We start from the raw sequence: 344,008 nt of genomic DNA, 5'->3' as shown, positions 1-344,008 counted from the left end.
GCCCAGTCAAGCTGGGCGGCGCCGTTTTGCGTTCGTGTCAAACCCTAAACCTAGGCTTTGAGCCGGTCCACAATGCTATGCGCCGTGACCGTCCCGATCTGCGCGCCGTCTTCCATGACCTCAATCGCCGCATCGGCCCCGCGCAGACGGTCCATCAATTCACGCACCGGCGTCTCGGCTGAGGTTTCGCCTTGAGTGGGGGCACCATCGACAATGCCCATCACGTCACGCGCGGTCAGAACCTCAAGCGGGTTCATATTCGCCACGAACTCCGCCACATAATCCGACGCCGGGTTCGAGAAAATTTCGCGCGGGGTGCCGATCTGCACGATGCGGCCGCCCTCCATGATGGCGATGCGCCCGCCAAGCTTGAATGCTTCGTCAAGGTCATGACTAACAAAGATAATCGTACGGTTGAGTTCACGTTGCAAATCCAGCAGTTCATCTTGCAGCCGCGTGCGGATCAACGGGTCGAGCGCCGAAAAAGGCTCATCCATCAGCAAAATCGGCGCTTCGGTGGCAAAGGCGCGGGCAAGGCCCACACGCTGTTGCATCCCGCCCGAAAGCTCGCCAACTTTGCGGTCGGCCCAATCGCTCAGGCCCACCAGTTTCAACTGCCGCTCGGCACGCTCCAACCGCTCGGCCTTGGGCACATTCGACAGCTCTAACCCAAGCGCCACATTGTCGCGCACCGTGCGCCATGGCAGCAGGCCGAACTGCTGAAACACCATGGACACGCCCTCGCGGCGCACCCGGCGCAGCTCAGCTGGGTTGCTGCCATGAATGTCACAAGACCACCCTTCGGCATGCACATGCACCGTGCCGCGCACCATGGGGTTGAGCCCGTTTACCGCGCGCAAAAGCGTCGACTTGCCCGAGCCTGACAGGCCCATCAGCACAAGAATTTCACCATTCTCGACGCTCAACGAGCAGTCATGCACACCCAACACCTGCCCCGTCGCCGATTCAATCTCGGCGCGGCTCTGACCTTCGTCCATCAGCGGCAGGGCCTTCTCCGGCTTGTCGCCAAAGACGATGGATACGTTTTCGAATTCTACTGCTTTACTCATTTCCGTCCCACCCGCAGGATACGGTCGAGCATGATCGCCACGACGACGATCACCAACCCGGATTCAAATCCCAAGCCTGTGTTCACTTGGTTCAAGGCACGCACCACCGGCACACCTAAGCCATCTGCGCCGACTAGTGCTGCGATCACCACCATCGACAGCGACAGCATGATGGTCTGGTTCAGACCCGTCATGATCTGCGGCAAAGCATAGGGCAGCTCGATCTTCCACAGCGTCTGGCGCGGCTTGGCACCAAAGGCCTGCGCCGCCTCAAGCAACGCTTTGGGGGTCGAGGAAATGCCAAGCTGGGTCAACCGTATCGGCGCGGGCAGAACAAAGATTACTGTGGCGATCAAGCCGGGCACCATGCCGATGCCGAAAAAGACAATCGCAGGGATCAGGTAGACGAAGGTCGGCAGCGTTTGCATGAGATCAAGCACAGGGGCCACCCAAGCGTAAAGCCTAGGCCGGTGCGCCACGGCGATGCCGATCGGCACACCCACACCCATACAGACCACACAGGCTGAGAGCACCAGTGTCAGGCTCTCCATCGTCTCTTCCCAGTAGTCTTGGTTGAGGATGAACAGGAAACCCAACACCACAAAGGCCACGATTTTCCAATTGCGCTGAATGCCCCAAGTAATCGCCGCAAACACGGCAATCAGGATCAGTGGATGCGGCGTTTGCAGCACCCAAAGAATTGCGTCAATCAACCGTTCCATCAGGTCCGCCAGCCCATCAAAGAACCACGCCCCGTTGGTTTGCAGCCACTCCAGCGCAGTTTCGGCCACATCGGCCACGGGGATCTTGTTTTCTGTCAGCCAGTCCATGTCAGTCCTTCAGGCTTGGAGAATTGCGCATGAAAATGACCCGCCCCATCGCTTTGGGGCGGGTCTTTTCATCATCTCGCGAAAATCACTTCAGCGAAGCGACAGCTTCCATCGCGTCGCCACCGTCCACGGTTGTCACACCGTCAAGCCAAGTGCTGAGCACGTCCGAGTTCGCTTTGATCCACGCGGCTGCGGCCTCTTCGGCCTCTTCGCCGTCATCAAGGATCGCGCCCATGATCTCGTTTTCCATCTCAAGCGTGAACTCGAGGTTGTTCAGGAATTTGCCAAGGTTCGGGCATTCTTCAACAAAACCAGCACGGGTGTTGGTATAGACCGTCGCACCGCCCAGATCGGGGCCGAAAAAGTCATCGCCACCTTCCAGATAGGTCAACTCAAAGTTGGCGTTCATCGGGTGCGGTTCCCAGCCGAGGAAGACAACAGGCTCTTCCTTGCGGGTGGCGCGCTGGACTTGAGCCAACATGCCCTGCTCTGAAGATTCAACGACCTCAAACTCGCCCAGGTCAAAGGCGTTGTCGTCGATCATTGACTGGATCAGGCGGTTGCCGTCATTGCCCGGCTCAATGCCGTAAATCTTGCCTTCGAGCGCGTCCATATTGGCCGCGATATCGGCGAAAGTCTTGATGCCCATGTCGGCGGCGGCCTTGTTGACGGCCAGCGTGTATTTGGCACCCTCAAGGTTGGCCCGCACGGTGTCGACGCTGCCTTCCTCACGGTACTTCGCGATGTCGCCTTCCATGGTTGGCATCCAGTTGCCCAAGAACACGTCGATGTCGCCCGCGGCCATGGAGGTGTAGGTCACCGGCACGGCGAGAATTTTCGTCTCGGTGTCATATCCGAGCGCATCAAGCACGACCGAAGCGGCGGCGGTGGTCGCTGTGATATCGGTCCAGCCCACGTCGGAGAAGGTGACCTCGTTGCATTCAGCAGCAGCCAGCGAGGTCGCCGCTGTCATCGCCAAAACGGAAGTCGTAAGCAGTTTTTTCATTGGTGTTCTCCCTAGAGAAGTTTTTATTGACTGATGCGCCAATCAAAAGCCATCGGCCCTGATATTGCAACCGGATTAATTTTGCCAACTTAATTCAGGGCGAAAATCAATACTACTTGTTTCAAAGCTCACTCCCGTTCGGCCTGTTTTGGGCGCAAAACCGGCGTCACGTCGTCATCGGCGCCGGGCTCGGGTTTGGCGTTCACTTTCAGCGCCTCCGCAGGGCGTTCTTCGGCGGGCGTATCCTCGGGCGACGAAACCGCAGGCGTGGGCGTCTCTCCAACGGGGTCAGGAAGCTCTGTTTCTGTATTGTTTTCAGTAGCTTGACCCTGCATCTCTAATGCCTCCAAACCGAATGCCGCACGGATTGCAGCTTGGGTTCCGGCCCCGTAAAGACCGTCAATCGGGCCGTCGTAAAACCCGAAATCCGAAAGCTTGCGCTGCAGCGCCTTACGGGTGTCGCTGTTGAAAAGCTGAGGCTCATCTTGCATCAGGCCAAGCAACGTGCCGTCTCCGGCCCGCAGCGCGCGATAGAGATACAATGCAGCGTCTGCGGCCCCGCGACCGGGCACTTTACCGTCGTCGATCATCGCGGCAAAGTTGAACATGGCCGCAGGATGTCGCCTATCGGCTGCACGGCGAAAGTAATCAAGCGCGGCCTCGGGGTCGGGTTCTTGGCCAAGTTCACCCTGTAAATGAATGAACCCCAGGTCGTTCAGCGCCCCGGCATGGCCCCGCGCCGCAGCCGCTTGATAAAGCGCTAGGGCGCGCGCCTGATCCTGCGCCACGCCCCGCCCCTGCTCGTAAAGCTGTGCCAGCTGAAACCGCGCCTCGGGCGATCCGGTCGCTACTGCGCGTTGCAGGTTTTGCGCGGCGGTTTCAGGGTCATATCGCGGGTTATCGGGATCACTGAGCATAGCGGCCAAGCCTAATTGAGACCGGGTATCCCCGTTGCCCGCCAATTCAACCAAGTGCTCGCTTTGTGTGTCATCCAAGTCTGACCATTCGAGGCGCGGATCCTCCGCCCCTTTTACCGCCTCATACCCACCGATGAAGGTCGGCGTGGGGTTAAGCCGCCCAAAGCGGCGCGCGGAAAGGGTGCCACCGCTGCGGCTGCGCAGCGCGGCACGGAACCCATCCAGCATGGCACCGATCTCGACCTCCGGTTCGGCCAAGGCATCTGCCAGTGTCGCGGCAAAAATTCCGGGGCTTTCACCGCTATCGCCACAGGCGCCGACTTCTCCGGAGGTGATGACCAATGTCCCTTGGCGTGGTTCTGGCGGAGGCAACGGGCCTGTCATCTGAAGCGGGGCAGCGTGGCAATTGTCGAGCACAACCAGCCGTATCTCCCGCGCCTTGCCCGCCGCGCGCAACACCGCAGGCAGCGGCACTCCTTCCTTACGGAGCGCCGAAGCGGGGGCCAAAGGCGCGTCTATCGGGATCAGATAGCTTTCCCCGCCCGAAGCGATGCGGTGACCTGCATAGTAAATCAAAGCGATGTCCGCCGTTTCAGCCTGAAAGGCAAAATTGGAAAGGCCTTGTTTAAGGGCAGCACTTTCAACATCGATCAGCGTGGTGACATCAAACCCCTGCCCGCTGAGCGCCTCGGTCAACGCTTCGGCATCTGCGCGTGGGCCATCAGTTGCGGCCGCGCCCTCATAGGCGGACATGCCGATCACCATCGCCACGCGATCTTGGGCCGCGGCCGCGATGGGCAGGATCAGCATCAGTAGGATCGTGGTCAGACGCATAAAGCAGGCTCCTTTCGGGCAGCATCGGATTGGGCAGCACCGCCCATTAACCTATGCTGTCACGAAAAGGTTTCCACCATTGTAACAGTTTGAAGTGAATTCTATTGCTGGGCCGAAACCTCAAGCCTTCGGCGGCGTTTTTTCAGTCTCGCGGTCTTCTTCCGGTACGTTCAGCGTGGCCCATGTATCGCCATCGGGCAGTTCCGGCGGATTGAGCATACAGTCGCGACGGTGGATGTTCGCCTTGGCCATGAAATTGGCCGACACGGGCGCGGTGACAAAGACGAACGCCATGATCAAGAGCTCATGAAGTGAGCCTGTGCCCGACAGGAACGAGCTGACCATAGCGGCCAACAGATAGGCGCCGATCCCCAACGTGGCGGCCTTGGTCGGCGCATGCAATCGGGTCATCGGATCGTTCAACTTTAGCAAACCGATCCCAGCGACGACGACAAAGAAACTGCCGATGATTAACAAAACGGCGACGGCATAGGTGGCGATGATGTCGAGGCTCATTCGATGATATCTCCGCGCAGGACGAAACGGGCATAGGCCACTGTCGAGACAAAACCCAGCATGGCGATGATCAGCGCCGCTTCGAAGTAAATCTGTGTGCCTTGCAGGATGCCCAGCAATACGATGATGCCGATGGCATTGATGAACATCGTATCCAGCGCCAGAATGCGGTCCCCGGTGCCGGGGCCAATCCACAGTCGGATCATTGCCATGAACTGCGCGATGGCCACCAATACAAGCGCGCCATAGAGCGTGAGAGTGAGAAAATCACTTGCTTGGGTCACAGGAAAATCTCCTTCAGGCGGCGTTCATAACGGTCTTTGATTTCATCGCGGACCGCGTCAGGATCGGGTGCGTCCAGCGCATGGACCAAAAGGTAGCGCCCATTGTCCGACAGATCAGCCGAGACGGTGCCGGGCGTCAAGGTGATGGTGCCAGCCAGAATGCTGATCGCTTCGGGCTCTTTAAGGTCCAACGGAATGACAACCCAAGCGGGCGACATGCTGGCGTTAGATTTGGTCAGGATAATCCATGCCACTTGGATATTGGCGATGATGATGTCCCACAGGACCAAGATCACATAGGCGATCATGCGCAGTGGCCGGATGCCTTGGGGCCGGTCGGTCCACCAACGCGCGGTCAGAACCGGGATCACGATGCCAAGGATCAGGCCAAAGACGAGCATGCCCGCGCTGAATTTGTTTTGCAGCAGGACCCAGACCACTGTCAGCAGCAGGGTCAGAAACGGGTGCGGCAAGAGCCAACGGATAGGTCGCATCATATCAATGGGCCTCCTCTTTGCCGTCCGGCAGCTTGCCGGGGGTCTCTAGCACGGTGCTCAGATAGCGCTCCGGGCCGAACAATTGTTTTGAGATCGCCGTGGCATATTGCGTGGCCGGGCCCGCCAGCAGCGTATGCGCGACCAGCAGCGCCAGCAGGCCGCCCACTGCGACATAGCTCAGCGCCGATGGCGCCTCGGCCGGGGTGGCTCCCTCTTCCGGCACAATGCTGCGGGATTTCCAAAAGACCATGCTGCCCGCGCGGCCAAAACCGACAAGGCTCAAAAGGCTCGCGCCCAAGATCACGGCCCAGATCCAGACCCAATAATCATTCTCGGCAGCGGCATCCATGATCAGCAATTTGCCCAGAAAGCCCGAAAGTGGCGGCACACCGACCATGGCGATGGCGGCAACGAAGAACAGCGCCGAGGTCAGCTTGGCCCCCGCCACCTGCGGCTGCGCTGTCAGATCAAGGTTGCTTCGCCCCGCCCGCGCCAGATCGGCAATCAGGAACAGCGCGCCCGCCGCCAGCGTCGAGTGCACGATATAGTAGAGCGCCGCGGCGATCCCTTCGGGGGTGAACAGCGCGATAGAGATCATAACCATCCCCATGGAGCCGATCACCGAAAAGGCAACCATACGGTCCAGCTGCTTGGCCGCCAACACACCGATCATGCCAAGCGCTAGAGAGACCAGCGCGGCAGGCAGCAGCCAAGTGGTGTGCAAGTCCGCCGTGGCGGCAAGGTCCGGCGGGAAGATCAGCGTATAGACGCGGATGATCGCATAGGCGCCGACCTTGGTCATGATCGCGAACAGCGCCGCCACCGGGCCGGGTGCTTCGGCATAGCTGGAGGGCAGCCAGAAGTGCAGCGGCACCACGGCCGCTTTGACTGCAAAGACCATCAAGAGCAGCACCGCCGCGATGCGAATACCCACCGTCTCGCCTGCGTCGATCAGGGCCACACGCTGCGCCAAATCGGCCATATTGAGCGTGCCCGTCTCGGCATAGATCGCGCCAAGGGCAAAGAGAAACAGCGTCGAGCCAAGCAGGTTATAAAGCACATATTGCACCCCTGCCCGCAGCCGGAGCGTGCCCCCGCCGTGGATCATCAGCCCGTAGGATGCGATCAGCAGCACTTCGAAAAAGACGAAAAGGTTGAAAAGGTCGCCCGTCAGGAACGCCCCCATGATCCCCATCAATTGGAACTGAAACAGCGCATGAAAATGCCGCCCGCGTTCGTCCCATTTCGAGCCGATCACATAGAGCAGCACAAACAGCGCCAGCACCGCCGTCAGCGTCACCATCAGCGTCGACAGACGGTCGCCGACCAGCACGATCCCAAAGGGCGCGGCCCAATCGCTCAGTTGATAGAGCATCACATTGCCGCTCGACGCTTCAACCGAGAGGCCCAGCCCCACGGCGACCAGCGCCAGCGCCCCAAACAACGATAACACCCGCTGGATGGTGATGTGATACCGCGCAGCCAACACGATGAAAGGTGCCAAAAAGGCGGGCAGCACGATGGGCAGGATCAGCCAATGGGTCATGTGCGGTCCTCCGCCTTTGTATCAATCAGCGGATCATCGACATGATCGTCATTGCCCCCGAGATAAGCGCCGAGCGCGATCATCACCACCACGGCAGTCATGCCGAAAGAGATGACGATGGCCGTCAGCACCAAAGCCTGCGGCAACGGATCGGTATAGCGCGCAGCATCCGTCAGGATCGGCGGCGCGCCGACGGTCAGACGGCCTGAGGCGAACAGGAATACGTTCACCGCATAGGTCAGCAGCGATGTGCCCATGATGACCGGAAAGCTCCGCAAACGCAGCACAAGATAGAGGCCAGAAGCCGTCAGGATGCCGATGGCAGAAGCGACGAGAAGTTCCATATTATGCCTCCGCCTTGGTGGTGTCTTCGCGGGATGGGTCAATGTCCATCGGGTGATCCGCCTCTGGCACATGGGCACGGCGTGCAAGCCGTGAGAAGCTTTCAAGCGTCAGCATCACGGCGCCCACGACCGCGAGGAAAACGCCAAGATCAAAGAGCGCCGCCGTGGCCAGTTCGAACTTTTCGAAAGGTGGAATGCGCACATAGGTGAAATCCGAGGTCAGGAAGGGTTTGCCAAAGAACCATGACCCAATGCCCGTGAGCCCCGCGATCAGCACGCCGGTGCCGATGATCCCATGGTAAGGATAGCGCAGTCGCGCCGAGGCCCATGCAAAGCCACTGGCCATATATTGCATCACCACGGCGATCGAGACGATCAGACCAGCGATAAACCCGCCACCCGGCTCGTTATGGCCGCGCAGGAAGATGTAGAAACCCACCATCAGCACCACTGGCATGATGACGCGGGTCATGACCACCATCATCATCGGGTGCCGGTCCCCTGCCCGCGGCTGGTCTGGCTTGCGGTTAAGCAAGCGCGCCCGAACGGGGCCCGACAGCAGCGTTTCGGTCAGCGCGTAGATCAGCAGGGCCGCGATGCCCAAGACGATGATCTCGCCATAGGTGTCAAAGCCCCGGAAATCGACGAGGATCACGTTGACCACATTTGTGCCGCCGCCGCCTTTGTAGGCGTTGGCGAGGTGGAACTCGGAAATGCTCGGCGCCACGGTGTCGCGCAGGAGGTAGTGATAGGACAGCGCCATGGTCGCCAGACCAGCACCGACCGACACAACCACATCACGGCTGCGGCGCAGCACGCTGCTTTCAATGGGTGTGTGATTGGGCAGGAAGTTCAGCGCCAACAGCAGCAAGATGATCGTGACCACCTCAACCGTCAGCTGGGTCATCGCCAAGTCAGGTGCGCTGAAGAAGACGAAACCAGCCGAGACGATCAAGCCGACGATGCCGATCAGGATCAGCGACAGCAGGCGGTTGCGGTGCAGGAACACAAGGCCACCTGCCGCCGCGACCAACATCAGCCAGCCCGCGATCTGCACCGCGTTGGTCGGCTGCACCGCACGGGTTGCCACCCCGACGGTGCCGGTGGCCCAAGCGTAATAGCCCACTGCCACGACCGTTACCGCCATAATCGCGGCATAGCGCGAGAACGCCCCATTGTGCAGCCGCAGCGAAATCGCCTGCGACAGGCCGACGAACGCTGCGATGATACGGTCAAAGATCGACTTGGCCTCGGGCCGCGGCGTTGCATCCCAAAGACGCAGAAGCGGGGTGAAGAGCGCCAGCAGGATCAGGCCACCGACAACGGCGATGATCGACATGTAAAGCGCCGGGCCCAACCCGTGCCAAATCTTGAAATGCGCCGAAGGCATCTCGGCTGCGCCGCCGAGGACCGACGCGGTCACCAGCTTGACGAACGGCTCGGCCAAGAAAGGTGCGAAGCCGATCACCACCACGGGAATGATCAGCAGCGCGGGCGGCAGCCACAGACCGGGTTTGGGATCATGCGGATGGTCGGGATAGTCGTCACGCTCTTTGCCCAAGAAGACATGGCCGATCAGACGGAAGCTATAGGCCGCCGAGAAAAGCGCGCCGAAGGTCGCAAGCCCCGGCACCAGCCACGGCATGTCAAACAGCGTGGTGTGCAGGGTTTCCTCCAGCATCATTTCTTTCGACAGGAAGCCGTTGAGCAACGGAATACCCGCCATCGACAGCGCCGCCAGCGTGGCAATCACAAAGGTCACCGGCATCAAATGCCGCAGCCCGCCCAACCGGCGGATATCGCGCGTATGCACCGCGTGATCGACGATCCCCGCCGACATAAAGAGCGCCGCCTTAAAGGTCGCGTGGTTTAGGATATGAAATACCGCCGCCATCGCACCAAAGGCCGTGCCGGTGCCCAAAAGCATGGTGATCAGACCAAGGTGGCTGACGGTCGAAAAGGCCAACAGCGCCTTCAGGTCATGTTTAAACAGCGCAATCACCGCGCCCAGCACCATGGTGATCAGCCCCGCCGTCGTGACGATGACAAACCATTCAGGCGTGCCCGAAAGCACCGGCCACATGCGCGCCATCAGGAAAATGCCCGCCTTCACCATCGTGGCGGAGTGCAGATAGGCCGACACGGGCGTCGGCGCGGCCATGGCGTGGGGCAACCAGAAGTGAAACGGGAATTGCGCGGATTTAGTGAAACAGCCCAGCAGGATGAGGATCAGCGCGGGCAGATAGAGCGGCGAGGCTTGGATCAGCTCGCGGTTTTCCAAGATCACGCTCAGGTCATAGCTGCCGACGACCTGACCCAGCAGCAACATGCCACCGATCATCGCAAGGCCGCCCATGCCGGTCACGGTCAGCGCCATACGCGCGCCTTGGCGACCTTCGGACAGGTGCTTCCAATAGCCGATCAGCAGGAAAGATGACAGCGAGGTCAGCTCCCAGAAGATCAGTAGGATCAATACGTTATCGCTTAGAACAATACCCACCATCGCGCCTTGGAACAGCAGCAGATAGGTAAAGAATTCACCCATATGATCGTCGCGCGACAGGTAAGACCGCGCATAGGCGATGATCAACAGACCGATGCCGAGGATCAGGCAGGCAAAGAAAAAGCCCAAACTGTCGAGCATCAAGGTCATGTTCAGACCAAGCTGCGGGATCCAATCGACCCGCGCGGTGACCAACTCTCCGGCCAGCACGGCGGGCAGATGTGTGAGCAAGCCAATCAATGCCACCAGCGTCACCATGAAGGTCACCCCGGCACAGGCCTGACGTCCTGCGGAATTCATCAGTCCGGGCAACAATGCACCAAGGAAAGGCAAAGCAACGATAAGGAAGAGGGACACGCGAACTCCTGATCTGGCGGACTGAAAGGTCATCACCTTCTGGAGAAATTTGCCCGGCACCTCAAGCGAAACCGGGCATTAACGGCCAGTTTGTCGCAGGTTACGGCTCCGCGGCGGGCGCGTGGCGCTCAGGTAAGCGCCAATTCCACGCAAGGCCAAACGCCGTCCAGGTGTCAGCCCCCTCCCCGCCCATGCCCGTTAACCCATGCCCCTTAACTTGTCTGAAACAAATCCCGATAGGTTTCGCGCAGGACGTTCTTTTGCACCTTCCCCATCGTATTGCGGGGCAGCTCTGGCAGGACGATCAATTTGCGCGGCTGTTTGAACTTGGCCAGCGATGCAGCCACATCCGTTGCGATCCGATCAAGGTCCAGTTCCGCTCCTTTGCGCGCCACCAATACGGCCACCACGCTTTCGCCAAAATCGGGATGCGGCACGCCGATCACCGCGCTTTCCAGCACACCGCGCTGGTCGTCGAGCAGCAGTTCGACCTCTTTGGGGTAGATGTTGTAACCGCCCGAGATGATCAGGTCTTTGTCGCGCCCAACGATGCTCACGTAGCCATCCGCATCGCGCCGCCCCAGATCGCCGGTGATAAAGAACCCGTCTTCGCGCAGTTCTTGGGCAGTTTTTTCGGGCATCTGCCAATAGCCTTTGAACACATTCGGGCCACGCACTTCGATGCTGCCGATCTCTCCGTCCGGGAGGGTCGCGCCGGTCTTGGGGTCGGTGATCTTGAGTTCGACATCCGGCAGCGGGAAACCAACGGTGCCCGCGCGGCGCTCGCCTTCATAGGGGTTCGAGGTGTTCATATTGGTCTCGGTCATGCCGTAACGTTCGAGGATGCGGTGGCCGGTGCGTTCCTCAAAATCGACATGGGTTTCGGCCAAAAGCGGTGCCGAACCAGAGATGAACAGCCGCATGTTCGCCGTCGTCTCACGGGTGAAAATCGCATCGTCCAAAAGCCGGGTGTAGAAGGTCGGCACGCCCATCATCGCGGTGGCGTGGGGCATCCGTTCTATCAGCCGGTCAATGTCGAGCTTGGGCAGGAAGATCATCGCGCCCCCCGCTACCAGCGTCACATTCGTCGCTACGAACAGACCATGGGTGTGAAAAATTGGCAGCGCGTGCAGCAGCACGTCACTTGCGGTAAAGCGCCACAGATCGGCCAACGTCTGCGCGTTCGACAAAAGGTTTGCCTGCGTCAGCATCGCCCCCTTCGAGCGCCCCGTGGTGCCCGAGGTATAGAGGAAGGCTGCAAGGTCATCGGCGTCCCGTGCCACAGTCTCAAAGTTATCGGAGGCCGAGGTCGCACGATCCGCAAAGCTGCCGTCGTTATCCGCCCCCAACGTCTCAAGCTGACAACCCGCCGCCTTGGCCACCGGAGCCATCTCATTGCGGCGCGCAGGCTGGCAGACAAAGGCTGCCGCCCCGCTGTCGGTCACGAAATAGCGTACCTCATCCGCGGTATAGGCGGTATTGAGCGGCAAAAAGATCACCCCGGCCTGCACGCAAGCAGCATAGAGCGCCAATGCGTCGGCGGATTTATCGATCTGCACCGCGAGCCGGTCACCCGGCTTTAGGCCAAGATCGGTCAGCACATGGGCAAACCGCGCAGCGCGCCCAAGGAAGCCCGCGTGGGTCAGCACGACCCCGCCTTCGAGATGCAGAAAGGCCGTCGTCTTTCCGGCGTGACGGCCGAACAATGCGTCATAAAGGGGGTTTGGCATCACGGTACTCCTCGCGTTCTTCGTTAAGAAGATGACAAGCGCATTACACCGGGCAATGCAAGCGTTTGACGCGAAGCCCGCCAGCCGAAGATCGGGAAAACGCGATGCGGGCCAATGTCTTGCGGGGCGGCGTTCACGCGCCGCCCCGTTTTAGGTATTAGCGGCCCATCAGGCTCGGCAGCCAAGTCGCAATCTCTGGCAGCCAAACAATCAGCGCCAAAACGAAGAGTTTGATCAGCAGGAACGGCATGACCGACGCATAGATCTGCGGCATCCGGATTTCAGGCGGCGCCACGCCCCGCATGACGAATAGCAGCAGGCCAAAGGGCGGTGTCAGCAAGCCGATCTCCATGGTCAGCAGATAGACCACGCCAAGGGTCAGCTCATTGATCTCCATCGCCCCTGCCAGCGGCACGAAGACCGGTACGGTGACCATCAGCATTGAAACCTGATCAATGAAACAGCCCAGAAAGAGCAGGATCGCGATCATCCCCAAAAGCACCATCAGCGGCGTCGGATCGACAGCGTTGATCGCGTTGATCAAGCCATTGGTAGCGCCCGAGAATGACAACACCTGCGCGAAGGTCTGGCTGGCCGCAATGATGAACAGGATCATCACCGAAAGCTTTAGCGTCTCCATCAGCGCGCGGCCCATCTTCTCCCAACTCAGCGCGCGGTAAGCCGCACCGATGATCACGGCGGTGATGCTGCCGAGAGCCGCACTTTCCGTGGGTGTGGCGATGCCCGCCAGCAAGGATCCGATCACCACAGCAAAGAGAACCGACAGCGGCAGCACATAAATCGCGAAAGGCGTCCAGCGCTCACGGAGGGTCATTTCCTCGTAGACATCTGGCGGCGCCACCTTCGGGTCCAGCACACTGCGCCCCACCACATAAACCACAAAGAGCACCGCCAGCAGCAGCGCAGGCAGCACACCCGCAATCAGCAGCCCGGCGATGGAAATCCCCGCGAGCGAGCCCACCAGAACCGCCAGCGCCGAAGGCGGGATCAGCATGGCAATCGCGCCGGAGGCCATGATCGGCCCCATCGCCATCGACGGGTGATAGCCGCGTTTCAGCATCCCCGGCAGCAGCGTGCCGCCCAGCATCGCGGTATTGGCGATGGTCGAGCCGGAGAGGGCTGCAAAAATAGTGCCACCAAAGATCGTCACGACCGACATGCGGCCCGGAATGCGCGTCACCACCCGCTCGATCGCGTCAATGGCGCGATGCGCGACCCCGGTTTGAAACAGGATCTCTCCCATCAGAATAAACAGCGGTATCGGCGCGAGCTGGAAGTTCGCGACCGACTGCGCCGAGTTGCGCGCCAGTTGCAGGATGCCGCGGTCTCCGCCCAGCACGAAATACGCCCCCACGGTCGTCACGGCGATAAAGGCAAAGGCGACCGGCAAGCCGATCAGCAGCAAAACCGCCAATCCGCCCAGCATCAAGGTAAGTGTCAGGCCCCAATCCATGTCAAAGACCACTCAAGCTACGCTCGGCCGTTTCCGGATAGAGCAGACGACGGATAAAGATAATCGTGCAAAGTGCCAGCGACAGCGGCACAAAGGCCAGCATCCACCACTCAGGGATCACGAAAGACGTGCGGATCATCGACCCGCGCGCGGCAGAGGCCAGCACAGCTTGCAACCCGTACCAGCCCAGCACCCCTGCCGTCACCGCGCCAATGGCGCTGGTCAGGCGGGTCAAAGCATAGGCAGTGCGTTGCGACAGGTTGCTGGTGATCAGATCAACCTTCACATGCCCGCCGATTGACAGCACCCAAGGCGCGCCCAGAAAGGTGGCAATCATCAACGCATATTGGATAGCATCCAGCGCGCCATAGACCACCGGCAGCCCCAGATTGCGCAGCACCACGTTGATCGCGATAAACACCGCGATCACCCCGAGGATACCGGCCGAAAAAACGGCCAGCCCCCGGAGTGTCCGGTCAAACAGTGTTGAGATCATCGGGCGATCACTTGGTCATGCAGGCGCGCATCTGCTGCGCAAGTTCGGCATCGACCTCTTCGACCGCAGCCCAACCGGCATCGCGCGCGGCATTGGTCCAGGTTTCGGCATCGGCATCGCTGAAGGTGATCGTTTCAATCCCGGCTTCGGCCTGTGCCGCGTATTCCGAAGCGTTGCGGTCGGCGTTGTCGTTGTTAAGCTCTTCCATCCAAGCCGCACCTTCTTCCAGCTTGGCGCGCTGTTCGTCCGTCAGGGAGTTCCATGTGTCGAGGTTCACCAGAGTGTTCACGTCGACATTGTAAAAGCTCGGATCGACACGGTATTTCGTCTGCTCGTCCCAACCCAAATCCAGTACGCCTTGGCTCGGCCAGCCGTAACCGTCAATCGCCCCGCGCTCCAGCGCGCTATAGACTTCGCCCGGCGCGGTGCGCACCAGATTGGCGCCCAGTTGCGTGAACATCGCCTGATAGACCGGCGTGGTGCGGATGGTCAGACCGCTGAGGTCCGGCCCCTCGACCGGTTTGGTCAGATAGAGGTGATAGCCGATCCCGTCGCCGCCGTGGCCGAGGTATTTGACGTTCATCTGCTCTTGGTGGATGCGGTCGACCAATTCGTAGCAGCCATTCTCGCGCTGCTCTTGAATGGTGTTTTCCGCCAGATGCAGCGCGTCGCCCGTGGGCAGCAGGTTGGGGTAATAGGCCGTGGTGTTGTTGGCGATATCGACAACGCCAGATTGCACCGCATTGCCTAATTCAAAGGGCGGCACAGCTTCGGGGCCGCCGACCATATTGATCTGAACGACGCCTTTGCCATTCTCGTTAATCCAATCAACAAAGGATTCAAACTCGCGGCTGAAGGCGGTGCCACGGGTAAAGGCCGACACGGCGCGCAGGGTCACTTCTTCGGCGCTGGCGGTGCTGGTGGTGGCGATGGTGCTCACGGCAAAGAGTGCCGCGCTGAGCGTGGTTGTTGTTTTCATGATCGTCTCCCAGTTGTGATCAAAGGCCCGCGATCTTTGCCCCGGTGCCCTCGTATGCATATGCATAATATGTATCTGCATGTAATTCGTAGCGACAAGAATTCGCCACGTCAATTTAAACTCTCGTCCTCCTGCTCCCGCGCTCACATTGGCGGTCCTTTGCGCAAATTGTCGCGGCATTAAGATAGATTAATGACGGCGCCGCGTTGAGAACATATATAGAACACATGGCAAAACAGACACTCGATCAAAAACTGGCGATTCTCAGCGATGCGGCGAAATACGACGCCTCCTGCGCCTCCTCCGGCTCGACCAAACGCGACTCGCGCGATGGCAAAGGGCTGGGCTCAAACGAAGGCAGCGGCATCTGCCACGCATACGCCCCCGACGGGCGGTGCATCAGTCTGCTCAAGATCCTGATGACCAATTTCTGCATCTACGATTGTAGCTATTGCATCAACCGCGTGTCCTCGAATGTCGACCGGGCGCGGTTCAGCGTGGATGAGGTGGTGAAGCTCACCATCGAATTCTACCGCCGCAACTATATCGAGGGGCTGTTCCTGTCCTCCGGCGTGATCCGCTCGCCCGATGCGACCATGTCCGACATGGTGCAGATCGCGCGCAAGCTCCGGCACGAGGAGAACTTTCGTGGCTATATCCACCTCAAGACCATCCCCGACGCCTCGCCCGAGTTGATCGAAGAAGCTGGTCTTCTGGCGGACCGCCTATCGATCAACGTCGAACTGCCGACTGATAGCGCGGTCGAGCAATATGCGCCGGAAAAGAAGCCCGAGCAGATCCGCCGGGCCATGGCGAATGTGCGGATGGTCAAGGACGCCAGCAAAGAGAAATCCTTCACCGGCAAGCGCCCGCCCCGCTTTGCTCCTGCGGGCCAGTCCACCCAGATGATCATCGGCGCAGATGGGTCAAACGACGCGACCGTGTTGGGCCAATCGACGCGGCTTTACTCCAGCTACAAGCTGAAACGCGTCTATTACTCCGCCTTTTCGCCCATTCCCGACAGTTCTGCCAAGCTGCCACTGATCCGCCCGCCTTTGCAACGCGAGCATCGGCTCTATCAGGCCGATTGGCTGCTGCGCTTCTATGATTTTCAACTGGACGAGATCACCTCCGTCACCCGCGACGGCAACCTTGATCTTGAGATCGACCCTAAACTCGCGTGGGCGCTGGTCCACCGCGAACACTTCCCGCTCGACGTAAACCGCGCCAGCCGCGAGATGCTGCTGCGGGTGCCGGGTTTTGGCGTGAAAACGGTGAACCGTATCCTCGCCACACGGCGGCACCGTAGCTTGCGCTACGAAGACCTGACCCGCATGGGCGCGTCGATGAAAAAGGCCCGTGCGTTCATCACTGCCGGAGGCTGGACACCGGGCGGGCTGACCGACAGCGCCAACCTGCGCGCGCGCTTTGCCCCGCCGCCCGAACAGTTGACCTTGTTCTGATGCACCGCGTTTCCTTGCCCCCCATCGGCACCGCGAAAGCGTGGCGCGAGGCTGCGCGCGGTTTTCTGGCCGCTGGCGTGCCGCCCGAGCAAATCCTTTGGGGGGATCACGCCGCGGCTCCTGATCTGTTCGGCGGGGAAAGCCAGCCCCCCTCAGGCGGGAAGGTCTCGGTCCCGCGCAGCTTTATCTCTATGGCCGAGACCGCCGTCTGGCATAGCGACCCTGAGCGTTTTGCCCGGCTCTATGCTTTTTTATGGCGGGTGAAAGACGCGCCGCATCTGATGTCGGACCGGGGCGATGCCGACCTAGCGGTGCTGCGGCAGATGGAAAAAAACGTGCGCCGCTGTCAGCACAAGATGAAAGCCTTCGTCCGCTTCCGAGAGATCGGCGCGCCCGATGCCCCGCGCCGCAGTTTCGCGGCATGGTTCGAGCCCACGCATCACACGGTGGAGCCGACGGCGGATTTCTTCGTGCGGCGGTTTTCGGACATGGACTGGCGTATCCTGACGCCCGATGTCTCGGCGATTTTCGAGAATGGCACGCTGAGTTTTCAAGAAGGCCACAGCAAGCCCGATCTGCCCGAAGACGCGGGCGAGCAGCTTTGGATCACCTACTTCCAGAACATCTTTAACCCCGCCCGCCTGATGGTGAAGGCGATGCAGTCCGAGATGCCCAAGAAATACTGGAAGAACATGCCCGAAGCCGCCTTCATCCCCCAGATGATTGCCGAAGCCCCCGCCCGCGCCCGCGCCATGGCCGAAGCGGCGCCAACCCTTCCCCCGGTGCGCATGAACCGGGTGCAAGCGCAGCTTTCGGCCTTCGATTCCGCATGGGATGGCCCGATGGAGGAACTGCCCACCGCCATCCGCGCCTGCACCCGCTGCCCGCTGCATTGCCACGCCACCCAAGCCGTGCCGGGCGAAGGGCCGCGCGAGGCCGATCTGATGGTGGTCGGCGAGCAGCCGGGCGATCAGGAGGATCTTGCGGGTCGTCCCTTTATCGGCCCCGCTGGACAGATGTTCAACCGTATCGCCGGAGAGGCTGGGCTGGATCGCGAGGCGGCTTTCGTCACCAATGCGGTCAAACACTTCAAATTCACTGCCCGTGGCAAGCGCCGCATTCACCAGCGACCTGATACGCCCGAGATTGACCAGTGCCGCTGGTGGATGAACGCCGAAGTGGCGCAAGTGCAGCCCAAGCTGATCCTTGCTATGGGCGCCACGGCGGCGCAGAGCCTTACCGGCAAGGGCGCGGGCATCCTGAAACGGCGCGGCACGATCGAGGCGGGGCCAGAAGGCATCCCTGTGTTGATCACCCTGCATCCCTCCTACCTCTTGCGCGTGCCGGACCCGACGCTGCGCGAGGAGGCCACGGCGCAATTCCGTTCTGATCTGGCGATGGCCGCGCGAATGATGGCCGAGGCGGCTTAATCCTCGGGGTCGATGACCTGTAACGTCCCATCCGGCAGGGGTTGTTGCAGCGTCCCCAAATCGGCGGTCTCGACGCTGAGCCATGTCCGCACCGCTTCGGGTGTGGTCAGGATCACCGGCATCGCCTTGGGATGCACCGCGCCGACCTCGGCATTGGCCTCGGTGGTCAGAAAACCATAGAGATTGTCGGTGGTCTCGCCGTCTTTAAGCTTGCGCACGGAGGTCCACTGCGTCCAAATCCCGGCGAAAAACGCCAGCGGGCGGTCTTCGTCCAGCGCGAACCAAACCGGGCGCGAGGGCTGGCCGGGGCGGTTATGCGGCTCTGAAAAACTGGTGAAAGGCACAACGCAGCGATGCTCTGCCCCCAGCCAACGCCGCCAGTGGGGCGAGCCGATGTTGCGCACGTTGGTGACGCCGCGATCGGTCTTCTTGCCCTTAAGCGCAAAGGCAGGCGACGGCAGCCCCCACCGCATCATGCTGAGCACCAGCCCCTCTGCACCGCCGCGCACCACAGGAGCGCTGTAATCTGGATAAATGCCGGGCATCGGCGGCAGGTTGCCCGCTTGGTCGTCGATACCGTCGAACCAGCCGCGGATCGCGTCTTGGCCCTTGGTCAGGGAATAGAGATTGCACATGGATCAGGCCCCTTTGCCGCCGTGGTTGCGCTCAGTAGATGCGATCTTATGCGGCCCCGGCAAGGGCCACATGATCTTTGACAGGACCGCAGTTCGTGATTTATAAATAGAACAAAATGTGAACATATGGATTCGTGCATGACAACCGATTCTTCATATGGGCAGGTCCTTACCCTGCCGCGGCGCACGCCGTCGACGCCCCCCGAGCCGGGGGTTCTGACCACGCATGCGCCGCTGACGGATGTCTTTCCGACCGGTTTTGCCGCCCCCTCGGCCACCGGTTTTGTGCTCTCGCTGCTGCCCCAAAGCGCGGGGCCGGTGCTATGGGTGCAAGACTTCCTGTCGCGGCGCGAGAATGGTGCACCCTATACGCCCAGCCTGCGCGGTTTCGGGCTGGAGCAACCGGTGCTGCTGGTCACGGTCAGCCATCCGCGCGATGTGCTTTGGACGATGGAGGAAGGGGCGGCCTGCGCGGGTCTCTCGGCCGTGATCGGCGAGGTGCATGGCGGGCCGGAGGTGCTGGATTTCACCGCCACCAAACGGCTTTCGCTCAGGGCCGAAGCGTCGGGCGTGCCGCTTTATCTGATCCGCAGCGGCGATCCGGGCGGCCTGAGTGCGGCACGGATGCGTTGGCGCATCTCTGCCCTGCCGTCACAGGCCCATCCGCAGGACGCGCAGGCGCCGGGCGCGGCCCGTTGGGAGCTCGACCTGTTTCGCTCCCGCGGGCATCCGCCGGGGCGTTGGGTGGCCAGCCATGACCCCGAGAAACGCCAAAGCCCCCGCGCCGCAGATCGTCTCCGTCTGGTTCCCTATGCTGACGATGGAACGGTGGCGCCGGGTGATCGCCCAATACCGCAGCGTGCCGGGGAATGAGGTGCCGGTCGTCCTGTCACGCGACGGGACGCATGGTCCGGTGGTCCATGGGCTGAGTGCTGCGGCACAGGCGCGGGGGATCGAGGCAGGCGTACGGGTGGTCGATGTGCAGGCCATCCACCCCGACCTGCACGTCGAGCCCGCCGATCTGGAAGGCGACGAGGCGCTGATCCAACGGCTGGTGCATTGGGCGCGGCGCTGGTGCCCTTGGACGGCGCGCGACGTGGACCACGGGTTGCTGCTGGACGTCACCGGCTGCACCCATCTGTTTGGCGGCGAGGCGGCGATGCTGCGCGACATCCGGGCGCGTTTCGCGTTGCAGGGGCTGACGGCACGGGTCGCCATGGCCCCCACCCCCGGCGCGGCGCAGGCGCTGGCGCGATATGGCAATGGAGCGCAGATTTGCGAGGGCGAGGACGTGGCCACCGCCCTCGCCCCCCTGCCCGTCGTCGCCCTGCGGCTGGATGCCCAGACCACGCGGCTCTTGGACCGTCTTGGCCTCAAGACCATCGGCGCGCTGAGCGATCTGCCCCGCGCCGCGCTGATGCGCCGCTTCGCCAGCCTCAAACCTGCACGCAACCCGCTGATCTTGCTGGACAAGGCGCTTGGCACCGCGCCCGACCCGCTCAACGCCCCGCCCGATCACCGCCACTTTATGACCCGCAGCCGCCTGCCTGAGCCGGTGATCGACCCCGCACCGCATCTGCCCGCGCTGGTGGATGACCTCTGCACCCTTCTGGCCCGCGCCGAACTGGGCGCACGGCGGCTGAGGCTCACCATCTACCGCATCGACGGCGACTGGCGCGCCCTTGGGGTGGCGACAGCGCGGGCCAGCCGCGACCCATCCCACCTGCGCCGCCTCTTCGACGGCAAGCTGGAAAACATCGACAGCGGTTTCGGCTTTGACCTGCTGACGCTGGAGGCGCTGACCAGCGAACCGCTGCCGCTGATCCAAGACCACCTCGACGGCAAACGCGACCCTTCGGCGGATGTGGCCGGCCTGCTCGACCGGCTTGCCGCCAAACTGGGCGCGGACAAGGTCAGCTGGCCTCAGTGGCGCGAGACCCATAAGCCCGAACGGGTGGAACAACGGGTCGACGCCCTGCACGGCACCCCCGCCGCCGCGCCGACGCTGCTGCGCGACCGTCCCCTGCGCCTGCTCACCCCCGCCGAAGAGGTGCGCGTGATATATGCCGTGCCCGAAGGCCCGCCCTCGCAGTTCAACTGGCGGCGCGTCACCTATAAAACCACGCGCCACACCGGCCCCGAACGCATCGCGCCCGAATGGTGGCGCGACCGCCCCGGCACGCGTCTGCGCGACTATTACAAGGTCGAAGTCGAAGGTGGCCAACGCTTCTGGCTCTACCGCGAGGGGGTGATCCACGACGGGCGCGGGGCCGAGCCGCGCTGGTTTTTGCATGGGCTCTTCGCCTGATGCCCGAGCAGGAGGGACATAAGCGCCGCACGCTTGGCGAAGATGGGTTCAGTGCCCCGCCCCGTGCGGACTACGTGGAGTTTGGGCTGGCGAGTTGCTTTTCCTTCCTGCGCGCCGCCTCGGACGCCGTGGACCTGATCGAGATGGCCTATCACCACGGCTATGACAGCCTCGGCATCGCCGACCACAACACGCTGGCGGGCGTGGTGCGCCTGCATGTGGAGGCGGAAAAGGCCCATATCCGCCCGCTGATCGGCGCACGGCTGGTGCTGCTCTGCGGGACCGAGATCCTCGCCTATCCGCAAGACCGCGCCGCCTATGCGCGGCTCTCGACGCTGCTCTCGGCGGGCAAGATGCAATCGGTGGACGGCGAATGGCAGCAAAAGGGCGAGACCCATTTAACGCTGGAAATGCTGAGCCAGCACGCCGAAGGGCTGCATCTGATCGTGATGCCGCCCGAAAACCTCAACGTCTTTGCCGCGGGCCTGCCGCGCTTGGTCAAGGCGTTGCCGGAGATGCGCCATATCGGGGCGAGCTTCCTTTACCGGGGCGATGACCGGGCGCGGATCAACCGGCTGGATGCGCTGGCCCGTGCGCAGGGGCTGTCGATCATGGCCACCAATGATGTGCTCTATCACGCGCGCCACCGGCGGCCCTTGCAGGATGTGATGGTAGCGATCCGCGAGGGCGTGATCGTGCCCAAGGCGGGCTATCTCTTGGCCGCCAATGCCGAGCGGCATCTGAAATCCCCCGAGGCGATGATCCGCCTCTTTGCCGACTGGCCCCATGCCATTGCCGAAACGCGCCGTCTGGCGGATCGGATCACCTTCCAACTCACTGATCTTGCTTATGAATACCCGCATGAGATCGTACCCGAGGGCCGCACGCCGATGGAGGAACTGGCCCGCCTCACATGGGAAGGCGCGACAGGCCGCTACCCCGAAGGCGTGCCCGAGGCGGTGAAAAAGACCATCGAGAAGGAATTCGCCCTGATCGAGTCCAAAAAAATCGCGCGCTATTTTCTGACCATCTACGACATCGTGCGCTTTGCGCGCTACGAAGCCGAGCCGCCGATCCTCTGCCAAGGGCGCGGCTCGGCGGCCAACTCCGCCGTCTGTTTCTGCCTTGGCATCACCTCGGTCGACCCCGCCGTGCACAACCTGCTGTTCGAGCGGTTCCTCTCGGAGGAACGCGACGAGCCGCCCGACATCGACGTGGATTTCGAACATGAGCGGCGCGAAGAAGTCATCCAATACATGTACGGCAAATACGGCCGCCACCGCGCCGGGCTTTGCGCCACGGTGATCCACTACCGCCCACGCTCGGCCATTCGCGAGGTTGGCAAAGCGATGGGGCTGTCGGAGGACGTCACCTCGAAACTCGCGGGCACGATCTGGGGCAGTTTCGAAGGCCAGATGGACGACGAGCGCACCCGCGAGGCGGGGTTGGACCTGTCGGACCCCTATCTGCGCATGGTGCTGACGCTGGCCAAACAGATGATCGGCATGCCGCGCCACCTCAGCCAACACGTCGGCGGCTTCATCCTGACTGAGCGCCCCCTGACCGAGATCGTCCCCATCGGCAACGGCGCCATGCCCGAGCGCAGTTTCATCGAATGGGACAAGGACGACATCGATGCGTTGCAAATCTTCAAGGTCGACATCCTCGCCCTTGGCATGCTCACCTGTATCGCCAAATGTTTTGATCTGATCGAGGCGCATTACGACTGCCCGCTGGAACTGGCCACCGTCCCGGTGGAGGACCATGAGGACGACGCCACGGGGCGGCCCACCTATGACATGCTCTGCCGCGGCGACAGCCTCGGGGTGTTTCAGGTTGAAAGCCGTGCGCAGATGGCGATGCTGCCGAAACTGCGGCCCCGCGTGTTCTATGATCTGGTGATCGAGGTCGCCATCGTCCGCCCCGGCCCCATTCAGGGCGACATGGTGCACCCCTATCTGCGCCGCCGTCAGGGGATGGAAAGCGTCGTCTACCCCGCCCCCGGCCCGGCCTATCCGCAGGACGAATTGTTCAGCATCCTCAGCCGCACCTTGGGCGTGCCGATCTTTCAGGAACAGGCAATGAAGATCTCCATCGACGCGGCACAGTTTTCACCGACCGAGGCCAATGAGCTGCGCAAGGCCATGGCCACCTTCCGCTCGCGCGGGACGATCGAAAAGCTGCAGGACAAGATGGTGGGCCGGATGACCAAGCGCGGCTATGACCCGGTCTTTGCGCAGCGCTGTTTTGATCAGATCAAGGGGTTTGGCGAATACGGCTTCCCCGAAAGCCATGCGGCGAGTTTTGCCAAGCTGGTCTATGTCTCAAGCTGGATGAAATGCCACTACCCGGCGGCCTTTGCCTGCGCGCTGCTGAACTCACAACCGATGGGGTTTTACGCGCCTGCGCAGATCGTGCGCGATGCGCGGGAACATCAGGTCGAGGTGCGCGGCGTGGATGTGAACCTCTCCGATTGGAACTGCACGCTGGAGCCTTGTGGCGAGGGCTTTGCCCTGCGGCTGGGGCTGCGCATGGTGGATGGGTTGCAGGAGAAAGCCGGTGCGCGGATCATGGATAGGCGCGAGATGCCTTTTGTCGATGTCGAAGACCTCAAGACCCGCGCTGGCCTCGACGTCAAGGCGATCCGCCAGTTGTCCGCTGCCGACACGATGCGCAGCATGGGGATCGACCGGCGCCAAGCGCTTTGGCAGGCCCAAGGGCTGCGCGACGCGCCCGCCCTGCCGATCTTTGACCATGCCGAGGCGGCGTCTCAGGGGCCGGAGCCTGAGGTGACGCTACCGGTGATGCCAAAGGCCGAACAGGTGGTCGCCGATTACCAGACGCTGCGATTGTCACTCAAAGCGCATCCAATGTCCTTTTACCGCTCCAGCCTCGCCGCGCAGGGCTTTTCTTCGGCCCGCGATTTGGGGCGGATGGGGCATGGACGGCGGGTGAAGCTCGCTGGGCTGGTGCTGGTGCGCCAAAAACCGGGCAGCGCCAAGGGGGTCTGCTTCATCACGTTGGAGGACGAATGCGGCGTCGCGAACCTTGTGATATGGCCGAATATGTTCAAGCTCTACCGCCCCACGATCATGGCGGCGCGGCTGCTGGTCGTGGAGGGGCGCGTGCAGACCGATGGGCGGGTGATCCATGTGGTGGCCGACCGGTTGGAGGACCGCTCTGACCGGCTCGCCGCACTCTCGGATGCGCCGATGCCCGGCATCACCACGCGCGGCGATCACCCGACCCATCCGCTGCCCGGTCAGGTTGCGATGCATAGCCATCCGCGCGACGCGCGTGTGATCCCGAAATCGCGCGACTTTCATTAACGAATCTTCATGTGTTGCGTGAGCTTTGATCCGTAGGCCACTGAAATACATGTGTAACACATAAATTAACCATCGCCAGTTGACCCTTTGATCGCGCCTCGCTAGCCTGCCGGCAATCCGTTGGGGTGCCGCAAGGCTGAGAGGTGAAAACCGACCCATCGAACCTGATCCGGGTCGTACCGGCGTAGGGAACGGAACCAAACATCGGCCCCATGCGGCCCGTCGTTTATCCCCGTATCCCCATGCCCTTGGCCCATCTGACGAATGGGGGCCATATGGCGTTTCAAGCATTGACGATTGCGGGCTCTGACAGCGGCGGCGGGGCGGGCATTCAGGCTGGCCTGAAGACCTTCAGCGCGCTTGGCGTCTATGGGGCCAGCGTGCTCACCGCCGTGACGGCGCAGAACACCCGCGCGGTAACCGGGGTCGAGATGATCTCTCCCGCGATGATCCGGGCGCAGATGGCGGCGGTATTCGATGATCTGGCGATTGGCGCGGTCAAGGTGGGCATGCTGGGCGACCCTGAGACGATCATCGCCGTGGCCGAAGGCTTGGCGGACTGCCCTGCACCGGTAGTGCTTGACCCGGTGATGGTGGCGAAATCCGGCGATGCGTTGCTTTCCCCCGAGGCGGTGGCGACCCTGCGCGACCGGATGCTGCCCCTCGCCCATCTGCTGACCCCGAACTTGCCCGAGGCCGCTCGGTTGCTCGATACGCAGGAAGCCACCGATGAAGCCGCCATGCTGGAACAGGGTCGTGCTCTGCTCTCGGTCGGTCCCGGCGCGGTGCTGATGAAGGGGGGGCATGGCACGGGGGAGACCTGCGTTGATTTGCTCATAACGACAGACGAAACCCTGCGCCTCAGCGCGCCCCGTCAGCACACCACGAATACCCACGGCACCGGCTGCACCCTCTCTGCCGCCATTGCCGCAGGGCTTGCACGCGGGCAAACACTGCCGCACGCCGTGCAGGCTGCGCACACCTATCTGCAACGCGCCATCACGGCTGCTAACACGCTTCAAATCGGCAGCGGCCACGGCCCAGTGCATCATTTCCACGCGGTCTGGCCGCATGAGTGACATCACCATCATTGGCGGAGGCGTTGCGGGGCTTTGGGCCGCGCGGGCCTGTTTGGCGCAGGGGCTGCGCCCTCGGTTGGTCGACCGCAAAGGCACGCCCGGGCCCCATGGCTGTTCGTGGTGGGCGGGCGGTATGCTCGCGCCCTTTTGCGAAGGCGCGCTGAGCGAGCCTGCGGTGGTGACCCATGGGAAGCGCGCCGCTGACATGTGGTCTGAAGTAACCGATGTGACCCGACGCGGCACCTTGGTCCTTGCCCCCGAACGCGACCGCGCCGAAATCCAGCGTTTCGCAGCCCGGACCGAGAGCCACAGCGCTTGCGATGCCGAAGCCATCGCGGCCCTAGAGCCTGACCTCGCAGCGCGTCACCGGCGCGGCCTGTTCTTTGCCGACGAAGCGCATCTAGACCCGCGCCAAGCGCTGCATGATCTGTCCCAAACGCTCGCCGCCCAAGGGGTAAAAGTCGAGACCACGCCCCTCACCCCATCGGAGGTCGCAGGCCCGGTGATTGACTGTCGTGGCATGGCCGCCAGCGCGGACCTGCCCAATCTGCGCGCCGTGCGTGGCGAGATGATCTTGCTGCGCGCCCCTGATGTCACCCTCACCCGCCCGATCCGCCTGCTGCACCCGCGCCATCCGCTCTATGTGGTGCCGCGTGGGAACGGGATATTCATGCTGGGCGCGACCCAGATCGAGAGCGCCAGCCGCGCCCGAATGACCGCACGATCTGCGCTGGAACTGCTCTCGGCGGCCTATGCGCTCGACCCGCGCTTTGCCGAAGGGGAGATCATCGAGATGGGCGCAGACCTGCGCCCCGCATTCACCGACAATCTTCCCGGCATCGTGCAACGCGGTGCGGTGCTGCACCTTAACGGATTGTTTCGGCACGGGTTTCTCATGGCACCGGCCTTGGCCGAACAGGCTGCGGCCTTTCTTGCAACAGCGACAACGGGGGATTTATTCCGTGAAAATTGAAGTGAACGGCGAGGCGCGTGAGGTCGCGGCTTCTCAGCTTGATGCGGTCTTGGCGGAGCTTGGCTGGGCCGAAGTCAAAGTCGCCACAGCGCTCAACGGCACCTTCGTCCCCGCAGGCACGCGGGGCGAGACTGCGCTTTGCGACGGCGACCGGCTTGAAGTGCTCAGCGCCATGCAGGGGGGCTGAGCGATGCGCGACTTTTACGGCACTACCCTGCCCCTGCCGCTGATGCTGGGCACCGCGCGCTATCCGTCGCCCGCGGTGATGGAGGCCGCCTTTCGCCAAAGCGCCGCACCGGTCGCGACCGTTTCACTGCGCCGCGAACAGAGCGCGGGACAGGCGTTTTGGGACATGGTGCGGGGCTTGGGCGTACATCTTTTGCCCAACACCGCTGGCTGCCATTCGGCGCGCGAGGCAATCACCACGGCGCAGATGGCGCGGGAGTATTTCCAGACCAATTGGATCAAGCTGGAAGTCATCGGTCACGCCGACACGCTGCAACCTGATCCTTTTGGGCTTGTCGAGGCCGCCGAGGCGCTCTGCGCCGATGGGTTCGAGGTCTTCCCCTACACCACCGAGGATCAGGTGCTGGCCGCGCGGCTGGTCGATGCGGGCTGCCGGGTGCTGATGCCATGGGGTGCTCCAATCGGCTCCGGGCTGGGGCTGAACAATCTCTACGGGCTGCGCAGCCTGCGGGCGGCATTTCCCGATGTGGCAATGGTGATTGACGCAGGTCTCGGCCTGCCCAGCCATGCCGCGCAGGCGTTAGAGATGGGGTTTGACGCCGTGCTCCTCAACACCGCCGTGGCCGAAGCCGAAGACCCCGCCGCAATGGCCGAAGCCTTTGCGCTGGCCTGCCGCGCCGGTGCGCTCGCCGCCGCCTCTGGCCCCATGGGTGAGCGCGACATGGCTGTGCCCTCAACCCCTGTAATCGGAAAGGCTTGGCTATGACCCTGCCGCGTTTTTATCCTGTTTTTGACAGTGCCGCATGGGTCGCGCGGGCGGTACCGCTGGGCGTGAAACTGGTGCAACTTCGCATTAAAGACGCGCCTGAAGAGGTGCTACGGAACGAGATCTCCACCGCGCTTGACCTTTGCGGTCAGCACGGCGCGCAGCTGGTGATAAATGATCATTGGCAGCTCGCGATTGAGCTGGGAGCCGACTGGCTGCATCTGGGCCAAGAGGATTTGGATACCGCCGACATCCCCGCGATCCGCCGGGCGGGGCTGAAGCTGGGCCTGTCGACCCATGACCATGCCGAGCTTGACCGCGCGCTGGCTCTTGCCCCCGACTACATCGCGCTCGGCCCCGTTTATCCGACGATCCTGAAAAAGATGAAATGGACCGAACAGGGTCTCGACCGGCTGACGGAATGGAAGGCACGGATCGGGGATATCCCGCTGTGTGCCATCGGCGGGATGAGCGTCGCCCGCGCGCCGGGGGCCTTTGCCGCTGGGGCCGATACGGTGGCGGCGGTCACGGATATCACCCTGAACGCCGACCCCGAAGCGCGGATGCGCGAATGGCTCAAGGTGACGGCATGAGCCGCTATGCCCGCCAGACGATCTTGCCAGAGGTCGGCGCAGAAGGCCAAGCGCAGCTGGCTGCGGCGCATGTGCTGGTCGTCGGCGCCGGAGCGCTGGCGGTGCCGGTGCTGCAATATCTCGTCGGGGCCGGTGTCGGGCAAATCACGCTGGTTGATGGCGATGTGGTGGCCGAGAGCAACCTGCACCGCCAGCCACTCTACCGGATGGGCGATATTGGCAGGTCCAAGGTCATCGCTGCCGCCGAGGCGATGGCGGCGCTGAACCCCGAGGTGACGATCACGCCCCGCGACGAATGGCTCACCCCCGCCAATGCGCCCGGGTTGGTGGCAGAATGCGATATCGCCCTAGATTGCGCGGATACTTTCGCCGCCAGTCTGACGCTCTCGGATGAGGCCTTGGCACAGGGCAAACCTCTGATCTCGGCCTCCGCTCTTGGACTGTCGGGCTATGTTGGCGGCTTCTGTGGGCCGACCCCCTCTCTGCGTGCGGTCTTCCCTGACCTGCCACAGACAGCGGCCACCTGCGCCACGGCGGGCGTCATGGGGCCGGTCGTGGGGCTGATCGGCGCAGCACAGGCGCAGATGGCTTTGTCGGTGCTGCTGGGGCTGCCGCCCTCCCCGCTCGGGCAGCTGATGATCTGGGATGCCGCGAACTGGCGCATGTCGGGCTTTCGTTTCGACGCCGCGCCCGAGCCTGAAACGCTGACGCCTTTCATAGCTGAAAGCCAGATTACCCCCCGCGATATGGTCATCGACCTGCGCACCGAAGCGCCCGCCCCCTTCTCAGCCCAAGCACGCCATCTCCCGCCCGAGGCGCTGCCGGACCTACCGCTACCGCCCGATACATCGCGCATCGTGCTCGCCTGCCGCACCGGCCTGCGCGCGCATCATGCGGCCAACACCCTTCGCGCCCGCTGGCCGGGCAAGATTGCTCTGCTGGCCCTGCCCGGCGCCTAACCCTTTCTTGAATAAACACTATATTGGAGCCTTTCCCATGAAAAATATCCTTGCCCCCCTCGCCTTCACACTGATTGCCGCCCCTGCTCTGGCTCAAGATAAAATGACCGTCATGCTGGATTGGTTCATCAACCCCGACCACGGGCCGATCATTCTGGCCGAAGAAAATGGCTATTTCGCCGATGCAGGGCTTGAGGTTGAACTTATCTCCCCTGCCGACCCAAATGAGCCTCCGCGCATGGTGGCGGCAGGGCGGGTCGATCTGGCGGTTTCCTACCAGCCGGAACTGCATCTGGCCCAGCGCGAAGGGCTGGACCTGCGCCGTGTCGGCACGCTGATTGAGACCCCGCTGACCTGCCTTGTCGTGCGCGCCGATGGCCCAGTGCAGGAGATGGCAGACCTTAAGGGCCGCAAGGTCGGCTTTGCCGTGGCGGGCGTACAAGAGATGCTGCTGGATGCGATGCTCAGCAACAATGGCTTGGAACCTTCTGAGGTCGAGCAGATCAACATCGGTTGGTCGATCTCGCCCGCGCTGATGTCGGGCCAAGTCGACGGGGTGATCGGTGCGTTCCGCAATTTTGAGCTGAACCAGATGGCGATCGAAGGACATGAAGGCCGCTGCTTTTACCCCGAAGCCGAAGGCGTGCCCGCTTATGACGAGCTGATCTACGTCGCTCATGCTGACGACATGAACCGCGATATGATTGCGCGTTTCCTGAGCGCCACCGAACGGGCCGCTGCCGATATCGTGAATGATCCGACCGCCAGCGGAGAGGTCTTCTTTGCCTCCGACGCCGAGCTGCGCAATGATCTGAACGCCCGCGCATGGCAAGACACATGGCCCCGCTTCGCCACCCGTCCTGCCGCCGTGGACCATGGACGGTATGACCGGTTTGAGACCTTTATGCTGGAAAGCGGTGTGGTTGAGACAATGATCCCCGCCGCCGATCTGGTGGTAGATGTAACCGCGAAGGTCGGGCAATGACCGCCCTTGATTACGGTACAGCTTTCGCCGCGTGGCGTGGTGCTGCGGGGCAGAATTGGCAACGCTACACCCGACACGCCTTTGTCGAAGGGCTGCGCGACGGCACCCTGCCACAGGCAAGCTACCTACATTATCTGCGGCAAGATTACGTCTTTCTGATCCACTTCGCCCGCGCTTGGGCGCTGGCCGCAGCCAAGGCGGAGACATTAGATGAGATGGCCGCCGCGAGCGCCACTGTGCATGCGCTGGTCCATGTGGAAATGCCGCTCCATGTGCAGACCTGCGCAAGCCACGGCATTGACCGCACGGCACTTGAGGCCACAACAGAAGCACCCGGCAACCTCGCATATACCCGCTATGTGCTGGAGGCGGGGTATTCCGGGGATTTCCTTGATCTGATGGCCGCCCTCGCGCCCTGCGTGTTGGGCTATGGGGAGATTGGGCTGAGCCTGCGGGGCAATGGCGGCCCCTATGCCGATTGGTGCGCCGTCTATGGGGGGAAGGAATACCAATCCCTGTGCCGGGATGTGGGGGCATTGGTCGATGGTGCCGTAGAGCGGCGTTTGGGGCCGGATTGGCAGACCTTGCCGCGCACGACGACGCTACAGACGCGGTTTGATACCGCCACGCGGCTTGAAGTGGGCTTCTGGGATATGGCGCGTTCGCCCATATCCACATGACCGCCCCCGCGATCCATCTTGCGGGTGTTTTGCAAGGGGCCAAGGCAACTTTGATTGAGCCCTTTGACATTACCCTGCCCGGCGGCCAATGGAGCGTGCTGCTCGGCCCCTCAGGCGTAGGGAAAACCTCGCTTTTGCGTTTGCTGGCTGGGCTGCCCTGTGCGGCACAGCTGCAAGGGCAGATCATCGCAGAGGACGGTGCGCCCCTTGCGCCGCGCGTGACAATGATGGCGCAGGACGACCAACTGCTGCCATGGGTTGGCGCATTAAAGAATGTCACAATCGCTGCCCGCCTGCGGGGAGAACGCCCCGACCCTAACCGCGCTGGGATGCTTTTGACCGAGGTTGGATTGGGCGCAGAGATGGATCGCAAACCGGCCGAACTCTCTGCAGGTCAGCGCCAGCGCGTCGCCTTAGCCCGCACACTCTATGAAGGGCGCGACATTGTCCTGCTGGATGAGCCCTTTTCTGCGCTTGATGTGGTCACCCGCCATCAGATGCAGGGTTTGGCCGCGCGGCTGCTGGCGGGACGGACCGTTATTTTGATAACCCATGACCCTGCCGAAGCCCTGCGGCTGGCCGATCACGCATGGATCGTAGCGCGCGGCGGGATTTTGCCCTGCGCCCTGCCCTCTGCGCCGCCCCCCCGCCGTATCGACGCGCCCGAAACCCTCGCCGCGCAGGCGGATTTACTGCGCCGGATGGGCCTCGCCTCTCCTGACAAGGCCGCCTGATGCCATTTGCCGGACATAGAGTATGGCGCGGCGCGGTCAGCTTTGCGCTCGCGATGGCGATTTGGCAGTTGGTTGTCACGCTCACCGGTGTGCCCCGTTTTATCTTGCCGGGACCGTGGCTGGTTCTGCAAGCACTGGGCGCGAATGCTGCGCTGCTGTGGCAAAACGCCCTTTGGTCAGCGGGCAACCTCGCGCTCGGCCTTGGAGTGGGGATTTTTCTAGGGGTCGAGACAGCGGTGTTACTAACCCTATCCCGCCGTGCGCGCTGGCTGCTGCGCCCGATGCTGGTTGTCGCTCAAGCCGTGCCAGTTTTCGCCCTCGCCCCTGTCATTACCCTCTGGCTTGGCTACGGCATGCCGTCCAAAATCGTCACTATCGCTCTTGTTACCTATTTCCCCATCGCCTCGGCTTTGTTCGACCGACTGATGGCGCTCCCCCCGGGCCTGAGCGATCAGTCACGCCTTGCCGGGGCCAGCCGCTGGCGCGAAACGCTGCTGCTACGCCTGCCCCACGCCGTGCCTGGCCTGATCTCTGGTCTGCGCCTTGCTGTGGTCTATGGGCCGCTGGCGGTACTGATCGGCGAATGGGTCGGGTCATCGCGTGGGTTGGGGCACCTGATGCTGATGGCCAATGGCCGTGGCCAGACGGCGCTGATGTTTGCGGCGTTGGTTGTGCTGGCGGCGCTGTCGTTGGTGTTGTGGGTGGTGGTGGAGGCGCTCGCCCGCTGGGCGGCGCGGCGATCTTATATCTAGCTGGCACAAAACCAGACAGGTTCGGCGGGACCAAGGGGCGGTGCCGAATAGCGCTTGGGTAATCGTCTCGCACTGCCCGCAAGCTAAGCGCCAGTCCGCGCAGCGGCCGGCCGTCCAAGCGCAGCGATAGAGGTCTTCAAAGCTCCGCGAGCACCTTATCGATGGCAGTTGCGAGCATATCAACGAGACCCGAAAGTTCCGCCTCAGAGGCGATAAACGGCGGCGCTAACAGGATATGATCGCCAACACGGCCATCGCGTGCACCGGGCATGGGGTAACAGATCAAACCCTCGGCAAAGGCTGCTTTTTTAACCTTTGCCGCCACACCATATTTCGGATCAAACGGCGTTTTGCTGCCGCGATCCGCCACAAGCTCAACCCCCCGAAACAAGCCGCGCCCACGGATATCGCCAACATGGGGATGCTGCCCCAAGCGGGCTTCAAGCTGCTGTTGCAGATAGGTGCCGCGCGCCGTGACCTGAGGGATCAGATCATTCTCTAAAATCTCTTGCACCACAGCAAGGCCCGCAGCGGCGGCGACAGGGTGGCCAATGTAAGTATGACCGTGTTGGAAAAAGCCGGTGCCCTGCGCGATCGTGTTGTAGATTTGCGAGGTGCAGAGCATTGCCCCAATCGGCTGATACCCTGCGCCCAACCCTTTGGCGATGGTCAGAATATCGGGGGCAATCCCATCCGCCTCGCAGGCATACAGGTGGCCTGTGCGCCCCATGCCACACATCACCTCATCCAAGATCAACAGCACGCCATACTGATCACAGATTTCACGAATGCGTCTGAGGTACCCCGGCACCGCGGGCACTGCGCCCAATGTGGCGCCGACAACTGGCTCGGCGATAAATGCCATAACGGTTTCAGGCCCAAGTCTTAGGATTTCGGCCTCTAGCTCATTCGCGGTACGTAGGCCGTAATCTTCAGGGCTCTCGTCCTCTGGCCGCTCTGCATATTCGTAGCACGGGGCGATATGGCTCATTTCGACGAGCAATGGCGCAAACTGCTGACGCCGCCACGCATTGCCGCCAGCGGACAGGGCCCCGATGGTGTTGCCATGGTAGCTTTGGCGCCGGGCGATCAGGTGTTTGCGCGCGGGCTCTCCGTTTTCCAAATGGAACTGACGGGCCAATTTGATAGCGCTCTCAACAGCTTCTGAGCCGCCAGATACGAAATACACACGATCCAGATCGCCCGGCGCATGCTCAATCAACAGATCGGCAAGCTGCTCGGCAGGATCAGAGGTGAAAAAGCTCGTATGGGCGAACGCCATTTGATCCACCTGCGCCTTCACCGCGTCGCGCACGCGGGCGTTTGAGTGGCCAAGGCAAGAGACGGCCGCACCGCCGGAGCCGTCAAAATACCGTTTTCCGTCTTGGTCGATCAAGAAACACCCATCTCCGGCAATGGCTGTTGGCAGGGTTGTATTGCAGTGGCGAGGAAAAACATGGCTCACGCGGGGTTTCCTTGAAGCAGTTCGCGCAGCGCTGCGACGGAACTGGCGTTGGTTTCGTGCATGATATCTTGGGCGTTGCAAAGACTGTTTTCAAAGCCAACACGCAGATCACCGCCCCGTTGCGCGGCAGCGGCCAAACAGGCGTGTTCCTGTGGCCCGAAAGCGCAGATCATCCACCGAGACGCGTCCGGCAGTGCTGCCAGAAACGGGTCTAGGTCCGAAGGTTCAGAAATCTGACCATCACTGTAGCGGCCGAGCACAAACAGCACAGACCCCTGTCTTGCCTCAGGCGCGGTGTGAATAATTCCACGCGATTGCCAGTCGCGCAGCAACGCGATGTCCTCAGTGTTATAGAGGATATGTTGCACCTCCGTGCCCTGCTCGGCGCAAGTGCCATATAGCTTTTGTGCCATCTCAGGCGCGCGGGCGATCTCGCGGACAGAGATCGATGCCCAATCGGGACGCACCTTTGCGAGGCATTCAAACTGCGCGGCCACATCAAAGATACCTGCAGCTTCGGTTGTGATTTGCACGCGCATTGCGGGTACTTGTACCGCCAATTCGGCCAAAGCTTCCAAATAGCGCCCGGCATCAAGGGAATGCCCGCCCTTCGCATCTCGAACATGCAGGTGTAGCGCTTGCGCCCCCGCGATCTGACAGGATTTTGCCGTTTCAACGGTGTCTTGCAGGGTGACGGGCAAAGCAGGATGGTCCGCCTTGCCGCGCCGCGCCCCGTTTGGCGCGACCATAATATAGCTGTGGTCCATGGGTTAACCTTTCATGCGAGAACCGTCAGGACCATACACCGGCCGTTCGATTACAGTTGTACCAAGCTCTAGCATGTTTTCGGCATCCAACTCGGTTGCGATACATGCACTTTCTGGCCCCATATTACGTTCAAACAGAACAGCGTCAGCGACGCCCATTTTCGCGAGGTGATACAACGTAGAACACCCCTTTATACCGCCACCGATAACGACGGCATGAGATGCAAGAGAGCTGGCCATATGCTGCTCCTGAAGAGAGTCTGTGACTGCCGCGTAGGCCCGGATGGGCAAACATTTATTACATCCTGTCTGGCCACAAAAACAGTTTCAGTCAATGCTGCGGGACCGACCGGGGCGAACCGCCAAGCTTTGGCCATGGCCCATCATCTGCACACTTTTCTTCGAGGGCGAAGCGACGGAACTACGCTGCGTGACCGTATAACGCTGACAATCGACCATTCTTGCAAAAGATTTGATCTTACAGCGCTCTAGCCTACCTCGTTACTAAAATCTTACAGCGCTCTAGCTTACCTCGTTACTAAAATCTTACAGCGCTCTAGCCTACCTCGTTACTAAAAAGGGATATCCAAACCATGTCGAACAAAGCTCTTTTCAGGACGGCCACCGCCTCCTTTCTAATTGCCACTGCCGCGCTGGCCCCTGCGCCCTTGTCTGCACAGGATGCGACGACTGCCCCGGTTGACACCTCTGCCGCGGTAGAGGCCGCAGGCTGGGCGGACAACGTCACTATCACCATGGATGCCGATGCCAACACGTTCCGCTACCAATCCAATGGCATTCCCAGCCATGGGTTCGCAGAAAAATACTTGATCCCCAGTGACCCAACCGATCAGCCTTTCAAGGACAAGCCAGCCGAATTCTTCGATGTCGTCAATTCCGCAGAGTATTTCACAGAAACCGAGGTCGACACCACCATCACCACGCGGCCAGTCCTTGTCGAGAAAACGACGGAGACTTCACTGGGACGCATCGGTGTGGCACTCAGCGGCGCGCAGCTTTTTAATGATTACGAAGACATGGAACGCGCTGTCGTGGCACAGGAAGACCAGGTCATTCATGATCATGTGCCGTTTCTGGACGAATGCAACGGGCACACACTCGTTAACGGGTCCGACTATCACTACCATGGCATTCCGGTCTGCATCTCCGAAGCAACCGGCCAGCCGGGTAAACATTCCGTCATGATCGGCGTGCTGGAAGATGGCTTTCCAGTATATAGCAATCAGGGCGAAGGTGGCGTCATCGTGACGAACGCCGATCTGGACGCCTGCAGTGGCCACGTTGGCGAGACGCCAGAGTTTCCCGAAGGCATCTACCACTACCATCTGACCGCAGACGAGGCCCCTTACATGATCGATTGCTACCATGGTGAGATCGAAGTGGTCGCCAGAGGGCCCGGCGCCGGAGGCCGCCCTGACTTTGCAGCGGTGGCCGTGCAGCTGGGCGTCACCGAAGCCGATTTAATGAACGCCCTCGGCACATCGATGCCGCCCGATTTCGCAGCTGCGGCTCAGGCGCTGGAGGTCAGCGAAGACGATCTGCGCGCTGCCATGCCTGGCCCAGGTCAGTAAGGCTTGCGCCCGGCGGATAACGTTGCCTTCTTCGTATCCGAGGGAAATCGCCATGCTCCTCAGCGTGCCGTGTCCTTCACGAAGGACACGGCACGCTTGGTGAATGAGGTTCACTCATTGATCAACTGATGGGTTGGCAATCGCTTTTGCCACCCAGATAATCGCGCAGTCAGGACTCCGTCCGCATTGCGGACCTCTGTACAAAGCGCAGTGAAAGTCCAGTTTCCGCCCCGGAACGCCAATTGGCTCGAACGGCCCACAGCTGTCGTTCACCGGTCTTCTTTGACGCTGCGGTGCGGCGCGTTAGACCGGACCTCCGTGTATCTTGCAGCATCATGTGCCCTCAGTGGGCGAAAAAATCGAAAGAAAAACTGTCGGCGATTTCAAACCGCCAACGGCAGCTATCTCCATTTCACCGACGACCGGAATATCTGTCTGGCTGCTAAATATGCTGGCCAATCGTGAGATGACTATCAGGTCAGTTTCCTTTCACCTGCCGCGGGCTAAATCATCTGAAGAGCGCGCCTCAAATTCGAAGCCGCGCAGGTGCTTTTGGCACCGGAGAAGAGAGATCAGATGACAGTTTCCAAAACCCTTCAAGAACCCTCAAAGCGCGAGACGATCGCCGAACGCACCAGTGCTGCAGCTACCGAAATCATCGATAAGCAAACCAGCGCGCGATTGGAAAAGACCGCTCGGCTGCGTAAAGCCCGGCTAAAGCAGGAGCAGGCTCTGGAAATACCTAGCTAATACAGCGGTCGTGACGGCATCCCGAAGAAAGGGCGGAATTAAATCGTCACAGGGGTTACGCCAGAAAGTTCTCGAATGCGCCTCTTTACGGCGCGCCGGACCGTTTAATGGCCTGCACCGTCCTTGAGATCAACTCCTAAAGATGCCATGGGACGCTCCTGCGTAATCGACTATGCACGAAGATGGTGAGCGCGGGCCACACCGCCTACATCCGCTACAAGATGATCGGCGATGGCGCGCACATCAAAGCCACGCGGCGCGCCTTCCGACAGGATATGCCCGCTCTCGCGCACGACAGACCAGGCCGAGCGCAAGATAGGTGCGGATACTGGACAGATCACGAACCGGTCAATCGAGCGCAAGAGGTGATCCTGCGAGACATGATCCTCGCGCGAGAACTTGTAGTACAGCGCCTACTGCGCCTCCTGCCGTGATCCCATCATTACCAATCCTCCAACCCATTGGCAGAATTGAATTTACCACGGCAATGGTGCTCTCGTTATTCGATTTCTGAAAAAGCTCAACTCAGAGCTTGGCAGCGCTGCTCCGATGGGATTGGCAGTCTTAAGCCCCGCAGGTGCGGACGCGGTGATCGAATTACTGGACGGACCGAATGATGTGCTACTCGAAGAGGCATCCGGCCCGGTCTGAGAATGCTTGGTAGCACGCCACTCACCAGATCAAAGGCATACCATCTGGCGACCTACTGATCTTTCAGCAAGTCAAAGATCGCCCCGCGATCCGCCAAAACCAACAACAGAGCCAAGTCACCGGATTGCAGATTGTCGAGGATCTGCTTGGCACCAATCGCCGGAGAGCCAGCGCTTAGGATCTGCTCAGGGGGGAATTTGGCCGCGCTCAAGTTGGCTTTCAGTACCGCGGAGGTCTCGCCAAGACTACGACCGCGCAAATAATCTTCGATTTCGGCGGTAACGATCACGTCAGGCCCGAACTGTAGCGCCGCCTGGGCCACGTTCGCGATATCCTGATCGCTGTGGTCTCCGGGCTGGCTTAGCATGATGAAACGGCGCTTAGAGGGGACCGCTGATAGGGCATCGCAGACGGCTGAGATCGAATGAGCATTATGCGCAAAATCGACGAAGACCCGCGCGCCCTTGTGGTGAAATTCATTGAACCGGCCCGGGTTGTCTTTGTGATCGGAGGCAAATCCTGTGAGCCCGGTTCGGATCGCGGCTTCCGGGATGCCGAGCGCGCTGCAGACGCAAACCGCCGCCAGAACATTGCGCACGTTATGCGTTGCAGCCCCTTGAAGCGTGATGGGCATCTGTGAAAGGGGGATCGAGAATGTCTTTTTGCGCCCGTCAAAAAAGACCAGATACCCATTTTCGACAGTACCGCAGGGCATGCCGCGGTCTCGCGCTTGGACGATTTGGGGCGTCGTCGCATCGATCGAGAACCACCAGATCGGCTGCGTGGTTTCCGCTGCGGCCGCGACGACCTGCGGGTCATCGGCATTCAGCACCACGACGCCATCTGCCGATAGGGCGCGGGTGACGGCAAATTTGGCTTCAGCCAGATCCGCCAATGTCATGACACCATATTCGCCAAGATGATCCCTAGCGACGTTTGTCACCAAAGCCACACGGGCACGACGGGTCGGCAGGCCGCGCCGCAGGATGCCGCCGCGCGCGACCTCAAGGCAGGCGATTTCGAGCCGCGGATCGCGCAGGGCCATCCGCCCGCCCCCCGGCCCCGAATAATCCCCGTGGTCGAGAATATCGTCGCCAACCTGGACCAAGTCCGTGGATGTCAGCCCGACGATCTTGCCAGCCGCCGTAGCTATTGCTGCGCAAAGACGGGTCGTTGTGGTTTTGCCGTTGGTGCCCGTTATCAAGGCTATGGGCACATCTTGGATAGCCGACCAATTTACCTGATCTGGGGCTGGCAATCGGTCTACGGGCCAGATCTGTGCGCCCACGCCATGCCCGATTGACACCTGTTCATCGTCACATAGAAAATCGACATCATGAGCCGCGGCCGCCGACATCAAGGCAATCAGCGGCGGATTTGCTTCCTGCCCCATTACCCGCAGCAGATCTCTGATCATATCCTGAAACGGCAGGCTTGCGGTATGAGACAGATCCGCCGCGCAGTAGTGCCATGCCGTCTTGGCCAAAAAGGTGGCTGAGTACAGCTGATCCATCGGGGCTGAAAGTGCGAGACTGACACCCCCCTGAAAAACGCGACAGATCAGCGTTTGATCAGCCCAACCGACCGCATCAAGGGCCCGTCGCGCGTATTTTTCCCACAGAAGACGCACAGCATCTGAATCACAATCTTCGGCCAAGACATCGATTACCGCGCCGGGGGCCTCCCACAATAGGCCCGGCCCGGTTAAACGGCGCGGCGGCGCGACATGAAGCCCGTCGACCGTAGCCCAGCGGATATCAAGGGCAGCTTCCAGTTGCTCGATGCGGTTGATATGGCGGTCTGGATCAGTCCCCATCTTCAACGCGTTCCCGGGCCAATCGGACACCACGCCCATCGCGCACGATTGGTAGATCGTGGTCCAGAAACTCTTCGAACACAGCGCCAATTGGCGCGCCCTCTGAATGCGCTGTGCCATTCTCTTCGTCTTCATCGACATTGAAGTAGATGATCTGTTTCCAGCATCGCGCGCTGTTGTCGCCAAAGATCACCAGAAGATCCTCGGGCTGTGCCATCTCGAGGCTGGCAGCCACGGCCTCTTCCTCATTCGGGATCACCGATATCTGATCTTCAGCAATGCCGAGCTTTAGGAACTCTGCCTTGAACATCTGCGGAATCTCATCCTCTCCGCGGTGGCGGCGATCATCGTCGGCTTTGCAGATATAATGGTCGAATTTCCCAGCCAGAACCTGCGCCGCCTCAACCACATCCAAATCGCGGCGGTCGCCCGGCACCGAGAGCACGACAATCCGCCGCCCCTTAACGTCCAGCCGCTCAGCAAGTCCCGCCATCGCGCCCAAGGCAGCGGGGTTATGACCATAGTCCAGGATCACCTTGAACGGGTGTTCATCAAAGACGTTCATTCGCCCCGGTGCTTGGAAATAGCTGGTGTCGAAGGTGCGCAACCCGTGTCGGATATTATCCAGATCGACACCAAAACTATAGGCCATCGCGGCAGCAAACATGGCGTTCTGCACGTTGTGAACGGCTTTGCCTTCAAGCGTGGCCGGGATCACATGGGACCACAAAACCGGCATGTGCAGACCATTGTCGTAGATCGTCAGCATGTCGCCACTCATGCCTTTTTCAAGAACAATCGCCTGACCGCCAGCCTTGATATGTGCCTTTACCAGAGTGTGGTTTGGGTTGATGGTCACATAGAAAATCGAACGAACATCTGCATAGTCAGCCATCTTAAGACAGTTAATGTCGTCGGCGTTCAGCACAGCCGTCTGTGTCGCACTTTCGATGACAACACGTTTGACGGCTGCCAGTTGCTCGACCGTTTCGATACCGCCCAGCCCCAGATGGTCGCCGGTCACGTTCAAACAGGCCGCAACATCGGAGCGCTGAAACCCGAGCCCGCTGCGCACCAGCCCGCCGCGGGCCGTTTCCATCACCGCAAAATCGACCTTGGGATCGCGCAGGACCATTTGGGCAGATTTCGGCCCGGTCATGTCGCCTTTGACGCTGAGCTTACCATCCACATAGACGCCGTCGGTCGAAGTCATGCCCACGATCTTGCCGCTGGCCTTCATGATATGGCCCAACATACGCGAGGTGGTTGTCTTGCCGTTGGTGCCGGTGATGGCCGCTATTGGGATGCGGCATTCCTGTCCCAGCGGGAACAGCATGTCGATGACCGCGCCGGCCACATCGCGCGGCTTTCCTTCAGACGGGGCGACGTGCATGCGAAAACCCGGGGCCGCGTTCACCTCGACAATCGCGCCGCCGATCTCCTTGTAGGACCGGGTAATGTCCTCAATGAGGAAATCGACACCTCCGACGTCCAACCCGACGGCCTTGATCGCGCGTTCGGCCATGTCGCGGTTGTCTGGATGGACGACATCGGTCAGATCAATTGCCGTCCCGCCGGTCGAAAGGTTTGCGGTGGCGCGCAGATAGAACAGCTCACCTGCAGGCAGCACCGTCTCAATGCTATGCCCGGCATCGGCGATCAGACGTTTGGCCTGAGGGTCGATCTCTAGCATGGTCAGCACCTTCTGGTGGCCAATGCCGCGGCGCGGGTCTTGATTGACCGTCTCAACCAACTCGCTGATTGTATGGACGCCGTCGCCCACCACATGGCCGGGCACCCGTTTGGCGACCGCCACAAGTTTGTCGTTCACAACCAGCATCCGGTGATCGAAACCCGTGACAAAACTCTCGACCAGAATGGCAGCACTTTTCGACTGTTGTTCCGCCTCGGCAAATCCTGCGGTGACTTCAGCGTCTTTTGTCAGATTGATTGACACGCCGCGCCCATGATTGGCATCAAGCGGTTTGACCACAACGGGAAAGCCGATCTTGTGGGCGGCGCGAACGGCCTCGTCGGCACTATAGACGATGCTCTGCACCGGCACCGGTAGCCCCAGATCGCTGAGCAGGTTGTGGGTGTCTTCCTTGTCGCAGGAAATTTCGACAGCGATGTGGCGGGTCTCGGAGGTGATGGTTGCCTGAATCCGTTGCTGGTATTTACCATGCCCAAACTGCACCAAAGATCCTTCGTTCAACCTGATCCATGGAATGTCGCGATCTTGTGCCGCACGCACCAGCGACCCGGTCGATGGCCCAAGCTCCTTTCGTTGGGCGTGCAGCACGAAGCTGCGCAATTCCATCGACCAGTCAAAATCAGAATCGAATGGAAAATCTACCTGAGCGCGAAGTGACGGCGGCAAAAGATGCATCAACAGAGTCAGCGCCAACTCTCCTGCGGCCAATCCGACGTCGCGTTGGCGGTAGGCATAGACCATGTTGTATTGGCCCGGCACGCCGATGCCCCGGGTGCGCCCGAATGTGACATCGGTCCCGGCGACATTCTGCACCTCGATGGCGCAGTGCTCAAGAATATGGCCCATCCATGTGCCGCCGTCTTCCCGTAGACGGCGCAGAAACCCGCCGGCCACGCCGTAGGAGCAGCCATGATCGGCCAATCCGGGCAAGGCCTCGACCAGTCCTTCGACAAAGTCGGTCCCAATCTTTCCGGAAGGCCAGTCTTCCAACACCCCCAGATCAACGATGTGCCGGATGACAGGGAACCCCGCCCAGACGTTGGGGCCGACAAACACATTGGTAGAGAGTATCTTCACAGGTTCACCTCATTGATTGTTGATGCTCCGCGCTACGCGGAAACTTCCCCGGTGGCATTGGATAGGATGCCTGTTCCCGATGCGTCACCGGGAGGATATCCGACACGGGCATTCAGATCATACCGACACCCCTCGCCCAGCACGTCCAGCCGCAGACCCAATAGACTCAGCGCCTCGCCGGGTTTTGCATCCCAAATGGACGAATGGGTCATTTGGCTCGCGTCCACGACGGTAACCGTGCCGCTGCCGACGACTTCCAAAACATCATCTGGTCCTATGAAGGCTGCCGTATCTTCATCGATGCCCAGTCCGATCAGGAAAGGATTGTAAGACGACGCGGTCAGCAGGCGCCCCAAACGGTTCCGCTGAGTGAAATGCTGGTCAATAATTACACTGTTGGTGAGACCGATCCCCGGCGCCAAGGACACCCTGCCCTCTGCTGGCGGTTCGTTACCCGCGCCCCCGGCCACCATATGCTCTGACATGATCGACGCACCGGCAGAGGTGCCCGCCACGGGAATGCCCTCTGCATTCCGCCGTCTGATCTTTTGTGCAACGCGCGTGCCCCCGAGGATCGCGGACAGACGCAGCTGATTGCCGCCGGTCATGAAGATGCCGGTCGCATTGTCCAGCAGTACGGCAAAGTCGTCATTGTCGCAATCGGACCGACGGTTGATCTGCAAAAAATCGACCTTGCCGGCCCCAAGTTCAGAGAAGATGCGATGATAATCCTGGCCCGTCTCATGCAGCATTGATGCTGTAGGTATGACCACGATGGATGCATCTGCTCCCCCCGAAAGCTCCACAAACCGGCGGTGAATTTGCATCTCTTTGATGCGATCTTCGCCGCCGCCGATTGGGATGATGAACCCGCGCTCGGCTCCGTTGGCCACTGATGCTGGGCACATATTTATTAAATTTCCTTAGGAATTCGAGGTCGGCCGTGTCTTCGCGTCCGCTGTTTTTTCATATGACGCTAAAAGCACCCCAGATGCCATGCAAAAGCCGGGATGACTTTAGAAACATCAGCGGGCATGGGTGATTTGGTCATCATCGTATCGATAGCCGTGCTGAAATGACTTGGTCATGGTGGTGCGCGCTTCGGATTCTGCCCCGACACGCACCGCTCCCGGTCCTCAGCGCGCGTCAGTGACACCAAGGAACCTATGGTGCAGCCTCTTCCGAGCCGAGATTACCTTTAATGCTGAACTTCTACGAAACGCCCTCATGCCCCTCGTTCATCAAACAAGGTGCGGTGTTTTTTCTTGAAGTAGGTCCAAGCAATAAAGCGACTTGTTTTTTGCCCCTGTGCCATTTCGACGACCTTATAATCAGCAACCCTCGCTTTGCCCAAAATTCGATGGAGCGGCTGAAGATTGTCCTTTTTTGACACCAACGAAGTAAACCACAGGCACTGTTTGGCGAAGTCCATGCTCTCGGCAACCATGCGTGCGATGAACTTTATCTCGCCACCCGGGTACCAAAGTTCAGCGTCTCGGCCACCAAAGTTGAGTTTGGTCGAGCGTCCTTTGCCAAGGCTCGCCCACTTGCGTTGGGTGCCCTTGTTCGCCTGCTCTAATGAGCCATGAAACGGTGGATTACACATCGTGACGTGAAAGGCATCGTCGGGCTGGATCACGCCGCGAAAGATGTTCTCAGAGTTATTCTGTAGCCTAAGGTCAATGTCCAACTTGTTGACGTCCCGGATCTGACGTGCCGATTTAACCGCGTTCGCGTCAACATCGACGCCCGTAAAACGCCAGCCATAAGCGCTCTGGCCGATCAGGGGGTACACCAAGCTTGCACCGGTGCCGATATCCAACGCCTTGATATGGTTTCCCCGCGGGGCTTCTTGGACTTTAGTATCTTCAGCAAGCAGGTCCGCGAGATGGTGAATGTAATCCACACGGCCGGGTATCGGAGGGCAAAGATACCCAGCCGGGATATCCCAAAATTCGATATCGTGATGCGTTCTCAGCAAGGCCCGATTAAGCATGCGAACAGCCCTCGGATCTTGAAAATCAACCGTCGACTGACCAACGGGATTTTTGATCATAAAGGCCTCAAGCTCAGGTGTCTGGGCAACCAACCGCTCAAAATCATAGCCGTCTAAGTGCAGATTGCGGGGGTGAAGCTTTGTCTTGCTGGCCATGGGGCCCCTTTGTTCGAGTTTGGAGGGCGTCACTGGCCAGAGGGCTTCTGAAGTTTAAGCTTTCAGGGACAAAGTGTAAAACTATCGTTGTGGCAGATCTTCAGGCGCCGCGTCGGTACGACCTCATTTACGTGATGCAATATCACGCATTTAGGTCGCGAAGCTGACTAAGGCCATCCCCAAAATTCCGGTAATCCGGTAGCTTCACTACGGCCCTGAGCCGACATTTTTCGCAACCGTTTACTGTGAGGGGCCCAGACCAGACCTAATTCGACCATTCAACTGCCATAGTTCAATTCCATTTGAGGCCGCATCCGTGGGCATAAGCAGTTCAACTGGGATTGCCGTAGTGTGCAGTCCAACTCAGGGCATCAGTCCGCAAGTAAAGCTTCCTGAACACCGTCATCCCAACCCAAAAAGTACCTGTCGTTGTCACGAATTACTGGGCGGGCCATTACCTTGGGTTGGGCCGCGATCTGCGCCTCGGCCTCCGAATTCTTTAACCAGTCATTAAGCCCGCGGTAGTCATTTGATTTGCGGTCCACGAGCCGGTCCCCAAATTCTACGATCAGTTTCGACAGTTTCGCCTCGCTTAACGGCTCCGACCGGACATCACGAAAGGTGACGTCAATTCCCTTCGCTTCTAATGTTTTGCGGGCCCTCTGACAGATTGCGCAAGTCTGTAAGCCGTAGATCATCATGGCGTAATTCCCTTTAAGCATCGATCCCGTAGCCTCATGCATTGATGTGTCCAACACAACCATTCAGGCAGCTATATGCGCCAGTTAACGCGCCTGTTCGACCGGTTCTGTCGCGTGGTAGCTCTTGCGCTGGCTTAAAGGAAAGCTTGCAACAAGGTGTTTCCACCGCCATTCAGTCGGGAATGACCCATTCATCAGCTCCTTACGCAGTTTCATTAGCCACCCTCGGTTGGTCAACGTTTTTTGACGAACAAGTGGAGCCCGGCGAAGCAGAGCTTGCCCCTATGCGCATCGCAACCGTCCACCGGGACCTGATGACTGCGATGTCGGAACTTGGCCCGATGAGGCTGAAACTTTCCGCTCAGACGAATACGACGGATTTCGCCGTGGGCGACTGGGTCTTGGTGGCGCGCGACACCCGGCTGCTGGTTCGGCGTCTCACGAGACGGATGCAGTTACAGCGCAAAGCCGAAGGCCGGCGACAAGCGCAGCTTATTGCGGCAAATGTCGACACTCTTTTTATAGTCACATCGTGCAATGATGACTTCAATCCAGCACGATTGGAGCGGTATCTGGCGTTGGCAAACGAGGCTGGTGCGGTCCCTGTGATCGTCCTGACCAAGATCGATCAGACCGCAGAACCCGCACGGTATCTTCGGCAGGCGCAAGCCCTTCAAACCGGTCTGGATGCCGTCATGCTGAACGCAAAATCACCCGATGCGGCACTTACATTGGCGCGCTGGTGTGGCCCCGGGCAGACCGTTGCCCTTGTCGGGTCGTCCGGGGTCGGTAAGTCGACTTTGCTTAATACGCTGTCGGAGAAGTCTTCCGAGGATGCACAGCCAACAGGCGCCATTCGCGCGGCAGATGCGAAAGGGCGGCATACAACCACCTCGCGTTCGCTCCATGCCATCGCCGGTGGCGGCTGGGTGATCGACACGCCGGGAATGCGAACACTGCATCTCAGCGATGTCTCAGCCGGGCTGAACACTCTGTTTGCAGAGATCGTCGAGCTTGCGTCCCAGTGTCGCTTCCGCGATTGCACACATGCTCATGAACCCGGTTGCGCGGTTCAGGGCGCGGCCGCCGATGGGACGCTCGATCCGGCCCGCCTTGACCGATGGCGCAAGCTTACGGAAGAAAACTCAACCAATACGGTCATCCAGACCGGACCCCGCGGTAACAAAGTTACGAAGACCCCTGGCAAACGCCGCTGACGCGCTTTCGGCCCTGACCTGCCGTTCGCCCCGTCGCCGAGCGCTGGTGCTGCTTCACCAGATCGGCCTTCTTCCATCTTGCAGCATTTTCGGCGGGTGAAGGTCGGCAGAGTGGACCAAGCGGCCATTAGCTGCGCCTGCGCCAACGTCTGCTTTAGAAAATTACCAGATGCCCTTTACGGCATTTTCGATAATTGCCTTGGGGCGATGCATGGCAAGTTGCCTACGCGCTTCGTGATGACGCCCCAGCCGCAGCAGAACACCGACTGACGCATATTCTATCAAATCCCGCTGCGCGCGACTGCCACCAAGCCGCGCGTGATCCCAAAGCGCCTTTGTCAAAAAGTCATTCGCCTCCGACCAGTTCTGAGCAGCGATGGCACCGAATGCCTCTGCCAGATATCGCACAAGGTCGGCTGCCGGTCCCCTGGCACCTACAATGATCCGTTGAAGTGCCTCGGATCTTCCTGCCATCGCATATCCAAGTGCTGCATGTGCATCCGCAAAGCCCAAGCCGGGGTTTGGAAACTTCTCCGCGGCATAGTCGCAAACGATCTGCCACCGTTCTTGAGGGACCTTTACGCCCGAAAGCTCCGCCCGATATAGAACCGCCGCCAGATCAACCATGACATTTAGCGGAGGCCCCCATGCCCCGCGCGGATCAATATCCCGGTCAACAATGCGCCACATCTCGTCGGTATCACCGCGTGCCAAAGCCCAAAGCGCGATATGCCAGGCTATATGGCAATGCATCTGCCCTTCTTTTTGATAGGAGCTTTGCCAATCCGTGATGAAAGCATAACCCTCCTCTGTCTGGCCTGTTTCGTAATAGAGATGTGATCGAAAATGCGCACCATGCGCATTTCGCGGATTGGCCGTCAGTGATTTATCAATGTTCTTTTCAGCACGGCGGAATTGGCCGACTTCGACTTGCGCAAAGCCCAACAGACCTTGGAGCCACCAGTCATCGCCATAATGGGGTTCAAGAATCTCAGCCAGTGCAAGGTTCTCAGCTTCGCGTCCCGGCTCGCCACTGAATCCGATCAGACTCAGGACGCCCAGGCAGGCTTGCGCGATAAGCACATCACGGGGATATTCTTGCAATTGATCCCGCGCGGCCTGATATCCAGCGGCGCTCTTGCCGTCGATCAAAAGGCCGATGATCTTGATCTGCCGCGCTTCCCGTTCTGTCAGCGGCCCGTCGCACTCTTTGGCGAGATGAATTGATTGTTGCGCACCAGCCCTATCTCCGACAAGCTGCCGGTAACGTGCCAACACGACATGTGGGAGGGCGAAGCCTTCGTCTTCTTGGGTCGCCAGCTTGAGCGCGGCTTCAACGCCAATCTCGGCACCGAGAAACCGATCAAGGCCAAGAACATAAGCGTCTCTGGCCTTTTGCGAGTTCGTAGAAAGCGAATATCCGTATCTGTCTTTCATACCCAGCACCATATTTGGGCCGATGTTACAACAAATCGCACGCAAAGTCTGTGACTTCGCCAGAGCGGTCACTGATCAGTCTCCCAGCATTCAGAGCAATGGGCTCGGAGCGGACGTCCGCTGCGGCAGAGACGGATGACTGGTTTACGGTGGGCGTTCTTTCCCTACGCCATATCTGAGCTTGTAAGGCGGCAAACCAGCCGTTCGCTTAGCCACACTGGCTCAAACAGGTCAGCTTTCCTCCACCGCTTGAAACGCTTTTTTCGCCGCCGCCATCGCATTCATGCAGGCGGGAACGCCCGCATAGACGGAAACCTGAAGGACGATCCCGACAATTTTCTCTTGTGCCACGCCCGTGTTCATCGCCGCCCGCATGTGAAACTCCAGCTGGCCCGGCGCGGTGCCCATCGCGACCAGCATCGCCACGCTCAACATCTCGTGGGTGCGCAGGTCGATGCCATCGCGCCCCACGATGTGCGCAAAAGCGTATCCCAGCACCAGTTCGGCCGCGCCCGGAGAAAAGGCGTCGAGATCGGTTTGTACTTTGGCGGGCGCGCCCGGTTCCAGCCTGTCCAGCAGAGCCATCGCCTGCGACAACGGTTCAGCAGTCCGGCTCATGCATCCACTCCCTTCGTGCCTTCTTCGGTATAGCGGGCACCGGCGACCTGTCGCGCTTTTATGCCGCTTCTTTGATAGCATTTACTGCAACAAAGGAGACTAACTATGGGACTGAAACGCACAGATGAATTCCGCGCTGATGCGGTGCGTATCGCGCTAACCAGTGGACTGACGCGCAAACAGGTGGCTGACGATCTGGGCGTCGACATGTCGACGCTGAACAAATGGGTCACTGCACATCGAGACACAGATGTGGTGTTAAGAAAGGCCACGGTGTTCTTTGCGAGCCAAAAGCCGTGAGGTTTAAGTTCATTGAAGACCACCGAACAACATTTTCCATCAATCTGATGTGCCGGGTTATGGCAGTCAGCCCGCGTGGTTTGCGGGCGCATCGTAGCCGTCCAGCCAGCCGCAGGCAGCGGTCTGATTTGGTCACGCTGGCCCATATCAAAGAACAATCCCGTCTCAGTTTGGGCAGTTATGGTAGGCCGCGCATGACCGAAGAGCTGAAGGAAATTGGTCTGAATGTAGGGCACCGCTGCGTAGGCAGGCTGATGCGTCAGAACGGCATATCAGTCGTAAGAACTCTCAAATATAAGGCGGCAACCATTGCCCGACAGGCGATTGCAGCGCAATCTGCCGAGAGGGGGACAGCAGTCATAAGTTCGATATCGCGCCAAACCTGCTGGATCGTGACTTCAACGCTGATGCGCCCAACCAAAAGTGGGCAGGCGATATCAGTTATATCTGGACGCGCGAGGGGTGGCTGTACTTGGCTGTGATCTTGGACTTGCATTCACGGCGTGTAGTTGGCTGGGCGGTCTCGAACCGGATGAAACGCGACCTTGCGATCAGGGCTTTGAAGATGGCCATCGCATTCCGTCAGCCGCCCAAGGACTGCATCCATCACACGGATCGTGGGCCGCGATATTGTTCGCACGACTACCAGAAGATCCTGCGCCCGCACGGGTTCAAGGTGTCCCCTCTCATGCATGTAAACATGCACTGCCGGGCAGTGGATGTCTGGGAAGGGCAATTGCTATGATAATGCCGCCGTCGAGACCTTCTTCAAAACCATCAAAGCCAAGATGATATGGCGGCAGTCACGGGAAACGCGCAGGCAAGCTGAGATAGCGATCTTTGAGTACATCAACGGGTTCTACAATCCACGCCGCCGTCACTCAGCACTGGGTTGGAAAAGCCCCGTCGCTTTCGAACGGGAAGTGGCTTAAACGAGCACTTGGAGCGGCATAAAAGCGCGACAGGTCCAGACAGAGCCATCATCACAGCCAAGCGGATGATCTCGGGGCTCGTCTAGAAAAAACCAAAGAGGGAACGTATTGTCTTACACAGAAGCTAGGTGCTCGCCCTGCACGCCTCAACAAGTTTTCTTTCGACAGCGCCGATGCCACCAATACCGGATCGTTTCGTGGCAGACATTTCAATTATTTTTCTATTGGATCGAAAGGATGATAGAATTCTCTTCTGGAGAATGCGCAAACGGGCGGTAAACAAATGGATTTCGGTATTTCTGGCGGCACAAAAAAGCTGCTCAGAAACGGGCTGCACCGCATTTGCACGGCCCAGCAAACCCTCGATCGAATTCTGCCGATCAAGCATAAATTTGGGATTACCCGCATTGCGAATGTTACAGGTTTGGATCATGTCGGGTTACCGGTTGTATTGGCCATCAGACCCAATGCACGCTCCATTTCGGTATCTCAGGGAAAAGGTTCGACGCTTGTTCTTGCCAAGGTCTCCGCTTTAATGGAGGCGATCGAAATCTGGCATGCAGAGCATTTTGACCGGCCAGTTTTCTTTGCGCGTTTTGACGATCTGTCTGAGCAACATGATTTTATTGACCTGACACGACTGCCGGAAGTTCGTGGGCGCACCCGCGACAGCGCAGAACGCCTACACTGGGTCTACGCACAGGAATTGATGAGCGGTAGAAAGGTGCTTGTTCCCGTAGAAATGGTGCAAACTGATTACACCCACCCGCTCTTTCCCGGCACAGGTTGTTTTCCCTCAAGTACCAACGGTCTGGCCTCGGGGAACAGTGAGCTTGAGGCGACATGCCATGCGATATGCGAAGTGATCGAACGTGATGCTTTGGCTTTGTGGCATCATGGCTCTCCCAACGCGCAGAAGTCGTCGCAGCTTGACCTAAACACCGTCGATGATCCAATTTGTTTGGAGGCCTTACGGAAATTCGCGGAAGCTGGTCTGGAGTGTTTTGTATGGAATGTGACGTCCGATGTCGCAGTGGCCACATTTATGTGCGTGATCTTTGACCGCCAGTCAGAAACGGACCATCTCGGGCTAGGATCAGGAACCCATCCGGACCGCTCGGTCGCGCTGCAAAGAGCGCTAAACGAAGCGGCGCAGACGCGGTTGAACTATATCTCCGGTGCCCGAGAGGACCTGTCATTTGAAGAATACAGCGCGTCCGGCCGAGCGCAGAAAACGACGGAATTTGCGGTTGCTCTTAGCGGACCGATGCCTTTGCTGAAATTCTGCGATGTCCCTTCATCTTTCAACGTTGATCTAGAAGGCGATCTCGAGTTTCTCAAGAAGTGCTTGTGGAGTGCTGGAATCAAAGAGGTTGCTGTTGTCGGTCTTGGGCGTGAAGAATTCCAAATTTCAGTTGTACGGGTGATCGTGCCGGGGCTTGAAGCTCCGCATGACGATGAAGGGTATGTCGCGGGCACCCGCGCCCGCCGTCTCAGTGGAGAAGGAACTATGGGGTGATCGTCTTTGCCGGGCCATCTCTTTGCGATACCGATTTCTTGCAGGGTTCCGCACTCGAAATCCGGCCCCCCGTGCGTCAGGGCGATGTTTATTTGGCAACGCTCGAAAAACCGAAGGCGATCGGCATTATCGATGGGTATTTCGACGGAACTCCCTCAGTCTGGCATAAGGAAATCCTATGGGCGATGTCACAAGGCATTACAGTGCTTGGCGCGTCCAGCATGGGTGCCTTGCGCGCTGCTGAGCTTGATACATTTGGCATGATTGGTGTTGGGGCGATCTATGTCGACTACCGCGACGGAATATTGGAAGGCGATGATGAAGTCGCACTAGCACACGGACCGGCTGAACTTGGTTTCACGCGGCTGAGCGTTGCAATGGTTAACGTCCGGGCAACTCTCAAGGCAGCGGTTCTCGCAAACGTACTTTCCCGGCCCGAAGCCGGTGAGTTAGCTGTCCGGGCCAGGAATATCTTTTTTAAAGACAGAACATGGGAGAGCGTTCTGTCTGAAACAGATACGGGGCCAAACGATCGCGAAGACCTAAAGGCTTGGATTGCAGTGAACGAGGTCGATCAGAAACGCATTGATGCCGGATTTCTTCTGGAGCGCATGATCACGGTTGGGTTGGAAACACCTGACATCGACTTTCATTTTGAGCGTACCGATCTTTGGGTCCACGCCACCCGGACTTGGAAAAGTCGCCAATCGAAGAGCAATAATGAGGACAGCGGCACTTACAACCTATTGGGGAAGAACAACTTTCTCAGCTAATTTCAGTCGGCATGTGGTAAGCTGCGTCTCAGAAAGTAAGGCGCACGTAGCGAGAGGGAAGCAAATCCATGCAGGGCACGCGGTTCCGACTGTTCCCTCAACCCCAATTTCTGAAAGATTTTTCAGAGCCAGAAATTGTTCTTGTCTCATCCGTCGCAGGGAGCCTTGGGCCGGGCCCCTCGGATGATCGCATGTATGCAATATTTCCCATCGGTAAGACCGATCCCTATGGCATTGCGCCCGACGGTTCTGCGGTTTTGACACCTGCATGGCAGGGACAAGTTGAGGATCCTGCATATCCTGACGAATACGGCAATTTCGACTACCTCGAACCTGGCACTCCACAATTCGAAACTGCGCACCTATTCGGAACTGTTCGATTTGTGATGGATATTTGGGAGGGATATTTCGGGCGGGAGATTCCTTGGCAGAGCGATGGCACTTATGACCGCGTCGAACTGACCATCCTGCCCTCGCTTGAAAACGCCTATTCCGGCTTTGGATTTCTTGAGATGGGCGGCGACCGTAGCGATGGGGGATATACACCCTTCAGTCTCAACTTTGATGTTATTGCCCATGAATTGGGTCACGCGATAATCTATTCTGAAGTCGGCGTCCCCGATCCAGAAAACGTGACCGGGGAGTATTTCGGGTTTCACGAAAGCGCTGCCGATCTTGTTGCGCTCCTCTCGTCGCTGCACTTTAACTCGCTGGTAGATAAACTGCTCGAACAAACGCGCGGTAATCTGTACACGCTTAACGCGGCAAGTCGGATCGCCGAACTGTCCGAAAACAAGCAGATCCGAGTGGCCGCCAACGACTCGCGGCTGAGTGATTTTGCTAAGGGCTGGGTCAAGGAACACCACCTAGCCCAGCCGCTTACCGGTGCATTCTTCGATATCTTCGTGGATATCTTTCATGAGATGCTGCTCGACTACGGTGTGATTTCACCTGAGCTTGAAGAGTTGTCCGACAAATTGTTGGCGACGCCTGAATATGCGACTGTCATGCAGGCTATGTTCGACGAAGCGTTTGCCGCCAATCCGGCAGCGTTTAAACTGGCCCTGGTTGATGCGCGTGACATCTTGGGGACCTATCTGGCGGACACCTGGAAAGAGTTGAAAAATGTTCAACTCGATTTTGTCGAAGTGGCTGATTTATTCGTGGAAATTGACCGCCGGCATACGGGAGGCCGATTTGCACGGCTGATCCGCGGCAACTTTGATATGCGCGACATCGGCTATGTGAAAGTCGGGCCACAACTCCAGCCGCTCGACAAGGGCAGCCACGCAAATTCCGTGCGGACTATGGTGCCGATGGACTAAAACGGAATACTGCGCTACCATTTCAATGCTTTAGGTTGAATTTTCTTCCAGAATTCTCATTTAAGGAATGTCGCTATGAAAGAGTCAATCCACTCCTCAGCAACGATCGTTATATTTGGTCGCGTGGTTGATGATTTGCAGGTGAGCATTTCTGCGGAAGACAAAAAGGCAAAGAGAGACCCGAAATTTGCGCGGGCATATGGCTTTACTTTTGACGGCACGTATCTCGAACTGACGTCTCCTGTACTCTTTCTAGTAGATGGAAATGGCGAAGAGGCGGACGATATCGAGCTTCCGGGTCCCAATCCGCGCGATAAGAAGTTTTATGAAAACCTGCGCGCTTGGACGGTCAAGCGCACGGATGAGACGATCCGATTGGATGTTGATTCTGGTAGGTTCGAAAACCTTCTGCCCGATACCGGCGGCGATGGCGGGGCTGGCGTGTCGGGTGCGCGCGTATCAGGCGCTCGGGTTTCAGGAGCGCGCGTATCAGGCGCTCGGGTATCGGGTGCGCGGGTCTCGGGTGCTCGGATCAGCGGTGCACGCGGAGATGCCAGCGACTGATTCAATTAACGTTTGCTGGCCTTACTATTCTTTATAGTCCAGCACGTTTTAAGCCTTCCAAAAAGTGCTCAACGTCTTCTGGGTATTTGTCCGGTTGGACATCGGCCCAACGTTCGGCCGCAAAGTCCGGATGCGCTCTGCGTACCCGATCCGCTTCGGACTGGGCTTCGTCTTTTCGCCCAAGGTACGCATAGGAGGCAGCTAATATCCGTCTTCCTTCGGTCGGATTTTGCATCTTTTGGATTGTTTTGATTGCTTCATCATAGCGCTTAAGGTTGAAATATGCCCCCCCGAGGTGCCAGACATATTGATCAGGGTAAAATGGGTTGAGCCGCATAGCTTTCTGTAAAAGATCGATGGACTCTTCTGACCGACCTGAATGCGCTAATGCGTCAGCCATGTCGGACATCACATTGGCATCGTTGGGGTTCAATTTCAGAGCACGGTCATAGGCATTGAGCGCCGCGTCATGCTCCTTCCGGTAAAGATGTGCAAAGCCCAACTCGCCGAACCCGCGCGCATCGCTTCCATCCATTTCAATGGCGCGCTGCGCAAATACTAGGGCTTCGTCAAGCGAGTTCGCGGTGTCCTCAGACCAGTCGTAGCGCCAGATTAAATTGGACGTCCGCGAACTTGCGGCGTAGGCTCGTGAGTACGAACTGTCACTCTCCAAAGCGGCCTCAAACAGCGAGCGGGCGTTTTGCACGTCTTTTTGGGTGTACCGTGACAAATACCTTTCACCCTTGAGCACTATCCCATAGGCCAGCAAATTTGCGGGCGGCAGCAGGCGCGTTCGTTCTTGTTCAGTAACCTCGATTTGGGCCGCTGTCGCCGACACGATGACTTGATTGATTTCGTCCTGCAAATCAAAGAGGTCTTCGATATTGCGATTGTATTGCTCGCCCCAAATCGTGCGGTTCAGCAGCGCGTCCAGTAGCTGGATGGTAATCCTCAGCCGGGCTCCGGATTTTCGGACGGACCCCTCTACAACGTAGCGCACCCTCAGTTCGCTTGCCACTTGCTTTGGCGCTTTGAGCCGGTCGCGATACATGTAAGCGGAATCGCGAGAGATAACGAAGAGATTGTGAAAGCGCGACAGGCTGGTGGTTACGTCCTCCGTCAGGCCCTCAGCAAACCATCTGTCGTCCTCGCTGTTGCCCTGAAACTCGAAGGGCAGCACAACAATGGACTGATTTGGAATAGCCCTTTCCCGGTAGTCGACAGACTTGTTGATATCGCGCCTCAATCCCGGCGTCATTGCCGCGGAGGCCGGGTTTTCATGAACCTGAAAGACATCGACTGTTTTGCCGATATTTTTGAAATCCTGGCCGCCAAGATATTCGTACCCATATTGAAGGTTGTTGCTGACATGATCGTAGGTCGCGCCCGAAATGCAAATTCGTCCGGGATTTGAAAACGCCTCAATCCGGGCAGCGATATTGATGCTTTCACCCGAAATATCGTCTCCCTGAACAAGAACTTCGCCGAGATTGATGCCGAAGCGAAACCATATCTGTTCGTCTGCGGACAGGCTCTGGTTCATCTCGCTGCAGATCTTCTGCATCTCGACGGCGAAGGTGACGGCATCAACGGCGCTTTCAAAAATCATGAGCGCGTTGTCACCCGCCGACCCCTTAAATTCCCCAGAGAACGGAGCGATCTCGCTCCGAAAAATATCTAGCCGCTCTCGCACTGCGTCTGCGGTTCCCTCTTCGTCGAAGCTCATCATTCGGCTAAAGTTCGCAACGTCTGCGAATACTATTGCAACCAGCCTCCTCTTCTTTCTGGAGGTCGAACGCGCTGATGCTTTGAGCTTACTCACCTGCGTTCGTCCAGCATGTGGGCTTGAACACGACCTTGGAATTCTGCGTTAATGCTTCAAAAACCGACTTCCGTGTTTGCTCCCACTCAGAACTAAGCAACCCGGCAATAATGACATCACGCCTTTTGCCGTCCGAGAACCACCCCCCTCGAAACCGCCCCTCTTCCTGAAATCCTAGCGAGGTGAGAGCGGACCGGGTCGCTGAATTGTCTTCTCTGTAATAGGTCGACACCCGGTATAGCCGGAGCTGCCTGAACGCGAGTTCCAGCAGGCTGATCGACATGGCCGTCGCAAGGCCTTTCCGGCGAAACTGCCGCCCCACAAATGCGGGAACGATGGCATCACCGTGGATGTAATTGATGGCCTCCAGTCCCGCGATGCCCGCTGGCCGCCCATCAGCGCTGATCGCGATGAACCAAAAGGCTGTCGGGTTGGTCGCGTACTCCAACGACTTTTTCCAGCTGCCTTTCATAGCGTCCAGATTTGTTGGAATGGGATTGCTTCGCTCAAACAGCGCTACATCTTTGAAGTCCCAAAACCATTCGGAAAACGTCGATATATCGTCCAAAGACATCGGGCGGAATGTAAAGCAATCAACACTTGGTTTAGCAGCCATACGGTTTCGCCCCAGTCTTTCCGGCCAATCGAAGGGAAACCAATCAAGCAGTCGGAAAAGTTTGGTATGACACCCGCGTGGCACTCACTAACACAGTTTTCTGATGTAACTCCAACTGTACCTGTTTTTGCGTCCTGATGCCAACTTTCATCGCCTGTCGACCGCGGCTCGAACGCAAAGGATCGGTTTTGGGGCGACCTGAGCCCCGGCCTCACGAATGGTTTAGTGAGATGTACGACTGCATCCCACGGTACCGCGGCTAGACGTAGCCAGCTACGACCTGCAAAAGCTTGTAGGCGGTAGGCGCGTCGTTTTTGACCACCGCAAAGAAATCTTCCGCGCTGATGCGCAGGCATGTTAGATCGGTTGTTGCGCGCATATCGAGGGCCCGTGGCACGCCGCGGATTAAACCAAGTTCCCCCACGAGATCGCCCGGTGACGAAACAGTGACAATTTGGTTGTCGCCATCTTGTCGGGGGTCCAGCAACTCCGCCGTCCCTTCCAATATCAGAAATGCGCCAATCGACGGGTCGTCGCCCTGACGAAAGACGTAGTCGCCGGCGGCGGCATGATACCAGCGTGCCCCAAATGCAAGCAGTTGCAACTGCTTGCGCGCGAGACCTGAAAGCAATTCGGCGCGTTGCAGCGCGCGCAGTTTCCGCGCCATATCTGCGCTGAACGTCTGATGTTTCTCCCCCTCCCCATCGCTGACCATGCCAGACAACCGCCCTTGCTGCATGAGGAAATGATGGTCGAATCTTTCGGGTAGCGCGATATCAGAGCCTAAACAGATGATTATGGTTTGGGGTAAAAGATTGCGGAGCTGAACGTGCAAGTTTTTGCTAATTTCCGCATCGAAACTCGCAAGCGGTTGGTCAAGTATCAAAACATCTGGCCGCTTGACAGTCGCCCGGCCCAGAGCGACCGTTTCGGAAAGCATTGCTGACAAATTCCTCCCCCCCAAGGAGACTGGGAGATAGAATAATTGTCCTAGAATAGCCCCCTGCAGCCCAGCAGAGCGCAGCCGTTTCCCGACGAGCGACAACAGAGCTTTGGCGTTTACGCCATCTTTGATTTTGCCGAACAAGGCGTTCTCAAGAACGGAGAGCCCTTCAACCGGTGCATCGGTGCTCAGCGGTACAAATATGTCTTGGGTTGTTTCTTGTAGGGTGGCGGAATGTGCGCGACGCATTTGCAAGACCCGCGTCATAATATCAGCAGGAAATGCCGGGCCGATTTTCTCCGCGGGGATTACAAGAGGAACAGCAAGCAACTGTGCTTTCTGACTTAATGACAGAGGGGCGCCCCGGCGGTAGACGGGCAAGAGTTCCAGCGCCGCTTCAAAAGACGATGGTTGCAGGCCGAGCTTGCGAAACAGAGGGTGATCGGTACCGTCTACTCCAAAGATTTTATCCAAGAGATCAACGATATCTGCGGCCAGCTGAAGTAGATCGTCCTCTAGGTCCAGCTTGTCCAAAAGCAACGCAAAGGATGGGTGGTCAATCAGGACCTGCGCTGTGACGGGGACCAACGGCATCGCAAAAATCAGGTTTTCTGCCACCGGCAATGCGGGGTTGTATGTCGTTTCGTCGAAAAAGGCGACCTGATCCGCCAGTCCGGCACCGCGCACTTCTGTGGCAATTTCCGCGCGCAGATCGGTGAGTTTGCGAGCAAGTTCGGGATGCCGCTTTGGGAGCAACTTTTGCTCAATGGCACGATCTAACAAGAAATCATTCAATCCGATACTGGTAATCAGTTCGATCCACCAATCTTGCAAGGCTTCGATGTCGGTTACTTTCGCGGCAGCAGCGTCAAGCCATGGCACATCCAGCGGATCGGTGCTGTTACCAGTGCGCTCACTCTCCACAATAACTGCCATATCAGGTGGCGGAACCTGTGGCCCGGTGAGCAGCGCCATGTTGAAGTTGTCGCCCAACAGGCCCTCAAACAGGACGGGTGCAGTGCCAACGTAGCCGATCCGGCTAGCGATTGTTATTTGATGGAGCGCGCTGAGGTTTTGGCCCGCGATGTGGACCTGGCCGTGCGATGGCAGAAGTTCGCGTGTTAGTAACATCGACAAAGCGCGACGGTCTTGCTCATCCGGCACGGTGATGGCGATAGAGCTGGCAGCTGGGAAAGTGGCATTCAGATCGTTTAGAACGGTTGCCCCTTCCGCATCCACTACGCTAACGCCACGCAATTCGATGTCACCAACCAACTGCGGATTGTCCAACGCTGCGCCCTCAAATAGTGATGTATCTATCATCTGCTGCGGCGCGAAACGCTCAATAATCGTTTCCCATCGCATCGCCATATCCTGCGATTGGTTGTAGTAGATTAGAAGCTCTCTCCAAGGGCTAGAGAGATCTTTGTACGCTGCCAGGGCGGCCACCAAAGCGCCCACCGTGATTTCGCCCCTAATCGCCAGAAAGCCGCCAATCGTATAGAAAAGGAATGGCGTGAGTTGACCGATGAAGTTGTTCACGAACTTCATGAAATACTTTTTTCGATAGATCTGGAAACGAACGTGATAGAGGCGCCCCAGACGGGCTGAAATCATCGCCAGACGGTGGCGCCAGCCGCGGTTCAGACGCAGTGTCAGGGCACCTGCCGCGCTCTCCCCAATTTCGCTGGCGAGCGCGCGCACTTCAATGACGCGGGCCTTGTTCAGCACATTGATCTGGCGCTGCATCCTTGGAATAATCCATGCCTGTAAAGGGATCATGGCGCAGGCGGCGATGCCAAAGGCAAAGCTCTGGACAAATAGAAAGCCCAAAATCGTAAGCATCTGCCCCGCCTGAAGGATAGGCTGGGAAACCGCGTTCCCCATGAGCCCGCCCATCGGTTCAACCTCCGATGTGACCATGCTGACCAACTCACCCTGACTGGTGCGCTCAAAGTAGGGGGACGGAAACCGCAAAATCCGCGCAATAAGCGTATAGCGCAGCCGCCGTAGCATGCGCTCGGATAGCACACCGGTCATTGTGTTGATCCGCATTTTCATCGCGCCGTGGACCAGCACCGACGCTAAAAACAGGCCACACAACATCATTAGAAACGTGATCTGCCCGAACTCAACGCCCTGAACCGTAACGGTTCCGCCCTCCGCACCGATGGCATCGTTAATAATGCGCTTGGGTAGTTCGAGGGTCAGATACAGCAAAGGAAAGAGGACCAGCGTTGCCGTAAGCAAGATTAGCTGTTCGCGCTTCGAGAACTTCCAGATGAAAGCAAAGAGTGAGCGTTCGATACTCTATCCTTCCAGAGAAGTTCTGAACAAGCGTAGGTTTCACTCTACGGCACCCCTCGTTGTATTCCAAGAAAATGCGCCAGCGTGCCTATGTCGGACACCCCTCAAACCGAGCCGGCACTGTGCGGCAAGGGAAACGCTGCGGCGGATGCCGCAACAGTCTACTGCCTGCGCTCGCTGCATCGTTGACAGCACACCATCGACATAATCGGTCTGGTCTTGCATTGTGTTACTGAAGTGGTCCGGCAAATTCAGACAGCGTGCTAAGGTGTATCCAACCTTGAAGACAGGATACACAAATGACGAAGAGACGCAGTTTTTCTGACAAGTTCAAAGCTACTGTGGCGCTCGAGGCGCTCCGTGGTGACAAAACCGCGCAAAAGATTGCAGCGAAGCACAAGGTTCATCCAACGCAGGTGACTGCGTGGAAGCGACAGGCCATTGATGGGCTGACCGGGGTATTTTCCGATAAGGTCCGGCGGGCCGAAGATAACGAAGCTGAGGTCAAAGAGCTTCACGCCAAGATCGGAAAGCTGGCGGTCGAAAATGATTTTTTGTCACAAGGGCTGAAGTGATGAGCCCGACCGATCGCAAGGCGCTGATCAACGCAGACTGCACAGACCTGAGCTTGACGAAGCAGTGCAAGTTACTGAAGATTAGCCGGTCGTCGCTGTATTATACGCCGGTTGGTGTGAATGCTGAGACACTGGAACTAATGAATGAGATTGATCGGGTGTTCACTAAATACCCGTTCTTCGGCAGCCGCCAGATTGCAGCCTACCTGCCCAGAAACGGGTTCCACGCTGGCCGTCATCGTGTGCGTCGACTGATGGGCATCATGGGGCTACAGGCCATCTACAAAGGCCCTAATACCAGCAAGAAGCACCCACAGCATCGCATTTACCCCTACCTACTGAGAAAGCTGCCGATCACGCGACCCAATCATGTTTGGTGCAGTGACATTACGTACATCCCCGTGCGACGTGGCTTCTTATATCTAGTGGCGATCATGGATTGGGCCACGCGCGAGGTGCTGCACATTTGGAAAACGCGATAGCGCCTTGAGATTCAGCGTCCGAAACTGACAAGCCTCGAAAATTACTACCCCCTTACTTGAGAGATGCTCCGGAACCACAAAACTTCCTCAACCGTGGTCTTGTGACCAGTCTGCAGCCGGGCCCAATAAGGGGTCTAATATGACCACCACCACGCAGCTTAAGTGCCTGAAATTAATGATGTATCAAGCTGGCGGAGGAGGTGGGATTCGAACCCACGGTACGCTCTCACGCACGCCGGTTTTCAAGACCGGTGCATTCGACCACTCTGCCACTCCTCCGCAGCACGCTCCTCCTAGAGCGCTCGGATTGATTCGGCAAATGCACAATTTAGCCCACTAACCTTAATCACAACCTTGGGGAAATTCGCCGATCTACTGTCGGCGGTCTTTTCACAGCCGCTTGGGCGGGTTACTGTGCACCAAAGCCCCTCTCAAAGGGGCGCAGGGCGTGCCGATCCAACGGCGCGACATTCTCGCGGGACATTGGTCGCGGCGCGCGACGACAGCAGGCAAGGACATCAAAGGCATGAGCAGGGACAATCAACCGCTGCGCACTAAGAAACGCCGCGCAGCGGGCTTGGGTGTAAGCATTCTCGCACTCGGTTTGCTGGCAGGCTGTGAGGGCGGCGATTTCAGCTTGCCCTTCGGCGCAAAAGACGGCGCCAGCGCCCCGCGTAGCACATCGACCAAGCTGGTTGAACGCGACGTGGAAGCGCCTGAAGTATTCTCTGCCACCGACGAAGGGCTCTGGGACGGGCGGCCTTCGCTCGGCGGGGTCTGGGTGGCGCATCCGGACGTGACCGAGCCTGAGCGCGTGATCGTGCGCAACGAGGCCAACGGTAAATTCGTGATCGGCGCGTTGTTCCGGCGTGAGCGGGAACTGCCCGGGCCGAAGCTGCAAATCTCTTCTGATGCAGCGGCAGCGCTTGGCATTTTGGCGGGCGCTCCGGCGCCGCTGAATGTGACCGCGCTGCGCCGCGAAGAAAGTGATGCGCCCGAAGAGAGTTTTGAGGCGGAAAATACAGGTGATGCTTCGAGTGCCATCGCCGCCCCGGCGCCTGTGACAGCCACGGCGTTGGAGCCTGCCGCGACAGCCTCGGCGGGTGCGTCAGCCGAGCTTGCGACCAATACCACCCCGGTCGCTACTCCATCTGAGGCTGCAGCACCGAAACCGGCCCGCCCTGCGTCCAGCGCCAAGCTATCGAAACCCTACGTGCAGCTTGGCATCTTTAGCGTAGAAGCCAACGCCACCCGCACCGCCAAACAGATGCGTGGCGCGGGTATGGTGCCCACTGTCAAAGAAAGCTCTATCAACAATAAACCCTTCTGGCGCGTGGTGATCGGCCCCGCCACAAGCCAATCCGAACTCGACAGCCTTCTCAAGAAGGTCAAAGCTGAGGGCTTTACCGACGCCTACGCCGTGTCGAACTGACAAACCGGAGGAAATGCTTCCTATGATCCGTCTTTTTGCCGCCGCCGTGGCACTGGTGTTAACGCTCCAGCCTGCCGCCGCCTTCGACACCCGCGCCACCGCCGCCTATGTGCTGGACCAGACGACCGGCACCGTATTGCTGGCCAAGAACGCGGACGAGCCGCTGCCGCCTGCGTCGATGTCCAAGCTGATGACGCTTTATATGGCGTTTGAGGCCGTCGAGCGCGGCAAGCAAAACGGCGGGCTTGATCTGGTTGAGGAATTGCCCGTGTCAGAACACGCCATGTCCTATGGCGGCTCGACCATGTTTCTGGATACCACCGACCGCGTTTCCGTCGAAGATCTTATCCGCGGCGTCATCGTCCTATCTGGCAACGACGCCAGCGCCGTGATCGCTGAGGCACTCAGCCCCGATGGCACGGAATACGGTTTCGCCCGGTTGATGACGCAGCGCGCGCAGCAGATGGGGATGACCAATTCTACCTTCGCCAATTCCAACGGTTGGCCGCAGGCAGGGCATTTGATGTCGGTCCGTGACCTTGGGTTGCTGGCGAACCGGATCATTTCTGACTATCCGCAATTCTACCCGCTCTTTGCCGAACGTGAGTTCGCGTTTGATGGCCGCGCGCCGCAGAACAAATCAAACCGCAACCCTTTGCTGGGCCTTGGCATCGGCGCGGATGGGCTAAAAACAGGTCACACAAACGAAGCGGGCTATGGACTTGTTGGGTCTGCCAAACAAGGTGATCGCCGCGTGATTTTTGTACTGTCGGGTCTCGACAGCGCTGCCGCCCGCGCTCAAGAGGCTGAATCCGTGGTCAATTGGGCTTTCCGTCAGTTCACTCAGCGCGATTTGGGCCAAGCAGGCAAGCAGATCGCCAATGCCCCTGTGGCACTGGGCACGACACAATCCGTAGGGCTGGAGCTCAAGGACGATCTGTCAATGCTGGTGCCTGTTACTGGTGGTGATGAGATCGCTGCTGAAGTGATCTATACGGGCCCCTTCCAAGCGCCAATTACCAAGGGCGATGAATTGGGTGAGTTGGTGGTGGACCGCGGCGAACTGCCTGCCCTGCGCGTGCCGCTGGTGGCCTCTGCCTCCATCGCGCCGGGCGGGTTCATGGTAAAGATGACTGCCGCGGCGCAGCACCTAATGAACCGCCTCAACGCGGGTCCGCAGGCGGTACCTGCGGTAGAAGCAGAAGCTTCGTGACGCAGGCAGAAAAGGCCCGCAGATCGGGCCTGTTTGTTACGTTCGAAGGCATCGACGGCTCCGGCAAATCCACTCAGGCGCGGCTTTTGGCCGACCACCTCAGAGCACAGGGGCATGACGTGGTCTTGACCCGCGAGCCGGGCGGCAGCCCCGGGGCCGAGGAAATACGCGCGCTTGTGTTGCAAGGTGATCCGGATCGCTGGTCGGCACAGACGGAAATCCTGCTCTTCACCGCCGCACGGCGTGATCATCTGGAACGGACCATTCGCCCGGCGCTTGACGCTGGCAAGATCGTGATATGCGACCGTTTTGCCGACAGCACCCGGATGTACCAAGGCCTGTCGCGTGGGGATCTGCGACAGATGGTCGATGATCTGCACGCCCTGATGATCGGGGTAGAGCCTGACCTGACCATTCTGATCGATATGGACCCGGCGAATGGTCTCGAACGCGCCCTGTCGCGACAGACAGCCGAGGAGCGTTTCGAGGATTTCGGGGTCGAGCTGCAGGCGAAAATGCGCGCCGGTTTTTTAAATCTTGCCAAAGAATTCAGCGCCCGTTTTCACGTGATCGATGGCGGCCGCGGGATCGACAGCGTGGCGCGCGATGTGACCGCAACCGTTGCCGCGCGATTGGGCTGATCCAACCGCCCTGCCCGCTTCCCTCTGCGGCGAAACATGCTAGACCGATGCCATGACAGATGACGCCCCCCAACCAGACCGCGTGGAAGGTGCCCGCCACCCGCGCGACACGCCGAAATTGATCGGCCAAGGCGCAGCGGAGGCGGCATTTCTTGACGCGTTCAACAGCGGCAAACTGCACCATGCGTGGATGCTGACCGGCCCGCGCGGTGTGGGAAAGGCGACGCTCGCTTGGCGTATCGCGCGGTTTCTTTTGGCCACGCCCGACCCGAATGGCGGCATGTTTGACCTTCCCCCGGCTGAAACGCTGGACATTGACCCCGAACACCCCGTCGCCCGCCGCGTGGCAGCTGGGGCCGAAGCGGGGCTGAAATCCGTGACCCGCACCATCAACCCCGACACCAAGCGGATGCGCAAGCAAATCGTGGTGGACGACATCCGCGCGCTGAACGGGTTTTTCCAAATGTCCGCCGCCGATGGAGGCCGCCGCGTGGTCATCATCGACGACGCCGATGAGATGAACCCTAACGCTGCCAACGCGCTGCTCAAAATGCTCGAAGAGCCGCCGGAGCGCGCCATTTTGCTGCTGCTCAGCCACCAACCCTCTAGCCTTCTGCCGACCATCCGTTCGCGCTGCCGCACCTTGCGGCTCGGCACCCTGGACGCGGATCAGATGGCCGAGGCGCTGGCCGGGTCCGGCGTGGAGGTCGAAGGCGATCCTGCAGCATTGGCGGAACTCTCCGGCGGCTCCGTCGGCGGGGCGCTGCGCCTGTCGCTGATGGGCGGCGTGAGAACTTATGCCGATCTCGTCGGACTAATCTCCTCCCTCCCTCAGATGGACCGAGGCCGCGCCATCAAATTGGCCGAAGCTGCCGCGCAACGCGGAGCCGAGACCAAGCTTGACCTGCTCTTTACCCTGCTCGACCTGCTATTGGTGCGTCTGGCCCGCACTGGTGCCACCGGTGCGCCGCCTGCGCAACCCGCCTGCCCTGATGAAATTGCCGTGCTGCAACGCCTCTCGCCCAGCCCCGCTCAGGGGCGCGCATGGGCCGATGCCGCGCAGCAGATATCTAAGCGCGCCCGCCACGGGCTGGCGGTGAACCTTGACCCTGCCGCGCTGGTCCTAGATACCCTGCGGCAAATAGGCCAGACGGCACCAAGATAGCCGAAAGGACAGCATGACCGACACGCCCCCCATCACCGACAGCCACTGCCACCTCGATTTTGAGAGCCTTGCCGCTGACCTGCCCGCCGTCATCGCCCGCGCGTCTGAGGCTGGCGTGACGCGCATGGTCACCATCTGCACACGGCTCAAGAATGAGCCGAGCGTACGTGCAATTGCCGAGGCGCATGATCCGGTGTTCTACGCCGCCGGCACCCACCCGATGTCCGCAGCCGAAGAGCCGCTGACTTCGGTTGATGAGCTGCTCGCTCTCACCCGTCACCCCAAGATGGTCGGCATCGGCGAGACGGGCCTTGATTACCACTACACCGCCGAAAGTGCCGAGGTGCAAAAGACCTCCCTGCGCATCCATATCGCGGCGGCCCGCGAAAGCGGCTTGCCGCTAATTATCCACGCCCGAGACGCGGATGACGATATGGCCCGCATCCTGCGCGAAGAACACGCGCAGGGCGCCTACTCTTGCTTGATGCATTGCTTCTCATCCTCGGCTGATCTGGCCCGTGCTGCGCTCGATCTGGGGTTCTATCTGTCGATGTCCGGCATCACCGCCTTTCCCAAGTCGCAAGAGCTGCGCGATATCTTTGCCGCCGCTCCGCTGGACCGTATCCTCGTGGAAACAGACGCCCCCTACCTCGCCCCGCCGCCGCATCGTGGCAAATCGAATGAGCCTGCTTTTACAGCCCATACCGCCCGCCGCGCAGCGGAAACCTTCGGTCTCGATTACCCTGAGTTTGCCGTCCGCACGCAGGAGAATTTCGAGCGTCTATTCACCAAAGCCGCAGCGTGGGAGCCGACACGCTGATGGCTGAACTGCGCGTTACCATCTTGGGCTGCGGCTCCTCGGGTGGCGTGCCCCGGATCGGGGGCCACTGGGGGGCCTGCGACCCAAATGAACCCAAAAACGCCCGCCGCCGCTGCTCGATTCTCGTGGAGCGCGTGACCGAAAGCGGCACCACGACGGTGCTGATCGACACCTCTCCCGATATGCGCAGCCAGTTGCTGGATGCGGGCGTTGGGCGGCTTGATGCGGTCGTCTATACCCATGCCCACGCGGACCATGTGCACGGGCTGGACGATCTGCGCATGGTGGTAATGAACATGCGCGCGCGCCTGCCCGTTTGGGCCGATGGGCCAACACGCGACGCGTTGATTGAGCGGTTCGGCTATGCCTTCGTGCAGCCTGAATGGTCCAGCTACCCACCGATCCTCGACATGCATGACATTACCGGAGAGGTCAGCATTGATGGCCCCGGCGGCACGCTGAAATTCACGCCCTTCACCGTGGCCCATGGCAATATCGACGCGCTCGGCTTTCGCTTTGACGATATCGTCTATCTGCCCGATGTCTCGGCCATTCCCGATGAATGCTGGCCGATGATGGACAACCTACGCTGCTGGATCGTCGACGCGCTGCGCCGCGACCCACATCCAACCCATAGCCATCTGGCGCAGACGCTGGAGTGGATCGACCGGGTTCAGCCTGAAACGGCGGTGCTGACTAATTTACATAACGATCTTGATTACCATACCCTCGCCGCTGAGACGGCGGATCATATCCAACCTGCCTATGACGGGCTGACCTTACATTTCCCCCTACCCCATTCTGACTAGGCAGCGCCGGGCGCGGGCCACAGGGTCAGCGCTTTGGCGAGCCCCTCAAAGGCCCATTTAAGTGCAAACTCTTATAGACGTCATCTTGCCGGTATTTCTGGTCATTGGCTTTGGATATGTGGCCGTTTGGCGCGGGCTCTTCCCCGTTTCAGGCATCGACGGGGTGATGAAATTCACCCAGAACTTCGCCATCCCCTGTCTGCTGTTTCAAGCGATCGCCCGCCTTGATCTGTCCAGCAGCTATGACCCGCGCCTGTTGGGCAGTTTCTATGGTGGTGCGGCGATTTGTTTCGCACTTGGGATCCTCGGCGCGCGGGTGCTGTTTCGCCGGGACTGGGAAGACAGTGTCGCCATTGGGTTCTGCTGCCTCTTCTCCAACTCAATCTTGCTCGGCCTGCCGATCACAGAACGCGCCTATGGCCCTGATGCGCTGGCCGGAAACTATGCGATTCTATCGTTCCATGCGCCCTTCTGTTACGGTCTGGGCATCACGGTCATGGAGTTTGTGCGCAACCGGGGTCAGTCGAGCCTGTCGCTGCTGCGCAATGTTAGCCGCGCGATGTTCCGCAACGCGCTGGTCATCGCCATCATCGGGGGTTTTGCGGTTAACCTCAGCGGTTTGCCGATCCCCGGCGTGGTCGATGACGCCCTTTCGCTGATCGTCCGCGCCGCATTACCTGCTGCCCTTTTTGCGCTTGGCGGCGTGTTGCTTCAGTACAAGCCCGAAGGCGATATGAAGGCTATTTTGATGGTCTGCGCCATCGCTTTGCTGGTGCATCCTGCGCTGGTCTGGACCTTTGGCACAGCCCTTAACCTGCCCGAAGCGGGCTTCCGGTCAGGTGTGCTGACAGCAGCCATGGCACCGGGGTTCAACGCCTATATCTTCGCCAATATGTACGGCCGCGCGCGGCGTGTAGCAGCCAGTTCGGTGCTGATCGCCACCGGCAGTTCGATCCTGACAGTTTGGCTGTGGCTGACCGTGCTGGGCTGAGGATGCAGTCACCCTCGGCTCACCGCTGGACGCCATGATGAATTCGACAATTTGGGGAGTAAGTGGTGCGGGTGAAGGGACTCGAACCCCCACGCCATAGGCGCCAGAACCTAAATCTGGTGCGTCTACCAATTCCGCCACACCCGCACTGCACCAACCGGTGCCCGCGCTGATTAGCAAACCCGTGCGACATATGCGAGAGCAAAAAACACAAGACATTAACTAGATGTTTGCATATGGTCGAACATACCTGAGGCAGGTACAACAGAAAGAGACGCCCATGAAACCGAATACGGTCGGGTGCGTTAGCGGCGAAGATCGCCGTGCGGGCCAATTTTCCCCGTATGCTGCGCTAGACACGGGTCTTGTGCAGGGCGCCCTTATTTTGACATTGGATGGTGAGATCCCGGTTGAGTATATCTCTGTCGGGGATCGGGTCATTACACGCGACAGCGGTTTTGCGAAAATCATGCATATTCAGCGCTCTACCCGGAAAGTGCGACGCATTGCGCTCGCGGCTGGGTCATTAGGCCATACGCGGCCCGAACGTGATGTGCAGCTTGCCGGGGATCAAATGGTCCTTATTCGGGATTGGCGGGCACGCGCGCTTTTCAACGCCGAACGCGCATTGGTCGCGGCGCGAACCTTGGTAGACGATGAATTCATCACCGATTTGGGTGAAGCAGAAACAACGTTGATCCAGATTTTCTGTGACGGGCCGCATATTATCTACGCCGACGGGCTTGAACTTGGCACCGCCGATGCCGCCCGTGCCCGTGGCGCAGTGCTTCACGCCGCTTAAACGTTTAATTGCCGCAGCACCTGCGGCAACAGATCTGGTAAGTCTTCTGCGATCAGCCCCGGCCCGTGGGTCAAAGCCGCTTTGGCGTGCAACCAGGTGGCCAGTGACGCGGCCTCAACCGGTGCAACCCCGCGCGCGATAAGCCCTGTGATGAACCCCGCCAACACGTCACCTGCTCCGGCGGTGGCCAGCCACGGGGTCGCGCGGTCATGGGGGGCGCGGTGGCGCCTTACCTCTCCTTCGGGCGTGGCGATGATTGTTTCCGGCCCTTTCAGCAAAACCACGCAGCCAAAACGCGCGGCTGCCTGTCGGGTCGCCTGCGCTTTGGCGTCCTGCCCCTCACCCTGAGCGGCATCTGCCAGATCAGGGGCCAGCCGCGCGAATTCCCCCATATGCGGCGTTAAGATACACCCCCTGTGAAGCCCTGCGCGCAGGTCTGTATCCTGCGCCAATAGGCTTAGCGCATCAGCGTCCAATACCACCTTGGGCGCGGCAAGGGCGGCCTTTACCAATTCGGCAGCGCGCGCCCCCAGTCCCAATCCGGGCCCGAGGCAAAGCGCGTTTATTCGGCTGTCTTTCAGTGCATCTATCAACGCCGCACCATCGGTAATGCGCTGCAGCATTATCGCCGTGACTTGCATTGCCACTTCAAGCTGCGCGGCAGGCGACACGCCTATGGTCACCGCCCCTGCGCCGATCCTGAGCGCCCCCCGCGCCGCCAACCGCGCGGCTCCGGTCCTGCCCGGACCACCAGACAAAACTAGCACATGGCCGTGCTCATATTTATGCCCCGGCTTTTTGCACAGCAGGGTGACATCAAGGGTCTCGCGGGTGATCTCTGAAATTCTCATGAAAAGGGATCTAGCAAGTGCTGCGCAAAGGTACAGCCCGAGGCCGTTTCACAACCGCCTAATTTTTAATCAATCTGCGCAAATTCTAATCGCCCCTTGGCAAATGCATCCCCTGCGCCATGTAACCCCCTGCCCGGCGCTGGACGTTACGCGGGCGGGATGCTCTGTCAAAAACCAGAGCATAATTGCGCGGGAATTGTCAGGGGAATACCATGAAAAAGATCGAAGCCATCATCAAGCCATTCAAACTCGACGAAGTCAAAGAAGCCCTTCAAGATGTGGGCGTTCAGGGTCTTAGCGTCATTGAAGTCAAAGGCTTTGGCCGTCAAAAAGGCCACACCGAACTCTATCGCGGTGCAGAATATGTCGTAGATTTCCTTCCCAAAGTGAAGGTTGAAGTGGTACTAGATGACGATCAGGTGGACGCAGCTATCGAAGCCATCGTCGACGCCGCCAAAACGGAGAAAATCGGTGACGGTAAAATTTTCGTCTCCCCTGTTGAACAGACAATCCGCATCCGTACCGGCGAATCCGGTTCAGACGCGCTTTAAAATCGGCCCCTTGGCCTAGACTACAAAATACCAAAAGGACCTACTCGATGGATACCCAGGAATTCCTGAGCAAAATCAAAGATGAAGGCATTGAATATGTCGACATCCGCTTCACTGACACCCGCGGCGCTTTGCAGCACGTTACCATCGTGAGCGATCTGGTCGACGAAGACTTCCTCGAAGAAGGCTTTATGTTCGACGGCTCCTCCATCGCTGGCTGGAAAAGCATCGAAGCCTCCGATATGAAGCTGATGCCCGATGTCAGCACCGCTTATATCGACCCCTTCTATGCCGAAACCACCATCTGCGTGCACTGCTCGATCGCTGAGCCAGACACCGGCGAAAGCTATGAGCGCGACCCGCGTGGCACCGCCGAAAAGGCCGAAGCCTACCTCAAGTCTTCCGGCATCGGTGACAACGCTTACTTTGGCCCTGAGGCCGAGTTCTTCCTTTTCGACGATGTGAAGTTCTCCAACAAAATCAACAAAGTATCCTACGAAGTTGACGCTTCCGACGGCTCGTGGAACTCCGACACCGACTATGAGATGGGCAACATGGGCCACCGCCCGGGCCTTAAGGGCGGCTACTTCCCTGTAAACCCAGTGGACGAAGCGCAAGACCTGCGGGCAGAGATGCTGTCGACCATGAAGCGCCTTGGTATGAAGGTCGACAAGCACCACCACGAGGTTGCGTCCTGCCAGCATGAGCTGGGTCTGATCTTTGGTGAGTTGACCAAGCAAGCTGACGAAATCCAGAAGTACAAATACGTGGTTCACAACGTGGCCCACGCCTATGGCAAGTCGGCCACCTTCATGCCCAAGCCAATCTTTGGCGATAACGGCTCTGGCATGCACGTCAACATGTCGATCTGGAAAGACGGCAAGCCCCTGTTCGCAGGCGACAAATACGCCGACCTCAGCCAAGAAGCGCTGTGGTTCATCGGCGGCATCTTGAGCCACGCCAAATCGCTTAACGCCTTCACCAACCCGACGACCAACAGCTACAAGCGTTTGATCCCCGGTTTCGAAGCCCCCGTTCTGCGTGCCTATTCCGCGCGTAACCGTTCGGGCTGTGTCCGTATCCCATGGACTGAAAGCCCCAAAGCCAAGCGCGTCGAGGCCCGTTTCCCCGATCCGGCGGCGAACCCCTATCTGGCATTCGCGGCCCTGTTGATGGCCGGCCTTGACGGCATCAAGAACAAGATCGATCCCGGCGAGGCGATGGACAAGAACCTCTATGACCTGCCCGCAGAAGAGCTGGCAGACATCCCAACAGTGGCGGGTTCGCTGCGCGAAGCGCTGGACGAGTTGTCCAAGGACATGGACTACCTGCTGGCCGGTGACGTGTTCACCCGCGACCAGATTGATGGCTATATCGCGCTGAAGACGGAAGAGGTTCTGAAATTCGAACAGACCCCGCACCCGGTTGAATTTGGCATGTACTACAGCTGCTAATTTTTTCGCCCCACTGGGGCAGTTAGCTGGAATTTGAAAGGGCGCGGGTCACACCGCGCCCTTTTGCATTTACGAACGTGGAACACAGGGTGCCCCACCGCGTTACCTTGGCAGTGCAGCGCGATAAGGGGTGCGTATTATGGCTGACGACTCAACGGCCCTTACGGATGTTGTTGAAGAGCTCGAAGACGCCTCCCAAGGAACAGATACCGTCAAGGTCGGTCATCTGATCGACGCGCTGGACCAGCGTGGATACGGCGCGGCCCTTGCTGTGCTTCCGCTGATGGAGCTGACCCCGCTCGGCGGTATCCCCGGTTTTCCTACCATGCTGGCACTTTTGGTGGCGATTCTCGTTCTACGCATGTTCATGGGCTATGAGCATTTTTGGGCCCCTGATTGGCTGCGAAACCGAAGCCTGAAATCCAAAAAGGTTTTGAAATCGGTTGAGTGGCTAAAGCCCATCTCAGAATGGATCGACGAAAAGCTGCACACCCGACTTGCCCCCCTTACCGGCCCCACGGGCCGAAAAGCGGCCAGCATCTTGATCCTTTGCCTGTGCATTGCGGTGCTCCCACTTGAGGTCGTGCCCTTCGCAACATCCGTGCCGATGGTCACCATCTCAATCTTCGGACTGGCGCTGCTTTATCATGATGGTTTGCTGATGCTGTTGGGTTTTACCGCCACTGGCATTGCGGGTTTTGCAGGGGCGACCCTGCTTCTTGGCGGCTAATCCTCTCGCGCGCCCTATCTTCGCCATAAATCAGCCACAGCGTTTAACCAATATCTAACAAAACCCTGCAGAGGACGCAGTTACGATGGCGATTTCCACGACCACATTTAACGAGCGGCTAATACGGCTCGAAGACCGCGCCAAGAAAGATCACAGCAAGCGACGCGGTGCAAAGCGCGGGCGCAACAGTTTGGTGGTATTGGTCGCGATCGGTGTGCTGGTGGCAGGGGCAAGCATCGCACAGGAAAGCATGCCGCAGTTTCGCGTATGGGCCGGGGCTGCCCTTGAACATGTCAGCGCGCTGTTGCCCAGATAACGGAAAAAGATTTTCATCCTCATCGATCAACTCAGTTGAACCGGTGTCCAATTGGGCTAACCTTTGCCTCGTACACAGACGCAGAGGGTCAAACTCATGATTAAATCACTTTTCACCACCACCGCGGCCATCTGCACGTTCATGGCAGCTCCTACCTTGGCCGCGCAGTGCGGGAACACGGCCAATGGCTTTGATGCATGGAAGGGCGCCTTTGCCCAAGAGGCCCGCGCCGCCGGCGTTGGCCAATCCGGCCTGAATGCATTGGCAAGCGCGCGCTATGCCAACGGAACCATTGCCGCAGACCGCAATCAGAAGTCCTTTAAATACTCATTGTCCAGGTTCATGCAGGTGCGTGGCGCGGATACGATTGTATCCCAAGGCCGCAAGCGCAAAGCCCGCAACGCTGGCTTTTACAACGCGCTCGAGCAGCGCTACGGCGTCCCTGCCGGCGTTCTTCTGGCGATCCATGGCATGGAAACGGGCTTTGGTGGATTCATGGGCGACAGCGCGGTTGTCTCGGCCATCACGACCCTGGCCTATGACTGCCGCCGTTCCGACTTTTTCGTGCCCCATGCCATTGGCGCTTTGAAATTGGTTGATCAAGGCGCCATCACGCCCAGCACCAAGGGCGCGAAACACGGCGAGCTTGGCCATACGCAGTTTCTGCCCGGTAACGCGCTGAGCTACGGCGTTGACGGCAATGGGGATGGGCGTGTGGACTTTTACAGCGAAACCGATGCACTCGCCTCCACCGCCAACTTTCTGCGCCAGAAAGGCTGGCAGCCCGGTGCTGGTTATCAAGAAGGTCAACCAAATTTCCGTGTCATTCAGGCGTGGAACGCAGCGGGCGTCTACCAAAAGGCCATCGCGATCATGGCAGGCCGCATCGACGGCTGAACGACTTAATCTTTGTTAAACGGCGGCGCGTCCCACGGGGCGCGCCGTTTGCGTTTGTCCACCCCGCTATGCCCTTAGGTGCATTTAATCGCCGCAGACCAAGAGGTTCCCGGCATTCTTTTGAGTTTCGGGGGGAACCGCCAGCAGCGTCAGCCGTTGGGCTGTAGATGATATATTTGGCGAAGACGAATGGAGGGACCCATGCACGGAATTTTCTACCTTATCGGCCTGATCGTGGTCGTTCTCGCGATCCTGAATCTCGTATTTTAATGGAGGTCACCATGCCCGAAGACAAGAATACACAGACACAAAGCAGCACCGCTAAACAGCAAGCGACAGCCGCAAAAGACAAAGCCGCCGCCGCTGCAAGCAGTGCGACCGAAACAGCCAAAGCGCAGGCCCGTGACTTGGCCGACACTGTTTCGACCGAAGCCACCAACTATGCGTATCAAGCGCGCGACACGGCTGCGGATGAAGTTAAAGGCGTGGCCTCTGCTCTGCGCACAGCCGCAGACGAGTTGCGCAGCGGCTCCCCTCAGGAGCGTAGCTTTAGCCAACTCGCCGATGGTTTGGCCGATGTGTCAGAAACCATGCGCGATAAAGACCTCGGCGAAGTGGTGGGTGACCTGAACGGGTTCGCCAAGCGCAATCCACTGGTCTTCCTGGGCGGTGCAGCCCTTCTGGGCTTTGTGGCTACCCGTTTTGCCAAAGCCTCAAGCGATCGGCCAGCTGGTGGATACGGCGGGTCCGGCGTTGAGTATGACGATGACGACCGTATTGACCGGCCCATGCCCGGCACGCCGCCGACTGGTGCCGCAAGCACCGTTCCTAGCCGTGCAACCGCCCAACCTGCCGCGCCTACAGTCGTAACAGGAGATAAGGTATGACCACCGATAGCAATAAATCTGCCGGGAGCCTGCTGACTGAAGCGCTCTCACACGTAAGCTCGCTGATGCGCAAAGAGGTCGATTTGGCCCGCGCAGAAGTGAACGAAAATCTGCGGCACGCAGGCGTTGCCATTGGTTTGATCGTCGGCGCAGTCGTCGTCGCTCTGACAGCGTTGAATGTGCTGAGTGCCGCCCTCGTCGCCGCGCTGACCGAGGCTGGCATCCCCGCTGGCTGGTCCGCTGTGATTGTCGGCGTGCTGCTTGCGATCGTTGCTTATGTGATGGTCCAGAAAGGCACAAGCGACCTGAAACTGAGCAGCCTTGCGCCTACCCGTACAGCCAAAAACGTCAAGCGTGACGCACAGACCATGAAGGAGGTTTACGATGACAAATGACTCCAGAGATCCCGAAGAAATTGAACGCGAAATCGAACGGGAGCGCGCCGGTTTGGCCAATACGCTGGACGATCTGCAAGACCGCTTTTCGGTCGAAGGCATCGCGCGCCAGTTCTCGGACCAGTTCCGCGAGCACGGTGGCGACTGGGGCCGTTCGGTCTCTGACGCGGCCAAACGCAACCCGGTGGCTCTGGCCCTGACTGGCGCTGGCCTTGCATGGTTGGTCTTTGGCAGCGGCAACACCCGCGACAACCGTGGCTATGAGGGTCTTGATCGTGAGCGCGCGCACCCCGTGCCGGTTCCCGTGACAAACACCGACAACCGCCCCGCCGTGCGCGACGCCCGCCGTTCTTCTGCCCCTGCAAGCGCCTATGCATCCAGCTATGGCTCTGAGCGCAACGCAACTGACAACGTGCCCGCATGGGCCCGCGACGTACACCACGATGATGATGACGATGGTCGGGGCTTGGGTGATCGTGCCCGCTCTGCCGCTGGTAGCGTCAAAGGCGCTGCAGGCTCTGCGGCAAGTGGTGTCTCGGGTGCTGCAAGCTCTGCCGCTGGTGGCGTGAAGGGTGCTGCAAGTTCGGTTTCGGATCGTGCCCGCTCTGCCGGGTCCTCCGTTGCGAGCGGCGCGCGCTATGCACGTGATCGCGCATCTTACGGTGCAAGCTCTGCTGTCGACAGTGTGCGCAGCACAGCCAGCGGTGCCGCGAACAGCGTCCGCGACGGTGCCAGCGCTGCCAATGAGCGTGCACATGCGCTGCGGGATCGCCTGTCCGAAGGCACTGAGCAGATGAGCGCAGAAGCCCGTGAGCGGATCGTTATGGCCCGTGCCCGTGCAGTAGACGCTTGGGACGCTGGTGGTCGCTATGCCCGTCAGGGTCGCGAGCGCGCCTCCGACATGTTTGAAGAGCATCCCTTGGTCGCTGGTGCATTGGCGCTGGCTGTTGGTGCCGCCTTCGGCGCCGCCCTGCCCCGCAGCCGCACCGAAGACAACTATATGGGCGAACATAGCGACGCCCTCTTTAGCGAAGCCGAGCGTATCTACGCGGATGAGCGCGAAAAGCTTGGTAAAGTGGCCAAGGCCGCGACAGATGAAGCTGGCAAAGTTTTGAAAGAGACCAAAGCCAACGCCGATGCCGCAGCCGACGAAGAAACCGCCGCGGATGCCGCGGTGAAAAAGGCCAAAGAAAGCGGCCAACGCGTGGCCGATGCAGCGAAAGACGAAGCTGATAAGCAAAAGCTGGGCGACGTGAAAAGCTAATCCACTCACAGCCCGTCCCCTACTTTGGGGGCGGGCACTTTTTTTGATAAATTCTAAAAAGACAGAGGTACACCTATGGCGCGCGGACGTGGAGCGGAGACGCCGATTGAGATACCGGCCCCCGGATGGAAAGATATTTTATTCCGGGTTAAGGACGAGATCGCGACCGACCATGTGTCATTGGTTGCCGCTGGCGTGGCGTTTTACGCGCTCTTGGCGATTTTTCCCGCCGTTACCGCGCTTATGGCACTTGCTGGTTTGGTGATGGAGCCCGCGCAGGTTACCGAACAGCTAGAAGCGATTACCCGGCTTATCCCCGAAGAAGCCGCTACAATCATCCTGGATCAGGCCATCGCCGTGACAGGGTCCGAAGAAACCGGTCTCGGCTGGGCCTTTCTGATTGGTGTCGGGCTTGCGCTCTACTCAGCTTCGAAAGGTGTGGGTAGTCTGATGGAAGGTCTCAACGTCGCCTACGACGAGGATGAGACCCGCGGCTTCGTTACCAAATTGATCTGGACCCTTGGCCTTACCCTCATGCTTGTTGGCGTGCTGCTCCTAGGCCTCGGCGCGACATTGGCTGTACCTGCCGTCGTTAGCTTTCTCGCGCTGCCTGACTGGTTCGAAACTCTTTTGACCTACGGCAGCTGGGTGCTTTTGGCTGCCCTCACGGTCCTCGCTCTGGCCGTCCTTTACCGCTACGGTCCGGCGCGCGACAATGCCGAGTGGAAATGGCTGACCCCCGGCTCTGTCATCGCCTGCGTACTTTGGATCGTCGCGTCGGTCGGGTTCTCGATCTATGTTAGCAACTTCGGCAGCTATAACGAAAGTTTTGGCAGCATGGCCGGGGCGATCATTCTGCTGATGTGGCTTTGGATCTCGGCCTTTATCGTTCTCTTGGGCGCAGAGTTTAACTCTGAGATGGAGGCCCAGACCCGTAAAGACAGCACCACCGGACCGGATGAGCCGATGGGTGAGCGCGACGCGGTCAAGGCCGACAAACTAGGGCGCGCGAAGGGTAAATAGGAGAGAGATACCATGGCACCGCGCGCACTCTGGAAAGGACAGCTTCGCCTTTCGCTTGTATCGATCCCGGTCGAGATATTCTCGGCCACAAAAACCAGTTCAAAGGTCTCTTTCCGCCAAATTCATAAACCCTCGGGCAAACGCATCCGTTATGAGAAATCAGTTCCCGGCATCGGGCCGATAAAGGCCGAAGACATCGTGAAGGGGTACGAAGTTGGCAGTGACGAATATATCCTGCTAGACCCCGATGAAGTGGATCAGATCAAGCTTGAGACGAAGAAGACGTTCGAATTGGTACAATTCGTCGATGCCTGCGAGATTTCCCCACTCTACTTCGACAAGCCCTATTACATCACCGCCTCAGATGATTTGGCCCAAGACGCTTACCGCGTTGTGCGCGACGCGCTGCGCCAAGCAAACAAGGTGGGGTTGGGCCAGGTTACCATGCGCGGCAAAGAATACCTCGCTTGCGTTAAACCCTGCGGTGACGGCCTGTTGATGGAGACGCTGCACTACGCTGATGAGCTGCGCGAAGCGGATGAGATTTTTACCGATATTGAGGATGACAAGACCGACAAGGAACTGCTCGAAGTTGCCACCTCGCTCATCGACAAGAAGTCCGCGCCCTTCGACGCTTCCGCCTATACCGACAAATACGCCGAAGCGATGCAAAAGCTTTTGGACGCCAAGGTGAAAAACAAAAAAACACCGCGCGTGCAGACCGGCGATGATGGCCCCGCTGAGGGCGAGAACGTCATCGACCTGATGAGCGCGCTGAAAGAGAGCCTGAAAGACGCGGGCGGCGCGAAGTCTGGGTCCAAGAAGAAGGCACCGCGCAAAAAGGCCTCGTGATGGCAAAACCTGCAGACAAGCTCGCCAGTTACAACGCCAAACGTGATTTCGAGGCGACCGCCGAACCACGTGGCCAGATTGGCGCGGGCGCAGGGCAAAGTTTTGTCGTCCAAAAGCATGACGCCACTCGGCTACATTACGACTTTCGCCTTGAGTGGGAGGGGGTGCTGCTCAGTTGGGCGGTCACGAAAGGCCCCTCCCTCGACCCGCAGCAAAAGCGCCTTGCCGTGCGGACAGAGGATCATCCGCTTGACTATGGCGGGTTCGAGGGGACCATTCCGAAGGGCCAATATGGCGGCGGCACGGTGATGCTGTGGGACCATGGCACTTGGATGCCCCAAGGTGATGTCACCAAAGGATTGAACGACGGCAAGCTAAAGTTCACGCTGCAAGGCCAGCATATGCAGGGCGGCTGGACGTTGGTGCGTATGCGCGGCCGTGAAAAGCGCGAAAACTGGTTATTGGTCAAAGAACGCGACGACTACGCGACCGATCAGCCCGACGGACTAACTAAGGGCACCGCGCGGTCGATCACGACGGGCCGCACGATGTCCGAGATCGCCAAAGATGCACCCGCGAAGAAGGTTACTGATGCGCGTCCTACGCGGAAAGGCAAAAATCCTGCTTTCGTTAAACCGCAACTTGCCACTCTGGTCAGTGACGCGCCTGAGGGCGAGGGTTGGATGCATGAGACGAAGTTTGACGGCTATCGCTGTCTGGTTTCCCTCGGCAAGACAGGTGCGCGGCTCTATACCCGCACGGGCAAGGATTGGACCGACAAGTTCGGTGCACTTGGCCGTGCCTTCGACGTGCTGCCCTGTGACAGCGCGCTGCTGGATGGCGAAGTCATGGCGGCCAAGATTAAAGGTTCGGCTTTTTCCTCGCTGCAACGCGCATTGAAGGAAGGGCATCCGTTGGTGTTTTATGCATTCGATCTGTTGTCGCTCGATCGCGAAGATTTCCGCGACACCCCACAAGAAGACCGCCGCGCACGACTGGCAAAACTGCTCTCTGGCGTGCCCGCAGGTGGGGCGCTGCGCCTGAGCGAACATGTGGTCGGCCACGGCCCCGAAGTTTTCAAACGCGCCTGCGAGGCCGGGGCCGAGGGGATCATCAGCAAGCGCATCGACGCGCCCTATTCCGGCAGACGCAGCAAAAACTGGCTCAAGGTCAAATGCACCAGGCGGCAGGAATTCGTCATCATCGGTTATTCCCCTTCCGACAAGAAGGGCCGCGCCTTTGCCTCGCTGTTGCTTGGCAGCCATGAAGGGGGCGAATTGCGCTATAAGGGTCGCGTCGGCACTGGGTTCTCGGCAGAGGCAATGGACGACCTCTCTCGCGCCATGACCGCCCGCAAAACCCCGCCCGCGAGTGACGTTCCGCCCGAGGTCGCCCGCGATGCCAAATGGGTCCGCGCCGATCTGGTGGCGGAGGTGGATTTCACCGAATTCACCGACGATGGTGTGATCCGGCACGGCAGTTTTTTGGGGCTGCGTCACGACAAGGAGGCAGCCCAAGTGACTGTGGAAGAACCGCTAGAGGAGCCTGAGATGGGTGACGACAGCAAGGTCGGCGGCGTTCAAATCAGCAACGCCGACCGCAAAGTTTTCCCCGATGCGGGCTGCACCAAGGGCGATGTGGCACGGCATTACGAGCGCGTTGGCCCCCGCATGATCGAACTGATCGGCCACCGCCCACTGTCGCTGTTCCGCTGCCCTTCGGGGATCGACGGGCAATGTTTCTTTCAAAAGCACGACAGCGGCGGGATGCCCGATGCGCTGTCACGGGTCTCGATCGAAGAAAGTGACGGCGACGCAGCGGATTACCTCTATGCCACGCGGCCGGACAGCCTGATTGCCGCGGCGCAGATGGGCAGTTTGGAGTATCACATCTGGGGCGCCCGGGTGGACCGGTTGGACCGCCCCGACCGGCTAGTCTTTGACCTTGATCCAGATGAGGGGTTGGACTGGCCCGATGTGAGCGCCGCGGCTTTTGAGCTGCGCGATGCGCTGGCCGCGCTCGGCTTGCAATCGGGGGCTATCGTGACTGGGGGCAAGGGTGTGCACGTCTGGCTGTCTTTGCGCCGTACACGCGGCTGGGACACGGTCAAGCTCTTCTCCAAGACCTTCGCTCATGTCATGGCCGCGCAAAATCCTGAACGTTATGTCGCGACCATGTCCAAGGCCAAGCGCAAGGGCCGCATCTTCATCGACTGGCTGCGCAACGAACGCGGGGCCACGGCCATCGCGCCCTATTCCCTCCGCGCCCGCCTCGGTGCGCCGGTGGCCGTACCGGTGACTTGGGAGGAGTTAGAGAAACTCGACAGCGCCAATGGCTTCCGCATGGGCGATATGGCCGCGCGGCTGGATCAGCCCTGCCCGGCACTGGCGGTGCAAAACGATTTGCAATCGCTGACCGATGGGGTGATCGAGAAGTTGCAGACTTGGTCTGAGGGCTAAGGGCTACTCAGCCGGAAGCCCCGCGAAATAGTCCGCCAAGGCTGCGATATCCGCATCACTCAAATCCTGCGCGGCCTTGCGCATCAAATGCGCCCGCGCCCCACCACCGCGATGCCCGTCGCGCCAAAGTTTGAGTTGTGCCGCCAGATAGTCGCGGCTTTGCCCAGTCAGCAGTGGTGCGATGGGCGCATCGGCCTGCCGTCCCGGACCGTGACAGACGGTGCAGGCAGGCACATGGCCAGTGCCACGTTGCGCCAGCAGCGCGCCGGGGGTTGTGGCCTCGGGCGCAGGTTCAGACTGCTGCCGTGGACCTTTGGAAGAACCGAACGTCTGCGCCAAGGTGGCGATCTCGCTGTCGCTCAGCGCCATCGCCGCCTCTCGCATGATCCCGCTGGGCCGCTGACCGCTACGGTACTGACGCAGCGCCTCTGCAATTTGGCCGGGGGTCAGCAGGTCAAGCCGGGGGATGTAGCTGTTGCCGCTCTCACCACTTTCGCCATGACACTCTGCGCAACTTGCCCGGCCACGCCCTTCACCCGCCAGCGCCACCTGCCCCGCCGCGTCAGGCAGCGCGTTCAGGTAGGCCACGACCGACCAAACTTCATCGTCGCGATCCTTGGCGGGCCAATGCGGCATGCCAGTCATTTTCACGCCTTCGTCGATGATCCAAAACATCTCACCGGGCGTCCAATCGGTGATGGTGCTGATATGCGGCGGCGTCGGTTCCATCGCCTGAGCCGTGGCGCTTTGCGGCTGGCCGGGGAGCGCATGGCAGAAGGCGCAGCCGGATTTGAAATGCAGCGCCCCAAGTGTCACGCGATCCGGCGCGCTAAGGTCATCTGGCACCTCCTTTGGCCCCGGCGCGCGCAGTTTGACCGACTGCTTGAAGGTCGTGTGCATTAGCCAGGTCACCCCCCACATATGCCCCTCACGAGCCGAGACGTTGTAGAGCCCGATTGTCACGATCAAGACCGCCACCATGGACCCGCCAGCCGCCACTGCGGCGAGGGTTTGAACCACCCGCTTCATGCCGTTTCCCTTTTGTCTTCCAGCGCCCTAGCGACCAACGCCAATCCTGCGACCAGATAAATTGGCGTGCCGATCCCCAACATCAAAAGCCCCCCCAACTGCTGCGCGTCCAAATCCGGCGCACGGCCACAGATCGCAGCATAGAGGTCACGCGGGGCAAGGATAATCAGCGCGCCCAGCAGCGTCATATGCATGGAGGTCAGCAGCAGCCCGCCTGCCCCCGCCAGCGGCTCGCCGCGCAGGCACCCGGCCCAGACCAGCAACCCGGCCAAAGCGAAACTTAGCTGTTCAAGCACCAACCCCGGCCATCCGCCATCGGCCCAGCCGTGCAACGCGGGCAGATGCCATCCCCAGACCACGACAAACTCAGCCACCGCGCCCAAAAGCGGCGACAGGGCGAATACCGCAGTTACCTTGGGAAAGCCCAACACCAGCAGCGGCGCCACCACAGCCACCAGCCCCATATGCCGCAGCATGTGATGCGGGAAATCCGCGCCAAGCCATTGCCCCAGCGGCAAAAGCCAGAGCACCGCCAGCAGAGCAAGCCCGGCATATCCCAGCCCCACCCTCATCCACAGCCGCCGATCAGCAGCACCGGCAGGGAGACATAGACCACCCCGATGAAAGAGATCACCGCCAACAAAAACGCCGCATGGCCGAGGAACTGGTGGCGGTCTTCGCTTGTGCCCGCGTCATTCTCCCATTCCCGGTCGCGCCGCAAATCCCATTGCCGCCATGCCCCCCACGCCAGCCAGAGGATCAGCGTCAATGCAAAAACCGTGCCGATGCCGATGCCCAGCCGGAGCAGCGCCACCGCCCCGGTCCCGCCCTTGGCACAGACCAGCGCGGTCGCCCCGTAAGAAGTCACGAAATGCACCGCCCAGATCAGCGGGCTGAAGGTGATCCGCCACAGGCTCAGCGCCTCGGCGCGGAACTCATGGGCGTCTTCTTCGTCGCGGATGTCGCTCATGTCAGCCACCCCGGCGCGAGGCCCAAGATCGCGGCGGTCACCAGCGCTTTGACAGCCATGAAATGCCAATAAAGGGTGACATTGCGCAGGTCCGCGTCGTGGCGCGGGGTCAGCTTGCCAAAGACGCTCCCGGCCAAGCAATACCCCTGCATCAACACGCCCGCGCTCAGATGCGCCACCAGCCAGACCATCAGCGCCCAAAGGATCGCGGGGTAGACATGGGAAGTCGGGTCCAGTTCGCGCACGGCGGCCCAAGCGGCCACGCCTGCCACCACAGCGGCCAAGGGCGCCAAGACCAGCGCCACGCGGGCAAGCGCGACGTTCCCGCGCACATTCGCCTCGCGCGCCGCAAGCGTCAGCGCCCAAGCGGCCACGCCCGCCAGCGCTGCCAACACGACCCAATGGCCCATGGGATGCAGCGCCCCCTCGGGCGGGAAATCAGGCCGTGCGGTCCAGTAGAAAAAGAACCCGAAAACCACGCTGGCAAAGGCCGTGGCATCGCCCAACATGGTGATCCACATAGCCCACCAGCCTACGGAGTCGGGCCCAGAAGCATAGGTCGGCAGGCGCAGGCCAAGCCCCGCATCGCGCATCTCTTCCTTCGGAGGGCGAGCGGTACTGGTCCATAGCCAATACATGATGCAGACGACGGCGAAGGCCCCGCAGATGATGGCGGGTGTGTAGATGTGGAAGGTCGGAAAGATGAACGCGCCGCCGGTGAAACCCGCAGCGAGAATTGTGATCCACGCAGGTCCGGTGACACGCTGCACATGCAAGGGCTTGGCGTCGATCACGCTGGTCACGATGGTCTCACGCTGGTGATCAGGCGCATCGGGCAGATAGTAGCGGCCCGCGTCCATCCGCTCGACCAATTGCGGCTGATCCCACAGCGGATAGCGCGAGGTCACATGCGGGACCGAGCGCACGCCCCATGCTTCCTCTGGCACTTCATGGGAGAACTCAAGCGTGCCCGCGCCCCACGGATTGCGCGGGATCTCACCTTGTGCCCTTTTTGGGCGCAGCAGGTCGTAAAGGAACACGGCAAAGCCCGCCGCGATGATGAAAGCCCCCAGCGTCGAGATCAGGTTAAGCCAGCCCCAGCCGGAACTTTCGGGGTACGTAAACACCCGCCGCGGCATGCCCATCAACCCGGTTAGGTGCATCGGCAGAAAGGTAATGTTGAAGCCCGAGAAGATCAGCCAGAACGCCCAGAGGCCCAAGCGTTCGCTGAGCAGTTTCTTGGCGATGAAAGGATAGAAATAATAGACCCCCGCGATCACTGGGAAGACCATACCGCCGAAAAGCGTGTAATGCAGATGTGCCACGATGAAATAGGTGTCATGCACCTGCCAATTGAACGGCACGATGGCCAGCATCACGCCCGTTAGCCCGCCTGCTACAAATATTGCCAGAGCGCCGGCGATCCAAAGCATCGGCAGTGTCAGCTTCACCCGTCCCACCATCAGTGTGGCGACAAAGGCGAAGATCTGGATGCCTGTGGGGATCACCACCGCCTCAGACGCCGCCGAGAAGAAGCCCAGGCTAATCTGCGGCAGCCCAGTGGTGAACATGTGGTGCACCCAAAGACCGAAGCTAAGAAACCCGGTGCCGACAGCACTGAGCACGATCCAAGAATAGCCCACGATGGGCCGCTGCGCGACGGTGGGCACGATCATCGCGGCGATGGCAATGGAGGGCAGGAAGACGATATAAACCTCCGGATGCCCGAAGATCCAAAAGAGGTGCTGCCACAGGATCGGATCACCGCCGCGCGTGGGGTCAAAGAACGGCCAATCAAAGGAACGCTCCAGCTCGAAGAGGAAATCCCCAGCGATAAGCGGCGGGAAGGCGAACAGGATCATGCCCCCCACCACCAGCACATACCACGCGTAGAGCGGCATGATGTTGACCCGCATCCCCGGCGGACGACATTTTAAAGCGCCGACGATCAACTCAACCGCCGCGGCGATGGAGGCGACTTCGATGAAGCTCAGCCCCAAAAGCCATACATCGGGGCCGATCCCCTCTTCTTTGGTGGCAAGCGGCGGGTACATGAACCAGCCCGCCTTGGGCGCGGCATCAAACAGCAATGAGCCCAAAACGAAACAGCCGCCAATCAGGAAACACCAATACCCATACGCAGATAGCCGGGGAAACGGCATGTCTCGCGCGCCGAGGAAGGCGGGCAGCAACAGGATCGAGATTGCCTCGAACATCGGCACGGCGAAAAGAAACATCATCGCCGAGCCGTGCATGGTGAAGAACTGGTTAAACCGATCCGCGTCCAAAAAGGTCAAGTCTGGAAAGGCCAGTTGCACCCGCATCAAGAGCGCCAGAACGCCTGCGATCAGCATGAAGGCCAGCGCCGTCAGCGCATACCATTTGCCCACTTCGGAGTTATTGACGGCAGTGACATAGCGCCAGCCTTCCGGCGTCTTCCACACCGCGCGCAACTCCTCGGCGCCGCGCTGTTGCTCGGCTTCTGATACCGGTTTGGCCAGCGCCTCTTCGCTTGGCGGATACGGCCCTTCGGCCACGGGGAGCGTTGCGGGTTTTATCATGTCAGCCCCTTGAGATAAGCAACCAGCGCGCGCAGGTCCTCGGGCGCGATGTGGTCATAGCTTGGCATGGCGACCTCGGGTTTCAGGCTTTCAGTATGGGCGATGAACCGGGCGAAGTCCTCTTCGCTGCCGTTCAGAATGCCAGCGCCGATGCTTTTTCGGCTGCCAACATGGGTCAGATCCGGCCCTACCTGCCCCACCGCCCGCGTGCCGCGCACGCTATGGCAAGCGCCGCAGCCCTCGCGGGCAAAGACCTGCGCCCCACGAACGGCCTCTCCACTGGCGGGCGCGGCGGCTGCCTCGGCCTCAGCAGTCAACCACTCGGCAAAGTCTTCGGGTGTCATCACCACCGTCTCGAATGCCATCAATGCATGGGACGCGCCGCAGAATTCGGCGCATTGCCCCCGGTAAACGCCCGGCTCTTCGGGCAGGAACGACAGATAGGTTTCGCGCCCCGGTATCATATCAACTTTGCCGCCAAGGGCGGGCACCCAAAAGGCATGGATCACCTTATGCGCGTTCAGCACCAGCCCGGTGCGCCGTCCCGTAGGCAGCCGCAACTCATTGGCCGAGGTCACGCGGCTGCCGTCGGGCAGTTCGTAGTCCACGCGCCACCACCATTGCTCGGCGGTGATATGGACTTTGAGGCCCTCTTCCGCGTCGCGTTGGGGTTCCATCATCGGCAGGCTGTAGGTCAGCAAGGCGCCCAGTAGGATCACCGGGAAAATCACCCCGCCGCCGACGATCAGCATCTCCCCCCAGCGGCGCGGCATCTCGCGCGGCTCCACGCGGGTCACATAGACAAAGATCGCCCCCAGCGTGAACCAAAGCAGCACCGCCCCGCCGAACATCACCCAGATGAGCGACAGCACATCCTGCGCGTCGCGCCCGGCGGGGTTTAGAACAGATTGCCGCCCTTCGCAGGCCGAAAGCGCCAGCAGGCTCAGACAGATCAGCATCAGGCGCATGGTGTTGGTTCCGTCATCCTGTTCAAGCGTAACGCAGAATTCGCGTCAGAGTGGCACAGACAGCCGCGGTAGAATAGGGCCGCCATAGGCAAAACTGGCCGCAGAAACCCGCGGCCAGAAGATTTTTACTGGCCGAGGGCCTGACCCAGATCAGCACCGAGGTCTTCGACATCCTCGATCCCGACCGACAGCCGCAGCAGCCCTTCGGGGATGCCGGTGTGCGGCTCAATCGTGTGGCGATGCTCGACAAGGCTTTCGACCCCGCCGAGCGAGGTGGCGCGGTGGAAAAGCTGCAACCGCCCCGCCGCTTTCAGCGCCGCTTCGGCCCCGCCTTTGACGACAAAGGACAACAGCCCGCCAAACCCGCCGCTCATTTGCTGCGCGGCTAGGGCATGGCCGGGATGGACCGGCAGGCCGGGGTACATAACCTGTTCCACCTGCGGGTGGTCCACTAAAAACTCTGCCAAGATCATAGCGTTACGCGACATTTCGCGCATCCTGAGCGGAAGGGTGCGCATCCCGCGGGCCAGCAACCATGCCTCCATCGGGCCGATTACAGCGCCCGCCTCGTTGCGGTCATCGCGGATCATCTGCCAGCGCGCCGCGCCCGCGTTATTGGTGGCCAAAGACCCGGCCAAAACGTCGGAATGGCCGTTAATCCCTTTGGTCGCCGAATGCATGACAATATCCGCGCCATGCTCCAGCGGGTGGCTCAGCACCGGAGAGGCCGCGGTGCTGTCGACGACCAGCGTCGCACCCACCTCATGCGCGGCGGCGGCGGCCCCGGCGATATCGGTGATCCGCAGCCATGGGTTCGAGGGGGTTTCGATCAAGCACAGGTCAGGCTTCTCGGCACGGCAAAGCGCGTCGAAGGCGTCAAGGTCGCTCGCATCCACCTCATGCAGCGCAATTTGCCGACGGGTGCAGAAATCACGGATCCATTTGGTTGTGCCCCAATAAATTTGGCTCTGCACCACCACACTCGCGCCATTGGGCACGGTGCGAAACACCGCCGCGATGGCCGCCATGCCCGAGGGGAAGATCAGCGTCTCTTCGGCCCCTTCGAGCGCGTTCAAGATACGCTCGGCCACGCGGGTGTTCTCGTTATGCGAGCGTAGGTAGACATTGGCGGGGTTCACCAGATCGTAATTCTCGTCCCGCAGATAGGTGGTGGCGAATTGCACCGGCGGCACAACCCCACCGGAAGCTGGATCGACGGCCCCGGCGGCCTGGGCCGCGATGGTGGCAGGGTGCAGGTTTGGTTTGGGGGGCTGGGCCAAGGTTGTTCTCCGACAGGTGTTTCGCTCAAGTCGTATACAAAGCAACAAGGCGGGGCAAATGCGATCACGCAGAATGCTTTCCCGTCACGCTTGGGTGAGCGTGCCGCCTCGCCCCTTGATCAGACCGCTGAACATGTCACCTTTACGGCAAGCAAATTGGAGAGCCACATGGCCATCGAACGCATTACCTTCCCCGGCCCAGATGGCACGGAACTGTCCGCACGGCTGGACATGCCCGAGGGGCCGCATCTGGCGACTGCCCTTTTCGCGCATTGTTTTACCTGCGGCAAAGACATCCCCGCCGCGCGGCGCATCGCGGGGCGTCTGGCGGCGATGGGGATCGCGGTGCTGCGGTTTGATTTCACCGGGCTGGGGCATTCGGGCGGCGAGTTTGAGAACACGTCGTTTTCTTCCAATGTTGATGACCTGATCGCCGCTTGCAGCTACCTTTCCAGCCGCGACATGGCCCCGGCGCTGCTGATCGGTCATTCACTCGGCGGGGCGGCGGTGCTGAAAGCGGCCGCGCAACTGTCGCATGTCAAAGCAGTCGCCACGCTCGGCGCGCCCTTTGATCCGGCCCATGTGACCCATAATTTCGCCGAAAGCCTGCCTGAGATTTCGGCCGAGGGCAGCGCCGAGGTGAACCTTGGCGGGCGGCCCTTTACCATCAGCCAGGGCTTTATCGAGGACGTCCAAGGGGCCACCCTGGCCCCGGATATTGCCAAGCTGAAAGCCGCGTTGCTGGTGCTCCACGCCCCACGCGATGAGATCGTCAGCATCGACAACGCGAGCCAGATTTTCTTGGCCGCGAAACACCCCAAAAGCTTTGTTACGCTGGACGATGCCGACCACCTCATCACCCGCGCAGGCGACGCGGAATATGCAGCCGAGATCATCGCCACTTGGGCCGACCGTTATATGGCGCTGAAATCGCCCGCCCCGCCCCCCGGTGCGCCCGAAGGGATCGTGCGGGTAAGCGAAGCCGACCCCGATGGCTTCTTGCAGGATGTGAATGCGGGGCCGCATCACCACGCGCTGGCGGATGAGCCGCTGGCCTATGGCGGCACCAATCGCGGCATGTCGCCCTATGGATTTTTGTCGGCGGGGCTTGGCGCCTGCACGTCGATGACGATCCGCATGTATGCGCGGCGCAAGGGTTGGCCGCTGACGGGCGTGCGCGTGGATGTCTGCCACGACAAGGTCCACGCGCAGGATGCGGGGGCTGGTGCGGCGGAGAAGATCGACACATGGCGGCGGCGTATCCGGCTGGAAGGGGATTTAAGCGAGGAACAGCGGCAGCGGTTGCTGGAGATTGCGGATAAATGCCCAGTGCACCGAACGTTAGAGAGGAGTTCGACGGTACTAACCGAACTCCTCTAGGTACGGTGACTTTATCAACCCAACCCGGAATCAAGCCGCAGGCGCCGGGCCATCGCCTGCCCGCCCGGACGGGTAGGCGATTTGGTAAGGCTGGGTGCATGTCTGCTAAGTCATCCCAAGGCTGCACCGTAAAGTGGCACGAGGCCACGTTTGGATCGCCAACCCACGGGCAGGCGCTGGCCCTCACCACCCCATAACCCCCTCACACTTGTCCTTAACCCCAAGTCAGTCTATGCCGCCCCTGACCCTTCCCCTGTCCCGAAAAGGTGCGCGCATGATCTCCCGCTACTCCCGTCCCGATATGGTTGCCGTCTGGTCGCCGGAAACGAAATTCCGCATCTGGTTCGAGATCGAGGCCCACGCCTGCGACGCGATGGCCGATCTGGGTACGATCCCGCGCGAGAATGCCGAAGCCGTGTGGAAAGCCAAGGACGTGGAATTTGACGTGGCGCGCATTGATGAGATCGAAGCCGTCACCAAACATGACGTTATCGCCTTCCTGACCCACTTGGCCGAACATGTCGGCAGCGACGAGGCCCGCTTTGTGCATCAGGGCATGACCTCCTCGGATGTGCTAGACACCTGCTTTAACGTGCAACTCGTCCGTGCCTCCGATCTGCTGCTCGTCGGTCTGGACAAGCTGCTCGAAGCGCTGAAGAAACGCGCGCTTGAGCATAAAGACACCGTGCGTGTTGGCCGCAGCCACGGCATTCACGCCGAGCCGACCACCATGGGCCTGACCTTCGCCCGTTTCTATGCCGAGATGGACCGCAACCGCGCCCGCCTCGTCGCGGCGCGGGAAGAAATCGCCACTGGCGCGATCTCGGGCGCTGTTGGCACTTTCGCCAATATCGACCCGCGCGTCGAAGAGCATGTCTGCGAGAAACTGGGCCTTACCCCTGAGCCGATCTCGACCCAAGTCATCCCGCGCGACCGCCATGCGATGTTCTTTGCCACGCTCGGCGTCATCGCCAGCAGCATCGAAAACGTCGCGATTGAGATCCGCCACATGCAGCGCACCGAGGTGCTGGAAGGGGCGGAGTTCTTCTCGATGGGCCAAAAAGGCTCCTCCGCCATGCCGCATAAGAAAAACCCGGTGCTAACCGAAAACCTCACTGGTCTTGCCCGTTTGGTGCGCATGTCGGTGATCCCGGCGATGGAGAACGTGGCCCTTTGGCATGAGCGCGACATCTCGCACTCCTCGGTTGAGCGCGGCATCGGCCCCGATGCCACCGTCACGCTGGACTTCGCACTGCACCGTCTGGCGGGCGTCATCGACAAAATGCTCGTTTTCCCGCAGAACATGCTGGACAACATGAACAAATTCCCCGGTCTGGTGATGAGCCAGCGGGTGCTTTTGGCGCTGACACAAGCGGGCGTAAGCCGCGAGGACGCCTATTCTATGGTGCAGCGCAACGCACTCAAAGTCTGGGAAGAACGCCTCGATTTCCGCGAGTTGCTACTGGCCGATAAAGAGGTCGTCGCGGCCTTGGGCGAAGATGGCGTGAACGAAAAATTCGACATGGACTATCACACCAAACATGTCGACACGATCTTCAAGCGCGTCTTCGGCGCATGATAGGTCAATCGTAACGCTTTGAGATTGGCGCAGATGGGTGTACCCTGTCTGCGCCTGTCAAAGGAGCAATACAATGAGACTCGCACTGACACTCGGCGCCCTCATGGCGCTCACGGCCCCCTCCCTCGCCCTCGCATCGGGCTGCGAACATGACAAACAGGTCATGACCTGTGCCGAGGGGATGAAACTCGACACCAGCAGCGGCACCTGTGTGCCGGACGCCACCGCTTAAGGCGACAACCTTGCAACAGCGCCAGCGCGCGCGGTCTGAATTGATCGACGCGTGAGCGATCCCTGCTGCCCTGCGTTAACCACTCCCGGATGGGCAGGGGCCGGCTTCGGACACGGGGAACGCTAGGGCCGACAGCGGCTGACCCCGGCTGATGACTTGCGCCATGACTTGTTGCGCCCGTCTGTGCAGGCTATGTCGAGAAAACTTCAACTGCCTGTCAGAGCCCCATGTCAGACCAACCCAAGCGCAAGAAAAAATCCCCCGACCGCTTTGGCCGCCGTGCGCGGCATTACCTGAGCAATCTGCTGATCGTCGGGATCATCCGCACGGCTTTGGCCCTGCCCTATAAGGCGCGGCTCAGCTTTGTTGGCGCTTTGGTACAACATGTAATCGCCCCGCTCGCGGGTTACCGTCGCCGCGCGCTCGACAATCTTGAGCATGTCTGGCCCGAGATGCCGCTGGCCCGCCGCAAGGAAATCGCCACGCGTTGTCTGAACAACCTCGGCCGGTCTTTTATCGAAAACTACTCGGCCAATGATTTTCCCAAACGCATGGCCGAGGCCACACCGCGCGGCGACGGCATGGCAGCGCTGGAAGAGGCCAACCTAAAGGGCCAGCCCGTGATCCTCGTGACCGGGCATTACGGCAATTACGAAGCGGCGCGGGCGGCCCTCGTGGCGCGCGGCTATGACATCGGCGGGCTCTACCGCGAGATGAAGAACCCCTATTTCAACGCGCATTACGTCAAAACGCTTGAGGCCTTCGGCGGCCCGGTGTTCCCACAAGGGCGGCGCGGCACGGCGGGTTTCGTGCGGCATCTGAAACAGGGCGGACGGCTGGTGCTGCTGTTTGACCAACACGTCATCCGCGCGCCGATCCTCGACTTTATCGGCCAACCTGCCCGCACGGCGATCTCGGCGGCGGAACTGGCGCTGCGTTATGACGCGCTGTTGATCCCGTTTTACGGCATCCGCCAAGACGATGGGGTGAGCTTTGACGTGGTGCTTGAGGCCCCCGTACCGCATAGCGATCCGATGACCATGACGCAGGCGCTGAACGACAGCCTGACCGCGCAGGTGACCAAGACACCTGAGCAGTGGTTCTGGGTTCACCGCCGCTGGCGTCCGCACGAGAAGTAACGGCTGCCGCGGCTCATTTGCTGCGCGCTGCCGCCAGAATAGCGCCCGGCCCGCCCTTCTCTTGGCGTTGAATGATCACGACAACAGGCAGATCGCCCTCGGCCTTCGCGCGCAGCGACAGGGGTGCCGACCCGTCCCAATCTGCCAAGACCTGCCAGTCTTGGACGACATTGCTGTGCTCCATGACATGGCCTGCATTCTCACCGCGGGTGACCTTGGTCCGCTCCATCGGAGAGTAGCGCAGCATATGCACATGCATCGGCTCTGATGCCGCGGCCAACGGCTCCGCTTCAATTTGAACGGCATCGCCTGAGCGGCTGATCGCCAGCGCTACGCGCGGCGTGGCCTCAGCGTGTTTCTCGACCGCGTCCATCAGCTTCATCGGTTTGGCGCCGACGATGTCGGTCTGCCCCTGCACGATCAGCTCAGGCGTATAGACGCTGCGCCGCCCGCCCACGGCGGCATAGCCGCGCTGACGCTCTGCATGGGCCGGATCGCCAAACGGGTCTTTCCAGCCGATATAGTCCCAATAGTCCACATGCAGCGCCAGCGCGATGATATCCTCCCGCTCGGCCAGTTCGGCCAGCATTTCATCGGCGGCGGGACAAGAGGAACAGCCCTGAGAGGTAAAGAGTTCGACCACCACAGGCTGATCCTGCTCGGCCTGCAACGGGGCAGCCAGCAGGATCAACGCGGTGAGAACGGGATAAATCAGGGGCTTCATAAAATTCCAGACGGACAAATATTATTATGGGCCCCGGTTTAGCTGTCCGACGGGTAAATTACCAATCAACCTTTGTTGAAACGCCCGTTAGCGCCCCCATGCCGCTCTCAGTATGCTTCCCCCTTCAAATTCGGTACACAATGGTATACAAAATCGCGCGAACCCGCTTGATAACAGTTGAACCGCCGCGCCTCTAGTGGCATTGAGACGTCAATCTAGCCACCCATCAGACCCCGAAGGGAGCCCGCCATGACAATCCAAGTCGGTCACGACAGTGCCAAAACACGCAAGACCCTCTCCGTTGGTAGCCAGAAAGTCGCCTACTATTCCATTCCTGCCGCCGAGGCTGCGGGCTTGGGCGATTTTTCAAAACTGCCAGCGGCGCTGAAAGTCGTTTTGGAAAACATGCTGCGTTTCGAGGACGGCAAGACCGTCACTCAGGACGACATCAAGGCTTTCGCCGAATGGGCGACCAAGGGCGGCAAGAACCCCCGCGAAATCGCCTACCGTCCGGCCCGCGTGCTGATGCAGGACTTCACCGGTGTTCCAGCCGTTGTTGACCTTGCCGCGATGCGCGATGGTCTGGTGGCCTTGGGCGGCGACGCCGACAAGATCAACCCGTTGAACCCCGTTGATCTGGTCATCGACCACTCCGTCATGATCGACGAATTTGGCAACCCGCGCGCGTTCCAGATGAACGTCGACCGCGAGTATGAGCGCAACATCGAGCGCTATACCTTCCTCAAGTGGGGCCAAAAGGCGTTTAACAACTTCCGCGTTGTGCCCCCCGGCACCGGCATCTGCCACCAGGTGAACCTTGAGTATCTCAGCCAGACCGTCTGGACCGACAAGGACCAAAACGGTGAAGAGGTGGCCTATCCCGACACGCTCGTCGGCACCGACAGCCACACCACGATGGTCAACGGCGCTGCTGTTCTGGGCTGGGGCGTTGGTGGGATCGAAGCCGAAGCTGCGATGCTGGGGCAGCCGATCTCCATGCTGATCCCCGAAGTCATCGGCTTTGAGCTGACAGGCCGCATGATGGAAGGCACAACCGGCACCGACCTCGTGCTGAAAGTCGTGGAAATGCTGCGCGAAAAAGGCGTGGTGAGCAAATTCGTCGAGTTCTACGGCGAAGGTCTGGATCACCTGCCGTTGGCAGACCGCGCGACCATCGCCAACATGGCACCGGAATATGGCGCGACCTGTGGCTTCTTCCCGATCGACGACGAGACCCTGCGTTACCTGACCAACACAGGCCGCGACAAGGATCGTGTGGCGCTGGTCAAAGCCTATGCCCAAGAGAACGGCATGTGGCGCGATGCGGATTACGCACCGGTCTACACCGACACGCTGAGCCTTGATATGGGCACCATCGTACCTGCGATTTCCGGCCCGAAGCGTCCGCAGGACTACATCGCCCTGACCTCCGCGCACACGGCCTTTGCCGATTACGTCAAAGGCGTCCGCGAAGGCAAAGACACCTCGGCGAACTCGGAAATCCGCTGGGAAGGCGAAGGCGGCCAGCCCGAGCCGCGCGACATCCCCGGTGACGAAGGTCATCACAATCGCGGTTTTGTCTCCACGGATGACGGCCACTACCAGCTGCACGACGGCTCCATCGTGATCGCGTCGATCACTTCCTGCACCAACACATCCAACCCCTATGTGATGATCGGTGCGGGTCTTGTGGCGCGCAAAGCCCGCGCATTGGGTCTGACACGCAAGCCTTGGGTCAAGACATCGTTGGCCCCCGGCTCGCAGGTCGTGTCGCACTATCTTGAAGCCGCTGGCCTGCAAGAAGACCTTGATGCGATCGGCTTCAACCTCGTGGGCTACGGCTGCACCACCTGCATCGGCAACTCCGGCCCGCTGGAAGCGCCGATCAGCAAGGCGATCAACGATTATGATCTGATCGGCACCTCGGTCCTGTCAGGCAACCGTAACTTCGAAGGCCGCATCAGCCCCGACGTGCGCGCCAACTACCTCGCCTCCCCGCCCCTCGTGGTGGCCTATGCGCTGGTGGGTGACATGAACCACGATCTGGCCAACAGCCCGCTGGGTCAGGACAAAGATGGCAACGACGTTTATCTGAAAGATATCTGGCCCTCCACGAAAGAGATCGCCGATCTGGTCGAACAGACCGTGACGCGCGAAGCCTTCCAAGACAAATACGCAGATGTCTTCAAGGGCGACGAAAAGTGGCAGGCGGTTGAGACCACGGACAGCAAGACTTACGACTGGCCGCCGGCCTCGACCTACGTACAAAACCCGCCCTATTTCCAAGGCATGTCGCCAGAGCCGGGCGTGATCTCCAACATCGAAGGCGCGAAAGTGCTGGCGGTGCTGGGTGACATGATCACCACCGACCACATCTCGCCGGCTGGTTCTTTCAAAGAAACCACCCCTGCGGGTCAGTACCTGACCGAGCGTCAGGTGCCAGTGCGGGAGTTCAACTCCTACGGCTCCCGTCGTGGTAACCACGAGGTCATGATGCGCGGCACATTCGCCAACATCCGCATCAAGAACGAGATGCTGGACGGCGTTGAGGGCGGCTATACCAAAGGCCCTGATGGCGCGCAGACCTCGATCTTTGAAGCTGCCATGGCGCATCAGGAAAGCGGCACACCGCTGGTTATCTTTGGTGGTGAGCAGTATGGCGCGGGCTCCTCGCGTGACTGGGCAGCAAAGGGCACGGCGCTTCTGGGCGTCAAAGCCGTGGTTGCCGAGAGCTTTGAGCGTATCCACCGTTCCAACCTCGTCGGCATGGGCGTCATCCCGTTCGAGTTTACCGGCGGCGACACCCGCAAATCGCTGGGCCTGACCGGCGAAGAAACCGTGTCGATCAGCGGGTTGGACACGATCAAGCCACTGCAGGAAGTGCCCTGCACGATCACAATGGCCGATGGCAGCACCAAAGAGATCACGCTGAAGTGCCGCATCGATACCGCGATTGAGATCGAGTACATCGAACACGGTGGCGTGCTGCACTACGTGCTGCGCAACTTGGCGAAATCGGCCTAAGCGCCAGTCGCCACCTCGGAACAATTCAAGGAGCGGCCCCCAACGGGCCGCTTCTTTTCTTTGCCCCCGCCTCTGCGCGGGAACCTGCCAGCCGATCACGGGTTGCGTCTGTAAGACGGTGACGTTTGGGAAGGCAAAGCAATGATAGCAGGCTACGCACTCGGCGCTTTGGGCGCGGTGATCCTTGTTATCGTCCTGCTGGATTTTCTTTATACCGCCATCGGGGCCGCTCCTGTCGCACCCCTGTCGGAACGGGTTGCACGGGCGGCGTTCTTTATCTTCTCCAAGATCATGCCAGAGGGCAACGCCCGCCATCGCCTCTCCGGTCCGGTGGTAATGACAGCCATTGCGGTGACGTGGATCGTGCTCGTCTCCCTCGGCTGGACCTTGGTCTTTCAGATGAGCCGCGAAGCCGTGGTGCTGACAGAAAGCGACCGCCCTGCTGACTTTGTGAGAGACTTTGCCTATGTGGGCCATTTGCTTTCCACCCTTGGGGGCGGGCCTTTTCAGACCGAGAGCCCCTTTTGGCTGGTGCTGTCCGTCCTTGCCGGGGTCAATGGTATGGTGATCCTTACCCTGTCGGTCAGTTTCGTGCTGTCAACGACCACCACTGTTGCCCGGGCACGCGGTCTGCTGACCAAAGCGTCGATGTTCGCGGCAGATAGCGAAGAAATGAATACCATCATCCTGCCGGAGTTGGCCGATCTGGTGTCGAACCTTAACGCGACCCAATTCGCGCTCTATTACAGTGCCGAACACCCCGCCCGCCGGGTTCCTGTCGCGATGGTCCAGATGGCGCAGCGGGTCGCGCCCTTTCCCGAACAGATGCGCCGCCTGCGCATCGCATTGGAACCGCTGCCGGGCTTCACCGCGCCCGAGGGTACTTTGGACCAGTTGACCGATGCGCAATTCATCGCCCGCCTGCGGGGCTGGTCGGCCCAGTATTCGCTTCAAACCTAAGGAACAGAAACCCAAGCGGGCCGTTGATCCAGATGCACTCAAGCGGAAGGACACCTCATGAGCCCGAAAATTACCGTTCTCTTTTATTCCACCTACGGCACCAATCACGCCATCGCCCAAGAGGCCGCGCGCGCCGCGGAAGAAGCTGGCGCCGAGGTTCGACTGCGCCGCTGTGCAGAAACCGCCCCGCAGGCTGTCGTAGATGGGCAGGATGCTTGGCGTGAGCAGCTGGACAAGATGCAGGATATCCCCGAAGCCAAGCCCGAAGACATGGAATGGGCCGACGGCTATTTCATCTCTGCCCCGACGCGCTTTGGCGTCGCCGCCAGTCAGTTCCGTGCGTTTATCGACACGCTGGGGCCGCAGTGGCAATCAGGCGCGCTGGCAAACAAAGCAGTCACGGCGACAACCTCTGCCCAGAACCCGCATGGGGGCCAAGAAACCACGATCCAATCGATCTATGTCACAGCGATGCACTGGGGCGCGATCATCGTGCCGCCGGGCTATGCCGATGGGGTGAAGTTCGAAGACGGCGGCAACCCTTACGGCTATTCCTGCGAGCCCGGCCCGCTAGATGAAACGGGCAAGAAATCCGTCGCCTTTCAGGCCAAACGTCTGGTCGAATTTGCAAGCAAGATCAGCGGCTAAGCGCGTCTTGCAATGCCGGGAGGAACCGCTGCTCGTAATCGCTGCCGACCAGCGGCCCGGCAAAGCGGAACAGCACCGTCCCGTCCCCGCCAACGATGAACGTCTCAGGCGGGGCGGTCACCCCCCAGTCAATCGCCACCCGCCCTTGGGGGTCGAAACCAACCCCGGCAAAGGGGCTTTTTTCGTCTTCTAGGTAGGCGGTGGCGTTCTTTTCGGTGTCCTTGAAATTCACGCCAATGATGTTCATCCCATCGGCCTGCATTTCCAGCAGTTTTGGATGTTCCGCCCGGCAAGGCGGGCACCAGCTGGCCCAAAAGTTCACAAGGCTCACCTCCCCCCCGCGCAGCATGTCGTCGGTGGCCTGCGGATAGCCGGGCAGCGCGGCCTCGGGCATGGCGGGCGCCTGTTGGCCAACCAGCGTAGAGGGCAGCCCCTCAGGGTCATCGCGGTACATGCCCACCGCCGCCAGCGCCACGAAGGCCGCGAAAATCAGCGGTGGGGCGATCATCATGGGAGAGAGTTTAGCCACGGCGTCCGGCCTCCGCTTCGGTTTCTTCAAGCGCGCGGCGCGCAGCACGGCCCCGTAGCAGGGTCACTGCAACCAAGGCCCCCAGCAACACCAGCGACACGCCATAGGCCGAAAGCACCTCGGCTGCATATTTTCCAAGTTCTGGCATCATGCCCCCCTGTTCATCCGCGCCCGCAGTGCCGCCGTGCGGCGCAGACGGATTTCGGTACCCGTGCGGTAAACCACCAGCGCCAGAAACAGCAGGCCGAAGCCGATCATCGCCAGCACGAGTGGATAGAAAAACACATCCGCCACGCTTCGGTTACCGGTGGCGACGGGGATCGAGGTGCCCTGATGCAGCCCTTGGTTCCAGAACTGCACCGCATAGCGCGACAGCACCGCAAAGACCGAGCCGACGAGGCACAGCACCGAGGTCAGATCAGCGGCGGTGTCGGGATCCTCAACCGCCTGCCACAGGGCAATATAGCTGAGGTAGAACAGGAACAGGATCAGAAACGATGTCAGCCGTGGATCCCAAGCCCACCACGTGCCCCACATCGGCTGGCCCCAGATTGCCCCAGTCACCAGCGCGATCAGCGTCATGACCAGCCCCACCGGCGCTGCAGCCTTGGCCGCCAAGGCGCTGACGTGGTGCCGACGGATCAGCCAGATCAGTGAGGCGACCAGCATCATGAACCATGCGTTGATCGCCATCAGCGCGGCGGGCACATGCAGATAGATGATTTTGACCGTGCTGCCTTGGCGCGCGTCATCGGGCGTGCCGAAGAACCCCCAGAGCAGGCCAGCGCTCACAAAGACCGCTGCTAAGGCCCAGAGCACAGGCTGCACACGCTCGGAAAGCGCTAGAAACTTGACGGGGTTTGCGTATTGCCAAAGGGACATGCAGTTTACCTATCGCGCGGGTGGGTGGTGCTCAATGCACGATTTCTTGGGGTCATCGCAACCCCATCCGAAGCACCGCCGCTGCGGCAAATGGCATCAAGGCCACCACGGCCAGCGTCAGCCCTGCGAGCATCAAGAGCGGTGTGCTGGGATCCAGCCCCGCCGCCCCGCGCCGCGCGACCTCGGCCCCGAAAATAAGCGTGGGGATATAAAGCGGCAGCACCAGCAGTGACAGCAGCAAGCCTCCGCGTCTGATCCCAACCGTCAGCGCCGCGCCGAACATGCCGATAACCGACAGCGCCGGGGTGCCAAGCGCGAGCGACGCGAAGAGCCACAGATGACCGGGAGCCGCGAGTTGCAGCATCACGCCAAAGAATGGGGCCGCCAGCACCAGCGGCAACCCTGTGGTCAGCCAATGCGCCAAAGCCTTGATCGCCAGCGCGCCTTCCAACGGCAAAGGCGCGGTGAGCAGCAGTTCGAGAGAGCCGTCCTCTAGGTCCAGCGCCAAAAGCCGATCAAGCGACAGCAAGCAGGCCAACAGCGCGCCGAGCCAGAGCACACCAGGGGCAATGACCTTGAGCAGCGCCCCCTCTGGTCCGACGCTGAAGGGCACCAGCATCGTCACAATCAGGAAGAACGCCAGCCCAAGGCCAAAGCCCCCGCCCGCGCGCAGAGCCAGCCGAAGATCACGAAGCAGCAGCGCCTTCATAGGAATGCCGCGTCGCTGGCGCCGAGGTCGGCATCGGGCGCGGCGCGGTAGGCGCTGACATCCAGCACCCGTGCGTCAATCCCCAGGTCAATATGCGTAGCCATCAGCGCCGAACCGCCCGCCGCCAGATGCCCACGCAGAACGGTGCCGAACATTGCAACTGCATCCGCATCGAGCGAGACCGTCGGCTCATCCAACACCCAGATCGGACGGCCGGTCACCAAAAGTCGTGCCAGCCCCAAACGACGCTTCTGCCCGGCCGAAAGCGTGCCTGCAAGACGGTCGGACAAGGGACGCAGATCATAGCCATCAAGCGCCGATAAAATATCATTGTTCCCAAATACTTGCGACCAGAAGCTAAGGTTTTCCCGCACCGTCAGCATGGATTTCAGCCCGTCCGCATGGGCGGCATAGGCCACGCGGTCCTCCGCCCCTTCGATCCGCCCCGACAACGGCGCTTGCAGACCCGCAATACAGCGCAGCAGCGTCGTCTTGCCCGCCCCATTGGGGCCGCGCAGCACCAGTGCCTCGCCCGGCGCCAGCACGAATGATACGCCCGAGAGCACAGGCACCCCGCCGCGCGCCACGCTGAGATCGCTTACTTGCACCGGGGAAGCCGCTCCGCTTTCAGACCGGCAATAGGGCCAGCGCGATGCGCCGCCCCTCGCTCAGCAGGATGTTATAGGTGCGGCAGGCGGCGGGAGAGGACATGACCTCAATCCCCAGACCAGCCTCTTCTAGCGTCTCGCGCAGGTCATCGGGGATATGTGCCACATCCGCCCCGGTGCCGAGGAAAACCACATCGACCTTGCCCGCCAGCGCCAGCACCGGCGCCGCGTCGGCCAGACCGCCCCAGCCGGTGATGCCGTCGGGGCCGATGACCTGCGGGCCTTGCACGACCTCTCCGCCAATGCGGAAAAAGCCGGGGCCGTAGCCGTCGATCGGTTTGGCGTCGGTATAGGTGATCTCATTCAATCGCATGTCATGTCCCTCTCAGGCTCAGATATTCCACAGCGGCAGACCAAGGATAGCCGATGCGGCGATGACGATATAGGCCACTGCGCGAAAAAGCCGCTCTCGGCCCGGATCAAACAGCCGCGCCCCGATGATATTGGCGATAATATTCGGCACCCCGGCGAGCAACCCGAGGATGAGCACTGACCAGACCACCTGCCCCGTCGCAGCCAGCATAGCAAAAAGCAGCAGATCGATCCCCAGCAGGTAGAGCAGGAAATTCGCTCGGATTACTGCAGCGGGCCTTCGGCTGGCCATATAGAGCAAAATTACAGGCGGCCCGGCGATCCCGGCAAAGCCCGTCATGAAGCCCCCCAAAGCGCCTGTCCCCACAACCAATCGCGCCCCCAGTGGGCCATGATACCGCCAGCCCGCCAGCAGCAGCACCAGAAGCGTCAGCACCACGCCGGAGACGATCCAACCGAACCCTTCGGGTGACATCATCGACAGCCCCCAAAGGCCCAGTGGCATGCCGATCAGCACCCCCAGCAATAAGCGCCCCACTTCTCGCGGCGCGCCTTGGCGCAGGGCATCTGGCAGATTGGGAAGGGGGCCGATCAATTCGGCAGCGGTCATAAATAGGATCGCTTCGACCGGGGAAAGCACAGAGGCCGCAACCGGCATGATGATCATGGCAGAGCCGAAGCCCGCAAAGCCCCGGACCAGTCCCGCAATGACCACGGCCAGCGCAAGCCATGCCACCCCGGAGGTGGCGATGGCCTGCGCCAGCAGGTCAGGCATCAATATTGGCGAATTGCGTGCCCGCGCCCGCGTCGGGCTTGGACCAGTCGCGTTTCACGCCAAGGAACAGGACGACGTTCTTCGCGACATAGACAGACGAATAGGTGCCCACGATCACGCCCCATGTGATGGCGAAGACAAAGGCCCGGATCACGTCACCGCCCAAGATCAGCAGTGCGATCAGTGCCAGCAGCGTGGTGCCTGAGGTCATCAGCGTCCGGCTCAGCGTTTCGTTGACGGATAGGTTCATCACCTCACGCAGGGGACGCTTTTTGTATTTGCGCAGGTTCTCCCGCAGGCGGTCAAAGATCACCACCGTATCGTTGATGGAATAGCCAATGATCGTCAGGATCGCGGCCACCACCGGCAGGTCAAAGCGGATTTGCAAGAGTGAGAACAAACCGATGGTCAGCACCACGTCATGGAACAATGCCACAACTGCTCCGACCGAAAACTGCCATTCGAACCGCAGCCAAATGTAGATCAAGATCGCCGCCAGCGCGCCCCCCACGGCAAGAAACGCCGTCTGGATCAACTCGCCCGAGACCTTTGGCCCAACAGACTCGACAGAGGTGAACTTGATATCTGGGGATACCTCCTGCAACGCCGCCTGAATTGTCTGGATCGTGTCGGTGGTCGCAGCTTCCTGCCCCTCTTGGGCCTGAACCCGGATCATCGCCACATGCTGATCGTCGCGAAAGCCGGGGTCAAAGACCTCAGAGATGGTCACGTCGCCCAGCTCAAGCGCGCTCAGCGCGTCACGGTAAGCGCCCACGTCCACCGCCTCAGTGGCTTCGGTTCGCAGGGTTGTCCCACCGCGGAAGTCGATGCCGAAGTTCAGCCCCATCACGCCCCAGGCGATCAGCGATAGGATCATCGCCACCACAGACGCGCCAAAGGTGATCTTGGCATAGCCAAAGAAATCGAAGTTCGTGTTGTCGGGTACCAGCTTCAGTCGCATGTCAAACCTCGATTGTCTTGGGACGGCGGCGTTCAAACCAGATCACCACCAGCAAGCGGGTGACGAAATAGGCGGTGAATACCGATGTGACGATGCCAAGACCAAGCGTCACGGCAAAGCCGCGCACCGGGCCGGAGCCTAGGGCAAAGAGGATGACCGCCACAATGAAAGTGGTGATGTTGGCATCCAAAATGGCGCTGAGTGCGCGCTCATAGCCCAGCGAGATCGCCCGCGCGGCACCCTTGGCGTTGCGTTGCTCTTCGCGGATACGCTCAAAGATCAGCACGTTGGCGTCGACCGCCATGCCGACTGTCAGCACGATCCCGGCGATGCCCGGAAGGGTCAGTGTGGCCCCGATCAGGCTCAGCAGGCCAAAGATCAGCCCGACGTTGATGATCAGCGCGATATTGGCGAAGAACCCGAACAGGCCGTAGGATGCCCACATGAAGAAAAGCACGGCGGCAAAGGCCACCATCGTGGCGATCTTGCCCGCGTCGATGCTGTCTTGGCCCAGCTCTGGCCCAATGGTGCGCTCTTCGACAAAGCTCAGCCCCGCAGGCAGGGCACCGGCGCGCAACAGCACCGCAAGGTTGGTGCTTTCCTCAACCGAGAAGCGCCCGGTGATGATGCCCGACCCGCCGGGGATATGGCTTTGAATGGTGGGGGCGCTGATGACTTCGTTGTCCAACACGATGGCAAAAGGCGACCCGATGTTATCAGCGGTGTAATCGCCAAATTTGCGCGCGCCAGAGGTGTCAAAGCGGAAGGACACGGCAGGCGCGCCGTTTTGGTCAAAGCTTGGCTGCGCGTCGACCAGTTGCTCGCCGGTGACGACGGGGGCGGTTTCCACGGTGTAGAACACGCCCTCTTCATCCGCCGCAGGCAGGATCGCGTTGCCGATGCCGGGGTTGTCGTTCTCACTAGAGCCGCGGTTGACCACCGGGTTGAAGGTCAGCTGCGCCGTGGTGCCAATGATCGCTTTCAACTCAGCGGCGGAGCCAATGCCCGGCACTTGGATCAAGATGCGGTCAGCGCCCTGACGCTGGATCGTCGGCTCACGGGTACCGACCTCATCGATACGGCGGCGCACGATCTCAAGGCTCTGCTGCATCGTACGTTCATCAGTCGCCTGTTTCTCGGCGTCCGACAGGGTGATGTTAATGGTGCCATCCGTGCCGCTGACATCAATATCGCTGCCACCTGCCCCGGTCACCGTGGTGACAGGACGGGCCAAATCGCGGGTGATCTGCAAGGCCTCGGCCATTTTCGACGGATCGTTCAGACGGACCCGCAATTCGCCCGCTGGCGCTTCTTCACGGCGGACCGGGGTCAGGCTGCGCAAAGCATCGCGGACCTCGGGCCATTGTGCTTCCATGCGCGAGGCATAGACATCGGCGAGTTGCACTTCGGCCAGCAGATGCGCACCGCCGCGCAGGTCAAGGCCGAGGTTCACCAACCCCGAGGGCATCCACTCAGGCCAAAGCGCGCGCTGCGCTTCCAACTCAGGCGTGCTGCCCTGCACGTCAATGGCCGCAACCGCGTCATTGTGCTTTTCGACAGGAGCGTAAAAGGCATTGGGAAGCGCGAGCCAAAGTCCTGCCAAACAGGTCAGGACAATGGCAATCCGCTTCCACAGATCAATCTGTAGCATAGTTCCGCCTTTGGGTTGCGGCCTCGGGGTAGGGTTTATTTCGCCGGTTCGGTCTTGGAAACGACGGTCGCGATGGTGGCCTGCACCACCCGCACTTTTACGCCTTCAGCGATTTCAACTTCGACTTCGCCGTCTTCTTTGACCTTGACCACTTTGCCAATGATCCCACCTTGGGTGACGACCTGATCACCCCGGCGCAGACCGGCAACCATGGCCTGATGTTCTTTCGCCTTCTTCTGCTGTGGGCGGATGAGCAGAAAATACATGATCGCGAAGATCAGGATCAGCGGCACAAATTGCTGGATGCCTTCCATGGGGGTCGTCCTTTTCGATGGGTATTGGGCCGCCTAAGGGGCCTTGAGAATTTGGCCAGAACCTAAGCGCGCTAACAGCCGGGTGCAAGGTGGAAAGCCCCATGGTTTATATGGGCCCAGACTGGCGCATATCGCCGCATGGTTGCGGCCCCTACCGCCCTGCCACGCTTTGAGGCATAACGCAGCTAAACCGACTCACCCGATCTTGAGGACAGACATATGCACGATATCCGCGCCATCCGCGACAATCCCGAGGCTTTTGATGCCGCTCTTGCCCGCCGGGGCGAAGCTGCGATGTCTGAAGCTGTGCTGTCCCTTGATGCCGCGCGCCGCGCCAAGATCGCTGCAGCTGAAACGGCAAAAGCTGAGCAGAACAAGGCCAGCAAGGAAGTTGGTGCTGCCAAAGCCAAAGGCGATGAGGCCGAGTTTGAGCGCCTGCGCGCGCTGGTCAGCGACAAAAAGGCCGAAGTGGCCGCGATGAATGCTGAGGCGCAGGATCTGGATGCAAAGCTGACGGACATGCTGGCCCGCATCCCCAACAGCCCCGCCGATGACGTGCCGCAGGGCGCGGATGAGGATGACAACGTCGAGGTGAAGGTCTGGGGCGACAAACCCAGCTTTGATTTCACCCCGGTTGAGCATTACGAGATCGCAAGCGTCAAACCCGGCATGGATTTCGAGACGGCCTCGAAGACATCGGGCGCGCGTTTTGTCATGCTGAAAGGCGGCGTGGCCCGTATTCACCGGGCGTTGGCGCAGTTCATGATCGACACTCATGTTGATGAAAACGGCCTGACCGAGGTCAACACCCCCGTGCTGGTGCGCGACGAGGCGATGTACGGCACCGATAAGCTGCCCAAATTCGGCGAGGACAGCTATCAGACCACGAACGGCTGGTGGCTGGTCCCGACCTCCGAAGTGCCGCTGACCTATTCCGTGGGCGGCGACACGCTTGAGCAAAGCGCCCTGCCGATCCGTCTCACCGCGCATACGCTTTGCTTTCGCTCTGAGGCCGGCAGCGCGGGCCGCGACACTGCAGGCATGCTGCGCCAACACCAGTTTGAGAAGGTCGAGATGGTATCGATCACGCACCCCGATGAAAGCGACGCCGAGCAGCAGCGCATGGTTGGCTGTGCCGAGGGCATTTTGGAAAAACTGGGCGTGCCCTATCGCACCGTGATCCTCTGCACCGGCGACATGGGATTTGGCGCGCGCCGGACCTATGACATTGAAGCTTGGGTGCCGGGGCAGAATTGCTACCGCGAGATCTCCTCGGTCTCAACCACCGGCGATTTTCAGGCGCGGCGCATGAACGCGCGGTTCAAGCCCGAAGGTGGCGGCAAGCCGCAGTTCGTGCATACGCTGAATGGCTCTGGTCTGGCGGTCGGGCGCTGCCTGATCGCGGTGCTGGAGAACGGCCAGCAGGCGGATGGGTCGGTCAAGCTGCCTGAAGTGCTCGCAGGGTATCTGGGGGGCAAGACGACGCTGACCGCTGAAGGTGTGCTCGCCTAAGGGCAAGGCAAGGCCCCCCACCCGGCCCGGAATCAAGCCGCAGGCGCCGGGCCATCACCTGCCCGCCCCGGCACGCCAGAGGCGTGCCGATATATCGGCGCACCCTTGGTGCGACGGGCTGGCGATGGCCCTTGGTTGCCGAAAGCACCCGACGCTCTAAGATTAGATGTACCACAACACCTAATCCCGCGAGGCCCCCGCTTGCCTAAATCATCCCGCACCCTGATCGCAGCGCTCGCTCTGCTGCTCAGCATCGCCTTCGCGATCTCTCCGTTCTTCGTCCCCAGCTTTTCGGGCTTTGATCCCAACCAGTTCCCCGTCCCGCAAGAGAACCCGCCCGCACAGCCCGCAGGCTATGCTTTTTCGATCTGGGGCCTGATCTATCTGTGGCTGATCGTCGGCTTGGCCTACGGCCTGTTGCGCGCACCCCGTGACGCACAGTGGCATGACATGCGCGTGCCGCTGTGCCTGTCGCTGGCCGTGGGCACCACATGGCTAGCGGTGGCCACCATGAGCCCAATCTGGGCGGCAGTGCTCATCTGGATCATGCTGATAACCGCGTTGATCGCCCTGTTCCTCGCCCCCGTCGAAGACCCGCTCTGGGCTGCCGCCCCGGTGGGCCTCTACGCTGGCTGGCTCTCTGCCGCGTCTTGCGTCTCACTGGCGTTGCTGGCGGCGGGCTATGGCTATCTTGAGGGGCAAACCGCGGCCATAGTCTTTGTCGGGCTGGCGATCGCGATTGGGGCGATTGTGCAGACCGCATTGGGACGCACGCCGACCTACGGCATCGCGGTAATCTGGGGGCTGGTGGGTGTTATCGTGACCAACTGGGGCGAAACACCCGTGGTCGCCTATCTGGCGCTTGGGGGCAGCGTCGCGGTGGCGCTGCCCACCCTGCGGGCGTTTCGGCGGGGCTAATGCCCCAGTTGTTAGTCCTTGCGGCGCCCTGCCGTGTGTTTGCGCAGCTTTGAAGGCGCGGCCTTCTTGCGGTTCTTATAGGGGTTGGCGTCCGACTGGCCGCGCATCCACAGACGGATCGGCGTGCCGGGCATGTCAAAGTCCACCCGTAACCCATTGACCAGATAACGCGAATAGCTCTCTGGCACCTTGTCAGGATGGCTACACATTACCACAAAACCCGGTGGGCGCGTCTTGGCTTGGGTCATGTAACGCAGTTTGATGCGTTTGCCCTGCGGCGCGGGGGGCGGGTGCGCCTCCATCATGCCCGAAAGCCAGCGGTTCAGCTGTGCGGTGGTGATCCGGCGGTTCCAGACCTCATAGGCGCGCATGATCGCGGCTTGCAGTCGATCTAGACCCCTGCCCGTTTTGGCGCTCACGGTGATCAGCGGCGCGCCTCGGAGCTGTGGCAGAAGGCGCTCAAAGCTTTCCTTCAACTCGCGCAGCTTGTCCTGACGGTTCTCTTCGATGTCCCACTTATTGACGGCGACAACCACGGCGCGGCCTTCGCGCTCGGCAAGATCGGCAATACGCAAATCCTGCTGTTCGAAAGGAATCTCTGCGTCCAGCAGCACCACTACGACTTCGGCAAATTTCACCGCGCGCAGACCATCACTGACGCTAAGCTTCTCAAGCTTTTCCTGAATCTTCGCCTTTTTCCGCATCCCTGCGGTATCGAAGATACGCATCGGCACCGGATCGCCGTCCGGCCCGGCCCATTCGGTCATCAGCGAGATCGCATCGCGGGTGATCCCGGCCTCGGGGCCAGTCAACAAACGGTCCTCGCCCAGAATTTGGTTGATCAGCGTCGACTTGCCCGCATTGGGGCGGCCCACCACGGCAACCTGCAGCGGTTTGGCGCGGGTCGGCATGGGAACGGTTTCGGCCTCAAGATCGGCGTCATCGTCGGGCAGGTCCACGTCTGTTTCAGGCGCGTCCTGCACGGCGCGGTCTTCGTATTCATCGGCCAGCGGCATGAGCATGGAATAAAGGTCGTTCAACCCTTCGCCATGCTCGGCGGACAGGCGGATCGGCTCGCCCAGACCCAGCGAATAGGCTTCGATCATACCCGCATCAGCGGCTTTGCCCTCGGCCTTGTTGCCCGCAAGGATCACATGCGCGGATTTCTTACGCAGGATCTCAGCGAACACCATGTCGGATGGGGTCACGCCGACGCGGGCGTCGATCATGAACAGGCAAATGTCAGCCATATCAACCGCGCGTTCGGTCAGACGGCGCATGCGGCCCTGCAGACTGTCGTCGGTGACTTCCTCAAGACCGGCCGTGTCGATCACGGTAAAACGCAGGTCGGCCAGCTTGGCAGCACCTTCGCGCAGGTCACGGGTCACGCCGGGCTGGTCATCGACCAGCGCAAGACGTTTGCCGACAAGGCGGTTGAACAGCGTGGATTTACCGACATTCGGACGGCCCACGATGGCAAGGGTAAAGGACATAATTCAGGCTCCGGGCCCCGGTTGGGCCACTTCAGACACGCGCCTTAGCCTATTTGCGGCCTAACGGAAAGCGTGCAATTGCCCCTTGGTGGACACGACATAAAGCGTACCGCCCGCCACAACGGGCGCTGTGGTCGCGCCGCCGGGGATTTGAGTGGTGCCCGTCAGGCCGCCATTGGTGGGGTTAAAGCTGCGCAATACGCCATCATTGGAGGCGACGATGACACGCCCTCCGGCGATGATCGGACCATAATGCGCGACGACTTCGGATTGCTTCTTTGGCTTGTCTTTGACGAAATTCGGCAAAGGCGTGCCCCAGATGCGGCGTCCGGTGCTGGCATCAAGCCGCACAAGTTCGTTCAGATCGGTCACCGCAAAGACAGAATCGCCTGCGGGCCAGACCGGGCCAATCGCCCCATCCCGCGCGACCCATTTGCGGTCACCGCTGTTCACGTCCAGCGCCGCCAATCGGCCCGAATGGTTCCCCACATAGACCGTCCCGCCCGAGATCACCGGCGCGCTGGTCACGTCACCGACAAAACTTAATGCCCGACCTACGCGCTTGCCTAGGACCGAGGTCGACCACCGCTCAAGACCGCCTTGGCGGAAGAGCCCCTGCACCTCGCCCGATCCAAAAGCAAAGATCGCCAGATCACTCGTTACGGCGGGTGCGGGTGCGCCCAATACGTTGCTGAGGCTGGTGGTCGCGCCGGTTTGCCATTGGATACGGCCATCGGTTTTATTGAGCGCCCAGCCAGTGTCATCTCCGGCCGTGAGATAGACGAGATCGCCCGAAACGGTCGGGGTGCCAGAGCCTGTGGCGTTAAGGTCTTGGGTCCAGCGCACACCGCCGGTTGTCACATCCAATGCGGCCAGAACGCCGAAACCGATGGAGACATAAAGTGTCTCACCATCCACAGCGAGCCCGCCACCGGTGGCTTGACCCTGACGGTCAGAAGAAGGGGTAAGATCGCGGGTCCATATGGTTTGACCAGAGGTCGCGGTCGCCGTGACCTGAGCACCTGCATCAAGGGTAAAGATACGCCCGCCTGCGACCACCGGGTCGGCAGTGATACGCTGCTTGCGGCTGTCGCCGGCACCGATCTTTGCGCTCCACACGGGCTGCAGCGTGCTGCGCAACGCCGGGTGGCTGACGCGCGTCGACGCGGTGCCAATGCTATGGGTCCAATTGGCGTTGTTTACCGTGCCACCCAGAGCAATGGCGCGGCTGGTGTTCGCGGGCACCGGACCGTCTACTGCTGCTAGAGCAAGGTCTTGCGGTCCGGGGTTCTGCAACACAGCGCGCACATCTTCGCGTTTGCCGGGAAGATAGGTCTGCTTATCTTCGCAGGCACTTAGCAGTAGTGCGGCGCCTACGGCACCCGCCACACCCAGACGACGCAGCCCCGGATGCCCGAGGTTGATTTCGCGATGCTTTGTCATGGACCTGCTCACTTCTTGTCGTTCCTCAACCTTCACGTCTCAGCCCATTTTGGGCGGTAAAGATGTGTCAGTTACCCGTTGTTTCTGGGATATCAAGTTCAGCCTCAGCGGCGGCACCATCAAGCTCCGGTTCCTTACCCAAAGCCACAATCACCTGAAGGGCGCGTTGTTGCAAGTCCGGGGTGGTTTCTGCATCGGAAAGAATGGATTGGTAACGCCCGACGGCTTTGTCGGTCTCGCCTTCTTGAATGTCGATCAGGGCCAGTTGTTCTTCGGCCAGCAGACGCAGGGCCGCGCCGGGCTGTGCGAGCGCTTCGAGGGCTTGACGCCGTTCAGCCACCGGCACCGACTGGCCCTGTAGCGTCACGGCTTTAAACTGAGCAAGCTGGCGGTAGATCGGCGCAAGTTCGCCGTCGAGCGCGATGGCGTCGAGCTGTTCCACCGCAGCGTCGGTTTCACCCGCCTCGGCCAGCGCATCGGCGCGCATGAAATTCAGCACGGCACGGGCACCGGGGCCTTCGGCCTCTATCGGGGCAAGCGCTTCTGCGCGGGCGTTGCTGGCATCAGCTTCCAATGCTCCGAGCATCGCATCACCCAAGGCTTCGGCCTGCGCGCGCTCTTGTGCCTTGCTGTATTCGTTCCACGCGGCACCACCGACAATGGCAACCACAGCGACCACGGCGATCCAGCCATAGCGGCGCAGCAGGCCATAAAGCCGGTCGCGGCGGACTTCTTCGTTCACTTCGTCAATAAAACTGTCGGTATCGCTCATCGCGCCCTGCCCCCGGCCTGATTTTGCCCCTCTTACCGCGCGTGGCCAGCCAAGCCAAGACCCAGCGAACTTACGCGCGCCCTCTGATGATCGCTTGGCGCGGGGCAACGTCACGCTAGGTCAGGGTCAGGATGCAACGAAAGGAGACAATGATGAGAGCGATTGCAATGGCGGCAGGTGTTTTAATGGCAGCGGCGCCAGCCTTGGCGCAGGATTTGGTGGCCAAGGTCTCACCCCATGACGTGGTGACCACGATGGACCGGCTGGAAAGCGCTGTGGAAGAGGCCGGGGCCGAAGTGTTTGCCCGCGTCGATCACGCCGCTGGGGCCGAAAAGGTCGAGATGGAGCTCCGCCCGACGCAGCTTTTGATCTTCGGTAACCCAAAACTTGGCACGCCCGCGATGCAGGACGCCCAGACAGCCGGGCTTGATCTACCGTTGCGCGTGCTGGTCTATGCCGATGGCGAAGGGGCCGTGCATGTGACCTATGCCGACCCTGAAACACTGGTAACGGCCCACGGACTGCCGGAAGAGGCGGAATATATTACCAAGATGACCGAGGCGCTAGATAACCTCACTGCCAAGGCGGTTAACGAAGAGTAACCCCTCTCCCCCGCCCGGACCTCAGCGTTTGGGCGGGGTATTCTGCGCTTTGATCAGGTTTTCCAGATCGGTCAGGCGCGACATCACCTCATCGCGGTAGGTGTTGGTTTGCTCGTTGCTTTCCTCGTGATGGGCGTCTTGCATCGAGTTGACGATCAGGCCGACTAAAAGGTTCACAACCGCAAATGTCGTGACCATGATGAAGGGCACAAAGAACATCCAAGCGTAGGGATAAATTTCCATGACCGGGCGGACGATGCCCATGGACCAAGACTCTAGCGTCATGATCTGAAACAGCGAATAGCCCGACCGGCTCAGCGTGCCGAACCACTGCGGGAAGTCGGTGCCAAAAAGTTTGGTGGCCATCACGGACGCGATGTAAAAGATCACCCCCATCAGTAGGAAAACCGACCCCATGCCCGGCAGAGCGTTGACCAGCCCCTCAACCACGCGGCGCAGCGAGGGGGCGACGGAGACGACCCGCAACAGGCGCAGGATGCGCAGGGCACGCAGAACGCTAAGGCCTTGAGTGGCCGGGATCAGCGAGATGGCGACAATGACAAAGTCAAAAATGCTCCAGCCGCGTTTGAAAAAATCCATCCCCCGGCCGTAGAGCTTGATCGCGATCTCAATGACGAAAATGCTGAGGCATACTTTGTCGAGCAGCAGGATCAACGGGCCCGCCTGAGCCATTACCTCGTCCGAGGTCTCAAGCCCCAAGATCACGGCATTAAAAAGAATCACGGCCAGAATGAAGTTCTGGAACGAGGGGCGGTCAGCCAGCCGCGCCGCGCGGGCGCGCAGCGACTGTTGCGAAGAGGTGGGGATATCGGTCATGGCGGTAGATATCGTGTGCCGCTTGGCACAACGCAAGAGCAGATCAGACTGAAAAACGCTATCGGCGGCAATGCCCCGCCCGCCTGCCATAACAGGGGGCGGGGTTTGCGTTATATCTGCTCTTCTTCCGCTTGCTGGCGCTGCCAAAGCTGGGAATAGCGCCCGCCTTTGGCCAAGAGCACCTCGTGGCTGCCCTGTTCGATAATCTCGCCCTTTTCCAGCACAACGATGCGATCCGCCTCTGCGATGGTCGACAGACGGTGGGCGATGGTCAGCACCGTGCGCCCTTGGCCTGCGCGGCGCAGCGCGTCTTGGATCTCATGCTCCGTCTCACTGTCGAGCGCGCTTGTCGCCTCATCCAGCAGCAGAATGGGCGGGTCTTTCAACAACGTCCGCGCGATGCCCACGCGCTGTTTCTCACCGCCCGAGAGTTTCAGCCCGCGTTCGCCAACTGTGGTCTCGTACCCCAGCGGCAGCGTCATGATGAAGTCATGGATCTGCGCCGCACGGGCGGCTTCCTCGACCTCCGCCTGCGTGGCCCCATCGCGGCCATAGGCGATATTGTAGCCGATGGTATCGTTAAAGAGCACCGTATCCTGCGGCACCACACCAATCGCCATATGCAGCGAATGTTGGGTCACATCGCGCACGTCTTGGCCGTCGATCTTCAGCGCACCGCCCGCCACGTCATAGAAACGGAACAAAAGCCGCCCGATGGTGGATTTGCCAGACCCAGTCGAGCCGACGATCGCCACAGTCTCCCCCGGGCGCGCCTCAAGCGAGACGCCTTTGAGGATTTCCCGGTCGGTGTCATAGGCAAAGCGCACGTTTTCCAACGACACATGGCCGCCTGTGACTTTAAGGTCTGGCGCATTGGGTTTGTCGTCAATCTCAGCCGGTTGTTCGAGCAGGCCAAACATTTGCCCCATATCCACCAGCGCCTGACGGATCTCGCGATAAACGGTGCCAAGGAAGTTCAGCGGCACGGTCAGCTGGATCATGTAAGAGTTGACCATGACAAAATCACCGACGCTGAGTTCACCGCTTTGCACGCCCATCGCCGCCATCACCATGACGCCGATAAGCCCCGCAGTGATGATTAACGCTTGGCCGAAGTTCAGGAACGCGAGCGAATAGTTCGTCTTGATCGCCGCGTTTTCATAGTCGGCCATCGCCAAGTCATAGCGCGCGGCCTCGCGGCCCTCGGCACCAAAATACTTCACTGTCTCATAGTTCAGCAGACTGTCGATCGCGCGTTGGTTGGCTTCGGTGTCGCTGTCGTTCATCTGCCGCCGCAGGCGGACGCGCCATTCGGTGACGGCAAAAGTGAACCAGACATAGATCGCGATGGTCACGGTCACGACCACCAGATACCAAATGTCGAACAAAACGGCGAGGATCACACCGACAAGGATCAACTCAAGGATCAGCGGCCCGATGGAGAAGAGCAAGAAGCGCAGCAGAAAGTCGACACCCTTGACCCCGCGCTCAATGATCCGGCTCAAGCCCCCGGTCTTGCGGGTGATGTGGTAGCGCATCGACAGTTTGTGGATGTGCTGAAAGGTCTCAAGCGCCAACATCCGCAGGGCGCGCTGTCCGACACGGGCGAAGACCGCATCGCGCACCTGTTGAAAGCCCACGCCCATCAGCCGCGCCATGCCATAAGCAACGGTTAGACCAATGGCCCCAAGTGCCAGCATCGGCGCGCCCTCGCCTGCCAATGCATCCACCGCGTCGCGGTAGAAGAACGGCGTGGCGACGATGATCAGTTTCGACACCAAAAGCGCCAACATGGCCAAGATCACCCGGCGCTTCACCCAAGGCATATCCTTGGGCCAAAGGTAGGGTGCCACCTTGCGCAGCACCAAAAAGCCCGACTGGCGCTCGGCGGCGTCGATCATTTCGGCCTCTGTGGGGATGCGGTCAGGCTTAGGGGTTTTGCGGTCGCGCCGACGCGCGGCGGGCGTTTGGTCTGTATCGGCTGGCATGGGAATTCCTGAAGTGATTACAGGCTACATAGGCTCCAAAGCCAAGGGTTGCCAGTGGGGGGCGGCGCACAGCGGCTCTGCGCGCTGCGAATGCCGCCACGGTTTCGGTCGCTGAAGTCAGGCGTCGATCACTCCGAAGCGGGCTCTTCGGGCAGGTCAAAGACCTGTCCGGGGTAGATCAGATCGGGGTCGCCGATGTTGGCGCTGTTGGCCTCGAACACCTTAACGTAGAGCAAGGGATCGCCGTAGCGGTCACGCGAGATCGCCCAGAGCGTATCGCCTTTCTGGACTGTCACTGCGTTCAGCGGCCCGGTCTGCCCCTCCGTGGCGGCTGCCAGCACCTCGGGGGATTCGCGCTTGAACGGGGTCTCCACCCGGCTGGTCACATCGCCCGCACGGGAAAGCTCATCCACCCGCAGGGTATAGACGCCCTCATCAATATTGGGCAGATCGCCCCGCCAACGGCCTTCTTGATCGACCGGCAGGCTGATCACCGCGTTATTGTTTAGATAGACGCGCACTTCGCTGGTATCCGGTTGCGCGCGGCCTGCGAGTTGCACGTCCCCCTGATCGGAATAGCCGATAGTGTCGAGCGCCACATTGGTCATGACTTGCGGTGGCGCGGTGTCGAGCCGCTCCACCCCGTCGGCGGTGGATTTCAGCACCGGGGCCGGCGCGGGAGGTCGGGTTGGTGCGGTTTCTGGCGCGGATGGGTTTTCGAAGGCTGGCGCCGTGTTCTCGGGGACGGTGGTAGTATCAGGTGTCAGCGTTGCTTGGCCGGATGGTTCTGCATTTGAAGATGCTTCTGGCTCCGCAGTTCCCATCTCAGCCAACGGCGTGGCTTGGGTCTGAGCAGCTGCACCCGCAAGCCCTTCAGCCGCGTCACCATCTGGGTTCTGCCCTGTCGGCGCGGGACTGTCGGTTGTCCCGGTGCCGGATAGCGGCGTAGCCTGCGCCGGATCGGTTTCGGTATCAGACGCGCCCCCTTCCTCAGCGGCGCGGGTCTGCTCTGCGGACGTGGAGGCATCTGGCACGTCGGTCCCGGTGCCGGCCAAGGGCGTAGTTTGCGCCGGATCGGTTTCGGTATCAGACGCGCCCCCTTCCTCAGCGGAGCGGGTCTGCTCTGCGGACGTGGAGGCATCTGGCACATCGGTCCCGGTGCCGGCCAAGGGCGTGGTTTGCGCCGGATCGCTCGCACCGATGGTCTGGCCCGCCTCGCTCGTCGGAGCGGCCTGCCCCGCCGCTGCGGAATTTTCGACTTGAGCGGTACCGGTATCAGCAAGTGGCGTTGCAGCAGTGGTTGTACCCGGCTGACTTTCAGCCTCAGCATTCTGCGGCACCGAGGCTGCAGTTCCTGCGAGCGGGGTCGCCGGCTCAGGCGCTGTGTCGGACAACATAGCCTCGCTATTAGTCGCCGCTGACGCCTCGGCAGGACCATCTGAACCGCGGGTCTCCTCTGACGGGGCTGCATCCGCGCCCTGCTCTGCAGCCGTGCCAGTCCCAGCAAGCGGTGTCGCGTCTGGCGTTTCGGGCGCGCCCTCAGCCTCAGCCGACATAGGTGCGGCACTCTCGCTCTGTGCACCAGGGTCAGCAGCCTCCTCCACAAGATTAAGCGGGCTTTGCTCCGGCGCGGTATCTGCCTGAGCCAACTCTACCGGCGCATCTGGGACAGCCGTCGGCGTAAGAATGATTTCCTCTTCCGACGCGATCTTGTTTTCACCGTCCTGACCCAAAAGGGTCAACACATGGCCCGTCTCACTTGGTGGAACCATCGCGAGGGTGGCAAACTTACCCGACCCATCGGCGGTGGCGCTGGCGATCTCTTCGCCGTCTTTCAGCACGAGGACAGTGCTGCCGGGCGCCGCGCGGCCTGCGATCACGGTCATCCCGTCGCTTTCGCGACGCACTTCGTCAAAGGTGGGCGCTTGGGGGGTCGGGGCCACCTCAGCGGTTTCAACCGGGGCTTCAGGCTCCGTCGCTGCCGCGCCTTCGGGCCCGACGGAAACGCCCTGCACGGCATTTGGCGCAAGGGTGGCATTTTCCGGCGTGGCATCACGTTCAGGGACCACGGCCACGGCGCTTTGCGGCGCGTCTTCCGGCCCGGCACGTTTGCTGCCGATCCACGCCCCAAGTGCGAGCACTGCCGCCGCAAAAGCGCCCGCCGCCATCGCCCCCATGCCGCCAAATCGGCCAAGTCCCTTTAACATCTTCTACTTCCCCTGTGGTTGAGCCTTTTTAGCAAGCAGGCTAACAGGGGTCAAAAGCGCAGACCATCTGCGCCGATTTTTCCAAATCATCAGGACACTTTACCATGCAACATTCTGTCTGTGTCTATTGCGGCTCCCGCCCCGGCGATGACGATGCATTCACCCAAGATGCCGAAGCACTTGGCCGGGGTCTGGCCGAAGCCGGGCTGCGGCTGGTCTACGGGGCGGGCGATGTGGGCCTCATGGGCAGTGTCGCGCGTGCGGCGCAAGCAGCGGGCGGCGACACCTTTGGCGTGATACCCGCGCATCTCGTGGCATGGGAGGTCGGCAAGACCGATCTAACCCGCTACATCGTGACCGAGACGATGCATGAGCGCAAAAAAGTCATGTTCATGAACTGCGATGCCGTGGCGGTTTTGCCCGGCGGTGCGGGATCACTAGATGAGCTTTTCGAAGTGCTGACATGGCGCCAGCTGGGCCTGCATGAAAAACCAATTTTCCTTGTAAACACAAACGGCTACTGGGATCCCTTCATGTCACTGATGAACCACGTCGTGGCCCATGGTTTTGCCGATGCGACCCTGTTGGATTACATCACCGTCGTCGCGGATGCCGATGCGGCCCTCACCGCCCTGCGCCGCGCTTTGTCTTGACGGAACGTGCTGACAGAGTAGAGCGCCAAGGCGCACCAAATCAGTACGAAGGCTTGGACATGCCAGCTGGTGAACGGCTCTTGGAATAGGACCACGGCGCAGAAAAACTGCAAGGTTGGGTTGATGTAGCTTAGCAGCCCGGCGGTCGCCATCGACAGCCGCCGCGCGGCGTAGCTGAACAAGATCAACGGTGTCGCCGTGATCGGACCAGCCAGCATCAAGAGCGCCGTATCGCGAAAAGACACGCCAAAGGCGCCGGCCCCATTGTCACCCGTTTGCCACAGCACGAGGACCGCAAGCGGGGACAAAAGCAAGACCTCCGCCGTGACAGAGACCACCGGCCCCACCGCCAACCGTTTTTTCGCGAGCCCATAAAGCCCGAAGGAGGCCGCGAGTGCCAAGGCGAGCCACGGCGCGGTGCCCAGTCCATAGGTAAGCACCGAAACCGCCACAGACACCAAACCCACAGCGAATAGCTGCACAAGGCTCAGCCGCTCAGCATAGACCAAACGCCCCAGCAGCACGGATACCAGCGGGAAAATGTAATAGCCCAAGGCGGCCTCCGTCGCCTGTCCGCTTTGCACTGCCGAAATGAACAGATACCAATTCGTCGCGATCATCAAAGCCGCGAAGGCCAGCAGACCAAACGCCCGTAGCCCGGTCATCGCGTCGAATACCGCGCGAAGGCGCCCTTGTACGGTCAGCAAGATCACGAAAAACACGAGCGACCACAGGGTACGATGCGCCAGCACTTCGGCGGCGGGCACGTGGGATAGCAATTTGTAGAAAATAGATGACAGCCCCCAAATGGAACAAGCCGCGATCATAGCGGCGATACCTTTGGTGGTGTCGGTCATTGGGAATCCTTGGCGCGGTAGATTGCCTAGTTGTGACGGCAATCAATTCCCGCGCCAAGGGTAAAGTCAGGCGTCTGCCAGTTCCCCAGCGACGATCTTTTCGATCTCATCAATGGGGTGGTTGGTCAGGGTCTTGGGGATTTCGCCTACAACCTTGCTCTGCACTTCTTTGTGGAGGTTGTCGCGCAACTCACCCAGCACCGCAGGTGGGGCAACCAGTACGATGCGGTCATAGCTGCCCTTATGTGCGAGCTTGTAAAGAATGTCCGACAAGTCTTTGGCAAAGCGCTCTTTTTCCAACTCATGCCAATCTGTATCATCGAAAGCTGAGCGGTGACCGCTTGGCCCATCGCTCATCCGTCCAGGGCGGTTGGCGGCCTGTTCTCTGGTGGGGGGGTTTTCCTGCTCTTCTTTCCGCACGACCTGAAGGTAAGGGTCATCTCCGTCGGTATGATTTTGCAGAAATAGGGCCTTTTGGCCATCCGCGATCAACACCCAAGTGTCTTGGCTAAGTTTGGTCATGAAGGCTCTCCGTGGTTGCGCTTATCTTCGCCAGTGACGCGGGTTACGCCGTCTTCACCCTTTTCGGCGCGTCGCAGAGCGTCTTGAGTGCCTACGTCCTTTTGTAGCCCCCCACCGGCGCGGCCGCCTTGATCTGGTGTATCGGTGTCAGAAAGGAACTTATCGGTTTCTTTGCTGCCGTCGTTGGATCGTTTTCGCTCGGCCATTTTGTCCTCCTTATGACGTGAAGTCTCAGTAGGAAAACAGTTCTGGAGTGCCTTGGGTTCCAACGAAAAACCCCGCAGCTGGACTGCGGGGTTTTAGTCTTGGTTTACTGCAACCTAGAGGCTGCGTTCGTCAAATCACAGGCGCGATGCGACGTTTTCCCAGTTCACAAGATTGTCGAGGAAGTTCGTCAGGTAGTCAGGGCGCGCGTTGCGGAAATCGATGTAGTAGGAGTGCTCCCACACGTCACAACCCAGCAGCGCAGTCTGATCAAAGCAAACGGGGTTCACGCCGTTTTCGGTCTTGGTGACCTTCAGGCCGCCGTCCTTGGCCTTCACCAGCCATGCCCAGCCAGAGCCGAACTGGCCCGCGCCTGCGGCTTTGAACTCGTCCTTAAACTTGTCGACCGAACCAAAGCTCTCGGTGATCGCTTTTTCCAGCTCACCGGGCATTTTGCTGTCGTTCGGGGTCATCATTTCCCAGAACTGGTTGTGGTTCCACAGCTGGCTGATGTTGTTGAAGATGCCATTCTGGGCGACCGCATTCGCGTCATAGGTGCCTTTGATGATCTCTTCGAGGGTCTTGCCCTCCCACTCGGTGCCTTCGATCGCCTTGTTACCGTTGGTCACATAGGCGTTGTGGTGCTTGTCGTGGTGGTATTCCAGCGTTTCCTTGGACATGCCTTTAGAAGCAAGCGCGTCGTGGGCATAGGGAAGATCGGGAAGTTGAAAAGCCATTTCGGGGGCCTCCTCATTTTGGAATTTCGCTGCGGCCACTTGATGTGCATCAAGCAGCAACGTCAAGATCAACGTCTGCAAATCATATCTGTTCCGAGCGAATTTGTCAGACTTTCCCCCGGTTTATCCGGCACCGAAATGCCCGACTTCGCTGCCGGGCTGTGCTGCCACCTTAAGCTGGTCGAACATATATTGCGCGACAGAGCGGAAGCAGACCACCTGAAAGGCACCGTCTTCAAGCAGCCAAAAGGCGGCGGGCACCTGACCAATGCGCGTACGGCGGAACATGCCGGGGGTGAATGTCGCGGGCGCAAGATCAACCGGCGCGAGCTTGGCCAACACCTCGCGGGCATGAGGGCCTTCGATACGAAAGGCCGCCCGCGCCCCGGAGACATCGACGGCCAGCGTATGGGTATCCTCAAACGCTGCATGGAGCCGCGCCAGCACCTCAGGCACCTGCGCGTGGGGGCACATCAACAACAATTCATCCGGCGACATCCAAGCAACCCCGGCCTCGCCTCCGGTGCTGCACTCGCCGCGGTCGGGGCGCTCAACACCGGTGACCTTTTTAACAACCTTGCGCAGAAAGGCCGCGTCCAGATCGCCGCGAATGGTGATCATCCCCAAGGGGCCAATCTCGGAAATCGTTGCAATTCCAGCGTCATAGCGCGCGTTTTTCAAGGCGGTAACGGCTTCAGACATTCTGCTTCTCCCCTTTGGGGTCGTAAAATACCGGGTCGACGATTCTAGCCTCATAGGTTTTGCCATCCGTGCCGGGGAAGGTAAGCACCTCGCCCATACGATCCGGCCCGTTGAGCACCAGCCCCATGGCAATGCCGCGATCAAGCGTCGGCGAATGATAGGTTGAGGTCACGCGCCCCTGCACCACTTTCTGCCCGTTCTCATTCTCCCCGTCGCCAAGTGCGTAGGCCCCGTCCGACAGGGTGCTCCCATCGGTCGTTTCAAGCCCCACGAGCTTCCAGCGGGTCGGATCCTGCATATGGCTGCGCTCCTGCGCGCGTTTGCCAAGGTAGTCATCCTTCTTTTTCGAGATCGCCCAGTTGAGGCCAAGGTCTTGGGGGATCACCGTGCCGTCGGTTTCATCCCCGATCATGATGAACCCCTTTTCGGCGCGCAGAATATGCAGACATTCCGTGCCATAGGGCATCACCCCCAAGTCATGTCCAGCGATCAGCAAGGCGTCCCAGAAGGCATGCCCCTGCCCGGCCTCGACCGCGATCTCATAGCTCAGCTCGCCCGAGAAAGAGATACGGAAGACGCGCACCTTGAAGCCGCCGAGCTCACCGTCGGTCCATTCCATGAAGCCAAGCGCCTCACGGCTCAGGTCCATCCCGCCGAGTTTCTCAAGACATTTTCGTGCGTTAGGACCGACCACGGCAACTTGCGCATAATGTTCGGTGGCGTTCACCACATGCACTTTCCAGTCCCACCACTCCGTCTGAAGACATTCTTCCATATGGGCATGGATGCTGTCGGCCCCGCCGGTGGTGGTGTGGCAGAGGAAGGTCTGTTCATCCAACCGCGCGACCACGCCGTCGTCGATCAAGAAGCCGTTTTCATTGCACATCAGCCCATAACGGCATTTGCCGGGTTTCAGCGTCGACATCATATTGGTGTAAAGCATGTCGAGGAAGCGCCCCGCATCCGGGCCGCGCACGATCAGTTTGCCCAGTGTCGAAGCATCGAGCAGCCCGAGGTTTTTGCGTGTGTTGGTGACCTCGCGCATCACCGCGTCATGGGTGCTTTCGCCGCTTTGCACATAGGCATAGGGCCGCCGCCATTGGCCGACCGGCTCCCAGATCGCGCCGTTGCTTTCGTGCCAGTCGTGCAGCGGCGTGCGGCGGATCGGCTGGAAAGTATCGCCCCGCGCCGCGCCCGCAATCGCGCCCATTGAAATCGGGTGATAAGGCGGTCGGAAGGTGGTGGTGCCAACGCTGGGGATCTCGGCGTCCAGCGCCCCCGCCAACGTGGCCAACCCATTGATATTGCTAAGCTTGCCCTGATCCGTCGCCATGCCAAGCGTGGTATAGCGTTTGGCATGTTCGACCGAAACGAACCCCTCCTGCGCAGCCAGCCGCACGTCCGAGACTTTCACGTCGTTCTGGTAATCGAGAAAGGTCTTTTCGCGCAGTTTCACACTGGCGCCCTGTGGCATCTGCCAGACCGGCATCATCGGCGCCTCTTCGCGGCGCGTAGCCTCAGGCGAGGTGAAATCGCGGGGCAGTTTGAAACCAAGCGACGTGGCCACCCCGTCGGCGGCGGCATGCGCGTCATGCAGCACGTCATCCAACGGGAACACCCCAGCCGCGGCTCCGGCGGGCGTGACGAAACCATGGCCGTCAGCGCCGGTTGGTGGATGGTCCTGATTGGGGCGGAAGCAGGCATGGGTCGTATCCCACGTCAGCTTGCCGCCGCAATGGGACCACAGGTGCACCACCGGCGACCAGCCACCCGACATGGCGACCGCGTCGCATGCGATCTCTTCCAGCACAGCGCCCTCTCCGGCCTGCGAACAGACAGCCACGCCCGTCACCCGCTTGCCGCCTAGAACCGAGGAGATCCCCTGCCCCATGACCACCCGAATGCCGAGCGCCTTGGCCTGCGCCACCAGTTCACTGTCTTGTGGCAGCACACGCGCATCAAGCACGGCAGGTACCTCAAGCCCCGCCTGTTTCAGCGCAATGGCGGTCAGATAGGCGTTGTCATTATTCGTTACCAGAACGGTGCGATCCCCCGGCGAAACACCGAAATTGGCCACATAGTCGCGCATGGCCGAGGCCAGCATCACACCGGGCACGTCATTGCCAGCAAAGCTCAGCGGGCGCTCGATTGCGCCGGTCGCGGTGATCACATGACCTGCGCGCACGCGCCAAAGGCGGTGGCGCGGGCCGAGGGCGTCGGGCGCATGATCGCGCAGCCTCTCATAGCCCAAGACATAACCGTGGTCGTAAACACCCGCGCCCATGGTTCGGTCGCGCAGGTCGACATTCTCCATGCCGCGCAGGCGGTCGAGGGTTGCAGCAATCCACGTCTCAACCGACGCGCCGTCGACCGTGCCGCCGTCAACCGGCGCACGCCCGCCCCAATGGGTCGATTGCTCCATCACGATGACCCGCGCACCGCTAAGTCCCGCTGCCAGTGCGGCCTGCAGCCCCGCAACCCCGCCGCCAATGACCAGCACATCGCAGAAGGCGTGAAAATGCTCATAGGTATCCGCATCCGGCGCCTTTGGCGCTTTGCCCAAGCCTGCGGAATGGCGGATGATCGGCTCATAGAGGTGCTTCCATAGCGGGCGCGGATGCATGAACGTTTTGTAGTAGAACCCGGCGGGCAGAAAGCGGCTGAGGTGTTTGTTGAGCGCGCCCACGTCGAACTCAAGGCTCGGCCAGTGGTTCTGGCTGGCGGCCTCCAGCCCTTCAAACAACTCGGTGGTGGTGACACGGGCATTGGGCTCAAAATGCCCCTCTTGGCCGAGACCCACCAAGCCGTTGGGCTCTTCCGGGCCTGAGGTCACGATCCCGCGCGGCCGGTGGTATTTGAACGAGCGCCCAACCAGCACCTGATCGTTGGCCAGCAGGGCCGAGGCCAGCGTGTCGCCCTCATAGCCGCGCATTTGCTTGCCGTTAAAGGTGAAACTCAGCGGTTTGCTTTTGTTCAGCAGGCGGCCGCCTGTGGCCAGTCTTGTGCTCATCGTGGGAAACCTTGCGGGCTGGTGGAGGGCGGATGCCTCCCGGTTGGGTTGGGGCCGAGGCGGGGTTAGCTGGCTGCGTGCCATTGCCAATCTGGATGCCGTTTGCGGATCGCGTCAGTGATATGATCCGGCGGCGCGAGGGTCTGGGCCGAATAGCTGCCAAAGACCTCTAGCGTGGCGGTATCGCGGGCCATGTGGAACCACTTGCCGCAGCCAAATGCATGGCGCCACCGTTCCAGATGCACGCCTTTTGGATTTTCGCGCATGAACAGATAGCTTTCGAAATCGTCGCTCGACCCGCCAGGGCCCACACGTTTCAGATGCGCTTCACCGCCGCCGTGAAACTCTGTCTCCTCGGCGGTGACGTGACAGCAAGGGCAAGTGAGGATCAACATGGGCAGGCTCCTGAGCAATGGGAAAACGGCAAAACGCCGCCCCGGCGCAAAAGCGCGGAGCGGCGTTGGTCGTGACGAGGCAGTGCGCTGCGCGCTGCCAAGATGCGTTTATTCAGTCGGTGTAGCTGTCTCTTCAACTGCATCCGCTGTGCCTTCGGCGGCACCTTCGATGGTCTCACCGGTGCTTTCGGCTGCGCCTTCGATGTTGACGTTGACATCATTCGCGCCGTCGATGTCACCACCTGCGAAGAGGAAGTAGGCCAACAGAGCCACAACAACGACAACCGCACCCACGATAAAGGCAAGGCTGCTGCTGCCACCACGGTCAGTCGTGGTTGTAGTCGTGGTGGTATTTGTGTGGTCGGTATGATCGGTGTGGTCGGTACGATTGTTTTCCGGGATTGCCATTGTTCAGCTCCGTTAATTTCAAGTTCTGAACAGGCAACTCCAGCGCGGGCGAATTCGTTCCGTACAATACAACGCTTCAGCGACTTGTGGCCGATCCGCAACATCAGTGCGCCACCCCTGCAGCCACGGATTCGTCGATAAACCGCCCTTCTGCGAAACGCTCCATCCCGAAAGCTTCCGTCAACGGCGAATGCCCCTTGGCCATCAACTCGGCAAAGCCCCAGCCCGAGCCGGGGATCGCCTTGAACCCGCCCGTGCCCCAGCCGCCGTTGATAAAGACCCCCTCAACCGGGGTCTTGCTGAGGATCGGAGAGCGGTCGCCCGTCACATCCACGATCCCGCCCCACTGGCGCAACATCTTGAGACGCGAGATCATCGGGAAAGTCTCAACCAGCGCCCGCACCGTCTCTTCGATATGATGAAAGCTGCCGCGTTGGGTGTAGTTGTTATGCCCGTCCGTGCCACCGCCGATGACCATCTCACCCTTGTCGGACTGGCTCATATAGCCGTGCACCGTATTGGCCATCACCACGACATCCATACAGGGTTTGATCGGCTCGCTGACCAGCGCTTGCAGGGCGACGCTCTCTATCGGCAGCCGGAAGCCCGCCATATTCGCCAACTGCCCCGAGTGCCCGGCCACCACCATGCCAAGCTTATCGCAGTCAATATCGCCGCGCGTGGTGCTGACTCCGGTCACCTTACCGCCCGTCTGGCGCACACCGGTGACTTCGCATTGCTGGATGATGTCCATACCCATGTCCGAGCACGCGCGCGCATAGCCCCAGGCGACCGCATCATGGCGCGCCGTGCCGCCCCGCGCTTGCCAAAGCCCGCCCAGAACCGGATAGCGCGGCCCGTCGATGTTGATGATCGGCACCAGTTGTTTCACACGATCTGGCCCGATGAATTCGGTGGTGACGCCCTGCAGCGCGTTGGCATGTGCCGTGCGTTTATAACCGCGCACCTCATGTTCGGTCTGCGCCAGCATGATCACCCCGCGCGGGGAGAACATGACGTTGTAGTTTAGATCCTGGCTCATCGTCTCGTAAAGGCTGCGCGCCTTTTCATAGATCGCGGCGGAGGGGTCTTGCAGATAGTTCGAACGGATGATTGTCGTGTTGCGCCCGGTGTTACCGCCGCCCAGCCATCCCTTCTCAAGCACCGCGACATTGGTGATGCCGAAATTCTTGCCAAGGTAATAGGCCGTCGCCAGCCCATGCCCCCCGGCACCGACGATGATCACATCATAGCGCTTTTTCGGTTGCGCATCGCGCCACGCACGGGTCCAGCCCGTATGATGGCGCATCGCCTCTCGGGCCACTGCGAAAACGGAGTATTTCTTCATCACGTCACTTCCCAGCAAGGATTCGGGCCGCGCGGGCGGCTGTGGTCTTTTCTGAGCCTAGGAACACATTTGCGAAATGACCACCACGGCATTTAAACGCGGTTTTGCGACATGTGGTGCAATTGGTGAAAAATGCCGCAGGGGGCGCGGCAAATGCGGTCTTTTGTCGGCGCCGGGCAGAGGTTAGGTAGAGGGCATGATATTTTGGTTTCTCTCTGGCGCAATGGCGCTTGTCGTGGGTGGTTTTCTGGCACGGGCCGCATGGCGCGGCGCGGATACGCCCCTGCCCGCGCAGGCGGATTATGATCTTAAGGTCTACCGCGACCAATTGGACGAGGTGGAGAGGGACGTAGCGCGCGGTGTGGTGCCTGAGGCCGATGCCGCCCGGATCCGCACCGAAATCTCGCGCCGTATCCTTGCCGCCGACGCCGGGCGCGACACGCGCGCGCAGAGCACGTCGCGCCCCGCGCCCGTCGTGCTGATCGCAAGTATTCTAGCCTTGGGTGCCGGGTCACTGGCGCTGTATTTGCATCTGGGCCAGCCCGGCTATGGCGATCTGGCGCTGGCAGACCGCATTGCCTTTGCAGAGGACATGCGCCGCAACCGCCCGAACCAGCAAAGCGCGGTGGAAAGCCTGCCTGCCAGCCCCAACACCGAAGGGCTGAGCGCCGATTATCTTGCCCTGATCCAACAGCTTCGCGCGACGATCAAAGAACGCCCCGAGGATGTGCAAGGTCAGGTCTTGTTGGCCCAGAACGAAGCCCGGATTGGCAATTTCGCCGCCGCTGCCGAGGCGCAGGGCAACGTGCTGCGTCTTAAGGGCGCGGATCGCACCACCAAGGACATAGCCGATTACGCCGAGCTTTTGGTGCTGGCGGCGGGGGGCTACGTCTCTCCCGAGGCGGAAACGGCCCTGCGCGAAGTGCTTAACCGCGATGAGCAGGATGGCCGCGCGCGCTATTATCTTGGGCTGATGATGGTGCAAACCGGGCGACCGGATGTCGGTTTCCGTATCTGGGACGCGCTGTTGCGGCGCGGGCCAGCAGATGCGCCGTGGATCGAGCCGATCCGCGTACAGATACCACAGGTCGCAGCCCTTGCCGGGGTGGATTACGAGATACCTCAGACAGGCACCGGCGCGCCTGCCCGGGGGCCGTCCGCCGATGACATTGAGGCCGCGTCGGAAATGGACGCAGGCGACCGGATGGAGATGATCGGCGGCATGGTCGCGGGCCTCTCCGACCGTCTGGCCAGCGAAGGCGGCCCGCCGCAGGACTGGGCGCGGCTGATAACCTCGCTCGGTGTCTTGGGCGATACCGATCAGGCTCGCGCGGTCTATGACAATGCGCTTGAGGTCTTCTCGGGCGATAGCGCAGCGTTGGATATGATCCGCAACGCCGGAGAGCGCGCAGGGGTGGCAGGATGATTTTTGACGACACCGCAGATTTCATCGCCGCCCTGCCCCCGATGCAGGCGCTGATCGGGTTGGATCTAGGAGAGAAAACCATCGGCGTCGCGGTAAGCGACAGCTTCCAATCCGTCGCCACCCCGCTGGAAACCGTGCGGCGCAAGAAATTTGGGTTGGATGCCGCGCGTCTGGCCGAGATCATCGCCGAGCGTCGCATTGGCGGTCTGGTCTTGGGCCTGCCGCGCAATATGGACGGCTCCGAAGGGCCACGCTGCCAATCGACCCGCGCTTTTGCCCGCAACTTTGACCGGCTCACCCCGCTGCCGATTACCTATTGGGATGAGCGCCTGTCGACCGTTGCCGCCGAACGCGCGCTTTTGGAGGCCGACACCACCCGCAAACGCCGCGCCGAGGTGATTGATCATGTAGCGGCGGGCTATATTTTACAGGGGCTTTTGGACCGCCTGCAGGTGATGCGCCGTGAATAAGAAAGTCTGGCAGCGCGATGAGATTGAAAGCCCCTGCATCAATATCTGCGTGGTGCATCCCGAAAGTCGGCTTTGCACCGGTTGCCTACGCTCGATTGATGAGATCGGCCGCTGGTCGGCCATGAGCGGTGAGGAACGTCGCGCGATTATGGAAGACCTGCCCCAACGCGCCAGTGCCCACGCCAAAAGACGCGGGGGCCGTGCTGCCAAGCTGGCACGGCGCCGGGACTAGCGCAGCGTTACGCGCCGCGGCGTTGGATGATCTGATTTAAGAAAATAAGGGCCGCTTCGCCATCTGTGGCATCATGGTAGCCCATGGGCGTCGCGTCGTAGTTGGCCGCAGGGAGTGACGCGCGGGCGAAGGACAGGCTGGTTTCGCGGGTGAACATCCCGTCAAAACGAAACGCCCGACGACCACTGCGCGCAGGTCTCCAATAGGCGAGGTCGCTGCCCTGCCCCTTGAGGATGATTGCTTTGGTCCCGGTCTGGCCCATCTCTTCACGTCCCTTGGTTTGGATGATTCTGCGTTTGTTAAGGCATTAAGCCCTTACTTTGTGTCGAGATTGCGGCGATTTGATGAACATTGTCCGAAATTAGGCAGAAACAGCCGCATTCCGGCAGGTTTAAGGTGAAAAACAGGTCGGCTTAGCCCCAAAGCGCCTTTCTCAACATATTCATCGCCACCAGCACTAGAAACACGGCAAAGATTCGTTTCAGCGGTTTGGGGTCCATCGCATGGGCCAAACGCACGCCCCACGGCGCAGTGATCAGCGTCATAGTGATTACAGTCCCAAAGGCGACCAGATTAACCGCGCCTACAGTGAACGGCGGGCGGTTTTGATCGATATCGATAAATAGGAACGCGATGACCGAGGGCACAGCGATCAACAGCCCAAAGCCTGCGGCCGTGGCCACGGCCCGATGAATGGGCCGTCCGTGCAATGTCATCAGTGGCACGCCAAAGCTGCCGCCGCCGATCCCCATGAGCACCGACAAAAACCCAACCATCGGCGACAGGATCGCGCGTTTGATGCCGCGCGGCATGGTCTCTCCCAACCGCCATTCACTGCGCCCGAAGCCAAGGTAGAGCCCGACAGTCAACGCCAGCCCACCAAAAATCGCCTGAAGCGTGACAGTGCGCAATTGCGACACCAACAGCACCCCCAGAACAGCGCCAAGCATAATCCCCGGCGCCCAACTGCGCAGAATGTCCCAATCAACCGCGCCCTTTTTGTTATGCGCATGGACCGAGCGCGCGGATGTGACGATGATCGTCGCCAGCGATGTCGCCAAGCAAATCTGCATCAGCTGTGGCCCGTCATAGCCGAGCGATTGCAGCGCATAGAAAAACGCAGGGACCAAGACGATCCCCCCGCCCACGCCCAGCAGCCCTGCCAGAACACCGGCAAACCCTCCGATCAGGGCGATAAGCACCAGCATCGGCAAAAGATCGTTCAACTCTGGCATGGGCCCCTCCCGGCTGTCATTGCGCCTATCAAGCCGTTTCGCGCCGGGGGTTCAAGGCGATAACGCGGGGGTTGCACTTCCTCCCGCTCAGGTTAGGTTGCGCGCGAAAGTTGGCCCCAAGCGTTGGTCTATGCTTGCCGCCTCCCCCCTTTGGCCCTGGCCATCCCATCCGAAAGGACATCACGTGCTACGTTCAGCGCTCATTCTCGGGTTGCTGGGGCTGGTCGGCCCCTTCGCCATCGACATGTATCTGCCCGCCATGCCCGCCATCGCCGCCAGCTATGGAGCGTCTGAAACGGCGGTTCAGGCGACCATCACCGCCTATTTCATCGCCTTCGGGCTGGGGCAGCTTTTCTACGGCCCGTGGGCCGATCAGGCGGGGCGCAAGCTGCCGATCATGGTGGGGCTGGTGCTGTTCGTGATCGCCTCCTTCGGGGCCGCCTTCGCGCCGACGATGGCGGCACTAACCGGCTGGCGGGCGCTGCAAGGGCTTGGCGGCGCCGTGTTGATGGTGGTGCCGCGGGCGATCATCCGGGACCAATACACCGGCACGCAGGCCACGCGGTTGATGGCGATGCTGATGCTGGTGATCTCGATCTCGCCCATGTTGGCCCCTCTGGCAGGCAGCGCGGTGATGGCGCTGGCCGATTGGCGCGGCATTTTCGTGATACTGGGCGTGTTGGCTATCGCCGCGCTGGTGCTGACCGCCCTCGCCCAGCCCGAGACGCTGCCCGTCAAACGCCGTGTGCAGATTAATCCGCGCAACCTTTGGCGCGGGGCGAAGGTGCTGCTGAGCGATCCGATCTTCATGGGGCTGACCTTTATCGGTGGCTTTGCCATGGGATCGTTTTTTGTTTTTATCGCCTTCGCGCCCTTCGTCTATACCGGGCAATACGGGCTAGGTCCGACGGGGTTCTCGCTGGCCTTTGCGGTGAATGCAGTCGGCTTCTTCTCGGCTTCGCAGCTGGCGGGCTGGCTCGGCGAACGCTGGGGCATGCGCAGCCTCGTTCGGCGTGGGGTGGCGGGCTTCGTCTTCTTCTCCGCCGCGATCTTCCTCACGGCGTTGGCGACGGATCCGGGCCTCTATCTGGTGATGGCGGGGCTGTTTTGCGCTAACGCCTGCCTTGGCGTCGTGGTGCCGACGGTGATGGTCGTGGCGCTGGACGATCACGGCGACATCGCCGGTCTGGCCTCATCACTGGGCGGCACATTGCAGATGGTGGCGGGTGGCCTCTCCATCGCGCTGGCCGGGCCGTTCTTTGACGGGACTGTCACACCGATGTTGGGGGCCATTGCGGCATGTGGTCTGGTGGCGGCCTTGCTCACGTTGGCACTGCTGCGGCCCCGCCCAGTGGCAGAGCCCAGCGTTTAACCCTACCCCGCCGCGGCGATTTCCTGCGCCGCGGCGACCTCGGCCAAGGCGGCCTCAAGCAATTCCGGCCCTGCGCCGGGTTTATGCGCCCCTTCGGACAGGATACGCCGCCACTGCCGCGCCCCGGGCCGCCCGGCGAAAAGCCCCAGCATATGCCGGGTGATCTGGCCCAGACGCCCGCCGTTTGCCAAATGCGCCTCAATATAGGGCAACATCCCCCGCACCGCCGCCTCTGCACTGCTGTCCGGGCCCTGCCCATAGATGCGCCGATCCGCGCCGGCAAGGATGTCGGTCGGCGCATGATAAGCACTGCGCCCCACCATGACGCCGTCCAAACCTGCGTCGAGAAAGGCTTCGGCCTGTTCGAGCGAGGTGATCCCGCCATTGACCGAGATATGCAGGTTCGGAAACAGCCCTTTCATCTGATGCACCAGGTCATAGTCCAACGGCGGAATATCGCGGTTCTCCTTAGGGCTTAGCCCCTGTAACCACGCTTTGCGCGCATGGATCGTAACGCGGGTGCAGCCTGCTGCCACAATGCGTGCCAAAAACTCGGGCAGGATTTCCTCAGGGACCTGATCGTCCACGCCAATGCGGCATTTCACCGTCACCTCGACATCACAGACCGCGCGCATGGCATCCACACAATCCGCCACCAGCCCCGGCTGCTGCATCAGCACCGCGCCAAAGGCGCCCGATTGCACCCGGTCGGACGGGCAGCCGCAATTGAGGTTGATTTCATCATAGCCCGCCTCAGCCCCCAATCGCGCCGCCTGTGCCAGCTCTGCGGGGTCCGACCCGCCAAGTTGCAGCGCCACGGGATGTTCAGACGGGTCATGATCCAGCAGATGCAGCGCACCGCCGCGTACCAAAGCGGGTGCGGTGACCATCTCGGTATAAAGCAGCGTCTCGCGGCTCAGCAGCCGGTGGAGGTAACGACAATGGCGGTCGGTCCAGTCCATCATGGGTGCGACGGAGAGGCGGGCCGCCCGAACCACATCCGATGTCCCGTGCTTTCTTGGGTTCGACAGCTTTGTCATCTGTTCGATCTTCCTATATTTTCGCGCCTTTTGCCCCCATTTTTCAGGGTGGTGCAACAAAATGTTGCATTAAGGCCAATTTGCTGCGCCGCTCTTCTACCCCTTCGAACTCCCGCCTCTCGCCATGAAGGGGAAACCTCGGTTGGTGCCCGCATCTCGAGATAAAAAAACCCCGCGTGAAGACCCGTTCGCCCCAATGCAATGGATCGATCCCCTCAGAATGAAGTATGAAGGAGCGAAAAGAGACCCGAGTGGGTACCATTATGCAGCGCGAGACGAAAGGCGGTGCAAGCCGCATCACTGCGGTGATCCGCGAGAAACGCGGGAGGGTTGTCCTGACTATGAGTGAGACCTTCCCAATTCGCTAGGCGGCCAAGCGCTAGATCCGCAATGCAGTGCGTAATCTGAAGCTCGCAGGCGCGCTTGATGATCAATACGCTGACCCCGGTCAACCAAGGCTGGCAGGCATTTTTGTCAAGCGAAGGCGAGCCCCTAATTTACCCCTTCGAAAGGACCTCCATAGCTCTGACCAGACATTAAGCTGTTCTTTGGAAAATGGTCGCTCTGGTTCAAAGAATGATCAGGTCGGGCACATCACGATGCGCAACCAACCCCGCTTGCAATCTGTGTAATATCTGCAATAAGCCCCGCCATCCGGTCGCAGCCTACCCGGACATCAAAACAAGGGCCCCAAAATGAAAACACTTGTCATCTGCTCTGGCGGACTCGATTCCGTGTCGCTTGCGCATATCACTGCCAATGAGCATCAGCTCACCCGGCTTGTCTCCTTTGACTATGGTCAACGCCACCGTAAGGAGGTCGACTTTGCCGAAGCCGCCGCCAAGCGGCTTGGCGTGCCGTTCCACCTGATCGACATGCGCGACATCGGTGCGGCGCTGTCAGGCTCCGCCCTGACCGACGATATCGACGTGCCCGATGGGCATTACGCCGAAGACACGATGAAAATCACCGTTGTGCCGAACCGCAATGCGATCATGCTGTCGATCGGCTTTGGCATCGCGGCGGCGCAGGGCGATGAGGCCGTGGCGACTGCCGTGCACGGCGGCGACCACTTCATCTATCCCGACTGCCGCCCCGGTTTCACCCGCGCCTTTGACGCAATGCAGCAGGCAGCACTCGACGGCTATGCCGATGTGCGCCTGCACACGCCATTCGTCGAGCAAAGCAAGGCCGAGATCGTGCGCCAAGGTGCGCAGCATGGCACACCCTTTGCAGAGACGTGGTCCTGCTACAAAGGGGGCGAGATCCATTGCGGGCGCTGCGGCACCTGTGTTGAGCGACGCGAGGCTTTCCATTTGGCCGAAGTCAGCGACCCCACGGTCTATTCCGATCCGGACTATTGGACCGAAGCACTGGCCACGCGAGGGGAGAGCTGATGTTCCGCATTCGCAAAGAATTCCACTTCTCGGCCAGCCACCAATTGACCCACTTGCCCGATGACCACCAATGCGCGCGGTTGCATGGGCATAACTATATCGTTGTGGTGGAACTGGCGGCCGAGGCCTTGAACGCCGACGGCTTCGTGCGCGATTATCACGACCTGAAGGCGCTCAAGACCTATATCGACGATCACTTTGACCATCGGCATCTGAACGATGTGATGGACGGACCCTCCACCGCCGAGAACATGGCAAAGCATTTCCATGATTGGTGCGCCGCACGCTGGCCTGAGACCAGTGCCGTGTTGGTGAGCGAGACCCCAAAAACATGGGCGGAATACCGACCATGACCCTGCGTATTGCCGAGATTTTCGGCCCCACCATTCAGGGCGAAGGCGCGCTGATCGGGGAGCCCACCGTGTTCGTCCGCGCCGGCGGCTGTGACTATCGGTGCAGCTGGTGTGACAGCCTGCACGCCGTCGAGAGCCAATACCGCCACACTTGGGCACCGATGAGTTCTGAGGACGTGTGGCGCAAAGTGCGCAAGCTATCAGGTGGCCAACCGCTGACTGTGTCGCTCTCGGGCGGCAACCCTGCCATTCAGGATTTCGGCCCGCTGATCAAAATGGGCAAGGCCGCAGACTATCGTTTTGCCTGCGAGACCCAAGGCTCAATCGCGCGTCCATGGTTTGCCGATCTTGATACGCTGGTGCTGTCACCCAAGCCGCCATCGAGTGGCGAGGACGTTGATTGGGACGCCTTTGATGCTTGCCGCACCATCGGTGCAAAGGCGCGCCAGCAGGTGATGAAGATCGTCATTTTCGACGAGATCGACTACCAATGGGCGCGCGAAGTGCACGCCCACCACCTTGATATCCCCCTTTACCTGCAGCCCGGCAACCCCGAGGTCGACCCCGCCACCCCGGTTGATCCGCAAGCGCTGGCCGATCGGCTGGGCTGGCTCACTGAAATGGCGATGGCCGATGGCTGGTTCGCCCCCCGTATCCTGCCGCAGCTTCATGTCCTGATCTGGGGCAACAAGCGCGGCGTCTGACCGATGGAGACACCTATGTCTGAAGACATCTACAGCAATCTCAAGCAACTAGGCGGTGAGACCCGCATCCCCGCCAGTCCCGAAGAGGCCGAGCTTGAGCGGGTGCCGAACCCGCAGGCCGATGTGGCCTACAACGTGCGCTTTACCGCGCCGGAGTTTACCTCGCTCTGCCCGATGACAGGTCAGCCGGACTTTGCCCATTTGGTGATCGACTATGTGCCCGGCCCGTGGCTGGTGGAGTCGAAATCGCTCAAGCTGTTCCTGACCTCGTTCCGCAACCACGGCGCGTTTCACGAGGATTGCACGATCTCTATTGCGCGCCGCTTGGCCGATTTCCTTGATCCGCAATGGCTTCGGATTGGTGGCTATTGGTATCCGCGCGGGGGCATCCCGATTGATGTCTTTTGGCAGACCGGCCCGCTGCCGGAAGGCGTGTGGATTCCTGACCAGGGCGTTCCCCCTTACCGAGGTCGGGGCTGATAGCTGCAAACAAACTGCCGCGCGTGAAGTGGTCTGAGGCGGACATCGCAGGACGCGTCGGCAAGCTGGCCGATGTGCCCCCTGACGGTCAGCGACCATTTGCCTTCGAAGAAAAAAGTTTCCGCAAATTTCCGCATCCTCGTCGAGAACCTCTTCAACGAGAAAGACGAGCAGCCCGGTGCTGCTCGTCTTCGTTTCATCTCACGCGTCCTTATTCGGGATCGCGGATCGTGATCGCCGGGTTCATTGGGAAGAAGTTGTGCGGCATGATATGCACGGTTTTCCATTCGGTCGACATCACAGGCCAGTCTTCGGTGCGGGGCACATGGTGGAAGCCCGCAGTGAACCACGTAACGATGTCCTGATCCTGTAGCGACGCGTCTTCCTTGACCCATTGCGCCAGCGTGTCGGACCCATCGCTTTGCAACGCGAACTTACCGCCTGCATAGCGTTCCTTAGGATCGTGCACCGTGTTCCAAACCGAGTTTTCGATATAGGCGTTGCGGATCATCGGGGGGTCGTTCTCAAAGTCGAAGGGGCCGTAGGCGACGCTGCCGTGGTGGATCATATAGCCCGGTTTATGCCCCAACGGCCCTTTGCGGTCGGGGTTTTGCAACATGAAGTAGCGCGGCTTGAACGAAGACACCTGATAGGTCGCCTCGGCCTCGGACTTGGGCATGTTATGCTCGACCTTCCATAGGGACCGGCGCGGGCTGTCGTCGGCCACTTCGGCGGGCACAATGTCCATCGTCATGAAGCGGTTGCTGGGCTGGTCGATGTCAAAATCGAGCCGGAAGTTAAAGTAGTGGTCATGGTTCGCCGCCACCAGATTGGGCGCGATGAGCGTGCCATACTCCGTCTCGCGCGCCGCCGAAGGATCGTCCATCGAGGTCGCATCAGCACCTTTCACACCGTCGAGACCCGTGGCACCAATCTTGATCTCCATTTGGCCGTTCTGTTTGAAACGGTAATCGATCAGATAGTCGTAGTTGCCCACTTCGGATGCTGTACGCACCACCAATTCAGTCTCAGGCCGACCCTCGGCGGGGGTGTATGGATCGGGACCTTGGGCAAAGACCTCAAAATGTCGCCACGCCGGATCACCGATGTTGCGTTCAAAGATGCAGACCGCGTCGGGGATTTCCAGCGGCTGACCGTCATCGCCCGCGATCATCGCTGGCAGGAAGGTCGCATAAGACGGGCAGTCGATCCCGGCCACCAGCGGGGTCAGGAACAGGCCGAAGCCATATTCGCCACTGTCCATATAGGTCCGCCAATAGAGCCCGGCGCTCGGGTCCATATAGGGCACAAAAACCTCAGACAGATGCGCCTGATAGAGCAGCGTGCGCCACTCATCGCCATCCTTCACGTCAATGTTCGACAGCACCGGACCGGGACGTTTGTCGACCCGCAGGCGCATGCGCCACATGTCCCATTCCAGTGCGCCATCGGCATAGGTGAAATTCGGCCCGCCCTCTTGGGTCAGCACGGCAGGGTTCATCGCCGCGCGCTGAGGGGCGCGGGCCTCGATCTCTTCGCCGGTGTAGCCCCAGCCGTCTTCGGGGACCGCCACATTGCCTTCATCGATGACGCGCAGCGCCTTGCCGGTTTGCAGATCGACCACGGCATAGATGTTCTCAATCGGCTTGGCATAGAAGTTCGACCCCTCGGGCGAAACATAGCAAGGCACTTTCATCAGCCGCGTGCCGTCGTCTTCGTCCGAGAAGAAATTGCCCGCAGTGAGCGGCAAACAGAACACCTGATCCGGCGTCAATCCGCGCTTTTCCAGCCCCGCAATCATGTCGGGATGCTCCAAAGCGGCGGTCATCGCGTTGGCGAATTCGTTGAAAAGGATCATCGGCTGGCCTTCGGTGGGGGCGCTGCGTTCGATCTCTCCGGTGGTGAGGTTAACGATGGTTTCAACAAAACCGCTGTTGTCGGCGTTGGACATATGCACCATCGCGCGACGGTCGAGCGTGTCGCCCTCGCTCCATGCCAGCACATCGGCCTTGGGCGGCTCAATCAACTCAATCAGCGGATAGAGCGTATCATCCCCTGCCAGATCGCCTGCGCGCAGGATTTCGTTGATCTTTTGGTATTCCTCACCGGAAAATCCATCAAGCGGATGCGCGAATGACGCCCCGCCAGTCAGGGCAAGGGCTGCGGCCCCGCCGAGTAGAGTTTTACGTAACATGCTGTCTCCCTTCATGTTTTTCTTTAAGGTGTCTGCCATGGCAGACACCGAATGATCGCCCTCGCCTCCCAGCGTCAGGCGAAAATTACCTGAATGTCGGTGTATTCTTTCAGCCCTTCTTCGCCGAACTCGACGCCGAAGCCTGATTTCTTGACGCCCCCGAAGGGTGCATTGGGCTGGATCATGCCATGGCTGTTGATCCAGACCGAGCCGCATTCCATCCGATTCGCCACCTCCTTGGCCGCCGCCTTGTCCGCCGACCAGACAGACCCACCAAGGCCCACGTCCAGCGCATTGGCCTGCGCCAGCGCATCGTCCAGATCACTATAGCGGATGATCGGCAGCGCGGGGCCGAATTGCTCTTCGTAGACCAGCGGATCGTCGGCGCGCATTCCCGCGATGATCGTCGGCGGGTAGAACAGCCCCTCGCCCGGTTCTCCGCCCAGCAAAACCTGCCCGCGTTCCTTGGCCTGCACCACCAGCTTCGCCAGCTTGTCGAATTGCATCTGGTTCTGTACGGGACCAAGAACGCTGTCCTCCTGCGTGCCTTCGCCCACTTTGATGTTACGCGCATAGGCGACCAATGCATCACATACCGCGTCGTGGATATCGTCGTGGACATAAAGCCGCTTCATCGCGGCGCAGGTCTGACCGTTGTTGATGAACGCCCCCCAGAACAGCCCTTCGGCAATCGCCTGTGGATCGGCATCGGGCAGGACAATGCCCGCGTCGTTGCCGCCCATCTCAAGGGTCAGACGCTTCATCGTCTCTGCGCTGGATTGCATGACCTTCTGGCCCGTCCCGCAAGAGCCGGTGAAGACGATCTTGGCGATATCCTCATGCGCGGACATGGCCGCGCCCATGTTAAATGCACCATCGGCGGCGCTCACTGAATTAACCACGCCTGCTGGCAGTACTTCGTTCATCAACTCAATCATGCGCAGTGACGCGAGCGGAGTCATCGGGGATGGTTTGCTGACCACGGTATTGCCGCTGCGCAGCGCGGGCAAAATGTGCCAGACCGCGATCAGCACGGGGAAGTTCCACGGGGTGATTGACCCCACCACGCCCAGCGGCTTGCGGTACATCTCGACCCGGCCCTCAGGCGTGTCTTGCAGCACTTCCATCGGCAGTGACAGGCTCGCGGTATAGCGCGCCCAGGCGACCGCGCCGCCCATCTCCCATTGCGAACCAATGCCACCCAAGGGTTTGCCCTGTTCTGCGGTGACAAGCTGGGCCAATTCCTCAGCATGCGCCTCGAGCGTGTCAGCCACGGCATTGCAGGCGGCGGCGCGCTCTTCGTCAGAAGTAGCGGACCAGCTTGGGAAAGCCGCCTTCGCCGCAGCAACCGCCCGGTCTAATTCTGCCTGACCGGCATCCGGCGCCGTGCCTGCTTGGCCGCCCGTGCCGGGATTGGCCACGGGGAAACGCGCGCCCGTCTCAACCCGCGTACCGCCCGCGATCAGGCCGATGCTATCGATGGTGTCTTTCATGATGTCCTCCGTCATCCCGTTCCAGCACCTCGCCGAAACGCCTCCTCGGGTAAGAGGTTAGGCGCGGATCGGACGGGCATCTTGGGATAACGCGACAGCCCTATTGGACGATCGCGCCACCGTTGCGGACTTGTGCGAGAACGGCACCGGGGGTCATGCCGTAACGCTGCCGGAACGCACGGTAGAAATGCGACAGATCGTTAAAGCCGCAACCATAGGCGCAGTCGGTGACAGAGACCTCCATGCCCCCGCGGCGAGAGAGGTCGGCGTGCGCTTGGGTCAAACGCAGGTGCAATAGACGTTGACCGGGCGTTTCGCCCAAGGGTTCGAAATAGCGTTGCAGGCTGCGCAGCGATACGCCCAAGTGCAGCGCCAAAGCGCTCGGCCCAAACTCAGGGTCGCGGTAGTGGCGGGTCATGAGTTGCAGCGCGCGTTCGATGATCTGCCCACGTGCATCCAAGGTCTGGCTGCGCCGCTCGTGAAGATAGGCCCCCATCAGCCCATAGAATGCTTCGCTCAACTGCAGGCCCGTTTCAGGCGGGCAATGCATCATCTTGTAAAGCACTGCCCGCAGCGCCAGCCACAGCGGATCATTGCGGTCAATCGCCATGCCGCCATCACAGATGCCACCGAACCTGCCGATCATCTCATCCCGCGGGAGATGCACTGAAATCTGATGTGCCAACTGCCCGTCATAGACAAATTTTGAGGGGCGGGTCGCGTCGACGATATACATATCGCCGGGCCGCAGGAGGGTCGATGAACCGTTTTGATGCACCACACATTCGCCGACGTCCTGCACCAGCATAAAGAAATATTCGCCGGGATCGCGCCGGATGCAAGTCTGCGTGCGGGCCGCTTCTTGGGCGTCGAGCGAGACCAACGCCGCCTCGAAACCGCCCATCTCTCGCTTTCGCGCCAAACCGTGAGACGGCCCCTCGCGGCGCGCAGGCTCCACCTCGAAAGCGCCGCAGATTTGTAAAATGTCGTTGCGCAGAACTTCAATGGGCGTGGACTTTGTCGAGATACGGCTCAGTGCTTTCATGTTCCCGCAACCCCTCAGAAACCCGCGCTGTGGCGCCTCTCAGAAAAGGTTATCGCATTCATTTGCATGCATCAAGCGCGGCCGAATGAAGGCCGATCGACGTATTGCAAGGTCTAGAAAGCTGCTCTCGCTCGTTCCACCGTCCGGCCGCACCGAAGTATAGGTGCGGCACCAAGCTGCAAAGAAACCTCAAACGCTGCGGAATGATGGGCTCAAATGAGAATGAAACGTCAAGCTCACAACAACTTTCAAGCTGAATGAAACTCACGCGCGATTTCGGCGACACCCTCCGCATTCAATCGGTAATGCGCATAAAGTGCTGCGGGCGGGCCGACTTCGACGTATTTGTCCGGAACGCCGTGCTTGCGAAACTTGCACCTTGGCAGGTCAATCAGAACCTCAGTCACCGCTGACCCGAGACCGCCGGTGATGTTGTGCTCTTCTACGGTCAAGATCGCGCCAGTTTCCTCGGCAGCGGCCTTAATCTCATCGCGATCCATCTCGCTGATCGTAAACATGTCGACGACGCGAACGGAAATCCCCTCGTCTGCCAAAATCTCTGCCGCGTCGAGGCTCGCGCGGACCTGCGAGCCGCAGGTAATGATGGTCAAATCGGTCCCCTCGCGCAGCCGTGCCGCCTTGCCAAAGGTAACCTGCGGCACGGAAGGGTACACTTCGGGGTCGCGGCCCCGGCCCAGCCGGATATACATCGCCTCCGGGTGGTCAACCGAGGCACGCAGGATCGCGCGCAGGTGGTTGGCATCTGTCGCACACACAACCGTCAGATCGGCCATGCAGCGCAACATCCCGAGGTCTTCTAACGCATGATGCGAGCTGCCGTAGAATCCCATCGACATGCCAGAGTGGCTGCCGATTACCCGGACCTTCATACGCGGATAGGCGCAATCGGTGCGGATCGCCTCGGCCCCGAGGATGGCCGCAAAGCTGGCGAAGGTCGCGACATAGGGCACCAGCCCGGTCGAAGCCATGCCCGCCGCCGCTGTGATCATGTTCTTCTCAGCAATTGAGAAGTTCACGAAACGCTCGGGGTGCCGGTCGCGAAAATCGTTGGTACGGTTGGCAGAAGCCAGATCCGCCGTCGCCACAACAATGCGCGGATCGCTGTCCGCCAGATCGGCCAGTTCTTCCCCCAAAACAAAGGCCGGCATCCCAGCCTTGGGCGTGCCGCGCACCGAACGGGCATCGCGCAGCCGGGTGCTGCCGGTGGTGGTGCCGCGGAAGATTTCGCTTTCGTCTTGCATATCCTTGGTCATGCCATGCTCTCCGGCTCATAGGGTTTCAGGCCTGCTTCCAACTCGGCCATCACGGCGTCGTAGTCTTCGCCCACGAGGTTGCCGACGTGCCAATCTAATGACATCTCCATATGCGCCACGCCGCGCCCCTTTACGGTGTCGCCGATGATCACCTGCGGTCGCCCGTCGCGGCCCGAAGGCAGGCGCGCGAATGCCTCGCGGACGGCGTTAAGGTCATGGCCATCAATGCGCTGCACGTTCCAGCCGAAGGCCGCAAATCGGTCCTCCATCGGCTCAACGGTCATGATGTCTTCGGTGTGCCCGTCGATCGACAGACCGTTGCGGTCCACAATGGCCACGAGGTTTTGCAGCCCGAAATGCCCGGCCGAATTCGCGGCTTCCCAAACCTGTCCCTCGCTCAACTCGCCATCGCCCAGTATCACGTAGGTGCGGTAGTCGCGCTGCTTCATCCGGGCCGCCAGCGCCATACCAACGCCGATAGACAGCCCATGCCCCAATGACCCAGAGGAAAAGTCGATCCCTTTGACCTTCTTCATGTCCGGATGGTCACCGTAGTTGGACCCCAGCCGGGTATAGGTGTCGAGCTCGGACGGGTCGAAAAACCCCAGATCGGCCAGCACGGGGTAAAGCCCGATGGCGGCATGCCCCTTGGACATCACGAAGCGATCCCGCTCCGGCCACTCTGCCTGCCCCGGCTCCAGACGCATCTGATCATAGTAGAGGGTCGCCAGCAGTTCGGCGCAGGAGAATGTCGATGAGTAATGCCCCGCCCCGGCAATGCGGGACAGTCGCACAGTTTCGGTTCGGATGAACTTCGCCTTTTCTTCCAGAACCGACAGACTGACGTTGTTGCGCTCGGGGGTCATGCGGCGTCTCCTTGATTTTTGGTACGGTTCCGCGCCAAAGCGGCGAACGCATCCTCTGTGGCCTCCAGCGCGCGGTCGATCTCTGCGTCCGTATGTGCCGTGCTAAGGAACATGTTGTGGCGATGGTGCAGATAGACCCCGCGGCGCAGCGCCTCTCCGCAGAACGCCTCGCCAAGCGAGGCTTTGGTGTCGTCGCCTGCGAACTGCACAAGCGGCATTGCCACCGGCCCGCTTTGGTTGAGGGCAAATCCATGGCGCGCGGCCTGTTCGTCCAATCCGTCGCGCAGCCGGTGTCCGGCGCGGGCCATAAGCGCGGGGCCGTCGATCCGCGTTAATTCATCCAGCGTGGCAACCCCTGCAGCCATCTGCGCACCGGCGTACCAGAATGAGCCGGTCACAAAGACGCTATTGGCCGCGTCGCGCAGCCAATCGCTTCCTGTAACGGCTGAAAGCGCGTGACCGTTTGCTATTGCTTTGGAAAAGGCGGTCAGATCAGGGCGTACGCCCGTCCCTTCCCACGATCCGGCCATACTAAGCCGAAATCCCGCCCGCACATCATCAAGCACCATAACTGCGCCGCTGTCGTCGCAGTGTTTGCGCACCGCACGAGCAAAAGCTTCGGTCGGTAACTCTTGAGGAATGCCCAGATCATGCCGAAACGCTGAGACCACGATCGCGGCAAGGTCGTCACCCGCGTCGGCAACAGCCGCGACAAGACTTTCAGCATCGTTGAATGTGAAGTGCAGCAAATGCGCGCGGTCTTCGCTGGTCACACCCACCAGCGAAGGCGAGCACCAAGGCACCGCCCCGTGATAGGCCCCTTTCGCGATGAGGATTTTGCGTCGTCCTGTCGCCGCCCGGGCGGTGGTGATGCAGGTGGTCATCGCGTCCGAGCCGTTCTTTTGCAGCAGCGCCCAATCTGCATGGGCCACTGTTTCAACCAACCTTTCGGCAAGGATCACGGCATGTTCAGTGGGGCCATTGAGACAGTTCCCCACGCTCGCCTGCGCCGCGGCAGCCGCTTCGACCCCCTCATGCTGATGACCCAGAATAATCGGCCCCCAAGCGCACATGAAATCGATGTATTCACGACCGTCGACATCGGTCACCCGCGCGCCCTTGCCACTGGCGAAGAACTGCGGATAGCCCTTCGGCAGCGCCTCGGCCCGCTGGTGGCCCCACATGCCGCCGGGAATGACACGCGCGGCCCGCGCGCGCAGGCGGCTGTCCTGAGACTCGTTGGTCTGAAGCATAGGCGAATTCATCTATCCGCTCCGTTATGAGAATTTGCAATTGTGGGTGCCATGCCGTCCAGCGCCGGATCGGGGCCCGGGAAATGGCAGGCGACGGCATGGTCATCCGCGTCTGGCGTCAAGACTGGGCTGACCTCGGTACAAAGCGGTTGCGCGCGGGGACAGCGGGTTCTGAAACGACAGCCCGATGGGGGGTTCAGCGGGCTGGGCAAATCGCCCTTCAGCATGGTCCGTTTGCGGCTGCGCTCGGCGCGGGGATCAGCCAGCGGGATCGCCGAGAGCAATGCCTGTGTGTAGGGGTGCTGCGGTGCCGCAAACAGTGCATCCGCCGCGCCGACCTCGACGATCTGGCCAAGGTACATCACCGCGATCCGGTGCGAGATATAGCGCACGACGCTAAGGTCATGGGCGATGAACAAAAAGGCGATCCCCAGCCGATCTTGTAAATCGCGCAGCAGGTTCAGCACCCCCGCCTGAATGGACACATCCAGCGCCGAGACAGGTTCGTCCAGAACCACCACCTTGGGGTCGACCGAAATGGCCCGCGCGATGCCGATGCGCTGCCGTTGTCCGCCAGAAAGCTCGTGCGGATAACGGTCTGCCACGTCCTGCGGCAATTGCACCAGTTCTAACAGGTCACGAATGCGCGCCTCGGTCGCCTTAGCGTCCAGCTTCAACAGGCGCATCCCCTCAACCAGAATGCGCCGGATGGTCATCCCCGGATGCAGCGAGGACATCGGATCCTGAAACACGATCTGCAGATCCCGCCGAACAGGCCGCATATCGGCTGCATCTAGCCGGGTGATGTTGGTCCCGGCCAACACGATCTCGCCATCGGTCGGTTCAATCAGCCGCAGGATGCAGCGGCCCAGCGTCGTCTTACCGCAGCCGCTTTCCCCCACCAGCCCAAAGGTCTGGCCCGGCGCCACGTCAAAGCTCACGTCGCTGACGGCTCGCAAAAGCTGCGCAGGTTTGGTGCCCAGAAGGTTGGAACCGATGGGGTAGTCCTTGGAAAGGTTACGCACCGATAGAACAGGTTGGGAGGGAGGTGTCTGGGTCATAATGCCCCCTCCTCAAATTCTGCGCGCGCTGCACCTTGCGTGCCTGCAATGATTTCTTCCGCACGCAGGCAAGCCACGGATGTGCGATGCACCGGGCGTAGGGCTGGATCGGTCGCGTGGCATGCAGGAAGGGCCAGTTTGCAGCGCGGCGCAAAGCTGCACCCCGAGGGGCGGTCAAAGATTGACGGTGGCGTGCCTTCGATGGACACGAGTTTTTCGGTGATCGTCTCAAGCCGGGGCATCGCGGCGATCAGTCCACGCGTGTAGGGATGGCAGGTGTCGTAGAAAATGTCGTCTGCCGTACCAGTTTCGACCACCCGGCCGCCGTACATAACCGCGATGTCCCGCGCCATGCCCGCCACAACGCCCAAGTCATGGGTGATAAGCACCATGCCAATACCGCGTTCCTCGGCCAATTGCCGCAGCAGATCAAGGATTTGCGCCTGTACCGTTACATCAAGTGCAGTGGTCGGCTCATCAGCGATCAGCAGGCTGGGATTGTTGGCGAGCGCCATGGCGATCATGGCGCGCTGGCGCATCCCGCCGGAAAATTCATGGGGATACTGGTCCACGCGCCGGTCTGGCTGTGGGATCGAAACCGACGCTAAAAGGTCCAGCACCCGACGTTTTGCGTCATGGTTGCTGATCTTGCGGTCATGCAAACGGATCGCTTCAAGGATCTGGTCGCCGATGGTCAACACCGGGTTAAAGGCACTAAGCGGGTCTTGGAAGATACAGCCGATTTCTTGACCCAAGATCTGACGGATTTCTCGGCGCGGCATGCCGACCAACTCGCGCCCCTTGAACCGGGCCGAACCGCTGACGATGGCGCTTGGCGGGAGCAGTTGTAGCAGCGCCATCATCGCCACGGATTTGCCCGAACCGCTTTCGCCCACGATCCCCAGCACCTCGCCCGCGTCAAGCGTAAGGTCGATGCCGCGCACAGCCTCGACCGGGCCGTGCGGGCCGGGAAAGGCGGCGCGCAGATCGCGGATTTCCAAAAGGGGTGCGGCGCTCATTTCGGCCCTCTGCGGTCAAGCACGTCACGCAGACCGTCGCCTAAGAATGCGGTTGCCAGCACCACGGAAAGGATCGCCATGCCGGGACCAAAAGCGATCCACCAGCTGTAGAATTTCGCCGCCCCTTCCGAGATCATGCTGCCCCATTCCGGGCTTGGCGGCACAGCCCCCAGACCAATGAAGCTCAGCGAGGCGGCCAGCAGCGCCACCTGCCCAAAGTCCATCGTCGCGTTGATCAGCGTGGGTGTCCAGCACAGCGGCAGGATATGCACCACCAGCACGCGACTACGCCCAGCTCCGCCTGCGATGGCCGCTTCGACATGTTCGCGGGTGCGAACCTCCAGCACCTGTGCGCGCATCAGCCGCGCATAGATCGGCCACCAGACGATCACCATCGCGAGGCCTGCATTCGACAATCCCGGCCCCAAGGTTGCAGCGACGGTCATCGCCAGTAGGATCGGCGGGAAGGACAAAGTCACATCGGCGGCCCGCATTATAACTGCATCCGTCCAGCCGCCAAGGTAGCCCGCCGCAGCCCCTAGGGCCGAGCCGATGACAACGGCAGAAACCACCACCATAAGTGCCACGGGGATCGTGTAGGTTGACCCATGCAGGGTCCGCGACAGCACGTCACGACCAAGCGCGTCGGTCCCCAGCCAATGGTCAGCGGAGGGCGGCTGCAACCGCCGTCCTGCCATCATCAGTGGATCGACAAGTGGCCAGAACTGAACGGTCAGCAAGGTCACGGCCCAGAACAAAAGGATCAGGATGCCGATCTGTCCGGTTAGGGGCAAGCGGCGCACAAAGGTCCACGCACGGCGAGGCCGGCTGGGGCTTGCGGGGCGGAGGGTCTCGACCGCGCTCATCCCGACACCTTAATGCGCGGGTTGGCCCAAGCGTAGGCGATATCGGTGACCAGATTGGCCAAAAGGAAGGCCGTCGCGCCGACGATGGTGACGCCGCCAATGGCGGGATAGTCCAGCGAACGCGCGGCCGACACGGCATAAGAGCCGATGCCCGGCCAGCTAAAGATCGCCTCGGTCAGCACAGCGCCCGTGATGAGGTAGGCAAAGGTAAAGCCCAACACCGTGAGCACCGGAATAAGCGCGTTGCGCAGCGCGTGGTTGATCAGCACAACCCGCTCGGATGCGCCCTTAGCCCGTGCTGTGCGCACATAATCCTGCCCAAGCGCGTCGAGCAGCGAAGAGCGGACGAGCCGCGCGACAATGCCGATAACCGACCAGCCTAAGACCAGCGCAGGCAGCGCAAGATGGCTTAGCGCCTCGATGAAAAGTCCGCCATTGCCAGCCAGCAGCGCATCAACGGTATAGAACCCGGTGATCCCCTCAGGCGCTTGGCTCCGTGCGTCAAGTCGTCCCGTCCCAGGCGTCCATTTAAGCTGTACCGAGAAGATATAAAGCATGATCAGACCCGACCAGAAAATCGGCAGCGAGGATCCCAGCAGGGCAAACCCGCGGGCAGCATTGTCGAAGTTCGAGTGACGGAACCGTGCCGACAGCAAGCCAATTGCCATCCCAAGCGTGGTGCCGACGATCATCGCGGCGACCACCAGTTCCAACGTCGCGGGCAAACGCTCGGCAATATCGCGGGCGACGGGGCGGCGGGTGTTGAAGGAGGTCCCCATGTCGCCCTGTACCAGGTTTTTCATGTAGACGACGTAGCGCACCGGCAAAGGCTTATCCAAACCCCACTGCGCCTCCACGGCCCGTACGATCTCGGGGTTGTTCATCATCCGCTCGGGCACCAGGGCAGAAAGCGGATCGCCCTTGGTGCTTTGCGACAGGATGAAGGCCACACTGGCCACGCCGAGCAGGAGAAACGGCACTCCCAGCACCCGGCGTATGATATAGCGCAGCATGGCCTTGCCCCTTTTACTTGCTTACTTGCGCGAGATTTCGGCGAGCGGCAGGTTACAGCAGGCGCTGTAGCGCACCCCGTCGATGTCAGCGCGGTGGGCCAGCACAAGGTTGGGACTGACCAGCGGAATGATGACATTGTCAGCCATCAACTCTCGGGCGAGTTCCTCATACTTTGCGGCGGCCTCTTCACCCGACGCGGCCAGCGCCTGTGCGTAGATGTCGCCCTCTTTCGCGTTCAGCACGGTTTCGGGCGATTGGTACCCTGCCCGGCTGACCCAAGTGGAGCCTTCGGTCATCCCGAAATAGGCCGCATATTGGCCTGATCCGTAGTAGTCAGGTGCGTAATAGACTGCAGTAAGGTCAGCCGTACCCGCGGCCATTTCCTCGCGCCAGACCGGATAGGTCACCGGTTTGAGCGTGACCTCGACCCCCACCTGCGAGAAATCTTGTTGCAGCTTTTGCATCATCACGTTGAGGTCAACGCCGTAGACGTTGTCGTTGGGGTAAACGGCAACCATCTCAAGCCCGCTGTCCATACCGGCCTCTGCCAGCATGGACTTGGCTTTTTCCACATCTTGCGCGCGCGGCTCAAGGTTCTTGGTGCCCGGAAAGCCGTTGGGAATGGGTGCTGCGATCTTGTTGCCGTTGCCGCCAACGGTGAATTCAATCATCCCGTCATAGTCGACCGCATAAGTCAGCGCCTCGCGCACCTGAGGGGTCAGCTTGTCCTTCATCGCGGTCGAACCCGGCATGAAAGCGAAATAGACGAAGTTGAAGGAAGGGATAATCTCAGTCACCACATCCGGGGTGTCGAGGGATTTGGCCGTATCCGCGTCGATCTGCATAGCAATATCGACCGAGCCCGTCTCAAGCGCCTGCGCCTGACTGACGGAATCCTGCATCTGCGTGATCACCACCTCGGAAAAGGCGGGGGCGGTGCCATAGTAGCTGTCATTGCGCGACAGACGCAGCTCGTCTTCTGGTGCGTAGTTGGCCAGAACGAAGGGCCCACTGCCTACCGAATTCTCCAAGAACCAACCTTCGGCGCCATCGGCAGTCGCCGCAGTTTCATCCGCCAGCGCCCCGCCCGCCATGGCGGCTTCGGCGTTCAGGATGCCTGTGTAGGGGGCGGAAACCTTATTGAGAAATTCAGAATTTGGCGCCTCCACCGTCACCTTCACGGTATGGGCGTCCACCGCCTCGATGGACTGCGTGCCATCCATCAAAAAGGAGGGCGACCCTTTGAGGTTGCGAAGTCGCTCGAAGGTCCAGACCACATCGGAGGCTTCAACCGGGCTTCCGTCAGAAAAGACGGCGTCGGGGTTGAGGTTGAAGGTGAACTCAGTGAACTCCTCGTTGTGCTCCCAGCTTATCGCAAGCTTCGGCTCCAGCGTCTCGTTGTCTGCGCCGAGCGTGATCAGTGGCTCATAGACGGCTGTGAGGTAGATTTGGCAGGTATCACAGAAGGCCCGCGACGGATCGAGCGAATTGACGTCCATTGAGCGGCCCACGACAAGCGTATCCTGCGCTGCAACCGCGGAGCCGAACATCAGCGCGCTGGTCGTGCCTAAAAGCAGGGCCGTGCCCCGCCGCCGTGCCGTGGTCTTGAAAGATGAAGCCGTATTCATACCATAGTCCCCTTTGCTTGTTTCTCCGCCCCAGCATTCTGTGAGGTCGATGGATCAGGCAGGAATAAGGTGCCGCGCCCTGTCGGGCCCGTGACCGCCAATCTGCCCGTCGGCCGGCTGGAAATGACTGTGATCGGTGCGATTTATCTGTTGGCCTGCTGAGCCATGCAGATCAGGTTAGCGGGGGAATTTTTGGCTGCATAGAGGGTATTGATGGTCAGTAAATCGCCTATAGTTCGCTTTGCTAGAATGGCGCTGATTGGCAAAATTTCTTTATGGACTGGGGCGAATGCGCATAAATTCATGGTGCGGATTGAACCGACCTGCGCGTAGCCGTCACAAAAAAGGCAACTAGTTAGTCATAGAAAGTTTGGTTAATTCCCAATTGGTCCGCGTGCCGGCAGAATCTCTGGCAAGAAGCAGCGCAGGTAACATGTCGACGCGCGGATGCTCTCGGTAAGGTAGTCTTCGGTGATGCGGCGGTGCTGGGACCATGAGATCGCCCAGATACCATCCATGATCCCAATCGACAGCCCGACCCGGTGCTCAAGATCTGGCACGGCGGAAAAATCGAACCACCGCCTGAACTCCGCCGAACGTATCGCCGACAGGGATGCATTGCCCTGCAGGTCTAAGGTGCGCACTTCGGCGCTAACCCCTGCCCCCATGAAAAGACGCAGCGCGGCAGGATGACGGTTGAGATACGCGACCCCGCCAATCTGTCGCCGGCGGATGATTTCCTGCCAAGAGCCGGGGGGCGGGTCCAGTGGCTTTTGCGCGAGTGTGGAAAGTGCCTGATGATAGCGCTGCGCCAAAGCTACCAGGATCGCGTCTTTGTTCGGGAAGAAGTGATAGATCGAGGGCAAAGGCACCCCCGCCGCCTCTGCCACGACCGCAAGGCTTATGTCGCTGTCAGGCGTCTCGGTCAGAATGACCTCGGTCGCGTCGAGAAGCTGTTGAAACCGCGCGATCCCCCGCTGCCGCTGCGGTTCTCGAATACCGGCCCGGCGTGCAACATGTGTTTCTTGACCCATGACGTCTCACTGTTTGTTGGTGGAACAACCCATATGCGAAAAGCTAAAGCCCTTTGCCAAACAGTACTACAATTTTTGGTATCGCCGGTGGGTGCGGTAGGTCTGAAGCCCCGGTCGAAGGGAAACACCGCTGCGGCAATTTTGCAAACGGCGTCCCTTAGAACAGACGCCGTTTGCATATTTCACTTAGGTTGCCTTGCAGAAGACACGCAGACTGATGCGGGAGCAATGGAAGAGGTCGCCCTACCGAATACAGTGACGGCAAACCCTTCCAAAATATCACGGTGAGCAGAAGCGTGAAGACATGCGCTTCGCAACGGCCCCACTCCAGATCAAAATTCCGGTAAATACGCGGCGATTTCTTTGCCCCTGCCTGCCGCGTAGTCCTGCGCCACTTGTGTCCAATCAATCCGGGCCGCTTGGGTCCAGTCTACGCTGGGATGGGCATCTGGCGTTGTTCGGGAAGCTGTGCCTGGGGTTTCCGTCGCTGCATAATCCACGATGCGCTGCCCCTCCTGGAATGCATCAAGGTTTTGCTCCCATCGCTCTCCTTTCAAGGTCAGACCCAGGGCCCGCGTCATCGGACTGTATTCAGCCGTAAACAAAGTGCCGAAACCCTCTGCATAACGATCCTGCAAAAGTGGCGCCCGCAGGAACTCTCGGTTCAGCCTGCGCGGTGTGACGCGCAGGCGGTCCAGATGGTCGCGGCGTTCAAAGCTGCGGGTAAAGCCAGGCCGGTCGGCGCGGGACGGTGCAGATTGGTGATTGGTTGCTATCGCCTTCGGCATCACTTTTGCCCCACCTCCGGGAGAAAGCTCGACGCTTGCTGTGCGCCCCGAGGCATCCGCGAGCACCAGATTATAGGCCATATGCGACGGCACCCGGTGCAGAACCTTCAACGCATCTGGCACGCTGTCGCAGGTTTCTAAAATGTAGCGCAGGATCGTGGTCACGCCAAAGCCGGGGCCGGTTTCAGACCGCCCGCCATAGGCAAGCGCCACAGTAAGCCCCGCGTCGTTGATGCCGTCAGACAATCCCCAGAGAAACTCCACCATTCCCATCACAGCGCGACCAGACCATTGCGTTCTCAGCAGCAATCCCTCGTTTAAGCCCGGCGACAGATCATAGTTGCGCACCAGCCGGACATCGCTTGCGTCACCAATGGCGGCGAGCGAACAGCCGCCCAGATAGGTCGGCGGGCACCAAGTGGACAGAAACCGCGCTGCGCGGTCCGAGCCACCGGCGATCAGCACCAGCCGGTCATAGATTGGGATCAGTTCGGGCATATGGCGCTCGATGGCCGCGCGGCAATCCTCTCTGGAGGGGCCGTGATCGCCCCCGCGGGCGGTGAACCACGCCTCATAGGCAGGCCACGACCGCTGCCAGCGCGCCGCCCATTTAGGTCCGGGGGTAGCTTCGGAAACGGCATCAAATGTCAGTGTCATCTGGGTCATATCAAGCGCCTTTTGTGGGCAGTTCAAAGAAAAAGCGGATCATTTCGGCGCTGGCATCCGGGCCTTTGGGGTCGGTATAAGACCCCTCCCTCTGGCCGCCAGACCATGCGTGGCCAAGCCCGAACACGGTCCAATGTTCAAGCGTCGGTTGCCCGTTTGCCGCCGTACAGCGCAGAACCGAATAGGACCGCCCGCCGTGGTTGCCGGTCTCAGACGTCTCGAGCGTCTGGCCCGGCCCGATGTCTTGAACCTGCCTTACCACTGCTTCGCCGTTCGAGGGATGAACGGTCGCATCCGATGTCCCGTGAAAGACGATGGTCGGAATGTGCGATTTTTTCGGCAGAGGCTCCGCCGTCGGCCCTGCCATGGCCGAAAAGGCCGAGGCGACATCCTTTGCCGACCCATAGGCCAATCCTGAATGTACGCCGACAGCAGCGAAGACATCCGGATAGGTCTCTCCCAAGATAACGGCCATGGCTGCCCCCGCCGACAATCCCGCCACGAATGTGCGGTCCTGCGCGATACCGTGGGTTGCGCAGACCTGTTGCACCATACCGGCGAGGATTGCAGGCTCACCCGCATCGCGGCGCTGATCCCCGCGGCTGAACCAGTTCCAGCAAGACTGCGTGTTGTTGCACCGCGACTGGGCGGGGTAGACCAGGATGAAACGATGCTCTTCGGCCAGCCGGTTCATGCCAGTGCCTGCGGCAAAATCTTCAGGCGTTTGCGTGCAGCCGTGCAGCATGACGACAACACCACTGGCACCATCCGCAGCCGATGCGGGGATATAGGTGCGAAAGCTTCGACTGCCCGCCGTGCAGGTGAATGTATCGTTGAGAAAGCTGGCACCTGTGGGGATGTCTGCCGGTGGTGTGGTGGGTGATGAAGTCGCGGCCCCCAGCTTTGATAGAAGATCGTTGATCGAAGGCATAGCTGGCAGTTCTGTTGCGCCCATGGGCATGGCTTGGCCGCCAAGGCCGTGCTGCGCCAGCGTGCGCTGCACCAGATCATTCGCAGCCGTCAGGCGTGCATCATTGGTCGCCCGGTGCGTGGCACCGACGTTAAAGAGTTTCATCTCATCTATCCTTATGAAGGGGTGCGCATCTTACTTGATGCGGTCGGCGAGTGCCTTTTTGATATCCGCGCTAGCCTGTAGGGCGCCCAGCACGGTGATTGATCCGATGGTCTCAAGCGCCAGTTCCGGCGTCACATCTGACGCAATCCGCGCCAGCCCGACCACCTTGACGTGCAGCACCTCTCCGGCCGCTTTCAGCGCTTCCAGATCGGCCACCGTATAATCGCGTAGACCAAGCTCCATCGTATGGCGTTCAAGCGATTTGCTGACCACCTCGACATGGCTCTCAAGCTGGTTGCGGATCGCTGTGCGGATCAGGTCGCTGCGGTTTGAATAGAAACCTTCCTGCACCAGCAGGTCGATCCTACCTAGATCAACAAAGCCAAGATTGATCGTTATCTTCTCGCTGTCAGGGGTCTTTTCGCGCAGTTGCCGAACATTACTCATAATGTATCCTCCATCCGTGTGGATGGTATATGGATGTCATTCGCTCGAAGTGCAAGGTCTGACAGCATCCAAGCCTGCACGCATGCGCACTTCTTTGCACCGGCAAATTCTGTAACTGGCCTACAGCGATCACGGCTCGGCGTTTACTCTCCGCCCCCGAGCGCTAAAATTCCCATTAAATACTTGGCGAAAAAAAACGACAGGAGGGTTAACAAAGATGGCCGATGTTATAAAAGCACGCCGCGCGGTCGATGGGCCAGATGCGATCAAGCTTAGCCCGAACAATGCCGTGCCGGGCGGATATCTGGACGCTAAAATTTCCGGCGGCAGCAGCCCTATTCACGCGACCCTTGGCGACGCACCGTTTACTGACCCCGGCATAAGTTTTCGCAGAGTTTAATGGCCAGTCATTCTTATCCTACCACCCCGGACGGTCGGTATTTTCTGGTAAAAAACCGTTTGTGGCGCTGCAGCAATCCCGCCCTGCCCGAAGCTGAGCGCGCGGCGTATGTGAAGGAACTTATGCAGGCGCGCTCAGCGGTGAAGAATGCGAAGTCAGATGATGACGTGAAGGATGCGCGTCAACGGGTGCATGCGGCCAAGGTTGCGTTGGGCGAACGAGGCCCGGTTTGGTGGGACGACGGCGCGCCGGACGTGAACCGGCACCATCCTAAAAATACCTCTTACGCCGACTGGTGGCGCGGTCTGCCGCAGGATTAAGTTTTGCCCTTGGCGATGGCGATCCGGTAAATCCCGGTAAGCGTCTTGGGATCGGCGCGCGCACCACCTTGCTTGATTAAGATCGCACCTTCCCCGTCCAGCTTAATCGCCTGTTCACGAATAGGATCCATCAGCGGGCGCCACATGTCCTCATTCTGACCACCAAGATACCGGGCGACTTCGGAAGGACAGATTGTCTTGTCCGCCCCCCGCGCCGCTGCGAGGTCGACAATAGTTGCTGCAATGCGCTCAGGGTCAATCATCGGATCTCATGTGCCGGACCGTCCTTTTTCAAAGTAGAACCTACAAGAGCTGCATTTGGCATTGCGCACAGTGCACACGGCAGAACGCCGCTTGATTAAACACGTCATTTACAGTCAGGCGGCGCCTTCTTTCTCCTGCCCCCAGCGCGGCTGTGCAGCGAGATACCCCCCCACACCCCCGCGCGCCGGGGCTGCATCAAAACCCGGAGGCTGCGTCCGCGTGAGACAAAATGCCCAAACGCGCAAGCGCGCGTGCCAGATCGCGGTCTCCGAAAGGTTTTTGCACCACAGCACAATGACCCAGAGTTTCAGCTGCAGGCACATTGGCTTGGCCCGTGGCAAAAATGATGGGCATGTTGGGATGTTGCTGGCGCACCCGGGTGGCCACCTCTTCACCGGACATGTCCGGTAGACCCACGTCGATAAGCAGAGCGTCGTAATGCCCGGTTTGCAGCTTATCCAAAGTCTCCTGCCCAGATGCGGTTTCGGTTACTTCGGTGCCCAGCCCATCCAGGATATCCGCCAAATCCAGCCGGATCAGCGCATCATCTTCGCAGAGCAACACATGGCAGGGGCGGTCGGAAATGTCTTCTGCTTGCTCAGGCGCAGTCGCTTGGACCGAAGACAAGGCATCGCGCACCTTGATCGCTAAAGCGTCTTTGGTGAAGGGTTTGGCAAGGAACTGCACCCCGGCATCGACCTTCCCATCGCGAACGATTGAATCGCGCGAGTAGCCCGAGATGAAAAGGATCGGCAGATCGGGCCGCTCGGCCTGAAGGGTTTCGGCCATATCGCGGCTGCTAAGCTCACCGGGCATGACCACATCAGAAACCAGCAAGTCGAACTTCGGATTTTGGCGCGCGGTTTCGAGGGCAGCGGTCGGGTCTTCGGCGGTTCGGACCTGATAGCCCAGATCAGACAGCAAGGCGGCGGTAGCATCGCGCACCTCTGCGTCATCTTCGACCAACAGCACCGTCTCGGTTCCGCCAGCAATATCGGACGGGTCATGCCATCGCACAGGCTCCGCCGCAGATTGCGCGCGCGGCAGCAGCAGCACCACAGAGGTGCCAACGCCCGGCCGGCTGTTGATGGTCACCCGCCCCCCCGATTGCCGTGCAAAACCATAGACGGTAGACAGCCCCAGCCCCGTGCCTTTGCCAACAGGTTTGGTGGTAAAGAACGGATCAAAGACCTTGGGCAATGTCTCGGCAGGGATGCCCGGCCCGTGGTCGGTGACTTTGACCTCGACATAGTCGCCTGTCACCATGTCGGGCTCTCCCAACAGGTCTTCTGGACCAAAATGCCGGTTCGCGATCGCGATCTTCAGCTTGCCGCGTCCCTCCATTGCGTCGCGTGCGTTAATCAAGAGGTTCAGCACAGCGTTCTGAGTGCTGGCGGCATCGACATAGGCGGGCCAAAGCGCCTCAACTGCGTCAAGTTCGACCTCCATCCCCTCGCCTAATGCACTGCGTATAATGTCATCGATATCTGTCAGCAGATCGCGCAGGTCAATCGACCGGGGTTGCAGCGGTTGACGACGGCTAAAGGCCAGCAGTTGCGAAGACAGTGACGCCCCACGCTCAACCGCGCGCATGGCGGCATCTATCCGGCGGTTTGCGGGCGCATCTTTAGGGATTTCACGCGTGGCCATGGTCAGGCTACCCGTCATCACTTGCAGCAGATTGTTAAAATCATGGGCAATGCCCCCGGCAAGGTTGCCCACTGCCTCAACCCGCTGGCTTTGCGCCAACCGATCATGAAGCTTTTCCAACTCGCGGTTGCGTTTCTCCACACGCTCTTCCAGCGTGCTGTTTAACTCGGCGAGCTGGCGTGCCAGCTCCTTTTGCTCATGAATGTCTGAGTTTGTCCCGACCCAGCGCAACAAGTTGCCCTGATCGTCCTTAATCGGGGCTGCCCGTACCAAATGCCAGCGATAGGATCCATCTTCGCGGCGCAGACGAAACTCTGTTTCATAAACCGTTTCCGCTTTGATCGCATTGGCCCAGGCCGCCATTGAAACCGCGCGGTCATCGGGGTGTACGACATCCGGCCAACCGTTCCCCAACAAGCTGTCTTTATCCACCCCAGAATAGGCATAGAGCTGCTCGCTGATCCAATCCAAATTGCCATCAGCCGTGGCGGTCCAAGCATGCACTGGCATGGTATGTGCCATGGTCCGGAAACGTTCTTCTGCCTCGCGCAGATGGATTTCAGCCATCTTTTGCGCTGTGACATCATGACCTTGCACCATAATTCCAATGGTATCACCGTGCATATTGTCGAGCGGTTGAAACACGAAGTCGACGAACACACGTTCTTGCGGCCCATCGGGGTTGCGCTGCAACCACGCTTCGGCCCCCAGTTGCGTTACGGCCTTACCACTGCGGTAAACCTCATCAAGCATTTCGATAAAGCCTTGGCCTGCGACCTCTGGCACGGCGTCGCACAGCGGTCGGCCGATCAGATCGCGCTGGCCTACCAGTTGCATATAGGCGGCGTTGGCTGTGCGAAACACATGGTTCGGCCCCATGAGGGTGACCATGAAATTCGGAGCCTGTTCGAAAATCATTCTGAAAAAGTTGATGCTGGAATCCAGCTCAAGGTTTTGTTGCGCTACCTGATGCGCGCGGCGCAACACGTCTGCTTGGGCCATGCTCGCGTTGCCATCCGCATGGGCTTCGGCCGCGTAGATTGCGGTGATGTCTTGGGTGTGCTGCAGGATGAACTCGACCTCGCCGTCCGCGTCCAAGATCGGAGTGTGGGTCGCACTCCAATAGCGGTCTTCGCTTTCGCCATCTGCGCCGGAAATTGGGTAAGGGATAACGGGAAGGTGATCGGCAATACCATCCCGGAACACACGCTCAAAGGATCCGCGCAACATACGCCCCGAATCGCTGTCTGGGTCAGAGGGGAATTCTTCGGTCAGGATTTTGCCGAATAGCTTGTCGGCCTGCCGGTCTGTGACCGCAAGGTAAGCATCGTTCGCCCAGACCACCCGAAGCTCTTTGTCCAGCAACACAAAAGAAGATGGTGCGGCTTGGAGGATTTTTTCAAAGTCGTGGTTCATCGTGTCTAAATCTGCATTTCTATTAGGGAATTTCGGTTGGCGCCCGTAGCTGTGCATTCAAGCCCGCTTTGCGGTGGCAGGCAAGGAGGGTTGTCGTACCGCGTTTGCAGAGCCGATGAGCAAATGCAGGGTCGAAAACTTTAGGCAGTGCTGTGTTAATCATCGTATCTCGGAACATGCGGGTCGTGGCAATGTAAAACCACTGCGTCATAAAGGCGGTGAAAAGTGATGTAGTCTACACAGCGCGCTACGCCAGTTTTCTGTGACGTATTTCGCCACGCCTTGAACTCCGCGCTCAGTTTGCGATGAATGAAACCGGTGCAAGCATCGGCCTATCGGTGTCGCGCATCCGAAGATCTTTTGCCATTTGCCATTTGCCATTTGCCGCCTTTTCGCAAACCGCTGCCCCAAATCATTCAGGACAACCGCATGACATTCCGTTTCATTCACGCTTCTGATCTGCACATCGGGCGCAAATTCGCGAATATTCCGCAGCCGCCAGACGGTAACATTCGCGGGCGTTTGATGGAGGCGCGGCACGGAGCCATCACCAAACTGGCCCAAGCTGCGCGCGATCAAGGGGCTGCGCATGTGTTGCTGGCCGGCGATACCTTCGATACGGCAACCCCCTCGCCCGCGGTCATGCGTCAGGCGCTGACCGCGATGGGCGACGCCTCGGGCGTCAACTGGTGGATCCTGCCCGGCAACCACGACAACCTGCGCGATGCAGAACCCCTGTGGGACGTGATCCGCCGCGACGCACCTGGCAATATACGCGCCCTAGCCGAGGCCGCCCCGATTGAGATGACCGAAGGAGCCACGCTGCTGCCCTGCCCTGTCGCTTTTCGTGCAGGGGCCAGCGACCCCAGCAGCCCGTTGGATCATATGCAGACCCCTGAGGGCCATCTGCGCATTGGCCTTGCCCATGGCGGCGTCACAGATTTCACTGAAAGCGGCGATGCGATTGCCCCGGACCGGGACCTGCGCGCGCGGCTGGATTATCTGGCCCTTGGTGATTGGCATGGGCGGATGGCTGTCTCTGACCGGGTGCACTATTGCGGCACGCCGGAACAGGATCGGTTCAAACATGGCCGTCGTGGTGTCTGCCTTGCGGTTAATATTGCGGGCCCCGGCGCCACGCCTGAGGTGGAAGAGGTCGAAACCGGCAGTTTCCTTTGGTCAGAGGCTGAGCTTCAGCTTCACCCCAGACAAGACGCCGCTGCGGCATTGCACGCTCTCTTGCCCACCACGGGCCGTCGGGATCACTTGCTGCGCGTTACGGTCAGCGGTTGGGCGGGTCTGCCAGACCGCGCTGACCTTGCCCGCGCCGCCGAATCCTGCGCCCCGGATTTCGCCCATTTCGATCTGGTGACAGAGGCGCTGGCCACGCAATACGAGGCCGGCGACCTTGATGAGATTGACCGCGGCGGCGCGCTGCGATTGGCGGCAGAAACCTTGGTCGCCGAAGCGGAATCCGAGACCCACTCACAAGCCGAGCGTGACGTGGCTGCCGATGCCCTTGCCCGGCTGCATGCCTATGTGCAGGGGGCGAAAACATGAAAATCCGCGCCATCACCCTTAACAACGTCCGCCGCTTTACCGACCCTGCGCAGGTCGTGGGGATCGGCGATGGCATCAACGTGCTGAGCGAGCCGAATGAACACGGCAAATCCACGCTCTTTGATGCGATACAGGCGTTGTTTTTCAAACCCTACGGCTCACGCGACAAAGATGTCGCCGCGCTGCGCCCCCATGCGGGCGGCGCGCCCGAGGTGACCATTGAAGTAGAGACTGACGAGGGGCGCTTTGTCGTTTTCAAACGCTGGTTTCAAAAGCCCCTCGCCACCGTTCACCGAAACGGCACGCTGATCGCGCAGGCGGATGAGGCCGAGGCGTGGATCGCGCAGCTTTTGGGCGGCGATGCAGGCGGGCCGTCGGGGCTGATCTGGGTCCGACAGGGGATGACCGCACTCAACGGCGGCTCTACCAAAGAAGAAAAGCTGGCGCTGGAGGCACGGCGCGATCTGATGTCCTCGGTTGGGGCCGAGGTGGAGGCGATGACAGGTGGGCGGCGCATGGACAAGGCGCTGGCTCAATGCCGTGAGGAGCTTGCAAATTATACCACCAGCACCGGGCGCCCGCGCACCGGCGGCCCGTGGAAGGAAGCGCAAGACCATGTCGAAGCTTTGGCTGCTGCGCGCGATCACCTCGTCAGTACGGCGCGAGAGCTGCATGACGCCTTGGCCGAACGGCAGCGCGCCCGTCGGGCCTTGGCAGAGTTGGAAGCACCTGAGGTCGTTGAGGCGCGCCGCCGAAAGCTTGAGACCGCCCGCGCCGCCCATGCAGCTGCCACACGCCACGCCGAAGAAGTGGAATCCCTCGCCCGCGCCGTGGAGCTTGCCCGGCTAAACGCCGAAAGCGCGACCGCGCGCCTCGACAGCTACCGCGCGGCGCGGACCGAGCAAAAGACCGCAATGTTCGACGAAGCGCTGGCGCGCAAAGCGACTGAGAGTGCGCGCAGTGCTCTGTCTGAGCGCCGTGCCGCATTAGAAGCGGCAGATGTCTCTGCCCAACAGGCCCGCACAGCATTGCAATCTGCCGAAGACCAGCGCCGCAGTGCCCTGCGTGCACTTGCCGCCCGCGAAGGGGCAGACCGACGCCGCGCCCTTGAGGGCCGGATCAAAGAGGCCGAAGAGGCCCGCCGCCGCATGGAGACAGCCGCCGCTGCGGCCCAATCTGGCCCCGACGCCGTCGCGCTGCAACGGCTTGAGACCTTGTCTGCTGAGCTTTCTGCCAGCCGCGCCGCCCGCGACGCCACGGCGACCCAAGTGATCATGCGCTACGCCCCCGGTCAATCGGGCGCGATCCATGGCGAGACTGGCCCGCTGGCCGATGGCGTTGCACTACCGCTCCCACGCAGCGCGACGTTGCGAATTGACGGTATCGGCAGCTTGGAAATCCACCCCGGCGCAGGCGGGCAAGAGGACGGCACAGTAGAGGCCGCCGCGGCCAGACTACAGACAGCTCTGGATAAGGTTGGCGCGGCTGATCTGACCGATGCCCGCGCCGCCGCTGCCGCCCGAGCTGAGGCCGCCGCCCGTCAGGGTGAAGCCAAAGCCGTTCTGGCCAGCCTTGCCCCTGACGGGATCGACGCGCTGCACCAAGCTCTCGCCGCCATTCCGACGCCGGCGGAGGAAGCCGAGACACCTGACCTTGAGGCCGCCGAAGCCACCCTGCAAAGCGCGCAAGACCAACACGAAGCCTGCCGGCTCGCCCGTGAAACAGCTGCCGATGCGCTTGCCGATGCCAAGGCCGACGCCGCGCGCAGCGAAGCGCAATTGGCGTCGCTCACCGACCGTTTGCAGCGTGCCGAGGCACAGCAGGACAAACTGGGCGATGTCTCAGAAGAAGCCCTTGCATCGCAAACTGTCACAACCGCCGCCGCTCTGGAGGCCGCGCGGCTGAGCCACGCTGAGAAGGCGAAATCCGCGCCGGACGCGGCCAGCCTTCAGGCCGCCCTTACCCGCGCGGAATCAGTGGAAACCCAAGCGCGCGATGAGATTGCCCGCCTGCGTCCCCTGCTTGCACGGCTCAGCGAAAGGATCACCCGCGCATCCGGCGACGCGGTAGAGGAACGGCTGGCCGAGACCCAAGAGCAATTGCAGGCGGCAGAAGCTAAGCTCACACGGATTGTGCATGAGGTCGCTGTCCTCACCCGGCTCGAGACCGCTTTGCAAGACGCGCGCAATGAGGCCCGAGAGCGGTATTTCACCCCTATTGTCAAAGAACTTAAACCGCTGCTGCAATTGCTTTGGCCAGACGCGGAATTGACCTGGGGCGAGGAATCGCTCCTGCCACATGCCTTGATCCGTGGCGGGCGAGAGGAGCCTATAGATGTCCTCTCGGGCGGCACGCAAGAACAGGTCGCGCTGCTGGTGCGGTTGGCCTTTGCGCGGATGCTGGCCCGTGCGGGGCGTATCGCGCCGGTGATCTTGGATGACGCGCTGGTCTTTACCGATGACGACCGGATTGAACGAATGTTTGACGCGTTGCACCGGCAAGCAGGCGATATGCAAATCATCGTGCTGACCTGCCGCCAACGCGCATTTCGCGCATTAGGAGGACAGGCGCTGCGGCTGCAACCCGTCGGGGAGTAGCGTTAAGGACGCGCGCCCCGACGCTATATAAATGCTTATCAGAGATGAACTTATCCTCTCGTCGCGCGTTGGCACCCTAGCATCTGTGCAGGGCTCTTGGGGGAACAATTTTGAAAGATATCGCCGCGATCAGACGGCTGTTGGAAGTGTTGGTATTGATCGCCCTCTTCGTAACTGCATATTTCGCCAAGGATTTGTTGCTGCCGATCCTCCTTGGTTTCATCATCGCCCTTACACTTAGCCCTCTGATCCGTTCGCTGGAAAAGCTTGGCATTGCACCGCCTTTAGGCGCGGTGATGCTGATAGGCCTTGTCGGTCTGGTCATTTTCGTGCTGGCCGGCCTTTCGGCTGGCACAGTGGCCACATGGGCAGATGACATCCCATCAATGGGCAATGAGATACGCCGCAAGCTTCAAGGCTGGGTGCAAACGGTTGAAAACGTCCGCTCAGCGACCGAGCAGGTAGAACAGATCACTGCAGACAATGGCGGCAGCGGGGCTACTGAAGAGGTCGTGGTCAAACAACCCGGCCTTTTGAACAACGCCATGACTGCAGGCGCGCGCATTGGTGGCACGGTCGCCGTGGCGCTGGTGCTGGCGCTGTTCCTGCTGGCGTCAGGCGATATGTTCTACCTTAAGCTTGTGCAATCATTTCAGACGTTTACCGGTAAGAAACGCGCCCTAAAGGCCGTCTACGACGTTGAGCGCCGCGTGTCGCGCTATTTGCTGACAATCACCATTATCAACGCAGGCCTTGGTATCTCCGTGGGGCTTTACCTTTTCGCACTTGGTTTACCGGTGCCCTACGTCTGGGGGCTTGCGGCGTTCTTGTTGAACTTCCTGCCCTATATCGGCGGCGTGATTGGGGCGGTGTTGGTAGGTGCCTATGCCATCGCTTCGTTTGACAGTCTAGGCTATGCGATCTTGGCCCCGATCGGCTATCAAATCCTAACCGGGGTCGAGGGGCAGTTTATCACCCCCTATCTCGTCGGTCGCAGGCTGGAACTGAACACCGTTGCCGTGTTCCTCACCGTGGTCTTTTGGGGCTGGCTCTGGGGGATTGCAGGCGCGCTTGTGGCGGTGCCGTTCCTCGTGGTGTTCAAGGTGATTTGTGAGAACGTCACCGCGCTTAATATGATCGGGCATTTCCTGGATAAATCCTCTCCCGATATAACGGCGACCGCGGCGGACGAACCCGCCGCGGAAAAGCCCGGTGCCTGAAGCTGCCTAGCCCGCGAGGGACGGCAGCCACAGCACGATTTGGGGGAAGGCCACCAGCAAGCCGATGGTCACCGCGTCAGCGACGAAGAAGGGCATCACGCCGCGGAACACGTCCTGCACGCTGAGGTCAGGGCGCACACCCGCGACCACAAAGCAGTTGAGACCAATCGGCGGAGTGATCAGACAGAACTCCGCCATTTTCACCACCAGGATGCCAAACCAGATCGCGCACATTGGGCCCGACATGCCGAAGGCGCTGTCAGCTGCAGAGACGAATTCGCCCCCGTTGAGCGCCATGACCGCCGGGTAGACCACGGGCAGCGTCAAAAGCAGCATGCCGATGGCGTCCATGAACATGCCCAACACGGCATAGGCCAACAGAATGCAAATCAGGATGATCATCGGCGAGGTTTCGAGCGATGAAATCCAATCGGCAAACGCACCCGGCAGGTCAGCAAAGCCCAAGAACCGCACATAAATCAACACGCCCCAGATGATGGTGAAGATCATCACCGTCAGCTTGGCTGTCTCCAGCAGCGCGTCCTTCAACTCGGCCAGACGCATCCCACGGAAGACCGCCATGCAGAAGACGATGAACGCACCCACCGCGCCGCCCTCGGTCGGGGTGCCCCATGCATCGCCAAAGGGGTTGTAGACGAAGAAGATGATGATCACGACCACCGCCACGATCGGCAGTGCTGCCGGCAAGGAAGCAAAGCGTTCGCGCCATGTAAAGCCGGTCACGGGTGGGCCGACGTTCTTCCAGATCATGGCGATGCCGATGATTAGGATGGCATAGACAACTGCCGAGAATGCACCGGGGATGAAGCCCGCCAAGAGCAGCTTGCCCACGTCCTGCTCAACAATGATCGCATAGATCACGAGGATCGCCGAGGGCGGGATCAATGAGGCCAGCGTGCCCCCTGCCGCCACGACGCCCGCGGCGAATTGCTTGTTATAGCCGATCTTAAGCATTTCGGGGATGGCGATACGGGCAAAGACCGCTGCCGTCGCAACCGAAGCACCTGACACGGCCGCGAAGCCTGCCGTGGCGAAGACAGTCGAGACCGCCAAACCGCCCGGTACCCAAGCGAACCAACGCTTCGCGGCTTCAAAGATCGCTTTGGTCAGACCTGCGTAATAGGCCAAGAAACCGATCAGAATGAAGGTCGGAATAAGCGAGAGTGTCTGGCTCGACACTTTCGAGTGAGGCACCTGCCCTGCGGTCTTGATCGCGACGGTCAGCGCCCAGCCCAGCTGGTCCCATTCCATGCCCTTCTTGGCCCAGAAAATCCAGATAAGACCGATAAGCCCGGCCATTGCGGCGGCAAAGGCCACCCGCATGCCAAGCACCACCATGAGCAGCATCCCGCCCGAGACCCAAAGGCCGATTTCAATAGGATCCATCAGTCGCGTCCATCCAGTTGTTCGGCCTCGGCCATTGCTTGTTCTGCTGCCGATTGTACCAGCGGCACGGCCACAGGGCGGTCCAGCCCCAGCACCAAGGCCCGGCCATAGCCCCAGATCTGCAGGCAAAGCCGCAGGCTGATCACGGCAAACGCCACAGGCACCACCAGTTTGCTGGGCCAGATCGGCAGGCCGATATCGATCGAGCTATCGCGGCTCCACATCGGAGCGCCCATGTCAAAGCTGCGGTCGAAATGCGCCCAAGCGCCCCACGTCAGCGCCAGCATCAACAGAAGGATCAGCACGACCGACAGCAGTTCCGCCGCCCAAAGCGCGCGGCCCTTAAGCTGGCCGATTAGGATGTCCATGCGCACATGGCCACCCATGCGTTGGGTATAGGCAATGCCCATGATGGCGATGAACGGCATCGCCGCTTCGATCCAGTCGACATAGCCCGCCAGCGGCGTGGCAAAGAACTTGCGCCCCCCCACGGACCAAACGGCCAGTACCATCAACATGAAAACGGCAATCCCTGAGATCAGGGCAAAGATGGTCTCCAGCTTCAGCAGGCCCCGGTCGAGGCGGCTGAGGAGGCTGCTGTCCTCCAGCACGGCGGATGATCCGGCCATCGGCTCTCCTTTTCAGAAAGTCTATTTGTTGCGTTTTGGAAGTCGAAAGGGCCGCGCGGTTTGCCGCACGGCCCTCACTGTCATGCGTGGCAGGGTTTAGTTCGACGCCTGCTCTTTTTCCAGCGTTTCGATCACGAGGTCATAGAGTTCCTGACCCGGAATGCCTTGGGCTTCCATGTCTTTGATCCATGCTTCGCGCGCAGGATCGGCCGCTTTGGCTTTGAACTCCGCAATCACCTCGGGGGAGAATTCAACCTTCTCGACGCCCTTTTCCTCAAGAACGGTGTCCCAACGCTCAAGCAACTCACCGTAGTTGGCGAGGTAGTGATCCAGCGCCTCATCAACGGAGCCATCAAGCGCTTCGCGCTCTGCGTCGCTCAGCGCCTCATAGGCGTCGATGTTTACCACAACAGGGCAGTTCACGGTGCCGGGGTTGAGGTTGGCGGTCCACCAATCTGCTTTGTTGATCGTGCCAAAGGACAGATGCGCGTGCTGGGCGAAGGCCACGGTGTCAACAACGCCGGATTCCATCGCGTTATACGCTTCCGAAGAGGTCACGGATGTTGGCACACCGCCAACGGCTTCAAAGGCCTTGCCCAGACCACCTGTGGCGCGCACGCGCATGCCGTCAAAATCTTCCAGCGTGGTGCGCGGATCGCCGGTGCCGACAAGGTTGTACTGCGGCATGGGCGAGGTCATCAGCATTTTGGCGTTCCACTGCGCCATCTCTTCGGTCACGGCGGGGTGGGCATAGACGGCACGGCTGACGGCGACTTCTTCTTCAAGATTGCTCACGCCCAGAAACGGCAGTTCCAACACGGTGATCGCGCGGTTCTTGTCCGCGTGGTAGCCGGCGCAGAACTGGGCCATCTCGAAAGCACCGATGGAGATACCATCGAGGTTCTCACGGTTCTTGGACAAGCCGCCGTAGCTGACGTTGATGGTGAATTCACCGTTGGTCTTTTCGCTCACCAGTTCGGCGATTTTCTCGACATGCTCGGTGAAGGCGCGGCGCTTGCCCCAGACGGAGGCGTTCCATTCGGTCGCGGCAGCCTCGCCGACGAAGGCAACGCTTAGCGCACAGGCGGCAGCGCCGCTCAGCAGATTTTTCATGATGTCTCTCCCTAGATGCCCGCCCTTAGTGAGCGGATTGGCGCACAGGCTACCCCGCGGGGGCAAGCCTGCCAACCCCGTCTTGCCGCGCAAATCCGACAGCTGCACGACAGCCCCCGGAAGTTTGACTGTCAACATATTGAAAAAGCGTCTCAATTAGCGCTTCACCAGAAAAAATTTACAGACAAACCGGAAGACGGGAAAAACCTTTACAGGCAAGCCCTTGTATTCCAGTTGCTTATTCACTTCTTTTCACGGGCCGTTATGATCCAGCACAGGAGGAGGCCACGGCAAGCAGGGTAAGACCCGCAGCCCGTGGCAAGACGCGTACATCTAGGGAGGAACCACCATGTCCGACGCCACCGCAAAGACCTATCCGCCATCCGCCGACATGGCCGCCCGCGCCCATGTGAATGCGCAGTCCTATGATAAGATGTACGAAGCCTCGGTTACCGACACCGGCGGCTTCTGGCGCGAACAGGCGCAGCGGATTGATTGGATCAAACCCTTCACTCAAGTGCGCGATGTGAATTTCGATCTCGGGTCGGTCAGCATCAACTGGTTCGCGGATGGTGAGTTGAACGTCAGCGCCAATTGCATTGACCGGCACCTTGAGACACGCGGCGATCAGACCGCGATCATCTGGGAGCCGGACAGCCCCAAGGATGCGGCCAAACACATCAGCTACCGCGAGCTTCATAGCGCCACCTGCCGCATGGCCAATGTGCTGCGCGATCTGGGCGTTGATAAAGGCGACCGCGTCATCATCTATATGCCGATGATCCCCGAGGCCGCCTATGCCATGCTAGCCTGTGCGCGGATTGGCGCGATCCATTCGATCGTTTTCGCAGGCTTTTCGCCCGATGCCCTCGCAGCCCGCGTCAACGGCTGCGAGGCTAAAGTCGTTATCACTGCCGACGAAGCACCGCGCGGTGGCAAAGCCACGCCGCTCAAGGCCAATGCCGACAAGGCGTTGGCGCAGTGCGACACCAGCGTGCAATGCCTCGTGGTGCGGCGCACGGGCGGCGATGTGGCGTGGAGCGAAGCGCGCGACCGGGACTACAACGTGCTGGCCGAGAAGGCCGCTGATAACTGCGCGCCTACCGCCATGAATGCTGAAGACCCACTGTTTATCCTCTATACCTCAGGCTCCACCGGCCAGCCCAAGGGCGTGGTCCATACCACCGGCGGCTATATCACCTATGCCGCGCTGACCCACGAAGTCACTTTCGACTACCACGACGGCGACATCTATTGGTGCACGGCGGACGTGGGCTGGGTCACCGGGCACAGCTATATCGTCTATGGCCCGCTGGCCAATGGCGCGACCACGCTGATGTTTGAGGGCGTGCCCACCTACCCCGACGCCAGCCGCTTCTGGCAGGTTTGCGAAAAGCATAAGGTCACGCAGTTCTACACTGCCCCCACCGCCATCCGCGCGCTGATGGGGCAAGGCAAAGAATTCGTCACCAAAAGCGATCTGTCGTCGCTGCGCATCCTTGGCACTGTGGGTGAGCCGATCAACCCCGAAGCGTGGAACTGGTATCACGAGGTGGTTGGCCATGGCCGCTGCCCGATTGTTGATACTTGGTGGCAGACCGAAACCGGTGGCCATCTGATGACCCCCCTGCCCGGTGCGCATGACATGAAACCGGGTGCGGCGATGAAACCGTTCTTTGGCATCAAACCTGTCGTGCTCGACCCGACTTCGGGCAAAGAGATCGACGGCAACCCAGCTGAAGGCGTGCTTTGCATCGCCGACAGCTGGCCGGGTCAGATGCGCACGGTCTGGGGGGATCATGAACGGTTCGAGAAAACCTATTTCGCCGACTACCCGGGTTATTATTTCACCGGTGACGGCTGCAAGCGCGATGCCGATGGTGACTATTGGATCACAGGCCGCGTGGATGACGTGATCAATGTCTCTGGTCACCGCATGGGCACGGCAGAGGTCGAAAGTGCGCTGGTCGCCCATGACAAAGTGGCCGAAGCCGCCGTGGTCGGCTACCCGCATGATGTCAAAGGTCAGGGCATCTATTGCTATGTTACATTGATGAGCGGTGAAGAGCCTTCCGAAGACCTGCGCACCGAGCTTCGCAACTGGGTCCGGCAAGAGATTGGCCCCATCGCCTCGCCCGACCTGATCCAATGGGCGCCAGGCCTGCCGAAAACACGGTCGGGGAAAATCATGCGCCGCATCCTGCGCAAGATCGCCGAAGACGATTTCGGCGCCTTGGGAGACACCTCTACATTGGCCGATCCCAGCGTGGTAGATGACCTGATCGACAATCGCATGAACCGCTAAAGCGCGATATGGCGCGGGCGACCACACGCCTCCGCGCCATGCTGCAATAGAAAGAAAGACATGGATCAGATCGCCCCCCAGACCGCGCTGCATACCACGGCGGCGGAATGTGATGCCGCCCTGCCGGATATCCTCGCCGCCCCCAAGGATACGGCCCCCATCCTTCAGCTATGCTTCCGCCCCGACTACGGCCTGCGGCAGTTTCCCGACCGGCTGGAATTGACGGTGGCCCAAGGCATCCTTGGCGAACGCTGGACCAAGAAACCTTGGCTAACCCTGCCCGACGGCAGCCCCGACCCACGCATCCAAGTCTCGATCCTGTCAAAAAGGGTAATGGACCTTTGCTGGCGCGACCGCGACCATACGGTTCATCCCGGCGATACGATGATCGTGGATATGGACCTTGGTCATGCCAACCTGCCAGTGGGCACAAGGCTACAGGCTGGAACAGCGGTGTTGGAGGTGAGCGATAAGTTTAACAACGCCTGTATCAAGTGGCAGAACCGGTACGGTCAAGACAGCTTGCGCTGGATCAACCAACGGGAAAACCGACCGCATCGCCTGCGCGGTATTTTGTGCAAAATCGTAAGAGACGGCATCGTTCGCGTCGATGATCAGCTAACTAAGCTCTGAAGCTTCGCCAATAGAAAAGGGCCGCCCCTATGGGACGGCCCAATTCATTAATCCTCACAAGCTCCTGCTCTGGATTAACCCTCTACGCGCTGCAGGTTGATTCCGCCCACGCCCACGGCAAAGTTTACGCCGGTCTGAGTGTTCAAGCTCAGCGGCTGAAGCGCTAGCGTGTCCTCAGAGCCGCCGGTCATCAGGTTTGCACCTGCGCCCACACCCACGGTCGCCTCGGCAGAGACACCTTTATAGCTGCCGTTCAGACCGCCTTCGGAATATTCCTGCTCGGTCGGGGCAAGTACAAGCCAAGACATCTGACCGTTCTGGGTCTTGCCGATGTCGACGCCCCAGCGGTTGATCTCACCGACATAGGTCTCATCTTCGAGACCTTCTTCAATAGGGTTGAAGGTACATGTCAGCTCACGGGTGGAGCCGAAGATAAAGCCGGTGCCATCACCAACATCGCAAGACAGCGAGCCGATCTCGGCGTGGTCCACGGTCTCTTCATCAGCCACTGCGGCGGAGCCAAAGGCGGTGGCGCTCAACAGGGCGGCGCCGAGAGTCAGTTTGGTTACATGCATCATCTTAAGTCACTTTCCGGCGCAACTTTGCGCGCCTTTTCTGCTTTGAACGGCATTCGGGTGCCTTGGTCGAGCGGTGCGCATCACGTGCCCCGCCCCCTTCCGACAGCCAGCATCAATGCCGTTTGGGCACTGATGTTGCCTCTCATCGCAGAGACAACGTCCGCCTGCGCAAAGGGTTCCTGCAGGTTGCTGATGCTGCGGATATCTGCGGATTTTCGATGCCGCAGGGCACCCCACCACCGCTGGACAAATCAGCCGCCACATGGCACCGCTTGACGCTATGAACGATGATCTGATCCCTTTCTCCCCCGACAGTGGCGATGCCACGGACCTGCGCCGCGCCTTTGGGCGTTTTGGCACCGGCGTGACCGTGATTACCGTGAAGACCGCACAGGGCCCTATGGGGATGACCGCGAATTCCTTTGCCTCGGTCTCGCTTGATCCGCCTTTGGTGCTTTGGTCGCCTGCGATCTCTTCCAAACGGCACGACAGTTTTACCGCGGCGGCGTCGTTTTGCATTCATGTGCTTGGCGCAGATCAAGAAGATTTAGCCCAACGTTTCGCCACCCAAGGCCATGATTTTTCCGGCTTTGATTGGGGCGAAGACGCTGCAGGTGTGCCCACATTCGCAGGCTGCCTCGCACGTTTCCACTGTAATACCTACGCGGTGCATCCAGCGGGCGATCATTCGCTAATCTTGGGACATGTGCGGCAGGTTGCCCTGCGCGAAGACGGCGCGGCCGGGCTGATGTTTGACCAAGGTCGCTATGGACGTTTTACCCCACGTGACGACGGTTAAGCACCCCTGAGGCCGAGGGCGCCCCGAAAGGCGCCCCGATCTTAGTAATCCCGCTCAAAGAAGATACCGATACTGCTGTCACCATCCGACCCCAGCGTGCCCTTGGCTGTCAGGCTTTCGGTGATATCGAGGTTGAGGGAAACCTCGCCGGTCCCGTCAGAGGCCGCTGTGACATCGGTATAAACGTTATCTGTCAGATATTTCCCCAGCCGCAGCGCCGTCGCGCCGTCGTCGGTCGTGGTTACATCCAGATCGTCCAACCCAAAGCCTTCACGCAGGCTGCCGATCACCCCTTCACCGCCGCGACCTGCAAGGGTTGCCACAGCACTTGCCAATTGCAGCGCTTGGAAGGCCGAGATTTCCGAGATGTTGCGGCCAAAGAGAAGTTGCGAGAGCACCTCATCCTGCGGTGCGGCCGGCGTGGATTCAAACGTTACCTCAGGCTCATTAGCTGGACCGCTGACGATGACCTGCACCTCACCTGTTTCGGTATCTGTAGAGGTCACAAAACGGATATAGGGGATGAAGTCGCCCTGAAATTGTACAGACCCTTCATCAAGCAAAAAGCGCTTGCCCAAGATGTCCAACCGCCCCCGGATCAATTCAAACCGCCCGGCAGAGATGATGCGGTTGGTGCTGCCCGTCAGAGTGAGTGCCCCGCCAAGCTCCGCATCCAACCCGCGGCCCCGCACAAAGATGCGGTTGGGCGCATTGATCTGCAAGTTCAGCCCGAACCCGGGTCCAGAGGCGCTCTCTGCCGGGTCTTCCCCGGCATCGGCCCCATCAAGCCCGGCCTTGCGACGGGTGGCCAAGACATCGGCAGGCGCATTGACTTGGGTGATCTGTGGAATGTCACCGATTGAGGTCAGCCCCGTCGCAGGCACCTGAATACTCGTCTCACCCACATTGATCACGCCAGAAATCTGCGCGCCACCGCTTAAGGGTCCCGCAAGCCGCAGATCGCCATTCAGCGTGGTGCTGTAGAGGCTTGGATCGGCATAGGTGAGGTTGCGCACAGTCACGCTGATGTCCGCAGGCAAAGCTGGGGTCAGCGTGATTGCACCTGCCACCCGCAGATCCCCTCCGTCTACCGCTTGACCGGTCAGGTTGATTTGCGCGCGGTTGTTGCCTAGCTGAATATCCGCATTGATCCCCTGAAGGGCCACGCGCAGGTTCGGCGCTGTGAACGTTGCGTTATTGGTGGTGATCCGCCCGCTGACCGAAGACAGTGCCGCAGGGCCATTGATATTCAAATCAAACTGCGCCTGCCCTTGCAAATCGCGCGGCGCGAGGAAAGGCCGCGCCAAGCCAAGCGGCGCGTTGCCCGCGATATCAAGGTTTAGAGTGCCGTCGGTGTTGACCAATCCGGCCACGCTCGCCTGCGTGCCCGCAGGGCCATTGGCATTGGTGTCAATCCGCCATGCCTCCCCTTCGCGTCGGGCCGAGCCTGCAACACTGAGCGGGCCGTTCACCTGCTCCACCAAGGCGCCGATGTCGGGCATGCTAAGCTGGAAATCGATATCTGCATTGGGCCCGGTTACCAAGCCTTCGACCGTCGCCTGCGCGCCATAGGGGCCGCTCGCACTGGCATCCAGCACCACGCCCGCGTCAGTCTGACGGGCCACACCACTGGCTGCGAACGCGCCTGAGACACTCGGCACAAACGGGTTCACGTTCGGAACAGAGACATCAAACCTCAGCGACACTTCTCCCGTGACCAGCCCTTCAACCATCGCGCTGCTGCCATAGGGGCCGCTGGCGTCTACATCCACGGCGATCCCGTCAGGCGTTTGACGAATGTCACCCTGTGCCGAAAGCGCGCCGTTTACGCCGGGTGCAAAGGGGCTCACATTTGGCACCGAAAGATCGAAACTCAGCGCCATATTCGCACCAGTTGCCAAACCTTCGACCATCGCACTGCTGCCATAGGGACCGTTTGCGGAGAAATCGACGGCGATGCCATCAGGCGTTTGGCGAATGTCACCCTGAGCGGAAAGTGGGCCGTTCGCACCCGGCGCAAGAGGGCTGACATCAGGCAGCGAAAGATTAAAGCTCAGCGCCATATTCGCGCCAGTTGCCAAACCTTCAAGTGAAACGCGGCTGTCGTAAGGGCCGTTGACGATAGTGTCGACGACAAACCCTTGTTCCGTTTGCTCCAAAGTGCCGCTGGCCTCTACCCCGCCAGTGATCTGCGGCACGAGGGGCTGAATATCTGGCAGAGCCAAATCAAAGGCCACGTCAACGCGTGGAGAGACCAGCCCCACAACCGAAGCTTGGGCATTCAGCGGCCCGCTGGCGTCGGTGTTGATCTGCCACCCCTCCGGGGTTTGGCGCAGGGTGCCCTTGGCCGTGACCGGACCCGTGATATCCGCGTCCGGCACAAAATCCTCAACCCGCGGGATATCGGCAGTGAAATCGATTTGGGCATCCTCGCCCGTGGCCAAACCCGAAACTGTCAGCGCTGCACCATAGGGGCCGTCGGTGACGGCATCGACGATCCAGCCGCGCGCCTCTTGCTCCGCCGTCGCCTTTACCGAAATCGGGCCTTCATATTGCGGCAGCACCAGCCCAACGTCCGCCAGCGTAAAGTCCAAGGCCGCGCGGCTGTCTTCGCTGCGCAGTTCCACGTTGCCGGTCAGATCAATCGCGTCGTTCTTAAGGTCCAGGTCCTGCAGATATGTCCCTGTCTCGTTGCGTTTCGCGACCATGCTCAGATTGGTACGCCCTGCCAGAACCGCATCAGCCTGTTCAATCCCAATTTTAAGATCGTCCGTACCGCCCGCGATCGCCAGATCGAACATACCGCCCAAGGGAGTGACCGTGCCGTTCAACGCCAGCGCTGTTGCGCCAGCAATATCGCGCCCCGCCAACGCGGAAAAGCGGCTGATATCCTTGGCTTCCAGCGTCATCTTCAACTGCGTCAAAAGCCCGGTATCAACACCGTCAATCGCGGCTTCCCCCGTCAGGCCATAGTCCTCACCCGAAAGGGTCAGACCGTTAATCTCAATCGGCTCCCCCTCAACGAAGCGGATCTCGGCGCTACCGTTGATCGCATCACCAATCGCTGCAGCACTGGCTGGATCCGTAAGCGCAAGCCCTTTGGCGGCAAAGGTCACATCGCCAAGGAACTGCCCTAAACTGCCAAGATTTCCCTCAAGGATCCCATCAAGCGCAAGTTGGGTTTCGGCAATTTGCAACGCGCCCGTGTCGAGCCCGGTGATGTCGAACGCACTTTCAAAGCTGTCGCCATCAGCGGCGTCGTAATCCACCCGCAGGGTCACAGCCTCAACCCGCGTGCCATCGCCAGAGATAGGCAAAAGCGTCGTGGTGCCATCGGGGTTTGCGATCCGGCCCGAAATGTCGATCAGCGTCGGCCATTTCTCTTGGTTCAGCATGACCTTACCCTCAAGGTCGACCGAATTAGCCGCGAGGGTGAAGCTGCTGACATCAATAGCGCCGTTGCTTTCCAACAGGGCATCAACTGCCAGCCGCACCTCATCGCCGAAAAACTCGCGGTAGCGCGGGGCAAGCAGCGCAGTGATATCGCCGCCGATGTCCGCCTGAATACGGCGATCCGGCGTTTCGCTTGCGCGGCGCGAGGTTTGGGTGCCCAAAGTGACCTGCCCGGCCAGACGCTCTTCACCGTCCGTGGCAATTGTCACATCGGTGGCAAAATCATCCAGCGGGCCTGCGCCCTCTACGGTCATCTGTACCGAAGGTTGGCCCGGCAGGTTCAACAGCTTCGACGCAATGCCTTCGGGGTCTTCGGTCAGCTTCAAAAGCAGATCGAGCACGTTTTCCGTGCGGTCAAAATCGGCCTGAATATCGAACTCGCCCTTTTTGCCATCGGTACGGCGCGCCTGAAAATCAACGAAACCGACGGTGTCGGTCAGACGCGCATTGGCCTGAACCGACAGCTGCGCCGCCTCGCCCAAGATCGGCTCGCCAAGATTGATCTCATCAACAGAAAAGTTTGCAATTTCAATAGATACGGGAAGATCAGGCAATGCAAAAGGCGTGGCCTCGGCGTCGGGCAGATCGACGTCGTCGCTGACCGGGAGCCGCTCCACATCAAGCCGGCCTGCGGTGAGCTGTTCAACCTCAAGCCGACCGCGCAACAAGGCCGAGCGGTTCCAATCAAGCACCACATCTTCCAATGTCAGCCAGATGCCGTCGTCATCGGAAATGGTCATCCGCTCGAAAGAGGCCGCCGAGCTTAGCGCCCCTGCAAAGCCGTCAATGCTAACCGTTCGGCCCGCCCCGCTGAGCGCGTCTTGAATGGTGCGCGTCAAAAAGCCCTTGTCATCATCCTGCGCAAAGGCCGGAGCGAGACAGGCCAGATAGACGAAGCTGGCGGTGAGAAACTGCAAAAACTGTCGCATTAAAATGACTGCCCGATCCCGATATAGACTTGGAAATCTTCATCCACTTCCGGCCCCGACGTGGGCACTGCGACATCCAAACGGATGGGGCCGATACCCGTCGCATAACGCAAACCCAGACCCGCGCCGGAATGCCACGTGCCTGACCCGTCATAGAATTCTTCTGACCCGATGTAGCCCGCATCGGCAAAGCCCACGACACCGATCTTTTCGGTCAGCGACACCCGCGCTTCGGCTGAGACACCCACAAAGCTGCGCCCGCCGACCGTATCGCCGCTTGCCAGATCGACGCCCAATGACTGATAGGGCTGCCCCCGCACACTGCCGCCTCCGCCCGAGTAAAATAGGTAGTCCGCAGGTGCCTCAGACAGGTCTGGCCCGGCGACCGAACCAAGCTGACCACGAAAGGCCAGAGTGACCGGGCGTTCACTACCGAAAGTGCGGTAATAGCGCGCGTCAAAATAGGTGCGCAGCCCGCTCTCCGATCCCGAAAGCGCAACAAAGGGCATTATGCTGGCATCAATATAATAGCCCTCGGTAGCATCCAGCTCTTTGTCGCGGTAATCAAACTCAGCGCCCAATGGGAGGGTTAACAACGTATATTCATTGGTGCCGAAAGCGTCTTCCGTTTCGGCCACACGCAGACCAAGCCCTGCTGAGTAGGTGCGGTTTTGATTGGCGATGCGCTCGATCCCCGCCTCAAGGTCCAACTGGCGTGAGAAGAAATTCACCTCGTCCAACTGTTCCAACGTCGCCAGCGCATAGAAATTCGTGTCTTCATTAAAGGTCGCAGGCCGCTCGAAACGTGCGGCCAGACTGTAATCTTCGCCGCCCGAATTGCCGCCAATGCCCTCTACCTCGGCCGAGAGACGCAGCCGTTCGGCCCCGCCCAGCAAGTTGCGATGCAGCCAGAAGGTGCTAAGTGTCAGCCCTTCAAGCGACGACAGCTCCGCGCCAAAGCCGAAACGGCGTTTGGGCGCTTCGGTGATCTGCGCGGTGATCGGAAGCGTGTCATTGGGCCCGATCCGGTCCGCCTCAATCAGCGCCACGGAGTCAAAGGCACCGGTGCGGCGCAGACGTTCCGTGGCGAGTTCCAACTCCTCGGGATCAAAGACCTCGCCTTCTGGTAGGCCTGCAATCTCAATCAGACGCGCGGTGCGCACATCCTCGTTCCCGGTCACGGTAAGCGCGCCAAAGCGCAGCTTTGGGCCGGGGGCCAGCCGCAAATCCGCGTCGATCTGACGCTCGCGGTGTTTGGCGGTCAGGTCTTGATCGGCCAATTCAGCCTTGGCATGCCCCACACCGCGCCAGCCGCTGATCCCTTCAGAAACGGTTTCTTTCAACACGCTAAGTCTGGCAGTCTCACCTGTGGCAAACCCATCGGGCAATTCTGTCTCGGGCGCGACAGGAGCGATCCGGGCCAAGCCAAAGCGGAACTTTGGCCCCGGATTGACAGTGATGACGGCGCGGTCAATCCGGCGCGGGGGTCGTACCGGAGGGATTGCAGCGGCATCAACACCATCCAGCGTGATTGTCAGCGTCGGCCCGAAATACCCATTGTCATAAAGAAGCGCCAAAAGCCTGCCGTAGTCCGCCTGTGCGGCTGCAACCAGTTCTTGAGGTGTGGCAGGTTCGGCATCTTCATCCGTTTCACCCGTTTGTTCAGCCAACAAAGACCCATCAAGCAGCGTGGTATAAAGCTCTGAATCCTCCGCCACACCCGTGAGTACCATTTGAGCTGCCTGCGCAGCCGCGCTACCGCCAAGAAGAAGGCCTATGGCAAGATAGATCGCCGCCCCTTGAGTCTGCCCTTGATGCGCCACGCGCTACCCTCCTGCATCCCGTCGCCCCGGTTTCCGTGCCGGTTCTGCTTTGCCCGCCGCAGACGGGCATTAATCTCATCACCCTTTAAACGGCATTGCTGCTTTGGCTGCAAACACTCTGCGGGTACATGAAGGGGATTTGAACAACGGTCCCCCCACCCATTGGGTATCTGGGACGCAAAATCGGCGTAATCTCGCGCAGTCTGAGTGTAGACTGCCTGCACAAAGATGCGAGACTTCAAACCAAGCTCGTTTCATGAATTTTCCAACCATCCCTTTGCCGCTGCAAAGCATGGTGGTGCGGTCGGAGAGACTCGAACTCTCACGGGTGTTACCCCACAGCGACCTCAACGCTGCGCGTCTACCATTCCGCCACGACCGCACGCCATGGTTGGTGGGCGGGGTTTAGCCAAAGACCAGAGGCTTGTGAAGAGGCAATCGGCAAAATTTTCAGTCTTTTTCCGAACCGTTCAGTTGGCCGTTTGCGACCCACCCTGCGCCTCGAACGGTCGGCTACAATCTGGGGGACGCCGAGCCCAAAATACGCCTGGCCTGTTCACAAATCCTTTAAGGCGCTGCAATCTCGGACCCCAAACGTTGAAACACTGCGCCCGGCAGGCCATCTGATGGGGCAAGCAATAAGGATTACGTCATGCCCGCAGACAGCACCGCCCCCGATCAAACCAACCCCCAAGCCAATCCAACCGATGCCCCCACCGTGCAGATTGACATCGTGTCGGATGTCATGTGCCCATGGTGCATCGTTGGCTACAAGCAGTTGGAACAGGCGCTCGGTGCCGTGGGTGTTGGCGCTTACATCCGCTGGCATCCTTTCGAGCTGAACCCGCAGATGCCTGCCGAAGGTCAGAACATGGCCGAACATTTGGCCGAAAAATACGGCTCTACCCCTGCGCAGTCGGTCGAGAATCGCAAGCGCCTGTCGGATATGGGCCGCGATCTGGGCTTTACCTTTAATTTTTCTGATGAAACCCGGATGCAAAATACCTTCGCGGCACATCAGTTGCTGACATGGGCGCAATCCAAGGGCTTGCAGCACCCGCTGAAGATGGCCCTTTTTGACGCGCATTTCACTCAAGGCCGCAATGTGAATGACACCGACGTGCTGGCCGATGTTGCCGCAACCGCTGGCCTCGACCGTGAAGATGCGTTGGAGGTTCTGAACAGCGGCAGCTTGGCCGAGCAAACCCGTGAAGCGCAGGAATTCGGGACGTCGCGCGGAATTTCCGGCGTGCCCTCGATGGTATTTGAGGGGAAATACCTCGTCACCGGCGCGCAGGGGGCCGATAACTATGCCCAAATGCTGCGCAAGGTTCTCGAAGAGCGCGACGCGGCGGCCTGAGCGCTGCCTCTGGCGGTGCGGCACGGGTCTTGCTAAGGCATCTATATGGTTGAATGGATCATCACCGACGGCTTGACCGATTACCGCACCGCCGAGGCGTGGATGGAAGCGCGCGCCGCCGCCATAGCGGCGGGCGAGGCCGAGGAATGCATTTGGCTGGTGGAGCATCCCCCGCTCTACACCGCCGGCACCTCGGCAAAGGCCGAAGACCTGACCGATCCCGAGCGTTTCCCGGTCTACCCCACCCGACGCGGGGGGCAGTACACCTATCACGGGCCGGGCCAGCGCGTGGCCTATGTCATGCTTGACGTGGCTGCGCGGGGGCGCGATGTGCGCTGCTTCGTGCGTCAGCTTGAGAATTGGGTGATTGCCACCTTGGACCAATTCAACCTGCGCGGAGAGATTCGCCCCGGTCGCGTTGGCGTCTGGGTCCAACGTCCTGAAAAACCGAACCAAGCCGATGGCAGCCCCGCCGAAGACAAGATCGCCGCAATTGGAATCAGGCTGCGCAAATGGGTGAGCTTTCACGGCATCAGCATTAACGTCGAGCCGGACCTCAGTCATTTTAGCGGCATTGTCCCCTGCGGCATCACGACCCATGGGGTAACCTCACTGGTCGATTTGGGACTGCCCGTGACCATGGATGACGTTGACCTTGCCCTGCGCGCAACCTTTGAAGGTGTCTTTGCCAGCGATCCCGTCGGCAGCTGCGATATCGCCTCCTGACGGCCCGAAAGTGCGCGTTAAGCGGACCCACCGTCTGATTTGACCACAACGCCACCATGGCAAAAAATACCCTCCCTGCGACCATCGCGCCCATTGCCCCCGCGAAGCGAGCGCTCTAAAACGGGCGCGACTACGCATGCGCCGCCTATGGCGCCATGTGTCCAATTCATTTGCAGGAGGCACCGCATGGCAGACGCAGCCATTCACGGCCAAGATCACCACGACGACCGGGGGTTCTTTACCCGGTGGTTCATGTCCACCAACCATAAAGACATCGGTATTTTGTACCTGATCGTCTCGGCCTTCGTGGGTCTTATCTCGGTGGCATTCACCGTTTACATGCGCCTTGAGCTCATGAATCCCGGCGTTCAATACATGTGTATGGAAGGCGCCCGTTTCATCGCGGATAGCTCTGCCGCCTGTACGCCCAATGGTCATTTGTGGAACGTGCTGATCACCGGCCACGGCATCCTAATGATGTTCTTCGTCGTGATTCCCGCCCTCTTCGGCGGTTTCGGCAACTACTTCATGCCGCTGCAGATCGGCGCGCCGGATATGGCGTTCCCACGGATGAACAACCTCAGCTTCTGGCTCTATGTCGCCGGTACAACGCTGGCCGTCTGCTCGCTGCTGACACCGGGCGGCAATGGCCAACTGGGTTCCGGCGTGGGCTGGGTGCTCTACCCGCCGCTTTCGGTCCGCGAAGCAGGCATGTCGATGGACTTCGCGATCTTCGCGGTCCACGTCTCGGGCGCCTCGTCGATCCTCGGCGCGATCAACATGATCACCACCTTTCTGAACATGCGTGCCCCCGGCATGACCCTGTTCAAAGTGCCGCTCTTTGCTTGGTCGATCTTCGTCACAAGCTGGCTGATCCTTCTGTCTCTGCCGGTTCTGGCGGGCGCGATCACCATGTTGCTGATGGACCGTAACTTTGGCTTCGCCTTCTTCGACCCCGCAGGCGGTGGTGACCCGATCCTCTACCAGCACATCCTGTGGTTCTTTGGTCACCCCGAAGTTTACATCATCATCCTGCCGGGTTTTGGCATCATCTCCCACGTGATCGCGACCTTCTCGCGCAAACCGGTCTTCGGCTACCTGCCGATGGTTTGGGCGATCATCGCGATTGGCGCTCTGGGCTTCGTCGTTTGGGCGCACCACATGTACACCGTGGGCATGACCTTGAACCAGCAGGCCTACTTTATGCTGGCCACCATGGTCATCGCGGTGCCAACAGGGGTGAAGGTCTTCAGCTGGATCGCCACCATGTGGGGCGGCTCTATCGAGTTTAAAACTCCGATGCTTTGGGCCTTCGGCTTCCTGTTCCTCTTTACTGTTGGTGGCGTCACCGGCATCGTGCTGAGCCAGGCCGCTGTGGACCGTGCCTATCACGACACCTACTACGTCGTGGCACACTTCCACTACGTGATGTCCCTCGGCGCGGTCTTCGCCATCTTCGCAGGTATCTACTTCTACCTGCCCAAGATGACAGGCCGCATGTACCCCGAATGGGCAGGCAAACTGCACTTCTGGGCGATGTTCATCGGCGCCAACCTGACCTTCTTTCCGCAGCACTTCTTGGGCCGTCAGGGCATGCCACGCCGCTACATCGACTACCCAGAGGCCTTTGCCTATTGGAACCAGTGGTCCTCGATCGGTGCCTTCCTCAGCTTCGCCTCCTTCCTGTTCTTCTTTGGGATCATGGCCTACACGCTGACCCGCGGCGCCCGCTCCACGGCGAACAACCCATGGAACGAGTTTGCGGATACACTGGAATGGACCCTGCCCAGCCCGCCGCCCGAGCATACGTTCGAGCAGCTTCCAAAGCAGGAAGACTGGGACAAACAGCACGGTCACTAAGACCAGACTAAATATGAAAGGCCCCGCCAGCGCGGGGCCTTTTCATTTGCGCCCCCTTAGCGCCATTCTAGACATCAAAGTCCCAAGCACGCGACCTCAACTCAACCACCCCGCCCCTCAAAAAGGACACCAGATGACCCTCGCCATAACCCCGATCTACGCCGCCCTCTGCGCGCTGGTTTTCCTGAGCCTCAGCTGGCATGTCATCGCCTACCGTCGGGCCAATCGGATCTCGCTTGGCGATACCGGAGACAAGGCGCTGCTTAAGCGGATGCGGGCACAGGCCAATGCTGCGGAATATATGCCTATCGCACTGATCCTGCTGGCCCTGACCGAGGCCAATGGCGCTCCGACGTTGGCGGTTCATGCGCTCGGCCTAGCACTCCTCGCGGGCCGCATCCTGCACCCCCTAGGCTTCGCCGCGACCCCACAAAAATTTATCCTACGCCAGATCGGCATGGTGCTGACCCTTGCCATGATCGCACTCGCCGCCCTCGGCCTGTTGGGCCACGCCCTCTTCTAATTCATCCTTTTCTAAATACCCGCGGGGGTCCGGGGGCAGCGCCCCCGCATTCTGGCATTTTTTCCACCCAAAACATCATTTCCCTCTTGAAGCCCTCCGCGCCTATGGGTATCCCGCCCACACCAAACGGTAAGCGGGCGTAGCTCAGGGGTAGAGCATAACCTTGCCAAGGTTAGGGTCGGGCGTTCGAATCGCCTCGCCCGCTCCATTTGGTCTGCACAGGGTCGCATCTTTGGATGCGGCCCTTTGTGTTTCCGACACCTCTAGCCCTTGCCCAGAAAAACGCATGCAGTCGGCGACAACACCTCATTTTCCCTCTTGCAGCCGTCCGCCCGAATGGGTATCCCCGCCTCACCAACCGGATGCGGGCGTAGCTCAGGGGTAGAGCATAACCTTGCCAAGGTTAGGGTCGGGCGTTCGAATCGCCTCGCCCGCTCCAGGTTGATCCTACCACCCCGTAGGAAACGCAAAGCCGCCCCTTGGGGCGGCTTTTGTGTATCTGGCCCCCTCTTCCAAACAAAAAAAACGCCCCATGACGAGCACGGGGCGTATAGGTACGGAACGAGGGACAGTTTGAGGCCGGCAGGCGTTCCGGGCCTGCGGTCACTATTAAACTTAGGAAGTCCCAACCGATTTCAAAGGGGACGCGGTCCTTGGAGACGCCCCCTGCCCGGTTTTGAGCCAATTCTTGCCGATTCTCAGCCGCCAACCCGGCTGGCGTAAAGGGCAATGGCCGCCGCGTTGGACACGTTGAGCGAGCCAAACCCCCCCGCCGCATCGATCCGCACCAATGCGTCAACCGTCTCGCGTGTCTTCTCTCTCAGCCCTGGGCCTTCGGCGCCAAGCACCAGTGCCACAGGGCGATCCCGGCGGCCCTCCACGGCGGTTTCGATGGTCTGCGTCGCCTCACCGTCAAGCCCCAGCACCAGATACCCCATGCCCTGCAGCGCGCGGATTGCGTCGGCAAGGTTCCGCACCCGCAGGTAGGGCTGACGCTCCAACGCGCCGCTGGCGGTCTTGGCTAAGGCACCTGTTTCGGGTGCCGAATGATGTTTGGTGCCGATCACCGCAGACGCACCTAAAACCTCAGCCGAGCGCAAAATCGCCCCGACGTTATGCGGATCGGTCACCCGGTCCAGCAGCAACAGGCGCGGCGCGGTGTCACCGATGGCGACATCCTCCAGCCGCCCCCAGTTCAGCGGCTTCACTTCCAGCACTGCACCTTGGTGGACAGAGTTGGGATCGAGCGGCGGACGAAACTTGCGCGGGTCGACGACTTCGGGCGCGATTCCCGCCTCCGCAATGGCATCTTCCAGCTTCGCTTGGGCATTCGGCGTGACCATCAGCTGCAGTTTTTCCCGGTTCGGGTTCATCAACGCATCGCGCACCGCATGCAGGCCAAAAAGCCAAACTGTCTGCGCCGCATCGGCCTTTTTGTCCTGCTCTTTTTGCACGACCCATTTGGGTTTCTTCATCTCTTTATCCTTTCGCGCGATTTCCCCAAGATTTCTCGGGAATTCGCCTTGACGGTCCTTTGGGTCGCTTGTAATCACGCCCCCACGTCAGGTGCAATGCACAGGACAAAGTGGGCGACAGGCCGCAAGGTGTGGCAGGGGACTGTAACTCCCTCGCGGAGACGCACGCCTGGTTCGATTCCAGGGTCGCCCACCACTTTCTCCCCTTCGATGCGCATGGATAAGGGCGATTGCCCCTCCTCACGGAATCAACACGTCACCGCGAGAAAAACGCGCGGCAGCCATGCCGAGATCATCATAGACCAGTTGTATCTGAACCGATTGAACCGAGCCGGGTTCGAACGTCAAATACGGCAGCGGATCGTCACCAAGTACTGCATTCGGGGTGGCGAGCGTTTTGTGGCAGGGCGGCAGCGGCCAATCCCGCAGCGGTGCATCATTTACAGCGATGGCCATAGCGGCCAGCCCGCAGCGCCAACTCCACAAATGGGTGACATAGACATAATCTTTCCCGCCATATTCCCGCACGGCAACCCAATTGCCGCGCGTGGCGTTTAAGATCGGTCTGACCTCCGCTGCCGTGGTAAAGCGGCCCGTAGAAATCTGTTCTTCGGCCACCAAACCGGCGGGCACCGCGTCCATGATGAACGCCCGTCCCGGCGCGTCAGGCGAAGCTGGGGCGGCTGGGCTGGCGGGGGCTGTCGGCGATGCCGGTGTTGCTGGTGCTTCCCCCCTCAACGGCACTTCGGGCCGTCCCACCCCGTCCGAGGGTACGCCTGCCCCGCCCAGGCCGATCGCAATCACGGCGAAAACAAATTCAAACATCCCAAACGCTCCGCAGGCCGCTCAATTTGCTGCCTTTTGTCGATAGGTACTTGCCCCTATACTATCCAAAACCCAGAGGCCGCGCCTAAGTATGACACGCAACTCGCGTATCCCGCAAATTTTCAACGTCGCCATCGTGGCTCAGCAAGGACGGCTGGCTTATGAGGCGCTAATCTTTGCCGCCTCGCTGCGGCATTCTTGTCCAGACTTCAAAGGCCGCTTGCTGATCGCAGAGCCACAGCCCGGCCCCCTATGGGAAAACGATCCGCGCATCAGTGACAACGCCCTGCGCGACGCGCTTGCCGACCTTGGCGCGGAGTTCATTCCGTTTCATAACCAGCATTTCGGCAGCGCCTACCCCTATGGCAACAAAATCGAGATGCTCAGCGCCCTGCCCGCAGGGGAACCCTTTGTTTTCTTTGACACCGACACGTTGATCACTGGCGATTTGACTGCCGTGCCGTTTGACTTTGAACGCCCCTCAGCGTCGCTGCGCTGCGAAGGAACTTGGCCAGAGCCACAGCTTTACGGGCCGGGCTATACCGAGTTGTGGAAGTCGCTTTATGACAAGTTCGATCTGGATTTCGCCAGCAGCCTTGATCTCAGCCAACCGGATGAATATTGGCGCCGTTATCTCTATTTTAACGCTGGCTTCTTCTACTACCGTTGCCCCCGCGAATTTGGCGCGTTGTTCCTCCACTACGCGCTGGCGGTGCGGGATGATCCCCCGGTTGAACTCTGCGCGCAGAGCTTTGATCCATGGCTCGACCAGATCGTGCTTCCGCTGGTGATCCACAAACTCGGCGGCGGGCGCGACGCACTACCGCCCGGTCTGCTTGATGGTACGGTGTCCTGCCACTACCGTTTCTTGCCGCTGCTCTACGCCCGCGAAAGCGACCATGCCATTCAGGTGCTAGAGACCATCACCGCCCCCAATAAGATGAAAAAGCTGCTAAAAGAACGCGATGCAATCAAGCGGATCGTCTATCAGGGGCGCGGCGCCAAGGTGCGTGCGCTCTTCGATCTGGACAACCTGCCCCGGCGCGAACAGGCGATCCGCAACCGGATCAAATCCAACGGCTTTTGGATGCGCTGAGCGAACTGTCCCCCGTTGTCTGAATGGATCTTTGCGCCTAGGCTGCGCGAAATCCATTTTTCTGAGAGGACAGACCAATGGCCGATAGCCCCAATCATCATTTTGACACGTTGCAGATCCACGCCGGTGCCCACCCCGACCCGGCCACGGGTGCGCGGCAAACGCCGATTTACCAGACCACGGCCTATGTCTTTCGCGATGCCGATCACGCGGCGGCGCTCTTTAACCTGCAAGAAGTCGGCTATATCTATTCGCGCCTGACCAACCCCACCAACGCCGTCCTGCAAGAGCGGATCGCCACGCTTGAAGGCGGTGTCGGCGCGGTCTGCTGTTCTTCGGGCCATGCCGCGCAGATCATGGCGCTTTTCCCGTTGATGGGGCCGGGCAAAAACATCGTCGCTTCCACCCGTCTATACGGCGGTACGGTCACGCAGTTCAGCCATACGATCAAACGTTTCGGCTGGTCGTGCAAATTCGTCGATTTCGACGATCCGCAGGCCGTGGCTGATGCCATCGACGACGACACCCGCGCGGTCTTTGGCGAGGCCATCGCCAACCCCGGCGGCTATATCATGGACGTGCGCGCCATTGCCGATGTGGCCGATGCGGCGGGCATTCCGCTGATCATCGACAACACCAGCGCCACCCCCTACCTCTGTCGCCCGATCGAACTCGGCGCGACGCTGGTCGTCCATTCCACCACGAAATACCTCACCGGGAACGGCACTGTGATGGGCGGTTGCGTGGTGGATTCGGGCAAGTTCGACTGGTCAGCCAATGACAAATTCCCCTCGCTCAGCCAGCCGGAGGAGGCCTACCACGGCATGAAATTTCACGAGACCTTCGGCGCGATGGCTTTCACCTTCCACGGCATCGCCATTGGGTTGCGCGATCTGGGCATGACCATGAACCCGCAAGCGGCGCATTACACGCTGATGGGGATCGAGACCCTGTCGCTGCGGATGGACCGCCATGTGCAGAACGCGGTAAAGGTGGCGGAATGGCTCGAACAGGACGACCGCGTCGATTACGTCACCTATGCCGGGTTGAAATCCTCACCCTATCACAAGCGCATGCAAAAGGTCTGCCCCAAGGGCGCGGGCGGGCTGTTCACCTTTGCGGTCAAAGGCGGCTATGACGCCTGTGTGAAGCTGGTGAACGGCCTCGATATCTTTAGCCATGTGGCGAATTTGGGCGATACGCGCTCGCTGATCATCCACTCGGCCTCCACCACCCACCGCCAGCTTACGCAAGAGCAGCAGGAAGCGGCGGGTGCCGGACCGGGTGTGGTGCGGATTTCTATCGGGACGGAAAATGCCGACGATCTGATCGCCGACTTGGATCAAGCGTTGGCCAAAGCCACGGCCTGATCCCACTCCCCGCCGGGCAAACCGGCGGGGGTATTTGCGCGGCTTGGCTTACTGCCCCGGCGCAATCGCGAAGGTCATGGAGACCTCGGCCTGCAGCTCGACCTCGCCTTCGGCCACGGCACTGTCCATCGCCATGCCCATTCGGGCGGCCTCGAACATCTTGGGCTGGGAATGTGAGTTTTCCGTCATGCGCAGCAGCGTGCCTAGCTTCACCCCCGCGGCATCGGCCAACTGCCGGGCGCGTTCGGTGGCGTCAGTAACTGCGGCTTTGCGCGCCTCGGCCAGCGCGTCTTTCGGGTCTTGAAGACCAAAGTCCAAACCGTTGAAATCATTTGCGCCCTCGTCGATTACCGCATCCATCATCGCGCCGAGACGGTCCAAATCGCGCACCTTGACGGTGACCGAATTGCCCGCCTCATAGCCGGTGATGCGCGGCGGCGCGCCATCCTCAATAGGGCGACGATCATGCACCGGGCGCAGATAGAAACGGCTGGTCTGACGGTCTCTCGCCGCGATGCCCTGCGCGTCAAGCTGGGCGAGAATCGCAGCGACGGCTTCGGTCACCTTGTCCATTGCGGCCTTGGCGCTGGCGGCCTCTTCGGTCACGCCCAAGGTAATCGTCGCCATGTCGGGTGCAGCAGCGACGCTGCCTTGGCCGGTAACAATGATCCCCTGTTCTGGCCCCTGCTGCGCCGAGACCATGCCAGCCCCCGCCATCCACGCCAGCGCCACCCAATTCATCAGTCGCATGTTCGTTCCTTTCCGTGCATCAATGCCCCGCCAGTTGCCCACCGCAAGCCGCCGCTGACAAGCAACTATGGCGCGCGCACCCTTCCCTTGGGCGAACTCCTGCTCTATCCTTTGCAATGACTGCGGCGTGTCTGTAAGTGCGCCCGACCCCATGCTAAAGTCGTCTACGATGAAGCCGAATTTTACCCTCTCCTTGTCGTTCGACGGCATTCGTTTGCTCCACCGTACGGCGGGCGGTTGGCGGCTTGTTGGTGAAGTTGCGCTTGATAGTGCCGACTTGGCTGCGGAACTGGCGGTCTTGCGCAAAACTGCCACGGCGCTTGATTCCGGTGGGCTGCGCAGCCTGCTGCTCATCCCCGATGCACAGATTAAATATCTGACCACAGACACCCCCGGAATGGACCAGCCTGCGCGCCGTGCCGCTGCAGCTGCGGCACTGGAGGGGGCCACGCCCTATGCGGTTGCTGATCTGGTCTATGATGTCAGCGCTGACGGCGGGCAGACCCATGTCGCCGCCGTGGCACGCGAAACGCTGGATGAGGCCGAAGCTTTCGCTGTTGAGCATCGGTTCCACCCGGTCAGCTTTGCCGCCGCTCCTGCCGCCCACGCCTTTGCCGGCGCGCCACATTTCGGGGTGACCAAATCCGCGTCAAAGCTTTTGGACCCCGGCGAAACCGTGGACCCTGAGGCCGAACCGATCGTAATTACGGGCGCGTTGAGCGTGCCTGATGGGCCAATCGCCGATCTGTCAGAGATGCCTTCCGTTGTCGGCACACCCTCAGCAGAACCAGCGCTTGCCGCCACACCAAACGACACGCCGCCACTGGTTGAAGAAGACCTGCCTGCGTTGGCAACGCCCGAGAAAACGCCGGACGCCGCAGAGCCAGCTGCGCTCAAGGCCACACCCGCAGAAACGCCTCCGCCCCTTGATGAAGGATTGCCGATCCTCGACGCGCCGGTGGCGGACCCCACTACACCGGACGCCGCACCAGAGGCGGAGCTGGCCCCCACGCCGAAGGGCTCCCCCCCGCCGCTGGAAGAAGACCTGCCCCAGCTGGATGCCGGTCCTACCGCCAAAGGTCCGCGCGAAGCTTCCGAGCAGGCAACGCCACCCATCTCCGGCAGCGTCGCGGTTTCGGCTGCGCCACTCGCCGCGGCTGCTGGTGCCGAGGCAGCGACACCCACGCCCCCAGCCACCACACCGTCCGAACCATCACGCAAGGTAGATTTTTCAGCACCGCCGTCACGCAGCGCGCCTGCCGCTGGATTTGCAAGCCGCAGTGGAGCGAGTGACACTGCGCCAAATCTAGGCGGCGCAAGCCGGGCCACACCGCCGCCCCCGCCTGCCGCCAAGCCGGAACCGACCGCGGCGCCCACGCCCGCGCTCAGCACGCCGTCACTCCCCGTCGGTGCCCCCTCGCCCGCCGCTGCTCCGTTGGCGCCGCAGATGGCCATCTCACCTGCGACTGCCGCAGCGACGACAGTGGCCGCGACACCCCAGCCCGACAGCAGCTCGCTGACGCCCGATACCCCTCCGTCGGTCGGTGCGTTCCTCAGTCGCCGCAAGCCGAAACCAACGAAAGACCGCCGGTCAGCAGCCACCCCAGCCGCCGCCACAGCTACTTCCGAAGCCGACCGGATGACCGTTTTCGGCGCGCGTCGCCGCAACGAGGTGGGCGGCAAGCCACGTTTTCTGGGCCTCATCCTGACGGCGGCCCTCTTGGTATTCCTCGCCGGCGTCGCCGCATGGGCGTCGATTTTTCTGGACGATGGCAACGCGCTTTCGCGGCTCTTTGGCGATCGCAGCCCGCGCAGCACTGCCGAAGCCTTGGCCCCCGCCGACACCCCCACAACGGATGACGAGATCGCCGTTCTGCCCCCGGATGAACCCGCAGAACCCGATGCGATTGAAACCGCCGCGTTGGATGCGGGGCTGACCGACGAGGACGGTGCCGTGCTTGACACGCTGCGCGACCCCGAGCCGCAACCCAGCACCGAAATGACAGAGGCCGAAGTCGACGCTAAATATGCCACCACCGGCATTTGGGCGCGTGCACCTGACGTGCCCCCGGCCCCTGCAGCGGCCATCGATATTGACGATCTCTACCTCACCAGCATTGACCCGATCAGCACCACGACTGACGCTGTGGCCCTGCCGCCCGCCGCTGGTTTTGGCACCGATACGGCACCCGGCGCGGTGAACTCTCCTGTCGCTGCGGGGACGCGCTTTGCGCTGGATGCACGCGGTCTGGTGGCGCCTACGGTACAAGGTGCGCTTAGCCCCGATGGACATCTGGTCTACCTTGGCCGCCCCCCGGTACAACCCCCGGCCACATTGACCCGGCCCGAGGTTGAGCCCGTCACCCCAGAGGTCGACAACACGTTGGAAGAGGCGCGCCCCCGCACGCGCCCAGAAGACTTGGAAGAAACCACAGAGCGCGCGCAGCTCGATGGTCTGACGCGGTCTGAACTGGCTGGCTTGCGTCCGCAATTGCGCCCCCAGTCCGTTCAGGAGGAAGCGGAAGAGGCGCTTGCTGCTGCCGCCGCGCCTGAAGTGACGATTGATCCGATTGATACCAGCGATGCCGTTGCCGCCGCCCTTGCAGCCCCACCGGCAATTCAGAATGCCACGGAACAGGCCACCACCCAATCGCGCCGCCCCGACACACGGCCCCGGAATTTTGACCGTATCGTTCAACGCGCCGCGCGCAGTCCTGAGCCTGCGCAGGTGGCCAGCGTCGCCCCCAAAGCGGTGCAGCCGCGCTTCCCGTCGAAAACCTCGGTCGCGCAACAGGCCACTGTGAAGAATGCGATCAATCTGCGGGATGTTAACTTGATCGGGGTCTACGGCAAACCGTCGAACCGCCGCGCCTTGGTCCGGCTGAGCAATGGGCGCTACCAAAAGGTCGAGGTCGGTGACCGAATTGATGGCGGCCGGGTGTCGGCGATTGGCGATAGTGAGCTGCGCTATGTCCGCCGGGGCCGCGATGTCGTGCTGAAGATGCCGAACTAAGGCTTCTTTCAGCCGTAGACAGAGCCGACTGGACACCGAAAAAGGGGCACCGAAGCGCCCCTTCATCTCTTCCCGGGTGGGCTGTGGTTATGAGGTCTCAAGCTCGCCGTTGTCGATCTGCTCTTGCTCGATCGATTCAAACAGCGCCTTAAAGTTGCCCTCCCCGAAACCGTCATCGCCCTTGCGTTCGATGAACTCGAAAAAGATCGGGCCAATCACGGTTTTCGAGAAAATCTGCAACAGGATGCGCGTTTCGCCACCGTCAATCACGCCTTCGCCATCAATCAGAATGCCGTGCTTTTGCATCCGGTCCAGCGGCTCTTCATGGCCGGTCACGCGATCCTTGCTCATTTTGTAATAGGTCTCGGGCGGGCCGGGCATGAATTTTAGACCATTGTCGGCAATCGCATCAGTGGCGTCATAGATGTCACGCGCGCCCACGGCGATGTGCTGAATGCCCTCGCCATTGTATTTCTTCAGATAGGCCACGATCTGCCCGGTCTCGCCCCGGTCTTCGTTGATCGGAATGCGGATACGACCGCAAGGCGACGTCAGCGCGCGGCTGGTGAGGCCAGTGAACTTGCCCGCAATGTCGAAAAAACGGATTTCGCGGAAGTTGAACAGATCGCCGTAGAACTTGAACCACACGTCCATATTGCCCTTGTGCACATTGTGCGTGAGGTGATCGAGGTAGTAAAATCCAACGCCCTCGGGCTTTGACTTGGCGATCCAGTCGTATTCCCAGTTGTAGGGTGATGTGTCGTAATACTGGTCGACGAAATAGATCAGCGAGCCACCGATCCCCTTGATCGCGGGCACGTCCAGCACCTTGCCGTCGCCCTTGTACTCCTCGGCCCCCTTGGCCACGGCATGTTCCAGCGCCTTTTGCGCATCGACCACGCGCCAGCCCATCGAGGGCGCGCAGGGGCCGTGTTCATCGACAAAGCGCGCGGCAAAGCTTTCGGGGTCATGGTTCAGCACATAGGTGATGTCACCCTGCTGCCATAGCTCGATCTTTTTCGTCTTGTGATTGGCGACATGGGCATAGCCCATCTTGGTAAAGACATCGCGCAGCGCCTGCGGGTCGGGGCTGGCAAATTCGACAAACTCAAAACCATCGGTGCCGGCGGGGTTCTCTGCCGTTATCTGCGATTTCGGGGCGTCATGTGGGAAAGGGCCCATGTCAGTCTCCTCTGCGTTTGGGATTTGCCTCATAATACGACGCTCGCCCTGCGCAGTTTGCGCATTTTGCGGCATGGTTGTGGTCTTTTTTACGTGGACGGCGCATACTACATCCAAACCACGCGGGAATTGCGCATTATGTTGGACGAAACAGACCGGCGGCTGCTGACAGCATTGCAAAAGAACGCTCACCTCACGGCGCAGGAGCTGGGCCAACAGCTTAATCTCTCCTCCAGCCAAGCCGGACGCAGGCGGCAGCGGTTGGAGGCGGACGGCTATATTCGTGGCTACCACGCGCGGCTTGATCCGGTGCGGATGGGGCTGAATGTGCAGGGCTTTGTGCAAGTGCATCTGGGCACCCACGGCCCAGAGCATTCGGCCAGTTTTGCGCGGCTTATGGCCACCCGTCCCGAGATTGTGAGCGTCTGGACGATGACGGGGGATGCGGACTATCTGTTGAGGGTCTATTGTGACGATCTGCCAAGCCTTAACAGGCTTATTCAAGACGTTCTTCTGCCGCATCAAGCCGTTAGCCGGGTGCATAGTCAGATCGTCATGGACCAACTAAAACAGGACGGGCCGTTGCCCACCTGACCCTGAGAAAGGACCGCAATGGAAGGTTTCCTGTTCCAAGCCTCCGTCTATCTGGCCGCCGCCGTGATCGCCGTGCCGATTGCCGCGCGATTGGGGCTTGGGTCGGTGCTGGGTTATCTAGCCGCGGGCATTCTGATCGGCCCGGTGTTGGGGCTGGTCGGGTCCGAAACGAAGGACGTGCAGCATTTCGCGGAATTCGGCGTGGTGATGATGCTGTTCCTCATCGGGCTGGAGCTGGAACCCCGCGCGCTGTGGGACATGCGGCATAGGTTGTTGGGCATGGGCGGATTGCAGGTGCTGCTGTCGACGGCGGCCCTGATGGCCATCGCCATGGCCTATGATCAGCCATGGCGCGTGGCGCTTGCGATTGGTCTGACGCTCTCGCTCTCCTCTACGGCGATTGTGCTGCAGACCCTCTCGGAAAAGGGATTGATGCGGACGCAAGGGGGCAGGTCCGTTTTCTCGGTGCTGTTGACCCAAGATATCGCGGTGATCCCGATCCTCGCTTTCCTACCGCTGCTGGCAACGGGGCTTGCCGGGGGGATCCTGCCCAACGGGGCCATTTCACTTGATCCGCAAGAGGTTGAGAACGCCCATCTGAGCGCAGAGGCCAGCCACGCCAATGGCGCGGCGCAAGCTGCCCAAACCTTTGTTCAAAGCCTGCCCGGCTGGGGCGTGACACTCGTGACCATCGGGGCCGTGGCGGCGATCATCCTCGTCGGCATCTACCTCACCCGGCCGGTCTTCCGCTACATCCACCTCGCCAAACTGCGCGAGATGTACACGGCGCTGGCACTGCTGATCGTGGTGGGGATTTCCTCGCTGATGACGGTGGTGGGCCTTTCGCCTGCACTAGGCGCCTTCCTTGCCGGTGTGGTCTTGGCCAGCAGCGAGTTCCGCCATGAGCTGGAAACCGACCTTGAGCCTTTCAAAGGGCTGCTTTTGGGCCTCTTCTTCATCACCGTGGGCGCGGGTATCAACTTTGTCCTGCTCTTCGAAGAGCCGTTGATCCTGATCAGCATGGCGCTTTTGGTCATCATCGTCAAAGCACTGATCTTGATGGTGCTGGGGCGTCTGTTCCGCCTCAAAGGGCGCGATGGCTGGCTGTTTACATTGGCACTGGCACAGGCCGGTGAGTTTGGTTTCGTGCTAGTCAGCTTCTCCCTCGCCACCGGGGTCATGCCGGACCCGATTGCCGAGACGCTGTTGCTGGTGGTGGCGCTGACCATGCTGATCACGCCTTTGCTGTTCATCCTCTATGATCTCATCAGCAAGCGGCTTGACGACAGCAGCCCCATCGTCGCGGATGAGATCGACAGCAGTGGGCCTGTGATCATCGCGGGCGTGGGGCGGTTTGGACAGATGGTGAACCGCATGGTGCAAGCCAGCGGTTTCGCCACCGTCGTGTTGGACCACAACCCCGAAACCATCGCCGTCATGCGCCGCTTTGGTTTCAAAGGGTTTCTGGGAGATCCAACACGGCCCGACATCCTGCGCAAAGCGGGGCTGCAGGATGCCAGCGTGCTGGTGGTGGCGCTGGATGATCCGAAGGCGGCAGTGTCGCTGATCTCCTACGCCCGGAAGGAGAACCCTTCCCTGCATATCGTCACCCGTGCGCGCGACCGTACCGAGGTTTACCGCCACTATCAGGCCGGCGCCAACGACATCGTGCGCGAGATGTTCGACAGCTCTCTACGTGCAGGCCGCTATGTGCTGGAAAATATGGGGCTTTCAGACTTCGAGGCAAATGAAGCACAAAAGCTTTTCTACGCCCATGACCGCGCCTCGGTCCGTGAATTGGCGGCACTTTGGCGGCCCGATGTGCCGCCCTCGCAGAACGCGGCCTATGTCGCCCGCGCCAAAGAGTTGCAGAAAGACCTAGAGACGGCCTTTCTGAACCTGGGCGAAGACAAAGCCAAGAATAGTACCTAATGCGGCGGCCCCACGCGGGCCGTCTGGGGCCGTCTGGCGCGGTACTATGCGTCGCTGACGCCCGCTTCGGCAAAGGTCGCCATGCCCGCGTGACAGGCCAGCGCGGTCTTTAGGATGCCAATCGCCAGCCCCGCGCCGGACCCCTCCCCGAGCCGCAGGTTCAGCTGAAGCAACGGCTCTTTGTCCAGCGCTTCCAACAATCGGCGGTGCCCGCTCTCAGAACTAAGGTGCCCCGCCACGGTGTGGTCAAGCGCGCCGGGCGCGCTGCGCGCAAGGCAGAGCGCCGCAGCACAGCAGATAAAGCCGTCAAGGATCACCGGAATGCGCAATTGTCGTGCGCGGGCCATGGCCCCGGCCATGCCTGCCAACTCGCGGCCGCCCAAACGGCGCAGTGTCTCCAACCCGTCACCCTTGTCCGCATGCAGCCTGATGGCTTCGGTCACCACCTCTGTCTTGAGTGTAAGCCCCGTGTCATCCACACCGGTGCCCCGTCCGGTCCAAAACGCGGCCCCTCCGCCCAAAAGCGCACCGGCGAGAGCCGCCGCGGATGTGGTATTGGCGATGCCCATTTCGCCCACCACCAGCAAGTCTGCATCGGCGTCAACCGCTTCCCACCCGGCGCGCAGGGCATCGACGAATTCCGCCTCATTCATCGCAGGCTCGGCGGTGAAATCTTTGGTGGGCACCTCAAGCGACAGCGGCACCACATCAAGGCTGGCCCCATTCACCCGTGCGATCTGGTTAATAGCCGCCCCGCCGTGCTGGAAGTTCGCCACCATCTGCGCTGTCACCTCAGCCGGGAACGCTGATACGCCCCGCGCAGCAACACCATGATTGCCCGCAAAAATGATGATCTGCGGCGCTGAAATCTCGGCCCGCGCGCCGCCGCGCCAACCGCGATACCAGATCGCCAAATCCTCTAGCCGGCCCAGTGCACCGGGGGGTTTGGTAAGGATGCCGTCATGCGCCCGCGCCTCTTCCATCGCGGCGCCGTCACAGTCTGGCATGGACCGCAGAAGGCTGCGAAATTCGGTAAGATTGGCGAAAGACGTGGTCATATGCGGCCCTTTGCGGATTGATATTCAACCGTTTCTAGCCTTAGCCTGTCGGCGCTGAAAGTGCCGAAAGGGCGAAATTATGGCCATTCCCGACATCTCCGCACTTAGGCACGCCTTTCGCGCGCGCGATATCGCTGTGTCCTTTGCTTTGCTGACCCGCCTGCCCCTGCCCCATTTTCATTTTCAAACCGAAGTTCTCCGCCCGCCCGCGCGTAGCGCTTGGGCCTATCCGCTGGTCGGCATCGTATTGGGACTTATTGCAGGCGGCGTGGGGCTGGCGCTGACACGGATGGGGGCAACCCCGCCGCTCGCCGCTGCTTTCGTTCTGATCACCACGGTCATGCTCAGCGGGGCAATGCATGAAGATGGTCTGGCGGATTGTGCCGATGGGTTTTGGGGCGCTTGGACGGCGGAACAACGGCTGCGCATTATGAAAGACAGCGTGATCGGCACATACGGCGTTGTGGCGCTGGTTCTGTCGCTGCTGTTGCGGTGGTATCTAATCAGCGAATTAATCACCGACGGTGCGCTTGTCTGGGCGCTTGTCATCGCCTCCTGTGGCTCGCGCGCCGCGATGGTCTGGGTAATGGACAGCCTGCCCACCGTGCGCCGCGACGGGCTGTCAGATCGCACAGGCCGACCCGGTGAATTGGCATCGGCTGTGGCGGTGCTGATCGGAGTGGTGGTGATCGTGGTGGCGCCGGTCTATTCCGCTTGGCGCTTGGCGCTACTGGGGCTGCTAGGCGCGCTGGTGGTGCGGCAAATCGCCAAACGCAAGATCGGTGGGCAGACCGGCGATGTGCTGGGTGCGACTCAACAGGTGACAGAGATTGCCTTACTGATCGGCTGTCAGATGATGGCCTATGGCTGGCAGGCCATTCCCTAGAAGAAAACCGCGCCCCCTGGAGGGACGCGGCATGTTCTCAAACTTGTTCGTCTTTAGGCAGCGACGCGGCTTTCCAGCACATCGCCGACCTGCTTTGCGGCAGCAAGCTCATCCCCGCCAGAGACGGCCGCCACTTCGCGGGTCAGACGCTCAAGGGCCGCTTCATAAAGCTGACGCTCAGAATAGCTCTGCTCGCGCTGATCGTCGGTGCGGTGCAGGTCGCGTACGACCTCCGCAATGGCAATCAGATCGCCAGAGTTGATCTTTTGCTCATACTCCTGCGCGCGGCGCGACCACATGGCGCGCTTGACCTTGGCCTTGCCTTTGAGGGTCTTCATCGCGTGGTTGATCACGTCAGGCGTGGACAGCGCGCGCATGCCAATTTCGGTCGCTTTGTGGGTGGGCACCCGCAGGGTCATCTTGTCTTTTTCAAAGGAAATCACGAACAGCTCCAGCGCGATGCCGGCCACTTCCTGCTCCTCGATCGAGACGATCTGGCCCACGCCATGCGCAGGGTAGACAACGAACTCATTCGGGCGGAAATCAAGCTTCTTCGATTTGGTCATATAGATCGCTCCTTGGCGCGCGGGGGATGCCCCGCAATTAACTCATACACCTGAACAACACGTCAAAACGCATACGAAGCACCGCCAGAGCGGCTTGCGTTCGGGTGCGTCTGATCTAGAAATGTGAGGTCAACCTTGGCAGCAGGGTCGAAACATTATCAGGCTCGTGTGTTACAGCTTGAAGACATCATAGCACAGAATCACGCCATCCGAAAGCTGTCCCAAGGTCAACTTGGTGAATTTCCGGTCATTTCAGCGGTTTAGCTGAAGATCCAAGTGACATTCAAACGCAACAAAGACCGAATCAGCAAAAATCAGCCGCCTTCGCCCGGCTTTTCTGAGAAAAGCTCCATCTTGCCGTCTTTGCCGTCCATCTCTTCTGCCGCGGGCAGCGGGTCTTTTTTGGTGATGATGACCGGCCAAAGCTCCGAATACTTGCGGTTAAACTCAACCCATTTCTCCATGTCCGGCTCTGTATCCGGGCGGATCGCATCGGCAGGGCATTCGGGCTCGCAGACGCCACAATCGATGCATTCATCGGGATGAATCACCAACATGTTTTCACCTTCGTAGAAGCAATCCACCGGACATACTTCGACGCAGTCGGTGTATTTGCAGGCGATGCAGGCGTCGTTCACGATATAGGTCATGCGGGAAACTCTGGCTGGGTGTGTGGGGGACTAGCTAAACCGGGGGGCGGGATCATTCAAGGTGGCGCGCCCTAGAAAGATCAAGCTGCCTACGGTCACGCTTTGTCGGGCGGCCCTTTCCCTCATATCCGGGATTTTCGGGCTGTCCGTCCTTTGGTTTCGGCTGCGGCGGGGACAGATCGGTGTAAAGCGCTTGCGCCTCGGGCGCGGGACCACGGCGCTGGCCAATGGCCTCAATCTGAATGACGCGAACGTGATCGCCCTGCGTGAAGGTCAACACATCACCGGGGCCTACGTTGCTGGCGCGTTTTTGGGTGGGGGTGCCGTTAATCCGCACCGCGCCGCCCGCCACCTGAGCGGCAGCGAGCGAGCGAGTTTTGAAAAAGCGGGCGTGCCACAGCCATTTGTCCAGCCGTAGTTTCTCGCCCGCCGTCACTTACTTGTCGTCCTTCAGCCCCATAAGTGCTGCGGCGAAGGGGTTGTCAGGATCGATCTGCTTTTCCTTGCGCGGCGGACGGGCCGAGAAGTTCTGCGATTTGGCGCCCTGCTCACCGCCGGGCTTGCGCCCTTTGCCTTTGCCGGGCTTGCCCCGGGGCTTGCCTTGGCCTTGATTGCGGTCACCGCCGCGACGGCCGCCACCAGCATTCCCACGCGGGCTGCGCGCCCATGTGAAGATATAGTAGGTCTCCATCTCAGGCCCGGCGACATCGGCGTCGGGGGCTGTGCCCTGCGGGATTTCTTCCGCTGGTACTTCAGGGATGGCGGCCTCAACCTCAGTGTCTTCTGCCGCGACATCGGCCATGGGCGCGATGCCATCATCGGGCATCTGTGCCACATCACCGGGGCGGTCATCTGCGCTCACCTCATCCGACGGGGTCTCGATGATACCGCCGGCGGGTTCTTCCGCCGCCACGTCCATGATCGGCTTATCCGCCGCATCATCAGCCGCGAGGTCACTGTCGAGCTTTTCAGGGACGTTGGTGTCGGCGGACGCATCCATCGCGTTATGGCTGCCGTCTTTGGGCATCACCACATCGACAGGCTTCACCTTAGTCCGCTCATCTTTCTCGGCCTTATAACCAAGGCCTTCCATCAGATCGGCGAATTGCTCAAGCGTCATACCCGTGATCGAGAGCATGTCAGGCTTGGCCTCGAACCCACCACGGGAGTCTTCGGCGCGCAGCATGTCGGCCAGACGCTCCAGCATGTCGATGCGGATCGCGCGTTTGCCAGCGTTGCGGTAACCTGACATCGTGTCGGCGCCTGCAGGAGCATCTGCCTCGACCGGGATGGTGACCAGACCGGGGGGCGGGGATTCGGGGAATTCGCTTAAGTCTTTGCTCAGCGACCAGAGTACCAGACGCAGACGCGTCGGCGCGGGCTTGAGCATCAGCGGCATAAAGATGGTGAACTGACCAAAGCGGATGCCATGCTTGCGCAGTGCGCCACGGGCGTCTTGATCCAGCGACTTTACGTCCTCAGCCACCTGAGCGCGCGGCAGGATGCCGAAATTTTCCACTAACTGGAAAGCAAAGCCACGGGCCAGCCCGGTCATGGTCTCGTCTTTGCTCAGCCCCAAGAGCGGCTCGAACAAGGCAGCGATCTTGCGGTCGATGAAATGCTGCAACCGGCGTTTGACCTTCTCAGCCACCTCAGGCCCGGCGATATCATCAACAAAGACCTCAACCTGCGGCTTCAGTGCGTCCGATCCGGCGGTCAGTTTACCAACCGCAGCGCTGCCCCACATCAGGCCGCCCTGCTCGGTGAAATCAATCTCGGTATCGGGCGCGTTGTAGAACCGATCAGCGCGCAGATGGAATTGCGGAGCCAAGGCCTGCAAGGCTGCGGTTTTCACCGTCTTGTCCTCGGCCGCGCCTGCGCCCTTGTCCACCCGAAAGCGGAACCCGTCCAGCTTGCCTACAAATTCACCTTCAACGGTGACTTCACCGGTCTCGTTTACATCGGCCACCATGGCTTCCTTCTGTCCAAGCCGGCGCAACAATACGGATGTACGCCGATCTACAAATCTTTGCGTCAAACGCTCGTGCAGAGCATCCGACAAGCGGTCTTCTACGACACGCGTCGTGTCGCGCCAATGGCTTTCGTCCTTCGTCCAGCCCTTGCGCTGCGCAACGTAGGTCCATGTGCGGATAAACGCGAGTCGTTTGGATAACGCATCAATGTCCCCATCGGTTCGATCAATTCTCTTGATTTGTCGTGCGAGCCAATCGTCGGGGATATATCCACGCTGGTGTAGGTCGTTAAAAATGGTCTCCAACAGCCCCGCATGTTCCGCGTGGCTGATGCCGCGAAAGTCGGGAATGCGGCAGACATCCCAGAGCAGGCGCACCGACGCGCCGTCGGTCGCCCGGGCAAAAACTTCATCGACTTGGGCAAGCGCTTTGAGGGCCTTTAGATCGTCGGACTCACGCGCACGGACCAGTCGCTCGACCTCTGGGGGCATCTCCAAGGTTTGGATCAGCCGGTCGATACTGCCAAATTGCAGCGCGTGGTTGCGCCAGTTCACCTTGTTCTGTGGAGTGAAGTTATGGTCCATGATTGCCCGCGCCACCCCGTCATCTAGCGCGGGCGCATCGCCGGTGGTACCAAAGGTGCCCGACTTGAACCCGCGCCCTGCCCGGCCCGCGATCTGCGCCAACTCATTGGGCGCAAGTGGACGCATCCGCCGCCCATCAAATTTGCTAAGCGCCGAGAAGGCAACATGATCGACATCAAGGTTGAGCCCCATCCCGATCGCATCGGTGGCGACCAAATAGTCGACCTCACCATTTTGATACATCTCTACCTGCGCATTGCGCGTGCGTGGGGAAAGCGCGCCCATCACCACCGCTGCACCACCCTTTTGGCGGCGGATCAGCTCGGCGATGGCATATACATTCTCAACCGAAAAACCGACGATCGCACTGCGTGGCTTCATCCGACTTATCTTTTTCTGACCAGAATAGATCAATTCGCTCATTCGGTCGCGGCGCATGAAATTTACGCCCGGAACCAGCGCAGCGATGGTGCCACGCATGGTGTCGGACCCCATGAACAGCGTCTCGTGCAGGCCACGCGCCCGCAGCAAGCGGTCGGTGAACACATGGCCCCGCTCGGGGTCGGCGCAGAGCTGGATCTCATCAATGGCGACGAAATCCGCGCCCATCTCTTGCGGCATCGCCTCAACCGTGCAGACCCAGTACTGCGTGCGCGGCGGCACGATCCGCTCTTCGCCCGTGACCAGCGCCACGACCGAGGGCCCGCGCGCCTTGACGATCCGGTCATAGACCTCGCGCGCTAACAGCCGCAAAGGCAGGCCGATCACCCCGGTACGATGGGCCAGCATCCGCTCGATTGCATAGGTCGTTTTGCCGGTATTTGTCGGGCCGAGAACGGCCACGACGCGCTTGTTGCCTGCCACCTGTTTATCCTTGAATTAAAGCTCGCGTCCGATGCCGTCCCGGCGCAGCCCCTCAAGGGCGGACCGGGCGTCATCGTGATGCGGGTTGAGGGCGAGCGCCTTGCGGTACAGCTCCGCCGCGCGGCCCAGATCTCCAAACTCCTGCAGCATTACGGCAAGGCCGAAGATCGCGTTATAATTGTCGGGGTTCAGCGCCAGTGTCCGCTCCAGATCATCCAGCGCGGGACCGTAAAGGTCAGCCCCATAATAGGCCTGCGCCCGCGTATGAAACCCTTCGGCAAAATCGGGGGCATGGTCGGTCAGCGCGGTCAAATGCTCAATCGCCTGCCGCGGATCACCGTCTGCCATGGCCTGCCGCCCGCGCGCCAATAGCAAATCCATCGCAGCCGAGCCTGAACGCTGCCAATACGCCTCGATCTCATGAGCAATTCTGGGGGCTTCGGCGGCAGGTGCCTTGCGCAGCTTTTGCATAAGCTCAGGCGGGGCCATTTCGGCCACGGCCATGCCCGCAAGCAACACAAAGCCACCAACTGCCGCAACGGTATGTTTGAGGTTGACGGGTATGATGCGCATAACAAAACTGAATGTAACAGGCTGCCGCCGCAATTCCAGACGTAGCGGGGCCAAATGCCAAAAAAGGGCGAGCGATGAGCGATATTGTGAACGAAGCGGTTGTAGTGCTGAACGAAAAGCTGGCCGGTAGCGATTTTGACGGCACAGCTAAGTTCGACATCGAAGGTGAAGGCACCGTGATGATGGACGAAAACGGCGCACGCGCTGCCGATGAAGAAGCCGACGTGACGCTCAGCGCCGACGCCGAAACCTTTCAGTCGATCCTTGAGGGCGACACCAACCCGACATCCGCTTTCATGACCGGCAAGCTCAAGATCGATGGCGACATGGGCATGGCGATGAAACTTGCGGCTGTGCTCGGCTGATGCCATTGAACCCGGCCCCGCTTTTCACCGATATCGCCCCCGGACCAGAGGGGGGCCAAGCCCATTGGGTAGAGACATCGGATGGCAAGCGGATCAGGCTGGGTCATTGGCCACTGGCAGGCGCACGGGGCACAGTATTGCTGTTCCCCGGGCGCACCGAATACATTGAAAAATACGGGTTTTGCGCCGTCGAACTTGCGCGGCGCGGCCTCGCCACCATGGCGATCGATTGGCGTGGTCAAGGGCTGTCCGACCGGATGCTGCCAGATGCGCGCATCGGTCATGTAGATGCCTTTAGCGACTATCAAAAAGACGTGGCTGCCATGCTGCGTGCGGCACGCAGCCTTAACATGCCGCGCCCCTACTTTTTGCTCGCGCACTCCATGGGCGGCTGCATCGGCTTGCGCGCTGTGATGGAGGGGCTGCCCGTGCAAGCCGTCGCCTTCACTGGCCCGATGTGGGGCATCTATGTCGCGCCTCGACTGCGCACTTTGGCGTGGTCTTTGGCGCAGCTTATGCCGCAAGTCGGTCAAGGCCACCGCCTGCCCCCGGGCACCAGGATCGAAGCCTACCCGGCAATCGCCCCTTTCGAAGATAATCTACTGACCACCGATCCGCAGATGTACGAGATGATGCGCAATCAACTGGCCGCGCACCCTGAACTCAGCCTCGGTGGACCTAGTTTTGTCTGGTTGCGAGAGGCGCTGACCGAGACAAAGCATCTTGCGGGTCGCGCGGCACCGAACATCCCATGCGTTACCTACCTGGGCAGCAATGAACGCATCGTCGCCACAAACCGGGTCCACGCGCGGATGGCGCAGTGGAAAGGTGGCCGATTGGAGATCGTCGAGGGCGGTGAGCATGAAGTGCTGCTAGAGTCCCCAGAGCTGCGCAAACCCATTTTTGATGGGCTGGAGAAGCTTTATCTTGGCAATATGACCGGCTGACCCACAGCACCCTGCGTCATTTTTCTGTGCAATCGGCCCGCGCCGCCTAGATTGCTTTGGATGACACGTGAACCCGTCCTCACCTTCACCGAAAACGGCATCTACTGCGCTGCCGGAGATTTCTATATCGACCCTTGGCGCCCTGTTGATCGGGCGTTGATCACCCATGGCCACGCGGACCATGCGCGCGACGGGATGGGCCGCTATTTGGCCACCCATGCCGCCCTGCCCGTCATGCGCCATCGCTTGGGCGCGATCACGGCTGAGGGCATCGCTTATGGCGAGCAGCGGATAATCGGCGGGGCGACGGTATCCTTTCACCCTGCAGGCCATGTGCCGGGCAGTGCGCAGATCAGGGTAGAGGTGGCCGGCGAGGTGTGGGTGGCATCGGGCGACTACAAGGTCATCAACGACGGCATGTCCGAACCCTTTGAGCCGGTCAAATGCCATCATTTTATTACCGAAAGTACCTTTGGCCTGCCGGTCTTTCGCTGGGCGCCGCAGGCGGATGTGGCGGCTGACCTTAACGCCTGGTGGGCTGGCTGTGCGGCGGCAGGAAAGACAGCGTTTTTGGGTGCCTATTCGTTAGGCAAGGCGCAACGGCTGCTGTCAATGCTGGACCCGGATGTCGGTCCAATTTTGACGCATACAGCGGTCGAAAACACCAACGCCGTGCTGCGAAGCCAAGGCATCACTTTGCCCGACACCACCCTCGTCACGCCCGAGCTTGCGCTCAAAGAGCACCCCGGTGCGCTGGTACTGGCCCCGCCGTCGGCGCTCGGCAGTCAATGGGCGCGGCGGTTTGGGGCGCAGGAAAGCGCTTTTGCATCCGGATGGATGGCCCTGCGCGGGGTCCGCAGGCGGCGCGCAGGCGACCGGGGGTTTGTGATCTCTGACCATGCCGACTGGCCCGGGTTGCTCTGGGCGATCCGCGAGACGGAGGCAGAAAATATTTATGTAACACATGGTTACACGGATATCTTCGCGCGATACCTTAACGACCAAGGCTGGAACTCCCAAGTGGTGCCGACCCAGTTTGACAGCGACGGAGGCGATAGCGAATGAAGGATTTTGCCGCCCTCTTCAACGCCGTGGACCAGACCACCAAAACCACCGTCAAGGTTGCAGCCTTGGCCGACTATTTCACCACCGCCGCAGAGGATGACCGACTCTGGACTGTGGCACTTTTTTCTGGGCGCCGTCCGAAACGGGCGGTGACGACAACGCGACTACGTGAATGGGCGTCTGAGGCTTCGGGTGTGCCGCTTTGGCTATTTGAGGACAGCTATGCCATTGTCGGTGATCTGGCTGAGACTATTGCATTGGTCCTGCCGCCCGTGGACAGCGACGACACCGGTACGTTGACGTCATGGATCAACGCCCTGCGCGAATTGAAGGATGAGGACGACGCCGCCCGCAAAGCCTTCGTTCTTTCGGCATGGCAACAACTTGGCGGCACTGAGCGGTTCCTATTCAACAAGCTCATCACCGGCGGTTTTCGCATTGGCATCAGCCAGAAGCTGATGACCCGCGCACTGTCGCGCGCCACGGGCAAGCCAGAGCCAGAGATGGCGCATCGCTTGATGGGCAACTGGCACCCCGACGGCGTAACGTGGCACAGCCTGATCGAGGCCGAAGATGCCAGCGCCGACGCCTCGCGCCCCTACCCCTTTTACCTCGCCTATGCACTGGAGGACGGACCAGAGGCGCTTTGCGATCCGACCGATTGGCGCGCCGAGTGGAAATGGGATGGCATCCGGGGCCAATTGATCCTGCGTGACGGCGATTACTTTGTGTGGTCGCGCGGCGAAGAACTGATGACCGACCGCTTTCCCGAACTGGCCCGCGCCGCCGATCATATGCCGCCCGGCACGGTGCTGGACGGCGAACTGCTGGTTTGGCAGCCGGGGGCCGAGTTTCCGTCGTCCTTCAACGCCTTACAATCTCGCATTGGGCGCAAGACGGTGCCGAAAAAACTGCTGAAGGAAGCCCCGGTTATCTTACACGCCTATGATCTGCTGGAATGGCAGGGCGAAGACATCCGCGCCCGTCCCTTCGCCGAACGTCGGGCGCTTTTGGAACAGGCCAGCGCCGATCTGCCCGAAGACGCGCCAATCCGCCTGTCCCCGCAGCATCAGTTCAGCGAATGGGCCGAGTTGGCCGCTCTGCGCGACACTGCCCGCGAGGCACAGGCCGAAGGGCTGATGCTAAAACGGGCTGACAGCCCCTACCTGTCGGGCCGCAAAAAGGGCGATTGGTGGAAATGGAAGCTCGACCCGTTGACCATTGACGCTGTCATGATCTATGCGCAATCAGGCTCGGGTCGCCGCGCGAACCTGTTCACCGATTTCACCTTCGCGGTCTGGAATGGCAACGATCTGGTGCCGTTCACCAAGGCCTATTCTGGCCTGACGGATGCCGAGTTCCGCTCCATCACCGCTTGGGTGCGCAAGAACACGCTACAACGTTTTGGCCCGGTGCGGCAGGTCACGCCGCATCATGTCTTTGAAATCGCCTTCGAAGGTATTCAGCCCAGTCCACGCCACAAGTCCGGCGTTGCCCTGCGCTTTCCGCGCATGTTGCGCTGGCGCAAGGACAAGCCGCTGCAAGAGGCGAACACCCTTGATGATCTGAAAGAAATGCTGCGGATTTACGGGTAGGTTGTCCCGGCCCGCCCGGAGGCATAGATGTGACGAAACGCAAAAGAGGTACACCGATGTTTCAGCTTCCCTTCCCGCTTTACGATGCCAACGCCAGCGCCGGGGGAAAAGACCTCGGCAATCTGCCGGAATGGGATTTGAGCGACCTTTACACCAGTGAGGACGCCGCGGAGCTTAAACGCGATCTGGACTGGCTGGAGGAAGCCTGCGCGAGCTTTGCCGCTGATTATGAAGGCAAACTGGCCGAATTGGATGCCAAAGGGCTGCTCGACTGTGTGCTGCGCAATGAGAAAATCAATCAGGTCGCGGGGCGCATCATGTCCTACGCTGGCCTGCGGTATTACCAGCAGACGACGGACTCTGGTCGGGCCAAGTTCATGTCTGACATGCAAGAAAAGATCACTGATTACACGACGCCGCTGGTGTTTTTCACGCTGGAACTGAACAAGCTGCCCGACGATCATCTGGCTGATCTGCTTAACCAAGACCCCGATCTGGCACGCTACAAGCCGGTCTTTGACCGCATCCGCGCGATGAAACCTTATCAACTGTCCGACGAGATGGAAAAATTCCTTCATGATCTGGGCGTGGTCGGTGACGCATGGGAGCGGATGTTCGACGAGACCATCGCCGGGCTTGAGTTTGAGGTCGACGGCGAGACGCTGACCATCGAAGGCACGTTGAACCTGCTGACCGACCCCGACCGCGCCAAGCGCGAGGCGGGTGCACGTGAACTGGCCGAGGTGCTGGGCGCAAACATCCGCACCTTTGCCCGCGTTCACAACACGCAAGTCAAAGAGAAAGAGGTCATGGACCGCTGGCGCGGGATGGAGACACCGCAGACCGGGCGGCACCTGAGCAACCATGTGGAGCCGGAGGTTGTCGAAGCCCTGCGCAATGCAGTGGTCGAGGCCTACCCCAAGCTCAGCCACCGCTACTACGAGCTAAAGCGCAAGTGGCTGGGCCTCGACGTGATGCAGGTCTGGGACCGCAACGCGCCGCTGCCGATGGAAGACCCCAAAGTGGTCAACTGGGCGCAGGCCGAAGACACTGTGATGGAGGCCTATACTGCCTTTGACCCGCGCATGGGCGAACTTGCGAAACCTTTCTTCACCAAGGGCTGGATCGACGCGGGCGTGAAACCGGGCAAGGCACCGGGCGCTTTTGCGCATCCCACCGTGACCAACGTGCACCCCTATGTGATGCTGAACTACTTGGGCAAACCGCGCGACGTGATGACGTTGGCGCATGAATTGGGCCATGGGGTGCATCAGGTGCTGGCCGCCGACCAGGGTGAAATGCTGTCTTCGACCCCGCTGACTTTGGCCGAAACGGCATCTGTCTTCGGCGAGATGCTCACCTTCCGCAAGATGCTCGAAAAAGCCAAAACCCAAGCTGAGCGTAAAGTGCTGTTGGCGGGCAAGGTCGAAGACATGATCAACACAGTCGTGCGCCAGATCGCCTTCTATGATTTCGAATGCAAACTGCACGAAGCACGGCGCGGGGGCGAGCTGACACCAGATGACATCAACGCATTGTGGATGTCGGTGCAGGCAGAAAGCCTTGGACCTGCGTTTGAGTACATGGACGGCTATGAGACCTTCTGGGCCTATATCCCACACTTTGTGCACTCCCCCTTCTATGTCTATGCCTATGCCTTTGGCGACGGTCTGGTGAATGCGCTTTATGCGGTCTATGCCGCAGGTGAAGAAGGCTTTGAAGACAAGTACTTCGACATGTTGAAAGCGGGTGGATCAAAGCATCACAAAGAGCTTTTGGCGCCCTTCGGTCTTGATGCCTCTGATCCTGCATTCTGGGACAAAGGTCTTTCAATGATCTCGGATATGATCGATGAGCTTGAGGCGATGGAATAACGCCACGCCCACAGATTGGTGAGGGCCACAGGTTGGCCCTTGCCGCACTCCGTCGGCCAAAGCAGCTGCGCCTATTTTAGCTGGCTGTCTTTCGATCCACGCCGATTGATCCCGCCACGCATCTGCTTTTGGCTGTCACGCTCTCGCACGCAGTCGATACACAGCTTTACCCCCGGCAACGCAATGCGCCGCGCTTCGGGGATCGGCTCTTCACATTCGGCACAATGGGTCAGACTTTCGCCCACCTGCGCACGGCGGGCCTTCATCCGTGCCAGTTCGTCCGAGATTGACGCTTCAATCTGCTCGCTTACAGCGCCGTCGCGCGCCCATCCACCTGCCATGTCACGCCCTCCAGTTAGGGAATTACCGCTTGATCTTGATTGATATGGTTCCCGCGCCCCTCACGTCACGCTTTATTCGCGTTGCGCGGGAGTCTACGCTTCGCTCAATTTATCAGATGGGACGGGACATGCGCATTATCAAGATCATCCTCGCCGGGCTGCTGGCGGTCGTTTTGCTGGCGGTCATCGGTTTTTTTGCCTTCGCCCCAGCTTTTGTCGAAAAGTCCCGCAATGCGGTGGCTGCGCATGATCCCTACCCCGTGTCTGATGCCGCCCGCGCCCTGCATGACCAGCTGATCGTCGGCGATTGGCACGCCGACCCCTTGTTGTGGAACCGCGATCTCACCCAGCGGGGGGATTATGGTCAGGTCGATGTGCCCCGGCTGATCGAAGGCGGCGTGGCGCTGCAAGTCTTTACCGCTGTTACCAAATCTCCCGCCGGACAGAATTACGACAACAACTCAGCCCAAGCCTTCGACAACATCACCGCATTGGCGGTCGGGCAACTTTGGCCGATCCGTACGTGGAACAGCCTGCTCGAGCGCGCGCTTTATCAGGCGGAGCGGTTGCATAAGGTCGAAGCGGCCATGCCCGACGCATTCCGCATCATCCGCACGCGCGCCGATCTTGAGGCTTTGCTGGCGGACCGCGAAGCTGGCAAGACAGTTGTCGGCGGCATACTGGGCATCGAAGGCGCACATCCGCTAGAGGGGGACCTGGCAAACCTCGACCTGATCGAAGCCGCCGGACACCGTGTCATCGGGCTGCATCACTTTTTTGACAATGAGCTTGGCGGATCGCTTCACGGGCAAGGCAATCACGGGCTAAGCGATTTTGGCCGCGCCGTGGTGGCAGAGGTGGCCAAGCGCGGCATGATCCTTGATCTGGCCCATTCCAGCCCTCAGGTGGCACGTGATGTGCTTGAAATAACGGACATTCCACTGGTCGTCAGCCACACAGGCGTCCGCGCGCACTGCGATGTCAAACGCAACTTCCCCGATGCGTTGATGCAAGAGATCGCCGCCACGGGCGGTGTGATTGGCATGGGCTATTGGGACGAGGTCGCCTGCGGCGATATTCGGCCAGCCGGGATCGCCAAGATGATTGTCAAAGCGGTTGAGGTGGTCGGGATCGATCATGTCTCGCTTGGCTCTGACTTCGACGGGTCGGTTGCCACCGCGTTTGACACCTCGGAGATGCCCGCGCTGACACAGGCATTAATGGACGCCGGCCTGACCGAAACTCAAATCCGCAAGGTCATGGGGCAAAACATGCTGCGGGTGCTGCGGGCCCGATTGAATTGATCGGCGATAAAAAAACACCCCCAAAAGGGGGTGCAGTTGTTAGGCATTGGGGCCGTAGATTATGCAGCGCGCAGGGCGGTATCCCCTTTATTCAGGCGGTCAAACATGACGGATATGCTGACAGCACTCTGCACGAGCCGTTGGCGAAATTCTTGACGCTGGCCGATGCCGCGCGAAGGCACGCTGGTGAGCAAGCAAACGGTGCGTGGGGGCGCTGAAGGATGGGACGAATAGGTCACTTCAACCATCGCCTCGACCTTGCCGAAGTCACGGTCGTAACGGACACTCAGAAAGCGCGCTTCGATCACCTTATAGGCCAAAGTATGTGCATCGAGCGGGCTTGAGACGAGAACGGGATCATAGGTGCGTCGGCGCCGGATAATGTCCCCTGCGGTGAGGGTGGCGATTTTTGCAGATGATTTTTGGGCGATAGGGCTGATAAACATGTGTGATCCTCTTCTCTCGTCGTCCGTTGTGGCTTCCCTTCTTCTGGGTGGTTGCTGTTCCTTGAAGGCGTCGCGCTCTACCCAAGCTGTATACATGTTGTCGCTGCCAATTGTGACAAGAATGGGGCAAGAAATTGCCGACAATGGGGCGTTCGTATAATTCGAGATATTATTTTCACGAATTTTAGCCGATTGCGCGCTTTACGAGACTTTATCTTTGTCTAGAAGCCAGTTTTCCTGAAGTTGGTTTTCAATTGCCTCATCAAAATGTTCACGCACCAATGTCACAGCTGTGGCTGCAGGCAGCCCTGCCCCCATTAGCAGCCATGCCGCGATAAGCCCACTGCGGCCCGCCCCATACTGACAGGACAGAGCGACGGCCTCTCCCGCGTCCAGCGCTTGCTCAAACCGAGCACGATGTTCGGGCCACCGACGCAGGAACGCCTCCCCCGGAACATTGAAATCTTCGATCGCCGCGAATTGTATCTCTAGGCCAACCTGCTGAGAAGTATCAGATATTAGTGCAAATGCATCATTGGGAAGCTCTGCTTCTTCGGTGAGAACTAAAAACTGCCGGGCACCGACGGCGCGTAGTCCTTTGAGGGTTTCCGTCATCTGTTGCGGGTCAAGATAGGGCGTGCCGTCGACATGGGTCAGCAGCCCCGGAAAGCCCGTCATAGCCAGATGCCCCCCACGTGGCGTCGGGATAACAGCGCGGATCGATGTGAACTCGGGATCGAAAGCAGGTGCATCAACAAGCATATTATCATCCAAATAAATTGAGTGTCCGCATCAGTACCTGTATACATGTTAACGAGGCAAGCTGCGATTAGGACGAAGGATGGGAACAATGCTACAGCAGGTTAAATCCAGCGACATGATTGCCGAAACGCTTCGCGCTGATATCTGTCTCGGCCGAGATATCGAAGACGGTATGCTGCATGAGGTGGCTTTGGCGCAGCGTTTTGGGGTTTCTCGCACACCTGTCCGACAGGCGCTTCAACGGCTGGCCTATGAACGTATGATCGCTGTGAAGTCAGGTGTCGGCTCGGTCGTTACCCCCTTGGACGAGAGCAAACGCGCCAACGATATCTGCGCCGCGGTCGCGATTATCGAGGCTGTGGCCAAATGTGCATCCGCCCACGCCGCGCCGCCATCTCAGTTCATGTCGGTGGTTGGAATTTTAGGGATAATGGACATCAGCCAGCTAGACCGCGCCGAAGACTTCTTTGAAGCGCGCGCAGGGCTGTTAGCGGCTTTGGCAGAAATGATCGAAAACCCGATCCTGAGCGATGCATTTCGCGCGGCCTACTGGCGCTTAATCAGATGGACGGTGCGCGATCATGCCGCCGCGTCCGGACCGCAAATTGATCACCTTCGTGAGTTACTTCAATCCGCCGCGCGGGCGATGAAGCACGGCACGCTGGCCGAAGGCTTCGCGCAGATTGCTGCGATCGAAGGCAGGCTGTGCCAACCGAGCTAAGCTGCAACGCAAAAGCCCCGCTTGCTAAAACGGGGCTTTCATCATCAAACAGGTAGATGGCTTAAGTTGCAGCCATCATCCCTTTGTCTTTGGCCAAGTCGCGCATGCGCTTTTGCAATTTCTCAAAAGCGCGCACTTCGATCTGGCGGATGCGTTCCCGGCTCACGTCATACTGTGTAGACAGGTCTTCAAGCGTGACCGTTTCGTCCGACAGGCGCCGCTGCGTCAGGATGTCTTTTTCACGATCGTTTAGCACATCCAAAGCATCGGCCAACATCTCGCGGCGGGTTTCCAACTCATCGCGCTCTGCATAGTCGCCAGCTTGGTCGGCATCTTCATCCTCCAACCAATCCTGCCACTGCATCGTCCCCTCGCCTTCGGAGCCGACAGTCGCGTTAAGCGATGCGTCCCCGCCAGACATCCGGCGATTCATCGACACAACTTCGGCTTCCGTCACGCCCAGTTGAGTGGCAATCTCCGTCACATTCTCAGGCCGCAGGTCGCCTTCTTCCAGCGCGCCGATCTTGTTTTTGGCTTTACGCAGATTGAAGAACAGCTTTTTCTGACCCGAGGTCGTGCCGAGCTTTACCAGTGACCACGACCGTAGAATATATTCTTGGATCGAGGCGCGAATCCACCACATCGCATAAGTCGCAAGGCGGAAGCCTTTTTCCGGGTCGAAGCGCTTCACCGCCTGCATCAAGCCCACGTTCGCTTCCGAGATGACCTCAGCCTGCGGCAAGCCGTAGCCTCGGTATCCCATCGCGATCTTCGCCGCGAGACGCAGGTGAGAGGTGACCATCCGGTGGGCCGCTTCTGTATCCTGCTCTTCTACCCACCGTTTGGCGAGCATGTACTCTTCCTCAGGTTCCAGTAGGGGGAACTTGCGGATCTCTTGCATATAGCGGTTCAGCCCGCCTTCCGGTGTCGGTGCGGGCAGATTTGCATAATTTGCCATGTCTTGTCCCTTTCCCCAGTTAGGTTGGGGCCTATGTTATTTCTCTTAACATACAATATGGTCGGCCCCCGCCGTGCTTTCAAGACAGAAGCGTTCACGCTTTTGTTCAGGATTGCACAGCTTCTGTGTACAGAACGTACCCACAGCCGCAGCGGTTCCTTAGGGCGGCGGGGTCATGCCGATGGCGCGACAGGCCCATCGCGCAGCAGGTTCAGCAGTGCCGCCATATCCGATGGCAAAGGCGCTTCGAACCGCAGGTTTTCGCCGGACACAGGATGCTCAAACCCCAGAACAGCCGCGTGCAAGGCCTGACGTGGGAAAGCGCGGATGGCGTCGGCGGTCGCCTCAGGCAAAGCCGTCTTCGCCAATTTGCGCCGCCCGCCATAGGTCGCATCGCCCACCAACCCGTGACCTGCGTGGGACATATGCACGCGGATCTGATGGGTGCGGCCCGTCTCAAGCCAACATTCCAGCAGCGCCAGCACGGGCGGCGTGCCGAAACGCTCAATCGTCCGGGCGCGCGTCACGGCGTGACGCCCGCCTTGGAACAGCACCGCTTGGCGCTGACGGTCGGTCTTGTGCCGCGCCAGCTGCGTGGTCATGCGCAGGATATTCCCGGCCTCAAACGACGCGCCTTTGACACCGCGCAAGCGCGGGTCATTGGCATCTGGCACACCGTAGACGAGGGTTTGATAATACCGCTCGACAGTATGTTTCTCGAACTGCGCGGCAAGCCCATGATGCGCCGCGTCGGATTTAGCGACGACCAGCAGGCCAGTCGTATCTTTATCGATCCGGTGCACGATACCGGGCCGTTTCATGCCGCCCACGCCTGAGAGATCATCGCCGCAATGTGCGAGCAAAGCGTTAACCAGCGTGCCCGACGGCGATCCCGGCGCAGGATGCACCACCATGCCGGCAGGTTTGTCGATCACGATCAGGTCGTCGTCTTCGAACACCACAGACAAAGGGATATCTTCAGGCAGAATGTGGCTCTCGGCGGCCTCTTCGACCTTGATCTGCACCACCTGCCCCTCTGCTACCTTGGCACGCGGATCATGCACAACTGCACCGTCCACGGTCACGGCCCCCTCTTCGATCAATCGACCCAATCGGGTGCGCGACAGGTTCGCGGCCTCTGGCACATCGCGCGCCAGCGCCTTATCAAGACGGGCGGGCGGGCTATCGCCCAGAATGAAATCGATGCGGCGGTGAGACATGGACACGGACAACCCTGATGAACCGGCAAACCTGCGGTTTCTGCGGCGGATGGTGACGGTCTTGACCGTCGTGATGATTGGCGGGGTTCTAGTGCTGATCTTCGTGCTTGTCACCCGCCTCAGCGATCAAGGGCCGACAATGCCGCGCGCGATCACCCTGCCCGATGGCAGCAGCGCCCAAGCATTTACACAAGGGCGCGGCTGGTATGCGGTGGTAACGGATGCTGACACGATTCTAATCTTCGACCAATTGACCGGCGAACTGCGCCAGACGATCCCGATCGAATAATCAGCCGCGGATCGTCTTGGCAAAGGTCGAATAGATCGGCTCGTTCGAGCAGATGATCTCACCATGCTCCAGGATATTCCGCTCTGGACGGATCGCCTCAACAAGGCCGCCGGCCTCTTTAACGATCAACATGCCTGCGGCTACATCCCACGGCTTCAAACGACGCTCCCAAAACCCATCGTATCGGCCCGAGGCAACGTAAGCGAGATCGAGCGACGCAGCACCCCAGCGGCGCACACCGGCACAGACGGGCAGCAAGCGGCCCAAGTCCTTAAGCGTTTCGGGCAGATCGGCACGGCCCCCGAAAGGCAGGCCCGTGGCAAAGATCGATTCAATCATACGGTGGCGGCCAGACACGCGCATGCGGCTCTCGTTCATCCAAGCGCCGGTGCCTTTTTCGGCAAAGAACATCTCATCCTTGGCGGGGTCGAAAACCACCCCGGCGACGATTTCGCCCTTATGCTCCAACGCGATGGAGACAGCCCAATGCGGCAGACCGTGCAAAAAGTTCGTTGTGCCATCCAGCGGGTCAACGATCCAACGGCGCGTGGGGTCTTGGCCCTCTTCCTCGCCACCCTCTTCGGCCAGCCAGCCGTAAGTGGGTCGTGCGCCCATCAGGTCGTCTTTGATGATCTTCTCAGCGCCAATGTCGGCTTTGGTCACGAAATCGCCTGCACCTTTGACCGAGACCTGAAGGTTCTCGACCTCGCGGAAATCCTTGACCAATGCACGCCCCGCTTTGCGTGCTGCTTTGATCATGATGTTAAGATTCGCACTGCCGATCATTGTTCGCGCCCTTTGATGGATAAGGCGGGACGTATAGGGCGCAAGCGCGCAATTGCCAAGGGGGCAGAAACCTAAGCCGCCGGGCCATTCTTACGCAGCGTGCGGGTTGTTTTCGAACCACAAGGTGACACCTTGGACCCGTAGCAATCAGCACGAAGGAAACCCCATGTCCGACCAGATGCAAAAAATCGTCCTTGCCAGCCGCCCCGACGGCGCGCCGACGCCGGAGAATTTCCGCCTTGAGAGTGCGGATGTGCTCCAGCCCGGTGACGGCGAGATCTTGGTCGAAGTACATTACATGTCGCTCGACCCCTATATGCGGGGCCGGATGGATGACGCGAAATCCTATGCGGAGCCGGTGCCCATCGGTGGTCTGATGGAAGGCGGCAGCGTTGGCAAGGTGATCGCGTCCAATGATCCGAGCTTTGAGGTCGGCGATTTTGCTTTTGGCGCTTTTGGCTGGGCGACCCATGGCGTTGCCCCGGCCAAGCAGTGCCAGAAAGTCGATGCAGAAGGCGTGCCGATCACCGCCTCGCTTGGCGTACTGGGGATGCCCGGGCTGACAGGCTGGTACGGTCTTAACGAAATCGGCCAGCCGAAAGAGGGTGAGACGCTTGTCGTCGCGGCAGCCACGGGGCCTGTCGGGTCAATCGTGGGTCAGCTGGCCAAGGCCAAAGGGCTACGCATCGTCGGCATCGCGGGCGGGGCTGAGAAATGCGAGATCGCCACGCGCGACTTCGGCTTTGACGTCTGCCTTGATCACCGCGCCTATGACGACGCCAAGTCCCTGCGCGCCGCGTTAAAGGAGGCCGCGCCGGATGGCGTTGATATCTATTACGAAAACGTCGGCGGCAAGGTGCTCGACGCGGTGCTGCCGCTGATGAACGCGCATGGCCGTATCCCGCTTTGCGGTATGATCGCGTGGTATAATGCGGGCGGGCTTGGCGCTGATGCCGAAGGGGCCGGCCTCACTGCGCCGCGGCTGTGGCGCACAATCTTGGTAAACTTTCTCACCGTGCGCGGCTTCATCATCTCAAACCATTGGAACCGGATGCCAGAGTTTCAGCGCGAAGTGGCCCCGATGGTCGCGGATGGACGTGTGAAGGTGAAGGAAGACATCACCGAGGGGCTGGAAAATGCGCCTCAGGCGTTCATCGACATGCTGAATGGCGGGAACACCGGCAAGGCGATCGTTAAGGTGAAGTGATAGCCGCCGCGATAAGATGCGCCGTTCCGCCCTGCGGGACGGCGCATTCAACCCCGGCCCTGCCGCTTAGGTTCACGCCAATTGCAGCTTTCGCGCCTCTTGCCCGGCGAGCTTCAAGAGTTGCTCCATAAACGGCTTGCCCAAATCATCTTTGCGGACCGCCGCATAGAGCCGGCGCGTAATGCCATGCTCTGTCAGTGGCCGCGTCACGTAATCCGAGGAATATTTCACCTCGCGCACCACCCAATCGGGCAGCACCGACACGCCCCGATTAGAGGCCACAAGCAGCAAGATCACCGCCGTCAACTCGACCTGCCGGATTGCGGCAGGCTCAACCTTGGCGGGGATCAACAACTGGCTGAATACATCCAGCCGCGAGCGTTCCACCGGATAGGTGATGAGGGTCTCACCGCGAAAATCCGCCGCCTCAACGAAAGGCTTCTCAGCCAAAGGATGGCTCTGAGATGCGACGAATACGGGATTGTAATCAAAGAGTTCGACAAACTCGACCCCGGGTAGTTCTTCGGGGTCCGAAGACACAACCAGATCCACCTCTTCGCGCAACAGTGCAGGCAGCGCGTCAAAAGCCAAACCGGGGCGGATATCCACATCCACATCCGGCCAATGCCGCCGAAACTGCTCCAACACCGGGAAAAGCCACTCGAAACAGGCGTGACACTCGATGGCGATATGCATCCGGCCGGTGCTGCCCGCCCGCAGGCCCGAGAATTCATCCTGCAACGCCTCGACTTGCGGCAACACTTGCTGGGCGAGCTTCAACAAACGCTGCCCCGCAGGCGAGAGTTTCAGGGGTTTGGATCGCCGCACGAACAGCTCGACCCCGGCCTGATCCTCCAGCCCCTTCACCTGATGACTTAACGCCGATTGCGTGATATTCATCTGCTCCGCCGCGCGGGCAAGCCCGCCCGCCTCGTGAATGGCCTTGATTGTACGTAGGTGACGGAACTCAATGTGCATGTGAGGCATTACTCATGTTCAAGATGAATGTTATGAGTTTGTCTCACAGCGCTGAATATGAGACAAGACGTGAAACCGCCAAAAGGATCTCCTGATGACCACGCCTGCCGTCTCCTTCGAAGTATTTCCGCCCCGCACCGTCGGCGCGGCGTTTAAACTGTGGGATGCAGCTCAGGCGCTGGCCCCGCTGGCCCCGCGCTTTTTCTCCGTTACCTATGGCGCGGGCGGCACGACACGCGATCTTACCCATGATTCGGCGCATGTTTTGCATCGCACCTCTGGCCTGCCGGTCGCCGGGCACTTGACCTGCGTTGGCGCTAGCCGTGCGGAAACCATGGAAGTCGCGGATAAATTCGCCGAAGCGGGGATCAAAGACATCGTCGCCCTGCGCGGCGATCCGCAGGCGGGCACTGATAAATTCCAACCCCATCCCGAAGGTTTCGCCGACAGTTGTGAGCTGATCGAAGCCTTGGCCAAGACAGGCAAATTCACCATCCGCGTCGGCGCATACCCCGACCCGCACCCCGAAGCGGCGGACCAACAGGCCAATATCGACTGGCTGAAGCGCAAGTTTGACGCAGGCGCGGACGAAGCGTTGACGCAGTTCTTCTTTGAGGCCGACACCTTTCTGCGCTTCCGCGATGCCTGTGTGAAAGCGGGCATCGACAAGCCAATCACGCCGGGCATCTTGCCGGTGGTCAACTGGACCTCAGCCCGCAAGTTCGCTGTAAAATGCGGCACGCCGATCCCCGAGTGGGTCGATCAAGCCTATGAGGCGGCGATCCGCGATGACCGCCATGACTTGCTGGCCCAAGCCCTCTGCACCGAATTGTGCAGCGATCTGATCGACGAAGGCGTCGATGCGCTGCATTTCTACACGCTCAACCGTGCCGAGCTTACCCGCGATGTCTGCCGTGCAATTGGCGTGACCCCGCAGGTCGATCTTTCGGACGTCGCGTAAGCGACACTCTCGGAAGGCGGGGGCTTGCCCCTGCCTCCGCCGGGCGTATCCTTGGCAGCGATTAACTGCCGGAAAGAAATATGCCCCGCATTGCCCAAAGCCCTGCCGATCTTCTCTCACAATCTGAGGCTCTGAAACTCTCGGGGCTTGAGTTCATGCAGGCGATCCTCGACGGAACCAACCCCGGCCCGCCCATTGGCGGAACCATGGGCTATACGCTGCATTCAGTCAAAGACGGTCAGGTCGTCTTCCGAGGCGCGCCTAGCTTTGCCATGACCAACCCCATGGGGACGGTCCACGGCGGGTGGTATGGTACACTTCTAGACTCGGCGATGGCATGCGCGATCATGACAAAGGTCCCGCGCGGCTCGGTCTACACGACATTAGAATACAAGATTAACATCCTGCGCGGTCTGCCTGTCGGGATGGAGATCGACTGCACCGGTGTGATCGATCACGTCGGCCGCTCTACGGGCGTGGCTCACGGAGAAATTCGCGGTGTTGAGGATGGCAAGCTTTATGCCACAGGTTCCACCACATGCATCGTGATGAAGTTAAAGTAAGAAAATATCCCCGGTCCGGGCGTATGCCGAACCGGGGATTGCAAATTTAAAGGCGGGTGCCTCGAGGTAGGTCTTAATCCCAGAAGCCTTCGTCAACGCTCGGCAGCGCTTCCAGTTCTTCTTCGTTCAGGCGCGTGACATAGGCATAAGTCGTGTCGTCCACAGCCACCAAGTTCACATCTGGCACAGAAATCATCACGTGCTTATCGCCGATATCGAGGAAACCACCGACTTCTGCCACGATCCCGACCATTTGGCCGTCTTTGGACAGAATGATGTCTTCGATCTCACCGATTTCATTCCAACCGGAATCGATACCGTTATAAGCAGTATTCGGGGACCATTCGTCGCTTGCTTCGTTCACTGTGTAGATTTCGCCACCAGTGATATCCCGCGTGCGGATCAAGTCGCCGCGCATCTCGTTCATCGCCATGCTGTCGACCTTGGAGAAGTCGGTCATGTGGGCCTCCGCGAATGCGGCTGTACCTGCGAGGGTCAATGCAACGGCGCTAACTGTAAGATTCTTCATAGTGTTTCTCCTTCATCTTCTTGCTGAAGAACCAACGGGAGAGGTGTGCGATTGTTCCAAAAAGGAAGCTGTTCACGTCCGAGCAATTCAAGGCGGATGCACAAATGAGCTTGCGCCCAGCAGCACGACTGCTTTTGCAATTGAGATCGGCGATAAAAGGTTAATGGTACCACCTCCTGGTCTCGAACCAGGGACCTCTTGATCCACAATCAAGCGCTCTAACCAACTGAGCTAAGGCGGCACTGGGGCGGATTTAGCGCCCGCGGCGGAGGAATGCAAGGCCTGAGGCGCAGAAGAATTGCCAGTTTAGAGCAGAATTTCCCAGGTCTGTTCGACGTTGGCTTTGCCGAACGAATTAACTGAGCGACTATCGATAAGCTGCCAGCCACTCCGCGCATAAAGCCTACCCGCCGCGCGGTGGGATTCGTGGGTCCATAACTGCATCGCCTCATAGCCTTGATCACGGGCGAACCCCATGCAGCTCTGAAGCATTCGTTGGCCCAATCCATGCCCCCGTGCTTCGGGCCTTAGCAGAAAAAGCCTTAGCTTTGCGCGATGCGGGTTTAGCCTCACACAAAAGATCGACCCCAGCCGCTGGCCCCCGCGATGGGCAATCCAGCCTCTTTCGCAAGTGGGGTCATGATTGATTAGAAAATCGTCGACGATCTGGGTGACGAGCGTGCCAAAGCTGGCGTCGAACCCCTCTTCCTTGGCGTAATGCTCCCGATGCTGGGTAATGAGCCAATCCCGGTCGCTTCCGCCGAATGTGCGAATCTCAATATCTTCCATGTCCCAGCATGGCCGCAAGATCACTTGCCTTTCAACCCGCGCCGCGCTAGCGATAAGCCCCACCAAACCGGAGGCTCACATGGGCATCGACACAGAACGCGACATCGAAGCAAACCTGCAAATCGGCCCGACCGACAAAGGGATGGTCCGTCTCTTTGTTGAAGGCGATGGCATCGAAATCCCGATGGACTTCACCCCGGATGAGGCACGCGAGATCGCGGAAGAAATTATGGCAGCCGCAAGCCGGGCGGGCAAAAAGGGCCGTTAAGCCTCCCCCCGAGCGCCAGCTCAGCCCTATGACCAGTTGAGCGCCATATCCGGATCGCGCAGCCGATGCAGGCGCCGGGCGGCATGGGTCGCGAACTTTTGCACCATCACCTTGCGCCGCGCAGGCGCAAGCTTGGTCTCATCACTCATCCGCACAATCTCAGCGCCATAGGCGTCGCCGATGATCAGACCGCTTTCTTCGGGCAGCAGATCGACTGGAAAATCGCTGTCGACAGCCCAGAAGAAACGATCAGCCCATTCCAAATAGCCCTCCCATTTTGCGTCGCCCCTAAAATCGGCGCGGCAGGATTTACATTCGACGATCCAAACCTCCCCCTTGGGACCAAGGGCCATAACATCCACGCGCAAACCGCGCGTTGGCACTAATTCTTCCACACAGGCGAATCCCAAGTCCGCCAGATGCCGCATCACCCCCCGGGCCAACAGCTGGCCGGGTTGAAACTGTCGTATGTCTGTTTCCATCATAGGGACAAATATGAACATTTCATGAACATCCGCAAGAGGCTAGGCCGGAAAGTTTGGTAATTCCCCCACCGCCCCCTATCTTGAAACAAGCAAAGCGAGGGGATTCCATGGCACAACGCGAACCGATGAGTGAGACGCAGGCGCGCGGGGTGCGTTATGCGCGTGAGTTGGAAGGCCATTTGACATGGCTCGACACGTTTTCGGGCACAGCGCTTGGCGTGCTGGCTGTGGCCTCGGGCATCTATACGTACCTCGGTGTTTCTTCTCTTTTGGATGACAATGGTGCCATGTCGGCCTTTGCCGCGATTGCTTATTCGGTGGCGGTCTCGGTCGGAATTTTCGTGTTCTGGTCTTACCTTTTGCGCCTCTTTCCCGCCGTTCGCACCACCCGCGCCCGCATGGGGCTTTTAGGGGCGATGGGCCTTGGCTCTCTCGCCATAATCGCGATGTCGAGCTGGCTGAACGCGGCGGCGCTTGCCGGGTCAGCGGCAGTAGAGCAGCATTTGGCTAAAACGGTGCAAGATTATCAAGGCGCGCTGGAAAGAAGCCATGAAATTGCTCTTTCTGCTCAAGGCCTTGAACGCGATGTTGCACGTGTACGTCAAAGTTTCGAAGACCTCAGCGAACAAGAGGCAGCAGGCAGCCTGTCGGGCCTTGCCGGGCGCGGCGCGGTGTTTCGGGTGCTGCGGCAGAAATCAGCAGAGCTTTCGGGGTTAGAAGCGCAGATCGCCACTCAGACGCCGCTGGTGAATGATGCTTTTTCCGAAGGAAACCAAATCCTCAGCCGAATGCGCGCGCTCACGGTGGAACCCGGCCCGGTTGAGGCCCGCTCGGTCGAGTTTTCCGAACAAGCGGTGCGGCTTGCGGGGCTTATCACGCGGCTACGCCAGCTTTCCGTCGCCCCATTGGTGGAACGCGCAGCGCAGGATCTTTCAGCCTCTGTCGTGCTGCCCGAACTTGATGGCAGCAGCGAAGAGCAACGTGGTGCCCAAGGGGCCACGATCACCTCGGTTCTAGAAGTGCTGGCCCAACGCGCCGCCACGCTGGAACGCGCCGCGCAAGACGTGCAATCCATGCCCCCCGCCGCCGACACCACCTACACGCCCATTTCCAGCGCCGATGCGGTGATCCTTTATGCGCGCAACTTCGTCCCCTCTTGGGCCGGGGCGATCGCGATTGATCTGCTGCCCGCCGTGCTGGTGATGATCCTCGCCATCACCCACGGCGCGATCCGTTCGGGCCGCGAAGGGGCCGCCGTCGAAGACACGCTGACCCTTGCTGAATTGCGCGCCGCGCTGGCCGCTGTGCGCGATGTGGACGCGGCGATGCAGGAAAGCCCCGCGCACAAACGCGCCGCCCCTGCGCCACAGCAACCCGTTGATGCCGACAGGCGTGAAGACACGCCCGGCCACGTTACACCGATCAAAAGCACATGAGCGAGAGCGCGCCCCCAGACCTCGGCACTGCACGCAAGCCGCCCATTGTTGGGCGGGTGCTGATTGGCGTGCTGATCTTCCAGCTTAGCCTTGCGGTGCTGCTGTTCTGGGGGGATCTGGGCGAAGGGCTGCGTCTACCGGGGTTTGGCCCGCAAGCGCCAGAACTGACAGAGCCCATCCGCCCCGGTGATCAGACACGTCGCTTCCGCCCCGAACGCGCCCCAAGCCCCGGCCAGCCGATGCCCGAAACCGCACTGCCCAACCGGCTGGTCTTGACGCCTGTTTCTGGCGGGCGTGCGGCACTGCTGGAAGGGACGATTGAAGCGGGCGATGCCGAACGCATCGTCAAACAACTGTCTGAGCTTACGCCTGCGCCTGCGCAGCTCTATCTCAACTCCCCCGGCGGATCCGTGCGCGATGCGCTTGAACTGGGCCGCCATCTGCGCCGCGAGGGGTTTAACACCGCGCTGCGCGACGGGGACATCTGCTATTCCGCTTGCCCCTATCTGCTGGCAGCTGGTGAGACGCGCACGGTACCAGATAGCGCCTCTGTGGGTGTGCATCAACATTACTTCGGCAAAAGCACGCTCTTGCCTGCCTTTGTCGCCGTAGAGGACATCCAGCGCGGCCAGGGCGAGGTAATGCGCTATCTAGACGACATGGGAATCGACCCGCTGGTCATGCAGCATGCGCTGGTGACGCCGCCCGATGAGATTTACGTTCTTCTGCCCGAGGAGTTGCGGCGCTACGGTTTTATTCCACCTGAGGAATAAACCGCCTAGAGAAGTTTCCTAAATCTACAGACGCCCCCTTGCCGCAGCCCCCCTCGCCACCTACATCGGGGTAGACGGGTTCTGCCCTGTTCGTGAACGTTACATTCCAGTGGCCTTAAGCAAATCCGAGGGAGCTGGCTCTGTCCGAGCCCTGGTTCGGTTACCTGGCGCCCACCTGTACATACAGGTCCTCGGGAATATAAAACAGCAGCGGCAGGTGCGGTTCCCGTCACTCCCCCTTCGTTGCGATTTGATCTGATTGGCTTGGTCCTTGGGCCGGTCGCGTCCCGGCGTTTAGAACGCTTCGGGACGAGCCTCGCGTGCCATGTGGTCAAGCACGGCATTCACAAAGCTCGGCTCGCGTCCTTCGGGGAAGAACGCATGGGCCACGTCGACGTATTCCTTGATCACCACGCGCGGCGGCGTCTCATCATGGCGGAACTCAGCGCCCGCCGCACGGAACAGCGCGCGCAGCGTCGGGTCGATCCGGGCAATGGCCCATTTCGCGACGATGGCGCGGTTGGCCATTTGGTCGATCGGCGCCTGATAGTTCACCGCATCTTCCAGCACGCGAGAGAAGTGATCCACATCGCCCTCTTGCATCTCGTCGCCCTCATAGACAGCACCGAAACGGTGGTCGATGAACTCGTGACGCACGACATCTACCGTCTGCGCGGAATGCTCCATCTGGAACAGCGCCTGCACGGCATAGAGCCGCGAGGCCGACTTCATCTTACGTTTCTGATTGCCCGAAAGCGCGTTGCTGGTCATGCGATGTTTGATCCGTCCGTGTCGCCGGCAATCAAGGTGTCCTGCCCGAATGGCTTGAACCCGATGCCCTTGCTCTGGCGGCCCCATTTACGAGCGAGTGCGATAAGATGCAAGGCTGCAGCCGCCGCACCGCCACCTTTGTTTTGCCCCTCGGGGTCGGCGCGGACTTCGGCCTGTTTCTTATTCTCGACTGTCAGGATACCGTTGCCGATGCAAAGCCCTTGCAGGCCAAGCAGTTGCAAGGCGCGGCTGCTGTCGTTGCAGACCGTCTCGTAATGCGTGGTCTCGCCCCGGATCACGCAGCCAAGGGCAACGTAGCCATCAAAGTTGCTGTGCCGGTCGGAAATGCCGATGGCGGTGGGGATCTCCAGCGCGCCGGGCATCTCGATGACCTCATAGGTCGCACCGGCGGCTTCAAGCTCGGTCTTGGCCCCGGTCAACATGCCGTTCGCGATGTCCGAATAATAGGGCGAGACAACGATCAGCAGCTTCACCGGTTCGTCGAACGCGGGGCGCGGCAGGATGGTGTGTTCTTCAGCGGAAGCCATGGTCTTACTCCGTGGTAATGGGCCGGGTGCCCACGATTTCCAGCGCATAGGCATCAAGGCCCAGATAGCGCGTGTCGGGATTGTCGGTCAGCAGGACAAGCTCATGCAGGCCCATGGACGACAGGATCTGCGCGCCCAGCCCGGTGCGTTTGATGGTGCGCGGACGCTCGTCATCTTCGGCATCCAGCCGCAGGCGCGGATAGGGATCGCGGAACAGGACAACGGCACCGCGCCCTTCGTCGGCGATGATCTGCATCGCGCGGGGCAATTCGTCCGCCGGGCTGGGGCCAAGGCCGAGGATATCTTCCAGCGCGTTGATCGCATGGGTCCGGATCAGCACCGGCTCGGGGGTAGAGATATCGCCCTTGGTCAGCACCACGTGATCAGTGCCAGTGATTTCGTCAGAGAAAACACGCATTTGCCAGTCGCCACCATAGGCCGAGGTCACGGTGCGGCTGTCACGCTCCACCAGCAAGTTGTCATGTTTGTGGCGGTAGGTGATCAGGTCGCTGATCGTGCCGATTTTGAGGCCATGCTCAGCCGCAAATTCCAACAGATCAGGCAGACGGGCCATTTCGCCATCGTCTTTCATGATCTCGCAGATCACGCCCGACGGGTGCAGCCCCGCAAGACGCGAAATATCCACCGCCGCTTCGGTATGCCCTGCCCGCACCAGCACGCCACCATCCCGGGCACGCAGTGGGAAGACATGGCCGGGGGTCGCGATATCTGCCGAGCCAGCTTGTTCCGAGATTGCCACTGCCACGGTCAGCGCACGGTCTGCCGCAGAAATGCCTGTGCTGACACCCTCACGCGCTTCGATGCTGACGGTAAAGGCGGTTTCATGCCGGGATGAATTGTTCACCGCCATCATCGGCAGGCCCAGATGATCAACCCGCGCCGAGGTCATCGGCAGGCAAATCAACCCGCGCCCATGGGTCGCCATGAAATTGATCGCCGCGGCATCGGCAAACTGCGCCGGGATCACCAGATCGCCTTCATTCTCGCGGTCCTCGTGGTCCACCAGAATGAACATGCGGCCTTGGCGCGCGTCTTCGATGATGTCTTCGATCGGAGAAATCGCGTCGCTCAGCCCTGTCTCGACCGGTCCGGGTGTGTCAAATTGCATCGGCTGCTTTCCATCTATCTGTTGCCCGGCTCATAGCCTGACCTGCGCCGCTTGGCCAGAGCGTGCCCCGAAGGGCGCTGCGTCACATCTCGTTCAGACGTGCCACATACCGCGCCAGCGTGTCGATTTCGAGGTTGACCAGATCCCCCACTTTCGCATCGCCCCAAGTGGTGACTTCTTTGGTATGCGGAATGAAGTTGATGCCGAAATCACAGCCGTCGACGTCATTTACTGTGAGCGATGTACCATTTAACGCGACTGAGCCCTTTTGCGCGATGAAGCGCGCAAGCTCCTTTGGCGCGCGAAGCGTCACGCGGGTGCTGTCGCCCTCATCTTTCATCTCAATAATTTCGGCCACGCCATCAACATGGCCGGACACGATATGCCCGCCCAACTCATCGCCCACCTTCAACGCACGCTCAAGGTTCACGCGGCGCCCCTCGGCCCAATGCTGGCCAAGGTTGGTCTTGCCGACCGTTTCGGCGCTGATCTGCACTTCGTACCAATCATCTCCCAGCCCCACTACCGTCAGGCAGACCCCGTCGCTTGCGATAGACGCCCCCATGTCGATGCCAGAAGTGTCATAGCCTGTCTGGATACGCGCGCGCAGATCGCCTTCCTGCTCCAGCTTGGTCACGGTGCCAACGTCTGTGATAATGCCGGTGAACATGGGGTAGGCTCCTTTGCAGTTTGGCGCAGTGGTAAACCCGCGCACCGCCACAGGCAAGAGCGGGTGACGCCACATTGTCGCCCCTATTATATGGTGGTTAAGGGTAAACCACGCCGACTTAGGACCCGTATGACCGTGACCGCCGCCCCCACCCGCACCTTCCTGTTCCTGCAAGGCCCGCATGGGCCTTTCTTCAACAGTCTGGGCAAGATGCTGCGCCGTGCGGGCGCGGAGGTTTGGCGCGTGGGATTTAACGCGGGCGACCGGGCCTTTTGGTTTCATCCGTCGACCTACATTGCCTATCGCGGCACGGTCGAGGACTGGCCGCAGACTTTCGCGACCCTGCTGGACGAAAAGCAGGTCACCGACATCGTGCTCTACGGCGACACGCGCCCCATCCACGCCGAAGCGGTGGCCGAGGCCAAGCGCCGCGGCATCACCGTGCATGTCTTTGAGGAAGGCTATATGCGGCCCTATTGGGTCACCTATGAGCGCGGCGGGTCGAACGGCAACTCTCGTCTGATGGAGATGACCATTCCACAGATGCAGGCCGCTTTGGCCCGCTCTGACATGGAAGCCCCCCTGCCCCCGGGTCATTGGGGCGACATGCGGCATCACATCTTTTACGGCGCGCTTTACCATTGGTTCGTAATGTTCCGAAACGGCGACTATCGCAATTTCAAACCACATCGCAGCCTGCCGGTGACCAAGGAATTCCGTCTCTACCTCAAGCGCCTCTTGCTGATGCCTGTGCTGGCCGCCGACCGTCTGCTTGCCACGCTCAAGATCCGGCTGGGCGGCTTCCCCTATCATCTGGCGCTGCTGCAGCTGGAGCACGACTCCTCTTTTCAGCAACACTCCCCCTTCAACACGATGGCCGATTTCCTTGAACTGGTGATCGAAGGTTTCGCCAATGGCGCGCCGCAACACCATCATCTCGTCATCAAGGCCCATCCGCTGGAGGATGGCCGCGCGCCGGTGCAGCGTGATGTCAAACGGCTGGCGCGGGCGCATGGTGTCTCTGACCGGGTGCATTTCGTGCGCGGCGGCAAGCTGGCACAGCTTCTCAATGACACACGCAGCGCCGTGACGGTGAATTCCACCGCAGGGCAACAGGTGCTCTGGCGTGGTATTCCGCTCAAAGTCTTTGGCAGCGCGGTCTATTCCCAGCCTGAGTTCGTCTCAGACCAGCCTTTGCCAGAATTCTTTGCCACCGCCAGCCGCCCTGACAACCGCGCCTATAAGGACTACCGGCGCTATCTGCTTGAAACTTCGCAGGTTCCGGGCGGTTTCTATGCCGCGCGCGGGCGGCGACAGTTGCTGCGCCAAGTGGTCGATATGATGCTCTCTGCCGAAGACCCCTACGACGCACTTGAACAAGGCACCGCGGCCCCTCGGCAACAGTTGCGGGTCGTAACCTGAGTTAACCCATTCCGGCCTGTAGATTTTTTCTAAAGGCTGCGCTAAGTTGCAAAGTAATACGTCATGACAATTGACGATTTCGAGGCAGAAAATTCAGGTCGAGGAGACCGGGCAGTGAAATCCGTATCATACCGGTGGGCGCGTCCCATCGCAGCGCTGGCGGCATTGGCCGTCATCTCATCTTGTGGTTTGCCACAGGTCGGGCCGAACAAACGGCAAATTTACGCAGGTTCCGTGCAACGCGAAGGGGATGCTTTTGTCATCGCCGTGAACGACCGGGTGACGCGTGCGATCGCCGTGGCCCCGGCGCTCGGTTTCTCTGAAAGTTTCAAACGCGCGGGCCAGGTCGGCTCTGACACGATCCAGCCGGGCGATATCCTTGGCATTACCATTTATGAGAACGTCGACGATCCGCTTTTGGGCGTCGAAGGCGCGCCCGCCACCCTGCTTGAAGAAGTGCAGGTCGATGGCGCGGGCTTTATCTTTATTCCCTACGCAGGCCGTATCCGCGCCGCGGGCAACACGCCCGAAGCGATCCGCCGCATCATCACCCAGAAACTGGGCGAACAAACGCCTGACCCGCAGGTTGAAGTCCGCCGCGCAGCCGGTGACGGCTCAACCGTATCGCTGATCGGCTCCATCGGGGCACAGGGCGTTTATCCGATTGAGCGCCCCACCCGCACACTTGCCGCCATGCTGGCGCGCGCAGGCGGTGTGACCATCATCCCCGAAATCGCGCAGGTCACCGTGATCCGGAACGGCCAGCGCGGCAAAATCTGGTTCCAAGACCTCTACGACCACCCTGAGTTGGACATCGCGCTACGCCCCGGCGACCGTATCTTGGTTGAGGAGGATACACGCTCTTTCACAGCGCTTGGCGCGACCGGCGGACAGGCGCGCGTTCCTTTTGAATCGCAGAACCTCTCGCTGCTCGAAGGCATCGCACAGGTTGGCGGGCTAAGCCCGATCTCGGCTGACCCAACCGGCGTTTTTGTTTTCCGCAACGAGCCTGAAGAAGTTGCAGAACAGGTGCTGGGCCGCTCCGACCTGACCGGCGCGCAACGTATGGTCTATGTCACCGACCTGACCAAGCCCAACGGCATGTTCATGGCCCGTGACTTTGTGATCCGTGATGGCGACACGATCTATGTCACCGAGGCTCCCTTCACCCAGTGGAGCAAGGTAATCTCGGCCATCACCGGCACGGCAAGTTCGGCCGACAGCATCTCATCGCTCACCAGCGGCTGATCCACGCCGGTGGCCTTTGAAGCTGACCCATACCAATTCCCCGCCGCCGGTCCCGAAAGGAGCCGGCGGCTTTTCGTATATAACGGCGGCTTTTTAACGCAGCGCCGCCTGCGACGTATTTTGCAACTTTCCGGCCATTCCCTGCGCATCGGCCTGCCCGGCCCGGGCGATGCGGTTGCGGTTTGGGGCAACTCACCTACCGCGCACCGCGGATTGGCCGTTGCTGCGAAACGCGAGGTGCCGGTGATCAGGATTGAGGATGCATGGCTGCGCTCGTTGCATCCGGGCCGCGCGGGCGAGCCGCCCTTGGGTCTATTGATCGACAGTCGCGGCGCGCATTTTGACCCTGCGCAGCCTTCGGACCTTGAGGAGTTACTGGCCCATCATCCGCTTGATGATAGCGCCTTGCTGAACCGCGCGCGCGGCGGCATGGCGCAATTGGCCGAGCATCACTTAACGAAATACGCGGGCTTTGACCTTAATATGCCCGCGCCCGATCCCGGATATGTGCTTGTGATCGATCAGACGCGCGGCGATGCCTCTGTCACCGCCTCGGGCGCGGATCGTGGCCGGTTTCTGGAGATGCTGGTCTTCGCACAGGAGGAGCACCCCGGCGCGCGGGTCATCATCAAGACCCATCCCGAGACAGCACAGGGGTTTCGCCCCGGTCATTTCGGGCCGGAGGACACCAACGACCGCATCACCCTGTTAACGGACCCCATCAGCCCGTGGACCCTGTTCGAGGGGGCCGTCGGCGTTTATACCGTGTCATCGCAAATGGGGTTCGAGGCGATCTTTGCCGGCCACAAGCCGCGCGTTTTTGGCCAGCCGTTCTATGCGGGGTGGGGTCTGACCGTCGATGAATTCCCCGTTCAGCGCCGCCAACGCAGCCTCACCCGCGCGCAGCTCTTTGCAGCGGCGATGATCCTCTATCCCACATGGTACGACCCCTACCGCGATACGCTTTGCGAGTTGGAAACCGCCATCGACGCGCTCGCCGCTCAGGCCCGCGCCTGGCGCGAAGATCACCACGGGTGGGACGCATGGGGCATGCGCCTGTGGAAACGCCGCCCGCTGCAACAGTTCTTTGGCCAGCCCACACCGGTCCGCTTCCGCAAAGGCCCAACTGCCCCCCCCGAAGCACTGCGCCGCGCCATGGTCTGGGCCAGTAAGGGTAACACCGCCCCCGAAGGCGCACTGCGGGTCGAAGACGGGTTTCTGCGATCGCGGGGGCTGGGCGCCGAACTGGTTCCGGCGCTGTCGCTGGTCTGCGATGATCTGGGCATCTATTACGATCCCGAAGGGCCAAGCCGCTTAGAAAAATGGATCGAAAAGCGCGCTGATCTGCGCCCAGATCAACATGCCCGCGCACGTAGGTTGATTGATACGCTGACCGGCGCGGGGCTCAGCAAATACAACCTCGGTGGTACAGCCCCCGATCTCCCAGCGGGCCGCCGTATCCTCGTCCCGGGACAGGTGGAGGATGACGCGTCGATCCTCACCGGGACCGATCAGGTGCGCACCAACGCCGCACTCCTCGCCGCCGCCCGTGCGGGAAATCTAGACGCCGTGATCCTCTACAAACCCCACCCCGATGTCGAAGCGGGCCTGCGCACCGGGGCAACCGAGGCGCAGGACGCCGACATGGTGCTAAGCCATGCCGACCCGATGGCCCTGCTCGGCCAAGTTGACGCCGTCTGGACCATGACCTCATTGCTAGGATTTGAAGCACTGTTGCGCGGCGTGCAGGTGGTAACGCTCGGCGCGCCCTTCTACGCGGGCTGGGGCTTGACCGAAGACTACGGCGATGTGCCACCTCGCCGCCGCGCGCGCGTGACACTGGAAGGGCTGGTTCACGCCGCGTTGATCGACTACCCGCGCTACCGCGATCCAGTCACCGGCTTGCCTTGCCCGGTTGAGGTGGTGGTCGAACGGCTTTCAACAGGTCACCTACCCCGTGTGGGACTGGGCAACCGGCTGCTGTCAAAGCTACAAGGCGTCTTTGCCAGCCAAAGCCATCTTTGGCGGCGTTAGAGCTTAATTTGCCGCGTTGCGCCGCCAGACATGCAGCAGGTCCGGCCCAATACGTTGGCTTGATTGCAGCGCAAAGCGCGGCGCCTCTGCCAGACGCGAGAGGCCAAGCGCGCCGATCCCCGGCAGACCCTCAGCCCCGATCACCAGCCCGGCAGTAAAGCCCACCAGACGGTCCACGAGATCAGCCTCAATCAATGAGGCCGCCAAAGCACTGCCGCCTTCACAGAAAATTCGCGTCAGCCCGTGGCCCGCCAGTTGCCGCAGCACATCCGTGGGGTCAAGTTGCGCACCACGCGCGGCGCAGGGCAGCAGCGTGGCACTAAGGTCAGACCACGTTTGCACCAACGCCGGGTCGGCATCCGTACCATGGCATAAGATCAAGGGACTATCCGCCGCTGTCCGCGCCAACTGCCCCATCAGCGGCAGATCAAGCCTGCGCGACACGACAACCCGCGCGGGCTGTTGCGCCACGCCCAGATCGCGCACCGTGAGGCTCGGGTCATCCTTGCGTGCTGTGCCTGCGCCCACCATCACCGCGTCGTGTCGTGCGCGCATGGCATGGGTCAGCCGCCGCGCCGGGGCGTCAGTGATCCACTGGCTCTCGCCCGTTCCGGTGGCGATACGCCCATCAAAGGAATTGGCCAGCTTTAGCGTCAACATCGGACGGCCCAAATCGGTCCGGCAGAAGAACCCCGCGTGATCGGCACGGGCCTCGGCCTCGCGCTCGCCAACCGAAACGTCAATCCCGGCCGCGCGCAGCATCGCAATTCCGCGCCCGTTGACCCGCGCATCATCATCTTGCGTTGCAACCACGACCCGCGCCACGCCCGCGTTGATCAACGCCTGCGCGCAGGGCGGTGTTTTGCCGTGGTGAGAACAGGGTTCAAGCGTGACATAGACGGTGGCCCCGCGCGCCGCCTCACCGGCCTGTGCCAGCGCCTGCGGCTCTGCATGAGGCCGCCCGCCCGGCTGGGTCCAACCGCGTCCAACGATCCGGGTGCCCTGAACGATCACACAGCCAACCGCTGGATTAGGCCAGACATTGCCCTGCCCGCGCCGCCCCAAGGACAGCGCCAGCGCCATGAACCGCGCGTCGCTCACCTTATCGCCGGTCACTCTTCGGGAAGGGCGCCGGGCCGCAGTTCTTGGACAAATTTGTCAAAGTCATCGGCGGCTTGGAAGTTCTTGTAAACCGAGGCAAAGCGCACATAGGCCACCGTGTCGATGCGGGCCAGCGCCTCCATCACGATCTCACCGATATGTTTGGAACTGATGTCGGTCTCGCCCATGCTTTCCAACCGCCGCACGATGCCGGAAATCATCTGATCGATACGTTCGGGATCAATGGGGCGCTTTTGCATGGAGATGCGGATCGAGCGTTCCAGCTTATCGCGATCAAAGTCCTCGCGCTTGCCGGAAGTCTTGATCACCACGAGGTCACGGAGCTGCACCCGTTCATAGGTTGTGAAGCGGCCACCGCAGGCCGGGCAGAACCGCCTGCGCCGGATCGAGACGTGATCCTCGGCCGGGCGGCTGTCTTTCACTTGGGTGTCAATATTTCCGCAAAACGGGCAGCGCATGGGCCGTCCCCCTCTTCATCCTGCCTCACTTGTGGGGCGCGCGGCCCTCTTGTCAAAACTTATAGGGGAGCCGCGAGGTTTTGGGTAGAGAAGATTTTCATAGCTAGATGTTGCGTTTAAACCTGTGACATGAACCCATCGCCCCTGCGCCGCGTTGGTCCCAGAACAGACAAACGGAGCACCCCATGACCAAGACACTTTTCCTCACCGGCGCCTCCAGTGGGATCGGCGCAGCCACCGCCCGTGCCGCAGCCAAAGCGGGCTGGAACATCGGACTTTTCGCACGCAGCGAAGATAAGTTGAAAGATCTTGCAACCGAACTCGGCGATCAAGCCCTAGTGTTGGTAGGCGATGCCACTGATTACGATGCGCAGAAGGCCGCGCTGAACAAACTGGCCGACCACTTCGGACAGGTTGACGCCGCCTTTGCAAATGCTGGGCGCGGCACCAGCCCCGCGGGCACCGAGAATGGGGATCCGCAGGACTGGAAAGCGATGGTCGATCTTAACATCATGGGCGCGCTCTATACCGCCCATGCCGCCATGCCGCATTTGCGCAAGACCACCGGGCAGTATGTTGTCACAGGTTCCGCGGCTGGGCGGGTGCACATCCAAGGCTCGATCTATGGCGCGACGAAGTGGTTCATTCACGGTTTTGCCGGCAATCTGGCGGACGAGATGGCCGAATGGGGCGGGCGCTGCATGGTTGTCTCTCCGGGCATGGTCGACACGGCATTCTTTGACGAAGCCAAGCCCGACAAATTGCAGCCCGAAGACGTCGCCGCCGCGGTGATGCATGCGCTTGAATCCCCCGCCCGTGCCGCTGTGCGCGAGATCCATTTGATGCCAACGGGCTAAATCATGCCGCCCCGGCGTTCAGTCGGGCCGGAAATGCGCCGCGACTTGCCGTTGATGTGGGGCGTCGCGGTGCTCAAACAGGTAGATGCCCTGCCACGTCCCGAGCATCATGCGCCCCTGCGCTACGGGGATGCTGAGACTGACCGGCAATACGGAAGCTTTGATATGCGCAGGCATGTCGTCAGGGCCTTCCATGACATGCCGCAGGTACGACATCTTCGGACTGTCAGAGGGCGGCACCAATCGTGAAAAATAGGCCAGCAAATCGCGCTGTACGTCACGGTCTGCGTTTTCTTGGATTAGCAAAGACGCCGAGGTATGCCGGATCATCAACGTCAGCAACCCGTCACCCTGCCCGGACACCCACGCCGCTACGTCCTCGGTGAACTCATAAAGCGCCTGCCCGCCGGTTCGGATCGAAAAGCAGGTCTGCATTTAGCGACCAGCCCCGCGCAGGGCGTTACAAATGCTAAGCGCGTGCTGTACCGACATCGACGATCCCGTTTGCCGGAATGATGCCCCGACAATGAACGCGGGCTGGGTCGCCAAACCACTCGGGTCAAGGGTGAATGCCACCGCGCTGCGCTGACCAAGTCCGGGCGTCCGGGCTTCAGCAACATAGATGCGTTGTTTGGGCGATGCGGCGCCGATTGTCTGGGCATAGTGGCCAGCGGCGCACCACATCCCCCGTGCACCATGCTCGCTGTCATTCTCCACAAGAAAACCGCCCGTTACAGGGGTGATGTTCAAGTCGCGCTGCGGCTGCACGCTTTGCCCCATTCCCGGGACCGCGATAAGCGCAAGAGCCAGAATTCCGTGACACAGATTGCGTTTCATAGCTTAAAAATCCTCTAATTCGATCAAATTATCGCGGCAGAACTGTCTTGCATGGTGACTGGGTAGGTTCTCCCCCGCCCGTCTTACGGTGACAGAGTAGGACCGCCCAGCATCACCCTCTGCTCGGGAGGCATCGGTGGTGAATACCACGCCGCGACGCCCCACCCCGCTGACCGATGGCCCGCGCGGTGTTTTGATATAGAGCCGCTGATCTGCCGGAAGGGCCAAGACGGTTTGGGCAAATTCACCTGCCGCGCACCAAATTCCCCGCGCGCCTACGCCTCGGTCTTCGATAACCTCAAAATCAAGAGTGTTCAGGGGCACAACGAAGAGCCAATTCTCGGCCCGGTAGGTCTGCGCCGCCGCCTCAAGCGGCAACACGCATGAGATCAGCAGAACCAGAAAACGCCGCATGACAGATCCTTTCGGTTGACTACACCGGATGTAACCCGCGCAGGGGCCGCGTCAAAGACGCTCAAGCACATGTGAAAAACGCGGCCCCGAGGAGCCGCGTTATGTCTTATTAAAAGCTGAGTCTTAGTGAACCAGAGCCGTGGCTTACTGATCCAAGAAGCTGCGCAGCTTGCGCGAGCGGCTCGGATGCTTAAGCTTGCGCAACGCTTTGGCTTCGATCTGGCGGATACGTTCACGGGTGACCGAGAACTGCTGACCGACCTCTTCAAGCGTATGGTCAGTGTTCATGCCGATGCCAAAACGCATCCGCAGGACACGCTCCTCACGCGGGGTGAGCGAGGACAGCACGCGGGTTGTGGTTTCCTTCAGGTTCTCCTGAATGGCGGAATCCAGCGGCAGCACTGCGTTCTTGTCTTCGATGAAGTCGCCAAGTTGGCTGTCTTCCTCATCGCCGATTGGCGTCTCCAGGCTGATCGGCTCTTTGGCGATCTTCATCACCTTGCGGACCTTTTCGAGCGGCATTTGCAGCTTCTCGGCCAGTTCCTCGGGCGTTGGCTCGCGGCCAATCTCGTGCAGCATCTGGCGACCGGTGCGAACCAACTTATTGATCGTCTCAATCATGTGCACCGGAATACGGATGGTGCGCGCCTGATCGGCAATCGAGCGGGTGATTGCCTGACGGATCCACCAAGTCGCATAGGTCGAGAATTTGTAGCCGCGGCGGTATTCGAACTTATCCACGGCCTTCATCAGGCCGATGTTGCCTTCCTGAATAAGATCAAGGAATTGCAGACCACGGTTCGTGTACTTTTTGGCGATGGAGATGACGAGACGCAGGTTCGCTTCGACCATTTCTTTCTTGGCCTGACGGGCTTCTTTTTCGCCCTTCTGAACCTGCTGCACGATGCGGCGGAATTCAGAGATATCAAGGCCAACGTACTGACCAACCTGCGCCATGTCGTTGCGCAGCTCATCCACTTTCTCGGACGAGCGTTCGATGAACATTTGCCAGCCACGACCGGATTTCTCGGCCATCCGCTCCATCCAATTGGGATCAAGCTCATAGCCGCGGTAGTTGTCGACGAATTCCTTGCGGTTGATGCGCGCTTGGTCGGCAAGCTTCACCATTGCGCTGTCGATCTGCATGATGCGGCGGTTGATGCCGTAAAGCTGATCAATCAGGGCTTCGATACGGTTGTTGTGCAGGTGCAATTCGTTCACCAGCAGCACGATCTCGGACCGCAGCTTTTGGTACGTTGCTTCTTCATCTTTGGTGAAGGAGCCGTCTTCGTTCAGCGTGGCGGAGATCCGGCTGTCTTGCATCGCGCTGAGTTTTTCGTAGTCATCCGCGATGATATCGAGCGCTTCGAGCACCTGAGGTTTCAGCGCCTCTTCCATGGCAGCCAAGCTCATGTTCGCCTGTTCGTCCTCATCATCGTCATCATCGGACGAGATTGGGTGGCCGTCGGCATCCAGTTCGGTTTTGCCATCGTCAGACTTGGTCTCACTAGTGGCTGTCGGGGCGACCACGGGGGTGGTCTCCTCCTCATCGCCCATCTGCGTGCCGAATGTCGCCTCAAGGTCGATCACGTCACGCAGCAGAATGTCTTCGGACAGAAGTTCGTCGCGCCAGATGGTGATCGCTTGGAATGTCAGCGGGCTTTCGCACAGCCCGGCAATCATCGTGTTGCGGCCCGCCTCGATGCGTTTCGCGATGGCGATCTCGCCTTCGCGGCTGAGCAGTTCAACACTGCCCATCTCGCGCAGGTACATGCGCACCGGGTCATCGGTGCGGTCAAGTTTCTCAGACGTGCCCGAGGACAGTGCGACATCGCGATTGGATTCGGTGGTTGCGACTTCGGTAGAGCCCTTGGCCTCTTCCTCTTCGGCTTCCTCATCCTCAATGATGTTGATGCCCATTTCCGAGAGCATCGACATCACATCTTCGATCTGCTCCGAGCTGACCTGATCTGGCGGCAGCACGGTATTGAGCTGATCGTAGGTGATATAGCCCTTCTCGCGCGCCTCGCCGATCATCTTTTTGACGGCAGCCTGGCTCATGTCGAGCGAGTGGCCTGAATCGGAATCGTCGGTCTTTGCGTCGTCATTTGTATCTTTGGCAGCCATCTCATGCTCCTTCAGCGCGTCAGCGCGAATCATCCACAGATGATTCGGTTTTCCGAATCATGCGGGGTTCTTGGTGATTCTTAAACCCGTTACCCGGCATTTTCAAAAAGTCCTGCAAAAGGGTCACGCTGATGCCTCATCCGCGGCCCTTCGACTTGTCATATCTAATCGTTCCAAGCAGCGCGTCGAGGGCGCTGCGTTCATCGCGGCTCATCGTCATGCCGTTGTCGCCAACGTCGAATTCACCGTTGTTGTCTTCTTGTGCGCTGCGGCGGGCAATATCGGCGGCACGGGCCGCTTCGCTCAGACGCCACGTGACCCCTTCGTCTGCCGGGCCGCTTAAGTCTTCGACGGCTTCGGCGATTTCCTCATTCAGCCCGCGGGCGGCGTCCAGTTTGGCCAGTTCCTCGGCCACGGTCATCCGGGTCATTTCCACATTGCCGGGTTTGCGGATGCAGGGCGTGATGGCAACGTGGCGTTGCGCCTTGATGTTTTCAAGGGTCTCCCAGCCCAGAGAATAGGAAATCTCTTCGCGCAACACCTCCTCGCTGGCATGGCCAAAGCGCAGCAACAGGTCGCGCAGCCGGGCGTGGTCAGGGTCAGCGCAGCGCATTCCCTCAAGCCCTGTCTCAAACGTCTCAATCAGTTTGGGGCAGCCGACCAAAGCAACGAGGATCACCGCTTCGCGCAGATGCTGACCCACCTGATCGTCGCTCATCGCCACCAGGGCTGAGGCTTTGGTGCTCGCCAGCGGGGCCAAAGGCGCGCCCCAGTTGCCGCCCTTGCCGCCTTTTCCACCGCCCTTGCCCGGCCCCCTGCCCCCCACGGGGCGGAAGTCGGCGCGCTGTTTTTGTGGGCGAAACAGATCCCATCGCAGGTCTTTGATCTCTTGGCCATAGTGGCTGCGGATCGACGGATCGCGGATAAGTTTAATCTTTTCGCGCAGACTTTTATCCAGCGCGGCCTTGCGTTCGGGGCTGTCGAACACCTTGCCTTCAGTCTCGCGCTGCCAGAGCAACCGGACCATGGGCAAGGCGCTGTCCAACAGTTTCTGCAGCGCCCCCGCCCCCTGCGCGCGCAGAAGATCATCGGGATCTTGCCCCTCGGGCATCATGGCAAAGCGCAGGCTTTGCCCGGCCTCCAACAGCGGCAGGGCCAGATCAATCAGACGCAATGCCGCGCGTTGACCCGCCGCATCGCCATCCAGCGTGATGATCGGCTCGGGCGCGATACGCCAGAGCATCTGCAACTGATTTTCAGTAATCGCGGTGCCGAGCGGTGCCACGGCTCCCTCAAAGCCCGCGCCATGCAGGGCAATCACATCCATATAGCCTTCGGCCACGATCAGTGGCTGACCCCGGCCTGCAGCGGCGCGGGCGTCTTTCACGTTGTAGAGGCTTCGGCCCTTGTCAAAAAGTTCGGTCTCAGGAGAGTTGAGGTATTTAGCCTTATCTTCCGGGTCCATCGCGCGGCCACCAAAGGCAATCGCCCGGCCCCGGGCATCCCGGATCGGGAACATGATGCGGCCGCGGAAAGTGTCGTAAGGCCGTCCGCCCTTCGTCGAAGGTTTTGCTAGCCCCGCGCCAAAGATCAGGTCATCCGCGACCCCTTTCGCCTTCAGCGCGTCCCACAGTCCCTGCCAATTATCTGGGGCAAAGCCAATTTCCCAATGCGCCTGCGCCTGTTCCGACAACCCGCGCTTGGCCAGATAGTCACGCGCCGCCCCTGCAGCCCCAGTGCGCAGCTGCAGACGGAACCATTGCACTGCCTGTTCCATCACCTCGGCCAGTTGCGTGCGTTTGTCGGCCTTGGCCTGCGCGCGCGGGTCTTGCTTGGGCACCGGCATGCCGACTTCGCGGGCGATGATCTCCACCGCCTCCATGAAGCTTACATTCTCGGTCTCGCGCACGAAAGAGATCGCATCGCCCTTCGCGTGGCAGCCAAAGCAGTAGTAGAACCCTTTGCGGTCATCGACGTGAAAGCTGGCGGATTTTTCCTGATGGAAGGGGCAAGGCGCCCACATGTCGCCCTTGCCCTGATTGGACTTTTGGTTGTCCCATATGACCTTGCGCCCCACCACCTGAGACAGGCTGGCGCGGTCACGCAGTTCTTCCAAAAATCCAGGGGGCAGGCTCATGCTTTCATATACCGACTGGGGCATATCAGAGTCCAGAGCAGGCAGGGCAGCCACGGGCGGCAAAGCGCCCGTCCATGCCGGGCAGCGCCCCCGCCCGTCATGGTGCCCCCGCCCGGCTTGAGGTATCTCAGCTTACTGCGCGAGGCACATTTCTTTCCATGCGGCCGACAGATCGCTCTTCTTCACGTCGCGCATTTTCATTTCATAGACCCAAGGGGTCACCAGCGGGATCGCGGTATTGAAATCCTCGGGCCAAGTCGCCTGCGCCTGCACTGTGGCGGGGACTTCGCGCTCTTTCACCCGGTCAAGCCGCGCTTGCTGTACGGCGGCCACGACGGCGGCCTGATGCATACAGCTTTCCTCTTTTTTGGATGCCGCCAGCGCCGGGCCCGAGACCGCCATGCTGATCGCGGCGAGTGCGGCGAGAATTGTCTTGTTCATGTCTATGCTCCGTTGTTTGCCAAACGGGGATTCGGGCCCCCGCTGAGCAACCTAGCGCCGCGACGCCACCGCTTCCATAGCGCGGCGCAACTCCTGCACCAAAGTGGCGGCCATCGACCGATAGACCATCAGCAGAAAGCCGGTCTCAGTGCGGGTGATTGAGGCGGGCATCTCGCGCAACTGGCTGCGCAGGGTTTGGCCGGGTTTGAACGTCGCATTGCGCAGATCGACAGGGACCAACCGCGCCAACACGTCTTCGGCCCCTGGCCCCTGCAGCTCTGCCGCCGCCCAGCCGTCTGAGACATCGACCAGCGCTGCGTGATTTGCCAGTGTTTGGTCCGGCGCGGGGCCAACCAGCAAAACTTCATTCCGACCGAACCAAAGGCAGCGGGTGTTGTCCTTCTGGATGCTCTGCAACGGCTTTGGCAGGGTAACCCCATGCGACGCCTTCAGCGTCTCCGACAATACCGCAGCACTGCTAAAGCCGCCCATCACGGTAAGCTGCCCCAAATCGCGCTCCTCGACCGTCATGCTGCCGATCTTTAGAGGGAGCAGGTCCGCAAAGGGGCTTTGTGCTTTCAATTCAACCACGGGCGCGCCCTCCTTCTGGGTCGACAAAGACCGGGGCGCAGATTTCTACCTCCGCCTCGATTTCACGCAGGTGATCGACCATGCGCATCACCTCTCCGTGACGTTGGCGGCCACGCGTCACAAAACCTAGTCCGATGAAAGTACCAACATTCGGCGAAAATCCGACGGAGGTCGTATGCCCCTGCGCATTCTCGCGGCTAGCCTCGGCCCCGGTCTCAAACAAAAACGCGCCTGCCGTCAGCTGTTTGACTGCGCCGACAGGCCGTAACCCAACCAGTTGCGCCCGCTCAGGGTCGCGCAGGCCGGGGCGTTCCGACATTGTCTTGCCGATACAATCCTTCGCGTCCGAAACCATCCGCTCCATGCCGATGTCACTCGCCGTGGCGCGCCCGTCGATCTCTGCATGCGTGAGATGGCCTTTTTCGAGGCGCAGCACGTTAAGCGCCTCCATCCCGTAGGCGCCACCGCCGAGCGCCTCGGCCCGCGCCACCAGCAAATCGAAAAGCGCCGCCCCAAAGCGTGCGGGCACCGCGATCTCATAAGCATGTTCGCCGGAAAAGGAGATGCGGAACAGTCGTGCATCGACCCCGCCGAGCCGCACGTCGCCGCAGGCCATAAAAGGGAAGCTGCCATTGTCTATCGGTTGTTCCAGCAGACCATTCAGCAAATCGCGCGACTTCGGCCCGGCCACGGCAAACTGCGCCCAGTGTTCGGTGACAGAGGTCAAATGCACCTGCCATTCGGGGTGCAGGCATTGCGTCACGAACTCCAAATGTCGCATCACCTGTCCCGCCGCACCCGTGGTGGTGGTCATCAGAAAGTGCTGCTCACCAAGCCGCGCGCAGGTGCCGTCATCCATGACGAAGCCATCCTCGCGCAGCAACAGCCCATAGCGCACCTTACCGACCTTCAATGTACTGAAGGTATTGGCATAAACCAGATCGAGCAGCTTGGCTGCATCCGCTCCCTGAATGTCGATCTTGCCCAAGGTCGAGACATCGCAGATGCCCACCGACTTACGCACAAAACCGATCTCCCGATCACAGGACTGCCGCCAGTTGTGCTCCCGCCCGCGCGGGAAATAGCTGGGGCGGTACCACAGCCCCGCCTCCACCATTGGCGCGTTCATCGCGAGGCTGGCGGCATGGCTGGTGGTCAGCCGCTCGGGCGCGAAGCCCTTGCCCTGCCCGCCCGCGCCCATGGCCGCGATGGCGACCGGGGTATAGGGCGGGCGGAAGGTGGTCGTGCCCGTCTCAGCAATCCCACGCCCTGTCGCATCGGCCAGCACCGCCAGCGCCGCGACGTTGGAGCTTTTGCCCTGATCCGGCGCCATGCCCTGCGTCGTGTAGCGCTTCATATGCTCAACCGAGCGAAAGTTCTCCGCCGCCGCCTGCTGCACGTCTTTCACGCAGACATCGTTCTGAAAATCCAGCCACGCCCGCCCCTTGCCCGGCACGGACCAAAGCGGTTTGAGGGTGTAGAGCGCGTCGTCGGCCTGCGGCAAGTCTACGGCCCCCGCATTGCGGCCCAGTACCTCCAAAGCTTTCCCTGCCGCTTGTACGCCCGCCCCAAGACAGCCGTGCGTCGAAAACACGCCATTGCATGCCCCTGCCACATGCATCCCCGGCACTGCGCCGGGGGTCGGCACGAAAGCGTGGATCGCTGAATCCCACATGGGCCGCCCGCTCAGATGACAGGTCAGGTGCACTGAGGGGTTCCAGCCGCCCGACATGGCCAGACAGTCGGCCTGTATCTTGTGCTCTCCGCCCGCCGTGCGGATGGTCACGGCCTCCAATTCCTTGCGGCCCGAAGCGTTGCAGACCACGGCACCGCGCAGCACCGGGAAATCCGCGCCATCGACGCTGACCCCTTCGCGGCTGTCGATCAATGCAGCCACATGCACCCCCGCAGCGGCCAGATCGCGCGCTGTGCGGTGGGCGTCGTCGTTGTTGCCAAAGACCGCCACTTGCTTGCCCGGTGCCACCCCCCAACGGTTGAGATAAGCCCGCACCGCGCCTGCCGTCATGATGCCGGGGCGGTCGTTGTTGGCAAAGGCCACGGGGCGCTCTAACGCGCCCGTCGCGAGGATCGATTGCTTGGCCGCGATGCGCCAGAAACACTCCAGCGGTGCACCTTCGCCCCGCAGCGCGCGGTGTTGGTTGACCCGCTCCAGCGCGCCAAACATGCCGCCGTCATAGACACCGGTCACCGTGGTGCGCGGTATCAGGCGGACGTTGTCCATTGCCGCCAACTCTGCCACCACGCCTGCGGCCCATGCGGGACCCGGCTGGCCGCCGATGCGTTCGCTCTCGGCATTCAGCCGCCCGCCCATTAGCGCATCTTCATCTGCGACGATCACATCCGCCCCGGCCCGCGCAGCCGTCAGCGCCGCCATCAGACCGGCTGGCCCCGCGCCGATCACCAGTAGATCGCAAAAGGCATAGGCCTTCTCATAAGCGTCCGCGTTAGGCTGGCCGCTTAAGCGCCCCAGACCGGCGGCACGGCGGATCACCGGCTCATAGAGCTTTTCCCAGAACCTGCGCGGCCACATGAAGGTCTTGTAATAGAACCCCGCCCCCAAAAAGGGCGCGCCAAGGTCGTTCACCGCCATCAAATCAAAGTCGAGGCTCGGCCAAGCGTTTTGGCTGCGCACCGCCAGCCCCTCATAGATTTCCTGCATCGTGGCGCGGACGTTGGGCTCTGACGCCGGGCCGACGCCGGTGGTCACCAGCGCGTTCGGCTCTTCGCTGCCCGCGCTCAGCACCCCGCGCGGACGGTGGTATTTGAACGACCGGCCCATCAACCGCTGGCCATTTGCCAGCATGGCCGAGGCGACTGTATCGCCCGCAAAGCCATCATAGCGCCGCCCGTCGAAGGTGAAACTGACCGGCTTGTCCCGGTCGATCAATCCGCGCCCTGCGATCCTCATAGCGTGGCCCTTTTCACATCAGACGCCAGTGCGACGGCGTGAACCGCATGGGTCACCGTATTGCGGGTGACGACCAGCCACGCGCCGCAACCGCTCTCATGCTGCCACAGGTCGCGCGTTTCTCCGGCTGGGTTGTCGCGCAGGTGCAAATGGGCGTCCCAGAGATCATCACCGGCATCGGGTGCAGGCCGCGCCAAGGCGACCGCATCGCCGCGATAGTAGAACTCTCGCCGGTCCCGGCTGCCGCAAAGGGGGCATTCAATCCGCATGGTCGTTTCCCCTTAGTGCAAGTTGTGCTGAGACCCGGTGGCCTCTTCGTCCATCAGACCTTCGCCCGAACGAAAACGGTCGAGCCGGAAGCGCGCTGCCGTCTCATGATGCTGCCCCGTCGCCATCAGATGCGCCAGCGCAAAGCCCGAGGCCGGCACCGCCTTGAAACCGCCGTAGCACCAGCCGCAGTCGATGAACAAACCTTGCGTTTCAGTCTTGTCGATGATCGGGCTGCCATCGGGGGTCATGTCCATGATGCCGCCCCAAGAGCGCAGCACGCGGGATTTGCCAATCATCGGCATCAGGGTCATCCCCGCCTCCATCACATGCTCCATCATCGGCATATTGCCGCGTTGCGCATAGGAGGCGTAGAAATCCAGATCGCCGCCAAAGACCAAACCGCCCTTGTCCGATTGGCTGATATAGAAATGCCCCATGCCGAAGCTTACCACATGGTCAATCACCGGCTTTAACCCCTCGGTCACGAAAGCCTGCAATACATGGCTTTCAATCGGCAGGCGCATCCCGGCCATTGCGGCGACTTGCCCAGAGCGCCCCGCTGTGACGATCGCCACCTTTTTAGCCCGGATCGGCCCGCGCGTGGTCTGCACCCCGCGCACCTGACCGTTCTCAATATCGATGCCGGTGACTTCGCATTGCTGGATCAAATCGACGCCGCGCTGGTCCGCGCCACGGGCATAGCCCCATGCCACCGCATCGTGGCGCGCCGTGCCGCCGCGCCGATGTAGCAGCCCGCCATAGATCGGAAAGCGCCCGTTGTCGTAATCCAGATAGGGCAGCAGCCTGCGCAGGCCGTCGCGGCCCAAGAGTTCCGCATCGTCGCCTTGGTTGATCATCGCATTGCCGCGCCGAGCTGACGCATCGCGCTGCGCGTCGGAATGAAACAGCGTGATGACCCCCCGCTGGCTGAACATGACGTTGTAGTTCAACTCCTGTGACAGCCCTTCCCAAAGCTTCAGCGAATGACTGTAGAATTCCGAATTGCCCGGCAGAAAGTAATTGCCCCGCACCACGGTCGTATTCCGGCCTACGTTGCCCCCGCCGAGATAGCCTTTCTCAAGCACCGCAATATTGGTCATGCCGTGGTTCTTAGCGAGGTAATAGGCCGTACTCAGTCCATGACCGCCACCGCCGATGATGATGGCGTCATATTCTGCCTGAGGCTCGGGATCGCGCCACTGTGGCGTCCAGCCGCGATTGCCGGTCAGCCCCTCGCGCAACACCCGTAAACCCGAAAATCGCATCCTGAACCCTCCAGCAGATGCGGGCAGTCAAACAACTCTGCGCGGAAGTATCAATAACCGAAAAGCGCTACTCTGCTGCGGCCTCTGCCGTCAGCCGCGCCATCGCCTCGCGGTAAGGAAACGGCCCGTGGCTGACCCGTGCGACGCCACAGGCGCTCAGCGCGGCAATGTCGGGCATCCCAGGCGATTTCATCACATTGACCGGCAGGACTACCCCCTCGCAGACCGCGCGAATGAGATCCGCATCGGCCAGCCCCGGCACAAAAAAGCCGTCGCCCCCGGCCGCGCTGTAGGCCCGCGCACGGATGAGCGCAGCCTCGATGTGCTTGGGGTGGTCCTCGGCCGGGCTTTGTAAAAACAGGTCGGTCCGCGCGTTGATGAACAGTGCGACGCCCTCGGCATCTGCCGCCTGCCGCACGGCCGCGATCCGCCGGACTTGCGCATCAGCCTCGTGCAACCCACTACCGCCAACGACTTGATCTTCGAAATTCAGCCCCACCACACCGGTGGAGATAAGCGCACGGACGTTTTCGACCAATGCCTCAGGCGCGACGGCGTAACCGCCCTCAAAATCCACACTCACCGGCAGATTCACCGCATCAGCGATCTGCCGCGCGGTCCGCAAAAGCGCATCCAGTGGCAGCGCCTCGCCATCGTCATAGCCCTGTGCTGCCGCAACGGACCATGATCCGGTCGCTATTGCTTTCGCTCCGGCTGCCGCTACTGCGCGGGCCGACCCTGCATCCCAAATGTTATGGAGCACCAAAGGCATGCCTTTGCGGTGCAATGCCGCAAACTCTTTCGCACGTTCATCCTGTTCCATGGCCTGCACCTTACTGGAAAGTTTTTCCAAAAAGGGGCGCGGGACGCCCCTTTTTTGTTCACTCAGGAAAGGCTGTGAGCCTCAAAGCCCCTTGGCGTGATAGCTTGCCGCGACCTTTTCGATCGACACCAGATAGGCTGCTGTGCGCAGGTCTTCGACATCGTCGCGGCTGTGCCAAACATGGGACATGGCCTCATAGGCCGTGCGCATCGTGTCATCCAAACCAGAGCGGACAAGCTCCAATTCGCCCGCACCGCGCAGATACTTCTCTTTGAAGTTCGGGCTCAGGGTCCAACCCAGTTCCTTGTCTGCGCTCAGCCGCTCAAGCTCATCCACCACCAATTGGTGACGCGATTCCTCGGCGCGGCGTTGCATACGGCCAAAGCGGATATGGCTGAGGTTCTTGACCCATTCAAAGTATGAAACCGTCACACCGCCTGCGTTGGCATACATATCCGGCATGATTACAGTGCCCTTCTTGCGCAGGACCTCATCCGCTCCGGCGGTCACAGGGCCATTGGCGGCCTCGATGATCAGGGGCGCTTGGATACGCTCGGCATTGCTGAGGTTGATCACCCCTTCAAGTGCGGCAGGGATCAAGATATCGCATTCCGCTTCTAAGAACTTCGCGCCATCTTCCTCAAACTTCGCATCAGCATAGCCCTTGATGGTGCCGTGCTTCTCGATCCACTTGTGAATGGCTTCGACGTTCAGCCCATCTTCGCTGTGCAGCGCGCCGTCGCGCTCAATGATCGCCGTGATTATACTGCCATCTTCTTCGCTCAGGAACTTGGCGGCGTGATAGCCCACGTTGCCCAGACCCTGAATGATGACCCGCTTGCCCTCAAGCTTACCGCTAAGACCGGCTTTCTTCAGTCCTTCGGGATCGCGGAAGAAGGCTTGAAGCGCATATTGCACACCCCGGCCCGTGGCTTCGGTTCGGCCTTGGATACCGCCCGCGTTGATCGGTTTGCCGGTCACACAGGCCACACCGTTAATGTCGGTGGTGTTCATGCGTTTGTACTGGTCCGCGATCCACGCCATCTCACGCTCGCCGGTGCCCATGTCGGGCGCGGGGACGTTTTGGGCGGGGTTGATCATATCGCGCTTGATCAACTCATAGGCAAAACGCCGGGTGATGAGCTCAAGCTCATGCTCGTCGTACTCGCGCGGATCAATGCACAGCCCGCCTTTGGAGCCGCCGAAGGGCGCGTCGACCAATGCACATTTATAGGTCATCAGCGCCGCCAGCGCCTCGACCTCGTTCTGGTTCACGGCCATGGAGTAGCGGATACCGCCCTTCACAGGCTCCATATGCTCCGAATGGACCGACCGGTAGCCGGTGAACGTATGGATACGGCCCCGCAGACGCACGCCGAAACGCACGGTATAGGTGGCGTTGCAAACGCGAATTTTCTCTTCAAGACCGGGTGGCAAATCCATCAGCGCGACCGCGCGGTTGAACATCAGATCCACACTGTCGCGGAAACTCGGCTCATTGGCTGGATTCATCGGTCTCTCCTCTTCTGACTGGCCGCGTTGCCTCTGATTTTGGGGCGCGACTCATTGGGCTGCCCTTAGGACATGCCGCCGCACCGTAGGACGCCTCTTTGCGAGGTGCGACCTATTTAATCGTTATTTTCAAAACTTTATCAACCGTGAGTGAGACCGGATGAAGCGCCTTCCCCAATCGGTAGAAATCAGCGGTCATTTCAAGGGTATTCCAGCCCCAAACGGTCCAATTCACCGTCAATTGCCCCAGATGCGCCAAACTCTGGACACTTTCCCCCAGCAAAAGAAAAGCAAGGCAAATGCCGCCCATTCCCTTTGGCGCATGCACAGTGCCAACGGATGAAAGGTAAATGACGATGACCAATGAACCTCGAAATTCAGAGAACCTTGCGGGCTGCTGCCCCGCGATGCTTCGGCGTTTCGCCCGCGAGGAAGACGGGCTGGTCACGCTTTTTGCTATTCTGATGATCCTGCTGATGATCCTTTTGGGCGGTGTCGGCGTTGATCTGATGCGCCATGAGCGTGAACGCGCGAGGGTGCAGGCTGTGGCCGACCGCGCTGTGCTGGCGGCTGCCGATCTGGATCAAACGCTCAGCCCCGAAGCCGTCGCCCGCGACTATTTCGACAAGTCCGGGCTGGCCGACTACATTTCAAGCGTCACGGTAGAGGAAGGTCTGAACTACCGCCGCGTTACGGTTGATGCGTCTCGCGACCTCAAGACAATGTTCATCGACAAGTTCGGGCAAGATAAGTTGCATGTCCCCGCCAAAGCGACGGCGGAAGAGAAAGTGGCCAAAGTCGAAATTTCCATGGTGCTCGATATCTCCGGCTCTATGCGAGAGAACGACAAAATGAATAACCTCCATGATGCGAGCAACGTCTTTATCGATACGGTGATTCAGACTGACACTGAGGATCTGATCTCGATCTCGGTGGTGCCCTATACCGCGCAGGTCAACGTCGGCAAGGACATCATGGATGAGCTTAATGTCACCCAGCTTCACTCTTATTCGCATTGCGTCGACTTTGAAGACAGTGACTTCAATCTCACCACGATCAGCCAAACTCGCAGCTACGAACATATGCAGCATTTCGAGGCGGGTTATTACTGGAACGGAAATGACCGCGATAGAACCGGGCACTACGACAACATCTCTAACCCCGGTTGCCCCAAACAAAGCTATGAGGAAATCGAAACTTTCTCGCAAAACGCGGCAGCGTTGAAAAGCCGTATCGCCAACTTTCAACCGCGTGCGAACACTGCGATCCACCTTGGGCTTAAATGGGGCGTGGCCTTGCTTGACCCCTCTTTCAGGGCGATCAATGAGGCGATCGGCGGCGACGCCGTGTTTCGGGGCCGCCCGGCTGAGTACAATGACATCGACACGCTGAAAACCGTGATCTTGATGACAGACGGCGTGAACGTCACGACCCGGCGGATCAACCCGCAGGCCTATGCCAACCGCGACCACTATCGCCATTGGAGCGATTATCCTTTCTACTGGTGGCTGGGCCGAAACGTTCGCTCAAGCGAGCATTATCGCTGGTACGAGACCAAATACACCGCCAGTCAGGCCGACAATCTGCTGAACAACATCTGCGATGCGGCCAAGGCTAAGGGCATTGTGATCTGGTCCATTGGCTTTGAGGTGACCGATCATGGCGCTAACGTAATGAAGAACTGCGCCTCTTCTGACAGCCACTTTTTCCGTGTCGAAGGGGTGGAGATCGTGGACGCATTTGAGGCGATTGCCCGGCAAATCAACCAGTTGAGGTTGACCCAATGATCCACAAAACCATCAAAGCATGGCGCCGGTTTCGCGGCGACGAGAACGGATCGGTAATGCTGATCGAGTTCGCCATCCTGTCCCCGTTGTTGTTTGGCTGCCTGATCATGTCGGTCGAGATGAGCTTTTATGCCATGCGCCACATGTTCCTGGACCGCGGGCTGGACATGACGGTGCGCTATATCCGGCTGAACACCAACACAGACATGTCGCATCAGACCATTAAAAATATGATCTGCGAGACCGCTGGCTATTTGCAAGACTGCGACGAGACCCTGCGCCTTGAGATGATCCGTGTGGAACCGCGCAACTTTGCCTCTTTTGACCAATCCCCCGATTGCGTGGATACCTCAATTGATCCCAAACCGGTGCGCGGCTGGAGCCTTGGGGTTGAACACCAGTTGATGATGCTGCGCGCCTGTGTGCAATTCAAACCCTTCTTTCCGACCACCGGCCTTGGCTATGCCCTTGAGAAAGACGGCGCTGGCCGTGTCTCAATGGTGTCGAGCGCGGCCTTCGTACAGGAGCCGAACTGATGCGCGTGCTGTCCTCCCTACTGACCCGGTTTAAACGCAGCGACGACGGCTCAATCGCGATTGAGACGGTGATCATGCTGCCGCTGATGTTTTGGGCCTATCTCGCCATGTACTCAACCTTTGACACGTTTCGGATGTACAACCTCAACCAGACGGCGGCCTATACCATCGGCGACGCGATCTCTCGGGAAACGCAAGCGATTGATCCTGATTACATGCAAGGGATGCAGGAACTTTTTGAGTATCTCACCCGTGGCACTGGGCAGACCTCCCTTCGGGTCAGCTCGCTTTGGTATGACGCAGAGAACGACCGCTACCATGCGGATTGGTCGCAAATCCGGGGTAATGTTGCGCCATTGACCAGCGATGAAGTGAGCAATTGGCACAGCAAACTGCCCGTCATGCCTGACAACGAACGGATCACCTTGGTTGAAACATGGCGCGATTTCGAGCCGCTGTTCAAAACCGGGCTTGAGCGGCGCGAAATTCGCAACTTTGTCTTCACCCGCCCGCGCTATGCGCCCCGCACGGTCTGGTCCGATACCTAAGCGGCGTCGCGTTCGGCTAGTTTGGCGCGGATCATTTCGGCAATCAGTTTGGTTTCATTGGCAGGGGTCATGCCCCCCACGCCAATGCGGCGGCCAAGGCTCCACCACAGGCCCAAGCGCCATCCACGCGGCACCCGGCGGTTGGTCTTGAGCAAAAAACCATTCGAGGGTTTGACCGCGAAAGCGCCTTGATCAATGCGCTCAATCTCATCCATGCGTACGATCACCCGGCCATCCGCGTCGCGCAACGCGTCGTCGGTCAGCTCTAACGCGCTGGCTGTCGAACGGCGCATCAGCTCGGCGATGGCGATGAAGCCAAGACCAATCGCCGCCAATGCGATTTGCCATCCCAAATCAGGCGAACGGGTGAGCGCAGAATAGATCAGGACCACACCCAATCCAGCCAGCGCCAAAAGCCCGACCCCCCGTCGCGCCGGAGAAGCTTTGGCAGTGGCAAGAACGTCGCCCACGCCGGGCTGCATCGTCTGGGAAATATCGGTCATCGACGGGGCTTTCTAAGAGGCAAAGGGACGAAATTATCGCCGCCGACTGCCATTTTCGGTCGCCCTTGGCCTAGCCCGGCACCCGACGAAGGGCAAGAGCGCGCACCGCAGCGCCCTGCCCGATCAACGCTCAGGGCTACCTTCTCGTTTGTCCTTTTTGCGCGGCCGTCCGGTTTCTAACCGTTCTTGCAGCTTATCGGCATAGGCAGCTCGGCTTGCGACATCCATCGCAATGACCTGTGCCAACCACGCGCTATGGGCCACCTCTTGAACAGACGCGGCAGCTTCACCTTGCGCGGCCAAAACCGCTGCAGCTGCTTCAGTATCAAAGGGATCGGCCCGCAACGTCGTCAGCATCCTTTCATAAAGCCCGCGGCGCTCTGCCCGGTCGAGGTGATGCGCCTTACCGCTGGCGCGCATCGTTTCATGCAGGCCGCGCCGGGCCTCGGGCGGCAGCGCTTGAACATAGGGCGAGGCATAGCTGCGCAGCCCCGGCAAATCGCCATCGCCGCGCGGCCCCGCCCCTCCGTGACGCCACATCGCACCACCAAGCGCGCCGAGGATCATCACGTTCACAGCCAGTGACACGCCAAGTGCCAGCCGCAACAGGCGCCCGCGCCGCGGTGAAGGTCCCTTTGTCATTTCAACTTTCCTCCATGTCCCAACCGAACCCGCCGAACTCGAACTCCGTATCAACTTCAGCCGTATCGACCGTTTCTACATTCCACGTGCCAGAGACAAATTGCCCTGCAAGATCCGGCATGCCTGCGGGCGGGGCAACCCCGACCCAAATCCCGACGGCAGCCGCTGTGGCAAGACCACTTAGCCCCGCAGCGCCACCGAAAAGTTGCCAGAGTGCCCGGTGCCACGGCAGTTTCAGCAAATTGGGCTTGGGCATAAGGGCTTCGGCATCAGCTAGAACCCGCGCCTGCAAGTCAGCATTGACCCGTGGCGGATTGGCGCGTGCCGCAGCAAAGAAATCTTCTAGTGCGTCGTCGTCAAAGTCAGTCATCTTCAAACCCCAATGCGTCCCGTTGCGCGGATAGCTGCGCCGCCAATGCCCGTTTGCCCCGCGCGGTCAGGCTCTCCACCGCTTCGACCCCAATGCCCAAGACCTCGGCAATTTCGGGGTTTGCCATACCGTCGATATGCCGCAGGACAACCGCTTGGCGCTGCCGTTCGGGCAAGGTGGCCAGCGCCTGTTGCAACGCATCCTCACGGGCCGTCTGCTGCATCTTCTGCGTCACGCCCGGTGTCGGATCGGCCGGTTCGGCCACATCGTCCAACCCTGTCGCTCCTGCGCCGCGACGCCGCAGGCGGTCGGTGCAAAGGTTGGCCACAACGCGGTAAACCCAAGTGGTGACCTTGGCCTCTCCCGTGCGCCACTGGGGCGCCTGACGCCACAGCCGCAACATCGCTTCTTGAGCCACGTCCTCTGCCTCGGCGCGGTCGCCCAGAACCCGCAGCGCATGGCCGTGAATGCGCGGCACCAGCCGGGTGGTCAACAACCGCGCAGCTGCTGCATCCCCGGTGGCGTAGCGTTGCAACAACTCCGCATCCGCATCGCGCTGATCGTCGGACAAATTCTGCATCCCGTCCATGGCTAAGGCCCGGGCGCGCCATGATCAAGCGCGCCCGGAGCATCATTTAGTCGCGCTGCGGCTTGTCATCGCCCATCTTGTGGCCCTTGCCGTGCCGCTTGCCATGCATTTTTGCAGCTTCAAGTTCTTCGGCGCTGATGCTGCCGTTTTCGTCCTTGTCCAGACGCTCGAACATCTTGGCAGGGTCGTGGCGCTGCGTCATTTCTTCCATCGACAACTTGCCGTCATCGTTGGTGTCCATACGCTCGATCATGCGCGCGCCTCTGTCACCGCGCTTCTCGCCATCTTTGTCGCCGCGCTTCTCGCCACGTTTATCGCCCATGGCTTCCAGCTCAGATGCATCAAGGCTGCCGTTGCCGTCGGTGTCGAACTGCTCCAGCATCTTAGTAGCACGCTCAGCGTGGCGCGCCTCGCCTGCGGCTTTCATCTCTTCAGCCGTCACGAAACCGTCGCCATCGGCATCAACCTTAGCAAAACGCGCCTCGGCGTGGGCCTGAAACTCTGCCTGCGTGATCTCACCGTTGCCGTCCGCGTCGAGCTGCTGGAACCGGTCCTGCCCGCTTTGCTGTGCGAAGGCAGCTGCGCCACCGAGTGCCAACAAACCGCTGAGAGCTGCGATCTTCATGTTTGTACGAATGGTCATCTTGATACTCCTCGTTTTTTAAAGACCGTCTCACGCTTTTGCGCCGCGATCACAGGGTCAAACGGCTGGCGTCAGAACTTCCGTCGCAGAAATTCGAACTTTTTTTAAATGACCCCACTCGGCCCGGCTTTGCGCGACATGGCGCCGCAACGGCAGCCTCAGGGGTTTTCTTTTTACGACCAAGCCTGCATCTACCCTTCAACCAGAGGATCGCCCCATGTCACAGACACAGCAATTGTCCCCCGACACCACAGACGCACATGACAGCGAAGAACGGCCCCGCCTGCCCGCCATGCTGCGCGGCTGGCGCGGCAAATGCCCATCTTGTGGGGGCGGTCAGTTGTTGCACGGTTATCTTAAGGTGAATGACGACTGCGCCGTCTGCCGCCAAGAGTTTCATCACCACCGCGCCGATGATGGCCCCGCCTATCTGACTATTCTGCTGGTCGGTCACCTGCTGGCCCCGGGTCTGCACATCGCCTTTGTCGTCTGGCGGCCAGAGCCTTTAACACTGTTCACCATTTTTGCGGTTGGCTGCACGGCCCTGTCGCTCTACCTTCTGCCGAGACTGAAGGGGGCCATGATCGGCTTTCAATGGGCCAAAAGGATGGGCGGCTTCGGCGGCACCACCTAACGCGGCCCGCCCTTCGGCCCTGACCGCCGGAGCATCCACGCATGACCATCGACAAGACCCAAATCCGCAACGCCGCCACGGTGATCGTGCTGCGTGACCGCCATGTTACCCCGCATATCCTGATGGGGCAGCGGGGCGCGAAGGCGGCGTTCATGCCGAACAAATTTGTCTTTCCCGGGGGCGCAGTGGACACCAGTGATGCACAGGTACCGCTCGCCGCGCCGGTGAACGCGCTGTGCAATGGCAGGCTCTGCGATGATGCCGAACCGTCTTTGGCCCACGCCATCGCCGTCGCCGCCATTCGTGAGTTGTGGGAAGAGACCGGTTTGGTGCTGGGCCGCAAGGGGGCTTGGGAGGGCGATGTGCCGCCCGATTGGAAAACCTTTGCCGCGACCGGGCATTTGCCCGACGCCTCCGCCCTGCAATTCGTGTTTCGTGCGCTGACCCCACCGGGCCGCCCACGCCGTTTCGATGCGCGGTTCTTCCTTGTAGATGCCGAAGACATCGCCAGCGACCCTGATGATTTCGACGCCGCCTGTGATGAGCTTTCGCACCTGCAATGGGTGCCGCTAAGCCGCGCACGCTCCTTTGACATGCCGTTTATCACCGAAGTCGTGCTGGCCGAAATCACGGCCCGTGCCCGCGATACAAACCCGCCCGCATCGGTGCCGTTTTTCAAAAACAACGACGAAGAAAGCCTGTTTCTGCGCCTGCACGGCCGCCCGATGACGGGTTAAGTCACCAGAACCAGCATCAGGATCGACGCGGCCAACACGGCCATGCCCGCCCATTCGCGGCGCGATATATGCTCGCGGAAAAACAAGGTCGAGGCGGCGATGCTCAGCATCAGCTCCACCTGCCCTAAGGCCTTCACATAGGCCGCGTTTTGCAGGGTGAAGGCGATGAACCAGCACAGCGATCCGCCCATTGACGTCAGCCCGATCCACACTGCCACGCGGCGCGCGGCCCAGACCCGACGCATCTGACCCGGCTCGCGCAGGCGCAGCCAGAGGGCCATGATCAGCGTTTGCATCAGCACCACCGCCGCCAGCGTCACGCCCGCGCGCAGCAGTGGATCGTCAGAGATTACGGCTAGCGACGCACCGCGATAGCAGACCGCCGAAATCGCGAACAAAAACCCCGAAGCGATCCCCAGCCCCGCCGCGCGGTTGCGCAGATCGGCCAGCCGCAGCCCCTTGGCCTCGGCCCCGCCCGAGAGTAGCAACAGCCCGACCACGCCAAGCGCGATGGCGGCAAACCCCGCGCCCGAGACGCCTTCGCCGAGCACGATCCAACCCATCAACACGGTCTGGATCACTTCGGTTTTCTTGAAGGTGATGCCCACAGCAAAGTTACGTTGTTTGAACAGCATTACCACGCAGACCGTCGCCATGATCTGCGCCGTGCCGCCCATCACCCCATAAAGCCAGAACCCCGGCCCAAGTGTTGGCACCCCCTGCCCGCTAAGGTTCCGATAAATGGGCAAAAGCAACGCCACGAAAGGCGCCGAGTAGAGGAACCGCGAGAAAGTCGCCCCGCCCGCAGAAAGCGTATCGGTCGCCAAATGCTTTTGCAGCATGAAGCGCCCGGTCTGAAAGACGGCGGCGGCGAGGGTGACGAGGATCCACAGGTCCGGGGCGAAAATACTGTCCATAAAAGCCTATAGGCCAAAGCTTGGCGGCAGTGCCAGCGCCTTGGCGCTCAGCGTCTCATTTGGAGGGCGCTGAGGTCGTAGCCGTTGAAATCCAATATCTCCCGCGCCGCTTGGATCCGGTCGCCGCCCCCTGTGGCCTGCCGGTCGAGGATCCAGCCATAGCCCCCCTCGGGGCTGCCGACGACGGCGGTGCGAAATCCTTCATCAACCCAAAGCACCCAGAACGCGCGCTCGGCACCGCCCACGGCGGCGCGCATGGTATAGCGCCCCGGCCCCTCTTCGCTCAGCGCCCAAAGATCGCGGCGGTCGGTGCAGACCCCAGCTGCATCGCAGGATTTGCGAACCTCGATCAAAGTCGGCCCCTGCGGCGCAAAGGTTACCGCGCGCAGATTAGCGTCACCGGGAAAGGCTGCGCGAACCTGCCAGTCACCGCCAAACCGCAACGCGTCATAGCGGCTGGTGGCCCCGATCAGCGCTTCGGTGTTGCGAAAACCGGACTGCACGGGGGGCGGTTCGCTGCGATTGCAGGCCGCCAGAGCGCCGAGTAGCAAAAGCACGGCGGCACGACGCCCTAGAAGGGATGCGAAACGGCCCATCAGTAAGGCATCGGATGGGTTTTATGCACCGCATCAAGATCGGCCATCACCTCATCACTCAAGGTCAGGTCCGCCCCGCCAAGCGCCACATCAAGCTGCTTGAGGCTCGTCGCGCCAAAGATCACCGAGCCCATGAAGGGCCGCGTCGCACACCATGCCAGTGCCATCTGCACCGGGTCGAGCCCGTGTTTATCAGCCACATCAAGATAGGCCGCGACCGCCTCAAAGGCGCGGGGTGTGACGCGCCCGCCCAGATCTTCGCTTAACGACAGACGCGAGCCGGTGGGGATTTTACCGCCCTGATATTTGCCGGTCAGCAACCCCGCAGCGAGGGGCGAGAACGCGAGCATGTCGATCTGGTCATTCACGCAGGTTTCCGACACATCCGTATCCGCCAAACGGCACATCAGCGAATATTCGTTCTGCACCGAGATCGGGCGCGGCCCGCCCGTACGCTCAGCCACGGCAGCCCATTGCGTCAGCCCCCAGGCGCTTTCGTTGCTCAAACCAAAGGCGCGGATCGTGCCGCGCTCGACCTCGCGCTGGAGCGCGCCGAGGGCGTCTTCCATATGGGCGATGGTCTCGGCCCGGTTCTGACCGGACGGGTCAAAGGTCCAATTCTTGCGGAACATATAGCTGCCCCGGTTGGGCCAGTGAAATTGATACAGGTCGATGTAATCCGTCTGCAACCGCTTCAGCGACCCTTCGATGGCACCGGGGATTGTATCGGATGAAATCGGCGCACCGTTGCGGGCGTGTTGCATCCCCTCGCCGGAATGTTTGCTGGCCAAGACCACCTCGTCGCGGCGCTTATCGCGGGCGACCCACTGGCCGATGATCTCTTCCGTTCGGCCAATCGTTTCGGCGCTGATCGGGTTCACGGGATACATCTCGGCCGTGTCGATGAAGTTGATCCCGGCCTCCAGCGCGCGGTCAATCTGGGCATGGCCTTCTTCGGCGGTGTTCTGGGTGCCCCATGTCATAGAGCCCAGACAAAAATGCGAGACCTCGATATCGCTTGAGCCGAGCTTTTTCATCTTCATCTTGTGGTCCTCGCTTGTGATTTGCCCGCAACCTAGCCGCCTGCCGCACCTTCGCAAGGGCAATTGCCACGCGTCCGTCCTCCAGCCTCAGCAAATGCGTAAAATGGGTGTATTCGCCCTTCCACTTACCCAGCAATGGACGCAATGTGCGCCCATGCGCCTGCTCATTTCCTTCGCCGCTCTCTTTTTCTCGGTCATCCTGCTGCAACTCTCCACCGGAGGTGTGGGGCCGCTTGACGTGCTGTCTGGGCTGCAACTAGATTTCTCGCGGCAGGAAATCGGGATGTTAGGCTCCGCGCATTTTTTGGGCTTCTTTATCGGCTGTTGGTGGGCACCCCGGTTAATGGGCAGCGTCGGCCATAGCCGCGCCTTTGCTGCTTTCACTGCCGCCGGTTCCATCGGGCTGATGGCGCATATGATGGTGGTAGACCCCTATGCTTGGGGCCTGATGCGGGTGGCTTCGGGCATGTGCGTGGCGGGTTGCTATACGGTGATTGAGGCTTGGATGCAGGCCAAAGTCACCAATGAATCGCGGGGGCGGACCATGGGCGTCTACCGTGTGGTCGATATGAGCGGCTCATTGGCGGCCCAATTGATGATCGGGATTTTGGCCCCTGCCTCCTACGTCTCTTACAACCTGCTCGCCATCATCTGCTGCGCCGCACTTCTGCCGCTGACGCTTACCAAAGTCCCCCCACCAGAGACGCCCAGCCAGCCACGGCTGCGCCCGCGTCTCGCGTTTGACCGCTCGCCCTTGGCGGCGGCGGGCGTTGTTGTGGCGGCAGTGTCCAGTGCGTCGTTCCGAATGGTCGGCCCCATCTACGGGCAAGAGGTGGGCCTGAGCGCTGGCCAGATCGCCTGGTTCCTCGCCGCTTTCGTGTTGGGCGGTGCGTTGGCGCAATATCCAATGGGGATCCTGGCCGATAAATACGACCGGCGTTGGGTGTTGATCTGGTTGTCGGTGGCGTCCATGGCAGGCTGCGCGATCACGGTGATGGGCGCGGGCTTTGGCACACAGGGGATCATGATCTCAGCAGGGCTGTTCGGGGCCACGACCTTTCCGATCTATTCCGTCTCTGCCGCGCATGCGCACGACTTTGCCAGTTCCGACGAACGGGTCGAACTTTCGGCCGCATTGATGTTTTTCTTTGCCGTGGGGGCCATCGGCGCGCCCTATCTTGCCTCCGTGTTGATCGACAGCTTTGGCGCGGCGGCGCTGTTCGCGATGATCGCGTCCGCACATGGGGCCTTGGTGATTTTCGGCCTTGCGCGGATGCGCGCCCGCCCCACACGGACCGATCGCACGCCCTACGTCTACGCCCCGCGCACCACCTTCCTCATCGGGCGGCTGTTGGGCCGCACCCGAGACCGCGACTAGACTATTCCCGTCTTTTGCTGGCAACACCGCAGCCCTTGCGATAAGGCTGCGCCAAGCACCGGGAATATTGATATGACACGCCACCTCATCACCTCCGCCATCCCTTATATCAACGGGATCAAACATCTGGGTAACCTTGTGGGCAGCCAACTGCCTGCCGACCTTTACGCCCGCTACCTGCGGGGGCGTGGGCAAGAGGTTCTGTTCCTTTGCGCCACGGACGAGCACGGCACCCCTGCCGAGCTGGCCGCCGCGAAAGCAGGCAAACCGGTCGAGGAATATTGCGCCGAAATGTATGCCGTGCAAGCCCGCATCGCCGAGGGCTTTGGCCTGTCGTTTGACCACTTTGGCCGCTCCTCCAGCGTGCAAAACCGCAAACTGACGCAGCATTTCGCGGGCGCACTGGCCGATCAGGGGCTGATCGAAGAAGTCTCGCAGCGCCAGATTTACTCGCCCACCGATGGCCGCTTCCTGCCGGATCGCTATGTCGAAGGCACTTGCCCCAACTGCGGGTTCGAGGACGCGCGCGGCGACCAATGTGACAACTGCACCAAGCAGCTCGACCCCGAGGACCTGATAAACCCGCGCTCGACCATCTCGGGCGCGACTGATCTGGAGATGCGCGAGACCAAGCACCTGTTTTTGCGCCAGAGCAAGCTGAAGGACGAGCTGGACGATTGGATCAATTCCAAGACCGATTGGCCCGTGCTGACCACCTCCATCGCCAAGAAATGGCTGCATGACGGCGACGGGCTGCAAGACCGCGGCATCACCCGCGACCTAAGCTGGGGCGTGCCGGTGAAGCGTGGCGATCAGGACTGGCCGGGGATGGAAGGCAAGGTCTTCTACGTCTGGTTCGACGCGCCGATTGAATACATCGCCTGCGCGCAGGAATGGGTCGATGCGGGCAAAGGGAGTGATTGGGAAAGCTGGTGGCGGACCGACAAGGGCGCGGATGACGTGCGCTATACCCAGTTCATGGGCAAGGACAACGTGCCCTTCCACACGCTCAGCTTCCCGGCCACAATCAAAGGCTCGGGCGAGCCATGGAAGCTGGTCGATTACATCAAATCCTTCAACTACCTGACCTATGATGGCGGGCAGTTCTCCACGTCGCGCGGGCGCGGTGTGTTCATGGATCAGGCGTTGGAAATCTTGCCGGCGGACTACTGGCGCTGGTGGCTGCTAAGCCATGCGCCCGAGACGTCGGACGCGGAATTCACATGGGAAAACTTCCAAGCGTCGGTGAACAAGGACTTGGCCGATGTGCTGGGCAATTTCATCAGCCGGATCACCAAGTTCTGCCGCTCTAAATTCGGCGAAGCGGTGCCGGAAGCCGGGGAATACGGCGAGGCCGAACAAGCGTTGATCGAAGACATCACCGCCCGCGTCGCGCGGTATGAGACGCTGATGGAGGCGATGGAAGTCCGCAAATCTGCTGCTGAACTGCGCGGCATTTGGGCGGCGGGCAATGAATATCTGCAAGCCCAAGCGCCTTGGACGACATTTAAAACCGATCCCGAAAAGGCCGCCGCACAGGTGCGTTTGGCGCTGAACCTGATCCCGCTCTACGCGGTGCTTTCCGCGCCCTTCATCCCAAGCGCCGCCGCTTCGATGCTAGAGGCGATGAAAGTCGCAGATATGCCTTGGCCCGACGATGTGCCTGCGGCCCTCGGCAAACTTGCCCCCAATCATGCTTTTGAAGTGCCCGAAGTGCTCTTTGCTAAAATTAGCGATGAGGACCGAGAGGATTGGTCCGAACGATTTGCAGGCAAGCGAGACTGACCTGAAACGATAGAACAGCGGCGCATGGCTATGGGTCGCTGTTCTACTCAAACGGTCACGTTTTAGGCCACCCTCCCCCCTCAATGTGGCAGCGCGCGTTTTGCTTGACGCCCATGCGCGACCTCAACCATAGACCTCGGGCTGTTTGCCGCAGCCCCTGCGCCGGTAAACCGGATCCCGCAAACCTCTCCGCCGGGGCCCAGCATCGGGGTGAACCGGCCTTCGACGATCCGGGCTGTCTCTTCCCCCGGATGCATCTCGAAACAGCCGTACTGTTGTTTGCCTTGCACGATCCGCAGCAACAGCGTGTTGATTTCCGCCCCATCACTCAGACGGGGGCCAAAAAGATCAGCGATGTATTCGCCAATCAAGCTATCCCCAAGCCCATGGGTTACACCGCACGCCTCCTCGTTGGCATGCTGCACCAAACCCGTTGTAGAAAATTCCACCAAAATTTCAGCGGAGGTGACTTTGACACTCGAATGGGCCCGACCTGCCCCATCCCCCGTGGGTGGTGCTCTCTCCGCAATTGTCGATACTGCATCGGCACCCCGCCACGCGGCACCCCAAACCCGGCGCTGAGGGCGCCTTGACTTTACACGCGAAGAGAACCATTTCGACACGCGCCTTCCCCAGCCAAAGTTCCGAAAGATAAATCTTTGCAATTGGTTACCAAACCTCACTGCGACCGTTGTTCCAGCCATGGCGCCCCCCTGTACCTGTCCAAGGTCCGCTGACCGCTGCCCGAAGATGGCTACCAACAGCGTCTTACGACCGGGTTAATGAGATGGCACAGTGTGAACGTACAGGAGCCTTATTTTCGCCCCATTAGGACAGCAGTTAATAAAGTCTTAACATACGATTGGATTTAAATGCTCCGGGTCGCTCACACCATTCATCATGATCATGACCTCGGGCTTGTCCTGTTGGCAGCTCTGCTTTGTCTATTCGGCAGTTGGGTTGTCTCACGGCTGTATCACCATGTTCTCCAGCAGCCGCGCGCGCAGGCGATGATCTGGTGTTACCTCACCGCCATGACGGCCGGGGTCACGATCTGGTGTACCCACTTCATCGCTATCCTCGCCTATCAACTTGATGCCCCGGCAACTTTTCATTTTTCATTGACCTTCCTGTCGCTGATCATCGCCATCATCGGCTCGACTTTGGGCGTTGTCATCGCGGGGTTGGGCAAGTCGCCCCGCACGACGATCCTTGGGGGAACCATCTTTGGACTGGCGATTTCCGCCATGCATTACACTGGCATGGTCGCCTACCGGGTGCAGGGCACGATCAATTGGGACGTTAAGTATCTCACGGCCTCGGTGATCATCGCGATCGTTCTGACGACACTTGCACTCGGCGCGGCACGGCGCGAAGTGCGGGCCAGTGTCTTGTCAATGATCGCGCTCTTGGCCACGGCCATTATTCTGTTGCATTTTACCGGTATGGCCGCCTTTCAGGTCACACCTATTGCCGCGCAGCCGGTCTATGCCAATCCAGTTGAATACCAACTGATCGCGCTGATTATCGCAGGCACAGCCGCCATTATCACCCTTGCCGCGCTCTTTAGCTATGTGGTTGAGAACCGAACCCGCAATGAGAGCATCGAAGAGCTGCGCCGCGCCCGCGATGCCGCAGAAAGCGCCAGCCGCGCAAAATCAGAATTCATGAGCGTCTTGAGCCACGAACTGCGCACCCCCCTCACCATCGTCATCGGCTATGCCGGCTTTCTGTCCGAATTAAAGCGTCACAATCTGGCCAAGCTTTCTCCAGAAGAAAAACCAGCGTCCGAGCATTTCACCAAAATGGGCGATCAGGCTGAGCTCTACGGCCAGCGCATTAAGTTTGCAGGCGGACAATTGTTAAACATTATCAATGACATCCTAGACTACACAAATATGGAACTGAACGACCTCGCCCTGGACAAGGCTACGTTCGACACGCGCGCACTTTTGGAAGAAGTGGTGCAGGAGCATAACGGCGCAGCGCATGACAAATCAGCCACGCTGCACATCGATGCCCTCCCCCTTAACGTTATCGCCGACCGCCGCCGTAGCGTACAAGTTCTCGGCCATATTGTGGGGAACGCGCTGAAATTCTCAAAGGCACGCGACATCTACCTGCGTGCGCGGCCTCATGTGGGCGGCTTCTGCTTTGAGGTGGAAGATAACGGCGTGGGAATCGCGGAAGAAGACTTTGAGCGTATTTTTGAAGCCTTCACCCAAATCGAAGACGCCGATGACCGTGCTGAAGGCGGCACCGGCTTGGGGCTGGCCATCTGCAAGAAACTGGCGCGCGCGCATGGGGGCGATATTTCGGTCAAAAGCACCCTTGGCCGCGGCACGACCTTTACCGTCTTCATCCCCGGCGCCCCGCAAGTGGCGGAACCTGCGGTGCTGGCGGCGTAATCGAGGGTTGAAAAGTGGTGCGGGCGGTGGGCATTGTAAGCATGTTTCGTGGAACTTCACGGAACACCAATTAGCGCCAATTATCCATATTTTGCCGATGTTTATTGTACTATGACATTCCACGGCGCCCCACCCCATACTATGTACAGAGGGTGGACTAGAGGGTGGACTGGAGAATGGGCGCTTTGAACAAGCTATCGGCGCAAGGAGTGAAATCCGCAAAGGCGGGCAAGTATTCCGATGGCGGCGGGTTATGGATATTCAAAACAGATACGGACAAAGGCAAGTGGGTTTTGCGCGTTCATATCCACGGACGCCGCCGTGAAATGGGGCTTGGCCCCTACCCGCGCACATCCCTGAAAGAAGCACGGCAAGAGGCGGACAAATGGCGCAGGGTATCAAAGCAAGGTCTGGACCCGATCAAGCAACGCCAGAGCGATATTCGCGCCGCCGAACGCAATATGCACCTTCTAAGCGATGTTGCCCGTGATGCATTTGAAAGCCGTAAGGCCGAACTGAAAGGCGAAGGAAAGGCTGGACGGTGGTTCTCCCCACTTGAACTGCACATCCTCCCCAAACTGGGCAAGGTGCCCGTGTCCGAGATTGACCAACGCGACATCCGCGACACGCTGGCACCGATCTGGCATGAAAAGGCTAGTACCGCCCAAAAAGCGATGGACCGTCTGCGCATTTGTATGCGTCATGCGGCGGCGCTGGGCTTGGATGTGGATATTCAGGCCACGGAAAAGGCCAAGGCGCTCTTAGGCAAACAACGCCACAAGGTGCAGAACATCCCGGCCCTACATTGGCGCGATGTCCCTGCGTTCTATCAGTCCTTGAACGAAGGGACTATCACCGAGCTGGCCCTGCGCTTGCTTATCCTCACTGCGGTACGGTCTGCGCCGCTGCGGTTTTTGCATTTGGACCAGATTGAGAGCGATGTCTGGACTATCCCCGCAGAGGCCATGAAAGGTCGCAAAGACGCCACTCGCGATTTTCGTGTTCCGCTATCGTCCGAAGCGCTGGCGGTAATCGATCAGGTGCGGCCTTTCGCCCGTGATGGCTTCCTGTTTCCGGGCGTCCGGCGGGGCGTTATCTCGGATGCAACGATGTCGAAATACATGGACAGACGCGGCTTCGTCGAGCGTCCCCACGGGTTCCGGTCGTCATTCCGTGACTGGACCGCAGAGGCGACCAAGACGCCGCGTGATGTGGCGGAAATTTGTCTGGGTCATGTGTCAGGCGGAGCGGTGGAACTGGCCTATCGGCGGACAGACTATCTGCAGCAACGGCGGGTTCTAATGGAGCGTTGGGGGCAACATGTACATGCAGCTAAATCAAAGGTGATTCAGATTGGATGATTTTGCACCATTGTTTGATCGAAGCTCAAAACAGACCGTGTTTGACCAAGCGTGGGTGTATTTTGCAGAGGCTGCGATTGAACTGGAACAGACCCTCGGGGTGCCCATCGAAAGATGGACAGAAATGACTATGCCTCAGTTTGGTATCCACATGGCCTATGGGATAGAGAGTGTGATGCCCAATCCCAACAAACTATATTATCGAGTGACCGATGAAGCCGCGCTTTTGCTCGTCAGACAGGCTACGGAAAGCCCCGATGCATTTGACGCGGCGCAAATGATTGCTTTCGCAAACGTTTGGAACGGAGAACCGCTACCAGCGTGCCTAAGAGCTTTCGCAGCTAACTTGATAAATAGAACTACCCAGAGACCAAAGCAGCAAGGTGGAGGAGTAAAAAACCTTTTTCTGCGCTGGCAGATTTACAGCGCGTGTCAAACCGCGCACGACTTGTTTGGCCTTCAAATCACCCGCCAAGACTACGAGGAGCCAACTAGTGCCGCTGACTTAATGTCTCAATTAGCTGAGGAATTTGGCCATCCTTATTCATACAACACTATCCGTGACTGGTTCAAACATAAGTCTTATGTTGAGTTTCGAAGGCGTTGCAAACTCGCCACTTATTTCATGGACGAAAAGTATTTGATTGATCTTGGAGTAATAAGGAGGCCTCGCTAGAGGGGTTCTCCAGAAGCCCTCTTTGGACCACATCACTGTCCAAAGGTTAACGATGGTACACCTAGCAGGAGTACTATCATGACAAGCACAAGATATCTTTCGTTTTCCCAGCTCCAAGCCAAACTCGGAGGTCGTGGCCGGACAACTCTTTATCGCGACGTTGATCTGGGTCGCTTGCCCAAACCCGTGAAAATCGGTTCCCGTCTCTACTGGAACGAGGCGGACATCGATGCGACGCTTCAAGCGCGTGCAAATCCATAACTTCACCCCCCGCCATGCAATGCGCATGGGCGGCGGGTGGAGCGTTTTCCGTGGTAGGAATGACTTCACTCTACGCCCAGCGCCTTGCGGCATCAACCGTAAGGACGACATCATGAAACCCGATCAAACCTACTCAAAAAGTACGCAGGTTCATTGGACCTGTAAGGCGTTGTTAGATCAGCGCGAAATCTCATGCGCTACCGAAATAAGAGAGGTGCGCGGCTGGCGTCTCGGGGCCATAATCCACCGTTTGAAAACGGACTATGGCTGGCCGATCAAGACCCGCTATCGTTCACCGGACAACGTTGCCTTCTATAGCCTTTCTGAAGGCGCCGACCGCACTGCCTTGCGCTTTCCGCCATCTGCATCGGCACTGGGCAATGTGGAGGGCGCAAAATGACTTCATTGCGTATCAACCGCCTTCGCCGACGTTTCGGTATCTCCGAAGCCCAAGCCCGCCTTTATGCCGATCTGTTCTTTGGAGGTGTACGCGATGCGTAAGCAATACAAGCTCAAGTGCAAGGCCAATGGCTGGACCATTATGGCACTTATTGGCGCTGGAGCAGCTACTGACGCTGCTTGGCTGTCCCTTGGGGGATGCCCCCGCCATATGACCGCCCTACGCGTGTATTTGGCTCTGAAACTGCGCGGGGGTCGTTGATGGCAAGCAAACCCTACAAGGGCCATAAAAAGGGGGTTGGGCGTTTCGTCCAACTTCCTGAATGGCTGCAAGCGTCCGAGGCATGGGCTTCACTTAGACCCGGTCCGCGTGCGCTCTACATCGAATTGAAGCGCAGGTTCAATGGCGGCAACAATGGACACATCATACTGAGCCATCGTGAAGCCGCTAAGGCGCTGGGTGTCCATCGCAACACGGTAGGACCGTGGTATGAGGCTTTGGAGGAACGGGGGTTCATCCGTATGACCCAAGCCCCGCACCTTGGACCGTCGGGTGTAGGCCAGACATCGCACTGGGCGCTAGAGGAATTGCCATGCGACGATCTAAAGTCCGCACCCAAACGTTTCATGGCGTGGCGGCAAAATCAAAAACCCCGCATAGAAAACCAGACAGGGCGTCACAGAAAACAGGACGCTGGAAGCAGCGGGCTGGTGCAGCAGCCGGAAAGCGTCCTGAAAACTGTGCCGTGAAAGGGCAACCATGAATAAAGCGCGTCACAGAAAGCAGGACATATCTACATCTAGCCAAGGGCAGGAACAAATGAGCATCAAGGAATTAGAAGCCAAGAGCATTTTGGGTGTCAAGATGAGCGGCACAAATAAGGACGGGCAGAACCTTATTCTTGAGCGGGCCGACACCCTCAAGACCCTGTTCGGCACTGTACACGACGAAGTGGCCTACGGTCTTTTCCGGCACTGCATCAAAGCGCTCAAGTCAGACGAAGCCAGCGATGAATTTAGTGGTAATGACGAACGCCTGTTCATGATTGCCGCAATCTCGGAAATTAAACCGAGCGATGGCGTCGAGCGCATGCTGGCAGTGCAGATGGCAGCAACACATGTGGCACTAATCCGATCTGGGCGATGGATGGCAAATGCAAGCAACCTTGAACAAGTAAAGGCCCACACCACAGGCTATAATAAATTGGCCCGCACCTACGCTTTGCAGATAGAGGCACTGCGGAAGCACCGTAATGGCGGCAAGCAAACCGTGGTCGTCCAACATGTCCACGTAGAGGGAGGCGGACAGGCTATTATCGGAAATGTTGGAGCCGGGGAGGGGCGCTGATGAAAATTGACGCTAACCGCATGCAAAGGGCGCATCAGTCGCCGCGATGCACTGCCCATTCCAAACGAACTGGCTTTCTATGCAGGAATCCTGCGGTGCGCGGCTGGACTGTATGTAGGATGCATGGTGCAGGGGGTGGCGGCAATTCGGGCTCAAATCACCCAAACTACCGACACGGCTTGCGAACCAAATCTATGCGAGAAGTTCGAAAACTAATACATCTTCTAAGCACTCACTAACTGTGAAGTGCTCTTCAGCCTTAACTAAATGCGATCTGCTATCAATGCATATAGACTCAGTGCTTGTCCATCTCGTCATGGCTGTCAGGCGGCGGCAGAAGGGCGAGGAATCTCGCAAGGACCATAATGGTCATGAATATCCCCACAAAACTATGAACCGTCAGGACTACCATACCTAGTGGACTGGTTGGTTGGTTGGTTTCAGGCGTAAAGGAAATCATCATCAAGAGGCTTTCACGAAATATAGTGAAGAAACCAAGTTCACCAGACGTTAGAACGACGTCTCCAGAGCGGTAGAAAAAAGTGTAGAAAACACCAAACCAGCACAACATCTCGAAGTAGTTGTGAAGAAGCAATATTACGAGCCGCCGAAAGCTTCGGACTTTATAATCCACGCCAGCTTTGAATGCCCTGTACTCGTCAAAAAGTAACACGTTGGTCTGATAGATTACAGTTTCGAACACTCTTAGTGCGCCATAAAATACAAGAGCAATCAATAACCAAGAAACAGGTTTTTCGACGTTCCAAGTCGCAATGATAAATGTGACTAGCGCTAGCGAAGTGTGAAAAAGCACGTATCCTTCAACAAAACCGTAAGTAACCTTCGTTTTAAAAATCGCTCTAAGGATGGTAAATACCGACAGCTTTCCGAGCCCACCAAACACTTTTGACCAAAATTCAACTAACCAACTGTCTCTCATGAAATTCTCTTAACTCTTCTTGCCAATGTTACCGTTTAGCGCACAAAAACTTCTATGGCGCGTCTTTGGCTAGTTTCAAAAAGTAGGCTGCAATCGACTGAGCTATGCGCACCCACTGTTGCCCAGCAATATGTTCTGCATCGTTAAACGAAGAGCGGACACGCTGTAAACTCTCGGAAAATGCTACAAGCCTGAAACTTTTATCAGCGGGCCACAGTGGCCAACAGATTTTTTACGTGGTCAACCAAAAGGTAAAGCTAAGCGACCAACGAGCCCCTAGAAGGTGGACTACGAGGTGGCCCGTACAGCCGACTCCACGCCTAAGCACTTAAAGATAAATAAAGAATAGGATTTTCTTGGTGCGGGCGGTGGGACGTGCAGCACAGTATTGAATAGTTGCATATCGTGCATTTTACCTAGTATTTATAAGGAGATACTGATTTCGACTGTCGCAGTCAGTTGCACGCGAATTGACAGAAACGCCTATCAGCTTGGGGGATAGGCTGGGGGATACATATGCCACTGACAGTCCTGGGAATTAAACGAGCACCAGACGGAAAACACGAAGACGGCTCAGGACTGCGCCTCGTAAAACAAGGCGATCGTGCCAACTGGGTCTACCGTTATTCAATCCATGGCAAGCGAAAAGAAATGGGCCTCGGCCCATGGCCGGCCGTCTCACTAGCTGAAGCGCGCCGAGTTCGCGACCAATGGGCAGCAGAAATTCGGCAGGGGCGCGACCCCATTTCAATCCGCCGAGCAAAACGAAATGCAGATTTGCTCGAAGCCCGAAGAGATAACCCAACCTTCGCCGAGATGGTCGACGTGGTCTTCGAAGCACGAAAGGCGACCCTACGGGGGGATGGCTTACGAGGTCGTTGGCGTAGTCCACTCGACATCCACATCATCCCAAAAATCGGATGCCTTCCGATTTCAAAGATCACGGTCCAAGATATCCAGCATGCCCTGAAGCCGATCTGGCACGAAAAACCTGCAGTGGCCGAAAAGGCATACCAAAGATCGCGGCTCGTATTTACCAAGGCAAAGCTCATGGGCCACGAAGCGGACCCATTCATCGTAGAGGCCGCGAAGGAAGTGCTCGGTTCAGTAGATCACACACCAATCCCAATTGCAGCCACCCCGTGGCAAGACATCCCCGCTCTTTACAAGAGCCTCCAAACAGGCAGCGACGTAGCGCAATGCCTCCGGTGGATTATCCTGACGCTTGTAAGGTCAGACGCAGCCCGCGGCGCCAAACTATCCGAGATCGAGGGAGACATCTGGACTGTTCCGAAAGAGCGGGTAAAAGGCCTTCGAGGAAAAGTGACCGAGTTTCGCGTACCGCTGTCACAAGAGGCCCTGACCATCGTCAAACAACAGTCAGAGATCCACGCAAATCTGATGTTCACTGGTCCGAAGGAAAACCCGGTATCGTCGCGAGGTATGGAAGCCCATCTAGATCGTTTGGAAGAACTCGGGCGCCCCCACGGTTTCAGAACCAGCTTTCGCACATGGGTCCAAGACACCGAGGCTTGCAGTTATGAAGTCGCCGAGACAGTCCTAAACCATACTATTCACAACAAAGTAGCAAGGTCATATGCGCGTTCGGACCTGTTGGACAGCCGCAGGACCGTGATGGAAGCCTGGGCGCGCTTCGTGACCGGACAGACGTAGGCCATGGTGGCACAACTGCCCCGGCCGGCATTCATTGCTAGAAGTCAGCTGGCTGATCGAAAAGCGGAATGGAAGCGATCGGCTTGCTCCCCCCATGACATAGCAAAGAGTGTTGAGCCCTTACCGATCACGGGCGCCGACGGCTAGATTGCTTCGCTATCACCAAACAGCATTTCATAAGCTTCCGGCTCGTAATAGCTTAGGAGCTTTTTCATGAAAGGCTTCGGTTGCTGATCTAAAACCTTAGCCCAGTCACCGTAGCGAGCGCTTGGGATTTTCCCACGGCCGGTCTCAAGCTGAGAAATGAAGGTGTAATAGTCCAACGAGAGCTCGTCAGCCATCTTACGTTGAGAAAGCCCCTGAGCTTCACGCAATGACCTCAACCAGCCCCCCAGCTCCACACGGGGATCACTACCTTTTCCCGAAACCGCTGACGTTGTCGCTTTGGGCATCGTGCACACTCTCTTCATTTCAACGCCGCCATTTGACCTACCAGAGGGCGAAGTTGCATTTCTATTACATCTATGAGCGGAAATAGGCGCAAAAGGAGGCCGAAGTCGCTCTTTACTCTTCTTAACACAGGATTTTAGAGGATGGTATACTTTTTACTGCATTTTAGTCCTTGCCGGATAATATCAGATTTGGTAGTTCAGTCACTAGCGGTCTTTAGGTGATCCGGCTCGATGCGCCCTAAAGCGCATCCTTCCGAATTACTGATCGCCTAAATGAGCCCTATCGTGAACGTTCACAAAGCAGGAAATTAATAATCATGGCAACTTCTACGCAAATCAATGCGATTACCGCCCTCTACGTAGGGTACTTTGATCGCGCACCCGACCCAGCAGGTCTGCAGTTCTGGATTGAGCAGATCGACAACGGTCGTGAATTTAACACGATCGCAGCCGACTTCGCCGCTTCCGCCGAAGCTGAAGCACTGTACCCCTATCTGACAACGCCAAACGTATCTTCGCCTACCGCGTTCATCACAAACATCTATGCGAACCTCTTCGGTCGCGTACCTGATAACGCAGGTCTGGAATTCTGGAAAGGCGTTCTGGAAGATGGCAGCGTTTCTGTTGCCGACATGATCGAAGCGATCATCATGGGCGCACGTGACGATGCAGACGCTGGTACATTCGACAAATCAGTTCTCGACAATAAAGTCGAAGTTGGTCTGGATTGGGCCACTTCTACTGGTGACGTTCCTGGCTTCGAATTCGACGCCGCAGCCAAAGCAGCAGCTGTTGCTTCCGTTAACGGCGTGACCGAAGACGAAGCTACTGTGGTTGCAGCAAAAGCGGCTACTGACGCGTTTGTTGGTGGTGCAGCTAACCCAGGCGATACATTTACGCTCACTACAGGTGTGGATGCAGTTGCTGGTTCGGTCAACAACGACACTATCAATGCTACACTTGATACAGTTACAGCGACCAACAACACTCTTGCCATCTCCGACACCATCGATGGTGGTGCAGGAACCGACAGTCTGAACGTTCTCGTTTCGTCTGCTACAGCAAATATCGCTGTTCCGCTGGCCAACGTAACGAACGTCGAGAAGTTCTTTATTCGCAACCTGGACGTCGATACAGATGGCGTTGGTGCAGACATTGCTGCAACAGCAACTTTCGACGCTGGCTTGATTGCGGGTGAGACACAAGTTTGGAACGATCGCTCTACAGGCGTTGTAACAGTTACAAACCTTGGAACAGATGCTGCGATCGGCGTTAAAGGCAACGGTTCTGCCGTCCTCGGCGCTACCAACTTCGCTATGGCAAATGCTACTGACGCAGTAACTGTTGCACTTGACGGTGGTCTCAAGGGTACACCTGCTGTTACAGCAACTGCTGGTACCGCGACTGCCGCTACCATCTCTTCCACTGGCGCTGCTAACGTTGCTGGTACAGTGACGCTTTCTGGCGGTACTAACACCATCACCTCTTTGACCGTTAACGCGGCCACTGATCTGACAGCAGCTCTCGTTGCAGCTGACTACGCAGCAACAGCAGCCATGACTGTTACTGGTGCAGGCAAAGTTAATCTCGGTGCGAACTTTGATGGTGCGACCATCGACGCGTCTGCAAACACCGGTGGTCTGACCGTGTCGACTACTACTGGCGTGACCAAAACGCTTACTGGTTCGTCTGCTGCTGACTCCATCACCGTCGTAGGCGCATTGGCTGCCAACGCCACTGTGAACTTGGGTGCTGGCGATGATAAACTTCTTGCTGGTGCTGGCGCTGCTGTGCCAACCACAGCAACAGTTGATGGTGGCGCAGGTGTAGATACAGTTGCGGCTTCGCTCCTGAACGCCGGTAATGGTTCCAAGTTCGTTAACTTTGAAGAAATCGACGTTTCTGCAGCTACAGCAGCGGCTGTCGATGTAGAGTTGCTGACCGGTTCCACGATCACTGGGCTGACCATGAATGGCGGCACAGGGGGTGCAAATCTCACTAATGTTGCAGCTGGTGTAGGCCTGAGCGTTTCCGGCTCTAACACCGGTACAACTACAATCGGTGTGAAAGGTGCTACAGCTGCAACCGCAACAAGCGATGCGTTTGCTGTTTCATTCGATGGCAAAGCAGCGGCTGGTGCAACAGCTACAGCTCCAACAGCTATTGATGCAGGTGAACTAGTTCTCGCAGGTGTCGAGACCATCAATGTTGCATCGACCGGAACTGGTTTTGTTGCTAACAACCTTGAAATTGATGGCGCTACAGCACTGCAGTCGCTGGTTATCACAGGTGATAAGAAGCTGGACCTGGACTTCTCCCAGAACGTAGCAAACAATGGCACCGTTGCTACCGCAACGAATGGCCTTGGTGTTGCGGAAATTGATGGTTCGGCCGCAACTGGCGCTCTCGACATCAATACAGCGAACATTGCGAACATTGCCAATGCTGGTCTGACTGTGAAGACCGGTGCAGGTAAAGACGTAATCACACTGGCTCAGAAGGCTACTGTTGAGGCAGGTGCTGGTGATGACGTGATCACCACATCCCTTGCTGGTGGTACACTGACCGGTGGTGCAGGTAACGACGAGTTCGACGTAAGCCTCGCAGTTGCAACTGGTACGACTGAAGCAGCTTCGGTTCTGACATCGATCATGGACTTCACCAAAGGTGACAAGATCGACTTTGGTGCTAACGCATCAGGAACTTTCCAGACTGCTAAGGTCGATATCAGCACAGCAACCAACTTGGACGGCGCACTTGCATTGGCCATCGATGCTGCCAACGAGGTTGCTTGGTTCCAGTATGCTGGCAACACATACGTAGTGGCTGATACTGATGGCGCTCCCGGCTCCGGTGCTTTCGACGCAGGTGATACCGTTGTGAAACTTGCTGGTACCCTTGATCTGTCGACTTCGACCTTTGCTGGTACCGAGCTGACTTTCGCTTAAGCCAACCGGCTTACAAGTTACGGACTGGGGCTGCCTTCGGGTGGCCCCTTTCCACATCTAAACCGCAAGAGACCTTAGGAGTGCAGACATGGCTGAAGGCCAAACAATCGACATTGACGGTAAATCCTACGAGATCGACAAGCTGTCAGACGAAGCCAAGAGCCAGCTCGGTAATATCCGTGCTGTAGATGCGGAAATCCAACGCCTTGAGCAGCGGAAAGCTATCGCTCAGACAGCACGGAATGCTTATGCACGTGCATTGCAAGAAGAACTGGCTAAAGTTGAGCCACAGCAGTAACTTACGCCAGTGAACCTAGTTGCCTGGTTTACCTGCTTTAAGGCCTCTGCTGGAAACGGTGGAGGTCTTTTGCTGTGGTAGTACAGGGGGGCAAGTGCCAGGGGGGGTATGCACGTTACCGTATATGGCCTCGTTCACGGATAGGGTCTGAGAGATTGTCAACCGGGCCCCATAATGAGCTAAATAATATTGACGAGATGTTATGGGTTGAGGCTAATCCATAGCTCCATGCCGACACTAATTCTAACTCCGCTGGAAACGTCCCAGAAGCGATTCGTAGCAGCGATATAAGGACTCCTAGAGGCCCTCTGTGAGCGTCGATGATATTGTTATTGTGATCCACGAAAGGCCTTACAGGCGCTGTATGGGAGTCTCCCGAGGGTTGCCGATCTTAACAAAAATCTTGACCTCGACATTCTTGCTACAGAGAACGACGTTACTGAGATTGTTGGCTCTGATGCCCTGGGTGGCGCATCTACTCTTACCAAACTCGGCGCTGGCGTTGGCTTCCGCGCCACAGGTGATATGGGTGCAGACGAACTGACCCTGACTCAGAAAACAGCTGGCGAGATCACTGTAACTTTGGATGTTGATCAAGCAGCCACAGCTGGCCCGGCTGATGACAACGATGCAACTACGACCGTCGATCTGACCAACGCGACAAGCGTGAATGCAGTGTTTGACTCGGCAAGCGTTAACGAAATTGCCGGTGCAATTTCCAACACGCAAACCATCACACTTGAAACTGATGCTGCAACATCGCTCAACATCGTTTCCGGTGGTGAGAACGCAGCCAACGTGCTGGCGCTAACCGATACTTCGGGCAGCGGCACGGTTGCTAGCGTGTTGACCGAGATCACTATCACTGGTGATCAGGCACTGGATCTGAGTGCTATCTCTGTGACCAACGAAAACAAGTTGGCCACTGTTGACGCAAGCGGAATGACCGCTGGTCTGACCATTGAACTCGACGATCTTGCAAATGGTGCAGAGGTTACTCTCGGTAGCGGTGCGGACGTTGTTGACGCCGAAGTGGCCGGTACTGCAGAAGCTGACCTTGAATCCATTGTTGGCTTTGAGAAATCTGCTTCGACTACGGACGCGGACCTGATCGCTGAAGCTGATTTGATTGACTTTGGCGGCACAGAGACGGTCGGCACTGGTTCAGCTACCGCGAATGCATCTGCAGCAGACAATGGCATCGTTACGTTCCTTGGCGCTGGCCCATCCACACTGGATGAAGCTATTCAGTTTGTAGACGCTTTGGGTCTGGGTGCTGACGAAGTTGTAGCCTTTGAGTACATTGGCGACACCTACCTCTTCAACGAAGGTGGCACTGCAGCAGTAGCTGTCGACGCTGATGACTCCGTAGTTAAGCTTACCGGCGTAACTGGTATTGAAGCTCTTGGTGCGACTAACGGCGACATCTTCGTCGCCTAAGTCAGCCGACTTACATCTTACGGACTGGGGCTGCCTTCGGGTGGCCCCTTTCCACATCTAAACCTCAAGAGACTCTAGGAGACAGACATGGCTGAAGGCCAAACAATCGACATCGACGGTAAATCCTATGAGATCGACAAACTGTCAGACGCAGCCAAAGCCCAGCTTGGCAACATTCAGGTTGTTGACGCTGAAATCCAACGCCTTGAGCAGCGGAAAGCTATCGCCCAGACAGCACGGAATGCTTATGCGCGTGCATTGCAGGAAGAACTGGCCAAGCTTGTGCCAGCCCAGTAAATAGCTGCTGTGAACTAAGTTGCCTGGTTTACCTACTTTAAGGCTTCTGCTGGAAACGGTGGAGGCCTTTTGCTAATCCGTAGCAGCTAGAGCGCCTGAGATTTACACTTAACCAGGAGGCTCGCAAACAACCGAACACCGATACCCGCCGCTGTCGAGCGAATGATCGACGCGCGTCACCAGCCACGGCCCGTCGAGATACGACCGGAACCCCGAAAGGTTCACACGACCCTCGGCGACCAAATCAGGATTGCCCGGAATTTGCAGCTGCAGGGAGCGACCGGCGCGCGCGGCCCGGCGATACTCGGCATCCGCCGCCCGCTGCGCGGTTTCACGCGAGGGGTAACGATCCTTAAGCCGCTTGATCGGCTTACCGGACCCAGCGAAACACTCGACAGCTTCGCCCGCGACCATGTCTTGCCAGACCGCAATCACTTGCCCGTCCGGCTCGCGCAGCGACCGGTTCCATCGCCACGACGACACGTCGCTCAGCGCGACCAGAATGGTAGGCATGGCCTGCCCTGAGACGGATAGGCTCTCGCCGCGCTTTGCGAGGATCAGCTGCCCGTCGCCCGGCTTGGCGATTGCATCGAGATCACGCGCCAAGCGCGATAGGAGGTGAATGTCGCTCTCGTCCACTTGGTCGATGTGGGGCAGCTTGATATCGGCCAGAGAGCCGGAGACGGCCGCGCGCATTCCATGCTCGCCCGCGATCTTCTGCACCAGCGCCCCGAGGGAGGTATCAGCTGGCCACGAACGCGAGCGCTGCTCTGTGATTGCCGTCTTTCCGGAGGACGTCTCGCCATGCACCGACGCCACGGCCGAGATTGTCATCTGGTCCGGAGGACCGCCGATCTCGACCCGGTCAGCGATGAACAGACCCATGTACTTCTGGCGCAGCCCATACCCGAGCCAGACCTTCACCTCGGCCCCGGTTGGTGGTTCTTCCAGCCGACCGAACAGAGAACTATCAGAGAGCGTGATCGACACCCGGTCGGATTGGACCCCGGCGGCATCGGACAGCTGCAGGGATACGAGCCGGTCAGTCAAGATACCGGTGATATCCTCCCCGTCCACTTCGACCCGAAACGAAGGCTTAAAATCCATCAGCCCCACAGGCGCACCGCTTCCTGCGCGCGCGGCTCTTCGGCAGGCGGCAGGTCCACACGCGTGCCGAGGGGCAGTATCGGCCCGAGAGCTGAAATGCCGCGGTTCGCCACCAGTACGCGCTCGACCAGCCCATCAGACTGACGGCCGTAGTGTTTCCAGACGATGCGATCCAGCGTGTCGCCTTCTTTAGATAGGTAGTAGGGATTGGAGCCCGCCATCGTACCGCCTCAGTCTAAGATCAAATTCCTGCCGGAGAGGCGCACCGCCCCGCTCGAATATCCGCTGCCCTTCTCGGACGCTCTCGATCACCCACGCGCCCATGACGCGCCCGCCGCTGGAAAGGAGTGGCAGAGGCACCCCGAGGGATGCCTGCGCGCGCATGCGGGTCAATTGATCGAGCCCGCCCTTGTAGTGCGGATAGATTACGCCCCGGAGCTCCAGCGTTTCAGCCGGCAGCCCGGTGAACTGCAGCGCGTCGTTGGCCCCGATCCGCTCCTGAGATGACCAGCGGTACTCCGAGCCGCGCGTGAGCTCTTGATAGGCTGCCGTGGAGATCGAGAACTGGTAGACGCCCAGCTGCATCATCGGATCGCTCATGCCGCGCCCCCATACTGACCATAGCCCCGCGCGCCGTCATAGAGCGCGCCGGAGGACGCATCGCGCATCCGCCGCTCAAGCTCGTCAATGATCAGCTGCGGGGACATGCCGCCCGCGTTGATCTGAATGTGGTTTGTGATCGACGCCGCCCCGCCGCCCCCAGAGCCGGAGCCGGACACAGCGCTGGCCATATCGGCGCGCGCGCGCTTGGTGAGAGCCGCGATCCGCTCGGTCGCGCGATTGGTGGCGATGAAGCCCGAGCGATTGGCAAACTCGAGCTCCCGGCCCTGCTCCCCCGTCATTAGCCAGCCCGGCCGGAACGAACCGCCCGTCGCGCGCTTTTGCGCCTGGTGCATCGGGTGCCCCTTTGGGAAGGGACGCGCGGCAGAGCCCAACGCCGCAGGCTCTGGCCCGCCACCGCCGATCCCGACCTTTTCGAGAGCCGCCCCGGCTTTGTCGCGCACCCATTTAAGCGCATCGATCACCGGCTCGATCTTGCGCATCACCCAATCGAACTTCTCGCCGATCCAATCCATAACGGCGCCAAGCCCGACTTTGACGGACTGCCACGCCTCGGTGATGCCGGTCACGTTACCGAATTCAGTGATCGCCTCGCCGACCCAAACCCGAGCCGCGTCAAACTTCTCTTTGACCCAGCCCCACATGCGCGTGAAAAAACCCGAGATGGGCTCCCAATATTTGTAGACCAGAACGGCGCCGCCCGCGATGGCGGTGACAGCAAGCCCGATAGGGTTGGCCGCGAGCGCCAGACCGATAGCTTTAATCCCGCCCGCGACGACAGGCAGAGACGGGGCGAGCGCGATCATGGCCGCGCCGAGACGGCCAACACTCCAGACAAAGCGACCGACACTCAGAATGGCCTTCGAAGCGAATACGGCCCCGAGGATCACCCCGAAGTTATCCCAGCCGCCGACCATATCGGCCACCTTGGATGTCACCTCGCCGACTTTGACCGCGACGGTCCCCATGCCCGATGCCACCTCGCCGATAACCGGAATGGCACGCTCTAGGCTTTCCACCGCAGTCTTTGCGAACGCCTGCACATCGGCCCGGTTTTCCTGCGCCCACGCCGAGAAGGTCTCCATCGATCGTGTGACCACCGGCATAAACTCGGCCCCGATCACGTTCTTTAGACCTTTGACGGTTAGCTGCGCATCGAGCAGCCGATCCTGAAAGACCTCGGCGTCCCGCGCGGTCTTTTCTGAGAGGACGTAGCCGGTTCGGCGCGCTTGGCCGCGCAGATCAATCAGACCCTGCTCACCATCACGCAGCATGTTGACCATGCCGACCCCGGCCCGCGAAAATAGGTCGGAAGCGATAGCAGCGCGCTCTGCTGGGTTCTTTACGTCCTTCATGCGCTCGGCGATCTTGCCAAGCGCGTCCTCCGGCTTCATTTCCAGCAGATCGCCGACATTGAGCCCGAGCGCCTTGATCGCGTCTGCAGCCGGCCCGGTGCCTTCCTTGGCTTCGCCCATGCGCTTGACGAAGGCGACCATCGAACTGTCGAACGTGGAGATGGGAACGCCGGAACGTTCGGCCGCATAGCGCAATTCTTGAAACGCCTCGACGCCGATGCCCAGCTTGTCGGCCGACTTCGCCACATCATCGCCGAGCGCGGCCGTCGAGGATGCCAACCCGAAGATCGCCGTGCCGACAGCCGCGACGGCGATACCGGCATTGCGCGCGACCCGCGTCACGTCCCCTGTCATGCGTTTGAAATCTTTGCCGACCCGCTGCGATGCCTGCGCGGCCCGCGTCCAGCGCTCTTGCTTACGGCGCAGCCCGTCGAGCGTTCGACCCAAATCCTCATACTCGCGATCAAGCGCCTCGACGGATCGGCCCTGCTTCTCAAGCACCTTGCGCTGCTTGGAGAGTTCCTTCTGGCGATCAGTGACGCCCTTGATCTCTTTGCCGACGCCCTCGAGCCCCGAGCGCAGAACGCCAATGTTCTTCTTAACAGATCGCTCCAGCACAGAGCCGATCTGGACCGTGGCGTTAAGTTTCTGCTGCGCCATCTTCTAGCCCCTCGATCCACCACAGAAAACGCCCGGTGCGCATCCCGAGTATTTCAGCCTCAGCCCACCCGGTATGCCGCGCCAGCGACAGAACGCCCGCGCGGATCGTTTCCGGCTTCAGCCGTAAAAAAAATTCAGCGCCACCTGCAAACGCGCATAGTCTCGCATTTTGATCGCGCGGAGATCGTCTGGGCTGATCTCTGCGAGATTGGCAAGCAACGCGACCTCGGCATCGGCATTCTCGCCGACCTTTTGCGACACCAGCTGATCGTCCAGAGTTGGCTCGCGGAATTTCAACTTGGTGACCTTGGCGCCGGAGATTTCCAGCCCGCGCACCAGATCCACAGCGAGAGAGCCATCGTCCCCCTCGGTGATGTAAGCCGGCAGACCTGTGGCGGTTGTTTGATCTTTAGACATGCGGCCCCCTTACATTCCGAGCGCGGTGCGCCGCGCTTCCAGCTGATCCACGCCGTTCATCACGCGCTTCATGTTCGGCACATCAATCTCATGGATTTGACGCCCGCCGAGCTCTTCGGCGAAGTAGTCGAGGCGAACGGTGATGGTCAGCGGCGCAGGCTGGCCCGGTGTCCATGTACCCCGGTCGATGCTGGTCACTTTGCCGCGAAGGCGATGCACCGCAGCTTTGACCGAGCCGTCCATACTTTCGACCGAACCACGCGCCGTGAAGGCGACGGCCGCGCCCTGCGAGACGCCCCACATGGTCAGCACATCGAAATCATACGCCGTGAGGATGAAGGACGCCTCAAGCCCCTCCATTCCCATATCGAGCGCGACCGGGGCGTCCATGCCACCGGCACGATGATCCTCGGTCTGCACAGCGAGAGTGGGAGGGGTATATTCGGAGACGTTGCCGGCATAGCCCCGGCCATCAACAAACAGGTTAAAGTTTTTCAGAATATCGCGCGCAGCCATTAGCTAAGAGCCTCCGTGATGTAGGTATCCACCAGATGCGAGCGGAACGTAATGTGCTCGGCTGGATACGGCGGGGTGAATTCGAGATTGAAGTAGACCTTGCCCTCCGCGATTGCGGCCGGCGTGTTCAGGTCCGGATCGGGGAAGCAGCGGCCGCCCAGAAGCGCGCCGAGCTCAACCAGCTGGGCGATGTACCCGTTCACGCCGTCGGCGACGTCCTCCAGATAGGTTTTCGAGATATTCCGGTCGACGGCCCACATATGAGCGCGCTGCAGACTTTCGTGGAGGATATCGGCCGTCCGACGAACCGAGATGAACTGCCACTTCGCGTCCTCGGTCGGCACCTGGTTGCCCCAGAGACGGAAGCCGTCCTGACGGATGATCGTGGCCACGTCATTCTCGTTCAAGAGATTGGCGCGGGAGGACGCATCACCCAGCTTGAAATCCACCGGCCGCGCCGTGCCGATGATGCCAAAGACGCCCTTGTTTGAGGGGGAGTGCCAGAAGCCGGCGTCGTTGTCGGTGCGCGCGATCACACCCGCGATCCGCGCAGAACTCGGCTCGACCACAACATCGCCCTCGCCGTCCAGAACTTTGACCCAAGGATCGATCACGTAGACGCGGCCGGAAGTGCCCCAATCGCCCGCATAGGTCTGTGCGGCATCATCCGTGGTGTTCGGCCCATCGGCGACGATCACAGCGCGCAGACGCGCGGCGATGCCTTCGAGCTCGGAAACAACCGGGTTCGCAAGATCAGTGGGCCGCTGGTGGGTCCAGCCCGGTGCGATCAAGATGCGCGGGGTATGGCCCACAACCGACTCCGCGCCGGCCAGAGCATGAACACCCTCATATTGCCCGGTGCCGGCATTCACGCCGCCTACGATATTTGCCAGCGTGGCGTCCTCGTCGGCGCCCTCCTCAACGCGGACCACGATCACGACCGCGCCGATCTGGTCAAAGATGCCGTCGAGCGCGGCCGGCAGAGTGCCGTTGCCATCGCCGACCGTGTCCAGCTTGGCCGCTTCGGTACGCGAGCCCGCGATCAGAACCGGAGTGTTTAGGGGGAAGGTAGTGGCATCCGCGTCAGGCGCGGTCCCCACAATGCCGATTACACCAGAAGAAACCGTCCGGATCGGCCGTGCGCCGGTGTCCACCTCGATCACTTCAACGCCGTGAAGGAATGCCATCTATCTCGCCTCAACTATTGTCGACAGTTGAGCCGATCATCGCGAGGCGGGCTAGTCCTTTCCTCTGGCGGTTTTCCTGCTCCGGCTTACCGGCGCAGGCCGCAGTGCTCGGCGAGATCACCGGGCGAATAGGTGTGAGGCTTTTCCAGACCAATAGCGTAGGCGCAGAGCTCGGAGCAGAACCAGCCCCGGTCGCTCTCGATATCGACAGGGAGCGCGGAGAGCCCGGCCCCGATGATGTCATAGGGCAGCCCGACCTCGCCCAGCGCTTTAGTCCAGGACGATCCCATATCGACGCCGACCCGCACAAACTCCCAATGCCCGCGGTGAAACTCTATCTCGCGAGCGCGAACGCAATTGCCGTCGCGCTTGGATGCCGACACCGCCCGAGCGGAGCCGCCCGGCTGCGGCTGGATGGCGACGAGCTCGCAATGCGAAAAACGGCTGCGCGTGATTAAACGCACAGCCGCATCCTGCCATCGCCCCGGCGCCTTGTAGAAGGCGAGCGTGGTATGCATCAGAGGATTTGAGCGGCCTGCCGGAACAGGTCGTCCTTCGCCGCATCATCAAGCCCGAGCGTTTGCCCGAGCGCCGCGACAAGGGGATGATCCCGACGCAACTCCGTGGCATACTCCCACTCAATCCGCGCTTCGTCGCCCGCCTCGCCGGTCATGCCCGCGATTGCAGCCTCGGCGTTTGCCAGAAGCCCGGCGCGGGAAAGCGCAAGCCGCGCTTGCCGCATGGATACCACGTCAGGCACCGGGGGCGGAGGGGGCGCCGGACGTTCACTCAACACAAGCCACCCGTCACCTTGCCATTGCGCTAACCCTTCGGGTGGCGGCTTGGCCGAGACAACCCAATGGGGCGGGCGACCATCCTTCTGCCCAATTTGGCGGGATTTCCCGGTCGCGATCCGATCCGCGTCGATTTCATAGATTGTACGCATCACTATCACCCCAGATTGACATATGTTTTTGGTATGGTGGCAACATCAGGCACAGAAAATTCTGTATCTGGGTCGAACGGCAGGATGCGCGTCCCCGTACGTATGTGGTACGGGTTTGAGCTGTGAGTGTAGATGAAATTCTTGTACTCAGCGTCTGCCACCAATCCCTCGCGTGGGACGTAAAAGGATGAGGCCGTGGATAGGTATCTTTCATCTAGGCTCAAAACCGGATGGAAGCTTTCGATGTTCCACGGCTCCTCCAACGTGATCTCCAAGTTATAGCCGCCCCCCCCAGCGACTAATCCAATAATTCGACGACCGTCTGGGCTGAAGCAAAGGTGATCGGAGAATTTCGAGTTAGTCTCCTCCAACCCGAATAGATTGTCGTAAAGGACCAGACTTTTAGTCGCAAAAGGATTTGCGGTTGTGAAGTCGTCTGGCGTGGACAACGCGTGCTCAACCAACATTTGCTCGTCCACGCCGTTAACGGAGACCGCCGTATAAGCGATGAAAAGGCTAGAGCCATCCGGTTTAAGATACGCAGCCAATGCGTTAGGGTTCGTTTCGCCAAAGGGTCTAATAACTTCCGTAATTTCAGGCCCCGCCGAGGTCACATCATACGGCGTCGAAAGCGGAAAAATGCGCAGATACCCGAAACTTATTTCTAGAAACTGCGTACCCGCGTTGTTGATGATCCCAATGATGTTTGGTCCGTACAGGGATTTGTAACCCGCCTGCACAGCTGTGGACCAATCGCCGGGCGTCGAGAGGTCGTACTGATACCACCGAGCCGGCGAGTAGTTATACAGCAAGTAAACACGGCTCAAGTCTCGCTTGGCGGTAATTCCCAGAACTGCTTGTCCGATTGGCTCAAAAGCAAGTCCATCGTCCTCGATGTACCCCGCTCTGTATTTGTTCCAATCGAATACCGCCCACGCATCGGGATAGGCTGATTTGAGATAGGCGCTCTTATCAGCCTCAACCCAACTTCCGGTGGGCACTCCGAAGGATTTCATACTCTCCCCCGCGCCGGGCTGATAGCCAAGCGCATCAATCGCCTGCGCAGTCCGCAGCGGGCTCATCGGCTTGTCGGCGTTTTCCCCCGCCTCGCCTTCCTCTTGCGTGGCGAAGTCCTTGGTCGCTACCGCCTTCAATCCAAGCGCCGCCAGAGCCGCGCCCTTGTCCGGCAGATCGTCCAAGTTTTGATCCTTGGCGAGCTTGCCCGCGAGGTCTTGCGCAAAATTATTGCCGATCAGATCGTCAACGGCCTCTTGCGCTTCCGCAGTGGCAGCGCGGAGTTGGTCCAATTCCGGCGTGATGCTGTCCCCGATGACTTGCAAGGTCCGCGCGTTGAGCGCGTTGATTGCATTATCGGCTTCCACGACCACATCGCGGTAGGGCTGCAACGCATCCCACATCCCGCCGAAAATAGCGTTCAGGTTTGTCAGGGACAGATCGTAGTCGAGCGTGGCCCGGAATTGATTATTGGGGTTCGGCAGTTCGGACATTTGCACCATCCTCAACAAGTTTGGCCAGCACCGCGCCCTTGATCTTGTGAACGTGGCGCGGAAGCAGGGGCACGTCTGTGCCAGGCGTGAGAACCGGAGCGGAGAACCGCACCCGGTAGACTGTTTCTGGTTCGTAACTCTCAGCCATTGGGCACTCCTTAGAAAGCGAACATGGCGACACTCTCGCCAAAGAATAAATCGACCGAAGATGTGCTCTGACCCACCAGCCGATAGCGCGCGGAATTGGTGGAAGGCACGGTGAAGCTGGCGCGCAGTTTGAGACGCTCTGGTTCCGGATAATCGTCCTCAATCTCCGTAACGGTATCGGCCGAGTAGACCGTGCCGCCGACCATCAACTCAGGCGTGACCGTGTGAATAGCCGGGTCATAATCATCCACCACGGTCTCGGTGATGACGGTCGTGGTAGGCAGGCCGAAGCCGTGATCCTCGCCCACGGCCAGCATGGAAGCGCCGCGCCGATAGGCCCGGTGCCGCGCCGTATCATCCAAAACAATCGACGGCATGAGATCGGTCGTGCCTTCGAACACAGCCCGGATACGGCAAGTGTCCGGCACGTCGCGCAGCGGCGAATTGTCGTCGGTCGAGAACGGATGCCAAACGTCCGGCAGGCCGATCCGCTTAGGCGCATACTCCCATGGCAGACGCGTGCCGCCCGGCTCCCAGCCCCCATAGGTGAAGTGGAACTCAGTCATGCCGCCTTGCAGGGTCAGCGCGACAAACTCAACCGCAAGGCGCGTGGTCGAGAACTTGGCCGCGTTGAGCCGGAACGCGAAGTCCTCAGTGGGGCTGCCCTGCGCCCATGCTTCGTCCGTGGACCAGAACAGCGACCCCTGCGCGTATTTATTTCCGGTCACAGTCCGCAGGGAGTGGTTGCCGGTCGTGACCGTAAACCACGCATAGCGGCGCCCGGCCGTCAGGAGCGTCGGCCGGAAATCACATTTGACCCAGCCGGTCGAAAGATCAGCATGAGCAATGGTGCCCTTGACGATGGTGGTGTCGAAGTCCGGCGTGCCGCCTTCGTTCACTTCGCAGAGGAACACATGGATATCGCCGTCCGACCCTTTGCGCGCCACATCCAATTCCAGCGATGTGACGATCCGCTCCTGCGAGTTAAGGAAGGTTTGCCCGTAGACGGAGCCGTTCACCCCATAGGTGGTGGTGGTCCAATATGTGTAGGTTTCGGTCCAAGACCGCTTGATCACCTGACGCGCCCGGTATTCGGAGTGCCCGTTTGCCGCCTCTTGCGTTTGGTTCCAAGGATTGTCGGTCTTGCCGAGGTTTTGGAATGTCTCCCCGGCCGACGATTTGAAGTTACCCAAATACGCCGCTTGGCCCACGTTGGCATACTCGCGGGTGTTTTCGCAGATCTTCACAGTAGGCCCATATTCCACCGACGACCGAGAAACGCTGCCGGTATGCGCGGTCCGCACAGTATGTGTTTGCTGCGAAATATCCTTGGTGCTGCCGGAGCCAGAAACGTCGATCAGGCGCTCCTCGGTCCAAGCAGGCATCAGAACGCCATCCTTGATCCGGATATCCGGCGAGGCGTCTGCCAGCACCTCCATGCGGTTGTCCGTGAGCGCGAACTTCGGGAACTTTACCCCCTCGCCGATATCGGCATTCCAATCCACATGGCTCTCGTCCCAATGCTCCGTCGTCAGCGCCGCATCGAAGAACCGGCTCACATAGTTGACCGGAGCGCCGAGCAGCTGCTCCATCCGGGCCAGACCGCCCTGCAGCTGGATGATGATCTCAGGACGGATGATGTGGGGAATTTCCCCCTTGATGGCCGCGACATCCGTCTCGATGCCGGTCACACGCTGGAACAGCGCATCCACCCGAACCTCAAGCCCGGTCAAGCGCCCATCAATGTCATAAAGGGATTTCACCTTGCCCGAGACGGCCGGCTCAATCGCTTGGGCGCCCGCACCAGACAGCAGGATAAAGACCACGGCGCAGGAGCTCTCTGGCACGGTCGGCTTGACCGCAGAACCCGGCGCCGCCTGCGTCCCTTGCTGCACGACGAACTCGACCAGCCGGACCTCCTCACCCACGACCGACTGCGTGGCCGGCTGCGGGTTTTCAGGATCGAGCCCCGTCCGCACCTTCGCCGCGCGGTCGCGCGTCGTCTGGTTGGAGGGCTGCGCGAGGATCGCGATCCACTTCTCGTTACCCGCCGGCGGCAGATAGTCGAGAATACCGATATCGACCGCCGCCTCAAGCGAGTAGATCGCATCCCCTTTCCACAACTCACCCGGCGCGATGGTGATCGACTGACCGCCCCCGGCGATGGTCACGGTGAACCGCGACCAATGCGATGGGAAGGCGATAGCCCCCGCCGTCACCGCGTCCGCGTGATCGCGTGCGGCACGGCCGATGCCCGAAAAGACCTCGCCCGTGGCATATTCCTTGTCAGCGATTAGGACGTTGCGCGTCATGCTGAGAGCTCCAATCTGTCTTTAAATTGCCCGGTAGTGGGGGCATCGGCCGTAGATGGCACGTCCCCCGAATTGAGTGCGCGGCGCGTATCGAAGTAGCAGCCGACCACGGTCGCGGCACTCTTCGCAGCCCGCGCGGCCGCAAGCGCGCGATCCACCGGCTCGGGGCTCGGAGGCACCAACGCCACATCGCCAACCGCCGATGCCCCAACCGCGAGAGATTGCGCATGTTCGGTCAACGCGACCAAGACCAAGTAGTCAGCCGAAAACGGCCCCTGATTTACCCGCCGCGAGCCAACCGAATGATCACCAACCACGAACGGCGCAGGATAGGCCAGAGAATGCAGGATCGAGCCGTCGACATAGTCCAGGTATCTCTGCAGCCCGAGCCGCGTACCGACCATTTCGCCAAGCCGCTCCCCCGGATAGCCCGGATGCACCCCAGCATGGTGGGCGATAATGTCGCGCTTGCGCGCATCCGACCAATCATCGAACCAGAGGCGCACGCCGTGGTGCGCGGCGAGCCAAGGCAAGGTCGCAGCCGGCGCAAGATACGGATCACGCTGATCGCGCAGCGGCACAGCCGGCTGCCGAGAGAGAACGTCAGCAAGCGCGCGCTCCAGATTGGTCGCATTGCGCGGCAGGAGATCAGCAGCACTCATATTACGCGAGCTCCACAGTCAGGGAGCGCAGGATCGGCGCGGTGTAGGGATCGGCCGTGTGCACCACCGGGCTCAAGTCCTCAACAGAGAGGATCGAGACGCCATCACCATAGGCGGCACCTTGGATCAGCGGCGCCGGAACCGACGCCCCGATCCGCTGCCGGGCTTCGCACACCGCACGGACACGCGCCTCGGCTGCGTTGCGCGCCAATTCACGCGACGGCCCATCCGACGCAGCCGGAGTAATCCGAAGATGCACGTCATACTCAGCCCGAACGGCCCGAACCACGAAGCCACCCAGCCCATCCGGATAAGCGCCATCGCTGAAAGCAGTGCCGCGAATTGCGGCTATATCGGCCTCCGAGGCATCGGCATAGCCCACACCAAGAACAACAAGATCGACGTCGCCCGCCCGGCCATGCACCACCGGGCCGAGGACAGAGACATCCGACAGCGCCGGCACCGCCGAATAGGCATAGAAGGCAAGCGCGCCACGGCTGCCGGCGCTATGGCGAGAGAAAGAAAGAAGGAAGCGGTTCACCAGCTGCGCGTCGGTTTCATAGACGGCGGGATCGTTGCCGGCCGCCTCTTTAACTACGGCCCGAACCACGCCCTGCGCGGCTGCGAGGTTTTCCAGATCGGCCCCGCGCGCGGTCGAGGCGAACAGCGCCTGCGCGCTATCATTCACGCGCTGCCGCAGCAGCACCTCGCGGTAGGCAATGGCCTCAATCAGCTTAACGACCGGCTCGCTTTCCAGCGCGGCCGAGAAATCAGGATAGCGGGTCTGGAAGTCTGTCTGGATGGCAGAGACGATGGCCTCATAGTCGAGCGCATCGACCACGTCCGGAACCGGCAGGCTCGCCACGTCCGCAGTCAGGCGCGTATCGAAGAATTCAGTCATTGCACGACCACCCCGTCCAAAGTGATCTCGCGCCCATCCGTCTCGAGGACGGCCGAGAGAGATAGCTCCATCCGGCCCGGCGCGACATCCGTCAGCAGAACCTGCTCCAGACGGATACGCGGCTCCCATCGGTTGAGCGCTTCGGCGACGGCCGTATAGGCATCAAGGACGGTCGAGCGGTTGATCGGTGCATCGATCAGATCATAAAGGCGCGAGCCATAGTCACGCCGCATCACCCGACTGCCAATTGGCGTCGTCAGGATATCTGTAATGGACTGCCGAAGATGGTCGATGCCATCCAGAGGCGCCCCGGTCGATGCGTTCATGCCAATCATGTCCAGATCATCGCCACGCGCGCGCACGGTTTCCTCTGGCGGTTTTCCCAGAGCAGCCCTAAACCGGCTCGCCCTTAGTCGACGGCCCAGAAGTCACTCCGGTATGCGCGTGATCATCGCCGATGTTCCTGCCGTTGTGCGAGACAGAGCCGCCCTCAATGGCGAGACCGTTATCAGAGACGGTAAAAGAGACGCCCCCGACCGATAGCTCAATGCTATCAGGCAGCATGATCAAGCTGGCATCGCCAAGATGCACCTCGACGGCTTCTCCAGCGGAGGACGGCGCAGGCATGCCATGCTGGAACGCGGCCCCGAGGATCACGCCCTGCGCAGTGTCGCCGCTTTCTGCGAGAACCCAAACCTGCTCACCGACAGCCGGAGGCGCCCAGACCTTCGCGGCCCCGGCACGCATCGCCATGAACGGTATATCGGCGCTTTCCGTTTCGCCTCCGAAGGAGACGCGCGCCCGCGCTTTGCCGGGATCGACGGACACCACGCGTGCCACCCGAACCATAGATGCAGAGCGCCGCTCCGCTTCTGCCGCCTGGAAGCTCACAGATCGTCCTCCGGTACGATTTGCCAGTAATCCTCGACGTGATCCGGCCCGGTTTCCGGCTCCACCCCGAGATATACCGTTTCTGGGACCACCGAACCCTCGGGGCATTCCCAAACCGACGCGCCCAGATGCACGATCTGCTCCCATTCGACCACCCACACCTCGTACTGGTCGAGATTAGGATCGAACGGATCAGGACCGACCAGAGTGACCCGCGCCGGCCCGACCGGCTGGCCCCAGCGATTGAGATGCACCAGATGCGCCAGCTGCGCTGCGCCCTTGCGAACCTGCCGATCCACATAGGCCGTCCGGAACCCAAGGATCAGCCGCGCGCGCCACCGCGTAAGCATGGCCAGCTGTTCAGTGCCGGGATCGGCCTCCGGGGCAGCTTCCATGTCTTCAAGATCCACAAGGACTGCAGGCAGGGTGAGCGGCTCGCTCGTGTCGGGATACGCCTGCACCGACGCGACCGTGGGCATGCCGGCCGAAATGGCAGCGACAACAGCATCATGCAGCGCATCAAAATCGATCTCTGTATCAGCGTTCACCCGCCCACCTCATAGATTGTGCGCGCCCTGATTTCGGCGCGGAAATTCCGGAAAAACACTTCGTCAATTTCATCGAACACCTCGTCCTCGATGAAGCGCGCGGCTTCGTCCTCGATATCGAGCCGCGCCTCGGCGATCGGGTATCGCTTACGACCGACCCGGCGCATGATGGTCCGCTGCCCCTTGCGGTTCTTGGCGACAAAGCCGCCCGATACGGACCGGCCCGCCATCGAGGCGCCGCCCGGCGTGGCCTGCGGTCGCCCTTTGAACGCCGAGGCGCGCAGATCGTTAAGACCGAACCACATGCGAACACCGCCAAGATCACCCCCGGAGCCGCGGTTGAATTTGAACCCGGCAAGCCGTTTGCGGAGCTCGGATGCGGAGCGCAGCCCGAGCCGCTCGCGCAGCCCTTTCCGGGCTTGGGTTTTCATGTTGGAAGCCGTCCGGCGCAGAGCGCGGGAATAGGCGAGCGCAATCTGCTTTTCAGACGCCCCGAACTCGTCCGCGATGCGGCGCATTTCCGAGGCGTCGAAGTCAAAATGCAGCACCACCGGCCTCCTGCTTCACAAGAGGCAGCACCGCCATGCCGGTGCCGTCATTCTGCGGATCGCCGAGCGCGAGGTAAGAAACGCTCCCAATGCTGACCTCGTCGCGCCGCGCGACCCCGTCCAGATCGGCAGCGCGCGCGGTAAAACGAGGCTGGGCTCCATCGAAAGAATACTCGCCCAGCTGCGCGTCGAAGAACGGCTCGTCAAAGATACCAGAGACAGAACGAGAGGCGCCCTCCGCAGACACGATGGTCGCCTCGACAGCGAAATCATCGGTCTGCAGGAAGGCGCCCAAGTCTTCCCAATCAGGAGACGGCACAGCCGTCAGTCCTTTTTGTTAGCAGCCCCGGCAGCGGCCGGAGCCTTTGCTGACTTCGCGGGAGCCTTCGCTGGTTTGGCAGGCGCCTTCGCACCGTTGTCGCTTTCAGTGTCGGCATCATCGCCGCCCTTGGCCAGAACCGCCTTTTCACGCTCAAGAATGGGTTTGGCGTCCGCTTCGGCCATCGTGACAGTCTGGCCGCGCGTGCGGATTTTGCCCTCATAGACGAAGGCGCTGGTCACCTTGATTTTTACAGTTTTCGACATCATGCCGCTCCGATAATTGAAGAAAAAACGCCCGACCGCCTAAGCGGCCGAGCAGTCAGGGAGGTTAGGAAGCGTCAGAGCCGTAGCTGAAGCTCTCGACGCGGCGCAGGAGGATATCGACGTCCTGCATGGTGACGATCCGGAGACGGCCCTTCTTCGAATTGGAGTAAGGATCGACAGTGATATCGAGCCCGCCCCACATGCCGACAACCACATCAGCCCAGTTGCCGAAGAACAAATCACCGGAGGTGATCTGGTTTGTGACCTCGGAGCGGTAGCCGTTCACGGTGTTGCCGCTTTCCCAAATCGGCGAACCGTTGGTGCCGTCGAACTTCTCGGTCGTTTTCAGGTGGCCGCGCATGCCTGCGCCCATTGCGTAAGCCATCGAGTTGACGTCCGCGTTATCCGAGGCAATGGCTGTCTCCATCTGCACCACTTCGGCGTAGCTGGGCATTGCCGCGCCACCACCGGAGGCTGCACCGCCGAAATCAACCGCATTAACGCCCGCATAGTTTTTGATGCCGCGCGGCTGGTTGCCGGAGCCGGAGCCATAAAAACCGGCCTTATCGATGGTCAGCGCGAGAGCCGATGCCAGGTCGCGGCGAACAAGCGCCTCCATATCGACGCTGGACTGCTTCAGCAGCTTTCGCGTGATCTCCGAATAGGCCGCAACGGTCTTTGGCGACATGGCCAACTGGCCGAGCTCCAGACCGTCCTCGGGAGCATCATCGTCCTCACCGATCCAGTAGCCGGAAGCGCCCGACGCCTGCAGCGGAATATCCACATTGCCGACCAGACCGGAGAGCGGCGTAGCCAGACGCATCAAAACAGCCCGGTTGCGCAGCATATCGATGAATGACTGCGACATCAGCGTGGTGGCGATGGCGTTACCGCCTGTGTCGCCCGCAGCCGTGCCGCTGGTGTCAGAATTGAGTGCGCGGGTCAGAACTTCCGGAGGGACCATGATGCCCTCGGCCGAGCGGCCCATTGCCTGCGCGGCAGCTTCCGACGCTTCGAACTCAAACGCGGCAGCTTCCTGCGCGCGACGGTTGGTCGGATCAGACAGCGCGCGGATTGCCCGCACGAAGGAGAACTGGTCCTGCTCGCGCTCAGACAGGCCGACATTGTGGCGATCCGAGAGAGGTGAGGCATTGCGACGACCGCCGTCCATATGATCCAGAAGCGCCTGACGGAACTGATCCACTTCTTGCCCATCACGAACGGCATCACGTGCCAGATCGTCAGCGCCATACTGCTCGCCCATTTCCATGATCGAGCGAACGCGAGCGCGCTCGGCTTCGGAGCCAGTGCGCTTTGCTTGGCGTGTGTTTTCGCCAGCCTCCTCGATGGTTTCGAGGACTTCAACGATCTTGCCATCCTTGTCCACCATCGCGCGCACGAGGTTGCCCGCGCTATCCCGCAAAATTCGTTCCATAGTTTCGCTCCGTTCCTGCGATTGATTGGACGCACCCTCGTCCGTATTTGTGGCTTCAGTATCCGAAGCAGCCGCGCTCTCTTCCTCTGGCGGTTTTCCTGCCCCCAAATCGCGGCCCACACCGACAGACGGATCGGCAGCGACGGCCACGATGGAAACCTCGTAGGGTTCCCAATCGAGCACCCGGACCATATCGGCCTGCCCAGCCCGCTCCTCGATCTCGATCTTGTGGATCAGATAGCCGACCGAGACATGGCGACGGATACCGTCTACAACGTCTTGGAAGATTTCATCGGCCCGCGCGCCGCGCCCGAACTTGACCACAGCCCGCCCGCGCCGGTCGGCATCGATGCGCGCCTCCGTTACGACGCCGATCTGGTCGTCCCAATCGTGATTGACCAGAAGCGCGGCACCGCCCAGCATACGATCCATCCGGACGGACGCCGGATCATGCGATAGCACCTCGATACCGAAGTACCGCTCGACCTCGATCTCCGAGGAAAAGGCGAGCTCTACCGTCCGCGCATCTTCATCGATGTTGCGAACCTCTGCGACACGCGACAACCCACGCTGCCCGTTTTCGCCGGCTGCGTTAATTTGCTCCGGCGTCACGGCCCGAGTGAGAGAGCGACCGACCAGATCAGCTGCCGTCAGCACCCGAGCCCCCGTCGCTTTGGTTTCCGGAACTTTGACCGGCTGGTTTTGCTGAGCCATTAGACCCCTCCGCTTGTTGAAGTACGACAGCGTTAATAATTTCCTCGGGAATGCCCGCTTTCCGCATGTCCTCGATATCCCGAGCGATATCGCGCCAAACCGTCTGCGGGTCTTGGCCGCGATCACGAATGATCTGCGACGGAGACATCAGAAGGTTATTCTTCGCCAGCACGGCAGCTTTGACGTCCGCGTTAGGATCGATCCAATCCCAGCGGCGGGGCTGCCATGCGACCTTTGAAAACTTGTCCAGCTTCGCGGCCGGCAACGGTTTGCTGGCGCGCTTGATCTTGCCAGCCAGAAGCGAGCGTTTCAGCCAGCGCCCGAAGATCGGCGCCATCAGGCTCTCCACGACCCACTCCTGCAGGTCTTTCCAGTGCTCGCGCTCGTCAATCGTGCCTTGCCGGATAGACGAGTAGTTAACGCCCTCCAAATCCGACGCCAGATTGTTATAGGCCACCCCGAGCCCGGCCGAGATGCCGCGCAGCTGGTGCTTGGAAAAGACCGCGAACTCGCCCGAGGGATAGGTTGGGTTGTATTCCTTGAAGCGCGCGCCGGAAGGAAGCTCGTGGTAAACCCCGGCCTCACTTTCGATTTCGACCTCAATAGCTTCGTCGTTTTCGTCGACGGCCTCCGCACCGTAGCCTTCGTCCCACTCGATAAAGCCCGCCTTGTTCGCGCCTTCGCGCGCGTTGACCAGCGCCGAATGCTCTAACTGGTTCAGCTGGTGCATCCGCCAGAGCGCGGTAGCCATCCACGGCAGGCCGCGCTTTTGTCCGATCAACTCCGATATAAAGCAATGGATGATCTGGTCCGCAGGGAGGCGAACGAAGGACCGGCCGCCATACGAGTAGTCGCTTTCTTCGGCCCCGGTCGTTGTGAAGTAATATGCCGTAGGACGCCCGAACTGATTGAACTCGATGCCATGCCGGATAAACCGACCGCCCGGCAGGCTGACCTCGTCCAGATCGAGAGGACAGCGCTGCGGATCAAGCACGTTGAGAGCGAAGCCCCACGGCCCAGCATCGCGGCCGGTCACGACCTGGACAAAGAACTCCCCATCGCGCGCGACCGTTTGAACCGCCAGCCCTTGGATTTGCCGGAACGGAAGCCGCCCCGTCACATCGCAATTCTCGGCCTTCGACCATTCTACCCAAGCCGCCTCAATTGCCGCGTTGGCCTCCAAGTCCAGAGAGCCGTCCGGGTCTTTCGCCTGAGACTGCATCTGGATGCCGCGCGGCCCGATGATGTTTTGACGGACCATGCGCAGAAACGCCTTAGCGTGGTCGTTGTTCGCCGCCTGCTCCCGAGAACGCGCGACCAAAGCCCGCTGATTGCGACGAACCACATCATCCGCCGTCAGCGGCGTGGTCGACCAAGACCCGGTCAGGCGATCAGAGCCGCCCGCGTCAAAAAGCCGTTTGCCAGCACCGCCGCGACCGAGGCGAGGCGCGCGCTTCTTCGACAGCTTGGGAATGTTGCTGGGCGCGTCCACGACGCGCGGCTCCTGCCGCGTTTGCGGCTCCCGCTTTCCGAACCAGCCCATCAGCTAAACCTCACACGATGCATGCGGCCGAGACGCCCGCCTTTTTTCCCCGCCTTCGCCGCCTGAACTTGGGCGCGATAGACCGCGCGCAGCTTCAGCAAATCGGCCAGTGGCGTCCGAGTGAGGCTGCGGTTATTGATCGAGTAGGACTGCTGGTCGATAGAGGCGCGCCCCTCGATCACCGCCTCGACGGCTTCCAGCACTTTCTCGGCATGGGATCGGCCGTCGAACGCGCCAGAACCGGCCGCCAAATCCTCAAGCACCCGCAGCTGGCCGTCCTCAAGCAGAACCGTCTCGAAACTGTCGATTGCGCGCAGCTGCCACCAATAAGCGCCGGGCTGCCACGCAGCCGTGGTATCCGCCGCCGCGCTGAAGATGAACTCGTCACCATCGCGCACGGCATCGACCGTGATCGCCTGCGGCCCGCGCAGGATCAGGGTCAGCCCCCACTCAGGAGCCGCATATTCTGGATAGGACAGCGACACACCGAACGTGATGCCCGCCGAGATTTCACTTGGGATTGAACCGGCCACAGCCTCACCATCTTGACGTCAGCGCCCGCGCCGCTTCTTTGGGCGCCAAACTCTCTTTGCCCCAGCATCGCCACGCGGCCGCACTTCTTCCTCTGGCGGTTTTCCTGCTTCCGGCTCCGCGACCGGCAAATCCTCGTCCTCGTCCTCCGGCGGCTCCACTAGTTCGGCTTTCGCAGCCAAGCCGCGCACCAGCCGGGCGATGTTCGGGTTAACCAGCTTGAGCGCGGCATAGGCATAGACGCGGCAATCGAGCGCCTCGTTACGATCCCGCGTCTTGTGCCACTCGCGCACCGCAAAGCCACGCGACATCCGCGTCCGGAGCGCCTCGGCCGTGGCCTGCGCGAACCATTCCGGCGCGCGGGTATCAGGGACATGGCAGAAGCCCGGGCCCGGCTCGGCGACACCGAACCGGCGCGAAACGATCAGCTTTGCCTCGTCCACGCCAACCGAGAACAGGTGGATCACCCGCGCCCGGCGCGAGCGCACCCGGCTCGGCGCTGAGACAACAGGACGGCCCCAGCCGCCCACGCCTTTGACCGCGAACAGCCGGCGTCCGGTTTTGCCGCGCGCATACTCATACGCCGCCTGCGTCAGACCCTCGCCACCGCCGGTGTCGAGACAGGCGCCGGAGATTGCTAGCTGGGCGCCGCTCTCATGTTCGAAGGTTTCCCCGAGGACAGCGTCGAGCTCCTCCCATACCTCGGATCGGAGCGGATCGCCCCAGAGAACCCGGTAATCCACTGACCAGCTTTCCTCGCCGAGCCCCCAGCCGACGATTTCGACCTCCAGACGATCCTGCTGCATGTCGATCCCGGCCGTCAGGACCGCCGCCCCCATCGGCACCGGAGCCGCGAAGGGATGCGCGCGCGCGAGAAGCTCGGCGCTTTCGACTTGGTCGCCTTCCTCCTCCCACGTTTCGGCGAGCGAGACGTTCACGAATGTCTGCAGATCACCCGCCGCCTTTTTATCGAGGAAGGACTGCACCACGTCCTGCAGACGCCGGAAGCAGGAGTAGAGCTCGTTGAGATGGAACGAGGCATGGCCCCGGAACGGCCGCGCGGCGATCCAGCCTGCGCCCTTGGCCTCGGCCGAGCGGATCGCGCCGATGCGCTCGGCGTCGGACCAGACCACACCGCAGTCCTCGCAGATATAGCCGGCGGTTTCGGGTCGGTGCTCGCCATCATCGCCCTTGCCCCACGTTACCTGCGACCACTTGAGGTGCTGCGAGTGATCGCAGTGAGGACAAAGCACATGGAAGCGCCGCTGGTCGCCTACTTCGAACGCCCCCTCGATGTACGACACGCCCTTGATCGTTGGCGTCGAGATTTCCAGCAGAAGCCGTTGATCGCCGAAGGTCGCGGCGCGTTGCCAAAGCAGAGACACCGGATGCCCCTCATGCGTCCGGTCGTAGCCGTCAGTTTCGTCGCAGACGATGAATGGAGCAGATCGGCCCCGCATGGTCTTGGGCGAGCCGGACCAGCTGAACATCAAGAACCCACCGGGGTAGGACTTCATCCGCTGGTTATTGACGCCATCACGTCCCCGCGGCTTAGCCAGTAATGACTGCAAACGCTCATTCGCGTCGACCAAGGGATTGAATTTGGTTTCCAGCCAAGTCGTCAGATCGCCTTGACTTGGCTGCATCATGATCTGGCTGACCGGATTAAAGCCGATCCGATATGCCTGAGCACAGAGCGCCGTCTGCGTTTTCCCGACCTGCGCTCCCCACATCAGAGTGATCCGCATACAGCGCGGATCGGCAGTTAGATCGATCACCTCCCTCTGATACGGCGCGTTGTCGAACCGCATCGGTCCCGGTACCGCGTTCCCGATGGGGATTTGGATATTTTCTTCAGCCCAATCTGACGGCTTCAGGTTCGGCGGGGGTCGCAGAAATTCCCGCGCCGAACGCGTTGCACGTATTACCGCGCGCGCGTTTGAGAAATCTGCGCGCTCCCTCACCGTCCACCCTTTGCCTCTTCATCTTCTTCAGTTTGAGCGATGTCTTCTTCGTGGATCAGGTCCATATCGGCCAAAGCTGCGAGCGCGTGGTCGATTTCTTCCAGCAACACCTCCTTGAACCGCGTTTCATCTGCTTCCCCGATTAATCGCCTTACCGCCCGTCCTGGCACTACGTTCCGCATTCCCGCACGCACTTCACCGAATGCTTTGATTAGGGCGCGCTGGTACTGCTCCACAGGTACGAGCTCGTTTCTGTCGCGGGATAGGTCGAGCTCCGCTTGTTCCGTTTCAGCGGCCAGCTTGCGCTTCTTCAAATCTTCTATTGAGGAATTGACTGCGCCGCTTGCTTGAGACCTGATGTCGTCGTCTCGCCATTCTCGAACTTCAGCTGAGTTGAAGCTCCACGCCTTTCCTCTCCCGCCGCGTTCAACGACAGGACAGCCACGTCTAATCCAGTCATCTAGCGTGGGCATCGAGATGCCGAGGTGGTCGGCCATCTCCGTCCTGTTCAGTAGTTGCCCCCGCCGACCTTTTCGGCTCACTCGCTCACCTCACTGGGATATAATAATAAAGTCGAAATCCCGGCGCCTCGCACAAATAAATTTTTGCGCGTACGCACACCCTCACCCCCCACCCCCCGCAGAAGGACCCAAAGTTTCTGAGGGGGGCGAAGCGAAGGGGAGAGGGAAAGACGGACACGCCGCGAGGAACACGTCATAGGCATCGCCGATCTCGGCGCGGGTCTGCGCAGTGTCCAAGCGCGAGCGCGACGGCAGGCTGCCCTGCCACGCCTCGCATGCGGCACGCTCAGTCTCGGTAACCGCGCCCGTCCGCTTCATGGTCGCGCACCCGCTCGCGAGCAGCAGTAACTCGACGGCGCAAATGAGCAGCACGATCCTCGTCAATGTCCACAGCTTCATCCCACGCGTCCTCCTCGCCAGTGCGCCGGCCGCGCCGCCAAGCCGTGCCAAGCGCGGCGATCACCGCAACTGCACCGGCCAACGCCGCGACCAACCACGCCTGCATCCTGCCGATCATTCGGCCCCCGAGCGGTAAGCCCGCCAAACCACGATGCCCAAGCCGAACACGGCCAAGCCAGTGAAGCCCCAAGTGACCAGCTGGTCAGAGAGCAGAGGCGCCGCCTCATTGACGACACGCTCAGCCGCGACCGCTACAGCCGCCACCCCGGTGCCTTCCTTCGCCACCTTCTTCGCCTTCTGCGGCGTGGGCTCAGGAGCAAAGCGCCGGTCCTGCTTAGGGAACTTCGTGCCCCAGCTGCGCGCAGGCCCGGTGTCGATGTGCATAAACCCGAGGTGCGGATAGTAGCCAAAGCCGGTGAAGCCCTCGGCACGCGCCGCCTGTTCAAAGGCTTCAGGATCGTGGTTATCCATCCGGATATCGAATGCCATGCCGCGCATGTGGTAGCTGCTCTTTGCCCCGCCCACGCGCCGATTGTGAGCCGGGTCACGATAGGCAGACGTAACCAACATAGGAGAGCCCAACCGCGTGCGCAGACGCTGCAGGCGGTTCATGGCGTCGACGTTGAGCCGCAGACTGCCATCGCCCTTTGACGCGATCTCGCTGGGGGAAAAGTCCTTCCAGCGCCAGCCCGTCACCTTCGACCAATGAGCCGCCTCAATCATTTCTTTAGTCATTACGCCCTCCGCGCTTATTGCCCACGCGCCGCCGCAGCTGCGCGACCGTTCGCGTGAAAGCGTTGTGATCAGGATAGTAAGGAGCCTGCCAAACCGACCAATCCCGACGCTCGCGCGCAGGGATCAGGAGCCAGAGCAACACCAGCAAGTGGTAGAGCCCGCGCAGGAAGATCAGGCTGAAAACGATGTTGACCGTTTTGCCGGTCAAGCCGAACCAGAGCGACCACCAAGACGGATCAAGCGAGCGCAAAACAACCGGAGTGAACTCCCAATAGATCGAGCGCGCGACATAAGAGACGACGACCAGCGCAATCCCGACCGCCAAGCGATAGGTCGGGCTTTGATCCCGACGAAACGCATGTGGGGTAAAGCCCCGCACCACCATGTACGCGAGCACCAAGCCCGCGCCGGACAGCAACACCACCACCCAATCAACCATCACGGACCCCACGCTCTCGCTGCAATTCTTCCACCAAAATCTCCAATCGCGCCGCCCGACGCTTCACGGCGTCGACGTGGGCGCGGTTACCGCGCCGCAACGCTTCCGCCTCGGCTTTGTGCCCGGAAGCCGCCGATGGCTGACCAGACACCCATGCCCACAAATCACGGATCACGACGCCCCTCCCGATCCAACACGCGCGTCAGCGCATCGATGCTCGAATTTGACGCCTCGGCAATTTCTCTGATTTCGCGCGCGATTTCGCGGTTGTCCTCCACCCTGCGGTTCTGAACATCCACGTAAGCCCGGAACAGATGCAGGACGGCATAAGACAGCCCGAGGATCACCGCCCCCGGTAAGCCGTAGACCTCGATGAAGGCGCCGGTATCCATAGGGCTCGCTTCCGGTTCCAAACTCGCCACGCATCACGCGACATCTCCGAACCCATACTGAGCATGGAGGTGGCTCTTTCCCTCTGGCGGTTTTCCCTTGAGAATTTTGCCGACGCCGGAAGCCTCGATGCCAAGCAAGTCAGCGATCACAGCGGGAGGGTACTGAGCCGCAAGGTGGTGGACAGCCCACGTGCGGAAAGCCCGGTAAATGAAATTCAGGTTAGAGGTTTGGAGGATTTCGCCCCCGAAGGCATGGCAAAGCCGACGCGCATCATTCCAGCCGAGGATGCGGACCAGATCGTGATCGATCCGCAGCGTTTTAGGCACATAGAAGCAAACACGCCACGACCGCCTGGTGGCATCACGCATGGCCATAATCAGGCGAACCGTCTGAGCGCGACCGAGAACTTCCTCGATTTCACCGGCAACCCCCGGCAAAGGTGGAGGGGGAGGCGGAGTAATTTCCTCCGGCGCCTTAAACCGCATCAATGCACTCCGCGCTGCTGTTGATCGCCACAACCGCCGCATCGAGCAGCGCGTGAAGGTCCGGCCCACGCTCAGACGCGCGCCCTGGGCCAGACCAGTGATCGAGCCCAGCCCGGACGTCAGCGATCCCGGCATAGCAGGCGAACAATTCGCCGGTGGCTGTTACCCAGAGATCCACATTCCCCATCAGGACATCGCAACGCATGGTCACAGCGCCAACGCTGGTCTCGAAGAAATCTACCCCATCGGCCATCACGGTTTGATCCCCATGGCGCGCAACTGCTCGCCGGTCACCAAGGCGAGCTCCATCATGCGCGTGGCCACATCCGCCCCGAAGGACGACGCCGCAACGAATTTCCCAGCATTGATCCGCTCAGCCCAAAACTTCGCACGGTCGTCAATCGAAGCCGGAGCCGAGCGAGCGGGATACTTGACCTCTTCGCGCCACGCCCCGTCTCTCAGCCAATTCTGCGCCTTCTTCGCATAGCCCCGTTGGGCCTCTGGCGAAGCGCCGTACCGCTGGGCGAGGACAACCAGCCGCGCCGGGTTTGCCCCGTCCTCAACCGCATCACACCAAGCCCGGTACACGGCATCACGCTCAGAGGCCTTTGGATGCGCTCGACAGAACTGATCAAATATCTCAGACACACCAGTCGCTGGTGCGCTTTTGCGCGCCCGCGCCTTACTGGTTATCTTTAAAGGTTCCTTTACAGGGTTAGTGTCCGGATTCCGGACACGGCTTTGCCCCAAATCCGGACACGGCTTTGCCTGTTTTCCGGACACGGCTCCGTGTCCGGTTTCCGGACACGGCTTTTCTATCTGTTCTGCTTCCGTTCCGTGTCCGGATTTCGGACACGGATCTACATCATCAAGTATGAAGCCATCCTCGAACCCCAAAATATAGCGCGTGGACGTTTGACGGTGCGTGCCCGGAATGAACCTTTTTTCGCGCCGGACCAGCCCAGCGCTCTCAAGAGCTTTAAGATGCTCATTCAGCGCAGAGCGCGAGATGCAGGCATCCTCAGCAAGAGTATCCTGAGCAGGGAAACAGCCCATGTCAGGGTTGTGCCGATCTGCCAGACACAGCAGGATCAGCTTAGTCGCCGGTTTAAGTCCGCGTTGGGCGAAAGCCCAATTCGTGGCAACGTGGCTCATGCTCCCTCCAATGGCCGGCTTGGCGCGGCCTTGATTAGTGTTCGAAAGCCGTGCCTAGCGAGCGCGACCAGCGCGTCGTCAACGGAACGGATGATGGCATAGGGGAAGCGCTGCGCTTCGACAGCAGCCTGAAAGGCGCGCTGGGCAGGCGATTGCGTGCCAATGAGAGACTTGGTCTCTAGGAACAGGACGCGGCCCTCAGAGATCAGGATTAGATCAGAGAACCCCGGATAGACTCCCATCCCGGTTAGAATGCCCTGTTTGATCTTCGCGGCTTTACCGCCCCCGGTCACCTCGTTGGCCGAGTGATGGAGGATCGCTCCGCGCGGCAGGACTTGGCGCAGCACCCGCACGATATCCCGCTGGATATCCGCCTCCGGTGTTCCGCGCCGCTTCACGTTAGTCTCCTGCCCGAAGGCTCTCGGCCGGAGCAGCCGCTGTGCTTGCGCATTGAGGTGTTTTCAAGGGGCTCCCGCCCCCGGACGAGCTACCCCGTGCATACGCAATTGGTCTTGAACGGTGGGGCCACGATACCCGACCTAAGAAATGCTCGTCCTTTGGCGGTAGCTGCGCTGATGCGCTCGCTGTACTGTATGGGGGAAGGCGCGCGATCATCTCTGCAGTTCCGCGTTCACTGACCGCATGAGCTCGGCGAGGGCAGCCATTGCTTCAGGACCCTCTTTCCTCAGAGGCTCGGGATCTCCGTTCACCAGCAGCGCAAAGATTGCCGGGGCTAAATCCGCAGCCTCGCGCAGCGCTTGGACAGCCTGGCTGGATATCTCCCCTGCCCCATTGGCGTCTTTGAGCCGCCCCGCCATCAGCTGCGTGATGGGCGATCGACCTACAGCATCCTCAAGCGGCCCGTAGCTATCACAACCGATAGCGGCATCACCTGAGCATTGCTTCGAGATCGTTCCCTTTGAGCAGCCTAGGAACGCAGCGGCAGCATCAAAGCCGCCGAAGTCTTCGACCAGCTGGCGATACAGCGATCGGATAGCCGCGCCTTCATATACCTTACGCATGGGAAACCCCGTTTTCTTGCCCGGTGGGGCTGCCCAGCGCAGATTGCTGGCATGGAACAAATTGGCGATATGTGGATGGGTGGGGCATTAGGCGGCGTCCGAGGCGATGGGCAGAAGCGCAGACATCGGAACTTTCCCCTGAGTGTGGGCCTCAATTTTAGCAGCGATCGAGAGGCTCGGCGCTTTTCCACCCTTTACGATCTCGTTCATATAAGAAGCAGACACTCCAATGGCCTGAGCAAACTCTCTCTGGGTTCGTTTCGTTTGCTTCAAAAACTGATCAAGTGTCATCATGCCTGAAAGTTCGCAGATGGCGAACATTTTGGCAAGGGCAGAAGTTCGCTATAAGCGATTAGCGATTCCGACGCCTTCGTGGCAAATTGCGAACATGCATTTACGCCTCAAAGAACTTAGAAAAGAACGCGGCTGGACGGCTGAAGTGCTTGCCGCAAAGGCTGGCAGCAGCAAGAGCTACATCTCTGAAATTGAGAACGGAAAGAAGTTTCCGAGTGGACGGCTTTTAAAGCGCTTCGCGGACGAACTCGGCGTAACGGTTTACGCTCTTATCGACAGCGATGACTTGGCAGATGAAATCAGAGCGCACATCGAGATTATGAAAGGTCTGAATGTTGAAGATCGACGCGCTGTCTCTCGTCACGCTGCCGGGCTTCTCGAGCAAGCCTCTGAGCCATCAAAATAACAGACTTCCTCTGAAACGCTGATAGCTTTCCAAGAGTTGCCACCTCGTTTGCCAGCTCGCCTTCAGTCATCTCCACCCCCAAGTTCATGATATGTTCACACTGTCGGAACGAGTTAGATGGGTCAAGGTGGCGAACCCTGAACACTTAACCTTTGGTTGCAACTGGCCTCTGACGGTTCCCTGGTGAATAGCGCCGACTAGCACACCCAACACGATAAGCACGGCAAATCTGGTCCGTTCCCTCCTTCTGATGGGATAGCACTCTAACAGCCCGATTCTCACAATCTCTCGCCACTCTAGGGCGGGCTTCTTCATGCTCGCAGCCCGCCCGGTATGCGGCGCTCAGGCACGACACCGCTCACCCAAGCCAAACATTCGCCATTAGCGAACTTTTTTGATTGCGAATTTATTCGCCCTGTGCGAACTTCGTCCTAAGCACCACGATGCAACGGAGAAGCGCGATGACAGAAGACAGCAACACACTTACCAAAGCGATTACCGCCGCCCTGGCGATCCTGATTGTGGCGGCATTCGCGCGCTGCGGCCTGAAAGCGGCCACCGCGATGCCCGACATGGCAGAGCGCACTCGCATTGCGGTGATGTACTGATGGTAGGTTCTGTCGATAGATTGACTGGGGTCGCGCTGGGCTTAGCCGAGACGCCTTATCGCAAAGGCCGCAAGCAGGACGATTGTGAGGAACACCGTCAGTTCGGGATTGCTGTAGAGTATGGTCAGCATCCGCCGCACCTCCGTAAGAGATTTCATTCCGCTTCTCCTAGTTCTTTGCGGGATGAATTGGGTGACAGTGCTTCCAACACTGGCATCCGGCCCGCGGGTAAGTTGTGCATGCACATTTGCTCGCGGGTTCAGAGATTTCCTCTGGCGGGTTCCCCGCACGATCACTTCGCCCGATTTATCGACAGCCTTTCGGGTCGAGACCCGGAAACTCTCATAGAGACTGTGATGAACGAGGTGATCGAGACTGGGGGCGAGTACTTCCTCCCGCCAGACAGGCATGCAGAGAATGCCCTCTGGGCGATCAGACTGCACGGAGTGTTTGCGATTGGCACCTCAGAACTGAACGTGATCCGTAAGTGGCGGACCGCCGCGATGGCTGCCTGCCTCAACGCGCAGCAGTTAACCTCGCCAACTGGGGCCGAACTGGCGGGGGCTGAAGCATGACCCCTGCTCAGCTCGCCGCCCGGGAAAACAGCGCTGTTCGCCGCGCGTGGGGTGAACCGCCGGACAGCCGCCGCTTCGCTCAGAAGAACGTGACAGAGGCGGTCCGCCCTTATTTAGGATCAGCTCTTCCCCGAAACGAGGTTGCGCGCCTGATCGGCTGCACCCCGCCCTCAGTGAGCAACGCGCTCAAGAAGATCGGAGGCTCGCTATGAAAACGACAGCCCGCCGCGAAGGCGAGAACATAATCATCACTGTACCGATCGAGGAGGCGCAGTGCCTCCGCGTCGCGTTGCAACCCTGCATGTGCAAGCACACCAAGTCTGCCGGAACCGCAGAGCTCCGCGCTCGGTTCGTTAAAGGCATCGGAATGGCGATGGATAACAGGAAAAGAAGATCACCGACCGTGCAAGCGGCAACCACGGCGCAGGAGGCACAGGCATGAACGCCCACAGTCGCCAGCGCCTTGTAGACCTGCAACCCGCGCAGCAGGCCGGCATTCTCTGCAACGATCCGCAGTTCCAGCAGTATGCCGCGATCCGATGCGGCTTCCCGAAACAGCAATTCAACGCCAGTGCCGCAGCTCAGTATTTGCGCGAGTGCTGCCAGATCGACAGTCGCACGTTGCTGAACACCTGCCCTGCCGCCTACTCCAAGCTCGCCGCCCTACGCACCGATTTCGATGCCTGGGCAGGTAAGATCGCAACCCCAAGATAGAGAGGATTACCAGCGTGATCGAGAATAGTAATACCGAAGGCGATGCCACCTACCGCGTGACAGCCAACGAGTTGCGCCAGTTTGTAGAGCGCATCGAGCGGCTCGACGCCGAAAAAGTGGACCTTGCCGAACAGCGCAAAGAAGTGCTCGCAGAGGCGAAAAGCCGTGGCTACGACACCAAGGTCTTGGCCAAGGTTTTGGCCCTCCGCAAGCGTGACAAGGACGACATCACCGAGGAAGAAGCCGTTCTCGACATGTATAAAGAAGCGTTAGGAATGTGAGCATGGATCGAGCAACCCAAACCCAGCGCATCCTAGCCCACCTGAAAGCCGGACGAACGATCACGCCCCTCGAAGCGATGAACGAATACGGATGCTTCAGACTCAGCGCACGGATTTATGACCTGAAACAAGAAGGGTATCGGATCGATGCTGAGCGGGTCGACACAGGCGATGGCGCCAAGGTCGCCAGCTACACCCTCATGAAACAGCCCGATCAGCAACCAGCCCCTAGCTAAACCAGTCGGTCGCATCCGAGGAGGAATACCGCGATGCTTTCCCATCACCTGAAAGAGGACGCCGCCGATATTGCTGTAAAAGCACGTCTCTGGCAGGCGTCGAAGCGTGAGTTACTACACTTAGCCGATCGCTATCGAAGCGAGCACAGGCCCGGCAAAAGATCGTGCTACGCGCAAGAAGAGGTTTGCTCCGCAGCAGCACTGAAAGGTTACCCGATAACGTTAATTCGGTTCTTGGGAGCGCAAAAGCGAGCTGACGGATTGGATGCGGCCGCACATCGCAGAATAGGTCTTTGGCAGGTGAGGATTGGGCTCAAATCCGGAAAGCAGGAGCCCGCCCAATGACCAACACTGCAATCCCAGAGGCCGATATGGCAGAGGACGCAAGAACAAGGATGCTCGGTTGCCGTGATGGGCTGTCCCATGCGCTGATCGCAATAAATAGCGTTATCACCGGTCCGTGCGGCGAATACCTACCGCCGCGCCACCACACCCGAAAACGCGCGGCAGCAGAGGCGCAGATCACTGAACTGAACAAAGTCCGCGATGCCATCAAGCGACAGCTCGATGATGTGCGCGCGGCTCTGTCCAACTAAACGAGGAAAACCACAATGACCAAAACAAGCTTAGCTGATCTGAACAACCATCTGTTCGCCCAGCTCGATCGTTTGACAAATCAAGACCTCACTCCCGACGAAACCGAAACCGAGATTAAGCGCGCCGGCGCAATGACTGCCATTGCCGACCGGATCAGCTCGAACGCTGACCTGAGCCTGAAAGCGGCCAAGCTATTTGCGGATCATGGCAAGGCCGTCCTGCCTCACCTACCCCAGATCGGCGGACAGATTAAAGAAGGTGACAGCCAATGAAGGGTCGCGCCATCGCATACACACAGAAGGAATTGGATTGGATCAAGGCGCGCTGCGATCAGCCGCGCAAAGATCTCCATGCCGCCTTTCAGAAGCGTTTCGACCGCAATGATGTGACGGTCGATAGCATTAAGGCGCTTTGCACCCGTAAGGGCTGGAAATCTGGACGCACGGGACAGTTCGTCAAAGGCCAAGCGCCCATGAATAAAGGGAAGAAGATGCCCTTCAACGCAAACAGCGCGCGCACACAGTTCAAGAAGGGCCAACTACCGCATAACCATAAGGGCCTCGGCCACGAACGCATCTGCCCAAAGGATGGCTATGTCACAATGATCGTTGCGGAGCGTAACCCATGGACTGGCGCAGCAACCCGCCCCGTACTTAAGCACCGGTGGCTATGGGAGAAGATCAATGGTCCCGTCCCGGACGGACACTTCCTCAAATGCCTGGACGGCGACAAGACGAATTGTGATCCAGCCAACTGGGAGCTGTTGCCCCAAGCTATTCTGCCCCGCTTGGCCGGTGGACGACACGGCAAGGGCTACGCAGAATATGAGCCAGAATTGCGCCCAACCGTGCTGGCCATCGCAAAGCTCGAGCACCAAGTGCGCGAATCGAAGAACGCGCAGCCGCTGCGGCCGACGGTCGAATAGGTTGGCTTGCCCCGCACCAGACAGTGAACGAGCCGCAAATCAAACCGACCAACACCACACCCATGGAGGAAATCCAATATGAGCCGTCAGCATCAAGCCGCCATCATGGTACGCATGTCTCAATCGCAAGCCGCTTTTGGCGTTCACCGCTGCACGCTTTACCGCTGGGCAGCCGCCGGACACATCAAAATTTACAGGCGAGGACCAGGTGCATCTTTCGTCGATCCAATGCAGGTCAAGGCGTTCATCATGGGCTTGGGGGATACAGTGGGGGATAAAAGCCCCTATACCGATTTTTCTTCAATGAAATCAACGTAAAGTGGTGCGGGCGGTGGGACTCGAACCCACACGGGGCTACGCCCCAACAGATTTTAAGTCTGGTATGTCTACCATTCCATCACGCCCGCATCGTGGCGCACAATAGCCATCACGCGGGCGGTGTAAATGGGCGAATGCCCTTGGTCCCGGGTCAAGCCGTATCGGCCAGCATGGTTTCTTTCACAGCTTCCATCGCCACGTAGGTCGACGTGCTAGCCACATGCGGCAGGGTCGAGATAACCTCTCCTAAAAAACGCCGGTATTCCGACATGCTGCGCGTGCGGACTTTGATCAGATAGTCGAAATGGCTCGCGATCATATGCGCCTGCTCGATCTCAGGCACTTTGGCCACGGCAAGGTTGAACGCCCGCAGCGCCGCTTCGCGTGTATCATTCAGCCGAACTTCGACAAAGGCCACATGGTCAAGCCCCAGACGGATCGGGTCCAAAAGCGCGCGGTAGCCGAGGATCACGCCGCTTTCCTCCAACCGGCGCAGGCGCGCTTGGGTGGGTGATTTCGACAGGCCGATGCGCCGCGCAAGATCGGTGATGCTGATGCGGCCATCTTCGGCCAGTACCGATAGAATCCCGCTGTCGAACCGGTCCAGATCGAAAAGTTCATTTGCCAGGTGATTACCCCAAACTTTAGACGTATCGACTGATAAATTGATCATCTTCAGTCGAAACTCCTGCATATCATGCGATACTCTGGGTCAAACATCAACTGGAGCTTGCTATGGCCCTCGATCACGCCCCCGCCCTTCGCCAAACCATCGACGCGCGCACCTACGCCGACCCTGACGTGCTGCTGACCGAGCTTAAGGCGCAGGCCGATCTTTCGGCCGAAGATCGCGCCCAGATCACTGCCGATGCGGCCGGCCTTGTGCGTGGCATTCGCGACACCTCGGCACCCGGTATGATGGAAGTTTTCCTCGCTGAATACGGTCTCAGCACCGACGAAGGCGTGGCGCTGATGTGTCTGGCCGAGGCGCTGCTGCGGGTGCCTGACGCCGATACGATTGACGCGCTGATCGAAGACAAAATCGCCCCCTCGGACTGGGGACGCCATATGGGGCATTCAACTTCGAGCCTCGTGAACGCCTCCACATGGGCGCTGATGCTGACGGGCCGCGTGCTCGACGACGACCAGCCCGGCCCCGTGCGCCACCTGCGCGCCGCGATCAAACGTCTGGGCGAACCGGTGATCCGTACCGCCGTCAGCCGCGCCATGCGCGAGATGGGCCGCCAGTTCGTTCTGGGCGAAGACATCCACGCCGCGATGAAACGCGCGAAGGGGATGGAGAAAAAGGGTTTCACCTATAGCTACGACATGCTGGGCGAAGCGGCGAGGACTGAGGCCGATGCCAAACGCTATCACCTCAGCTATTCCCGCGCGATCTCGGCCATTGCCGACGCTTGCACCCATGACGATATCCGCAAAAACCCCGGCATCTCTGTCAAACTCTCGGCCCTGCACCCGCGCTATGAATTGGCGCAGGAAGCGGCTGTCATGCGTGAGTTGGTGCCGCGCCTGCGCGCACTGGCACTGCTGGCGAAATCGGCGGGCATGGGCCTGAACATCGACGCCGAGGAAGCCGACCGTCTGGCGCTCTCGCTCGAAGTGATCGACACGGTGATGGGCGAGCCTGCCTTGGCCGGATGGGACGGTTTCGGCGTGGTCGTGCAGGCCTATGGCCCCCGCGCGGGCACGGTGATCGACACGCTCTATGATATTGCGACGCGCCACGACCGCCGCATCATGGTGCGTCTGGTGAAAGGTGCCTATTGGGACACCGAGATCAAGCGCGCTCAGGTCGAGGGCATCGACGGCTTCCCGGTTTTCACCCGCAAGGCCGCGACCGATGTGAGCTATATCGCCAACGCCCGCAAACTGCTGAACATGACCGACCGCATCTACCCGCAATTCGCCACGCACAACGCCCATACTGTCGCCGCCGTGTTGCATATGGCCGACGACCCCGAGGCCTATGAATTCCAGCGCCTGCACGGCATGGGCGAGACCCTGCATGACATCGTGATGGAGAAACACGGCACCCGCTGCCGCATCTACGCCCCCGTGGGCGCGCACCGCGATCTGCTGGCCTATCTGGTGCGTCGTCTGCTTGAGAACGGCGCGAACTCCAGCTTCGTGAACCAGATCGTCGATGAAAATGTGCCGCCAGAAGTCGTCGCCGCTGATCCCTTTGATCAGTTGCAAGACAGCGCGCCGACAATCCCGCGCGGGCCGGAAGTCTTCCAGCCGCAACGCGCCAATGCCAAGGGTTTTGATCTGGCCCATAGCCCTACCCTCGCCGCTATCGAAAAAGCCCGCGCGCCCTTTGCAGACGCCACATGGACCGCCGCGCCAATCCTCGCGGGCGATGCCAAACCCGAGGCGGCAGAGACCGTCAGCAACCCGACCGGTGGCACCTCGCCAGGCACGGTGCAGCCTGCCTCCGAGGCTGATGTCGCCACGGCGCTCGACAATGCCGCCCCTTGGGACGCGCCGCTGAACACCCGCCGCGCGACCCTTCTCCGCGCAGCCGATATGTTTGAGGACCGCTACGGCGAGATCTTCGCCATCCTCGCCCGCGAAGCTGGCAAAGGTCTGCCCGACTGCGTGGCCGAGTTGCGCGAAGCGGTGGACTTCCTGCGCTACTACGCGGGACAAGCCACCAATACGCCGCCCTCGGGCATCTTCACCTGTATCTCGCCGTGGAACTTCCCGCTGGCGATCTTTTGCGGGCAGGTCACAGCGGCGCTGGCGGCTGGTAATGCCGTGCTGGCCAAACCCGCCGAGCAAACCCCGCTGATCGCCAAACTCGCCGTCGAAGTGCTACACGAAGCGGGTGTGCCGCGCTCCGCCCTGCAACTCCTGCCGGGTGGCGGCAAGGTCGGCGCGGCGCTGACCGGTGATGCCCGCATCAATGGCGTGGCCTTCACCGGCTCCACCGCCACCGCCCTGCGCATCCGCGCAAACATGGCCGAGCATTGCGCTCCCGGCACGCCGCTGATTGCCGAAACGGGTGGCCTTAACGCCATGATCGTCGACAGCACCGCCCTGCCCGAGCAGGCGGTGCAGGCCATCGTCGAAAGCGCCTTTCAATCGGCGGGGCAACGCTGCTCTGCGGTGCGCTGCCTCTATGTGCAGGAAGACATCGCCAAAGACCTGATCCGCATGCTCACGGGTGCCATGCAGGCGCTGAACATCGGCGATCCGTGGCACCTGTCGACCGATGTCGGCCCCGTCATCGACGGCACCGCGCGCAAAGGGATTGTCGAGCATATCGAAGCCGCCCGTACCGAAGGCCGTTTGATTGCAGAGATGAAAGCGCCCGAGGGTGGCACCTTCGTCGGCCCTGCAATCCTTCGAGTGAACAGCATTGCTGACATGAAGCGCGAAATCTTCGGCCCGGTGCTGCATGTGGCGACCTTCAAAAGCCACGAACTCGACGCCGTGATCGACGCCATCAACGCCACCGGCTATGGGCTGACCTTTGGTCTGCACACCCGGATCGACGATCGGGTGCAGCATGTATCTGAGCGGATTGAGGCGGGGAACATCTACGTCAACCGCAACCAGATCGGCGCAATCGTAGGAAGCCAACCCTTTGGGGGCGAAGGGCTTTCTGGGACCGGGCCAAAGGCGGGCGGACCGAATTACCTGCCGCGTTTCTCGGCACCTGACCATCAGGATGCCGCTGGCACATGGGACGGCGCAGAGACCAAGCTCCCCGCCCTGCCCGCGCATCAGCCGACTGTACTGGAAACCCAATCGATGCCCGGCCCGACCGGTGAGAGCAACCGCCTGTCGACCCTGCCCCGCCCCGCGCTGTTGTGCATGGGACCGGGTGCCGAGACGGCTGCCGCGCAGGCCAAAGCCGTGCGCGCGCTTGGTGGTGTCGCGGTTGAGGCGACAGGCCAGATTGACCCTGAATTGCTCAAATCCGGCCCAGCCTATGGCGGTGTGCTGTGGTGGGGCCATGACGCCACCGCCCGCAAGATCGACCAAGCGCTGGCGCAGCGCGACGGGGCGATCATCCCGCTGATGCGCGGCCTGCCTGACACCGCACGTGTCCGGGCCGAACGGCATGTCTGTGTTGACACCACCGCCTCTGGCGGCAATGCACAGCTCTTGGGCATGATGGCCTAAGATAAGACGCGAAAATGGAGGAGCGCCATGCTGACGAACAGCGACATTGAAGACCTGACGCAGTTTCGCAGGGCGCTCCACCAATACCCCGAAATCTCGGGCGAAGAGATTGAGACCGCGCGGACCATCGCGGCGGAATTGAAGAAACTCGCCCCGACCCGCATTCTGACGGGTCTGGGCGGGCATGGTGTTGCAGCGGTCTTTGACAGCGGCACGCCCGGCCCCACGGTGCTGTTTCGCGCTGAGCTAGACGCCCTGCCGATCCCCGAAGAACATGACATCCCATGGGTGTCGAAAGTGCCGGGCAAAAGCCATGTCTGCGGGCATGACGGACATATGACCATGCTGCTGGCGCTTGGCCGCATGATCGCGCGACAGCCGGTCGCCAAGGGCCGCGTCGTGCTGATGTTTCAGCCCGCCGAGGAAGACGGCAGCGGCGCGCGGGCGGTGGTGAACGACCCCGCCTATGCCGAGATCGCCGCCGATTATGCCTTTGCCATCCATGTCGAACCGGGCCGCCCCTTCGGCCATGTCGATACGGCTCCCGCCCTGATCAACTGCGCCTCCAAGGGCGTCGCCGTGACCCTGCAAGGCAAGACCGCCCATGCCGCCAGCCCCGAAGACGGCTCCTCCCCCGCCCCGGCGCTGGCCGAGTTGATCCCCGCACTGCAGGCACTCGGCCCCGGCGGGGCGCTTGATGACAATTTTCGCCTCGTTACCCTCACCCACCTACGCATGGGCGAGCCGACCTTTGGCGTGGCCCCGGGCGAAGCGGTGCTTTACGCCACCCTGCGCAGCACCCGCGACGACGCACTGACCGAGATTGAGGACGCCCTGCGCGCCGAGGTCGCCCGCGCTGCCGAGGCCCACGGGCTGACGGCGGAATTTGCGGAGTCTGACTATTTCGCCGCCTCCATCAATGACCCCGAGGCCTACGCCATCGCTGCCGCAGCGATGGACGCACTTGGCGTGTCGCACGGGCAGAAAAACTTGCCGATGCGCGCTTCTGAGGATTTCGGCCTGTTCGGACGCGATGCCAAGGCGGCGATGCTCTGTCTCGGGCCGGGGGAGGACTATGCCGCCCTGCACAACCCTGACTACGATTTCCCCGATGATCTGATCCCCATCGGCGCGGGTATTTCCGAGCGGATTGCGCGGGATTTGCTCGGCACCGCTTGACAGATGCCCCGGCGGGCGCAGCTAACTGCACTAACCCCCGCGCCGCTTGACGCGGTGCAAGACTTGGCAAAGGCTGGCCCGAATGTTCCCGATCCGCGACCACAACCCCTCGGGCCGAACGCCCTATGTCACCTATGCGCTGATGGCGGTGAACATCGGGGTATTCCTGTCCTATCTGTCGCTGATGTCGGATGAGCGCGCTTTGGGTGAGTTTTACTATAACTATGCCCTGCTGCCCGCGCGGCTGAGCCATGGGGAGGGGTATTTCGGCCTCATCACCTCGCAATTCTTGCATGGTGGCTGGATGCATCTGGCCGGTAACATGTTGTTTCTGTGGATCTTCGGCGACAATGTCGAAGATGAAATGGGCCATGGGCGCTATCTGCTTTTCTACCTTGCTTGTGGCATTGCGGCGGGGCTTGGCCAAGTTGTGACAGAGCCACTCTCGTGGGTGCCCATGGTCGGGGCCTCGGGCGCGATTGCGGGGGTGATGGGGGGCTATCTTCTGCTTTTCCCACGGGCGAAAGTCGACATTCTGGTCATCTTCATTGTCTTTTTCCGCATCTTCGCGATCCCTGCGTGGATCATGCTGGGGCTGTGGTTCGGTATGCAATTCATCGGCGGCATCGGGGCCACACCCGGCACCGGCGGCGTGGCCTACTGGGCGCATTCGGGCGGGTTCATTGCCGGGCTGGTGCTGGCCCTGCCGCTTTGGCTACGCCGCGGCGGTTTCGCCTTTTGGCGACAGACCGACGGCCACCCGCCCCATGCCGCGGCAAAATATGACCTGCGCGAAAGTCGCATTCCCAAGGTAGGACGCAAATGACTGAAACCTCCGAAACCCGCCGCGCCTCTTGCCACTGCGGGGCCGTGGTGATCGAAGCGCTGTTCCCACGCGGTTTGGCCTCGGCTTCGCGGTGCACCTGTTCGTTTTGTCGGCGTCGTGCGGCAGCCACTGTGACAGCCGTGGCTGAGAGCGTGACCGTACTGAAAGGCGCCGAAAACCTAACGCTCTACACTTGGGGCACCCATACGGCGCAGCATTATTTCTGTAAGACCTGCGGCATCTACACCCACCACCGCCGCCGTTCGAACCCCGATGAATGCGGCATAAACCTCGGCGCAATCGAAGGGGTTTTCCCCTGGGAGATGGAGCCGCTGCCCTATAGCGATGGGGTCAATCACCCATCGGACCGCAAGGGCAACTAAAGGCTAGAGATCACCCCCTGCATCCGCGCCAGGAGCCCCGGCTGCGACTCTGCCAGTTCCCGGCGCTGATCCACGCTTTCGTGCAGCCGCTCTGACGGGTCGGCCCCCACCACCCGGCGGCGGCGGGTCACCAGCATTTTTCCGTAGCCACGCCATTGCCCGATGGAGGGCGCGGTGGGGTCTTGCTCAAACCGCGCAGCCCAGCCTTCCGGCAGCGGCAGACCGCTATCCTCCATCCGCGACAGCAGCCAGACCAGTGGGATATTGGCCAAAGGTCGCGCCGCCTCATGACCGCCCAACTGACCGCCGATATCGCCGTGGGTGCCGGGGAACCAGACCTGCTCCAGCCGTCCGGCGTAGCCTTCGGGCGTGGTCCACATCACCGGTGCATAGGAGATGCGGGATTCGTTCAGCGCCAGCGCCTGAAACCCGTTCTTCACGATGCCGCTCAGATCATGGTTGTGGAACATATGCAGCGGTTGCGAGAGCCGCCACAAGAGCGGTGCATTGACGCCAAGCGATTTCACCGTGTCCCAGACGCCAATCGCCTCAATCTCGACCTGCGGGTGGCAATTGGCCTTGGCAAATAGCGCCCCGGCTTTGCTCAGGGATTGTGCCTCGTAATGGCGGTAGACATCGCGGATGTTCCGCTCTGTCGCGACCTCGGCACGCAGAAGGCCCACCCGGTCGATCACCCCGGCGAGCGAGCGTACGGCATAGCCGCCACGCGAATAGCCCATCAGGAAAATCCGGTCTCCGGGCCGATAGCGCGAGGCGAGATAGCCATAGGCGCGGCGGATCTGTCGGTTGATCCCGCGCCCCATGATCACATCGCGCGCGCTGCGCCAATCACGCCACTGCAGGCCCGGCTCATAATAGATCGACAGGGCGCTGCCCATCTCGCGGCAAAGCCCATAGGCTAGCCCCGCATTGGTCTCGCTCCCGGCGTCGAGCGAGGACATGGTACCATCAAGGATGATGACATGGGTCACCGCCCCCCGGCGCGGGCCGAAGTCAGTCGCAGGCCGCCGCCAGAGCCGCCCGAACAACCGTTGAAACAGGGTTTTACTCGGCTGCGATTGCGGCACCTTGGAGCATCTCCCAAACTCGATGCGGGGTGAAGGGCATATCCGCCTGCCGCACACCGCGTTCCCAAGTTGCGTCTTGCACTGCGTTCGACACCGCCGCCAGCGCGCCCACGGTCCCGGCTTCGCCGCAGCCCTTCATGCCCATGGCATTGGCGGTCGAGGGGACAGGCTCAGACGTGAAAGAGATCATCGGCAGATCAGCGGCGCGCGGCATGGCGTAATCCATGAAGGTGGCAGTCAAAAGCTGTCCGTCTTCGTCATAGACCACCCGTTCCTGCACCGCTTGGCCGATGCCTTGAGCGACCCCGCCATGTACCTGCCCTTCGGCGAGCATCGGGTTAATCAGATTGCCGAAATCATCGACCACCGTATAGCGGTCGAGCGTGACCACGCCCGTCTCGGGATCAATCACCACCTCGGCCACATGCGCCCCGTTGGGATAGCTGCGCCCCGGCAGGCTTGCGCGTTCATCATGGGTTAGCAAATCTTTCCGGCCCTTGGCACGGGCCAACTCGGCCACTTCCAGCATGGTGGGCGTGACGTTCGACCCTTCGGCGCGGAAGCGTTCGTCGTCGAAGGAGATATCGCCCGCGTCCACGCCCAACTCATCGGCCAAGAACGCTGTAAACACTTCTGTAATTTTCGCCACGGTCGCCAAGGTCGCCGTGTTCTGCGTGGTAACCGAACGAGAGCCGCCCGTGCCGCCGCCCTTTTTAATCAAGTCACTATCGCCCTGCACAACGCGGATTTGCTCAGCCGGAATCCCAGTCTGATCCGACAGGAACTGCGCATAGACCGTTTCATGCCCCTGTCCGTTGCTCTGAGTGCCGACATAGATTGCCACGCTGCCATCCTCCTCAAAGACCACTTTGGCCCCTTCGGAAGGATCGCCTAGAATGCTTTCGATATAGTAACACAAGCCCTGCCCCCGCAGCAGTCCGCGTTCGGCGTCCGCAGTACGGCGGGCGGTGAACCCCGCGCGGTCGGCCTCTTCGCCCGCGCGGGTCAGCAAGCGCGCGAAATCGCCCACATCGTAAAGCTCTCCCGTGGCGGTGGTATAGGGAAACTGATCCGGCTTGATGAAATTGATCCGCCTCAGTTCCCACGGATCGACGCCCAGCTCTCGGGCCGCGCGGTCAATCAACCGTTCTAGAACATAGATCGCCTCGGGTCGCCCCGCACCGCGATAGGCATCGACCTGCACCGTGTTGGTGTAATAGCCCTCCACATGCAGATAGGTGGCTTGCACGTCATAAACGCCCATCAAGACCTTGGAGAACAGTTGCGACTGAATCGGCTGGCCGAACTGGCTGTTATAGGCCCCGAGGTTGCAGCGCGTGTCGACACGATAAGCGGTGATCTTGTGGTTTTCGTCAAAGGCGAATTCGGCCAATGACACCAGATCGCGCCCGCCGTTGTCGGTCAGCATCGCTTCCGTCCGTTCCGACATCCAGCGCACCGGACGACCCAGCGCCCGCGCAGCCTGTGCGATGCAGAAGTACTCAGGGTAGGTCATCGCTTTCATGCCGAAGCCGCCGCCGACATCGGGGTTGGTCACGCGCACGTTGTCTTCGCCGAGGCCAAAGGCTTTGACAAAGAAGTTCTTATGCGCCCAAACCCCCTGCCCGCCCAGCGCGACATGCAACCGGCCATCGGCCCATTCCGCATAGCAGCCGCGTGGCTCCATCGAATTGACGATGATGCGGTTATCGCCGACCTCCAGCTTGACGCGCCGCGCAGCCTTGGCAAATGCCGCCTCAACCTTGGCTTCATCCCCCATGCCCCAGTCAAACGCCCGGTTGTCGGGGGCCTCGGCGTGCAATGTCTCGCCACCGGGGGCGATGTCCATCTTGGCAGGCAGGTCATCAGCGTCGAATAGGATCAACTCGGCAGCGTCGCGCGCCTGTTGCAGGGTTTCGGCCACAATCAACGCCACCGGTTCGCCAACATAGCGCACCCGGTCTTTCGCGAGGATTGGCCGCAAAGGTGCGGCCCCTTTGCTGCCGTCGCGGTTATCAACAACCGTATGGGGCAAAGCGATGTTCATTCCCGCCGCTTCTAGATCGGCGCAGGTCAGCACCAGATGCACGCCCTCCGCTTCGCGGGCATCGCTCACGTCCAATTCGGTGATCACCCCATGGGCCACGGGCGCGCGGAAAAAGGCGCCCTGCAGTGCGTCCCGGGGTGCAATGTCATCCACATAGCGGCCATCGCCGGTCAGAAAACGGTGGTCCTCCACCCGTTTGACCGGCTGGCTTTTCCCGAACTTCTCCATCTGACGCTGCCCCTGCTGCCCTTAGTGCTTCAGGCCAACAGTAGCGGGCAGCGCGTCAGTGTCCAGAGGGGCTCAGGCCGCCTTGCGCTTGGCCTCATCCCCGAGCCTCGAGACCAGCTCAACCCGGCCCAGCCCGTAGCCGTTAAAGGCCGTGGACATGGCAATTGAATAGGCCCCCATGCCGCCGAACAACAGGTAATCGCCGGTCTGCGCATCCTCAGGGAGCGGTAGGCCGTCGGGCAAACGGTCGAGCGAATCGCAGGTCGGGCCAAAGACAACGCGCGGCGTCGTCGCCCCTTGCCGGAACGCACCATCTGGACCCACCACATTGACAAGCCCCGACAAGCCCATATCCCGCAGATCGGGCAGACCGCCATAGATACCGTCGTTGAGGAAGACCGTCCGCCCCTCATTGCGCATCCCCTTGATGCGTGTCGCCAATACGGCCGCATCAGCCACCATCGCCCGGCCCGGCTCACACAGCACCGCAGGCGCATTCGCACCAAAGCTTTCAGCCAGCGCCGCTTTCACTGCAGCAAAAACCGCCCGGTGATCCGGCGCATCAAAGCCGCGGTCTACGGCGAAACCACCACCGATGTTCATCCGGTTGATCGAGACATCCGCCATGCGCAGGATGTCCGCCGCCGCATGGACATATTGCACCCACGCCTGTGGGTCATTGCACTGCGTGCCGGGGTGGAAACATAGCGAAGGGGTGAAACCCAACGCCACCACCGCACGCAGCAAGGCTGCCGCCTGCGCCGGTGCCGCGCCGAATTTCGACCCGAAGTCATAGGCCGCACCCTTGACCGGCAGAGCAAAGCGCACCGCCACCTCATTGTCGCGCGGCACGTCGTGGAGCTTGGCAAGTTCTGACATATCGTCGATTGACCAACTATAGACGCCCGCCGCGATCCCGGCTTTGACCTCTGCGGTTGAGCGGACGGGGTTATTATAGTGCAGCACCGCTTTCGGACAGACCGCGCGGACTGCCGCCATCTCGGCCGGGGAAGCCACATCGAAACTGGTGATGCCCGCCGCCACGAGGTTCGACAGCACCTCGGGTCGGTCATTGGCTTTGACCGCATAGGTCACCAACCCGTCGAAATCCGCCTGAAAGCGCCGCGCCGTGGCTTGCAACACCGAAGGGGCAAGGAACAGCACCGGCGCGTCGGGGCTGTGTTTCGCCAGATAGGCGGCGGGCGTGGCTGAAAGGGGGGCGGTATGCTGCATGATGGCCTCTTGTTTGCTTTTCCCCAGTGAACCGCGAATTTTGGTCGATTCATCGTGTCAAACCGCCTATACTGACGGAAACTTTCGGCAGAGTGACGACATGGCGCAGCAATTTGACGACACCGACCGCTCTTTGATCGCGGCACTTCAATCTAACGCCCGCCTGCCCGTCGCTGATTTGGCCCGCAGTCTGGGTCTTGCCCGCACAACGGTTCAGGCCCGGCTTGAGCGGCTAGAGCGCAGCGGTGCCATCGTCGGCTACACCCTGCGCTTGGGCGAAGCCGCCCGCGCCCCGCTGCACGCCACGGCTCTGGTCAACATCGAACTGCGCGCCGGCCCTGCCGTGCTGGCCCGGCTGCGCAGCCTGCCCGGCGTGCAGGTCGTCCATACCACATCGGGCCGCTTTGACTTGCTGGTGCAGATCGCCGCGCAAACCACGCAGGAACTGGACGAAACCCTCGACCGGATCGGCGAGACACGCGGCGTGAAGGGCAGCGAAAGCCTCATTCACCTCAGCACCAAGATCGACAGGCGCGGCTGACCCTACCCCGCGTCGCCCACAGCCCTCTGTCAGGGGTCTTTCCCTCACCGCGCCAGACCGCTAAACGGGGCGCAACAAAAGGGATCATGACCATGGCACTCGAAAAGACCTTCAACGCCGCCGAGGCGGAAAGCCGCATCTACGCCGATTGGGAGACCAAGGGCGCGTTCAAAGCGGGCGCAAATGCGCAACGTGACGAGCACTTCTCGGTGATGATCCCGCCGCCGAATGTCACCGGCTCGCTGCACATGGGCCATGCCTTCAACAACACGCTGCAAGATATCCTCGTGCGCTGGCACCGCATGCAGGGCTTCGACACGCTCTGGCAACCGGGCCAAGACCACGCGGGCATCGCCACGCAGATGGTCGTCGAGCGCGAGTTGGCCGCCTCCGGACAGCCCGGCCGCCGCGAACTGGGCCGCGAGGCGTTCACCGCCAAGGTCTGGGAGCAAAAGCAGAAATCCGGCGGCACGATCATCGACCAGCTGCGCCGTCTGGGCGCCTCCTGCGACTGGTCCCGCAACGCTTTCACTATGTCCGGCGCCCCCGGTGCGCCCGAGGGCGAGGAAGGCAATTTCCACGATGCCGTCATCAAGGTCTTCGTGGATATGTACAACAAGGGGCTGATCTACCGCGGCAAGCGGCTGGTCAACTGGGACCCGCATTTCGAGACCGCGATCTCTGACCTCGAGGTCGAGAGCACCGAGGTCGACGGTCACATGTGGCACTTCAAGTACCCGCTGGCGGGCGGCGAGACCTACACTTACGTAGAGCGCGACGAGGACGGCAAAGTGCTGTTCGAAGAAACCCGCGACTATATCTCCATCGCCACGACCCGGCCTGAAACCATGCTGGGCGACGGCGCGGTTGCAGTTCATCCATCGGATGAGCGTTACGCCTCAATCGTCGGAAAACTTTGCGAAATTCCCGTCGGCCCGAAAGAGCAGCGCCGTCTTATCCCGATCATCACCGACGAATACCCAGACAAGAACTTCGGCTCCGGTGCGGTGAAAATCACCGGCGCGCATGACTTCAACGACTACGGCGTCGCCAAGCGCAACAACATCCCGCTCTACGCGCTGATGGACACCCAAGGTCGGATGCGTGCCGATGGCCTGCCCTACGATCAGGCAGCCGCCCGCGCGCAGGCCATCGCCGAGGGTTCCGAAGCAGCGCCCGAGGACGCGACCGAGATCAACCTCGTGCCGGACGCCTATCGCGGTCTCGACCGTTTCGAGGCCCGCAAGCGTGTGGTCGAGGACGTGACCGCGGAAGGCCTCGCCGTTATGACCGAGGCGACCGATCCCCGCCTTGGCCGCGCCGCGCTGAAAGCCCCCGTTGAGCCCGGCGAAGGCGGCGAGATGCGCACCGAAGAAGAGAACCTCGTGCCGCTGGTCGAAGCCAAGAAAATCATGCAGCCCTTCGGCGACCGCTCCAAAGTGGTGATCGAACCGATGTTGACGGACCAATGGTTTGTCGCCACCGATAAGATCGTGCAGCCCGCCATTGATGCTGTGCGTTCGGGCGAAGTTACGATCCTCCCAGAGCAGGACCGCAAGGTGTATTTCCACTGGCTGGAGAACATCGAGCCTTGGTGCATCTCGCGCCAGTTGTGGTGGGGGCATCAGATCCCGGTGTGGTTCGACGATGAGGGCAACGAATACTGCGCACCGACCGAGGCCGAAGCGCAAGCGATGGCCCCCGGCAAGACCCTGCGCCGCGACCCCGATGTGCTCGACACCTGGTTCTCCTCCGGCCTTTGGCCCATCGGCACGCTGGGCTGGCCCGAGCAGACATCGGAGCTTGAGAAATACTTCCCGACCTCCGTGCTGGTCACCGGTTTCGACATCATCTTTTTCTGGGTCGCCCGGATGATGATGATGCAATATGCCGTGGTCGATCAAAAGCCCTTTGACACCGTCTATGTCCACGCGCTGGTGCGTGACGAGAAGGGCAAGAAGATGTCGAAAAGCTTGGGCAATGTGCTCGACCCGCTGGAGTTGATCGACGATTTTGGCGCAGATGCGGTGCGCTATACGCTCACGTCGATGGCGGCGATGGGGCGCGACCTGAAACTCAGCACGCAACGCATCGCGGGCTATCGCAATTTCGGCACCAAGCTGTGGAACGCGCACCGCTTTGCGGAGATGAACAACGTCTTCGACAGCATGCCCGCCGCGATGCCGCAACCGCAGGCCACGCTGAACAAATGGATCGTGGGCGAGACCGCCCGCATCCGTGAAGAGGTCGACGCGGCGCTTGGCAATTTCCGTTTCAACGACGCGGCCAATGCGCTTTATGCCTTTGTCTGGGGCAAGGTCTGCGACTGGTATGTGGAACTCTCCAAACCGCTGTTGCAAGACGATGCGCCCGAGGCCGACGAGACCCGCGCCACGATGGCATGGGTGCTGGAGCAATGTCTGGTGCTGCTGCACCCGATCATGCCCTTCATCACCGAAGAACTGTGGCAGACCACCACCAAGCGCGAGCAGCTCTTGGCCCTGACTGATTGGCCCACCTATACCACCGCTGATCTGTTGGATTCAGAAGCGGACCGGGAGTTGAACTGGGTGATCGGCCTGATTGAGAGCATCCGTTCGGCGCGTCAGCAGATGCATGTGCCCGCCGGGCTCAAGGTGCCGATGCTGGTGACAGAGATGGACGAGGCTGCACAAGGCGCATGGGACCGCAACGAGGTGATGATCAAGCGCCTTGCGCGGGTCGAGAGCCTTGAGCGTGCCGAGAGCTTTCCAAAAGGCACCGTGTCCATCGCCGCACCGGGGGCCAGCTTCGGCCTGCCACTGGCCGGGTTGATCGACATCGACGCCGAGAAGGCACGTCTGCAAAAGTCGCTCGATAAGCTGGGCAAAGAGATCGGCGGGCTGAAGGGGCGTTTGAACAACCCTAAATTCGCGGCGTCTGCACCGGAAGAGGTTGTCGCAGAGGCGCAGGCCAATCTGGACGCGCGTCAGGAAGAGGCGGATCAGTTGCAGGCGGCACTGGACCGGTTGGCCGAACTGGGCTGAGGTTTTGGGCGTGGTGGTTTAGCCGCCACGCCAAAAACGTCACGCGAGCCGGGCAGCGCCAGACCGCGGGATGGCGCTCGCCACTTCTCAGTGGGGCAGTTTATCCCTGCCGCTCATATGACAGCTTTCAGGACATCGCTGCGATTGCAAAAGCGCCAGCCCGTCCGGGCGGTCTGGCGCTGCCCGGCGGCCTTACGGCCTTGTTTCCGGGCTGTGGTGCGCGATGCTAACGCCGCGCTTGCCAGCCTACTTAAACACCGCAGGCCGCTTGCCAAACTCCGCCGCGATCACCTCCATCTGCTCTGGCTTGCCCAACAATGCCGCCTGCTCGCGCGACTCGGCGTCCAGTACATCTACGTCCGATGCTCCGGATTCCGCGTATCCAATCAACCGTTTCGCCGCCCGCACGGCATTCGGCCCCTTGCCTGCAATCACCTGCGCCAGTTCCAACGCTGCCGCCTGTGGATCGTCAGCAAGTTCCGTCACCAGCCCCCAGCGTTCCGCCTGCGCCGCATCCACGGGTGCCGCTGTATAGGTCAACCGCCGCAGCACGTCAGAGCGCACCAAACGCGGCAGCAACACCATGCCGCCCATATCCGGCACGATGCCCCATTTCATCTCCATCACCGCGAGCTTGGTATCCGGCGCGGCAATGCGAATATCCGCGCCCAGCGCCAATTGCATTCCGGCCCCATAGACCACGCCATGCAGCGCCGCGATCACCGGGATCTCCAGCCGGTGCCACACCATCGACACCTCCTGCCATTTGTTCGTCGTCCCCTCCCCGTGGGTGCGCGGCATGATCAGCGCCTCGACGTCCTGCCCCAGCATCCCCGAGAGCCCGCCAATATCAATGCCCGCGCAGAACCCTTTGCCCTCGCCCGACAGCACCACCACCCGCGCATCCGAGGCGGCAACCTCCTGCCCCGCTGCTATGATCGCCTGAATCATCTCATCATCCACAGCGTTCATCTTGTCGGCCCGGGTGAGGGTCACATGGGCGATGTGGTCTTCGATCCTTACGGTGACGCGGGGCATGGCAATTCTCCTAAATGTTTGGCGCAGTTCACCGCAGATCGCAGCGCCGCGCCAGCAAAACGTCGCGGCAGGTGCCGGACCTCTTGCCTCGCCAATCTGCCGCCCCTACACCTTGCGTCATGACACATGTACGCCTCACCCCCCTCGCCCAAAGCCTGCCTGCCAATGTGCCCTTCGTCGGCCCCGAAGCGCAGGAGCGCAGCCTTGGCCGCCCCTTCAAAGCGCGGCTCGGTGCCAATGAAAACGTCTTTGGCCCCTCGCCTCGTGCCATCGCGGCCATGGCCGAAACCGAGATGTGGAAATACGGCGATTCCGAAAGTGTGGACCTACGCGCAGAACTGGCCGAGTTGCATGGCGTGGTGCCCGAAAACATCATCGTCGGCGAAGGCATCGACGGGCTTTTGGGCTATCTCGTGCGCCTATTGGTGGGCGAAGGCGATGCGGTGGTGACCTCCGAGGGAGCCTATCCAACTTTCAACTACCATGTCGCGGGCTTTGGCGGGGTGCTGCACAAAGTGCCCTACCGCGACGACCACGAAGACCCGGCGGCGCTCTTTGCCAAGGCGGCGGAGGTGGATGCCAAGCTGGTCTATCTGGCCAACCCCGACAACCCGATGGGCACATGGCACGAAGGGGCGGCCCTGAAACGCGCGCTGGACGATCTGCCGCAAGGCAGCCTGCTGTTGTTGGATGAAGCTTATATCGAATGCGCACCCGAAGGCACGACGCCCGAACTTTCCGCCGATGATCCCCGCGTGATCCGCATGCGGACTTTTTCCAAAGCATACGGCCTCGCTGGGGCGCGGATTGGCTATGCGATTGCAGCGCCCGAGTTGATCACAGCCTTTCACAAGGTGCGCAACCACTTTGGCCTCAACCGCGCGGCGCAAGCAGGTGCCTTGGCGGCGGTGCAGGATCAGAGCTACCTTAATGAAGTTCAAACCAAGATCGCCGAGGCCCGCGACCGCATTGCGCAAATCGCCAAAGAGAACGGTCTAAGCACCCTCCCCTCTGCCGCCAATTTCGTCGCAATCGACTGTGGCCGCGATGGCACCTTCGCCAAAGCGGTGCTCGACGCGCTAGTGGCGCGTGGCATTTTCGTGCGTATGCCCTTCGCCGCGCCGCAGAACCGCTGCATCCGCATCAGTTGCAGCACGGCGCAGGAGCTGGATCACTTTGCCGCCGCCCTGCCCGAGGCTCTGACAGACGCGCGCGGAGCCTAAGCCCCGCCGATCACCTCTGCCGCCGCCTGAAGCGCGCCCGGCCCGTGGTCGATCTTCAGCGCCGAAAGCCCGGCTTCGATCCCGCCGAGCAGGCCCATGATCATATGGCCGTTCACATGGCCCATATGGCCAAGGCGGAAGAAGCCGTGCCACGCAGGCTCCCCCGGCAGGGCCATGCCAAGCCCGACACCCAGCGTCAGCCCCAGATTGCCTTGAACCCAATCGCGCAGTTCAGTCGCATGGGGCGCTTGCACCCGCAGCGCGGTGACGGCATGGCTGCGCAGGGTGCGGTCTTCGATGTTGAACCGCAGGCTCCCTTCGGCCGACCATGCCTCACCAGCCGCCCAAACCGCGCGGGCCAAGGTCGCGTGGCGCTGCCAGACCTGCTCGATCCCCTCTTCGTGGATGATATCGAGTGCGGCGCGCAGGCCATAAAGGTGATGCGTCGGGGCGGTGCCGCCGTGGTATTGGTAGAACTCCTCTGCATGGGCGCGCGGCGACCAATCCCAATAGCGGCTCACCCGCGGCAGTCGTGCGCGGGCTTCCTCGGCCCGATCGTTGAAGAAAACAAACGCCATGCCCGGCGGCACCATCAGCCCTTTTTGCGACGCCGTTACCATAACGTCGACGCCCCAAGCGTCCATCTCAAAGGTCTCACACCCCAGCGAGGCGATACAATCCGCCATCAAGAGCGCGGGGTGGTCCTCTTCATCCAACAGACGCCGCAGGCCTGGGACATCATTGCGCACCGAGCTTGAGGTATCCACATGCACGGCCATCACTGCCTTGATCTGGTGCCCAGTATCACCGCGCAGCCGCTCGGCCACCCGTTCCAGATCAATCGGCGCGTTGCGGCCAAAGTCGATGATCTCAACCTCGGCGCCCAGCCCCGTCGCCATCTCGGCCCAGCCGTGGCCGAAACGCCCGGTGGCCAAGACCAGCACGCTGTCGCCCGGTGCGATCACATTGCTCAGCGCCGCTTCCCACGCGCCGTGGCCGTTGCTGATATACATCGCCACGTGACGATCTGTGCGCGCCACGCGTTTCAGATCGGCAGCCAGCGCGGGCATCATCTCGACCAACTCACCCTCATAGATATTGGGGGCCGCGCGGTGCATCGCGCTCAGCACCGCCTCTGGCATAACCGAGGGGCCGGGAATGGCGAGATACGAGCGACCTTGGGCGAGTTTATTATGCGTTGTCATGGTATTAGCTGCCGTTATAAAAATGCGTGACCAGGCTGCGGTCGGGCGCAGCTTACTGCCCGCGGGGCCGGGGTCAACACGCGATCGGACGCAAGGTTAGCCGCGCTGCAAATAGCCCCTAACCTCGCGCAAACCGCAGCAGGCGGGCCACGGCACTGGCCCTGCGACTGCTTGCCCTGCCTGCGCGGCTTTCGTACACCGGAGGTGACCGCCCCAAAGGACCAGGCACCGGAATGAATGATGAAAGCTACACCTCCGCGCAACTGATGCGTTGGCTCTGGCGGGACTATCTAAAGAAACACACCGGGCTGATGTCCATCGCGGTGATCTTTATGATCATCGAGGGCTCGACCTTGGGCGTGCTGGCCAAGCTGATGGAGCCGATGTTTGACCGCGTCTTCGTTGGCGGCGATCAAGGTGCGCTGATCTGGGTGGGGCTGGTGCTGGTTGCGATCTTTGCGTTGAGAGCCTTGGCGACGGTGGTGCAGAAAGTGCTGCTGACCCGTGTGGCACAGCGTACGGCGGCGGATTTGCGCATTGATCTGCTGGATCGAATGATGCGGCAAGACGGGGCCTTTCACCAAAACCATCCGCCCGGTTTTCTTGTGCAGCGGGTACAATCTGACGTGAATGCCGTGAGCGACGTCTGGCGCGCTGTTATCACCGGCGCAGGGCGCGATCTGGTGGGGCTGGTCATCCTGATGGGTGTCGCCATTGCAATTGATCCAATTTGGGCGCTGCTGGCGATGATCGGCGTGCCGCTGATGGTGCTGCCTGCGGCAATTGCTCAGCGTTTCGTGCGCGCCCGCTCACGCGAGGCGCGCGATTTGGGCGCGAGCCTGTCCACCCGTCTCGACGAAGTATTTCACGGCATCGTGCAGATCAAACTGAACGCGCTTGAGGCCTATCAGGCCCGCCAGTACCGCGAATTGACGCGCACCTTCATCCGCACCGAAGTTCGTGCCGCTTTCGGCAACTCCGCGATCCCGGCGATGATCGACATCATGTCAGGTATCGGCTTCATGGCCGTGATCGTCTACGGCGGCTCTGAAATCATCGCAGGCAACAAGACCATCGGTGAATTCATGACCTTTTTCACCGCGCTCGGCTTTATGTTCTCTCCCTTGCGCCGTTTGGGCTCAATCAGCGGCTTGTGGCAGATGGCGGCTGCCGCGTTGGAGCGGATCAAGGAACTGCTCGATGCGCCCTTGCACCTGCGCAGCCCGGCCAAGCCAGTGGCCGCGCCTGATGGTCCGCCCGACATCGCACTGCGTGATGTGTCGCTTTCGTATGGCGAGTCTAAGGTGTTGAACGAGCTGAACCTCACGGCCAAAGCGGGTGAGACAACCGCGCTTGTCGGTGCGTCGGGCGCGGGGAAATCGACGATCTTTAACCTGCTGACCCGGCTGGTCGATCCGCAAAACGGCACCGTGCAAATCGGCGGGGTCGACACCACCGCCATGGCAATCCCCGACCTGCGCGGCCTGTTCTCTGTCGTGACCCAAGAGGCGTTACTGTTTGACGAAACCCTGCGTGAGAACATTGTGCTGGGCCGCAATGACGTGACCGATGAGGCGCTCGACCGGGTGCTGAAAGCCGCCCATGTGGCCGACTTCCTGCCGCAGCTTGAACTGGGGCTTGAGACCCGCGTCGGCCCGCGTGGCTCTGCCCTGTCGGGTGGACAGCGTCAGCGGGTGGTGATCGCCCGCGCCCTGTTGCGTGACACGCCCATCCTGCTGCTGGATGAGGCCACCAGCGCGCTGGATGCGCAATCGGAACAGGTTGTCCAAGATGCGCTTGACCTGCTGGCCAAGGGGCGCACCACCATCGTCATTGCGCATAGGCTATCGACCATCCGCAGCGCCGATAAGATTGTGGTGATGGACCGGGGCCGCGCGACAGATGAAGGCACCCATGACGAATTGATGGAGCGCGGCGGCATCTATGCTGACCTTTACCGTCTGCAATTCCGCGACGGGAAGACGGTTTCCGATGCCCGTGGTCTGGGGGCTTTGACAGCAAAGCAACGCCGCGAGAGGCTGCGCCAGCCCAACCTGATACAGCGTATTGGGGCTATGTTCTTTAACTAGAAACAGGGGCGTGGGGAAATCCCGCGCCCCATTTGCGATCAAGGGCGCCGATAGCTCTGTGCGAGGTCATCAGGGCTAGCCCCCAATGCGTAACGTCCAAGCGTCAAAAGGTTACGCCCGCCACGGCGCAGCCACCCCTGGCGGCGGTATTTCTCGGCGCTGGTTATGGCGAGCCCACTCAGCCGCTTCAACCTACCTCGCAGAGCGCGGGCCAAGGCAACATCTTCCATCAGCGGCTGGTCGGGATAGCCGCCTACTTCATCGTAAAGCGCACGGGGCAGCAGCAACCCCTGATCGCCATAGGGCAAGCCAAAGCCGCTGCGCAGGTTCGCCCAGCCCGCAACCAAGCGCGGCGCCATCCCACGCTGATCGAACCGCAGGCGGAACCACCCCGCAGCCCCGCCCCCACCCGCCATGTGGTCCTGCACCGCATCGGTCCAACCCGGCGCCAGCACCGTATCGGCATGCAGCACCAAAAGCCAATCGCCCCGTGCAACTTCACACCCGCGCCGCAGCTGCCCGCCCCGCGAGGGCGCGCCAGAGAGCACCTCAGCCCCCCAGCCTTCGGCCAGCGTGGCTGTGCCGTCTTCTGACCCACCATCGCTGACGATCACCTCGCGGATCAATCCGGCCTGCAGACCTTCGACGAGGGCGGCAAGGCAGGCGGGCAGCGCGGTGGCTGCATTCAGGCTGGGAATGACGATAGAGATCGGCGCGCGCATGGTTGCCCCTTTTGGATGGGTTTGTCAGGTTATATGTCATGGCGAGCAATCAAAGGACAACCGCATGACCATGCGCCGCATTCTGCGCCTCACCGGCCCCGACACCCGCGATTTCCTGCAAGGCATCGTGACCAATGACATCGCCAAACTGGACCAAGGCCCGGTCTATGCCGCCCTACTCACGCCGCAAGGCAAATATATGGCCGACTTCTTTCTGATCGCTGAGGGCGACGGGGTTCTGCTCGATGTCGATGGAAGCCTTGGAGATATGCTCACCCAACGGCTGTCAATGTACAAGCTGCGCGCCAAGGTGACGATTGAGCCTACGCAGTTACACCTACACCGCGGCACCGGCCCCGCGCCCGAAGATGCGGTGGCCGACCCGCGCCATCCGGAAATGGGCTGGCGGGCGTATCGCGACACGCCGCAGACCGACGACACGACCGATTGGAACGCCCTGCGCGTGGCGCATCTGATCCCTGAGACTGGGGTGGAACTGACCCCGGATACGTTTATCCTCGAAGCCGGGCTTGACCGGATCAACGGGCTCGACTTCCGCAAGGGCTGCTATGTTGGCCAAGAGGTCACGGCGCGGATGAAGCACAAGACTGAGTTGCGCAAAGGCCTCACGCGCGTTGATGTCAAAGGCAGCGCTGCCCCCGGCACGGCGATCACGGCGGAGGGCAAGCCCGCTGGCACGCTTTACACCCAAGCGGGCGGTCAAGCTCTGGCGCATCTGCGCTTTGACCGCGCCAAAGGCCCGATGCAGGCCGAGGACGCGCAGGTCACATGGCCCGGCCCGGCTGTTTGAGGCGCTAAACAAAGAAAAAGCCCCGGCAAAACCGGGGCTATTCTATTTGACCAACGATGACGTCGCGTCAGGCGCGTTCGACATATTCCATGGTTTCGGTGTTCACAACGATGTCTTCGTCTTGATCAACGAAGGGGGGCACGGTGATTTTAACGCCGTTGTCCAGCACCGCCGGTTTAAATGATTTCGCCGCCGTCTGGCCCTTCACGACCGGCTCGGTCTCTGCAATCTTACATACTACTTTCTGCGGCAAGCGGGCGTTCAGCGCCTCTGCATCGTGGTATTCGACCACGATCATCATGCCGTCTTGCAAGAAGGGACGTGTGTCACCCAAAAGCTCGGCATCAAGCTGTACCTGCTCATAGGTCTCGGTGTCCATGACAACCAGCATGCCACTGTCTTCAAACAGGAATTGCTGATCTTTTTGCTCCAGACGCACGCGCTCGACCTTGTCGGCAGAGCGAAAGCGTTCGTTCAATTTGGAGCCGTTGCGCAGGTTGCGCATCTCGACTTGGGCAAAGGCGCCGCCCTTGCCGGGCTTCACGTGATCGACCTTCACAGCCGCCCAGAGGCCACCGTTATGTTCAAGGACGTTTCCGGGGCGGATCTCGTTTCCGTTAATCTTGGGCATGTGACAAAACCACGACATAAGGTTGATGATAAGATGTCCGGCTCTATATCGGGAGGGATGGTCCCCTGCAAGCGGGCGATATCCGGGCGTCGCTGCGACAACTAGATATGCGCAAGTTGCATGGGAGGTATGCTAAATAGAGGTATCCGAATCAAAGGATATCCGTCATAAGGACCTCCACGCCCGAATGACAAGAGCAAGAATAATCGAAAGGACGACGAGATGAAAGATTTCGTTGATGGCACCGCTTTCAACAACGAGCAAGGCAACCGCGCACGCAAGCTCTTTGCTGCTGTGGTGCTTGCTGCTTTGGATGACGCAATTGCCGACGACAAGAAATATGGCAACGGCCCAGAACAGATCGCCCGCTGGGCCCGCTCGCGCGATGGCCGCGAAGTGCTGAGCTGCGCCGGTATTGACCCCAATGAGCGGGTTGTCGAAGGCCTGATGGAATTCGTCGGTAAAGGTGTGCGGACATCCGTCGCCCTATCGCGCGAAGAATCCGAGCGCCGCAATGCCGCGCTTCAGGCCGAAGCCGCCTAAGAATATCCGCTAAGCGGAGCAATTGACGCAGCCTTCGGGCTGCGTTTTTTTGTGTCTGCTGTCAGGGCGCCGGTCAATCTGCCCCGAAAAAGAAGATCCAGTTGCGCAAGGCTAAACCTTCGGCCAGCAACAGCGCCAATGTCACGCAGGATAGCACCCAGCCCGGCCTACGCCACCAAAGCGTAATAGCGGCGAGCGTGCCCACCAGTGCCTCAACGGGTGCGACCCACCCCGCGCCGTGACGCACATCCCAATAGCTGATTGGGCTTTCAAAAATCCAACCCGTTAGTGGCCAGAAATGCGCACGCCCGTCATCGTGATGCAGCGGCAGGTCGAACATCAGATGCAGCAGCGCCGCGCCGGTAAGCGCCACGGCCCAGCCCGCTTGCCGCCAGACCGCCAGCGCCAATAGTGCACCCCAGACGATGAAAGAGTTATCGATGGAAAAAACCGTCTGCCAGAGGTCAGAATAGTAAAGCTCCCCAAAAACGACACTGCCCGGCAGCCCTTGGACATAGAGCGCAAAACCCGCCATCAGATAGAGCGACAAGTCCGGCAGCAGCGCCCCGGCAAGTGCCGCCCAGATCAACGGCTTGGCCCCTTCCCGCCCCATCACGGCAGCGCCCAAAAGCAAATGTGCAGGCGTGTTCATGGTGGCTCTTTCCCCTTGGATCATTTTGCGCCAGTTTGCGCAAAACAGAGGCAGAATGACATGACCAAAGCCATCATGATACAGGGCACCGGCAGTAATGTCGGCAAGTCGATGATCGTTGCCGGATTGATCCGCGCCTGCGCCCGTCGGGGGCTGCGGGTCCGACCGTTCAAACCGCAGAACATGTCCAACAACGCCGCCGTCACCGAAGACGGGGGCGAGATTGGCCGCGCGCAGGCGTTGCAAGCGCGTGCCGCTCGCGTGGCGCCGCATACGGACATGAATCCGGTGCTGTTGAAGCCCCAAAGCGCCACGGGCGCGCAGGTCGTGGTGCAAGGCCAGATCGCAGGCCAGCAAGAGGCGCGAGAGTTTGGGCGCAACAAAGCCAGTCTGATGCCCGCCGTGCTGCAATCCTTTCACCGTTTGGCCGAAAATTGCGACTTGATCGTGATCGAGGGCGCAGGTTCCCCAGCTGAGACCAACCTGCGGGCAGGCGATATCGCCAACATGGGCTTTGCCCGCGCCGCCGGGGTATCTGTGGTGCTGATGGGCGACATCGACCGTGGCGGGGTGATCGCGCAGATCGTCGGTACGCAAGCGGTGCTTGATCAGGAAGACAACGCGCTGATCCGGGGCTTTGCCGTTAACAAGTTCCGGGGTGACCGCAGCCTGTTCGACGCAGGGAGAGACGACATCGCCGCGCGCACTGGCTGGCCGAGCCTAGGTGTGATCCCATGGTTCGACGCCGCCCACCGCCTGCCCGCCGAGGACGTGATGGACCTGCCCGCCCGCGCCCGTTCCGGTGGCTCGGGCTGTGTCATCGCCGTGCCACGCCTGCCCCGGATCGCCAATTTCGACGATCTTGATCCATTGGCCGCCGAGCCGGGCATCGACCTGCGGATGATCATGCCCGGCAGCCCCCTGCCCGCCGACGCCGATCTCGTGCTGATGGTCGGGTCGAAATCCACGATCTCCGATCTCGAAGCCTTCCGGGCCGAGGGGTGGGACATCGACCTCGCAGCGCATATTCGCCGGGGCGGTCATGTGCTAGGGCTTTGCGGTGGTTATCAAATGCTGGGTCAGACGATCACCGATCCGCAGGGCATCGAAGGCCCGGCGGCGCAGGTCGTGGGGTTGGGGCATCTGGATGTCGAGACAACGATGGCCCCGCTGAAGCATTTGTCGGAAAAGACCGGCCAGCACCCTGCCAGTGGCAGCGATCTCACGGGCTATGAAATCCACATCGGTGAAACCACCGGCCCCGATTGCGCCCGCGCGTGGCTTACCTTCGACGGTACACCCGAAGGCGCGGCCTCACGCTCGGGCCGGGTACAAGGCTGCTATATGCATGGAATTTTCAGCTCAGACGCCTTCCGCCGCGCCTATCTCAGCGATTTCGGCGTGACCTCGTCGCTGGATTTTGAGAGCGGCGTGGATGATGCGCTCGACGCGCTCGCCAATCACGTCGAGACCTATATGAATGTCGACCTGTTCCTCTCCCTCGCGGCAGAGGTTTAGGCTGGAGAGCGCGCGGCCCCCCAACCCAATATTTAGAATTCGACGACCGCGCGGATCGATTCACCTTTGTGCATCAATTCAAAGCCTTCGTTGATCTGATCCAGAGTCAGTTTGTGGGTGATCATCGGGTCGATCTCGATCTTGCCGTTCATGTACCAATCAACGATCTTGGGCACGTCCGTCCGCCCCTTGGCCCCACCAAAGGCGGTCCCGCGCCAAACCCGGCCCGTCACCAGTTGGAATGGCCGCGTAGAAATCTCGGCCCCCGCAGGTGCCACGCCGATGATGATGCTCTCGCCCCAGCCTTTATGCGCGCACTCTAGCGCGTCGCGCATGACCTTAGTGTTGCCGGTCGCGTCAAAGGAATAGTCCGCGCCGCCTTTGGTCACTTCGACCAAATGCGCCACCAAATCGCCGTCGACGCTCTTGGGGTTCACGAAATCGGTCATCCCGAAATAACGCCCGACCTCTTCCTTGTCGTCGTTCAGATCCACGCCCACGATCTGATCTGCACCCGCCATTCGCAGGCCTTGGATCACGTTCAACCCGATACCGCCCAGCCCGAAGACCACGCAGCGCGCACCGATCTCGACTTTGGCAGTGTTGATAACCGCGCCGATGCCCGTGGTGACGCCACAACCGATGTAGCAAATTTTATCGAACGGCGCGTCTTTGCGCACTTTGGCCAGCGCGATTTCAGGCACCACGGTGTGATTGGCGAAGGTCGAGCAGCCCATATAGTGGTGGATCGGCGTGCCATCGAGCATCGAAAACCGCGTTGTGCCGTCGGGCAACAGGCCTTGGCCTTGGGTCACGCGGATTTTTTGGCACAGGTTGGTTTTTCCGCTCAGGCAGTATTCACACTCGCGGCATTCCGGCGTGTAGAGCGGGATCACATGGTCACCCGGCTCCAGCGTGGTCACGCCCTCGCCGACTTCCAGCACAACGCCTGCGCCTTCATGGCCGAGGATCGCGGGGAAGATGCCTTCGGGATCATCGCCAGAGCGGGTGAATTCATCGGTGTGGCAAAGGCCGGTCGCTTTGATCTCGACCAAGACCTCGCCGCGCTTCGGTCCTTCGAGGTTCACCTCCATGATTTCAAGCGGTTTGCCAGCTTCGACAGCGACGGCGGCACGGGTTCTCATCATGGGTCTCTCCTTCGAGGTTAATCACTTGGTGCTATATGGAGCACGCCCGCATCAAATGTCCATTTCTGAAAGCGGCGCAAGTCACGATCCGCTGCGCGTCGACTGGCAATAAGCGGCGGGCCGATTGAATGGCGCCTCAACCAGTAATCGGCGCATTGGCTTTGATCTGTCGCAGGATCACATTTGTCGTGGCAGAGTTCACCGCCGGGTGAAGGAACAGAAAACTTTCGAGAAAAGCGTTATAAGCCTCGATATCCCGGCAAAGAACACGCAGATGATAGTCGGCCTGACCGGTGGTGGCGAAACATTCCGTCACCTCCTTGCGGGACTGGATGGCGCTGATGAAACTGGCCAATGCCGAGGCATCATGCCGGGTCAGATGCACATGCACCATCGCCTCAAACCCCAGCCCCATCGCCTTTGGTTCAACGATGGCGGCATAGCGCTTGATGACCCCCGTCTGCTCCAACGCCTTGACCCGCCGCCAGCAGGCAGAGGCGGAGATATTCAGCTTTTCTGCCAGTTGCGCATTCGGCAGACGCGAATCCTGCTGGAGTAAGGTCACCAGCTGGCGGTCTGTCGCATCCATCTCACTCATCGAATAAATCTTTCACTGTGGAGGACCTTACTGGTCAGTTTATCCATGCTTCACGCTGATAGCTAGAAAATCTGGCACGAAAATCCATCAGAACCGCGCTATACTACCTCTTGAGGAGCACCCCAATGACTGAACAACCGCGCGAATTCACCACTTATAAACTCGACGACCGCTATGATCTGACCGAGGGCCGCGTCTTTCTGACCGGGACGCAGGCTCTGGTGCGGATCATGCTAGATCAAGCCCGCCGCGACCGCGATGCAGGGCTCAAGACAGCGGGTTTCGTCTCGGGATATCGCGGTTCACCGCTGGGTGGGCTCGACCTTGAATATTGGCGTATTAAGACCCGCGTGGCCGACGCGGGGGTTAAATTCTTGCCCGCCGTCAACGAAGATTTGGGCGCCACCGCCGTGCTCGGCGCGCAGCAGGCGCATCTTGACCCTCATGCGGAGGTCGAGGGCGTCTTTTCCATGTGGTACGGCAAAGGACCGGGGGTCGACCGCTCGGGCGACGCGCTGAAACATGGCAACGCCTATGGCTCGGCACCCAAGGGCGGCGTGCTGGTGGTGGCGGGTGATGACCACGGCTGTGTGTCGTCCTCAATGCCACACCAATCCGACGTGGCCTTTATGTCGTGGTTCATGCCAACGCTGAACCCGGCGTCGGTGGCCGAATATCAAGCCTTTGGTGAGTACGGCGTCGCGCTGTCGCGGTTTTCGGGCACATGGGTCGGGTTCAAGGCGATCTCGGAAACCGTTGAAAGCGGCGCGTCGGTCGATCTGACCCCGGACAGGGTGTTTAACCAGCCCGACTACACTGCCCCCGCGGGCGGGTTGCACGTTCGCTTGGGTGATCTCCCCTCTGCCGAGATTGAAACGCGCATCCATCACAAGCTGGAGGCTGTTCAGGCCTTCCTCCGCGCCAACCCGATTGACCGGCATATCTATGACACGCCGGATGCCAATTTTGGCATCGTCACCACCGGCAAAGGCCACCTTGACACGATGGAGGCGCTGCGGCTTTTGGGGCTGAATGAGGACAAATGCCGTGCGCTTGGCATCGACATCTATAAAATCGGAATGGTCTGGCCACTGGCGCTGGATGACGCGCTCACCTTTGTGAAGGGCAAGCGCGAAGTGCTTGTTATCGAAGAGAAACGCGGCATCATCGAAAGCCAGTTCAAAGAGGCGTTTTACGACTGGCCCGGCTCCAAACCCGCGCGGATGGTGGGCAAGCACGACGAAAACCTTAAAGAACTGGTGCCGTGGACGGGCGAGCTCTCGCCGCTGAAACTGGTGCCGATCATCGCGGCCCGGCTGCATGCCTTCTTTCCCGAAGAGAAACTCGTTGAAAAGGCCCGCGCGCTGACCGATCAGCCACCCGTTCTACTGAACGTGCCAGGTGCCACCCGCACCCCCTATTTCTGTTCAGGCTGCCCGCATAACTCCTCAACCAAGCTGCCAAAAGGGTCCAAAGCCAACTCCGGCATCGGCTGCCATGTCATGGCGTCATGGATGGACCGCGACACGGCGGGTTTCGCGCAGATGGGCGGCGAAGGCGTGCCGTGGATCGCGACCTCAATGTTCAACGGGGGCAAGCATGTTTTCCAGAACCTGGGCGAAGGCACGTGGTATCACTCCGGCTCTCTCGCGATCCGCCAAGCGGTCGCAGCCAAGACAAATATCACCTATAAAATCCTCTATAACGACGCCGTAGCGATGACCGGGGGGCAACCGGTCGATGGCCCCATATCCGTCGCCGCGATTGCGCAGGCTTGCCGGGCCGAAGGCGTCGCGCGCATTGCACTGGTGTCAGACCGGCCCGAGTTGTTGGCCAAGTCAGATTTCCCTGCAGAGACAAGCTTTGACCACCGCCGCGATCTGGACCGCGTACAGCGCGAGTTGCGCGAAATTCCGGGTGTCACCGTGCTGATCTATGAGCAAACCTGCGCCACCGAAAAACGCCGCAAGCGCAAGCGCGGGCAAATGGAGGACCCCAAGAAATTCGTGATGATCAACGATCTGGTCTGCGAAGGGTGCGGTGATTGTTCGTTAGAATCCAACTGTTTGAGCGTCGAGCCCAAGAAGACCGAGTTCGGTACAAAACGGCAAATCAACCAATCGACCTGCAACAAAGATTACTCTTGCCTGAACGGTTTCTGCCCGTCCTTCGTGACGGTTGAAGGTGGCAGCCGCCGCAAGCGATCGGGCGCGGGGCTGGATGTGGCAGGCCTCTCGGCACAACTGCCGATGCCTGTGCTGCCGAAACTCGACCAGCCTTTCAATCTGCTGGTGACCGGCGTCGGCGGCACCGGCGTGGTGACCGTGGGCGCGCTCATCACCATGGCCGCCCACCTCGAAGGTTTGGGCTCCAGCGTGCTCGATTTCACCGGATTTGCGCAAAAGTTCGGCACCGTGCTGGGCTATGTCCGCATCGCGCAGCGGCCCCAAGAGGTGCATCAGGTGCGCATCGACCAAGCCGCCGCCGATGCGGTGATCGGCTGCGATATGGTCGTAAGCTCGGCCCCCAAAGCTTCGGCTCATTATCGCCGTGGCACGCGGATCGTGCTGAACCGTGCCGAAATGCCCACCGGCGATCTGGTGCTGAACCGCGATGCCGATCTGCGCATCGACGACCGCCAAGCGGTCATCGCGCAGGCGGTGGGCATCGAAAACCTTAGCGCCTTTGACGCCAACCGCATGGCAGAAGTGTTGATGGGCGATGCGGTTTTTGCCAACGTGATGATGCTGGGGTTTGCGTGGCAAAAGGGGCTGGTTCCCGTCTCGCTCACGGCCCTTGAACAGGCGATTGAGTTGAACGGCGTCGTGCCTGACAAAAACCGCGCGGCCTTTGGTTTTGGCCGCGTCATGGCGGGCAACCCTGAGGCGATCGAGGCGCATTTTGCCCCCGCCCCCAAGCCCGATGAAACGGTAGACGCGCTGATCGCCCGTCGGATGGAATTATTGTCCGACTACCAGAACGCCGCCTATGCCCAGCGCTATAAATCGCAGCTCGATGCGCTTGCGTCCGAACTGCCGGATGGCTCAGACGAGCTGATGCGTGCAGCGGCGAAATCGCTGTTCAAGCTTATGGCCTATAAGGATGAATACGAAGTCGCCCGCCTGCACCGTCAAAGCGGTTTTGGAGAGCGGATCGCCGACAGCTTTGAGGGCGATTACAAGGTGCATTACCACCTCGCCCCGCCTGCATGGCCCACCGGCAAAGATGGTCGTGGCCGCCCCAATAAGCGCAAGTTCGGACCTTGGATGGGGCGCGCCTTTGACGTGCTAGCAGCGCTGAAACCGTTGCGCGGCACATGGGCCGATCCTTTCGCCTATGGCGCTGACCGCAAACTCGAAGTGGCGCTGATCAACTGGTTTGAAGGTGTCATGGCGAAGGCGCCCGCCCTACCCCATGATGTGGCGATTGAGGTGTTGAGCGCACCGATGGAGATCCGCGGCTACGGCCCCGTGAAAGAGGCCGCTGCCGAAAAGGTGCAAGCCGAAGTCGCAGCAAAGTTAGCCTAAGAGCGTTGTCGCAAAATCGCCGCGCAGCCCGGCTTCGAGCAGTTCGAGGTCGGGCGAGCAGTCCGAATACTGCGCCACCATGCCCGGCGGAATGACAAAAGCGTCACCTGCATGCAGCCTCCGGCTCTCCTGCCCCTCGGCGCTCAGCATCATGCTGCCTTCCATGACAAAGGTGAAATGAATGTCGGCGTTATGCTTGCTGGGGGGTGGTGTGCCCCCATCAAACCGCGCCACCTGAATGCCCGCCACGCCTTTTGTCCCCTTAACGATGCCCGTATCCCGCGCGGCAAATCCCGGAATGCGAAAAGGCTGCCAGGTTGCTTGATCCCTGATGTGATGCACAAAGGTCTGCCCGTCCCACTCGCGGGTCGGATCACCTTTGCCGTTCGGCAGGGTCATCTCATGGTCGATGGTCGTCACATGCTCCGCAGGCACACCGATCTCGATCACCTCAATGGAAGGCGAGGCTTCGACCACCCGGTGCCGGATCCGGGGCGGTTGCGTCACGCAATCGCCCGCATGCAGCCGGATCACATCACCTTGATCCTCATAAAGCACATCGACCCAGCCGCGATAACAAAAAATCAACTGAAAACCGACCGTATGATAATGCACCATATCCGGCACCGGTCCGCCGTCGGGGATGCGGATATGGCTCGCGATGATCGACCCGCCCAAGCGCGACGGAATCAAATCGCGGTAGTGCATGCCTGCGCGGCCGATCACCCAAGGTGCCTCATCCGCGAGCCGTCTGACGGCGAATTCATGCCGAGTTTCTGGCTGTTCCACCTGCGGAGAGCGCGGCACAACTTCAACTGTTGTGCCATTGGGGGCAGTCAACCGGCGCTGACCTTGGGCAAAGCTGTCAGGATCGTCGGTTAAAATACGCAAATGCCCCGGTGCCACGGTGACACCCCGCTCAATCCTCACCCGAACACCGTGGCCCGAGAAGCTGGCTACCGAAGGATCATCCGCCGGAAAAATGCTTTCAAGGCGCATACCTAAGACATTGGTAAAGAAGGGCAGATCATCTCTAAGCTCCTGCGTGGGCAAGAGAAACTCGGCTAAAATGTCGTCCGGCGTCGGCATCAATCTGTCCATTCTTGCGTTTCTCATATCAATTGAACGCGCAGCGCCACGTCCGTCAACAGATCGTGAGCGGCTACTTTCGAAAAGGTTCCGATTTCATATTGCCCATCCACGCTTAGCCTCGCGTTCGTCTCATGACTGCATAAAAACTGCACTTTCTCGCCCAGTTGTGACACCAATTACCGCCCTCCTCGATCTGCAATTTTTCTAAATACGCGCCCAATCGGCACTCGTAATGCGGGAAAGACGGGCTGTTGGTCTACACTCCCCTAGGAATTCAGCGGTTTTGCAAAACGTCAAAATATGGTTAATGATTTTGGTCACGCCACAAGCTATTGGTGCAGCAGCGTCACAATTTCGCCGGGTTTATGCGACTAAATGTAAACAGAATGTGAAGACATCCGGACTGCCCGTCTGCCCCACGAAAGAGGTGCCAAAAATGAAAATCCTTGCCGTTGACGATGACCCCTTTATTCGCGAACTGCTGCCCGTCGTTTTCCGCGAGGCTGACTACCCACACTTAACGCTTGCTGATTCCGGTGCTGCCGCTTTGGAATTACTTGCAACGACCAAAGAGCAATTTGACTGCCTGCTTCTGGACATTGAGATGCCCGAGATGGACGGCATCACACTGTGCCGTCACATACGCGCCTTGGATGCCTATCAAGACACGCCGATCCTGATGGTGACCTCGCGTTCTGATGCAACCGCGATTGAGCGTGCCTTTGCCGCGGGCGCCAATGACTATGTGACCAAGCCTTTTGACGTGAAAGACATCGCAACCCGTGTGCATATCGCTGAACGAATGCTTGAAAACACGCAACGCGCGCCGCGTCTCGACCCGCATCAATTACCGCCGGGAGGCGAGCCCGGCACCCATGAGTTTGAGCTCACAGACCCGGTGCATATCGGCAGGGTCGAGCAGTTGGTGCTCCCCTTCTCACTAGGCAATTACCTGTCGCAACTCTCACGACAACACATTGACATGTGCCAAGTTTTTGCGACCAAGATCGAGCATATCGACGAGCTTTTCGCCACGTGCAATACACGCGAATTTGCCCGCGCCATTGCCGCATCCGCCGAGGCGGTTGCCCGAGTGGTCGATTGCCCGCAATTGCTGATGACACATAATGGGTCCGGCACGCTTCTTTGCATCGTGACAGGCGACAGCCTGCCCGCATGGCCCGAGATCGAAATTTTGGTCCAAGCCGAGCTGGACGCTATGGACCTGCGCCACGACGATAACAGCCCAATGTCGGTCATGCTTTCCGTGGGTGGCCCGATCCAGCCTAACGCCAGCCGCACCCAACGGGTAAGAAAGACATTTGACCGTGCCATCCGCCGGGTCACGATGCGCCAAAAGGTCAAACTAGACAGCTCGCCATCGCAAAAACCCTCCGTTTCTGCGGCGCACTAGCTCTTTCAAAGATCGCACACCAAAAACCCGCCTTCAGGCGGGTTTACTCATTCCAGCCTGTACTAAGCAGTTCAATTGATAGGGAATTGCACCAAACACCGCTCCGCAATGCGGCGATAATCCTCAAGCGTATCTGGCACGCTGCGCCGGTCGCGCATTATCTCCATCGCCGCACGCTTCTGCGCCCACGTACCTTCGACGTGGCGATCAAGGATGCGAACGGTGATGCCTAACATTACGTTCTTCTCCCCCTCCCCGATCATCTCTGCGGCTGACAAGGCCACAGCGGTCAGCGCCAACGTATTGGCGCAGCGCAGGGCTGCGGCCTCACGGCCTTCATAAACACGTTGCGCGGCCGTCGCGACACTCGGCGTGCTCAAAAGCGCAACGGTTGAAAGGACGCAGACAGTTACGGGCAGTAAAGAGATAACGCGCCACACCTTAAAATACCTTGAAGGTCATCGTCGTCAGGGAACGCTCAATCCCCTCAATGTCCAACAGGTTGTCGTTGATATAAACGCCCACATCTTCTCCCTTGGGGATATAAAGCTTCATCAGCAGATCATATTCGCCGGAGGTCGAATAGAGCTCGGAATGGATTTCGCGCAGGGCAATCTCCTCGGCCACACGATAGGTCGTGCCCGGTCGGCAGCGGATCTGGATGAATACGCAGGTGGTCATGGCGCGCCTCTTTCTGGGATTTGGTTCAAGCTGACATATGGGCCCTGCCCCCGCAATCCCCGATCGCGCCGGCATAAGGGAAAGGCAAGGCCCCGCTTGGGCTTGGCGTGGCGGCATGCCCTGCTATAAGAGCGCTGCAATTGCTTTTCGGAGATGCCCCATGCGTCGCAGCACCCTGACCCGCACCACCGCCGAGACTGACATCACGGTCGAGATCAATCTCGACGGCACCGGTACCTATGACAATGAAACCGGCGTGGGCTTTTTTGACCATATGCTCGACCAATTGTCGCGCCACTCGCTGATCGACATCAAAGTGCGCGCCAAGGGCGATCTGCACATCGACGATCACCACACCGTCGAAGATGTGGGCATCACGTTGGGCCAAGCGCTGACCCAAGCGCTCGGCGACAAACGCGGCATCCGCCGCTATGGGTCTTGCCTGCTGGCAATGGACGACGCGCAGGTCCGCTGCGCGCTCGACCTATCGGCACGCCCCTTTCTGATCTGGAATGTCGATTTCCCAACCAGCAGTATAGGCACCTTCGACACCGAACTGGTACGTGAATTCTTCCAAGCGATCAGCACCCACGGCGGCATTACGCTGCATGTCGATGCACTGCACGGTTTCAACAGCCACCACATCGCCGAAGCGGCCTTCAAATCCGTCGCCCGCGCCCTGCGCGAAGCGGTTGAGACCGACCCGCGCAAAGCCGACGCGATCCCCTCCACCAAAGGCGCATTGTGATCAGATGCTGACAGCCATTATCGACTACGAGTCCGGGAACCTGCATTCTGCGCACAAAGCCTTTGAACGCATGGCGCGCGAGACCGACGCGGGCGAAGTCGTCGTCACCGCTGATGCCGATATCGTGGCCCGCGCCGACCGTTTGGTGCTGCCCGGCGATGGCGCGTTCCCTGCCTGTATGGCAGCCCTTAAGGGCGCCGGCGGCCTCTATGACGCGATGGTTGAAGCGGTCGAAGAAAAAGGCCGCCCCTTCCTTGGCATCTGCGTGGGCATGCAGCTGATGGCAAGCATGGGCCGCGAGTACAAAGACACACCCGGCTTGGGCTGGATCGGTGGTGAGGTGACCAAAATCACCCCTGCTGACTCCAAGCTTAAAGTGCCACATATGGGCTGGAACGATCTGGTGATCGACCATGACCACGCCATTTTTGACGGGCTAAAGACCGGCGATCATACCTATTTCGTTCACAGCTATCACATGGCCGTGGCAGAACCGGCCGAACGTCTTGCGCACGTCGACTATGGCGGTGATGTCACGGCGATCATCGGCCGTGATACGATGTTGGGAATGCAGTTTCATCCGGAGAAGAGCCAGACTACCGGCCTGCGGCTGATCTCGAACTTTCTGACTTGGGCCCCTTAACGACCGCTGCGCCTGCTGCGCCGTCGGACGGTATTTAAGAAAGGATGAAGGGAAAAGCCCACCATTTTCATCCTTTTACAAATACCGCTGCGTCGCGCTTCATCCACACGCGACGCAAAAATGGCGCGATGACCTCTCTCCGCGCCATTTTATCTCTTTTACTTCCTGCAAGAGTTACTTGATGCGCGCCCAAGTCTGCTTGGAACAGATCAGCCCGCCTGCAATGCAGCCTGAAAGCTTAAGGGAATCGCCTGCAACGTCCATCTTGCCGATGTAGATTTTGCCATTGGACGGGCGCCAAACTTTGCCTGCATATTTGCCGCCGCCTTCAGGCTTCATGTCGATCACCAGCGTTTTGCCGATGTTGGGCGACTTGTATTCGCCGCTGTCGTTGAAGGTGCGTGCGATGGTACCGCAGACAGCGCCGCCACAGGGGGCCATTTTTACATGGGCATAGGCGCCGTCATCTACTTGGGTCTGCCAAATCCCGACTGCGGGGCCTGCCGCATAGGCGGCACCGGTCAGACTAAGGCCCAAAAGGCCCGCTGCAATAAACTGTTTCATGATCTCTCCTCCCGATCTGGCTTTACTGTTGTCCATCACTTTGTTTCGGGCAAGATTGACCTTGGGTCGCGTTGCAAAATCCGTGATGACGTGCAAAAGGAAACCAATGTTCAGAACAAGGGCCCGGCCATGATCCTCTATCCCGCCATCGATCTCAAAGACGGTCAGGCTGTGCGCCTTGTGCATGGTGACATGGACCGGGCCACCGTCTTTAACGACGACCCCGCAGCACAGGCACTTAGCTTCGTAGACGCGGGCTGCGAGTGGCTGCATTTGGTTGATCTCAATGGTGCCTTTGCCGGGACACCGGTGAATGCAGCCCCAGTTGAGGCGATCCTGAAAGCCTGCAAGGTGCCGGCACAATTGGGCGGCGGCATTCGCGATATGGCGACCATTGAAAGCTGGCTCGATAAGGGTTTGGCGCGGGTGATCCTTGGCACCGTGGCCGTGGAAAACCCCGATCTGGTGCGTGAAGCTGCTGCCGCTTTCCCCGGTCATGTGGCCGTTGGGATTGACGCGCGAAACGGGCGTGTTGCGACCAAAGGTTGGGCGACAGAGACCGATGTTATGGCCACTGACCTTGCCAAATCCTTTGAAGACGCAGGCGTGGCGGCGATCATCTATACCGATATCAACCGCGACGGCGCGATGGGCGGGCCGAATGTCAGCGCCACCGCCGATCTGGCGCGGGCCGTGTCGATCCCGGTGATTGCCTCCGGTGGGGTGTCCTCGCTCGATGATCTGGCAGCACTGCGCGATACAGGCGTGATCGAGGGCGCGATCTCGGGCCGGGCGCTTTATGATGGGGCGATTGATCTGGCGGCTGCCATGCAAATGTTGAAGGGCTGAGCCATGCTGAAGACCCGCATCATCCCCTGTCTTGACGTGGCCGACGGGCGCGTGGTGAAGGGCGTGAATTTTGTTGGCCTGCGGGATGCGGGCGATCCGGTTGATGCTGCGATTGCCTATGATGCGGCAGGGGCGGATGAGCTGTGTTTCCTTGATATTCACGCGACCCATGAGAACCGTGGGACGATGTTCGATTTGGTCACGCGCACGGCAGAGCATTGTTATATCCCTTTGACCGTGGGTGGCGGTGTTCGCACCGTGGCGGATGTGCGCGCCTTGCTGCTTGCGGGGGCGGATAAGGTCAGTTTCAACTCTGCCGCTGTGGCCAACCCGGATGTGATTGCAGAAGCCGCGGATCATTTCGGCAGCCAGTGCATCGTCTGCGCCATTGATGCCAAAACCGTCAGCCCCGGCAAATGGGAGATTTTCACCCATGGCGGGCGCAAGCCCACGGGCATTGATGCGGTGGAGTTTGCGCAACTGGTCGCGGAGAAGGGCGCGGGGGAAATCCTGCTGACTTCGATGGACCGCGACGGCACCAAACAGGGGTTCAACCTGCCGCTGACCCGTGCCATTTCCGATGCCGTATCGGTACCGGTCATCGCCTCGGGCGGGGTTGGCAATTTGGATCACCTCGTCGACGGGGTGATCGAAGGCGGTGCTTCGGCTGTGCTGGCGGCATCCATCTTTCACTTCGGCGAATATACCGTGCAGGAGGCCAAGCAACATATGGCCGCCGCGGGCATTCCAGTGAGGCTTTCATGACGCTTGATGATCTTTACGCCACCATCCTGAGCCGCAAAGAGGCTGATCCGTCAAGCAGTTGGACTGCGCAGTTGCTGGCTAAAGGGCCGGAGAAATGCGCCGAGAAATTTGGTGAGGAAGCCGTCGAGGCTATCATCGAGGCGGTGAAAAATGACCGCGCTGGCCTTACCTCTGAAGCTGCCGATGTTCTGTATCACCTACTGGTCATGCTGGCGGCACGCGATGTGCCGCTGAGCGATGTGCTGGAGGAATTGGCTCGCCGCCAGTCGACCTCAGGCATCGCCGAGAAGGCCGCGCGCACGTAATCACCCGAGCAGGCGCGGGATTTCGACTTTGGGGCAGCGGTCTTGGATCACATCCACGCCGCGCGCTTCAGCCTTGGCCGCTGCTTCGGCATTGGTGATCCCCATCTGCATCCAGATCGTTTCAAGATCGGGGAAAGCTGCAAGTGCCTCATCGACCACGGGGGGCACATCCTCAGAGCGGCGGAAGATGTCGACCATCTGCACCGGTGGATCAATCTCGGCCAATGTTGCGACGATGGTTTTGCCAAAGACCTCTTTGCCCGCATGGACCGGGTTTACCGGCACCACGTCATAGCCTTTTTCCGCAAGATATTTAGCGACATAGTGGCTGGGCCGCGCCGGATTGGGGGACACGCCGACCACTGCAATGCGGCGGGTGCGGGTGAGGACGTCTTTGATCAATGCATCTGTCATAAAGCGAACCTAAGCGTTTGCGCCTAGGTTTCAATGCCGTTGTGACGCGGCGTAAAGCGCGGCACATCCCCCTGCCCGCGATTGGCAAGCCTGCGGTGATTGCATAGGCTCCCCCTTAACAGACCCGTCGCGCGGAGGAGCGGGGCGGCATCTCATACCATCATCACCGGGAGCACAGGATGATCGATCAGACCATGGACATGAACAATCTCGAAATGTCGGAGAAAGCCAAGCCGCTTTTGGCCGCTGTTACCAAGCACATCCGCGAGAATGTCGATCCGATCACCGAGGAGTTCTTTCGGCTTGGCGAAGGCCGCGCCGACCGTTGGTCCTATGCGCCCGGTCAGTTGGAACTGCTCGACGGGGCCAAGCAAAAGGCGCGTGAGGCGGGGTTGTGGAACTTCTTTTTGCCGAATGCCGAAACGGGCGAAGGGCTGGCGAACCTCGATTACGCCTATATCGCCGCTGAATTGGGCAAAAGCCCGCTGGCACCTGAGACCCTGAACTGCTCTGCCCCCGACACTGGCAATATGGAGGTGCTGGAACGCGTCGGAACGCCTGAACAAAAGGAGCAATGGTTAAAGCCCCTGCTCGCGGGCGAAATCCGTTCGGCCTTTGCGATGACTGAGCCGGATGTGGCCTCTTCTGATGCGCGGAATATTTCGACCAGCGCGGTTTTGGATGGCGACGATTGGGTCATTAACGGCGAGAAGTTCTATATCTCCGGCGCGGGTGATCCGCGCTGTAAGATCATGATTGTGATGGTAAAAACCTCGCCCGAGGCGGAGACGTTCCGGCAGCAGAGCCAGATCCTCGTGCCAATGGACACGCCCGGCGTCGAAATCCTCGGGCCGATGCATGTTTTCGGTCACGACGACGCGCCCCATGGGCATATGCACATCCGCTTTACCGACGTGCGGGTTCCGCACGAAAACGTGCTTTGGGGTGAAGGGCGCGGGTTTGAGATCAGTCAGGTGCGGCTGGGGCCGGGTCGGATTCACCACTGCATGCGCTCAATTGGGTCAGCAGAAAAGGCACTGGACCTGATGATAGAGCGGGGGCTGGGGCGCGAGGCCTTTGGCAAGAAGATCATCGACCTTGGCAAGAACATGGAAACCATCAGCCGCGCGCGGATCGACATCGAAGCGATGCGGCTCATGGTGCTGAAGGCCGCCAAAGCGATGGATGTGCTGGGCAATAAAGAGGCGCGGATCTGGGTCAGCATGATCAAGGCACTGGTGCCGGAAAAGGCTTGCGAGATTATCGACGCCTCGATGCAGGTGCATGGCGCGACGGGGATGAGCCAGTGGAGCCCGCTGTCAGGCATGTACACTTGGCAGCGTGCACTGCGCTTCGCCGATGGGCCCGATGAGGTGCACCACCAGGTGATCGCACGGGCCGAGGTGAAGGCGTTTCAGGCGTCAAACACGCGCGGCACGAAGAGCGACAGCTGACGTGGAGCTTCAAGGGCGCGTCATCGTCATCACCGGTGCCGCCAGCGGCATCGGGCGGGCGCTCGCGCTGCGCTTTGCGCGGGAGGCGCCTGCGCATATCGTCTGCGTGGATATCGACGGCGCGGGGGCCGAAGCGACGGCGGCTGAGGTCGGCGGCACGGCGTTCCGCGTCGATGTCTCTAGTGAGGCCGAGATCGCGACGCTGATCGCAGAGGTCGAGCGTGATATCGGGCCGATTGATCTGTTCTGCTCTAACGCTGGTATCTCAGTCGAGGGCGGCGTCGAAGTGCCGGATGCAGACTGGCAGCGCATCTGGGAGATCAACGTGATGAGCCATGTGCGCGCGGCGCGGCATCTGGTGCCGCTGATGCGTGCGCGGGGCGGTGGATATTTGTTAAACACGGCCTCGGCAGCGGGATTGCTTAATCAGGTCGGGGCCGCGCCCTATGGGGTCACGAAACACGCCGCCGTTGGCCTCGCTGAATGGCTGGCAATGACCTATGGCGATGATGGGATTAAGGTTTCGGTGCTTTGCCCTCAGGCCGTGCGAACCGAGATGATGCGCGGGCTGGAAGATCATATCGCCGCGATTGATGGCATGCTGGAGCCCGAGCCAGTGGCCGAGGCCTGCGTAGAGGCGATCCGCGATGAGGTGTTTCTGGTGCTGCCGCATCCGCAGGTACGTGACTATATACAAGGCAAGGCGCAGGACTATGACCGCTGGATCGCCGGGATGCGTAAATTAAACCGGCGGTTTGGGAGACCCGACGCGAAGTAGCGTCAAGCCTTAGCTTTCGCCTTTCGGACGTATCGGGCGCAGCAGCCCCTCTTGCGCCACGCTTGCCACCAACTGCCCGTTCTGATTGTAAATCATCCCGCGATTGAACCCGCGCGCGCCACCGGTAAAGGGCGCATCCAGTGCGTAAAGATGCCATTCATCGAACCGGATCGGCGCGTGGAACCACATGGCGTGGTCAAGGCTCGCCGTCATCACCTTGCCCTGAAACCACGTCAGCCCATGGGGCCGCAAGGAGGAGCCCAGCAGATTCATATCAGAGGCATAGGCCAAAAGCGCGTGCTGCATCACCGGCCCCTGCCCCTCGGCCGCGGCCATGCGGAACCACAGATAGTTGCGGTCGCCGACCTTTTCCGGTGTCATGAAATCGCGCGGCTCGACCTCGCGAATTTCAATGGGCCGCTCACGCAGAAAATCACTGCGGTATGTTTCTGGCAGCTTCTCGGCAAAAGCCTCGCGGAGTTCAGGCCGATCAGGCCAGTTTTCAGGTGCAGAGACCTGCGGCATCTCATGCTGCCAATCAAACCCTTCTTCCGCCACCTGAAAAGACGCGGAAAGGTTCAGGATCTGTTTGCCATGCTGAATTGCCACCACCCGCCGGGTTGTGAAACTGCCCCCATCGCGGGCGCGGTCGACCTGATAGATCACGGGTATTTTCGGGTCACCGGGCCGGATGAAATAGGCGTGGAGCGAGTGGCACGTGCGCTCCGGCACCGTGCGATAAGCCGCCATCAGCGCCTGCGCGATCACATGGCCGCCAAAGATCCGCATCGAGGTCTCACCCCCGGCGCCCGTGCCCCGAAACAGATCGACCTCAAGCTGTTCGATATCCAGCAGATCAAGCAATTGCCGCGCAGCAGTGGTCATGGGTCATCCTTTCGGGCCGGGGTGTTCCGACCCTAGCAACAGGTTTTCGCGCCGAAGCTCAAGCACCAATAAGCCGCTGCCCCACTCAAGCGTCGCGATCGAGCGCCTCCAGCCCGTGGCGTGCAAAAACCGGAACATATTGCCCTAATTTTAGCCCATATTCGGGGTTGGACGCGTTGCCATCCAGAGCGCGTTTCAACACGCCTTGAATGATCGCGGCCATCCGGAAGAAGCAAAAGGCGAGGTAATAACCAAAGTTATCGATCTCCTTCAGCCCGCGCCTGCGGCAATAGGCGGCGATAAACTCCGCGTCCGTCGGCAGACCAAGCGCCTTGCGGTCCACTCCGGCCAAGCCGCGCCCCTCGGCGCCCACGGGCATCTGCCATTGCATGATAACAGCGGCGAGATCGGCAAAAGGGTGACCAATGGTCGAAAGCTCCCAATCCAAAACCGCGCGGCAAGCGGTGCCGTGGGTGTCAAAGATCATGTTGTCGATCCGGTAATCGCCATGCACCAGCGTGCGCTGCCCGTCATCCTCGGGTAACTCTTCGACCAGACGCTGCATCAGCGCATCCATATCAGGCTGGGGTTCCGTCTCGGACGCTCGGTATTGCTTTGACCAACGCCCGACCTGCCGCTCGAAATAGTTGCCGGGGGGGCCGTAATCTGACAGCCCCACTGCGTCGATGTCGACCTCATGCAGCGCAGCCAGCACGCCGTTCATCTCATCCACCACCGCGCCGCGATCGGCCGGGGTCAATTCCGGCAGGGTTGGGTCATTGAAATTGCGACCGGGCACATGGTCCATGACATAGAACATCGAGCCAATGACGCTTTCATCCTCGCAGAGCAAATGCATCCGCGCGACCGGCACCTGACTGTCGGCCAATGCCCGTTGCACCCGAAACTCCCTGTCGACTGCATGGGCGGATTTCAGCAGCGTTCCCGGGGGCTTGCGGCGCAGAACATAGTCATGCGCAGGGGTCGAAAGCAGGAAGGTGGGGTTCGACTGCCCCGCCTGAAACTTGGTCACCTCAAGCGGCCCGGCAAAGCCCGGCAGGTTCTCTTCCAACCAACGGCAGACCGCTGCCTCGTCCAAGGTTTGCGTGTCCGTGCTCATTGCGAAAACTCCGCAGCCAGTCGGGCACCGGCGGCGCGGTATTCCGCTTCGATCCGATCCACCAGTTCAGCCACCCCGCCGATCTGCTTGACCGCGCCAATGCCCTGCCCCGCGCCCCAGATTTCCTTCCATGCCTTAGGCTTGGACGACCCAGAGCCGAAGTTCATGGAAGAGGCGTCCGCCGAGGGCAGATCGTCAGGGTCCAGCCCCGCCGCCACAATCGAAGGCCGCAGATAGTTGCCCGACACCCCGGTGAAGAGCGACGAGGTCACGATGTCATCTGCCCCGCCCGAAACGATCATGTCCTTGTAACTGGGCACGGCGTTGGCTTCCTTCGTCGCGATGAAAGCCGAGCCCATATAGCCCAAATCCGCCCCCATGGCCCGCGCCGCCAAGAGCCCCTCGCCGGTGGCCAAGGCCCCCGAGAGCAGAAGTGGGCCATTGAACCATTCGCGGATTTCACGGATCAGCGCAAAGGGCGACTGCGGCCCCGCGTGCCCCCCGGCCCCAGCGGCCACGGCGATCAGCCCATCGGCGCCTTTCTCAATCGCCTTGCGGGCGAAGCGGTTGTTGATGATGTCATGCAGCACCACGCCGCCACAGGAATGCGCGGCCTCGTTCACCTCTACCCGCGCACCAAGCGAGGTGATCCAGATCGGCACTTTATGTTTTACACAAATCTCAAGGTCACGCTCCAACCGCGCGTTGGACCGGTGCACGATCTGGTTCACCGCAAAAGGTGCCGCAGGCCGGTCCGGGTTCTCTTGGTTGTGCTTATCTAGGGCTTCGGTGATCTGGCGCAGCCATGCGTCGAGCAGCGGCGGCTCGCCCTCCGCCTCCCGCGCGTTCAGCGCCGGGAACGACCCGACGATCCCCGCCTTACACTGCGCGATGACCAGTTCCGGACCCGACAGGATGAACATGGGCGATGCGACCAGCGGCAGGCGCAGACCGCGCAGGGCTTGGGGTAAATGGCTGTCGTCACGCATGGGCGCTCTCCGGCTGAATTTTCGTATTTGTCATGACAGTGCCCTTTCAAAGATATTCGGGCCTGACATCACGTTGATGCCACCGCTGACCGGGATCACCGCCCCGGTGACATAGGCCCCGCCGCGCCCACATAGGAACAGCATACAGCCCGCGATATCCTCATCTCGGCCGACGCGACCAAGCGGCACGTCTTGGCCCACGGCATCGCGCGTTGCCTCATCCTGCGTGGCGAAGGCCGTCATACGCGACACGAACGGGCCTGGTGCCAGCGCGTTCACGGTGATCCCCTCCCCGGCCAATTCCTTGGCAAGGATCTTGCTCAGATGGATCACCGCGGCCTTGGAGGCCGCATAGCTATAAGCCCCATCCCCCATCTCTCGCTCGCCCATGACCGAGCCGACGTTGACTACCCGTGCCGGATCATCCGCCGTGGCCCCGGACCGCAGAAGGGGAAGCAGCTTTTGCGTCAGATCAAAGAGACCGGCCACATTCACGCCCATGACTTTGTCCCATGCAGCAAAGGGAAATTGCCCTAGCGGCGCGCCCCAAGTCACCCCGGCGTTGTTCATCAGAATATGCAGTCGATCGCAGCGGGCCTGAACCACAGCCACTAGCGCATTAACGCCCTCTTCGCTGCCGACATCCCCGGCGAAACCTTCGGCGCTGCCGCGCGCGTTAAGAGCGTTTAATTCAGCCGCCACCGCTTCGCAGGCCTCTCCCGTCCGGCTGGCCAGCAAAACCCGCGCGCCAGCCCGCACCAAGGCCTCAGCCGCCATGCGCCCAATCCCCGTTGCGCCGCCGGTGATCAGCGCGGTCTTCCCCTCCAGCCCAAAGAGTGTCTCAATATCCATGTTCTGCCTCCCAGCGACGGTCTTGGCGCTACTGTGACAGGGCATTGGGCAGGGTCAAGCGGATGGCAAGCCGTCGGCTGAGTAACCGGGCGTCATATCGCGATCAAAAAGAACCCGCTGCCCCAAACGCAAAACCGCCGCTGCATGTTTTGCAG

General features: G+C 60.3%; 340 protein-coding genes, 8 tRNA genes, 1 other RNA gene, 3 pseudogenes and 1 riboswitch. Of the genes and pseudogenes, 153 read left to right on the top strand and 199 right to left on the bottom strand.

Annotation, left to right across the window (positions count from 1 at the left end):
• Window positions 1-50: 50 nt before the first annotated feature.
• From choV to dctP, 14 genes are all read right to left on the bottom strand, one after another.
• The gene (gene choV, locus WNY61_RS10680; RefSeq protein WP_342851421.1) at window positions 51-1,070 is read right to left on the bottom strand and encodes a choline ABC transporter ATP-binding protein; all 1,020 of its coding nucleotides are present in this window, start codon (window positions 1,068-1,070) and stop codon (window positions 51-53) included.
• Entirely contained in the window at window positions 1,067-1,900 is an 834-nt protein-coding gene (gene choW, locus WNY61_RS10675) for a choline ABC transporter permease subunit (protein WP_342851420.1), read from the bottom strand. Before choW ends, choV begins: the two co-directional genes overlap by 4 nt.
• An 85-nt stretch (window positions 1,901-1,985) precedes the next feature.
• Window positions 1,986-2,906, bottom strand: coding sequence for a choline ABC transporter substrate-binding protein (gene choX, locus WNY61_RS10670; protein WP_342851419.1), 921 nt, complete (start codon window positions 2,904-2,906; stop codon window positions 1,986-1,988).
• Between the two features lie 128 nt (window positions 2,907-3,034).
• Window positions 3,035-4,657: a caspase family protein gene (locus WNY61_RS10665; RefSeq protein WP_342851418.1), complete on the bottom strand. Its 1,623-nt coding sequence runs from the start codon at window positions 4,655-4,657 to the stop codon at window positions 3,035-3,037.
• 120 nt (window positions 4,658-4,777) lie between these two features.
• Complete coding sequence (locus WNY61_RS10660; protein ID WP_342851417.1) at window positions 4,778-5,173, bottom strand: Na+/H+ antiporter subunit G; 396 nt, start codon at window positions 5,171-5,173, stop codon at window positions 4,778-4,780.
• A complete protein-coding gene (locus WNY61_RS10655; RefSeq protein ID WP_007120048.1) occupies window positions 5,170-5,457 on the bottom strand; it encodes a K+/H+ antiporter subunit F in 288 nt (95 codons plus the stop codon). The genes WNY61_RS10660 and WNY61_RS10655 overlap by 4 nt, the downstream gene beginning before the upstream one ends.
• Window positions 5,454-5,954 carry a Na+/H+ antiporter subunit E gene (locus tag WNY61_RS10650; protein WP_342851416.1) on the bottom strand — a complete coding sequence of 167 codons (501 nt, stop codon included), beginning with the start codon at window positions 5,952-5,954 and terminating at the stop codon, window positions 5,454-5,456. Before WNY61_RS10650 ends, WNY61_RS10655 begins: the two co-directional genes overlap by 4 nt.
• A gap of 1 nt (window position 5,955) precedes the next feature.
• Entirely contained in the window at window positions 5,956-7,500 is a 1,545-nt protein-coding gene (locus WNY61_RS10645) for a monovalent cation/H+ antiporter subunit D (protein WP_342851415.1), read from the bottom strand.
• On the bottom strand, window positions 7,497-7,844 hold the full coding sequence (locus WNY61_RS10640; protein WP_007120051.1) for a Na+/H+ antiporter subunit C: 348 nt from the start codon (window positions 7,842-7,844) through the stop codon (window positions 7,497-7,499). Before WNY61_RS10640 ends, WNY61_RS10645 begins: the two co-directional genes overlap by 4 nt.
• Window position 7,845: 1 nt before the next feature.
• A complete protein-coding gene (locus WNY61_RS10635) occupies window positions 7,846-10,704 on the bottom strand; it encodes a monovalent cation/H+ antiporter subunit A (protein WP_342851414.1) in 2,859 nt (952 codons plus the stop codon).
• A gap of 212 nt (window positions 10,705-10,916) precedes the next feature.
• Window positions 10,917-12,434, bottom strand: a complete 1,518-nt coding sequence (locus WNY61_RS10630) for a malonyl-CoA synthase (protein ID WP_342851413.1) — start codon at window positions 12,432-12,434, stop codon at window positions 10,917-10,919.
• 157 nt (window positions 12,435-12,591) lie between these two features.
• On the bottom strand, window positions 12,592-13,908 hold the full coding sequence (locus WNY61_RS10625; protein ID WP_342851412.1) for a TRAP transporter large permease: 1,317 nt from the start codon (window positions 13,906-13,908) through the stop codon (window positions 12,592-12,594).
• A gap of 1 nt (window position 13,909) precedes the next feature.
• Window positions 13,910-14,404 (bottom strand): TRAP transporter small permease, encoded by a 495-nt coding sequence (locus WNY61_RS10620; protein WP_007120055.1) that lies wholly within the window; start codon window positions 14,402-14,404, stop codon window positions 13,910-13,912.
• A gap of 7 nt (window positions 14,405-14,411) precedes the next feature.
• Complete coding sequence (gene dctP, locus WNY61_RS10615) at window positions 14,412-15,383, bottom strand: TRAP transporter substrate-binding protein DctP (protein WP_342851411.1); 972 nt, start codon at window positions 15,381-15,383, stop codon at window positions 14,412-14,414.
• A 227-nt stretch (window positions 15,384-15,610) separates the two neighbouring features.
• Between dctP and WNY61_RS10610 the strand changes: the two genes are divergently transcribed.
• A complete protein-coding gene (locus tag WNY61_RS10610) occupies window positions 15,611-16,846 on the top strand; it encodes a putative DNA modification/repair radical SAM protein (protein ID WP_342851410.1) in 1,236 nt (411 codons plus the stop codon).
• Entirely contained in the window at window positions 16,846-18,276 is a 1,431-nt protein-coding gene (locus WNY61_RS10605) for a UdgX family uracil-DNA binding protein (RefSeq protein ID WP_342851409.1), read from the top strand. The genes WNY61_RS10610 and WNY61_RS10605 overlap by 1 nt, the downstream gene beginning before the upstream one ends.
• Here the strand turns inward: WNY61_RS10605 and WNY61_RS10600 are convergent.
• On the bottom strand, window positions 18,273-18,911 hold the full coding sequence (locus WNY61_RS10600) for an SOS response-associated peptidase (protein ID WP_342851408.1): 639 nt from the start codon (window positions 18,909-18,911) through the stop codon (window positions 18,273-18,275). The genes WNY61_RS10605 and WNY61_RS10600 overlap by 4 nt on opposite strands.
• 138 nt (window positions 18,912-19,049) lie before the next feature.
• Here WNY61_RS10600 and WNY61_RS10595 point away from each other — a divergent pair, with 138 nt between their 5' ends.
• From WNY61_RS10595 to WNY61_RS10535, 13 genes are all read left to right on the top strand, one after another.
• Window positions 19,050-19,784: a hypothetical protein gene (locus tag WNY61_RS10595; protein WP_342851407.1), complete on the top strand. Its 735-nt coding sequence runs from the start codon at window positions 19,050-19,052 to the stop codon at window positions 19,782-19,784.
• On the top strand, window positions 19,732-21,219 hold the full coding sequence (locus WNY61_RS10590) for a DNA polymerase Y family protein (protein WP_342851432.1): 1,488 nt from the start codon (window positions 19,732-19,734) through the stop codon (window positions 21,217-21,219). The genes WNY61_RS10595 and WNY61_RS10590 overlap by 53 nt, the downstream gene beginning before the upstream one ends.
• Complete coding sequence (locus WNY61_RS10585; protein ID WP_342851406.1) at window positions 21,219-24,548, top strand: error-prone DNA polymerase; 3,330 nt, start codon at window positions 21,219-21,221, stop codon at window positions 24,546-24,548. The genes WNY61_RS10590 and WNY61_RS10585 overlap by 1 nt, the downstream gene beginning before the upstream one ends.
• 111 nt (window positions 24,549-24,659) lie before the next feature.
• Window positions 24,660-24,756: riboswitch (TPP riboswitch) on the top strand.
• Window positions 24,757-24,823: 67 nt separating this feature from the next.
• Window positions 24,824-25,627 (top strand): bifunctional hydroxymethylpyrimidine kinase/phosphomethylpyrimidine kinase, encoded by an 804-nt coding sequence (gene thiD, locus WNY61_RS10580; RefSeq protein ID WP_342851431.1) that lies wholly within the window; start codon window positions 24,824-24,826, stop codon window positions 25,625-25,627.
• Window positions 25,620-26,600: an FAD-dependent oxidoreductase gene (locus tag WNY61_RS10575; RefSeq protein WP_342851405.1), complete on the top strand. Its 981-nt coding sequence runs from the start codon at window positions 25,620-25,622 to the stop codon at window positions 26,598-26,600. The genes thiD and WNY61_RS10575 overlap by 8 nt, the downstream gene beginning before the upstream one ends.
• Entirely contained in the window at window positions 26,590-26,787 is a 198-nt protein-coding gene (gene thiS, locus WNY61_RS10570) for a sulfur carrier protein ThiS (protein WP_342851404.1), read from the top strand. The genes WNY61_RS10575 and thiS overlap by 11 nt, the downstream gene beginning before the upstream one ends.
• A gap of 3 nt (window positions 26,788-26,790) precedes the next feature.
• Entirely contained in the window at window positions 26,791-27,552 is a 762-nt protein-coding gene (locus WNY61_RS10565) for a thiazole synthase (RefSeq protein WP_342851403.1), read from the top strand.
• Window positions 27,549-28,145, top strand: a complete 597-nt coding sequence (locus WNY61_RS10560) for a thiamine phosphate synthase (protein ID WP_342851402.1) — start codon at window positions 27,549-27,551, stop codon at window positions 28,143-28,145. The genes WNY61_RS10565 and WNY61_RS10560 overlap by 4 nt, the downstream gene beginning before the upstream one ends.
• Window positions 28,142-29,104, top strand: coding sequence for a HesA/MoeB/ThiF family protein (locus tag WNY61_RS10555; protein ID WP_342851401.1), 963 nt, complete (start codon window positions 28,142-28,144; stop codon window positions 29,102-29,104). The genes WNY61_RS10560 and WNY61_RS10555 overlap by 4 nt, the downstream gene beginning before the upstream one ends.
• A gap of 37 nt (window positions 29,105-29,141) precedes the next feature.
• Window positions 29,142-30,089 (top strand): ABC transporter substrate-binding protein, encoded by a 948-nt coding sequence (locus tag WNY61_RS10550; RefSeq protein ID WP_342851400.1) that lies wholly within the window; start codon window positions 29,142-29,144, stop codon window positions 30,087-30,089.
• Window positions 30,086-30,769, top strand: coding sequence for a TenA family protein (locus tag WNY61_RS10545; RefSeq protein WP_342851399.1), 684 nt, complete (start codon window positions 30,086-30,088; stop codon window positions 30,767-30,769). The genes WNY61_RS10550 and WNY61_RS10545 overlap by 4 nt, the downstream gene beginning before the upstream one ends.
• 50 nt (window positions 30,770-30,819) lie before the next feature.
• Complete coding sequence (locus WNY61_RS10540; protein ID WP_342851398.1) at window positions 30,820-31,503, top strand: ATP-binding cassette domain-containing protein; 684 nt, start codon at window positions 30,820-30,822, stop codon at window positions 31,501-31,503.
• Entirely contained in the window at window positions 31,503-32,255 is a 753-nt protein-coding gene (locus WNY61_RS10535) for an ABC transporter permease (RefSeq protein WP_342851397.1), read from the top strand. Before WNY61_RS10540 ends, WNY61_RS10535 begins: the two co-directional genes overlap by 1 nt.
• 136 nt (window positions 32,256-32,391) lie before the next feature.
• On the opposite strand, the gene WNY61_RS10530 is transcribed toward WNY61_RS10535, so the two are convergent.
• The 3 genes and pseudogenes from WNY61_RS10530 to WNY61_RS10520 all read right to left on the bottom strand — a co-directional run.
• Window positions 32,392-33,720 carry an aspartate aminotransferase family protein gene (locus tag WNY61_RS10530; protein WP_342851396.1) on the bottom strand — a complete coding sequence of 443 codons (1,329 nt, stop codon included), beginning with the start codon at window positions 33,718-33,720 and terminating at the stop codon, window positions 32,392-32,394.
• Window positions 33,717-34,487: a 3-keto-5-aminohexanoate cleavage protein gene (locus tag WNY61_RS10525; RefSeq protein WP_342851395.1), complete on the bottom strand. Its 771-nt coding sequence runs from the start codon at window positions 34,485-34,487 to the stop codon at window positions 33,717-33,719. The genes WNY61_RS10530 and WNY61_RS10525 overlap by 4 nt, the downstream gene beginning before the upstream one ends.
• 123 nt (window positions 34,488-34,610) lie before the next feature.
• Window positions 34,611-34,727 (bottom strand): annotated as a pseudogene (locus WNY61_RS10520) (FAD-dependent oxidoreductase); the annotation flags it as partial.
• 353 nt (window positions 34,728-35,080) lie between these two features.
• On the opposite strand from WNY61_RS10520, the gene WNY61_RS10515 reads away from it, so the two are divergent.
• On the top strand, window positions 35,081-36,079 hold the full coding sequence (locus WNY61_RS10515; RefSeq protein ID WP_342851394.1) for a YHYH protein: 999 nt from the start codon (window positions 35,081-35,083) through the stop codon (window positions 36,077-36,079).
• A 576-nt stretch (window positions 36,080-36,655) separates the two neighbouring features.
• Window positions 36,656-36,829 (top strand): hypothetical protein, encoded by a 174-nt coding sequence (locus WNY61_RS10510; protein WP_342851393.1) that lies wholly within the window; start codon window positions 36,656-36,658, stop codon window positions 36,827-36,829.
• 170 nt (window positions 36,830-36,999) lie between these two features.
• On the opposite strand, the gene WNY61_RS10505 is transcribed toward WNY61_RS10510, so the two are convergent.
• From WNY61_RS10505 to WNY61_RS10475, 7 genes are all read right to left on the bottom strand, one after another.
• Complete coding sequence (locus WNY61_RS10505) at window positions 37,000-37,191, bottom strand: hypothetical protein (RefSeq protein WP_342851392.1); 192 nt, start codon at window positions 37,189-37,191, stop codon at window positions 37,000-37,002.
• A 341-nt stretch (window positions 37,192-37,532) separates the two neighbouring features.
• Entirely contained in the window at window positions 37,533-39,296 is a 1,764-nt protein-coding gene (locus WNY61_RS10500) for a Mur ligase family protein (RefSeq protein WP_342851391.1), read from the bottom strand.
• Window positions 39,286-42,087 (bottom strand): cyanophycin synthetase, encoded by a 2,802-nt coding sequence (cphA, locus tag WNY61_RS10495; protein WP_342851390.1) that lies wholly within the window; start codon window positions 42,085-42,087, stop codon window positions 39,286-39,288. The genes WNY61_RS10500 and cphA overlap by 11 nt, the downstream gene beginning before the upstream one ends.
• A 32-nt stretch (window positions 42,088-42,119) precedes the next feature.
• Window positions 42,120-42,995 carry a cyanophycinase gene (locus tag WNY61_RS10490; RefSeq protein WP_342851389.1) on the bottom strand — a complete coding sequence of 292 codons (876 nt, stop codon included), beginning with the start codon at window positions 42,993-42,995 and terminating at the stop codon, window positions 42,120-42,122.
• Between the two features lie 317 nt (window positions 42,996-43,312).
• On the bottom strand, window positions 43,313-44,239 hold the full coding sequence (gene rlmF / locus WNY61_RS10485) for a 23S rRNA (adenine(1618)-N(6))-methyltransferase RlmF (RefSeq protein ID WP_342851388.1): 927 nt from the start codon (window positions 44,237-44,239) through the stop codon (window positions 43,313-43,315).
• Between the two features lie 371 nt (window positions 44,240-44,610).
• On the bottom strand, window positions 44,611-44,940 hold the full coding sequence (locus WNY61_RS10480) for a glutaredoxin domain-containing protein (protein WP_342851387.1): 330 nt from the start codon (window positions 44,938-44,940) through the stop codon (window positions 44,611-44,613).
• An 84-nt stretch (window positions 44,941-45,024) separates the two neighbouring features.
• Window positions 45,025-45,156: a hypothetical protein gene (locus WNY61_RS10475; protein ID WP_342851386.1), complete on the bottom strand. Its 132-nt coding sequence runs from the start codon at window positions 45,154-45,156 to the stop codon at window positions 45,025-45,027.
• Window positions 45,157-45,224: 68 nt separating this feature from the next.
• On the opposite strand from WNY61_RS10475, the gene rsgA reads away from it, so the two are divergent.
• A complete protein-coding gene (gene rsgA / locus WNY61_RS10470; RefSeq protein ID WP_342851385.1) occupies window positions 45,225-46,157 on the top strand; it encodes a ribosome small subunit-dependent GTPase A in 933 nt (310 codons plus the stop codon).
• 162 nt (window positions 46,158-46,319) lie between these two features.
• On the opposite strand, the gene WNY61_RS10465 is transcribed toward rsgA, so the two are convergent.
• Together WNY61_RS10465 and WNY61_RS10460 are read right to left on the bottom strand one after the other, a co-directional pair.
• Window positions 46,320-47,594, bottom strand: a complete 1,275-nt coding sequence (locus tag WNY61_RS10465; protein ID WP_342851384.1) for a tetratricopeptide repeat protein — start codon at window positions 47,592-47,594, stop codon at window positions 46,320-46,322.
• 231 nt (window positions 47,595-47,825) lie between these two features.
• Window positions 47,826-48,212, bottom strand: coding sequence for a carboxymuconolactone decarboxylase family protein (locus tag WNY61_RS10460; protein ID WP_342851383.1), 387 nt, complete (start codon window positions 48,210-48,212; stop codon window positions 47,826-47,828).
• 105 nt (window positions 48,213-48,317) lie between these two features.
• Between WNY61_RS10460 and WNY61_RS10455 the strand changes: the two are divergent.
• From WNY61_RS10455 to WNY61_RS10435, 5 genes and pseudogenes are all read left to right on the top strand, one after another.
• Window positions 48,318-49,444 (top strand): annotated as a pseudogene (locus WNY61_RS10455) (IS3 family transposase).
• Between the two features lie 283 nt (window positions 49,445-49,727).
• The gene (locus WNY61_RS10450) at window positions 49,728-50,963 is read left to right on the top strand and encodes a YcaO-like family protein (RefSeq protein WP_342851382.1); all 1,236 of its coding nucleotides are present in this window, start codon (window positions 49,728-49,730) and stop codon (window positions 50,961-50,963) included.
• On the top strand, window positions 50,960-51,736 hold the full coding sequence (locus tag WNY61_RS10445; protein WP_342851381.1) for a TfuA-like protein: 777 nt from the start codon (window positions 50,960-50,962) through the stop codon (window positions 51,734-51,736). The genes WNY61_RS10450 and WNY61_RS10445 overlap by 4 nt, the downstream gene beginning before the upstream one ends.
• Window positions 51,737-51,804: 68 nt before the next feature.
• Window positions 51,805-53,061, top strand: coding sequence for a hypothetical protein (locus WNY61_RS10440; protein ID WP_342851380.1), 1,257 nt, complete (start codon window positions 51,805-51,807; stop codon window positions 53,059-53,061).
• A gap of 75 nt (window positions 53,062-53,136) precedes the next feature.
• Window positions 53,137-53,625: a hypothetical protein gene (locus tag WNY61_RS10435; protein ID WP_007120087.1), complete on the top strand. Its 489-nt coding sequence runs from the start codon at window positions 53,137-53,139 to the stop codon at window positions 53,623-53,625.
• A 31-nt stretch (window positions 53,626-53,656) separates the two neighbouring features.
• On the opposite strand, the gene WNY61_RS10430 is transcribed toward WNY61_RS10435, so the two are convergent.
• From WNY61_RS10430 to WNY61_RS10420, 3 genes are all read right to left on the bottom strand, one after another.
• Window positions 53,657-55,447, bottom strand: coding sequence for a tetratricopeptide repeat protein (locus tag WNY61_RS10430; protein ID WP_342851379.1), 1,791 nt, complete (start codon window positions 55,445-55,447; stop codon window positions 53,657-53,659).
• A complete protein-coding gene (locus WNY61_RS10425) occupies window positions 55,440-56,063 on the bottom strand; it encodes a GNAT family protein (protein ID WP_342851378.1) in 624 nt (207 codons plus the stop codon). The genes WNY61_RS10430 and WNY61_RS10425 overlap by 8 nt, the downstream gene beginning before the upstream one ends.
• Window positions 56,064-56,322: 259 nt before the next feature.
• Window positions 56,323-59,256 (bottom strand): ABC transporter transmembrane domain-containing protein, encoded by a 2,934-nt coding sequence (locus tag WNY61_RS10420; RefSeq protein WP_342851377.1) that lies wholly within the window; start codon window positions 59,254-59,256, stop codon window positions 56,323-56,325.
• Between the two features lie 356 nt (window positions 59,257-59,612).
• On the opposite strand from WNY61_RS10420, the gene WNY61_RS10415 reads away from it, so the two are divergent.
• Both WNY61_RS10415 and WNY61_RS10410 read left to right on the top strand, forming a co-directional pair.
• Entirely contained in the window at window positions 59,613-59,888 is a 276-nt protein-coding gene (locus WNY61_RS10415; RefSeq protein WP_342851376.1) for a transposase, read from the top strand.
• Entirely contained in the window at window positions 59,888-60,370 is a 483-nt protein-coding gene (locus WNY61_RS10410; protein ID WP_342851375.1) for an IS3 family transposase, read from the top strand. The genes WNY61_RS10415 and WNY61_RS10410 overlap by 1 nt, the downstream gene beginning before the upstream one ends.
• Before the next feature lie 189 nt (window positions 60,371-60,559).
• Here the strand turns inward: WNY61_RS10410 and WNY61_RS10405 are convergent.
• Window positions 60,560-60,649: transfer RNA gene (locus WNY61_RS10405), tRNA-Ser, on the bottom strand.
• Window positions 60,650-60,896: 247 nt separating this feature from the next.
• On the opposite strand from WNY61_RS10405, the gene WNY61_RS10400 reads away from it, so the two are divergent.
• The 7 genes from WNY61_RS10400 to WNY61_RS10370 all read left to right on the top strand — a co-directional run bounded on the left by WNY61_RS10400 (window position 60,897) and on the right by WNY61_RS10370 (window position 67,441).
• Complete coding sequence (locus WNY61_RS10400) at window positions 60,897-61,802, top strand: SPOR domain-containing protein (RefSeq protein ID WP_342851374.1); 906 nt, start codon at window positions 60,897-60,899, stop codon at window positions 61,800-61,802.
• 22 nt (window positions 61,803-61,824) lie between these two features.
• Window positions 61,825-63,015 (top strand): D-alanyl-D-alanine carboxypeptidase family protein, encoded by a 1,191-nt coding sequence (locus WNY61_RS10395; RefSeq protein WP_342851373.1) that lies wholly within the window; start codon window positions 61,825-61,827, stop codon window positions 63,013-63,015.
• Entirely contained in the window at window positions 63,012-63,656 is a 645-nt protein-coding gene (tmk, locus tag WNY61_RS10390) for a dTMP kinase (RefSeq protein WP_342851372.1), read from the top strand. Before WNY61_RS10395 ends, tmk begins: the two co-directional genes overlap by 4 nt.
• Before the next feature lie 52 nt (window positions 63,657-63,708).
• Window positions 63,709-64,821, top strand: coding sequence for a DNA polymerase III subunit delta' (locus tag WNY61_RS10385; RefSeq protein ID WP_342851371.1), 1,113 nt, complete (start codon window positions 63,709-63,711; stop codon window positions 64,819-64,821).
• 13 nt (window positions 64,822-64,834) lie between these two features.
• Entirely contained in the window at window positions 64,835-65,641 is an 807-nt protein-coding gene (locus WNY61_RS10380; RefSeq protein ID WP_342851370.1) for a TatD family hydrolase, read from the top strand.
• Entirely contained in the window at window positions 65,641-66,450 is an 810-nt protein-coding gene (locus WNY61_RS10375) for an MBL fold metallo-hydrolase (RefSeq protein WP_342851369.1), read from the top strand. Before WNY61_RS10380 ends, WNY61_RS10375 begins: the two co-directional genes overlap by 1 nt.
• 61 nt (window positions 66,451-66,511) lie before the next feature.
• A complete protein-coding gene (locus WNY61_RS10370) occupies window positions 66,512-67,441 on the top strand; it encodes an AEC family transporter (RefSeq protein WP_342851368.1) in 930 nt (309 codons plus the stop codon).
• Between the two features lie 63 nt (window positions 67,442-67,504).
• On the opposite strand, the gene WNY61_RS10365 is transcribed toward WNY61_RS10370, so the two are convergent.
• Window positions 67,505-67,588 (bottom strand) — tRNA-Leu (locus WNY61_RS10365).
• A 133-nt stretch (window positions 67,589-67,721) separates the two neighbouring features.
• Between WNY61_RS10365 and WNY61_RS10360 the strand changes: the two genes are divergently transcribed.
• Window positions 67,722-68,243 (top strand): Hint domain-containing protein, encoded by a 522-nt coding sequence (locus tag WNY61_RS10360; RefSeq protein ID WP_342851367.1) that lies wholly within the window; start codon window positions 67,722-67,724, stop codon window positions 68,241-68,243.
• Here the strand turns inward: WNY61_RS10360 and WNY61_RS10355 are convergent.
• Window positions 68,240-69,094 carry an NAD(P)H-hydrate dehydratase gene (locus tag WNY61_RS10355; RefSeq protein WP_342851366.1) on the bottom strand — a complete coding sequence of 285 codons (855 nt, stop codon included), beginning with the start codon at window positions 69,092-69,094 and terminating at the stop codon, window positions 68,240-68,242. The two genes, WNY61_RS10360 and WNY61_RS10355, sit on opposite strands and share 4 nt — an antisense overlap.
• 212 nt (window positions 69,095-69,306) lie before the next feature.
• Here WNY61_RS10355 and WNY61_RS10350 point away from each other — a divergent pair, with 212 nt between their 5' ends.
• The 11 genes from WNY61_RS10350 to ligD all read left to right on the top strand — a co-directional run bounded on the left by WNY61_RS10350 (window position 69,307) and on the right by ligD (window position 79,922).
• A complete protein-coding gene (locus WNY61_RS10350) occupies window positions 69,307-69,645 on the top strand; it encodes a P-II family nitrogen regulator (RefSeq protein WP_067266338.1) in 339 nt (112 codons plus the stop codon).
• A 47-nt stretch (window positions 69,646-69,692) separates the two neighbouring features.
• Complete coding sequence (gene glnA, locus WNY61_RS10345; protein ID WP_342851365.1) at window positions 69,693-71,099, top strand: type I glutamate--ammonia ligase; 1,407 nt, start codon at window positions 69,693-69,695, stop codon at window positions 71,097-71,099.
• A 139-nt stretch (window positions 71,100-71,238) separates the two neighbouring features.
• Window positions 71,239-71,829, top strand: coding sequence for an exopolysaccharide biosynthesis protein (locus WNY61_RS10340; protein WP_342851364.1), 591 nt, complete (start codon window positions 71,239-71,241; stop codon window positions 71,827-71,829).
• Window positions 71,830-71,914: 85 nt separating this feature from the next.
• Window positions 71,915-72,145 carry a hypothetical protein gene (locus WNY61_RS10335; protein WP_342851363.1) on the top strand — a complete coding sequence of 77 codons (231 nt, stop codon included), beginning with the start codon at window positions 71,915-71,917 and terminating at the stop codon, window positions 72,143-72,145.
• Window positions 72,146-72,286: 141 nt separating this feature from the next.
• Window positions 72,287-73,042: a lytic murein transglycosylase gene (locus tag WNY61_RS10330; protein ID WP_342851430.1), complete on the top strand. Its 756-nt coding sequence runs from the start codon at window positions 72,287-72,289 to the stop codon at window positions 73,040-73,042.
• A gap of 281 nt (window positions 73,043-73,323) precedes the next feature.
• Window positions 73,324-73,929: a hypothetical protein gene (locus tag WNY61_RS10325; protein ID WP_342851362.1), complete on the top strand. Its 606-nt coding sequence runs from the start codon at window positions 73,324-73,326 to the stop codon at window positions 73,927-73,929.
• Window positions 73,926-74,324: a phage holin family protein gene (locus WNY61_RS10320; RefSeq protein ID WP_342851361.1), complete on the top strand. Its 399-nt coding sequence runs from the start codon at window positions 73,926-73,928 to the stop codon at window positions 74,322-74,324. The genes WNY61_RS10325 and WNY61_RS10320 overlap by 4 nt, the downstream gene beginning before the upstream one ends.
• The gene (locus WNY61_RS10315; RefSeq protein ID WP_342851360.1) at window positions 74,314-75,588 is read left to right on the top strand and encodes a DUF3618 domain-containing protein; all 1,275 of its coding nucleotides are present in this window, start codon (window positions 74,314-74,316) and stop codon (window positions 75,586-75,588) included. The genes WNY61_RS10320 and WNY61_RS10315 overlap by 11 nt, the downstream gene beginning before the upstream one ends.
• A 75-nt stretch (window positions 75,589-75,663) precedes the next feature.
• Window positions 75,664-76,611 (top strand): YihY/virulence factor BrkB family protein, encoded by a 948-nt coding sequence (locus WNY61_RS10310; RefSeq protein ID WP_342851359.1) that lies wholly within the window; start codon window positions 75,664-75,666, stop codon window positions 76,609-76,611.
• Window positions 76,612-76,623: 12 nt separating this feature from the next.
• The gene (locus WNY61_RS10305) at window positions 76,624-77,463 is read left to right on the top strand and encodes a Ku protein (protein WP_342851358.1); all 840 of its coding nucleotides are present in this window, start codon (window positions 76,624-76,626) and stop codon (window positions 77,461-77,463) included.
• Window positions 77,463-79,922, top strand: a complete 2,460-nt coding sequence (gene ligD / locus WNY61_RS10300; protein ID WP_342851357.1) for a DNA ligase D — start codon at window positions 77,463-77,465, stop codon at window positions 79,920-79,922. Before WNY61_RS10305 ends, ligD begins: the two co-directional genes overlap by 1 nt.
• A gap of 3 nt (window positions 79,923-79,925) precedes the next feature.
• On the opposite strand, the gene WNY61_RS10295 is transcribed toward ligD, so the two are convergent.
• The 6 genes from WNY61_RS10295 to WNY61_RS10270 form a co-directional block, all read right to left on the bottom strand.
• Window positions 79,926-80,951, bottom strand: a complete 1,026-nt coding sequence (locus WNY61_RS10295) for a c-type cytochrome (RefSeq protein ID WP_342851356.1) — start codon at window positions 80,949-80,951, stop codon at window positions 79,926-79,928.
• Window positions 80,948-81,523, bottom strand: coding sequence for a cytochrome c oxidase assembly protein (locus tag WNY61_RS10290; RefSeq protein ID WP_342851355.1), 576 nt, complete (start codon window positions 81,521-81,523; stop codon window positions 80,948-80,950). Before WNY61_RS10290 ends, WNY61_RS10295 begins: the two co-directional genes overlap by 4 nt.
• The gene (locus WNY61_RS10285; protein ID WP_342851354.1) at window positions 81,520-81,921 is read right to left on the bottom strand and encodes a hypothetical protein; all 402 of its coding nucleotides are present in this window, start codon (window positions 81,919-81,921) and stop codon (window positions 81,520-81,522) included. Before WNY61_RS10285 ends, WNY61_RS10290 begins: the two co-directional genes overlap by 4 nt.
• Entirely contained in the window at window positions 81,918-84,482 is a 2,565-nt protein-coding gene (ctaD, locus tag WNY61_RS10280) for a cytochrome c oxidase subunit I (RefSeq protein WP_342851353.1), read from the bottom strand. Before ctaD (WNY61_RS10280) ends, WNY61_RS10285 begins: the two co-directional genes overlap by 4 nt.
• On the bottom strand, window positions 84,479-85,450 hold the full coding sequence (locus WNY61_RS10275) for a cytochrome c oxidase subunit II (RefSeq protein ID WP_342851352.1): 972 nt from the start codon (window positions 85,448-85,450) through the stop codon (window positions 84,479-84,481). The genes ctaD (WNY61_RS10280) and WNY61_RS10275 overlap by 4 nt, the downstream gene beginning before the upstream one ends.
• Window positions 85,451-85,575: 125 nt before the next feature.
• Entirely contained in the window at window positions 85,576-86,730 is a 1,155-nt protein-coding gene (locus WNY61_RS10270; RefSeq protein WP_342851351.1) for an aminotransferase class I/II-fold pyridoxal phosphate-dependent enzyme, read from the bottom strand.
• A 168-nt stretch (window positions 86,731-86,898) separates the two neighbouring features.
• On the opposite strand from WNY61_RS10270, the gene WNY61_RS10265 reads away from it, so the two are divergent.
• The 4 genes from WNY61_RS10265 to WNY61_RS10250 all read left to right on the top strand — a co-directional run bounded on the left by WNY61_RS10265 (window position 86,899) and on the right by WNY61_RS10250 (window position 91,060).
• Complete coding sequence (locus WNY61_RS10265) at window positions 86,899-88,110, top strand: bifunctional alpha/beta hydrolase/OsmC family protein (RefSeq protein ID WP_342851350.1); 1,212 nt, start codon at window positions 86,899-86,901, stop codon at window positions 88,108-88,110.
• Window positions 88,111-88,384: 274 nt separating this feature from the next.
• Entirely contained in the window at window positions 88,385-89,689 is a 1,305-nt protein-coding gene (purB, locus tag WNY61_RS10260) for an adenylosuccinate lyase (protein ID WP_342851349.1), read from the top strand.
• 73 nt (window positions 89,690-89,762) lie between these two features.
• Window positions 89,763-89,921: a hypothetical protein gene (locus WNY61_RS10255; RefSeq protein WP_342851348.1), complete on the top strand. Its 159-nt coding sequence runs from the start codon at window positions 89,763-89,765 to the stop codon at window positions 89,919-89,921.
• A gap of 227 nt (window positions 89,922-90,148) precedes the next feature.
• Window positions 90,149-91,060 (top strand): lauroyl acyltransferase, encoded by a 912-nt coding sequence (locus WNY61_RS10250; protein ID WP_342851347.1) that lies wholly within the window; start codon window positions 90,149-90,151, stop codon window positions 91,058-91,060.
• A gap of 13 nt (window positions 91,061-91,073) precedes the next feature.
• On the opposite strand, the gene WNY61_RS10245 is transcribed toward WNY61_RS10250, so the two are convergent.
• Window positions 91,074-91,784, bottom strand: a complete 711-nt coding sequence (locus WNY61_RS10245) for a DUF1223 domain-containing protein (protein ID WP_342851346.1) — start codon at window positions 91,782-91,784, stop codon at window positions 91,074-91,076.
• A 249-nt stretch (window positions 91,785-92,033) separates the two neighbouring features.
• Between WNY61_RS10245 and acnA the strand changes: the two genes are divergently transcribed.
• The 3 genes from acnA to WNY61_RS10230 all read left to right on the top strand — a co-directional run bounded on the left by acnA (window position 92,034) and on the right by WNY61_RS10230 (window position 96,416).
• Window positions 92,034-94,808 (top strand): aconitate hydratase AcnA, encoded by a 2,775-nt coding sequence (acnA, locus tag WNY61_RS10240; protein WP_342851345.1) that lies wholly within the window; start codon window positions 92,034-92,036, stop codon window positions 94,806-94,808.
• Between the two features lie 141 nt (window positions 94,809-94,949).
• Complete coding sequence (locus WNY61_RS10235; protein ID WP_342851344.1) at window positions 94,950-95,768, top strand: hypothetical protein; 819 nt, start codon at window positions 94,950-94,952, stop codon at window positions 95,766-95,768.
• A 57-nt stretch (window positions 95,769-95,825) separates the two neighbouring features.
• Window positions 95,826-96,416 carry an NAD(P)H-dependent oxidoreductase gene (locus tag WNY61_RS10230; protein ID WP_342851343.1) on the top strand — a complete coding sequence of 197 codons (591 nt, stop codon included), beginning with the start codon at window positions 95,826-95,828 and terminating at the stop codon, window positions 96,414-96,416.
• Here WNY61_RS10230 and WNY61_RS10225 read toward each other — a convergent pair.
• The 10 genes from WNY61_RS10225 to yajC are packed head-to-tail and all read right to left on the bottom strand — an operon-like array spanning window position 96,406 to window position 103,217.
• Window positions 96,406-96,924: a DsbE family thiol:disulfide interchange protein gene (locus WNY61_RS10225; protein ID WP_342851429.1), complete on the bottom strand. Its 519-nt coding sequence runs from the start codon at window positions 96,922-96,924 to the stop codon at window positions 96,406-96,408. The genes WNY61_RS10230 and WNY61_RS10225 overlap by 11 nt on opposite strands.
• A 13-nt stretch (window positions 96,925-96,937) precedes the next feature.
• The gene (gene ccmD, locus WNY61_RS10220) at window positions 96,938-97,093 is read right to left on the bottom strand and encodes a heme exporter protein CcmD (RefSeq protein ID WP_342851342.1); all 156 of its coding nucleotides are present in this window, start codon (window positions 97,091-97,093) and stop codon (window positions 96,938-96,940) included.
• On the bottom strand, window positions 97,093-97,827 hold the full coding sequence (locus WNY61_RS10215; protein ID WP_342851341.1) for a heme ABC transporter permease: 735 nt from the start codon (window positions 97,825-97,827) through the stop codon (window positions 97,093-97,095). The genes ccmD and WNY61_RS10215 overlap by 1 nt, the downstream gene beginning before the upstream one ends.
• Window positions 97,828-97,879: 52 nt before the next feature.
• Window positions 97,880-98,536, bottom strand: coding sequence for a heme exporter protein CcmB (gene ccmB, locus WNY61_RS10210; RefSeq protein WP_342851340.1), 657 nt, complete (start codon window positions 98,534-98,536; stop codon window positions 97,880-97,882).
• Window positions 98,533-99,144 (bottom strand): heme ABC exporter ATP-binding protein CcmA, encoded by a 612-nt coding sequence (gene ccmA / locus WNY61_RS10205; RefSeq protein ID WP_342851339.1) that lies wholly within the window; start codon window positions 99,142-99,144, stop codon window positions 98,533-98,535. Before ccmA ends, ccmB begins: the two co-directional genes overlap by 4 nt.
• A gap of 19 nt (window positions 99,145-99,163) precedes the next feature.
• Window positions 99,164-99,517: an Mth938-like domain-containing protein gene (locus WNY61_RS10200; protein WP_317389565.1), complete on the bottom strand. Its 354-nt coding sequence runs from the start codon at window positions 99,515-99,517 to the stop codon at window positions 99,164-99,166.
• 18 nt (window positions 99,518-99,535) lie between these two features.
• On the bottom strand, window positions 99,536-100,291 hold the full coding sequence (locus tag WNY61_RS10195) for a sulfite exporter TauE/SafE family protein (RefSeq protein WP_342851338.1): 756 nt from the start codon (window positions 100,289-100,291) through the stop codon (window positions 99,536-99,538).
• The gene (gene secF, locus WNY61_RS10190; RefSeq protein ID WP_342851337.1) at window positions 100,284-101,252 is read right to left on the bottom strand and encodes a protein translocase subunit SecF; all 969 of its coding nucleotides are present in this window, start codon (window positions 101,250-101,252) and stop codon (window positions 100,284-100,286) included. The genes WNY61_RS10195 and secF overlap by 8 nt, the downstream gene beginning before the upstream one ends.
• Before the next feature lies 1 nt (window position 101,253).
• The gene (gene secD / locus WNY61_RS10185) at window positions 101,254-102,903 is read right to left on the bottom strand and encodes a protein translocase subunit SecD (protein ID WP_342851336.1); all 1,650 of its coding nucleotides are present in this window, start codon (window positions 102,901-102,903) and stop codon (window positions 101,254-101,256) included.
• 35 nt (window positions 102,904-102,938) lie between these two features.
• On the bottom strand, window positions 102,939-103,217 hold the full coding sequence (yajC, locus tag WNY61_RS10180; protein ID WP_007120154.1) for a preprotein translocase subunit YajC: 279 nt from the start codon (window positions 103,215-103,217) through the stop codon (window positions 102,939-102,941).
• A 219-nt stretch (window positions 103,218-103,436) separates the two neighbouring features.
• Between yajC and serS the strand changes: the two genes are divergently transcribed.
• Window positions 103,437-104,729: a serine--tRNA ligase gene (gene serS, locus WNY61_RS10175; protein ID WP_342851335.1), complete on the top strand. Its 1,293-nt coding sequence runs from the start codon at window positions 103,437-103,439 to the stop codon at window positions 104,727-104,729.
• Window positions 104,730-104,930: 201 nt separating this feature from the next.
• A complete protein-coding gene (locus WNY61_RS10170) occupies window positions 104,931-105,647 on the top strand; it encodes a hypothetical protein (protein WP_342851334.1) in 717 nt (238 codons plus the stop codon).
• An 11-nt stretch (window positions 105,648-105,658) separates the two neighbouring features.
• On the opposite strand, the gene der is transcribed toward WNY61_RS10170, so the two are convergent.
• The 3 genes from der to WNY61_RS10155 form a co-directional block, all read right to left on the bottom strand.
• Entirely contained in the window at window positions 105,659-107,140 is a 1,482-nt protein-coding gene (gene der / locus WNY61_RS10165) for a ribosome biogenesis GTPase Der (RefSeq protein WP_342851333.1), read from the bottom strand.
• A 60-nt stretch (window positions 107,141-107,200) separates the two neighbouring features.
• Window positions 107,201-108,583: a PQQ-binding-like beta-propeller repeat protein gene (locus WNY61_RS10160; RefSeq protein WP_342851332.1), complete on the bottom strand. Its 1,383-nt coding sequence runs from the start codon at window positions 108,581-108,583 to the stop codon at window positions 107,201-107,203.
• Window positions 108,584-108,650: 67 nt separating this feature from the next.
• Window positions 108,651-109,355, bottom strand: coding sequence for a hypothetical protein (locus WNY61_RS10155; RefSeq protein WP_342851331.1), 705 nt, complete (start codon window positions 109,353-109,355; stop codon window positions 108,651-108,653).
• A gap of 149 nt (window positions 109,356-109,504) precedes the next feature.
• Between WNY61_RS10155 and WNY61_RS10150 the strand changes: the two genes are divergently transcribed.
• Window positions 109,505-109,957: a DUF302 domain-containing protein gene (locus tag WNY61_RS10150; RefSeq protein ID WP_342851330.1), complete on the top strand. Its 453-nt coding sequence runs from the start codon at window positions 109,505-109,507 to the stop codon at window positions 109,955-109,957.
• 21 nt (window positions 109,958-109,978) lie between these two features.
• On the opposite strand, the gene WNY61_RS10145 is transcribed toward WNY61_RS10150, so the two are convergent.
• The 3 genes from WNY61_RS10145 to WNY61_RS10135 form a co-directional block, all read right to left on the bottom strand.
• Window positions 109,979-110,794, bottom strand: a complete 816-nt coding sequence (locus WNY61_RS10145; RefSeq protein WP_342851329.1) for an ion transporter — start codon at window positions 110,792-110,794, stop codon at window positions 109,979-109,981.
• Between the two features lie 110 nt (window positions 110,795-110,904).
• Complete coding sequence (locus WNY61_RS10140) at window positions 110,905-112,695, bottom strand: ABC transporter ATP-binding protein/permease (protein WP_342851428.1); 1,791 nt, start codon at window positions 112,693-112,695, stop codon at window positions 110,905-110,907.
• Window positions 112,696-112,910: 215 nt separating this feature from the next.
• Window positions 112,911-114,989 carry a LysM peptidoglycan-binding domain-containing protein gene (locus tag WNY61_RS10135; protein WP_342851328.1) on the bottom strand — a complete coding sequence of 693 codons (2,079 nt, stop codon included), beginning with the start codon at window positions 114,987-114,989 and terminating at the stop codon, window positions 112,911-112,913.
• 104 nt (window positions 114,990-115,093) lie between these two features.
• On the opposite strand from WNY61_RS10135, the gene WNY61_RS10130 reads away from it, so the two are divergent.
• Window positions 115,094-115,642 carry a TIGR00730 family Rossman fold protein gene (locus WNY61_RS10130; protein ID WP_342851327.1) on the top strand — a complete coding sequence of 183 codons (549 nt, stop codon included), beginning with the start codon at window positions 115,094-115,096 and terminating at the stop codon, window positions 115,640-115,642.
• Here the strand turns inward: WNY61_RS10130 and rarD are convergent.
• From rarD to WNY61_RS10085, 9 genes are all read right to left on the bottom strand, one after another.
• A complete protein-coding gene (gene rarD, locus WNY61_RS10125; protein WP_342851326.1) occupies window positions 115,579-116,499 on the bottom strand; it encodes an EamA family transporter RarD in 921 nt (306 codons plus the stop codon). The two genes, WNY61_RS10130 and rarD, sit on opposite strands and share 64 nt — an antisense overlap.
• 66 nt (window positions 116,500-116,565) lie before the next feature.
• Entirely contained in the window at window positions 116,566-117,021 is a 456-nt protein-coding gene (locus tag WNY61_RS10120; RefSeq protein ID WP_342851325.1) for a host attachment family protein, read from the bottom strand.
• Window positions 117,018-117,227: a hypothetical protein gene (locus WNY61_RS10115; protein ID WP_342851324.1), complete on the bottom strand. Its 210-nt coding sequence runs from the start codon at window positions 117,225-117,227 to the stop codon at window positions 117,018-117,020. Before WNY61_RS10115 ends, WNY61_RS10120 begins: the two co-directional genes overlap by 4 nt.
• A gap of 135 nt (window positions 117,228-117,362) precedes the next feature.
• The gene (locus tag WNY61_RS10110) at window positions 117,363-117,962 is read right to left on the bottom strand and encodes a superoxide dismutase (RefSeq protein ID WP_342851323.1); all 600 of its coding nucleotides are present in this window, start codon (window positions 117,960-117,962) and stop codon (window positions 117,363-117,365) included.
• A gap of 123 nt (window positions 117,963-118,085) precedes the next feature.
• The gene (locus tag WNY61_RS10105; protein ID WP_342851322.1) at window positions 118,086-118,664 is read right to left on the bottom strand and encodes a sarcosine oxidase subunit gamma family protein; all 579 of its coding nucleotides are present in this window, start codon (window positions 118,662-118,664) and stop codon (window positions 118,086-118,088) included.
• A complete protein-coding gene (locus WNY61_RS10100) occupies window positions 118,657-121,674 on the bottom strand; it encodes a sarcosine oxidase subunit alpha family protein (RefSeq protein ID WP_342851321.1) in 3,018 nt (1,005 codons plus the stop codon). The genes WNY61_RS10105 and WNY61_RS10100 overlap by 8 nt, the downstream gene beginning before the upstream one ends.
• Before the next feature lie 65 nt (window positions 121,675-121,739).
• Complete coding sequence (locus WNY61_RS10095; RefSeq protein ID WP_342851320.1) at window positions 121,740-122,069, bottom strand: sarcosine oxidase subunit delta; 330 nt, start codon at window positions 122,067-122,069, stop codon at window positions 121,740-121,742.
• A 108-nt stretch (window positions 122,070-122,177) separates the two neighbouring features.
• Complete coding sequence (locus WNY61_RS10090) at window positions 122,178-122,477, bottom strand: hypothetical protein (RefSeq protein ID WP_342851319.1); 300 nt, start codon at window positions 122,475-122,477, stop codon at window positions 122,178-122,180.
• 103 nt (window positions 122,478-122,580) lie between these two features.
• Window positions 122,581-123,825 (bottom strand): sarcosine oxidase subunit beta family protein, encoded by a 1,245-nt coding sequence (locus WNY61_RS10085; RefSeq protein WP_342851318.1) that lies wholly within the window; start codon window positions 123,823-123,825, stop codon window positions 122,581-122,583.
• A 196-nt stretch (window positions 123,826-124,021) separates the two neighbouring features.
• On the opposite strand from WNY61_RS10085, the gene ccmI reads away from it, so the two are divergent.
• From ccmI to WNY61_RS10070, 3 genes are read left to right on the top strand one after another with little or no spacing between them, the layout of a single operon-like run.
• A complete protein-coding gene (ccmI, locus tag WNY61_RS10080) occupies window positions 124,022-125,251 on the top strand; it encodes a c-type cytochrome biogenesis protein CcmI (RefSeq protein ID WP_342851317.1) in 1,230 nt (409 codons plus the stop codon).
• Window positions 125,248-125,721, top strand: coding sequence for a Holliday junction resolvase RuvX (gene ruvX / locus WNY61_RS10075; protein ID WP_093925814.1), 474 nt, complete (start codon window positions 125,248-125,250; stop codon window positions 125,719-125,721). Before ccmI ends, ruvX begins: the two co-directional genes overlap by 4 nt.
• A complete protein-coding gene (locus tag WNY61_RS10070) occupies window positions 125,714-125,953 on the top strand; it encodes a DUF1289 domain-containing protein (protein WP_342851316.1) in 240 nt (79 codons plus the stop codon). The genes ruvX and WNY61_RS10070 overlap by 8 nt, the downstream gene beginning before the upstream one ends.
• Before the next feature lie 7 nt (window positions 125,954-125,960).
• On the opposite strand, the gene WNY61_RS10065 is transcribed toward WNY61_RS10070, so the two are convergent.
• Complete coding sequence (locus tag WNY61_RS10065) at window positions 125,961-126,215, bottom strand: hypothetical protein (RefSeq protein WP_342851315.1); 255 nt, start codon at window positions 126,213-126,215, stop codon at window positions 125,961-125,963.
• 151 nt (window positions 126,216-126,366) lie between these two features.
• Window positions 126,367-127,188: a sulfite exporter TauE/SafE family protein gene (locus WNY61_RS10060; protein WP_342851314.1), complete on the bottom strand. Its 822-nt coding sequence runs from the start codon at window positions 127,186-127,188 to the stop codon at window positions 126,367-126,369.
• 184 nt (window positions 127,189-127,372) lie between these two features.
• Between WNY61_RS10060 and WNY61_RS10055 the strand changes: the two genes are divergently transcribed.
• Complete coding sequence (locus tag WNY61_RS10055; RefSeq protein ID WP_342851313.1) at window positions 127,373-128,560, top strand: multidrug effflux MFS transporter; 1,188 nt, start codon at window positions 127,373-127,375, stop codon at window positions 128,558-128,560.
• Window positions 128,561-128,562: 2 nt separating this feature from the next.
• Here the strand turns inward: WNY61_RS10055 and dusA are convergent, their stop codons facing one another.
• Window positions 128,563-129,600, bottom strand: coding sequence for a tRNA dihydrouridine(20/20a) synthase DusA (dusA, locus tag WNY61_RS10050; RefSeq protein WP_342851312.1), 1,038 nt, complete (start codon window positions 129,598-129,600; stop codon window positions 128,563-128,565).
• A gap of 695 nt (window positions 129,601-130,295) precedes the next feature.
• Here dusA and queC point away from each other — a divergent pair.
• Genes queC through queF form a run of 4 tightly spaced genes read left to right on the top strand, consistent with a single transcriptional unit; the run spans window position 130,296 to window position 132,534 of the window.
• Entirely contained in the window at window positions 130,296-130,997 is a 702-nt protein-coding gene (gene queC / locus WNY61_RS10045) for a 7-cyano-7-deazaguanine synthase QueC (RefSeq protein ID WP_342851311.1), read from the top strand.
• The gene (gene queD / locus WNY61_RS10040) at window positions 130,997-131,350 is read left to right on the top strand and encodes a 6-carboxytetrahydropterin synthase QueD (RefSeq protein ID WP_342851310.1); all 354 of its coding nucleotides are present in this window, start codon (window positions 130,997-130,999) and stop codon (window positions 131,348-131,350) included. The genes queC and queD overlap by 1 nt, the downstream gene beginning before the upstream one ends.
• Window positions 131,347-132,054, top strand: coding sequence for a 7-carboxy-7-deazaguanine synthase QueE (gene queE / locus WNY61_RS10035; RefSeq protein WP_342851309.1), 708 nt, complete (start codon window positions 131,347-131,349; stop codon window positions 132,052-132,054). The genes queD and queE overlap by 4 nt, the downstream gene beginning before the upstream one ends.
• Before the next feature lie 15 nt (window positions 132,055-132,069).
• Window positions 132,070-132,534: a preQ(1) synthase gene (gene queF / locus WNY61_RS10030; RefSeq protein WP_065332427.1), complete on the top strand. Its 465-nt coding sequence runs from the start codon at window positions 132,070-132,072 to the stop codon at window positions 132,532-132,534.
• A 211-nt stretch (window positions 132,535-132,745) separates the two neighbouring features.
• Here the strand turns inward: queF and WNY61_RS10025 are convergent, their stop codons facing one another.
• The 15 genes from WNY61_RS10025 to WNY61_RS09955 form a co-directional block, all read right to left on the bottom strand.
• A complete protein-coding gene (locus WNY61_RS10025; protein WP_342851308.1) occupies window positions 132,746-134,728 on the bottom strand; it encodes a tyramine oxidase in 1,983 nt (660 codons plus the stop codon).
• Between the two features lie 74 nt (window positions 134,729-134,802).
• A complete protein-coding gene (locus WNY61_RS10020; protein WP_342851307.1) occupies window positions 134,803-136,221 on the bottom strand; it encodes an aldehyde dehydrogenase family protein in 1,419 nt (472 codons plus the stop codon).
• A 100-nt stretch (window positions 136,222-136,321) separates the two neighbouring features.
• Window positions 136,322-137,266: a helix-turn-helix domain-containing protein gene (locus WNY61_RS10015; RefSeq protein ID WP_342851306.1), complete on the bottom strand. Its 945-nt coding sequence runs from the start codon at window positions 137,264-137,266 to the stop codon at window positions 136,322-136,324.
• 248 nt (window positions 137,267-137,514) lie between these two features.
• Complete coding sequence (locus tag WNY61_RS10010) at window positions 137,515-138,540, bottom strand: transketolase C-terminal domain-containing protein (RefSeq protein WP_342851305.1); 1,026 nt, start codon at window positions 138,538-138,540, stop codon at window positions 137,515-137,517.
• Window positions 138,537-139,406, bottom strand: a complete 870-nt coding sequence (locus WNY61_RS10005; protein WP_342851304.1) for a transketolase — start codon at window positions 139,404-139,406, stop codon at window positions 138,537-138,539. Before WNY61_RS10005 ends, WNY61_RS10010 begins: the two co-directional genes overlap by 4 nt.
• On the bottom strand, window positions 139,403-140,671 hold the full coding sequence (locus WNY61_RS10000) for an aminotransferase class III-fold pyridoxal phosphate-dependent enzyme (protein ID WP_342851303.1): 1,269 nt from the start codon (window positions 140,669-140,671) through the stop codon (window positions 139,403-139,405). The genes WNY61_RS10005 and WNY61_RS10000 overlap by 4 nt, the downstream gene beginning before the upstream one ends.
• The gene (locus tag WNY61_RS09995; protein WP_342851302.1) at window positions 140,668-141,720 is read right to left on the bottom strand and encodes an ABC transporter ATP-binding protein; all 1,053 of its coding nucleotides are present in this window, start codon (window positions 141,718-141,720) and stop codon (window positions 140,668-140,670) included. The genes WNY61_RS10000 and WNY61_RS09995 overlap by 4 nt, the downstream gene beginning before the upstream one ends.
• Window positions 141,717-142,739 carry an ABC transporter ATP-binding protein gene (locus tag WNY61_RS09990; protein ID WP_342851301.1) on the bottom strand — a complete coding sequence of 341 codons (1,023 nt, stop codon included), beginning with the start codon at window positions 142,737-142,739 and terminating at the stop codon, window positions 141,717-141,719. Before WNY61_RS09990 ends, WNY61_RS09995 begins: the two co-directional genes overlap by 4 nt.
• Window positions 142,736-143,605, bottom strand: coding sequence for an ABC transporter permease (locus tag WNY61_RS09985; RefSeq protein ID WP_342851300.1), 870 nt, complete (start codon window positions 143,603-143,605; stop codon window positions 142,736-142,738). The genes WNY61_RS09990 and WNY61_RS09985 overlap by 4 nt, the downstream gene beginning before the upstream one ends.
• Window positions 143,602-144,618, bottom strand: a complete 1,017-nt coding sequence (locus WNY61_RS09980; protein ID WP_342851299.1) for an ABC transporter permease — start codon at window positions 144,616-144,618, stop codon at window positions 143,602-143,604. The genes WNY61_RS09985 and WNY61_RS09980 overlap by 4 nt, the downstream gene beginning before the upstream one ends.
• Window positions 144,619-144,639: 21 nt before the next feature.
• Window positions 144,640-146,247, bottom strand: coding sequence for an ABC transporter substrate-binding protein (locus WNY61_RS09975; protein WP_342851298.1), 1,608 nt, complete (start codon window positions 146,245-146,247; stop codon window positions 144,640-144,642).
• Window positions 146,248-146,621: 374 nt separating this feature from the next.
• Window positions 146,622-147,281 carry a TetR/AcrR family transcriptional regulator gene (locus tag WNY61_RS09970; RefSeq protein ID WP_342851297.1) on the bottom strand — a complete coding sequence of 220 codons (660 nt, stop codon included), beginning with the start codon at window positions 147,279-147,281 and terminating at the stop codon, window positions 146,622-146,624.
• A gap of 332 nt (window positions 147,282-147,613) precedes the next feature.
• Window positions 147,614-148,735: a C45 family peptidase gene (locus WNY61_RS09965; protein WP_342851296.1), complete on the bottom strand. Its 1,122-nt coding sequence runs from the start codon at window positions 148,733-148,735 to the stop codon at window positions 147,614-147,616.
• Window position 148,736: 1 nt separating this feature from the next.
• Window positions 148,737-149,810 (bottom strand): PHB depolymerase family esterase, encoded by a 1,074-nt coding sequence (locus WNY61_RS09960; RefSeq protein ID WP_342851295.1) that lies wholly within the window; start codon window positions 149,808-149,810, stop codon window positions 148,737-148,739.
• Window positions 149,811-149,840: 30 nt separating this feature from the next.
• Entirely contained in the window at window positions 149,841-150,257 is a 417-nt protein-coding gene (locus tag WNY61_RS09955) for a CopG family transcriptional regulator (protein WP_342851294.1), read from the bottom strand.
• A 217-nt stretch (window positions 150,258-150,474) separates the two neighbouring features.
• On the opposite strand from WNY61_RS09955, the gene WNY61_RS09950 reads away from it, so the two are divergent.
• Both WNY61_RS09950 and WNY61_RS09945 read left to right on the top strand, forming a co-directional pair.
• Window positions 150,475-150,657 carry a hypothetical protein gene (locus tag WNY61_RS09950; RefSeq protein WP_342851293.1) on the top strand — a complete coding sequence of 61 codons (183 nt, stop codon included), beginning with the start codon at window positions 150,475-150,477 and terminating at the stop codon, window positions 150,655-150,657.
• Window positions 150,657-150,977 carry a hypothetical protein gene (locus WNY61_RS09945; protein WP_342851292.1) on the top strand — a complete coding sequence of 107 codons (321 nt, stop codon included), beginning with the start codon at window positions 150,657-150,659 and terminating at the stop codon, window positions 150,975-150,977. Before WNY61_RS09950 ends, WNY61_RS09945 begins: the two co-directional genes overlap by 1 nt.
• Here WNY61_RS09945 and WNY61_RS09940 read toward each other — a convergent pair.
• Window positions 150,974-151,240: a DUF3253 domain-containing protein gene (locus WNY61_RS09940; protein WP_342851291.1), complete on the bottom strand. Its 267-nt coding sequence runs from the start codon at window positions 151,238-151,240 to the stop codon at window positions 150,974-150,976. The genes WNY61_RS09945 and WNY61_RS09940 overlap by 4 nt on opposite strands.
• A gap of 196 nt (window positions 151,241-151,436) precedes the next feature.
• Window positions 151,437-154,307 carry a response regulator gene (locus tag WNY61_RS09935; RefSeq protein ID WP_342851290.1) on the bottom strand — a complete coding sequence of 957 codons (2,871 nt, stop codon included), beginning with the start codon at window positions 154,305-154,307 and terminating at the stop codon, window positions 151,437-151,439.
• 429 nt (window positions 154,308-154,736) lie between these two features.
• Between WNY61_RS09935 and WNY61_RS09930 the strand changes: the two genes are divergently transcribed.
• The 3 genes from WNY61_RS09930 to WNY61_RS09920 all read left to right on the top strand — a co-directional run bounded on the left by WNY61_RS09930 (window position 154,737) and on the right by WNY61_RS09920 (window position 159,684).
• Window positions 154,737-155,867 (top strand): metallophosphoesterase, encoded by a 1,131-nt coding sequence (locus WNY61_RS09930; RefSeq protein ID WP_342851289.1) that lies wholly within the window; start codon window positions 154,737-154,739, stop codon window positions 155,865-155,867.
• Window positions 155,864-158,464, top strand: a complete 2,601-nt coding sequence (locus WNY61_RS09925; RefSeq protein ID WP_342851288.1) for a chromosome segregation protein SMC — start codon at window positions 155,864-155,866, stop codon at window positions 158,462-158,464. The genes WNY61_RS09930 and WNY61_RS09925 overlap by 4 nt, the downstream gene beginning before the upstream one ends.
• 110 nt (window positions 158,465-158,574) lie before the next feature.
• Window positions 158,575-159,684 (top strand): AI-2E family transporter, encoded by a 1,110-nt coding sequence (locus WNY61_RS09920; RefSeq protein ID WP_342851287.1) that lies wholly within the window; start codon window positions 158,575-158,577, stop codon window positions 159,682-159,684.
• Between the two features lie 6 nt (window positions 159,685-159,690).
• On the opposite strand, the gene WNY61_RS09915 is transcribed toward WNY61_RS09920, so the two are convergent.
• The 3 genes from WNY61_RS09915 to WNY61_RS09905 form a co-directional block, all read right to left on the bottom strand.
• Window positions 159,691-161,091 carry a TRAP transporter large permease gene (locus WNY61_RS09915; protein ID WP_317389585.1) on the bottom strand — a complete coding sequence of 467 codons (1,401 nt, stop codon included), beginning with the start codon at window positions 161,089-161,091 and terminating at the stop codon, window positions 159,691-159,693.
• Complete coding sequence (locus WNY61_RS09910) at window positions 161,091-161,720, bottom strand: TRAP transporter small permease (RefSeq protein ID WP_342851286.1); 630 nt, start codon at window positions 161,718-161,720, stop codon at window positions 161,091-161,093. The genes WNY61_RS09915 and WNY61_RS09910 overlap by 1 nt, the downstream gene beginning before the upstream one ends.
• A gap of 96 nt (window positions 161,721-161,816) precedes the next feature.
• Window positions 161,817-162,833, bottom strand: a complete 1,017-nt coding sequence (locus tag WNY61_RS09905; protein ID WP_342851285.1) for a C4-dicarboxylate TRAP transporter substrate-binding protein — start codon at window positions 162,831-162,833, stop codon at window positions 161,817-161,819.
• Between the two features lie 349 nt (window positions 162,834-163,182).
• On the opposite strand from WNY61_RS09905, the gene acs reads away from it, so the two are divergent.
• Both acs and WNY61_RS09895 read left to right on the top strand, forming a co-directional pair.
• Complete coding sequence (gene acs / locus WNY61_RS09900; RefSeq protein ID WP_342851284.1) at window positions 163,183-165,138, top strand: acetate--CoA ligase; 1,956 nt, start codon at window positions 163,183-163,185, stop codon at window positions 165,136-165,138.
• Between the two features lie 60 nt (window positions 165,139-165,198).
• On the top strand, window positions 165,199-165,771 hold the full coding sequence (locus WNY61_RS09895; RefSeq protein ID WP_342851283.1) for a hypothetical protein: 573 nt from the start codon (window positions 165,199-165,201) through the stop codon (window positions 165,769-165,771).
• Window positions 165,772-165,845: 74 nt separating this feature from the next.
• Here the strand turns inward: WNY61_RS09895 and WNY61_RS09890 are convergent, their stop codons facing one another.
• Window positions 165,846-166,349 carry a DUF992 domain-containing protein gene (locus tag WNY61_RS09890; protein WP_342851282.1) on the bottom strand — a complete coding sequence of 168 codons (504 nt, stop codon included), beginning with the start codon at window positions 166,347-166,349 and terminating at the stop codon, window positions 165,846-165,848.
• Window positions 166,350-166,629: 280 nt separating this feature from the next.
• Between WNY61_RS09890 and WNY61_RS09885 the strand changes: the two genes are divergently transcribed.
• The gene (locus WNY61_RS09885; RefSeq protein WP_040701422.1) at window positions 166,630-167,148 is read left to right on the top strand and encodes a flavin reductase family protein; all 519 of its coding nucleotides are present in this window, start codon (window positions 166,630-166,632) and stop codon (window positions 167,146-167,148) included.
• 41 nt (window positions 167,149-167,189) lie between these two features.
• On the opposite strand, the gene WNY61_RS09880 is transcribed toward WNY61_RS09885, so the two are convergent.
• The 3 genes from WNY61_RS09880 to WNY61_RS09870 form a co-directional block, all read right to left on the bottom strand.
• On the bottom strand, window positions 167,190-171,530 hold the full coding sequence (locus tag WNY61_RS09880; RefSeq protein WP_342851281.1) for a translocation/assembly module TamB domain-containing protein: 4,341 nt from the start codon (window positions 171,528-171,530) through the stop codon (window positions 167,190-167,192).
• Entirely contained in the window at window positions 171,530-173,263 is a 1,734-nt protein-coding gene (locus WNY61_RS09875; protein WP_342851280.1) for an autotransporter assembly complex family protein, read from the bottom strand. Before WNY61_RS09875 ends, WNY61_RS09880 begins: the two co-directional genes overlap by 1 nt.
• Window positions 173,264-173,649: 386 nt before the next feature.
• Window positions 173,650-173,735 (bottom strand) — tRNA-Leu (locus tag WNY61_RS09870).
• Between the two features lie 270 nt (window positions 173,736-174,005).
• On the opposite strand from WNY61_RS09870, the gene WNY61_RS09865 reads away from it, so the two are divergent.
• The 6 genes from WNY61_RS09865 (at window position 174,006) to WNY61_RS09840 (ending at window position 178,261) form a co-directional block, all read left to right on the top strand.
• Window positions 174,006-174,713 (top strand): DsbA family oxidoreductase, encoded by a 708-nt coding sequence (locus WNY61_RS09865; RefSeq protein ID WP_342851279.1) that lies wholly within the window; start codon window positions 174,006-174,008, stop codon window positions 174,711-174,713.
• A gap of 45 nt (window positions 174,714-174,758) precedes the next feature.
• Window positions 174,759-175,439 (top strand): lipoyl(octanoyl) transferase LipB, encoded by a 681-nt coding sequence (gene lipB, locus WNY61_RS09860; RefSeq protein ID WP_342851278.1) that lies wholly within the window; start codon window positions 174,759-174,761, stop codon window positions 175,437-175,439.
• A gap of 186 nt (window positions 175,440-175,625) precedes the next feature.
• Window positions 175,626-177,299: a cytochrome c oxidase subunit I gene (gene ctaD, locus WNY61_RS09855; protein ID WP_342851277.1), complete on the top strand. Its 1,674-nt coding sequence runs from the start codon at window positions 175,626-175,628 to the stop codon at window positions 177,297-177,299.
• A 133-nt stretch (window positions 177,300-177,432) separates the two neighbouring features.
• Entirely contained in the window at window positions 177,433-177,822 is a 390-nt protein-coding gene (locus WNY61_RS09850; RefSeq protein WP_342851276.1) for an MAPEG family protein, read from the top strand.
• Between the two features lie 133 nt (window positions 177,823-177,955).
• Window positions 177,956-178,030 (top strand) — tRNA-Gly (locus WNY61_RS09845).
• A gap of 156 nt (window positions 178,031-178,186) precedes the next feature.
• Window positions 178,187-178,261: transfer RNA gene (locus WNY61_RS09840), tRNA-Gly, on the top strand.
• Between the two features lie 259 nt (window positions 178,262-178,520).
• Here the strand turns inward: WNY61_RS09840 and rlmB are convergent.
• Window positions 178,521-179,297 carry a 23S rRNA (guanosine(2251)-2'-O)-methyltransferase RlmB gene (gene rlmB, locus WNY61_RS09835; RefSeq protein WP_342851275.1) on the bottom strand — a complete coding sequence of 259 codons (777 nt, stop codon included), beginning with the start codon at window positions 179,295-179,297 and terminating at the stop codon, window positions 178,521-178,523.
• A gap of 112 nt (window positions 179,298-179,409) precedes the next feature.
• On the opposite strand from rlmB, the gene WNY61_RS09830 reads away from it, so the two are divergent.
• A tRNA-Tyr gene (locus WNY61_RS09830) sits at window positions 179,410-179,493 on the top strand.
• 44 nt (window positions 179,494-179,537) lie between these two features.
• Here the strand turns inward: WNY61_RS09830 and WNY61_RS09825 are convergent.
• Window positions 179,538-180,122, bottom strand: a complete 585-nt coding sequence (locus tag WNY61_RS09825; protein ID WP_342851274.1) for a hypothetical protein — start codon at window positions 180,120-180,122, stop codon at window positions 179,538-179,540.
• A 91-nt stretch (window positions 180,123-180,213) separates the two neighbouring features.
• Here WNY61_RS09825 and WNY61_RS09820 point away from each other — a divergent pair, with 91 nt between their 5' ends.
• Together WNY61_RS09820 and WNY61_RS09815 are read left to right on the top strand one after the other, a co-directional pair.
• Window positions 180,214-181,218 carry a hypothetical protein gene (locus WNY61_RS09820; RefSeq protein ID WP_342851273.1) on the top strand — a complete coding sequence of 335 codons (1,005 nt, stop codon included), beginning with the start codon at window positions 180,214-180,216 and terminating at the stop codon, window positions 181,216-181,218.
• Between the two features lie 77 nt (window positions 181,219-181,295).
• On the top strand, window positions 181,296-182,588 hold the full coding sequence (locus tag WNY61_RS09815) for an O-acetylhomoserine aminocarboxypropyltransferase/cysteine synthase family protein (RefSeq protein ID WP_342851272.1): 1,293 nt from the start codon (window positions 181,296-181,298) through the stop codon (window positions 182,586-182,588).
• A 48-nt stretch (window positions 182,589-182,636) separates the two neighbouring features.
• Here the strand turns inward: WNY61_RS09815 and WNY61_RS09810 are convergent, their stop codons facing one another.
• Window positions 182,637-183,338 (bottom strand): SIMPL domain-containing protein, encoded by a 702-nt coding sequence (locus WNY61_RS09810; protein ID WP_342851271.1) that lies wholly within the window; start codon window positions 183,336-183,338, stop codon window positions 182,637-182,639.
• 127 nt (window positions 183,339-183,465) lie between these two features.
• Here WNY61_RS09810 and WNY61_RS09805 point away from each other — a divergent pair, with 127 nt between their 5' ends.
• The gene (locus tag WNY61_RS09805) at window positions 183,466-186,351 is read left to right on the top strand and encodes a hypothetical protein (protein WP_342851270.1); all 2,886 of its coding nucleotides are present in this window, start codon (window positions 183,466-183,468) and stop codon (window positions 186,349-186,351) included.
• An 87-nt stretch (window positions 186,352-186,438) separates the two neighbouring features.
• Here WNY61_RS09805 and hppD read toward each other — a convergent pair whose 3' ends face one another.
• The gene (hppD, locus tag WNY61_RS09800; protein WP_342851269.1) at window positions 186,439-187,533 is read right to left on the bottom strand and encodes a 4-hydroxyphenylpyruvate dioxygenase; all 1,095 of its coding nucleotides are present in this window, start codon (window positions 187,531-187,533) and stop codon (window positions 186,439-186,441) included.
• 138 nt (window positions 187,534-187,671) lie between these two features.
• On the opposite strand from hppD, the gene WNY61_RS09795 reads away from it, so the two are divergent.
• Window positions 187,672-188,127, top strand: a complete 456-nt coding sequence (locus WNY61_RS09795) for an Lrp/AsnC family transcriptional regulator (protein ID WP_342851268.1) — start codon at window positions 187,672-187,674, stop codon at window positions 188,125-188,127.
• Window positions 188,128-188,145: 18 nt separating this feature from the next.
• On the top strand, window positions 188,146-190,059 hold the full coding sequence (locus WNY61_RS09790) for a monovalent cation:proton antiporter-2 (CPA2) family protein (RefSeq protein ID WP_342851267.1): 1,914 nt from the start codon (window positions 188,146-188,148) through the stop codon (window positions 190,057-190,059).
• Between the two features lie 44 nt (window positions 190,060-190,103).
• Here the strand turns inward: WNY61_RS09790 and cobT are convergent, their stop codons facing one another.
• The gene (gene cobT / locus WNY61_RS09785) at window positions 190,104-191,117 is read right to left on the bottom strand and encodes a nicotinate-nucleotide--dimethylbenzimidazole phosphoribosyltransferase (protein ID WP_342851266.1); all 1,014 of its coding nucleotides are present in this window, start codon (window positions 191,115-191,117) and stop codon (window positions 190,104-190,106) included.
• A gap of 79 nt (window positions 191,118-191,196) precedes the next feature.
• On the opposite strand from cobT, the gene cobS reads away from it, so the two are divergent.
• Window positions 191,197-192,003, top strand: coding sequence for an adenosylcobinamide-GDP ribazoletransferase (gene cobS / locus WNY61_RS09780; RefSeq protein WP_342851265.1), 807 nt, complete (start codon window positions 191,197-191,199; stop codon window positions 192,001-192,003).
• Between the two features lie 53 nt (window positions 192,004-192,056).
• Here the strand turns inward: cobS and WNY61_RS09775 are convergent, their stop codons facing one another.
• The 5 genes from WNY61_RS09775 to WNY61_RS09755 all read right to left on the bottom strand — a co-directional run bounded on the left by WNY61_RS09775 (window position 192,057) and on the right by WNY61_RS09755 (window position 197,213).
• Window positions 192,057-192,569: a CarD family transcriptional regulator gene (locus WNY61_RS09775; protein ID WP_007120274.1), complete on the bottom strand. Its 513-nt coding sequence runs from the start codon at window positions 192,567-192,569 to the stop codon at window positions 192,057-192,059.
• A 314-nt stretch (window positions 192,570-192,883) separates the two neighbouring features.
• The gene (fdxA, locus tag WNY61_RS09770; RefSeq protein WP_342851264.1) at window positions 192,884-193,219 is read right to left on the bottom strand and encodes a ferredoxin FdxA; all 336 of its coding nucleotides are present in this window, start codon (window positions 193,217-193,219) and stop codon (window positions 192,884-192,886) included.
• 52 nt (window positions 193,220-193,271) lie between these two features.
• Entirely contained in the window at window positions 193,272-193,655 is a 384-nt protein-coding gene (locus tag WNY61_RS09765) for an RNA-binding S4 domain-containing protein (protein WP_342851263.1), read from the bottom strand.
• Window positions 193,656-196,640: a helicase-related protein gene (locus WNY61_RS09760; RefSeq protein WP_342851262.1), complete on the bottom strand. Its 2,985-nt coding sequence runs from the start codon at window positions 196,638-196,640 to the stop codon at window positions 193,656-193,658.
• A gap of 15 nt (window positions 196,641-196,655) precedes the next feature.
• Window positions 196,656-197,213, bottom strand: coding sequence for a tetratricopeptide repeat protein (locus WNY61_RS09755; RefSeq protein WP_342851261.1), 558 nt, complete (start codon window positions 197,211-197,213; stop codon window positions 196,656-196,658).
• A gap of 74 nt (window positions 197,214-197,287) precedes the next feature.
• Between WNY61_RS09755 and WNY61_RS09750 the strand changes: the two genes are divergently transcribed.
• From WNY61_RS09750 to WNY61_RS09730, 5 genes are read left to right on the top strand one after another with little or no spacing between them, the layout of a single operon-like run.
• Window positions 197,288-197,578: an SCP2 sterol-binding domain-containing protein gene (locus WNY61_RS09750; RefSeq protein ID WP_067262473.1), complete on the top strand. Its 291-nt coding sequence runs from the start codon at window positions 197,288-197,290 to the stop codon at window positions 197,576-197,578.
• Complete coding sequence (locus WNY61_RS09745) at window positions 197,578-198,525, top strand: alpha/beta hydrolase (protein ID WP_342851260.1); 948 nt, start codon at window positions 197,578-197,580, stop codon at window positions 198,523-198,525. Before WNY61_RS09750 ends, WNY61_RS09745 begins: the two co-directional genes overlap by 1 nt.
• Before the next feature lie 60 nt (window positions 198,526-198,585).
• Entirely contained in the window at window positions 198,586-199,590 is a 1,005-nt protein-coding gene (locus tag WNY61_RS09740; RefSeq protein WP_342851259.1) for a ligase-associated DNA damage response exonuclease, read from the top strand.
• On the top strand, window positions 199,587-201,185 hold the full coding sequence (locus WNY61_RS09735) for an ATP-dependent DNA ligase (RefSeq protein WP_342851258.1): 1,599 nt from the start codon (window positions 199,587-199,589) through the stop codon (window positions 201,183-201,185). The genes WNY61_RS09740 and WNY61_RS09735 overlap by 4 nt, the downstream gene beginning before the upstream one ends.
• 56 nt (window positions 201,186-201,241) lie before the next feature.
• The gene (locus WNY61_RS09730; protein ID WP_342851257.1) at window positions 201,242-203,059 is read left to right on the top strand and encodes a M3 family oligoendopeptidase; all 1,818 of its coding nucleotides are present in this window, start codon (window positions 201,242-201,244) and stop codon (window positions 203,057-203,059) included.
• Between the two features lie 71 nt (window positions 203,060-203,130).
• Here the strand turns inward: WNY61_RS09730 and WNY61_RS09725 are convergent, their stop codons facing one another.
• Entirely contained in the window at window positions 203,131-203,400 is a 270-nt protein-coding gene (locus WNY61_RS09725) for a DksA/TraR family C4-type zinc finger protein (protein WP_342851256.1), read from the bottom strand.
• A 128-nt stretch (window positions 203,401-203,528) separates the two neighbouring features.
• Here WNY61_RS09725 and WNY61_RS09720 point away from each other — a divergent pair, with 128 nt between their 5' ends.
• Window positions 203,529-204,704 (top strand): dipeptidase, encoded by a 1,176-nt coding sequence (locus WNY61_RS09720; protein ID WP_342851255.1) that lies wholly within the window; start codon window positions 203,529-203,531, stop codon window positions 204,702-204,704.
• Window positions 204,705-204,763: 59 nt separating this feature from the next.
• On the opposite strand, the gene WNY61_RS09715 is transcribed toward WNY61_RS09720, so the two are convergent.
• Window positions 204,764-205,246 (bottom strand): hypothetical protein, encoded by a 483-nt coding sequence (locus WNY61_RS09715; RefSeq protein ID WP_342851254.1) that lies wholly within the window; start codon window positions 205,244-205,246, stop codon window positions 204,764-204,766.
• 105 nt (window positions 205,247-205,351) lie between these two features.
• Window positions 205,352-205,912 carry a hypothetical protein gene (locus WNY61_RS09710; protein WP_342851253.1) on the bottom strand — a complete coding sequence of 187 codons (561 nt, stop codon included), beginning with the start codon at window positions 205,910-205,912 and terminating at the stop codon, window positions 205,352-205,354.
• Window positions 205,913-206,000: 88 nt separating this feature from the next.
• Here WNY61_RS09710 and WNY61_RS09705 point away from each other — a divergent pair, with 88 nt between their 5' ends.
• A complete protein-coding gene (locus WNY61_RS09705) occupies window positions 206,001-206,633 on the top strand; it encodes a GntR family transcriptional regulator (RefSeq protein ID WP_342851252.1) in 633 nt (210 codons plus the stop codon).
• Window positions 206,634-206,694: 61 nt separating this feature from the next.
• Here the strand turns inward: WNY61_RS09705 and rpoH are convergent, their stop codons facing one another.
• Both rpoH and WNY61_RS09695 read right to left on the bottom strand, forming a co-directional pair.
• On the bottom strand, window positions 206,695-207,591 hold the full coding sequence (rpoH, locus tag WNY61_RS09700; protein ID WP_342851251.1) for an RNA polymerase sigma factor RpoH: 897 nt from the start codon (window positions 207,589-207,591) through the stop codon (window positions 206,695-206,697).
• A gap of 173 nt (window positions 207,592-207,764) precedes the next feature.
• On the bottom strand, window positions 207,765-208,811 hold the full coding sequence (locus WNY61_RS09695; RefSeq protein ID WP_342851250.1) for an RluA family pseudouridine synthase: 1,047 nt from the start codon (window positions 208,809-208,811) through the stop codon (window positions 207,765-207,767).
• Here WNY61_RS09695 and WNY61_RS09690 point away from each other — a divergent pair.
• On the top strand, window positions 208,810-209,100 hold the full coding sequence (locus tag WNY61_RS09690; RefSeq protein ID WP_007120704.1) for a DUF6476 family protein: 291 nt from the start codon (window positions 208,810-208,812) through the stop codon (window positions 209,098-209,100). The two genes, WNY61_RS09695 and WNY61_RS09690, sit on opposite strands and share 2 nt — an antisense overlap.
• On the opposite strand, the gene WNY61_RS09685 is transcribed toward WNY61_RS09690, so the two are convergent.
• Window positions 209,101-209,886, bottom strand: coding sequence for an inositol monophosphatase family protein (locus tag WNY61_RS09685; protein WP_342851249.1), 786 nt, complete (start codon window positions 209,884-209,886; stop codon window positions 209,101-209,103).
• A 166-nt stretch (window positions 209,887-210,052) separates the two neighbouring features.
• Here WNY61_RS09685 and WNY61_RS09680 point away from each other — a divergent pair, with 166 nt between their 5' ends.
• The gene (locus WNY61_RS09680) at window positions 210,053-211,093 is read left to right on the top strand and encodes an NADP-dependent oxidoreductase (protein ID WP_342851248.1); all 1,041 of its coding nucleotides are present in this window, start codon (window positions 210,053-210,055) and stop codon (window positions 211,091-211,093) included.
• A 72-nt stretch (window positions 211,094-211,165) separates the two neighbouring features.
• Here WNY61_RS09680 and WNY61_RS09675 read toward each other — a convergent pair whose 3' ends face one another.
• Window positions 211,166-212,071: a LysR family transcriptional regulator gene (locus WNY61_RS09675; RefSeq protein WP_342851247.1), complete on the bottom strand. Its 906-nt coding sequence runs from the start codon at window positions 212,069-212,071 to the stop codon at window positions 211,166-211,168.
• 94 nt (window positions 212,072-212,165) lie between these two features.
• Between WNY61_RS09675 and metF the strand changes: the two genes are divergently transcribed.
• Together metF and WNY61_RS09665 are read left to right on the top strand one after the other, a co-directional pair.
• On the top strand, window positions 212,166-213,032 hold the full coding sequence (gene metF / locus WNY61_RS09670) for a methylenetetrahydrofolate reductase [NAD(P)H] (RefSeq protein WP_342851246.1): 867 nt from the start codon (window positions 212,166-212,168) through the stop codon (window positions 213,030-213,032).
• 80 nt (window positions 213,033-213,112) lie between these two features.
• A complete protein-coding gene (locus tag WNY61_RS09665) occupies window positions 213,113-213,595 on the top strand; it encodes a PaaI family thioesterase (protein WP_342851245.1) in 483 nt (160 codons plus the stop codon).
• Window positions 213,596-213,668: 73 nt separating this feature from the next.
• Here WNY61_RS09665 and WNY61_RS09660 read toward each other — a convergent pair whose 3' ends face one another.
• The 3 genes from WNY61_RS09660 to WNY61_RS09650 form a co-directional block, all read right to left on the bottom strand.
• Window positions 213,669-214,124, bottom strand: a complete 456-nt coding sequence (locus tag WNY61_RS09660) for a PRC-barrel domain-containing protein (RefSeq protein ID WP_342851244.1) — start codon at window positions 214,122-214,124, stop codon at window positions 213,669-213,671.
• 164 nt (window positions 214,125-214,288) lie between these two features.
• A tRNA-His gene (locus WNY61_RS09655) sits at window positions 214,289-214,365 on the bottom strand.
• Between the two features lie 65 nt (window positions 214,366-214,430).
• Window positions 214,431-214,913, bottom strand: coding sequence for a GNAT family N-acetyltransferase (locus WNY61_RS09650; protein WP_342851243.1), 483 nt, complete (start codon window positions 214,911-214,913; stop codon window positions 214,431-214,433).
• 79 nt (window positions 214,914-214,992) lie between these two features.
• On the opposite strand from WNY61_RS09650, the gene WNY61_RS09645 reads away from it, so the two are divergent.
• Window positions 214,993-215,181, top strand: coding sequence for a DUF6324 family protein (locus WNY61_RS09645; protein ID WP_342851242.1), 189 nt, complete (start codon window positions 214,993-214,995; stop codon window positions 215,179-215,181).
• A gap of 26 nt (window positions 215,182-215,207) precedes the next feature.
• Here WNY61_RS09645 and WNY61_RS09640 read toward each other — a convergent pair whose 3' ends face one another.
• On the bottom strand, window positions 215,208-215,663 hold the full coding sequence (locus tag WNY61_RS09640; RefSeq protein WP_342851427.1) for an MmcB family DNA repair protein: 456 nt from the start codon (window positions 215,661-215,663) through the stop codon (window positions 215,208-215,210).
• 110 nt (window positions 215,664-215,773) lie between these two features.
• On the opposite strand from WNY61_RS09640, the gene WNY61_RS09635 reads away from it, so the two are divergent.
• From WNY61_RS09635 to ssrS, 3 genes are all read left to right on the top strand, one after another.
• Window positions 215,774-217,102, top strand: coding sequence for a hypothetical protein (locus WNY61_RS09635; RefSeq protein WP_342851241.1), 1,329 nt, complete (start codon window positions 215,774-215,776; stop codon window positions 217,100-217,102).
• Window positions 217,099-217,875, top strand: coding sequence for a hypothetical protein (locus WNY61_RS09630; protein WP_342851240.1), 777 nt, complete (start codon window positions 217,099-217,101; stop codon window positions 217,873-217,875). The genes WNY61_RS09635 and WNY61_RS09630 overlap by 4 nt, the downstream gene beginning before the upstream one ends.
• A gap of 75 nt (window positions 217,876-217,950) precedes the next feature.
• Window positions 217,951-218,105: non-coding RNA, 6S RNA (gene ssrS, locus WNY61_RS09625), on the top strand.
• Window positions 218,106-218,169: 64 nt separating this feature from the next.
• Here the strand turns inward: ssrS and nusB are convergent.
• The 4 genes from nusB to WNY61_RS09605 form a co-directional block, all read right to left on the bottom strand.
• Window positions 218,170-218,646, bottom strand: a complete 477-nt coding sequence (nusB, locus tag WNY61_RS09620; RefSeq protein WP_007120719.1) for a transcription antitermination factor NusB — start codon at window positions 218,644-218,646, stop codon at window positions 218,170-218,172.
• A complete protein-coding gene (locus WNY61_RS09615; protein WP_342851239.1) occupies window positions 218,643-219,194 on the bottom strand; it encodes a 6,7-dimethyl-8-ribityllumazine synthase in 552 nt (183 codons plus the stop codon). The genes nusB and WNY61_RS09615 overlap by 4 nt, the downstream gene beginning before the upstream one ends.
• 4 nt (window positions 219,195-219,198) lie before the next feature.
• Entirely contained in the window at window positions 219,199-220,323 is a 1,125-nt protein-coding gene (gene ribB, locus WNY61_RS09610; protein WP_342851238.1) for a 3,4-dihydroxy-2-butanone-4-phosphate synthase, read from the bottom strand.
• An 82-nt stretch (window positions 220,324-220,405) separates the two neighbouring features.
• On the bottom strand, window positions 220,406-220,993 hold the full coding sequence (locus tag WNY61_RS09605) for a riboflavin synthase (RefSeq protein ID WP_342851237.1): 588 nt from the start codon (window positions 220,991-220,993) through the stop codon (window positions 220,406-220,408).
• A 129-nt stretch (window positions 220,994-221,122) separates the two neighbouring features.
• On the opposite strand from WNY61_RS09605, the gene WNY61_RS09600 reads away from it, so the two are divergent.
• The 3 genes from WNY61_RS09600 to WNY61_RS09590 all read left to right on the top strand — a co-directional run bounded on the left by WNY61_RS09600 (window position 221,123) and on the right by WNY61_RS09590 (window position 225,697).
• Window positions 221,123-222,415 (top strand): capsular biosynthesis protein, encoded by a 1,293-nt coding sequence (locus tag WNY61_RS09600; protein ID WP_342851236.1) that lies wholly within the window; start codon window positions 221,123-221,125, stop codon window positions 222,413-222,415.
• A gap of 114 nt (window positions 222,416-222,529) precedes the next feature.
• A complete protein-coding gene (locus tag WNY61_RS09595) occupies window positions 222,530-223,663 on the top strand; it encodes a polysaccharide biosynthesis/export family protein (RefSeq protein ID WP_050770437.1) in 1,134 nt (377 codons plus the stop codon).
• Window positions 223,664-223,672: 9 nt separating this feature from the next.
• Entirely contained in the window at window positions 223,673-225,697 is a 2,025-nt protein-coding gene (locus tag WNY61_RS09590) for a capsular polysaccharide biosynthesis protein (RefSeq protein ID WP_342851235.1), read from the top strand.
• Window positions 225,698-225,700: 3 nt separating this feature from the next.
• On the opposite strand, the gene ribD is transcribed toward WNY61_RS09590, so the two are convergent.
• Window positions 225,701-226,798, bottom strand: coding sequence for a bifunctional diaminohydroxyphosphoribosylaminopyrimidine deaminase/5-amino-6-(5-phosphoribosylamino)uracil reductase RibD (gene ribD, locus WNY61_RS09585; RefSeq protein WP_342851234.1), 1,098 nt, complete (start codon window positions 226,796-226,798; stop codon window positions 225,701-225,703).
• Window positions 226,799-226,809: 11 nt separating this feature from the next.
• Complete coding sequence (gene nrdR, locus WNY61_RS09580; RefSeq protein WP_007120727.1) at window positions 226,810-227,277, bottom strand: transcriptional regulator NrdR; 468 nt, start codon at window positions 227,275-227,277, stop codon at window positions 226,810-226,812.
• 185 nt (window positions 227,278-227,462) lie between these two features.
• Here nrdR and WNY61_RS09575 point away from each other — a divergent pair, with 185 nt between their 5' ends.
• Entirely contained in the window at window positions 227,463-228,134 is a 672-nt protein-coding gene (locus tag WNY61_RS09575) for an SDR family oxidoreductase (protein ID WP_342851233.1), read from the top strand.
• A gap of 18 nt (window positions 228,135-228,152) precedes the next feature.
• On the opposite strand, the gene WNY61_RS09570 is transcribed toward WNY61_RS09575, so the two are convergent.
• From WNY61_RS09570 to WNY61_RS09515, 12 genes are all read right to left on the bottom strand, one after another.
• Window positions 228,153-228,569, bottom strand: a complete 417-nt coding sequence (locus tag WNY61_RS09570; protein ID WP_342851232.1) for a secondary thiamine-phosphate synthase enzyme YjbQ — start codon at window positions 228,567-228,569, stop codon at window positions 228,153-228,155.
• On the bottom strand, window positions 228,570-228,971 hold the full coding sequence (locus WNY61_RS09565; RefSeq protein WP_342851231.1) for a hypothetical protein: 402 nt from the start codon (window positions 228,969-228,971) through the stop codon (window positions 228,570-228,572).
• 3 nt (window positions 228,972-228,974) lie between these two features.
• Window positions 228,975-229,385 carry a hypothetical protein gene (locus WNY61_RS09560; protein ID WP_342851230.1) on the bottom strand — a complete coding sequence of 137 codons (411 nt, stop codon included), beginning with the start codon at window positions 229,383-229,385 and terminating at the stop codon, window positions 228,975-228,977.
• A 144-nt stretch (window positions 229,386-229,529) separates the two neighbouring features.
• Window positions 229,530-231,512, bottom strand: a complete 1,983-nt coding sequence (rpoD, locus tag WNY61_RS09555; RefSeq protein ID WP_342851229.1) for an RNA polymerase sigma factor RpoD — start codon at window positions 231,510-231,512, stop codon at window positions 229,530-229,532.
• A gap of 136 nt (window positions 231,513-231,648) precedes the next feature.
• Window positions 231,649-233,649, bottom strand: coding sequence for a DNA primase (gene dnaG, locus WNY61_RS09550; RefSeq protein WP_342851426.1), 2,001 nt, complete (start codon window positions 233,647-233,649; stop codon window positions 231,649-231,651).
• A gap of 132 nt (window positions 233,650-233,781) precedes the next feature.
• Window positions 233,782-234,090, bottom strand: a complete 309-nt coding sequence (locus WNY61_RS09545; protein WP_342851228.1) for a hypothetical protein — start codon at window positions 234,088-234,090, stop codon at window positions 233,782-233,784.
• A 51-nt stretch (window positions 234,091-234,141) separates the two neighbouring features.
• Window positions 234,142-234,681 (bottom strand): sarcosine oxidase subunit gamma, encoded by a 540-nt coding sequence (locus WNY61_RS09540; RefSeq protein WP_342851227.1) that lies wholly within the window; start codon window positions 234,679-234,681, stop codon window positions 234,142-234,144.
• Complete coding sequence (locus tag WNY61_RS09535) at window positions 234,674-237,610, bottom strand: sarcosine oxidase subunit alpha family protein (protein ID WP_342851226.1); 2,937 nt, start codon at window positions 237,608-237,610, stop codon at window positions 234,674-234,676. The genes WNY61_RS09540 and WNY61_RS09535 overlap by 8 nt, the downstream gene beginning before the upstream one ends.
• Window positions 237,607-237,879 (bottom strand): sarcosine oxidase subunit delta, encoded by a 273-nt coding sequence (locus WNY61_RS09530; protein WP_342851225.1) that lies wholly within the window; start codon window positions 237,877-237,879, stop codon window positions 237,607-237,609. The genes WNY61_RS09535 and WNY61_RS09530 overlap by 4 nt, the downstream gene beginning before the upstream one ends.
• Before the next feature lie 12 nt (window positions 237,880-237,891).
• Window positions 237,892-239,145 carry a sarcosine oxidase subunit beta family protein gene (locus tag WNY61_RS09525; protein WP_342851224.1) on the bottom strand — a complete coding sequence of 418 codons (1,254 nt, stop codon included), beginning with the start codon at window positions 239,143-239,145 and terminating at the stop codon, window positions 237,892-237,894.
• A gap of 67 nt (window positions 239,146-239,212) precedes the next feature.
• Window positions 239,213-239,968, bottom strand: coding sequence for an isocitrate lyase/phosphoenolpyruvate mutase family protein (locus WNY61_RS09520; protein WP_342851223.1), 756 nt, complete (start codon window positions 239,966-239,968; stop codon window positions 239,213-239,215).
• A gap of 81 nt (window positions 239,969-240,049) precedes the next feature.
• On the bottom strand, window positions 240,050-241,480 hold the full coding sequence (locus tag WNY61_RS09515; protein WP_342851222.1) for a Glu/Leu/Phe/Val dehydrogenase: 1,431 nt from the start codon (window positions 241,478-241,480) through the stop codon (window positions 240,050-240,052).
• Window positions 241,481-241,836: 356 nt separating this feature from the next.
• On the opposite strand from WNY61_RS09515, the gene WNY61_RS09510 reads away from it, so the two are divergent.
• Genes WNY61_RS09510 through WNY61_RS09500 form a run of 3 tightly spaced genes read left to right on the top strand, consistent with a single transcriptional unit; the run spans window position 241,837 to window position 244,351 of the window.
• Window positions 241,837-243,267, top strand: coding sequence for a Tad domain-containing protein (locus tag WNY61_RS09510; RefSeq protein ID WP_342851221.1), 1,431 nt, complete (start codon window positions 241,837-241,839; stop codon window positions 243,265-243,267).
• Entirely contained in the window at window positions 243,264-243,803 is a 540-nt protein-coding gene (locus tag WNY61_RS09505) for a pilus assembly protein (protein ID WP_342851220.1), read from the top strand. Before WNY61_RS09510 ends, WNY61_RS09505 begins: the two co-directional genes overlap by 4 nt.
• A complete protein-coding gene (locus WNY61_RS09500; protein ID WP_342851219.1) occupies window positions 243,803-244,351 on the top strand; it encodes a hypothetical protein in 549 nt (182 codons plus the stop codon). Before WNY61_RS09505 ends, WNY61_RS09500 begins: the two co-directional genes overlap by 1 nt.
• Here the strand turns inward: WNY61_RS09500 and WNY61_RS09495 are convergent.
• From WNY61_RS09495 to WNY61_RS09475, 5 genes are all read right to left on the bottom strand, one after another.
• Entirely contained in the window at window positions 244,348-244,854 is a 507-nt protein-coding gene (locus tag WNY61_RS09495) for a hypothetical protein (protein WP_342851218.1), read from the bottom strand. The genes WNY61_RS09500 and WNY61_RS09495 overlap by 4 nt on opposite strands.
• Before the next feature lie 123 nt (window positions 244,855-244,977).
• Window positions 244,978-245,496, bottom strand: a complete 519-nt coding sequence (locus tag WNY61_RS09490) for a periplasmic heavy metal sensor (RefSeq protein WP_342851217.1) — start codon at window positions 245,494-245,496, stop codon at window positions 244,978-244,980.
• A 1-nt stretch (window position 245,497) separates the two neighbouring features.
• Window positions 245,498-245,866: a hypothetical protein gene (locus WNY61_RS09485; protein ID WP_342851216.1), complete on the bottom strand. Its 369-nt coding sequence runs from the start codon at window positions 245,864-245,866 to the stop codon at window positions 245,498-245,500.
• Window positions 245,859-246,455: an RNA polymerase sigma factor gene (locus WNY61_RS09480; RefSeq protein ID WP_342851215.1), complete on the bottom strand. Its 597-nt coding sequence runs from the start codon at window positions 246,453-246,455 to the stop codon at window positions 245,859-245,861. Before WNY61_RS09480 ends, WNY61_RS09485 begins: the two co-directional genes overlap by 8 nt.
• A gap of 46 nt (window positions 246,456-246,501) precedes the next feature.
• Complete coding sequence (locus WNY61_RS09475; RefSeq protein ID WP_342851214.1) at window positions 246,502-247,098, bottom strand: EF-hand domain-containing protein; 597 nt, start codon at window positions 247,096-247,098, stop codon at window positions 246,502-246,504.
• A 217-nt stretch (window positions 247,099-247,315) separates the two neighbouring features.
• Between WNY61_RS09475 and WNY61_RS09470 the strand changes: the two genes are divergently transcribed.
• Both WNY61_RS09470 and WNY61_RS09465 read left to right on the top strand, forming a co-directional pair.
• Window positions 247,316-247,732 (top strand): DUF983 domain-containing protein, encoded by a 417-nt coding sequence (locus WNY61_RS09470; protein ID WP_342851213.1) that lies wholly within the window; start codon window positions 247,316-247,318, stop codon window positions 247,730-247,732.
• Between the two features lie 41 nt (window positions 247,733-247,773).
• Window positions 247,774-248,469 carry an NUDIX hydrolase gene (locus tag WNY61_RS09465; protein WP_342851212.1) on the top strand — a complete coding sequence of 232 codons (696 nt, stop codon included), beginning with the start codon at window positions 247,774-247,776 and terminating at the stop codon, window positions 248,467-248,469.
• On the opposite strand, the gene WNY61_RS09460 is transcribed toward WNY61_RS09465, so the two are convergent.
• The 3 genes from WNY61_RS09460 to WNY61_RS09450 are packed head-to-tail and all read right to left on the bottom strand — an operon-like array spanning window position 248,466 to window position 251,025.
• Entirely contained in the window at window positions 248,466-249,386 is a 921-nt protein-coding gene (locus WNY61_RS09460; protein WP_342851211.1) for a DMT family transporter, read from the bottom strand. The two genes, WNY61_RS09465 and WNY61_RS09460, sit on opposite strands and share 4 nt — an antisense overlap.
• 47 nt (window positions 249,387-249,433) lie before the next feature.
• A complete protein-coding gene (locus tag WNY61_RS09455; protein ID WP_342851210.1) occupies window positions 249,434-249,982 on the bottom strand; it encodes a lipocalin family protein in 549 nt (182 codons plus the stop codon).
• Window positions 249,982-251,025 carry an aldo/keto reductase gene (locus WNY61_RS09450; RefSeq protein ID WP_342851209.1) on the bottom strand — a complete coding sequence of 348 codons (1,044 nt, stop codon included), beginning with the start codon at window positions 251,023-251,025 and terminating at the stop codon, window positions 249,982-249,984. Before WNY61_RS09450 ends, WNY61_RS09455 begins: the two co-directional genes overlap by 1 nt.
• A 154-nt stretch (window positions 251,026-251,179) precedes the next feature.
• On the opposite strand from WNY61_RS09450, the gene WNY61_RS09445 reads away from it, so the two are divergent.
• Window positions 251,180-252,403 carry an MFS transporter gene (locus tag WNY61_RS09445; RefSeq protein ID WP_342851208.1) on the top strand — a complete coding sequence of 408 codons (1,224 nt, stop codon included), beginning with the start codon at window positions 251,180-251,182 and terminating at the stop codon, window positions 252,401-252,403.
• A gap of 72 nt (window positions 252,404-252,475) precedes the next feature.
• Window positions 252,476-254,188: a methionine--tRNA ligase gene (gene metG / locus WNY61_RS09440; RefSeq protein WP_342851207.1), complete on the top strand. Its 1,713-nt coding sequence runs from the start codon at window positions 252,476-252,478 to the stop codon at window positions 254,186-254,188.
• Window positions 254,189-254,268: 80 nt separating this feature from the next.
• On the opposite strand, the gene WNY61_RS09435 is transcribed toward metG, so the two are convergent.
• Window positions 254,269-254,637, bottom strand: a complete 369-nt coding sequence (locus WNY61_RS09435) for a PAS domain-containing protein (RefSeq protein WP_342851206.1) — start codon at window positions 254,635-254,637, stop codon at window positions 254,269-254,271.
• Between the two features lie 423 nt (window positions 254,638-255,060).
• Here WNY61_RS09435 and WNY61_RS09430 point away from each other — a divergent pair, with 423 nt between their 5' ends.
• The 6 genes from WNY61_RS09430 to WNY61_RS09405 all read left to right on the top strand — a co-directional run bounded on the left by WNY61_RS09430 (window position 255,061) and on the right by WNY61_RS09405 (window position 260,641).
• The gene (locus WNY61_RS09430) at window positions 255,061-256,596 is read left to right on the top strand and encodes an MHYT domain-containing protein (protein ID WP_342851205.1); all 1,536 of its coding nucleotides are present in this window, start codon (window positions 255,061-255,063) and stop codon (window positions 256,594-256,596) included.
• A gap of 176 nt (window positions 256,597-256,772) precedes the next feature.
• A complete protein-coding gene (locus WNY61_RS09425; RefSeq protein WP_342851204.1) occupies window positions 256,773-257,957 on the top strand; it encodes an integrase arm-type DNA-binding domain-containing protein in 1,185 nt (394 codons plus the stop codon).
• Window positions 257,950-258,633 carry a hypothetical protein gene (locus WNY61_RS09420; protein ID WP_342851203.1) on the top strand — a complete coding sequence of 228 codons (684 nt, stop codon included), beginning with the start codon at window positions 257,950-257,952 and terminating at the stop codon, window positions 258,631-258,633. The genes WNY61_RS09425 and WNY61_RS09420 overlap by 8 nt, the downstream gene beginning before the upstream one ends.
• 373 nt (window positions 258,634-259,006) lie before the next feature.
• A complete protein-coding gene (locus WNY61_RS09415) occupies window positions 259,007-259,294 on the top strand; it encodes a hypothetical protein (protein WP_342851202.1) in 288 nt (95 codons plus the stop codon).
• Window positions 259,295-259,554: 260 nt separating this feature from the next.
• On the top strand, window positions 259,555-260,043 hold the full coding sequence (locus WNY61_RS09410) for a hypothetical protein (RefSeq protein WP_342851201.1): 489 nt from the start codon (window positions 259,555-259,557) through the stop codon (window positions 260,041-260,043).
• 70 nt (window positions 260,044-260,113) lie between these two features.
• Window positions 260,114-260,641 (top strand): hypothetical protein, encoded by a 528-nt coding sequence (locus tag WNY61_RS09405; protein ID WP_342851200.1) that lies wholly within the window; start codon window positions 260,114-260,116, stop codon window positions 260,639-260,641.
• Window positions 260,642-260,936: 295 nt separating this feature from the next.
• Here WNY61_RS09405 and WNY61_RS09400 read toward each other — a convergent pair whose 3' ends face one another.
• On the bottom strand, window positions 260,937-261,581 hold the full coding sequence (locus WNY61_RS09400; RefSeq protein ID WP_342851199.1) for a hypothetical protein: 645 nt from the start codon (window positions 261,579-261,581) through the stop codon (window positions 260,937-260,939).
• A 516-nt stretch (window positions 261,582-262,097) separates the two neighbouring features.
• Here WNY61_RS09400 and WNY61_RS09395 point away from each other — a divergent pair.
• On the top strand, window positions 262,098-263,255 hold the full coding sequence (locus WNY61_RS09395) for an integrase arm-type DNA-binding domain-containing protein (protein ID WP_342851198.1): 1,158 nt from the start codon (window positions 262,098-262,100) through the stop codon (window positions 263,253-263,255).
• Window positions 263,256-263,398: 143 nt separating this feature from the next.
• On the opposite strand, the gene WNY61_RS09390 is transcribed toward WNY61_RS09395, so the two are convergent.
• Window positions 263,399-263,707, bottom strand: coding sequence for a helix-turn-helix transcriptional regulator (locus WNY61_RS09390; RefSeq protein WP_342851197.1), 309 nt, complete (start codon window positions 263,705-263,707; stop codon window positions 263,399-263,401).
• A 317-nt stretch (window positions 263,708-264,024) separates the two neighbouring features.
• On the opposite strand from WNY61_RS09390, the gene WNY61_RS09385 reads away from it, so the two are divergent.
• The 4 genes from WNY61_RS09385 to WNY61_RS09370 all read left to right on the top strand — a co-directional run bounded on the left by WNY61_RS09385 (window position 264,025) and on the right by WNY61_RS09370 (window position 268,690).
• Entirely contained in the window at window positions 264,025-266,655 is a 2,631-nt protein-coding gene (locus WNY61_RS09385) for a DUF4214 domain-containing protein (protein ID WP_342851196.1), read from the top strand.
• A gap of 88 nt (window positions 266,656-266,743) precedes the next feature.
• Complete coding sequence (locus tag WNY61_RS09380; protein ID WP_342851195.1) at window positions 266,744-266,953, top strand: DUF6447 family protein; 210 nt, start codon at window positions 266,744-266,746, stop codon at window positions 266,951-266,953.
• A gap of 525 nt (window positions 266,954-267,478) precedes the next feature.
• Window positions 267,479-268,393, top strand: coding sequence for a hypothetical protein (locus WNY61_RS09375; protein WP_342851194.1), 915 nt, complete (start codon window positions 267,479-267,481; stop codon window positions 268,391-268,393).
• Between the two features lie 87 nt (window positions 268,394-268,480).
• Window positions 268,481-268,690: a DUF6447 family protein gene (locus WNY61_RS09370; protein ID WP_342851193.1), complete on the top strand. Its 210-nt coding sequence runs from the start codon at window positions 268,481-268,483 to the stop codon at window positions 268,688-268,690.
• Window positions 268,691-268,798: 108 nt separating this feature from the next.
• On the opposite strand, the gene WNY61_RS09365 is transcribed toward WNY61_RS09370, so the two are convergent.
• The 25 genes from WNY61_RS09365 to WNY61_RS09245 form a co-directional block, all read right to left on the bottom strand.
• The gene (locus WNY61_RS09365) at window positions 268,799-269,797 is read right to left on the bottom strand and encodes a contractile injection system protein, VgrG/Pvc8 family (protein WP_342851192.1); all 999 of its coding nucleotides are present in this window, start codon (window positions 269,795-269,797) and stop codon (window positions 268,799-268,801) included.
• The gene (locus WNY61_RS09360) at window positions 269,797-270,018 is read right to left on the bottom strand and encodes a tail protein X (protein WP_342851191.1); all 222 of its coding nucleotides are present in this window, start codon (window positions 270,016-270,018) and stop codon (window positions 269,797-269,799) included. The genes WNY61_RS09365 and WNY61_RS09360 overlap by 1 nt, the downstream gene beginning before the upstream one ends.
• Window positions 269,987-270,397 carry a phage tail protein gene (locus WNY61_RS09355; RefSeq protein ID WP_342851190.1) on the bottom strand — a complete coding sequence of 137 codons (411 nt, stop codon included), beginning with the start codon at window positions 270,395-270,397 and terminating at the stop codon, window positions 269,987-269,989. Before WNY61_RS09355 ends, WNY61_RS09360 begins: the two co-directional genes overlap by 32 nt.
• Window positions 270,394-272,433, bottom strand: a complete 2,040-nt coding sequence (locus WNY61_RS09350; RefSeq protein ID WP_342851189.1) for a phage tail tape measure protein — start codon at window positions 272,431-272,433, stop codon at window positions 270,394-270,396. The genes WNY61_RS09355 and WNY61_RS09350 overlap by 4 nt, the downstream gene beginning before the upstream one ends.
• 117 nt (window positions 272,434-272,550) lie before the next feature.
• Complete coding sequence (locus tag WNY61_RS09345; RefSeq protein WP_342851188.1) at window positions 272,551-272,850, bottom strand: phage tail assembly protein; 300 nt, start codon at window positions 272,848-272,850, stop codon at window positions 272,551-272,553.
• 9 nt (window positions 272,851-272,859) lie between these two features.
• Window positions 272,860-273,366: a phage major tail tube protein gene (locus tag WNY61_RS09340; protein ID WP_342851187.1), complete on the bottom strand. Its 507-nt coding sequence runs from the start codon at window positions 273,364-273,366 to the stop codon at window positions 272,860-272,862.
• Complete coding sequence (locus WNY61_RS09335; RefSeq protein ID WP_342851186.1) at window positions 273,366-274,553, bottom strand: phage tail sheath subtilisin-like domain-containing protein; 1,188 nt, start codon at window positions 274,551-274,553, stop codon at window positions 273,366-273,368. Before WNY61_RS09335 ends, WNY61_RS09340 begins: the two co-directional genes overlap by 1 nt.
• 86 nt (window positions 274,554-274,639) lie before the next feature.
• Window positions 274,640-275,071, bottom strand: coding sequence for a hypothetical protein (locus WNY61_RS09330; protein ID WP_342851185.1), 432 nt, complete (start codon window positions 275,069-275,071; stop codon window positions 274,640-274,642).
• A complete protein-coding gene (locus WNY61_RS09325) occupies window positions 275,071-275,499 on the bottom strand; it encodes a hypothetical protein (RefSeq protein ID WP_342851184.1) in 429 nt (142 codons plus the stop codon). Before WNY61_RS09325 ends, WNY61_RS09330 begins: the two co-directional genes overlap by 1 nt.
• A 5-nt stretch (window positions 275,500-275,504) precedes the next feature.
• Window positions 275,505-277,007, bottom strand: a complete 1,503-nt coding sequence (locus WNY61_RS09320; RefSeq protein ID WP_342851183.1) for a hypothetical protein — start codon at window positions 277,005-277,007, stop codon at window positions 275,505-275,507.
• Entirely contained in the window at window positions 276,982-277,155 is a 174-nt protein-coding gene (locus WNY61_RS09315; protein WP_342851182.1) for a hypothetical protein, read from the bottom strand. Before WNY61_RS09315 ends, WNY61_RS09320 begins: the two co-directional genes overlap by 26 nt.
• Before the next feature lie 10 nt (window positions 277,156-277,165).
• The gene (locus WNY61_RS09310) at window positions 277,166-279,466 is read right to left on the bottom strand and encodes a hypothetical protein (RefSeq protein WP_342851181.1); all 2,301 of its coding nucleotides are present in this window, start codon (window positions 279,464-279,466) and stop codon (window positions 277,166-277,168) included.
• Window positions 279,463-280,128, bottom strand: a complete 666-nt coding sequence (locus WNY61_RS09305; protein WP_342851180.1) for a phage tail protein I — start codon at window positions 280,126-280,128, stop codon at window positions 279,463-279,465. Before WNY61_RS09305 ends, WNY61_RS09310 begins: the two co-directional genes overlap by 4 nt.
• 1 nt (window position 280,129) lies before the next feature.
• The gene (locus WNY61_RS09300) at window positions 280,130-281,029 is read right to left on the bottom strand and encodes a baseplate J/gp47 family protein (RefSeq protein WP_342851179.1); all 900 of its coding nucleotides are present in this window, start codon (window positions 281,027-281,029) and stop codon (window positions 280,130-280,132) included.
• The gene (locus WNY61_RS09295; RefSeq protein WP_342851178.1) at window positions 281,026-281,391 is read right to left on the bottom strand and encodes a GPW/gp25 family protein; all 366 of its coding nucleotides are present in this window, start codon (window positions 281,389-281,391) and stop codon (window positions 281,026-281,028) included. The genes WNY61_RS09300 and WNY61_RS09295 overlap by 4 nt, the downstream gene beginning before the upstream one ends.
• A 31-nt stretch (window positions 281,392-281,422) precedes the next feature.
• Window positions 281,423-281,920 carry a phage baseplate assembly protein V gene (locus tag WNY61_RS09290; RefSeq protein ID WP_342851177.1) on the bottom strand — a complete coding sequence of 166 codons (498 nt, stop codon included), beginning with the start codon at window positions 281,918-281,920 and terminating at the stop codon, window positions 281,423-281,425.
• A complete protein-coding gene (locus WNY61_RS09285; RefSeq protein WP_342851176.1) occupies window positions 281,917-282,468 on the bottom strand; it encodes a hypothetical protein in 552 nt (183 codons plus the stop codon). The genes WNY61_RS09290 and WNY61_RS09285 overlap by 4 nt, the downstream gene beginning before the upstream one ends.
• Complete coding sequence (locus tag WNY61_RS09280) at window positions 282,465-283,016, bottom strand: phage tail protein (protein WP_342851175.1); 552 nt, start codon at window positions 283,014-283,016, stop codon at window positions 282,465-282,467. The genes WNY61_RS09285 and WNY61_RS09280 overlap by 4 nt, the downstream gene beginning before the upstream one ends.
• Window positions 283,003-283,335: a head-tail joining protein gene (locus WNY61_RS09275; RefSeq protein WP_342851174.1), complete on the bottom strand. Its 333-nt coding sequence runs from the start codon at window positions 283,333-283,335 to the stop codon at window positions 283,003-283,005. The genes WNY61_RS09280 and WNY61_RS09275 overlap by 14 nt, the downstream gene beginning before the upstream one ends.
• A gap of 5 nt (window positions 283,336-283,340) precedes the next feature.
• Entirely contained in the window at window positions 283,341-283,601 is a 261-nt protein-coding gene (locus WNY61_RS09270) for a hypothetical protein (RefSeq protein ID WP_342851173.1), read from the bottom strand.
• 64 nt (window positions 283,602-283,665) lie between these two features.
• Window positions 283,666-285,750 carry a phage major capsid protein gene (locus WNY61_RS09265; RefSeq protein WP_342851172.1) on the bottom strand — a complete coding sequence of 695 codons (2,085 nt, stop codon included), beginning with the start codon at window positions 285,748-285,750 and terminating at the stop codon, window positions 283,666-283,668.
• Window positions 285,677-287,293, bottom strand: a complete 1,617-nt coding sequence (locus WNY61_RS09260) for a phage portal protein (protein ID WP_342851171.1) — start codon at window positions 287,291-287,293, stop codon at window positions 285,677-285,679. The genes WNY61_RS09265 and WNY61_RS09260 overlap by 74 nt, the downstream gene beginning before the upstream one ends.
• Window positions 287,293-287,826 carry a hypothetical protein gene (locus WNY61_RS09255; protein ID WP_342851170.1) on the bottom strand — a complete coding sequence of 178 codons (534 nt, stop codon included), beginning with the start codon at window positions 287,824-287,826 and terminating at the stop codon, window positions 287,293-287,295. The genes WNY61_RS09260 and WNY61_RS09255 overlap by 1 nt, the downstream gene beginning before the upstream one ends.
• 18 nt (window positions 287,827-287,844) lie before the next feature.
• Entirely contained in the window at window positions 287,845-289,788 is a 1,944-nt protein-coding gene (locus WNY61_RS09250) for a phage terminase large subunit family protein (protein WP_342851169.1), read from the bottom strand.
• A complete protein-coding gene (locus WNY61_RS09245) occupies window positions 289,785-290,330 on the bottom strand; it encodes a terminase small subunit (RefSeq protein ID WP_342851168.1) in 546 nt (181 codons plus the stop codon). Before WNY61_RS09245 ends, WNY61_RS09250 begins: the two co-directional genes overlap by 4 nt.
• 208 nt (window positions 290,331-290,538) lie before the next feature.
• Between WNY61_RS09245 and WNY61_RS09240 the strand changes: the two genes are divergently transcribed.
• The gene (locus tag WNY61_RS09240; RefSeq protein ID WP_342851167.1) at window positions 290,539-290,844 is read left to right on the top strand and encodes a hypothetical protein; all 306 of its coding nucleotides are present in this window, start codon (window positions 290,539-290,541) and stop codon (window positions 290,842-290,844) included.
• Here WNY61_RS09240 and WNY61_RS09235 read toward each other — a convergent pair.
• From WNY61_RS09235 to WNY61_RS09185, 11 genes and pseudogenes are all read right to left on the bottom strand, one after another.
• Complete coding sequence (locus WNY61_RS09235) at window positions 290,823-291,443, bottom strand: D-Ala-D-Ala carboxypeptidase family metallohydrolase (RefSeq protein WP_342851166.1); 621 nt, start codon at window positions 291,441-291,443, stop codon at window positions 290,823-290,825. The two genes, WNY61_RS09240 and WNY61_RS09235, sit on opposite strands and share 22 nt — an antisense overlap.
• Entirely contained in the window at window positions 291,436-291,882 is a 447-nt protein-coding gene (locus WNY61_RS09230) for a hypothetical protein (RefSeq protein ID WP_342851165.1), read from the bottom strand. The genes WNY61_RS09235 and WNY61_RS09230 overlap by 8 nt, the downstream gene beginning before the upstream one ends.
• Window positions 291,875-292,057, bottom strand: a complete 183-nt coding sequence (locus tag WNY61_RS09225; protein ID WP_342851164.1) for a hypothetical protein — start codon at window positions 292,055-292,057, stop codon at window positions 291,875-291,877. Before WNY61_RS09225 ends, WNY61_RS09230 begins: the two co-directional genes overlap by 8 nt.
• The gene (locus WNY61_RS09220) at window positions 292,047-292,274 is read right to left on the bottom strand and encodes a hypothetical protein (RefSeq protein ID WP_342851163.1); all 228 of its coding nucleotides are present in this window, start codon (window positions 292,272-292,274) and stop codon (window positions 292,047-292,049) included. The genes WNY61_RS09225 and WNY61_RS09220 overlap by 11 nt, the downstream gene beginning before the upstream one ends.
• 33 nt (window positions 292,275-292,307) lie before the next feature.
• Window positions 292,308-292,760, bottom strand: coding sequence for a hypothetical protein (locus tag WNY61_RS09215; protein ID WP_342851162.1), 453 nt, complete (start codon window positions 292,758-292,760; stop codon window positions 292,308-292,310).
• Window positions 292,750-293,013, bottom strand: coding sequence for a hypothetical protein (locus WNY61_RS09210; RefSeq protein WP_342851161.1), 264 nt, complete (start codon window positions 293,011-293,013; stop codon window positions 292,750-292,752). The genes WNY61_RS09215 and WNY61_RS09210 overlap by 11 nt, the downstream gene beginning before the upstream one ends.
• Window positions 293,013-293,408 carry a hypothetical protein gene (locus WNY61_RS09205; protein WP_342851433.1) on the bottom strand — a complete coding sequence of 132 codons (396 nt, stop codon included), beginning with the start codon at window positions 293,406-293,408 and terminating at the stop codon, window positions 293,013-293,015. The genes WNY61_RS09210 and WNY61_RS09205 overlap by 1 nt, the downstream gene beginning before the upstream one ends.
• A gap of 318 nt (window positions 293,409-293,726) precedes the next feature.
• Window positions 293,727-293,915: pseudogene (locus tag WNY61_RS09200) on the bottom strand (helix-turn-helix domain-containing protein); the annotation flags it as partial.
• Window positions 293,912-294,313, bottom strand: coding sequence for a VRR-NUC domain-containing protein (locus WNY61_RS09195; protein WP_342851160.1), 402 nt, complete (start codon window positions 294,311-294,313; stop codon window positions 293,912-293,914). The pseudogene WNY61_RS09200 and the gene WNY61_RS09195, both read right to left, overlap by 4 nt.
• Window positions 294,314-294,526: 213 nt before the next feature.
• Window positions 294,527-294,937 carry a hypothetical protein gene (locus tag WNY61_RS09190; RefSeq protein WP_342851159.1) on the bottom strand — a complete coding sequence of 137 codons (411 nt, stop codon included), beginning with the start codon at window positions 294,935-294,937 and terminating at the stop codon, window positions 294,527-294,529.
• An 87-nt stretch (window positions 294,938-295,024) separates the two neighbouring features.
• Window positions 295,025-295,231, bottom strand: coding sequence for a helix-turn-helix transcriptional regulator (locus WNY61_RS09185; RefSeq protein WP_342851158.1), 207 nt, complete (start codon window positions 295,229-295,231; stop codon window positions 295,025-295,027).
• Here WNY61_RS09185 and WNY61_RS09180 point away from each other — a divergent pair.
• From WNY61_RS09180 to WNY61_RS09130, 11 genes are all read left to right on the top strand, one after another.
• Entirely contained in the window at window positions 295,230-295,637 is a 408-nt protein-coding gene (locus WNY61_RS09180; RefSeq protein ID WP_342851157.1) for a helix-turn-helix transcriptional regulator, read from the top strand. The genes WNY61_RS09185 and WNY61_RS09180 overlap by 2 nt on opposite strands.
• 461 nt (window positions 295,638-296,098) lie before the next feature.
• Complete coding sequence (locus WNY61_RS09175; protein WP_342851156.1) at window positions 296,099-296,245, top strand: hypothetical protein; 147 nt, start codon at window positions 296,099-296,101, stop codon at window positions 296,243-296,245.
• Between the two features lie 356 nt (window positions 296,246-296,601).
• A complete protein-coding gene (locus WNY61_RS09170) occupies window positions 296,602-296,820 on the top strand; it encodes a hypothetical protein (RefSeq protein ID WP_342851155.1) in 219 nt (72 codons plus the stop codon).
• A gap of 208 nt (window positions 296,821-297,028) precedes the next feature.
• The gene (locus tag WNY61_RS09165; RefSeq protein WP_342851154.1) at window positions 297,029-297,262 is read left to right on the top strand and encodes a hypothetical protein; all 234 of its coding nucleotides are present in this window, start codon (window positions 297,029-297,031) and stop codon (window positions 297,260-297,262) included.
• Window positions 297,259-297,534, top strand: a complete 276-nt coding sequence (locus WNY61_RS09160) for a hypothetical protein (protein ID WP_342851153.1) — start codon at window positions 297,259-297,261, stop codon at window positions 297,532-297,534. Before WNY61_RS09165 ends, WNY61_RS09160 begins: the two co-directional genes overlap by 4 nt.
• A 17-nt stretch (window positions 297,535-297,551) precedes the next feature.
• On the top strand, window positions 297,552-297,815 hold the full coding sequence (locus WNY61_RS09155) for a DUF2312 domain-containing protein (RefSeq protein ID WP_342851425.1): 264 nt from the start codon (window positions 297,552-297,554) through the stop codon (window positions 297,813-297,815).
• Window positions 297,816-297,817: 2 nt separating this feature from the next.
• Window positions 297,818-298,051: a helix-turn-helix domain-containing protein gene (locus WNY61_RS09150; RefSeq protein ID WP_342851152.1), complete on the top strand. Its 234-nt coding sequence runs from the start codon at window positions 297,818-297,820 to the stop codon at window positions 298,049-298,051.
• A gap of 341 nt (window positions 298,052-298,392) precedes the next feature.
• Window positions 298,393-298,647 (top strand): hypothetical protein, encoded by a 255-nt coding sequence (locus tag WNY61_RS09145; RefSeq protein ID WP_342851151.1) that lies wholly within the window; start codon window positions 298,393-298,395, stop codon window positions 298,645-298,647.
• 15 nt (window positions 298,648-298,662) lie between these two features.
• Window positions 298,663-298,920 (top strand): hypothetical protein, encoded by a 258-nt coding sequence (locus tag WNY61_RS09140; protein WP_342851150.1) that lies wholly within the window; start codon window positions 298,663-298,665, stop codon window positions 298,918-298,920.
• Window positions 298,917-299,573 carry an HNH endonuclease signature motif containing protein gene (locus tag WNY61_RS09135; RefSeq protein WP_342851149.1) on the top strand — a complete coding sequence of 219 codons (657 nt, stop codon included), beginning with the start codon at window positions 298,917-298,919 and terminating at the stop codon, window positions 299,571-299,573. The genes WNY61_RS09140 and WNY61_RS09135 overlap by 4 nt, the downstream gene beginning before the upstream one ends.
• A 78-nt stretch (window positions 299,574-299,651) precedes the next feature.
• Window positions 299,652-299,891, top strand: a complete 240-nt coding sequence (locus WNY61_RS09130) for a hypothetical protein (RefSeq protein ID WP_342851148.1) — start codon at window positions 299,652-299,654, stop codon at window positions 299,889-299,891.
• A 2-nt stretch (window positions 299,892-299,893) separates the two neighbouring features.
• Here WNY61_RS09130 and WNY61_RS09125 read toward each other — a convergent pair.
• Together WNY61_RS09125 and WNY61_RS09120 are read right to left on the bottom strand one after the other, a co-directional pair.
• Window positions 299,894-299,980 (bottom strand) — tRNA-Leu (locus WNY61_RS09125).
• Window positions 299,981-300,042: 62 nt separating this feature from the next.
• Window positions 300,043-300,564 (bottom strand): Lrp/AsnC ligand binding domain-containing protein, encoded by a 522-nt coding sequence (locus WNY61_RS09120; protein WP_342851147.1) that lies wholly within the window; start codon window positions 300,562-300,564, stop codon window positions 300,043-300,045.
• Window positions 300,565-300,626: 62 nt separating this feature from the next.
• Here WNY61_RS09120 and putA point away from each other — a divergent pair, with 62 nt between their 5' ends.
• The 4 genes from putA (at window position 300,627) to WNY61_RS09100 (ending at window position 306,431) form a co-directional block, all read left to right on the top strand.
• Window positions 300,627-304,043 carry a bifunctional proline dehydrogenase/L-glutamate gamma-semialdehyde dehydrogenase PutA gene (gene putA / locus WNY61_RS09115; RefSeq protein WP_342851146.1) on the top strand — a complete coding sequence of 1,139 codons (3,417 nt, stop codon included), beginning with the start codon at window positions 300,627-300,629 and terminating at the stop codon, window positions 304,041-304,043.
• Between the two features lie 27 nt (window positions 304,044-304,070).
• Entirely contained in the window at window positions 304,071-305,222 is a 1,152-nt protein-coding gene (locus tag WNY61_RS09110) for an amidohydrolase (protein ID WP_342851145.1), read from the top strand.
• 82 nt (window positions 305,223-305,304) lie between these two features.
• Window positions 305,305-306,048 carry a rhomboid family intramembrane serine protease gene (locus WNY61_RS09105; RefSeq protein WP_342851144.1) on the top strand — a complete coding sequence of 248 codons (744 nt, stop codon included), beginning with the start codon at window positions 305,305-305,307 and terminating at the stop codon, window positions 306,046-306,048.
• Window positions 306,045-306,431, top strand: coding sequence for a GFA family protein (locus tag WNY61_RS09100; RefSeq protein WP_342851143.1), 387 nt, complete (start codon window positions 306,045-306,047; stop codon window positions 306,429-306,431). Before WNY61_RS09105 ends, WNY61_RS09100 begins: the two co-directional genes overlap by 4 nt.
• Here the strand turns inward: WNY61_RS09100 and WNY61_RS09095 are convergent.
• The 3 genes from WNY61_RS09095 to WNY61_RS09085 form a co-directional block, all read right to left on the bottom strand.
• On the bottom strand, window positions 306,428-307,480 hold the full coding sequence (locus WNY61_RS09095) for a DUF2235 domain-containing protein (RefSeq protein WP_342851424.1): 1,053 nt from the start codon (window positions 307,478-307,480) through the stop codon (window positions 306,428-306,430). The two genes, WNY61_RS09100 and WNY61_RS09095, sit on opposite strands and share 4 nt — an antisense overlap.
• A 16-nt stretch (window positions 307,481-307,496) precedes the next feature.
• Window positions 307,497-309,794 (bottom strand): xanthine dehydrogenase family protein molybdopterin-binding subunit, encoded by a 2,298-nt coding sequence (locus WNY61_RS09090; protein WP_342851142.1) that lies wholly within the window; start codon window positions 309,792-309,794, stop codon window positions 307,497-307,499.
• 72 nt (window positions 309,795-309,866) lie between these two features.
• Window positions 309,867-311,027, bottom strand: a complete 1,161-nt coding sequence (locus WNY61_RS09085) for a type III PLP-dependent enzyme (protein WP_342851141.1) — start codon at window positions 311,025-311,027, stop codon at window positions 309,867-309,869.
• 100 nt (window positions 311,028-311,127) lie between these two features.
• Between WNY61_RS09085 and WNY61_RS09080 the strand changes: the two genes are divergently transcribed.
• Window positions 311,128-311,568 carry an Lrp/AsnC family transcriptional regulator gene (locus WNY61_RS09080; protein WP_342851140.1) on the top strand — a complete coding sequence of 147 codons (441 nt, stop codon included), beginning with the start codon at window positions 311,128-311,130 and terminating at the stop codon, window positions 311,566-311,568.
• A gap of 92 nt (window positions 311,569-311,660) precedes the next feature.
• Complete coding sequence (locus WNY61_RS09075) at window positions 311,661-314,594, top strand: valine--tRNA ligase (RefSeq protein WP_342851139.1); 2,934 nt, start codon at window positions 311,661-311,663, stop codon at window positions 314,592-314,594.
• Window positions 314,595-314,840: 246 nt separating this feature from the next.
• Here WNY61_RS09075 and WNY61_RS09070 read toward each other — a convergent pair whose 3' ends face one another.
• Window positions 314,841-315,632: a crotonase/enoyl-CoA hydratase family protein gene (locus tag WNY61_RS09070; protein ID WP_342851138.1), complete on the bottom strand. Its 792-nt coding sequence runs from the start codon at window positions 315,630-315,632 to the stop codon at window positions 314,841-314,843.
• A gap of 119 nt (window positions 315,633-315,751) precedes the next feature.
• On the opposite strand from WNY61_RS09070, the gene WNY61_RS09065 reads away from it, so the two are divergent.
• Window positions 315,752-316,855 carry a pyridoxal phosphate-dependent aminotransferase gene (locus WNY61_RS09065; protein WP_342851137.1) on the top strand — a complete coding sequence of 368 codons (1,104 nt, stop codon included), beginning with the start codon at window positions 315,752-315,754 and terminating at the stop codon, window positions 316,853-316,855.
• Here WNY61_RS09065 and WNY61_RS09060 read toward each other — a convergent pair.
• Window positions 316,852-318,060, bottom strand: a complete 1,209-nt coding sequence (locus tag WNY61_RS09060; protein WP_342851136.1) for an aminotransferase class V-fold PLP-dependent enzyme — start codon at window positions 318,058-318,060, stop codon at window positions 316,852-316,854. The genes WNY61_RS09065 and WNY61_RS09060 overlap by 4 nt on opposite strands.
• A 233-nt stretch (window positions 318,061-318,293) precedes the next feature.
• Between WNY61_RS09060 and WNY61_RS09055 the strand changes: the two genes are divergently transcribed.
• Window positions 318,294-320,150 (top strand): ABC transporter ATP-binding protein, encoded by a 1,857-nt coding sequence (locus WNY61_RS09055; RefSeq protein ID WP_342851135.1) that lies wholly within the window; start codon window positions 318,294-318,296, stop codon window positions 320,148-320,150.
• 38 nt (window positions 320,151-320,188) lie between these two features.
• Here the strand turns inward: WNY61_RS09055 and WNY61_RS09050 are convergent, their stop codons facing one another.
• Entirely contained in the window at window positions 320,189-320,872 is a 684-nt protein-coding gene (locus WNY61_RS09050; RefSeq protein WP_342851134.1) for a TIGR04283 family arsenosugar biosynthesis glycosyltransferase, read from the bottom strand.
• Between the two features lie 64 nt (window positions 320,873-320,936).
• Between WNY61_RS09050 and WNY61_RS09045 the strand changes: the two genes are divergently transcribed.
• Complete coding sequence (locus WNY61_RS09045) at window positions 320,937-321,683, top strand: folate-binding protein (RefSeq protein ID WP_342851133.1); 747 nt, start codon at window positions 320,937-320,939, stop codon at window positions 321,681-321,683.
• 67 nt (window positions 321,684-321,750) lie between these two features.
• Here WNY61_RS09045 and efp read toward each other — a convergent pair whose 3' ends face one another.
• Complete coding sequence (gene efp, locus WNY61_RS09040; protein ID WP_342851132.1) at window positions 321,751-322,314, bottom strand: elongation factor P; 564 nt, start codon at window positions 322,312-322,314, stop codon at window positions 321,751-321,753.
• A 222-nt stretch (window positions 322,315-322,536) separates the two neighbouring features.
• Here efp and WNY61_RS09035 point away from each other — a divergent pair, with 222 nt between their 5' ends.
• Complete coding sequence (locus WNY61_RS09035; protein ID WP_007120494.1) at window positions 322,537-322,857, top strand: DUF6280 family protein; 321 nt, start codon at window positions 322,537-322,539, stop codon at window positions 322,855-322,857.
• 73 nt (window positions 322,858-322,930) lie between these two features.
• On the opposite strand, the gene WNY61_RS09030 is transcribed toward WNY61_RS09035, so the two are convergent.
• Window positions 322,931-323,509 carry a cobalamin biosynthesis protein CobQ gene (locus WNY61_RS09030; RefSeq protein ID WP_342851131.1) on the bottom strand — a complete coding sequence of 193 codons (579 nt, stop codon included), beginning with the start codon at window positions 323,507-323,509 and terminating at the stop codon, window positions 322,931-322,933.
• A gap of 60 nt (window positions 323,510-323,569) precedes the next feature.
• Between WNY61_RS09030 and WNY61_RS09025 the strand changes: the two genes are divergently transcribed.
• Window positions 323,570-325,027, top strand: a complete 1,458-nt coding sequence (locus WNY61_RS09025; protein ID WP_342851130.1) for a cobyric acid synthase — start codon at window positions 323,570-323,572, stop codon at window positions 325,025-325,027.
• A 32-nt stretch (window positions 325,028-325,059) separates the two neighbouring features.
• On the opposite strand, the gene WNY61_RS09020 is transcribed toward WNY61_RS09025, so the two are convergent.
• Together WNY61_RS09020 and WNY61_RS09015 are read right to left on the bottom strand one after the other, a co-directional pair.
• Window positions 325,060-326,172: an S-(hydroxymethyl)glutathione dehydrogenase/class III alcohol dehydrogenase gene (locus tag WNY61_RS09020; RefSeq protein ID WP_342851423.1), complete on the bottom strand. Its 1,113-nt coding sequence runs from the start codon at window positions 326,170-326,172 to the stop codon at window positions 325,060-325,062.
• 139 nt (window positions 326,173-326,311) lie between these two features.
• Complete coding sequence (locus WNY61_RS09015; RefSeq protein WP_342851129.1) at window positions 326,312-326,773, bottom strand: Lrp/AsnC family transcriptional regulator; 462 nt, start codon at window positions 326,771-326,773, stop codon at window positions 326,312-326,314.
• 125 nt (window positions 326,774-326,898) lie between these two features.
• Between WNY61_RS09015 and WNY61_RS09010 the strand changes: the two genes are divergently transcribed.
• On the top strand, window positions 326,899-330,300 hold the full coding sequence (locus WNY61_RS09010) for an indolepyruvate ferredoxin oxidoreductase family protein (RefSeq protein ID WP_342851128.1): 3,402 nt from the start codon (window positions 326,899-326,901) through the stop codon (window positions 330,298-330,300).
• Here the strand turns inward: WNY61_RS09010 and WNY61_RS09005 are convergent.
• On the bottom strand, window positions 330,292-331,389 hold the full coding sequence (locus WNY61_RS09005; protein WP_342851127.1) for a cupin domain-containing protein: 1,098 nt from the start codon (window positions 331,387-331,389) through the stop codon (window positions 330,292-330,294). The genes WNY61_RS09010 and WNY61_RS09005 overlap by 9 nt on opposite strands.
• Before the next feature lie 439 nt (window positions 331,390-331,828).
• Between WNY61_RS09005 and WNY61_RS09000 the strand changes: the two genes are divergently transcribed.
• Window positions 331,829-332,806 (top strand): response regulator, encoded by a 978-nt coding sequence (locus WNY61_RS09000; protein WP_342851126.1) that lies wholly within the window; start codon window positions 331,829-331,831, stop codon window positions 332,804-332,806.
• A gap of 71 nt (window positions 332,807-332,877) precedes the next feature.
• On the opposite strand, the gene WNY61_RS08995 is transcribed toward WNY61_RS09000, so the two are convergent.
• Complete coding sequence (locus tag WNY61_RS08995) at window positions 332,878-333,246, bottom strand: hypothetical protein (protein WP_342851125.1); 369 nt, start codon at window positions 333,244-333,246, stop codon at window positions 332,878-332,880.
• A gap of 1 nt (window position 333,247) precedes the next feature.
• Window positions 333,248-333,487 (bottom strand): Lrp/AsnC family transcriptional regulator, encoded by a 240-nt coding sequence (locus WNY61_RS08990; RefSeq protein WP_007120503.1) that lies wholly within the window; start codon window positions 333,485-333,487, stop codon window positions 333,248-333,250.
• A 160-nt stretch (window positions 333,488-333,647) separates the two neighbouring features.
• On the opposite strand from WNY61_RS08990, the gene hisB reads away from it, so the two are divergent.
• Both hisB and hisH read left to right on the top strand, forming a co-directional pair.
• Window positions 333,648-334,235: an imidazoleglycerol-phosphate dehydratase HisB gene (gene hisB / locus WNY61_RS08985; RefSeq protein ID WP_342851124.1), complete on the top strand. Its 588-nt coding sequence runs from the start codon at window positions 333,648-333,650 to the stop codon at window positions 334,233-334,235.
• Window positions 334,236-334,239: 4 nt separating this feature from the next.
• Window positions 334,240-334,878 (top strand): imidazole glycerol phosphate synthase subunit HisH, encoded by a 639-nt coding sequence (gene hisH, locus WNY61_RS08980; RefSeq protein WP_342851123.1) that lies wholly within the window; start codon window positions 334,240-334,242, stop codon window positions 334,876-334,878.
• Window positions 334,879-335,052: 174 nt separating this feature from the next.
• Here the strand turns inward: hisH and WNY61_RS08975 are convergent, their stop codons facing one another.
• Window positions 335,053-335,442, bottom strand: coding sequence for a DUF2147 domain-containing protein (locus WNY61_RS08975; protein WP_342851122.1), 390 nt, complete (start codon window positions 335,440-335,442; stop codon window positions 335,053-335,055).
• Between the two features lie 129 nt (window positions 335,443-335,571).
• Here WNY61_RS08975 and hisA point away from each other — a divergent pair, with 129 nt between their 5' ends.
• Genes hisA through WNY61_RS08960 form a run of 3 tightly spaced genes read left to right on the top strand, consistent with a single transcriptional unit; the run spans window position 335,572 to window position 337,361 of the window.
• Window positions 335,572-336,291 carry a 1-(5-phosphoribosyl)-5-[(5-phosphoribosylamino)methylideneamino]imidazole-4-carboxamide isomerase gene (hisA, locus tag WNY61_RS08970; RefSeq protein ID WP_007120507.1) on the top strand — a complete coding sequence of 240 codons (720 nt, stop codon included), beginning with the start codon at window positions 335,572-335,574 and terminating at the stop codon, window positions 336,289-336,291.
• A 3-nt stretch (window positions 336,292-336,294) separates the two neighbouring features.
• Window positions 336,295-337,056 carry an imidazole glycerol phosphate synthase subunit HisF gene (hisF, locus tag WNY61_RS08965; protein ID WP_342851121.1) on the top strand — a complete coding sequence of 254 codons (762 nt, stop codon included), beginning with the start codon at window positions 336,295-336,297 and terminating at the stop codon, window positions 337,054-337,056.
• Entirely contained in the window at window positions 337,053-337,361 is a 309-nt protein-coding gene (locus WNY61_RS08960) for a phosphoribosyl-ATP diphosphatase (protein WP_342851120.1), read from the top strand. The genes hisF and WNY61_RS08960 overlap by 4 nt, the downstream gene beginning before the upstream one ends.
• Here WNY61_RS08960 and WNY61_RS08955 read toward each other — a convergent pair whose 3' ends face one another.
• Window positions 337,362-337,775: a CoA-binding protein gene (locus tag WNY61_RS08955; protein ID WP_342851119.1), complete on the bottom strand. Its 414-nt coding sequence runs from the start codon at window positions 337,773-337,775 to the stop codon at window positions 337,362-337,364. It abuts the gene before it with no gap.
• A gap of 200 nt (window positions 337,776-337,975) precedes the next feature.
• Here WNY61_RS08955 and WNY61_RS08950 point away from each other — a divergent pair, with 200 nt between their 5' ends.
• Together WNY61_RS08950 and WNY61_RS08945 are read left to right on the top strand one after the other, a co-directional pair.
• A complete protein-coding gene (locus WNY61_RS08950) occupies window positions 337,976-339,229 on the top strand; it encodes an acyl-CoA dehydrogenase family protein (RefSeq protein ID WP_342851422.1) in 1,254 nt (417 codons plus the stop codon).
• A gap of 1 nt (window position 339,230) precedes the next feature.
• The gene (locus WNY61_RS08945) at window positions 339,231-340,007 is read left to right on the top strand and encodes an SDR family oxidoreductase (RefSeq protein WP_342851118.1); all 777 of its coding nucleotides are present in this window, start codon (window positions 339,231-339,233) and stop codon (window positions 340,005-340,007) included.
• A 9-nt stretch (window positions 340,008-340,016) separates the two neighbouring features.
• On the opposite strand, the gene WNY61_RS08940 is transcribed toward WNY61_RS08945, so the two are convergent.
• The 4 genes from WNY61_RS08940 to WNY61_RS08925 form a co-directional block, all read right to left on the bottom strand.
• Complete coding sequence (locus tag WNY61_RS08940) at window positions 340,017-340,892, bottom strand: acyl-CoA thioesterase II (RefSeq protein WP_342851117.1); 876 nt, start codon at window positions 340,890-340,892, stop codon at window positions 340,017-340,019.
• Between the two features lie 85 nt (window positions 340,893-340,977).
• Window positions 340,978-342,012 carry a phosphotransferase family protein gene (locus tag WNY61_RS08935; protein WP_342851116.1) on the bottom strand — a complete coding sequence of 345 codons (1,035 nt, stop codon included), beginning with the start codon at window positions 342,010-342,012 and terminating at the stop codon, window positions 340,978-340,980.
• Window positions 342,009-343,001 (bottom strand): nitronate monooxygenase family protein, encoded by a 993-nt coding sequence (locus WNY61_RS08930; protein ID WP_342851115.1) that lies wholly within the window; start codon window positions 342,999-343,001, stop codon window positions 342,009-342,011. The genes WNY61_RS08935 and WNY61_RS08930 overlap by 4 nt, the downstream gene beginning before the upstream one ends.
• A gap of 30 nt (window positions 343,002-343,031) precedes the next feature.
• Window positions 343,032-343,853: an SDR family oxidoreductase gene (locus WNY61_RS08925; RefSeq protein ID WP_342851114.1), complete on the bottom strand. Its 822-nt coding sequence runs from the start codon at window positions 343,851-343,853 to the stop codon at window positions 343,032-343,034.
• Window positions 343,854-344,008: the final 155 nt, after the last annotated feature.

Origin of the sequence: Sulfitobacter sp. AS92 (assembly GCF_038900015.1) — a bacterium.
In the GTDB taxonomy this organism is placed as follows: domain Bacteria; phylum Pseudomonadota; class Alphaproteobacteria; order Rhodobacterales; family Rhodobacteraceae; genus Sulfitobacter.
The sequence above is the reverse complement of the archived record's forward strand: the minus strand, read 5'-3'. Positions and strand labels throughout refer to the sequence as shown.

Bases quoted from the DNA above. Each gene is read 5' to 3' on its own strand.
- WNY61_RS10640 (WP_007120051.1), bottom strand. From the start codon at position 7,844: ATGGAACTTCTCGTCGCTTCTGCCATCGGCATCCTGACGGCTTCTGGC.
- WNY61_RS09305 (WP_342851180.1), bottom strand. From the start codon at position 280,128: ATGAGTGCTGCTGATCTCCTGCCGCGCAATGCGACCAATCTGGAGCGC.
- WNY61_RS09300 (WP_342851179.1), bottom strand. From the start codon at position 281,029: ATGACTGAATTCTTCGATACGCGCCTGACTGCGGACGTGGCGAGCCTG.
- yajC (WP_007120154.1), bottom strand. From the start codon at position 103,217: ATGGAAGGCATCCAGCAATTTGTGCCGCTGATCCTGATCTTCGCGATC.
- efp (WP_342851132.1), bottom strand. From the start codon at position 322,314: ATGCCCAAGATTAACGGAAACGAGATCCGCCCCGGAAACGTCCTTGAA.
- WNY61_RS09035 (WP_007120494.1), top strand. From the start codon at position 322,537: ATGAAAGATTTCGTTGATGGCACCGCTTTCAACAACGAGCAAGGCAAC.
- WNY61_RS10160 (WP_342851332.1), bottom strand. From the start codon at position 108,583: ATGACAAAGCATCGCGAAATCAACCTCGGGCATCCGGGGCTGCGTCGT.
- WNY61_RS10385 (WP_342851371.1), top strand. From the start codon at position 63,709: ATGACAGATGACGCCCCCCAACCAGACCGCGTGGAAGGTGCCCGCCAC.
- WNY61_RS10665 (WP_342851418.1), bottom strand. From the start codon at position 4,657: ATGCGTCTGACCACGATCCTACTGATGCTGATCCTGCCCATCGCGGCC.
- WNY61_RS09005 (WP_342851127.1), bottom strand. From the start codon at position 331,389: ATGCCGACGCCGGACGACATTTTAGCCGAGTTTCTCTTGCCCACGCAG.
- WNY61_RS10005 (WP_342851304.1), bottom strand. From the start codon at position 139,406: ATGACCCCCGAGCGCAACAACGTCAGTCTGTCGGTTCTGGAAGAAAAG.
- WNY61_RS10100 (WP_342851321.1), bottom strand. From the start codon at position 121,674: ATGAGCACAAGACTGGCCACAGGCGGCCGCCTGCTGAACAAAAGCAAA.
- WNY61_RS09235 (WP_342851166.1), bottom strand. From the start codon at position 291,443: ATGACTAAAGAAATGATTGAGGCGGCTCATTGGTCGAAGGTGACGGGC.
- choX (WP_342851419.1), bottom strand. From the start codon at position 2,906: ATGAAAAAACTGCTTACGACTTCCGTTTTGGCGATGACAGCGGCGACC.
- cobT (WP_342851266.1), bottom strand. From the start codon at position 191,117: ATGACCACGTCTTTCGCCAATCTTACCGAATTTCGCAGCCTTCTGCGG.
- hisA (WP_007120507.1), top strand. From the start codon at position 335,572: ATGATCCTCTATCCCGCCATCGATCTCAAAGACGGTCAGGCTGTGCGC.
- WNY61_RS09165 (WP_342851154.1), top strand. From the start codon at position 297,029: ATGAAAACGACAGCCCGCCGCGAAGGCGAGAACATAATCATCACTGTA.
- fdxA (WP_342851264.1), bottom strand. From the start codon at position 193,219: ATGACCTATATCGTGAACGACGCCTGCATCGCCTGCAAATACACCGAC.
- WNY61_RS10095 (WP_342851320.1), bottom strand. From the start codon at position 122,069: ATGTTGATCCTCACTTGCCCTTGCTGTCACGTCACCGCCGAGGAGACA.
- secF (WP_342851337.1), bottom strand. From the start codon at position 101,252: ATGCGACTGAAGCTGGTACCCGACAACACGAACTTCGATTTCTTTGGC.
- serS (WP_342851335.1), top strand. From the start codon at position 103,437: ATGCACGATATCCGCGCCATCCGCGACAATCCCGAGGCTTTTGATGCC.
- WNY61_RS09445 (WP_342851208.1), top strand. From the start codon at position 251,180: ATGCGCCTGCTCATTTCCTTCGCCGCTCTCTTTTTCTCGGTCATCCTG.
- WNY61_RS09000 (WP_342851126.1), top strand. From the start codon at position 331,829: ATGAAAATCCTTGCCGTTGACGATGACCCCTTTATTCGCGAACTGCTG.
- WNY61_RS10575 (WP_342851405.1), top strand. From the start codon at position 25,620: ATGAGTGACATCACCATCATTGGCGGAGGCGTTGCGGGGCTTTGGGCC.
- queF (WP_065332427.1), top strand. From the start codon at position 132,070: ATGTCTGAAGACATCTACAGCAATCTCAAGCAACTAGGCGGTGAGACC.
- WNY61_RS09265 (WP_342851172.1), bottom strand. From the start codon at position 285,750: ATGGCTCAGCAAAACCAGCCGGTCAAAGTTCCGGAAACCAAAGCGACG.
- WNY61_RS09335 (WP_342851186.1), bottom strand. From the start codon at position 274,553: ATGGCATTCCTTCACGGCGTTGAAGTGATCGAGGTGGACACCGGCGCA.
- hppD (WP_342851269.1), bottom strand. From the start codon at position 187,533: ATGGGCCCTTTCCCACATGACGCCCCGAAATCGCAGATAACGGCAGAG.
- WNY61_RS09965 (WP_342851296.1), bottom strand. From the start codon at position 148,735: ATGACCCAGATGACACTGACATTTGATGCCGTTTCCGAAGCTACCCCC.
- WNY61_RS09050 (WP_342851134.1), bottom strand. From the start codon at position 320,872: ATGCGCGCGCCGATCTCTATCGTCATTCCCAGCCTGAATGCAGCCACC.
- WNY61_RS08940 (WP_342851117.1), bottom strand. From the start codon at position 340,892: ATGACCACTGCTGCGCGGCAATTGCTTGATCTGCTGGATATCGAACAG.
- WNY61_RS09960 (WP_342851295.1), bottom strand. From the start codon at position 149,810: ATGAAACTCTTTAACGTCGGTGCCACGCACCGGGCGACCAATGATGCA.
- WNY61_RS09030 (WP_342851131.1), bottom strand. From the start codon at position 323,509: ATGAACACGCCTGCACATTTGCTTTTGGGCGCTGCCGTGATGGGGCGG.
- WNY61_RS09975 (WP_342851298.1), bottom strand. From the start codon at position 146,247: ATGAATACGGCTTCATCTTTCAAGACCACGGCACGGCGGCGGGGCACG.
- WNY61_RS09075 (WP_342851139.1), top strand. From the start codon at position 311,661: ATGGCACTCGAAAAGACCTTCAACGCCGCCGAGGCGGAAAGCCGCATC.
- WNY61_RS09330 (WP_342851185.1), bottom strand. From the start codon at position 275,071: ATGCATACCACGCTCGCCTTCTACAAGGCGCCGGGGCGATGGCAGGAT.
- WNY61_RS09735 (WP_342851258.1), top strand. From the start codon at position 199,587: ATGAAGGATTTTGCCGCCCTCTTCAACGCCGTGGACCAGACCACCAAA.
- WNY61_RS08950 (WP_342851422.1), top strand. From the start codon at position 337,976: ATGAACAATCTCGAAATGTCGGAGAAAGCCAAGCCGCTTTTGGCCGCT.
- WNY61_RS10120 (WP_342851325.1), bottom strand. From the start codon at position 117,021: ATGACCAAACTTAGCCAAGACACTTGGGTGTTGATCGCGGATGGCCAA.
- WNY61_RS10195 (WP_342851338.1), bottom strand. From the start codon at position 100,291: ATGCCTGACCTGCTGGCGCAGGCCATCGCCACCTCCGGGGTGGCATGG.
- WNY61_RS08955 (WP_342851119.1), bottom strand. From the start codon at position 337,775: ATGACAGATGCATTGATCAAAGACGTCCTCACCCGCACCCGCCGCATT.
- WNY61_RS09020 (WP_342851423.1), bottom strand. From the start codon at position 326,172: ATGAGAACCCGTGCCGCCGTCGCTGTCGAAGCTGGCAAACCGCTTGAA.
- queC (WP_342851311.1), top strand. From the start codon at position 130,296: ATGAAAACACTTGTCATCTGCTCTGGCGGACTCGATTCCGTGTCGCTT.
- WNY61_RS09545 (WP_342851228.1), bottom strand. From the start codon at position 234,090: ATGAACAAGACAATTCTCGCCGCACTCGCCGCGATCAGCATGGCGGTC.
- WNY61_RS09365 (WP_342851192.1), bottom strand. From the start codon at position 269,797: ATGGATTTTAAGCCTTCGTTTCGGGTCGAAGTGGACGGGGAGGATATC.
- WNY61_RS09635 (WP_342851241.1), top strand. From the start codon at position 215,774: ATGGCACAACGCGAACCGATGAGTGAGACGCAGGCGCGCGGGGTGCGT.
- WNY61_RS09685 (WP_342851249.1), bottom strand. From the start codon at position 209,886: ATGATCGGCAGTGCGAATCTTAACATCATGATCAAAGCAGCACGCAAA.
- WNY61_RS09560 (WP_342851230.1), bottom strand. From the start codon at position 229,385: ATGCGGCGTTTTCTGGTTCTGCTGATCTCATGCGTGTTGCCGCTTGAG.
- WNY61_RS10140 (WP_342851428.1), bottom strand. From the start codon at position 112,695: ATGATCGACGCCGCCGAGCGCCAGTCGGGCTTTTTGGTGCTGCGCAAG.
- WNY61_RS09950 (WP_342851293.1), top strand. From the start codon at position 150,475: ATGGCCGATGTTATAAAAGCACGCCGCGCGGTCGATGGGCCAGATGCG.
- WNY61_RS10355 (WP_342851366.1), bottom strand. From the start codon at position 69,094: ATGAGAATTTCAGAGATCACCCGCGAGACCCTTGATGTCACCCTGCTG.
- WNY61_RS09885 (WP_040701422.1), top strand. From the start codon at position 166,630: ATGAACGATGATCTGATCCCTTTCTCCCCCGACAGTGGCGATGCCACG.
- WNY61_RS10105 (WP_342851322.1), bottom strand. From the start codon at position 118,664: ATGTCTGAAGCCGTTACCGCCTTGAAAAACGCGCGCTATGACGCTGGA.
- WNY61_RS10610 (WP_342851410.1), top strand. From the start codon at position 15,611: ATGGCAAAACAGACACTCGATCAAAAACTGGCGATTCTCAGCGATGCG.
- WNY61_RS09570 (WP_342851232.1), bottom strand. From the start codon at position 228,569: ATGCAGACCTGCTTTTCGATCCGAACCGGCGGGCAGGCGCTTTATGAG.
- der (WP_342851333.1), bottom strand. From the start codon at position 107,140: ATGTCCTTTACCCTTGCCATCGTGGGCCGTCCGAATGTCGGTAAATCC.
- WNY61_RS10425 (WP_342851378.1), bottom strand. From the start codon at position 56,063: ATGGCTGCTAAACCAAGTGTTGATTGCTTTACATTCCGCCCGATGTCT.
- WNY61_RS09110 (WP_342851145.1), top strand. From the start codon at position 304,071: ATGCTGACGAACAGCGACATTGAAGACCTGACGCAGTTTCGCAGGGCG.
- WNY61_RS09690 (WP_007120704.1), top strand. From the start codon at position 208,810: ATGGACACGGACAACCCTGATGAACCGGCAAACCTGCGGTTTCTGCGG.
- WNY61_RS10435 (WP_007120087.1), top strand. From the start codon at position 53,137: ATGAAAGAGTCAATCCACTCCTCAGCAACGATCGTTATATTTGGTCGC.
- WNY61_RS09790 (WP_342851267.1), top strand. From the start codon at position 188,146: ATGGAAGGTTTCCTGTTCCAAGCCTCCGTCTATCTGGCCGCCGCCGTG.
- acnA (WP_342851345.1), top strand. From the start codon at position 92,034: ATGACAATCCAAGTCGGTCACGACAGTGCCAAAACACGCAAGACCCTC.
- WNY61_RS09815 (WP_342851272.1), top strand. From the start codon at position 181,296: ATGGCCGATAGCCCCAATCATCATTTTGACACGTTGCAGATCCACGCC.
- WNY61_RS09705 (WP_342851252.1), top strand. From the start codon at position 206,001: ATGCTACAGCAGGTTAAATCCAGCGACATGATTGCCGAAACGCTTCGC.
- WNY61_RS09430 (WP_342851205.1), top strand. From the start codon at position 255,061: ATGCTCCGGGTCGCTCACACCATTCATCATGATCATGACCTCGGGCTT.
- WNY61_RS09970 (WP_342851297.1), bottom strand. From the start codon at position 147,281: ATGGGTCAAGAAACACATGTTGCACGCCGGGCCGGTATTCGAGAACCG.
- WNY61_RS09390 (WP_342851197.1), bottom strand. From the start codon at position 263,707: ATGCCCAAAGCGACAACGTCAGCGGTTTCGGGAAAAGGTAGTGATCCC.
- choV (WP_342851421.1), bottom strand. From the start codon at position 1,070: ATGAGTAAAGCAGTAGAATTCGAAAACGTATCCATCGTCTTTGGCGAC.
- WNY61_RS09455 (WP_342851210.1), bottom strand. From the start codon at position 249,982: ATGGGCCGTTTCGCATCCCTTCTAGGGCGTCGTGCCGCCGTGCTTTTG.
- WNY61_RS10015 (WP_342851306.1), bottom strand. From the start codon at position 137,266: ATGAAAGCACTGAGCCGTATCTCGACAAAGTCCACGCCCATTGAAGTT.
- WNY61_RS09645 (WP_342851242.1), top strand. From the start codon at position 214,993: ATGGGCATCGACACAGAACGCGACATCGAAGCAAACCTGCAAATCGGC.
- WNY61_RS09400 (WP_342851199.1), bottom strand. From the start codon at position 261,581: ATGAGAGACAGTTGGTTAGTTGAATTTTGGTCAAAAGTGTTTGGTGGG.
- WNY61_RS09910 (WP_342851286.1), bottom strand. From the start codon at position 161,720: ATGGCCGGATCATCCGCCGTGCTGGAGGACAGCAGCCTCCTCAGCCGC.
- WNY61_RS10560 (WP_342851402.1), top strand. From the start codon at position 27,549: ATGACCCTGCCGCGTTTTTATCCTGTTTTTGACAGTGCCGCATGGGTC.
- WNY61_RS09425 (WP_342851204.1), top strand. From the start codon at position 256,773: ATGGGCGCTTTGAACAAGCTATCGGCGCAAGGAGTGAAATCCGCAAAG.
- WNY61_RS09355 (WP_342851190.1), bottom strand. From the start codon at position 270,397: ATGAGCGATCCGATGATGCAGCTGGGCGTCTACCAGTTCTCGATCTCC.
- WNY61_RS09890 (WP_342851282.1), bottom strand. From the start codon at position 166,349: ATGATGCATGTAACCAAACTGACTCTCGGCGCCGCCCTGTTGAGCGCC.
- WNY61_RS10630 (WP_342851413.1), bottom strand. From the start codon at position 12,434: ATGCCAAACCCCCTTTATGACGCATTGTTCGGCCGTCACGCCGGAAAG.
- WNY61_RS09940 (WP_342851291.1), bottom strand. From the start codon at position 151,240: ATGATTGACCCTGAGCGCATTGCAGCAACTATTGTCGACCTCGCAGCG.
- rarD (WP_342851326.1), bottom strand. From the start codon at position 116,499: ATGACCGACACCACCAAAGGTATCGCCGCTATGATCGCGGCTTGTTCC.
- WNY61_RS09315 (WP_342851182.1), bottom strand. From the start codon at position 277,155: ATGGCTGAGAGTTACGAACCAGAAACAGTCTACCGGGTGCGGTTCTCC.
- WNY61_RS10650 (WP_342851416.1), bottom strand. From the start codon at position 5,954: ATGATGCGACCTATCCGTTGGCTCTTGCCGCACCCGTTTCTGACCCTG.
- WNY61_RS10060 (WP_342851314.1), bottom strand. From the start codon at position 127,188: ATGCCAGAGTTGAACGATCTTTTGCCGATGCTGGTGCTTATCGCCCTG.
- rpoD (WP_342851229.1), bottom strand. From the start codon at position 231,512: ATGGCTGCCAAAGATACAAATGACGACGCAAAGACCGACGATTCCGAT.
- WNY61_RS09710 (WP_342851253.1), bottom strand. From the start codon at position 205,912: ATGCTTGTTGATGCACCTGCTTTCGATCCCGAGTTCACATCGATCCGC.
- WNY61_RS09995 (WP_342851302.1), bottom strand. From the start codon at position 141,720: ATGACCCAGACACCTCCCTCCCAACCTGTTCTATCGGTGCGTAACCTT.
- WNY61_RS08930 (WP_342851115.1), bottom strand. From the start codon at position 343,001: ATGCGTGACGACAGCCATTTACCCCAAGCCCTGCGCGGTCTGCGCCTG.
- WNY61_RS09270 (WP_342851173.1), bottom strand. From the start codon at position 283,601: ATGTCGAAAACTGTAAAAATCAAGGTGACCAGCGCCTTCGTCTATGAG.
- WNY61_RS10380 (WP_342851370.1), top strand. From the start codon at position 64,835: ATGACCGACACGCCCCCCATCACCGACAGCCACTGCCACCTCGATTTT.
- WNY61_RS10415 (WP_342851376.1), top strand. From the start codon at position 59,613: ATGACGAAGAGACGCAGTTTTTCTGACAAGTTCAAAGCTACTGTGGCG.
- WNY61_RS09135 (WP_342851149.1), top strand. From the start codon at position 298,917: ATGAAGGGTCGCGCCATCGCATACACACAGAAGGAATTGGATTGGATC.
- WNY61_RS10010 (WP_342851305.1), bottom strand. From the start codon at position 138,540: ATGACCAAGGATATGCAAGACGAAAGCGAAATCTTCCGCGGCACCACC.
- WNY61_RS10645 (WP_342851415.1), bottom strand. From the start codon at position 7,500: ATGACCCATTGGCTGATCCTGCCCATCGTGCTGCCCGCCTTTTTGGCA.
- WNY61_RS10465 (WP_342851384.1), bottom strand. From the start codon at position 47,594: ATGAAAGACAGATACGGATATTCGCTTTCTACGAACTCGCAAAAGGCC.
- WNY61_RS09715 (WP_342851254.1), bottom strand. From the start codon at position 205,246: ATGTATACAGCTTGGGTAGAGCGCGACGCCTTCAAGGAACAGCAACCA.
- WNY61_RS09775 (WP_007120274.1), bottom strand. From the start codon at position 192,569: ATGACCAAATCGAAGAAGCTTGATTTCCGCCCGAATGAGTTCGTTGTC.
- WNY61_RS09025 (WP_342851130.1), top strand. From the start codon at position 323,570: ATGACCAAAGCCATCATGATACAGGGCACCGGCAGTAATGTCGGCAAG.
- ccmD (WP_342851342.1), bottom strand. From the start codon at position 97,093: ATGCCAGAACTTGGAAAATATGCAGCCGAGGTGCTTTCGGCCTATGGC.
- cobS (WP_342851265.1), top strand. From the start codon at position 191,197: ATGGCCATTCCCGACATCTCCGCACTTAGGCACGCCTTTCGCGCGCGC.
- WNY61_RS09720 (WP_342851255.1), top strand. From the start codon at position 203,529: ATGCGCATTATCAAGATCATCCTCGCCGGGCTGCTGGCGGTCGTTTTG.
- WNY61_RS09730 (WP_342851257.1), top strand. From the start codon at position 201,242: ATGTTTCAGCTTCCCTTCCCGCTTTACGATGCCAACGCCAGCGCCGGG.
- ligD (WP_342851357.1), top strand. From the start codon at position 77,463: ATGGCAAAACCTGCAGACAAGCTCGCCAGTTACAACGCCAAACGTGAT.
- WNY61_RS09260 (WP_342851171.1), bottom strand. From the start codon at position 287,293: ATGGGCTGGTTCGGAAAGCGGGAGCCGCAAACGCGGCAGGAGCCGCGC.
- WNY61_RS09360 (WP_342851191.1), bottom strand. From the start codon at position 270,018: ATGGCGGGCTCCAATCCCTACTACCTATCTAAAGAAGGCGACACGCTG.
- WNY61_RS09980 (WP_342851299.1), bottom strand. From the start codon at position 144,618: ATGCTGCGCTATATCATACGCCGGGTGCTGGGAGTGCCGTTTCTCCTG.
- WNY61_RS09380 (WP_342851195.1), top strand. From the start codon at position 266,744: ATGGCTGAAGGCCAAACAATCGACATTGACGGTAAATCCTACGAGATC.
- queE (WP_342851309.1), top strand. From the start codon at position 131,347: ATGACCCTGCGTATTGCCGAGATTTTCGGCCCCACCATTCAGGGCGAA.
- WNY61_RS10480 (WP_342851387.1), bottom strand. From the start codon at position 44,940: ATGATGATCTACGGCTTACAGACTTGCGCAATCTGTCAGAGGGCCCGC.
- WNY61_RS09385 (WP_342851196.1), top strand. From the start codon at position 264,025: ATGGCAACTTCTACGCAAATCAATGCGATTACCGCCCTCTACGTAGGG.
- WNY61_RS09955 (WP_342851294.1), bottom strand. From the start codon at position 150,257: ATGAGTAATGTTCGGCAACTGCGCGAAAAGACCCCTGACAGCGAGAAG.
- WNY61_RS09615 (WP_342851239.1), bottom strand. From the start codon at position 219,194: ATGGCTTCCGCTGAAGAACACACCATCCTGCCGCGCCCCGCGTTCGAC.
- WNY61_RS10500 (WP_342851391.1), bottom strand. From the start codon at position 39,296: ATGGGGACTGATCCAGACCGCCATATCAACCGCATCGAGCAACTGGAA.
- WNY61_RS10400 (WP_342851374.1), top strand. From the start codon at position 60,897: ATGAGCAGGGACAATCAACCGCTGCGCACTAAGAAACGCCGCGCAGCG.
- WNY61_RS09130 (WP_342851148.1), top strand. From the start codon at position 299,652: ATGAGCCGTCAGCATCAAGCCGCCATCATGGTACGCATGTCTCAATCG.
- WNY61_RS10285 (WP_342851354.1), bottom strand. From the start codon at position 81,921: ATGAGCGACATCCGCGACGAAGAAGACGCCCATGAGTTCCGCGCCGAG.
- WNY61_RS10135 (WP_342851328.1), bottom strand. From the start codon at position 114,989: ATGTTAAAGGGACTTGGCCGATTTGGCGGCATGGGGGCGATGGCGGCG.
- rlmF (WP_342851388.1), bottom strand. From the start codon at position 44,239: ATGGCCAGCAAGACAAAGCTTCACCCCCGCAATCTGCACTTAGACGGC.
- hisB (WP_342851124.1), top strand. From the start codon at position 333,648: ATGCGTCGCAGCACCCTGACCCGCACCACCGCCGAGACTGACATCACG.
- WNY61_RS09345 (WP_342851188.1), bottom strand. From the start codon at position 272,850: ATGTCTAAAGATCAAACAACCGCCACAGGTCTGCCGGCTTACATCACC.
- WNY61_RS10605 (WP_342851409.1), top strand. From the start codon at position 16,846: ATGCACCGCGTTTCCTTGCCCCCCATCGGCACCGCGAAAGCGTGGCGC.
- WNY61_RS10565 (WP_342851403.1), top strand. From the start codon at position 26,791: ATGCGCGACTTTTACGGCACTACCCTGCCCCTGCCGCTGATGCTGGGC.
- WNY61_RS10335 (WP_342851363.1), top strand. From the start codon at position 71,915: ATGGCGATTTCCACGACCACATTTAACGAGCGGCTAATACGGCTCGAA.
- WNY61_RS10395 (WP_342851373.1), top strand. From the start codon at position 61,825: ATGATCCGTCTTTTTGCCGCCGCCGTGGCACTGGTGTTAACGCTCCAG.
- rpoH (WP_342851251.1), bottom strand. From the start codon at position 207,591: ATGGCAAATTATGCAAATCTGCCCGCACCGACACCGGAAGGCGGGCTG.
- WNY61_RS09170 (WP_342851155.1), top strand. From the start codon at position 296,602: ATGAACGAGGTGATCGAGACTGGGGGCGAGTACTTCCTCCCGCCAGAC.
- WNY61_RS09600 (WP_342851236.1), top strand. From the start codon at position 221,123: ATGACCGTGACCGCCGCCCCCACCCGCACCTTCCTGTTCCTGCAAGGC.
- WNY61_RS09470 (WP_342851213.1), top strand. From the start codon at position 247,316: ATGTCACAGACACAGCAATTGTCCCCCGACACCACAGACGCACATGAC.
- metF (WP_342851246.1), top strand. From the start codon at position 212,166: ATGACCACGCCTGCCGTCTCCTTCGAAGTATTTCCGCCCCGCACCGTC.
- WNY61_RS10375 (WP_342851369.1), top strand. From the start codon at position 65,641: ATGGCTGAACTGCGCGTTACCATCTTGGGCTGCGGCTCCTCGGGTGGC.
- dusA (WP_342851312.1), bottom strand. From the start codon at position 129,600: ATGACAAAGCTGTCGAACCCAAGAAAGCACGGGACATCGGATGTGGTT.
- WNY61_RS10590 (WP_342851432.1), top strand. From the start codon at position 19,732: ATGGAACGGTGGCGCCGGGTGATCGCCCAATACCGCAGCGTGCCGGGG.
- dnaG (WP_342851426.1), bottom strand. From the start codon at position 233,649: ATGAGCCTGCCCCCTGGATTTTTGGAAGAACTGCGTGACCGCGCCAGC.
- WNY61_RS10085 (WP_342851318.1), bottom strand. From the start codon at position 123,825: ATGAAGAAATACTCCGTTTTCGCAGTGGCCCGAGAGGCGATGCGCCAT.
- ccmB (WP_342851340.1), bottom strand. From the start codon at position 98,536: ATGAAGGCGCTGCTGCTTCGTGATCTTCGGCTGGCTCTGCGCGCGGGC.
- WNY61_RS10475 (WP_342851386.1), bottom strand. From the start codon at position 45,156: ATGAAACTGCGTAAGGAGCTGATGAATGGGTCATTCCCGACTGAATGG.
- WNY61_RS09395 (WP_342851198.1), top strand. From the start codon at position 262,098: ATGCCACTGACAGTCCTGGGAATTAAACGAGCACCAGACGGAAAACAC.
- WNY61_RS09755 (WP_342851261.1), bottom strand. From the start codon at position 197,213: ATGCGCATCATACCCGTCAACCTCAAACATACCGTTGCGGCAGTTGGT.
- WNY61_RS09695 (WP_342851250.1), bottom strand. From the start codon at position 208,811: ATGTCTCACCGCCGCATCGATTTCATTCTGGGCGATAGCCCGCCCGCC.
- WNY61_RS09725 (WP_342851256.1), bottom strand. From the start codon at position 203,400: ATGGCAGGTGGATGGGCGCGCGACGGCGCTGTAAGCGAGCAGATTGAA.
- WNY61_RS09160 (WP_342851153.1), top strand. From the start codon at position 297,259: ATGAACGCCCACAGTCGCCAGCGCCTTGTAGACCTGCAACCCGCGCAG.
- WNY61_RS10660 (WP_342851417.1), bottom strand. From the start codon at position 5,173: ATGAGCCTCGACATCATCGCCACCTATGCCGTCGCCGTTTTGTTAATC.
- WNY61_RS09675 (WP_342851247.1), bottom strand. From the start codon at position 212,071: ATGCACATTGAGTTCCGTCACCTACGTACAATCAAGGCCATTCACGAG.
- WNY61_RS09370 (WP_342851193.1), top strand. From the start codon at position 268,481: ATGGCTGAAGGCCAAACAATCGACATCGACGGTAAATCCTATGAGATC.
- WNY61_RS08960 (WP_342851120.1), top strand. From the start codon at position 337,053: ATGACGCTTGATGATCTTTACGCCACCATCCTGAGCCGCAAAGAGGCT.
- WNY61_RS10410 (WP_342851375.1), top strand. From the start codon at position 59,888: ATGAGCCCGACCGATCGCAAGGCGCTGATCAACGCAGACTGCACAGAC.
- WNY61_RS09905 (WP_342851285.1), bottom strand. From the start codon at position 162,833: ATGAAAAATCTGCTGAGCGGCGCTGCCGCCTGTGCGCTAAGCGTTGCC.
- WNY61_RS09750 (WP_067262473.1), top strand. From the start codon at position 197,288: ATGAGCGATATTGTGAACGAAGCGGTTGTAGTGCTGAACGAAAAGCTG.
- WNY61_RS09325 (WP_342851184.1), bottom strand. From the start codon at position 275,499: ATGCGTACAATCTATGAAATCGACGCGGATCGGATCGCGACCGGGAAA.
- WNY61_RS10090 (WP_342851319.1), bottom strand. From the start codon at position 122,477: ATGGCAATCCCGGAAAACAATCGTACCGACCACACCGATCATACCGAC.
- WNY61_RS10110 (WP_342851323.1), bottom strand. From the start codon at position 117,962: ATGGCTTTTCAACTTCCCGATCTTCCCTATGCCCACGACGCGCTTGCT.
- nrdR (WP_007120727.1), bottom strand. From the start codon at position 227,277: ATGCGCTGCCCGTTTTGCGGAAATATTGACACCCAAGTGAAAGACAGC.
- WNY61_RS09055 (WP_342851135.1), top strand. From the start codon at position 318,294: ATGAATGATGAAAGCTACACCTCCGCGCAACTGATGCGTTGGCTCTGG.
- WNY61_RS09185 (WP_342851158.1), bottom strand. From the start codon at position 295,231: ATGATGACACTTGATCAGTTTTTGAAGCAAACGAAACGAACCCAGAGA.
- WNY61_RS09415 (WP_342851202.1), top strand. From the start codon at position 259,007: ATGAAACCCGATCAAACCTACTCAAAAAGTACGCAGGTTCATTGGACC.
- WNY61_RS09320 (WP_342851183.1), bottom strand. From the start codon at position 277,007: ATGTCCGAACTGCCGAACCCCAATAATCAATTCCGGGCCACGCTCGAC.
- WNY61_RS09850 (WP_342851276.1), top strand. From the start codon at position 177,433: ATGACCCTCGCCATAACCCCGATCTACGCCGCCCTCTGCGCGCTGGTT.
- WNY61_RS09080 (WP_342851140.1), top strand. From the start codon at position 311,128: ATGGCGCAGCAATTTGACGACACCGACCGCTCTTTGATCGCGGCACTT.
- WNY61_RS09935 (WP_342851290.1), bottom strand. From the start codon at position 154,307: ATGAACCACGACTTTGAAAAAATCCTCCAAGCCGCACCATCTTCTTTT.
- WNY61_RS09515 (WP_342851222.1), bottom strand. From the start codon at position 241,480: ATGAATCCAGCCAATGAGCCGAGTTTCCGCGACAGTGTGGATCTGATG.
- WNY61_RS10490 (WP_342851389.1), bottom strand. From the start codon at position 42,995: ATGTGCCCAGCATCAGTGGCCAACGGAGCCGAGCGCGGGTTCATCATC.
- ribB (WP_342851238.1), bottom strand. From the start codon at position 220,323: ATGCAATTTGACACACCCGGACCGGTCGAGACAGGGCTGAGCGACGCG.
- WNY61_RS10555 (WP_342851401.1), top strand. From the start codon at position 28,142: ATGAGCCGCTATGCCCGCCAGACGATCTTGCCAGAGGTCGGCGCAGAA.
- WNY61_RS09650 (WP_342851243.1), bottom strand. From the start codon at position 214,913: ATGGAAGATATTGAGATTCGCACATTCGGCGGAAGCGACCGGGATTGG.
- ruvX (WP_093925814.1), top strand. From the start codon at position 125,248: ATGATTTTTGACGACACCGCAGATTTCATCGCCGCCCTGCCCCCGATG.
- WNY61_RS09630 (WP_342851240.1), top strand. From the start codon at position 217,099: ATGAGCGAGAGCGCGCCCCCAGACCTCGGCACTGCACGCAAGCCGCCC.
- WNY61_RS09060 (WP_342851136.1), bottom strand. From the start codon at position 318,060: ATGACAACGCATAATAAACTCGCCCAAGGTCGCTCGTATCTCGCCATT.
- WNY61_RS10515 (WP_342851394.1), top strand. From the start codon at position 35,081: ATGTCGAACAAAGCTCTTTTCAGGACGGCCACCGCCTCCTTTCTAATT.
- WNY61_RS10255 (WP_342851348.1), top strand. From the start codon at position 89,763: ATGAGACTCGCACTGACACTCGGCGCCCTCATGGCGCTCACGGCCCCC.
- WNY61_RS09495 (WP_342851218.1), bottom strand. From the start codon at position 244,854: ATGACCGATATTTCCCAGACGATGCAGCCCGGCGTGGGCGACGTTCTT.
- WNY61_RS10130 (WP_342851327.1), top strand. From the start codon at position 115,094: ATGCAACATTCTGTCTGTGTCTATTGCGGCTCCCGCCCCGGCGATGAC.
- WNY61_RS09460 (WP_342851211.1), bottom strand. From the start codon at position 249,386: ATGGACAGTATTTTCGCCCCGGACCTGTGGATCCTCGTCACCCTCGCC.
- choW (WP_342851420.1), bottom strand. From the start codon at position 1,900: ATGGACTGGCTGACAGAAAACAAGATCCCCGTGGCCGATGTGGCCGAA.
- WNY61_RS09105 (WP_342851144.1), top strand. From the start codon at position 305,305: ATGTTCCCGATCCGCGACCACAACCCCTCGGGCCGAACGCCCTATGTC.
- WNY61_RS10360 (WP_342851367.1), top strand. From the start codon at position 67,722: ATGAAACCGAATACGGTCGGGTGCGTTAGCGGCGAAGATCGCCGTGCG.
- WNY61_RS09880 (WP_342851281.1), bottom strand. From the start codon at position 171,530: ATGCGACAGTTTTTGCAGTTTCTCACCGCCAGCTTCGTCTATCTGGCC.
- WNY61_RS10245 (WP_342851346.1), bottom strand. From the start codon at position 91,784: ATGAAGCCCCTGATTTATCCCGTTCTCACCGCGTTGATCCTGCTGGCT.
- WNY61_RS08925 (WP_342851114.1), bottom strand. From the start codon at position 343,853: ATGGATATTGAGACACTCTTTGGGCTGGAGGGGAAGACCGCGCTGATC.
- WNY61_RS09895 (WP_342851283.1), top strand. From the start codon at position 165,199: ATGGATCAGATCGCCCCCCAGACCGCGCTGCATACCACGGCGGCGGAA.
- WNY61_RS09100 (WP_342851143.1), top strand. From the start codon at position 306,045: ATGACTGAAACCTCCGAAACCCGCCGCGCCTCTTGCCACTGCGGGGCC.
- glnA (WP_342851365.1), top strand. From the start codon at position 69,693: ATGGATACCCAGGAATTCCTGAGCAAAATCAAAGATGAAGGCATTGAA.
- queD (WP_342851310.1), top strand. From the start codon at position 130,997: ATGTTCCGCATTCGCAAAGAATTCCACTTCTCGGCCAGCCACCAATTG.
- WNY61_RS09530 (WP_342851225.1), bottom strand. From the start codon at position 237,879: ATGCGGATTGAATGCCCCCTTTGCGGCAGCCGGGACCGGCGAGAGTTC.
- rlmB (WP_342851275.1), bottom strand. From the start codon at position 179,297: ATGAAGAAACCCAAATGGGTCGTGCAAAAAGAGCAGGACAAAAAGGCC.
- WNY61_RS10340 (WP_342851364.1), top strand. From the start codon at position 71,239: ATGGCTGACGACTCAACGGCCCTTACGGATGTTGTTGAAGAGCTCGAA.
- WNY61_RS09565 (WP_342851231.1), bottom strand. From the start codon at position 228,971: ATGAAACGCAATCTGTGTCACGGAATTCTGGCTCTTGCGCTTATCGCG.
- WNY61_RS09575 (WP_342851233.1), top strand. From the start codon at position 227,463: ATGACCAAGACACTTTTCCTCACCGGCGCCTCCAGTGGGATCGGCGCA.
- WNY61_RS09045 (WP_342851133.1), top strand. From the start codon at position 320,937: ATGACCATGCGCCGCATTCTGCGCCTCACCGGCCCCGACACCCGCGAT.
- WNY61_RS09310 (WP_342851181.1), bottom strand. From the start codon at position 279,466: ATGACGCGCAACGTCCTAATCGCTGACAAGGAATATGCCACGGGCGAG.
- metG (WP_342851207.1), top strand. From the start codon at position 252,476: ATGACACGCCACCTCATCACCTCCGCCATCCCTTATATCAACGGGATC.
- WNY61_RS10025 (WP_342851308.1), bottom strand. From the start codon at position 134,728: ATGTTACGTAAAACTCTACTCGGCGGGGCCGCAGCCCTTGCCCTGACT.
- WNY61_RS10115 (WP_342851324.1), bottom strand. From the start codon at position 117,227: ATGGCCGAGCGAAAACGATCCAACGACGGCAGCAAAGAAACCGATAAG.
- WNY61_RS10545 (WP_342851399.1), top strand. From the start codon at position 30,086: ATGACCGCCCTTGATTACGGTACAGCTTTCGCCGCGTGGCGTGGTGCT.
- rsgA (WP_342851385.1), top strand. From the start codon at position 45,225: ATGCGCATCGCAACCGTCCACCGGGACCTGATGACTGCGATGTCGGAA.
- WNY61_RS10145 (WP_342851329.1), bottom strand. From the start codon at position 110,794: ATGACCGATATCCCCACCTCTTCGCAACAGTCGCTGCGCGCCCGCGCG.
- WNY61_RS10525 (WP_342851395.1), bottom strand. From the start codon at position 34,487: ATGGACCACAGCTATATTATGGTCGCGCCAAACGGGGCGCGGCGCGGC.
- WNY61_RS09145 (WP_342851151.1), top strand. From the start codon at position 298,393: ATGACCAACACTGCAATCCCAGAGGCCGATATGGCAGAGGACGCAAGA.
- WNY61_RS09660 (WP_342851244.1), bottom strand. From the start codon at position 214,124: ATGAAGAATCTTACAGTTAGCGCCGTTGCATTGACCCTCGCAGGTACA.
- WNY61_RS10315 (WP_342851360.1), top strand. From the start codon at position 74,314: ATGACAAATGACTCCAGAGATCCCGAAGAAATTGAACGCGAAATCGAA.
- WNY61_RS10330 (WP_342851430.1), top strand. From the start codon at position 72,287: ATGGCAGCTCCTACCTTGGCCGCGCAGTGCGGGAACACGGCCAATGGC.
- WNY61_RS09520 (WP_342851223.1), bottom strand. From the start codon at position 239,968: ATGGAACAGGATGAACGTGCGAAAGAGTTTGCGGCATTGCACCGCAAA.
- WNY61_RS09340 (WP_342851187.1), bottom strand. From the start codon at position 273,366: ATGGCTGCGCGCGATATTCTGAAAAACTTTAACCTGTTTGTTGATGGC.
- secD (WP_342851336.1), bottom strand. From the start codon at position 102,903: ATGCTACAGATTGATCTGTGGAAGCGGATTGCCATTGTCCTGACCTGT.
- purB (WP_342851349.1), top strand. From the start codon at position 88,385: ATGATCTCCCGCTACTCCCGTCCCGATATGGTTGCCGTCTGGTCGCCG.
- WNY61_RS10320 (WP_342851361.1), top strand. From the start codon at position 73,926: ATGACCACCGATAGCAATAAATCTGCCGGGAGCCTGCTGACTGAAGCG.
- WNY61_RS09485 (WP_342851216.1), bottom strand. From the start codon at position 245,866: ATGACTGACTTTGACGACGACGCACTAGAAGATTTCTTTGCTGCGGCA.
- WNY61_RS09740 (WP_342851259.1), top strand. From the start codon at position 198,586: ATGACACGTGAACCCGTCCTCACCTTCACCGAAAACGGCATCTACTGC.
- WNY61_RS09475 (WP_342851214.1), bottom strand. From the start codon at position 247,098: ATGACCATTCGTACAAACATGAAGATCGCAGCTCTCAGCGGTTTGTTG.
- putA (WP_342851146.1), top strand. From the start codon at position 300,627: ATGGCCCTCGATCACGCCCCCGCCCTTCGCCAAACCATCGACGCGCGC.
- lipB (WP_342851278.1), top strand. From the start codon at position 174,759: ATGGTTGAATGGATCATCACCGACGGCTTGACCGATTACCGCACCGCC.
- WNY61_RS09010 (WP_342851128.1), top strand. From the start codon at position 326,899: ATGACTGAACAACCGCGCGAATTCACCACTTATAAACTCGACGACCGC.
- WNY61_RS09500 (WP_342851219.1), top strand. From the start codon at position 243,803: ATGCGCGTGCTGTCCTCCCTACTGACCCGGTTTAAACGCAGCGACGAC.
- ccmI (WP_342851317.1), top strand. From the start codon at position 124,022: ATGATATTTTGGTTTCTCTCTGGCGCAATGGCGCTTGTCGTGGGTGGT.
- WNY61_RS10215 (WP_342851341.1), bottom strand. From the start codon at position 97,827: ATGTCCCTTTGGCAATACGCAAACCCCGTCAAGTTTCTAGCGCTTTCC.
- WNY61_RS09665 (WP_342851245.1), top strand. From the start codon at position 213,113: ATGCCCCGCATTGCCCAAAGCCCTGCCGATCTTCTCTCACAATCTGAG.
- WNY61_RS10265 (WP_342851350.1), top strand. From the start codon at position 86,899: ATGGCCATCGAACGCATTACCTTCCCCGGCCCAGATGGCACGGAACTG.
- WNY61_RS10550 (WP_342851400.1), top strand. From the start codon at position 29,142: ATGAAAAATATCCTTGCCCCCCTCGCCTTCACACTGATTGCCGCCCCT.
- WNY61_RS09465 (WP_342851212.1), top strand. From the start codon at position 247,774: ATGACCATCGACAAGACCCAAATCCGCAACGCCGCCACGGTGATCGTG.
- WNY61_RS09015 (WP_342851129.1), bottom strand. From the start codon at position 326,773: ATGAGTGAGATGGATGCGACAGACCGCCAGCTGGTGACCTTACTCCAG.
- WNY61_RS10290 (WP_342851355.1), bottom strand. From the start codon at position 81,523: ATGAGGGTGGGGCTGGGATATGCCGGGCTTGCTCTGCTGGCGGTGCTC.
- WNY61_RS09450 (WP_342851209.1), bottom strand. From the start codon at position 251,025: ATGAAGATGAAAAAGCTCGGCTCAAGCGATATCGAGGTCTCGCATTTT.
- WNY61_RS09745 (WP_342851260.1), top strand. From the start codon at position 197,578: ATGCCATTGAACCCGGCCCCGCTTTTCACCGATATCGCCCCCGGACCA.
- ctaD (WP_342851277.1), top strand. From the start codon at position 175,626: ATGGCAGACGCAGCCATTCACGGCCAAGATCACCACGACGACCGGGGG.
- WNY61_RS09820 (WP_342851273.1), top strand. From the start codon at position 180,214: ATGACACGCAACTCGCGTATCCCGCAAATTTTCAACGTCGCCATCGTG.
- WNY61_RS09915 (WP_317389585.1), bottom strand. From the start codon at position 161,091: ATGGATCCTATTGAAATCGGCCTTTGGGTCTCGGGCGGGATGCTGCTC.
- WNY61_RS09350 (WP_342851189.1), bottom strand. From the start codon at position 272,433: ATGGCGCAGCAGAAACTTAACGCCACGGTCCAGATCGGCTCTGTGCTG.
- WNY61_RS09180 (WP_342851157.1), top strand. From the start codon at position 295,230: ATGCCTGAAAGTTCGCAGATGGCGAACATTTTGGCAAGGGCAGAAGTT.
- WNY61_RS10065 (WP_342851315.1), bottom strand. From the start codon at position 126,215: ATGGGCCAGACCGGGACCAAAGCAATCATCCTCAAGGGGCAGGGCAGC.
- WNY61_RS10510 (WP_342851393.1), top strand. From the start codon at position 36,656: ATGACAGTTTCCAAAACCCTTCAAGAACCCTCAAAGCGCGAGACGATC.
- nusB (WP_007120719.1), bottom strand. From the start codon at position 218,646: ATGACCAGCAACGCGCTTTCGGGCAATCAGAAACGTAAGATGAAGTCG.
- WNY61_RS09825 (WP_342851274.1), bottom strand. From the start codon at position 180,122: ATGTTTGAATTTGTTTTCGCCGTGATTGCGATCGGCCTGGGCGGGGCA.
- WNY61_RS09065 (WP_342851137.1), top strand. From the start codon at position 315,752: ATGACACATGTACGCCTCACCCCCCTCGCCCAAAGCCTGCCTGCCAAT.
- WNY61_RS08990 (WP_007120503.1), bottom strand. From the start codon at position 333,487: ATGACCACCTGCGTATTCATCCAGATCCGCTGCCGACCGGGCACGACC.
- WNY61_RS10020 (WP_342851307.1), bottom strand. From the start codon at position 136,221: ATGAAAGACACCATCGATAGCATCGGCCTGATCGCGGGCGGTACGCGG.
- WNY61_RS09405 (WP_342851200.1), top strand. From the start codon at position 260,114: ATGAGCATCAAGGAATTAGAAGCCAAGAGCATTTTGGGTGTCAAGATG.
- WNY61_RS09140 (WP_342851150.1), top strand. From the start codon at position 298,663: ATGACCAAAACAAGCTTAGCTGATCTGAACAACCATCTGTTCGCCCAG.
- WNY61_RS10440 (WP_342851380.1), top strand. From the start codon at position 51,805: ATGCAGGGCACGCGGTTCCGACTGTTCCCTCAACCCCAATTTCTGAAA.
- WNY61_RS09680 (WP_342851248.1), top strand. From the start codon at position 210,053: ATGTCCGACCAGATGCAAAAAATCGTCCTTGCCAGCCGCCCCGACGGC.
- hisF (WP_342851121.1), top strand. From the start codon at position 336,295: ATGCTGAAGACCCGCATCATCCCCTGTCTTGACGTGGCCGACGGGCGC.
- WNY61_RS09945 (WP_342851292.1), top strand. From the start codon at position 150,657: ATGGCCAGTCATTCTTATCCTACCACCCCGGACGGTCGGTATTTTCTG.
- WNY61_RS10625 (WP_342851412.1), bottom strand. From the start codon at position 13,908: ATGGATTGGGGCCTGACACTTACCTTGATGCTGGGCGGATTGGCGGTT.
- WNY61_RS10150 (WP_342851330.1), top strand. From the start codon at position 109,505: ATGATGAGAGCGATTGCAATGGCGGCAGGTGTTTTAATGGCAGCGGCG.
- WNY61_RS09810 (WP_342851271.1), bottom strand. From the start codon at position 183,338: ATGCGACTGATGAATTGGGTGGCGCTGGCGTGGATGGCGGGGGCTGGC.
- WNY61_RS09150 (WP_342851152.1), top strand. From the start codon at position 297,818: ATGGATCGAGCAACCCAAACCCAGCGCATCCTAGCCCACCTGAAAGCC.
- WNY61_RS09070 (WP_342851138.1), bottom strand. From the start codon at position 315,632: ATGCCCCGCGTCACCGTAAGGATCGAAGACCACATCGCCCATGTGACC.
- WNY61_RS09120 (WP_342851147.1), bottom strand. From the start codon at position 300,564: ATGATCAATTTATCAGTCGATACGTCTAAAGTTTGGGGTAATCACCTG.
- WNY61_RS09375 (WP_342851194.1), top strand. From the start codon at position 267,479: ATGGGTGCAGACGAACTGACCCTGACTCAGAAAACAGCTGGCGAGATC.
- dctP (WP_342851411.1), bottom strand. From the start codon at position 15,383: ATGAAAACAACAACCACGCTCAGCGCGGCACTCTTTGCCGTGAGCACC.
- WNY61_RS10325 (WP_342851362.1), top strand. From the start codon at position 73,324: ATGCCCGAAGACAAGAATACACAGACACAAAGCAGCACCGCTAAACAG.
- hisH (WP_342851123.1), top strand. From the start codon at position 334,240: ATGCTGACAGCCATTATCGACTACGAGTCCGGGAACCTGCATTCTGCG.
- WNY61_RS10295 (WP_342851356.1), bottom strand. From the start codon at position 80,951: ATGAAGCGGGTGGTTCAAACCCTCGCCGCAGTGGCGGCTGGCGGGTCC.
- WNY61_RS10305 (WP_342851358.1), top strand. From the start codon at position 76,624: ATGGCACCGCGCGCACTCTGGAAAGGACAGCTTCGCCTTTCGCTTGTA.
- WNY61_RS10275 (WP_342851352.1), bottom strand. From the start codon at position 85,450: ATGCGCCTGATGCTGATCTGTCTGAGCCTGCTGGCGCTTTCGGCCTGC.
- WNY61_RS09985 (WP_342851300.1), bottom strand. From the start codon at position 143,605: ATGAGCGCGGTCGAGACCCTCCGCCCCGCAAGCCCCAGCCGGCCTCGC.
- ctaD (WP_342851353.1), bottom strand. From the start codon at position 84,482: ATGATAAAACCCGCAACGCTCCCCGTGGCCGAAGGGCCGTATCCGCCA.
- WNY61_RS10000 (WP_342851303.1), bottom strand. From the start codon at position 140,671: ATGAATTCGCCTATGCTTCAGACCAACGAGTCTCAGGACAGCCGCCTG.
- WNY61_RS10230 (WP_342851343.1), top strand. From the start codon at position 95,826: ATGAGCCCGAAAATTACCGTTCTCTTTTATTCCACCTACGGCACCAAT.
- WNY61_RS10600 (WP_342851408.1), bottom strand. From the start codon at position 18,911: ATGTGCAATCTCTATTCCCTGACCAAGGGCCAAGACGCGATCCGCGGC.
- WNY61_RS09875 (WP_342851280.1), bottom strand. From the start codon at position 173,263: ATGGTACTCACGGGTGTGGCGGAGGATTCAGAGCTTTATACCACGCTG.
- WNY61_RS10460 (WP_342851383.1), bottom strand. From the start codon at position 48,212: ATGAGCCGGACTGCTGAACCGTTGTCGCAGGCGATGGCTCTGCTGGAC.
- thiD (WP_342851431.1), top strand. From the start codon at position 24,824: ATGGCGTTTCAAGCATTGACGATTGCGGGCTCTGACAGCGGCGGCGGG.
- WNY61_RS08975 (WP_342851122.1), bottom strand. From the start codon at position 335,442: ATGAAACAGTTTATTGCAGCGGGCCTTTTGGGCCTTAGTCTGACCGGT.
- WNY61_RS08935 (WP_342851116.1), bottom strand. From the start codon at position 342,012: ATGAGCACGGACACGCAAACCTTGGACGAGGCAGCGGTCTGCCGTTGG.
- WNY61_RS09410 (WP_342851201.1), top strand. From the start codon at position 259,555: ATGGCAAGCAAACCCTACAAGGGCCATAAAAAGGGGGTTGGGCGTTTC.
- WNY61_RS09930 (WP_342851289.1), top strand. From the start codon at position 154,737: ATGACATTCCGTTTCATTCACGCTTCTGATCTGCACATCGGGCGCAAA.
- WNY61_RS10155 (WP_342851331.1), bottom strand. From the start codon at position 109,355: ATGAGCGATACCGACAGTTTTATTGACGAAGTGAACGAAGAAGTCCGC.
- WNY61_RS09505 (WP_342851220.1), top strand. From the start codon at position 243,264: ATGATCCACAAAACCATCAAAGCATGGCGCCGGTTTCGCGGCGACGAG.
- WNY61_RS10310 (WP_342851359.1), top strand. From the start codon at position 75,664: ATGGCGCGCGGACGTGGAGCGGAGACGCCGATTGAGATACCGGCCCCC.
- WNY61_RS10225 (WP_342851429.1), bottom strand. From the start codon at position 96,924: ATGATCGCCCCACCGCTGATTTTCGCGGCCTTCGTGGCGCTGGCGGCG.
- WNY61_RS09210 (WP_342851161.1), bottom strand. From the start codon at position 293,013: ATGGCCGATGGGGTAGATTTCTTCGAGACCAGCGTTGGCGCTGTGACC.
- WNY61_RS09795 (WP_342851268.1), top strand. From the start codon at position 187,672: ATGTTGGACGAAACAGACCGGCGGCTGCTGACAGCATTGCAAAAGAAC.
- WNY61_RS09220 (WP_342851163.1), bottom strand. From the start codon at position 292,274: ATGGATACCGGCGCCTTCATCGAGGTCTACGGCTTACCGGGGGCGGTG.
- WNY61_RS09085 (WP_342851141.1), bottom strand. From the start codon at position 311,027: ATGCAGCATACCGCCCCCCTTTCAGCCACGCCCGCCGCCTATCTGGCG.
- WNY61_RS10620 (WP_007120055.1), bottom strand. From the start codon at position 14,404: ATGATCTCAACACTGTTTGACCGGACACTCCGGGGGCTGGCCGTTTTT.
- WNY61_RS09190 (WP_342851159.1), bottom strand. From the start codon at position 294,937: ATGCGTAAGGTATATGAAGGCGCGGCTATCCGATCGCTGTATCGCCAG.
- WNY61_RS10235 (WP_342851344.1), top strand. From the start codon at position 94,950: ATGATAGCAGGCTACGCACTCGGCGCTTTGGGCGCGGTGATCCTTGTT.
- WNY61_RS10595 (WP_342851407.1), top strand. From the start codon at position 19,050: ATGACAACCGATTCTTCATATGGGCAGGTCCTTACCCTGCCGCGGCGC.
- WNY61_RS09175 (WP_342851156.1), top strand. From the start codon at position 296,099: ATGACAGAAGACAGCAACACACTTACCAAAGCGATTACCGCCGCCCTG.
- WNY61_RS09640 (WP_342851427.1), bottom strand. From the start codon at position 215,663: ATGGAAACAGACATACGACAGTTTCAACCCGGCCAGCTGTTGGCCCGG.
- WNY61_RS09925 (WP_342851288.1), top strand. From the start codon at position 155,864: ATGAAAATCCGCGCCATCACCCTTAACAACGTCCGCCGCTTTACCGAC.
- WNY61_RS10350 (WP_067266338.1), top strand. From the start codon at position 69,307: ATGAAAAAGATCGAAGCCATCATCAAGCCATTCAAACTCGACGAAGTC.
- WNY61_RS09490 (WP_342851217.1), bottom strand. From the start codon at position 245,496: ATGACAAAGGGACCTTCACCGCGGCGCGGGCGCCTGTTGCGGCTGGCA.
- WNY61_RS10200 (WP_317389565.1), bottom strand. From the start codon at position 99,517: ATGCGATTGAATGAGATCACCTATACCGACGCCAAACCGATCGACGGC.
- WNY61_RS09090 (WP_342851142.1), bottom strand. From the start codon at position 309,794: ATGGAGAAGTTCGGGAAAAGCCAGCCGGTCAAACGGGTGGAGGACCAC.
- WNY61_RS09215 (WP_342851162.1), bottom strand. From the start codon at position 292,760: ATGCGGTTTAAGGCGCCGGAGGAAATTACTCCGCCTCCCCCTCCACCT.
- WNY61_RS10450 (WP_342851382.1), top strand. From the start codon at position 49,728: ATGGATTTCGGTATTTCTGGCGGCACAAAAAAGCTGCTCAGAAACGGG.
- WNY61_RS10535 (WP_342851397.1), top strand. From the start codon at position 31,503: ATGCCATTTGCCGGACATAGAGTATGGCGCGGCGCGGTCAGCTTTGCG.
- WNY61_RS10585 (WP_342851406.1), top strand. From the start codon at position 21,219: ATGCCCGAGCAGGAGGGACATAAGCGCCGCACGCTTGGCGAAGATGGG.
- acs (WP_342851284.1), top strand. From the start codon at position 163,183: ATGTCCGACGCCACCGCAAAGACCTATCCGCCATCCGCCGACATGGCC.
- WNY61_RS09230 (WP_342851165.1), bottom strand. From the start codon at position 291,882: ATGGTTGATTGGGTGGTGGTGTTGCTGTCCGGCGCGGGCTTGGTGCTC.
- WNY61_RS09480 (WP_342851215.1), bottom strand. From the start codon at position 246,455: ATGGACGGGATGCAGAATTTGTCCGACGATCAGCGCGATGCGGATGCG.
- WNY61_RS09865 (WP_342851279.1), top strand. From the start codon at position 174,006: ATGCCCGCAGACAGCACCGCCCCCGATCAAACCAACCCCCAAGCCAAT.
- WNY61_RS09990 (WP_342851301.1), bottom strand. From the start codon at position 142,739: ATGAGCGCCGCACCCCTTTTGGAAATCCGCGATCTGCGCGCCGCCTTT.
- WNY61_RS09605 (WP_342851237.1), bottom strand. From the start codon at position 220,993: ATGTTCACCGGCATTATCACAGACGTTGGCACCGTGACCAAGCTGGAG.
- WNY61_RS10250 (WP_342851347.1), top strand. From the start codon at position 90,149: ATGTCAGACCAACCCAAGCGCAAGAAAAAATCCCCCGACCGCTTTGGC.
- WNY61_RS09535 (WP_342851226.1), bottom strand. From the start codon at position 237,610: ATGAGGATCGCAGGGCGCGGATTGATCGACCGGGACAAGCCGGTCAGT.
- WNY61_RS09510 (WP_342851221.1), top strand. From the start codon at position 241,837: ATGACCAATGAACCTCGAAATTCAGAGAACCTTGCGGGCTGCTGCCCC.
- WNY61_RS09525 (WP_342851224.1), bottom strand. From the start codon at position 239,145: ATGCGATTTTCGGGTTTACGGGTGTTGCGCGAGGGGCTGACCGGCAAT.